Genomic DNA, 461,373 nt, shown 5'->3' on the forward strand with positions numbered 1-461,373 from the left:
TGTATTAGGCCTGCCGCTAGCGTTCATCCTGAGCCAGGATCAAACTCTCCATCGTAAATAATTGTGTATCCGGATAAATCCAAATACTGTGTTTTTAGCCTTATTAGTGCTACCTGTAGATGTCAATACGTCAAAGAACGGTCTCTCTTTCGAGATGGCGACCAACCATTGTTGGCCTTCCCCATTGTTTTGGGACTGCAAAGGTAGGGGTATTTTTGGCCTTTCGCAAGCCCTCTCCAAAACTTTTTTAAGATTTTTTTTCCGCTTCCAAAAATGGATACCCGTATTGTTTCGGCGGAACAAATGTTTCTTTAATTGTTCTGGCTGAAACCCAGCGGTATAGGTTCAGAGCTGAACCAGCTTTATCATTTGTTCCCGAAGCACGAGCCCCTCCAAACGGTTGTTGACCAACTACTGCTCCTGTCGGTTTATCATTAATATAAAAATTTCCGGCAGCATTTTGTAGCTTTTTCGCAACCAGTTCAATTACGTAACGATCTTTTGCGAAGACGGAACCTGTTAATGCATACGGCGACGTAGTGTTTACTGTTTCTATGATTTTCTCAAATTCTTCCGGCTCGTACACATATATAGACAGTACTGGCCCAAAAATTTCCTCACACATTGTTCGGTAATGAGCTCTATCTACCAAAAATACGGTTGGTTCGATAAAATAGCCTTTTGAACTATCATGATTTCCACCAGCAATAATTTTGACTTCACTGCTACTTTTCGCTTCATCAATATAGGCAGCTATCTTTTTAAATGCTCTCTCATCTATAACAGCATTTATGAAGTTGGTGAAATCCTCAGTACCACCCATTTTTAGTTCACTTAGAAACTGTTTGACCTTTGCTTCAATAGCTGGCCAGATGTTTGACGGTAGGTATGCACGAGAGGCCGCAGAACATTTTTGACCTTGAAATTCAAAAGCGCCCCGCACCAATCCAACTGCGACTTCGTCAACATCTGCCGATTCATGTACTAAGACAAAGTCTTTTCCACCAGTTTCACCAACGATACGTGGATAACTTTTGTATTTGTGGATATTTGCTCCAATCGTAGCCCAAATTTGCTGAAAAACGCCTGTACTTCCAGTAAAATGGATACCAGCAAAATCTGGATGGCTAAAAATCACATCCCCTGCTACCGGCCCATCCACATAAATTAAGTTTATGACTCCATTAGGAAGGCCTGCTTCCTGAAGCACTTCCATAATTACCTTGGCAGCTAACACTTGTGTATAAGCTGGCTTCCATACCACTGTATTTCCCATTAGGGCTGCAGATGTTGGAAGATTGCCCGCTATAGCCGTAAAATTGAACGGAGTCAGCGCAAATACAAATCCCTCCAGCGGACGATATTCTGTCCGATTCCAAACGCCTGGCGACGAATTTGGTTGCTGTCGATAAATCTCATCTGCGTAATACACATTGAAACGCAGGAAATCTATTAATTCGCAAGCCGAATCAATTTCTGCCTGATACACATTTTTTGATTGTCCTAGCATCGTAGCAGCATTGATACGTGCCCGATATGGTCCAGCAATTAGATCTGCAGCTTTTAGAAAGATACCTGCTCTGTGTTCCCAAGACAAATTTGCCCAATTTGCTTTAGCGGATAAGGCCGCTTCAATTGCCTGTTTTACATGTTCAGATTCACCTTCATAAAAGTATCCCAGCGTGTGTTGATGATCATGTGGCGGAGCTACACGCAATTTTTTATCGGTACGTACCTCCTGTCCACCTATGTACATGGGAATATCGGTTTCCTGATTCCGAAAATCAGTCAGTGCTTTTTTAACTGCTTCACGTTCGGGAGAACCTGGACGGTACTCTTTAACCGGTTCATTTACTGGAGTTGGTACGTTGAATATTCCGAATGACATAATTGTATCTGTGATTTGTCTCGCCTAACGTTTAGTACGTAGGTTATGAAGTGTTTGATTTTACAAATTTACGGATTGCCCTACTTATCCACTAATCTGGATTAGTTTTCCACATTTCATTTATCATCTTCCTTTTCATTGGCTTGATTTACCGTACTTTGTGGTATTATCCAGATTTAAGCATATGCGTTTTTATAGTACAAATAATCCACAGGAAACTGTAACAACTGAAGAAGCCCTTTTTCATAGTATGCCTGCGGACAAAGGCTTGTATATGCCTATTCCTTTGCCTCATTTAGGCTCTTCTTTTTTTGAACGTATCGCTGGTAGTTCGCTGGCAGATATTGGTTATGCAATCAGTAAAGAGCTGTTCGGCTCTGAAATTAATTCTGCTGATTTAGAAGAGCTTACTCATAATGCTTTTTCGTTCGATACGCCTGTAGTTGACCTGGAACCAGGAAATATTGGGGTTTTGGAGTTGTTTCATGGTCCCTCGTTAGCTTTTAAGGACGTAGGAGCTCGCTATATGGCAGCATTGATGTCTCACTTTTCGAGACGTAACGATAAGGAGGTAAATATTCTGGTTGCTACGTCAGGTGATACAGGTGGAGCGGTTGCGATGGGATTTCATAACGTACCGGGCATTCGAGTTTCAATCCTATATCCTAGTGGACGTGTAAGCGATTTGCAGGAAAAACAATTGACTACGTTAGGTGGGAATGTACAGGCATTTGAAGTTGAAGGTTCGTTCGACGATTGCCAGGCTATTGTTAAACAAGCTTTCGTAGATGCTGAACTAAATGCCCAGTTATCGCTATCTTCCGCAAACTCAATTAATATTTTTCGTCTGATTCCTCAAGGTTTTTACTACGTTCGAGCTTACGGTCAAGTTAGAGAATATGGTAAGCCAGTTGTTTTTTCCGTACCAAGTGGAAATTTTGGTAATCTAAGCGCCGGAGTAATGGTACAGCAGATGGGTTTACCTGTCCACCATTTTATCGCTTCTACGAATATTAACCACATTGTTCCAACTTACCTTGAAAGTGGGGTTTTTTCTCCAGAAACTTCTGTTGCCACTATTTCAAATGCTATGGATGTAGGCAATCCAAGCAATTTTGTGCGGCTGAAGCATTTATATGGTGATAATTTTCATCAAATCAGCAAGAACGTATCAGGCTACTTTTATGATGATGAAGAAACCAGAGCAGGTATGAGACGTATCGACGCACTCTATGATTACGTCGCTTGTCCACACACGGCTATCGGAATCATGGGTTTGCAAGCTTATCTGCAAGCTTCTGAACGAGATGTAGTGGGTATAGCTTTATCTACTGCACATCCATCTAAATTCAAACCACTCGTCGAATCAGTTCTTGAGAAGTCAATTGATGTACCTGAACGGCTTGCTATTTTAGCACAACGTAGCAAACAAAGTATTCAAATACCAGCTAATTATGAGGCCTTTAAGGAATCTCTTTTGCAGACCGCATCCTAACCTTAAATAGGCTTATCCACAAAGTTACCCACATAAAAAGGGCCAATTCACGTGAATTGGCCCTTTTTATGTGGATAAATGAGCAGTTAATTCACAGTGTCTCCACGTAATATTCTAAAACGTTTTCTGGCTTCTGCCCCGTAAATGCTGCCCGGATATTGCGTTAGCACTTTTTGATAGGCCTCCATAGCTGCCTGCTTATCTTTCAAACGCTCTTCATAAATCTTTCCCTGCGTAAACATGGCGTCATCTCCTAAGATGTCGTAGGGATAGGTAGCTACTATTTTCTTCAAATCCTCAAGTGCTTCGTTATTCTTCCCTTGCTTCATGAATGTATTTGCCCGAAGCCATAATACTTCATCAACAATTGTGTGGTCAGCGTACTTCTTTAACATGCCGTTGAGCGCTTCAACTGCTTCCTCCGTTTTATTTTGGAAAAGCAATAAGTCAATTGACGCGTATTCTCGCATAGCGGCTTCGGTACTATCCATGCCCGTATTATCGACAATCAGTAAGCTCAATTGCTCAGCATCATTAGCGATTTCGCGGGACGTAGCAAGTTTTAATACGTCTAGTAGATCTTTCGCTACGGCAAAACTGCCCTTGTAATAATGTAGTTTGGCATTCTTTAATTTGGCTTCATAGCCCAACAATTCTTCTTTCTGCGATTTTTCTACCTGCGAATAGAGGAGGGTAGATTCCCAAGGCTCTCCTTTGAGCAGGTATATATCTCCTTTGTCTAGCTTGCAGCGATCAACGAAATTCTTATCTGTTTTCCCTAAATCAATTGCCAGATCAAGTACCGTTAACGCCGTGTCTTTACTGTCGAGGTAATTTCCATACAAATTGGCCGTGCTACGTAGTGCTTCCAGCGTTTTAACGTTTGTCCCTATTTCCTGCAACATTCGTTGATAATCGCTGATGAGTTTACGAATTTCTCCTTTATCAACTGGATACGTGTTTTTTACCTGCTCTTCACGGGCGTTGATAACTAACCTACGAGCAAATGCGTACAGTTGACCTTGTGGATAAGTAACTGTTACGTACTCAAATGCTTCTGCGGCCACTTTATATTCTTTGTTGTTCATGGCCAGCATGCCCAATTCATACACCCGGCTGCCGTTTAATTTCAACCGTTTATCTGTTGCTTTTTCCTGTAGCAGTGCCCGACTAAACTTCTGTTTCTGAACGAAATACCAGATCAGGAGTTCATTGTAGGCTAACTCGTTTGGTTCCTGCTGAATACGCGTATATAGCGCTTTTTCCACAAGTGGTTCATCCTTAGTGTTGATAAACCCTTGTAAAGCCGCTAACACTGTTTCTTTCTTTTCAGCTTGCTTACTGGTTGTAATAATTTCTTCAATAGTCTTTTCCGTTTGCTCAGTAGCCCGATAAAGGCCCATTAAATCCTCGCTGTAAGCCGTTGGATCTTTTCCGAGCTCTCGTGCCGATTCAAGCGCGCGAATCGCCCAGCGCGTCTCTCCGGCCTCTTTAAAGGCTGTTGCAATCTTTTCCAGCTTTGCTACTGTTGCTTTGCTCGATTGAATAGCTGCTGTGTATTGAGTCTTTGCCAACGTAGTGTCCCCTTGCTGCGTTGCCGTCTGCCCTATCAGCAGTTCATAATAGGCACGGTTTGGTTCATCACTACGTTGTTGCTTACGCAAAAATTTATTTGCGTCTTCAGCTTTGTTGCTTTTTTGAAGGCTGTACACGTAGCGTGATAACCGAGTCCACGTTACCTCAGTCTTTAACAACTTTGCGTACTCGTTTGCGGCTTTTTCAAATTCGCCGGCTTTGTAGTATTCCTCGGCCAGCGTCGCCCCTGCCTGACCCCATGCCATTCCGACTGACAACAGCCACAACAACGTAACAATGACTTTTGACCTTATTAACATTTTATAAATTTTCTTTTTAAAAAGAACGTTATTATAACCATTAGCTGTGTGGAAATGTGAACAAATAAGTTGTCCACTTCTACTAACCACTGCTGTGGATAAATTCTTAAACTTATCCACCCACTGAAGTTAGCTTATCCACTCGTAATATATTCACTTTTAAGATAATAACATTTTATCCACAAATTGTGTGGTTATCTTTTGTGGATTTGTGTATAAAATCTATACACATTTTTTGTTGGGGAAAATCTGTGGAATTTGATTTGATATGTGGCTGTTTCTCCACAGAAACTTGAACATGAAAAGCCCTTGTGGATTACTTGATCACTATTCCACAGTAACTCAATAGCTTGTAAACATGTTTTCCACGAGCATAGTATATTTATGCACATAGTTATTCACAAGAAAATTTCACTTTTTTAATTTAGAATAGACCTGTTTTCCTGAAGTCCAAGCTATAGAGGCTTTCAGGAAAAGTGTCACAATTATTATGCCTTTTTGAAGAGATAGATCTGGCTTGAGGAATTTCCTGTTTTGTTAGCTTCGGAATTAGAAGTAAGCCCTACTCGTATGCTTTTTAAATAATCTGTTTTGCCACCCTGATATCGGGTACTCAATAGGCCGATGTAAAATGCATCGAAAACCATTGGCTTTTTATATACTAGTTTAAAGCCGTGCTTCTCAAATAAACGAGAAATCGTTTTTGGCGTAAAGTGATGTAAATGTCGAGGAACGTCATATGCTGCCCAATACTGCTTGAAATATTGGGCATCGTAAGAATCAGAATTAGGTACGGCAATAAGTAACGTACCATTTTGACTTAACAATTGGTGAAGCTGAGGAATCGTTACGTTCAGATCAGCAATGTGTTCGAGTACGTGCCATAACGTAATTATATCGAACGGCTTTGAACCGACTATCGCACTTAAATTCGATTGAATTTCGGCTTCTAATTTTTTACTGGATATTTTCCTAGCATCTGGATCAGGTTCCATACCCATGACTTTCCAGCCATTATTCCGGCAACTTTCTAAAAAAGCCCCCGTGCCACATCCTACGTCAAGTATAGCTCCCTGTGTTCCGTTTAGCTTATTAATCAGGTTAACTTTCGAACGTAGCGTATATGACCTAACCATTCTATATACAGTATTTATTATTCCCCGACTTTCATCATTGTGGGAAACGTACTGGTCTGACTTATAATAAGCGCTTATAGAATTTCCATCTGGACGAGGATTGGTCAGCCGGAAACCGCAATGGCTGCATTCCTTAATCGAAAATTCCTGATTACTTACAAGGTAGTCTTTACAAACTAAATATGGTTTGAAGGTCGTATTTTCACAGACCGGGCACTGATTTACGGTTTCCAAAATCTCGAATTGTGATTAGTGAAGACAGATACCTGCGATTAATAAAATAGTTAATCGCAAGGATTTTTGTTGTTAACGGCCCATGTAAACAAGTAAGATCGAAACATCTGATGGGCTCACACCGCTGATACGTGAAGCCTGACCAATAGTTGATGGACGCAAGCGTTTCAATTTTTCTTTCCCTTCATACGACAGTGCCTTTAGTCGGTCATAGTCAAAACTTGGGTTAATGGACAGGTTTTCCCATTTATCCAATTTCTCTGCGTTTTGCTTTTCCCGATTCAGGTAGTCCTCGTATTTAATTTCGATGACGGTTTGTTCAATGACCTCCTCCCCTACTGTTGGCAAATCTGGCACTAGTTTAAGAAGTCCGTTTACATCCCCGTGTTCAACTTCTGGTCTTTTCAGTAATGTATATAAGCTGCTTTTTTCACGTAGTGGAGAGCTACCCTTCTCTGCCAGCCAATCGTTAATATCTTCCGGTTTTACTTTGGTTGATCGAATGGCTTCAGTCAATTTGGCTAATCCGTCACGTTTGGTAGTCATGGCATCATGGCGTTCTTGCGAAGCTAGACCTACAGCAAAGCCTTTTTCGGTTAACCGTAAATCGGCATTATCCTGACGTAGTAACGTGCGATATTCTGCTCTTGACGTAAACATACGATAGGGTTCCTCAGTACCTTTTGTTATGAGGTCATCAATTAATACCCCTATATAAGCTTCAGATCGTTTGACTGTAAATTCATCCTCATCATGCGCTCGTCGATGGGCGTTAATACCAGCAATCAATCCCTGACATGCCGCTTCTTCATAACCCGTAGTTCCGTTTATTTGACCTGCGAAAAACAAGTGATTCACTAATTGGGTCTCAAGAGTCGGTTTTAATTGGGTAGGTGGAAAGAAATCATATTCTACTGCATAACCCGGTCGGAACATGCGTACGTTCTCAAAACCGGGAATTTTACGTAGCGCATTATACTGAACTGTTTCAGGTAACGAGGTTGAAAAGCCATTTACGTAAACTTCTACCGTGTCCCATCCTTCTGGTTCAACAAAAATTTGATGGCGGTCTTTATCAGCAAAGCGGTTTATTTTATCCTCAACTGATGGACAGTATCGTGGACCTAAGCCCTTGATACGTCCTGTAAACATTGGTGATTTATCAAACCCTGTTTTGAGTTCATCGTGTACTGCTTGGTTCGTGTATGTGATCCAGCAACTACGTTGTTTTGTCAATATTGGTGTGTCTATGTAAGAGAATTTACTTGGTTTTTCGTCCCCAAGTTGTTCTTCCATTACGTCGTAATTTAAACTCCGGCCATCAACACGTGGCGGTGTACCGGTTTTCATACGTCCAGATTCAAAGCCTAATTGCATTAACTGTTCAGTCAATCCAGTTGCAGCACGTTCGGCGGTACGTCCTCCTCCAAAGACTTTTTCGCCAATGAACATCTGGCCATTTAGGAACGTACCGTTGGTAAGAACAACAGATTTCGCTGTAAATTCTACACCCAGATTTGTTTTTACGCCTGCTACGTTTCCATCTTTTACTATGATTTCCTGAACCGTATCCTGCCAGAAATCGATGTTGTGATTTTCTTCTAAAGCTTTACGCCATTCCCAGGCAAACAAATTTCGATCGCTTTGGCATCTAGGACTCCACATTGCAGGACCTTTTGAACGATTCAGCATTCGAAACTGAATCATGCTTTTGTCGCTAATTATGCCCGACATCCCACCTAGTGCGTCTACTTCGCGAACTATTTGACCTTTGGCTACGCCACCCATAGCCGGATTACATGACATTTGTGCAATAGTTTGCATGTTCATTGTAATCAACAATACCTGTGAACCCATTGTGGCGGCTGCATGCGCTGCTTCACAACCTGCATGGCCAGCCCCTACTACAATGACGTCGTAAGAAGAATACATTTTGATAACTTTTGCAAAAAGTTTCCACGTGAAACTTTTTGCAAAATTGTTGAAAGTTGAAGAAAATACGAAAACCTAATAAAAACCCAACAAAAAACCGCTGGACTTTGTGCCAAGCCAGCGGTTTTAATAAGCCAATAAAATATTACTTACTCACTTTCTGAAGATACTGATTTGCTTCTTTTTTATAAAACAGATTATAGTTTGGAGTAACAGAACGTAACACTTCAACTTGCTTCGTTTTATTCTGCAAATTTGTAGAATCGAAAAAAGAAGGTGTACTACGCTTCATCGATTTAGCTGTCTCAGCTTGACGCTTTGGATCTTCATCCTGCTGCTTAAGGGCTTTCTCAGATTCCAGCAAACGAGTTAAAATTTCATTTTGCCTATTAATGAGATTCTGATTGACACGTTTATTTACCAAATCAGTTTCAGATTCATCCATTTTCTCCATCAACTCTTTTATCTGTTTCTCTTGTTGTTTACCAGCTTCAGTTCCTTTCGCATTCTCTTCCATCTTCTTCAACATTTGACGGATCATAGCTTGCTCAGCGGCCATTTGAGAAAGCTCCTCGGAAAGTCCCCTACCCGATTTGCCTCCTTTCTGCAATTGCTGCATCTTGCCATTTAGTTGCTGCTGCATCTCACCCATCCCGCCAGGTTTCTCTCCTTTCTTGCCACCCTTCCCTTTACCCGGCATCGCCATTGCATTCATTTGCTGCTGCATATTCTTTAATACGTCACTCAACATAAGCGCTAAGTTGTTAATCGAAGTCATGGCAAATTGCTGCTTTGAGGAAGCCATGCTTAGACGGCGCTCACGCAATTGCTGGGTGCTCTCATCCATATATGATTTCATATTGGTAAGTTCACGGGTAACAAATGACTGAATTTGGACTACCCGGCTAGCCAATGCGTTGAGGCTATCCTCAATAATTTTTGCGTCGTCCTGAAGCTTTAGCTGCTCCTGTGAAAGCTTCGTTACACGGGGATCCTGAAGACTCATGCCCCTGAAATCTTTCATTACACGTTCCTGCCCAAAAGATAGTGTAATGAGGTTATCGAGAATGTTACGTAAGTCATCCATATTCTCCTGCATTTCCTGCATCTCGGCCGACTCCATAGATTCCTTCATCGATTTACTCATCGCCCTCATCGACTTAGCCGACTTTTGCTGCTTAGAAGAGGCCTGTTTTCCCTTATTGCTCTTCATGTCTTTAGTAGCCTCTTCCATTTCTTTCTCAATCTCCTGCTGCTCTTTCTCTGAGTCCTCAGGCTTGTTAAGATCCTCTTTCTCGGCTTCTTTAGCTACTTCTTTTAACTCTTCTTGGGTCTTCTTGAAATCTTCCTGAGACTTCTCCTGTTGCTTTTGCTGATCTTGAGAAGTCTCATTTTTCTTGGCATTTTCATCCGCTTGTTTCTCAAGATTCTCTGCTTGCTTCTCAAGATTTTCGGCAATATTATTTACCTTCTGCTCAAGCTGCATTTGCTTGAAGAGTTTTAGAGCACGGTCTAAGTCACGTTCTAAATTCTTTTCTTTACGGCTCAATTTATTCAATAAATCAGACGCCTTTTCATCTTGCTTCCGCTCCAGCATTTGCTTAAGCTGCTCATAAAGTTGCTTCGATTCTGGGTCGAGCAGTTCATTAAAAAGCTTCTGCAATTGGTCTAACTTATCCTGAACTTGCTGATTTTTGTCAGCAAAACGCTGTTGTGTTTCATTCGTTTTCTGGAACTGCTCCTGAAGTTTTTGGATCTCCTTCAACAGCTCTTCCCGCTTCTGAAGTACTTCCTGCAATTGCTTCTTATCCTGAAAATCGGATGTCTTTTTCGTACGCATCCGCTCTTCCATCTGGTTAAGTTCCTTCTTAATCGCCTGCGTTTTGCTTAACGCATTGTCTATTTGCTCTTGTGTCTTTTCCGCTGATTTATCGATCTGCTCTTGAATTTCAGAGTTTGATGGAACCACAAAATTCAACTGATTCGATCGGCTGGACTTTGGTCCATTCACGCCGTCATTATCCCAGACCTGAACGTAGTACTCAAGCCGATCTTCCTGTCCAAGCTTCAAGCTATCGAGCGACCAGTTGTAAACAAAGTTCTGAGACGTAGTAGAGCGGTTAACCGGAATGTCTGTTACGTAATTAGGAGAAGGCTTTCCATTTCGCAGAATCTTATAATTAAGCTTAAGTTTTGAGAAGCCATAATCATCGGAAATCAATCCGGAAAGAGCGATGTAATTGTACGTAACAGTATCCTGTATCCGGTCAACTGAAATTTGCGGATATCGGTCTGGAATGACCTGTACATTATATTGAATGGTAGATGGTGAAGCAATCTGACCATTCTTTAATGAAACTGTATAAACCGCATTTTGCATCACTCTACGGTTTAAAACAAATGTATTGTTGTCAACTAAACGAGCTGGAGTTGGTCTCGGATCGGTATTAAATCGGAACAAAAGAGAGTCTGTATGATCAGCTGCAAATTCCCAATTAGCTACCGTCCCTTGTGGAACCAACAAGTTACCAACATTTGAAAGCTGCTCTGCTGGTTTGTTCAAATAAGCTGGATATTCGAGCTTTACGTTAAATGATAGGACGGCTGGACGGTCGATTAATATAACCTTATACGTTGGCGAATTAAAGCCAGCTGCCTCCAAGTGAAAGTCTAGATCACGTTGAAGATTATCGAAATTATACGTGAATTTATCACCCGTCTGATCAAGTTTAAAGCGAGTTCCATTTGCCACTACGTATACCGCCTGAGGAATAGCGTCACCCGTTAATTTCACCGAAAGCGGAAAATCTTCATTCCGAAAAGCCTTCATTGACTTGTTCTGAACGATGAACTGAAAAGGCGCTTCTACGACAAATTCTTTATCATAATTCACAATCCGAGTTGACGACTTTGTGAAAAAGCCTGGGTTTAAAATCAGAATCAGCAGGATAATTGCCAAGGGTGGAATGGCATATTTCAGAAACTGACGATTCCGACTTATCTGAATCGCATTCGCAAATCGATTAATAAGCAGCTGCTGTGAACGCTGATTTAAACTCGCTTGTAGTAAATCACTTTGATCAACTGAAATGCGTTGTAGCTGTAACGTATTAAGCAATTTATCCCCAACATCGGGAAATACGGTGCCAATCTGACGAGCAGCTTCATCATTTGATAAAGGCTTATTCAACCCGTACAGACTCATAAGGGGCCGAATAATTAGCATGTATAAACCGGCAAGAATTGTCAGTAAAAAACCAAAGAACAGAATTCCCCGGCCAACTGTATCGAAACGACCTACAAATTCAGCTGTGTTAATAAGCAAATAACCGCTGCCTACCAAGGCTAGAAAAAATAGGCTACCCTTCACTAACTGATTTTGGAAATAACGTCTCTTATACTCGTCGATGCGCTCAAGCAACGTAGTATAGGCGGTTGAGGATTGCATAAAGTTCAGGTTGATTGAGTTAAACGAGTTGAGTTTCGAAATAATGAATTATGTGTTGCTTCAGAAAGCTTTCCTGAGATAACAAATCGCCATGAGGGATTGACCTTACCAACGTCCACTGTGGCCAGCCATCTTTATCATGGCCTTCGAACACATAGTATCCAGACAAGCTTAATACCCTACATACGGCTATGTGCATTAAGTCTTGTTTTGCTTCTTTTGAGAAGCGTTTGGGGCCAGTACCCAGTTCTTGTACGCCGATTAAAAATAATACGGCATTTAAGTCAGCAGGGCGCTTACCAACCAATCTTTCTAATTGATTGAGTAAATCTTCCCAGCTTGCATCTATACTTTTTTCCTCTATCACAGTCTGTTGAATTATTCTTCTCTCTAAATTACAAGGAATTATATGTAATTAACGAACGATTGTAATGTTTCGGTTTATTCAACGTATCACTTCTGATTTTCTTAACCTCCTCTTCCCTACTCCCTGTTTAGGTTGTAATAATTTATTAGGCGATAATGAGAAATTTCTGTGTACATCTTGCCGAATAACTTTACCGGAGACTGGCCAGCATCGCGAACCGTATGACTTAAATCTCCTCAATAAGTTTGCCGGAAAAGCACCGATTCAATTTTTAGCGTCCTACGTTTACTTTACCAAAGGCGGTATTGTTCAAAAGCTAATTCATAGCATTAAATACAAAGGGCAAAAAGAAGCTGCGCAGGAAATTGCAGGCTGGTATGCTCATCAATTAAAATTAGAAAGCGGGCAACTTAACGGTATAGACGTAATAATTGGCGTACCGTTGCATACAAGCAGACTACAGCAGCGAGGCTATAATCAAGCCGATTATATTGCAGAAGGTTTCGGTAAAGCCATGAACGTAGCGATAAGCTCGGATATACTTGTTCGCAATGAATTTAAGCAATCCCAAACCAGTAAAAATCGACTAGAACGTTGGGAAAATGTTAAGTCAGTTTTCTCTGTTGCTAATCCTGAAAAAGTGAAAGGACTCAACGTAGCATTGGTTGATGATGTATTGACCACTGGTGCTACGTTGGAAGCTTGTGCGCTTGAACTAATCAAAGCAGGTTGTAAATCGGTAAGTATTCTAACATTGGCGGTGACCAAATAACTTTTCAATTATGGTACGTTGAAAATCAAAAAGGCCACTCATCGAGCGGCCTTTTTGATTTTCAACGTAGAGTCTTATTTATTACGTCCTACACCAATCATGGCACAACGGAAACCAATCATAGCTGTTGCCGAGTCCTGATCTAAGAAGCGACGTGTTCCAGGAGACAACCAGTAAGCTACATCATTCCAGGAGCCACCTTTGTAAACCCGAAGCTTATCGTCAATTAATGACTGCTTATTCTTAACGTCATAGTTTTTCGAATCATCCATATAACCATTCCGGCGGACAGGATTCAAATCATTAACGTCCTGATAGGAAAGCGGGCGATAAACATCCATAACCCACTCATTTACGTTACCTGCCATATTGTACAAACCAAAGTCATTAGCAGGATACGCATAAATTTCAGCAGTGATAATGGCACCATCGTTAGAACGTCCTGCAATACCAGCATAGTCACCGCGACCCCGTTTGAAGTTGGCTAACATCTGACCCTGTTTGCGGCCTTTCTTGGGGTTACGAACTGATGAACCATCCCAGGGATAAATCCGCTGATTTATTTGATTCTCGTCCATGTATTGCGTTCCTATGAGAGCCTTAGCAGCGTATTCCCACTCAGCCTCTGTCGGAAGCCGGTAATCAGGTAGAATCATGCCACTTTCTAGACTTGGTTTGGCAGGTGTAGCCGCAGTTGCTTCAGCCATTGCAGGTTCTTCAGCTTCTTTCTTCGACTTACGTTTTAGCGAGAAACCTCCTCCTTTTTTCTTTGTGCTGGTACCGCCTTTTGCCATTTCGTTATTGACAGCATTCGACCGCCACACGGCATAGTCATTCGCTTGTACCCATGAAACGCCTACAACTGGATAGTACCGGAAAGCAGGATAACGCAGATACTGTGTTACGTAAGAATCATTGAATGAAAGCGGATTTGCCCAAACTGTTGTATCTGGTAATGCGGCTTTTACAACTTCCTCCGATGAATCTCGTGTAATGGCATTCAGATATTCGAGGTAGTGAACATTGGCCATTTCGGTTTCATCCATGTAAAAAGATTGAATCGAAACGGTACGTTCACGGTTGTCGCGGCTATTCATTACGTCCTCCTCAAGAGCACCCATCGTAAAACGACCACCTTCGATGAATACAAGGTTCGGACCCGCTTTTTGTCCCGCAAATTTCTTTACCTGAAAACCATCTTTTTGGTTGTAAGCAATTCCCGTCGCCGTACTCTTCTTGCCGGGCTGCACACTAGTCGGGTGCTTAGGTTTACAAGCTGCAAGGGCTGCCGTTGCCAACAACACATAAGCCGCTCGTTGCAGGTGATACTTTTGAATCATTGCTTTTTTGTGTAAATACGTAGGTGCAAAATTAGAAAAAAGATGGCAGATGGAGTAGGAAAGACTTCATAATCAAGCCGAATTAGCTCAAATGGTATCTTTCGTCGACCATCTCTTAGTTTGTCATTGCTCCCAAAATTTCGTCCAATTGCTCTACTGAGAACACATTGGTATGCGTAAAAATGGGCCTTCCCTTCGACTCCTTCAGTGAACAATTTGCCGGGTTTCGCTTGATGTAGTCAATTACCTTGCCAAACTGGTCTGATCGGAAGAAGTCGTCGTTCCCGTTAGAAACGAAGTATCCTTTCAGGATATTATTCTTTAAGGTCAGTTTTTCGAGGTATAATTGCTCTGCTTTCCAGCGCACATTAACCATTTTGATCAGATTTTGGACTTCCTCAGGCATTGGCCCAAACCGGTCGATAATTTCTTGCCGAAAAGCTTCTAGTTCAGTAATGTTTTGTAAGCTATCCAAGCGTGTATATAACGCCAACCGTTCCGATATATTGGAGACGTAGCGTTCGGGGATTACAACCTGCAAATCAGTTTCAATTACTGTGTCTGGAAGAGCAAGTTTCAAGTCTCCCGGTTTAGCTTCGAACAAATCTTTGAATTCATTTTCGCGTAACTCCTGAACCGCTTCATCCAGAACTTTGTGATACATCTCAAAACCCAAATCGTTGATAAAGCCACTTTGCTCAGCTCCTAGTAGGTTTCCTGCTCCTCGAATATCAAGATCGCGCATGGCGATTTTGAATCCTTCTCCCAGATCCGAAAAATCCTCAAGCGTTTGAAGTCGTTTACGGGCATCTGCTGTTAGTACTGTCGGTGGTGGCGTAAGAAGATAACAGAAGGCTTTTCGATTAGATCGCCCTACCCTACCCCGCATTTGGTGCAAATCAGACAATCCGAAATAATGAGCGTTGTTTATCAAAATGGTGTTTGCGTTCGGAATATCCAGACCCGATTCAATGATGTTCGTCGAAATCAATACGTCATAATCGCCCTCGATAAATCGGGTCATGATACGTTCCAGACGATCTCCTTCCATCTGACCATGTGCAACACCGATACGTGCTTCTGGTACCAGCCGCATGATTAAATTGCCAATTGATTCAATATCGCTTACACGATTGTGTACAAAGAAAACTTGTCCTCCCCGTCGAATCTCATAACTGACAGCATCCCGAATAATAGTTTCATTATAGGGGTGTACTTCGGTTGTAACGGGCTGCCGGTTCGGTGGAGGTGTTGCGATTACAGATAAATCCCGCGCACCCATAAGCGAGAAGTGTAGTGTCCGTGGAATAGGTGTTGCTGTTAGTGTCAATACATCTACTTCCACCCGCATCTCTTTAAGGCGGTCTTTGGTTTTTACACCAAACTTCTGTTCTTCATCAATTACCAATAAACCTAAATCTTTAAACTTGATGTCTTTGTTGACGATACGATGCGTTCCAATCAATATTCCGATTTCGCCCGACGTAACACCTTTCAAAATCTCTTTAATTTGAGCTGAGGTCCTGAAACGATTGATATACTCGATCTTCACTGGAAAGTCGCTCAGACGCTCGCTAAACGTCTTAAAATGTTGCATGGCCAATATAGTGGTCGGCACCAGCATTGCTACCTGTTTGTTATCAGTGACCGCTTTGAAGGCGGCACGTATCGCCACTTCAGTTTTCCCAAAACCAACATCACCACACACAAGCCTATCCATCGGGTGCGGACGCTCCATGTCGTCCTTTACGTCGTTCGTTGCTTTTGCCTGATCAGGAGTGTCTTCGTATAAGAAAGATGATTCTAACTCTGCCTGAAGAAAGCTATCACGGCTATAAGCATAGCCGGGCGCGGTACGTCGTTTGGCATAAAGTGCGATTAACTCCCGAGCAATGTCTTTTACCTGCTTCCGTATACGAGATTTCTTATTCTCCCACTCCTGCGACCCTAGCTTACTCATCACCGGAGGACCGCCCTCCTTGCCGCTGTATTTTGCGATTTTATGTAAGCTGTGAATACTTACAAGCAAAATGTCATTATCACGATAAATGAGACGTATTGCTTCTTGCTCGTTCCCGGCATGATCAACTTTCTCCAGACCCGCAAAGCGCCCGATTCCATGATCAACATGCGTTACGTAGTCGCCCGGTTGCAGTGTCTTCAGCTCACGAAGTGTCAGCGCTTTCGATTTCGAAAATTTATCCTGAACACGATACTTATAATATCGATCGAAGATTTGGTGATCCGTGAAACAGGCGATTTTTACTGCCTCATCAATAAACCCTTCTCGCAGCCCAATATTCATAGGCTGAAATTTCACGAACGGGTCAAGTTCTTCGAAAATAGTACGTAGTCGGTCGAGTTGTTTGAACGATTCGGCAGCGATCACGTTCGTAAACCCTTTTGCCTGATTTTCCCCTAACGTATCAACGAGCCGCTTGAAATCTCGGTTAAACGAAGGCTGTGGTTTCGATATATACTGTTGTTTTCCTTCGGTTTTAAAATAGAATTTGCGACCGAATTCCACAGTCCGGAATTTCTTCAGGTCATTCAAGAAGGTTCGACGGGTTTCGAATAAATCGCTCGGATCTGAAATCACCTGTATACCGCCACTGCTTGCAAGTATCGAAGCAAAACTTTGTTCCGCTTTTTCGTAACTATTATCAATAATTTCAAGTGTGAATTCAACATCCTTCGCCCAAACTGTTGTGCCCTCTGGCAGGAAATCGAAAAATGGTTCACGGCTTTCCTCAATCAGTTTTGTCTGAATATTGGGAATGATATTAATGAAGTCAACCGGGTCGGTAGAAAGCTGTGATTCTGGATTGAATTTGCGGATACTTTCTACTTCGTCGTCAAACAGATCAATCCGGTATGGAAACTCACTGGCAAACGAGAATACGTCAATTATCCCCCCGCGTACTGAGAACTGGCCGGCTTCATACACGAAGTCCGTCTTCTCAAATTCATACGTCTGGAGCAGTTCTGATACAAAAGTTGTATCCACCTTCTCTCCCACCCGTATGGTCAACGTATTAGCTTGTAACGACCGTTTATTGATAACTTTTTCAGACAGTGCTTCTGGATACGTTACCATCAGCAGTCCCTCCTTAGGTGCCGGATTCAATTTATTCAGGACTTCTGCCCGCATTAATACGTTCGCATTTTCGACCTCCTCATACTGATAAGGTTTTTTATACGACATCGGAAAAAGCAGCACCTCTCGGCTTAACAGATTTTGTAAATCGTTAAAAAAGTAGGCGGCCTCATCACGATCGGTCATAATGAATAAGTGATTTCCGCCAGCTGACTTAAAAATTGTTGAGGCCAGAACGGCATCTAAACTTCCTGATAGTCCTTTGATTTGTAATCGCTGCACTTCGGCTGACTGCTTGCGGGAGAAAGGCTCAGCCAACAATTTTATGAGACTATCGTCGGCGTATAGACCGATCAATTCTTCAGGTTTCAAGTGGAATTCAGGTTGAAATAGTTGACTTACGATTCAGTTACCATACAGAAAAACTACGTTCATTTCTTATGCCCATTCTGAATCTTTTAACACGAAAAGCCGCTGGAAGACTTTTCCGGCGGCACATAAATGTAACAGTGAGTTTGGCAAAATTGTTGCAGTGGAATGCTACTATAAGGCTGCTATTTCGATGTAGTCAATGGCCTCATTTTCGAGGAATTTTCGAATCCGATTACTTTCTTCAAATACAATAATGATTTCTTTTGGATCGAGATTTTCGCCCTCATCAACCCATTTCCAGTCCTCGGCTGTTGCATCTAAAACACTTAGCAGCGCACCCACTTTTGCCGGATCACGTTCTTTACTTATTAGTGAATCTGTATCGGTGAAATATAAGACAATACGTCTGTCTTCCAACCATTGTAAATCGTTAAGAGAAACACTTAATGCGTCGAGGTTAAAACCGAAATCTGGTATCTCTAATACATCAGCAATTTCTTCATAAAATTGACGTAGTGTTATGGTTTTTTTTCCATCAATATGTGCAATAAAATCCTCTGAAAAATGCGCTTCCAATTCACTTTCAGAGTGGCAAATCAGTACGTTTGTTTTCATGAAATTTTTATAAAGACTTAGTGGATGACTTATTGGTGCTATGTTCCACGTGAAACTTGATTATCAGGCACTTAACTACTTATGTAACCTGCAAAAACCTGGTTACATAAGTAGTTTTAGCAAAATACTAAAACTAAAGTCCAATTGTTTCACACAAAAAAGCCCTTATTTAAAAGGGCTTTTTCACTAATATTAGTTCAATGAAAAGAGAGGAATCCTAGCCGCAATCATATTATGAAACATGAGTTCAGTAATCATTGGGGTCATGTATTTTATGAGCGGAAATTCGGCAATATATTCCATCGCTTCTAACTCCGAATCTACTTTGAAAATGCACCAAAGTTTTTGTCGATCAATGGAAAGAGAATAAGATAATAAAACTCCTTTTTCCATCAGTTCTTCTACTTTGAGCCGTTGGGCCGGAATCAGATTTGCAAAGTCTTCATCCATAACAGACGGAAGGTCGAATTCAACCATGTATTGGCTCATAGGCAATTTTGTTAAATACAAAGCCGACTAATGCGAATCGGTTATCAGCAAATTAACAAGGTTTAACTCATCTTCGTTGATGGTGTGCGAAAAATTTGGGTATAACTTGGCCGTTACCTTACCCCCCATGCCACGAAATATGTTTTCCGTTTCTAGAACGCGCTCCTTCGGAACATGAGAATCATTGTCACTACACCCCAAAAAAACAGGCGTATTTTCTAACATTCCATCGTAGTTACGAGACGTACCATCGGGACCGATTAATCCTCCACTCAGCCCAAAAACTCCACCGTATTGAGCCGCGTTACGTGCCACAAATTCGAGCATCAGACAAGCACCTTGCGAAAAACCTAGCCAGTAAATCTGTGGTAATTTAAAATTGAAATCAGACTGCATACGTGCACGCAAACTTGCCATGACTTCAAGGGCAGAAGACAGGTAAGGCTCGTTATCGGAGGTGGGTCGCAGGAAAGAGTACGGATACCAAGTGTTTCCATTTGCTTCCGGAGCAATAAACGCAAAATCTTTATCCTGAACATACTGCGAAAGCGACAAAATATCACGAGCGGAGCCACCTCTTCCATGAACCATAATCATGACTTTTGAGGCCGTTTCAAGTGGTACTCCGGCTGTGATAATATTATTAGGGTTGTGAATCATAATCGTTCGATACGTTAAAAATACTTGCGGTGAGCAACGTAGTACAAACTAATACGTCTGCTCACCGCAAGCCTTTTGAAAATAAATTATTTCAAAACGATTTCCGGAAGCGCGGCTTCGAGTTTAGCCCGCCGAGCTTCATATTGTGGAGGCAATTTCAACGTAGTGCCTAACGTAGCGAGCGGCTCATCCACCGTAAATCCTGGAGGATTTGTCGCCACTTCAAACAGAATTCCGCCCGGCTCACGGAAATAGATACTGTTAAAATAGTTACGGTCCTGAACCGGTGTTACGTGGTAACCAGCCTCCGCTAACTGTTGCTGAATAATCAACTGGGTTTCGTCAGTGTTGGTTGAGAACGCTACGTGGTGTACCGAACCTGCCCCTTGTAGTGCATGCACATCCGTAGGCGAGTGCAAAACATCGACAAAATTTCCGGGGCCACCATTACCAGCTTTGAACCGGAAACGACCTCCCTCCTCACCTACCAGCGTATGTTGCATAATCTCCGTCAAAAGGTTGATCGTCCGATCAGTGCGGAGTTCGTTTAACGTAGCGGTATAAAAACCACGTATGGAAAACTCTGCTGGAATCCGTCCATTGTCCCAACCAGGCCGCAAATCATCGCTTGTAAAGACAAGTTCAATACCCATGCCGTCGTAATCCTCGAAGCGTATGTACGTTTCAGAAAAACGATTTTGAGGGCCTGTATGAGGAATATGAAATTCATGCAAACGGTCCATCCAATAGCTTAAGGAAGCGGTCGGAGCGGAAAATGCCGTGTACGTCAACTGCCCAACACCTTTACGCCCCCGAGGAATACCGCCGTATGGAAAGAAAGTTAGAATCGTTCCGGGGGAGCCGGTTTCGTTACCGTAATATAAATGGTAGACGTCAGGCGCGTCAAAATTCACCGTTTTCTTTACCAAACGAAGTCCCAGAATATCGGTGTAAAAATCAACGTTACGTTGCGTATCGCCCGCCAGAGTTGTTACGTGGTGAAGGCCATTGATCAGGGTTTCCATAATTGCTTAATACGTTAAAAGGTGGTAATGTTTCTGATTGTATTTTAAATACAACGACATTTGATGTATATACATTTAATATTGAATGAAAGTTCAAAAAAATGTCCGGGTTATAAGCCCGGACATAACATAAAGAACAAATTCAGAATTACTCCATTAAGAAAGGATAATCCTGTTGCATATAAACGTCTTTAAACGCTTCTTCTGCTGGGGGATATGGCGACTCTTCAGCAAACCGAACAGACTCATCCACAATGCCTTTTATCTTCTGATCAATGGCCGTAAGCTCATCTTCTGTCGCGAAACCTTTCTCTAAAATCGCAGCTTTAACTTGCTCGATTGGGTCACGCATTTTATACGATTCTACTTCATCCTTAGACCGGTATTTCTGAGGGTCCGACATTGAATGACCACGGTAACGATACGTCCGGAACTCAAGGAAGGTTGGCCCCTCTCCTGCCCGAGCACGTTCGGCGGCCCGGCTAACGGCTTCGTGAACGGCTTCAACGCTCATCGCGTCAACCGGCTCAGAGGGCATATCGTAAGCTTCCGCCAGCGTGTATAAATCCGTTACGTTCGACGTACGCGCAACAGACGTACCCATCGCATAGCCGTTGTTTTCTACCACGAAAATGACCGGTATTTTCCAGAGCATAGCCATGTTAAAAGCTTCGTGCAACGCACCCTGACGGACGGCGCCATCGCCCATGAACGTAATGCAGAGGTTATTAGTCTTGTTGTATTTCTCCGCAAAACCAATACCCGCGCCCATCGGAATTTGTGCACCAACAATGCCGTGGCCACCGACGAAATTAACCGACTTATCGAAGATGTGCATCGAGCCGCCTTTTCCTTTCGAAGAGCCGGTTTGCTTGGCAAACAACTCGGCCATAATTGCTTTGGGGTCAGAACCTAACGCGAGCGGAATACCGTGATCGCGGTAAGCGGTGATCCATTTGTCATCTTTGGTAAGCGCTGTGTAAGAGCCCGATGAGCAGGCTTCCTGGCCAATATACAGGTGACAAAATCCCCGAATTTTCTGCTGACCATAGAGCTGCCCGGCTTTCTCTTCGAACTTGCGCTGCAACTGCATGGATTCGTACCAGTACATATAACGCTCTTTTGGATGCTGCGTTTTTGCAGCCGCCGGAGCCTGACCATTCTGTTTGGATTTACCCGAGGAGGTTTTCTCTTTGACGCTTGCCATGAGGAATCTGTTCGATGAAACTAATAATCACAACCATTTTGCCGTAGCATTGGGTTGCCGAATTTGATATTAACAGTCCGAAAGTACTTCATAACTAGTAACAAACCGACTGTATCTTTGTTGCCTATAATGCCGATGCAACTACGTAGCGACATCAGCGTTTGACTCCCAAAATTACGCAATATCGCGTAACTCAGTACACCTATGTACCTCGAAAAACTGAGCCTGACCAATTTTAAAAATTACGAAGACATCCGGTACGGGTTCGGACAGCAGGTAAACGTTATTGTTGGCCCGAACGGAAGCGGTAAAACCAACCTGCTCGATGCTATTTATTTTCTGGCCTTGAGCAAAAGCGCTTTCCAGACTCAGGATGCGCTGAACATTCTGCACGATGCCGACTATTTTATTATTGACGGCGTATTTGAGGAACAGGTCCCCAGCGGACATCCAAACCGGGTTCAGATTACCATCAGCCTGCAACGTGGTCAGCGAAAAGTGTTAATGGCCGATAAAAAGCCGTACGAACGTATCAGCGAGCATATCGGACGGTTTCCAGTCGTGTTAATTGCTCCGAATGATACCGATCTAGTCCGCGAACACAGCGAAGATCGCCGACACTTTTTTGATGGCGTATTATCACAACTGGATATAAATTATCTGCGCGATTACCTGATGTATCAGCAGGTACTGAAACAACGTAACAGTCTCCTTAAACTTTTCGCAGAACGGAATCAGGTAGATAACGATCTGCTTGATACGTATGACGTACCATTGCTCGAGCTTGGTCAAAAAATTCACAACCGCCGGAAACAGTTTGTCGAAGAATATTTACCCGGTTTTCGAGCGCACTACGCTTACCTGAGCGACTCACGGGAAGAAGTGAACATCGTATATGAATCGGAAGTAGGCAATCCAGACTTTATTGACGAGTTTCGGCATTTTCGTCGTCGCGATACGGTTTTGCAACGTACCACGATGGGCATTCACAAGGATGACTATTCGTTTCTGATCGATAACGGCAGCGGACAATCAGTTCCCCTGAAAAAATTTGGTTCGCAGGGCCAGCAGAAAACGTTCGTAATTGCCTTGAAACTGGCTCAGTTCGATTCACTGGAGGCCGAGAAACGTATCAAGCCCATTCTACTCCTAGACGATATTTTCGATAAGCTGGATGACAGACGTATCGGCAAACTGATTCAGCGCATGGACGAAGGTGCTTTCGGTCAGATTTTCATCACCGACGCCCGCCCCGAACGTACCCGCGAATTGCTCAACGCCGTTCACAGTGATGTTCGTTTCTTTGAGATTGGTACGTAGTAAGTATTACGTTATCCCAACGCCACCAACTCCTTCAATTCTGCATCACTCAAATCGCCAAGCCAGGTTTCGCCGGTTTTAACGCTGAGGTCGGCCAGCTCCTTTTTACTACGTATCATGGCGTCAATTTTCTCCTCCATCGTACCCTGATTAATGAGCCGGTAGACCAATACGTTTTTAGTCTGACCGATGCGGAAAGCGCGGTCAGTAGCTTGCGCTTCAACAGCCGGATTCCACCACAAATCGTAGTGTATTACGTGGTTTGCCTGCGTTAAATTCAAGCCCGTGCCGCCCGCTTTGAGCGAGAGAATAAACGTATGGTCGGAGCGGTTTTTCTGAAATTGCTCAACCATCTCGTCCCGGTCCGGGCGCGACGTACCGCCGTGCAGAAACAACGGCTGCATGCCGAATGTCTGCTGAATGAATTGAGTTAACAGCTCACCCATTTCGTAATACTGCGTGAAAATCAGCACTTTCTCGTGGTTGGCGTATATGTTCTCAAGCAAGTTCAGGAGCATTGTCGCCTTACCTGATAAGGCCGGCAGGTTGTTTCCCTGCTTGAGATATTGGCGCGGATGATTACCAATCTGCTTCAGCGCTGTCATCAGCTTCAATACCAATCCCCGACGAGCAATACCGTCTTTGTCCTGAATGGCCCGCAAACTTTGCTGGACGACACTTTCATACAAAGCCGCCTGTTCAGTCGTGAGTGAGCAAAACTGGTTGTTCTCAATTTTATCGGGCAGATCGCTAATAATACTCCGGTCGGTTTTAACGCGACGTAATAAAAATGGGCTGGTGACACGACGAAACATATCAAGTTTTTGATGGTCACGTTCCTGTTGGATGGGTTTACCAAACTCCTCGTTAAACTTGCTCAACCCACCCAGGTAACCCTTATTTACGAAATCCATAATGCTCCAGAACTCCGATAAACGGTTCTCCACAGGCGTTCCACTCAGGGCAACGCGGATGGGTGCTTTCAGCGCTTTAACCGCCTTAGTTTGCTCCGTATCCGAATTTTTGATGTTCTGCGCTTCGTCGATAATGACGATAGCCCAGGTCTGTTTTTTCAACTTATCAAGGTCGCTTCGAACAATACCATACGTAGTGAGCAGTAAGTCATACGTATCAGACTTGTCTTCAGGTAGTTTGCGGTTCGAACCGTGATAAACGCGTGCCTTCAAATCTGGTGCGAAACGCGAAATTTCTTTCTGCCAGTTCGTCAACAACGTAGTGGGGAGAACGATAAGCCCTTTTTGCTTATTGAAACGCCCCTCCTGCTTAAATTTCAAGAGTACCGAAATAACTTGAAGGGTTTTCCCTAGTCCCATGTCATCGGCCAGTAAACTGCCCATGCCCAATGATGTATTCTTCAGCAGCCAGTCATAACCACGTTGCTGATAGGGACGTAACGTAGCATTCAGAGATTCGGGTAAAGGTTGTGAACTGCTTTCCGTAAACTGCTTAACCAACTTCTGCACTTCCGCCGATAACCCCAATCGGCTCCCTCGATATTCCTCAGAAAGAGCCGCTTTTAGTAAATCTGAACCGGTTAATTCGGGTGGATTTTCGAGTTGTTTGTAGAGTTTGCTTAGCTCGTTGGGGTCAATCAATACGTACTGATCTTTGATTTTTACCAATCCGGTGCTACGTCCAACCAACTGCTGAAACTCCTTCAGACTAACCATGTCTTCGCCCAAAGCCACCTGCCAATCGAAAGTAAGCATATCGTCCAATCGCATAAAGGCATTGTCGGCCGTGACTTTGGCTTTCAGTCTGCCACCCGCCTGCGGACGAACCCAGTGCTGAAGCGATTTCGGTAACCAGAGCGCAATTCCTAACAGTTGCATCCGAGGCAACGTATCAAGCAAAACGCCAACAAACTGACTCGGAGAATAGGTCAAATAAGACGGCCCGCCAATTTTTGTCAATCGTGCCAGATCAGGAAAATGCCGGGACAGCACTAACAAATCCTGCAAAACCGCCATCCGAATCGGCTCGTGTTTTTTCTTGGTCAGCAGATCGGGCAACGGAATCGGTGCGTCGGTAGCATTGGCATCACGGTCACGAACCAGCAACCGTAAATGAAATTCATCACCAAGTTCGGTGTCTTCGACAGCCAGAATGGGTACAAATCGCTTATGCGTCAGGAAGAAGTCATTGAGCCAAAGCTGCATAGCCAACGGCATTTCTTTCCGGCCGAATCCCTCGAAACGTAGCGTTTCAACGCCGAAAAAAAGCCGGTCGGCGTCTTCCAATGGCCATCGCTCCCAAAGCTCAATGGTAGCTGGCTTAATAGCCCGTCGCAGAAACAGCGAACAAAGCATCAAAACCTGCTGCTCACCCGGAAGCGCCAACCATTCTTTCTGCCAACGTATCGTGAGCAGCGTGGGTGGAAGCTGCGTGGCTACCATATTTGTGATACGTTTAACGGTTTCATTTAACGTAGCGGGTAGCCAACGAACGCGGTACTGATCTTCGGCGGGCGCGACACGTAGCAACTGAGGCACCACTGCCCCGCGACGGAGCAAAGCCGCCGAAAACTGCTGCGTGAGGTATAAAGCACGTACCGAATCGCTCATTTCTGGCCAGTCGGCTTCTGTCAACGTACTAAGCCAATTGAGCAAATCACTCAGCTTAAAACCACGTAGCGACCGTTGTTCACCGTGTTCGCTGAACATGCCGATTTTTTTGACCGACATGGTTTCATCGAGTTGTAACTCAATGCTGTCACTAAAATTGAGTTCCCAGTCGTCATCCTCGGCCGACGAGTTGTCGGCTTTTGGATCGATTGCGGGTGTTTTGCTGAATAGTTTGTATGCCTTTGTCAGCGACTTATGAAAATCACCTTTTGCGAACGTAACGTCGGGCGAAAGTAACTCCAGAAGTTGATCGGTTAGGAGCGGAATTGTAGCAAAATCGAGGCTGGCGCGGGCTTTTTCATCGGGGTGCCAGTCTTCGTCGTCGGGCAGTTCGTCAGTGCCCAACTCCTTCAATGATAATACCGTTTCCAGCGTTCCCCCTACTTTATCAACTTGATTTTTCTGAAGCTCCCCCAGAATGTCGAGGCCCTTCAATTGGAAAACCAGAAACGGATTTCGGTCGATTTCATTGGCAATTACGTAGATGACCGCAGCCAGATGCTTGCAGGGGACGGCAACATCAGGACAGGAGCATCCCATCGATAAATCTCGAAACGAATGCGGAAATAATCCGATACCACGTCGGGTCGTAAACTCCATCAATTCGGGCGGAAGCTGCCGATTCAGGAGCTGGGCCAACGTAGCGGGATTATCGCGGATTTCGGTCAAAATATCCTCTTTTTCCCGCTCAGTCAGCAGAGGAACCGAGAGTTTAGCTTTATAGGGCCGGGGCGCCGAACCTTTAATAGACGCACCAATCTGGTTCTGACTAATGGCCAGACTGTGCACAGCTCCCTGATTGGCATAGGTTTTTCCGCGTGGCAGTCGATTAGCCATGTCGATGCTTGTCAGGGCTTTAAGCCACTCCTGACCCCACCAGGTTTTTCCATAGGCGATACGTTCTGCCATAACTACTCAACTAATTAATTCGGGCACAAAAATAGAGGATTAACATTCCAGACCCGGCAATGACGAATTGCGCGTACAGGTGTAGGCGGCAACGGAACATTACCTAACATTCTTCTCCATAGCCCTGAGTTTGCTAACCGATCTGAATTGGTTTAATAACGTAAAAAACATGGCATCAGCATATCGAGGATAGAACACGGCGAAGTTTCAGGCTTAAAAAGAATTCGGGAACAGTATGCCAAAAGCTTAGTTTATTGACAGAAACATGCTGATTCTGGTTTATATAGTACCGTTTCGTGATTTGACATAAATGTGCGAAGAAATCAATTAAGAAATTTGATTTTGAGCCAGTTGGCTATCGGTAAGTAGCCTCTTTTTTTTACTTTTACTAAATCCCTATCTCCCGCTTTTAAACCTGTCATTCGTATGGTTCTGGATATACCTCCTACCGATACGCCACTTGGCCGGGGTATCAAACACATTGGTATTGGCAAGTATGGCAGCAAACCCCTCACGCCCGAATTAATCGCAGCGTGTCGTGAAGCACTGGCTGATCCACTAGCTCATCCGCTGCAAAAAGGCGCTTTTTTGGGTTCGCTAATCGCTAAAGGGCCAACGCCTGAAGAACAAACGCTGGAGGACGTAATAGGCAAAGGGGCCTTTTCGCACCCGACCTTTTTTATCAATAAATTTTGCCCCGATTTGTCGGCTGGCATGTTGCCCATTGCTACCAAATTGATGCGTGGCGATAATTTACAGGTTTCGGAGGCTCAGCAGTTGGGCGATTATCTGTTTGGACGGGAAAACTGTGAAACGTTTCGTGCCTTAGCGGTCAGTATTCTACGAGTTCGCCACGAAACCAACGATGAATACCTTGGGCTCATGCGCGCGGCTGAACGGACATTCGCTCCGGGATTCAAGCAGATGAGTTGCGCTGATCGTCCGTTGGTTCAACTGGCTGAACCGTTCGATGGCGTTGAAAATAGTTATATGATTACGCCCCTACTATCCCAGCTTTTTCAACAGCGGGGCTACGGAGCTGTGTCGCTGGTTGGACGGTCAGGAGGACCGAAATTTACGCTCAACGCCCATGATTTGTACATGCATCTAGGCTGCCAATTCCTGCAAAGTAATCACGAACTGGATACGGTTTTAGAACCTTACGGGTGGGTGCTTGATCAGAAGGCAATGTCGCCCTCGCTGAACCGTTGGGTCGACAGACGTCACCTGATGATTAAACGGCCTTTTCTGGCCACTCTCGAAAAAGTCCTGAATCCCTGTCACGCCCGGATTCTTGTTACGTCGGTTTTTCATATTACGTATCAAATGAAAATGGCTGAGCTGGCAATGATGTCCGGCTTCGATGGCGTCATTGTGCTAAAACGTGGTCAGGAAGGGAGTTTAGCGCCGTCGACCAGTCGGGCGAGTGGCATTTTGTGCGCTGTTCGGACACCACGTGGACATTTGTTTTTCCAGCATTTCGAAGCTGATGCGCCTGCATTTGCGAATTTTCGAACCAGTAGTGAATCGGAATATGAGCATCCGCAGGCCATGGAGAATGCCCAACTGGTCAGTCAGTTTGCGAAAGAGGGGAAAACCTCAAACGATGATTTTGACAACCGCGTGCGGCTAGCACAAGCATTATACGGTAGAGGACTTGATTGGATCGAGGGGCAGCTACGTTGAACCGCTCGTCTACTCCATTTGCCTTTCATCCAAATCCGGTGACGAATTATAGCTGTTCCGCATCTTTCAGACAAATACAACTGAACGAAAAAAGCCCCTGCATTATCACTCTTTGTTTGAATACACTTTTAACTAAGAGTTAGGCAGAATAGTAAACGACAGCTAAAGATGGAAAGGACGTAGCATTAACTGTGCTACGTCCATTTTTTTGTTGCTAGGCCGTACCTTTGCACCATGACAGACGTAGTAATCATTGGTGGTGGTATTGTAGGATTAGCCACTGCTTTACAGTTAAAACAGCAACGACCGGGCTTAAATATCATTCTGATCGAAAAAGAATCAGGAGTTGCGCGCCATCAGACCGGCCACAACAGCGGAGTCATCCACTCTGGATTATACTACAAACCGGGTAGCCTGAAAGCAACGAACTGCATTCGTGGATACCAAATGCTCATTGATTTCTGTGATGCTGAAAACATACCTTACGACCTTTGTGGTAAGATTGTAGTAGCCACCAAGCAGGAAGAACTTCCTCAACTGGAAACCCTCTATCAGCGTGGTCAGCAAAACGGTTTGGGCGGGCTGAAAAAGCTTACAATCGCCGAAATGCGCGAAATTGAGCCCTACGTCAATGGCGTAGCTGGCATGTTCGTTCCGCAAACGGGTATTGTTGATTATAAGCAGGTTACCGAAAAATATGCCGCCAAATTTCTGGAACTAGGTGGCGAAATCCGGTTCAATGAGCGTGTAGAACAGGTAACGCCCGGTACTAGTTTGAGCATTGTTGTAACGGATAAAGGTCGTTATGAGACAAAACTAGTGGTCAACTGTGCTGGCCTGTATTCCGATAAAATCGCCCAACTTACTCAGCGTGAAGCCGTCGATGTACGTATCGTACCGTTCCGGGGTGAATATTTCAAGCTAAAGCCTCATAAAGAATATCTGGTAAAAAACCTGATTTATCCGGTACCAGATCCTAACTTCCCCTTCTTAGGCGTTCACTTCACCCGGATGGTTCACGGCGGTGTAGAAGCTGGACCAAATGCGGTATTAGCGTTTCAACGGGAAGGCTATACAAAGTCATCCATCAATTTGAAAGAGTTGTTTGAGACACTGTCGTGGCCAGGTTTTCAGAAAGTAGCAGCCAAATATTGGGAAACAGGTTTAGGCGAGATGTACCGATCCTTCTCGAAATCAGCGTTTACAAAAGCCCTGCAAGCCCTCATTCCCGATATTCAGGAAGCCGACCTCGAACCGGGTGGCGCAGGTGTTCGCGCGCAAGCCTGCGACCGCACGGGCGGACTCCTCGACGATTTTGCTATTTTGGAAACCGACAAAGCTATTAACGTAGTGAATGCCCCCTCGCCTGCCGCTACGTCGTCGCTGTCGATAGGGAAAACTGTTTCGGAGAAAGTATTAGCGCGTTTTTAACGTAGCGAAAGAGCCTAGGATTTGTTGACAACGTAGTGATTACAACGGTTGAATATTCGCTTTGAACCATGCCTGCATAGTTCGAGAGAATGATCTCTCGATGCTACGTTAACTGCGATTATTTCCAGTTTGATCAGATAAATCATATCAGGCTAAAGCTTCCCAAACCGCTTTATATTTTGCTGACGTTTCAGCCAATAATTGCTCAAACCGTTTTCTTCGATCTGCCTCCTGATTGCTCATAATAGCATCAAGCATTTTATTCACATCGTCGTAATAACTTTCCGGTATCTGCTGTACCTTCTCAACGAGTTGTTGTTTTTTCTCCTGCGCTGTCATAACCATTCCATTTTTTCAAAGATAACAATAATGTGACGTAGCGAGGTTCTGATGGTAACGCACCGAACAATGGGACATACATTGGTGTTTTCTATAAAATCAAGAGTAAGCTTAAAATTAAATACGTTATGAAAGCGATTAATCAAGTTGGAGAGTTAGATACACCGTCTGACCTGAAAGAAAAAGGACGGGAGAAAGTAGCGGAAGCCCTGAATCGACTGGTTGCCGACGCGTTTGCGCTTTACATCAAAACCAAAAATTACCATTGGCACGTATCGGGCCGTCATTTCCGCGATTATCACTTGTTGCTGGATGAACAGGCCGAGCAAATTTTCGCGACGATTGACCCCCTAGCCGAACGTGTCCGAAAAATTGGCGCTAATACGATCCGTTCAGTTGCGCACATCGCTCAGTTACAGCGGGTAAAAGATAACGATGAGGATTTTGTCGCACCAAAAGACATGCTGTTGGATCTGCTCGCTGAAAACGAGAAAATGGCCAAAGCCATGCGTGATGCTCACCAGATTGCCGATGATGCCGAAGACGTAGCAACAGCCAGCTTGCTGGAGAATTTTATCGACGAAACCGAACGTCGTATCTGGTTCTTGTTCGAAACGACGCGTGATTTGAATTAAATAGGCACTTCTTTTATACCAGCGGTAGCCTTTTCCAAAAACATATTGGGAAAGACTACCGCTTTTTTTAAGTTGCCAACATGAAAGTTCGCCCTTGTGCCCTAATCTGGCAGCAAAACGCCGATCAAACCGAGATTTTATTCATGCGCTATCAATATGGCGGTCAGGATGTATTCGCGCTTCCGGGCGGTAGCCCCGATCGGGGCGAAACCTTACCTGAAACGGTAGCGCGTGAAATTCAGGAAGAACTAGGTGTTTCTGTCGATGTTGGCGAGATGATTCTAGCGGGCGAAATGCTGCTGACGCAACGTAACGACGACGTGTTGCACGTAGTATTTGCCGCTCGGAACGTAGTAGGTGAACCCAAATTGAACCCAGCCGAAACTACCGCCCTTGAACTAGCCTGGAAGTCAGTCAGCGAACTCGATAGCCTGAATCTATACCCAAACATTGGTGCCAGACTTCAGTCGTGGTTTAGCTCTGCTACGTATCTGGGCTACGTTGGACGTATCGAACAACAATATTTTGGGTAAATTCTAATCAGAAAAATGATGCTGATAGACGTACTGAAAACGCTTTTCAAACGCGATCTTGAGAAGTTGAGATTGGAAATAAGCCTTTATCGAGAGGAACAGAAAATCTGGTACGTTGAGAAAAACATTGCCAATTCGGCGGGAAACTTATGCCTGCATTTAATTGGTAATCTAAATACCTACATTGGTGGTGAGTTTGGCAAAACAGGCTACGTTCGCAACCGCGAGCTTGAGTTTTCGCTCAAAAATATTCCGCGAACAGAGTTGTTGACTAAAATTGACGAAACGATGGCTGCTGTTGAGAAAGGCCTAAACAACGTAACGGACGAGAAACTTGAAGCAGAATATCCGATGCTGGTGTTCGACAAACCAACCTCAACAGCGTATTTCCTGGTTCATTTAACCACGCATCTAACGTATCACCTCGGTCAGATCAATTACCACCGTCGTTTGCTGGATACGTAGCGCTCTAACTCCTCAACTAGCAGTTGGTTTAAGACTTTGTCTAGGGTTCAGCAAACTACCAGCTACCATGCCTGCCAGACTGGCCAGTAATCCCCAAATGATAGGCGGATATGACGTGTCCTGCCACAGACAAATTAACCAGACGCCAAAACCGATCGCCATTGAGCAAAGGCAACCCGTCAGATTGGCCCGTTTCCAGTAAATGCCAGCAGCCAGCGGCACAAACAATGAAACTAGACTAAACGCAGACGATTCGCCTACCAAATCGAAAATATTAGTGTCGCGCGTGGTGCTCATAAGTACGCAAACAACCGTGATAACGACCACCGCCCAACGTATCGTTGCCAAGAGTGCTTTATCACTGATGTCGGGCCGGAAGAATTTCATTACGTTCTCGCCAAAAACGGTTGAAGGAGCCAGAATTGCGCCACTTGACACGCTCAGAATGGCCGACGTAACAGCGCCAAAAAACAATATTTGAAGCGGTAAACTGCCGTGGCGCATCACCATATTCGGAATGATAAGCTGACTGTCTTTAGGCAAATCCGGGTGGAGTATTTTGGCGCTTAATGCAATGAACAGCGGCAGCATGGCAATGGTCAGGTACATTCCCGACGCCAGATACGATGCCCGAACAGAAATCTTTTCTGACTTCGCCGACATAACCCGCTGAAAAACGTCCTGCTGAGGAATAGACCCCAAACCAATCGTAATCCAGGCCGCTACATATTCGAGCCAGTCTTTGGTCGTATGATTGGGAAAAAAACGGAAAAAGCCGGGTTGAGTTCGTTGCTGGATGACCTCCCACCCTCCTACGTCTTTCCAGAGTAAAACAGCTAACACCGCCAACGCCACAATGATGATTAGGTTATGAAAAAAGTCGGTAACCGAAATCGACCACATACCGCCCATTAGCGTATAAATCATCACAATCGTGGCACTACCAATGACGCAGTACTCACGTGGTATGTCGGTCACTACGCTCAGGACGATGCCAATCGCTACCAATTGTGCCGCAATCCAGCTGAAATACGATGGAATCACCATCAACGCCGACAACAATTCCGCCGACCGCCCGAACCGAATTCGGAAATAATCGCAGAACGTAGTGATATTGAGTTTATACAGCGGTCGCGCAAAAAAAGCTCCGACCAGAAACAGGCACAGCGCCGACCCAAAAGGCTCCTCGATAACGGCGAGTAATCCGCCTTCGACAAACATTGCCGGAGCGCCCATGATGGTTTCGGAGCCAAACCACGTAGCGAACGTAACGGATGCGGCCAGAAACAACGGCAACCCCCGACCCGCCAATACGAAATCCTGCGACGTAGTGACTTTACGAGCGGCCCAGGCACCAACCGCTACGTTGGAAAGCAGGTAAAGGGAGATGAAAAAGAGGAGCATGGTGAGAACGTAGTACGTCCAAAACTACAGATTCTGACAATAAAAATTCCGTAAGCAGTTGAAAGAAAAACAACTACTTACGGAACGTTACGTATCACACTTGCGAAACTGTTACAATTTCAGCGTCGCAGGCAGGTATTTGGCAATTAAATCTTCGTAATAAGGTTTCAATTCGCTCACAACCGGTGGTTTAGGGCTTTTCGAATACAAATCGTACGGATTGAATTTACGCACCCACTTGAACATTTCGTGGTCGTGGTCGTCCATCAAATGATTATAAGCCTCTTCGCGGTGCTGCGAATAGAACGAGTGATAGCGCATCATATAGAGCGCTGGCTCGGGCATATAAGGCTTCATAATCTGGTACAGATACTCGTCATGCCCCCACGACATATGCACGTTACGTAGGCCGCAATTCGGTTCATAAACACCGTATTTCGTGTTGTATTTCTCATCGTAACTGTCGGGATTGTTGGCGAAAAATTCGGGATAAACGATCTTATCCGAATGCGCACAACCAACCGGGAACGTATCGCCTACTACGGCCCACTGCGGTTCACCGAACAGACACAGCACTTTGCCCATATCGTGCAGGAAACCCGTCAGCACAAACCAATCCGGGTGACCGTCGGCGCGAATGGATTCAGCGGTTTGCAGTAGGTGCTGAAGCTGATCGAGGTCGGTGTCGGGGTCAGAATCGTCGACGAGAGTGTTCAGGAATTCCATCGCCCCCCAAACTGGCAATTCTTTTTTGTCGAATTTCAGAAACTCCCGCTCTTTTTCGCGCACGAAATCATACGTCTGATACGTGTGATTCAGTCGATAAAACTCCCGAACGGTATCACGCTCGGGCGTGTCGTAGTTACGGTAGTCTTCCTTCGCTTTATGCTCCGGCTGGGGGTAACGGCTCAATACGTCATCTTCCCATACATCAAGACTGGCAAGAGGGGCGGTTTCGCTGATCATGTTAAGTGAAAATTTAGGCAACAAATTTCTTAAAATTATTACTGAAAACCAATAAGATACCGATAGGGTTCAAATCAAAACTTATTATTGGGTCAACTCATCAAGGGTCAATATATCAGCGAGTTCGGTTAGATTGGTACTGGCTAATAGTTTCAATACGGCGGCCGCGTTAGCTTTATTATCTGCTTTATTCGAAAAGTATGCCATTAGAAACTTTTTATCGGGTACTGAGACAACAAAATTGTTGAACCCACACGTACTTCCCGAGTGAAAAAGGACTGGATTATTGGGTTGCCGGAAAAACCACCCAGCCGCGTAGTAACTTCCTGGGTTTGCCGAAATGGTTTGTTTCGTGCGATTTAGAGCAACATTTAAATCAAGCGACGTATTGTTACGTAGTGCGTTGATCCATTTCTGATAGTCTGCCAGTGAGGTATAAACGCCACCATCCCCTTTTGTAGCGCTGGTCAGGCTTTGGTCGGAGAAGGTAAATACTTTCCCTTTTTTGCGATACCCTATAGCCCGGTTAGCAATAGGTTTTTCGGCTTCATAAACCACCGACTGATTCATTTGAAGCGGTTTAAAAATACGTTCTCGCAGGAACGTAGCATACGTATCACCCGACACGCGCTCGATGAGAAGCGCCAACAGACCATAGGCGGAGTTACTATACCGAAATTGACTTCCCGGCTCAAAATACAGCGAATCACGGTCCTTCAGCAGATTCAGTACGTCGGCATCCAGCAGTTGCTTGGTCTGTTTGGGCGACATCAGCGATTCATAATCCAGAATTCCCGATGTATGTGTTAACAGATTCCGCACCTGCACCTTCCGCGCCACCTGGACATTCAGTTCAGGAAAAAACCGAATAAGCGGGTCATCCAACGACAGTTTTCCTTCTTTCTCCAGCAGAAGTACGCCCATCGCCGTAAACTGCTTAGTCACCGACGCCATGCGGAAATTGGTGGTTGGCGTGATGTTCTTTTTCTGCGCTACGTTCGCCAAGCCATACCCATGCTGATAGATAACTTTCCCGTCTATTTCGACCAGTAAAGCCGCTCCCGGCAGATTAGGTTTGGTGGTAGCCTGCATGAGTGAATCGAATCGCTCAGGTAGTTGGGCAAAAACGGGGGTTACCAGCAATAGTAGAGCCGCTATCACTACGTTCGGCATGAGACATTACCAGAAAACGGTGTACAATATGCCCAAAATACCGAAAATTATCACAGAACCGACCACGAACGAAGGCGTTACCCGGAACATACTTTTATCAACAACAATTGTATCGTTCTCTTTTTGGCTAGCCGGGTCCGTCAGCGAGACAAGAATCATCAGCGCTACGTCGATGCAGAAAACCCACGTTGTCCGGTGTAGAAATGGAATCGACTCAGCCTCAATACCGAAGTTAGCCATTATATCGGGCCAAAATTTGAGCGCAAGCGAGAAAGGAAGCGTTAGGATAGCCACCGTCAAAGCGGCCCGATTGGTGGCGCGTTTCCAGAAGAAACCCAATAGGAAAATGGCAAAAATGCCCGGTGTAACAAAGTTGGTGTATTCCTGAATGTATTGGTAGACCTGATCGAGCGAACGTAGCATAGGCGCTATACCGAGCGCAATAGCGAACGATACGACTACCGCCCAGCGTCCTACGTTCACCAACTTCTGCTCAGATGCTTTCGGATCAACGTATTTCTTGTACAGATCGAGGGTAAAAATGGTTGAAATGGAATTACACTTACTCGCCAGAGACGCCACGATAGCGGCCGTCAGCGCGGCAAAAGCCAGCCCTTTCATACCGACCGGCAACAGATTCATCAATACTGGGTAAGCGTGGTCGGGTTTCACAACACCCGAAGCATCAGTCATCGCATCGCGGAAAGGTCCGCTCTGATACAATACGTAAGCGGCAATCCCCGGAATAACCACGATGAGCGGAATCATCAGTTTCATGAAAGCCGCAAAGAGAATACCGCTACGTGCTGTTTTTAAATCAGCCCCCAAAGCCCGCTGAACAATATACTGGTTGCAGCCCCAATAGTACAGATTATTGAGCCACATACCGCCCGTTACCAGTGCCATACCCGGTAGCACTTCGTATTGTGGGTGGCCTTTTGGGAAAAACATGTGAAAGTGTGAATTGGCTTTTTGACGTAGCGACAACAAGCCATTCCATACACTTGTGGTTCCTGTTTGTTGCGCGACCAAATCTAACGCCAGATACGTAACAACCAAGCCTCCAAAAATTAGCACAACTACTTGAATCACATCCGTATACCCAATTACCTTCATGCCACCCAACGTGATGAAAATAGCAAATACCGCCAATCCAATGGTACACGTAGTAAACGAAATCCCCACCAGCGATTCAATAGCAATAGCGCCCAGATACAGAATCGACGTAAGGTTGACCAATACGTATACCACCAGCCAGAAGATAGCCAGAATGGTACTCACCGTATCGCTGTACCGCTGCGCTAAAAATTGCGGCATGGTATAGATACGATTTCGCAGATAAATCGGAATAAAAAAGACGGCGACGATAATGAGCACAGCGGCTGCAAACCACTCATACGACGAAATAGCCAGCCCCATCGCGAAGCCGGAACCCGCCATTCCAATGAAGTGCTCAGCCGAGATATTTGAGGCAATGAGTGAAGCGCCAATGGCCCACCAGGTCAAGGAACCCTCTGCCAGAAAGAAATCGTGAGTGTCGACGCTCTTTTTTCGCCTACGCTGGTAAATCCAGTATCCGTAGCCGACGACAATAATGAAATAGATAAGAAAGACTACATAATCGGCCGTAGCAAGGTGATTCATTCCGGTGGGTTTAAATAAAAATGAGGTGTCTTAGCCTAAAGCAAGACACCTCATTTTTTCTAACGTAGCGCGGACCTTCGGTCTACATTACAGCGTACTAAAATCAAACCCTTCCAGAAAGGCCGTCGTGAACTGACCAGACCGGAATTTAGGATCGTCCATTAGTTTTATATGGAACGGAATCGTGGTTTTAATACCCTCAATCACAAACTCCTGCAAGGCGCGTTTCATGCGCGTAATCACTTCCTCCCGCGATTGGCCCGACACGATCAGCTTGGCAATCATGGAGTCATAATTTGGCGGAATTGTGTAGCCGCTGTACACGTGGCTGTCGATGCGAACGCCGTGTCCACCAGGGAAATGCAGATTTGTGATCTTACCGGGCGACGGACGGAAGCCGTTAGCTGGGTCTTCGGCATTAATCCGGCACTCCATGGCGTAGAGTTTCGGCGTGTAATTGCGGCCAGAAATTTCCGTACCAGCAGCCACTTTGATCTGTTCTTTGATGAGGTCGAAATCCGTTACTTCTTCCGTAATCGGGTGCTCAACCTGTATCCGGGTGTTCATTTCCATGAAATAAAACTTCCCGTATTTATCGACCAGAAACTCGATGGTACCCGCTCCTTCATAACCAATAGCCTGCGCACCTTTGATGGCCGCTTCGCCCATTTGCATACGAAGTTCGTCTGAGACGATTGGCGAAGGCGTTTCTTCAACCAGTTTCTGGTGCCGACGTTGAATCGAGCAATCCCGCTCTGAGAGGTGGCAAACCTTCCCATATTGATCGCCAACGATTTGTATTTCGATGTGTCGCGGGTCTTCTACGTATTTTTCCAGATACAAACCATCGTTTCCGAAAGCGGCACCGGCTTCAGTACGGGCATCGTTCCAGGCTTTCTCGAAATCAGCTTCTGTACGAACAATCCGCATACCGCGTCCACCGCCACCAGCCGTCGCTTTTACGATAACCGGATAGCCCATTTCGGCCGATAGTCTCTTGCCCTGTTCAACTGATTCGAGCAAACCTTCAGAACCAGGAATAACGGGTACACCAGCCAGTTTCATAGTCGCTTTGGCCGTTGCCTTGTCGCCCATGCCATTGATTTGCTCGGCCGTAGCTCCAATAAATTTGATACCGTAATCGGCGCAGATTTGCGAAAACTCGGCGTTTTCCGACAGGAAGCCGTAACCTGGATGGATGGCATCAGCTCCGGTTACTTCAGCGGCTGAAATAATGCTGGGAATGCTCAGATACGATTGTCGGCTAACGGGCGGACCAATACAAACAGCTTCATCGGCGAAACGAACGTGCAGACTATCACGGTCGGCGGTCGAATACACCGCTACCGTTTTTATACCCATTTCGCGGCAGGTACGAATAATACGTAACGCAATCTCGCCACGATTAGCGATTAATATTTTCTTGAACATAGATTTAAAGAGCGAAAGAGCGAAAGAATGAAAGAGCGAATGACCTACCGGACAACTTTCGCTCTTTCATTCTTTCGCTCTTTCGCCATTAGATGGGTTCTACCAAAAACAAAGGCTGATCGTACTCAACGGGCGTAGCGTTTTCTACCAGTACTTTCACGATGCGGCCGGATATTTCCGACTCAATTTCGTTGAAAAGCTTCATGGCTTCAATAATACACACCACTTTCCCTTCTGTTACGTTATCGCCCACCTCGACAAACATTGGGGTTTCCGGGTTAGACGATCGATAGAACGTACCAATCATTGGTGATTTGATAGTCAGGTAGTTAGACGTATCAGCTTTGGGAGTGGCTGGAGGAGTAGCCGTTGGCGTTACAGCGGGTGTTGCTATTGGTGGTGGAGCTACCGGCGCGGGTGCTGCACTTGCAGCAACGGGAGGTGCCGGAGCAGAAGTTGCCGGAACACCTGAACCATACCGCTTAACGCTGATTTTCAGGTCGTTTGTTTCAATGTTAACTTCATCTAAGCCCGATTGTGAGATGAAGTCGATAAGCTGCTGGATGTCTTGTGTTGTCATATTGTTCTGTCACGCAGTTAATGAAGGCAGGTTAGGAAAGGATGTTTACTCATTAACTATGTTGACGACTAACGGTTTAATATTCGTTATTTCACTCGTTCAACATAATCGCGTGTGCGCGTATCGACCCGAATTTTTTGGCCAGATTCGATGAAAAGTGGCACCATAATTTTGGCCCCTGATTCAACTTCAACCCGCTTTTTAGGGCTGTTTGCCGTATCACCTTTTATACCCGGCTCGGCGTAGGTTACCTCAAGTTCGACAAACGGCGGAAGTTCACACGATAATGGCGTATCATTTTCGGCATTTATCATGATGTCCACTTCTTGGCCTTCCTTCATCAGATCGGCAACATCAACCAGTTTTTCGTCGATATTAATCTGATCGAAGGTTTCCTGGTCCATGAAATTGTATCCAGCTTCGTCTTTGTAAAGAAATTGGAATTTCCGACGCTCCACCCGAACCGGAAAAATGGTTACGCCCGAGTTGAATGTATTGTCGATCACTCGGCCCGTCGTCAGGCTTTTTAATTTGGTACGTACAAAAGCTGCGCCTTTACCCGGCTTTACGTGTTGGAACTCCGTGATTTGGAAAAGGTCGTTGTTGAAGTTGATAACCAGCCCGTTGCGGATATCTGCGGTTGTTGCCATGTTTAAGATATATGATGTAAAGTGTATGATATATGATGTAAGGTATATAGAATTAATCTCTAATATATCCTATCTCATACACCATATATAAAGTTAATAAGCCCATTTAACGTAGGCGGCTCCCCAAGTGAATCCTCCGCCAAAAGCGGCCAGAATCAAATTATCTCCCTTCTTCAGTTGCGATTCATAATCGAACAGACAAAGCGGAATGGTAGCAGCTGTGGTGTTGCCGTACCTGTTAATATTTATCATGACCTTATCGGCCTCAATGCCCATCCGGTGAGCCGTAGCATCGATGATACGTTTGTTAGCCTGGTGAGGAACTAACCACGCTACGTCACTGCCAGTCAGGTGGTTGCGCTCCATGATTTCGGCTGATACGTCGGCCATGTTCTTAACGGCAAATTTGAACACCGAAGGCCCATCCTGATAAACGTAGTGCCACCGTTTTTCCACCGTTTCGTGGGTAGGTGGGTATCGACTGCCACCCGCTTTCTGAAATAAGTGTGTTTGCCCCGCCCCATCCGATTTAATAATGGAATCAAGCACACCAAAGCCTTCATCACTCGGTTCGAGCATAACGGCTCCAGCTCCATCACCAAACAGAACGCAGGTTGTTCGGTCGGTGTAGTCGATAATTGCTGACATTTTATCAGCGCCTACCACCACTACTTTCTTGTAGCGACCCGTCTCAATAAATTGAGAACCAATAGTTAACGCGTACAAAAATCCTGAACAAGCCGCCTGAATATCAAAACTTCCGATGTTACGGATGCCGACCATATCGCAGATCAGATTTGCCGTACAGGGAAATACGTAATCGGGCGTAGTGGTGGCACATATCAATAAATCGACTTCTTCAGGCTTGACATCCAATTTCTCGAGCAGGCCTGCCACTGCCTTTGCACCCATGTGAGACGTACCTAAACCCTCACCTTTCAGAATGTGCCGCTCTTTAATACCTGTGCGGCTCGTAATCCATTCATCGTTCGTATCCACCATGCGCTCCAATTCAGCATTGGTCAGCACATAATCGGGAACATAGCCGTGAATTCCAGTAATGGCAGCTTTACTCATAGACGGTATTAAAAAGTCTTCTGTTTGCAGTCTTCTGCTGTTTAGTTGGCTAACGTAATGCAGATTCGTTACGTTACCGTGAGTTAACTGTAAACCGTAAACTTTTAGACTAACTCAATGCTTGTGCAATTTTTGTGTAAGCACCCGATTCAACCTGACGGATCGCCAGACTTATCATATTCTTGATAGCTAACGGCGATGAAATTCCGTGGGCGATAATCACGTTACCGTTGACACCCAAAATAGGACTGCCTCCTACCGATTCGTAGTTGGTTTTATCAAGGAACGTATCACTAATGTTACGTTGGCTGGCGATTTTATAAAACGACTCACCCAACTTAAACATCGTGTTCCCGGTAAATCCGTCAGTTACGATCACGTCGGCGACACCAGCAAAAAAATCGCCCCCTTCCATATTCCCGATAAAATTAATCTTGCGATTATCTTTCAGAAGCTGATGAGCGGCCTGCGCTACCAAAGAGCCTTTCTGCTCTTCAGAACCAATATTCATGAGGGCTACACGGGGTTTTTCGATGCCAAACGTGTATTGCGCATAAATCGAACCTACCTGACCAAATTGAGCCAGCATTTCGGGCTTACAGTCAGCGTTGGCACCAATGTCGAGCATAACGGCATGTCCACCCGTAATTTGTGGTACAAAACCTGCAATGCAGGGACGTAGTATGCCTTCGATAGACTTGATACTGAACAAGGCCCCTACATGCATGGCACCCGTATTTCCGGCGCTGCAAAAGGCCTGAACCTGCCCTTCCTTCAAAAGCTTAAACCCAACTCCGATGCTGGAATTGGGTTTCTGAGAGAGCGCCTTGGTGGGGTGCTCACTCATATCAATTACGTCGTCGGCATTAACCAACTCGACATTGCTAGCCGCATTAGCCCCATGTTTCTGTAGTAACTCCTGAACGACTGCCTGCTTACCTATCAAGATGATAGAAACCTGCTCTGGCAATTCGGCAGCGGCCATTACAACTCCTTCCACAATAGCGTCGGGAGCAAAATCGCCACCCATTGCGTCCACTGCAATTTTCATTGACTACGTTTGTTCAATTCCTCCCCGCAAAACTGGCGAGTTAAACTAAATACGCGTAAAAATAGGGAGGTAGCGGGCAATAAAAAAGTATTTCGCGTTCATCTTCGGAAAGACGTCAACGAAATACTTCTCATAAATAGATGAAATTTAAGCCGTTTTGGCGTAATTCTCAACAATCATTTGGCCTTTGTAATACAGGTTACCCTCGAATACGTGGGCATGGTGACGCTGGTGAACTTCACCCGTTTGGGCGTCGGTCGACAGGGCTACCGGCGTAGCTTTATAATGCGTTCTGCGCTTGTCACGGCGAGTACTGGAGTGGCGTCGTTTGGGGTGTGCCATTGTCTTAAGTTATCTAGTTATATAGTTGTAAGGTTGTAGAGTTATGGGGTTGAAAGGCAAACTTTATAACCGCTCCGGCGGCCCGACTTACAACTTTATGACCCTACAGCTGATTTTAATTGTTATTTAATCTCCGCAAAGCCGCCCAGCGCGGGTCTGACTCCGGCTGGTCATCTTCGTCGTTTGCCGATTCTGAATCAGAACGGTAGATAACTCGTCCATTCTGCGTATCGTCGTCAGCGTAATCCGCTTCCTCGTCCCGAAAACGGGGGTGAAGCCGTTTCATTGGGAGCGATAGACTAATAAATTCAAAAATGTATCGCGCTACGTTGACCGTCGGGGTATTACGTTCGATGAGTTCAATTTCGTCGCTCAACTCTTCGTTGTGATCGCCGAATTTCAACAACATCGTTTGCCGCGTATCAATTGGTTCATCATATTCATCGAGGCTCCGGTCACAAGTTTGTTCAATAGTACCTGTGATGTGGAAATTCAGCCGAATCATTGTTTCTGATTTATCCAGAATCAGATGCGTCTGAACGTTACCTTTCTGAATTAATTCCTGATCCATTGCGGCAAAAAACGCATCGTCCGACGTAAAATCGTACTCGTAGCGTTTGTTGTCCAGTCCAACTATGTGGATGTCGTATGCGCGTAATGGGTTCACTTTTTACTCCTTCCAAAAATAAGACCGCAAAGGTACGAAATGTTTGTGAATCAGTAAAGTGAATCCAGGTAATTTGTTAGGTTTTTGTCATGCTGCCGAAGGAAACAGCTTTACGTATTACAACTAGTGAATAAGGAAATCTTAATATGCTTCCTTCGGCAGCATGATAAAACGGGTATAATTATGTTAGGTTATTTGTTAATTCGGATATGCTTTTAACCCTTATTACGTTCACCGCTTTCGCTGTTCTGCTACGTATCGTAGCCAATCCACTGGCGAATGTGTTTCAAAAGCAGTTGACACAACGTACCGCCGATCCACTCTTTGTCATTTCTGCTACGTATGGGTTTCTGGGTATTGCATGCCTTGCCTTCTGGCCGCAGTTGCGCTTCTACGACCTGCCAGCCGAATTCTGGTATTATATGCTCGTAACAAGTGTTTTAGCCATGTTCGGAAACGTATTTCTGGTGAAAGCGCTACACCTCGGCGACTTATCAGTGTTGGGGCCGATCAACGCCTATAAATCCGTGGTGGGAATGGTTACTGGAATCTTCTTGCTGAATGAAATTCCGGGATGGTGGGGATTAGCTGGTATTCTGCTGATTATTTTGGGTAGTTACGTAGTGCTGGCTAACCCTAAACAACGTAGCGGACTGTCGTGGAAGATTTTTCAACGGCCGGAAATAAAATTACGGCTGGCCGCTCTGGTTTTCTCGGCCATCGACGGTGTATTTCTAAAAAAAGCAATTCTGGTTTCTACGCCAACGATTGCCTTTTTCTATTGGTGCCTACTCGGTTTTATCTGCACACTTGTCTGGATTGGCCTAACCATGCGTCGACAATGGCGGCCACAACTAAACCGCCTGCTTTCCGAAAAATTAATCTTTCTGGGACTGTGCCTCGCAGTAGGCGTTACACAGCTGGCGAGTAACGTAGCGTTGGCGGGTATGCCCGTAGGATACGCGCTGGCCTTGTTTCAGCTATCAGCTTTGCTCAGCGTGCTATTTGGGTACCAGTTTTTTCAGGAACGGGATATTGCCCGAAAGCTCATTGGGGCAGGAATTATGGTGGTGGGCGCGGTGATCATTACGTTGTTTGCATAAACAGCTGGCCCAAAAACAAGTTAATACGTATCAGACATTTAACGCATTTACTACGTATGAGCCAGTATAAACTTGTTGACAAACATGCCATTGAGCACCATAACGAATACTTCGAGGTGCGCACAACGCAGGATAACGACCAAGCACAGAGCCTGTTTTTTACGACCAACGAAGAAAATCTGGAGGACGTAGCGGCTGAAATCGCAGCTGAACATTTGCCCGGCGTAAAACATTGGACCGTTATCCCACATCGGAAAGATAGCTAGTCTAGTGATTTAGTATTGATTATTAGCATATTAGCTTTAAGCGTTACGTTACCGTTTCCGCCAGAAACAAAATTTTATAAAACTCACAAACATTTTTTGTTGATTATAGTTACGCGAAATTGTATCTTCACCGTACAAAAACTGGCTAACTCACTCGGGTTAGTTACTACCGTAACTTGTATTGATGAAGATAGGGGGAATTTTGCTTCTGGCGGGTTTGTCAATAGGAGCAGTATGTTCGGTTTCGAACGGGCAATCGATTAGTCCTGCACAGGCCCGTGCTGATTTTAGTTTCCTGAAACATAAGCTTGACCAATTGCATCCGGGCGTTGGCTATTATACGCCAAAACCGCGAATGGAACGGCTTTATGATTCGCTCTACAATGGGCTGACGGCGCCCATGGAATACCTGACGTTTTACAGGCATATCAGCCCCTACGTAGCGGCACTGAAAGACGGTCATACCAATCTCAATCACCGCAAAAACTACATTGGGAAAAACACTCGTTTCATCCCGTTCTATATCCGGCCGGTCGATGAAAAGTATTACGTCAGCCATAACGTATCGGCTGATACAAGTCTTCAACGCGGTACGGAATTGCTAACTATTAATGGACGTAACGTTGCGGATCTTCACCAGGAATTAATGGAAGCCGATCGCTCTGGCTCCGATGGTGATAATAGCTCGGGTCGGCGGCAGTGGAGTCTGGTGCAATTTGCCGATTATTACGCAGCCTGGTACGGCTCTGCCGACTCCATTTCGATTACGTATAAACTCAAAGGTGATACGTTGGTGCGGCAAACGCGCCTGAAATGTCCTACGTTGAATTCGTTCCGAAACACAATCCGGCGTCGGTACGGCGTTGAAATCAATCAGCCATCTAACTTGTCGGTACGGATGGTCGATACGTTGACGCATACGGCGGTGCTACGTGTGTCGACATTTATGGGCTTGAAGAAAAAAGACCCGTTCCAGTGGGCGTTCAATCGGAAACTGAAACAGGCATTCAAGCAGATTAAAGAGCAAAACGTTCAGAATCTGATTGTTGATATGCAGGGGAATGGGGGAGGAATTGTGCTGAACTCAGCCCGACTACTCCGTTACTGGATGCCAAAACCGTTTCAGATTATGGCCCATGAAGAAATGAAACGGGCGGCCCGTGCCGAACTGGTGACGCGCTGGAATCCAATATCAATGCTGAATTTCAGCCTGCAATATAAATCCGACCATGCCGGTGGTTTTGCCAGCCGTTCGACGCAACACCGGTATCGGCCCCGCAAAAAAGACGCGTTTGCCGGGAATCTGTATTTCCTGATGAACGGCGCTTCGTTTTCGGCTGCTACGTCGGTAATGGCCAAAACGCTCGATGCAGGTATTGGTACGTTTGTAGGGGAGCCCTGCGGAAGCGCGTTCTGGGGTGATTTTGCCGGTCATTTTAAAACCGTTACGTTACCAAATTCAAAAATTCAGGTCAGAATGCCGCTTAAGAAGCTGACGCATGCCGTCAATGAAAATTGCGCCAACGGATTTACGGTTGAGCCCGATTTCACGGTTAATCGTACCTTTGAAGATCTGATGAGCAACCGCGATTACACGCTGGATTATACCTTACGGCTGATTCGGCAGGGAGTCGTAGCTCGTCAGCCCATTCGCCAGCATCCGATGCAGGCGTCTATGGATTTGAATCATACACTTCAGGAATAGTCTTGTTACGTCGTCAGCGAACTGATACGTAGCAAATAACTGTTTAGAAGATGTTATTAACTGATTTTTTGTGTATTGCATCGTTGACGTTGAGACAACTGGAGGTGTAAAAGGGCCTTCCCGACTTACTGAAATTGCGATTTATCGGCACGATGGCCAGCAAGTGGTCGATTCGTTTCATTCCCTGCTGAATCCGGGCTGTCCAATCCCACCATTCATCAAGTATCTGACTGGCATTTCTGACGAGATGGTTCAGGATGCACCTACCTTTGCCGATGTAGCACAGGACGTACTGAACATCACCGAGGGAGCCGTTTTTGTGGCGCACAACGTCAATTTCGACTTCGGATTTATTCAGAAAGAGATGAACTGGCTCGGTCATGATTTTTTCCGGCGTACACTTTGTACCGTTCGGACGAGCCGCAAACTGATTCCCGGCTATCCTTCCTACAGTTTAGGAAAACTTTGTCGATCACTGAATATTCCGCTTCATGGTCGACACCGGGCGCAGGGCGATGCAGCGGCTACGGTGCTTCTTTTTGAATTGCTGATGCGCCACGACGCCATGGGCCTGATTCCGCGTCCTTCTCCCCAAAATAGCCACTGGAATTAACTGGATTGCTCAGCTTTTTCGGTTGATTTATAGAAAGCTTTCTGGTAGCTAGGACTAACCGGAATTTCAATACTGACCAGTACGCCCTGTGCCGGCTTACTTTGCCAGGAAATTTGCCCATTCAACAGCGCCACCCGCGATTCGATGTTGCTGATGCCTAATCCCGTTGCATTTTTTTTGGCCTGCTCGTAATTGAATCCTGAGCCATCGTCGGTATACACCAGAATGATACGTCCGGGCTGTTGGCGCATCTGCAAATTGATATGTTGGGGTGTCGCGTGTTTGAGCGAATTATTGACCAGTTCCTGGGTAATCCGGTACAACATCACTTCGGTATCGGCCGGAAACCGGTCGGAACTTTCCGTAATTTCGTCGTAGGTAAAGTTGGCACCGATAAGGCCGCTGGCGTTAATTCGTGAAAACAATTCTTCAACCGTTGCTACGTATCCGTGCTGCTCCAGCGTCTGCGGGTTGAGCTTGCGGAGTAGATTCCGAACGTCGCTGATGGTGTCGTTAATGAGCTGGAAAATGGTGGTTTTGAGGGCACGAATGGCCGATGTTTCGCCCGCTTCCTGCGTGAGTTGCGTCGTGTAGAGTTTAATAGTCGCCAGTCGTGTGCCAATTTCGTCGTGTAAATCACGGGCGATTTCCTTTTTTACCTGTTCCTGAATGTCATAAGCCAAGCGCAGACGGTCTACCTGTTGCTGACGAATGTTGTGCTCCCGCTGACGTATCCAGGCCCAGGTAGTACCTACAATGATCAGCAACAGCAACGTAATGAAGGCTGGTTTTTGCCAGAAGGGCGGTTCAATATAAATGTTCACGCGCCGAACGTAGTGGCTCCAGCGGTTGTCCTGATTGGTGGCTTTTACCTGAAAGACGTATTGACCGGGTGGCAAGTTGGCGTACCGAACGTAGTTACGCTCGCCCGACATAACCCAGTTGACATCGTAGCCCGTGAGCTGATACTGGTAATTCGTGTGACCATCACAGAAATAATCGAAAGCCGAAAACTCCAGCGCCAACGTATTCTGCGTATGATCTAGTTTTATACTGTTGGTTTCGCCGATATACGTAGCGGTACGAAATGGTTCTTCGTTGATACTGAGCGAATAAATATGAACTCGTGGATTGAATAGATTTTTCCGAAACGCATCGGGCCGGCAACGATTGAATCCCATCACTCCGCCGAAATACAACTCACCACTGGCTGTTTTCAGAAAAGCGTTCCCGTTGAATTCGTATCCCTGAAGACCGTCTGTCGGATCGAAGTTCTTAATCGTCTGCGAAACGGGGTCCAGTCGGGCAATTCCACGATTGGTGCTCATCCAGGTATTGCGTTTTGCATCGACCAGTGAGCCGTACACAAATGAATTGGCCAGGCCATTGTGTTCACTATATAATCGAAAGCGCCCGGACGTAGCATTCATGGCTACAAGGCCACGGTCAGAAGAAAGCCAGAGCGTTTGTTGATCTGTATCGGGGCGAATGTTGAGTATGGTGTAGCCGTTAAGCCCGGAACGAAGCATACGCCAGCCCTCGCCAGATACCTGATAGCAGTAATAACCGTTTCGATACGTACCAACCCAAAGTTGTTGTTTTGCTGAATCAAACCAAAGGCTAAAAATGTTCTGATTGGCCAGAATAGATAATTTCGACCAGCTTCGTCGGTTGGGATTTAACGCGTAAAGGCCATCTTCGGTAGCCGCCACCAGCAACGTATCAGAAATACTGAATAGATTTCGGACGTAATTATTCGCTACTGAATGTTCATTATCCGAATTCCACAGAATTGGGCTAAACGTTTTTGTTTCAGGGGCATAGGCCAGAACGCCACTTCCTATGCCGACCCAGATACGTCGCTGCGGATCTCGATAAATACTACGTCCCCGGAAGCCCTGAGGCATTTTGGGAGTAGGAGCGAGGGCTAGAAATCGTTCGGTAATTTGATTGGTGGCCGGATTAAGAATGTTTATTCCGTTTTCGGTGAGCACCCAGAGCCGGTCGAAGCGCTCTTCCAGAAATCCACGTATTGTATAGCTACTTAACCGACGAGCCGCCGACAAAGAGTCACTGATCTGTCGTTTGACCATGCCCCCAAATAGAAAAGCGCCCGGAACGATACGTACCAGACCATCAGGATCAGTATTTGCCCAGACGATACCCAGATTATCAACAAAAATCTTACTGATTTTGAATTCGTTCAGTTGCCGGATGGGGTTGGTAACATCCTGAACCTGAGTGAATTTTTGGCTGCGTTTATCAAAATAAAGAACGCCGTTACGTTGCGTACCCAGCCAAAGCCGATTCTGACCATCGGCCGCGATGCTGAAAACCGCGCTGGCATCGGTCAGTCCCTTAATTGGATAATTCTGATACGTATTGTTGCCGTAATCGAAACGTAGTAAACCATTCTGCGAACCCAGCCACGCTACGTTGTCGGTATCAATGTGAAATGAATAAATTGTTGTGGGTGGCCCGAATTGGTTTTGGGGATGATTGCTAAAATAAGCGGTTAATTTCTGAGAGGATATAGTATAACGTAGCAACCCGGTTGGAGCCTGAAGCCACACATCGCCAGCTGCGGTATAAATGGCTGAACTGTATAAATCGTATTCTTTTGTAGGTGACAATTGGGCGAATAATACCGTTTTACGCCCCTGTCGATAGTCGTAACGTACCAACCCCTCGGCATCGCTCAGGTACAGCAACTGAGTCTGATCAATGAAAAAGGGAAACGTCCGGCTGCTCAGTCGTTTCTTTTTCGATTCGGTTGTGCTGGCGAAAAATAGTGTAAACTGATCGCGTTGTCTGTCGTAACGATTCAGGCCGGCTTCGGTACCAATCCAGAGATTACCGTCCGGATCTTCAACAATACCAAAAATATTGTTACCCCGGATAGTTCCTGCCTGAACGGCTCCCTGGCGTCCAATAGTCGGGTGATACGTCCGAAAGCGTTGTCCATCGTATCGATTGAGTCCGTCCTGCGTACCAAACCACAAAAAGCCGCGACTATCCTTTAAGATAGAATAAACCGAACCCTGCGTAAGCCCGTCGCTTACACCAATGTGGCTAATCCGAAAGGAAGAAGCAGTGTTACGTTCGTATGCCTGTGCCCATCCGCGCTGAAGCAATAGGCTCCAGAAAAAGAAACAGATACCGATGCTGATAATCGCGCGCATCATTGGCTCAGGGGTTTTTCACAATGTAATGGAAAAGAGTGTACATATATCAGGAAATTCGCTAACCGGTCATTTTGCGCTGGGCTGGGAGTAGTAATCGGGCTTTGGCGTATCTTTACGTAGCGTTTTACCCTCATCAACCTAAGCTGTATGCATTTTTCTAAAATCATTCCTGTTTGCCTTATGCTAAGCTCGTCTATCGTTCAGGGACAGACGAATCCCCCCATTACTTACCCCAAAGCCCGTAAAACCGATCAGGTTGATACGTATCACGGAACTCAGGTAGCTGACCCGTATCGCTGGATGGAAGACGACCGTTCAGCCGAAACTGCCGACTGGGTGAAGGCTGAGAATAAAGTTACGTTCGATTATCTGGCGCAGATTCCGTACCGCAAACAGATTGAAAAGCGTCTGGAGCAAATCTACGATTACCCGAAGTATTCGGCGCCCAGCCGGAAAGGGGAGTGGTTTTACTTCTCAAAAAATGATGGTCTTCAAAATCAGGCCGTGCTTTATCGGCAGAAAGGGCTCGATGGAAAGCCCGAAGTCGTTATTGATCCGAACAAATTATCGCCAGACGGAACGACAAGATTGGGGGCCTTTTCGCTCTCAAAAAATGGCGAATATGCGGTTGTGGGTTTATCGAAAGGAGGTTCGGACTGGCAGGAATACCAGATTATGAAACTGGCTACCAAAGAATATCTGCCCGAAAAAATTGAATGGGTGAAAGTATCGGGTGCAGCCTGGCAGAGCGATGGGTTTTATTACAGCCGTTATCCGAAACCTGAAGGCAGTGCGCTGGCGGCAAAAAACGAAAATCACCAAGTGTTTTTCCATAAACTCAACACCCCGCAATCGGCCGATCGGCTGGTATTTGAAGATGCGAAGAATCCACAGCGCTTTCATACCGTTGGTACTACCGATGACGAACGATTTGTGTTACTGACAGTTAGCGACAGAGGGAAAGGTAAAGATGGTAACGCGCTCTTTTTCCTGGATGCCCAATCACCTGAAAAAACCTTTGCGCCCGTTGTGGCCGAAGTGAGTGATTTCAGTTATGGGGTAATTGACAATGACAAAGACCGGTTGTTGATTCTTACGAACGAAAAAGCGCCGAACAGCAAAGTGCTGGCCTTCGATACCAAAAGCCGGAAATTTGCTACGTTGATTCCAGAGCGCCCCGAACCCATTGCTGAGGGTAGCGTGAGTGCTGCAGGCGGCAAACTCTTCGTCGAATACACGAAGGACGTAACGTCGAAGGTTGAGGTGTTTGATTATGCGGGTAAGCACGAAAGCGACGTAGTATTGCCGGCCGTAGGTTCGGCGGGGGGCTTCGGTGGAGAGAAAGACGACAAATTTGTATTCTACACGTTCACGTCCTTTACGTTCCCGCCGACAATTTATCGCTACGATCTTGCTACGCGGAAAAGCACCGTTTTCCGGGCGCCAGAAGTTGCCTTCAAACCAGCCGACTACGAAACAAAACAGGTGTTTTATACGAGCAAAGATGGTACGAAGATTCCTATGTTTTTAACGTATCGGAAAGGGCTTAAACTCGACGGCACTAACCCGACATTGCTTTACGGCTACGGCGGATTTAATGTGAGCCTGCCACCAGCTTTTAGTCCGTTCCGCATTCCATTTCTGGAGCAAGGAGGTGTTTATGCACAGGCCAATCTGCGCGGAGGAAGCGAATACGGCGAAAAATGGCACGAACAGGGCATGAAGCTCAAAAAGCAGAACGTATTTGATGATTTCATTGCTGCTGCCGAATACCTCATTGCGCAGAAATACACCAGTTCGGCCAAACTAGCGCTTCAGGGAGGCTCTAATGGTGGTTTGCTGGTGGGTGCCGTTATGAATCAACGGCCTGATCTATTTCACGTCGCCATTCCGCAGGTGGGTGTAATGGACATGCTTCGGTTTCACAAATTCACCATCGGCTGGAACTGGATTGCTGATTATGGCAGCAGTGACAATGCTGATGAATTTAACGCTTTGTATGCGTACTCGCCCCTGCACAACATCAAACCCAATCTGAATTATCCGGCTACGCTCATCACCACCGCCGACCACGACGACCGCGTAGTACCCGCGCATTCGTTTAAGTATGCCGCTACGTTGCAGGAAGCTTACAAAGGGAATAATCCAGTCCTGATTCGGATTGATACCAATTCGGGCCACGGGGCCAGCAACACCAAGAAGAATATTGAAACCGCAGCCGATATTTACTCGTTCATCCTGTGGAATATGGGCGTAAAAAGTATAAAGGAAATAGCAAGTAACTGATAGTCAATTGCCGTTAGTCATTGATCGTTAGACGCAGTAAGTTTCTCATCTACTTATTTTTAACGACTATTGACTAGCGGCTACATAAAATAAAGAAGGGCGTCCTGCTAGCAGGACGCCCTTCTTGTGTAAACGTATCTGGAGAAATTACAGCTTGAACGTAACGCCCAGCATTAAAGGAGCGATACCTGTTCCGAGTTCGGCGAAAGCGCCAACTTTCTCAGCAAACATATACCGACCGCCTAAGTGGATGGGAATATAAACACCGCTACCGAACGTATTGAAACCGGTTCCATAGCGATCGCTGTAGGAAACACTTTCGTAACCAATACCAAGCCCAGCGTAAAGATCTGCTTTATCGGTGCTAAGGTTTAATAACTGATTGAAGTGGTAAGAACCCCGAACAGAAAAATAGAGGTAGTTGATTTTATCGCTATAACCTAAGTAACCATAATTGAAACTACGGTAAGCTACATTGGCACCAACAGTGAAATTCGGTGCAACACCAAAATCTGCTCCAGCCCCAAAAGCAATCCCGCCTACGCTCGCATAGCCACCAACGCCGATACCAAGATTGATGAATTTAACGCCTTTATCAATCGCCATCTGGCCAAAGGATTGAGTACCAGCTAAAAGGCCTAGAGCGAGTAAAATAGAAAAGTGGATTTTTTTCATTTGATAAAACTGATTTATGTAAAACTTAAGACAAAGTAAATGCGATTCTCATGGGCTGACAAATGTTGGCAGAAACCTCTTATTAATCGGTCAAATTGCCAAGTACGTGACAAACGTAGCAAACATAACAAACTAGATTTTATAACCGATAGCTGTTCATGAAAATATAATTTAAATGTCTGACAGTCAGCGCGTTTATTTTATGGCTTTTGCTGTATTTTAAACATAGGAAGCTGTATATCAACTCTCTGGGCTGTTTTTTCGAGGGAAGAAAACGTATTGAACGGTTTGTATGCGAGGATAAACTAGTTTTTGTTTAAAAGAAGCGCAAAGCCGTCTGATTGCCACCAGTATACATTATCAAAGATTAGACATTATGTTGATACTACTATGACAGTTAGTTAACGTGTTACGATAGATTTCACGGCTTTTGAGAGCTTTCTACGACTACTGACCACGCTTTTGCCGTTTGTTTTCGCCAGCTCTGTAACTGATCGAGTAAGCGGGTACGTACCGCCGGCATTGTTGCTGACAAATCAAGCTGCTCGCCCGGGTCTTTAGCAAGGTCGAAAAGCTGCACTTGTTCCCGATCGAAATACTCAATTAGTTTAAAATTGTCCACCCGTATTGCTCCCGCCGAGCGGCCTCCCAGAAAATGGGGTTTGGGTAGTGGATAATGCCAGTAAAGTGTTCTTGCCACAGATTTTGAGTGGCCGGTCAACACATTCGCCAGGCTAATACCATCGAGAACCAGACCCGGCTCAGGTTTTACGCCAGCAATATCCAGCAGCGTAGGATAAATATCCAACGTATTGATTACCTGATTAGAAACGGTGCCCGCCTTAATTTTTGTCGGCCAATGCGCTATAAAAGGCTCTCGGATACCCCCCTCATAAAGTTCTGACTTACCCCCTCGTAACGGTGCGTTCGACGTTACGTTGCTTTCGCCACCGTTGTCGGAGGTAAACAAAATCAGGGTGTTTTTATCAAGATTCAGCTCTTTTAACGTAGCAACTATCGTCCCAACGCCATCGTCGATACGTGCCAGCATAGCAGCCAATTCAGGATTATTTTGACGCTTTCCTGCACCGGATTTCTGTGCATATTTCGCTACGTCATTGGGTTTGCCCGCTAGCTTGGTATGTACGGCATAGTGCGATAAATACAGAAAAAACGGTTTTGCCTGATTGCGTCGAATAAAATCAACAGCTTCGTTGTTTAGCCGGTCGGTGAGGTATTCGCCTTCGGTTTTAGCTGGCACATCCGGCATGAAAAAATAGGGATGAAAATAATCGCCATTGGCAATGTAGCCTGTCTCCGAGCAGATTACCTCATCCCAGCCGTGTTTGGCAGGCTCGCCTTTTCGTTTGGTATAATCGCCCGTAAGATGCCATTTGCCGATCAATCCCGAATGATAACCTGCTTTTTTCAACTGTTCATTAAGCGTACTATAATCGGGCGAAAGAAATTTTTCGTCCCTAGCGTCCAGATAATCAGTGATGCCCGTACGGGCCGGGTGCTGGCCAGTCATTATAGCGATACGGGTGGGTGTGCAGACAGGGGCTGTAGCATAAGCTTGCGTGAAACGCATTCCGCCAGCAGCTAGTTTGTCCAGATTGGGCGTATCGTTGAACATATTACCGTAACAGCCCAGTTCATGCCAGCCTAAATCATCGGCCAGAATGATAATTACATTCGGCGGGCTGATTGGCCCTTTCTTTTGTGCAATAACAGATGCCGTCAGAAACCAGAAAAGGAAACTTGCTACGTAGTATTTCATTGATTATCCTGGTTTTATGATGATAGATAAAAGCCGGTAGTCGCCATTTCCTTAGTATCTTCGCCAGCGTAGCGCTACCAGCGCACTACGTATCAATCACTGTTATTCGTCACCAAATGTACTACGTTATCGCCTTGCTTTGCCTGCTCACTTTGCCGCTTCATGCCCAGACGAAGGTAGCAGGCCTGGGTAATTATCAGATTGACGTTACGTCGCCCGATGCGTTAAATCCTGCTAATTTCAGAGAGATGGAAAAAGCTAACGCAAAAGGAACTCTAACACTAGCCTGCCCACATATCCGAACGTTTGCTTCGGGCGGGCTTGAGATCATGGGTGTTACGTTTACCAATCTGTATCTTTTCTTCTACGACAATAAACTCTTTCGAATTTCCTGCGATTACACACCCGCTATTGAACAGGCGTTTGTTCGCGCATATGGCAAAGGAACGTCCAGCCCCCAAAGTAAGCTGACTTTTTGCGATGAAAGTAAAGACAAAAACATGCTTCTAAAAGGTGAAATCTGGGAAAACGGCGACATTTTGACCCTGGCTATCCATGCAAAAGGCTACAACAGTGACTGTAAGCAGGAAGATTTTAACAGGCTTATTATCCACAGTAAAGAGCTAGCCGAATTAACGTCGGAATGTGAACTTCAGGACGATGAACCATTAATCGATGAATTTTATAACCTGATAAACGGGCGATAAAGCTTACCAAACCATTTGCCAGCCAATACGTTATTGTTCTGAAACAACCTTAGAAATCATGGAAAAGAAAACAACCACTATAGCCGCTGGGATTGTACTAGGCGTATCGCTGCTTGCTGGTGCTGGTTATGGTATCTATAAATATTTCAGCCGAAAACTAGCCAATAAGAAGGGCGGCCTGGCGAGCGTAGGCGGTGGCGGTTTAATTGGTAATGGTTCGAGTTTCATTGGCAATAGCCTTGTTAAGAGTAATAGCCTGTATGAAGGAGCCAACAGCGGGGATGGGCTTGTTGGTGGTGGACTGGTCAATATTAAAGGCCATTTGATTGGAAATGGATAATAAGGTGGTTCTAAAAAATCTTGCCCATAAAAAAAGCTCCTACGAAGGGGCTTTTTTTATGCGTAGCTCGTCTGGTCATTACGTCTCGGTTGAGTCCGAGGGATAGGTGACGCTCGAAAGTTATAATTCTGGTAGTATATAATTTTAATCAGGTTGGCCAGATGAACAATCACTGGCTAAGTATCAGAATAAAGTTTCAGTATCATATTAATTAGGCGGGGAAGTATCGACCGTTTTACTGATAATATAAAGCCCTGACTTTACTATCAGGGCTTTATATTATTGACGTAGTAAAATAAGGACGTTACGTATGGTGAAAGCTTAACTAAATCGCTGACGACTTACGAACTAACTCCCGACGCACTTTTTCGGCCGCTGCCAGATCCGCCAGACTCATGTTCATTCGCTTACGTAGCGTAGGCGATGCAGCCAGAATCTCGCTGGCCATCTGAATTAAAAGCGACGCAGTAGCTGCCCCGTCCACTCGACGACGGGGTGCACGAGAGACACGTACTGAAGAATGAATCGAGTTTAACGAGGAATGATTTAGTGGCTCCATCAGGGTTCTAAATTGTTGTTTCTGTTCTATTTAGATAACAAAATTTTTGCGTTTTTTTACACAAAATGGAGTCTTTTTTTAGGTATAATCAACTATTTTTAGTTGAATGCGTAAGGTCACATGGGCACTGAATTTTTTGCTCATATAAGGTTAAGCAAAGGTTGGCAATCGTTCTTCACAACACTGTCGACAGGTGCCGTAAATGGCTAAGCTCTGAATCATTCCCACTCTTCAAAAATATGTTACTGGAAAAGCATCTGCTATTGGATAGGTTTTCATAGTGACATTCATCAAGTGTTGACATGATAAAAATCATGTCAACACCAATATTGACTGGCATGATTGATGCAACAGCTGGGGTAGATATGGTCTCCCTATATCTCATTTATGGGAAATTACTGAAAGCCGACTGCGTTTGTGGATCGGCTTTTTTGTTACTTCCTGATTTTTATCACCTCCTCACCTGATGTGAGTCATACCCGTAAAGATGAACATGGCCACATCTTTGACCATGCGTTGGAGGTAATAGGCTGCTCCCATTTCCTAACCCGCGCAATATGGTGTCTGACTCGGAGGTCAGGCAGTTGGATAGAGCACGGCAAAGCGCCTGACCAAAGAGTCCAGGCGTTTTTTGTTGGGATATGGGTAAAGCAAAGTGTATTTTCTTAGCTGTTTTACTTCGCCTTTCCCGCTTTCCCTTTAAAGCTTTCGCTAAGCTACTTGTTTCTCAAAAACGGGTTCTCGATTGTGTTCTAAAACTGACAAAAGTGAACTAGCAATGGGAGGGTTATAGATAGGTTATTTTTACCCGTTTATCCATTTCACTACGTTGGTTTACTTCTGCTTTAAGAGCTGATTAAGCAGCCGCTCAAGTTCAGTCTGCTTTTGTTTGACTGCCTGTAATTCCTGCTGCTGAGCCTGAATTGTGTATAAGGCATATGATTGATTGAGAACTCTCTCCAGGATTACTAATTCCTCAGTAGTTATTTGACCAGTATTCCAACCGCTCAATACGTTCCTCCTGCTTCTTTATTTTGCTATCCTGTTCGATACTATATAGGGTCAACTCCTCTACTTTCTCCATTCGACTTCAATAATTACCCTTCTCTATTTAGGATAGACTTTAACCTTCCGAAGGGTTTATGGTTAATTAATTATTATTACTATAAACTCAACGGCAATGAAACAATTTGTAACGACAGCTACGCTGTTATTGGTCTTAACTGTGGCCGTTAAAGCCCAGAATAAGTCCGATTCAGCAAATGGACAAAGAACTATCCTGTCAGAAGAAACGAAACAGGATCTGCGCCAAAAGGGCGCTCAGGCTAATGAAAAGATCGATGAAGCCCTCGATCAGTCGATTTCTTATCAGCAGCGGAATCAACTAAGCTGGTTTGCGCCTGGAAATCTCTTTGTTGGCGGAGGAATAGGTATGGGGGCTACTGGCGGACAGGCTTATTTAGCCTTCAACTCCCGAGTCGGTTATTTCTTTCAGCCGGGTTTTGCCGCTGGTCTACGTTTCGACACAGATAGGTTGGTCGGTAACAAATACAACGCCCGGCAGATAGGTGCTTTTGCCCGATACTATCCGTTTCGTACTCGCATAAGCAGCTTTCTGGGAGCCAGCTTGAACAGTGGTCGGGAATTTTCCGAGAATATACCGGCTGATGTAAAAGCAAAATATACTAGCGTTGGGCTAGAAGTTGGCGTTATGGCCTGGATTCTACATCGATTGGGGGCCGAGCTGTCCTACGAAAGTAACTTCTACAATAAGCTTGACCCAACGGTTAGTCGGGGAAAAGGCAATCGATTTAAGCTCGGTGTAAACTACTACTTCGGACAAATAAGCAATCGGGGAGTGAGACTGGCTAAATAACGAGCTACAGGTTTGCTTTTGTTCTAATCCAGTTGTTACGTTAGTTGGTTACTATACAGGCAAACATTTATGATATTATCATGTATTAATAAAGGATTAAGGTACGTAGTAGCACTTCGATCGTATTAACGCGTGGTTTTGCTTTTCCATCCAATTAATTTGCTAACAGTTATTGGAAATGGTTTTATCAACAATTTAAACAATACACAACAACGTTATGAAAAGGAACATATTGACGGTGGCAGCTATACTGGCTGCCCTGGCCGGTCTCTCATCCTGCGCAGCTACCGAGCGCTTAGTGTACGGTAACTCAAGTAATAGCCGGGAGGATATTGCGCCACAGAGCACAACGAGCTCCCAACGCGACAACCGCAACAACCGAAATCGCGATGACGAGACGATATTTAGCAGACGAAATCGAGAGGATCGTCGGAGGGATTCGGATGACGACAGAGATGATCGGTATTCCAGCAATTACAGAAATCCGTACAGATCGAACGATGACCAGTACGATCGATCAAGCCGGACATCAAGAAATAGTAACTATAATAACCGTTATCGGGATTATGATGATCGTTCATACGATGACCGGGATTCCTATAGTTACCGTTCTTATGATCGACGTGCAGACAATCGTTCGTATGATGACCGGGACTCGTATAACAATCGATCCGATTACGACCGCTACGACCGAAATAGTTACTCGTCTGGTGGTCGATCCGACTCAGACCGTGATCAGAGAAATTATTCGAATAATTATAATGATCGTCGGAATGATGACCGTTACTCGTCTGACAATCGAATGAATTCGGACCGGTATAACGATAACAGTCGGTATAATTCTGATCGCCAGTTTGATCGTCGCAATAATGGAAATGACGACCGGGGTAACAATTACAACGATTCTCGAGATAATGGCTCTATGAATGATAATAGGTCTATGAACGACAATCGTCGGAGCATGGATCGGAATTCTGATGATAATCGATCTTATAATCAGAACATGAATCAGAATGACTACCGAGATAATCGGAATAGTCGTGACAATCAAGATAATCGCGGTAATAGAGATAACCGAATGGGTTCAGATCGACGCTCGGACGATACGAATAATCGGATGAGTAATGACAACCGTTCAGATATGAATCAGTCTAACTCAATGTCGGGCAGCCGCAATGCTGGCTCAATGAATAATCAATCAGCAAGCCGTGATCAACGCGATCTACTTGATCGTATTTCGGCTCAGATGGATAAAATTGATCAGCAGCTTGACGATGCAAAATCGGAAGTAAAAAATGAAAGCCGTAAGGAACGCAACAAACGAGAAGATCGAGCGAAGGACCTGGAAGACAAGCGCCGACAACTAAGCTACGCGTATTATAAAATTCAGCGCTCCAGCTCCGATGATTTTGATAAAATCAAGAAAGAAACAGACAAACTAATTGATGATGTTTCGGATGCAATGAGTGACAAAAAATAAGGCACAAACATATAAAAAGGGGCTAACTCGTAGAGTTAGCCCCTTTTTATTGGTAATTATCGAAGTCGAGTTACTCAAATTTCTTCACTAGAATTTAACCCCAACGTTTACGGACAAAATTCGACGTTGGCTGTTGCCACTGCTCAACACATCGGCAAAACCATAGTGGTAGACAAAGCCGAGAATAATTGGGCCTGCATCGAAACCGAGGTTTACCAGACCGTTGATGGTTGCAGCCTGGAAATCTGCATTACCTAAGTTAAAGTCATTTTTGTCGGTACTCAATGGTGTTGCATATTCAGCCCCAATCGCCAGACGAACAGCCGATACACCCCGATCTGACTGGGCCAATTTTACACCAATATACGCTGGTATGTGCAGGTAACGCTGATCAATATTGGCTGTAATATCACCAACACTACCAACTTTACCATCACCAGCTTGAAAGAACTGAGAGCTAGATGTTAAGTATTCCGCCCCAACCTGGCCATATATCCGGCCACCACCACGCACAAAAAAGCCTAGTTGATACCCTAATCGACCAGTTAGCTTTTTGCTGTCTACAGTTTCACCAGCGAATCGAGTTGAGTTTGCCCCACCGTAGATACCAAATGTAAAGTGCTTGTAATTCTCACGACGTTCCTGGCGTTCCGTTACTTCCTGGTTGCGTTGGCCATCTTCGAATCCTTCATCATAAGCCTTACTCAAATCCTGCTCTGTGTACTGGCGACGGTTATCATATTGATCTTCGTAGCGGTTATCATAGCGTGGGTTCTCTTCATTCCGGCGATTATATTCCCGGCGTTCATCAAGTACACGTTCACGATCGCGGTCATTTTGTCGGTCGTAACGACGTTGGTCTCTGCGGTCCGAGCGATCGTTATAGCGATCGTCGTTTGAATTATACTGCTGGCCCAATGTTAAAGTAGACGTACACAAACTGGCCAGAACAAAACATGCTTTTGAAAAAGTTTTCATAAAAATCGAGTTGAGTATATGTTTTACAACTTTCATTGGTTGGGAATGTTCGAAGCTGTGCCTATGAACCTTTCTTTCCGGTTGGCTATCTGCTCGTGTCCAATTCTTTCACTTAGTTAGTTCAGGCAGCCATCGGTTGACCTCTCAGCCAATATTACCCAGCCTGCGACGATAATCTGGCGATGAGTAATCCCGTAAATTCGGGCTTCAGCGGTGCCGTAAATTGTCAACTAAAACTGATTACAGAATTCTTCTCGTGCATGGCCCATTAGTGGTTTTCTCCACTAAAGTGTTCTAGATGCTGATAAACACTCATCCAGTTGTTACTCCTAAACTACGCTTCGGTTTTCCTGCTCTGTCTGATTCTTAAACCAAGGTGGAACGTCAGGACTAGTGGCAGCCTTTTTCAAAAAGTTGTAATGTCTATTCTAAATCGATGGCTGCCGCTTGGCGCAACTAACCTTATCCAGCATGCAGATTTCTTTATGAATCAATGATAAATTAGTGCTGTCTGTAAAGGCAACAAAAAGCTCCCTTTTCAGGGACTTGGGTGTTTTCTTAGTGGTTTATTACCGACTTGATTTCAAGTTTCAATTTCTCCTTATAATAATTTAGATCTTGATATAAGCAGCTAATATTCAATATAATATACTTAACTAAAATTTTATCGGTACAGATTAGATACAAATAGTCAACAAGTTTTTCGGTTTCTGAGCACGGTTAACTCTCCGTTTCATTTAACCCCTTTGCTTGCTCTTATAATTCCTTACCAAATTAGCAATTATTTCGCGCACCTTATCAGACATATCGATTTCGCTATCTTCACAAATAGCCTGAAAGTCCTCTTTGAGCTTTACGCATAAATTTACATGTAAATAAGTGATTTTCAGTACTATTAACTTATGTTTTTTAGCTCATAAAATTAGCGGAAAAGTGTTGCCAATGGCAATATTTAATTTGTGTTTCTAATGGCAACACACTAGCTTTAACACCTATCAATCGCTCGTTCAAGAGTTGTTAAAATTGGGGTATTTAACGCACTTACTCACCTTAATTGAAGGCTATTATGAATATAAATATGACCCTTAAAGAAATGATACCCCATCTCCGGGCCTTCGCAAAGCAGATTAAGGGCATATTAAGTTCTGTACAGTATGTTCAGCACATACCTGATGCTACAGCGCTAATAAATGCTTGCTACCAAAATGTTGATGACAAAGTTGCTCGTGAAGGAGGATATGCTCAATATGGCTGGCATTTCAGCCATAAGTTTGCGCCTGGTATTTCTGAGGTTGGCTACTTAGTAGCTACAAATCATGCCGTTTGGTGCTCCCCCCAAGGCAAATTGATTGATGTAACACCATTTCACCCTAATCCGAGACTGCGCCCACTGAACGTAGACGGAAAGATTTTCTTTCTTGCCGATAATAAAGCAGCGCCTGACCGACTTGAGGGATACCCTTTGCCCAATCCAATGAAATTTTTTGCGCTGAACACGGGAAAAAAATTGAAGGCTTATATTGAGGAGTTGACCCAAAAAGAGGAGGTTGCTTATTCTGAATACAGCAAGAAGCTGGCAGAGCAAATTGCAGAACAAAAAAAGGTGCAGATCAACACAAATTAATCTCTCTTGCATCATGGCGGAGCAATCCACTACCCCTGCTGGATCAAGTAAGAGGATATACCCCTAAATATAAAGTCGTGCCAGTGAGAAGTAGATAATAAAAAAGCCCCATTTTCAGGGGCTTAGATGATTTTCTTAGTGGTTTGCTACCGACTTGAGTTCAGGCTTCAGTTTCTCCTTGAACACTTTTCTGAACTTGTCCAGTTTGGGTGCTACCACAAAAGCGCAATACCCTTGGTTTGGGTTATTAGCAAAATAATTTTGATGATAATCTTCGGCTTCGTAGAACGTAGTAGCGGGTGCAATCTGCGTGACGATTGAATTGCTATAAGCGCCTGATTTGTTCAATTCAGCTTTTGCCGTTTCAGCCAATTGCTTCTGCTCGTCATTATGGTAAAATATTACCGAGCGATATTGCGTACCTACGTCGTTCCCCTGCCGATTCAACGTAGTAGGGTCGTGGCTGCGGAAGAATGCTTCTAACAATTCAGCATACGTGATTTTAGAAGGATCGTAGGTAACTTCTACGCATTCAGCGTGGCCGGTTGTACCGGTGCAGACTTCCTTGTACGTAGGATCAACTTTCTGACCGCCTTCGTAACCCGATACGGCCGATGCTACGCCGTCAAGCGATTCATACACGGCTTCCGTACACCAGAAACAGCCCGTTCCAAACGTAGCTTTTTCCAGCTTGGCCGATTCATTTGTCGTCATAGAACCTGATTTAGATTTTGTTTGATTTTGCGCTTCTCCAACCAGACTCATGCCCAGCACTAAGGAGAATAGCAACGTAGTTGTTTTGAAGCGAGGCAATAGCGCAACCATTCGTTAGGTTTGTGGTTGTAAGTCCAGACTGATAACATAACTAAGCTGCGTAAAGTTTACGCCTATTCCCGTGAAGAACTTTGATATTGACGACTTCTGCTACGATGGAAACCGATCGTTAAAACTGAAAAAGGTCCCTACCAAAATAGACGACGTTTATGAAGATAATACCCACTATGACGCTATACTACGTCAGCAGGCTTCCGAGATCGACAAGTGGCAGGAGCGGATGTATGCCCACAATCGCTATGGCTTGTTAACCGTATTTCAGGCACTCGACGCGGCCGGTAAAGATGGGACTATTCAGCACGTTTTTACCGGCACAAATCCGGCGGGCGTGCGTGTGTACTCGTTTAAACGCCCGACTGAGCAGGAACTCGACCACGATTTTTTGTGGCGTAGCTGGCGCGAATTGCCCGAACGGGGCACAATCGGCATTTTCAACCGGTCGTATTACGAAGAAGTGCTGGTTGTAAAAGTTCACCCGGATATTCTGACCCAGAGCCAGCGTCTGCCCGAAAAAACAACCGAAGATCTGGATAAGCTCTTTAAACAACGCTATAGGGCGATCGCTGAGATGGAAAAATTTCTGTATCAGAATGGATTTCCAACTATTAAGTTCTATCTGCACGTATCGAAAGACGAACAGGCTAATCGGCTGATTGAACGTATCGAAGACCCTGAAAAGAACTGGAAATTTGAGGAAGGCGACGTAAAGGAGCGTGATTTCTGGGACCAATATCAGGAAGCTTATGAAGACTGTATCAACGAAACCGCTACAGAACACGCCCCCTGGTACGTTATTCCGGCCGACGATAAAAAAAACATGCGGCTGCTGGTGGGGCAAATCATCATTCATGAATTAAAAAAACTACCCATTGAAAAACCCAAACCGGACGATAAGCGATTTAAAGAACTTCAGAAACTGATTTCAGTTATTCAGGCGCAGTAACACCTTTTTATAAATCCCACTCTATTGGTTTTGTCCTACGCTACGTGCCGTTCAGCTTAAAAATTAGTGACTTCGTCTAATTTTTGGCTGAGTTGAATGGGGGTGGAAGTACCTTTGCGTTGTCATAATCAACAACCTGAGTTTTTGTCAGGCTCTCTCCTGGTAGAATTCGCTCCTGATAACGCAATGAAAAACCATATCCGGTTTTATGTATTCTGCTCGTTGGCTGCTTTACTGGTCGTATCGACTGGCAAGGCGCAAAATGGACAGACCACCAACACACTCGACACGTACCAAAATAAGAACAATCGCACAGCCGCACTGACCATCAGCGGTTACGTAAAAGACAAATCCAATGGCGAAGGGCTGATTGGCGTATCGGTTTACGTAAAAGAAACAGGTACGGGAGCCGTAACCAATAACTACGGATTTTACGGCGTTACGTTGCAACCCGGTACGTATAATCTGATAATCAGCTACGTTGGGTACGCCAAACAAGCCAAAAACGTCGACCTGACCGACCGAAACGTACGGCTCGATCTGGAACTGGAACAGGAAGGTAAAGACCTTCAGGAAGTAGTGGTTTCGACCAAACGCGAGGACGATAACGTTAAAAACATCGAAATGAGCGTCAACAAGATTGACGTGAAAACGCTGCAACGGATTCCGGCGCTGTTGGGCGAAGTTGATGTGATACGTAGCATTCAATTGCTGCCCGGCGTATCGACGGTGGGAGAGGGGGCAACCGGTTTCAACGTGCGCGGTGGCAGCATCGACCAGAATCTGGTTCTGCTCGACGAAGCGCCGGTCTATAATTCATCACACCTGTTTGGCTTCTTTTCGGTGTTCAATCCCGACGCGGTAAAGGACGTAAAGCTCATTAAAGGCGGTATTCCCTCGAATTACGGCGGACGTATCGCGTCGATTCTCGATGTTCGGTTGAAAGAAGGGAACGCCAAAAAACCAGAGCTAAATGGCGGAATTGGGCTGATTTTTAGTCGTTTATCGTATGAGCGGCCTTTGTTTAAAGGAAAAGGTTCGTTCATCGTCGCAGGCCGGCGTTCGTATGCTGACATTCTGGCCCAGCCTTTCCTAAACAGCGATTTGAGGGGGGCTAAATTTTACTTTTACGACCTGACCGCCAAAGGTAATTACCGCATCAATGATAAAAACACCGTGTTTTTGTCGGGGTATCTGGGGCGCGATGTGTTCGGTTCGGATTTCGGATTCAACTGGGGAAATACTACGTTGTCAGCTCGCTGGAATCACGTATTCAGCGACCGACTGTTCCTGAATACCACCGCTTATTACAGCAATTACGACTATTCGCTCAACACCGATTTGAAGGGAAAACGCCCAAATGATTTCTTCAAAACCGATTCTCGCATCGTTGATTATAGTCTAAAACCTGACTTTTCGCTGTTTTTAGGGAAAAACACCATTACGTTCGGTGGCCAGTCGATTGTACATGATTTTCAACCGGGCATGGCTATAGCAGCAAGTGGTGGCAGCGTTCGTACGTTTGGACTTGAGAGTAAATACGCGCTAGAAAACGCGCTTTACGTGGGCAACGAACAACAGCTGACCCCCAAGCTACAACTGCAATATGGCTTGCGCTACTCACTGTTTAACTATAGAGGGCCTGGCGAAGCGTATGTTTTTCAGACTGAAGTGCCGCTGGGTCAACGGCGGGAAGTCGTCACAACGATATCGTACCGAGGAAATTCTATAATCAAAACCTACGGGAACTGGGAGCCGCGTTTTTCGGCCAAATATGAGTTAAATGGTAATACGTCGCTTAAAGTAAGTTATAACCGACTGGCACAATACATTCACCTGATTTCGAACACAACGGCCTCGACGCCACTCGATATCTGGACGCCATCCACGAACAATATTGCTCCACAGATTGGTGACCAGATTGCCGCTGGTTATTTTAAAAACTTCGGCAAAAACGGGCAGGAATTCGAAGCATCGGTGGAGGTATATTACAAATGGTTGCAAAACCAGATTGATTACATCGACGGGGCCAGCCTGATTCTGAACAAATACCTCGAAGGCGATTTACTAACCGGAAAAGGACGCGCTTACGGAGCTGAGTTTTACGTCAAACGTAACACGGGCGTTGTAAATGGCTGGATCAGTTATACGCTCGCCAAAACTGAACGTCAGGTGGCAGGTATTAACAACGGCGACTGGTATCCAACCCGTTTCGATAAACGACACACACTCACATCGGTTTTACTTTTTGATCCCCCCCGCGCCAAACGCTGGAATTTCTCTGCTACGTTCACTCTGGCGAGTGGCACGCCCGCTACGTTCCCAACCAACCGGTTTGAATATGAGGGCTTTGTAGTGCCCTACAATACCGACAATTCACGTAACAATTACCGAATTCCGATGTATCACCGGCTTGATCTGGCTGCTACGTTGCAGGGGCGAAAACGTCCGGGTAAGCGAAAAGAGGATAACTGGGTGTTTTCTGTCTACAATGCCTACGCACGGAAAAATCCGTTTTCGGTGTATTTCCAGCCCAATGCCGACAATCCGCGCGTAACCGAAGCGATACGTTACTCAGTTTTCGCGACTATTATTCCATCTGTTACGTACAACTTTAAATTCTAGGGCATTGGCCATCTCAAGAATATGAAACGATTTGCTTTTGCCTTTTGTGTGTCAGCCGCTACGTTGCTATTTAGCCGCTGTACAACCGTCATCGATGCCAAACTCGATACTGGTCCATCAGAATTGTCGGTCGATGCGTTAATAACCGATCAGCCGGGTGCGCAAACCATTCGCATAACTCAAACGGCAGGCTATTTCGACAGCAACACACCACCAGCCGCAACTAGCGCCACTGTAACGGTTTCAGACGATGCCGGAAAGACGTATCGTTTTCTCGACCCCGATAATGATGGCTACTACGTTTGGCAACCAACGGGCAAAGACACGCTGGGACGTATCGGGCGAACGTATCAGCTAACGATTGTATATAAAAATGCAACATATCGTGCTACGTCGAAACTGAACCGTGTACCGCCGGTGGATTCGCTCGTTTTTGTAAAACGAAAAATCAATCCAGTGTCAACAACGGAAGGTTACCGGGCTGAATTTTACTCCACTGATCTGGCTGGCGCCACCGATTATTACCGGATTCGCTTTTACCGAAACGGTACGTTGCAGAACAAGGCACGTAACATCATTTTGTCGGAAGATGGCGCGTTTCAGGGAGCTAGCCAGGTTACGGATGGACTGATGTTTATTGCACCGATACGTTTATCGGTCAATCCCGACAGTTTATACAAGCAGAATGAGAAAGTGACGGTCGAATTACACTCGATATCGGCGGATGCATTCCGTTTCTGGAATTTGCTACGTGGTCAGGTAACTAATGGCGGGCTGTTTGCAACCCCACCAGCCAACGTACCGACGAACATTGTCAACGAAAATACCAGCGGACCCAAAGCAACCGGTTTCTTTATTACGTCGGCAGTACGAAGCCTCAGCGCGACAGTATCCACCCCAAACCTCAGGGAGCGGCCTTATTGAAGAATAGAATTGGTATTAACGGGGCAGCGTTGATAAACTAGCTATTAATTCAGGTAGGAAGGACTCCAGCGTTGGATATCGTTTACGGTTTGATTCGTAACGTTTAAGTTGGCTTTCGAAAAAAGGAAGGTACATCCAGTTTGCATTATTGTTACGTATCTGCTGCGCTACGTTGGGCAAACCAAGGGCTAAAGCGATTCGCACTTCGCCGGCACGTACCAAATGCTCGTTGAAGGAAGTTTCCCAATCGCTGTACTGAGGCTGCCCTTGAATGGGTTTAAACAAGTATTTATAAGTAGCGATCTTTTGGGCAAAAGCAGGTCGGGCCGTAAGTGGATTTACGAAAGTATGCCCAAATTCATGAACCGATAAATTTCGGACAGCTTCGGGATTATCAAAACCAACATTTTTTACGGTATTTTCTTGTATGATTTGTGCCTGCAAAGGCGCGGCAATCTGATTGGCGATAGGTCCTTTGCGACCTGGAACTTGCCAGGCCATACCCCATTCCGCCTTAAAAAAAGGGTTAACTATAATGCGATACGCATAATTGTGCGCCCCATAATACGCTTCCATTTGAGGAATAAAACCGGGCGGAGGCAAATTGCGCTTCACCTGAGATAAGGCCCTTGCATAGACATCGTGATACTGTTTCTGAAAACCCGCGAAGTCTGCGTCATGATAGAATTGCCCGACCAGTTGCATATACTCGTCAATGATAGATTGAGCTGAGTCTGCGTTCGGATGAACAGCCTGTAGTATTTCCGGTGAGACAGGCGTATGGCGATGCGGTGTTGGGAATCGGTCGTAAAAAAGGGGAAGCAGGTAAACGCCTGTGCCTAGCTTATCCGTCATCCAGTGCGTGCGTTGTACGGCTTTATGCTGGCGAAACGGAGCAAAATGAGTATAGCTAATTCGCATCAGACGCGTTATCTGATACATATGCGGATCCGCCAGCGAGTCTTTGAGGAACTCAGGCGAATTCTGGACTTCCAATGCATTGACTAACTCAATACCCAGGTCAGTTTCAACGGCAATACGTTGATCCTGAGCTTGTAAAACAGTGGAAATGCACAGAAATAAGCAGCTTGTAATATAGCTCCGCAACCTCATTATTTCACGATTTGCTCACCCGGCAAAAGCCATACACCACGGGCAGATTGCCCATAGAACGACGTACCAAATGGAATTTCCTGTCGCCGTTTGCCGCCATTTTTGAGCTGAACAGTAACAACGGTAGTACGTGCATCAACCGGCGAAAACGTTTGCGGCTGCTGCATCGCGAAGACACGTAGCGGCCCCCGGTTTTCGGAAATGGCTAACCGAAAATGACCTTGCGCGTCAGGGAACGTAACGGCTGCCTTGGCGTTACCGGGGACGTAGAAACCTGTTTGTGTCATCGTCAGTGGTGTAAAATGGCCTTTACCATCGCCTTTCAGTACCAGTCCATTGAAAGCATCCATTCGACCGGCTACCAGATCGCTACCGTGGTCGTTGCCGATCAGCACTGCATCCAGATTTCCGTCGCCATCTACATCCTGCGCCACCATGCCGAACACAGGAGCCGTTTGCGCCATTAGTGGCAAGGTATGAACCTCAAATTTGCCCTGTCCTTTATTTTCGATATAGCTGCTTGGTAGGTAGTTGGCAGATAATTTAAGGGCTTGATTACGTTCTTCTTCGGTCAGAATTTGACTGATAGTAGCCTCGCCGAAAGGCGCGTATTTGATATAGCGTTTTTTGATACCAATCATCTGCTTCACCATATCATCCCAGCCGAAGTACGGATATTCGTCATACTGGCCTTTCGCATTTTTGAAATAAACCGTCGGGAACGCATCATAGAAGCCGTTGTTGTCGAAATCGCCAGCATAGATACGTACTGGGCGCTCGGGCGTGGCACGTAGCAAATTGTTCTGACCTAAATTGCCCGCCAGATAATCAATATCACCGTCATTATCAAAATCGCCTGGGGTCAATGAATTCCAGAAGCCTGTTTTATCCGTTAGTCCGCTTTGATCCAATGGCTGTAAACGTCCTTTTTCGTTTTTGAGCATCGTTAGCGGAGCCCACTCGCTGGCGAGCAGTAAGTCAGGGTCGCCGTCATTGTCAAAATCGGTCCAGAGCGCGTCGCAGGTTAGAGCACCGTTGACGAGCGTAGGGGCCATCTGCGCTGTTACGTCCGTAAATTTGGGCTGGCCTTTTTGGCTATCGTTTCGGAGTAGATAACTCGGTACGCCTTTAGGGTATTTGCTGGGTTCAACACGTCCGCCAACAAAAATGTCGAGGTCGCCATCACCGTCAAAATCAGCCGCTTTCACGCAGGAACCGTTTACCCGGAAATTAGGTAATGCGTCAGCTGAGAGCGTAAAATTACCTTTTCCGTCGTTGGTATACAGCCGATGGCGCATGGCTTCATCCAGTTGATCAGGATTAAATTCGGAACTGCCACTCGCGGCATACAAATCCAGATCCCCATCGGAATCCGCGTCAAACAGTAACAGTCCGGTGTCTTCGGCCAGCTTTGTCGGTAAAGATTTCAGGGTAAAATGGCCATTCGGCTGTTGCAGTAGCAATTCTGTCGAATATTTCGAGCTTCCGCCGACCACCATATCCGCTAATCCATCGCCGTTTACGTCGCCAACAGCCAGTGCAGGGCCGTATTCCGTCAGTTTATGAAGCAGCGTTTTTTGCAGGTTGAAATCGATAATATCCGTTTCTTCATGGCGATACGTCAGGCCGATGGACTTTGTTACGTCCTGAAACAACGTAGCAGGTGCTACGTTAGGCTGAATAACCGACGTAGCAGGCTTGGCATCGGCCGCTTTAAGCACTAACGTCTGGTCAGCATTAACACTAGGGATAATCTGTACACGTCCGCCCGGCCAGGTCACTTTTAAGTTTTTTATGACTTTTTCCTTGCCCAAACCAAAATGCCCAACCGGTTCTACGCTCGATAGAAAGCCACGATACGGTGTGTGTTCGTAAAATTCTTTATGACCATCTCCAAACTCATATTCGACAGTTGCGCCCAGCCCCATCGGATTGGCTCCGTCGCCCTGAAATTTGATACGTAGGAAGTGTGTATTCTCGATTTTTTTATCGGCCAGATTATTCCGATAGACGAAGGCTTCGTCGTTAATGTTGTTGACAACATAATCTAGATCGCCATCGCCGTCGAAATCGGCGTAAGCAGCCCCGTTCGAAAAGCTCGGCTCCGACATACCCCACAGATTCGTTACGTTCTCAAACGCTGGTCCACCCGACTTGGCATCGCCTTTGTTCCGAAACGCATAGTTGCTAACCTTCACCTGCGGAATTTTATCGGTAAGGTCTTTCTGGAGCGAATTGGTCAGGTACGTATTGACAGAGCTATAGTAGTTCGTAAAATCACGATCTGTTACGTCGCGCGGGAAACCGTTGGTAACCAGCAAATCCCGATAACCATCATGGTCTAAATCGACCAGCAACGGTGACCAGCTCCACTCCGTTTCGGCCACACCAGCCAGCATACTGATTTCGCTGAAAACCGGCACTTTAGCCCCCGACGTATCGGTAGGTCGAACGCCCTGGTTGAGTTGAAGCGTATTTCGGGCATATTGGTGTTCGTAACCGAGCCGGTCCCACTCCTGATAGGCGAAATAACTGCTAGGACCCATCAGACTTTTTTTGCGAAGGTTGTCTTCGGGCAGCATGTCCATCACCACGATATCGGCCAGCCCATCGCCATTTATATCGGCTACGTCGCTACCCATCGCCGATGAACTGGTGTGTTTGAAGGCCTCGCGAGCGCGATTCGTGAACGTACCGTTTCGGTTGTTGATGTACAGCACGTCGTTCGATGCAAAGTCGTTCGTTACGTAAATGTCTTTCCAGCCATCACGGTTGATGTCGCAGATATTTACGCCCAAACCGAACCCTTCGGCAATCGTTCCAGCCTGTTTCGTTACGTCGGTAAAGTAAGCGTGACCGCGTTTGGCGTCGAAATCATTGCGATACAGCCGGTCGGTATTGGTCGACGTACCGTCATCGATGCGCACACGAAGGTTGGTTGGGCTGTGGGGATCGTCAATCTGATCGACGAGCACAAAAAGGTCTAAATCACCGTCGTTATCGTAATCGAAAAAGGCCGAATGCGTACTGTAGGTGGTGTCTGCAATACCATATTCGGCAGCCATTTCCCGAAATTTTGGCGCACCATCGCTGTCATTACCCTGATTAACGTAGAGCAAATTAGCCCGATTGGCCGCTTTTTTTTGAAGGGTAGTCGATACGTAGATATCGAGTTTACCATCGGCGTTTATATCCACCACCGATACACCCGAGCACCAGTGACTACCTCCGCCCACGTTGGCGGCCTGCGTTACGTCCTTGAAATGAAAATTGCCTGAGCTGGTTTCATTTAGGTATAACTTATTGGAAACCTGATTGCCTGCAAAGAAAACGTCGGGTTTCTGATCCCCGTTGAAATCGCCGACGCCAACGCCACCTCCGTTATAGATGTACTGATAATTAAGAATATTGAGCGTGTCGCTGTCGGTAATAGTATTGTTAAACGTAATTCCGGTTTCGGACGATTCAATACGTTCGAACATGGGCTTTTCCTGGCAACCAGCCAGCAACACTAGAAACAGAAATGATAAGGGCCAAAGGCCGTTTCGAAGAGAAAAATGCATGAATTGAAACTGCTCGTTTACGGTGGTAGAATTAGCAGAGTATCATCAAAATTACCGATAAAAAATCCGGTTTGTACAAAAACGATGACATTACGCGAAAATTTTCAGAAGGGGTTTAAGTTCCCAAACCGTCGCGTGGCGACCCAATGTTTGTAGAAAAAAGTGCTTGTTGTATATCTCCCCGTCGCGTGGCGACCAAACAACGATGCTGATTCGTTTGGTCGCCACGCGACGGGAAATTTCGGGGGTAATGCATAATAGCTACAAACATTTGGTCGCTAGGCGACGATTCTACGAGCCAAGTACGTTTTTTATCAATGAAATCAGATTTGAGAATCGGACTCCACAGAAGGTCTTGCAACAGGACGTTTTCCTCGCCCAACCCGACGTAGCAATGGCTGTAAACTGTTACGCTCAAGCAGCAGAATGAGGCCTAAAAACAATCCGAATAATCCTAGGTGCACAGGGACGGCAACCCACAGGTTTTCAATCGGAAACTGCCAAGATGCCCAGATGAGCAGTCCGGCGCCCAAAATATACGTAGCAGCTGATCGGACATCGTAGGGAACAGGGTAAAATTTCTCGCCAAATACGTAGCACATTACCGTCATCACGAAGCTGGAAACTAGAAACGCTACGGCGCAGCCCATGTAGCCCATAATGGGTATAAGTGCTACGTTCAAAGCAATGGTTAAGCCGGTGCCAACGACCGTGATGAACGTACCGTACTGCGTTTTGTCTTTGAGTTTGAACCAGAACGAAATATTATAGTAAACGCCTAACAGCAGATTCCCCAGCAACAGAATCGGTACTACGTCCAATCCCAACCGATACGCTTTCGACCGGAGAAAGAGCGTTCCCAACAAGTCGAGGTTGAGGCTGACGCCGACCCAAATCAGGACGCAGACGATGATAAACCATTTCGTTACGTTTGCCAGCAATGATGGGGCATTTTTATCTTCGCCCTGCGAGAAAAAGAACGGTTCGGCGGCAAATTTGAACGACTGAATCGCCAACGCCATGAAAACGGATAGCTTCTGGCAGTTTCCGTAAATACCCAATACCGTTTCAGACGATAAGCCGGGGTAAAAACCCGGTGGCAATGCGTGGCGCAGGAAAATCCGGTCCGTCAGCAGATTTACTACGCTGGCAAGATTGGTCAGCATAATTGGAAATGCGTAGATCAGCAACGCACGGCTCTGGTCGCGATTGAGCTGAAAACGGAAACCCGCAAACGCTTTACGGATAATGACAAAATAGAGTGCGTTCCCAATCAGATTCGATAAAAAGATGTAACCGGGACCTATTTCAGGACTGTAAATTAATTGGGCAACTGGCTGTAAACTAGTCAGATATTTTCCTTCTGCAATGTCTTTCGCCAAAACCAGAAAAAAGACGTTCAGAAGTACCACTACCACAATGTTGGTCATGCGGGCACCGACAAACTCCCGTGCCCGATTCTCGGCTCGTAGTCGCGCAAAGGGAATCGCGACAATGGCATCGATAGCCACCAACAGAGCCGACCATCGGATGAAACGTTCCTGACCCGGAAAATTGAGCCAAACGGTTATCTCATCTGCCAGGCTATAGAGCAAAATGGTTGATAAGACGCTGATGCAGATAACCAGACTAAGCGACTGACTGAAAATGCGGTCTTTTTCGGCTTGTGGCTGATCTTTCGAGCGGGCAATAAACCGGAAAAACGCCGTTTCCAGCCCTAATGTATATACTACGAGCAACACGCCGATCCAGCTATACAACTCGATGTTGGAAGCCATAGAGGCTGGTTTGGAGAATGCATAGGTTTGGATGGGAACGAGCGCGTAGTTGAGCAATCGCCCCAGAATGGTACTGACGCCATACAGGGCGGTATCACTCGCTAGTTTTTTGTACGTACTCATTTTATCGGAAATAGCCACCCGACCGTAGCTTTGTTACGTAGCGAACGGAACGGGCTGACAAAGTTAAGACCTTTGGTTATCTTTGTGCTCTTAGTCGACTGTGTTATACAACCATAGCGCAGAAAACTCAATCAGTTATCAGTAAAATAAACCCACCGGCGGTTTAACGACTTCATGTCTCTTAAAATTTCCTCGGCACTGATTTCCGTTTTTTATAAGGACGGACTCGAACCATTAGTACGTCTGTTGCATGAACAGAACGTAAAGCTTTATTCAACGGGTGGCACTCAGGCATTTATCGAACAGCTTGGCGTTCCGGTAACCGCAGTCGAAGACATCACAGGCTATCCATCTATTTTTGGCGGACGCGTGAAAACGCTGCATCCGGCAGTGATGGGCGGTATTTTGTACCGGCGCGAACTGCCCGAAGACCTTGCCCAGGCCGAACGTCATCAGATTCCGCCTATTGACCTGGTTATTGTTGACCTGTATCCGTTCGAAGAAACGGTGGCATCGGGTGCATCGGATGAAGATATCATCGAGAAAATTGACATTGGCGGTATTTCGCTGATTCGGGCGGCTGCCAAGAATTACAACGACGTATTGATTGTCTCTTCTCGAAGCCAGTACGGCAACGTAGTGAATCTATTGACGGAGAAAAGCGGTGCGACTGATCTGGAAGACCGTCGCTACTACGCGGGAGAAGCTTTTGCCGTTACGTCGAAATATGATACGGCGATTCAGGCTTATTTTTCGGGAAGCCTCGTTCGTTCGGCCAATGAAATTTATGATTTCAGATCGTTGCCCGCGGCCCACCTGCGTTACGGCGAGAATCCCCACCAACAGGCAAGTTTCTACGGCGATATAGAAGCCATGTTTCAGAAACTTCACGGCAAAGAGTTGTCGTACAATAACTTGGTCGACGTTGATGCTTGTGTAAACCTGATTGATGAGTTTTCGGAAACAACGTTTGCGATCATCAAGCACACCAACGCTTGTGGCATCGCTACGGCGCCAACCGCAAAAGAAGCGTATCTAAACGCCCTCGCCTGCGACCCGGTTTCTGCGTTCGGTGGTGTAATTATCACGAACGTAACGGTAGACGTAGCAACCGCCGAAGAACTAAACAAATTGTTCATGGAAATCCTGATCGCGCCCAGCTACGAGCCAGAAGCCCTGAACATTTTAAAATCGAAGAAAAACCGGATCCTTCTGCAACGTAACGAAGTGGCGCTTCCCACCGTCATGTTCAAGACCATTCTGAACGGCGTGCTGGAGCAGGACAAAGACAACCAGACCGAAACCGCCAGCCAGTTCAAAACGGTAACGGAAAAAGCGCCAACGGAAAGCGAGCAACGAGCCTTAGAATTTGCTTTGAAAGTGTGCAAACACACCAAATCAAATACAATCGTGCTGGCGAAAGAAGGTCAACTACTGGCGAGTGGCGTTGGGCAAACATCGCGGGTTGACGCGTTACGTCAGGCCATCGAAAAAGCGCACACATTCGGCTTCGATCTAAATGGTTCAGTCATGGCTTCCGACGCCTTTTTCCCATTCCCGGATTGTGTCGAGATTGCGGGTCAGGCGGGCATTACGGCGGTCGTGCAGCCCGGCGGCTCCATCCGGGATCAGGATTCCATTGACTATTGCAATCAGCACGGCCTGGCGATGGTAACAACAGGCGTAAGACACTTTAAACATTAATTAATTTCTGAACCGGGATTGAGCAGATTTAGGGATTTACAGGATTTTGTTTTTCGCTTCTTTGAAGCGCTTTATCGGAAAATAAAATCCAGAGAATCCCTAAACCTGCTCAATCCCGGTTCTGACAACAAAATCCCTTAAATCCCTAAATCCGTTAAATCCCGGTTCAGAAATGCTATACACAATCTGGTGCGCTATTTGGTTTGTAGGACTGTATCTCATCCTGTTTCCATTCCAGTTTGTGTTTTTGCAGCGGGATTCCTGGAAACCCCTCGCTCATAAAATCAATTACATCTGGGGAAAGCTCTTCTTTTTCGGAATAGGGATACCGATTGAGGTCGATTATAGATTCAAACCTGATCCCAGAGGGGTTTATGTATTTTGCGCCAACCATTTCTCGTATCTGGACATTGCCGCCCTTGGTGTTATTGTTAACAATTATTACGCTTTTGTGGGGAAAAGTGAAGTAAAACATATTCCTCTATTGGGATACATGTTCGCCAAACTGCACGTACAGGTTGATCGAAGCCAGCCCAACAGCCGGGCTTATTCACTGGCTAAATCGATTCGGACGCTGGCTTCGGGACGTAGCATTGCTATTTTTCCGGAAGGAGGCATCAAGGCTCCCAACCCGCCACAGATGGTTGAGTTTAGAGACGGTGCTTTTACGATGGCGATTCAACAGCAGGTGCCGATTGTCCCCGTTACGCTGCTGAACAACTACCTGATATTACCAGACAGAAGTCCCGTTCGATTTCACCGGCATACGTTACGTGCCGTGATTCATCCGCCCATTGACACCAAAGGATTAACGTCCGACGATCTGGAGCGTTTAAAAGAAGAAACGTATAAAATTATTGACGCTGAATTAATGAGCAATCGCAAAGAGCGAAAGAATGAAAGAGTGAAAGAGTGAAAGCCATCCGGCAGATCCGCTCTTTCGCTCTTTCATTCTTTCGCTCTTTGAATCGCTTTTTGCCTATGAAAGTTGACAAGGAAACGCTGCAAAAAATTGCCCATCTGGCGCGGCTGGAAGTAAAACCAGAGGAAGAAACGGAGCTGCTCAACAGCCTGAACAACGTATTGACGTGGATGGAGCAACTTAATGAAGTAGACACGACCGGTGTCGAACCATTGACGCACATTTCTCCCGAAACTAACGTATTGCGTGATGACGTAGTAGCGAACCAGCTACCTCGTGAGCAGGCACTCGTTAATGCACCGCAGCACGACGAGCAGTTTTTCGAAGTGCCTAAAGTACTGGAATAGAACGCAATGATTGTTGTGTTAGGCCTCTGGGTTAATTGCTTTCAGGCCAATTATACCAATGGCGATGAGCATAATAAAAAATAGCTCCGTCCACGTCCAGTTTAACCGCAGCCACAAAACATCAGCGATTTTCAGGAATACCAGTGTTAAAGCCATCCAGACTGCAAAAGCAGTTGACGTTGGTATTGACCGCATGGCAATGGCCAGCAGTATGGTGTTCACAATGCCGAAAACAATATACGCTACCCAGGGAAACAAAATTGGCAATCCGCTGTCGAAGCGGTAGAACGTACTCCAGCGTAACGTTTTTAAGGCATCCCAGCGCATGTATTTGAGCGAGTATGTCCAGACCATTTCGCAAAAAGCCGCGCTGAACAGATAAAGCCACGAAAGTGTAACCTGACTAACCATCCAAAATTCCTGTCGATAGATGCAAAGGAAATAAGGATGTCAGGTTGACAAAAAGATTATTTGATTAAGAAATTGTTGTGTTTCTGAACCAGGATTTAGCAGATTAATGGATTTTCACGATTTTGTTTTCGCTTCTTCGAAGCGCCTTATCAATTAACAAAATCCTGAAAATCCATTAATCTGCTAAATCCCGGTTCAGACAAGAATCGGCTTCACAATTTTCCCCGCTACGTCGGTTAGGCGGAAAGGGCGGCCCTGAAACTGATACGTTAGTTTTGTATGGTCGAAACCTAGCAAATGCAATATGGTAGCCTGCAAATCGTGAATGTGAACTTTGTCTTTCACAGCGTAGTAGCCAATATCATCAGTTTCGCCGAACGAAAAACCTTTTTTCACACCTCCACCCGCCATCCAGACGGTAAAGGCATCAAGATGGTGGTCGCGGCCCATAAACGGAAGTACCTGTCCATCACGATTTTCCTGCATGGGCGTTCGACCAAATTCACCACCCCAAACCACCAACGTATCGTCTAGTAAACCGCGCTGTTTTAGGTCTTTTAAAAGAGCCGCTACGGCTTGGTCAGACTCCTGACACTTAGCTTTGAGACCAATATCGATGGAGCCACTGGCACTAGTGCCGTGCGTATCCCAACCCCAGTCGAACAGTTGGACGAATCGAACCCCGCGCTCAACCAGTCGGCGAGCTAACAGGCAATTTCGGGCAAATGAACCTTTGTTCGGGTCGACGCCGTAACTGTCAAGAATGTACTGTGGCTCACTTTTGATGTCCATCGCGTCGGGCACCGACATCTGCATCCGAAACGCCAGCTCGTATTGAGCAATACGGGTCAGGATTTCCGGGTCTTTCACATCGTCGTATTGCTGCTGATTGATCTCGCTGATGGCGTCTATCGTGTTCTTCCGAACGTCGCGACTAATCCCCGACGGGTCGGATGCGTAAAGAACGGGATCCCCATCGGTACGGCATTGAACGCCCTGATAAACAGTCGGTAGGAAGCCGCTTCCCCAAACGGATTTTCCTGCATCAGGTTGTTTTCCACCGGATGCCAGTACGATATAGCCGGGAAGATTGTCGTTTTCGGTGCCGAGTCCGTACGTAACCCACGAACCCAGGCTGGGTCGTCCAAGCCGGGCGCTGCCCGTGTGCATGAGCAATTGAGCGGGTGCGTGGTTAAACTGATCGGTGTGCATCCCCTTTAGGAACGTAATGTCATCAGCGACACTATGTAGATGAGGCAGATAATCAGATATCCAGGCTCCCGATTGCCCCCGTTGAGCAAACTTTCCCTGTGGCCCCAGCATTTTCGGAACGCCCCGAATGAAGGCAAATTTCTTTCCGGTCAGCAATTCCTGCGGGCAATCTTTACCGTTATATTTTGCCAGTTCGGGCTTATAGTCGAATAACTCCAACTGGCTTGGCGAACCCGCCATATGGATGTAAATAACCCGTTTGGCTTTGGGAACGTATTGCGATGGATGCGGAGCCGATGGCTCGACCGACTGCAACCTAGCGCCGACATTATTGGTCTGTTCGGAGCTTTTATCGAAAAAACCACAACCCGCTAACGTTGAACCAAGCGCCATAGCGCCCAATCCAGTTGAGCAGGTATGAAGAAAGTGCCGCCGGGTGGCACGTAGCGCAGCGGCCTGCCGAAGTTCATCAAGGAGGTTTTTCATAGAGCTACGTTTATTACTCTTTCGTAATTACTTCATCCAGATTCAACATCGTGTTCGCCGTTACGGTCAAGGCGGCCAGTTGGGGGGTAAAGGTCGAACAATCCAGGCCGGGTTGGTCGAACAAATTTTCGGCTTCACCGGGTTTCTGGCGGTAGTGTTGTTCAGTCGTTTTGTAAAGCTGGACCAGTACGTTCAATTTCTTCGCAGATAAATCACGTAGCATAATCCGTCGGAAACCAGCCTGAATTTGGTTTGAAGGAGAAGCGCCATGTTGCTGCATATACGTAGCGAGGTTCTTGGCGGCTTCTACGTAAACAGGGTCGTTGAGCGTGACCAGTGCCTGCAATGGTGTATTGGTACGTAACCGACGTAGCTGACAGAATTCACGACTGGGACTATCAAACGTAACCATCGATGGATAAGGAGCGGTACGTTTCCAGTATGTATACAACGCCCGACGATGCAAATCCTCACCTTTGCTTTGCTTCCACGTATCACCGTCATAAGGCGATTGCCAGATGCCATCAGGCTGGACTGGCATTACACTCGGGCCAAACATTTTATGACTCAGCAACCCACTGACAGCCAGCGCCTGATCGCGGACGGCTTCGGCAGATAAACGCACACGTGGACCGCGAGCCAGTAATTTATTAAATGGATCTTTCGCCAGTAATTCAGGAGACGCTTTCGAATCCTGACGGTACGTGGCGGACATGACCATTTTTTTCAGGAGTTTCTTGACGCTCCATTGGTCGGCTGCCATAAACTCAGCGGCCAGATAATCGAGTAATTCGCGGTGGGTAGGAGGGATGCCTTGCGTACCCATATCCTCAACCGTTTCCACAATCCCCGTACCAAACAGTTGCTCCCAAAACCGGTTGACGGCCACGCGAGCGGTGAGCGGATGTTCACGGCTAACCATCCAGCGAGCCATTCCCAGTCGATTTTTAGGCAGTTTTGGGTCCATCGCTGGGAACGATTTTGGTACGTCCGGCGTCACCTGTTTGCCTTTCACAAGCCAGTTGCCCCGGTCGAAAACATGCGTTTTGCGAACCAAATCGCCAGTACCATCGAGCATAATGGGTGTTTGCTCGGCTTCGGCATTCAAAATGTCGAGCAATTCTTTGTCTTTTTCGCCAATGGATTGCTGCGGTTGCCCCGGCAGAATAGGCGTAAAGGCCACCCACTTAATCTGCACCCAGTCTTTAGGCATCTTCGGGCTATCCAGATACATGTACAGGCTGTGCTTGCCCTGAACAGGCGGCAGCGGAATCATCTGAACCGTATCTTTTCCAGGCTTCGGCGTAGGAAATTTAGCCAGAACAGGGCCATCCAGTTTATTCAGATGCAACGTAACAGTCGCGTCGGTGGCTTTTGTCCCCCACCGAATAAGCAAACGAGGGCGTCCGGTCAACGTAACGTCTTTGATACGTACCGAACCTTTATCCTGAAAACCAAAGTATTTAGCATCCAGCAGCGACGCGTTAACGTATTGATCGAAATCGTGTGAATTAATTTTAGGCTCAACGGTACGTACCAACTGCGTAACCTGACTGGTAATTGCCTGGGCCTGTTTCGGATTATTAGCGCTACGTTGGATGTATTGTTTCAAATCAACGATTTTAAGCGAATCGGCGGGTTTGTAGAAACGTAGCGTCGGGGTTTCGCTCGTCACGTCTTCGTCGCGGGTGTTGTTGAAAAAAGCGACAAACTTATAGTATTCCTCATTGACGAACGGGTCGTAGGGATGACTGTGACATTGTACGCACGAGAACGTAGTGCCCTGCCAGACGTCCCAGGTTGTATTCACCCGGTCGAGGACGGCCGAAACGCGAAACTCTTCATCCTGCGTACCGCCTTCGTCATTGTTCATCGTGTTGCGGTGAAAACCCGTCGCAACCAGTTGAGCATCGTCAGGAAGCCCGTCGGTACGTGCTGGCAACAAATCACCCGCTAACTGCTCAACAGTAAATTGATCGAAGGGTTTGTCCTGATTGAAAGCGTTAATGAGCCAGTCACGATAACGCCAGATTTTGCGCCCGGGATCGCGTTCGTAGCCTTTGGTATCAGCATAACGAGCCAAATCGAGCCACATACCCGTCCAGCGTTCGCCGTACGTGGGTGATTGCAGCAGCTTATCTACTACGTTCTCATACGCTTTTGGCGATTTATCGTTTATGAAATTCGTTACGTCCTGTTCAGTCGGTGGCAAACCCGTCAGATCGAGCGAAACCCGGCGGATCAATGTAGCACGGTCGGCTTCGGGTGAAGGTTTCAAGCCGTCCTGGTTCAGTTTATCAATAATGAAATGATCGATTTCGTTCTTTGCCCAGTCGGTTTCATCATTCTCGGTGACACCCAGACGACTCAGAAACGTACCGATTCTAGGAACGTCGGGCTTTTTGACAGACTGATACGCCCAGTGATCACCCCACTCAGCACCCTGGTCAATCCATTTCCGGAGCAGGTTAATTTCTTCTGGTTTTAAGGGAGGATGATCAAGCGGCATCCGCTCATCTGGGTCAGTTAACGTAAGCCGACGTATCATTTCACTGGCGTCGGCATCTCCTGGAATAATAGCTGGCTTCCCCGATTTGGCCGGTGCCACAGCTTCGTGTTTAAAGAGTAGTGAGAATCCTGAGGCTTTTTTGACGCCACCGTGGCAAGCGATGCAATTTTTGTTCAGTAATGGCTTGATCTGCGTATTATAATCGACCTTTTTCTCGAAAATACCCAGAAACGAAGAGAGCAGCAACGCTCCTGCGATGCCTACAACGCCAATAAAAAGCCACTGAGCTTTCATACGAGTAATAGCTTCGAATACAAGCTTCTGCTAAAAGCCAGAAATAAAGTTTTTGTACTGTAAAGTTAGCGAACAGGAGACTTATATGAATAACGTAGAAGAAGCAATTGAGTTGTAAATCAGAAGCTAATGTGAACGTACGATATATGAACTATGATGCATTTTACCGGCGACTCGTACCCTACATCATAGTTCATCCCGCTTTTCTCACTTCACCCGCAAATCAACCTGCGAAGTATCGTCTTCGCCATTAGATACGCCGTTGCCCGGCGCTGAATCAGGATCAGAAACGCTGGCGGCAGTGAGCTGAGCCGAACAGAGACCGTACCCAAGCGCAGTTGCACGAGCCCGGAACCGCAGACTGACACTACTCCCAGCAGCAAGGCTACTTACACCACTATTTACCGATCCTCCCGAACCACCAAAATCATCGCCAGGGATGAATGTTAAAACTGGGGGAATATAAGCCGCTACGCTTAGACCCGTAGCTGACTGGCCACCCTGATTGGTGATAACTAGCGTATACGTAACGATTTCGTTCACATTGGGCGTTCGGTTACTAACGCTAAGCTTTAAACTGACGTCAGCCTTGTCGGGAATAGGCGTGGGCTGGTTGCCAATGACACCCGGCAGAGGCACCTGGTTCGGATTGGGTGAAACAAAAACGGCATTACCCGTTTGATACGTCCGGAAGTTTACCGTTGCTACGTCGTCCTGACCATCGCCAATACCTGAATTGGGCTGACTATCAGGATCGGGTGTAGTTGCTTGTGCGACTTCGGCTGCGTTGTAATACGTACCGTCTACAGTTGGTCTGGCTACAAATGAGAGGATCTGCGTGCTTCCGGGATTTATGTTGAACGGGCCACTGGTCAGTACGTTATTGCTGAACGAAAAATCAGACGAAGAAACGAACTCCAGATAATCTGGTAATCGGTCGCGAACGACTACGTTCTGCGCCTGAAGTGGACCGCCATTTTTGGCGAACACGCTGATGGTGACGGGTGTATTTAAGTTGAGCGTACGTTGAGTAATTGCCATTGCCAGACTGACATCGGCATCGACAACTGTAGCGATGCGGAATACATTCGATGGCACGGCAGGTAACGCGGGCGACGATGCAACAACCCGAACCTGAAAACGACCGCTTTGCAGATTACCCGGTAGAGCCACCTGAATTGGGCTGCTGGAACCGCTCCCCAATACGCTGACGAACCGGCCCAGCTCGTCGAGAAGCTGTACCTGCCAGTTATTTCCTCCATTGAACGTACCAAGCGTAGAGAATGATACGCTCAAGGTCGCACCCGGCGCTACGTTCTCGGCTATATTGCCGGTAACGGCGAATTGGGTTGGGGTAATGGGCTGCGCATTTTGAAAAAAGGAATTATCGAGACTATTGTTCCACTGCCGGGCGAAAAGCGATAACCCCATATCGGCGGGTATCGAACCTGGGTTGAGGTAATACTGTGGATGGGGTGAAGGTCGTGTAGAATTTCGAAAGTGTACATCCACATTACCCGCATTCCGGTTCTGAATACCATCATTTTCTGGCCCCGGAAAAACGTTTAGACCACCTGTGCTGATCACTTCGTTTTGTTTCGCAATAACGGAAGGACGCGTTGTGCTACCATCGAATGATACGCGCGCAACCATCCAGGGAATGTTACGGCCGCCAAAATCCTGCCTCGATTTTTGGATTACGTTTATCAAACGATCCTTGTACTGGTCGACGCTGGTAGGGCCACCGGGAAAATCGTATTCTGCTTCGCCCTGATGCCAGAGAATAACACGGGCTCCTGAAACCGACGCGTAATAGCCTAATATGTTTTTTAGGTTCGTATATGGCTGTAAATTAGGCCAGTTTGCGTTGCAGTTGTAGCGGTTGCAGGTCGGTATGCCATTCGCTGTATTTGACCAGTTTTCGGCGGTTGAGCCATCCCATCCGGCTACATAGAAGGCTACTGGAACATTATATCGATTGACGATATAGTCGCCCAATTCACCCCAGCCCCACGAACTTTCGGCCATCGGAAAGATTTTTCGCGTGGCGGTTAATGGCTTAAAATTAGGTACTGGAAAAGGATCGCCTGATGAAAATAGAGGTTGATCGCCAGGAGGGTAATAATGATTAATCGAGTCGATGGCATTAACGCGATCGGTATTACTACCCAGATCATTATCTCCGATACCCAGTCCGCGTGCATTTGACTGACCAGCCGTAATGAAAACTTCGCCAATACCAACCGGCTGAACAGACGCCTGTGCCGTTACGTTATTGCCCACAATGGTACGTACCGTGAGCACGTACCAGCCGCCCGCTCCCGTTACGTAGCCCAGAAAAAGATTGTTTGTTGGATTATTCTGAACAACCTGCCACCCCGTTGCTGCGCCCTGCCCGGCATTAACCGGCGTAAGTTGCGCTTCCACACGGTCAGCATTTCCAGCTAAGCGACCTGATACGTATAACCGACCATTACCATCCAGCCCGCGCTGAACTACCAGCCGGGACATCGGGTGAGAAATTTGAAGCTGAGCGACGGCCAGCATCGGGAAGCTGACCAAGAACACAATCCACTTTATATATGACGACATGAGCAACGAGGAATCTCATCGCGAAAATAGCAGGAAAGTTGGTGGTAACGTAATACGGGAAGAAACCCACCGTTTTAGCGCCTAAAACAGTGGGTTTCTTCCCGTATTACGTTACTCAAAATTATACCTTTCCCTTCAGGTACTCCGCTGTGTAGTTGCCGTCGGTCAATTTCACCATTTCTTCGGGTGTGCCCGTAAACGTTATGTAGCCGCCCGTTTCGCCACCTTCCGGACCAAGGTCAATGATGTGGTCAGCGTTTTTGATCACCTCCATATTGTGTTCGATGATAATTACCGAATCACCCTGATCGACTAAGGCGTTAATCGCGGCCAGCAACTTACGAATGTCGTGGAAGTGAAGACCAGTAGTTGGTTCGTCGAAGATGAACAGTGTACTGCCTTTGTTCGGATTGCCTTTGCCAAGAAACGACGCTAGTTTTACCCGTTGCGCTTCGCCCCCCGACAACGTATTGGCCGATTGCCCCATGCCGATGTACCCTAAGCCTACATCCTGCAACGGTTGCAGTTTATCGGCCATTTTGGGCTCAATCTTGCGGAAAAACGTAATGGCTTCATCGACGGTCATGTCCAGAATATCCGATACGTTCTTGTCGTGCAACGTAACTTCCAGAATTTCCTGTTTGAAACGCTTGCCGTTACAGCCTTCGCATTTGAGATAAATGTCGGCCATAAACTGCATCTCGATCTTCACCTCGCCTTCGCCCTGACAAACTTCGCAACGACCGCCGTCGACGTTGAACGAGAAGTGGCTTGGTTTGTAACCGCGCGCTTTGGATACCGGCTGATCGGCCATGACCTGCCGCAAATAATCGTATGCTTTGATATACGTAACCGGATTCGAACGGCTCGATTTACCAATCGGGTTCTGATCGATCATTTCAATGGCCGCAATTCGGTTGAGGGAACCGTCCAGACTATCGTATTTCCCCGCTTCTTCGGACGATTCGCCCTTTTGACGCATCAGCGCTGGATACAATACTTTCCGAATCAGTGTACTCTTACCCGAACCGGAAACGCCCGTAACGACGGTTAACGTATTGAGCGGAAAACGCACGTCCACGTTTTTGAGGTTGTTTTCCCGAGCGCCTTTCAGCTCAATAAAATTAGTGGCTTTTCGACGGAATGCCGGTACAGGCACCGTCTCGCGACCCGTTAAAAAGTCAAGCGTATGAGAGGGCGAATGGGGTTGAATGGCGTCTTCACCTTCTGCCCATTGCTCACTGCCCTCTGCAATTTCGCCCCATGTACCCTGGAAAACGAGATGACCACCCAGCGAACCAGCGTCGGGGCCGATGTCGATGAGTTGGTCGGCGGCTCGCATGACTTCTTCTTCGTGCTCCACAACAATCACCGTGTTGCCCATGTCACGTAGCGATTCCAGCACACTAACCAGCCGCTTCGTATCGCGAGGGTGCAGCCCAATACTGGGTTCATCCAGAATATACATCGAACCAACCAGCGCCGATCCCAGCGACGTAGCGAGTTTAATACGCTGGTATTCTCCTCCCGAAAGCGTGTTCGTGAGCCGATTCAGAGTCAGATAACCCAGCCCAACCCGCTCCATATAATCCAGTCGATTACGAATTTCGATGAGAATTCGGTTCGCCACCTGCTGCTGCGATTCGGGCAATGTCAAATCCCGGAAGAACGTAGTGGCGTGGGTAATCGGCATCAGCACCAGATCGGTGATCGACTTTCCGCCAACTTTTACGTAGCTGGCGTCTTTACGCAGGCGCGACCCCCGGCACTCTGGGCACGTAGTACGCCCCCGATAGCGCGATAACATGACCCGGTACTGAACCTTAAAGGTCTGACTTTCAACGAAGTTAAAGAAGCCGTTTAACCCGTCGAAATATTTATTGCCTGTCCAGAGAAGTTCCTGTTCGGCGGGGGTTAAATCTTTATAAGGCCGATGAATCGGGAAGTCGAAGCGGATGCCATTTTTCAACAGTGGCTTCAGAAACTCTTCGCTCATTTTTTCGCTTCGCCAAGGCGCAATGGCTCCTTCGAAAACTGACAGATTTTTGTCGGGAATGACCAAATCCGGGTCAATACCGATGACTTTGCCAAATCCGTCGCAACGTCGGCAGGCACCGTAGGGGTTATTGAACGTAAAGAGGTTCACGCTAGGCTCCTCGAACGCAATGCCGTCCAGTTCAAATTTATCGGAGAAAACGCGTGACTCGCGACCAACAATGTCGATTCGGCACGTGCCATCACCTTCGCTGAAAGCCGTTTGTACGGAATCCGAAAAACGATACTGATTGTCTTCATCGGGATTTCCATCAGCGTCGTACAAAACCGTGCCTCGGTCAACCAGGATTTCCAGATCGTCAGTTGACAGTTGTTCCGGATTCGCTTCCAGTACGTCTTCAATCTGACGAACTTCGCCATTGGCCACGATACGTGTGTAACCCTTCTGGAGCAGAATATTCAACTCGTAAGCGAGCGTACGATCTTCGCGGATACGTAGCGGAGCCATGATCATGACGCGCTGGCCCGCTTCGAAGCCGTACATGAAATTCACTACGTCGGTAACAGTATCTTTCTTGACTTCCTGACCCGAAATGGGCGAATACGTAGTGCCCACCCTGGCGAAGAGCAGTTTCAGGTAGTCATAAATTTCGGTCGACGTTCCAACGGTTGAGCGGGGATTCCGGGTCGATACTTTTTGTTCGATGGCAATGGCCGGCGATACACCCTTGATGTATTCAACTTCCGGCTTTTCCATCCGGCCCAGAAACTGCCGGGCGTAGCTGCTCAGGCTTTCGACGTACATGCGCTGCCCTTCGGCAAACAACGTATCGAACGCCAGCGACGATTTGCCCGAACCCGACAGACCAGTCAGGACAACCAGTTGATTGCGAGGGATGGCTACGTCAATTCCTTTAAGATTATGTACTTTCGCCCCTTTAATGATGATAAACTGTTTGGGGTCGAGCTGGTCAATGGTATTCCGGTTATCGGTTTCCGGTAGCTGAGTCATTCGGTATCAAATGAGGGTAAACTCTATTAATTTTTAACGGTTTATTGCTCAATATGGTTTCTCTAAATGGTGATTCTTATGGGCTTCGCCGAAGCCTCACGCAACGGGACGTAGTGATTTATCGTATTGGTAGTAACTAGATGAGTTTTGCGGTAGAAGACATTATTCGCCTGGGTCTGGCACTGGTGTTGGGTGGGCTGATCGGCGCCGAGCGTGAGTATCATGGCAAGGCGGCTGGTTTTCGTACCATGATTATGATTTGCGTTGGTTCAGCCCTGTTTACGCTGATTTCAGGACGCTTGAGTGGAGCCGGTGATCGTGTAGCCGCCAACATCGTGAATGGTATTGGTTTTTTAGGCGCAGGGATCATTTTCAAGGAAGAGAATCGGGTGCGGGGACTAACAACGGCTGCAACGATTTGGTCGGTGTCGGCGTTGGGTATGTGTATAGGCGGAGGCCAATACGACATTGCGTTGATTGGATTTGCCCTGATTATGGGCTCGCTTTTTCTGCTGACAGGTTTATCAGAACGCATCAGCGAATTGAACCAGGCGCGGGATTATAAGATTGTCAGTACGTATGACGACAAACCTTATAACCATTATGAAAAAGTATTTGAAAAATGCGGTCTGTCACCTTCCCGAACTCGGCAACAACGGGTTGGTAATGAAATGATTGGCTACTGGCGTGTGCGTGGGTCAGAGAAGAATCATGAAAAATGCGTTAAACAATTGTTAAGCGACCCTGACATAAAAGAATTCACCTTTTGATTCGTTAATTAGTAAATAAATTCTTTTGAAAAGACTGAAATGAAACATATCCACAAATTGCTGTTTATCACGGCTTTGTTAAGCAGCAGTATGGCTTTTGGACAGCTTACTGAAGACCCCGATGATCGAAAAGACCAGGGCCGAGACCCACTTAGAACCCAAACTCCCGAAGGCCGCCCGTTACCATTTGGCCAGCGGCTTCGGTTTGGTGGTGGCATCAGCAATATTCGTTTGGGCAATCCATTTAGTATAGGTGTTTCGCCAGTGATTGCCTATCAAGCTACCGAACGTATGCTGATTGGTGTTGGTGGTACGTACAACTACACGCGCTATAAGGCAGTAACGAACACCGGCGTTACCGTGCCTTATCTAACGTATAATCAATTTGGTGGACGTGGGTTTGTAATGTACGAATTCATTCCGTCAATTCTGCCCAACCTGTATTTACACGGTGAACTGGAAAACACGACCATCCAGCAAATCGAAAATCAGAATAATGACCGAACAACCAGCTATGGGTTAACTGCTCCGCTGGTTGGCGTTACGTACTCGCAACCAATCACACGTCGATTTGGGGTCAACTTGACCGCTTTGTACAATTTGAATTACAACGATAATTCAGGTATTGCCCGTCAGGTGTACGGTAGTCCGTTTGTGCTACGTATCTCGTTCTTCTAAACGTAACGCGGCTGACCGCCTGTGTTACGTAAATAAAAAGGCGCATCTTCAACGGATGCGCCTTTTTGTTTGAAGATTAGTACGTTAAGGAATTTTCTCGATAATCCGATCGGCGATTTCCTTCATCCCTGCGTCATTGGGGTGAGCTGCTACGCCAGGGTCGGCGTATTCCATACCGGCAAAGTACTGGCTTTTCCCAACCATATATCTCAAATCGACTAGTGGGTAGCCTTTTTCATTCGTCACTTTGCGGATAATGGCATCGGTATTGGGTCTATCCCAGACGCTGGTTGTGCAAATGATTTTTACCGGTTGCGACGGGTTCAGGCTGGCCAGCCGCTCCAGCAATCTTCGGAAATTGCCTTCAAAATCACGAGTGCCATTGACCTGTCCATCGTCGACGTTTTCGCCGATACGAACAATAATCAGATCGGGTTGAGTTTGCTGAACGGGCTGATTGAACTGATCGATGCTGTAATCAGCATTGCCGAAGAATCGCTCAAAATCACCGCCTGTCTGGAGAATAAATTCAGCGCTGGAATCCAGTGTTTTTAAATAGGCGGTCACCAGGTGTACGAAATCTTTATCAGGCGCCGAAGCCGCCATACCGTTGCTGTTATACCAACCTAACATCGGAGCCGGACCATGCGCCATGATACTATTTCCAATGACCATCATTCGTTTGAAGGATGGCTTAAAGTTACCGCGGGCCGTTGGCGACACCTGTTGATTGAGACGGGTACGGGCCAATATATCGGTTGAACCAAGGATGGATGAAGTCTCATTACCAGCCGTCCAGCTTTGTCCATTATTCGTTGAATATTCCAGGACAGCACCCGTGGGCAGGGATGAGGCACTGACATTAACTTTATTGCCGTATGGCACTACGCCATTCTGGGGGCTGAACGAAGGAGTCGGTAAATTCTGAGGTTGTGGTGGAGGAACCGTTCCTTTGGGCAAACGCCTTATCGTGATCAGAACGCAACCAGGGGCACAGCCAGGAGGTGTAGTTTGGGCATAGCTACTGGATTGTAGTCCAATGCAGAAAAGCCCTACAAGGACATACCACGTAGATAAACGATTGAGCTTTAAGATGTTTTTGAGTTCGTTCACCACAACAGATTGTATGATCAGCTAAAATAGCCCTCCAAAATTGTGCCAAGAATCTGGTAACAAAGAGGTAACGACTAGCCTTATCTTATGACGTTGGAAAACCTGATAAGGCACATGAATTAACAAGAAAATATTCGTTCATGTGGGTTATTGCGTAATTATCAGGTAGTCAGTTGTTTAAGGATCTAGCGGGAATGAAACAGCGGAAAAAATAGAGAATTTCATTTGTAATTAAGGGCATCCCGATTCAGTTAAACCCTGAATTTTAGACCAGATCATATTTGCAATAACCTGCATACCCGCGTCATTCGGATGTTCGGCCACCCCCTTATCTTTATATTGGGTTGCAAAATATTGGGTCTGACCCACAATGCAATCCAGGTCAACCAGTGAGTATCCTTTCTCAGTAACAACTTTCCGAACTATAGGATCAGACCGGTTTTGCCACCAGACGCTGGTCGTGCAAACTATCCGAACAGGTTGTCCGTAATTCAACAAATCGAGTAATTCCCGATAATATTTATCAAAATTTCGACTTAACACTTCTGACTGATCAACGTTTTCGCCGATACGGACAACAATCAGATCGGGCTTGTACTGTTGTAGTGCATCCGATAATTCCTGAGAACTATAGCCAGACGTCGAATAATACCGCTCAAAATCGCCACCCGATTGAAGTCGATACGTCATGGCTGGGTTAAGCGCCTGCAAACGAGCCGCCAGCAGATGCACAAAATCTTTTTCGGGAGCCGAGGCTGCCATACCGTTGGTGTTGAGCCAGCCGCGGGTCGGATCGGGCTGGTGCAACATGATACTGTTGCCGATAATCAACATCCGCTCGTAGTAAACATTGAACTGAGCCGAACTAACCGGCGAAACTTTTTTCCCTGAACGTAGCCGAGCGAAAATTTTTGCGCCTTTTGTGAGATTCAATTGCTGACCTGTAACCCACGTATCACCATTGTCGACGCTATACTCAATTAGGGCTCCATTCGGTATAATAGTAGCCGATATACGGACTGCTGCACTCTGGCGAAAATTGCCGCCGTTGGGCGAGAAAGTGGGTGCTGGTACGTTAAGCGTATCTAAAGGAGCCTGATTGTTCGGATTCGTGGTCGTTGAACCGGGTGAGGTTGTGGTCGTACCGGGCGACGTAGTGGTGTTGCTGCCAGGTGAGGACGTAGCGTTTCCGGGCGACGTAGTAGTGGTGCCAGGATCGGTAGAGCAGGGGCAGGGATTGGTTGAGCTGGAAGGTTTGGTAACAGTCGGTCCGACTTCGGCGGTGTAATCTTTGCCGCAGCCAATGGCAATCAGAATAACAGCTAAAACGTAGCCGAACAAGCTAAACACGCCAGCCAGCGGGTGTGAACGTCTCTGCTGATTATTCATCTATACGTTATTTAAAAGTTGAGCATCTTGTGAAAGTAAGCAAAAATACGTCTGTTTGACGTTTTAAGGCACTTTATCCGGTAAAGTTTACGTAAAAAATTACACTATGGATTCCACGGAAGTCATTACCGATCAGTAAAACTTTATCGGTCCTACTAGCCACAGCTAGAGCCTAATACGACAGACTGAGATTCTATGTGGCACAAAACACGTATTTTTGTGATCATCTTTCCGCCAAAGCACTATGCTGTTTAGCTCAGCAATCTTTTTATTTCTCTACTTACCCTCTTTCCTGCTCGTTTATTACGTATTACCCAAACAATGGCACAATGCCTTTTTGTTTGCGGCCAGTCTCGTTTTTTACGCATGGGGCGAAGGACCGGTAGTGTTAATCCTGCTGCTCTCGGCATTTATCAACTACGTAGCAGGCCGATTGATTGAGCAGGGAAAGCGGAAATCAGGTTTATGGCTTTCGCTGATTGGTAGCTTATCGTTGCTCTTTTACTTTAAATACACCAACTTTTTTGTCGATTCGGTACGTGGTTTTGCTGAAGCGTTTACCTTGCCCATTACCGATAGCTTAACACTGGGTCAGATTGCGCTGCCCATCGGAATCAGTTTTTACACCTTTCAGGGCATTTCCTATACACTTGATATTTACTGGGGACGTATTAAAGCCAACAAAAGCTTTATCGATTACGCAACCTACGTAGCAATGTTCCCTCACCAGATTGCCGGCCCCATTGTTCGCTACGCCGACATTGCTCCCGAATTAGCCGAACGTAGTACGACCATCGAAAAATTTGGCATTGGCGCCGAGCGATTTATTCTGGGACTAGCCAAGAAAGTGTTGCTGGCCAATACATTCGCCAGTCTGGCCGATACTATTTTCACCGCTCCGCCCGATAGCTACCCAACCGCAACGGCCTGGCTCGGTATTATCGCGTATTCGCTTCAGATTTATTTCGACTTCTCGGGTTACTCCGACATGGCGATTGGCCTGGGGAAAATGGTCGGTTTCGATTTTAAAGAGAATTTCAATTACCCCTACATTTCCCGTTCGATACAGGATTTCTGGCGTCGCTGGCACATCTCGCTGTCGAGCTGGTTCCGCGATTACGTATATATTCCGTTAGGCGGCAACCGGGGAAGCAAAGCCCGAACGTATCGCAACCTGCTGATTGTCTTTTTCGTAACCGGGCTCTGGCACGGCGCCAGCTGGAATTTTATTTTCTGGGGATTGTATCACGGTTTCTTTCTTTTGATTGAACGGATGGGCTTGGGCAAGCGGCTGGAACGGATCTGGGCACCGATTGCTCACGCGTATACATTGCTGGTGGTGCTGATTGGTTGGGTGTTTTTCCGTGTGGAGACATTTGGCGCTGGCGTTACGTATCTGAAGAAAATGTTCGGTTTATCGGCCTCCGCTACGTCGGCTATTGCCTACCCGCCTTCGTATTTTATTAATGCCGAGCTGCTCGTTACGTTGCTGTTGGGTATTGTTTTCGCAACGCCGGTTTTTCCGATGTTTCAGCGTTGGTGGGAGCGTCTAATGGCGCGGTTGTCGTCGACACGTTTTCTGTTCGACTCCGCGTACGTAGTGGGTTTATTTGGATTATTTGTGCTGGCGGTGATGTACCTGGCTGCCGATACGTATAATCCGTTTATTTATTTCCGATTTTAATCGCCTGGCAGATGAATCATAAAACATCGACCGAAGCAAACGTTCAGGCGAGTCAACCCGACAGCGCAGGCTCTCGGATGAAACGCTACAAAGCCGTTTTGGTGAGCGTAGGATTTGCCATACTGCTCATCCTGCCCACACTCGACCAACTGTTAAATTTGTCGGCTGGCTTCAAGAGCACTGAAAAGCGTATTCTGGCGCCGTTTCCTACGTTTACGTTTCCGCACGTACAAACCTTCATCGCTCAGTTTGGTCAATATTATAAAGAGAATTTTGGCTGGCGGAATGCCCTGTTTTACCAGTACAGCCAGTGGAAATACCGTGCATTAGGTGCGTCGCCACTACCCGAAAAAGTGGTGATGGGCAAAAACGGCTGGTTTTATCCGGGAAATAGTGTTGGAAAGATCGTTGATCAGCACCGGGGAATTGATATTATACGGCCTGATACGTTGGCCTCAATAGTCCGTAATCTGACTCAGCTTCAGCAGCAACTGGCGTCTCAGGGTGCAAAACTCTACGTTTTGGTGGCCCCGGATTCGTACACAATTTATCCCGAGAACGCGCCCGACAACCTGCAACTAAAGCCGCAAACGTCGAACTTCGACCGGTTCAAAGCGTATATGGCTCAGCACACGAGCATTCCGGTGGTCGATGTGCGTGATTCACTACGTGCCGCCAAAAGTGAGCGGGTTATTTATTGCCAGACCGATACGCACTGGAACGACTATGGTTCTATGATCGCGTCGTTAGGGCTGGCTGAGCGCGTTCGTCAGGATTTCCCCAAAATGCCCAAACCGACACGTAGCGATTACAGCGTAACACCTTTTAAAGGAGCGGGTGGCGATTTAGTGACAATGATTGCGCTGAATCAGCAGTTTATCGATTCGGTTAGCTATAAAGTGGTTCCCGCGCCTTACCTGCGCACTCGCCAAACCGAAACCACCGAAAACATCGAAGTTGGTTTGCCCACACAGCGGTTCGTCAGCAAGAATAGCGACGCACCCAAAATGCTGCTGATTGGCGATTCATTCAGTTTTTCGATGAATCAGTTTATACCGGGTTATTTCCGGGAGTCCTACATCGTGCGCACCCATCACTTCGACCGCAAATTGCTCGAGAAGGAGCGGCCTAACGTAGTGGTTTTGGAAATTGTTGAACGTAACATTGGCATGCTAGGGCAGCTATAACGATACGATGAATAAAACCCGAACACGTATCATTGCTTTCGTATTTGCCTGTCTGTTAATTCTGCCGGCACTCGATCAGCTATTTGGCTTGTCAAACCGTTTCACCAGCACCGAAAATCGCGCCATCAGCAACCGGCCGGCTTTGCATTTTCCGCACGTCCGCACGTTTGTCAAGCAATTTGATCAGTATTACAAAGAGAATTTTGGCTGGCGGAACGCCTTGTTCTACGTCTACAGTCGATGGAAATTCAAAATATTGGGTGAATCGCCCTTGCCCGAAAAAGTGGTGGTGGGCAAAAACGGCTGGTTTTACCTCGGAAACAGCTACAATCGGGTTGTCGATCAGCACCGGGGAATCTACCCCCTTTCGGCCGATTCGGCACGTATCATTGCTGATCATCTTACACAGCGGCAGCAGGAATTGGCACGTAGTGGCATTAAGTTATACGTATTAATTGCTCCCGATTCGCATTCGATTTATCCCGAAAACCTGCCCGATCACTTACAGCCAAGCCCAAACCCATCTCGTCTGGACGTATTGCGGAAGGCGATGGAATCCACTACGTTGCCGTTTCTGGATATCCGTGATACGTTGCGAGCTGCCAAAAGTGGACATATCGTCTACAATCAGACCGATACGCATTGGAATGATTACGGTACGTTGGTCGGTTGCGCGGCCCTGCTTGATCGAATCCGGCAGGATTTTCCGTCGATGCCGCCGGTACGTTTGGCTGATTATAAAATTGAGCAGCAACGGGGTGGGGGAGGTGATTTAGTTACGATGCTGACGCTTCAGCAGGAAATCAAAGACCCTGTCTTTTATTACATTACGTTTCCTGAAGAACTGGAAGGCCGCCAACTAGCTACAGTGCCCAACGAACGATTCGGCTATGCGTCAACTCGAATTGCCGGTTCCGGCACCAACCGACTTCTGCTGATTGGCGATTCGTTCAGCCACAGCATGATGCACTACATGCCGGGCTATTTCAAGGAATCATTCTTCATGCGCGACGACCGCCTGGAACCCTCCGTTCTGAAAGCCGAACGACCCGATATTGTCGTACTTGAAGTTGTTGAACGTAACATCAGCAAACTCGCTACATTCTAAAAAAGCAAAAGCCCGAATAGTCAAAACCATTCGGGCCATGTTCACCTTTAGCAATATTATTTCATTGTCAAATCGACCACAACTGGTAAGTGGTCGGATGCGTATTGCTCGTCGATGACGCGTGTCGATACGTTCTCAAACGCATCGCCTGACTTATACATCACGAAATCAATGGTGCGGTTTGGATTTTTGACTGGGATGGTAAAACCGCATTCCTGGCAGCTCCGTACAAACGTTTCATCGAAGTACTGCATAACCTTGCTTTCAGGTAGGGCGTTAAAATCACCTGCCAGAATCATCGGAAGCTTTGAGTCGCCGAAATGTTTGACAATCAATTCAGATTGAATGGTTCGGTTTTCTTCCTTTAGATCCAGGTGGGTGCTGGCGAAAACGATTTTCTTTCCTTTGGCTACGTCGATAGTAATGGCCGCAATGGTTCGGATTTCGCCACCAATAGCCGGATCGACGGGCAATGTGTAGCGAACACTTTCCAAAATTGGAAAACGAGAAAGGACCGCTACACCATAATCGCCACCCTGATGATCAATGGCTTTTGAAAAGAAATAATGCATTCCCGTCAGTCGCGCCAACTCTTTCGCCTGATCGACGCCTTTCCCCGAACGCTCCGTATTCACATCGACTTCCTGCAAGGCCACCAAATCGGGTTTTTCCTGATTAATAACGCGGGCAATCGCATCGACCTCAATGTTGTTTCCAGCCGATGGCGGGTTGCAGTGGTGAATATTATACGTCATCACCCGTAGTTTCGCCGGTTTTGGGCTGAGCAACGTAGCAGGACGTACTGGGCCTTTGTAGGCATACGTAGTGAAGGAAATCAAGAAAAAGAAAATTAGATGTTTCATAAAGTAACGCGGACATGTTGTCCGCTATGTTAACCTGCGGACAACATGTCCGCGTTACGTTCGTGCCTTTTTAGGAATGGTGTATTTACCGACTACCTCTCCGTCATCACGTATCATTTTAAGATTCAGCTCTTTCGACGTAGCGTGTAGTTTAATCAGCGTACGGTTGCCTTCGAGTGGGCCACCGCCTATCACGATGGGGTAGTTGTGCGTTGCATCGGCGTCGTGCGTAGCGTACCGGTGCGTGTGGCCCGAAATCTGGATGTCAATTTTGCCTTTGTTCAGCAGTGGGCCGAATACTTTCTGGCAGTGCATCGGTCCATGCCAATCGCCTGAATGATAAGGCGAAATATGAATCAGCACAACGCGGAAAGGCGCTTTCTTAAACTCAGAACTTTCAATTTCTTTTTCCAGCCACTTGCTTTGCGTTTCGCGATAACGGTCGAAAGCGGACAGTCCGCCGTATTCAACGCTATCGTCAGTTTTGTCTTCGCCCGAGTCAAGTATCACGAAACGTACCGGTCCGCGTGTGAAAGCGTAGTAGTATTTCTGATCCGGGTAAGCGTAGTAAGCCGGAATGTGCCGGGCGAAACTGCCCCGGCATTCGTGGTTGCCTTGCGTCAGAATAAACGGCATCTCCGTCGCGAAAATATCGACGGTCGGTTTTATTAGATGGTCGACCATCTGTTGCTCTTCCGTTACGTAGTCGAAGCAGTCGCCGTTGAACACCACAAAATCATAATCGCGCTTGTTGCCCGTATAGCCGTGGCGGTAAAGCATTTGCGGAATGATCTGCGGCCGGTCGTGAATGTCGTTGAAAATGACCAGTTTGAACCCCTCCTCATTCTCGGCTGGCGTTTTAAAACCGTAAAGAGGACTGCTGATGGTTTCGCCAAACTCCACTTTCGACGCCTTGTATCCTAAAACTTCCGTCGAAACGATTTTGTATTTGTGATTCGTACCCGGTTTCAGGCCGGTCAGCGTGATTTTGTTGATGCGGTTGTTCGCTTCGATGAGGCCGTTTGTGTAGCCAAATTCACGTTTGCTGGTAAAGTTACCGTCACCATATTCAACCCAACTAAAACAGTTTTTGTGGGTAATCCACATGATGGTAACTTCATTGATGCCTATATTCTGTAGATAAGGACCTACCACGAAATGATTTTTCTCGTCGGCCAGTGCCGACGAGGCTGGTTCGGCCAACGTAGCAGAAGCCGGAAGCAAACTAAGTGCCCCCAACTGCGACATTTTTTCAAGAAACGACCTTCTGTCTGATAACATATAGTATTGGAAGGGTTTAGGAAGTATGGGCCAAGCCGCTACGGCGGACCGTTCCAGCTTGGCCCATACGTCTTACCAGTTCGGATTCTGCTTCAGATTTGTATTCAGCAGTAGCTCCTGTGTTGGAATCGGATAAAGGTAATCGCGGGATTCGTTGAACTTCTTGTTAATGTGCGAATTGACTATGATGTTACCACCTTTGTTACCGTTCTCCAGCAAAATTTCGCTGCCTAGCTTAAGCACCTGCGCACCGGCAACGGTCGGTTTGGTTCCTTCGTAAATAACCAGATCAACTTTGCCGTTCTTGTCCAGATCGTAGCTGCCGGGGCCGGGGAAATACATGCCCTTGAAGACTTTGGTCAGCAGTTGACCTTCTTTCCAGCGGATGAGATCGTCCCAGCGGAAGAAGTTTTCCATGACCAGTTCGATACGTCGCTCCCGACGGATTTCCAGAATAACGCCCGTATTACTGCCGCTCAACTGCGTGTATTGCTGTGCCTGATACGGATCCGGGTTGGCGTTGGCAGCCGCCATGTTGATGTTCGGCATACCCACCCGATCGCGGGTAAGTTTGGTCGAGATGTCGAGGTCGGCTTGCGTTAACGTACCACGTTCGGCTTTAGCTTCGGCGTAGTTCATCAGCACTTCGGCGTACCGGAAAATTGGCATGTCGGTAATATCCTTGCTGAACGTATCCCATTTCGGTGCCGACACGAATTTGATGAGCTGATAGCCCGTAACCGTCGCGCCAAATTCCGGCACTAGCGGAGTCGTTTCGCCAATACGTGTATAGCCCGGCGTGCGTATCGTTTGCGACAGACGCGGATCGCGGTTTTGTACTTCTTCCGCAAACTGCATGGTTTCGTAACCTTTGATATCCGTAAAGCGCGTACCATCGGCCATCAAATAGCTGTTTACCAATTTCTTTTCAAGACCGGGTTTACCATACGATGCCGTCATGGTGTAATAGTTCAGGTTGTGATAGACCTGCAATTCGTCACTAAAATCACGGGCCAGAATTACCTCGTCCGGAATGGCGTTATCTGATGAAAACAACTTCATGTAAGCCGTCGAAGGTGTGGCTTTGTAAATGGTATAGCCACTGTTTTTCATCAGATTGTCAGATGCTTCAATGCTGGCGTCCAGAAATTTATTGGCGTCAGGAAGGCTATATTCAGGATGATACTTCCGGAACGTACCTTCATACAGACCAATCCGGGATTTCAGCGCGAGCGCCGTCCATTTCGTAATCGTATTAACCTGCCGCGATGCATCCAACGTGGCAATGGCGTTATTCACATCGGCCATTACCGAGTCCATTACCATCGTACGTGGGTCGCGGGCTTTGGTCAGCAGGGCGTCGTCCGATACCTCAATGGTACCGCTATACCAGGGTACATCGCCGAAACGCTTTACCATGCCGAAATAAAAATAAGCCCGGAAAAATTTCGCCAGCCCGTTGTATTTCGCAACTGCCTTTTTATCGGGGCATTTGTTCGAATTGGCCAGAAAATAGTTGATGTTACGTAGCGTTCCCCAACCCCAGCCGCCACCGCTGGTCGGCACCACGCGCGTGCCCTGTAATTCGTCGCGAAGGCTGTTTTTCACTACGTTGTCTACGTCTTCGTTATACACATCCTCGGCCGATGGAAGAGCGTTGTAGAACGAGTTCGTATACAAAAGAAGATCATTCTCGGTCTTGAAAAAGGTTTCGGGCGAGATGGCATCCTCGGGCAATCGGTTCAGATCGCACGAAACCAAACCGATTGCGATGGCTATAAAACTGATTATTTTTTTCATCTGATTTCGAATTGAAGTCGGATTAGAACGTAAGATTAAGACCAGCAGAAAGGGTTTTCGACAGTGGGTACGTCCGGCCGTTGGTGCCGTCGCCGTCGAGTTGTTCCGGGTCGATGTATTTGGAACGGAGTGGTGAGAACGTCAGCAGGTTTTCGCCACTGAAAAAGATACGAGCACGAGAAAGACGTATCTTTTTGGTGATCGCTTCGGGAATGGTGTAGCCAAACACTACGTTCTTCAGGCGCAGATACCCCACATTCTGGATATACCGGTCGTTGGGAGTTCTCAAGTCGTTTCCATCCTCTAAAGCGGTGTATCCTCTCAACAATGGAAAATATGCGTCCGGATTTTCAGGTGTCCAGATGTCGTCGTTAAAATTCTCCGGTATGAATGAGTAATACGGACGCGAGTAGGGCCCCCAGAATTTATCGGCGTTATTGCCCGGATACCAATTCTTCCGAATGATACCCTGTGCCAACACCGATACGTCAAAGCCATTCCAAGAAGCGCCCAGATTCATGCCATAACGGTAGCGGGCACGGTCGTTGCCAATAATAATCTGATCACCATGACTAGCCAGTGTATTAGCACCTGGGTCAATTTTCCCATTGCCATCTAAGTCATTGAATTTGATGTCACCAGCCTGTAATTTGCTCCAGTCGCCGGGAGCGCTTAACCGTCTTTTATTGATCAGTGATTGATCTACTGTATATGCCTGAGCTTCCTCGTTGGTTTTAAAATAACCTGCCATTGAATATCCCCAGATGTCGCCAATAACCTGCCCTTCGTAACGACTCGACAGAATTTTGTTTGGGTTGTCGTATTTGGTAATCGTCGATTTCGAGTCAGACAGAATAAACGATACGTTGTACGACAGCGATTTGCCGGCCACCTTCGTCTGATCGCGCCAGGAGAGTGCTAATTCAAAGCCTTTAGTCTGTAAATCACCGGCATTTTCGGTCGGTACGCTAGCTCCGTAAACAGCTGGTAGTACGCGCCCAGGCACCAGCATGTCGGTTGTGTTACGTACATAGGCGTCGAAGGAGAAATTTAGTCGGTTGTTCAACAACGTAGCGTCGAGGCCTAAGTTAGTGGTCGTCGCTTTTTCCCAGGTTAGGCTTTGCGAAATCGGGTTCGGGCTGTTCACGTAAAACAGCTTTTGTCCATTGTTTATCCAGCTCGACTGAGCCGTTGGCATGATAGGAACGTAGGGGTAGTAGTTGGACGACGTCGTATTATACGGAACGGCGTTGGAACCCGGAGGAAGCTGGTTGCCCAACGTACCGTACGACGCCCTGATTTTCAGGTTATTCACTACGTTACGTGCCGATTCGAAGAATTTTTCTTCGCTAATCCGCCAGCCCGCCGATACCGATGGAAAGAACCCATACCGACGACCAACGCCAAATCGGGACGTACCGTCGTAGCGACCGTTTACTTCAAACAGGTATTTGCCAACGTAGTCATAGTTCGCGCGGAAGAAAGCGCCGAACAGCGCGTACTGGAACGCATCACCCGCCGACAATTGCTCACCAGTTCCCAAATTCAGGTCGTTGAGGCTTTCCGAAAGCAGGTTTTTCCGGGCACCGAACAGCCGCGAATGTTTGCGGGTTTCGCGGTTCAGACCAGCCGTAGCTGCGAAATAGTGTTTGCCAAACGTCTGATTGTAAGATGTATACAAGTTAGCCGCTGTGGCCGGATCGAACCACATCGTTTGCTTGTACTGATCGACGTTGTAGTTTGGAACCGTCGTTAGAATACCCGGCTGAATCGAATACTGCGCCACAGCCGAACGATACCAATCATCGGCGATGTAGAACGAATACGAATAGTTACCAACCAGATTCCAGTTTTTGGTAAAGTCGATGGTAACCGCGTTGATGGTCGTCAGCTCGTGTACTTTTTTCTCACCACCCGCTACGCCTTTCAACAGGTTTGCAAACAACCCATCGCCAATAGAGTAATTGTTTTTCAGCGTGTTATACGTAGCAGTACCGTCTGGGTTCAGGGGTGCGTAGATCGGCAACGCGTGTACCGTAATGGCTACGAAATTGGCATTGGCGCCACCTTCCAGACCGGGGTACGTATATCGCGAATCAAAGTATTGTGTGTTGTTGCTTACTTTCAACCAGGGCGTCAGCTGCGCGTTGATTTTGCTACGTAGCGTGTACGACGTAAACTTATCGGTGTTGATGCGCATAATCCCGTCCTTCTCGAAAACAGAACCCGACAAGAAGTAATTGATTTTATCAGTGCCGCCCGACAGGTTCAGGTTGTGCTGTTTCGATGGTTCGGTCATTGTAAACAGCGTATTCCACCAGTCGTAGTTGCCATAATAGTTGTAGATGTCCTTGCCGTTTACATTCTTCACCACCGTCCAGGGGCGGGCTGGATTCTCGACTTTGTCGTACCGGCGCGCTTCGAGTTCTTTATAATCTTCCTGCGAATAGCGCGTGTAGCTGTTACCCGTTGCCCGGATAAAGGCTTCGTCGTTCAGCATTGTGTGCTCGTAGCCATTCGTCATGAATTTGGTGCTTACCGTGGGCGTCGACCAGCCGAAATTGTTGCTGTAATCGATGGTCGTTTTGCCGTTTTTCGCTGTTTTGGTCGTAACCAGAATAACGCCGAACGCACCCCGCGCCCCGTAAATAGCCGAAGCAGCCGCATCTTTTAGTACCGAAACCGACTCTACGTCATTCGGGTTAATCCGGTTGATATCGCCCGGAATACCATCGATAAGCACCAGCGGGCCACCGCCGTTTATCGACGTTTCACCCCGAACGTTGAGGTTACCGCCCTGCCCCGGCTGACCCGTACTGAACGTAATGTTCAGGTTAGGAACCATCCCCTGCAAAATCTGTGACATGTTATTCAGGGGCCGGTTTTCCAATTCTTTCGCCTGCACCTGCGACACCGCGCCCGTCAGGTTTACCTTTTTCTGCGTACCATAACCCACTACGACCAGTTCTTCCAGCATTTTATTATCGGCGGCCAACGTAACGTCCAGCGTCGAGCGGTTGCCAACCGAAATTTCCTGCGATACGTAACCAACGAAGCTGAAAACCAGCACCGCCGACGTATTAGGTACCGTAATTTCGTAAGCCCCATTTCCGTCGGTCGACGTACCGCGCGTTGTACCTTTAATCACCACGCTCACACCCGCCAGCGCACCTTGTCCATCGGAAGATTTTACGGTGCCTTTGATGCGAATATCAGCCGGGACATACGTAGTGACGGGTCGGCTGGAGAGCTCATTGAGGAAAAATGCCTGTTTGTCTTTTTTCTCACGCGCCAGCACAATCTGCTCATTGATAAGCTTATACGTAATGCCGCGCGGTGCAAGCAACTGATCGAGGACTTTCGACAGCTTCTGATTACGCTCATCAATCGACACCGATTCTTTCAGCGGAATCCGGCTGCTGTACACAAATCGGGTATTAACTTTTTCCTGAATCCGATCCAGTGCTTCCTGGAGCGTTACGTTATTCAACTGAAGTGTAATGTCCTTATTCAGAATCGATTGTGCCGCCATTTCCCGAGCGTTGGCCATGCTGACCAGCAGGATCGCCAGGAGGCACTGTAGTAATCCGTATCGCATAATGGTTCGCCAGTCAACGGACTTGTTAAGGAGTGATTTTTGCATAATTTTGGTTATCAGATGGTTCGTCACTGTTTGATTCATCATCCTTTGATTCGGTGGTACGAAATGAGGATGGTATTTTGGCCGGGGTGGTGGTACACTCCCGGCTTTTTTGGTTATGAAGTTTGTCAGGTAAATTCTTGCATAGGCTGAATAAAGAGTTACAGGTTAGTATTTGGTTTATATCAGGTATTACGTTGATTCACAGTCCTATTCGCAGGGAGTGCCGTTAAGTACAATCGTGTTGCCCGACATCGTGTATGTTACGTCAAGGGCCGCACAAAGCATTTCCATAATGTCGGGTAAAGCCTGATGCTCAAAATCAGCGTTCAGTCGGCAGGAGCTGAGTTTGGGATTCACCAGCCGGAATGTTACGTTGAATCGTTTCTGTAAGCTGGCTAAAACCTGATCTAAAGGCGCGTTGTCAAATACAATGTTGATTGGCTCATAAATAGCCTTCCGGGAAGGGGTCGGAATCAACGTAGCAGTAAGCCGTTTGGAGTCGATTTCGAAGGTAGCCTGCTGCTGCGGTTTCAGAATAACCTGCTGTTTTTTCTGCGTATGGTCCGATGCGCTTACCTGCACCCGTCCCGTTACAACCGCCACCTGAAAAACTTTACTGCTAGTGAGCGCCTTTACGTTGAAGCTGGTTCCCAATACTTTAATGTCAATTTCGCCACTGTGAATGAAGAATGGCCGCGTTTTGTCTTTCGTTACGTCGAAGAAGCCTTCGCCCGAAAACGTTACCCGCCGATTGTCGAGCTCGAACTGCTTTGGGTACGTAATGGAAGCTCCTGCATGCATCCAGACCGAACTGCCATCGGGCAACTTATGAACAACTGGCCGAGCTTGTTTATTGGTGAAATGAATGGCATTAGCCACCGTTACGTGACTGGATTGACGTGTTTTCGACTGATCAAAAGCAGCGATCTGTTTAGCGGAGTCCCGATACGTTACATAAACGCCAATCGCCAGCAGTATGGAGGCCGCCAGCCAGGCCGTCCATCCCCATGAAATCCGCCGGATTATTGGCTCATGATCGACAGATAACCGCTCCTGAATGGCCAGGAACGTATCGTCCTGCAATTGCTGCTGTTCGGTTTCGGGAAACGAACTCAGGTAATCGGTGTTGTTTTGCAGGGAGGCATACCAGGCTTCTACCTGTTGCTTTTCCTGCTCCGTACAGTCGTTCCTGAGGTATTTGTCAAGTAGGGAGGGAGAAATTTTCGGCATGGCTTAGGGATGTTACAAGTCCTAAGTCGCGCGCCGAAGGGGTAACCCTTACTCGGTTTCGAAAAAAATTGAAAAAAGTGAAATGCACTTTCTGCAAAGTCAGGTTGAAGAACCTGACTTTGCAGAATAGGTAATCCCTGTCATCACTGCTAATCGTGAATGGATTCGTCGCGTAGCGACCTAATGTTTATAGAAAAAAGAAGCAAAGAAACCCCTCCGTCGCGTAGCGACGGCAACTAAAAATTTGAACCACTAATTGCTACAAACATAAGGTCGCTAGGCGACGAACTCTTACAAGATTAGCCCGTACCAGGGAGGAAATTTAGACAGACTCTTCACTACGGCGTTATCCGCTTGGCCACAAAATCGCCATTCTGATGAACAACCACCTGCGATACGTTTCCCGTTGCCAGCTTATGAAACGTCAACTGTGCATCAACAGCCTTGAGGAAAAAGTCGGTTTCAGTTTCGGGAAAGATTTCGAATTTACTTTGGCCGGTCACCTGTAAGAAAAGTTTTCCTTTATCGAACGTAATGGACAGAATCCGTTTTGGATCGAGCTGATAATTTCCGACGTATTGACGCAGTACGCTTTCATCGAGCGTAATACTTTTCCGATTTTTTGGTATTTGATAGGGCTCTCCGAACGTAATAAATACCAAATCGCGAAGCATTGGCTCGAGTGTTGTGAGGTCCGATGCATCATCGACGTTAGCCAGCAAAATATAGACGATATCCTCTTCGGGAATCAGCACAAAGAACGTAGCGTACCCAGGCAGGTTACCGTTCTGAAACACAAGCGTCTGTTTTCCCTTAAATTTATTGATGCCCCAGCCATAACTCCACATTGTTTTACCAATACCCGTAAATGAACGCTGCCAATCGGCTTTACTCAGAAATCGGTTGGCCTGAATCGCCCGCGCCCAACGGTACAAATCGCCTACCGTGCTATACATACCGCCAGCCGCATAACCCGCTGTTGAGTCGATGGGCGCTTCTGCCACCAAAACGGAGTCTTTGCGATACGTATAGCCGACGGTTTTGCCCGATTTTTTCAAATTGGTAAAATCGAAGCCGGTGTTCGTGAGCCCAAGCGGTGTCAGAAAACGCTCCCTGATGGCGGTTTCAAATGGTTTTCCGGTTAGTTTTTCAATGAGCAATCCCAGCAGATAATAGCCTGAATTCGTATAATTCACGTCGCCCCCTGGTTTTCCGGTAGTGGGCTTATTGCTAAACATCGACACCAGCCGGTTTTTGTCGATTGGACGCGTAAAATCGATCTTATCTGGACCGTCTTTCTGATAAAGAAAACCTTTGTAATCGTAAATGCCCGATGTGTGCGCAAACAAATCGTCCAGGGTAATCCGGTCAGCGTTGGGGAAATCGGGAAAATATTTGCTGAGTTTGTCTTTGACCGAAAGCTTGCCTTCGGCCTGTAATTGCAGAATGGCCGCGCCGGTAAACGTTTTTGTAATCGAACCCAGCTGATAAATACTCGACGTATCGTTGGGGATTTTTGCGGCTTCGTTTCGCCAGCCGTAGCCTTTCTGAATCAGAATTTTACCTTTCTGGGCAATAAGCACCGAGCCGTTTAAGCGATGCAAATCCGCAGCGGCCTGTAGGTATTGTTCGAGTTTTTCAGCCGTGGATTGGGCCGATACGAATGTAAATGAAGCCGCAATCAGGAACGTAGCGAAGGCTAACAAAAACGTTTTCATGATACGTTGTTTTTAGGGCAAACCAGGCTAAAAACAACGTAGTAATCTGCTCAAATCTGGATTTGATTGGTATTTTTTGCGTGCTGACTCAGGTATTCTTTGGGCGATACGCCCGTTAATTGCTTAAATGTCCGCTGAAATGTAGCCTGCGAATTGAAGCCGCAATCGAAAGCAATTCCAGTGAGTGTCAGGCGTTCATAAGCGGGGTCGATAAGACGTAGCGTTACCTCCCTGATGCGGTATTCGTTGATGAAGCTATTGAATCCCTTGTGCAAATGCTGATTCAGCACCGCCGAAATGAGTTTCGGTGGCAATTGCGTGTGTTGTCCTACTTTCTCGACGGTCAACTCAGGATCCAGAAAGAGCCGGTCTGTTACCATCGCTTTCCGCAACGTATCGGCCACCTGATTTACTGTATTTTCTGGCAATTCTGCCCCGGCCGGTTTTGGCGCAGGTTGCGCTACGTTCTCCGTACGGGTATGAAGATACCCTTTCAGGCCAAGCCAGTAAATAAGTATGGTGATCGGAATGTAAATTGGATACCAGCCAAACAGGTCGAGCAAAGGATATCGCGAGGCCGGATAAATGTAGGGAATCAGGTGAATCAGCCAGATGGTCTGAAAGACAAGAAACACCAGAACGAACTGCCGAAGCCAGCGCAGTTGCGGATAGTTGGCGCTCGAAACGGAAGTCTCGTATCGATTCAAAAACCGTCTTGTCAGAAATAAGTAAATCGTTACTGAAGCCCATCGAGGAATGTCGACGTAAGCGTTGTATTCATCCATAACGTATCCCCAGAAAGGACCTGATTTCTGCTCGAAAAAGCCTAAAATCAGCCCTGCGATAAATACCCAGCCGATAATTTTTGCGCCCATGTCCAGAATAACCGGGTAAAAATGGCGTCGTTCGCGTTTGCCGAGCTGGAATGAAGCGTCCAGCATTGATTGGCTATAAAAATAGATGAGTGGCCCAATGGGCATCGCCATAATAAACGGCAACAATTCGAACGTGAGGCCAACCAATCTGTTTGTTTGCGGAAAACCCACCGCCAGACTCATCATCGCCAATAAGCCAATCAACGTAGCAAGCAGCCGATTCGAGAGTTGACGTCCCTTTTTATTTGTCCAGAGCAACGTAGCGAGGATAAATCCCTGCACCGTACCCAGCAGCAAAATGATGTCAAAGGGAGAAATAGTCATCTTGGGAAAAAAGAAAAGACGCAGAAAAAAGAGTCTTTTACCGAAGTATTACTCTTTATTCCTGCGTCTAGATATAAAACTGGAGCTGCTACGTACCTAACAGGCCCCGACAGGCTCCGGCTGTCGGAGTTGCCGGATGGTTTGTAGCTACATAATTAGTCGCTGACGCGACTCCGACAGCCAGAGCCTGTCGGGGCCTTTAATTAATCGACAATCTTTACGCGAATCTTGTGCGGAGCGGGCTGATTGCCACCGAAATACAATCCTGTGTTGTAGCCAAAGGTCTTGTTGTGGGTAAACGGAATCGTTTTGCCGCCCAGAATCTGATAGACTTTGCGGTCGTAATCGATTTTGATGGTCATTTTGGTCGGCGTATTAATCGCAGCTTCAGCCACTTTAAAGTCGGTACGTACGCCACCGACATACACATACGCGCCCAAGTCGATACGTTTCCGCGTCGGATTCCAGCGCCAGCCAACCCGTGCGCCATCGACCTGATGCGGAGGTACGCCAGTCGTAATGTCCTGATCTTTCGAACCAACAAAGCCTATACCGATGACTTTATTCCAGTCGTCGGCATCGGCTTGGCCAATGTCGTAAATACAGCTGCTATCGAACGTAACGGTGGCGGTGATTTCAGTAGGAGCAATCGTAATACCTACTTTGCGTTTCGGGTTCGGCTCGTGTTCTCCGGCATCGATTTCCACCCAATCGGGATCAGAAAGCAGAAAATCAGGTACGCAGCCACTCATAAAAAGGGTTATGCCGAGCAGTAATAAAGTGAGTGTAAGTGAAGAAACCCGAAAAGACGCTTTTAAACGTAGCATGGTAATATGACTGTATTATGGGAATAATTATGCAAATAACGCTAGAAATCAGTTGATTCGTGTTCCGTTGAATCAGAGAACCCAAAACGTACTATCTGAACGTAGCAAACGGTTGGGTAAGTTTTTTTGCTAATTCAGCAGGTCATATTACCGATTAATAGAACGCAACCTTTTTGTCTGATCCAGCATCATTAATTTTGAATAGCCAAATTCGTTCCAAAAATGCGCCCAGCCGTTTCTTCCTCTTTTCCAAGCATTCAGAGTTACATCTACGCTGTTGTTTTTTCCTCGTTTTGTGTGGTCATGGGCCTGCTCTGGGACATCATGTGGCACATGAGCATTGGCCGCGATGGTCTACTGGCCCCTCCGCACGTAGTAATTTATGTCGGTGCCATTGTCGCGGGGCTTTTTTCTGCCTACCAAATTCTGAACCTGACCTTTTCCCGAAATCATCCCGGCCGAACCCAGGCCGTTCCCTTCTGGGGCGTTTTTTATGGGCCACTGGGGGCCATGTTCTGCGTGTGGGGGGCGCTGATGATGCTAACGTCGGCTCCTTTCGATGATTGGTGGCATAATACGTATGGCCTTGACGTTCAGATTTTAACCCCACCGCATACCATTCTGGCCATCGGTATCATGACGGTGCAATTTGGTGCGATGGTGGGTGTATTGGCCCTTCAGAATCAGTATCGCACCCTGCCCGAAGCCGAATTGTTGCTCGATGGCCCCCGTGCCACCCGGTTGAAATGGCTGTTTGCGGTTGCGGCTGCTCTGCTGCTGGCTATGCTCTTTTCAATGGCCTCGGAGTCGATGGGGAAATTTGAATCGCATAACTCGGTATACTACGCTACGGCGGCAATCGTACTGCCGTTTTATCTGCTGGCGGTTGGTCGGGCGTCGCTGCTACGTTGGCCAATAACCATTATCGCCGGACTGTACATGCTGGCACTCCTGTTGCCAAGCTGGATCCTTCCCTTCTTTTCGGCTACGCCCCGGCTCGGACCAGTGCTGAATCCAATTACGCACTACCAGCCTTTTCATTTTCCGATGCTGCTCATTGTGCCCGCTTTCGCGCTTGACTGGCTGATGCATCGTTTCGAAAACCCCACGAACGGGAAAAAGAAGTTGAACGACTGGGTATTAGCTTTAATTTATGGTGTGGTGTTTATGTTGATTCTACTCGCCGTTCAATGGCCATTTGGCGAATTTTTGCAGACGTCGCCTTACGCACGTAACGGTTTCTTTCTGTCGAATTCCTGGTCCTACGACAGCCCGCCGGACTGGAAATACCGCTTTGAATTTGCTCCCTGGTATCAGCAATCGTCCGCCGATTTCTGGATGGGTTTTGCCAAATCGCTTCTCTATGCCACATTATCCGCCCGCGTCGGCCTCTACTGGGGTAACTGGATGAAACGCATAGCACGGTAAATTTTCCAATAAGAACTGAAACAAAAAACTAGAATGTCCTCGATTATAAATAGCAATCGAATAAAATGGTACGTCCTGTTTTATTCATTTATTGTCTCATTCACGTACTCAATTATTGCCACGGCGCACGTTGGTAGTTCGGGTATTATCGTTCAAAAGAAGGTCGGTAAATACCAGCTTCTGATTAGCGTTAGTCCACCCGACGTAGTACCTGGAACGGCGAAAGTGACGGTCTTTGTCGAACAGGGGCGCGTTCGCGAAATTGGTGCGCGACCTATCTATTTCCGGTCTGGTGACAAAGGCGCACCCACGCACGATGTTCTAACACACGTTGACCAGAACCGCTACGAGGGCGATTTGTGGTTGATGGATTCGGGCTCATCGAGTGTAGAAATAAGCATCGACGGTCCCGACGGAAAACAACAGGTGGTAGTGCCGGTAGTGGCCATTGCTACCGCTATGCGTGATATGCCTGCCGGAACAGGCTGGGGCCTGGCGGCAATGGGCCTGCTGCTAATTGTGATGCTGATTACAATTATCGGAGCCAGCAATGCAGACGGGATTACGTCGCCCGGCCAGCCGGTAACAACTGCGTTACGTCGTAAACGATTCATTGGTATGGCTATCGGACTGGTTACCGTTACGTTAATTATGGCCGGCTGGCGGTCGTGGTGGAACAGTACGGCTGAGGAATATAAGAGCGAACAACTTTATAAGCCAGCTCGAATCAATACGTCGGTGCGTATCGCTGATGCCCAACGGCAGCTCACTATTCAGTTCGATACAGCCAAAGCGGGCAATCAGCAAAAACGGCTTTTCAGCTACCTGCTGCCCGATCACGGAAAGCTGATGCATACGTTTGTAGTGCGGATACCGGGGTTAGATGCATTCGCGCACTTGCACCCAAACCGGCGCGATACGTTAAATTATGATGCTTCTTTGCCAACAATGCTGCCGGGAGGGAAATACCTGGTTTATTCAGATGTCGTATACCGGAGCGGCTTCACCGAAACATTAACCGACACCATCGACGTACCGTTTTTGAAGATCAGCGCCGAAGCAGCTGCCAACGCCAAGCCTTCCGACCCAGACGATAGCTGGCTCGTTACCGAACCGATGGGCGTGAAAGCCAATGCCGTAAACGTACCGCATCTTGATAACGACATGGTGGTTTGCGGGAAACCCGGGGCCAGCGTTACGTTGGAAGATGGGTCAACGATGCTCTGGATGGATAAACCGAGTCAAATACTGGAATCAGGCAAACTCTATACGCTGAAATTCGCCGTTGCTGATGCAAAGGGCAAAGCGGCTGCACTGGAACCGTATCTGGGAATGCCCGGCCATGCCGCCATACTACGTTCTGACGGGTCGGTATATATCCATCTTCACCCCGTCGGTACGTATTCGATGGCGGCCGAAGGATCAATGGTGGGACGGATTGCCGATACGTCGCGGACGTTTCATTACCCCAACGCCGTTCAATTCCGCGACAGCATCGACGCCTACGTACAGAAGCTGAAAACGCTGCCTGAAACCGAAAAAAATAAGTTATTGGCGGCCGCAATGCCCGGTATGGATCATGCGATGAAAGTCAATAACATGGTTGAGTTTCCGTATGCGTTTCCTCGGGCGGGGCATTACCGGATTTGGGTACAGGTGAAACGTAACGGGCGCGTACTGACGGGCGTGTTCGATACGCAGGTGAACGATCCCTTGCTTTGAAGCAGTAGTTTAGCCAGATTTTTGGTTTTTGTCTGCGTAAATCAATAACCTCCTCACTGTTGGGGAAAATCGCTTTCGCTATTATTCGTCCTGCTTTATGGCTCAATCCGTAACCCGTCGCCAAGCCCTAACCGCCCTGACGGTCACCGCTGGTGCATCACTTACGTCAACGTCGGCTTTGCCCTCAGCTAACCCAACTGCTGCCGCTCCATTTACTTTGTGCCTGAATATGAGCACGATTCGGGGTCATAAACTTGGCTTTGTGAAAGAACTGGAAGTGGCATCTAAAGCGGGTTTTCGTTCGGTGGAGATATGGATTGAAACCCTGCAAACGTACCTGAAATCGGGTGCTACGGCCGCCGATGCGCGTAAAGTGCTGTCTGACACGGGTATCAAAGTGGAAAACGCTATCGGATTTGCGCCCTGGATTGTAGACGATGAAGCTACCCGCACGAAAGGTCTCGACCAGATGAAGCGCGAAATGGAAATGTTGGCGGAAGTTGGTTGTAAACGTGTGGCTACGCCCCCCATCGGGGCGCAAACGCCGGGAAGCGCTAAAGTAGACTTATACCAGGCTGCCGAACGCTACCGGGCCATTCTGGAAATAGGCGACAAAACGGGCGTCGTACCCCAATTGGAATTGTGGGGCTTTTCGCCAAATCTGAGCAAGCTGAGCGAAGTTATGTTTGTGGCCATCGAAAGCAAACATCCATCGGCGCGGGTACTGCTCGATATTTATCACCTCTACAAAGGCGGCACGCCGGTTGAAAGTTTAAAACTGGTCGGTAAACCGGCGATGGAAATCTTCCACGTCAACGATTACACAAAGGATTTTCCTCGCGAAAAAATCACCGATGCCGACCGTGTTTTTCCCGGCGACGGCATCGCGCCAATCAAGGAAACGCTCAAGATCATCAAGCGCACCGACCAGCCTATTATTCTGTCGCTGGAAGTATTCAATAAAAACTACTACGCACAGGATGCCGCAACCGTCACGCAAACCGCGATGGCCAAAATGAAGGCGATGGTGGCCGGCGTGTAAGCGTTCACTTATTTTAGCACCGTTTTTATCATTCCGTCAGTCGGTCTAAACGATAAAAACGGTGCTTTATAACTTCTAACGCTTAAAACGCCCACGCCATCAAACCGCCATCAACGGCAATTGTTTGGCCGGTGACGTAACCCGAAGCGGGCATACTCAGGAATGAAACTACCGATGCGACTTCTTCCGGTTCGCCAACGCGGTTCATGGGTGTTCGTTTGAGAATACCCGCCAGTTTCTCCGGATTGTTCAGCACCGGCGAGGCCAGGGGCGTTTTGATGTACCAGGGCGCTACCGAATTGACCCGGATACCATCGCCAGCCCATTCTACTGCCAGATTTCGAGTCAGTTGCACCAGCGCGGCTTTAGTCATGCCGTAAAGCGATCCACTGCTCGTACTTGCCAATCCCGACACCGACGAAACAAAAATAACCCGCCCACCCGTATCCGACGATTTTAGGAGCGGATAAGCAGCCTGCGTCATTTCGTAAGCCGAGCGTAGGTTGGTGTTCAGTACTACGTCATAATCAGCGGAACTGTAATCGGCGGTGGGTTTGCGAATGTTCGTACCGGCGTTGTTCACCAGAATGTCGAGATTTCCCCACGTATTAGTAACAGCTTCGATAACCTGAGCCGCTACGTTCGGCTGACTCACGTCGGCAGCTATGCCTTCCACGGTATGGCCTTGTTCTCGGTATTCCGCTAATTTCTGCTGAAGTAATGTATTGTCGCGAGCGACGATAAACACAGATGCTCCCAGCTCAAGGAACTGAGAAACAATGGCTTCGCCGATACCTTTAGTGCCGCCCGTAACAAGCGCGCGTTGACCACGTAGCGACCAGAGCGATGGATTCATAAATCAGATTGTTAAGATATTCTGCAAATAACGCTACCTTTGCGCTTAGTTTTCGGTGCCTGATGTCATTTCGAGATGGCTTTCAAGGCTTAAAAGGGAAGTTGGTGCAACCCCAGCGCTGTCCCCGCAACTGTAAATCATTTTGTAATGAATAATGTATGAAGTATGATGTATAATATATGATAGACGGCGATAGGTTTAGCCATCATACATTATACACCATATATCTTACATCCTACATTACAACTTCGGTTCTCTCTACATGGTCACTGTGCTGATTATCAGTGCGGGAAGGCCCGGACCGATGTGATGAGTCAGGAGACCTGCCGACGATCATCCGCTGTTCTGCTGTTCGGAGGAAACATCTCAACCGCGTGTCGATAGAAACCAACTGGTTTCGACACACTTTTTAACATCAACTGTGAAATGCAAGCCCTTCGGTGGTGGGTATTGGGCCTGTTTGTCGGTTTAGGAGCCGGGCAACGTAGCGTGGCGCAAAACGATACGTTGCGGACGAGTTCGGTGGTGTCGCTGTCGGCGGTGACGGTACGTGCCATTGCGCCCGAACGGTTCATTGCCGGGCAGAAACTTCAACGTATCGATTCTACTACGTTGCTCCAGTTTCAGTTTGGCTCACTGACTGATCTACTGACGTTCAATACGCCATTGGCTTTCAAAAATTACGGCTCTGGCCAGTTGGCAACGGTTTCGTTTCGCGGTACATCGGCGAACCACACGGCTGTACTCTGGAATGGCATCAACATCAACCAGCCGAACCTGGGGCAAACCGATTTTTCAACACTTCCCGTAGCTGGTTTCGACCGATTATCGGTGCAGTATGGGGCGGGTGGATGCGTAGTAGGCTCTGATGCTGTAGGGGGGAGCGTTTTGTTGAGCAGTGCGCCTAACTGGAAACAGAAATTCAGTGTTACGTTAGGTCAGCAACTGGCGTCGTTTCAGAATTACCAGACGCAATTGGGGATTCGGTATGGTGCCAAACTGGGCGAAAACTGGCAGCTTTCTGGACGAACGTTTGGATATCGGCATCAGCTCAACAATAAATATCCTTACCAGGAACGTAGCGGCTATTTCGTCGAACCATCGACAACGGCGCAACGCGGGCTGGTTCAGGATTTATTCTTTCGCCACAAAAGCGGGAAACAGATTTCAGTCAATGCGTGGCTGACTGATAATGACCTAATTATCGCCCCGCAGGACACCATTGCGCGCGAACGTACCCGCACGCAATCGGCTCGTTTTCTTACTACGTATGAAGCCAATCAGCTGAGCATTCGACTGGGCTGGATTCGCGATCTGATTGATTACGCCAAAGAAGATTTCTCAAACCCAAGTCATACCGAAACGGACCGGTTTATTGGTCGTGTCGAACGGGAATTTAATCTTTGGCCGGGCCATCAATCCGTCAATCTAAATCTGCGCGTTGGTGGAGAATGGTCGCATTATCGCACGCGAACGGATGGCTATGGTGGCGGATTAATTACCGAAAATCGACAGGATTTATACGCGTTGCTACGTCTCCAGACCAATCGCTGGCTGGTATCGGCTAATGTTCGGCAGGCGTTTGTTACACGCTTCAACCCGCCTTTGACCCCTTCACTGGGTGTAGAATATAAACTGATTCAACATAGCATCTGGAATGTAATTGCCAAAGGTTCAATTGGTTATAGCTATCGCGTTCCTACGTTGAATGAGCGATACTGGCTCGTACTGGGCAATCCTGACCAGCGACCGGAACGTGGTATGAACATAGAAGGTGGCTTGGCTGCAACTGCTACGTTCTCCGATCAACTAAAATTAACTGCCGAGGCCACCGCGTACCATAATCGCGTCGATGATTGGGCATACTGGAACCCGGCTAAAAACTACCATGTCGAAAATCTGCAACTGGTCGTGGCACGCGGGCTGGAATTCACGACTACGTTGACTTATGCACGAAATGGCTGGCAGGCGGGTTTGCGGACGGGATATGCTTACACGCGGGCGTCGCAGGAACGGGTGTATGATACGTATGCGCAGGACGTAGTCGGTAAACAACTGGTTTATATTCCGGTGCATACCGGTACGTTCAACGCCTATGTGCAACGCGCCAAAACGCGGCTGACCATCCAAGCGCAAACGACCTCCCGGCGCTACGTTACGTTCGACAATACCCAGTTTTTCAAAGGTGTTACGTTGACGAACGTATTGCTGGAGCATTTCATGAAACTTGGCCCGGTGCCGGTTCGGGTGCAGGCACAGGCAAACAACGTATTTGATACGCTAGCCATCAGCGCCAAACGGAATGCTCTTCCGGGACGTAACTGGGCGCTCAATCTGATTATTAATTTTCCTTCTAATACCTAATGAAAAAGCAATCGACAAAAGGACTGGCTCTGGTTTTACTGGCGCTGAGCGTATGGAACTGTAAAACGTCTGATCCGGAACCAACTCCTTATGAGTCAGGTATTTTTATCCTGAACTCGGGTAACTTCAGCGATAATAACGGTACGGTTTCATTTTTGCCGCGCGGTAGCCAGACTATTTTGACCGATATTTTCAGGACTTCTAATCCTACTATGACCTTAAGCGGTGGTATTCAGGGCTATGCTGATATAAGCGGCAAAGGGCTGATTCTGGTTGATAATAGCACGGCCGGGCAGGACAAGGTAGAAGTAGTTGAGTCTCCGAATTTTAAAACGCGCTTTACGCTGAAATCGCCGGATATTGAAAATCCGCGTCAGGTGATTCAGGTTGGGCCAAATCGGGCCTACGTTAGCTGCTGGGACGTATCAGGCGATTTCTCGAAAGGCACGTTCTACAAAGATCCGGGCTATATCGCTGTTGTTGATTTGAATGCCAGTAAAGTCACAAAGAAAATACCAGCCGTGAAAGGAGCCGAACGCATGGTGCTGGCCGGAACGGAGGTGTTTGTGGGCAGCACTACCTACAGCGGAGATAAAACCCTACTAATTGTCGACGCCAATACCGACGAGGTGAAGCAACGGATCGATTTTGTTGCAACGCCGGAACCAATCGGGCTTGACGCCGATGGGAAGCTCTGGATACTGGCCGCAAAAGATTTATTTCAGATTGAGCCTGCCACCCGTGCCACACTCAAGCGATTGACATTTGCGTCTGCACCAGCCAATGTTACGTTCAACGCTGATAGAAGAGCTTTTTACTACACGCTGAATGGCAGAACGTACCGGCTTGATACCAGCTCGAGCACAGCGTCGGGCATGCAGAAAATCGCCCGTTCGTTTAATGCGCTGGGTGTTGATCCGCAAACGAAAGTGATTTATGGGGCAGTCGTTCCGTCGTATAAGCAGGCGGGATACGTAGTGCGGTACGATGAAGGTGGTACGTTGATCGACTCCGTAAAGGCCGAAATTGCGCCATCAGGCTTTTATTTTCGATGAGTCGCGATCGGGCCATTATGAACTGGAGCGGGGGCAAAGATTCGGCCCTCGCTCTGTATCATAGCCTACGGTCGGGGCAGTGGAACATTACGTCGCTACTAACGTCAGTGAATGAGCAGCATCAACGGGTAAGTATGCATGGCGTTCGTATTGAACTGCTTCAAAAACAGGCAGATCGGCTACAGATTCCGTTAGAAATGCTACGTTTGGCCGGCGACGTATCGATGGAACTTTACAACGCTCGAATGGCCGAAATGCTACAGAAATTTGCAGCACAGGACATTACAACGGCCATTTTTGGCGACATTTTTCTGGACGATCTGCGCCAGTATCGCGAAGCCCAACTAGCACAGGTGAATCTGAAAGCCAGCTTTCCGCTCTGGCAACGTAACACGACTGAACTGATTCACGAATTTGTTGATCTGGGGTTCCGGGCGGTGCTGGTATGCGTCAATGAAAAACAACTGCCAGCTGATTTTGTTGGTCGCGAACTCAACTTGGACTTGCTCAAAGACTTGCCCAAAACCGTCGATCCCTGCGGTGAAAATGGGGAATATCATTCGTTTGTGTACGATGGCCCTATATTTTCGTCGCCCATTCCGTTTGTGAAAGGCGAAATCGTTCGGCGAACGTATTCGTCTGAGGGCGGTTGGGATAGCGGATTCTGGTATCAGGATTTAACGTAACGTAGCGCGGATTTCCTCTTGTGTTACGTTAAATCTCATTGTTTCTCTCCGCAGCTTGGTCAGTAAGGTTGGTCAAAAAAGACGAAGATAACGGGGTTTCACTGGCAGCGCCGGATGCCCGGTATTCGCCGATGCCACCCGGATTGGGCAAAAGCGTATTGGCGAAACCCATGATTTCGGACAACAGGCCGGGTGCTACGCCCTGAATGGCGCTGGCAAGTTTAGCGGGTCCGCCCAGAAGACGTTCGGCTTCACCATACCGGCAGGCTTCCAGAACTTCGTGAGCGGCATCCTCCGAATTCATGGTGAACAAAGGTATTGAATCGCCAATTTTAAAAGCCGCGTATTCTTTGCGATGCTGCCCTTTGAACGTAGCGTTACGTGGACTGCCAGTACGCATCAGGCCGGGGCAGATAGTTGTTACGTAGAGGCCGTATTTCTGTAGAGCCGCCCGCAAACCTTCCGAATAGCCAACCAGCGCATATTTACTGGCCGAGTAGGGGAGGAGATGCGGAACCGAAATTTTGCCACCTATCGACGAGATATTAACGATACGTCCCGACGACTCCCCTCGTTTGGCCCGCTCCAGCATCTGCGGCAGGGCTGCGTTGATCAGGTGGAAGGCCCCCCAGAAATGCGTGTCCATCGCTTCCCGGAAATCATCTTCCGTAACGTGCTCAAAAGGCGCTACGCTGATAACCCCCGCATTGTTTATCAATACGTCCACTGGACCCACTTCCTGCTGAACAGATCGAATAAATTGTTCAGCCTGCATTTTATCGGTAATATCACAAACTTGCGTAAATACTGAACCGCCCAGCTGTTCCAATTCCTGCCGGGCAGTGGCAAGTTCTCCTTCCAAACGCGCACAGATTGCAAGTTTCGCTTCTTCCTGTATAAATAGCCTGGCCAGCTCAAGGCCAAGGCCGCGGGAGCCTCCGGTTATAACTACCGTTTTTCCACGGAAATCGAATTTACGTTTTCGGGCCAGTACGGCTCTGACGGAAGCCAGCGTAACCACCCCGGCTGCGGCCCAAAGGAGAGTTTTAGTTGAGGTTGATAAGTGCATGTAAGTTTACTACGTTGATGGTTCTGAGTATATTCCGGGAGCCGGATCACGAGTGGCCTGTTCGGCTTCCCATTCTATGGTAGCATAACCGACCTCACGTCACAAGGTTTGTAATGGTGGGTCTGAACAGCTTGAAACTGTACCGTTTTCGGGCCGTTTCCTCATCAATTTATACGTCAGCCGGGTGAATAAAACTTAGTCGGAGTAGCCGTGTTACGTTTTTAGATTGAAAAGAAACAGTCGCACTAAGATATACGTAGCCGTTGTCCTCTTGTGTGTTACGTAGCCAGCAAGTTCTATGAGTATTATCAAACCGACGCTGCTTCACCCTGAGCGCATCAATTATCTGTCAGGAGCCAACAATTATAGTTGGGTTTACTTTCGGGACGGAGAAAAAAGGTTGCTGGCAAAGCCGATCAGCTACCTTGAAACATTATTGCCCGATTTTATCCGGGTCCATAAAACAGCATTGATCAACCCGGCATATATTACTAAACTTTATCAGCCTCCGCGCCGGAAAATGTCGGGGAAGGTTTACCTGGATACGGGTGATGTATTCCCGGTTAGCCGTCGTCGGTTACAAACAGTGATTGATTTACTGGAACGACAGGCCGAAATAAATAATTCTGGCGGCATCCTTCGCGAAACAAACGCTGAAACAACAAATTTGGTCAGCGAGAAAACCGCAAGTGCGTTTGTATTCCTGGCGACGGAAGACGAGGGCCTGATGCCGATTTTGAACCAGATCGTCACGAATAAAAAGTTCGGGTATAAACTGCATATGACCAAAAGCAGTACGTCTTTGCCTGATTTGTTGAAGCCACTGATGCTCCGCGATTACCCATCGTTGATTTTTATCGATACCCGAACGTCGATGCTGGAAGGCTTGCGTACACTTCAACGGTTAAAGGCAGACAAATCACTTTGTCGGATTCCAGTTATTCTGATCGTGTCGCCGGCCGATCAGCACATTATTAACGGGTATCAGCATCAGGCAAACTCCGTTATTACGTTGTCTGGTGGCTATCCGGTCGTGGAAAGCGTGCTGGAAAGGATCTGTCAGTTCTGGTTGCGGGTAGTAGCCCTTCCAAATACAGTTTCTATGGCGTCGGTCGCGTGATGTAAACGTTGACTATTACGAAAAGTGGATAGGCGGCAACGAAACGGTTTCCCACCAGTAGGCCCGTAATTCCTGAAAGAAACTGATCCAGCCCTGAAAATCAATGGGTTTGATTAAATACGACGCACTGCCAAAAAGGTATGCTTCTTCGATATCGTCCCGAGAACTGGATGAACTCAGAATAACAACCGGGATACGGCTGCTGGCCGCAGGTAATCTTTTGATTTGGTTCAGTAACTGCCAGCCTGCATCGCGAGTTGGCACATACAAATCCTGCAAAATAAGCTTTGGTAGCTCCCACTCCTGCATACTCCATTCACTAAGTAAATGCATGGCCTGATCGGCAGTCTGGGCGTGTACGGGCGTTACTTCAGGAAGCACCTGCTGCATTGCCTTTTTCAAAAGCTGCCAGTGGTCAGCACTGTCTTCGATGACCAGCATTTTTGCCCGGGCGAAATTTCGGTGTGTTTGCTCAGTATTATTCATATAGGTCATAAGTTGAGGGGAAAGTGATACTAAGTTATCTATGTCTATTGATTTACTAGTATTAATTGGAAAAATAATGACGGAAGATGGTTTACCTATAATAGATAAGCAACTAAATAAATATTTTGTTTAAGGAATATGACAATTAATCAAACAAAGGATCAGATGCTGAATTAAACGCTACGTCGGCTTTATTCAGGAGTAACAGACAGTGCTATTTAGAAGATTAAACAGATTCTCAAACCCTCTTTTTTCGAAAAATGAGTCCTCTAACCAAACAAGTACAACAAAATAAACTGCTGGTCATCGAAGATAATGCCGATGAATGGTTCATGATTGAGTGGACTCTGCAAAAAGTTTTCCCCGAAGTTGACCCTATCTGGCGTAAAAATGCAGTTCAGGCACTCGATTATCTGGAAGATTGCCTGGAATGTAGCGGACCGTTACCTAAATTAATTTTACTGGATTTATACCTGCCCAAACTCGAAGCTGGCTTGAACGTATTGCAAATTCTGAAAACGCACTACGTTTATCAGGAAATTCCGGTTGTCATGCTCAGCATCTCCGACGATCAGGCTGATATCATGCAATCCTATGGGCTGCACAGCAATTCGTTTATAGTAAAACCTAACGGATTCAACCAATGGGTTCAATGCTTGGCATCGCTCCGTCACTATTGGCAAGACGCTGTTACGCTGTCCGGACACACGCAAAGGTTTTAAAGTTGCTGGGTTGTAAAGTTATAGAGTTATAAAGTTGCAGAGTTGTAGAGTTGACGGTTATAATGAGAACTCTACAACTTTACGACTTTATAACTCTATAACTTCTCCGCGCTAGTCCTGATCAATACTTCTTCGGAAACGATAACTGGAAACGAGTACCCGTTTCAGGACTACTGTCGACTTCCTGTTGGCATTCCAGTAAATCACATAGCTGACGTACGATGACCAAACCAATACCTTCTCCCGACTTTGTGTGACCCGATTCTGGCAGGCCATCGCCCGTATCCTCAATCGTAAGTTGCCACGTATCGGTGAAGTCTTCCCACCGAACGGTTACCCCTCCCGTTTGTGTATATGTCAATCCGTTCAAAATCAGGTTCTGGGCAATACGTTGGAGTTTAACGGGATCTGTCTCTACCAGGAGGCTTTCATCACCTTCGGCTCGTAGCCAGAGGCCACGTTGATTAGCCAGTGGACGGGCGCTCTCGATAATCTCACTGACTAATCTGGCGACATCGACGGTAGCCAAATTACGTTTTTCCTGACCAGACTCCAGGCGAGCAACATCCAGGAGTTCAGTGAGCATTTGTGTAGCCTGCCTCAGATTCCGATTGAGCATCGATAACATCTGACTACGTTCCTCATCAGAATTGGCTAAATCAAGCAGGCTGGCAGCCCCCTGAATAATACCAAAGTTACCACGCAAGTCGTGCGATGTACTACGTAGAAACTCGCCCCGCTCCCGAATTTGCACCCGAAGTTGGGTCAATAGCTGGATATTTTCGTTCGAATTTTCCAGTTCGTTCAGCAAATTTTCCTGTCGTTCTTCCGCCGTTTTCAGGGCTGTTATATTTTGCCCGGTTAACACAACGCCATCGTCATATTTGACGAGTGTGTGAAGCATCCACTGGGCGTTATCGGGCGAATACCACTCTTCGTAGAAGGATTCATTCGTTTCTAATACCTGGCGCAGATTGGTGAGCGTTTCCTGGTGCCACAACTTATCGGCTATTTTCAGCACCGATTGCCCAAAAAGCTGCTGGATAGGAAGATTGAGATTTTGGGCGAATAATTTGTTGCAAACAGCAATGTTAAAATCGGCTATCTCGCCCTGCTCGTTGCGAACGGGCTTCAGAAAACAAATGGACGTGATTGAGCTGTCGAGGACGGCCTGTAGATACTCCGCTGTCTGCTGAATCTGCACCTCGTTGATTCTCCGGTTGGTTACATCTTCGGTAATTACAACCAGTAGCTCATCGAGTTTATAAGCCTTGAAATGAAACCAGTGATGCATGTTGTCGCCGTCATACCACAGTTCAAAATCGGCTGACTCTCCGGTTGTTGCTACGTGTTTAAATCGATCCAGAACGTTGTTCGACAGGGTAGTAGGGAATGACTCTGAAAAGCGGGTTCCAATAACATCTCTATCTCCAATTGTCCGGGTGTTAAAAGCATTGGATATCAGCATCTCGAAGTCTTCAATAGATCCGTCGACACCGTATGCATTTTTCATGACAACAATCGAAATCGGCGCTGCATTGATCACGGCCTGAAACAAATCGAGGCTTTTCTCCAGCTCCTGCGTTCGTTCCTGGACGCGCCAGTCTAGCTCCTGATTCATCTCTTTTTGCATATGAACATCAGCCGAACTGCCAATGTAGCCGTTGAACTGACCATCGGGGCCATACACCGGCTGAGCATGTTCCAGCATCCACCGATAATCGCCTTCATACCCTCGCAGCCGGTATTCGGCATTAAACCCATGCTGAGCCTTGGTTCCCGACTCGAATGAAGATTGATACGTTGGCCGATCTTCAGGATGTAACGAACTGATTACGCCATGCATCTGTACGTCTTCGATGGTACGTCCTGTAAACTGGCTCCATACCTTGTTCAGAAACGTAAACCGGCCACTGGCATCTGTTACCCAGATGAGTGTCGGTACGTTATCAGCAATTTGATGAAACCACGCTTCGCGTTCGGCCAGCAGCCGCTGCGCGCGTCGGTGTTCAGAAATATCATCGATGGCCAGCAGAATGGAACTCTGTTGGCGGACAACCCGCCGGGCATTGAGCGACAGTATTTTTTCGTCGGCATCAAACGACTTATACGTCATTTCGAATCCCTGGAACTGTACACCCGACGTAATGATGTCAGTCAGCATAAGCCGTAGTTCGGGGATATCCCACTGACGGTTGTCCAGTTCGTAAATGAGCCGTCGCTCGGTTTCACCTTCACTGATCCTAAAAAGTCGATAAAACGCCTGATTCGCACTTTTAACCCGCAGATCGGCATCGAGTACCAGCGTGGCTTCGCGAATTGTACCAAAAATATCTTCGGCAAACTGATAGGCTTCCGACAACTGGTCGTTACGTACCTGCAACTCCTGATTGATGGTCAGCAGCTCTTCATTGGTCGACTCAATTTCTTCCTTACTGGTTTCCAGCTCTTCGTTAATACTCTGTAATTCTTCGTTGCTGCTGATGATTTCTTCGTTGGCCGACTGGAGTTCTTCATTGCTGGCTTCCTGCTCTTCAATGATCGAGCGCATGTCTTCGCGCAGGTTGGCCAGCTCAGATTCCAGTTCTTTGATCCGGCGGTTGCGCGCGTCGGCGGAGCGCGTCGTAGGAACCACGGGTGGCTCCACTTCCTCGAAAATGATCAGAAAAAGCCGCTCTTCACCGACGGTGTCGATCGGGATGGCTTCGATCGCAACGTAATGAACTTTGTTTTTGATTTTTACTTCCAGGCCGCTCTTCCGCACCGATTCGCCCGACTTCTGAACTTTATGAACGGCGTTACGTAGTTCGAAAACGAGCGATGGCCGGGCCATTTTGATCAGGTTCAGGCTGGCTTTTCCCGGTGAAGGTTCGAGAAACAAACCCGTTGACCCCCGAAACTGAAGAATTTCCAGATCCTGATTCACCACCACGCTGGCCGGTACGTACTGATTCAGCAGAAGGTTGTCGATTATTTTGTCGAGATCGGAAGTCGGGCTACTCCACCGATCCTGATGAGGTGGCGTGCTACGTTCGCTGGGAGTGCCTGTCAGTAAAACGGTTTTGGGAGCCAGGGGAGGGCGGTTCGTAATTCGATCTCCTTCGGACAGACGGGGTGTCATGGTGAACGTAGCGCGGCTGTCGACGTCATTCTTTCGGGAAAAAACCTTGTAATTTTTTTCCAGCTGCGAAAACAACTATGTTGACGTACCCACGGTTTCCGACTTACCCAGTATCAGATAGCCGTTTGGGCTAAGGGCATAGTGGAACGTAACGATGGCTTTGCGCTGAAGTGTTGTATCGAGATAGATGAGCAGGTTTCGGCAGCTAACCAAGTCGATACGTGAAAAAGGTGGGTCTTTGAGCATGTTGTGCGGGGCAAATACGCACAAATCCCGCACCGATTTATTGATGCGGTAATGATCGTCTACTTTCGTAAAAAACCGTTGCAGTCGCTGCGCCGATACGTCCATTATTTCACCGCGCGTATAGCTGCCCAAGCGGGCTTTGGCTACGGCGGATTCGCTTAGATCAGTAGCGAATATCTGAATGGTTCGGCTGATTGCCCGGTCGCCCAGCACTTCCAGCAGCAACATGGCCAGCGAATACGCTTCCTGCCCGGTTGAGCAGGCGGGTACCCAGATACGTAGCGCGTCCTGCGGAGGTTTTTCACGGATCAGTTGAGGCAGCAGTAGTTTCTGCAGGTAATCCATGGTTTCGGCATCCCGAAAGAAGGTCGTTACGTTGATAAGCAGGTCATCATACAACAATCCGGCTTCTTCGGGGTGCTGACGCAGGTAATTGGCGTAGTCACGCAGCGATTCCAGTTTGTAGAGCAGCGTCCGCCGGATGATACGTCGGCGAATAGTTGTTACTTTATAATGGGTAAAGTCTACGCCTGTAGCCCGACGCAGAATCTGAATAATACTACGTAGGTCTTCGTTGGCGCCGGCCGTGGGTTCGTTCATCAACGATTCCAGGCTTTCGACCTCCTGATTTTCGGTCAGGGTTGTTTGCTGAAACAAAGCCGTTTGCTCACTAAGTCGCTCCAGTTCACGGGCTATTTCGGCCGGTGGCAGAACCTTGTCTACCACGCCATCGGTAATAGCCGATCGGGGCATACTCTGAAAACGAGCCGATTCGTCCTGAGCCAACGTAATGCCGCCAGCCGCTTTGATGGCCCGCAGCCCGAGCGTTCCGTCGGAAGCCGTTCCCGACAGCACCACGGCAATGGCCCCTTCTTTCTGTCGCTGAGCGAGCGACAAAAAAAACTGATCAATCGGCATATGAATGCTCGAACGGGCTTTTCGCGGAATCAGCGTCAGTACGCCGTCAAGAACTTCCAGATCGCGGTCGGGCGGAACAATGTACAGATGATTCGGCTCCACACGCATCAGGTGTTCGGCCTCGCGAACAGTCATGGCGGTAGCCCGCCCCAGTATTTCGCTCAGGTGACTTTCCTGGGTTGGATCAAGATGCTGAATGTATACAAAGGCCAGTCCAGTGGTTGGCGATAAATTGTTCAGAAGTTCGACAAAAGCTTCCTGCCCGCCCGCCGATGCCCCAATTGCAGCAATTGGCACATTCTGCGATGAGGGCTGGGTTGCGAGCCCAGACTGATCTTGTTTTTTAGCCATACATTTATTCGCGATCTTTCAGCTGAACCAAGCACTCATACTGTGGTTTAGTAAAGATAAGGGTTAGTATAATTGATTCATAAAGGTAAACGTTACCCACAGAATGGCAAAACGAGATATAATCGTAATCGGTACGTCGGCGGGCGGGGTGTATGCGCTAAAGGAACTGGTGGCCGTTTTGCCTGCTGATTTTAAGGCGTCCATTTTTGTCGTTATGCACGTATCTGCGCATTCGCCCAGTTATCTGCCCGAAATTTTAACGACCGCCGGTAAGTTAAAAGCCATCCATCCTAAAGATGGCGAACCGATTCAGCAGGGGCACATCTACATCGCCCCGCCCGATCACCACCTGCTGATTGAGTATGATCAGGTTATTGTGAAGAAAGGCCCCAAAGAAAACCGGTTTCGCCCATCAATCGACGCGTTATTCCGGTCGGCAGCCTACATGCACGGTCCACGGGTTATTGGTATCGTGCTGACAGGCTTGCTCGACGACGGTACGTCGGGTATGTGGACGGTGAAGCGGCTCGGCGGGCTCACGATTGTGCAGGAGCCCGACGAAGCCTTGTATCCGAGTATGCCCGATAGTGTCCTGAATAATGTAGAGGTTGATCACTGTGTATCTATCGCCGAAATGGGATCGTTGCTCAATCAGTTGATCGAGGAGACGGTTCCTGGCAGACCAGATGTGGAACCTGACGTACGGGAGCGGATGGAGGCCGAAGTAAATATTGCCGCTCAGGATAGTGCCTTTGAGCAGGGAATTATTGGTATGGGTGAATTAACCCCGCTTACCTGCCCCGAATGCAATGGCACCTTAATCAGTATAAAAGAAGGTAAACTGATACGTTACCGCTGTCATACGGGCCATGCGTTCACAGCGAGCACGTTGCTGGCCGAAACAACCAAGGTAATTGAAGAGTCGTTCTGGAAAGCGGTACGTAGTCTGGAAGAAACCGTGATTCTACTCGAACAATCTGGAAAACAGTTCGCCGAGGGAGGCAACGCGGAGGCTGCTGAACAGTTTATATCCAAAGCCCAGGAAACCCGTGAACGGGCCCGGATTGCCCACGAATTTGCGTATCAACAGGAACGTCTTAGCGAAGATTCTGCTTTGTTGCCGAATCGAAAGTCAGACAACTAACTGTTTCAGTTTTGCCTGCACTGCATACCGGTCGGTAAGTGCTTTTTCTAATAAATACCGGTAATTGGCTATGGTACGTTCGTAATGGCCAACGAGTTTGTCTTTTCGATCAGGCGAAAAAATAAAGGCGTCAGTTCGCTGTTGCATTTCTTGAAAACGGTTTATTGACGACTTAAGCCAGACAATCTGACTGGTATAGATGGCGATACGTTGCCGCATGATCTCCTGCCGGAACTGATCTGAGTTATCAGGAGAACCAAGTGGATTTTTTAGGGCTTTTTTCCACTGCTTTTCTAATTGACGGATGGGTATGGTAACGGATTTTCCATCGAAAGCCTCGCCTGGTAATTCCGTGCGAATACCATCTTCATGAATAGAGGCTTGGACAATTATATGCCCTTCGGCAGCTATAACGCTCAGAAAATCAAAGACATCATCCAGGCCGATCATGTCACAGGCAAATTCTCTCCATTGGGCTTTTTCATCAAGAGCCGTAAAAGACAAAAGCATAAAGCAGGTACTTAAACAGATAGGATCAAAAATAAAAAACTTCCCGAACGACGTAGCAACTAATTGCTACGTCGTTCGGGAAGCAAAACCGATGATTTACGCAAATTGTTCTTCGGCTACTTCTTTAGCTTTCTGATAAGCTCCTTTTACTGAGTCGGTAGCGGCATCGAGTATGTTTCTGGTTGATTTGCCAACCTTTGCTGCCTTATATCGGTAGCGCATTCGATCATAGGGATTTGCCTGGCGATACGTCAGATACAAACCCGCTACCAGCCCGGCCACTATGCCGAGGCCAACGGCAAACTGTTTGCTACGTTCTTTTTGGTCTGCTGAATCACTTTTAGGCTCCATGTCCTTCCGCGCGTTGGCGGCTATGAGCGGGTCGGGCAAAACATGCGCCATAGCCACGCGGGCTTTGTTCATCCAGCCAGCCACTACGTGGTCTTTGCCAGCCATCAGAGCTTCATAGCCTTCTTTGGCTACGTCGGCCGGATTTGCTGTTTTAGCCGGGTCCGCTCCTTTGATGTCAGAAGCCCCCGCTGCGTTGAAGAAATTGGTATTGGTAGCGCCTGGCATCAGTACCGTAACCGTTACGTTCGTACCCTTTAATTCGTTACGTATGGCTTCCGAAAACGATTTGATGAAGGCTTTAGTAGCACCATACACCGCCATCATCGGATTCGGTACAACCGAAACTTCAGAACCAAGCATCAGGATTTTACCGTCCTGACGGGCTACCATATCTTTAACGTAAAGCTTGGTGAGGTGCATCAGCGCCACGGCATTGACCTGCACTACGTTCAGTTCCTTCTGCAGATCGGTCTGGGTGGCAAATTCACCATATTCGCCGAACCCTGCGTCGTTAACCAATACGTCGACATAAATGCCTTTTGATTGGGTTTCAGCGTAAATTTCGTCGGGCGCGTTAGGATCAGCCAGATCTTTTTCAATAATCACGGTTTCGGTACCGTACTGATTTTTGTGTGTATTTGAGAGCTGTTCGAGTAGTTCAGTGTTACGTCCTACCACAACTAATTTATAGCCATCTTTGGCAAATAAGCGGGCCAGTTCACGGCCAATTCCACTGCTGGCACCTGTTATAAGCGCCGTTTTTCCGGTTTGATTTTCCATCGTTGAGTCATTTAATGGTTTTTACCACCCCTACTACAGGCAGGGTTGGGCCTACGCTGAGTTGGATGTGGTAAACTATACAACCGCTGTGCAGTCGTTAGGGTTTAAGGACCACCTTCGTACAGTCGTCCTGTTTGTTCTTAAACATATCATAGGCCCGCGATACTTCCGACAAGGGCAGAATGTGCGAAATGATGTCGTCCAGCACTACTTTCCCCTGAACGACCAGGTCTAAAAGATGATCGATGTTTTTGTGTACGAACGACTGACCGCTACGTATCGTAATGCCTTTATCGAAGACGCGGCCAATGGGAAAATTATCGGAAGGAGCGCCGTATACGCCAACCACCGACACAATGCCACCACGACGTACCGCCTGAAAACACAGCTCTAGCACCTTGGTTGTCCCTTTTTCGAAATTGATAACGGCTTTTGCCTTCTCCAGTATGGTTCGATTGGCTTCCATACCAACCGCATCAACGCAGAGATCGGCGCCCCGGCCTTCGGTCATCTGACGTATCGCTTCTACTACGTCGACCTCATCGGGATTCAGTGTTTCGACTTTGTTGACCCGCCGGGCGCGTTCGAGCCGGTATTCGAGTGGGTCGATGGCAATTACCCGACCGGCACCCTGAATCCAGGCGGCTTTCTGAGCCATCAGCCCCACGGGACCAGAACCGAATATCGCTACGGTTTCGCCACCTTTCAATTCGCCCCATTCGATAGAACTCCAGCCCGTTGGAAAAATATCGGAGAGAAATAAAACCTGTTCGTCTTTCAACGTTTCTGGTACGTGCCGTAGTCCATAATCGGCATAAGGCACCCGAACGTACTCAGCCTGCCCACCGTTGTAGCCGCCATAAAGATCAGTGTAGCCGAAAAGACCACCCCCTTTCTGAGAAAGCAGCCCGCCATCGGGGCCGTAATGTTTGGTATTCGACTCTTCGCACTGCATCTGCAGATTATGCTGGCAGAAAAAGCACTTACCGCAGGCAATCGTAAACGGCACCACCACTCGGTCACCTTTTTTCAGGTTTGTTACGCCCGAACCGACCTCTTCAACGATGCCCATGAATTCGTGGCCAATCACTTCGTTCTGAAGCTGTGGAATGAAACCGTCGTAAATGTGTAAATCAGAGCCACAGATGGCCGTCGACGTAACGCGGACAAGCGCATCACGTGAATCTTCGATACGTGGGTCATCCGTGTTTTCGATGCGGATGTCGCCGATTTTGTGAAAAACAGCTGCTTTCATAGGAGATTAAAACGTTGAGTATGCAATCAGAAAACTAACCACTTGGCGGAAGGAAGGTTCTGAGAAATCTATCAGATACCTGAATTAAATAGGATTTCAGATTGACGTAATGCGGCCAAACCAGCGCCATTACGTATTGCCGTAAAGTTAATGACGCCGTACATGGGCCAGCGCGTTGTAAAAAGTGATAAACTGGCTCGTTGACATTCATTTATCAACTTTTTCAGAACGTGGCCGTTCACTAAGAAGCGGCCTAAATGTTAGGCAAACCCATTGACCAAACGCACTATGCGTCGGATTTTTGTGTTACTTTGCTCACTAGAAACACTCTTGTAAAAGAGTATTATTTAAATAGACAAGCGGCTCTATACGCGAAAAACACGATGAAAATTGCATTAGTTACGGGCTCAGCCGGTCTGATAGGCAGTGAAGCCGTTGCCTTCTTTGCGGATAAATTCGACCTCGTGGTCGGCATTGATAATAACATGCGGCAGTACTTTTTCGGTGCCGACGGCTCGACCGAATGGAACCGAAACCGGCTGGCCGATACGTATAAGAACTACCAGCACCGCACCGCTGATATTCGGGAAGTACCGCAACTGGAAACGATTTTCCAGGAATTTGGTACCGACATTAAGCTGGTGTTGCACACGGCTGCTCAACCCAGCCACGATTGGGCCGCCCGCGAGCCATTCACCGATTTCGGTGTGAACGCCGTTGGTACGTTGAATATGCTGGAGATGACGCGTCAGCACTGCCCCGAAGCGGTGTTCATTTTCACATCGACAAACAAGGTCTACGGCGATAACCCAAATTTTCTGCCGCTGATTGAAACCGAAACGCGCTGGGAAATCGATCAGAACCACCCGTATTTCGCCAACGGTATCGACGAGCACATGAGCCTAGACCATACCAAACACTCGGTTTTCGGTGCTTCGAAAGTGGCGGCTGACATTATGGTGCAGGAATATGGTCGGTATTTCGGCATGAACACGGGCGTTTTCCGGGGTGGCTGCCTAACTGGTCCAAATCACTCGGGAGCGCAGTTGCACGGGTTCCTGTCGTATCTGATGAAATGTGCCATTACGGGCAATCAGTACACGATTTTCGGCTACAAAGGCAAGCAGGTTCGCGACAATATTCATAGCTGGGATCTGGTGAACATGTTTTGGCATTTCTACCAGAATCCACGTCCGGGTGAGGTCTACAACGCGGGTGGTGGTCGTTACGCCAACTGTTCGATGCTCGAAGCGATTGCGCTTTGCGAAGAAATTTCGGGTAACAAAATGAACTACCAGTATTCCGAAACCAACCGGAGCGGTGACCATATCTGGTACATTTCGGACCTCACTAAATTCAAACAACATTATCCGGGCTGGGACTGGACGTTCGATTTGAAAGAAACCATGACCCAGATTCACGATAGCATGGCGGCCCGTCTGCTACCAACTACTTAAGGTTTTACCACCCCCAACCCCCTCCTGAAAACAGGAGGGGGCTTTCTCAAATACCACAGCTCATCATTTATCCAAGTGCGTAATGAGGAGAGTTGTACCCTGCTACAGAGCCCCCGCCTGTTTCAGGAGGGGGTTGGGGGTGGTAAAACGCAACTGATTTAAGCTGAAGATGGCAACTACTCCCCATTTTTTGATTACGGGCTGTGCGGGTTTCATCGGTAGTCACCTTACAGAGCGATTGTTAAATACAGGTTATCGCGTTACGGGCGTCGATAACTTCGATACGTTTTACGCGCGCCACTACAAAGAGCGAAATCTCTCGGTGGCGCGCCAGAACCCAAATTTTACGTTTGTCGAAGCCGACATCCGGCAAACCGACTGGCTCGCCAGAATCAGTACCGACATTGATACAATCGTTCATCTGGCGGGTAAAGCCGGTGTTCGGCCTTCCATCGATCAGCCCGCCGAATACATTTCGACCAACATCGTCGGAACGCACAACTTGCTGGAATGGATGCGCGCGCAGAAGGTGAATAAGATGGTTTTTGCGTCGTCGTCGTCGGTGTATGGCAACAACGAGAAAATCCCGTTCAGCGAAACCGACAGCGTCGATAATCCGATTTCGCCCTACGCGTTTACCAAAAAGGCGTGCGAGTTGATGAACCACAGTTACCATCATCTGTATGGTATGGGGATTATCAACCTGCGTTTCTTCACGGTTTACGGCGAACGGCAGCGGCCCGATCTGGCGATTCACAAGTTCGTGCGAATGATGGCTAATAACGAGCCAATCACTATGTACGGTGTGGGCGATACGTCGCGCGATTATACCTATGTGAACGATATTGTCGATGGCATCGTGGCGTCCATTACGTACCTGAACGAACATCCGCAAGCGTTCGAGACTGTTAATCTCGGCAACCAGAGCCCTGTTACGTTGCAGCAATTGGTCGATACATTGTATCGGCTGATGGAAAAAGAGCCGAACATCATCAACCTGCCCAAACAGGCTGGAGACGTAGAGCGGACTTTTGCCGACGTAGCAAAAGCCAGTAGTTTGCTGGGTTATCAGCCTCGCGTACCGCTGGAAGAAGGACTACGTCGTTTTGTAGCGTGGTACAAAAAGGAGCAGCCATGCTGAAAAAAATCCTGGCTCATCGCTGGCTGGCTCCTCTTTTCTGGATAATACTGGCGCTTGTTGTTAAAGGCGCCTTTTTCGCTTGGTACCTCACCAAGACGTATTACCACGATGTACCGGGATTTTTAGGGCAGAGCAATGGCGATATGGTCACCTACGTAACGCCCGTCGAACATTTGCTCGTTACGGGCAGCTTCGACACGGGCGAACGTATGCCAGGTTATCCCATGGTGTACTACGTATTGCGTAGGTTGATGAACCAGGCCGACGCCTGTAACGCGCTCATTTTTATTCAGTTAATTGTCTCGGCAATTTCCGTATATGTACTGGGCCTGTGTGCACGACGACTTTTTAAAAACGAGCAGGCGTTTTACTGGGCCTATTTCATTTACCTGTTCAGTACGTTCGTCAGCATCTTCGACGCGTATTTCCTGACCGAAAGCTTCGCGGCTTCGGCGTCCATTTTCTTTGTTCACGCGTGGCTACGTTCTGAGGATAGACGTTCGCTACGTTGGCTGGGACTGCTGGCCGCTGGTGGCTGGATAACCTGGTCTGTTTTTCTGAAGCCCGCTCATGCGCCCATGCTGGCTATTTTACCCACCATCTGGGGATTGCAGTGGCTGAAGGGTCAGTTGAAATTTGGCAAAGTTGTTCAGTTTACTACGTTGTTTCTGTTACCCTTTGTCGTTACCGATGGTGTATGGACGCTACGTAATTACCGTCATTATGGCGAAGTTATCCCGCTGCTGAAAAATCCGTGGTATCCCGCAAGCGTCTGGCCGACGAATTATTTCGACATGATGGATTTTTACAAGACCTACGGCGAAGATTATTCGTTCTGGTTTCCAAATACGGGGGTTCGTTGGATGTTGGGATGGAAAAACGATGCCTTCGTACCGCCCTTTCGCTGGTACGTTAAGGAGAATTTAGGCCCCCCGCCGGATTACGTGTATACCTCTCGGTTCAATAAGGATTCGATTACGCACCTTCGGAATCTGTATTACGAAACTGCTAATAACCCGAACCTCGACTCGACTACTCGAAAAGCGTATCACGCTGAAATTCATCAGAAACTGGGTGAGTATACGAAGTCCGTTCAGGAAGAAAAGCCGTTCGTGTACTACGTTCGGGCACTTAGTCGCTACACCTTTACGTTCTTCAACGGAACCTGGGGGTATAACTTTTTGGACGACATTATTCCTGCTCAATGGCCGCGTTGGCTGCTACGTCTCTATCATTACGTATTTATCTTGTTACCGGGCGTAGTAGGTTTGGTGCTGATGCTGATTCGCGGATTTCGTAAGGAGCCTCGAATGCTGGCCGCACCATTAGCTATATTCATGTGTACTGCTGTTTTCGTGGTCATACTGAGGCACCCGGAAACGCGTTATCTGGTTCCATTTTACCCGTTTCTGGTTTTAAGTGCCGTTTGTACTTTTTTAAGCGTTCCGATGCTTAAATTTGCACGTTAATTATAAAACTATGACGTATCTATCCGTAATACTGCCCATTTACAACGAATCGAAGAGTATTCCCATCCTGTTCGATGCGCTGGACGATGCTATTGGACAGTATGATTACGAGATTATTGCGATTAACGACGGCTCCAAAGACGATTCGTTTGCTCAGCTACGTAAAATCTGCGCGCAAAACGACCGCGTGAAAGCCATCAATTTCAAACGGAATTTCGGACAAACGGCTGCGATTAACGCTGGTATTCAATATGCTTCGGGCGAGATTATTGTCCTGATTGACAGCGATCTGGAAAACGATCCACACGATATTCCCAAACTGATCGAAAAACTGGATTCGGGATACGACGTAGTGAGCGGCTGGCGGCAAAACCGTTGGGAAAAGGAATTCCTGACGCGCAAGTTACCCTCGCGCATGGCGAACAGTCTCATCAGCTCTATTTCGGGGGTTAAACTGCACGACTACGGCTGTACGCTGAAGGCATATCGGCGGGAAGTTATTAAAGATGTTATCCTGTACGGGCAAATGCACCGGTTTATTCCGGTTTATTGCGCCTGGCAGGGCGGCAAAGTGACCGAAATGCCCGTAAGCTACCGCCCTCGGCAGTTTGGGAAAAGCAACTACGGCATCTTTCGTACTTACAAGGTTTTGCTTGATTTAGTCCTGATTAAGTTTCTGGACAAATACATGCAGCGTCCGATTCACTTTTTTGGCGGAGCGGGAATTCTGGCGTTTCTAGTATCGTTGGCTGCTGTTTTGTTGGCCGCTTTTTTCAAAATTACCGGCCAGAAAGATTTAGTTGAAACCCCGTTGCCCACAATTGGGTCTATGTTTTTTATCGTAGGCATTCAATTGGTGCTGATGGGCGTGCTGGCAGAGATTTTGATGCGAACGTATTACGAATCGCAGCACAAAATGCCGTATAGCGTAAAGGAAACTATCAACTTCGGACAGGAGTCCGAAGTGGTTTGAAAATATAGTTCGTAGTTTTTGTCATCCTGACGAAGGATGACAAAAAGAAATCAGTTACTCTAAAACTATAGGTCTATGTGTGGAATAGCGGGATTTATAGGGCGTGGCAGCGAAGATGATCTGCTACGTATGATTCGTCAGTTACGCCATCGTGGCCCTGATTTTCAAGGTGGCTGGTGGCAGCCGGGTATCGGTCTGGGTCATGCGCGGCTCAGCATCATCGACCTGAGCGATGCCGCCAATCAGCCGTTTTTTACCGCCGACGAGACTATTGGGATGGTCTTCAACGGCGAGATTTATAACTTTCAGGAGCTACGTAACGACCTGCTGAAGCTGAATAAATACACGCTACGTACTACGTCGGATACGGAGGTGCTGGTGTACATGTACGAAGAATACGGCGAGGCCATGTTCGATCGGATCAACGGCATGTTCGCCTTCGTGATTCACGATTTCAAACGGAAACGTACCATGATGGCCCGCGACCGCATGGGGAAAAAGCCGCTGTATTATAGCGTAGCGGGTGATACGTTGGTCTATGGCTCTGAGCCGAAAGCCCTGTTGCAACACCCGCTCGTTTCCAACGAAATCAGTCCGGATGCTATCAACGCGTATTTGACCTTTGAATACGTACCGACGCCTTATAGCATCTTCCGCGACATTCATAAGCTGGAGCCGGGTCAATACATGATTTTTGAGGAGGGACGTATCACCAAACACCAGCCGTATTGGAACGTTACGTTCAACCACCAGCCAATTACGTTTGAATCTGCCATTGACCGTTTCGATGCGCTGCTCAACGACGCAACCGCCATTCGGATGATCGCCGACGTACCACTGGGAATCTTTCTGAGTGGTGGACTGGATAGCTCGGCGGTAGCGTATTACGCACAGAAAAACAGTGCGGTTCCGATAAAAACGTTCTCGATTGGTTTTCAGGAGAAATCCTACGACGAAGCTAGCTACGCCCGAGCGGTTGCCAAACATCTGGGTACTGACCACCACGAAAAAACCTTAACGGCACAGGACTCTCTCGATTTGTTGCCCAATATTACTGATAAACTCGACGAGCCGTTTGCCGATGCGTCCATTATTCCGACGTATCTGTTATCGCAGTTTACGCGTGAGCAGGTGACGGTTTCGCTGGGTGGTGACGGTAGTGATGAATTGCTGGCGGGTTATCCAACCTTTACGTCCGATTATGCGCGGGGCGTGTATAGCAAGATGCCTCGGTTTGTACACGCGCTAGCGGGCCACGCGGCTGATTTATTGCCTGTTAAAGATGATAACATCAGTCTGGATTTTAAAGTGAAGCAATTCCTGAAAGGTTTTCAGGAAAAACCGGTATATACGCATACACTCTGGTTGGGCAGTTTTTCGCCGTCGCAAAAGCGGCAATTGCTGTCATCGTCGGTACTGAGTCAGGTGACGGATAAAACCGGTTTGGGTCTTATTGATAAACATCTGGCGCAACTGCCCGCCAATACCGACTCGTTCGATCAAACGTCGTATATCTACTACCAGACGTATTTGCTGGATGATATTTTGACCAAAGTTGACCGGGCGAGTATGTATAATTCGCTGGAAGTGCGGGCACCGTTTCTGGATTATCGGATTGTGGATTTCGCCAATAGTTTGCCAGAGTCGTACAAGCGGAAAGGGCTTTCGGGAAAATACATTCTGAAATCGCTGATGCGCGGCAAAATTCCCGACGACATCATTGATCGGCCCAAAAAAGGCTTTGGCATTCCGTTGTCGCAATGGCTACGTAACGAACTGCGTCCGCTCTGCGATGATCTATTGTCGGAAGCGTCGTTGAAACAGCACGGTCTGTTCAACTACGACTACGTAGCAAAAATCAAGAACGAACATTACGCCGGTAAACAAAACAACCGCAAATTGCTCTGGACGCTGATGGTATTCCAGCAGTGGTACAGACACTACGTTCAATGAATGCTGTAAACTGTTTGATGACGAATGGCAGCAGTTATTAGATTTTGCCAAGATTCTTAAACATTCTACAGCATCCATTATTCATTACATTATGACCTGGCAGAAAAAAGGACTGATTTATAAACCTGACGGCTCAAAACCATTCAGCCGGACACACGCGCAAGTTCCATTTGGCTTTCCAATGGCCGATAAACTTCGCGTTTACTTCTCAACCCGCGACGAAAACGTATCATCTGCTACGTCGTTTGTTGAGCTTGACCCGAATGACCTGACTAACGTTACGTATATCCACGACAAACCCTGCCTCACCAAAGGCGAAGTTGGGATGTTCGATGATTCAGGAGCTATGCCTTCGTGGTTTCTACCCGTTGGGGACGAAATCTGGTTGTATTACACGGGTTGGAACAAAAGCGATACGGCCAGTTATCGGCTGGGTATCGGTCTGGCAATCAGTAAAGATGGCGGATTGACCTTCGAGCGTAAATACACAGGACCACTTCTCGACCGCTCGATTTATGATCAGGTTTGGATTGCGCAGCCCTGCGTCATGCGCGAGGAACAAGCTGATGGAAGCATTCGGTGGCGGATGTGGTATTTGTCCTGCACGAAAATTGAGGTGATCAACGGTCATCCCGAGCCATTTTATGATGTAAAGTACGCCGAGTCGGAAGATGGCATTAAGTGGGAACGTACCGGCCACGTTTGCGTAGGCTACGACGAGTTTACGGACGCCATTGGTAGGCCGACGGTTTATAAAGATGGGAATTTGTACAAAATGTATTTTTCCTATCGCAACGCTACCAACTACCGCACCGATGTCCGGCAGAGTTACCGGATTGGTTATGCTGAGTCGACGGATGGTATTACATGGAATCGGAAAGACGAACTGGCAGGTATTGAACGGTCGGAAGAAGGCTGGGATTCATTGATGATGGACTATTGCCACATATTTCCTCATCAGAATCAGTGGGTTATGTTTTATAATGGCAACGGCTTTGGCGCATCCGGTTTTGGGTATGCAACTCAGCCTGCCATATGATAAGAATCAGCAGGGCGGAATTTGCATTTTGCAAAGATAGGCTCCTATTTTGTATCAAATCAGTACGTTCATAACCATGAAAGAAGTAGCAAAATACATTATAAAAGTTGATGCCGAATTCAAGGATGGTCAGATTGTGCCTGAGATTCCGTTTGAAGAGGTAATGCGGTTGGTTAACGAACCAAACATCGTAATCGTTAAAACAGGGATTCCAGAGGCTACGCTACGTAGTGTTATCGCAGCAACCCGTGAATGGGCCGATAAAACTCCGCTAGCCGAGGGTCCTGATACGTTCGATAATAATCAGCATAAGCAGCGTTTGCACATTGCCAAGATTCAGCAGGCTCCGCAGCTGTTTCACGACCATACTTTCGACGCTATTCTGGATTTAGAAGAGCCGACGAAAGAGACTTTACTGAAGGTTTTTACGCCGTTACGTCAGTTCTGGAACAACTTGACCGGAAATAACGAAGAGTATGGTATCCGCAAAGGAGAGCCATTTTTCCATCCACAAGTTACCCATTATCCGCTTGGAGGCAGCTTCTTTGGGCGGCATTGGCACCCCTTAAATCCGCAGAAGGTTGGCACAATTCTGGCACTAAACCAGTACAGAGTCGATTACAACTCGGGCGGTACGGGCTACGTCATCAACGATCATATTGTCGAGACGGAAGGCTATCAGGACATGGGCGATATCATCCTGTTCCGATACGATTTGCCGCACTGGGTTAGTCCGTCGAGTTTTGCAGATCGTTTCAGCTGGGAAGATCCGGCTGGGCGTTGGGTGGCAATTCTGCCGTTCTACGATCCCTGGGCCAAACCAGCCGATAAAGACGAGCCGCAAGGCTGGAAAGCACAGATTCAAACCGCTAAAAACGCTACGTCGGAGGAGGCCGTTGTTTAGTCTATTTTCGGTTCACAAAACAGCCGTACTACGTAGCTGTATATGAAGTGAAAATTGAATACGCTATTAGTTATGCCAAAAGTTAGTGTTCTGATTATCACCTATAATCAAGCGAAATTCATTCGTCAGGCCATCGACAGTGTACTGATGCAGCAGGTAAATTTTCCTATGGAAATTTTAGTCGGCGATGATTTTTCGAAGGATGGTACGCGGGAGATTATTCAGGAATATGAACGCAAACATCCTGGCTTGGTGAAAGGCGTGCTGCACCCACGTAATATGGGTAAAAACGGCGGTATCAACTTTCTGGAAACGCTGAAACGGGCTGAAGGCGAGTATTATGCCCTCATCGATGGTGACGACTACCTCACTGACCCGCTCAAGCTCCAGAAGCAGGTCGATATGCTGGATGCGCACCCCGATTATTCGATGGTGTTTCATAACGCCCTGATTACGTACGAAGATGGTAGCCCATCGGAAGTACTCAATGGGAAAGATATGAAGCCCTATTACACCATTGAGGATTTGATTGGTGAGAAAGAAATCTGGTTCATGGCTACGTCGAGTACCATGTATCGGAACACCATCAAAGAGTATCCGGCCTGGTTTAGCGAATCGGTCAGTGGCGATATTCCCCGCCTGATTTTGAAGGCGAAGATGGGTAAGATTGGTTATATACCTGATGTGATGTCGGTATATCGGAAAAACAAAAACGGTACCAGCTTTACGGATAATGAAGCCGATGCAGTTTATCTGAAAAACCGGATCGACATGTACGACAACATCAATCGCGAGCTGGAATATCGATACGACCGGGTGATGAAGAAAAATATTGCCCGGTATTACCGGATGATGATGAACAGCAAGCAGTACCGCGATTCATATCTGGCAAAACTTCGGTTAACAGCCAAATATTATTCGTTGGCGCGGCCGAGTTGGGAAGATTTGAAAACGGTTATTTACGACCATCTGACGCCCCCGGCCATTCAGCGTGCCTACGGTGTAATTGCTATTGGGCTACACCGTATTCTAAATAATTAGTACGTACAGTAAGTCAGTTTTTGGCTAACTGTTTGAGTTTCCTTATTTTGTGTGTCAAACAATGAAACGAATATAGGCTATGAATTTTTTCAAGGAAGTCGTCTATACTACGCCGGAAGAAACGTTCCAGAACGTAAAAGAGGCTGTTCAGAATAATAAATTGGTGTATCTGTCGGGCTTCAAAGAAGATCTGCCCGTACACGATTTTTATAGCAAATTGTCGGAAACGATCGGTCGTATTCATGCCGCCGATGAAGATCTGGCTACCGGTAAACAAACCGGAAATCGCTGGATCGACATTACGTATGATCCGCAAATTCCTGATCGTTACCGTTCCAGCAACACGCGCCAGCCTATGCACACGGACGATTCGTACGTAGAGCTGAACGGCGAAGAAGCCGTTAACTTCTTCTATTGTGCTTCGCGAGCTAAAATCGGTGGTGCCACTACGTTCTTCGACCTGCCCGAACTAGTTGAGTGCATGAAGCTTGATGGTGAAGATGCCCTGCTGGAAGAGTTGATGGCAACCGACGTTGTTCACGCGAAAGGTGGTAGCCGGAAAGTTCGCAAAATCATCGATCAGGATGGCGAAGGTTACCTGGCCAACTGGAACTACTTCTGCCTGTCGCGCGATGAAAACTCCGCAGAAGTGCTGGATTTGTGCGAACGTTTCCATCATTTCCTGGAAAGTCGCATCATGAACGCCGGTGTTATACTGCCAGTTCAGTTGCAAAAAGGTGAAGCTGTTTTCTTCCACGATGACCGCGTGATGCACGGACGTAACGCGTTCTTCGCCGAATATCCGGGCCAACGCAGCCTTATCAAGGGTAAAATCATCATGAATCCAGCTCCTGCTGAGTCTGTGTTCTAAAATTGGATAAAATTCATTTTTCTGGTCGTTCAGCGAGCTAATAAGCAAATAGCTAGATCGTTGAACGACCAGAATTTTTATGAATAAGGCCCCGACAGGCTCTGGCTGTCGGTTGTAGCTATAGAAGCAGTCGCTGACGCGACTCCGACAGCCAGAGCCTGTCGGGGCCTTCACCGCCCATCATATTCATGTAGATAATTGAATGGCAAATTCCCTGAAAGAAGAATTAACATCGCGTCTGGGCTTCGGTACGTGGCAGTTTGGTGGGCCAAACGTAGTAAATGGTAACGTAACAGGCTGGGGAGAGGTCGATAAATCAGAAGCCATTCGCGCTGTACACGTAGCGCTGGAACAGGGAATCAATTTTTTCGATACGGCTGATAGTTACGGCGGTGGTCAATCGGAGGAAATTTTGCGGGAAGCTTTTCAGCAGAGAAGTGCTACGTCGATTATCTGTACAAAGTTCGGTAATCGCCAAACGCCCGACGGTCAACCGATTCAGGATTATAGCGCCGACTACGTAGCAGAAGCCGTCGAGGCCAGTCTGCGCCGTCTTGGTCGCGAAACAATCGACGTATTGCTGCTCCACAGCCCGCCCGATGCATTTGATTGGTCAACCTATGATCCAACGCCTTTTGATAAGCTGAAACAAGCGGGTAAGATTCGTTACGTTGGTGTAAGCTCACGTAGCGTCTACGGCGCTAAAAAAGTAGTAGAAGCGGGGTTTGGTAACGTAGCAGAAGTGATTTATAACGCCCTCGACCGGCGGGCCGAAGAATTACTTTTTCCAATCTCTGGCGCAGACGACTATTTTTTCATCGGACGAGTGCCACTTGCCTCAGGTTTTTTAAATCCTAAATATTTGCAAGCGGATCCCTCCTTCGCTCCCGATCAATACCGGCATTATTTACCCGACCGCGACCGCAACTGGCTGCTGGAATCTTCCCGAAAACTGGCTTTTTTAAACGATTTGCCGGGTGGATTGGCTGTTTCGGCGTTACGTTTCTGTTTGTCAAATAATAATGTGGGCGTAGTAATTCCAGGGATGCGTAACGAAAAACAAGTGCTCGCTAACTGTGAAGCTGTTAAATTAGGACCTTTGCCAACTGATGTGCTGGCGAAAATTCGTCAGGCGGTTCCCGACGTTGCAGAGCACTGGAAACCGAAAAGCTAATTTCTGACTTTAATCAACGAGCGTCGTCCGCTTATTATGCCCATGATGAAACTAAGCGTTGTTATACCCGCCTATAACGAAGAAGAATCGCTGCCGCCGACGTTGCGGACGCTCTATCAAACATTGGCGAAGCACGGCATTCCGCACGAAATATGCGTTACTAACGATAATTCGAAAGATGGTACGTTGCAGGTGCTGGAGACGTTGGCAAATACTGAAATTCCGACGCTGGTTTATTACACCAATCCTGGCCCTAATGGCTTTGGATACGCGGTACGTTACGGTCTTGAGCGGTTCTCCGGCGACTGTGTAGCGGTTTTTATGGCCGATATGTCTGATGACCCTGAAGATCTGGTACGTTTCTATAACAAGATGCAGGAGACCGGCGTCGATGCGGTGTTTGGTTCGCGATGGGGAAAAGATGGGAAAGTGATCGACTACCCGGCGCTGAAAAAATTCATTAACCGCGTAGCTAACTTCATCGTTCGAATGGTGATGGGTATTAAATACAACGATACGACCAATGCCTTCAAACTGTACAGACGAGAGACAATGGAAGGACTTAAGCCGTTTCTGTCGCCCCACTTTAACCTTACCGTTGAACTTCCTCTGAAGACGATTGTGCGGGGCTATAGTTACGCAGTTGTCTCGAATAGCTGGACAAATCGGAAATACGGCGAATCGAAGTTGAAAATTAAAGAAATGGGTAGTCGGTACTTCTTTATTCTGATGTATTGCCTGATCGAAAAATACTTCTCACAGGGCGATTTCCGAAAAAAAACGGCACCAGCGCTGGTAAATAATGTAAAATGAAGAACGTTTGTGTACTATGTTCTTCATTGCTATTACCCAAAAACTCCTTTCAAACCGGGAATCTGGTAGAAAGCGATAGATTGAATAATCGCCCAGAAAGCAGCGCTGACTAGCATATACAGAATGATTTCGCCCCGTTTAACCCGAAACGAGATGGCGAGAATAGTGCCTCCAATTGGCGTTAGAATCAGGGGGGTTAAAAAAGCTATACCCGCTAAACCCGCTCGTTTCCAAATTTTTATAGCTAATCGTGTTCGTCTCGTAAAGCGTTTGGGTGGAGTAGAACGATACTTCTGAATGAGTACTTGCAGCGCAGCACCGGCGTAAATAACTATCACTACGCTGACCATCATGCCTATGGTGGTGAAAATAGCTGTTTCGAGCCAGGTCAACCCCAGCGCAACCCCCGACAGTGGTCCGCCGACAAATTTGATCGTACTGGCGATAATTACGGAGATGTATTTGGTAATCGGCATGGTTGTGAATGTATGCAGGAACAACGATACAAAACTATCCGTTGTTCATAGCATATGCCGCTAATTCAATCTTCGTACGCCGGACCGCCTGTTTATCAGTACAATGGTCATCTTCAAACTATTATCCCCAGTCTAACGCGTCGGGTGTTGGGCGTTACGTATGAGCGCGAACGTCTGATACTCAGCGACGGAGATTTTGTGGATATAGACTGGGTTGATAAAGGTCAGCAGCGGCTTGTGGTGCTAACGCACGGCCTGGAGGGCGATAGCCACCGGCAGTACATTCAGGGTACAGCTAAGTTATTCGCGCAGCATAATTACGACGTATTGGCCTGGAACTGCCGTTCGTGCAGTGGCGAAATGAATCGGGCTTTCCGGCTGTATAATCACGGCGAAATCGGTGATTTAGGCGAAGTCATTGACTATGCGTTGAAGACAAAACCCTATCAGGAAATTGTGCTGGTCGGGTACAGCATGGGCGGTAATATTACGCTTAAATACCTGGGTGTTCACGGAAAAGAGCTTCCAGACGTAGTGAAAAGGGGGGTTGCCATTTCGTCGCCAACTGATTTGGGATCTAGTGCAGGTTTACTCGACCGGGCAGGTAATCGATTTTATAAACAGCGATTTATGAAAAAGCTGGTTGTCAAACTGCGCCAGAAGGACACTCGATTTCCGGGGCGTCTGAATCTTAGTCAATTACAAAATGTCAGGAAATGGCGTGATTTTGACGAATTTTTCTCAGCGCCCATTAATAGCTATCAGGATGCCAACGATTTCTATACTCAGGCATCTGCCGTAAATTACATGCCTGGTATTGCTGTGCCCGCGTTGCTATTGAATGCCCAAAACGACCCGCTATTATCACCGGAATGTTCACCGGCCTGGCTAGCCCAAAGGCATAAATCCATTTTTTTGGAGACCCCTAAAAGAGGAGGCCACGTAGGATTTCAGGTTGCCCGTGATGAACATACCTATGCCGAACGACGTGCGCTGGCTTTTGCACAGGAGTGTATATAACTGCCTCAATTACCGATGAACGCTGCTTTTCTTTATTCCGAGCGTCTGCTTTTTGTTGCCGGTACGCTTACCTTATTGAATCTTGAATTAACGAATCGTGCAAGATTCGCTCAATTACTGAACGTAGCAATTCCAACTGACTGGCCGCCTGGCGAATACGATGAGGATGCAATGAAGTTTTTTTTGGAACAACTATCCAGTGGACAGGAAGATGCTATTGGCTGGTACAACTGGTACGTTGTTACATATCCAACCCCTACTACACCAGCAACTTTGGTAGCAGTAGCTGGCTATTTTGGTCCACCTAGTGCAGATGGTACAATAGAAATTGGCTATTCTGTTTCGGATGAATGGCGTCGGCAGGGAATCGCCACTGAAATTGTTGGTACGTTAGCTGTAAATGCCTGGCAGCAACCGCAGGTACAGAGAATTATTGCCCATACGTTACCTACGAACGAAGCTTCTATTAAAGCGCTGATCAAAAACGGGTTCTATTCTATTAAAAGCGATGACCCCGAAAAGCTGTGCTTTGAGTTGCTGCCTGTTACGTAGTACGAGCTTGACCTGAATGCGTACTACGTAGCAGCGATGCTGATCAGTTCTTCGATCTGATTGATAATCTGGGTATTTGCGGGGGCGTCAATATCCTGGCCAATAACCTGATAACCCGTCAGTAAAATCTGTGAATCTGGAAAAGTACTGGAGAGTCGATTTACAAATGGCTGAACTTCGTGATTAGCTGGTGTTGATGTAACGACCGTAAAAACGTAATCGGGCTGATGGCGCTTCCCGGCAAATACCAGCTCGCTAAACGGCAGATTTTGGCCTAAATAAACAACTTTATTCTTGCGGGCAGCTATGAGGTACTGGGCAAACAGCAGATTAATTTCGTGGAATTCGCCTTCGGGTAAAAACAGCAGATACGTTTTGCCCGGCTGATCTTCTGTATCCGCCAGCGTATCAATGGCAACGATGATTTTTTGCCGAATCAGGTTCGTAATAAAGTGTTCCTGCGCTGGCCCGATGGACCCCGTTACCCAAAGCGTACCGAGACGGCTTAAGAATGGGTAAACAATGCGAATCATCGTACTCTCGAAGCCAGACTGCTGAACGTTCGCTCCGATGATTTTATTAAATCGAGCTTCATCCAGATCAATCATAGCCAGCGTAAGTGCCTGAATCTGGTCAGGGTAATTCAGCTGTTTCTCCGAGATTTTGGCCACTTCCCGGTTCATGTCATCAACAGACAGTTTCGCTATCTCTGAAATTTTATAACCATGATCTTTCAGCATCGAAATGTTCAAAACCAATTTCAAATCCTGGTCATCATAAGTACGAATGTTCGTGTCTGTCCGTTTTGGGGAGATAATCGTATAACGCTGCTCCCAGATTCTCAGGGTATGGGCTTTTATGCCGGAGAGTTGTTCTAAATCTTTTATGGAATACTTACTCATGATGCTTATTTGCTTCATCTACAACCAATCATGAACCAGCAGAAGAGTATGATCGGCCAGCCATGCGCGAACATATAACTTCCATCAACAAAAAACCAACGTTCAGTTTTAGTGCAGGATTTGGGAACAATCTATTTAAAAAAACGCAATTTTGGTAGTTTTGTTTAATAGATTGTTGAAAAAAAATAAACAAAAGGGTGGTTTTCCAAAGAACTTTACAGCGGAACAAAATTATGGCGTCTACGAACGTACCCAATAAAAAAAGCCCCGGAATTACCGGGGCTTAATGGGTGAAAGACGGGGCTCGAACCCGCGACCTTCGGAACCACAATCCGACGCTCTAACCAACTGAGCTACGATCACCATTTTGAGTGGGCAAAAATAAGGAATAATGATTAATGAACAATGAATAAAATTGATCTTACTACCAATTATTCGTTATCCATCAACCATTATTCATTCAAGACTATGCCTGTTTAGCCTGCTGATAGCGCTTTTCAGCTGCGTTCCAGTCTACTACGTTAAAATAAGCCGCAATATAATCGGGTCGACGGTTCTGGTATTTTAAGTAGTAAGCATGTTCCCAAACATCAAGGCCAATCACCGGAAAGCCTTTTACTTCGGCAATATCCATAAGCGGATTGTCCTGATTTGGAGTCGACGTGACGGCCAGCTCACCTTCGGGCGATACGATAAGCCAGGCCCAACCTGAACCAAACCGAGTGGTAGCAGCTTTCGTAAACTCTTCTTTAAAAGCGTCGAACGAACCAAATTTGGTGTTGATAGCCTCTGCCAGGTCGCCGGTTGGCTGACCACCGCCCGAGCCAGAAATGGTATTCCAGAACAGTGTATGGTTATAATGTCCTCCGCCATTATTGCGAACGGCAACAGGAGCGCTGCTTACACTAGCGAGCAGGTCTTCGATGGATTTATTTTCCATATCGGTACCAGCGATGGCATTATTCAGATTCGTCACGTAAGCATTATGGTGCTTACCATGGTGAATTTCCATCGTCTGTTTGTCGATATTCGGTTCGAGCGAATCACTAGGGTAGGGAAGCGGGTCTAATACAAAAGCCATTTTACTTGTTTAGTTAGAATGGAAGATCTTCGGTTGTGTTAACAAGCCTCTGCCGAATTATGTTCTTAAGCGGGTAAAAAACTTAGTCAGCAACTCCTGACTTTCAGCTGCCAGCACTCCCGTTTCAACTCTGGTTTTCGGGTGCAGCAACGTAGCATCAATTCGGCTATAGCCTCGTTTAGGATCTTCGGCGCCAATCACTAATCGGCTTAGTTGCGCCCAAAATAACGCCCCGGCGCACATCACACAAGGTTCCAGTGTTACGTATAACGTACATTCGCTCAGGTATTTACCGCCCAAATATTGAGTGGCAGCGGTAATAGCCAACATTTCGGCATGGGCCGTTACGTCATTCAACTGCTCCGTCTGGTTATTGGCTTTCGCGATAATCCGGTTTCGACATACAACGACAGCTCCCACCGGAATTTCGCCATTATACGCTGCTTCTTCAGCCAGGCTAAGCGCAATATCCATAAAATACTCGTCAGGCATAAAGAAGTTATAGGGTTATAAAGTTGTAGGGTTGCAAAGTTAGCTGACGCGCTCACGAACTTTACAACCCTATAACTTTATTACCTTACAACTTCTAATCTATTGTTTCAGTATTTTTCGAATTACCTGCCGATCACCTACCTGAATACGAACCAGATAGATACCGTTGGGCTGGCCAGTCAGGTCGAAATCATTATAATGAAGCCGGGTTACGCGTTCCTGCAAGGGTCTACCCCTTGAATCCGATACCGTAATAACAGCGGGGTTGAATATTAATTGCAGGTTTAGTTCTACCGTGAAAGTAGTTGTAACAGGCATAGGATATATTTTCACCAGCTGATCGAGCGAGCTATCGCCCGTTCCTAAAACCGAGTAGACCGTGACGGTAGCGGTACCCGACGCAACGCCTGTTCCGCAATTGTTTGATACGTTGGATAGTCGATACACCGAATTTCTATTAGGCCGTATTTCCGCCAGATACGGGCTCGTGGTTGCAGTAGCAGAATAATTCTGAAGGCTATCGGCATACGTAAACGTCCAGGGACCATCTCCGCCAAAGGTGAAGGTCAGGTTAACCGGCATGCCTTCCTGCGCTACCAACGTACCAGATAAACTGGCAGTAGGTTTTGAACGAACGGTCAGCGGTGTAGGGCTATTGGCTCCTGTAACGCCGACGCCCGAATTCAATGCCACCGCCCGAACGTAGTACTGGCCGCTGGGTATGCTATCGGGTAGCGATCCCGCAATGGGAGAACGTAGCGCGGTGGCCGAAACGCTATACTTTTTCGACGTATCAGCCGTACTTGCCAGTTCAATTTTAAAACGGTTATCCTGCGTAAACTGACCGGTAGTTGTAAACGGAACTTCAATCGACGTACCAGCGCATAAAGTTGTGGAAGTTAAAGCACTTGTTGAAACAGTAGGTACGCGCACAGAAACCGATGCTGTGGCCGGATTACCGGGGAGCCCTAGTCCGCAGCCGTTGGAAACGCCCGCTACCTGATACGTTGTATTGCCTCGTGGTATTACCGCAATAGTTGTATCCGACCGGCGGCAGATACCTGTATACCCATCCGAAATTGTATAGCTATACGGCCCGGTACCAGTAAATTTCAACTCTAGCGTCGCCTTTTCTCCCAAATTTACGGTCGTATTTTGAGCGCGGAGGGATAACGTTGGGGGCGCATTTACAATGACCCGAATGGCAGCCCGCGGGCTGTAACAACCGCCCGAACTGATCTGATACACGTAGAAAATATCGCCATCGGGGTTCACGTTCGTATTTTGCGTCGATGGTACAGGTGTATCAGTACGGAGACGTCCGTAAGGATCAATCCAACGCAAGGTACTGCCTGGGTCGCCAGCTGCTTCAAGTGGTCCCACTTGCTGGTCGATGCAATAAACCAGCAGCGACTTGGCTACCGTAGGAGCCGCAATAGCGCCCACATTTACCTGCAACGTAGCTTTTGGACTCTCACAATTATTGATCGTCTGACTAACCAAAAAGACCTGCGTGCCCGACTTGTCGATAGAAGGCGTTGGCGCACCGGGAAGCAGGTTGCCGGCCTGATTATACCACTTCAGGTTTTGCCCGGTAGCCTGAAGCACACCTACGCTCTGGACTGGCTGGTCGGTCTGAGCCTGGCAGTAGCTGACATTATTTACGGTAGGTGTACCCGGCAACGCGTTCACAACAACCGGCAGGTTCGCTTTGGGACCTTCGCAACCATCGCTGGATACTTGCGAAACTTTATAAACCAACGTACCCACACTGCCGGTATTTGGCGTTGGGGCTCCCCCTAAAAGTTTATCGAATGCATCGTACCATTTCAGATTTGCGCCATTGGCTGTCAAGGGCGTAGCGGTCGAATTGTTGCAGTAACTGACTGGGTTGACACCTGGTGCAGCAGGCGTTGCTTTCACCTGCACACGAAGGCTGGCCCGAGGACTCTCGCAGCCGTTCAGCGTCTGGCTGACGTAGTAAAGTGCATTACTTGGCGAAGCACTAGAGGGTTTAGGGGCAATACTAGTTCCCGTTCCGCCGGTCGCCGATGTACCGTACCAGATAGGCGTAGCACCGGCTACAAAGGTTGCCGAGAGGGTAGGGACCGTTACACCCTGACAGATATCAATCGCCGATGTAACAGGCGCATTTGGCGTATCTTTTACCTGTACTGGAATAACCGCTCGCTCGCTTTCGCATCCGTTTACAGTCTGGGTAACGTAGTATAACGTAGTACCGATGGCCGTTGATGCTGTGCTGGGTACAGTTGCGGTTGGCGAACCCGTACCACCCGTTTTATTTGTTCCATACCATAATAAACCTTGACCACCGGCCGATAGGGGCAAAGCCGTAGCCCCTTCGCAATAGGCACTTGGTATAGCAATATTGGGCATAAATGGAATAGAACTTACCGTAACGGTAAGAGCCACTCGTGGACTTTCGCAGCCACCAATCGATTGGCTAACGTAGTACGTCGTTGAGCCTACACTATTGGTTGTTGGCTTGGGAGTAACGTTCGACGCCGTACCGCCGGATGCTGCTGTATACCAGTTTAACGTACCACCGGCCGAAGCGGTTGCTGTTAAGCTCGGCGGGGTTTGGTTCAAACACGCCAGGGTCGGATTTTTAACTACAGGAGCACTTGGGCCGGATGATACCGTTACGGCAATGGCCACCCGGGGACTTTCGCAACCGTTTAACGTTTGACTAACGTAGTAATTGGTAGTTCCGGCCTGCGTTGTCAATGGTTTCGGAGCAACGTTCGAGGGAGTGCCGCCGGTTGCGGATGTTCCATACCAATTCAACGTACCTCCGGCCGAAGGTGTAGCTGACAACGTAGTGGCTGTCTGGCTTAAACAATACGTAGGAACCGGAGTAACAGTTGGCCCGGCAGGTGCTGCTTTTACGGTTACGGTTATACTTTTCCGGGGACTTTCGCAGCCGCTTACAACCTGGCTGACGTAGTACGTTGCCGTTCCCGCCTGAGTGGTAGAAGGTACAGTAGGCGTAGTCGACGCCGTACCGCCTGTTGCATTCTGGCCATACCATTGCAACGTACCACCAGCCAAAGCCGTTGCCGTTAATGGGGCTGCAGTGGCTCCCTGGCAATAGGGGGCAGGGGTAGCCGCTGTTGGAGCAATGGGTGTCGACAAGGCAAGTGTAATCGCACTGGTGATAGAGGCTTTGGCTACTGTGCTCGATATAATTCGAATACGGTAGCCCGTGCCGGCCACAGCCGTTTTCGGGATGATGGCATTAATGCTTCCGCTCGTGGTTCGGGTAACACTGCCGATAACAGTCGGATTAGCAGGCATAAAACCCGTCGCATCAGACAATTGAGCAGTGAAGACATTACCAGTTCCAAAAGTGCCGGTTGCCGTAAAATTCACGGTTAGGGCGCCACCGGGGCAAAGAGACGTTGGGGAAAACGTAACACCGGTAAGCGATTGAGCACCACTACGTTCTGCCAGGCTTAAAAGCCAGAGCAGCATTACTAAAGAGAGGTAAAAATTACGTCCTTTCATAAAGGTAGAAGCGATAATGGAATTGTGTTTATTAAAGTTAAATCATTTATACTTACGCAGCAGGTACTGTTGATACCGAAACTCCGTAAACAAAATTGTTTGGTTTACTAATTGCCATTTAGGGCAACATAATTAGTGGCTTCACTCATGAGCTGCTTGAAACCTCTCTTCGTTTAATTAAATCAGAAATATCATAGATTGCTGATTTAAAGGTTTTTACACAATTGTCCATTATAAGTTTTCATTAGGGATGATAGTCAATAGCTTGTCTTAGCAATAAAAATGCCACTTCAATATGAAGTGGCATTAATACAATTAAAAAAAAATAATTTCGGCTACATATCAGTGCTGAACAGCATTATAAATTACTTCATGAATCCGCCGACGTAGCTTGGTGGTATTTATTGAATTATTCCCAGCTGTGGGATATATACGGTTCGATAAAAATACAAAAATCAATTCCTCATCCGGGTCAACCCACACTACGTTACCGGTGAAGCCGGTGTGGCCAAACGAACGGGGCGATGCTTTGGAGGCCATATAAACGCTGCTGGCACTTTCCGGATTGGGCTTGTCCCAACCCAGTGCCCGATGGCTACGGTTACTAAGCGTTTGGGTGAAGAAAGGCACGGTCATTGGGTTCAGAATACGTTGGTCCCCGTAACTACCTTTCTGTAAATTCATCTGCAATAACGTAGCAATGTCGCGCGCGTTACCGAACAGACCTGCGTGGCCCGAAACTCCGCCCTGCACGGCCGCCATCTGATCATGAACCGTGCCGATTAGCAGTTGATTTCGGTAGTACGTATCCTGCTCGGTTGGGGCGCAAACTGGCTTTTGCAAACGTTGCAGGGGTGTAAAACCCAACTGATGCAAACCCAGCGGTTTATACACGTTCTCCGTTACGAACTTGTCGAGCTGTTGTTTGCTGACGCGCTCGACAATTTTTTGCAAGGTCAGGAAATTCAGATCGCTATACACGTAAGCAGGTTTACCCGTCTCATCGACCTTCCGCGACATCGGCGATTGTACTACCCATTTCCAGACTGAGTCCCGGAGTGCCGGAACGCCCCAGAGCGTAGGGGCAATCTGAAGCGTGTGCAACGTATCGTGTGTAGCTGAATAATACTCGGCTTTCAGACCACCGCCCGGCAGGCGAGTCCGGTCCCACGACGTTGGGTAGTACGATACCATACCCGATTGGTGCCAGAGTAAATCCTGAAGCGTAATGTTTTGCTTATTGGTGTTACGTAGTTCGGGCAGGTAGAAAGACGCTTTTTGATTCAGTTCAATCTGTTTACGATCGTACAGCACCATTACCGACTGCAACGTAGCGAGCACTTTTGTTAGTGATGCCAGGTCATACAAGGTTTCGTCAGATACTTTTTCGGCGCCGGCCGCGTAGGTCAGTGCGCCAAAATTCTTGCTGTAAACGACTTTTCCTTTACGGGCTACCAGAATCTCACAGCCGGGTACTACGTGGTTTTTAACGGCTCCCTGCGCTATTGCATCGATTTGCGCCAGTACGTCAGATTTCATTCCAACGCTTTCCGGCGACCCCACCGAAAGTCGTCCTTCCGGGTTCAACGCCAGGCCTGTACCTAATTCCAGACCACCTATCGAAACGGGCAGTTTTCCACGAGACCCTAAACCACCAAACAATATTTGCGGTACTACGCGCTGCATATCATCCAGCTCCTGATAGGCACAAACCAGCGCATCGGCGCCAACAAACTGAGGCAGACTATAAGGCGACCCAAAAGCCGTAACAATCACTTTCGTTCCCCGCGTTTTCAGGCGATTGATGAGGTCAAGTGAAGGCTTGGTAATGCCGTATTTCCGGTTGGCAGACTCAGCCATTTTGTGAAAGCTCAGCACTACCGTATTCGCATCGCCAATCTGGGCCAGAATATTGTTCAAATCGGCTTCCGAAACAGGCTTATCAATCGCCAGCGTCTGGAAAGGAGCGTACTGATTCAGCGATTTCTGGAAAATATTTCCTGGCTCGGCCCCGATTGCTATCGACGCCATCCGCAACGTATCAAGGCGGCTTAGCGGCAGAAGATTATTTTTGTTTTCTGTTACCGTAACGGCCTGTTCGCAAAGTTCCTGTTTCAGAAGTTTGGCCTCAGGCGAGTTCAGCTCTGCCGATAGCCCGGCAAGGTTGATAGGTTTATACTGGCTGAGGCCTGCCCAATATTTGGCACGAAGAATTTTCCGGACTTTTTCGTCAATCAGTTCCTGCGAGATGATCCCCTGCTGAACGGCGTTCATGATATTCAGCGTGGCTTCGCGGACATTTTCTGGGTAAAGCAAAATGTCGTTACCCGCAATAAGAGCCCGTAAATTTACGTCCACTGCCTTCGGCGACCGGCTGATACCTCCCATATTCAGTGCATCAGTAAACACCAAACCTCTAAAGCCAAGCTCTTTCTTCAGTAATTCGGTAACAATTTTTTCCGACAACGTAGCAGCCAGTGCGGGCGTGTTATCCATAACCGGTACGTGCAGATGCCCCGTTACAACGCCCATCAAACTATCGGCAATCAGCTTCCGGAACGGGTATAGGTCGATTTCGCGCATTTCTTCGGGCGAGCGGCTAACCGTTGGGAGCGTGTGGTGCGAATCGGCGCTGGTATCGCCGTGGCCGGGAAAATGCTTGGCAGTAGCAATAACATGCGTTTGTTGCAGACCACGCATATAGGCCGACGCTTTCAATGCTACGTTCTCCCGCGATTGCCCAAATGAGCGAACACCGATTACTGGATTGGCCGGATTGCTGTTTACATCCGAGACAGGTGCAAAATTGATATGAATCCCTAAACGCTGGCATTGTCGCCCAATTTCAGCGCCCATTCGATAAATCAATTCATTATCCTGAATGGCGCCGAGCGACATCTGCTTCGGGAAATCCATGGCACTGTCCAGCCGCATCCCAAGTCCCCATTCGCCGTCGATACCAATTAGCAAAGGCACTTTCGACTGGGACTGATAGCGATTGGTCAATACGGCCTGCCGGTAGGGGCCTCCCTGGAAAAAAATTAATCCTCCGATATGATTGGATTGGATCAGGTGCTCGATGTACTGATTATGGTTTTCGCTGCGGTTCGAGAAGGCCGCAACCATAAAAAACTGACCAATTTTCTGTTCTGGCGTCAGCGTCTGGAAAACGCTATCTACCCAATGTGTACCACTGTCGGGCAGGTTAAACACTTCAACAGGACGGGCATCAGGACCGAATTTGTAGGAAGCAATTTTAGTACGTGTCGGAAGAGAAACTGCACTTTTAGGTGTCGCTTTGGCAATGGCTGAATGAGCAAGGCGAACCCAGAATTTGCGATCTGGTTTCATTAACCCGAAAGCCGTCAGCAAACTCACGAACAGGAGTGCGACAAGTAAAATGGGTCGTACAACGATGTTCTGCATGGGTACTTAGTACGTAAAATTGTACAATCGGTTATCGGTGGTGTTTTGGCTAAACCATAAAAATAGACAAAGCCTGCCAAAAACCATAGCTAATCACCGAATTGTCTAAATTTTTAACGAAATTTTATTGAATAATCGTGCTCGACAATGGTTTAATACAAATTAAAATATAAAAGAGGCTTGAATCAGTAAATGTTAACGTACTGGCCAATACGTTATTAATCGGGCTTGTCTACGGTTGCCAGATAATTTGCTACACTAATAATTCGATACAACTTGGAAGATAATTGCTCAGAAAAGAGCAAAAATAATGCCGTAGCAGGGCCACAGCAGTCGAGTATTTTAACGAAGTGAAGAGTGCCTTAGAGACAATTTATAAGAAGGAGAATATATAGTCTTGTTGTGTGGATTATTAACCGAGTTGAAACAGATATTTCTCTGCTCAATTAATAAGAGCGAACTGGACGAAGGTGCGTAAATACAGCCACTAACCGCTCACTTAGAGCATTTTTAGCCGCCTGAACAGCCGGTTTCCACTCGGCCGCTGCCCGAACTTTAGCTTTAGAATTGGATACGCATGGTTTAGCACGTAGCTGTTTACGGGCGGCAAACACGTTGTGTGGGTGCCCCATGCTCATAGCTTGTCCGCTTAATCCTACTAACAAAATCCCGATGATAACAGCAGCCTTCATGTTCTTAGTATTTATGACACCACAAAGTTATGTGTTTTATTTGGTATCTTGCAATACATAGTACTAAAATTTCTTAAAATTTTTTGTACGTATCCAAATTGTTATGCTCAGGTTCCAGATTTCCGGCTGGCAAATGTAAACAAAAACCGGAAATCTGGAACCTAATTCAGTATTAATCAACAACAATTCGTTTTACGGCCCCGTCTTCATTCTGGGTAACTGTAATAAAAAATGTGCCCTGCGATTTGCTGCCCAAAGCTATCTGCCCGACGAATTCGCCCGAAAAATCTTTTATTTCCCGGCGTGCAATTTCTTTTCCCTTCGAATTAGTGACAATAATGCTAACATCGCCTTTAGCCGGAGCTGTAAACCGTACGTTAATCTGGTCACGATCTGGATTGTTTGGATAGGCATCCAGGCTACGAATGGTAGAAGGTTTCGCGTTAAAATTGCGTGACCATTCTTCGAAAGGGCGAGCCAGTTTCTGATCGAAATCTTTTGGAAACTCATACCGGAACCGATTCACACGGTCGGTTAGTGAATCGAAACCCTGCCGAAATTCATAACGCCAGTTGTTGTCATCCCAAAGCTCCCGATTGGTCTTGGGCGATCTGCCGCGATACACATAAACATCTCCTGGGGCGCGTTTCGATCTCATCTTTAATTCTTTACGCCCGGCTATTTGGCTGTCTCCGTCGTCATCAACAATAATGGTCATTTGCCGACGACCTTCTCCTTTCCGGGTGGCTTTCAACGAATCGACCAGTTTCATGACTAGTTTTTCGCGTTCGGAATCGTTTTTCCCATTTAGTCGATACGTTCGCTCAATTTCACGCACATCAGCTCCATTACGTTCGATGATTCTGACGTGCACTTCAGAGTTGTCATCCGTCGATTTGGTAGAGGGGGCGGCTTTTTTCTGAGCGATGGCCACTCCGCTCAACGTAACGGCCAGGAGCAGGACAGGTACGAACCGTAGCCCGCTAAAAACTGTTTTTTTCATAGTACAGACGAATTGCAAACGAAAGAACAATAAGTTGCTAAACCGATTGATAGTGGGGGTGTTAAAGTTTGTTAATGAGCCAATGAGTCGCCAACACGATTCGTACTTTTACTAACCACTACGCTTGGTTTTTTATAGATAGAGAAAATCGAGTGGACGTTGCATGAACGAGTAAAAAATGTCGAAACAACGCATAAGCTGGATTGTGGCACTGATGGCAATAGGGTTGCTGGGGCTGGTTGGCCTCCAGGTCTATTGGATTAATAGTGCCTTTCGGCTACAAAAAGAACAGTTTGCCTATAAGGTTACGGATGCACTTCAGGAGGTTGTCCGCACGCTGGAGCGGCAAGAAATTGTTTTCCTGACCAAACAACGTATTCAGGCACGAGAACAGCAAAACCGGCTGATGGCCATTGCCAAGAAAGAAGGCAAGGGCGGAAGCAAACCCGTAAATAATCCACGTAAAACCACCTCCGCTCCGTCTATTGCGCAGGCAAAAACGAGTCATTCGCCGACGGGTGATGGACTGGTTTACCGGCAGACGATTCCGTTGGACGTACCATTTGGGGGAGCCGTAGTCGTTCAGTCCGACGTACTGCATCCGACCGCTCGACCACTCTCGCCTGAACAGACGGCTATTGTGGCAGAGTTTTTACGGCAACAAGGTGAGTTGATGGCGATTGGCGATTGGCAAACGCAGATTGTTCAGCAGCAACAGTTCGACCGCTGGTTCGAGAACGTAATGAACACCGAACTGCCACGTATTAACAGCGAGGCAATGGCGCACCGCCAGGACTCCATACGTAAAGTCCGGAAAAAGCAGCTTCGCCTGGCTGCGCAAAAACAGCGGGAACGTCAGGCCAGCACGCTGGTTGCGGGGAAACTGGATTCGAACAGCAAACTCACCAGTGTGGGTCGATCGAAAAGTGAAGGCCAGTCAGATATGGTCAAAGATATTTTAAAAGGTTTACTCCTCTCCGATCGTCCAATTGAGGCTCGTATTAACCGATTGGCGCTCGATACGTTGCTCCGGCAAACGCTGGCCGAACGAGGGATCAGCATTCCGTTCTCATATGCAGTACGCACTCGTCAGCAGCCTAACTTTTTATTTGCGTCGACGGGTATAGATGCTCAACAGCTAGATGTCAACGGGTATAAAGCCGCTTTATTCCCGAATAATTTGATGGAAACCGGGAATTACGTCTATATCTATTTTCCCACCCAGCAACAGTTCATTCTGGGTCGATTGGGTTTCACATTCGCAGCATCGGCCATACTCATTCTGGTTATTCTGGCTTGTTTTTACATCGCCATCAATACGATTGTTCGGCAGAAAAAGCTGGCAGATATCAAGAATGATTTCATCAATAATATGACCCATGAGTTTAAAACGCCGATTTCTACCATCTCGCTGGCGGTCGAAATGGCGCAGGAGCAACTCCATTCCGACGTACCGATGGATCGCTCAGGAATCGATAGCCAACCCAAAGATCGATTGGGGCGTTATATGGGTATTATTCGGGACGAAACCCGGCGGCTGGGTTCACACGTTGAGAAAGTATTGCAAATGGCCTTGCTGGACCGGGGCGAAATCAAACTCAATCTATCTTCGGTGAACGTTCATGATGTTATTGAAAAAGTGCTTAATAATCTGAGTCTCCAGATTGAACAACGTGACGGTGAGCTTGACCTGCATTTCGATGCCGATCAGGAAGTGGTCGAAGCCGACGAGGTGCATCTGACCAACATCGTATACAACCTGCTGGATAACGCGCTGAAGTACTCGCCCGACAGTCCGCATATTACGTTGAGTACTCGAAACGCACCCGATGGTGTCAGTATTACCGTTGCTGACCAGGGGTTGGGCATGACCAAAGAACAGACCAGTCGAATTTTTGAGAAGTTTTACCGGGTTCCTACGGGCAATCGTCACGACGTAAAAGGCTTTGGTTTGGGGCTCAGCTACGTTAAAAAGATGGTTGATGAGCATCACGGCCAGATACTGGTCGAAAGCCATCCCGGAAGAGGCAGTTCGTTCGAAGTAATTTTACCATATAAAATGAGCGAAAGAGGGAAAGAGTGAAAGAGCGGAATCCAGCGCTCTTTCACTCCGCTTCGGCGGTCCGATTTCACTCTTTCCCTCTTTCCATTTATGACCACTATTCTTCTCGTTGAAGACGACCCAAACCTGGGGCAGTTGGTGCAGGAATACCTGACCATGAAAGGATACGCCACCGATCGCGCTACTGATGGTAATCAGGGCCTGCAGAACTTCATGAGCAAATCCTATGACTTGTGCATATTCGACGTAATGATGCCCAAAAAAGATGGATTTACGCTGGCTAAAGAAGTACGTATGGGCGACCGTGACGTACCGATCATCTTCCTGACCGCGAAATCGATGCAGGAAGACACCATTCAGGGGTTTAAGGTGGGGGGCGACGATTACATCACGAAGCCATTTAGCATGGAGGAGTTGCTGCTACGTATCCAGGCCATTCTTCGTCGGTCGCAGCGGTCGCCCGACGCTACGGAGCCTACTACGTATCAGATTGGAAATCTTGCCTTCGACTATCCACACCAGCTTTTGATACATAATGGCGCTTCGCAGAAACTAACCAGCAAAGAGTCGGAATTATTAAAATTGCTGGCGCAGAACCTCAATCAACCCGTCAGTCGTAGCTTTGCACTGAAAATGGTTTGGGGTGATGATTCCTATTTCAACGCCCGAAGCATGGACGTGTACGTAACAAAACTTCGAAAATATTTAAAAGAAGACCCTGAAGTTCAACTCGTTAACGTACACGGCGAAGGATTTAAATTGATTGTGTGAATGAGTTGTAACCCGGGCCGCCGGAGCGGTTGTAGGGTTATACGATTGTAAAATTGACTGACGTAAAATCGATCTGTGTGTCAACCAACTTTATAATCTTACAACCCTACAACCGCTCCGGCGGCCCGATTTACAACTTTATAACTATACAACATTGGCAAACTTAATACGTCGCCCGCGTCGGAATCGTCAGTCGGCGGTTATTCGCGACATGGTTCAGGAAACCCGGTTGTCGGTTACCGATTTTATTTTACCCCTCTTTATCATGGAGGGCAAGAACGTTCGCTCTGAAGTAAGTTCGATGCCTGGCATTCATCGCTTATCACTTGATCTGATGCTGGAAGAAATCCAGGAATGCGTGGATTTAGGTGTTCAGACGTTCGATTTATTTCCAAATCTGCCCGAATCGAAAAAAGACAAATACGCTACCGAGAGCTACAACCCAGATGGCTTATATCCTCAGGCGATACGTGCCATCAAAGATCGCTTCCCCGACGTAGTGATCATGACCGACGTAGCGATGGACCCTTACAGCTCCGACGGGCATGACGGCATTGTAGAAAATGGCAAAATTCTGAACGACGCTACGTTAGAAGTGCTAGGCAAGATGGCGCTAACGCAGGCACAGGCCGGAGCCAACATCATTGGGCCGTCGGATATGATGGATGGCCGGGTTGGTTATCTGCGTCAGATTCTCGATGAAGGCGGTTTTCATGAGGTTGCAATCATGTCGTATTCAGCTAAATACGCCAGTGCCTTCTACGGCCCTTTCCGCGACGCGCTCGATTCTGCACCGAAATTTGGTGATAAGAAAACGTATCAGATGAACCCTGCTAATAGTCGCGAAGCCATTATCGAAGCGCAACTCGATTTTGAAGAGGGCGCCGATTTCCTGATGGTAAAACCAGCGCTGGCCTATCTGGACATCATCAAACTACTGAACGACAACTTCCATTTGCCCATTGCCGCCTACAACGTCAGTGGCGAGTATGCGATGATTAAAGCGGCTGCCCAGCGCGGCTGGCTTGATGGCGAACGTGCTATGATGGAAGCGCTGATGGCTATCAAACGGGCGGGGGCTACCGTCATTTTAACGTATTTCGCCAAAGAAGCGGCTCGGTTATTATGAGTAAATTATTGATACGTAACGCCCAAATTGTCAACGAAGGGCAGATTACCGAAGCCGACATTCTGGTTGAAGACGGCTTCATTTCACAAATCAAATCGGGGCTTTCGGACAAGGACGTAGCACAGATTATTGATGCCAATGGGCAATACGTATTACCCGGCGTTATTGACGATCAGGTTCATTTTCGGGAGCCAGGATTGACGCATAAAGCAACCATCCATTCCGAATCGCGGTCGGCTGTAGCGGGTGGCGTAACCACTTTCATGGAAATGCCCAATACCGTGCCGAACGCGCTCACGCAGGAATTACTCGCCGATAAATACGCCATTGCTGCGCAACGTTCGCTAGCGAATTATTCCTTTTTCATGGGCGCGTCGAACGACAACCTCGACGAAGTGCTACGTACTGATCCGCATACTGTTTGTGGTATAAAGGTTTTTATGGGATCATCGACGGGTAATATGCTGGTCGATAATGAGCGGGTACTGGATGCTTTGTTTCGACAGAGCCCCATGCTCATTGCTACGCATTGTGAAGATGAAGCCACTATACGTAGCAATACCGAACGTTACAAAGCTGAGTATGGTGAATCGGCTACCGCTACGTTGCATCCGCTGATACGTAACGAGGAAGCCTGTCTGAAATCATCGTCGCTGGCGGTGGCGCTGGCACGTCAGCATAATGCCCGTTTGCACGTATTGCACATCTCTACCGCTGATGAACTGGCTCTGTTCGATAATACGTTGCCCCTTACCGAGAAACGTATCACGGCTGAAGTTTGCGTACACCACCTCTGGTTCGATAGTGACGATTATGCTACGTTAGGTAACCAGATAAAATGTAATCCGGCGATTAAAGCTCCGCATCACAAGGAAGCGTTATTGGCAGCCCTGCTGGATGACCGTTTGGACATTATTGCCACAGATCATGCGCCACACACCTGGTCCGAAAAGCAGCAGAATTACTGGCAGGCTCCCTCTGGTTTGCCGTTGGTGCAGCATCCACTGCTGCTGATGCTCCAGTTTGTGAAGCAAGGCAAACTGTCTCTGGAAACGGTTGTTCGAAAAATGAGCCACGCCCCCGCCGATTGCTTTCAGATTGCCCGCCGAGGCTACATTCGGGAAGGTTACTGGGCTGATTTGGTTCTTATTGACGCTACGTACTCAACAACCGTTTCGAAGCAAAATATTCTATATCAATGTGGTTGGTCACCGCTAGAAGGACAAACGTTTGACAATTGCATCACTCATACGATCGTGTCCGGTGAATTGGTATATAAAAATGGTGAATTCATAACGGATAAACCAGGTGAGCGATTGGCCTTTAGCCGGTAATGGTGTAAATTTTTTAGCCAATTTTCTTGCAAAAAGAACGTAGCAGCACGTATCTTTGCCATCCCAATACGGGGAACGTACTGCCGAAGTGGTGAAATTGGTAGACACGCACGTTTCAGGGGCGTGTGTCTTTACGGACATGCGAGTTCGAGTCTCGCCTTCGGCACACAACTAAGCCGCAAACTCTTGATTTACAAGAGTTTGCGGCTTTTTATTTTGTAATAGGGGACGGATTGGGGGACGGAAAGGCTTGCTCATATTAAGCTGCTTCTATATCTTATTCTATCTTTACTATAAAAAGTGTAAAATACTTTACTCAATAAGTAAAGTATATATACGTATCTTGTTGATAGTGAGGGGTTTGTGGGTGTTTACTCTTGAATTTACTTTTTATTTGCCAAAAAATATACCCTATCTTTGAAAGTACCCTTATGTTCTAAAATACCTTGTTCTTTTAGTTCATAAACAGCTTTTCTAACGTCTTCAAGTGGAACCTCAACCAATCTTCTGTAAATATTAGATATAGAGCTATCAGGATTATATTTCTAATCTTCTTCAACAAGGGCTTTTAATCTATGTGGTTCGATTGTCTCTAGTGTGGGCTTAACATTTAGTTTAGAACTCGCTATTAATTTGGGGTTTATCAAATACTTCGTACCACGGGTTCTTGTCCGGCCTCTTCCAAAAAGATGGAAACACGTAACGGTTTCGAATCAATCAAGTCAATGAAGTGACTGTGAAAATCAACTAACCCTTTCAGCTTTTTGTCAAGTACTTTCTGGAGGTCCTGTCTGTTCCGAACGGCAGCAAATTCCATATCCAGTGCCTGAATAATCTCACTTTGCTCGATCAGTTCCTGTAAGGTGAAGGTGTCAGACATGGTTGGAATAAACTATATTTCTTTTAGTTTTTCTGCCAAAAAGATAGGTTGGCCATTTCACTTGAATCAATCTAACAAAATTGTAGATAATGACGCCAAGGTTTTTAACAAAACAAAGCTTTGATTATAATAGTCAAAGATCAGGGCTTGTGCCAGACGGCAGCTGTCCTATTTAGGGCAAAAATCATCCACTAACAAAACTTTCGTGTTTCCAGGTTGGTCAACTATGTATCCAAGTTGATCGGGCCGCAATTGATAGAATCAGCTAAGTAGTTAAGAAGTAGACGGATTGTAGCCCTTCTCAAAACAACTCATGTCACGAATTTGGTCATACAGGTTAATTAATCCAGTGTTCATATCAGTTTAGCCTATGGGAGTTTAATTAATCAATAACATTGCGGTTTGATAGAAACCCAATTCTGTATGCGCCAATTCTACGCTAGCTGCCAGAAAACCAAATACGCGCTCACCTTTTATGAATCCCATCATCCTTACCATCCTCAAAATTTACCCGTCCTTGTTTGTTGGGGGCTGTTACTTGATTTACTGACTGGCCTGAGTCGCCAGACTTGGGCGCAGTGTTTTCAACCGGCCGCCAACTATCCGGTGGGCACTACCTCTAGATCAGTAGCAGTAGCCGACTTTAATAGCGATGGCAAGCCCGACCTGGCTACCGCCAATATTTTGAGCAGTGTTGTATCAGTACTGCTGGGTGATGGTCAGGGCAATTTCGGCCCCGAAAAGGATTTTGGCACGCAGAGTGGCCCGCGAGCGGTGGCCGTAGCCGACCTGAATGGCGATGGGAAACCGGATCTGGTTACCGCTAACAATACCGGCCTCAGCCTGTCGGTGCTGCTCAACTGCACTACCGCCCCTTCGCTGAGTCTGGCCACTTCGGCTACGCCCAACCCGATTTGCGCGGGTAGCTCTACTCAACTATCGGTAGCGGCTTCGGGCGGTACAGCGCCCTGCTCCTACACCTGGGCGGCCCCGGCGGGTATTACCCTGTCGGTTACCTCCACTAATGTGGTTCCAGCCAGTGTCGACGAGAGCCTTAGCGGCCCTCAAACCATCAGCGTTACGTCGGCGATTCCTTATTCAGTTACCTTGGCGGACATCAATGGTTGTACCGCTTCGACTAGTTTCGTCGTGGGGGCCGATCAGACGGTGCCTACCGTGAGCATCTCGCCCAACTCGGCTACGTTGACCTGTGCCAACCCAAGCGTGAGTCTGGCCGCCGACGCAGCTTGGAGGAGTGCTCAACGTGACGGGCATCAGTTCCGTAATGGTGACGGCCACCGATCCGCAGGGTTTGACTGTGAGCACTACGTTTACGTTGCGTGTGATTGATCCGAACGACTGCCGGACGAATGGGACTATCACGTCGGTGAAAGCAGGGAATTGGGATGATCCGGCGGTTTGGACGTGTGGAGTGGTTTCCGGTACTGCTGACGTAGTGCAGCTCAACAACGTAGTGAATTTGCCGAACAGGTACGTAGCAAAGATCAAAACGCTACGTTACGGAACCGGTGGCAAGCTAACGTATCAGACTGGTGCCCGGGTGAGACTGGGTTTTTAAGCTATTTACAACACAAGTCGGCAGGGGTATAGCCATAATTTCGGCAAGACACCTGTACCACTCTCTTTCAAATGAACGATCGATGAAAATGAAGACGAAGTATTTGGTACTTATACTGGCTATCCTAACGAACAGCTATCACCTGAGTTTTAGTCAGGGGTGTAGCGACGCTGGTTTTTGCACGATTGGTGCTCTAAAATCACACCTGAAAACCGACAGTACCCGACAAAAGCTCAGTTTTCTGCTTCCGGTGGGTATTGGCGACCAATCGGTATTGATTATCACGCCCAGTCTGCAATACGATCGCCAGCTCTCGAGCCGCTGGGCCATTCAGACTAAGCTAACCGCCAATTATGCCAAGGGGGATTTAGGACAAGCTACGGGCCTAGGTGATCTCTTTTTGGCCGGCATATACACCCTTAACGGCACGTCACGCTGGAGTACCGCCCTGACGCTGGGTCTAAAACTTCCATTGACTACTAGTAATGGAAAATCGCATGGATATTCGCTCCCCATGACCTACCAGAGTAGTCTCGGAACAGTCGATCTCATTATGGGTGTATCGGTTAACAGTACACGCTGGCAGTTGTCGGTAGGGTGGCAACAACCGCTCAGTGGCGCCAATGCCAACACCTTTTTACCTACCGCTGATATGCGCTTAACAGCAGCGGCTTACCCACCATCCAATCAGTTTAGCCGCCAGGCCGATGTATTAGGACGGGCCGCTTATACGCTACTATCCCAGGGTAAGCTAAAACTTAGTGTAGGCCTACTGGGGATTTACCATGTAGCCGATGATACCTACCAGACAGCCGCCCAGCACACGCTACCCATTTATGGTTCGCAGGGACTTACATTGAATACTACCGTCGCGGGCTGGTGGTTTCTCTCGCCCCGTATCCGAATGGGTATTACAGCTGGATCACCACTGGTGGTTCGGAAAATTCGCCCGGATGGGCTTACCCGAAGCCTGGTAGTTTCTCCTGAAATCAGCTGGGTATTTTAACGGAATTGGATAGTAATCCTAATGTATTCCGTGCATTAAAAAGATAATTCATTTATCTAAAGCTGTCGTGGGATGATAATGGAAAATATAGCGATGCAGCACGTATACTGCCAATGTCTAAAATCCGAGTGCAGCTATACAGAGTAGAATTGTAGCTAGTGAGGACACTCCGTTAGTGAATCCCTTAGTAAAGCGAAACGATCATAACTGAAATCCAGAAGCGTAGCGCTATATACCAGTGCACTTGCGAAAATAAGTCAAGGACTGATTTATTAAGGATATGGACAGATTCATCCTTCAACCATACATAATTCGGTGTACGTCCGCACCTGGTCAGAGCCGATGGTCAAATTGACTTCGAATGACAGGATATCTTCCCTGATAATGGTTAGCGACTCACGTACGTATTGGTGTTGAAGGTGACAGGTATCAGAGAATCGGGCTTTGGTTTACCCTAATGAGATCAATATACGTAGTAAAGTCCTGGGCGAATAGCTAACAAGGTAGTTAAATCTAAAACCTAGTAGCTTATAAAGAACGATTTTTGAAACTTGAAAAAATATATGCCTAAGATTCAGTAGTATATATAATATTAGTATATTTGAGCATGAACACTACTGCCCACCAGCTACTCAAGGGTAGCCTTAGCGCCATCATTCTTAAACTGCTGGCCAATACTGAGTGGATGTACGGCTATGAAATTTGCCAAAAAGTTAAGCAAATCACTGATGGTCAGCTCAAGATTACCGAAGGAGCTCTTTATCCAGCTTTGTACAAACTGGAAGCCGACGGCATCCTGATTACCAGAACTCAGATTGTGGAGGGCCGTGCCCGTAAGTACTATGCCATTGCCCAGGATCAGCAAGGAAACGCTGTAGATAAACTGGCTCAGATTGAGCAATTTATCTATCAATTACAACGCATACTTACTCCCTGTGATCTCCATAAGCTTCCGACTACCTAATTAACTTTATAGCTATGACTCAGGATCAACATGCGCACATCACTACCTTTCTGACTCAACAATGTGAGTTGATCGAAACCGTCTTTATCGACGAGATGAGGGACCACTTTGTAACTTCTGTGGAAGCCCGTATGGCCGATTCACTTTCTTTTGAGGAGGCACTTCATCACACGATTGATGACTTTGGTGGGCCAGCTACCATCCAGAATATGGAATGGACGTATCGGAAGGTGTATCTGAAAAGTCTGCTGCGGGACTGGTGGGCACTGGTAAAAAGCCAATTCGCTAGTCACAAACGAGTTCGGACGCTACTGGTGGTCGGCTTTGTTACGTTTGCAAGCTTGTATTTTGGCTTGATGAGTGATTTTATGGGCGTATTCGGCGATAAGATGCTATGGAATTCAATACAATGGGTGGCTATTGTATGGGCTATAATGCTCAGCTGGTTTTTGCTCCAACGAGTGGCTCCCTGGTTTAAGAAAGTGGGGGTAGTCCGATTCCCCGCCTTGTTGATCCGGCTGCTTACATATGTGTTGTGGGTTGGCACTGTGTTGCTTTATGTAAGCATTGGTAGTTTGGAGATATCCTTGCTGGTTAAAGGCTTAAGTTATTGTGCTCTTTGGTCCGCATCGGCATTGTTTTATCTGGGGCTGGTTGATTTCTCGAAGCAAACAGACCCCAACTCGTGGTACCAAACCAGATAGGTACTAGATTCCCATATTAATCACGGCCTCAATAATGGTCCGTTAAAGGTGATTGATCATCGAAAAAATACTATCTGGAAGCCATCGGCTGGTGTAACAGCGACAAGCTGGACTCTGAAAAAGCTCAAAAAGTGCACCAGGGCATCGGAGCATTTTATGTCAAACAGAAACGATTGCCTGAAGCCCGTTACCATCTAGAGAAAGCCTTTAACGATTCGATTTTTAACGAAACGAAAAGTAAGCAGATTGCCAGTCTGCAAATTCAATACGACACCTGCTAGAAAGAACAAAACATTACGTTGCTTACCAAACAAAGTAAACGAGAAGGTGCGCCCATTACTAAACACAGACGAAAAAATAGAGATTACGACTGGTCTTGAATTTTGGTTTACCCCGCCGGAGTCCAGAAAAATGCCACCTCCTTATAAACAGTTTTTACTGACGTGGTCGGCTATTTTTCCGCTTTCAGTGCTTATCCCCTGGTTGCTTTCATCGCTAGTCTGGATGCTTCCTTTTTTATCTTCCCCATTGGTTAAGCCACTTTTGACGAGCTTACTTATTGTGGGCCTTATGACATTTGTAATTATGCCACGTTATAGCCGGTTGGTAGCAAAATGGCTCTATAATTAGAGATTCATTTAGTGAGTCAAATCGCTTGCGAGTTACCCATCTATAAAACAAGTTGGAACACTTTGCTATGGGCCTATTTAATAGCTTACGCTCGCTATTTCGCCACTAAAATTTCATTCCATCGGGTTGTGTACCGTTTCGATAAATAGCGAAACTGCATCGGCCATTCGGGGTTGTTTTGTTGAGAGGCTAATCGAAGCTTACCTGACCCGAAGCGCTGATTGATTTTGTCGACCACGCCTGAGAGCTTTACCCGGTTTTCGTCAAGACCAGCTGTGAACAGATTCGTTTCCCGGTAGTCGGCCGAAACCAGATCCGTCAGCATGATGCCTACTTTTTGATAGAGGTAGTTAGGGTCATAGATTTCTTTAAGAGCACCGACTGCATAATGAATCATGTCGAGCACATTATTGGTCGGGTGAGGAAGAATAATTGTTCGGGAAGGATTGTGTTGTTTGTCTGGTAGTCCAGTTCCTGGCGTTTTTCTATGTCGATTCGTCTTTAGATAGACCGTTAGGCAGCCCGCCAATGAATCCTGGCGACGTAACTTCTCACAAACCTTACTCAGGTGGGTGGTCAGTGCGTCTTCAAGGATAGCCGGGTTAGCCGTTACCCGATGGAAGCCGGGCTCGGTACAGAAGGACTTTTTAGGCTTCTGGCCGACCTCAAGCAACTTGCAGGGGCGTCCCTGTAGCTCATACACCAGCCGCACGCCGTTTACCGTCATCATCTGACGTATCCAGTCAATGGGCACTTTACTCAGTTGATAGGCTGTAAAGATTTCGAAGCTTTTAAGTTTCTGGGCAGACTGACGGCCAACACACCATATGTCTTCTACAGGAGTATTTTTCAGTACTTCATCAATTTTTTCCGGCGAATCCAGTACGTATACCCCGTTGTGTTCGGGAGATTTTTTCGCTAGTCGGTTGGCGATTTTCGCTAGTGTTTTGGTCGGGCCAAACCCGATACTGACCGGAATACGGAGCCACTGGTCAATCTTAGCGCGAATGGATTCGCCTAGATCTCGGTAGGAGGGGTACAGACAATCATAGCCCTCGACCACAAGAAACGCTTCGTCGATGCTGTAGACTTCAACATCCTCAGCAAAGTTTGTCAGCAAGCTCATCAACCGCGCCGATGTATCTCCGTATAGTGCGTAGTTCGACGAAAAAACAGCAATGTCGTGTTGATTTCTCAGTTCCGATAACTGAAAAAACGGCTGACCCATTTTAATATTCAAGGCTTTAGCTTCGTCGCTACGTGCTACCACGCAGCCATCCCGGTTCGATAAAACAATGACCGGCTTGCCTTCCAGTGTCGGGTTAAAGCTGCGTTCGACGGAGCAGTAAAAACAGTTGGCATCAATCAGGGCGTACATATCGGGGTGGTTTGGAGAGGATATACGTAACGACGCCCAGCACCCGGAACGTATCGCGGTCTTTATGGACGTAAATCGGTGAATAGTTCTCGTTGCTGGGTTCAAGAATAATCATCTTACCCGCCCGAATGAAGCGTTTGACGCAGCAATCGCCATTTACCCAGCAAACCACTACGTTGCCCGTTTCTGCGGGAATGGCCGAATCGACAACTAGAATCGAGCCCGGAAAAATATAATCACCTAACATGCTTTCGCCTGCAGCTTTCACGAAGTAAGTACTGTCGGGATGGGCCACGCACAGGTCTTGCAGGTTTAAACGGGTTTCAATAAAGCTATCGGCTGGAGAAGGAAAACCTGCCTGTACTTGGGCGCTGAAATAAGGGATTGCCTGTCGACGTTTGGGGTCGAGCCGGAAGATGTTTTCGGCGGGGATGGGATCAAGCGAGTCGAGCATAGGCGGACAAAGCCAATTAACCGCCTATATTATACTTTTGTTATATATGTTGCAAATAAATTATAGTGAGTCAGCCCTAACGTACCACCGCCAGCTTCCCAGCTAAGCTTTCAGAGCCGTCGGACGTAACGGTTACGACCAGATAAACACCGGTTTGTGCGGGTCGATTTCGGTAATCGCGAAGATTCCACGTAGCAGTGCCCCCCTGCGACCGTGTTTCATACACCAACTGCCCGCCCGCGTCCAGAATTTTTACTGTGGAATTATCGGTAAGGCCATTAATGCCGACCGTTCCCGTAAAATCAGGCCGGACGGGATTGGGAAAAATGGTTAGTTTATTGAGGATTTCGGTTGGTTCGGTAGCTGGCCCACGGTACGACATGATACCACCCGGCGTCTGCATAAACACCATGCCACTAACGGGTTCTACAGTCACTGCCGGTACGTAGTTGTAAGGCAGCGGGCTCGTAGCGGTCGTAAACGTTTCAAGCAGTTGCGAACCGTCGGGCGCGACCCGGTAAACTCCATTCGGTGTGCTCATCCATTTCCGATTACCCCCATCGACGGCAATCGAAAGAATATTTTCGTTCGCCAGCAGCCGACGCCGGTTCAGAATAGGTGCTTGTGCGTCAACTATCGCATCGAATGCACCGGCGGGATTATCGAAAACCATCGGCCCCAGACTGGTACCTACCCAAATAATACCCAGTTTATCTTTTACCAACGTCTTCACCTCATTTGTCAGCAAACCACCTTGCCCGCGCGTAGTAGTTAGGTAACGGCTGCGGCTGTTTTGTGGGTCAACCACTAAAATGCCCGATCCACCTATTTTGAGCCAGAGAAATCCGTTATCATCGGCAACAATCTGATTCACATAAACTTGACTAACAAACGGAAACGACTGAAACTGCCCATCCGGCCGCCGGACATGGAGAACGGTTGGGGAAGAGTTTGAATAATTAGTCGTTATCCACAGATTCCCTTCCGGATCAACATCTAAACTAGTAATGTTTATCGGAATGTTAGTGGGCAACGTAACGCGTGCCAGCGTGCCGTCTGCACTGTAGCTCCACAAACCTGATCCAAGGCCAGCCAGATAAAGTTTTTGTTCGTTAGGAATATAGACGGCTGTTGAAAAACCACCTGTACTACCCGGTAAAGGTAAATTCTGCCATCGGCCCGTGGGTATGGATAACTGCTCAAGTGTTGGTGAAATAGCTAGCCCCAGGAGCATATTGGGGTAAGCGTACAAGGCCGCAAAGGAGTCGGTACTTGGTCCTTCGGGAACGATACGCTGGAACGTACCATTGTTGCCAAACAGCAGTCCATTTCGATTATCAGCTACCCAAACCGTATTACCATCTGCCACAACCTCACGTGGGTAAACTAATAAATTTCCAGAAAACGGATTCGTGCCCGGCAACGTAACCGATTTCTCAGTAACCAGAATTGGTCCGTTAGTACTGGAAAACTGGCGAACGAGCGTATTGCTAAGGGGCTTGGTCAGCGTCCATTTTCCGTTCTGACGTTCATAAACACCTTCGTTTCCAACACTGGCCTGTAATTTTCCTCCGCTGGCTATCAATGAAATATTGCCTTTGCCTGGTAACGTAACAGAACGCCAGTTGGCCGGATCAGCAATATTCACGGAAGTCGACAGACGTACCGACCGTATCTGATACTGATTGCGGATTTCGCTTGCTGGCGGAAGCAACGCATACAGGCTATCGTTAGCAACAGCCGTTTCTGTAGTCAAATAAATGGGCGTTGTGGCCTGCGGAGTGAAGTACGTATCACGAATCTCGTCTTTAACCAGATCGAGTACAATGACGCCGAAACTGGCACTTAGATAAGCTGTATTCCCAACCCGATTAATGTGGTAAATACCAGCCGATCCCAGCGACGTAATAACCGTGTTTACATTTTTGATGGCTCCTGGCTCTCCCGTGTTCGAAACCGTTAAAAAATCCAGATTGCCATTCTGGTAAGCAATAAGTAATCGATGCTGATCCGCCAGATACAACAAGCGACTAATACTCATCTCACTGAAACCCTGCGATTTACCTAAGACCGTCGTTTCGTTCGTGGTTTTGTCGTAGTAGAAAAATCCATTCTGACTGGCGGCATAAATTTTATTTTCGACCACCGCCACCGACTGCCCCGACAAATAACTCACGTGCGTTTGCCACGTACCAATCTGGGCAAGTGATGAGTGATGAATGAGTAATGAAAAATATATGATGTATAACGTATGATATATGCTGCTCGCTAGCCGCAAACGGTTTTTTCTGAGCCTCAAAGCCTTCATACATTTTACATCATACTTCATACATTATTCTGAACGTCTTCATACGCCCATTCCTTGCGTCCGGCTTCGGTGCCAAGGCCAAAACAACGTCGGCAGCGGGCTTCGTAGCTATCGGTCTCGCCCAAAAGTACGCGCTCTTTCGATGGAACAAGCCGGTAGGAGTATTGCGCAATATCGCCACAAACCACGCAGATGGCGTGCACTTTCGTTACGTATTCAGCAATGCTCATCAGTTGCGGCATACAACCAAAAGGCTTGCCTGAGAAGTCCATATCGAGCCCGGCAATGATCACGCGCTTCCCCTGATTGGCCAGCGTATTGGCCACTTCGGTAATCTCTGAATCGAAAAACTGGGCCTCGTCAATGCCAACTACATCACAATCACCAGCTAGCGTTAAAATTTGGCCCGCTGTTTGCAGTGGGGTTGAATGAATAGTATGCGCCGAGTGCGAAACGATATTTTCTGCGTCATATCGCGTGTCTAAACCAGGCTTGAAAATCTGGACATTCAGCTTCGCTATTCGAGCCCGCGTAAGCCGCCGGATTAACTCTTCGGTTTTTCCCGAAAACATAGATCCACAAATAACTTCAATCCATCCGGTGCGAAGATGAGGTGGTTCACGGCGTCGGGTCGGTTCAATAAACATAGCAATAAATAAGTAACTCCAGCGATACGACTAAGCTAACTGACTTAACCATGATTAACCAAGACGAGCATTGTTTTATTTACCCACATGGATTACCCGTAAGAGGATTAAATCATGGTTTGCAACCCGCAGCATTTGATTTCTTCAATGAGAAAGGGCGGTTTGTGCCCGAAAGCTATATATTTACAAAACAAAGGCTTTTCCTGATGTCGAACAAGTTTAACGCGAACGCGCTTAGCGAATACAGCAAGTCCTACGCCCGTCGGATAGCAGCTGATTTTTACCAGAAACACGCTACAATTAATGGTCAGCAGATTCTTAAACTGACGCCCATTAGTCAAATCAACTTGTTTATTATCAGCAGTCTTTCGGATAAATGGCAGGCCGATGCCGAGAAGTTTCGCAGCCCTTACTTTGACTTTACAGATGCCGATGTTCAGGAAGCGTTACAGAACTTTATGAACGTAGTGTCGCAGCATATTTCAGTACGTCGCGAACACCTCGAACCCCTGCTTGCCGATGCCACCCGACGCGCTATTATCATGATTTTTGATCCTAGATCCTATTTCGATGATGTGCTCCGGGAACAGCCAGAATTTACGGTAACAGCGTCGGCGTTGAAACAAATTGTTCGGTACACAAAAATTAATCAGTTTATTCCGCAGCATATCACGCAACGCCTAAACGGCCGGCCGTTTGTGTATGTGAATCAGGCGCTTACCTATCTGGATGAAGCCCTCACACAACGTGGGCATGAACTCGAACATTACGATAAGTTTGTAGCGTTGTTCTCGGAAAAGTTACCGATGGACGTATCGGTACTGCTACGTAGTCACGTACCGGACACGATTCCGGCGAACCCGGCCCGGTCGTTCTTCGACACAGCTACCTCAAATGAGACGACTATTCCGCCTGCGCCATTAGTGCCTGTTGAGTCTGTTCCTGAGAGCGTTACACCGGCCATTCCGCCCCAACCTACGCCGTATGAGAAAGCCGACGTAACAGAAGAACGTACATTGCCGATTGAAAGGCCGCTTCAGGATGTTGACTACAGTTCGACCATGATTGGTACAAAATTCCTGAATGGTGAAGCTGGTCCTAAACCCGTAGCGCCTATCAGTCAGCCATCGACAATGCCGACGGGAGCTATTACACCCTCCGTTGAACCAGAGTTAACGCTACCATCCGATACGTCGTCAACAGCAAGTGAACCTACTACGTTAAATGATACATTGCGGGATACGGTCCCAACCGAAGCGGCAACTGTTGCTGAGAAATTTAACCGGGCGCCAATTGAAAGCGTAGCCCGCAGTATTTCATTAAACCAAAAATTCCGGTTTATCAACCAACTGTTCAATGGTAACTCAAGTGCTTATAATCAGGCGGTTGAAGAAATTGATAAACTAAATAATTACGGGCAGGCCCTCGATCTGATTTCGTATCGGTACGCTTCTCAATATCTCTGGGACATGAGCAGCGATGAAGTAAGCGAACTGGTTGAGATTCTCAAGCGCCGGTTTGCTTAACATCTTGTCTTCTTTTGGAGCTTGTCACGAATGCCATTACCTGTGAGTAATGGCATTCGTCGTTTCGCACATATCCCACCCTAAATCCATTCCCGTGGGGAGGGACTTAGGGTGGGGTTTTGCTACATGATGTATCTTTTTGAGCAGGTGACCGTCTTACAGAACGCATTCATTGCCAACGACGTCTGCGTGTCTGGATGAAGGCGATTCACCCAACCCCAAAAGATTCATTGCGAACGGTTTATTTCCTGATATTATCTGGATGGCTCATAAGCGGACCTCTCTTTTCGCAAAACAAGCCGCCACTTCGGTCAGATGCTGTAACTTCGCTTTTGCAGGACTTATTTCCCGTACAAACGGAAGGCGTTGACTATGAGTCTATTTTTGACGCGCTGACGCAACTCTACGCTCAACCTCTCGACATAAACAAAGCTACTCGCGATGAACTGGCGGCAACGTACCTACTGACAGAACGCCAACTAAATAGCCTGATAACGTATCGAACAGATTTCGGCGATCTATTATCCATTTATGAGCTTCAGGCGGTACCCGATTTCGACGTAGCGACCATCCGAAAGTTAACGCCGTTTATCACCGTCTCTAGTACGCCTGGACTTTTCGGAAAACTTGCTACGTCTACCGATAACTATTTAATTCTCCGCTACGAACGAGTGCTAGAGAAACAAAAAGGCTTTACGGAAGCTACACCCGATAAAAAGGGTAAACTTTCGACTCGCTACGTTGGTGATGCCAATCAGTACTACGTTCGTTATCGATACAGTCGCCCCCGCGCCTTTAGTTTTGGCCTGACGCTGGAAAAGGACCCTGGCGAACGACTAGTCTGGCAACCATCAGCGAATCAGTACGTTGCTGATTATGTATCGTTTCATGCACAATTGCAAAATCGGGGCAAATGGCGGTCGATCATCTTGGGCGATTACCAAGTGCAGGTTGGTCAAGGTTTAGTGCTCTCGGCGGGATTTGTGCTGGGAAAAAGCGCCGAAACGGTACAGACGCTACGTCGCCCGACATTGGGTAGCCGTCCCTACACATCGCTTACCGAATCTGGCTATTTTCGTGGAGTCACTGCTACGTATGCCATCAGCTCATCTCTGGACGTAACACTTTTGTCCGCTCGTAACCGGCGAGATGCCAACACGGCTGAAGGTAATGCAGAAGAAAGTTCGATTGCTACGTCCTTACAAACATCTGGCTTGCACCGTACACCAGCAGAAATTGCCGACAGAGCTAGTTTAACAGAAACAAATCTGGGAGCGCATCTGCTATACCATAACCGTCAGCAACTACAAATCGGACTGACCGCGCTAGGTACTACGTTCGATACGTTCATCCGTAAGCGCGATTTGCCGTACAATCAGTACGAATTTACCGGAAAGCAGAACGTAGTGGCTGGTCTGCATGGTAGCTATATTTGGCGCAACTGGAATCTATTTGCCGAAATGGCCCGAAGTTTCGGTTCGGCCAGCAATTCGGGCGGATTAGGATTTGTGGGTGGTACGTTGGTGAGTTTGACGAAAAAACTGGATGCCTCCCTGGTGGTACGTCATTACGACCGAAATTTCCACAGTTTTTATGGGAACGCCTTCAGTGAAGGAGGTCGTAACGTGAATGAATCGGGTGTATACACTGGCCTGAAATACAGCGTTTACCGAAAATTAACTGTCGGTGGATTTGTGGATTTATTTCGCTTCCCCTGGCTAAGATATCTGGTAGATAAGCCCTCAAAAGGATTCGATTATCTGCTTCAGTTACGCTATACACCCAATCGGCAAACCGCTTTCTACGTAGTGATACACGATGAACATAAAGAGAAAAACTTGCCCGAAGATAAAGCGAAGAACGTAGTAAGCACCATTCGAAAAAACTACGTACTGAATGCTGATTATAATCTTCGGCGAGGATTGTCGTTACGTTCGCGAATACAATGGGGGAGCTTTCAGTACGTTGGTCAAGCGCCTAAACGTGGCGTTACGTTGGTACAGGATGCTACGTTCGAATATCGAAAATTGAGTCTGAGCGGCCGGATAGCGTTGTTTAATACCGACAATTATGACAGTCGGCAGTACGTTTACGAGCGCGATGTGCTTTATGCCTTTGCCTTTCCGGCCTATTTCAATCGGGGTATTCGGCACTACCTGATGGCGCAGTACGCAGTAAACCGTCATCTAGACGTATGGATACGTTGGGCCAGAACTGACGTAATAAACCAATCCATAGTTGGCTCTGACCTTGATCAGATTGACGTTCCGCATAAGTCAGAAGTGAAGATGCAGATACGGTGGCGGTTGTAGAGACTGATTTCTATTTTTCCATTTCGCGGATGAGCTTATTCGCGTTGATGAATTCGTTCAGTTCCTTTACGTCGGAATGAATTAATGTATCGCTGTTGCCTTCCCAAACCTTTTTGCCTTTGTAGAGAAACATGATTTTCTCGCCGATCTCCATCATCGAATTCATATCGTGGGTAATCACCACCGTTGTGATTTTATATTCGTCAGTGATTTCAGAAATAAGCTGGTCAATCTTGATGGATGTCAGTGGGTCGAGGCCGGAGTTGGGTTCATCGCAGAATAAGTATTTGGGATTCAGGACGATGGCGCGTGCTATACCGACGCGTTTTTTCATCCCGCCACTAATTTCGGAAGGCATCCGGTCGCCCGCATCGCCCAAGCCGACGCGCTGCAAACACTCCTGCGACCGATCAACTTTTTCCTTTTCCGATAAATCCGTTAGCATATCGAGCGGGAAACGTACGTTCTCCAGCACGGTTTTTGAGTCGAATAGGGCCGATCCCTGAAACAGAACGCCCATTTCACGCCGAATGGCTTTCTGTTCTTCAAGATCACTCGTCAAGAAATTCCGACCATCGTAAAGTACTTCACCAACATCGGGTTTGACGAGGCCAATCATGCACTTCAACAGCACACTTTTCCCAGTACCGCTACTCCCGATAACCAGCGTTGTTTTGCCCGGCTCAAATGTACCGTTGATGCCCGCCAGTACCTGCCGATTGCCAAAAGTCTTTTCTATATTCTTGATTTCGATCATAACTAAAGAGCGAAAGAGCGAAAGAATGAAAGAGCGAATGAGCCGCCTTTCAGACCTCGCTCTTTCGCTCTTTCATTCTTTCGCTCTTTAAGTAAGTAACATCTGCGTCAGGACGAAGTCGGCGGCAACGATGGCGATACAACTGTTGGTTACGGCTGATGTTGAAGCCGCCCCTACCTCCAGCGCTCCCCCGCGAACGTTGTAGCCCTGATAGGCCGAAATGGTTGACACCAGAAAAGCGAACACTACCGTTTTGATCAGTGCGAACGTAACACCGAATGGTTTGTAATCGACGCGCAGCCCCGTTACATAATCTTCGGCAGAAATTACACCGGCCAACGTACCGGCAATATAACCACCCAGAATCGCCAGGAAGCCCGCCATGATTACCAGTAGCGGAAACATTAGTACCGAAGCAACTACTTTCGGCAGCACCAGATACGAACTCGAATTGATACCCATAACTTCCAGTGCGTCAATCTGTTCGGTGATTCGCATCGTGCCTAATTCGCCCGCGATATTAGACCCTACTTTACCCGCCAGCACAATGCAGGACAGGGTAGGAGCCAGCTCCAGGATAGAACTGTCACGAACAATCAGCGCGATGATGTTTTTAGGGACAAACGGGTTAGTCAGGTTATACGCCGTCTGAACGCAGGTAACTGCACCAATAAACGTATTGACCAGCGCTACAATGAAAATAGATCCAACGCCTATTGAGGTACATTCATTCAGGATAAGACTCAGATAGACACGCATCTTTTCGCGATTCCGAAAAAGAGTGCCTAGAAAAATAAAATAACTACCTAATCGTGACATAAAAGCGTGTAGCGATATGAATCAACCCAGCCGGAATTTAGATAACAGACTTCATTCGGGAGAACCCTCGTAAAGATAGAATGGTTTCTGACGTAACTTGCGCCGAACACGAAACCTTATAAAAACGTGACGTATTGGGCTAGAAAATGGCCGTTTTTTTAACTATGAATCCACTAATTGTTGTTACGGGTGGCACAAAAGGCATCGGTCTGGCAGTGGCCGAACGGTTTGTTGCTGAGGGTTTCGATGCGGTCGTTTGCGCCCGATCTGTCGATAACATAACGGGTGATGGTCTGCTACCTTTTGCCGCCGATCTATCGACCCGAACCGGCGTAAATGAGTTGCTGCATTATATAAAATCGCTCAACCGGCCGGTCGATATGTTGCTGAATAACACTGGTATTTTCCTGCCGGGACAAATTCATAATGAGGATGAAGGTACGTTCGAAAAACTCATGAGTACCAACGTAGCGAGTGCTTATCACCTCACACGTGGGCTCGTGGGCGACATGATGACGCGTAGGCAGGGTCATATTTTTATGATGTGCTCAACGGCCAGCATTACGGCTTACACAAATGGCGGTTCGTATTGCATTTCAAAATTTGCCTTGCTGGGCATGAGTCGCGTGCTACGTGAGGAATTGAAGTCGTATGACGTAAAAGTGACGGCGGTTCTGCCCGGCGCTACGTTAACGGCCAGCTGGCAGGGAACTGATCTTCCCGAAGAGCGTTTTATGAAGCCCGGCGACGTAGCAGACAGTATTTGGGCCAGTTATTCGCTGTCAAAAAGTGCTGTGGTTGAAGAAATTCTGATACGTCCGCAGTTAGGCGATATCTAGCCTTGCCCAGAAAGAGGGAAGCAGGGATGCGATTCACTACTACTCTTTCGTATCTTGCGCTCCATTTCATAAATCCTGTCCTAATCGAAATATAACTGTTAACTGACTTCTGCTAGAATGGCTTCCGTTGAGTATCTGGGTATTGACGTGGGTGGAACGAACGTCAAAATGGGCATCGTTGATGCAAACACCGGTAAAATTTCCAATTTCTACAGCCACGACACCATAAGCTGGCGCGAATCAGGGCATTTTATCGACCGTTTTGGCGACGCCGTTGCATTGCAGTTGCTGAGTAACAAAGATGTAAAGAAGGTGGGGATCGGTTTGCCGGGAATGATCAATCGCGAACGTACCGTACCCCTTGAAATTACGGCCATTCCAGAAATCAACGGCCTTCCAATGGTCGATTTGCTGAGTAAACGGTTTCCGGGAACAGAATTTTTCCTGGCTAACGACGCTAACGCAGCCGCTCTGGGCGAATATTATTTCGCTGAAGAGAAGATTACGGAGAATTACATTTTCATTACGTTAGGTACCGGCGTTGGCGGAGCGGCCATCATCAACAAAAAAATCTTTACTGGTGGTGATGGAAACGCCATGGAGCCTGGTCACATTCCATCGCGGAACGGGCGTGTGCTGGAACGTAACATCGGTAAAGTTGAACTGCTTCAACTCGCCAATGAGCGCCGAAAAGACTACAAAGGCAATACAAATCTGCCCGACGACGGTAGTATCTCAACCACAGGACTAGTTGCTGCGGCTGCAGAAGGCGATGAGCTGGCGCTGCAAATCTGGACGGAAGTGGGTGAAATGTTGGGCGAAGGTCTGGCAGCTCTGATTAAAGTACTCGATATCAAACAGGTACTAATCGGTGGCGGTTTATCGGCTTCTTTCGATTACATCTTGCCCGCTGTCAACAAAACCCTCGATTACTGGCTGAATGAGTACTACAAAAACGGCCTGAGCATCAAACGCGCTACGTTGGGTAACGATGCCGGTTTGCTTGGTGCGGCTTCGCTATGTTTTGACTAATCTTATTTAAGCCTATTCTGAGCAGGTTTTTGTCATGCAGACGCAGGAAACATCTTTGCGTCTGCATGACAACTATCAAATTACATTTACTTCCGGAGAAATAGCAATTCCGAATTTGTCGGCTACCGATTCCTGTACGCGTCTGGCGAGAGCCATAATTTCGTTGCCGTTGGCGTGGCCATAATTGACTAAAACCAGCGCCTGTTTCGCGTGTACGCCCGCATCGCCCGCCCGGTAGCCTTTCCACCCAGCCTGTTCGATGAGCCACCCGGCTGGCACTTTCACTATCGTGTCGCCCATAGGGTAGCCGGGTAGTTCTGGAAACTGCTCTTTTAGCGTATCAAATTGACTTTTAGGAATTTCAGGATTTTTGAAAAAACTGCCCGCATTACCAATCTGCGCCGGATCAGGGAGTTTACTACGTCGGATACGAATAACGGCTTCGCTAATGGCTTTTATGGACAACGTATCGTCGGTAATACCCATCTGAGTCAGCGTTTCCTGAATGGCACCATAGCGTGTGTGGAACGTAGCGTGTTTGTCTAGCTGGAACGTAACGCTGGTGATGATGTACTGATCTTTCAGCGCACGTTTGAATACACTTTCCCGATAGCCAAATGCGCAATCTGCGTGGTTGAATGTCCGTTTTTCGCCGGTTTGCCGATGAATGGCCGTCAACGATTCAAAGACCTGTTCCAGCTCTACTCCATAAGCCCCGATATTCTGCATTGGTGCTGCACCAACCGTGCCGGGAATGAGCGACAGATTTTCGAGTCCCGCGTAATTTCGGGCCACGCAATACTGAACCAGTTCGTGCCAGATTATGCCCGCTCCCGCGGTCAGGTAAATATGGTCATCGTCTTCGTGGTCAACATTGATACCCTGAATATTCATTTTAACAACCAGCCCGTCGAAATCCTGACAGAGTAATACGTTGCTGCCACCACCGAGAATTAATTTCGGCTTATTCTGGTATTCATCCAGTTGCAGTAAAGTCTGTAAATCTTCTTCAGAATGGATATCAACCCAGTATCGCGCCGTAGCATCAATTCCGAACGTAGTATGCGGTTTGAGCGATACGTGGCTTTCTATATTCAACATAGGATGCACGTAGTAGAAACCCAAATTTAACCAATTACCGGTAGGCTTTTATAACAATTCGACATTGCTACGTATTGAACAGACAAAATGGCTAATTTTACGACATATTCGACAATAACGATGCAAGGCAGGTTCAGTGACGTTTGGGTATTGAGTATCTTGCTGTTGGCAGGCTGTGCCAGCAGTCGGCCTGCGGCTACGAGCCGAACGGTAGACTATAATAGCTACAACGAAGACTTAGCGTCGGTACGTCCAGTATATACAACCAGCCCGGCAACTACCTCGGCTACCAGTCGACCCTCGTCGCCCACAGCTACTACAACGACTGCTCCGCCACCTCGCCGGACTGAAACCCGCAAACCACAAGCCATAGCCGAAGCCATGCATATAAACCGTAGGCTCGATTTAGTGCTCGACACAATGGCTACTCAAAATCGAACGATACGTTACGCACCCGGCTTTCGTATTCAGGTGTACGTGGGCAATCAGCGTCAGGAGGCCGAAGCCGCTAAACTGCTGATTACGCAGAATTTTCCAGAACTAAATCCTTATTTAAGCTACAATCAGCCGACTTACAAACTGAAGGTAGGTGATTTTATGCGACGGATTGACGCTGAACGGTACTACGCGTCTATTCGTAAATTGATTACGTCATCGCAACTGCAAGCTGATAAAGTAGACATCCGGCGAAGCCTGTTAATAAAATAAGTTATAAAATTTAAGTGGGCAAACTTACCTTTGCTACGTTTTGTACAATTTCAGGCGAGAGCGTTGGCCCGTGTAGGATACTATGAAGAAAGCAATTATTACCGGCGTTACCGGACAGGATGGAGCTTATCTAGCCGAACTATTATTAGACAAAGGCTATGAAGTTCACGGCATCAAACGCCGGAGTTCCCTCTTTAATACGCAGCGGATTGATCACATGTACGAAGATCCGCATGAGAAACACATTCGTTTCAAGCTCCATTATGGCGATTTGTCGGATTCGACCAATATAATCCGTATTATTCAGGAGGTACAGCCCGACGAAATTTATAACCTCGGTGCCATGTCGCACGTACGGGTGAGCTTCGATGAGCCTGAATATACAGCGCAGGTCGACGGGATTGGTACGTTGCGGATTCTGGAAGCTGTTCGGTTATTGGGATTAACCGAAAAAACGCGTATTTATCAGGCATCGACTTCTGAGCTATACGGTGGTGTACAGGGGCATGCGCAGTCGGAGACAACGCCTTTTTACCCGCGTTCGCCGTATGCCGTAGCCAAATTGTATGGGTACTGGATTACCGTTAACTACCGTGAAGCCTACGGTATGTATGCCTGCAACGGCATTTTGTTTAACCACGAATCTCCGCTACGTGGCGAGACGTTTGTGACGCGTAAAATTACCCGCGCTGTGGCACGTATCGGCCTGGGATTGCAGGACAAGGTTTACCTGGGAAATCTGGATTCGCTACGTGACTGGGGCCATGCCAAAGACTACGTTGAGGCAATGTATCTAATTCTGCAACAGGAAAAACCTGAGGATTTCGTAATTGCTACGGGCGTAACAACCAGTGTTCGTGATTTTGTGAAAATGTCTTTTGCCGAAATCGGCGTAGAGTTAGAGTTCAGCGGAGAAGGTTCCGACGAGGTAGCCAAAGTAGTACGTACCTCAAACCCTGATTTCCAGGTAGCCGTTGGACAAACGGTTCTCTGTATTGACCCGCGTTATTACCGTCCTACAGAGGTTGATTTGCTCTTGGGTGACCCAACCAAAGCCATGACCAAATTGAACTGGAAGCCAAAATATGATTTGAAAGCACTAGTTCAGGATATGATGGCAGCCGATATTGAATTGTTCCGTCGCGATCAATTCCTTGCGAAGAGCGGGCATCAGGTGCTGAATTATTACGAATAGACAAAACTGTTTGCTAAATAAATTGACGAAAGCCATTACTCGAAGTAATGGCTTTCGTTTTGATGAACGTATCACCAAAAAAAGGCTGCCCAGAAAATAATCCAGTCAGCCTTTTTTATAATTTATTTGATTTTCCTTATACAGGCACCGCGTAGTAATACATCCGCGAACTGTTGGGATACATACCAATCAGCATCAGGCCTTCACCTTCTTTAACCGAAGAAAGAATGTCTTGCAGGTCTTTCGTCGTCTTGACATTTTTGCCGTTGGCTTTCACGATGATAAAGCCTTCCTCAACGTCGGTTTCGGCCAGTTTACCATCTTTGATTTTCGAAACCTTCACGCCACCAGTTACGCCAAGCTGTTTGGCTTCCTGGGCTGAAAGAGCTTCGAAGTTAGCGCCCAGCGAGTTCAACGACGTAGCAGCAGCCGTTACGTCGGCTTTTTTGATCACATCGCGACCACCATTGCGGTTACGCAGTTCAACTTTGAAGTCACGTTCGGTACCATCGCGGTTAACTGTTACTGTAACAACATCACCTGGGCGACGACGGCCAATGATTTCGCGCATCTGGGCGTCAGAATCAAGCGCCTGACCTTCCATTTTCACGATAACATCACCTTTTTTCAGACCAGCAGCTTCGGCAGCACCTTTAGCTACAACTTCGTTGACATAGATACCACGGCCTACTTTCGTGCCTTTTTCTTTAGCCAGCGTGCTGTTCAGCTCTTGTGGAAGAATACCGATATAACCGCGTTGTACGTTGCCATATTTAAGCAGGTCGGCAGATACTTTCTTCACAAGCGATACGGGCACAGCGAAACCATAGCCGCTGTAGTAACCCGTTGCCGAAGCAATAGCTGAGTTAATACCAACCAGTTCGCCACGAAGGTTCACCAGCGCGCCACCCGAGTTACCTGGGTTGATGGCCGCATCCGTCTGGATGAATGACTCTACAGGTGAATCAGGTTTTTCTTCGTTCCGGTTGATGTTCTGATCGAGAATACCAATCCGGCGACCTTTAGCACTTACGATACCGGCCGTAACCGTCGATTCCAGATCAAGCGGATAACCAACAGCCAGTACCCATTCGCCTAGTTTGAGGCCATCCGAATCGCCCAACGTAATGGAAGGCAGATTGTTAGCTTCAACTTTAATGACGGCAAGGTCGGTAAGAGGATCGGTGCCAATAACTTTAGCTTTAAAGCTACGTTTGTCGGTCATGATTACCTCAACTTCGTCGGCATCCTGCACGACGTGGTTGTTCGTTACGATGTAGCCATCCTTACTGATGATTACGCCCGAACCCGATGCTTGTCCCTGCTGACGGCGGGGCTGACGTTGATTGCCACCGCCACCGAACTCATCACCAAAAAACTCCCGGAAAATATCGGGTATCTGTTGCTGACGTACTGTGCGAGTCATGGTTGTGCGGATGTGCACAACGGTTGGCGTTACAGCTTCGGCTGCCGTCGAGAAATCACCGGGAACAGCCGTAGGGCCACCGGGTAAAGAAACCAGCCGGTTTGTGCTGGTAGAAGCAGGCGTCGATTCGTTAAAGATTACATCCCGGTTGTTGAAACCCAACAGGTTGTAAGCAGCCAGCGTGATTACGCTCGACAAGAGCATCAGCGCTAATAATTTCCAGTTGCTTTTCATGATTTAATGAGAGAAATCTAATTGCTTTTTTGTGTTAGGAACAGTTGTTTCTGTCTGCTAGTATAACGGAAAGCCTATTCCGAAAAATTCGACTCGCGTCTGACCTTAACAAAATTTAACAGAGCATTGTTAAAGGGGTTTCAAGTTAATAAAAAGCCCGAAATATTCCTTTACCAGCCTGTTGAGTAAGGATAGATTAACAGACAGAATACACTAGTTCAAACAACGTACCAACGAGTGAAACGGCACAGATTTCAGCCATTTTGGCATAAAAACAACGTAGCAGTTCACATTAATAGCCAAAATGACGTATTGCCCTCCTTAATGACTCTACGTAGCAGACAGTAGAAATGCTGTTAAACAACAACCGGAAATAATGAGGGAAATGCCCTATTTGATGGCTAGAAGTTCGAACGCTTTTTCGGCAGCAGCCTGTTCGGCTTTCTTCTTACTGTAGCCACTACCTGTAGCGAAAGGTTCTTCGTTAACAAGCACTTGAGCAATGAACTCGCGAAAATGGCTGTTCCCTTTTTCAGAAACAATCTCAAAGCGGATTTCTTTACCTTCGCGCTGAGCCCACTCAATCAGCCGGCTTTTGAAGTTGCCATTGTTTTGCACTACGGATTCGATATCGTAGTGTGAGAGAAGATGTTTAAGGATAAATCGACGGGTAAAGCTGAAGCCTTTGTCCAGATAAATAGCACCGACAAGAGCTTCTAGCGCATCGCCATACATGGATGTGCGTGCAGGCATGCTACGTGTCCGGCTGCCATCGAATTCAATCAATTGATCGAGACCGATTTTTCGGGCAATACCATTTAGTGTTTCTCTATTGACAATTCGGGAGCGGATTTCGGTCAGGAAACCTTCGTCTTTGTAAGGGTATTTTTTGAAGAGAAATTCAGCGATGACCATTCCCAAAACCGCATCACCCAAATACTCAAGACGCTCGTTCGACTCCCGAAACCCTTCAATAGCTGTAGCTTTCGACGCCGACGTATGACGTAGCGCTAATTGATACAGGCCCAGATTAGACGGACTTGTACCAATAATATGGCCGATTGACCGGCGTAAATTTTTACGCGGATCTTTGTTCCCAGGCCGGAACCAGTCGAGAGGATTGAAAAAGCTACGTGGCAAAGCGATTTGCACGACTCAGCTAAGTTTACGGAAAATGACGATGGCGTTGTGACCTCCGAAACCAAACGCATTGCTCATTACGGTCGTTAGGGGACGTGCCTGAGCGGTATTGAACGTTAAGTTGAAACGAGAGTCTATTTCGCCGTCCTCGGTAAAATGATTAATCGTTGGTGGTACAATCTGGTGCTCAAGTGCTTTGATACACGCAATGGCTTCTACAGCGCCAGCAGCACCCAACAAATGGCCGGTCATGGACTTTGTTGAGCTGATATTCATCTTGAACGAATGCTCACCGAACAACTGATGAATGGCTTTCAGTTCCTGCGGATCGCCGATGGGCGTAGACGTACCGTGGGTATTAATGTAGTCAATGGCTTCAGGAGCGATACCAGCATCGTTTAGTGCGTCCTGCATCGCTAGAAAAGCGCCTAGCCCTTCGGGGTGGGGGGCTGTAATGTGGTAAGCATCCGAAGACATCCCACCACCAATTAATTCGGCATAAATTTTTGCGCCACGAGCCTGAGCATGCTCGTATTCTTCAAGAATGATGGAGCCAGCTCCTTCGCCCATTACAAAACCATCGCGGTCTTTGTCATAAGGGCGCGACGCCGTTTCGGGCGAGTCGTTACGTTCCGATAGGGCACGGTTGGCGTTAAAACCACCAATACCCGCTTTTGTAACGGCTGCTTCGGAACCACCTACTACGCACATATTTAGACGCCCAAGCCGAATGTAGTTGAAGGCGTCGATGATAGCATTATTGGTAGAGGCACAGGCCGAAACCGTTACGTAGTTTGTACCACGGAAGCCGTACTTCATCGAGATTTGTCCCGATGCACTGTCGGCAATCATGCGCACAATGAAGAATGGGTTGATTCGGGGTGTACCGTCGCCTTTGGCGTACTCAATCATCTCGTCCTCGAACGATTTGAGTCCGCCGATGCCGGAGCCCCAGATTACGCCAACTTTGTTTCGGTTGAGCGTCTCAAGGTCGAGGTTAGCGTCCTGAACGGCTTGTTCGGTGGCAATGAGCGCGTAATGGGTAAATGCGTCCATTTTGCGCGCTTCCTGCCTGGGGATGTACTGAGTTACGTCCAGCCCTTTTACTTCGCAGGCGAATTGTGTGCGAAACTTGCTGGCGTCAAACTTCGTAATGGGACCGGCCCCGCTTACACCGGCGGCTAAGTTGTTCCAGTAAGTGGTTACATCATTGCCAATCGGTGTCAATGCACCGAGGCCGGTCACTACTACTCGTTTGAAAGTCATACAGCTATACTGCGTGATAAAAATTGAAAAACAACGCTGAACGTAAATTTGTTGGCGCTGGCTTTCGAGTACTTAATGGTGTTGAGCTATTGCTTACTTACCAATGTGTTTTTCAAGATATTCAATGGCTAAGCCAACCGTAGAGATTTTCTCAGCTTCATCATCAGGGATAGGCAGATTGAATTCTTTTTCGAATTCCATAATCAGCTCAACCGTATCCAGCGAATCAGCACCCAGGTCGTTGGTGAAGCTTGCTTCTGGCGTTACTTCTGACTCCTCAACGCCTAGTTTCTCTACAATGATTTTCTTAACTTTTTCTGCAATGTCCGACATTTTCGTAGTCTGTTCGTGTTAAAAAACTGCGCAAAGAAACGGATTTACCTTTGTATTATCAAACAATTTTTTAGGGTATAGGGCGTTTGGGCAGTCAGTTACAGGTGATTTAAAATTAATGAAAATCTAGTTTTTGTTCTAATCAAAGGTATTTATCAGGCACTCATAAATTGCTTATTAGTTGAAATCTGTTCACTCGTTTTCCGCACCTTTGTACCCGGAATTAGACGTTTACTCATGCAAATCGATAAACTAAAACATACAACTGGAAACCAGTTTTTCCTGATGGCGGGCCCATGTGCCATTGAAGGGCGCGACATGGCTTTGCAAATCGCCGAACGTATCGTTGCCATCACTAATAAATTGGGCATTCCGTACATTTTCAAAGGCTCGTACCGGAAAGCGAACCGCACTAAACTGAACTCATTTACAGGCATTGGCGATGAAAAAGCCCTGGCTATTCTGAAGGAAGTAGGAGATACGTTTGACATACCAACTGTGACCGACATTCACGAATCGGACGAAGCCGCAATGGCTGCTCCTTTTGTGGACGTATTGCAGATTCCAGCGTTTCTGTGTCGGCAGACAGAACTATTAGAAGCGGCCGCGAAAACTGGTCGGGCAGTCAACGTTAAAAAAGGTCAGTTTCTGTCGGGCGAAAGCATGGGTTTCGCCGTCGAAAAAGTGAAAACCACAAACCCAGCCGCTACCGTTTTTCTAACTGATCGGGGCAACTCGTTTGGCTATGGCGACCTGGTTGTAGATTACCGAAATTTACCGGCTATGCAATCATTTAGTGTACCAGTTGTAATGGATTGTACCCATTCACTCCAGCAACCGAATCAAACTTCTGGCGTAACGGGTGGCAAACCAGCTCTCATTGCTACCATTGCCAAAGCTGCGATTGCCGTTGGCGCCGATGGGCTTTTCATCGAAACACATCCCAAACCATCTGAAGCTAAATCAGACGGCGCGAATATGTTACCTCTTGACCAGTTGGAAGGCTTGCTGGAGCGGTTGGCGAGGGTGAGGGAAAGCATTTTGTAGCCTGAACGTTCAGGTACAACTACTTTATTACTACTGACTTACATACGTAGGTTGGGATGATTCCCGTACTACGTATCTGCACCTCTACGTCCTGCGGCTGCGTATTGCCTGTCAGGACAAGAACCGTATCCAGGCCAAACTTATTTCCGCCCAAAATATCGGTTTTCAACGTATCACCTACCATCAGAATATCGCGTTTGCTCACGTGTGATACGTTCTCCAATCGTTCGTAGGCGAACATAAAAAGTTGGGCATCGGGCTTGCCGAACCGGATAAATTGTTTGCCAACGATTCCCTCAATCATTTTGGCAACGGCCCCAATAGCAATGGCAATGCGATTTTTTGAAACCGGATACGTAGCATCGGTGTTGGCCACAATCACCGGAATGTTACGTCTACGTAGCAAATTGACGGTTTTGGTGAGATCGGTATTCCAGTCGAAACCTTCGTCGTCGAGCAGGACAAGTGCATTTATGTCGTCAATTTCCTTAAGATCAACCTGACTGATAGGTAACGTTTTCAGCCCCGACGTTTCGAGGTAATGGGCTGATTTTTCTGTTCCCAGATAAGCTACCGTACCGTCGTGGACTTTTAAATCGAGGTATTCGCGGGCCAGCATGCCCGACGAGATGATACGTTCGGGCGTAATGGCATAGAAACCTTGCCGGTAATAAGATTCTGCCAATTCGCGTGGCCCACGCGAGGCATCGTTGGTCAATACGTAAAACTCTTTGCCATTTTCCCGAAGCCAGGTGAATGTTTTTTCGATGCCGGGCAAAATGCCCTCTGAGTTTTTCAATACTCCAAACGCATCGAAGAATATGACTTTGTAATCAGAGGCTATGGTTTTAAAATCAGCAAGTTGCATGGGCGAATAAACGGGTGCAGGAGGGAAAAGCACCAATAGATTATTCGTAAAATTACTACGCTGGCCGAATTTTCAATCAGTTTTCTTTCAATAAGACTCTAATGTCAGTTATAAGTTTATCAATGTCGAGTGGAACAGTACCGTTATAAACTCCTCGGATTCTGCGATTTTGATCGACTAGAATGAAATGTTCGGTATGCAGAAACTCGGTGGAATCTTTAGTGAAACCAATAGCTTCTTCAGCAAAGTACGACCGGCGGGCTAAATCATAAATCTTACCCCGTTCGCCAGTAAGCAAATGCCATTTGTTAGTTATAATCCCCTTTTTATCAGCATATTGACCTAGTCGGGGCACCGAGTCAAGCCAGGGTGTTACGCTGTAGGACAATAGCACTACGTTAGGTTCATGCCGAAACGTATCCTGCACGGCTTTGAGCAGATTTGTCATTTTAGGGCAAATGCTGGGACAGGACGTAAAGAAGAAATTTGCTACATGAATTTTGTTCGCGACCGTTTCCTGATTCACTACGTTGTTGGCCTGATCACGAAACGAAAAATCAGCGACGTAGTGCGTAATTTTTTGCGCTACGTCGCCGGGCTTATTCAACCATATAGGTGTAAAATCAGGTGTGTTATAATACGGCACGGCTTCATATTCAGGAGCCTCTTTTGGCTGCCGCGTGATCTGAGAAACGGCCAAAGCACCCAATAGCAGGGCCAGTACATTAATGAGCAACAGTGATCGAATCCCAAACATTGACGCAGTCTTTAACTCCTGTAAAGCCATATGTTCGCCCATTGCGAACTACGTAATTCATTTTTAAGCTACCATCAGCAAACCATTGCTGCTGTCGGCCTTCTTCTTGCCCCTGACTATAATTTCCGTCGAAAATCAGTCGACCGTTTGCTAACCATTCTTTCCGATTTCCCTCGTACACATCGTTCCGGAAGTGATAAACAAAAGCCGGTTTGCCCGACTGAAACCAGCCCGTTCTCGCTCCTTCCTGCCAGCCATTTTTGTACTGACGAACTTCTTTAAGCTTCCGACCGACGTACCATGAGCGGTGCTGACCTTCCGCCTTTCCTTCAATAAATGCTCCTACGAACGTAGTATCACCTTCGTCCGAAAGGGCGTATTGCCAGCCGCTAAAAGGCCGGTCATTCAGAAATAAACGGCCTTCGCTACGTTGCCATCCGGTTTGATTAGCATTGGCAAAAACGGAAGGAATTGCGCTACGTTCGTCAGTCTGTTGCCGACACTGGCAAAGTAGCAACAACAGAAAAACTGTCCCAACTAACTTACTGAGTAACCGTGCCCGATTTGCCATAAAATCCGCTGCCATTGAGGTAAGGGTCTTCGGACGTAATGTGATAGTGATAAATGCCGTTGGGGTAATCGGACGTAGCGTGCGTATGGCCGTGGTATTTATCCAGACTAGCGTTCGTAACCGTTTTGCCATTTTCAACAGGCCCGTAAACCGGAAAGCCATCCAGCAGAAAGCCCAGTAATACGTCGCTGCCCTTGGATTTAGTAAGGTATGTTGGCTCAACGTGATAGTGATACTGCCCCTGTTGTTGCGGATGGCCACCGTATTGGTCGAAACTGTTGATTTCGTTTGTCAGTGGAGCGCTCATGGCTGCGTACTGGTTGAAAAACGGTACGCCGTTCAGCGAAACACCGATAGGGCCGCCAGGAGTTGATGCGTGGGAGGCATCGACCGCAGGATCCATCGGAATCTTGAACGTAAGATTGCTCTGACTAATCCGGTTTGGATTGATACTGAAGTTGGTGTTAGTGCCATTATAAGCCTCATACAACGTACTGGCCCAGGTTGTACCCTGATAATATGGGCTTTTGTGGTCTGGGAGACTCGTGGTTTTAATCACGATGTTGGTGCCTTCGACGTAGATTTCGGTAGCACCATAAATTTTCTTGTAAACGTCAGGAACACCGGCGCCTACAGAGGGAGTCGTTGTTGTACTTGTTGACCCAGACGTTGTGCTACTTCCCGTTGACGTAGTACCTGATGTAGGCCCTGAGGGGGTAGGTCCCGACGGAGTGCCGGTAGAGGGCTTTACCGTATTATCACCTTGTTGACAGGCGACAAAGGTGGTCAATCCAAACGCAACGGCTAACGTAGTGAATAAGTGAGAGCGATTCATACTAATTTGATTGTTAAGTATCAGCTTAGACGATGCTCCGCAACGATTCCTACGGGTGGGGTGGAAAATTTTCGCGAGGGCCATCAGGATGTCCTTCTGGCGGCCCTCCATTGGGACCTTGGCGACGTTGGAGTTTTCCGAATAAGCGGGCTAGATCATCGACCAGCTTGCTGTAATCAGCTTGTTGATCGGGGCGGCATAAAGCTTTAATTTCCTGGAAATGGCTGAAATTCAATTCGGCAATACGTCGTTGAACGTCAGCAATTTGACGTAGCAGAACATTGGTGTTGGAGGAGTCAGACTGGGGTGCAGCTAGCAGCTTGTAGTACGTCTGAAAAAGCTGAACGGATTCATCATTGAGTTTCTCTGTTTGCTCGTGATGTCGGTCGGCTAGTTCTTTATACTGCCGTCGTTGCTCCTCGTCAAAATGAAGCCGCTCGACGATAATTCGAAACGGGCCACCGCCCCCCATTGGTGGGTGCTGATTATTGGTTGATAGAGATTGCCGCCCCGAATTCAGAACCAGATAGCCAATCGTAAGGAGATTCAGAATAAGTAGGCCTACGACGGCAATGGTCAGTAGTTTTGTTCGCTCCATTGGCTGTAGGGCTGATTCGTAGCCGGATAAAGCTGCATTTCTGATACTACAGTGCTCAAATCATCTGCATCGGAAGGCTGAACCTGCTGGCTCACGACACGCCAGTTAAGCAATAATAAGAGAGCAAAAGACGTAACAACCAACCATACCGTTCGAGTGGGAAGAAAAACTGTCGGTGCGGCTTCAAACAGTCGATGGCGGATTTTGGCATACAAAAACGGACTCGGTTCGGCTCGTTCGATACCGTCCACGCTACGTAGTACGTCGTTAATCCATTTTTCTTTTTCTGGTTCCATATTGATTGAGACGACAATTATAGAGGATTCCTACGGGTGAATAATTAATCAGGCCCAAACAGGCTCTGGCTGTTTGAACCGAAGGTTGTATTATCTATCGAAAATCAAACAGCCAGAGCCTGTTTGGGCCTGATTAACCGTCATCGGCTAACGACTTATATAAACTTGTTAACTGTTTCTTCAGATTTTCGTTGGCGCGCTGCAAAAGTGACTCAACGGCCCCAACACTTGTTGACATAACTTGAGCCGATTCGATGTTGCTAAGACCTTCGACTCGCGTAAGGATATAGGCCGTTTTTTGTTTGTCAGGAAGTGTGTCGATAGCCTGAAATAATCGGGCCGCATTTTCCTGATTTTCTAACGTAACGCCTGGATGGACAAAATCAGGTGGGTGATGAACGACTTCGCCGGTATCTCGGTCGAACAGGCTGGTCAGGAAGGCAAATCGCTTCTGGCGTTTCTTATGCTTTACGAAATCCAAGGATTTATTAACGGTAATCCGATAAATCCAGGTCGTTACGTCTGCATCGCCTTTGAAACCATCCACCGACCTGAATACCTCAATAAACACATCCTGCGTAATTTCTTCAGCATCTTCCCGCGAACGTACGTAGCTGAGGGCCGTATTAAAAACACGGCTTTTGGTGGTCTCGTAAAGATGGTGGAAGGCGGAATCATTACCTTGCCGGATGCGCTCAATCAGCAGAAACAGGTTCTTAGGGTCGTTCATTGCTGAACGGAACATCAGGAAATACCCAACGCCTTCAGAATTTTATCTGCATCGAACTGCTCAATCGAGGGGAAATAAATTTCGTAAGCCTCCCGTTGCAGTTTGGTAGCGTAGGTTCGGTGGAAAAAATAACGACCGTATTTTATGACGTAGTTGAGTATGAAAAACCGGTACGCTTCGGGCAGGAACCGAATTTCGTTCTCGGTTAGGGGAAAAACGGTATGGTATTCTTTCAAAAATAACAGGAACCGGTCTTCCATCAGGGTAGTAATGACGTAGCTGAATACCGTTCGGTCACCCACATTCGACACTACCCGACTGAAAAAGTAGAAATCCATCACCCGATAACTAATCCGGAACCAGTCGTAATCCCAGCGGGAAAAAAGCTCGCAATTGGACGTAACGGAGAAATTACCAATGTTCCAATCGACAAAAACGGGCATGGTTTCGACTGTTTTAGCCACCAATTTTTGCCGATTTGTCAGGAATAATTCGCACTGGCGTTTCAACTCCTCTATGTGCATCCGGTGCTCAAACTGTCCGACTTCCGTTTCCAATAGATCAAGCAAATCCCAGATATCGGAACGTAGCGTTTTGCTCGATTTGGGCAATACAGTACTGACGCGGGAACAGGCTTTGTGAAACTTGGCTATTTGCCGACCCAGCATCTGAATATGATGCTCATCCAGCCGACGAGGGAGTTTCTGCTGGATACGTATTGGGTTATAAAATACGACCCAGGCGTCAATAAATGCGTCTTTGTACCGATACGTAAAGACCTGGCCGTCACGTATCAACGACTTAGCCAGTACGTTCTCGAACGGATAAAGAAGGTTGTTGGCCAGCGCGTGAATTATACGGTGATCTTCCAAAAAGTGCTCGTGCTTACCGAAATACGACAGCTTGGCAATGATGTGGTCGCCATCCTCAAACCGAACCCGGAAAACGTGGTTTGTGGAAACCCGCGCACTAATATCTTCAATAGTGTGAATCTGGATGGAATTATCGAATTCCGCCCAGGCTTTTTTTATTATTGTTTGGTAATCAACAAGACGCATTTGATTCGATCGTGTAAAAACGCACTACGTTACGTTTCTACACATTAAATAATTTCAAAATACCGTTTTAACTCCCAATCGCTGACCTGGCGCAGATACTGCCGCCATTCCCAATCGCGGGTTCGGGTGAAATGGTCAACAAATTCGGCTCCAAAGAGTTCGGCCGCCACCGGTGAACTAGCCATTGCTCGGGTCGCTTCTTCCAGGTTTATCGGCAGGATGCCGTTACGTTTATCGGCATAACCATTACCAACCGATGCCGGAATATCGAGTGTCAGTTTGTGCCGGATGCCGTATAAACCCGATGCCAGCGAGGCCGCAATAGCTAAATATGGGTTTGTGTCAGCGCCTGATACGCGATGCTCAACGCGCGTGTAAGCTTCCTTATGGTTCAATACCCGAAGCGCCGTCGTCCGATTATCTACCGACCACGTAATGGTAGTGGGTGCCCAGGCACCTTCCACCAGCCGTTTATAGCTGTTGATGGTTGGCGCAAACATAGGCGTAATGTGCGGCAGGCAATACAACTGACCAGCCATAAATTGCCGCATTAATTCGCTCATGCGATTTGGCTGCGACTCATCGAAAAACAGGTTTTTCGTTCGATCCGGGTTCCACAAACTCTGGTGAATGTGCCCGCTGCAACCCGGTAAATCGGCGTTCCATTTCGCCATGAACGTAGCTACTACGTTATGACGATATGCAATTTCCTTCACGGCAGTTTTGAATAGAGCGGCTTTATCAGCAGCCCGAACAACCTCGTCGTGCATGATAGCGGCTTCATAAACCCCCGGTCCTGTTTCGGTATGAAGGCCCTCTAACGGAATATCAAATTGAGCGAGCAGATCGAATAGGTCGTGGTAAAAAGCACTCTCGAGCGAAGGACGTAGTATCGAGTAACCGAACATTCCCGGCGTAAGCGGCTCCATGTTCTGAAAGTTCTTTTCCTGAAGGCTATGTGGTGTTTCGCGGAAATTGAACCACTCAAACTCCTGCGCAAATTCAGCGTGAAAGCCCATTTCCGCACACTGCCCGGCAATACGTTTCAGCAGACTACGTGGACAGGATGATAATGCGTAGTTATTCGTTGAGCCATCAGCCGAATAACTAAAGTCGGCTATGAAAAACGGAATGTTATCTTCCCAGGGTAGTTGCCTGAACGTCGATACGTCGATACGTACCGGTGCATCGGGATAACCCGAATGCCATCCGGTAGTACGTCCGTTGTCATAAGGGGTATCCGCCGAATCCCAGCCCCATACTACGTCGCAAAACCCAAAACCATCCGCCAGGCCATCCAGAAACTTCTGCCGGTGGATGATCTTACCACGTAGCACTCCGTCGATGTCTGTAAAGGCATATTTAATTTTCGGGCTGGCACTCTGGTTGATGAAGTCGATGATATCCTGGTGATTCATGATTCTGTGGGCGAATAAAATGGGCCAGTAAGATGGTGATTATTTGTCGTTACTATCGGCCGAAAGAATCAATTTCTGGTAAGCTACAACGATTTGCTGCAAGAGTGGATGTCGAGCCCGTAGAATTAGTGACGTGTAAACAGGATCACCTTGGTCTTCAAATTCTAAATCTATTTTCATGAGCGTTGTGCCTCTGCCCTCAAAATAGCTATACCATGAGTTGAATTTCCTGAAACGCACTGCCTGTCTTCCATCCGATGAATCACATATATAAACGACAACTGCGCCTTCTCTACTAAAGAAATCCCGGAAAACCGCTGCAATAGTTGGTGGCAAGAGTGGGTCGGATGGCGGGTCTATATTGAGTATATTCTCTTCAATACGTATAGCAAATTCGTAAACGTCACTATTAAACTCTGGATTATCAGGAAATAAATAACCAGAAGGTTTAAACATTATTTCATAGATAATCCCTAAACCATTCGCAAAATAGTAAGAGTTTGTAGGACCTCCACCGAACGAAAAGTCATGCTTTAACGATTGTTGTTCCTCGTTCTGCATTACGTTTTTTTAATTCAGCTATAGCCGCTTTCTGACTTTCAGTTAATAGGTGAGGTTTTGTTTCTTCTAGTTTCCGTTGTTCCAGAATCCATCGAAACAATGCTGCTCCGCCTTTCGGGCGATTAGAAAGGTTATCAGATGACTCCATATGAATTTTGTTTTCTCACGAAGAAACAATAATTACTCCAATTGACGTTCAGTGAAACGGTATTTCTATTTACGCCTTCACGTTATCCAAATTAAAATGCAGCCCTGTATTCTCTCTTCGGGCCATCGCCATTTTGATGACGAGATAAGCCACTTCAATCATGTTACGTAGTTCGCAGATGGGAACCGATACTTTCGATTGCCGGTACAGTTCTTCGTGTTCCAAATAAATCAACTCAAGCCGGTCCATGGCGCGTTTCAAACGACGATTGGTACGTACAATACCAACATAGTTAGACATAATCGACTCTAATTCCTTCTTCATTTCCGTCACCAGCACCAATTCTTCAGGGTGCGTAGTACCGGCGTCGTTCCATTCGGGAATATTGTCGGGTGAAACAGCTTGGTCAAGAAGCTCGACGGTTTTTTCATAAGCCCGGTGCCCAAACACAACAGCTTCTAGTAATGAATTGGAAGCCAGTCGGTTAGCGCCGTGAAGGCCTGTGCAGGAGCATTCACCTACAGCATACAAAAACTGGATGTTTGTTTGCCCCCATTCATTCACACGGATGCCCCCGCAGAGGTAGTGCTGCGCTGGTACGACCGGAATGTAATCTTTCCGCAAATCCAGCCCCAATTTATCGCGGCAGTAGGCCGTGATAGTCGGGAAATGTTCGACAAATTTCTCGTAATCGCAGTGCGTTACGTCCAGATACACGTGCGAATCCCCCGACTTTTTCATTTCGGAGTCAATCGCGCGGGCCACTACGTCGCGTGGGGCGAGTGATAAGCGCGGATCGTAGTTTTCCATGAACGTAGCACCTTTTTTGGTACGTAGCACACCACCAAAACCACGTACTGCTTCCGAGATCAGGAAGTTTGGTTTCTTACCGGGTTCGTACAGCGCTGTTGGATGGAACTGAATGAATTCCATATCCTTGCAAATTCCTTTTGCCCGGTACGCCATTGCAATGCCATCGCCCGTAGCAATGCTGGGATTCGTTGTGCTCTGGTAAATATTACCGATACCACCCGTAGCTAACAAGGTGGTTTTCGCCATAAATCGCTCAACCTGACCTGTTTTTGTGTTCAATACGTAAGCACCGAAACACTTGTTGTCACTATCATAACGATGAACAGTTTCGCCGAGTTGATGGCGAGTAATCAGTTCAACGGCGTAGAAATGGGTAAAAATCTCAATGGATTTCAGCGAATTAGCTTTTTCAAGCAACGCCCGTTCTATTTCAGCTCCCGTAATGTCTTTAAAATGCAGAATCCGAAAATCGGAGTGGCCGCCTTCTTTGGCTAAATCATAGTCGGTGCTGCCGTGTTCTTTGTCGAACCGAGTGCCGTAATCAATCAATTCACGAATGCGGCCAGGGCCCTCTCGCACAACGATTTCCACAATATGCCGATCACTCAGAAAGTCGCCCGCCACCATTGTATCATCAATGTGCTTCTCGAACGAATCGTCTTCCGACCAAACGGCGGCAATACCGCCCTGCGCGTATTTGGTGTTGGTTTCGTCGGCCTGCACCTTCGTAATGACGCCAATACGTATGTCCTGGCCAACTTTTTCAAAATGCATAGCCAGCTTGGTGGCGTAACTCAGGCCCGCGATGCCGGAGCCAATAATCAGAAAATCAAATTGATGGGGCATTGGTGTCGAATTAATCAGAGCAAAATAGATAGTTTACTTGCTCAACTCCAACATACGTGCTACTGATTCATAAGCCTTCAAACGAACATCTTCCGGAACGATGATTTCAGGTTGCTCGTAAAGCATACAGTTGTACACTTTTTCAAGTGTGTTCATCTTCATGTAGGGACATTCTGAGCAGGCACAGGTATTATTCTGGCTGGCGGGAGCCGGGATGATTTTCTTGTGCGGAGCCGCCTGTCTCATCTTGTGCAGAATACCCGCTTCCGTTCCAACGATGAATGTTTGTTCCGGACTATCCACTACGTATTTCAGCAGAGCAGTAGTCGAACCAACGTAATCGGCTTCGCTTAGAATATGTTCCTGACATTCGGGGTGAGCGATGAATTTTGCTTCAGGATATTGAACCCGGAGTTTATGAAGTTTCTCCAGCGAAATGTCAATATGAACAATACAGGCACCATCCCAAAGCACCATATCACGGCCCGTCTTTTTGGCGATGTAACGACCTAAATTGGCGTCGGGCGCAAAAATGATTTTCTGATCTTTCGGCAAACTCTCCACAATTTTCAGCGCGTTCGACGACGTAACGATGATGTCGGACAACGCCTTTATGTCGGCTGAGCAATTAATATATGACAGCACAATATGATCTGGGTACTGCGCTTTAAAGTCAGCAAACTTGTCGGCGGGGGCCGAATCGGCGAGTGAACAGCCTGCGTTGAGATCAGGAATAATCACTTTTTTCTGGGGCGACAGGATTTTAGCGGTTTCACCCATAAAGTGTACGCCACAGAAAACAATCATATCGGCGGGCGTAGCGGCTGCCTGCTGGCTTAGTCCGAGACTATCGCCGATGTAATCAGCCAAATCCTGAATGGCACCGTCAACGTAGTAGTGGGCCAGAATGACGGCATTCTTTTCTTTTTTCAACCGATTGATTTCGGCTACCAGATCGATGTCTTCGGCCACCGGTTTATTTACATATCCTACGCGCTGAACTTCTTCAAGGAGAGCTTCCATTAGTTGTGTAGTTGCTTTATTAAATAACAACGTAGCGAACGGAATGTCACAGTACCCACATTTTTTATTGAAATTGGTGGTGCTACGTCAAACCGTGCGGGGCGAATTTGGGGAAACGTTTTCGGCTTTCAAACAACCTTTGTTATTTGATGTGTTTTGTGAGAAAGTAATTGCCTGTTCATGACCGACGATTTTCTGAAACTACGTATCACACGGATCATTTCCGAAACGGCTGATACCCGAAGCTATTTTCTAGAACCGCTAGACGGAAAGCCTGTTACGTATCGAGCAGGTCAATTCCTAACCCTGATAGTGCAACATGGCGGTCATGAAGTTCGGCGGTCATATTCGCTTAGTTCAGCACTGGGAGAAGAGTTGCAATTGACAATTAAGCGCGTGCAAAACGGTGAGATCTCGCGCTACCTGCACGATACGTTACGTGTTGGTGATACACTGACGAGTCTACAACCCGCTGGTCGGTTCACATTCGATGATAGTCAGATGGGAGACGTAGTACTGTTGGGAGCGGGAAGTGGCATAACGCCCTTGTTTTCGTTAATAAAGTACATTCTAAGTACCGAATCGGCCCGGCGCGTTACGTTGCTGTATAGTAACTCGAACGAACGTAGCATAATTTTTAGAGATGAACTATCCTTTTTAGAGCAGCAATTTCCTCAACGATTTCGTCTATTTCATTTGTTAAGTAGCCCATCCGATGATTGGAGTGGCTTACGCGGGCGGCTGAACAACGTATTACTCGAACGATTACTTCCTGAGTTAATAGGAACCTCAGATACGGAAACATTACGTTTTTTCATCTGTGGTCCCGGCGATTACATGCGCATGGCGCAGTTTACGCTTGTTTTCAGCAGCTTTCGACTGGATCAGATTCGGCGGGAAAATTTTGTAGTCGAGCCTGTGGTTCTGACACCTCCGCCTACTGTTGCTAATGACCAGACAGTATTGCTACGTTTCCGGGGGCGTGAAATTGAAATTCAGGTGCCAGCGTATAAATCAATTCTACAAGCGGCTCTGGACGAGGGTGTTACGTTGCCCTATAGCTGCCGGGGCGGGCGATGTTCCACCTGTGCTGCCCATTGTCTTTCTGGTAACATACACATGACTATCAACGACGTACTGACAGAACGCGATCTGGCTGATGGTTGGGTTCTGACTTGTACTGGCTATCCCGAAAGTGAAGGAGTCGTGATTGAAATAACGTAGCACAGATTTTCGCCCGCATTGTTAAATCTTCGTTTTCAAAAAAGCCATCAATACATCCAAGCCCTTTTTATAGTGATTGTTATTAGGAATGACGATGTCCGCTTCATCCTTATGCGGTTTCACGTACTCCTGATAAGCTGGACGAACATGGTATTTCCATTGATAATTAATTGTCTCTTCTGATAGTCCCCGTTCGGCCTGATCGCGAAGGAGTCGTCGGTCAAGTTTAATGCGATTTTTGGCCGTTATATACACCTTCAAATCCAACTGAGTAGCTACATCTGAAAAATGAAAAACGAATAAACCTTCTACAATGATGATTGGAGTGGGCCGATACGTTAGCGTCCGGGGAATGGCGTTTGGGTTGTTGAAAGTGTACTCAGGTGTTTCGACGGTTTTTCCGGCATGTAACTCACTTAAATGTTCAGCAAACAATTCGTGATTAATCGTGACAGGTAAATCGAAATTATAGACTCCGTTCTGGTCCTGCGGAATATGATCGAGGGTTCGATAGTAATTGTCCTGAGAAATCAGGCAGATTTGCTCTTCGGTGAAAGCATTTAATATGTCCTTTAGAAAAGATGTTTTGCCGGACGCACTGCCCCCGGTAATACCGACAATGAAGGGTTTGGTAGCCATGATGAAGAAAACGAAACGGAGAATTGGACGAAATTAAAGCTCGAAAATCGAATTGGCAATCACAAAAAAAGCGACTCACTTACAGCAAGTGAATCGCTTTTTAACAAAAATAGACATTTATTCAGGCTACTATGGCTTCTGCCAACACTAATACTTTGTTTTGAAGCACTTCCACTACGCCACCATCGACGGTGAATGTTTCCTGTCCGGATGCGGTCTGCACGATAATTGGCCCGCGGTCAAGGGTGCTTACCATCGCTGCGTGGTTGTTTAGTACCTGAAACTGCCCTTCGCTACCCGGAAACGTAACCGCACTTGCTTCGCCGGAAAAGACCTTACGGTCGGGAGTGATAATATCTAATGTCATATAAGAGAGAAGTATGATGTATGATATATGAAATATGACGAGCAAACTACATCATACTTTATACATCATACATCCTTTATAAAACTCCTTTTATCAAATTAAGTACACTGCTAACTTCGGTCTTGGCAACGGGTTCGGCTGCTTTAGCCACTAAACCGCCCTGATCAAGCTTACCAACCGTAGAGAGTACTTTAGTAACCAGCGACTGTCCAGACGATTGTGTAGTTCCGCCTAAACCTGATAATGCACTGCTGATACCTGACAGACCACTTGTTAACTGACTGCCTTTACCCAGCAATGAGCCAGCCGCTAAGAGTCCTTCGAGTTTACTACCACCGGAAGCCAATTTTGCTAAACTGACTGCTTTACCCAATATTCCGTTGCCTAAAGCACCGTCTGGAATTAGCGGAAGCAATGCTTTCAGTTTGCCTGCCTGAGCCAATAATTTAGTTGAAAACGACGTTTTTTCGGTTTTAGCCTGCGTCTCAAGACCAGCGATCCCAGCCTGTAACTCTTGCGTTGTTGCAGCTTTATCGCCTTTGTTGAGTGCGGCTATTGCGTTGTCTAAATGAGCTGTAGTAGCATCGTTCTGGGCAACACTCGCAGAAACGCCGGGTGTAATTGACGTATCCTGAATTGCGCCCACCACTTTCTTCGGCTCCTGCACAGACACTGATGTTGGCTGAGTTTCTTGTCCAAATGAACGTAGCGTCACTAAGCTGAACAGCAGACAGGTAATTCCCAAGTCAAAACGGATAGTTTTCATAAAATTGATTTTTATGTTTTGCGAACTGTTAAGACTTGAGAAGTAAGCATTGGTTTCGGATGACGTAGCATTACGTTCAGAAACCAATGCTACGGTACGTTATTGACCAGCTTCTTTCAGCAGTTTTTCACCTTTCGCAATGGCATCTTCAATCGTACCAACGAGGTTGAAAGCTGCTTCTGGCAGGTGGTCATATTTGCCGTCGATGATTTCGTTAAAGCCTTTGATGGTGTCTTCAATCGGAACCAGCACGCCTTTCAGACCAGTGAATTGCTCCGCTACGAAGAATGGCTGCGACAGGAAGCGTTGTACGCGACGAGCGCGGGCAACCACCAGTTTGTCTTCCTCAGAAAGTTCTTCCAGACCCAGAATGGCGATGATGTCCTGCAATTCTTTGTAGCGTTGCAGAATCTGCTTCACGCGCTGAGCCGTGTTATAGTGTTCATCACCTAAGATTTCGGCGCTTAGAATCCGCGACGTAGAATCAAGTGGGTCAACGGCAGGGTAGATACCCAGCTCCGAAATTTTCCGGCTCAATACGGTCGTTGCATCCAAGTGAGCGAACGTAGTAGCTGGAGCAGGATCAGTCAAGTCATCGGCAGGTACGTAAACGGCTTGTACCGACGTAATAGAACCCCGTTTGGTCGACGTGATACGTTCCTGCATCACACCCATTTCGGTAGCCAGCGTAGGCTGGTAACCTACGGCCGATGGCATCCGACCCAACAGAGCCGATACCTCTGAACCAGCCTGCGTGAAGCGGAAAATGTTATCTACGAAGAAAAGAATATCACGACCTGCACCTTCGCCATCACCATCGCGGAAGTGTTCCGCAATTGTCAGACCCGATAGAGCTACCCGAGCGCGGGCTCCCGGCGGTTCGTTCATCTGACCGAATACGAACGTAGCCTGGCTTTTGGTCATCTCTTCCAAATCAACTTTGGTCAAATCCCAGCCGCCTTCTTCCATCGAATGCTTGAAGCCTTCACCATATTTAATGATACCGGCTTCGATCATTTCGCGGAGCAGGTCATTCCCTTCGCGGGTACGTTCGCCCACGCCAGCAAATACCGACAGACCCGAATACGCTTTCGCGATGTTGTTGATCAATTCCTGAATCAATACGGTTTTACCCACACCGGCACCACCGAAAAGACCAATTTTACCACCTTTCGCATATGGCTCCAGCAGGTCGATTACTTTGATACCCGTGAAAAGTACTTCGGTCGACGTAGCGAGGTCTTCAAATTTTGGAGCGCCCCGGTGAATTGGTAAGCCCTTACCCGTCGATGTTGGCTGAGGAATACCGTCGATGGCTTGACCTACTACGTTGAACAGCCGACCGCGGATACCTTCGCCAGCGGGCATTGTGATTTGTGTACCCAGGTCAACTACGTCCAGACCACGAAATAATCCGTCTGTCGAGTCCATAGCGATGGCCCGAACCCGGTCTTCGCCGAGGTGTTGCTGAACTTCCAGAATTACCTCCTGGCCATTGCTTTTTGTTACCTTGAGCGCGTCCAGAATGGCGGGAATCCGAGTGCCTTCACCCTCGAAACTCACGTCCACAACCGGCCCGATTATTTGCGTAATCTTACCTGTATTGACTGCCGTTGCCGTTGTCATTTGTATATGGTATTGCTTGATTTTACGATTGCCCTTTATTTGGGACTGCAAAATTAGGAGAAAAACCGCGTAAGGTCAAGAAAGCGCTTTGTCATTTTCTGGGCATTTATGAACCGAAGGGCTTTGGCAATAAGGTTTTTACGAAAAAGCCTAAACAAAATCGGCCTGGAGCGGATTTGTACAAAAACAAGTCAATGGTCAACAGTCATCAGTTAATAGTATTCAGAAGCAGTTTACTATCGACTGACGACTGTTAACTATCAACAACTGACCGCACCGGCGGCCCGGTGACAACTTTTTTTGCATGCTTCAACAACGTTCCAGCGGATTACTCCTTCATATTACGTCGCTCCCTTCAGCACATGGCGTCGGCGACTTAGGGCCTGAAGCCTATCGTTTTGCTAATTTTTTGGAAGCCTCAGGTCAGACGTACTGGCAAATTCTGCCCCTTACGCCTGTAGACCCCGGTTCTGGTTTTTCACCCTACAGCAGCCCGTCGGCTTTTGCCGGTAATATTCTCATGATTAGTTTGGAGAAACTGGCTGATGAAGGGTGGCTTAAAAAAAGCGATCTAGCTGTTTTCAACGAACAACCTGTTCAGGACGTAACGATTTCGGCCCCAACCGCTACGTCGGGTAATGTAGATACAGGCGTATTAGCGGGTCCTTTGGTGCTGGCTCCTTCGACGCTTCATGCGGCCTGGATCAAGAAACGTCCCTTGCTGCAGAGAGCCGCCGAAACGTTTCTGAGTAAAGCTAATCCTGCACAACGTAGTGATTATGATCGGTTTTGTTCTTGGCAAGCCGATTGGTTGGATGACTATGCGCTATTTACGGCTTTACAAGAAGCAACTGAAGAGCCAACTTGGGTACGTTGGCCAGAAGAGCTTGTCCGACGTGAACCGGCTGCGTTGGCGCATCAGACTAAGACATTGCATGATACCATTGAGGTTGTGAAGGTTATGCAGTACTTTTTTCTGCGGCAGTGGAATGAATTGACGGCCTACTGCTATCAGAAGAAAATTCATATCATAGGAGATATTCCGATTTACGTTCAGTTTAATAGTGCTGATGTGTGGGCTAACCCGACTTTGTTCAAACTGGATGCCAATTTTCAGCCGCTATTTGTGGCCGGAGCCCCTCCCGATTACTTTAGTGAATACGGTCAGCGATGGGGTAACCCTATTTATGATTGGCCCCAGCACGAACGTACCGGATTTGCCTGGTGGATGCAGCGATTACGCCATCAAATGTCGCTCTACAGCCTGACAAGACTCGACCATTTTCTGGGATTTGCTGAATACTGGGAAATTCCGGCCAGCGAACCGACGGCTAGAGTAGGGGAGTGGGTAAAAGCTCCAATCGAAGCATTCATGCATGCCATGCATCGGCAGTTTGTGAATTTACCCATCATTGCCGAAGATTTAGGCGCTAAGGCAGCTAATATTCAACCCTATTTGCAGCATTATGGTATTCCCGGTATGCGTGTGATTCAGTTTGGTTTTGGGCATGATATGCCTACTTCTACTTACGCCTTTCATAATCACACCGAGAATTTTGTGGTTTATTCGGGTACGCACGATAATAACACTACGTTAGGTTGGTTTCGGGAATCTGATGACGCTCATCGAAAGCGCATGGATAATTATCTGGGCTTTAGAGTGACCGAAAAAAATGTGGTTGATCAGATTTGCCGGCTAACTATGCAATCGGTGGCTCGTTTGGCCATTATGCCGGTACAGGACATTTTAAATCTTGATGAAACGCATCGAATGAATACGCCCGGCTTGGGTGGTCGAAGCTGGCAATGGCGCTTGCAGCCGGGTGAGCTGACAAATCGGGTTGCTCTGAAACTTCTGAAACTTACCCGAATGACAGGTCGAGGTTAATCTACAACGAAAGCGGCCCCGAGATATCTCAGGGCCGCTTTCGTTGTAAAAGATAAATCCAATTAATAACCTGGATTTTGTTTCAAATTGGGATTCAGCGATAACTGGTCTTTCGGGATTGGGAACAGTTGACGGAAATCCTGCGATGCAGGCTTCAGGCGCCAGGCTTTCGTAAATTGTCCGAAACGAATCAAATCCTGACGACGGTGTTGCTCCCAGGCTAATTCACGGCCACGTTCGGCCAGAATTTCTTCTGCTGTCAACGCCGTGTAGTTAGGCATACCGGCCCGAGCGCGGATGATGTTAAAATCGGTAAGCGCATCGGCAGTTTGTCCTAACCGGAATTTCGCTTCGCCACGCATCATATAGACGTCGGCCAGACGGTAGATAACAAAGTCATTATCCTGATCAGTGAACGTATTGTTTGCCTGAATCTGATACTTCTGGCTACGGGCACCCGCTAGACGGCCATTAGCACCCGCATCGAAAACGAATTGTTCAACTTCAGGCCGGAACACCATTGGCAGGGCATCGTCCATCAGTGGTTTACCAGCAGCATCATACTGCTGACCAACAATCCACTGCTTTTTCCGAACGTCTTTATCATCAAATGAATTATAAAACTCCGTTACCGTTGCCCAACCATTCCAGGGAGCTGTTCCCAGATTATAGGTCAACTGGTTCAGGTAGTGCAGGGTCTTCATTTGCACGTTAAATCCAGTCCGCTTCGACTTGTCGAAGGGAGTTGCCAGAATGATTTCCGTAGAGTTTTGATTCTGGGTCACGAAGTTGCTGAAGTAATCACCAGCAATCTGGAATTTACCTGATTTGATGATGTTATCGCAACGGGTAATCGCGTCTGCCCAACGAGCCGTACCTGTATACACTTGCGCGTTCAGATACATTTTAGCCAGAATCATGTCGGCTACCCATTTGTTCATACGGCCATAATACGAACCACGAGGCTCTTCGCTCAGGGTTGAATATACAGCCAGCAACTCTTTCTCAACCCAGGCGAACACTTCAGCCCGTGTACTTTGCTTCGGTGAAGCCGATGTAATAGCATCAGAGATAATTACATTGCCAAACAAATCCATTGCCTGATAATGGAAGAATGCCCGCAGAGCTCGTAACTCAGCTTTGGTGTTAGCATCCGTAATGGTACCAAGCTGCTGGTTGATACTGGTGATGTTGTTGTAACACCAGGACCAGGGACCATTGAACTGGCCGTTATCTGTAACAGGATCCCATGTGTGCTGATATAACCGTTTCCAGTTATCACCATCTTTCCAGTCGCCACCCCGAGTTGGAACAATCTGCTCGTCTGTGGTCGTATTCAGGTTAGACATGTTCCCATAATAGTCACCCAGACCGTTATAAAGCGGCCCAATAAGGGCGGCCTGTTGAGCGGCCGTGTTCCCAAAGGTTCCACTAGTTGGGATAACGTCATAGGTAGTCTCACTAAGATCTGTGCAGGATTGTCCTACCAGCATTAACGCCGAGCAGCCCAGAAGCACTTTTATAGTTATTTGTTTCATCGAAGTTTTTGATAATTAACTAGTTACAGTGTTAGCCACAGAATGTGATACTAACGATTTGTCAACTAAAAAATTTACCAAATCGACTACTTTTTGAAGAGTAGTCGATTTGTGGACCAAAGGCAGTTTAGAAGGTCAAATTAAGGCCCAATTGGAACGAACGGGTTTTAGGATAAACGGTATTACCATATCCTCCTCCATCTACACCAATCGTATTAGGTGCCTGTGACCCCTGTTGTAAATCAGCCTTTACTTGTAGTTCTGGGTCGACACCTTTGTATTTGGTAATAACAAATAGATTGTTACCTCCTACATAAACTCGGGCGTTTGAAATGTACTTGCTGGCAGGCAATGGAATGTTGTAACCAACTTGCCAGTTATCGAATCGAACAAATGAACCGCTTTCTAGCCAGTTGCTCGACAGTACGTTTACACCATAGTTTTTAGGATAATCCGTTACACCTTTTAGCATATTGGTTTCCAGAATTGAACCTGGAATTAACAGGTTCGACCGGATGGCATTCAGGATGGTGTTTCCAAATGTTCCGCGTAACTGGAAATATACATCAAACCCTTTGTAGCGGAATGTATTGATAAACGACGCATTCAGGAAGGGCTGTGGATTACCCTGTTTTAATGGACTTCCAGCATTAACAGCCGCAGCCGCATCTGAATTTTTAAAATCTACTACTGGTGTGTCGCCAGTTCCCGGTTTCAATAATGGCTGACCATCTGCTGAGTAGCTCCCTGTAAACGTAGGCACATTATTGAACTCACCTAATGGCTGACCAGGGGTCAGATAAGAAGCAAACACATCGGACAGGCCCCGACCGTTGAAGGGGTTAAAACGAACCAGCCCGGTGCTAAGCTGATCATTCGACAGTGAAACAACTGTGTTTTTGTTATAGGCACCTACAGCCCGTGCATTCCAGGAGAAATTACCTTTCTGGATGACATCGCCCCCAAATGATAATTCAAACCCACTGTTACGCATCGAGCCTACATTGGACAGAATCTGGTTGGTAAAGTACGTAATACCATCGGCAGGTACCGAATAAAGGTACAGCATATCTTTGGTTAACTTGTTATAGTACTCTACTGTACCCGAGAAACGACCACCTGCTAGTTGAAAATCTAAACCAATGTTCGACGTAGTCAGTACCTCCCATTTCAGGTTTGGGTTTGCGTTCTGTGTGATACCATAGCCTGGCAGGAAATCGCCCAGTTTGCCATCATAGTAGGTACCTTTCTGTCCATATAACTGAATTGAATTATAGGCAGCAATCCCTTCTGAGTTACCCGTTTGTCCCCAACCAGCACGAAGTTTCAGGAAATTAAGTGCGTTGCTCTTTGGGAAGAACGGCTCGTTCGTAATGGTCCAGCCTAAACCCACCGATGGAAACATACCCCATTTGTTGTTCTGGCCAAATTTAGAACTGCCGTCCCGACGAAGAGTTGCCGTTACATTGTACTTATCGTTCAGATTCAGCGCGGCCCGACCAAAGAAGGAAATCAATTTCGAGCTATTGTGGTATGAGGTAGCATAGTTGTTAGCAGGACTAACCAGCGTACCAGAACCCAGGCCCAGGTTGTTATACGTAATATCGCTCGTTACGAAACCCGAGTTGGCTGCTCCAAAACCATCGTTATCAAAATATTGGTATGAATAACCTGCTAATAACGAATAGTTGCTATTCTGACTACCAAATCCTTTGGTGTAGTTAGCCGTGAGTTCCAGCAATTTCGTGTTTGACTCTGAATAAGACCGGCCTGCACGACCATTATTAGCGGCAAATGCTTTAATGGCTGGATTGGTGTAGAAGCTATTGACTGTGTTATCCCGTTGGATCTGGCCACTAACGCCCAGTGTTAACCCATCCAGGATCTCGTAGCGCAAATTCATACCGCCCTGCAAATACCGCTGAACGCCATTGTTGACCACGTTCTCCATCATGGCAACCGGGTTGAAGAGGTCAAAACTACCACCTACTTCATAATATGATCCGTCGGCGTTGCGGACAGGTAACGTTGGCAGGAAAGTTAAAGCACGGCCAAAGAAGCCATTATCATAATTCTTGTTCGTTTCAGTATAGGACAGGTTGTACTGAACGTTCAGTCGGTTGTCAAACGATTTCTGATCAAGATTGATACGGCCGGTTAGACGATCCAGTCCCGTTCTTTTAATGATCCCGTTCTGATTGATATAGCTGAGCGAACCCCGATAGCTGAAAGCTGGCGAACCACCCGCAATAGCGAGCTCGTGGTTGTTAATGAAGGCATTCTGTGTAACTTCCTTCGTCCAGTTGGTATTAAAATTTCCATCTGGAAAACGTTGCTTATCCGTTAACGATGCCGCACCTTTAATTTGCGTAACGGCATCGCGATAGCCTTGTGCATCCAGCATGTCATACGTTTTTGAAATCGTAGACACACCTACGTAGTTATTGAACGAAACCGTTGTTTTACCCGACTTACCACGCTTGGTGGTCACGAGGATAACGCCATTAGCCGCTCTTGATCCATAAATAGCAGCAGCAGAGGCATCTTTTAATACATCCATCGACTCGATGTCGGAGGGAGAAATGGTAGTGATGGGAACACCAATCATACCATCCACCACATACAGTGGATCGGAGCCGCCAGCCAATGAAGTGTAACCACGCAGACGAACCGTTGGCGCCTGGGTTGGATCTCCAGAAGGCGATGTGATAATCAAACCCGCTACTTTACCCTGAATAGCTTGTAGTGGGTTGGGGTTTACACCAGCATTGAAATCTTTGGAAGTGACCTGCGTAACAGAACCCGTCAGATCTTTCCGTTTAGCGGTGCCATAACCTACAACCACAACTTCTTCTAGTGCCTTGGTGTCGTCGGATAGTTTTACATCGACAGACGATTGGTTACCAACCGGAACTTCCTGTGACGTAAAACCGATGAAACTAAACACTAGCGTTGCATTATCGGGCACATTGTTAATTGAGTATTTACCCTCAGCGTCTGAATTTGTACCACGCTGCGTTCCTTTAATTTGAACACTAACTCCAGGTAAGCCCGATCCGGCCGGATCAGTTACTCGGCCCGTTATGGTACGTCCCTGCGCCCAGGCTGCTGAGTTGCCCAACAGCATTGCCATCACCAGCATAGACAGGAAGCAGACTAGCCCCTTCCGACGCTGGGGTTGAGATGCCTCAACCTGACCTACGAAACCGCCAAAACGGTTCAATTTGTAGGATTTGTCCATCATAGGTTTTCGATAAAAGTTAAACATATATTAGGTAAGAAAAATTGAGCTTAACACACTACATCTTCCATGTAATTGGGCTAACTTTTAAGTTGTTATGTCACCAATTGTAACTTAATCGTAGTATCCTGCTGAGAATTTATAGAATGTAAACCCGAACTAGTTAGCAAATTACATCATGTTATTACCAAAATACAAGAATACCTAGGTTAAAATCTGGTAAGTAGGCGTCAATATTGAGTCATAATATTTGTTAATAAGCATGTAAAAAATTGTCTTTTTTCTTGTGTGAAAAATTTAAATGATAAAACATTGTTTTGATTGTCAACTAGTTAACCTATAAATTTTTATAATTATTCTAATATATTTCATTTTAGCTTTAAATCACTTTTGCCAAAATTTTGTAGCTAAATACACCTATTTTTGTATCATATTTTTTATTGCCAGCCTCTGCCAGGTGTTTTACAAAATCTATGAGAGCAGAATCATTAAAAAAACTAGCCAGTCAATTAGCTGGAGATGTCTTTGACGATAATACGTATCGCACCCTTTACGCCACAGATGCTTCTGCTTATCGGGAAATGCCTGCTGCCGTAGTTATCCCTAAAACGCTGGATGATTTAAAAACTCTAGTTGCTTTTGCTCAGGAGCATAAAACGTCACTTATTCCCCGAACGGCTGGTACGTCGCTGGCTGGCCAGGTAGTAGGTAGCGGTATTGTCGTCGACGTTTCTAGGTATTTTACGAAGATTCTGGAAGTCAACCCCGAGGAGCGTTGGGTACGGGTGCAGCCGGGCGTTGTACGCGATGAACTGAATCAGTTTCTGAAGCCTTACGGGCTTTATTTTGGCCCCGAAACGTCGACTGCTAATCGCGCTATGATTGGCGGAATGGTCGGTAATAATTCATGTGGTTCTAACTCTGTCGTGTATCGGGCCACACGTGAACACACGATTTCCGTCAAAGCTTTATTATCTGACGGTTCAGAAGTTGAGTTTGGGCCAACAAGCGGCTGGGATTTCACAAAGCAGGTGAGTGAGGCCAGCCGCAAAAATGGCTCTGCTACGTTGGCCGACAAGATTCTGCTGAAAACAAACGCCATTTTATCAAATCCGGCCAATCAGGAAGAGATTCGTAAGAATTTCCCGAAAAAGACAATTGAACGACGTAACACGGGGTATGCGCTTGATACGTTGCTCGAAATGGCGCCCTTTACCGCTGAGGGTGAGCCATTTAATATGGCCAAATTTATTGCGGGCTCGGAAGGTACGCTCTGTTTCCTGACCGAAATCAAACTCAATCTGGTACCACTGCCCCCAAAAGAAAGTGGACTAGTTTGCGTACACTGTCATTCCATTGATGAAGCCCTGCGTGCTACGTTGGTTGCGTTGAAATACAAGCCCTACGCCGTTGAACTCATCGACGATATCATTCTGGAGCGAGCCGATACAAATCCAGAACAACGCAAAAACAGCTTCTTTGTCCAGAAAACGCCTACCGACCACTTTCCAATCATCCTGGTTGTTGATCTCTCTCGTGATACGCGTGCTGAGATTGAAGAACTTACAGCCGCTATGGTTGCCGACATGCAGGCCGCTGGCATGGGATACCATTACCCGTTGTTGTTCGGTGAAGATTCCAAAAAAATCTGGACGCTACGTAAGGCTGGACTTGGTTTGTTAGGAAACCTGCCCGGCGACGAAAAAGCGGTGGCCGTTATTGAAGATACCGCTGTTGACGTAGCTGATTTGCCTGAATTTATTCGGGAATTCAATGAGATTTTGCAGAAGAATAACATGCACGCCGTTCACTACGCGCATGCGGGTTCGGGTGAGCTGCATTTACGGCCAATCATTAATCTGAAAACGGAAGAAGGCCACCGGCAATACCGGCTTATTGCGGAGGAAATTGCTACGTTGGTTAAAAAATTCGATGGTTCGTTATCGGGTGAACACGGCGACGGGCGACTACGGGGTGAGTTTATTCCGCAAATGGTGGGCGCGCACAATTATGAGTTGATGCGGGAAATCAAGCATACCTGGGACCCAAACGGCATTTTCAATCCGGGTAAAATCGTCGAAACGCCACCAATGGATACGTTTCTGCGGTATGAAGCGGGTCAGCAAACGCCAGCCTTCCAGACGTATTTTCGCTACAAAGACCAGACTGTATTGCAGCACGCCGAGCAATGCAACGGCTCCGGCGATTGTCGAAAAACAGAGGCTTCTGGCGGAACCATGTGCCCCAGCTATATGGCTACCCGTAACGAAAAAGATACAACTCGGGCACGGGCCAATATTTTGCGGGAAATGCTGACGCGTTCTCCGAAGGAAAATCGCTTTGACCATCAGGAAATTAAGGAAGTATACGATTTGTGCCTGTCGTGCAAAGCCTGTAAAAGCGAGTGCCCGTCGAACGTCGACGTAGCAAAGCTCAAAGCCGAGTTTTTACAGCATTATCATGACGCGAATGGCGTGCCGATACGGTCGCGGCTCGTTGCCAATTTCGCCCGGCTATCGAACATCGCTTCGTTGGTTCCCTGGGTCTGGAACGGCGTGTTAGGCACGCCTGCCCTTCGACGCATCGCCAACCGCATAGTTGGTTTCCACCCCGAACGTAGCATGCCGTCGATGGGTAGTACTACGTTGAAGCGCTGGGCAGACCGTAGACAGCAAAAGGCAAAGCCTGCTACGTCCCAAACCACACGTCCGCTGCTCCTCTTCTGTGACGAGTTTACGAATTTCAACGACGTAGAAGTTGGACAGAAAGCCATTCAATTGTTTGAGCGATTGGGTTATGAAGTTATCATCCCTGAACATGGCGAAAGTGGACGGGCGGCTCTTTCAAAAGGCATGTTAAAATACGCAAAAACGCTGGCTGAACGTAACGTGAAACTATTGAAGGACGTAGTAACCGCCGATACGCCACTGGTAGGTCTGGAACCATCGGCCATTCTGACGTTTCGTGACGAGTACCCTGATTTGGTGGATGAGTCGCTGGTTACTGATGCAAAACGTATCGCCGAGAACGTATTGACATTTGAAGAGTTTGTGGCTCGCGAAATGGAAGCCGGTCGTATTCGAACGGATCAGTTTACGACTGATAGCCGACTCGTAAAACTGCATAGCCATTGCCAGCAGAAAGCAGTTTCGTCGCAGGTGCCCGGAAAAAAGGCGTTGTCTTTGCCTAAAAACTATAACGTTCAATTGATTCCATCGGGTTGTTGCGGCATGGCGGGTTCATTTGGCTACGAAGCGGAGCATTACGACGTATCGATGAAAGTGGGTGAGTTAGTTCTCTTCCCAACCGTGCGCCAGCAACCCGACGACGTATTGATTGCGGCACCCGGTACGTCCTGTCGTCATCAGATCAAAGACGGTACGCATCGAATTGCCAAACACCCCGCCGAGATATTATTTGAAGCGCTGATTTAACGTAACGATAATCGGAGATGTCTTTGTCCTGCTGAGGTATTAGTTAAAAACGGGCTCAGAAAGCGTATGACACCGCTTTCTGAGCCCGTTTGCTATTGTTACGGATCGCTTATTTCCTACCGAATCGTTACTATGCCAGCACCGTTATAACTCCGAATTTCGCCGTTATACATCGCATCGGCTGAAACAGGACCGAGCACAAAACGACCTTTTGAAATGGCCCGGGCCAGATAATAGAACGTTTTCGGAGTCCCCGTTGCGGTGGTATAGAAATTAATACGGTCGTCGCGCAGGTCGAGATGGTCAGGTGTGCTAGGCTTTTTAATCCAGGGCATATCGCGTTGCTCATTCAGACGTGGATTTTCAACTTCCAAGCCCGCAGGTAGTAAATCCGTAACCACTACGTTTTCTACATCCAGTCCGGTCGCGGTTTCTACAGTGACTTTAATCACCACCAAATCATTCTGGCGAATATCGGTAGCCGGTTGTCCATCGCGAGTCAGATAGTCCCGCCGAACGATAAGGCCGTTATCCTCTTCCGTAATTTTACCGCTGCTCGGTATGCCTTCGCTCTGAGCGAAATAATACACATTGCCCGAACCCTGCGTATTGAGCTGAAGCGGCTGATTAACAGGTAGACGCTTCACATTTAAGAAAGCGTTGCTCATCGTTCCCAACGATTTTCCACCCGCCAACAACGTAGCAGTAGCCGTACTATTGGCATTTTGCCGTGCTAGCTTACCCAACGACAGAAAAGCAAAAGCAGCTTCCTGCGTATTGACGTAAGCCGCCTGACGTATCGCCGTCGATAATTGTCGAGCGAGAACAGGTATCTGTAAATTATCCTTGTCGGTGTCCACCAGCGCGTCCAGTACGAGTGCCATGTTACGTAACGGCGACGCATAACTGCCGCCCGATTGTCGCCCGGTCGTGTTATCGACGTAGCGTTTCGGCAGCAAAGCAGTGTAGCTGCGCGTATCGCCAAGCCGGAAGAACGTAGCAGCCAGCAGGTAGCGACTATCCTGCGTGAGCAGTTTCACATTTTGCTTGTAGTAGTTCATCGCCGACCGATTCGGTTTGCCCGCGCCTGCCAATACGTAGAGGGCATACAAACTGGTACGGCTGGCTACTTTCTGAACAGTACGTCCGCCGGCTTCATCGAAAATGTAAGCATTTTCGGTAGCGGGTGTACTGGTCAACGTAGTAAGATAGTCCACGGCCGAACTCAACACCGACGACCGAACCGCGAAACCAGCTTCCTGCGCTTCGGTCAGGAAATGAACGGCGTAGGCGCTGGCCCAATCGTCCACAAGATTCCGCGAACTACCATCCTGTGTAGCTGTGATCATGCCCGGCCACATGGTGAAACCGCCCCCCGGCACCTGTAAGCCTTCAACCTTTTGAATAGCTTCCCGAACGTTGGTAGCTGGATTGAAATCACTATCGCCCGCCCGAACGAAGTACGTATTGGCCGAAAGCTGCTTGGTCAAATCGGCGAAATAAATTTGCGGGAACGCTTTCGAGATCGTCTGCTCAATGCACCCGTGCGGATAGCCTAACAAATACGACAACTCACGCCCATACTGCGTCACCGGCGACCGACTGAGCGTCATGCTGGCCCGCGACGTACCGGGTAGGAAATTATTCCCTGCCAACGTAATGGCTTGATTTTTACCGCCAGCCACCACGCCCGATTGCGTCAATTTTTGCAGTGATGCCGCCGGACGTACCGTTACGTCGGTTTTCTCCGTAAACGTCTCACCGAGTCCATTCACCGAAATAGTTACCGCGCCAGCGCCAATGGCCTGTTTGGCCGAAATCCGGAACGTAGTGCGGCTTTCGCGCCCCGGTTGAATCGTCACCTGTTTCGTGCTGATGCTGTCGGCCATTAGTGGGCCAGTCAGGTTCAATTTGGCTGTGACGGTAGCAACTTTTTTGGTTGTATTGCTCAAGTTTACTGGTAATTCGAGTTGATCACCCGGAGTCAGGAAGCGGGGGACGCCTGTGCTAATGACAATCGGATCGGCCACTTTCATATTGGTGTTGGCCGATCCGAAACTGTTGTCTTTGTAAGCAACGGCCATCACGCGTAAATCGCCCGAAAACTGTGGGATATCTATTGTGAATTCAGCTTCGCCATCCATACCCGTATCCAGAATGCCGCTCCATAAGGCCACCAACCGTACGCGTCCGTTGCTGAGCGGATTCACACGCCGTTCCAGATCGTAACCGTCACCACCTACGCTGGATGAAGATTTAAGCGACAATTCGGGATAAAGCAGCGCGTACAGATCGTGACTACCCACTTCCAGCGCGCGTTTCTGATAGAAAAATCCGTGTGGATCAGGCGTTTTGAAATTTTTTAATTGGAGAATTCCCTCATCCACCACGGCCACCGTTACCTGCGCGTTACGTGCCGTTTTCACCTGAATCGTCTGCCTGGTTTTCGAGCGCGATTGCGTCGTGGCCGTGATCGTTACTGGAATCTTGGTGTCGTCGTCTTGTACGGCCAGGGGAGTGAAACCATGTGCTACGGTCAGTGGCAGGTTTGTATCATCCATCGCCCGGATGAGCGTAGCCGTTACGTATACGTTGGGCAAATGTTCGTCTCCAACCGAAAAACTCCACTCCGCCGATTTATTGCTGGTCGTAAGCCACTGATATTCCAGTACTCGGTTGCGCTCAATCGTTACTAATAGTTTACCATCGAAAGGTGCCTTAAACAGTACTTTTGCTTTATCACCCGTCTGGTAAACGGGTTTGTCGAGCGTCATCAAAACCTGCCCCTCCTGACTCACATCGAACGACGAAGCCGACGTACTGCCGTAACCATATGCATAAAAATTAGTGGCCGCGTAATTAGTAGCTTCGGGTCGGCGGGTGCGGATTTCGTATTCACCCGAAACCGTCGGAACGTAGCGGAAACCAGCTTTCCCGTCTTTAAACGATAACGTATTAGTATAAACCGATTTCTCCCGTTTGCGTGTCGTGTACTTAATCTGGTTGTCTTTTTTCTCAATAACCGTCTGATAATCATAACGTATCACTTCTACGTTCACCGTTGCCGATGGACGTAGCGCGCCAGTTGGGTCAACGGCTACCAGATCGGCAGCAATGGGAGCGTTGGTCGTTACGTAGCGGTCGGGCAGGCGAATGCCAAAAAACGTTTCCTGCGTACGCACGTCGAACCGCCGAAGGCGATTGACCGGACGCCCGTTTTCGTCGAAAACAGTAACAAATAGTTTGCCTTCCAGCATACCAATGTCCTGATACAGCGCCGGAAGTTCAAATCGTTCGGTGGCTTGACCGTTGGCGTTGGTACGTCCCTGTCGCAAATCTTTCGGGAACGCATCTTTGGCATCGGCGGAGAGGTTCGGTATGTCAAAATCGTATTCCTCGAAACCTTTGGGGGCAAATGCTTTACGTTTTAGTTGCAGCTCAATTTCATAGGAACGGTCGGCGGCCGGTGGCCCGAATAAATTCATCGCCGTTGCCGAAATGGTCAGCGTTTGGCCCGATTTATACGTAGTGCGGTCGGTTGCTACGTCGACTTTGATCCGGTCGGGAATAAATTCCTCCACGCTCACCGGCTGTGACGTAAGCAGTACTTTATTGGCGTTCAGGACTTCGATGGTATACGTACCGGTTACGGCCGCCGGGTCGAGTGCTACGTCGGTTTCGACGGCTCCCTGTGCGTTGGTCGTTTTGCGAAGCGCCCGATATTCATGGCCGTTGGGCATCAGGATACGTATTAGCACCGGAATTTCGCCCACGCTTTTCCAGCTCTGCGAGCGTATCACCGTATTAAAATGAATCGTTTCGCCGGGGCGGTAAATATCACGGTCCCCATATACGAAGGCATCGAAACCAGATTCATTGTCACGTTTTCCTTCCACCTCAAAACGCGACGTTTCGACTTCAGTATCGGGCAAAAACAGAATGTTGAAATCATCGTCGGTACGTGCCGTGAGCATCGCAACTTTGAAACCGGGAGCCTTTTCGCTTACTTTTTCAAACTTCACGAAGCCGCTGCCGTCGGTTTTCAGCGTAAATACCGACTGATTGTTGCTACTGACGAGCGTTACGTCGACGCCCTGAATCGGTTCCGCCGTTCGAATGGAATTTGCCCAGACTAGTACCTCGTCTTTGGTTTGGCGGGCTACTAGGCCAATGTCGGATAAAGAAACTAACTGATTGGCTTGTAAGTACGCTTCGTCTTTCGAGTCAACTGTTACCAGATACACCCCCCGAAAATTGTTGTTCTGTTCTGGAAGCAAAAGGTTCAGCGCCGAAACCCCTTTGACTTTAGGTAGATCAGCTGTCTCAACGGTTTTGTTGACTATTACGTCACTCAAGTCGCCCTGTCCATCGTCCCCGTAACTGTACGCTCCCGACGGCCCCCAATTGCCTGAAGCGTCTTCCTTATACTCTTCATAGCGATTAGAGCGAAAATAATTCAGGATGTTGTTTTCGTAAACCTTGGCAATTTTCACCTGCACTTTCGGTACGTTGACAATATTCAGCCCAACGTTACGTGCTCCTTTTGAAGACAAGTACAAACCTTTCTTGGCCGCAAATTGAATACTGGCGGGCATTTTGCCGAAAAACAAATCCCGGGTTATGGCTTCGCTCAATTTCGTGTTTAGTACTCCGCGAATCTGGTCCGTTAAAGTAAGAACATACGTATCGGTTTCGTTGAAATCGCCCCGGATGATGAAACCGTTTTCGGTTAGTTCGGCCGTTGTTTCGACCTCTGGCTGAATCGTATAATACTGCGCCAGATTGCCAGGTTGAAGCTCCTGAGTCGTTATCACCCGAACAACGCCCTGATTGTTTTCATAACTAGTCACTACGTCTGCTACGTCGACTTGATAGCGCGATGGCAACGTACCGTTTTCTTCAATAACTTTCTGACTTACGTAGGCTGTTTTAGGCACTTTCAGCCCTTTGTCGATTTTGAGTGCCAGAGGTTGTTCACTTTTCTCGGCGGGGGCGTTGGTCAGGGCCAGCGTTACGGTGCTTTGCGCATCGCTTTGAATCGTTTGGGTCGTCAGCGTTTTATCTTCCGAAGTGACCGCCAATTTACCTGACACTTCGGACGAATTCACCGGATAATTGAAATTGAGCCGGACTTTCGCCACAGGCTGTCCATTTTCGCGCGAACGCGCCCACCAGCTTTCGGTCGAAGCCAGTTGCAGGTAAGGCGTATGAAAGGTAATGTCGTCGCCCGACACTTTTAAATCTTTCTGGGTCGATTCTTTTAACAATTCGTCGGTGAGTTCGGCCCGGTAGTTAGTAGCGGGATCGAAGGCGACGGCGGGCGAGAAAACCAGTTCATTAGGTGCCGACCATTTGAATTTTCCCCGCATGGCCGGTTTAAAACGAACGTACTGAGTCGAATCCCACTCATCTAGACCATTCTCAGGGCCGACGTTTTTGTTGAACGTAAATGTCAGATTCTGTGTCTGTTGCACTTCATCATCGAAGTTGCGGCCAACAACAGTAACTTCGTTGAATGAAAGGCGCGAACAACCGAGTAATACGAGTAAGGGGAATCCAAAGGCAAGTAGCAGGCGTCGAAATAACTGTGGGTTTATGTGCATGGAGGTACAAGTGAGAAGCCGAATATAGACGAAAATTCCGATTCAAAATTGTGGAGAATATTACTGAACTTATTGATCGGCGTAAGGACGTATTAACCGGTAATAAAGGTCTAAATTCTTTACTGTCAAAAAGATAGATCACGTATCTGATTACTCGCTTTTTATCACCACGTGCAGATCGCTGTGACGCCCCTTGTCGTCGGCGCAGGAGATCTTCAAAGTGCCCGGTCGTGGCCGAAAAAACACAGTTTGGGTAGGTTGAGCTTTGGTAAATAACTTATCGTTCAGGTACCAGTAAACTTCCTGGACATCATTGGCCGCCTGGCAGCCGAGCTCCATCTCTGCGGGTTGTTTCGGATTGATAAAATATTCGCTGCCTTCATTTAGGCTGGTAATCAGCGGGCCTTGGCTGCCGCCAAAAATGCGTTCACAGGCCGGATTATGAAGAGGAATTCGCTCGAATGGAACATGACTGCTCTGGTAAAATGCTGCTACTTCGGGTGCTAGATTCGGGTACGATCGACGTACCGCACCCGAATCTGGTCGGCAGTGCGCGCAGTAGGAAATTGTACCGGCGGCATTTGTAAAAACGGCCTTTCGGTGCTGACAACGCCGATATCGGGAAACGCCCATAATAAAATAATCAGTCACTGGATTGGGGCAAAACTCACCCGGTACGTCGCCTGTTTCGGGACAAATGAGCCGCGAACTCAACTGCGTAGCTGCCACCCCTCTCGGATTACGGAACCAGCCGTTTGAAGAGTTGTCATCCAGCGCATTAAACAATTGAAATAACAACGGCGTAGCGGTATTGGCGCCACTTAGCTCGGCCACGCCCGTTCCCGAAAAATTTCCGACCCAAACGCCAATCGTATACCGCTGATTATAGCCAATGCTCCAGGCATCCCGTCGTCCGTAAGACGTACCAGTTTTCCAGGCGATACGGGGTAAGTGATAACTGTTATCAAAATTGTTTGGTAAATCGGGCCGCGTGATTTGCGTGAGGGTGTGCGTAACGAGATAAGCCGCTGCGGGCGAAAGAACGGAAATTCCAGCCTGTTTTTTGGATGACGTTGCGGTGACATCCTTTCGGAATTGCAACGGCTTTACTTCACCATTGTTAGCAAAACCAACGTAGAGCCGGGTCATTTCTTCCAACGTAACGCCACAGCCACCCAAAATCATCGAAAGGCCAAGATCTTTAGCCTGCTTTTTTATGGTTGAAAAACCGGCGCGCCGGAGTGTAGAAATGAACGGAGTTACGCCAATATCGTGAAGCAGCGCCACGGCTGGCAGGTTTAATGAATTCGCCAGCGCGAACTCGGTAGTAACGGGGCCGTTGAACCGTCGGTCATAGTTGTCGGGTTCGTAGCCAGCGAAATTGGTTGGTACGTCGGCGAGTTTGGTTTTTGGGGTAATAATTCCCGCGTCGAAGGAAAGTCCATATAACAATGGCTTCAGCGCACTCCCCGGCGAACGTATCGCCCGCACACCGTCGACCTGACCGCCGTCATACACATCGTTGAAGTTTGCCGAACCAACGTAGCTAACCACTTCCTGCGTCTGATTATCCACAACCAGTACGGCCGCATTGTGGACACCCATCGCCCGAATCCGATTCGCGTAATTTTGAACAATCTGCTCCGCCGTAGCCTGCACCGCTGGACGTAGCGTAGCACTAATCACTGGTTCGCCGGGGTAGCTGGCCCGAAGACGACGCGCCAAATGCGGAGCCAGTTGTGGAGCCGCCCGCCGACGTACTGTCAACGGTTCGTTGATAGCGTCGTCAATAGTTGTCGGGTCGAAAAGATTTGCCGCCCGGAAGCGAGCCAGCCATCTATTACGTTCCTGCACAACAAGAGCGTTACGTACTCCCAGTCGCAAACTCGACGGACGGTTTGGGATGATTGTCAACGTAGTAAGCTCAGCCAAACTTAACAAAACGGGCGGTTTTCCGAAATAAAGCAACGAGGCCGATTTGAGTCCTTCAATGTTGCTGCCATACGGAATCAGGTTGAGGTACAATTGCAGAATTTCATCTTTGGAATAATGCAGTTCCAACTGGATGGCACGTAGTAACTCAATAAATTTACTCCCATAGGTACGTTCGCGCGGTTCCAGCAAACGTACCGTCTGCATCGTAATGGTCGATGCTCCCGACGTACGACGTCCCTTGAGCAGATTACGGAACGTAGCACGTAGCATCGCTACCGGATTGAAACCCAGGTGATACCGGAAATATTTGTCTTCTTTGAAGAGAATAGCATCGCGAAGGGTGGGGGTAATTTCGTCTAACTCAGCGTACATCCGCCATTTATCGTCACGGCTTAAGAAAGCGTGAAGTATAGTGCCATTGTTGGCGGTGATAACTGTCGAATAAGGGATATGGGTTGGGGGAGGAAAGAAAAAATCGAGTGCAAAACCAATCAATCCGATGCCAATCAGCGTTTTAACCAAACGTGATTTCCACATCCGATTGATTATACGACGAACGTTTCTCAATATTGACCCTTGCATGGCTGCAAGTAATGAAAAATGTGTAATCAAAAATAGCTAGCCGTGGGGTCACTTATTGGTCGGTTGCTTTTAGCCGATAGCATTCAAATAAGCCATTCAACAAAACCCGACCGGCTCGCCGGTAAACGTTAAACGATGACTATTCAATTTTTCGGCGCTGCCCGTACTGTTACCGGCAGTAAGCATTTACTCACTACCGCTAGCGGCAAACAAATTCTTCTCGACTGCGGCCTGTTTCAAGGCATCAATACCGACGAACTGAATCAGCAATTTGGTTTTGATCCGGCACAGGTCGACTATATGGTACTTTCGCATGCCCATATTGACCATACTGGGCTGATTCCCCGATTAGTACGTAAAGGCTTTGAGGGGCCAATTTACACTACGTCGGCTACCATCGACCTGTGTAAAATTATGCTGATGGATAGCGCTCGCATTCAAGTGCGCGATCTCGAACGGGTAAATGAGCGTAGAACGCGTCGGGGTGAACCTGAGCTCGAAGCTCTGTATGACGAAGACGACGTACAAAAAGCGCTCGACCAAATGCGGCCTGTTGAGTATAGCCAAAAGTTTGTCATCTGCGACGAAGTAACGGGGATGTTGACCGACGCCGGGCATTTGCTGGGCAGCGCTTCTGTAAGCCTGACCATCAAGGAAAATGGGGCTGAGAAAAAGCTGTTTTTCAGTGGCGATATTGGTCGCCCCGACGACAAAATACTACGTTCTCCCGACCCGTTTCCACAAGCCGATTTCATCATCTGCGAATCGACTTACGGCGACCGGCTGCACGAAGCCGAACCCGATATGAAAGCGCATTTACTACGTATTGTGCAGAAAACCTGTGTTCAAAACCGCGGAAAACTCATTATTCCAGCCTTCGCTGTCGACCGGACGCAGGAATTGATTTACGCGCTCGATCAACTGTCGAGTGAAGGTAAATTGCCGATTTTGCCGGTTTATATCGATAGTCCAATGGCCGTACTGGCGACCGACGTCATGCGCGACCACGAGGAGGATTTCAACCCGAGTATTTTGAGTTACATCAAAAAGGACGGCGATGCGTTTAACTTCCCGAACCTGCACTACGTTACGGACGTAGCAGATTCGAAAGCCATCAACGATAGCAAAGAACCGTGCATTATCATTTCGGCTTCGGGTATGGCCGAGGCCGGACGTATCAAGCATCACATTAAAAACAACATTACAAAACCTAACACAACGATTTTATTGGTTGGTTATGCGTCTCCCACAAGTTTGGGTGGTGCGTTAAAACGGGGTGACAAAGAAGTAACAATTTTTGGCGAACGTTACCCAGTAATTGCACGTATTGAAACAATGGATTCTTTCTCAGCCCATGGCGATTATAAAGAAATGCTTCATTTTTTGAGCTGTCAGGACGCTACGAAAGTGAAAACCGTTTTTCTCGTTCATGGCGAGTACGAAAAGCAGCTTATTTGGAAAGAACATCTGCACAGTGCAGGTTTTCAACACATTGAGATTCCGGCAATGGGAGAGAAGGTAGTGATGTGAGTCAATTGTCGCTGCTATTAATTACAAACAAAAAGCCCCGGCTTTGCAACCGGGGCTCGTTTTATAGCTTAGCAGCGTCAGGTGAATCGCAAACGTGGCACGCGCGTGAAGCAACGGTTTAATACGACCCGGTACATTTTGCCAAACTGAGCGTAACACCAACGTTTTAACTGCTTTATTTCTTTAGGGATAAGTAATTTAATCGCCTTGATTAGTTCTTTCTCAAAGAGGCCTTTGTCAAAACTCACCTTCTGAAGGATGGTTTTGATGTACTCGAGCATAGAAAGCATAAACTAGGATTTTTTTTGGTTAGAGAAACCTGGGGATAATTAAATAGGTTGAGTGGTTCGTTCTTAGTGTGATTGTTTATTTCGTAACGATTTGTAGCCTGTTTTGTTGCTCAAAATTAGTAATGTTTCTTGTAATATTCCGCAAAACATTTGTATTATATTTTTTTAATGTGCTTGTGGTCATAGCGCAAGTAACTGATAATGTTCCGTCTATTGAATTAGGCAGTACTACTTTTCCGATTGAGCGGCCCTTTGCGATTTCGGTTATTATTCCCAACAGCGAGACCCGTGCCACAGTAAATTTTCCCGACATCGACGGTTTCACTAAAAAAGGAATTTTAACCAGTACTACGACTAGTGAAGTAGGTGGCGATAATGTAGTATCTCAGATTATTACACAGAATTACCAAGCCCGCGCTCCTGGACGATATCGGTTGCCCCCGTTTAAAATTACGGTTAATGACAAGACCGTTGAATCGGAGGGTGCAACCCTAATTGTGCAACCAGCCACGGGTACACAAAGCGCCGGTAATACTCAACTGACTACCGAAAATATCACGCCAACCGGAGCGGCTTTTCTGTCGTTACGTACATCCAGAAACTCGATTTATTCGGGAGAAGGCGTAGCGATGACTTTATCGTTTTTTGTGGCTGATAATTACCCGTATATACTCAATTTTGTGGCGCTTGACCGGCAATTGCAGGTAATCACCAAAAAAATCCGTCCAGCCAACGCCTGGGAGGAAAACTTGCCTATAAACGATTTGAAACCGATTCAGGTAACGATTAAAGGGAAGAAATTCAGGGAATTCCGGCTCTATCAATCCGTCTTTTTTCCGCTTTCCAATCAGTCACTGCGTATACCGTCGGTGTCATTGCAATTGGCTCGCCCACGCCCGGTTATCGGGCCACCGTCGGCAAATACCGACATGGTTTCGTTCACCAGCAAACCCGTTCTTGTTTCCGTGAAAACGTTGCCCAAACATCCGCTACGTGGTCGAGTACCGGTTGGCGAGTTTCGGCTGGAGGAGAGTCTGGAACGGCAGCACATGACGATCGGAAAAAGTGTCCGTTATGCCTTTACCATTACGGGCGAAGGCAACATTGCTACGTTATCGGCACCGGCTCTTATAAATACAAACGCGGAACTCGATATTTTTCCGCCCGAGGAGCGGCATACGATCAACCATAACGGTAATCAAATAACTGGACAGAAGACGTTTACGTATTTCTTGGTACCGCACCAGAATGGTTCGTTGCCGCTGGCTGATCGCTTTCAATGGATTTACTTCGATCCGAAAAAAGCCCGCTACGATACGTTGCTGCCTCAGTATCGATTACAGATAGGTGGTGGAAACGTAGCAGCTTCGGGAAAGGACGTTTCGTCAACGAACGTAGCAGGTATAAACGGGGAAGCTGCCCCGGCAGTTGCCTCCGGAAATTCGCTGTACGCTGGTATCGAAACGATGGATAGTACGGATCAGTCGATAAGCATTTCGACAATGATACGAGCTATTGCGAATGTGCTGATTGTATTAATGTTACTGGGGATGATTGTTGTATTTTTTAAGAAATAAATGCTGGTTAGCGAATCATCTATGTTAGATCAGTACAAGCAGCAGCATCCTTATTTGTTAGCCCTTGATTCGATTATATTCGGCTTCGATGGTGAAAGTTTAAAGGTGTTACTGGTGAAACGGGGTGTTGAAGACCAAACCTGGTCATTAATGGGAGGATGGCTGCAACCTAACGAGGGGCTCGAACAGGCAGCGGCCCGTATTCTGTTTGAGCTAACCGGACTTACGGATGTTTACCTGGAGCAGTTATATGCATTTGGCGATCCTCAGCGTGACCCTATTGCGCGCACCATTTCTGTTGCTTATTTCTCGCTGGTGAAAGTGGCCGATTATGAATCCCGGATTTCCGAAATGTTTCAGGCTCGCTGGTTTTCTATTTACGACTTACCTACGTTGCTTTTCGACCACGGCGATATGGTCAATCTGGCCATTAAGCGGCTACGTTATAAAGCAGCACAGCATCCAATTGGCTTTGAGCTGTTGCCGCAGAAGTTCACTATTCCGCAGTTGAAAAAGCTCTATGACGCTATCTACAATACTAATTTCGATAAGCGGAATTTCAGTCGGAAGATTCTCTCTACGAATTTGCTGATCAAACTAGACGAGAAGCAAAAAGGCTTTTCGAGACGTGGGGCTTACTATTATCAGGTTGACGTAGTCAGATATAAGCAGGAAACAGACTCCTTCCTGAATTTTATTCCTACCTAAACAGATTGCCACGTCCGCTCCTGACTTATTAATTTAATCTGTTTTCATCTGAAAAATTGTAGTCTGTTCATCCCAAAAATATTTGTATTAATCATTGACATTTAAGAAATGAGTGTCAATTTTACACTAATTGTCCCTAAATTTTTCGTTATTTATTAGCGATTAAATATTTGTTCAGATAAGTACGTCTCTGTTCGGCGATTTACTGTTATTAAGGTGATAATTGAATAATTCGGGAAAATTTTATAATTTTTAATTTTTATAAGCATACGTCATAAGCGTATTTTATGACTTATCAACCACATGATCAGCTGTTATGGCAAGCCTATCGCGCTGGTGATAAACAGGCATTAGGCTTACTAGTTGAACGCTATTATGGCGCGCTGAAGCACTATGGCCTAAAGTTTATGGTGGAAGAAGCGGTGGTTGAGGACTGTATCCAGGAGTTATTCTTACAGCTCTGGCAGAACCGTTTACAGATCAATGAAACGGAGTCCATCAAACATTACCTGCTCAAATCAATACGTCACCACATCTTACAATATCTACGTACTCAGAAACGACTGAGATACGAAGAACTGGATTGGGATACATCGGTGGCTACAGATATTGACTCAGAGACGCTACTGATACGTCAGGAATCATTAGTTAATATGACGAAAATGGTTCAGGATCAGTTGGCGGCACTACCGGCCCGTGAGCGGGAAGCATTATACCTTCGTTATTATGAAGATCTATCTATACCGGAGATTGCCGAAGTAATGAACGTAAACCGTCAGTCGGTATCTAATTTTCTTCAGAAAGCGCTCAGTAAGCTTCGGACGCGTTGGCTAGTACACACAATACTAGCGATTTGCATTTTTTTTCAAAAAAATTTCCTTTAAGAAGGGTATTAGTGAAACAATACTTCATACTATCAATAAAATAGTAGAAAAGTACCAATGTATCCGCCCCCCGAACAATTTTCAACGGTTGAAGACTTTTTAGAAAACGACGCTTTTCGGGCGTGGGTTAAAGAACGTAGGCCAGAAGATCAAGCTTATTGGCAGCAGTGGCTGGCTCAAAATCCCGATAAAAGGGATTTGTACGAACAAGCTGTTGCTACGTTACTGGTAATTCAGGGCAAACAACTTGAACTTTCAGATCTACAGAAACGAGATAGTTCAGAGAGAATCTTAGATCATCTCTCCACACATACTACGTTCGTAAGGCAATTGTGGCAGTGGGGACGTTGGGCGGCCGCAGCTGCAGTGATCGGTGTTGTTGTTTGGTGGCAAACTGATCAAGTAAATTCCAGCCAATACGTACCTGCAACTGAACGTTACGTGATCCAGCAAAACGATCAGGAGTGGAAAATTGTAAAGAACGTAACGGGGCAATCATTGGTGGTGCTGTTGCCCGACAATTCTTCGGTTCTGCTGTCAACGGGTAGCCAAATACGTTTCCATAAACAGGACAACCACAACCTTCGGGAAGTGTATTTGCAAGGGGAAGGTTTTTTTGAAGTGGCCAAAAACCCGGCTAAGCCCTTTCTGGTGTACACGTCCAGTCTGACCACTAAAGTGTTGGGAACCAGCTTTCAGGTGCGTTCCTTTGCCAAAGAATCATCGGCCGTTGTGAAGGTGAAGACAGGTAGAGTTTCGGTTACTCCGGTCGACTCGCCTGATCAGACGGTTTTACTCGTAAAGGACGAACAGCTTAACCTGGAAACCAGAACGGAAAAGGTTGTCAAACGTGAGATCGTTACGTCAAAAGAAAGCTCGTCTGCTATTATTAATCAGCAATTTAGCTTCGAATTTACGCCTGTTCCTGATGTATTTGATCAACTGGAATCTAGTTATCACATGCCGATTCAATATGATCGGCAGCTGCTCACTAACTGCACGTTTACCGGACAACTCAATGATGTGCCTTTCCTGGAGAAAATTCGGCTTATCTGTCTGACTATTGAAGCAAAATTTGAAATCGTTAATAACCAGTTGATTATTCAAAGTCATGGCTGCAATTAATTTTCTCGTCACCACTTAATCTAGCGATCGCCTATGCTCTGAACCCCATTTTCTTTTTAAAATGAAAAAGCGATAGTGCTACCAACACTACCGCTTTGAATCCCCTAAATGTGCCAGGTAAACACATCATATCTCTGTGATAGAGAAGGGGTTGTTTTTTGCCATTTCTTCCTAAAATAACAAAAACGCATAAATGTATGCATTACCTTTCCATTAACCGCAATGTTTGGATCAGGATTATGAAAATCACAAGCCTGCAAATTTTGCTAGCCTTTGCGCTGACCCATGTTGGCTTTGCTTCTGATGGTATGGCGCAGGAACTTCTGAGTCGACGGGTTACTATTTCAGCCCAAAATGAAGATGTTGAAGTGACGATTCGGCGGATTGAAAAACAAGCGAACGTCCAGTTTCTGTTTAGTCGTGAAATCATTCAGTCGAAGCGAAAAATTAGTTATCAGGCTAAAAATGAACAGCTCTCGCAAGTACTGGATCATATTCTGGCGCCACTTGATTTGATTTATGAAGTTGTGGGTCAGCAGATTGTGATAAAACGAACGGTTGCTCCGGCGTCGCAGCTTCTGCAGAACGCTTCCACCGAAATCAATATGGGCGCCGTTGCCGATAAACAAATAACGGGGCGCGTGACGAGTGAAAATGGAGAAGGTTTACCAGGGGTGAATATCCAGATAAAAACCACAACGCGCGGCACAACCACAGACGGAAACGGAAATTATAGAATCGCTATTCCCGATGAAGCGGGCACAGTACTGGTTTTCTCGTTTATTGGCTATGCTACACAAGAAGTAGCCGTAGGAAATCAATCGGTAATAAACGTTACGTTGACTGCTGATGACAAAACGCTCAATGAAGTAGTCGTGGTGGGTTACGGTACGCAGCGCAAACGGGACGTAACGGGTGCGGTGGCTTCGGTCAGCGAAACTGTTTTACGTGAAGTGCCTGCTCCAAATTTGGTCAATCAGTTAAAGGGTCGCGCGGCTGGGGTTTCTATTGTCAGCAATGGTACTACACCTGGTTCGCAGGGGCAGATTCGAATTCGGGGAAACCGAACGCTGACCACCAGTTCCAGCGGGAGCGATGGTTTGGATGGTCCACTGGTTGTGGTAGATGGCATTCCCTATGGCGGACTCAATGATATAAACCCGGATGATATTGTAAATCTGGAAATCCTGAAAGATGCTTCGGCAACGGCTATTTATGGGTCGAGAGGGGCCGGCGGGGTGATTTTGATCACTACAAAACGCGGAAAAGTAGGTAAACCGGTATTCAGCTACGATGGCTACCATGGCGTTACGACCATTATGGGAAAATACAACGTAATGAATGGTCAGGAATACGCCCAGTTTAAAGATGATGCGGCCAAATACAACCGTACGGCGCCCGGTACGTCGTCTTACCCGCTTACCCAAAAAGAAAAAGATGCCCTGGCGGCCGGTATCTCGACCGACTGGCAAGGCTTGCTTTACAAACCCGGCTTTATGACAAACCATCAACTCAGCATGACGGGCGGAGTTGAAAATACGCAGTATTCATTGGGATTGGGTTATTTCAACGAAACAGGGATTATCCCCAGCCAGGATTTCACCCGTGTTAACATTCGGGCAACGCTTGATCAGCGGATTGGCAAACGTATCAAAGTCGGCTTGAACACGCTGAATACGTTAACGTATCAAAATACGCCGGGTGGGGGTGGCATTCCGGGTGGATTGGTACGCTTAACCCCGTTGGCTGCGCCTTACAATGCAGACGGAAGCGTAAATTTATTTCCAGCTGAGGGTTCGATTGATGCCGCTACCATTAGTCCGTTGACAATCAATACCAAGAGAGATTCGTATCTGGGTCGTACGCGATCACTACGTACCTTCAACAGCCTCTACGCTGAATTATCTATTCTGCCCGGTTTGCGTTATCGGTTTAATGCGGGTTTGAATTTCAGCCATTCGAACTACAATGGCTACAATGGCCCACTTACTTATTTCAATACGGCAACCGTACAGTCATCATCGAACGCTGAGATCAGTAATACCGAATATTGGGATGTCAACCTACAACACTTATTGTACTACGATAAAACAATAGGAAAGCACAAATTTGGTGTTACCGGTCTGTATGAGATTACCAAAAACCATTCGTTAGGAAGCCGATTTACAATAACTGGTGTTCCGGCGGATTACATCAAAACGTCAAATTTTTCGCTGGCGTCCGGTACTCCCGTGGCCAATTCTGACTTTGGTAATTCCTTTTCTGAACTTGGTCTGCTTTCGTACATGGGTCGTGTAAACTATAGTTACAACGACCGCTATTTGTTGACGTTAACGCTACGTCGAGATGGTTCTTCTACGTTATCGCCGGGAAATCAATATTTTAACTATCCAGCTATCGGTGCTGGCTGGAACGTAATCGAAGAGTCGTTTATGAAGGAGGCTGCTTTCATATCGAACCTGAAATTACGGGGGAGCTGGGGTTTATCCGGAAACAGAAACGTGGGTGCTTATGCTACGTTAGGCGCGTTATCGGCTGGCTATTACAATTTCGGTACGAGTACTGCCGGTCAGCAGTTGGCTTATACCGTTACGAGTTTACCGGCTACGGGTCTGGGTTGGCAATCTACATCCCAAATCGATATCGGGGTTGATTTTGGTTTCCTGAATAGCCGGATTACAGGTTCTGTCGATTGGTATCATCAGCAAACAAAGGATATTCTTTTGTCAGTACCGCTGCCGCCTAGCAATGGTGCTGGTTCGACGCTAAAAAACTTAGGGAGAACAGAAGGCAAAGGTTTAGAAACAGCGCTGACATTTGAGATTCTTAGAAACCCGGGCGGCTTTAACTGGACTGCCGACGTTACGTATTTCTTTAATCGGGAAAAAATTACGCAGCTCACTACACCAACCGAACAATCGAATATCGGAGCCGGATGGTTTGTTGGGCAACCGCTTTCGGTAATTTATGACTACAAGAAAATCGGTATCTGGCAAACCGCCGATAAGGAAAATGGTACGTTGGCTAAACAAACGTCACCAGTTCAGTATCCCGGCCAGATCAGAGTAGAAGATATAAACGGAGACGGAAAAATTGATGCCAACGACCGGCAGATTCTTGGCAATTTCCAGCCTTCCTGGGAAGGCGGTTTCACGAACCGGTTCAGTTTCAAAAACTTCGATCTGTCGATTGTTACGTATGCCCGGATGGGTATGAAAGTAATCGTACCTTATCTAACGGGTAATTCGACCGGTTCGGGCGGGTTTGCGTTCTTCAATCAGGCGCGGGTGAACCAGGTGAAAGTTGACTACTGGACCGAAACAAACCCAACCAATGCTTATCCGGCACCCGATGCCGGTGGAGCCGTAGCCTGGTTTGGATCGACGTTGGGTTATTATGATGGCTCGTTCATCAAGTGCAGAAGCATCAACCTGGGCTACACATTTTCCAGCGAGTTAATTAAAAAAATTGGTATGAACTCCGCCCGGATTTATTTCAATGCCACCAACCCGTTTATTATTTATTCGCCACTGGTTAGTCAGAATCTAGCTGTAGATCCGGAAGGGAATAGTTATGCGAGTGGTACGTCGACTCTGAACCCGCAGAATGCCAGCGAACGCGGAACGCCAGAACGCCAGATTGCCGTGAACCTGAACAACCCTCCCGTACGCCAATTCACGCTTGGGGTAAATCTTAAATTCTAACCTTTGATACGACGATGAAAACCATAAAAGTTCTGGCCATACTGAGTTTCACAGCGTTACTCAGCACGGGCTGCGAAAAAATATTAGAAGAAAGCCCACAATCTCAAATTGTGCCTTCTTATTTCAATACGCCTTCTGGCGTTCTGGGTGGCATTGCCGGCGTCTATAATGACATCCGCTCTCAGTGGGGCACCGAGGGGTTTACGGTAGAAATGCAGGCTGGTACAGACGACTTTATACAGGGTGCCAGTAGCGGAGGAGGGCCAGCGTATACGTATAACGGCCTGAATGGAAGCAATTTCGGCTCGGCCTGGGGTATCGCTTATCAGGACATCAATACGTTAAATGGCGTACTCAAATACGGCCAGACAACGGATTTGCCCGAGGCTACTCGAAAGCAATACCTGGCTCAGGCCAAGTTCTTACGGGGGTTCTGGTACTTTTACCTTGTGCAGACCTGGGGCGACGTACCGCTCAACACCGAGTTTATCACGGTGCCTTCGCAGGCGGCTTCCCGCCAGCCAGTAGCGCAGGTTTACGAGCAGATTATCAAAGATTTAACCGAAGCAGCCGCCGATCTGCCAAATCAGCCGACTACACCGTTTCTGGGTAAAGCCGCTACTAAGCCTGTTGCCCAACTGTTGTTAGCCAAGGCGTATCTGACTCGCGGCTGGCTCAATAATACAGCCGCCGATTTTACGCAAGCGGCTAGCCTTTGTGCCGATATTATTGCCAATAAGTCGACGTATGGCCTCGATCTGTGGCAGGACTTTGGCGATGCGTTTGTTCCGGCCAATGATTATGGCAAAGAAACCATGTTTGTCAGCGATCACATGCTCGATGCCAAATATGGTTACTATAAAGTTGGTTCTGGCGAAAGTGGTGGAGCTGCGAATAATCTGACGCCCTGGTATACAACCTGGAATTACCCCAACAACAGCGGAATCAATTCGTACAAAAGCGCGGCAGGGGCCTATGTGAACAGTGGTACGTCATTGATGATTCGGGATTCGCAATATGGGCGTCCTTACGTTCGTATGCGGCCAAATAGTGACAAGTGGACGACGGGTGCGAACGCGGGCAAGAATTACTTTCTGGATCAGGCGTTTACAAACCGGAATATCGATTCCCGGTTTATCAATTCGTTCTACACAGTCTATATTTCCAATACATCCGTTACTAACACAGCTACGGCTGCCAATAATAAACGGGGGATCGGTTACACAACGGTTGCGGGTGCCGATACGGCCGTTTGGATGCCTGATTTTGAAGTAGAAGGCGCGCCACAATTCATCGGTGCCCGGCCTTTTAAAGGCCTTGTTGTACCGCCCAGCTTGTGGGATAATACCATTTTTCCTTCACTGAAGAAATTCATGGACCCAAGCCGGGGCGCAAACTTCAACGATCCATCGACCCGCCCCTGTGTATTGTACCGTTTCGCCGACGTATACCTGACGGGTGCTGAAGCTTACTTGAAAGCTGGCGATGCAACCCGAGCTGCGGCTTTGCTTAACGTAGTACGTCAACGAGCTGCTTTCCGAAAAACCAATACAGCTGCTCAAAATACGGCGGCTGCCACTGCCATGACCGTTGCAGCCGCCGACGTAACAGTAGATTTTATCCTGGATGAACGTACTCGCGAACTGTTCGGCGAATGGCAGCGATGGCATGATCTGGTACGTACCCGTTCGCTGGTACGTCGCGTAAAAGCCTGGAACCGGGAAGCGGCTCCCTATATTCAGGATTTCCACATGCTACGTCCTATTCCGCAAACACAAATTGATCGGGTTGTTGAGGGACCAAAATTTCCGCAGAATCCTGGTTACTAACAGATTGAACGTAGTAAAAGCAGTTTGTGCAAGTGGCCGTTACGTTCGCTTACGCAAACTGCTTTTTTACGTTAGTTTATGATGCTTCGTATCTGAGCATAACAAACTGATTACTAAATGAACGCAACCACGAAACGAAACCTGATTATAGTCTTACTTCTTGTCTGTTCAGCTTCTGGCTGGGCGCAGGGTATTCTGGCTGATAAATCCTCGTTTGCTGTTACTGAGGCTGTCATTTATGTCGATAACAGCGAACCAGAACTTGTAAAAACAGCAGCAACGCTTTTGCAAAAGGATATTGAAGACGTAACTGGGAAAAAGATACCCGTCGTTACGTCGCTCAGTCAGGTACGTAGAAATCTCCTTGTTATCGGTACGGTTCAGCAGTCTGCGTTTTTAAAACAACTGGTTTCGCAGAAAAAGCTGAATACAAACGCAATCGATGGTCATTGGGAAGCCACGCTGCTGCAAACGATTAACAAGCCTATTCCGAACGTAGCGCAGGCGCTCATCATTGCGGGTAACGACCGGCGAGGAGCCGCTTATGGCGTATTTGAGTTGTCGAAACAAATCGGCGTTTCACCCTGGTATTGGTGGGCCGACGTACCGGTTGTAAAGCGAAAGGAGATTTTCATTAAAGAAAATATCAGCCTGACCAATGCCCCGAAAGTAAAGTATCGCGGCTTGTTCATTAACGATGAAGCACCGGCGCTCTCCGGCTGGACCAAGGAAAAATTCGGTGGCTTCAACCACAAATTCTACGAGAGGTTTTTTGAGTTAGTTCTTCGACTGAAAGGCAATTATGTCTGGCCTGCTATGTGGGGAAATGCCTTCTATGCAGACGATTCACTGAATATAAAAGCCGCCGATACGTATGGCGTAGTTATTGGTACGTCGCACCACGAGCCGCTCATGCGGGCGCACGATGAATGGCGACGCAGCGGTGGTGGACCGTGGAATTATGAAACCAACAAAGAAAAACTACAGCAATTCTGGCGGGATGGCATCCGGCGAGCGACCAATGAAAAGATCGTGAGCGTCGGTATGCGGGGTGATGGCGATGCGCCCATGTCCAGAGAAACAGCGACGGCACTTCTGGAACGTATCGTGGCCGATCAGCGCGACATTATTAGCAACGTAACGGGAAAACCGGCTGCCGAAACTCCGCAATTATGGGCGTTGTATAAAGAGGTGCAGGATTACTACGATAAAGGAATGCGCGTGCCCGACGACGTAACGCTGCTGCTTTCCGACGATAACTGGGGAAATCTCCGGAAACTGCCAAGGCTCGACGAAAAACCACGTAAAGGTGGCTACGGAATCTACTATCATTTCGATTATGTTGGCGGTCCACGTAATTACAAGTGGTTGAATACAAATCCACTACCCCGGATCTGGGAACAGATGCATCTGGCCTGGGCGTATAAAGTGCGGGATATCTGGATTGTTAACGTAGGCGATATCAAACCCATGGAATTTCCGATTTCATTCTTTCTGGACTACGCCTGGAATCCCGAAAAAATCGACGCTGATCAACTAATGACGTACACGGAAAAATGGGCGGCTGACCAGTTTGGGAAAGCAAACGCCAAGGAAATTGCTACGTTGCTGGCCAAATACGGAAAATATAATTCCCGACGAAAACCAGAATTGCTCGACGCCAATACGTATAGCCTGTCTACGGGCGAATGGAAAACAGTAGTTACTGATTATGCTAATCTTCTAAAAAAAGCGGAGGAAATAAACAACATTTTACCGGCTATGTATAAAGATGCCTATTTCCAGTTGGTACTGCATCCGATAAAAGCCTGTGCGAACCTGAATGCGATGTATTATAACGTAGCATTGAACAAGCAGGCGTATGCTAATAAATGGAAAGAGACAAATCAGTACGCCGATAAAGTAAAAGAACTGTATGTCAATGACTCGCTGATTACGCAGGAATACCATCAATTAAATAATGGCAAGTGGAATCACCTGATGAGCCAGACGCACATCGGCTATACGTACTGGCAGCAGCCTAATCACCAAAAGATGCCAACTATACAGTACATTCCGTCTGATTCAACGGTAGCTGTCAATGCTGTTCCAGTTGTAGAAGCCAAACGAGGCATTTCCATTGAAGCTGAGCAGTTTACCAAAGCGATCAGTACAAACAATATCACCTGGAAAGTTTTGCCCGATCACGGGAGAACCGGCTCGGCGATTACGCCTTTTCCGGTTACGGCCAGCGAACAGAAGCCAGGTGGTAATTCGCCACATCTTCAGTATGATATCGTTGTAGAAAAGGAGGGAGAGTTTTCGATCAATGCTTACTTTTCGCCTACGTTAAATTTTTTCCGAGATGAAAACGGTCTGCAATACGCTATGTCGGTAGATGAGGAGCAACCACAAATTGTCAGCTTAAACAAGGAAGATAAAACTAGCGATAAAGGGATATGGAATAAGTGGGTGTCGGAAAACATCATTATTAAATCTACTAGTCATAAAATCGCCAGGCCCGGAAAGCACACAGTAAAATTCTGGATGGTAAATCCCGGTGTTGTGTTGCAAAAGCTGGTGCTGGATTTTGGTGGATCGGAACCAACTTATCTTGGACCAGAGGTAACATCTGCAGGAAATTCCAAACCATAATCAAATGAAATCTGGATTTATTGTCGCCGTCGAAATGTATCTTCTCGGCCTGTTTCTGGCAATAGCGAACGTAGCACAGGCGCAGCTTCGTTTGCCTAAACTGATCAGCGATGGCATGGTTTTGCAACGGGACGTACCACTCAAGATTTGGGGATGGGCTGCTCCTGGCGAACGTATCACCGTGCGATTCAAGAATAAGAACTATAAAACGGTTACGGAAGCCAGGGGGCAATGGCAACTTGAATTACCAGCCCTGCCGTCGGGTGGTCCGTTTACGATGGAAATTAGTGGAAAAACGCAGCTTACTGTAAAGGATATTTTGATTGGTGATGTGTGGTTTTGTAGTGGACAGAGCAATATGGTGCACCAACTGAATATCCACGACGTTACGTATGCCAAAGACATTGCAGAAGCTAATTATCCGCAAATCCGGCAGTTCTGGATATCTACGTTAACTAATCTGCAAGGCCCGCAAAACGACCTTCCGAATGGCCAATGGAAATCAGCGGTTGGCGAAGACGTTCGACCATTTTCGGCGGTGGCTTATTTTTTCGCGAAGAAGATTCACGAGAAATATAAAATACCCGTCGGAATCATTAACGCCAGTGTGGGTGGTACGCCCATCGAAGCCTGGACGAGTGAAGAAGGACTTAAAGATTTCTCACCGCTAAAAGCGACCATCGAAAAAAACAAAGACACTACGTATATCAATGGCCTTCGGCGACAGACTACTACGTCAACTCGACCAGTTCCGCCGGTTGATTTGGGCTTGGCAGGCAATACCAAATGGTTCGACGTAGCGTATGCTCCCAAAGGCTGGCGGCCGATCAACGTACCGGGCTATTGGGAGGACCAGGGCGTTAAAGATTTGAATGGCGTCGTGTGGTATCGGAAAGAAATAGATATTCCTGCTTCAATGATGGGTAAGCCTGCCCGCGTGTTTCTGGGACGTATCGTTGATGCCGATGAACTGTATATCAACGGGAAATCAGTGGGACGCACTACGTATATGTACCCGCAACGCCGATATAACGTAGCGCCGGACGTATTGAAAGCTGGTAAGAACGTAGTGGTGGTACGTGTCACCAACAATGCTAGTAAAGGAGGCTTCGTGCCCGACAAACCTTATTGCATTTTCGCCGGGGCCGATACGGTTGATCTCAAAGGAACGTGGCAATACAAAGTAGGTACCGTTTATCGACCTGTAGCGGGCGGCAATTTCGGTGGTGGAATCAACGCGCAGAACCAGCCGACAGCCCTGTTTAATGCGATGGTTGCCCCGGAAATAAACTATGCGATCAAAGGATTTTGCTGGTATCAGGGCGAAAGTAATGCCGGTAAACCACAGGAATATACTACGTTGCTCCCAGCGCTAATCAGTGACTGGCGACGCCTATGGAAACAGGAAACATTGCCGTTTCTGTACGTCCAGCTTCCGGGTTTCATGGATTACAATTACCAGCCGTCGGAGAGTAGCTGGGCCGTGCTACGTGAAGCGCAGCTTAAAGCACTATCTGTACCCAATACGGCTATGGCCGTTGCCATCGATTTGGGCGAATGGAACGATATTCATCCTGATAATAAAAAATCGGTTGGCGAGCGACTAGCTTTGGCCGCTCTGAAAACGGCTTACAAGGAAAACCTGGTTTCGTCGGGACCATTGTATCAGTCGGCTGCTACTGAAGGCAACAAAATTGTCGTCAGGTTTACGAATACCGGTAGTGGTTTGGTTACCAGCGATGGCGAAGACTTAAGCGAGTTTGCCATTGCTGGTTCAGATAAAAAATTCGTCTGGGCTAAAGCTCGGATAGAAGGAAGCAACGTAGTAGTCTGGAGTGATGAAGTGCCTACTCCTCAATACGTTCGCTACGCCTGGGCCGATAATCCGGTCAATCCGAATTTATCTAATAAAGAAGGCCTGCCAGCGTCCCCCTTCCGGACCGACCAATAAACCTTGCCTAATTCCCAACTACCATGCAAAAATACCTGGCTTTTGTTCTGCTGATTGTTCTTCCCTACGTAGCGGTTGCCCAGCAGGCTGTAATTGACAGTAGTAAATATCCTCGCTTGAAAACATTCACAGCTGCTGAAGACCAGGCGATTATGATGCAACAGTTGGGCATCAAAAAGTTAAGACCCGGACCAAGCGGTAATGAATCTGCGCCTAATCATGCTAATTATGATGAGTCTCAGGCTGATCCCTGTCCACAATTGCCGGACGTATTAACCACTAAGAATGGCAAAAAAGTAACTACTCCCGAACAGTGGTGGCAGGTACGTCGCCCGGAAATTATTGAGGATTTTGAACGGGAGATGTATGGCCGGGTGCCAAAGAACGTACCGAAAGTGACCTGGATCACCAAAGTGACCGATAATGAAATGGTGGGCCGGATTCCGGTAGTGGCGAAGCAGTTGATTGGTCGGGTCGATAACAGCGAATACCCGCTCATAAACGTCAATATCAACATGGTGTTGGTTCTGCCTCAGAACGTAAAAGGCCCAGTGCCGGTCCTGATGATGTTTGGCTTTCTCCCACCGACGTTGCCTGCACCGGCACAACCTTCACTGGCCGATATGGAGAAGATCAATGCTACGTTCAAAGACATGATGATTAAGCAAAATCCGGAAATGAAGGCCATTTTTGATAAATATCCGGCTTATGCGCCCATCACCCGATTACCCGGCCCTAACTTCTTTGCGCCTGCGCCAACCGGCGATTCACCCCCAACCGAGCAATTGCTGGCTGCTGGCTGGGGTTATTGCACACTGGAAACAGGAAGTATACAAGCCGATAATGGTGCTGGACTGACGCGAGGAATTATCGGGTTAGTAAACAAAGGTCAGCCTCGTAAACCTGAAGATTGGGGATCGCTGAGAGCCTGGGCGTGGGGAGCCTCACGCGCGCTGGATTATTTAGAAACCGAACCCCTAGTGAATGCTAAACAAGTTGGTATTGAAGGCGTTTCGCGGTACGGAAAAGCGGCACTGGTCACAATGGCATTCGATCAGCGGTTTGGGCTGGGACTAATTGGCTCATCAGGCAAGGGCGGCACTACGTTACAGCGTCGAGTATTTGGCGAAGCAGTCGAAAGCCTTGCTGGTAGTGGCGAGTATCACTGGATGGCAGGTAATTACTTAAAATATGCTACGGAGGAATCGTCTTTTGGAAGGAAAACAGGCTGCGATCTTCCGGTTGATTCGCATGAATTAATAGCGCTTTGCGCGCCACGACCAACCTTCATTAGTTATGGAATACCCGAAAAAGGAGATGCTAAGTGGCTCGATCAAACCGGAAGTTACAAGGCTACGGTTGCGGCTGGATCAGTATTCAAACTGTTGGGAGCAAGAGATTTAGGTGTGAGTAACGAGTATAATTCTGAAAAAATGCCACCTGTGTTAACCGGCCTGATGGATGGCGAACTGGCCTGGAGACAACATGATGGCGGTCATACGGACGTCCCCAATTTTCAATATTTTATCCCCTGGGCCAATAAAGAGATTAAATACGAACGGGCTAATAAATAAAACTACGTAAATAATAGCTAAGTCGACGTAGCGCTGATGCGTGAGGCTTCAAATTAGCTATTGCTAACATTATTGATCAAATGTAGCATCATACTCATTTTGACTATTTGCCTAAACTAGTACGTATATTATATATAAGGAGTACTTTTTAACTTTTTGCCTGTTCGAGGCCACCTTTTTAAGGTTTCGTACGAAATTTGTAATTTTACACTCAGCTACTAGCTCAATTACTTATTGAGTTGATTTTTCTTAGGACCTAAGCGTTTAATATAGGTTTATAAAATCGTAGCAATCACACCTTTAGAGGTCAGTAACTCCAGTTTTTCTAAGCGTTCATGCAAGCTGAAACACCTATTCTAATTTTGCTGGTTGATGACGAGCCACCTGTTATTGACATACTAAGTCGGGTGGGTCAGCAAATTTTCCCCGAAGCTCAGTTCATTAGTACAGAATCGCCACAGGAAACGCTTAACTGGCTGGCAGATAAATCGCGTCAACAGCCTCAGTTGATTCTATTGGACATTGACCTGCACCAATCGCTTAACGGGATCGAGTTGATTCCCCAAATACGTTCGTTGACTAACAATCAGGTTCCTATTGTTATGTTTACCATCTCAGATTCTAAATCTGATGTTCGACGTGCATACGAAGCTGGCGCGGTAGCTTATACTCAAAAACCTAGCAATATGGAAAGCTGGCGAGAATACGTGGATATCCTGAAACGATTCTGGTACAAAACCAGCCGACTTCCAGGATTGCCTGAGGATTAGTAGATACTATAAGTTCACCTTGGCAATGTAACTGTTCTACTAAAAAACTTGAGCATATAGATGTTTCTGATTATCCTCATTGATGACGATCCACTGTTACTGGGCATTATCGAGCGAGCGGCTAGCTTATCCTTTCCCGAAGCTTATTTTAAACAGTTGAACAGCCTTGAGCAGGCTAAAGAGTACTTCGACAATCCAGAAAACTTATTACCAAAGCTAATACTATTAGATATTGGCTTACCTGATAATGAGACGGGTATTGGGCTACTGAATAGTTTACGTGACAATAAAATCACGTATATAACTCCCATTATCATGTTGACTAATAATGATTCGAGTATAATCATTCAAGAGTCTTACAATTCGGGAGCAAGCTCCTATATTCTAAAACCAGATTCATTGGTTAAATGGAAAGAACAGCTTAGTATTTTAAGAGCATATTGGCTGCAAACCGTTACGCTTCCACCTAAAGACTAGCCAATATAGAAGTCTGTTTGGTAACTGTTCCTCACTTTTATTCTTGTCGATTCTTTCTTCAGCCAGACATATAAGTTTTGTCCGGTTGCTATTATTTGAACATGACCTTCTCAGCATGTAAGTGGGTTGATTATATTTTAAAAAGATTATCAGGCCTCGATTAACTTTTTATGAAGATATTAGACTGAGCGGTTTGAACATTCATAAACGGCTTCAAAATCAGTGCTATCAGTATGTCGGAGGGTAACGAAAAGTTGAGGTGCTTTCTGTAGATTGACGTATTTCTGATTTCACTTAGGTGAGTGAGTTGAGGTAATTTCCCTACTTTGTTAACCGTCTGTCTATCATGCAACAGGCTGATAATCGCAAAATTATTCACATCGATATGGATGCTTTTTATGCATCGGTCGAGCAACGCGATAATCCTGACCTGCGCGGCAAGCCCCTAGCTGTGGGCGGTTCTTCTCTCCGCGGTGTAGTAGCTGCTGCCAGTTACGAAGCGCGACAGTTTGGCGTTCGTTCGGCAATGGCCTCTACCTTGGCACTACGGAAATGCCCCAGCCTGATTTTTGTCAAGCCACGATTTGATGTATATAAAGCTGTGTCTGCTCAGATACGCGCAATCTTTGCCCGGTTTACCCCTCTCATCGAACCCTTGTCCCTTGACGAAGCCTATCTGGATGTGACCGATTGCTTAGACGTAGAGGAAACGGCTACCCAACTCGCCCAGACGATTAAAGATCTTATCAAACAGGAGACGAATTTGACCGCGTCAGCAGGTGTGTCTTATAATAAGTTTCTGGCCAAACTTGCCTCAGATTATCTCAAACCAGATGGCTTATTTGTCATTAAGCCCCATCAGGGCCCTCCTTTTGTTGAAAGCTTACAGGTTGGCCAATTTCATGGTATTGGTCAGGTGACAGCTACCCGTATGAATCAACTGGGTATATTCACCGGGTTAGACCTAAGGGCGCAGAGTGAAGCGTTTTTAGTAGAACACTTTGGTAAAGTCGGTCACCATTATTACCATATTTCACGGGCCATCGATATGCGGGCGGTCACCCCTGATCGGGAACGTAAATCAGTGGGCTCAGAAACTACTTTTGAGCGGGATTTAGATGAGCAGGCAGATTTTGAAAATGCTTTACAGCCGCTGGTAGCTGACGTGTGGCAGTACTGTGAACGGACGAATATATTAGGCCGGACAGTAACAATAAAGGTGAAATTTGCCGATTTTCAGCAAGTCACTCGCAGTCGAACGCCAGTTTATCCCTTAACTCAAGAATCGACTTTGTTACAGTTGGCTATGGATTTACTAGGAACCCTACGGCCCTTATCGAAAGGTATTCGGCTTTTAGGTGTGTCTCTTTCTAACTTTCATACTAAGGAGGTAAAACCAGGCACACAACTTACGTTATCTATCTAATAAAAGCGGGTATTACAGGACAGAAGTAGATCATTGACTAGTGCAGTTTATCACCTGACATTATAAAATATAAAATGATAGACTTAGTTATAATTATATACAAAGCTATAAATATAAAAAAATAGTATAATTAAAGACTTGCTTGCAGATCAGATGTACATTGCAAAACCCAGCTCCATAGCAATCACTCAGATTCAGATTACAGTTAAATGGTTGATGTTCCCCATATTTTCTAGTTACTACCCCTAATCGGATTATCGGCCTTAACTTATATCTCTTTGGAAATTTCCAAGAAAAATAGAAATGTCGTCATTTTAGTAATACTTATATCAGAGTATTGGCAAAATGGCATTTTTTGTGGTTAAAATGCTTAACTGGGAGTAATGTTTACGTAATCAACATAACTACAAGCTTTGGCTTAATTAGAAACGATATAAATAAAAAACAGGGAAACAACAACTTTTGCCTATACAGTAATCGTGTCGTACTTTTGGACGCTGATAAATAAGTATTAGTGATTATGTTGATTCACTCGAATAATAAAGTTCATACAATGAGTCGTTTATACAAGCTTTGCGGAGCTATTGTTCTTTTGCTTGGGCTATTGGTTGCCAATAGTCAGGTGAAAGCACAGGATGCGGCTCCTGCAGGTGGAGCGGACGCAGAAAAAGGGAAAACATTATTTACCAACAACTGCGCCCAATGCCACTCTGTAACGGCCGATAAGGTTGTAGGTCCTGGCTTAAAAGGGATTCGGGACCGGGCGCCAGGTGGCGATTGGCTGCATAAGTGGATTAGAAACTCTTCAGCACTTATTGCATCTGGAGACCAATACGCAAACCAGGTTTTCAACGCGAATGGTAAAATTCAAATGTCAAGCTTCCCAAGTCTGTCTGACGCTGACATTGATGGAATTCTAGCATATATTGACCAGGCAGGTAAGCCCACTACACCTACTGTTGGGGGAGAGCAAGGAGGCTCCGTTCCTGTGACGACAACAGCTTCTTCAGGTCCATCGGAGATGTTTACGGTTGTATTGGTTGCTTTATTAGTTGTAATGTTATTAGTACTCGGTGTGCTGCTGGTTATCGTAACTATCCTGTCGAAAGCTGTTTCGCCTGTTACGACTACTGATGGTACGCAGGTACCTTCTGCTTTCGGCCAAAAACTAAAAACCGGGCTATCGAATGCATTCAACAATCCGACGCTACGTTCAATTGTTATCTGGCTATTCCTGTTGGTAGCAGCCAAAGAAACAATTGACGGAGCTTATGGTGTAGGTATCCAACAAGGTTACGCTCCCAAACAGCCTATTGCCTACTCGCACAAGCTTCATGCGGGTCAATACAAAATTGACTGTAATTACTGCCATACAGGTGCTCAGAAGGGTAAGAGTGCGACTATTCCAGCCGCTAACATCTGTATGAACTGCCACGGTGTTATTAAGAAAGAGTCGCCGGAAATTCAAAAGATTTACGCAGCTATCGAAAATAATCGGCCAATTGAGTGGATTCGGGTTCATAATCTACCCGATTTGGCGTATTTCAACCACGCGCAACACGTAAATGTAGGTAACGTAGCGTGCCAAACCTGCCACGGCGAAATCGAGAAGATGGAAGTGGTAGAAGCGCGTTCATCGCTAACGATGGGCTGGTGTATCGACTGTCACCGCCGTACGGATGTCAATACAAAAGACAATGCGTACTATGACAAACTTGTGGCTCTACATCGGAAAGAAAGCAAAGATCCGTTGAAAGTGGCCAATATTGGTGGTCTGGAATGTTCTAAATGTCACTACTAATATTCAATGTATAATGGTTAATGAATAGTGTCTAAAGATTCGGTTAACAGTGTTCATTTGACATTCTACATTATTTAATCATAACCATTGCCGCATACAACACGCATGGAAAATACATCTAAACGGTATTGGAAAGGGGTCGAAGAATTACGTAACGACGCTACGTTCGTAAAGAACGCAAATAGCGAATTTGCTAATCCTGACCTAAGCGAGTCGTCAAGTGATCTGGATGGTCTGCTTGGTGGTTCGAATACCCAACGCCGTGACTTTCTTAAAGTAATGGGTTTTGGTATGGCCGCCGTTTCGCTAGCCGCTTGTGAAACGCCGGTACACAAAGCCATTCCTTATATTAATAAACCTGAGTTTACGTTTCCTTCCATCTCTGATTATTATGCATCTACATTCAGTGAGGGGGGAGATTATACTGCCATTTTAGTTGAAACCCGTGAAGGGCGGCCTATTAAAATTGAAGGCAACCCTTCTTCGAGTGTATCTAAAGGAGGTACAACGCCCCGTTCGCAGGCTTCAGTTTTATCTTTGTATGACATAGACAAACTGAAAGGTCCAAAACGTGGTGAAGCAGATATTGACTGGGCTACAGCTGACCGTGAAATTGTTAGTCAGCTAAATTCAGTTGCTGCCAAGGGGGGGGCTATTCGGATTGTTACATCGACAATTCTGAGTCCAACCACTAAAGCTGTAGTTGCTGATTTTATTGCCAAATACCCAACAGCTAGCCACATTACATATGATGCCAATTCTGTTTTCGGTATCATGCAGGCTAACCAAGCTTCTTTTGGTAAAGCAGTTATTCCGTCCTACGATTTTGGTAAAGCACAAACCATTGTAGGAATCGGTGCTGATTTCTTAGGTACATGGGTTGCTCCAATCGAGTATATGGGCGGATATGTAAAAGGCCGTCAAGTAGGTGCGATTGGTGGTGGCAAGAAAACCATGTCGCGGCATTATCAGTTTGAGACAGGGCTTTCATTAACGGGCGCCAATGCTGATTATCGTTCGGCAATTAAACCGTCACAAGAGGGCCTGGTTGTAGCGGCACTTTACAATAAAGTGGCTGCTAAAGTTGGCGGCACTGCAATCAGTACGCCGTCGATAGACGTTCCGAACCTAGATAAGGCTGCTACTGATCTGGCTAATTCACGAGGAAAAGCTTTAGTTGTTTCTGGTTCGAACGATCCGAATGTACAGATTGTCGTTAACGCTCTAAATAACCTGCTGGGTAGCTACGGTGTAACTATCGACCTGAACTCTCCGGTTAATTATCGGCAAGGTAATGATCAGAAGATGAACGCCTTTATTGACGAAGCGAAAAGTGGTCGGGTGGGTGCTGCGCTGTTCTTTGCGTCGAACCCAGTTTATGATCATCCGCGTGGTTCTGAATTGGCAGAAGCATTACCTAAGATTCAATTATCTATTTCATTCGCTGACCGAGCTGACGAAACCGCTTCGCTGACCAAGTATATTACTCCTGCACCACACTTCCTTGAATGCTGGGGCGATGCTGAGCCCAAACCAGGGTACTATAGCCTTATGCAACCGGCCATTACCCATATTTTCAAAACTCGACAGTTTCAATCGAGTTTATTAACTTGGATAGGCAAATCAAACGATTACCAAACTTATCTGAAAAATTACTGGCGGACGACGCAATATCCAAAAGCTTCAGGATTTGCTTCATTTGATGCTTTCTGGGTGAAATGCTTAAATGACGGTGTGTTCGAACCTAACACGGGTGGTGCTGAAGCTGGGGGTGCCTCTTTCACAGGCAACGTAACGCAGGCGGCAACTGGCATCGCTCAACGTTATAAGCCAACAACAGGCATGGAAGTGTGTCTGTATGAAAAAATTGGTGTAGGTACTGGTGCAATGGCCAATAACCCATGGCTGCAGGAATTGCCTGACCCAGTTTCAAAAGCATGCTGGGACAATTACGCGGCTATTTCGCAAAAGACTGCCAAAGATTTAAACATCGCTCAGAATGATTTAGTGACAGTAACGGTCAATGGTAAGTCGGTTGAATTGCCAGTATTAGTTCAGCCTGGTCAGGCGGACAACACGGTTTCTATTGCTATTGGCTATGGCCGCGAAAAAGCTGGTAAATCAGCTAATGGCGTTGGCAAAAACGTTTATCAGTTTGTAAGTCTTGTTGGTGGCTATGCTACGTATGCAGCCTTCAATGCAAAGGTTGAGAAAGCAAGCGGTTCTCACGAAATAGCTCAAACCCAGACCCATGACACGGTAATGGGGCGGAAAGCGGTATTGCAGGAAACTGTTCTATCTCAATACGTAAAGAATCCGAAAGCTGGCCGATACGAACCACACGTAGAAACATCAAAAGGTCCTGTTGATCCGAATGATATTACGCTCTGGAATGGTTATGGAAAACCCAACCATTCATGGGGTATGGTTATTGACCTTAACTCCTGTTTAGGATGTGGTACATGTATCGTAGCCTGTAACGCAGAAAATAACATTCAGGTAGTGGGCCGGAAAGAAGTAATCAGACGTCGTGAGATGCACTGGCTTCGTATTGATCGGTACTACAGCAGTGACGCCGAGGTAGATGATTATTCAGGCTTAGAAGTGGCATCGGCAAATCCCGAAGTTACATTCCAGCCGATGCTATGCCAGCATTGTAGCAACGCCCCCTGCGAAACAGTTTGCCCGGTTTTGGCAACAACGCATAGCACAGAGGGTCTTAACCAAATGACCTATAATCGCTGTATTGGCACACGTTATTGTGCTAATAACTGTCCTTATAAAGTACGTCGTTTCAACTGGTTTAAATATTTTGACAATGATAATTTCGATTATCATTTTAACAATGACCTTGGTAAAATGGTCATTAATCCAGACGTAACGGTGCGTTCGAGAGGGGTTATTGAAAAGTGCTCATTCTGTGTGCAACGTATTCAGGAAAGTAAGCTGACAGCAAAAAAAGAGCGTCGTAGACTAGCTCCTGATGAAGTACAGACGGCCTGTTCGCAAGCTTGTTCGACAGGAGCTATAATATTCGGTGATTTAAATAATCCTGAAAGCACTGTTTCGAAGATTCTAATGGCTGAACAGGATGGACGCGCTTTCCACGTACTTGAGGAAATTAACGTGAGACCACAAATCTCGTACCTGACTAAAATTCGCAATAAAGACGAAGAGCCTAAAGACAATAAAAACGCTCAGCAGGAATCACACGCTTAAAAGTAAAATACGCTTTACGCTTTAAAGATTACGTCTTTAAGCTGTCGTAATTTAGAGTTTGTAAATCGTGCATCACAAATCGTAAATACAGTAAGTATATGTCGCATGTTACATCAGCTGTAAGAACTCCTCTTGTTACCGGTGGAAAAACCTATGCCGACGTAACAGAGGATATCAGCAAACAGGTCGAAGGCGCTCCAACCCGTGAGTGGACGATTGCCTTTACCATTGCTGTAGTTGTACTCTTATACGGTACAGCCTGCCTGTTCTGGACTTGGTGGGAAGGTCTGGGAGTTTGGGGTCTAAACAAAACTGTGGGCTGGGCGTGGGATATCACCAACTTCGTATGGTGGGTTGGTATCGGACACGCTGGTACATTGATTTCAGCTATTCTTCTTTTATTCCGGCAGAAATGGCGGACTGCCGTAAACCGTGCTGCTGAAGCCATGACGATTTTTGCCGTTATATGTGCTGCAAGCTTTATTATGATGCACGCTGGCCGTCCATGGGTAGCTTACTGGTGTTTGCCGCTACCTAATACGTTAGGTTCGCTTTGGGTAAATTTCAAATCTCCGCTGGTTTGGGACGTATTTGCCATCAGTACATATTTCACCGTATCGCTGGTATTCTGGTATATGGGTCTAATTCCTGACTTGGCTACTATTCGCGACCGGGCACGTAGTAAGGTATCTCGTTATATGTATGGAGCTTTTTCGCTTGGCTGGAATGGTTCGGCAAAAACATGGGCTCGTTATGAATACATGAGCTTGATTTTGGCAGGCTTATCTACACCGCTAGTACTTTCTGTACACACGATTGTAAGTATGGACTTTGCTACGTCGGTTATTCCTGGCTGGCATACTACTATCTTCCCTCCTTACTTCGTAGCTGGAGCTATCTTCTCTGGTTTCGCGATGGTACAAAACTTGGTTCTTATTATTCGAGTAGTGTTCAAACTGGAAGACTATATCACAGTTGAACACATCGAATCGATGAACAAAGTCATTACATTAACAGGTTCGATTGTAGGGGTAGCCTACTTGACAGAGTTCTTTATTGCTTGGTATTCAGGAGTCGAATTTGAAAGTTATGCATTTATCAACCGGGCTACCGGGCCATATTGGTGGGCATACTGGGCTATGATGACTTGTAATGTAATTACACCACAGCTTTTCTGGTCGCGGGCAATTCGCCGGAGTATCGTCTGGACATTCGTATTATCTGTTATTGTAAATATCGGTATGTGGTTTGAGCGTTTCGTGATTATCGTTACGTCGCTACACCGCGATTACCTGCCATCGAGTTGGGCTATGTTCCACCCAACCTTGTTTGACATTAGTGATTACATTTTCTCATTTGGCTTATTCTTCACTTTATTCCTACTGTTCTCGAAATTCCTGCCGGTAGTAAATATGGCCGAAGTTAAAACAATCATTAAATCGTCGTCCGAAAAACTGCCTGTTTCTGTATCAGGTGTAGCTAAAGGCGAACGGGTTGCTAATCCGACGTTTAACAAAGACGTAGAATAAAAATGTTTCAGGCGAACTGTTAAAGCATTTCGACCGAAACCTGAAAAATTTGAACAAGTAAAGAATATGTCAGACGCACATAGCAACGGTAAATTCTTAGTCGGCATTTATGATGATGACGACGTAGTATTACAGGCCGTAAAGGATATAAAAAAAGCCGGTGTTCGAATTCATGAGGTTTATTCGCCGATTCCAATACATGGATTGGACGTAGCGCTTGGGCATCCGCGTACCCGACTAGGCATTGCCGCATTTATGTTTGCTTTATCGGGAACGATCACGGCTTTGTCTTTAACATTCTATACTGAAGGTTTTGACTGGCCAATGATTGTAGGAGGTAAGGATTCTTACTCCCCTATTATTTATGTACCAATTTTCTTCGAATTAACGGTATTGTTTTGTGCGTTAGGTATGGTGGGCACATTTCTAGTGTCGAATGGACTAGGACCAACCGTTAAGCCATTGATGTATGATCTGAGAACTACCGATAACAAATTTGCGATGGCCATTGACCTTAGCAAAAACACTATTGGTGAAGTTGATATTGAGCAGATACTGAAAAGTTCAGGCGCTGCTGAAGTAAATGTTAAGCAGTTCTAATAGTAAGAATGAGAATGATTACTAAACATACGAGCATAACTGCACTGGCTTTCATTGGGCTATTATTTGCGGGTACGTCCTGTAAAAAAGGTCATGAAAATACCGGTGTCGAGTATGCACCACAGATGTATGATGCCGTAGGGTATGAGCCATATCGTCAGATACGGGCTAATACCATTAATCCACAAGGATTAAATATGCGTTTACCAGCTCGCGGTACAGTAGCCCGTCCAAATTATCACACTAAGTTTGGTGAAGGCAATACGGCTACTAACGATCTGATGATTTATAATATTCCGGCTGATAGTATCGGAATTGCTGAGCGGGTTTTAACCAATCCTATTCCACAGACGGAAAAGTCAATGGCCGAAGGGCAATTGCTTTACACACGTTATTGCAGCCATTGTCATGGTGCGGATGGTAAAGGTGACGGTCCAGTTGGTAAGGAGTATAAAGGGGTACCCAACTATTCGTCAGATGCTTTAAAAACATTGAACGATGGGCATATCTTTCATGTGATTACCCATGGTAAAGGGCGTATGTGGCCGCATGGCTCGCAAATCACTCCTGAAGACCGGTGGAAGATTGTACAATACGTACATAAATTACAACAAGGGTAATCTTAAGTTCTCAGATCGGAAGAATAGAAATTTCGCTCGCGAAAAATCTATTTTCTTCTTCACTGAAAACTAAAAACTGAAAAACTGAAAACTGTTAAGAATGGCATCGGCTCACGCAATACCGTCCTTAGACGAACAATTTGAATTTACTGCCGAATCCAAACGTCGAATTTTTATCGGCCTTGGCGTTGGAGTAGCGCTAGTTGCAATTGGCGCGTATTTACTAGCATCAGGTGCCGGCTCGCACGGACACGATGCTCATGCAGCTCATGGGGCAGGTGCTCACGAAGGTGCTCATCATGCCTATAAATGGACTAATCGGCTCTGGGCTAACGTCTGGCTGAATGCAATCTATTTTACGGGAGCCTCCGTTATAGGCATGTTTTTCCTTTCTTATAACTACTTAGCGCAGGCTGGCTGGTCTGTATCATTTAAGCGCGTTGCAGAAGCGATGCCTGCTTATCTGCCTTTTATGGGCGTGGTTGTTATTGCCGTTTTCTTCATAGCCGGACATGACCTTTTTCACTGGACCCATGAAGGACTATATGATAAAGCAAGTCCAGAGTATGATCCAATTATTGCAGGCAAAAAAGGATTTTTAAATACAGGATTCTATTTAGGACGCATTGTTGCTTATTTCGGACTTTGGTACTTCCTGTGGATGAAACTTCGTAATTTTTCCTTACAGGAAGATTTGTACGGTGGAACTGATTACTATGAAAAGAGTATCAAATTTGGTACGGCATTCCTGCTGGTATTTGGTGTTACATCGTCTACGTCAGCATGGGATTTTGTTATGTCTATTGACACACACTGGTTTAGCACCATGTTTGGATGGTATACATTAGCAAGTTGGCATGTAACAGGATTGGCAATTATTACTTTAACAGTTGTTACCTTGAAAGAGCGTGGCTACATGCAATGGGTCAATGAAAGCCATCTCCATGACTTAGGTAAATTCATGTTTGCATTTACCATCTTCTGGACGTATGTATGGTTTGCCCAGTTCATGCTTATTTATTATGCCAACCTACCTGAAGAAACCATTTACTATCGGGAGCGTTTTAGTGGATATGGAGGGATTTACAAAACACCTTTTTTTGTAAATATTTTACTCTGCTTTGTTTTACCATTCCTGATTTTAATGACCCGGGATGCTAAACGAACATACATTATTCTAAAGCTGGCAGCATGGTGCATTATTGTGGGTCACTATTTTGATTTCTACAATAATATCATGCCTGGTACTGTAGGTGAGCATGGTGGATTCGGCCCAATGGAATTCGGAATGATTTTGATTTTTGCTTCAGGATTCGTTTACTCGCTTTATTCTCAGCTAGCAAAAGCAAATCTAATTCCTAAAAATCACCCTATGCTTGAGGAGACACTGCATCACGATATTTAATTTATAATTCAATAGCACGATGATTTATATAGTTATTCTATTATCGGTAATTTTTCTAGGATTAGCTGCTACAGTAATATCCCGGATGGCTACCGTTGTGAAGAATGCCAATGGACCAGTTGAAGAAGGTCATATTGGTATGAGTAATCGGATTAATGCCGCATTATTCATGATCTTCTTTGTATTGGGTGTGGTTGGATTTGTGTGGTCGTTTTTATACGCAAAGCAGTTTTTCTTACCTGAAGCATCAACGCCACATGGACGTCGGACTGATTTCCTGTTTTGGCTTTCGATGGGAATAATTACGGTTGCTTTCGTAATCACCAATGCATTACTCTTTCTATTTGCCTGGTTATACCAACATAAAGAAGGTCGTAAAGCTGCCTATTATCCGGAAAACCATAAATTGGAGTTAATCTGGACAGTAATTCCGGCTGTAGTCATGGCTGTAATGGTATTCACTGGTTGGAGAGCATGGCGGGATATTATGTCAGAAGCTCCATCAGATGCACAAGTCTTTGAAATTGTGGGGAAACAGTTTAACTGGATTGTTCGGTATCCAGGTGTAGACAACAATAAGCTGGGTGCCTTTAACTATAAGCTAATCGATAGTAATAACGAAACAGGAATTGATTACACTGATGAGGCTTCATTTGATGATTATGTTTCAACATCAGAATTACACATTCCAGTTGGAAAACCAGTTTTATTGAAGATTCGAGCACGTGACGTATTACATAGCGTTTTCATTCCACACCTGCGTGTGAAAATGGACGCTGTACCAGGTATGCCAACACGCTTCTGGTTCACAGCGGATAAAACAACAGATGAAATGCGTAATATAACTGGCAATCCTAATTTCGGTTATGAAATTGCATGTACTGAGGTTTGTGGACAGGGCCATTTCTCGATGCGTATTCGTCTAATTATTGAGGATGAAGCATCTTGGCAAGCATGGTGTAAAGAACAAAAACCGTTGCTTTCGGCTGTTCCCGAGCTGGCACAACGGATTCCAGCTAATTTAAAGTCTAAAGCAGCTAAGTATTTGCCAACACAAGAGACGGCGGCACCAGCTGACAGCGTAACCGCAACCATAGTTACTCAAGGAGCAAAAGTGGCCAGTGCTACGCTCCACTAATTATTAACTTATAAGAAACTAAATTTATGGCGACTGAATCAGCTAATCTGGCAACTGTGGCACATGCAGCAGAGCATGATCACCATGAGCCACAAAGTTTTTGGCGCAAATACATATTTTCGGAAGACCATAAGACGATTGCCAAACAATATCTTATCTCAGGTATAATCTGGTCGATAATTGGCATTAGCTTGTCGGTGATGTTCCGATTACAGTTAGGATTTCCGGCGATGAAGCTAGACTTCTTACGACCAATTTTGGGCGGGTGGATTGACGAAACTGGTAAACTAGATCCTGATTTTTATTTGGCACTGGTTACCATGCATGGTACTATTATGGTATTCTTCGTTCTTACAGCCGGGTTAAGTGGTACGTTCTCTAACTTCCTGATTCCACTTCAAGTTGGAGCACGGGATATGGCTTCCGGCTTTCTGAATATGCTTTCATACTGGTTCTTCTTTATGGCCAGTATGCTTATGCTATGGTCATTGTTTATTGAAACAGGACCTGCTTCAGGTGGATGGGTCATTTATCCGCCATTGAGTGCTCTTCCTCAAGCCCACAAAGGTTCTGAGTTCGGTATGACGCTTTGGTTGATTAGTATGGCTTTGTTCATTGTATCGCAATTGTTAGGTGGTATTAACTATATCACTACGGTAATCAATTTGCGTACACGAGGAATGTCATTTAGTAAGTTGCCATTAACTATCTGGGCTTTCTTCCTAACGGCTGTACTTGGATTGATATCATTTCCTGTTCTTCTTTCGGCAGCGTTATTACTGATTTTTGACCGAAGCTTCGGAACTAGTTTCTATTTGTCAGAAATCTATATCAAAGGAGAGGCTCTTCCAAATGTAGGTGGTAGTCCAATTTTGTTTCAGCACTTGTTCTGGTTTTTGGGACACCCCGAAGTATACATTGTGTTGCTTCCAGCATTGGGTATGACTTCGGAAATTATTGCAACTAACGCCCGTAAACCTATCTTCGGTTATCGCGCTATGATTGCCTCGATGATGGGTATTGCTTTCTTGGCGTTTATCGTATGGGCGCATCATATGTTCGTGACTGGGATGAATCCGTTCTTAGGTTCAATATTCATGTTCCTGACGCTGATCATTGCTGTACCGTCGGCCGTCAAAGCGTTTAACTACATTACTACACTATGGAGAGGTAATATTCGCTTTACGCCAGCTATGTTGTTCTCAATTGGCCTAGTATCTTTCTTTATTTCGGGTGGATTAACGGGGCTTATTTTGGGTAACTCTGCACTTGATATTCAATTGCATGATACATATTTCGTCGTAGCCCACTTTCACCTTGTAATGGGTGCTGCATCAGCTTTCGGATTACTGGCAGGAGTATATCACTGGTTCCCCAAGATGTTTGGTAGAATGATGAACGAGAAACTGGGATATCTTCACTTTTGGATGACATTCATTGGAATCTACTTAGTATTCTTCCCAATGCATTATATCGGTATTGCTGGATTTCCACGTCGGTATTACGCCTTTACCAGCTACGATTTCACAAAGAATATCTTCGCTGATATGAATAGTTTCATCAGCCTTGCAGCCATTTTCACGTTTGCAGCGCAATGGGTATTCATCTACAATTTCGTTCATAGTCTCATCAAAGGGCGTAAAGCACCTCAAAATCCCTGGAAATCTAATACGTTAGAGTGGACGACCCCAATCAACCCAGGGCACGGTAACTGGGTAGGAGAAATCCCTCCAGTATATCGTTGGGCGTACGACTATAGTAAGCCTGGTGCAAAGGATGATTTCATCCCACAAAATGTGCCATTCTCGCAAACTCCAGAATCGAATCTACCTCATGAAAATGAGCTAATTGGTATGGAAAAAGAAATTGAGGCACAATACTTGAATGATCAGTTCAATCAGCCCCATTAATAAACAAGAACGACGATTCCAAAAGCTAGCATTTCTGACTATACTCACCGTTTATTTCTTAGTTCTCGCAGGGGGTATAGTCAGAAGTACTGGTTCTGGAATGGGCTGCCCTGACTGGCCTAAATGTTTTGGTCGCTGGGTTCCTCCAACCGAAATCTCGCAGTTGCCCACAAACTATCGGGAGATTTACGGAGCGAAATTGAAAGGAGAAATAGAGTTCAATGCCGTAAAAACCTGGATAGAATACGTTAACCGACTGTTAGGCGTTTTATCCGGTTTTTTCGTTTTTGGTACGTTACTGGCCTCTACTACGTATCTCCGCAAAGACCGGACTGTATTTTGGGGCAATTTCACCGCATTCATCCTGATTGGCATGAATGGTTGGCTTGGTTCAAAAGTTGTTTCGACTGAGTTAGCTCAATACATGATAACCCTGCATATGTTATTAGCCATTGCAGTGGTTTTTGCCCTGATTTTTGCGTTAGTACGTTCAAACGGACAACGTTTACGATCAGGGATCGAAGGTGAGAAAACAGCTACATTACGTTGGTTACTAGTTTTTATAGTGATTTTAACTATTGTCCAAATAGTGCTTGGTACGCAGGTACGTAGTGCACTTGACGACGTAGTAAAACGGTTGGGTTACGAGCAGCGAGATAGCTGGGTGAGCAATTTACAAGGAAGCTTTTACGTACACCGATCATTTTCGCTGGTTATATTAGCTTTTCACGTACTAATTATCTATCAACTACGGAAACTACGTAACAGTGAATGGTTAAAGGGACTGGCCAAAGGACTGATAGCATTTGTAGCTATTGAAATAGGTGTTGGTGTAATCATGGCATATCTAGCTGTGCCTGCCATTACACAACCTATTCACTTATTATTGGCTATTTTACTAATAGGGGGACAGTTTGCAGGTTGGTTAATTTTAAATCCAGCGCTAATTGTACCAAGAACAGCATCAAAAGAGTCTCGACTTGTCGAAATTTAGTATGGAAAAAGTGACTGCAATAGCGATTCAAGCCGAAAAAGCTAAAGCATACATTGAATTATTAAAACTGAAATTAACGCTGGCAGTCGTTTTTTCCGGCGTATTTGGTTATTGCTTAGCGGCTAACCAAATCAACTGGTTGAAGATAGCCATTCTGACAATTGCTTCAATTTTTATTACAGGAGCCGCGAATATTATCAACCAAATTATCGAAAAAGATTCGGATAAGGTGATGAAACGTACTGCAGTACGTCCTTTGCCAACAGGTAGGCTAAGTGTTCGAGAAGCAGCTATTTTTGCCTTCCTTCTGTTCAGTATTGCCTGCTACTTATACGTCCAGTTTTTCAATATTCGGGCAGCTGCACTTGCAGTACTGTCTCTATTGTTATACGGGTTTGTCTATACCCCGCTAAAACGTAAAGGGCAAATTGCCGTATTTGTGGGAGCTTTACCCGGTGCATTTCCGCCGATGATCGGTTGGGTTGCAGCTACAAATCATTTCGGCTGGGCCCCGGGAATTTTATTTGCCATTCAATTTTTCTGGCAATTCCCACACTTCTGGGCAATAGGCTGGTTAGCATTTGATGAGTACAAAAAAGCGGGTATTCAGATGATGCCCGGTAATGGCAAAACAACCGAGACGGCCTTCCGTATCATGATTTATACTCTATTTCTGATTCCGGTGGGCTGGTTGCCTTACTTGATGGGAGTAACAGGTATTAATTCGGCACTTGTTGCTATGATTGGGGGAATCTTGTTTTTGGCGCAAACGTTTCATTTAATGAGAACCTGCACCGATAAGGCGGCCCTACAAATGATGTTTGGGTCATTGCTGTATTTGCCAATTGTGCAGATCGTTTACCTGCTCGATAAAGTATAACAACAAAACCATGAACGAATTAGTAAACAACATTTCAATTGTAGAAGAGCCAGAAGAAACGCTCTCGATGAATCCCCGTAAATTCATTTTATGGTTATTCATTGTGAGCATTATTATGCTGTTTGCGGCCATGACCAGTGCCTATTTGGTACGTCGTGCTGAGGGCAACTGGCTAGAATACGATATTCCGACTATCTTTAGCTATAGCTCAGTTGTTCTGGTAATCAGTAGTCTGACGATGCACTGGGCTTATTTAGCAGCAAAAAAAGACAACTTTGGCAGTCTGAAGATAGCGATAACTATTACTTTTGTACTCGGTGCCATCTTCCTGTATATGCAGTTTCAGGGCTGGGTCGATTTAGTCAATGAAAACGTGTTTTTTGTTGGAAATCCCGCCGGATCATTCATGTATATTTTTACAGGATTACACGGCTTCCATTTGATTTCAGGGTTGATCGTATTGGTTGTAGCTTTAGTAGCTGCTTTTCGTTTGAAAATCCACGCGAAAAGCCTGAATCAAATAGAGATTGCCGCTACTTACTGGCATTTTTTAGACATTTTGTGGTTGTATTTGTTTTTCTTTTTAGTCTATTTTCATTGATAATCTTTTAGACGCATGGCGGCTAGTGTAACCCACGATACCCTGACGACCGATTCAGACGCAGTATTCGATAAAAAGATCTGGATGGGTGGAGTCGAACCCATGAAGGTGAGCTACGGCAAGCTGATGATGTGGTTTTTCCTGATTTCGGATACATTCACATTTTCAGCTCTGCTGGTCACTTATGGCTTGATTCGATATAGCTATCCCGCCTGGGATCCTGCTATTTATGGCGAAGTATTCAAGTTTTCGAACCTGTACTGGCCAACCCCTGAGATGGTTTATGCATCTGTGCCTTTCTTGCACGGTGTGCATGCTCCTCTGATTTTTGTGGGTATAATGACCTTCATCCTGATTTTTAGTAGCGTAACGATGGTATTAGCTGTAGAAGCTGGCCATCGGATGGATCAGGCAGACGTAGAGAAATACATGCTCTGGACGATCCTGGGCGGATTAACTTTCCTGGGAAGTCAGGCGTGGGAGTGGAGCCACTTTATTCATGGTACAGAAACTGGTACAACCATCAGCGAAATTGTAAACGGACAAACAATTCAACGTACCATTTTTGGCGCGAACCTCGTCGAAAACCAATATGGTCCTCCTGCTTTTGCTGATCTGTTTTTCTTCATCACAGGTTTCCATGGAACACACGTATTTAGTGGTGTGGTCTTAAATATCCTGATTTTCTACAGGGCCGCTACTGGTCTTTACGCTCGTCGGGGCCATTATGAGATGGTTGAGAAAGTTGGTCTTTACTGGCACTTTGTCGATCTGGTTTGGGTATTCGTATTTACGTTCTTCTATCTGGTTTAATAAACGATTTTATACCATGTCTGATCACACACACGGTACACACGAGGTTGGCGAAATTCCACCAGCAAATACGGGTGTAATTTGGAAAACATTTTGGATACTATTAGGTATCACAATGGTTGAATTTACCTTGGCTTATCTGATGAAAGCGGGAGGTTTACGGACTTCTATTTTCGTCATAATGACGCTGGTAAAAGCCTTCTACATCGTTGGCGAATTTATGCACTTGAAACACGAAGTAAAAAGCCTTATCTGGGCAATCGTTATTCCGATCATCTTTATCGTTTGGTTGCTGATTGCACTACTGAAAGAAGGTGGTTCTATTGGAGTTTCAGTTTTCGGTTGATACATGACGACATCTAGAAAGGCCGGGATTCTGCTCGCTACGTTGCTGATCCCGGCTTTACTATATCTATTCCTCCGCTTTGGTACGCAAAATCACTACGTACTGCCACGTTACTTACCCAAAATTGATTCGGCCAAAGGCGAACCGTTGATTGGAAACGTAACGTTGATCAATGGGAAAGTAATAAGAGACACAATTTACAACCACATACCTCCTTTTAGCCTTATTGACCAGGACGGTAAAATGGTCGATGAGTCAATAGTAAAAGGAAAGATATACGTAGCAGATTTTTTCTTTACACGCTGTGGCACAATATGTCCACGTATGTCGTCGCAGCTGACACGTGTTCAGGATATTTTCCGGAATAATCCTGATATCGTTTTTCTTTCACATACAGTAGATCCTGAACACGACAATCCTGAAAAACTCAAAGCATACGCTCAGAAATACGAAGCTATCCCTGGTAAATGGCATTTTCTGACTGGTAGCAAAGCTGCGATTTACGAATTAGCTATGCATGGATATTATCTGCCAGCTGTTGATAAAGGTGTAAAGGAAGGGAAACCCGACGAAACTTTTATTCACAGCCAAAAGTTGGTTTTAGTAGATAAAGAAGGCATTGTCAGAGGGTTTTATGACGGGACAGATAAGGAAGATGTTGATCGTCTAGTGCTTGAAATCCGAGTTCTGCTAGATATTTATAATAAAGAATAAACCCATGGACGTACTAGAGGCCACGCAGGAGCAAAAAGCTAATCGGGTGATTAATGGTCTAGCTTTAGCTATTCCGGTTGCTGTAGCTGTGCTGCTGGGTATTCGCCAGAAAGTGGATTTAGGTGCGTGGACAACGTATTTACCGCACATTAACGGTATTATTAACTCCATCACTTCAGTTTTACTACTTCTAGGATTTTACTTCATTAAGCAGAAGAATATAATGGCCCATAAACGAACAATGCTGGCCGCTTTTGCTTTAGGTTCATTTTTTCTAGTTAGTTACGTACTTTACCATTTAACTAATGAATCGACGCCATTTGGTGGAGAAGGCTGGATACGGCCTGTATACTATTTTCTGTTGATATCACACATTGTGTTATCAGTTGTTGTTGTTTGGTTCGTGCTACGTGCCGTTTATTTTGCTTTAAGCGGACAAATTTTAAAACATAAACAGACTGTAAAATACGCATTTCCAATCTGGCTTTACGTTAGTATAACAGGCGTAATTGTGTACCTGATGATAAAACCGTATTACATTCATTAATTCAATAGAAAATGAGACGTTGGCAAGTGTGGTTGATAATTGTGCTCATTGTAGCCGTTTCGCCCGATTTAATGGCGCAGTGCGCTATGTGTCGGAGTACAGTCGAAAGCACGGTGAGTAATGGACGTAGCGTAGTAGCGTCAGATTTGAATTTTGGAATTGTGTATCTACTAATTGCTCCTTACCTTATCGTCGCTTCGATCGGCTATTTGTGGTATCGTCATAGTAAACAAGAGTATGGGCGACGTATCGAAATTGCAGGCCGTGTTAAAAGGGCTATGTCCCAGATGTAGAAAAGGAAAAATTTTCAAACGTCCTTTCTACACGCCAAGAGGTTTCGACGAAATGCATGAGCATTGCCCGCATTGCGGACTGCGCTACGAAGTCGAACCGGGTTATTTTATTGGAGCCATGTATGTTAGCTACGCCATTTCAGGTGGTGTCGCTTTAGTCGTAGGATTTCTATTATTTTATTGGGCTGGTGATCCTGAGGGTTGGGTATATGCGGCTATCATTGCTCCACTTATGGTATTAATTGCACCTATCAATTTTCGAATTTCGCGCGTTGTCTGGTTGCACTACGTAGCGGGTATTAAATACGTAAAAGGGCTTTAACAAGCCCTTTTTTATTGGACGAGAAAATTACTGGGCAAAAAAATAAATCAGATGCAACCTGATACATTCTATCTTGCATCTTATCGGCGAACCTAAATAAAATATGCTCCGACTTATACCGTTTTTTACAACCGAAGCGCAGTTGATCACTGCCTTGAAGCGTGGCGAAAGTCGCGCCCATAAGGTTGTTTACGAACGATTTGCGGGAAAAATGCTGGCCGTTTGTACGCGTTACTGTGCTAACCGTGCCGATGCTGAAGAGGTAATGCTGGATGGGTTTATGCGCGTCTTCGACAAAATTGAGCAATTTCGGGAGGAGGGGAGTTTTGAAGGGTGGATTCGCCGGATTATGGTAACGGAATCATTAATGTTTTTACGGCGAAATAAACAGTGGAGGCAGGAAATTCCGATTGAAGAAACAACAGCCGAACCCGATTATGAATGGGCAGACGCTACGTTGAACGAACAGGACTTACTACGTATGGTGAATCAACTACCTGACGGTTATCGTACCATATTTAACTTATATGCCATTGAAGGATATGCTCATGCCGAAATTGCCGAAATGCTGGGGATTTCAGAAGGAACATCCAAGTCGCAGCTGAGCCGGGCGAGGACGCTGTTGCAGACGAACTTAAAAAAATTGGAACAGGAACCGGAATACCGGACTGACTATTATGAAAAAACATACCGAAAAACAGCCAATTGACGACTTATTTGCCCGAAAGTTGGGTGATATGTCGCTACGGCCTAGCGCTGATGGGTTTGAGCGGTTGCAGGCACGTATGGGTCAGCGTACAACAGAACCTCGGCTTGTCTTCTGGCGGAATCCAGAAATGCAACGCTACGTAGCGGCTGCTGCCTGCCTGGTATTAGTTTGTACAGTAGGCTGGCGCTACTGGCCTTCTGATACTAAATCGGTTACAAGTGGTAACAACGTGGCAGTTAATAAGTTGCAAAAAGAACAGTCTGAAAATCCTGCAACGAAAGCTATTGAAACCCAGCCAACACAAGTGCCATCTACAAATGATGCTATGTCCACTCAGCAAGCTACGTTAGCTGAAGAAACGCAGTTGGCAGCCGCCACGCAAAATAAACGTAGTAGCCCATCGATTGGCGGTCAGAAAATAGTTGTCATGCCCGAACGTAACGAACCCGTTCTAGCACAAGTTGAACCAACTCAAAGCCAACCTAAAGCAACTGAAGCACGACCGAACGTAGCACCGATCAATGCCGTAAACTCTAGTCAGATAGCTGCTATTGAAACGCCTGCAAAATCAACGCCTGCTTCTGAGCGCGTTCTGGTTGTAACAATTGCCGAGCCAGAAGCATTGGTAGCAGCTCGGCAGGAGATAAAAGAAGTCAACACAGAAAAATCGATTACTGATACGGATCAGAATCCAGAGAAATCAGCAAAAACAGGTGGTTTATGGAATCAGGTAAAACGATTCAAAGAGGGCGAAATATTTGCCCGACGCGATAATCAACCCAGTGAAGATCGAGGTTTGTTAAGTCGGGCTTATACAGGGCTCAAGCATAGTTTAGAGAAAGATAAATCCACCAAACAATGAATACGTTACTGCGTGTGGTAATTGCCACACTCATCAGTACTGCGACATGGAACGCTCATGCGAAATCGCTGAGCCCTACTGATTCACTAGTTATTCGATTTGCGAATCGGACGAGGCTGGTTATTTACGCGCCCGACAAGGCAGGTATTCAAGCGCTATCGAACTATGACCTTAACAAGATTGTACGTGAAATGGGCATGAAGCTGGATTCTGTTCAGGGTGGCCAGACGGCAATTTCGCAAGGAGGTGACCGGTTTTTGAAGGATACGGTGTTAGTCGTTAAGACGGATAACGGTACGACCATTGTTACGAATACGAAAACTGAGACAGCCTCTACCGAACGTAGTGAATCCGACAGGCAGCGCGACCGTGACCGAGAAGAAGAGGAACGTAGAAGACGCAAACGCCACGAAAGCCGAGGGCTTGATATTGGCGCCAGTTTTGGACTCAATAGTTTTATTCAGCAGAGCACAAATCCGGCTTTTCCTGAAACCGATTACGATTTATCGCCACTGGGCTCCCGATACGTAGCGCTGTCGGTAGGAGCTACACCTACACTTATTCCGGGGCGTTATACTACGTTGAAACTGTATTATGGCGTTGAGGTTGCTTGGAATAATTTCATGTTTGAGGGTAATAATATAGCTGTAAAAGGACCTACAACGGTAGAATTTCCGGATGCGGGCCGTGAGTTGCAAAAAAGCAAGTTAACAATCTGTACCATCGGGCTCCCAGTTGTTCCCCGGCTGACCTTTTATAACAGCAGCGGCCGTAAAGTTGGTCATTTTGGGGTAGGTGGCTACATTAATTACCGGCTTGACAGCTATCGTAAAATAAAAGTAGACGATGGCAGCACCGACCGGCGGCACTTCGATTTTTACCTCAATAATTATCGATATGGGCTAATGGCTCAAATAGGCATTCGCAGCTTCGATTTTTTCGTGAAATATGACCTTAGTCCGCTATTTCAACCCGGAAAAGGGCCGGATGTTCGGGCGCTCAGTTTCGGCATTGGTCTATAAATTATGCCTTCTCAAACCGTTTCCATTATTGGCCTGGGCTGGATTGGCCTGCCTCTAGCCGAAAATTTAAAAGCTGAAGGATTTCGCGTAAAAGGGAGCGTAACATCGCCCGAAAAATTGGTTGCTTTGCGTGATAAAGGTATTGATGCGTACCTGCTTCAACTAAATCCGGAACCAGTTGGTAATCTGGATACGCTACTCCAGTCCGATACGTTGGTTATTAACGTACCACCCAAAGCCGGCAAATTCGGCGATACGCATCACCCACAACAAATTCAGTTGCTAACTGAGGCCATACGCAATTCGCCTGTCAGGAATATCATCTACGTCAGTTCCACATCCGTTTATCCTGATGTAAGCGCCAATGTAGCAGATCACGTAGCACACGAAGACGACGTAACAAAGCTTGATCACTCAGCGGCTCCAGCCTTGTTTCAGGCAGAGGAATTGATACGTAGTCTTGCCCCAAATCGACTGGTGATTATCGTTCGTTGTGCCGGATTAATGGGTTACGACCGTATTCCTGGTAAATACGTGGCCGGGCGTAGCGTTGATAGCGGTACGTTGCCGGTTAATTACCTGCATCGCGACGATGCGGTGGGTATTTTATCCACGTTGATTCAGCAGCCAATAGCCGGTACGTTCAACGCTGTTGCTCCCAAGCATCCCACTCGTGAAGCCATTTATCGGAAAAGCTGCTCGGATTTCGGTTACGAGTTACCGACTTTCGTATCGCCTATAGAACCGCTACCTTACAAAATCGTTTCAGGCCAAAAATTCGCGGAAGCGACACACTACGTATTTAAATATTCTGACCCCTTGCAATTTTTCTACAAGCGATAGGTGTTACTATAGATAATTACGATCTCACAACGTAGCAAATACGTATCAACTTAATGGAAAATCCAGTGCTTATTTTCGGAGCAGGTAGTCTTGGCGTAACGGCTTTAGACCTGTTTCAACGGAATAACGTAGTAGTGTATGGTCTGTTAGACGACAATAAAGAACTGCACGGAAAGGAGTTTGGTGACGTATCGGTTTTGGGCGATACCGACGATGACGGCTTTCTAAAATTAATCGGCCATAAGTGCGAAGCCTTTGTAGCGATCAGCGACGCGCGGGTACGTAAGCGACTGGTGAAAATGTTGAATGAACGGCGCAAAGTGCAGCCCGTCAATGCCATCCATGATACGTCCATCGTTTCGACATTAGCCAGCATCGGCCACGGAAATTTGATTGCGGCCAGAGCGGTTGTCAATCCCTATGCCGAAATCGGGCAGCATTGTATAATTCAGTCAGGAGCCGTCATCGAAAGTCAGGCTAAACTAGGTGATTACGTTCAAATTGGGACGGGTAGCTTAATTAACAGCGGAGCCACAGTAGAAGAAGGTGCCTTTGTAGGTGCCGGGGCTATTATTGTCGCGGGAATTACAATCGGCAAAAATGCCCGCGTTGGTGCCGGTTCAGTCGTAATTGAGAACGTAGCAGCAGGAGCAACAGTATTCGGTAATCCGGCGAAAGGGATTTAGCTATCATAGCGCGGAAGACAATCTGCATCCTGTAACTTAACGTCTGTATATTGCCCTCCGCGCTACATTAGCTAATTATTTGTTTCATCATCCTCCACGACCTTCTCTTTCGCACGCTCGAAAGTTACTTTTCCTTTTTCGTCCCACTCCGTAATTACATACGATTCGAACTCACTGTCCCAACGATCGGCAGCGTGCTGGGTGAGTTTTCGGCGCATACGTCGACCGCTGGGGCTAATTGGATAATATTCGGTCCAACGGCCAATTTTAACGCCGTTGTCGTATTTACCTTCCTCAGCTAGAATGCCATTTTCGTGGAAAGCCATGTAGCTTCCTTTCACTTTGCCGTATTCGATCGGAATAATTTCTTTGATTTTGTGATGTGATGAATCATAGAACACCAGTCTTGATTCAGCCGGAACCCCCCGATGCCAGCGCATCTTATCGGTAAGCATGAAATGGCTGTCGTACTTTTCCCAGCGACCATCTTTCATCCCAGCGTAGTAAAATCCTTCTTCTACGAGATCGCCGTTTTGATAGCGTTTGTAGGGGCCATGCATTAACAAACCCGTGCCTTCATCGCGAACAATAGAACTCGTTACGCGACCTGATTTTTGGTAATATCGGTAGATTTCGCGGACGTAGGGTAGGGGCTTGACCGCGTCGTTATCGCGCAAAATATGAAACTCTTCCACGATGGTCCGATCGCCACTACCGATTTTAGTATAGGCTTTTACCATCGACAGTCCTTCATACTCCGTTTTAGACTGCTTGTTTTTAGCTTTTTTGTTGGCCTTTAATTTTTTTAACTCTTTTACTTTCAGCCCTAAATCTTTAACCTCAGCCAGATAAGAATCTTTCTGATCTTTCAGCGAAGACATGGTTGGCAGGCCGAGCGTGGTTAACGACGAAGGCACAGACGAGAAGGGCGAAGCCGGCGCCCCCGACGATTCCAGTACCGGTTTCGAAGTTGTGGTCAACGACGACGGGGCAGTTGGAGCCTGGGCCTGAGCAAGCATCAGTGACCCATTGAATAATAAAAAAAGAATTGTCAGTTTGAAATCAGGAGCAAACATGGCGTCTGGAAACGGTTGTGGCCTTAAGTTTGTTACTTTTGCAACGCTAAAGAAAGCTTTATTATTTTATCATTAAACCGCCTGCTTGTCTGCGGTTTGTTTCTTAGTCATCTGTGGAAAAACAGGCTCGTATTTATATCGCCGGACATCGTGGTATGGTGGGTTCGGCAATTACTCGCAAACTTCAGGCGGAAGGTTATACCAACCTGATCACTCGCACGTCATCCGAACTAGATTTACGTAACCAGTCTGCTGTCGCTGATTTTTTTGCGGAGGAGCAACCTGAATACGTTTTTCTGGCGGCCGCTAAAGTTGGCGGTATTATGGCCAATAACATCTATCGTGCCGAATTTCTGTATGATAACCTAATGATTGAATCAAATATCATTCATCAGGCTTATGTAACAGGCGTTAAGAAGTTGTTGTTCCTGGGTTCGTCTTGTATTTATCCGAAAATGGCTCCACAGCCCTTAAAGGAAGAATATCTGCTAAGCGGATTTCTGGAGTCAACAAACGAGCCATACGCCATTGCGAAAATTACGGGTATAAAACTTTGTGAATCTTACCGAAGTCAGTACGGCTGTAATTTTATTTCGGCCATGCCAACCAACCTGTATGGCCCGAATGATAATTACGATTTGCAGGGTTCGCACGTATTACCAGCGCTGATTCGGAAGTTTCACGAAGCAAAAATTAACGATCAGCCCGCTGTTGAAGTCTGGGGAACCGGATCGCCACGGCGCGAGTTTCTTCATGCCGACGATTTAGCTGATGCCTGCTATTATCTGATGCAGCACTACAGCGACGAATTATTTGTGAACATCGGCACCGGCGAGGACGTAACGATACGTGAACTGGCTGAAATGGTGAAGGAAGCTGTTGGTTTTGAGGGCGAGTTAAACTGGAATACCGAAAAACCAGATGGAACTCCCCGTAAGCTCATGGACGTATCGCGGTTGCACGAAATGGGTTGGAAGCACACAACCGAGCTAAAAGAAGGTATCGAACAAACGTATCAGGATTTTCTGGCGAACGAAGTATTGTACGTTGAATAGCTAATATATTCGCTCATAAAAAAGCCGTCGCATACAACGACGGCTTTTTTTTATTTGAAAATACCTTTGGGGTCTGGCTGTTTAGCAATTAGCTCGTTGAGGTACGTTAAATCCAGCGACGAAAGGTCAATGCTACGTGCCTGATGGAAATAATCCCAGGCTTTGGGATAGTCGGCTTTCAGAAAATAAACAACGGAAAGCTTCTGAAGCGATAACGCATTCGGATTTAACGTAACAGCCCGCTGTAAATGCGCTTCGGCTTCGGCCAGCATATCGGTATTAGGCTTCTCCTGATAACATTTAATTTCGACAGTAGCCAAATCAGTTAACAAAACGGTGTTGCTATCGGCTATTGCTGTTCCTTTCCTTAATATCCTGACAGCGTCTGAAAGATGGTTCTTCTGATAACAGACAACACCTAAACCCCAATAAGCATCCGCATTTTCATGGTTTAGCAACCAGGATAAATTGAAGCGATGGGCGGCTGTATCGAGTTGACCTTTATCGACGTAATCCCAGCCACGCGCGGCAAAAAAATCGCTGGCATCCGATCGGCTGGCGAAATTACGGTCGCAGTCGTTCAGAAAACGGATTTCCTGATCAATCTGATCACTGGATTTTGTGTGTTCACCCAGTAGAGGCAAGGTATTAATGGCACCCCCGCTGGTTTCGGCCAAAGTGGATTCTGTGCTTTGAATCGATTCCTGCGGGCTACCTGGCGCCTGAATAGCGGTCCCTGAACGCGCTGATATAATAAGCTGCTTAGGCTGGGCTGCCGACAGAATTGGCAATCCAACAAAAGAATACATCATCAGTTTTATCCAAGTACGCATAGGGGGCACTAAACCACAGGTTTGGTTTCGATAAAACGAAAAAGGAACCGAAGTTAGTACATTATCAGTGAATTACCGACGACCGCGCCGTAAACTTACCCGCTTTCCAGCACTTGTTTTAGGCCCAGCATTCGCACCCGGGCGTTTACTGACCGAAGTTGATTTAACTGACTGATTTTGACCTGACTTTGATTTGGCGCCTTTCTGCACTTTGGGCAGGTTTTTAGCCTTTTTTTCGTGGAAAGCTCCTTTAAAATCCGGGTCTTCTTTTCGGCGTTGCAGGTCAATTTCACGTAACATATCCTGCTGCTCATCGAATGGTGTTTCAGTAACTTCTACCTGTGGAGGCAAAGGCTGCCGCGGAATAGTCATTCGAATGATTTTCTCGATTTTCTGCACGTGATATTCTTCCGCCATCGTCAGGAACGTAATAGCTTCGCCGGTACGTTTGGCACGACCGGTACGTCCAATTCGGTGTACGTAGTCCTCATAAATCAGCGGTAAATCGAAATTGATCACGTGGCTTACTTCCGCTACATCGATGCCACGGGCTGCTACGTCGGTAGCGACCAGAACCTGAAGAGCGCCATCTTTAAAAGCCTCCATTGCGTTGATACGTGTATTCTGACCTTTGTTGGCGTGTATCACCCGAATTTTATCGGATTCAACCACTTTACGGGCCAGAAACTTGTAAATATTCTCGGCTGTGCTCTTGGTGCGGGCGAAGATGATTACGCGCTGAAATTGATCCTTACTAATCAGGTAATCAAGAAAATTGATTTTGGTGCGGAAATTTGGCACTTCGTACAAAACCTGGTTAACCATTTCGGCCGTCGATGCCTGAGGGGAAACTTCTACTTTAACGGGTGCTTCGAGAAATTCGCCTGAGAGCCGCTCAACGCGTCCGCCGAACGTAGCAGAAAAAAGTAAATTCTGCCGTTTAGTGGGAATAACTTCTAAAATCGACCGGATTTGAGGCATGAAACCCATGTCCATCATTTTATCAGCTTCATCCAGCACCATGGTACGAATTTCTTTCGTCACAATTTCGCCCATCCGGTACAGGTCCATGAAGCGCCCCGGGGTGGCAACCAATAAATCGACGCCATTACGTAGTGTTTCAATCTGTGTCTTTGGGCCCAGTCCGCCGTAGAGTGCTACGTGTCGCAGGTCGGTGTATTTACCCAGCTGTGCAACGGCTTCGTTGATTTGCAGCACCAATTCGCGGGTAGGGGCCAGAATCAACGCGCGCGGGTTCATACCCTGCGCATATTTTATTTTCATCAGCAGCGGAAGCAGATAGGCCGCTGTTTTACCCGTACCGGTCTGTGCAATGCCTAATACGTCGTGATTGCCCAGACTCAGCGGTATGGTTTTCTGCTGAATTGGAGTCGGTTCGGTATATCCCAGATCAGCCACGGCGTTCAATAGCTGCCGGTTCAATTCAAAATGTTCGAAAGAAGTAAAATCCATAGAAAAGCGGGCTCCGACAGGCTCCGGCTGTCTGTTGTAGCTACCCAATTAGTCGCTGGTGCGACTCCGACAGCCGGAACCTGTCGGGGCCTAATTAAAACTGTTTCAAAACTCGTTCTACACCGCTAACGTAGCCGGAGCCAAACAGATTCACATGAACCAGCAGTGGATACAGATTGTAGATGGCAATGCGTTCGCGAAAACCGCTTTGCAGAGGGAGTGCTTCATCGTAGGCTTCGTAGAATCGTTCGTCGAAACCGCCGAACAGGCGCGTGAATGCAAGCTCGGCTTCACGAAAACCGTAGTAAATGGCCGGGTCAATCAGTACCGGCGCGCCAGCTTCGTTAATCATTACGTTCCCTGACCACAAATCGCCGTGGATAAGGGCCGGGCGTTCGGCAGGCAACAATTCAGGGAGTAATGCCTGCAGTCGGAAAAGGGCGTCGTAAGCCGTTTTTGGCAGAAGATCTTTATAAAAAGCCAGACCGGCCTGGGGTAATAGGCGATGCTCAAAAAAGAAATCATAGCCATTACTGGTCAGGGTATTTAACTGGGTTAGTGAACCGATGTAGTTATTAAAAAACAGCCCAAATTGAGGCTGCGTGTGGGAGTGCAGCGCGGCCAGTGATTGCCCCAATTTCTCCCAATACGTTTCGTCGTGAGAACCTGGCTCAATGTATTCCAGAACCAAGTATGTCTTGTCGCCCTGCCGACCGTAGCCGATTACATGGGGAATACAGAAAGTCTTCGTTTCTCGGAGGAGATCGAGGCCTTTGGCTTCAGCTTCAAACATATCCGGAAACGCTACGTCCTCCTGATCATCGACATAATTCCATTTGACGAAAAAAGTACCTTCGGATGTGATTACCTGAGCAGCGGTGTTAATATCGCCCCCGGACAAGAACCGGGCTTCGAAAATATCGACCTGGCGGCCCAATACCGCAAAGAGTGTACTTTCAAAGAAGGTAAACTGTTCATCACCCCAAAAACTCATTCGTTTCGTAGTTTATAGTGGACAGGTTTAGGTAGATTAACGGCCTGATTCATTTGAATTAGCCTGCAAAATACTCATAAAGAGATATAATTAACTGAAAATGAACGCACAAATTCAGCATTTATATGATATTGCCCGCAAACCGGAACGACGTATCATAGGCTTAATGTCGGGAACGTCGCTCGATGGGCTAGACGTAGCATTGTGCCGTATTTCGGGCAGTGGACCCGCTACAAACGTAACGATTGAACAGTTTGCTACATTGCCTTATGGCGATGAGCTGAAAGCTGATATCCGGCGCATTTTTGCCCGGAAAGAAATTGATTTTGAGCACCTTTGTCTGTTGAACGCCTACATTGGCCGGTTGCACGGGCAGATGATTCTGGACTGTTTACGGCTGTGGAACGTAGCGTCTGAGAGCATAGATATCATTGCCAGCCACGGCCAGACCGTTTATCATGCGCCACGGACGCAGCATCGTCAGGAAAGGTTTCCGAATGCTACGTTACAGATTGGCGACGGCGACCACATTGCGGCTGTTACGGGCGTCATTACGTTCAGCGATTTTCGACAGAAGCACGTAGCGCACGGGGGCGAAGGAGCTCCTCTGGCCGTTTACGGCGATTATTTTGTTTTTTCTAGTGCTGGCGAATCCACGCCGAGCGAGAACCGCATACTGCTCAATATGGGCGGTATCGCCAATTTTACGTATTTACCCGCCGATGCCGATGCCCGAAACGTATTCACAACCGATACGGGCCCCGGTAATACGTTGCTGGACGCTTATGCCCGAAAGCTCCTGAATAAGGCTTATGACGAAGATGGCAAGCTGGCTCGTCAGGGAACGCCTAATGAAACCTTGTTACAAGCGTTAAAAAAGAATCCATTTTTTGATGCTCCGTTTCCCAAAACAACCGGCCCGGAGGTGTTCAATGTTGACTACGTAATAAAAGCACAGGAGCAAAGTCAGACCAGTCATCTCGCTCCGGCTGATCTGATGGCTACGCTCGTTCAGTTTAGCGCCGATACGATTGTCGATAGCATCCGGCGTGTAATGCAGCCCAACGAAACGTATCGAATTTACATGAGCGGTGGCGGAATGCACAATCCGGCCTTAACAGGCGCTATTCAGCAAGCGCTTCCAAACAGTACGTTCGGACGTACTGATGAACTGGGTATCAATGGAGATGCTAAAGAAGCGGTTCTATTCGCGGTGCTGGCCAACGAAAGTTTGGCGGGTGGCACTACGTCGTTTGGAGATAGGCAGGGTGTTCCCAGCATAACGATGGGAAAAGTGAGCTTTCCAAGGTAGCAACCGTTAATTCTTAGGCCGGAATACGCTCATTTTCGATTCGTCGGTGGTCAGAAATGGACCGCCGATGAGGTCGATGCAGTAAGGAATGGCCGGGAATACAACGGACAGGCATTGCCCAATCGCTTTGGGACGGCCCGGTAGATTCAGAATCAGCGTTTTGTTACGTATGCCCGCCGTCTGGCGGGATAGAATGGCAGTTGGTACGTATTTCAAACTCTCCTGACGCATCAATTCCCCAAAACCGGGCAGCATTTTTTGGCAAACGGCTTCGGTCGCTTCGGGCGTTACGTCACGTAGCGCCGGACCAGTACCTCCTGTTGTGACAACCAGACAGCAATTCTCTTCATCGGCCAGGGCAATCATCGTGGCTTCGAGTTGATCCTGTTCGTCGGGAATAATTCGGTAAACGGGTTCCCAGGGGCTGGTGAGCCATTCGGTCAGCAAACTGACCACCGCTTTACCCGGAATGTCTTCGTAAACACCCGCGCTGGCCCGGTCGGAAACGTTAATAATGCCGATACGTATCATTGGATGTATGATATAGAATGTATGAACTATGATATAGGCTGCCTAACCAACCTAACATACATCATAGTTCATACATTCTACATCAGATTATGGTTTTTTCCGCTTGAGGGCTAAATCATGCGCGGTGTCGTAATAGGAGCGGAGGCTGCCCCAGTCAAATACATCGGCGATGCTTTCGACTAGGTTTCGTTGCTTGATTCGGTCGCGCTGAGCCATTCGAACGAAGCGATAGAGTACGTCGGCTAACTGGTCGGCGGCTTCATTGAAGGATTGAGTCCGGCGATTGATGACGTAAATACCCCGGTTTTCGTAGTCACGCATAATCTGCATGATAAAATCGCCAAAACCCGATTGATCGCTGGTTACCGTTGGAATACCACGGACAACGCATTCGAGCGGTGTATAGCCCCAGGGTTCGTAATAACTCGGAAACACGCCAAGATGACAACCCCGCACAAACTGGCTGTAATCGAGGCCAAACAATGGATTGGTAGACGCAATGAAATCAGGGTGATAAACGATTTTGACCCGGTCTTGCTCGTTATTCACCAGATTCGCCTGGCGGATGAAGCGCGTCATGTCGTCTTCCTGGATTAGATTGTGCGTCACAAAAGGCGGCAACTGCTTGGTTTTCCAGCTTTGAACGGTACGTCGAAGCCGTAGACGCCAGTATTCATCCACAAAACTGTTTAAATCCGGTAGCGTCGTCGATTGAGTGTTGGACGCTGCCGCATGGAAAAGCCGTTCGCCAACCTGCTTTTCAATAGCCTGCGTAGTTTCCTGAATTTCATCGAGTAGGGCGCGGGAATGCAGTACGTCGGGGTTGATGGATGTGTACGGTTGTTTCGTCACCATAAACATGACCACCGTCGTATCCATGTTGGCCTGCCGCATTCGGTAATTAAGCCGGGCCAGCGCTTCGAGAGTCAGATCATACCCTTTGTTGGTAAATTCGAAACGGCCTGATGTAAAGAAGTACAATGTTTTTTCCAGATCGAACGAATACGTCTGGAAAAAGTGGCCCATTACAAACTCATGTATCTTCTGCTTATAGCGAACATGCAGATTCTGGAATTCGTGAACGGCCGCAAAGCGCGTTACGTTCAGTCCGTTGGGTAGGATCAAATCGGGGTTACGTCCCAGAAAGACCTCACATTCGCGAGCCGTTACGTCGCTGACCGTGGTGAAAACATGGGATTGTAACGCTGCCAGCCGCTCAATAGTAGCCTGGGTTTCAATGCCGTAATGCTGCGCTTCGCGTCGCCAGTCGAAGAAAGGTAGTTTTCCGTAGAAACCGGGCTCATTTTGAGCCAGATAGCGACCAAGCATAGTAGCGTGGGTGGTAAATACGGTAGCTACTTTTACGTTATCGCGACGGAGATCAGGCAGACCCGTGCTGGCCATCCATTCGTGGAAATGCGCCACGAAATCAACCCGTTTTGAATGTCCTTCAGCCAGAATCGTGATAAACACACGTACCATTTCGCCGAAAGCAATCGTCTGATTGACCAGGTCTTCAACATTGAGCGTGGATAATTGATGATTTATCCACAACTGCGTTTTGATGTCGTTGAGCTTTTCACCACTGATGCTGTTGATATCAAACAGAACCACACGCGGCCGTCCGGTAACAAGCCAATATCCATATTCGACGCCGTAACCCAGCTGCCGCATCTTCCGGACGGTCTGTCCGATTTCAGTTTCGTCAGAGTCCGTAATAGGTTCAAATTCGGGAGCTGCCCGTTGTGGAAAATAAGGACCGAGCGCTACGTAGTTATCGTCCCACTTTTCGACCATCGCTGGCACTTTCGACCGGATAACCGTATAAATTCCACCTACCTGATTACATACCTCCCAGGCGACTTCCAGCAGGAGTTTCCGCTTCGATGTTGAGAATACCGATTCCAATGTAGTTAATAATTTTTGGGCTATTATTTACCAGGACTGATTGCCCAGTCTTTGCAGGGCAATTAAACACTATAAACAATAAAAGAAAAACTTGTTTATTTTAAATAGGATTTTGCATCGGTCACCTCTGTCTTTTTGTTTTTAGTTAGTGTATAGTTGAAACCTGGTTGTATACTATAAGCACCAAACTCGCCCTTTTTGTTTACAGCCAGAAAGCCTACCTGAATATCTTTATAGTCCTGCTTCTTCACGATACGTAACGCGGCTTCTTCGCAGGCCTGCTGTGGAGTGCGCCCCTGACGCATCAATTCTACCACCAGAAACGAACCGCACGTGCGCATCACCAGTTCGCCCAGACCGGTCGCGCAGGCTCCGCCAATTTCATTATCGACAAATAAACCCGCGCCAATTATTGGCGAGTCGCCAATACGGCCACGCATCTTGTAGGCCAAGCCACTTGTGGTACACGCCCCCGAAATATTTCCCTTGGCATCGATGGCCAGCATGCCAATGGTGTCATGTCGTTCGATATTGATCACTGGCTTGTATTGGGCCGTTTTGAGCCATTTTTTCCAGGCCACTTCCGATTCTTTTGTCAGCAGATTTGTTTTCTTAAACCCCTGCGATAGCGCAAAATTTAGTGCTCCTTCGCCACTGAGCATTACGTGGGGCGTTTTTTCCATCACAGCACGGGCCACCGAAATCGGGTGCATAATATGCTCCAGGAACGTAACGGAGCCCGCATTGCCTTTTTCGTCCATGATGCAGGCATCGAGTGTTACGTGACCGTCGCGGTCAGGGCGCCCGCCGTAGCCAACACTAGTGTCTTTGGGGTCGGCTTCGGGTATGCGGACACCCGCTTCAACGGCATCCAACGCACTTCCGCCTTTGTCGAGAGCAGCTTGGGCAGCTGCGTTGGCTTTGGGTTGTTTCCAGGTCGAAATGACCATTGGCGGAGGGGGGGCAGTTTCCGCAATAAAAGCATTGTCAGTTGTTGAAGAAGCTACGGGGGCTTTGGAGCCAAACGATAGTGTGGGAAAGAGTCCGGCTAAGGAGCTAAGGGTTAAAAAACGTCGTCGATTTACCATAGGGAGAAGGGCTTACGGGCCAAAGTAAAGGAATAAATGGCTGCTATTCGCTACTTTTGGCCAATTTCTTCAAAACCACGAATGACGGTTTCTGACAAACACGTATTGCTGATGGATGGGCCCGACAGCAAAGGGCTGATTTACCACGTAACAGGCGTTCTGTTTCGGCATGGTCTGAACATTATTCATAACGACGAGTACGTCAGTCCGTCAGGGCAATTTTTTATGCGGACGGAGTTCGAATCAGGAAACGCTACGTTTAATAGTGGAGCGCTTTTGCACGAATTACGTACTACGTTGCCCGAAGGCGCTAATCAGGAAGCCATTACGTTCCGACTGAATCCAAAACGGAAGAAAAACATTGTGGTGCTGGTTACCAAAGAGCACCATTGCCTTGGCGAATTATTGATACGTTACGCATTCGACGAATTGGATGCGACGATTCTAGCGGTGGTCAGTAACTACAATTTGCTGCAACCGCTGGTCGGAAAGTTCGGGATACCGTTTCACTACGTATCGCACGAAGACAAAACCCGCGAAGAACATGAGCAGGCTATTTTGCGAACGCTGGCGATTTACGAGCCAGAGTACCTGGTACTTGCCAAATACATGCGCGTGCTGACGCCGGGTTTCGTGAACCAGTTTCCCAACCGGATTATAAATATTCACCACTCCTTTTTGCCCGCGTTTATAGGTGCTAATCCGTATCGGCAGGCATACGAACGTGGCGTGAAAATTATCGGCGCAACGGCCCATTTTGTCAATAACGATTTAGACGAGGGGCCCATTATTGCGCAGGATGTGAAAGAAGTAAACCATCGTCAAACAGCCGCTGACATGGCGACGGAAGGAAAAGACGTCGAAAAAATCGTGCTTTCGCAGGCGCTAAAACTGGTTTTTAATGACCGCGTTTTTATTTCCGGAAATAGAGCGATTGTATTGTAGCCTTCTTGTTATGCTTCGTTCCTCACCATCACGGATTAGTTTGCCAGTGAAACTACAGCCCGAATCTTTTCAGCGCTAGCTTCTACATACTCATATTCACCCGGCACAGACGAGGCCATAGACACTGCTGGCTGGCGATACGTCATGTCACTATCTTCTTTACGACTGCCGCTCAAGTGTAGCGCATGAACACCCGCGTCGATAAGGGCTTTGGCGTTACGTTCATTCACGCCCGCACCCGCCATAATTTCGATTCGATTGCCCACCTGGTGCGCCAGCTGACGTAACGTAGCAAGTCCGGCACCAACAGTTTGTTGCTGACCAGATGTTAGAATACGGACCGCTCCCGTACGAATGACGGCTTCCAACGCTTCCAGCGGATCGCGGGTCATGTCGAAAGCGCGGTGGAACGTAACAGGTAGGGGATAAGCCAATTCAATTAAAGCTTTGCTACGTTCCTCGTCAACCGTTCCGTCGGGACGTAATAGGCCCAAAACTACTCCATCGGCACCGAGCGATTTGGCCAGTTTTATATCGGCCTGCATTACGTCTAGTTCGGTTTCGGTGTATAGAAAATCACCACCGCGTGGACGTATCATGACGTAAAACGGGATTTTTAGATGCTTTCGGGCCAGTTGAATCAAGCCAGCGCTCGGCGTAGTACCACCTTCGGCCATACCACCACATAATTCAATACGTCCGGCTCCGGCCATCTGGGCAGTCAGGCAGGATTCGAGGGAATAAGCACAAACTTCGACAAGCATATAGGAAAGAGCAATTCAAAGAGCGAAAGAGTGAATGAGCGAAAGTGCGAATACTATCCGGCAGTCGCACTTTCGCTCATTCACTCTTTCGCTCTTTGAAATCTGGAACATGAAACAAATTTTTTTATTTCGCGTTAATGGCCTAAATCACAGTGTAATTGCAGAAACGAACATTTTTGCTAAAAATAGCTTGGATATTAATGGTTTTTTTACTTTTGCACCCTCATTAAAAAAATAGACACAAACGACGACACACTATGTACTGGACTCTCGAATTAGCATCGTATCTGGAAGATGCTCCGTGGCCTGCCACCAAAGATGAGTTGATTGATTATTCCATTCGCTCTGGCGCCCCGCTCGAAGTTGTAGAAAATCTACAGGAACTTGAGGACGACGGGCAACCCTACGAAAGCATTGAAGAAATCTGGCCGGACTACCCGACGAAAGATGATTTCTTTTTCAACGAAGACGAATACTGAGTCGTTTCGACGATTTCACGTAAAAAAAGGCGTAATCTGTTGAGTCAGGATTACGCCTTTTTTGTGTGTTACGTTCCAACTGCTACGTTGTTTTGGTCTTCGTAGAGGCCGTTTTTACAGGCTTGTCGTATTTCTTTGGGGCATACAGGAACCCAAAAGCTTCGGCGCCTTCTTTCGTATGTACTTTATGATGAATGTAGTGCGCCCGCATAATACGTTGCATATAGCGTCCGCTCGTGTCGATTTTGAGCTTCACGCGCCGATGCACGATAATGTCGTGGAAAATGAAGTAAAATAAGCCGTATAACGTAACGCCCGCGCCGATCCAGGTTAGAAAATCCAGTCCGGGAACGTAGACGCCTAATGCGATAAGACCAATAGCGGTTACGGCGAATACAACCGCGAATAAGTCATTTACTTCAAAAAAACCTTTGTGATGATTGTGATGGTCGTGATGCCAACTCCACAAGAATCCGTGCATCACGTACTTATGTGTGAACCAGGCCACACCTTCCATAAACAGGAAAGTTCCTAAAACCAGAGCAACGTTTACCCACATTTTATTACTTGTTTAAAAGGCGATACTCGCCAAACAACTCGTTAATCGTTTTCCAGGCTTCGTCTGTTTTGACTTTGTTACCTGTTTCACCGTATTCCTCAATCGTAATTAACGCTTTCCATAACGCCCAACCTCGCCCGCGTGCCCAGGTTGCATCATCAATGACTACTTCAGCGCGAAAGATTTCTCTGCTACGTCCTGAAAGCATTGTCCAGGCAATAACTAAATCGCAGGCAGGGTCGCCAATTCCGCAACAGCCAAAATCAATAACGGCTTCAAGACGGCCATTTTTGATGAGCAAATTGCCCGAAGCGATATCACCATGAAACCATACCGGCGGGTTTTGCCAGATAGATGCTAACGCTTCCTGCCAGATGATTTCTGCCAATGTTACGTCAATCTTGTCCTGTAACACTTTGATTGACCGTCGGGTTTCGTGATCATACACAGATAAAGAAGCCCCTCGAAACCAACTGTGGCTTCCCGCCAATGGGCCACCCGCTGGATCAATACGTTGCAAAGTTCGTAAGAAATGAGCAACTGATCGGGCAAAATCATCGACGTTCGCTAGTTTATTCAACGTAGCGTTTTCACCATCAATCCAGCGATAGATTCCCCATTTGGCCGGAAAATACGTATCAGGTTCGCCTTTTGCCAGAAGAGTGGGAATAGAAACGGGCAGATGCGGGGCTAATCGAGGAAGCCAATACTGTTCTTTTTCGGCTTGTGGTTTGTAGCCCTCGGCGCTGGGGAGACGCACGGTCATTAAATCGCCCAGATGAAACGTTCGGTTGTCCCAACCCGAAAATTCAACGGCTTTTATAGGGAGGGTCGACCATTCCGGAAATTGAGTATTCACTAAATGCCGTACAAGTTCAACATCTATCTCGATGTGTCGCCCCGCAAAATCTCCCATATGATCGAATCCAAACCGGCTAATAGGTGTTATAGTTATGAATAAAATAGTCTGTGAAGACGGAACGTTGATTAGATTGTCATATATTTTCCGAAAAATAGAGATACGAAATTAGTAGTTGCAAGTTTAACGAAAAGCGGTATCTTTATCCCAATTCGGTGCTCAACCAGATGAACCCATCGGTTATGGACTATCAAGCACTCAAGAACCTGGTAAAACGGGGAGAGGGTAGCAGTTTAGAGTTCAAGCTGAAAACAAATCATCCCGAGAAAATCATCCGGGGCGTGGTAGCCTTCGCTAATACAAACGGCGGTATCATGCTGATCGGTGTCGGCGACGACAAGAGAATTACGGGATTGAAATATGCCGATGAAGACGAATACCTCCTCGTCCGGGCTATTAACAAATTTTGTTTTCCGCGCATTTCGTACACCATCGAGCGAGTACAGCTTTTGGATGAACGGGAGGTTCTTGTCATCCGCGTACCCCGCAGCGTCACTCGCCCTCACTACATTATCCCCGATCCGGACAATCCCGATGACAAAAAAGCCTATGTGCGCGTTGGCGACAAATCGGTGCAGGCGAGTCGTGAAGTGCGCGAAATTCTGAAAGGCGAACAAGCTGAACGGAATATCCGCTTTACTTACGGCGACAAAGAGCGGATGCTCATGCAGCACCTCGGCGAGCATCCTAGCATCACCGTCGATTTGTTTGCGTCAATTGCGGGTATATCGCGCCGGATTGCTTCCCGAACACTCGTGTTACTTGTACTGGCACACGTACTGGAGATTCATCCCAGCGACGTAATGGATCGGTACACAACGCGGGCGGTGCAGTGAAATCGGCAACGTAGTGCGGTATGTTGACGGAAAGTCTTACTTTGTGATACGTTATGCCTAACGCATCACAACTTGTTTGACTATGTCTAAACCGACTGCCGACCATAAACCCTTTGTTCCGGCCACGGAATCCCCCGCTGAATTTACCCTGAAAGCCGTAGTAACCGGCGCTGTTTTTGGCGTACTGTTCGGCGCTGCTACCGTGTATTTATCCCTGAAAGCCGGTCTTTCGGTGTCAGCTTCCATTCCAATAGCGGTGTTGGCAATCTCGCTCGGTCGGAAATTTCTCAACACGACTATCCTCGAAAATAATATCATCCAGACAACTGGTTCGGCGGGCGAGAGTATTGCGTCGGGGGTGGTGTTTACTATGCCAGGCTTTCTGTTCCTAACCAACGGGAGTGGTGCTGATTTCTTCAATTATTGGACAATTCTGACACTAGCGATTCTGGGTGGCCTGATTGGTACGTTGATGATGATTCCACTACGTCGGTCGCTGATTGTGCAGGAACATGGTACGTTGCCGTATCCCGAAGGAACGGCTTGTGCATCGGTCTTGATTGCTGGCGAAAAAGGCGGTGATTTCGCGAAAACAGCGTATCAGGGTTTAGGTGTAGCGTTGTTGTATGCCTTCCTGCAAAAAGTACTACATCTGATTGCCGAGGTTCCCGTCTGGGCAACGAAACAAACTAATCGCTATTTCCCGTCGGCGCAGGTAGCAGGGGAAATTACGCCTGAATATCTGGGCGTTGGCTACATCATCGGTTTTCGTATTTCGGCAGTGCTGGTTGGTGGCGGAATTCTGGCATGGTTGGGCTTGATTCCATTGCTGGCGTCGGTCGTTCCCGGTGATACCATTGCGTTGCAACTTCAAAAACTGGGCTATCTGGCCAATCTGCAAACGGCGGGCGGACCCGGCGGCTGGAATCCAACGACTCACACATTCAACGATACAGCTGCGGCTGTCTATCGGGCTTATATCCGGCAGATTGGCGCGGGGGCTGTAACCGCGGGCGGATTCATGACGCTGATCAAGACCATTCCGACCATTATTTCCTCGTTTAAACAGAGTTTCAGCAAATCGTCACTCAGTGCTATTGAGCAAGAAGAGAATTTGAGCCATGGCAGCCGGACGGCACGTACTGAACAGGATTTAAGCGTACGTATCGTGGTTATCGGTAGCATTGCCCTCGCTGGATTGATGGTCGTTCTGCCGCAAATTCCCGGGGATTCAGTATTGACTAAATTACTGATTGCGATTTTGGTTATTGTTTTTGGTTTTTTCTTCGTCACCGTTTCCAGTCGAATTGTTGGACTGATTGGGTCGAGTTCGTCGCCGGTATCGGGGATGACGATTGCTACCATTATGGGTACAGCGCTGGTTTTCATCGGTTTTGGATTGACGGGTAAACTATATGAACCGGCGGTGCTGGTAGTGGGTAGTATGATTTGTGTAGCGGCTGCTAACGCGGGCGGTACGTCGCAGGATTTAAAAACCGGCTATCTGGTCGGTGCTACGCCTAAATACCAGCAGATGGCGCTGTTTATTGGTGTGATTGTGTCGTCGCTGGTGGTGGGCGCTACGGTAAAAATTCTGGATACGCCTACACCTGATTTGCTGGCTCAGGGCATCACACACGCTATTGGTTCCGATAAATTTCCGGCTCCCCAGGGAACGCTGATGGCTACGTTGATCAAAGGTCTTTTGTCATTCAACCTCGACTGGCAGTTTGTGCTTGCTGGTGCATTTATTGCCTTCGTGTTTGAGTTAGTTGGCGTCAGTGCGCTGGCCTTTGCCGTTGGGCTTTATCTGCCCCTTTCTACTACGTTGCCTATTTTCACGGGGGGCTTAGTTAAGGCTATTGCAGACTGGAATGCCAAACGGAAAGGCAACGTTGAAGAAGACGCCGATTTAGGCAAGGGAAGCCTGTTTGCTACTGGACTGGTGGCTGGTGGAGCTTTGGCAGGTGTTGCGGTAGCGTTGTTATCAGTCAATGAATCAATTTATAATGGTCTGGCTGCCTTGACAATAGAGCCTGTTCTGGCTGGTATGCTGGGCGAAGGTGGCTATATGACTCTCGGCGCACTCGCCTTTGTAGGTTTGGCAACAATTTTATGGCGTGTGGCCGAAAGCAGACGATAATGCTGTAGTCCGTTTGATAAATGTGCGGGGGTAAATACGTATAGAACTGATTGGCAATCCTTTGTTACGATAATTCCTCTTTTCTAAAGCATGCTCACTACGTTGTCTGCGTTTTTCAACAGGATTTCGTCCTGGAAAACGCTTCTATTGGCCATTGCGCTATACGTTCCATTTCCCGCCTACTTTTTTCAAAATCTTCAATCAGAGATGAATGGACTGGCGCTAAAGGCTATTAGTCCAATTGATTTGCTTTTTGGATATGATCCCGCTCGAATTATTGAGATGATTGGCTGCTATGGGCCAGAAGGACGGGCAGTGTATAGGCAGGGCTTAATGACGATTGATTTTGCTTATCCAATCATTTATACGGCGCTGAGCTGCATTGTTCTTACACTGTTGTTCCGAAATCGAACGTATGCACCCTTTTCGCTGGTGAACGTATTTCCAGTTATCGTGCTTGTGATGGATTATCTGGAAAACGCCTGTATTATTTACCTCATCAAAAGCTACCCAAACTTATCAGAATCAGTGGCCTCAGTTTGTTCAGTATTGACCAATCTGAAATGGGGGCTTTTCTGTGTCGTTGTGGCGCTGGCGATGTATGGCCTGATACGTCTGGCCATCGGTGGGCGGCAAAAACAGGTGGCCTGAGCTACAGTTACCGCACACGCAGCTGAATCTGCGCCGTATCATCCTCACCGTTGGCTGTCCCGTTTCCAGGCATAGAATCCGGATCGCTCGGAAAAGCACTGCTGATTTCGGCGCGGTTTATGAAAGTGCCTCCACCTATGACTTGTGCAGTAAAAGTTACTAAGCGGGTTTCGCCAACGGCTACATTTGTAAGCGTAGTAGACATCTGACCGCCGTTGATAGTCCAGCCATTAGCACCGATGATGGCTATTTGCTCCGGAATGGTTTCTTTAATCTGTACAGTCTGTGCTATGGCTCCTCCCAGATTAGTAACGGCCAGGGTAAAGCTGATAAGATCGTTGAGGCCCGGCGTTATCTTGCTAGAAGCTATTTGCAAACTAAGATCGGCTTTGTTCGCAACCGGAACTGGCTGAATTAACTGGACAGGGGGTAAAGGATGCTGATTGGGGTTAGGTGATATAAATATCACATTATCAGCGGCTGGTACTGTACGGACATCAACTTGTGCTACGTCATCTTCTCCGTCGCCCGTACCACTGCCGGGTTGTGAGTCGGGGTCTTCCGCAGATGAACTCAGGATCTGAGCTGCATTGCGGTACGTACCTAACTGCTGTGGGCGCACTATGTAAGTCCAGCTAACGGTTTGCCTGGGAGCGAGAGACGTAGTGGTTGCTGAGACGACCCCTGACGTATGCGTAATCCCGTCCCCGCTTATAAACTGCAGATTGGGTGGTAGTCGATTTTCGACAACAACCCGCGATGGCGCAACAGAACTGTTGTTGGTCAGGAGCAACGTAACGGAAACTGGCGATTGGACCTGAACAATCCGGCTGGATGTACGCATCGCTAACTGAAGATCTGCCTTGTCCTGGTCCGCCGTTTGAATGGAAAGTACCCCACCTGGCGCTGACTCGGACGTAGCACTGATCATCCTAAGTCGGTAATAGAGCGTCGTGGGCTCTAAAGATACTGTTGTATCTGTGAAATTAGTTACTGAACCCACCGTACGGCCTACGAAACTAAATGGTCCATTAATTGAGTTAGCTCGTTCAATTAGATATCCGGTTGGTGGCGTTGGCGGAGAATTCCAGGATAACAGAACATGGTTTTTGGGGCGCAACGTAATGGTTTGAAGCGATACCGTACCCGGTAGTATATCGGTAATTGTAAAGTTCTCGAAGCTGAAAGCACGCATTCCACGGCTATTTTTTAAATGAACACCGTTGTAGAAATCAGTATGCGCATCCGCAAAAAAGGGCGGTAAATACGTTAACGTCTGAGCATTTCTGGGCTGCGTAAGGGCCAGTATTACCCGATTCGCAGAAGCCGAACCGGTGCTAATAAATCCCGGTTGCGAATCCAGATAGATAAAATCCTTCATTCGCCGTTGATAATTGACCGCCATTGTATTGTCGTAAATGGTTGAATCGGCGGGCCAGATCATCTGCATCCGATCGTCAAATACCATGGTAAGCGTATCACGACTGCTGTTGTAATAGACTTTCTGAATGTCCGGTGAATTAATTTGCAGCGTATCCGTAGCGCCGTAAAGATCGCGGGCGATTTGCCGGAATAACTCATTCGCTATCTGAAGATTACCCGCTAGACTATAATGTATCCCGTCGAATCCGGGCGTACCAACGGTTGCAATTGTTTCCAGGTTGGCGTAGAGCGATTTGGTACGTCGTTGGAAATCGCGTATTCCGCCCGCGTTACTGTTGTGATCCGGTAAAAAATTGATCTGGCCGACGTACATCCGGGGACTACTGCCATAATCCTGCCGCCAGTTGTTGTATAATGAATTGAACTGAGGAGCGTATTCGTTGGCATTGCTGAAGGCCCCGCCCGCATCTGATTCGCCCTGTTTCCAGACAATGGCTCGCAAATGGGAAATCGCATTTGCGTATTGATGACGATACAGGGTCTGGCCATAAACTGTGTTCAAATCAGTCGGATTTTGGGCATTTCGATCATTCAGATAAGCAATTCTCGCTCCGCCGACAGCCCCGTTAATTATACAGGTCGGAATGCCAAACTGCTGGAGAATAAGCTCCTGAAGGCGCCATCCAATCAGGCCAACGGCTCCATACGGCTCCTTCGATGGATACCAGCTAACCTTCCCCTCGCTAACAGACGTACCAATCGTAAAATCAACGTTTCGGAAATACGTATCGTCGGTAGAATAATCGGGGTTGAAAGCAATGGCGTTCGATTGGCCGTAAATCTGAATAAAGTCACCGCAAACAATCCGCGACCGTTCGGTAACGAGCACGGAATCCGATCCGACCAGTGAAAAAACGCGGATTTTGTACTGCGCTTTTTCGGCCTGAATAGAAAAGGTAGTACTAAACGAAGCGGGGCGGCTGATAGGTAGCGTGATCAACGACCGCTTCCACAACTGATTCTCGCGCCATACTTGTACCAATAGCTTTTCAGTCCCGGCGTTTTGGGCAGTCCCGGCAATAGTAATGACAGCCCGATTCGAATTATCGCGGGCAAAAAGCTGAAAATCAGCCGGTATTTGGCTAAACGTAAATGTTGATTGGCTGTATGTTACCTGGTTAAAACAGAAATAAACTGCAAGTAGAAGTAGCGTTTTTACCTGCATAGACGGGGTGAATAACCAGTGTTGACGGTGGATTTTCTAGTAATATAGCTAACCCGTTCTGTTTACTCAAGTCCTCAGGAAATTTTAACTATTCTTGCCTATTGCGTTAACTATCGGGTTTGTCCCGCCTTTTTCAACAAATCCACAACTTTATCCACAGGCAGTTGCTCAATTTTATGTCCCTGATACCCGGTTAGGGTTTTCGCGGCAAAAAGCGAATTGATAATGGCTTCCTCAGTGGCTTCGATAGCCGCCATAAACAGCGGTGATACGTTATCGTTACGTAGCAGCTTGACTTCGTCGAAGGCGTTTTTGGTCTCGTGGGGAATCTGGTGGGCGGTGGACGCAGCAATGACGTAATCGCCACTGCCGTTAGAGGCAATTCCGCCCGTGTGGCCCAGCCCCAGGAAAGCGCGTTTGGCTAATCGTTTAAGATTGCGAGCATCTAAAGGGGCGTCAGTCAACACAACCATCATGCACGAACCGTCGAGGTTATCTTTAAATTCATAACGTCCCAGCGCCACACCGATGGGTACACCCGCAATTTGCAACGTACCACCGAAATTGGTTTGCACCAATACACCCACAGTATACCCGCCCAGCGAAGCAGGCAACTTCCGCGAGGACGTACCGATTCCGCCTTTAAACCCAAAACAGACCGTGCCAGTACCCGCTCCTACGTTACCTTCCTCAACCGGCCCTGTTTTTGCCTGCTGAATGGCATCTAGTACGTCCTTTTTCGTTACGTGCCGGCCGCGAATATCATTCAGAAAACCGTCGTTCGTTTCGCCCACCACCGGATTGACGGAACGTACCTGTTCATTGCCAGACTGGGATAACGTATAATCAATGATGGCGTCGGCAGCGGTTGGTACGTTTAAGGTATTAGTCAGCACAATTGGCGTTTCCAACGTACCAAGTTCCTCAACCTGACTGTAGCCTGCCAGTTTCCCAAACCCATTACCAATATAAATAGCCGCCGGACTTTTCTGCTGAAACTGATTGCCGGTATGCGGTAAAATGGCCGTAACGCCCGTTCGCACATTTTCGCCCTGATTCAGCGTCACTTGTCCAACGCGAACGCCCGGTACGTCGGTTATGGCGTTCAGTTGGCCAGGCGCCATTACCCCAAAACGAATGCTATACTCGCGGGGACGCTTGGGTGTTTGCGCCATGATTGTATTGAGTAACAAAGCGAATGAAATCGCAAAAGCCAGGAGATAACGTAGCAAATGGAGCATCTGATGACGTAATTAGGCCCCAAGATACGTTAGCGGCAATCTGTTTTCATCAAAACATACTCATAACCTTGCGCTGGATTTTTCAGCACCCATTTACCTTGTTTCTCGATACGTTCACCTTCGCGCCACGTAATGGCATCGCCTTTCATATTGAACGTAACGGCATAGGTTTGCGTAACGCCCTCGCCCGAACGCTGCCAGTCAGCCTGAATCTGGTTGTTGGCCAATGTGCCCTCAATGGTGCCGCGAGCGCGATCTTTTTCGTAGGGTAGTACGTTCAATTCACCCGTTACGTTGGTGCCGTTAGTAAATAGACGTAACGTAGTGGAATCTCGCCCGACCACCTGCCGGAAACAGAGTGTGTCGGGTTGTGCTACGTTTGTTGCTGAACCGTTTGACAATGAATCAGTTGTAGTAGATTCGGTTTGAGTTTTGCGTTCCCCACAACTACTCAATAGGATAAATGATACGTGTAAAATTGTTGAAAAACGCATGGCGAACGGCTTAAAGTGGTTCATAGAAAACCAGACGGTTTTGTAACGTAATAACCTGTTGCTGAAGAGTTTCGACCCGGTCCAGCAAATCGCTCACTACGTCCATGTCATCAATATGAATAGCTAAATCCTGATGCAGACGGACAAACTTTTCCAGACGTGTCAATTGCTCAGGTTCAACGTAGTGAATCTGCTCGACAATGGTAATTTCGATCAGGCCGTTGTCAGCCAGGTTTTCAACAAATGTGATTTCGATATGGTGATGCCGACAAAATTCGCGGACGGAAACTAAATGGGTCGTTTGCATAAGGTTAATACGTTATAAGTCAGCTAGTTGGCGGAATAGTTCTTTTTGCTGGTCGGTTAGGTTAGTAGGGAGTTTGATCTGCCACTGAACGTAGAGATCGCCGAATTTTCCATCCTGTTTGTAAATCGGAAATCCTTTGCCTTTCAACCTGACTTTGGTACCGTTCTGCGTTTCGGCCGGAACGGTCAGCTTTACTTTGCCATCGAGCGTTTCGATAATTTTTTCGCCACCCAACAGAGCCGTGTACAAATCTATCTCTTCGTCGACATATAAATCGTTGCCTTTCCGTTTATAACGATTATCGTCGGCAATGACGAACGTAATGTATAAATCGCCATTCGGGCCGTTGTTTACGCCAGGCGCGCCATAACCCGCCAATTTGATTTTTTGTCCGTTTTCAATACCCGCCGGAACGGTGATACGTATATTTTTTCCGTTCACCGTCATCGTCTGTTTATGCGTGGTATAGGCATCGCGCAGGTTCAGGTGAAGCTCGGCCTGGTAATCCTGCCCTCGGAACGTAGCCTGCTGCCGACCTCTTGGACCCCCTTCCTGACCAAATAACGAAGACAGAAAATCCGAGAAATCAGCGCCACCAAAACCACTCGAAAAATCATAATCACCCCCGTCGCCCTGCGCGTATTGCTGACGCGACTGCTGTTGCTGACGACGGGCTTGTTCATATTGTTCGGCGTGTTGCCAGTGTTCGCCGTACTGATCGTACTTCTTCCGTTTTTCAGGATCGCTTAGCACTTCGTTCGCTTCGTTGATCTGCTGAAATTTCTTATTCGCTTCCGCATCATTCGGATTCAAATCGGGATGGTGTTTCCGCGCCAGCTTCCGATACGCTTTCTTAATATCTTCGTCTGAAGCCGTTTTAGGTAGGCCCAGCACGCTGTAATAATCGACAAAATCCATGTTGGGTGGGAGGGATTTGAAGTGTTTGCTACGTAGTAAACACGGAACAATTACAGAAGGTTGTTTATAACAATTGTTCAACAGTCTGCATGACGTAACGGACTATAGATTAATGTATCTTGCCGATCAAAATTAATTTAATACGATTATGCAGACGATTCGGACCACCCTCCTTTACACCTTTTTATTTTTCGCTACGTTCACTTCTTTTGCCCAGACTAAAAACGCTACGTTATCTGATGTCAGTTTTATGGAAGGACGTTGGCGCGGTACGTTCAATGGCGGCCCCATCGACGCGTCTTGGGTAGCCCCCGAAGGAGACAACCTGACGGGTTTCATGCGGATGATGAAAGACAACAAGGTAACCATGTACGAAATGCTCATTTTCGAGCAAACCGAACAGGGGCCAATTGTGCTCGTGAAGCACTTCAAACCCGGCCTGATCGGGCAGGAAGAGAAGGACGTATCAGATCGTTATTTCTTCGTTGAAGCGAAAAAAGATTACGCGCTTTTTGAGAAAGTCGACCACTCGATACGTATCATCTACGAAAAACGCGGTCCAGATCAATTAGCCATTCAACGAGGCCAGCAGAAGGACAGCAAGTGGGATTTTAAAGATTTGTTTGTCTTTAACCGTGTCAAATAAGGAACCAGAATGGTTAACTCGAACGTATCAGGACACAGATCTTGATGAGTTAAGTAGAATTTATCTGGAGGTTCGCAAAAGCGCTTTTTTCTGGCTTGATACGTCTACTTTTCAACGTAGTGATTTCGAAAAAGATACTGAGGGTGAGGTTATACGGGTCGCTGTGTTGGATGATAAACCAATTGGTTTTGTCTCCTGGTGGCCACCCGATAATTTCATTCATCACCTGTACGTTGATGCCGCTTTTGCGAATAAAGGCGTCGGGAAAGCCCTGCTTACCAGTTGCTTATTAGAAATTGGAAGACCTGCTACGTTGAAATGCCTTCAGAAAAATAGAAAAGCATTCACGTTTTATCAGGCTCAGGGCTGGAAGATCGTGTCGGCCGTAGACGCAGCGGAAGGTGATTATTTTCTGATGACGTATCCAGATTAACCCAATCGCTTACAGAAAATTACGCCATTCCTGCGCATCTATCGCTCAAACGAATACGATTTGCCGGGTTCCAGTAACGGATGCTGCCCTTCGAGTCCGTTCTCTGAAATGGTGTAGGTTTGATTCTCGAAGAAAACGTCCATGATCCAGGGTTCAAATCGAAATTCGTAATAGTTATGCGCTTTATTCGTGACTGGAAACACGGAATAACGCTCAGGAACAAACTCAAATCGGAGCGAAATGGCTTCAATTTGAGTTTGTTTAGCAAAATGGGCTTCCCCTTTTTCATTGGTGATCTCGCGCTGTACGTTTGCGCCATTTTTAACCGCACTTTCTACATGACGAAGCAGGTTGGTATTTGGGTCCGCTATCCGGATAGTCAGCTTATTTCCTGGAACCGTTCGGCTGGTAACTAAAGAAAAATCTTTAGACGGCCGTTTGCTGCTGTTTAAGATGACCTGTTTATCCTGTAGTTTCCAGGTACCCTTACCAAATCGGTCGAGTGCGCCATACACGAAGAAAAACTCAAACGTAAAGTCTTCATTGAGTTTGATGCCTGAGCCCACTTCGTGAACTCCTCTCAGATAATATTCGCCTGCCAGTGATTTTGCCGTTGGTTGGGCAATGGATATGTTCATGGATAAGCTTGCTACGGGAATAGCGATTAATAAATGATATAAGCGCATGACGGTTCTATTTCTCAAAGCTATACAGTTGCCATAGGTAACATCCACAAGTACTTAGCAATAGGCGCAAAGGAGTTAATAAGCGGAGGAATTATTAGGTTAATCAACGATGATGCGATACGCATAAACGGTGCTGTAGGATTTATTCCCGTTCCGTTCATGTTAGAAGTCTAGAATTTTTTCGTTTTCAACTAATTCCACCATGACTCCTGATTCATACGTAATACCTGCTCAGACCCGAATTGGGCATGTGCATCTGAAAGTAGCTGACATAGACCGTGCCTTAGCGTTTTACCGGGATTTACTGGGTTTTTCACTCGTGACGATGTACGGGAAGGATGCCGCTTTTATATCAGCGGGCGGCTACCATCATCATATTGGCTTGAATACGTGGTACAGTAAGAATATGCCACCCGCGCCAGTACGTAGCGCCGGCTTGTTTCACACAGCTATTCTGTATCCAACCCGCCGGGATTTGGCCGTTGCCCTAAAACGGCTTCTCGACGCAAACTATCCACTTACGGGCGCTTCTGACCACGGTGTATCTGAAGCGCTTTACCTTAATGATCCCGATCAGAATGGAGTTGAGTTATACTGGGATCGCCCACGAGAGGAGTGGCCACTTACGCCAGATGGCTCCATTGAAATGTACACCCGTCCCCTGGATTTAGAAGGGTTACTACGTGAAATAAACAAATAGCAACGTAGCATAAATGAAGAAAGCCATAACGTATCAGGTTATGGCTTTCTTCATTTATGCTACGTATAAAACTCTATAAAGGAGTCAGTTCCAGATTTCTCCAACGTACTTTGATGCCACCCCCGTCGTGAATCTGTAGGGCTATTCCGCCTTCGCCTTTGCCAATTTTTTCGTCGTTGAAATCAACCATCGACGTACCGTTCAGATACGTTTGCACATGATCACCTTCAACCCGAATGCGAAGTTTGTTCCACTCGCCCGGCTTCAGGATGTTCTCTTTCTCATCAGGAATCTGTACCAGCCAGTTCCGGCCGTAAGATTCGTAAATGCCACCCGTGTCGTGGTTCGGTGGAGCTACTTCCACCTGCCAGCCGCTCACTTTAGTTCCTTCGACGGTAGAACGGAAAAATACGCCACTATTGCCGTTAGCTTCCTGCTTGAACTCTAACGTGAGGTCGAAGTTTTTATAAAACTTTTCGGTACCTAGATAACCGTATTTCTTATCAGGACCGCTTTCGCAGACTAATTCGCCGTTCTCAACGTACCATTTTTCGGTACCGTATACTTTCCAGCCCGTGAGGTCTTTACCGTTAAACAGTTTGATTTTTTTTAGAGGAGCTGTAAAGGCCAGTGCGGCAAGCAAGCCTAGTACGAGACAATATTTCATCAGTTATAAAGAATTAAAAGTGAATGAGTTAAAACGTAGCGATGACCGTTATCGTTTCGCCATAATAACGCAAACCGGAGCGGGTACTTTCACCGACTGACCGGTGTACGTCAGTTTACCGGTCTTCTGATCGCGCTTAAAAATGGTGATATTATCGGTGTCCTGATGCGCTACGAAGATAAATTCTCCTTTGGGATCAATTAGGAAATTTCGTGGCGTTTTGCCTTCGGTGAGCTGTTCGCCGATTTTCGTCAGTTTACCGTCGTTTCCGATGGCGAAGATAGCCAGTCCATTATAGCCCCGATTGGATTGATACAGAAATTTGCCCGATGGGTCGATGTGAATATCGGCGCTAGTGTTCGATTCTGTAAAATCAGCTGGCAACGTAGCAACATTGTCCTGAATGAGCGTTAGTGCGCCCGTTTGTGCGTTCCGTGAGAACGTAGCAACAGTCGATGTTAATTCTTCAACTAGATAAGCGTATTTACCATTTGGATGAAACGTAAAATGGCGTGGCCCTGAACCTGGTTTTACTGTAGCAAAAGGTGTCTGAGCGGGTTTTACTTTGCTGTTCTTTACGTCAATATCGAAAATATTCAACTTGTCCGTCCCCAGATCGGCAACGTAGAGGAAACGATTGTCGGGAGCTAACGTAGCAGAATGGACGTGAGCTTTTTCCTGCCGTTTGGCATTCGGCCCCGTGCCTTCGTCCTGCACTTTGTCGGTAGGCTCCCCCAACGTACCATCTGACTTAATTGGTAACACCGCCAGACTTCCCCCACCGTAATTCGATACAAAAGCCGTTTTACCAGTTTGGTCGACGCTGATATGACAAGGCCCAGCACCCATTGATGACTGGCTGTTCAGGTATTGCAATTTGCCGGTAGCTTTATCGACCGAGTAAGCACTAACGCCCCCATTTTTATCAGCGCCCTCGTTGACGGAGTACAAATATTGCCCTGATGGGTGAAGGGCTAAAAACGATGGGCTCTTTACGTTCGATACCGACTGCAACGGCTGCATAGTACCGGCTTTTCGATCAAATTCGAACACGTAAATGCCTTCGCTTCCTCGGAGGGAATACGTACCGACATACATAATTTCTTTCCCAGATTGTGCCTGTGCTGCCATGCTAAATCCGAGTAGACTCGTGAGGAGTATCTTGTTCATGATTCGACTAATGAGACAATTTAATAAGCAAAAGAGTCGGCTAAACTACCGATAATCAACCACGATTGAAATGGCTCAATTACGGGTAAACGTTAACGTAGCACGTATTGCGTTACCTGATTAATAACGGGTTTATTTACTTCATTAAAGAAAAAATACAACAGAAGTTGTTTTAAATGAAAAAGTTATGAAACCAGTTAATCAGAATCCATTATTTTTGTAGAACGATTTGCTCACGTGTAAGCTCATATCGTCACTCTAATTTTTGTTAATATTTCCGGTACCATGAAAAGAGTATTGATTATTGTTTCGGCAGTAGTAATGCTGGCCTCCTGCAACAGTAAAAAACGCCTGGCCGAAATTAAAGCCCTTCAAGACGCTCGCGATAAAGCTGTTGCATCACTCAATGACTGTGATCAGCGTACAGCCGATCTGCGTTCACAATTATCTGCTAAAGACACTGACCTACAAGGTAAAGACAAACAAGTATCTGATCTGCAAGGTCAGATTGATTATCTGAAAAAGACCAATACGAATCTGCTGGATCGGATGTCGGATCTGTCGATTGTAAGTAAATCAGGCGCTGAGAGCATCAAAAAATCGCTCGAAACCCTGAACGAACAGACGAAATATACCAACAACCTCAATTCATCCATCCAACGGAAAGATTCGCTGAATCTGGCGCTGGTAATGAGCCTGAAACGGTCGCTGGATGATATCAACGATCAGGACGTGCAGGTGGAGGTGAAGAAAGGTGTTGTATACGTATCGCTTTCGGATAAACTCCTATTCCGTTCGGGAAGCTACGAGATTTTGCCAGCGGCTGAAACCGTACTAGGTAAAGTAGCGAAGGTTGTCAACGATCACAAAGAGCTTGATATTCTGGTAGAAGGCCACACGGATATTGTGCCCATCTCAACGGCTTCGATCAAAGATAACTGGGATTTGAGTGCATTACGTGCTACGTCGGTTGTGCGTACGCTACAATCTAAATTTGGTGTTCAGCCCGAGCGTATGACCGCTGGTGGTCGTTCGGAATATGCGCCTAAAGATGATAATACAACCAACACTGGCCGTCAGCAAAACCGCCGGACGGAAATCATCATTACGCCGAAAATGGACCAGTTCTTCAACCTGCTGTCGAGTGGTCAGGCTGGCGGAAGCAAGTAGGCTGATTAATTTTAGACATATAAAAAGGGCGCTAGATTGATTCTGGCGCCCTTTTTATATGTCTGTTATGAAGAGAAACGAATCGTTCCTCTTCATAACAGAAACAGCTCTATAGTTAATCGACATCTTTACGTTCCTCAGGAAGCACCGATTCTGGGGTTTCTGATTGTTCCGCTTCAGGTTTGTCGTTCTCTACTTCCGCGGACGTAGTATGCTCACTTTCCTCAGTTTTAGAATCGTTTTCCTGTTCCAGCAATTCGGCCGTTGGCAGCACAGAAGCCTCTACCGGATTCGGACCTGACGTAGGAAGCATTGTATCTTCAACGGGCTGCTCACCAAAGAAACGGCGCTGAAAGAACAGAATTAGGCAGACGCCGACAAAAATACAGGAATCTGCTACGTTAAAAATTGGTGTCGAGTAATATTGGCCACCCCAAATTGGCACCCAATCGGGAATGAAACCTTCCCAAACGTCCACAAAAATCATGTCGATCACCTGCCCGTGGAACCAGGGGGTAGGGGAGCCGTACGGAGCGTTATTCAGAAAAACGCCGTAGAACGTACTGTCTATTACGTTGCCAACAGCTCCAGCCAGAATCATCGCCATCGCCCACAATAAGCCGTTTGGCGCGCCCCGATGAGCCAGATTGACAAGGTAATAGCCAATACCAACCATTGCAAATAAGCGGAACACGCTGAGTAATAGTTTTCCATACTCGTGTCCCAATTGCATCCCAAAGGCCATGCCCGGATTCAGAACGTAGTGAAGCTTCAGCCAGTCGCCAATGAGGTGGATCTGACCGGCAAAACCAGGAGCCATATAAAAATGCACCGCCAGTTTTACGGCCTGATCGAGAGCGATGAGGACCAGCGTCAGTACGAAAAATTTAAAAGGACTTTTCTGAATCATACTAAAAATACGGCACAGCAACCATCCAGAAGGAGATTGCTGTGCCAGCTATTATTTTTTAACTACCGGCAGACCAACTGGTTGAGACGAAACTCCCAGCCAATTTACTGCCGACACCCTTTTCGGCGTTTCAGCTCATCGCTGACCAGCGTGAACTCGCGGCTACTCTGACCAGCGATTGATTTATTCTCATCGGCTCGACGAAATAAGTAAGGCATTACCGATTCAACAGGGCCATAGGGAACGTATTTGGCAACATTATAACCTGAATTAGCCAGATTGTACGAAATGTTGTCGCTCATGCCCAGCAACTGCGCAAAATAAATGTGCGGATCGTCGTTGGCGATGCCTAACTGCTTCATTTGTTTAATACAATACTGGCAGCTGTACTCGTTGTGCGTACCCAGACAAATAGAAATAACGTCGCGGTTTTCCAGACAGAAATCAATTGCCGTATTAAAATCGCGGTCGGTATCTTCTTTCGTAGCTTGAATAGGGTCCTGATATTCTTCTTCGTGGGCCCGTAAGCGTTCTTTTTCCAGATACGCCCCACGGACTAGTTTCACACCTAAGAAGTAGCCTTTGGCCCGGGCTTCGGCCGTATCACGGCGAAGGTGATCGAGGCTTTCCCAGCGATACATTTGATACGTATTATACACGATTGGATGCTCATGGTTGTAGCGATCCATCATTTCATAAGCTAACGTATCGATTGTGTCTTGTATCCAACTCTCTTCCGCATCGACAAAAATGCGGACGTTACGTTCGTGAGCGCGTCGGCAGAGCATATCTACCCGCTGCAACACGCGGTCGAATTGCGTTTTCTGTTCTTTATTGAGGGAGTCACCAATCTGAACTGCTTCGAGCAATTCGGTAGAAGCAACGCCTGTCATTTTGAATACAGAAAAAGGAATATCGGCTGATTCACTGGCTCGTTCGATCGTGCGAAGAATTTCAAGGCCCGTATCATCGAAACTTTTTTCGGTGTCTTCGCCTTCTACCGAATAATCGAGGATGGTGCCAACGTGCGCATTGTGAAGGTGATGAATGGTTGATTCGCAATCGCGAATGCTCTCACCACCACAGAATTGCTCGAAAATCGTGTTTCTAATCAGGAATTTAATGGGAAGACGTAAGCGTAGGGCGATCTTTATAAAAAAAGTTCCTAAATTTACCAGCCATCCCTGATTCATCAACGCAAATAACCAGTAGGTCTTTCGGAGTTTGAAATCCGACTGGGAGGAAAAAGCAATCGAAGTGTCCTCAAATGAAACGGGTCCGTCTACGTCTGACTTTACGTCGGCGAGCCCCTGGACAGTCTCCGGCATTAGATTACTTCGGTTCGACATATCAGTGCTCTGTTTGAGCGATGCTACTTGCATAGCGGTGAGTGCGCGTCGGTTAACACGGCCGAAATATATAACGAAATTTTGTTATATTGGCTTGAACACTGACGCGGCTTGTTTCGACAAACTAAAAACGGTTATAGACAAATGAAGGAACCGGCTTGAGATACAGCTGATTCCTTATGCAAATATACCAATAATTTAGATTCAAAGTTCCCGATAGAGTACTGGTATTACTCTTAGATTACCTGAATAGTATGAAAGTAGAATTAGCCGTAGAGCCGCTTGGGTCGTGGATTGAGACCAACGGCAAACCTCTGATCATCGCCGGGCCATGCAGCGCCGAAACTGAAGATCAGCTTGTTGAAACTGCCCGCCAGCTAAAAGAACTGGACGCGGTTCATGTTATTCGCGCTGGCGTATGGAAGCCTCGCACCCGGCCTGGTAGTTTTGAAGGCATGGGCGAAGTGGCATTGCCCTGGCTTCAGCGTGCCAAAGCGGAAACGGGTCTGCCGTTTGCTGTAGAAGTTGCCACGCCTGAGCATATCGAACTGGCTCTGAAATATGGTGTTGATATTCTGTGGATTGGCGCCCGTACTACTGTAAATCCATTTAATGTACAGGAAATCGCTGATGCGCTACGTGGTGTCGACGTACCGGTGTTGATTAAAAACCCGGTCAATCCTGACTTAGCCCTTTGGGTAGGTGCTTTCGAACGTATCGCCGGAGCAGGTATCAACAAACTCGGTGCTATTCACCGGGGTTTTGCAACGGGCGAAGCCAGCAAGTATCGGAACGTACCGATGTGGCAGATGGCTATCGAACTGAAGTCGATTTTTCCACAGTTGCCGATGATTGGCGATCCAAGCCACATGGCCGGAAAACGCGCTTACCTGAACGAGCTGGCTCAGATGGCGATGGACCTGAACTATGACGGTCTGATCGTAGAGTCGCACATTGATCCTGATAAAGCCTGGAGTGATGCCGCTCAGCAGTTGACGCCCAAAGCATTTGGTGAAATGCTCGATCACCTGGAAATTCGTCAGGTTGAATCGCAAAATCTTGAATTCCAGAGCTTCACCGAACAGTCGCGACGTAGCATTGATAACGTAGATCGGCAGATTGTCGAGATGCTGGCCGCCCGTATGGCCCTGGTTGAACGGCTGGCCGAATACAAGCGCGACAACAACGTAACGCTGTTCCAGCCTGAGCGTTGGAAAGAAATCCTGAAAACACGTACTGATCTGGGCAAAAAACTGGGCTTATATCCTGAGCTAGTGGAAGAAATCTACAAGATTATCCACATGGAATCGATTCGGAAACAAACTGAAATCATCCATAGCACGGCCCAGAACGCTTAACTTCGTTTAAGTACATATATAAAAGAGCCCGATTTTCAATGAAAATCGGGCTCTTCTTATTTCAAACGCATTATGAGTGTGGAGCGATTGTAAGCGCCAAAGCAACCCAACCCACCTTGAATATTACTCGGAATCAGGACCGGTTCGGCGAATGGATTATCACGTACCAGATTTTGCCGCCCAATAGCATCGTGATAGCGATAATAATTTTCGTCAACATTGAGCAGATAAGCTTCCAGTTTACCAGTTGGCGCTCTATAGGTCCAGACGCCATTATCAAATATAGAAGTCGCGCCCAGGCGCACTCGTTCAGAGATAATTTCCTGCCCATCACGACTCTGGTCTGTCAGGAGCGAACCATTATCAAAATACCAGTTGGCCGTATATAAAATAAGGGTATCGCGAGGAGGTGCATTGGGTGATGGCCTGAACGTAAAACGCTGTGGGTATTCATTACTGCCAGCAATTCGATAGAAATTATACTGCCCCGCTGCATCACGCCAACGAAGTCGGGCAAAGTAATCTTTTCGTCCATCGCTAAAATCGGTGCTTTGGGCCGAATCTACCAAAATCTGTTCTAAGGCAACTGGATTTGGAATGGTGCACGTAGCTGTAACTTCTGGTACATTGTAAGCGCGAGCCTTTAACGTATATGTTCTTCCGGCAACGATAGGCAGTTCACTGGCATTAGCGCGATAATAGATTATAGGACCACTGCCAAAAGTAATTTTAGGGACTGAATCCCGAAGCGTTATGGTTTTAACGCCATCCGACAATGTAACAACAGCTCCTGATACGTATGCATACTCATTACTTGGCCCTAATACAGGAGAAGAGCGCGCTAAAAGTACAGTTAATACAGTGTCTTGTGGGGAAATAAAGCAGGACACAACCAATTTTTCGGCCTGCTGCGTTATACCTTTCGGCTCTACTTCCTGCCGCAAACTGTCGCAACTGGCTAGTAAAGCGATTAATGTTATGTAAACAAATACGTTGAGCTTCATAATCAGAATTTGAAATTATAGCTGATGGAGGGAACAATTGGGAAAACCGAATAGCGAAATAGCCCAGTACGATTTGGCTTTCCATCTTCCCTCACCGTTTGAAGTTGGTAAAAGAATGGGTTTCTACGATTATAGGCATTGTAAAGACTGAATTCCCAGGTACGTTCGTGGTGCTTTTTCTGCTTATGGAATTGAATCGCTACGTCGAAACGATGGTAAGGTTCAGCCCGGAAACTGTTTTTCTGCTGACTGTAGTCGCTGACGGTTGGACCAGGATTAAATAGCTCCGCAATTATGGAAGGAACACCATTGCTGAAACTAGTCTGACGATTCAGCGAATGCTGATAAGGTCGGTAATTCGCGACAGGCACAGTTAGCGCATTACCCGTACCATACACCCATGTTCCCGACAACGTGATACGTTTGCTGATTTCATAGATACCAACTACCGAAATATCATGCCGACGATCATAGCGTGGGAAGAAAGGCTTGCCCTGATTCAGCTCAGGAAATTGCCATTGCGTCCAGGAGAGCGTATAACCTACCCAGCCGGATAAACGCCCTGTTTTACGTTGGAAAAGAACTTCAGCCCCGTAACTCCAGCCTTTACCCGCCGTTACGTTGTCTTCCCAGCGCACACGCTCCGCCGATGTTGGGTCATCAATTAGCAGAAAGCTGGCTCCTTCCTTGTAGTTGATGATGTTGTTCATGGTCTTGTAGTAGCCTTCCACAGTCAGCGCGAAGCCTTTCCCAAGTGGAAAATCGTCTGAGAAATCTTTCGCAATCCCCGCTGCTACCTGCCGTGATTGCTGGGGTGCAACTCGGTCGGTAGTAGGCACCCATAAATCAGTCGGTAAACCGATACCGGTATTACTTAGCAGGTGGATGTACTGATTCATCGTAGCGTACGACGCCTTCACCGAAAGGCTTGGACGTAGCTGATACGAAGCCGACAATCGTGGCTCTGGACGAAGGTAGCGCGTAGAGCCCTGCGTAAATAAACTTAGCCTTAACCCACCGTTAAAACGCCAGCGTTCGTTGGGGCGCCAGGTGTCTTCCGCGTAAACGCCCGCTTCAACCGCGTCAATAGCTTCAACATCGCGCCTGAACTCATTAATAAATTTATTTTGAACGACAACTGCGCTGGGTGTAAACCGATGGAAAATGGCTTGAGTGCCAAAACGTAGCGAATGTTGGGGCGTAACGTAATAATCAAAGTCAAGTTTGGCCGAAAGATCGCGTATACCCGACGAATAACGTAGTGACGTACTAAGCGTATCTGAGCTACGTTCATCCGAGGAAATGTTAAAGTCGTAGTCGCTGTAAATGAGCGATAAATTCGAGAAAAGCTTCTGATTAAATAAGTGATTCCAACGTAGCGTACCGGTGGCATTACCCCAGCCAACACCAATATCAGATTCAGGATCCTTTTCCTTTGCATAGAAGCGGTCGCGACCGAAATAACCACTCAGATAGACCTTGTTTTTCGGGCTGAAATCGTAGTTAGCTTTGGCGTTAAAGTCATAGAAATAATAACCAGCTTTGGTATCACCACCACTCTGGGCAGCAATCAGTGGAGCCGCGACAATATCCAGATACGTTCGGCGGCCTGATACGAGAAAACTACCTTTCTTATTCTTGGTAAGTGGCCCTTCCAGTGTCAGGCGGCTTGCAATTAACCCAATGCCACCTTCGCCGTGGAGTTTCTCGCGGTTGCCATCTTTCATATTTAACTCAATAACCGACGAAAGGCGACCGCCGTAGCGGGCTGGAAAGCCGCCTTTAGTCAGCTCAACGCTTTTCAGCGCGTCGCCGTTGAACACCGAAAAGAAGCCGAACAAGTGATTGGCATTGTATACAGTCGCTTCATCCAGAATGATCAAGTTTTGATCGGGACCACCACCACGGACGTAAATTCCGGTTTGACCCTCAGAGCCTTTTTGTACTCCCGGCATTAGCTGAAGCACTTTCAATACGTCTTTCTCGCCCAGAAACGCCGGAATTTTCTTGATCTGCGCTACTGGTACGTCGATACGACTCATCTGCGGACTTTCACTCACTTTTTCTTCTGTCCGACTAGCTTTCACTTCAACTTCCGACAGAACGCGTCCGGGCGTCAGTGATACGTTCAGGGTATTATTTTGGCGTAGACCAACGGTACGTGCCACCGTTTCGTAACCGACAAACGAGAAGGCCAACTGTAGACTATCCTGAGCAGGCAACGTTATGGAATAAAAACCATACGTATTGGTCGTAGTGCCCGTAGACGTACCGGGTAGGTAAATATTGACGCCGATCAGCGCTTCCTGACTACCTTTTTCGCGGACGTACCCGCTAATTGTAAAACGGTTGGAAACGTTCTGAGCTACAGAGGAATAAACATGGAGCAGAAAGCCCACAGCGATAAGAAAACGTAATTGCATAACGAAGTTGATAAGTAACCATCATGACCCTAACGACTAGATATACGTTGGGATTACGACGGTTAATTATTTTGTTTTAAGATAAATTATAGACAGATAAGACTGAATTAAACTCGTTTGGATACGGGTGTACTGTTACTTTTGTCAGTCTTTTTTCAATTTATAAACCTGATGGATCGTCACTTACGCGCTCTACCAGGTCTTAATGCTTTAGTTTTCAGTTGATTAATATTAATAATGGATGAAATCGTTAGTGTCTGCATGGCGACGTATAATGGAGAAAAATATATACTACGTCAGTTGCAATCAATTTTAAGCCAATTGAATCCGGAGGATGAGGTAGTTATCTCGGATGACAATTCTACGGACGCTACGTTAGCGATTATTGATCTGCTAGGAGACAAACGTATTAAAGTATTTAAGAATCAGGGTCTTCGCGGACCGCTGCATAACTTCGAACAGGCCATACGTCAGGCTTCAGGAACTTATATCATTCTTTCTGATCAGGATGACGTATGGCTTCCTGATAAGGCCCAAACGATACGTTCCCTATTAAAAGAGAATGATTTAGTATTAACTGATTGTGAGGTAGTTAATAAAAATGGAGATACGATTTACGCTTCTTTTTTTAAGCAGCGAGGTAGTCGGCCTGGATTCTGGCATAATGTGATTAAAAACTCATATATGGGTTGCTGCATGGCGTTTCGCAGGGAAGTGCTAGCCTATGCGTTGCCCTTTCCCGCTCATATACACATGCATGATTGGTGGATTGGCTTGCTGGTTGAGTTAAAAGGGCGCGTTTGCTTTTACCCTCAGCCATTACTTCAATATTATCGACATGGCGAAAATGCGTCGCCAACGGGCGAAAAAGGGTATGATTTTAAAACGCAATTGCGAAATCGGGCGGTTTTGCTCTGGAACGTAGCAGCAAGAGCCTTATCAACGTAACAGTGCTACATTATGAGATGGTATTGTTTACGTTACTTGAGCCGACTTGATAGTAACCTACTCTCCCTTAGTCAGTCGCAAAACAACACTAGCCCGGCGAGCACTGACGTTCGGATTAATACCAACGTTCATCAGAAACGAGCCGCTGTACACTTTTCCGGTTTCCAGCGTTGATTTTGTACCTGGAAATAAATTGATTTCACTGACCCGATAGTTAGCATTCGGGTCTAATCCAGCCAGTTTAATCGGCCGATTTGAACCGGATTCCACTACCTGATTGGAGTGGAAATACGAGAACATGATCGCATTAGCCTTGTCCGGACTCACGTACATAAGGGACGCGAATGGATTTTCATAAGGACTAGCTAATCGGTATTGTTCACCGTGCCAGACCGTTGTTTTGAACTCGCTATAGTTTTTGAGCGCCTGCTGACAGAACTCCAGTTCATCGGGTTTGAGATGGCTAACCACAATGTCGAACCCAAGTTTTCCCATGCTCGCTACGTCGACCCGGAATTTGATGGGTTGCTTTCCCCAATCTGTTACGTGACAATCGGTTGTGATAGACGGGAAAAAATACGAGTAATTCCACTGCTGAAAAATACGTTCAATGGGCTCAGTATCGTCACTAGGCCAAAACTCAGTGAAATATTTCAGCAATTCGTAATCGCCACGTCCGCCCCCGCCTGAGCAAAGCATCATCGGTACTTTCGGGTGCTTGGCCCGGATGCGTTCCAGCACAGAATACAGTCCACGCACGTACTCGACGTAAAGATGCGTTTGCGGTAGTTTGTTTTTGTTTAACCAGGCCGAATACGCATTATAAATCACGGCGTTACAGTCCCACTTGATGAAAGCCAGTTCGGGGTTTTTGGTAAATAAGCCATCTACGACCCCAAATACGAAATCCTGTACCTGCGGATTAGCCAAATCGAGCACCAGTTGATTTCGGTAGTATTTCTCCGGGCGTTCGGGCTGACGTATCACCCAATCGGGATGTTTTTCGTACAGTTCACTTTTAGGATTGACCATCTCCGGCTCAATCCAGATGCCGAATTTTACGCCCGTTTCTTTGGCGGCTTTAACTAGATAGCCAATGCCATGCGGCAGTTTTTTTACGTTTTCCTGCCAGTCACCCAAACCCGCATTGTCGCTGTTTCGGGGGTATTTGTTGCCAAACCAGCCATCGTCGAGCAGGAACATATCGGCGCCTAATTTTTTGGTATCTGTGATCAAACCCGACAGTTTCGTTTCATCGAAATCAAAGTACGTCGCTTCCCAGTTATTCAGCAGCGTAAGCCGGTCGCCCTTTCCATCGAGCACCCGGTAATTGCGCGCCCAGCGTTGCAACTGGCGGCTGGCTTGCCCGGTACCGTTACCTGAAATTGAGTAGATGAGCGACGGCGTTTTAAACGATTTGCCAGCGGGCAGCGTGTATGCCGATGCATATGGATTGATACCCGCAATCAGACGTAGCGTTTTGTAGGAATCGATCTCAAAATCAAGTTTATAATTTCCACTCCAGGCCAGTTGACCCAATAAAACCATACCGCTGTTTTCCTGTGCAGGCTGGTCGAATGAGACGATAAAATTGGGCGTACCCAGCAACATGGCCCGCGTACCCAGCTTGGAGTCGATGGTACGTAACCCCTGCTGAAGTTTCTCTTCCGTCGGCTGCATTTCTTTCAGGTATTGTCCCTGAAAGCTGGTCAGGTAGAACGTATTGTTTGGGAAAAAGAGATTGGCCGACGCGTATTTCTGTAAAACCACCGACCCCTTTTCCTGATTGGTGATTTCGGCCCATTGTTCAATGACATTCTCCTGCTGCCAGGTTTTGTAAAACAGACTAACGTTCAGCTTATAAACCGGATCGGCCAGTTGTACCGTGGTCAACGTAGTATTGGCGTCAGGTTTCACGTTCTGGTGAGATACGTATTTTAAATCCAGCGATGGATTGCCGTCGGCATGGGTAACCTGTATGGCGGGTTCGGCGAGGTTCCATGTACCGGCGGGCGTATAAGCGTTGCTATACACGCCACTATTACCACTCGGAAAACGATATGTACTGGCAATATCCTTATAATCAACAGTTTGGTTTAGTTTTTTACCACAATACACCATGTGCAAATAATTGTCCTTATCGCTTTGAAGCACGACGGCAAAATCAGTGGTTTCAACCGGAATGGTAATCTGTGCAAAGCAACGTATCGACAACAGGACGAAAGCAGTAGCAACTCGGAAGAACGTATTCATCGGCTAATAAAAGAGTTCGGTAAATGTAACGGCAAAACGGCCTGCTCAGCTTTCACACAGGAATGGCAATCAGGCGGCCGAAAGTAAACAGATTTTAGCATAAGCCCGGATAAGTGCCGTATTACTTCCTAAAGCCACCACCTATAAAGCCGATTCTACCCAATATAGAATGCTGTAATTAGCCTTCGTCTACAAAACTATTTTTACTACGTTACCGTCAAATGATACATCCGATGAAAATATCCGGTTTTTTACTTGCTACGTTGGTGCTGCTTTTTCATAGTACAAAAGCACAGTCACCTAAAGAAGTTGCGTTAATTGCTCACCTTGCCCAAGAGGCCAGACAACCCAAAACCCACGTACCAGGTGATACGTTTATTCAGGTCAGAATTGGAAAAGTTGAATACGTAGCAAAACTCGCATCAGGCAAGATTATCGGCCAGCAAATGAGTGATGTTACCGGCGGGGGCATCTGTGGTGATTATGTGGAAGTCAGTATAAATCTGCTTGATAAAAATAAACAGCCAAGCACGCAGGGATCTGGCCAATTGCTGAAATACGACAAGGGTAAATGGACGATGGTGGCCTTGTCGGAAGGAGATTATAGCTGTGAAAAATTAAAGCGTGTGCCAAAGACAATCATACGTTGCTTACAAATTGAGTGTAATTGATGCTCAGAAAGTGAGCTAAAGTTTGTCATGTTGGCAAAGCCGTGCCGCCAGAGCGGAAGCGTGACAAATAAGTTACCCTACAATAACCCTAGCCCGGCAATTGAGGTTATGCTCAGACAAAACCGCTCTTGCAATGGCAACTTATCAATCGCTTCATGACTGGAACGTAACGCCCGCCGAAGCTGTCGCGCTGCAGCAACAATTCCGTTCGCAGATACGTATCGAACCACTTACTAAGTCTCCCAAGACCATTGCAGGCTGCGATATTTCGTTCAACAAGTTTGAGGAAACCGTATACGCCGGAATCGTAGTGCTTGATCTGGAAACGCTGGAAACGATCGAAGAATCGGGGGTGGTTGGCACGGCGCCGTTTCCCTACATTCCGGGGTTACTGTCGTTTCGGGAGATACCGTCGCTGCTACAGGCCTGGCTGAAACTCAAGATAGAACCCGACGTAGTGATGTTCGATGGACACGGAACTGCGCATCCACGACGTATCGGTATTGCGTCGCACGCGGGCCTGTTTCTGAATCGCCCCACGTTCGGTTGCGGGAAGTCGGTGCTGGTCGGTAAATATGACGAACCAGCTCTGGAGCGAGGTAACTGGTCGCCGATGAAGCATTATGGCGACGTAATTGGAGCTGCGTTACGTACCAAAAATAAAATAAACCCGGTCTACGTATCGCCTGGACATTTAATTGATCTGGATACGGCCATTTCGCTGACTCTGCAATGTGATGGCGGATACCGGATTCCAGAGCCAACGCGTCGGGCGCATAATCTGGTAAATGCGTTACGTAGGGAAGCTGTTAAAAATTAGTTGATTCGCATTTTAGCCTATTCTATGTAATTTATATCGTATGTCTAATTTACTAGTTATAGCATGAAACATCTTATGAGTTATCCATAAGATAGTAAATAAAGTATTTTTTAGATAATAAGAATAAGATAACACCAAAAGCAGTTATAGTGGTTTGATTTTAGGTAGATTTGTAAACTCTCAATTTACACTTCTATGCTCATACATCTACGCGCAGCAAGGCTGTTGTGGCTCTTGTGTGCCACATTTTTTCTCTCCTTTACAGGATGGGCGCAAACTCCGCTACTAACGGAGGATTTTAGTGCGACAACACTTCCGTATACGCTAACAAGTGTTTCGGGGGGCTGGGGCGTACAAAACACTGGCGCTCCGACTCCTAATTCCATTCAAGCTACATCGCCAGGACTAACTTATCCTGGGTTAATTACATTCGGCGGGTCTGCTACAATGGCCGCATCTGGGGAGGATATTAACAAGACTTTCACCTCACAGACTTCGGGGTCGGTCTACGCTTCATTTCTGGTTAACGTGGCAGCAGCTCAAAGTGGCGGAGATTATTTTTTCCATCTGGGACCTGTTAGTATAGGGACTACGTTTATAGGTAGAATTTATGCTAGAAGTACTACTGGAGGTATTCAATTTGGTTTAACGAAATCAAATGAGACTCCTGTTACGTATGCAGCAGGCATTTATGCATTGAACACCACCTATTTACTTGTTCTTAAATATTCAATAGTAGACGGCGCAGGCAATGACCGGGTTGATTTGTTTATTTCGCCAGCGTTAGGTGGAACGGAACCCCCCTCCTCATTAAGCACAGCTCCTGCTAATACTGATCCAAGTAATATAGGCGCCGTTGGCCTAAGGCAGGGATCAGGAACAAGTGCAGCAAGTCTACGGGTTGATTATATCCGCGTTGGTACGACTTGGGAAAGTGTTACTAGCAGCTCTGTTACACTCACTGCCAGCCCAACCTCGTTTACTGGGCTCATTACTACACAGGGAACCGCATCTGCTTCCAGGAGCTTTACACTGAATGGCACTAACCTATCCGATCCGGTTTCCGTTTCGGCTACAGCAAATATTGAATTAAGTTCGGACGGGAATACGTTTAGCACTACACCTTTATCCATTACGCCAGCGTCTGGGTCGTTATCACAGGTGGTTTACGCCCGGATAGCTGATACAGCGCCCATAGGCGTTTTTAGCGGAACGATTACCAGCACAGCTTCTGCTACGTTAGCTACCAACGTAACCGTAAGCGGTCAGGTCAATGACCCCAATGCGCCAACGCTGATGGTTAGCCCGACTACGTTTACCAGTCTAACCACTACAGAGGGTACAGCGTCTGGCGAGCAAACCTATACCGTAACAGCCACTAACCTAACGGAAGACGTAACGGTATCGGCACCCGCCGGGGTAGAAATCAGTCAGTCGTCGGGTAGTGGTTTCGGTTCGTTCATTACGTTACCTCCTTCTACTACGTCGGCCGTTTTGTATGTCCGATTAACGGGAGCAGTCGTAGGCCCAGTGAGCGGAACCATCACGAACGTATCGAGCGGGCTGACCGCCAACGTAGCCGTAAGTGGAACCGTTCTGAATGATCCTAATACGTTGATTTCTATTGCGACTGCCCGCGCCAGCATTGGTCAGACGGTAACGATTGAAGGGCGGGTGACGGTAACGACTCAGTTAGGCGCCCGCCAGATTTACATTCAGGATGGAACGGGCGGCATCGCGGTGTATAGTGGTGTTTCGGGTACCGATTTAACGTCGGTCGTACAACTTGGGGATTTGTTCCGGGTGAAAGGTCCTATTAGTGTTTTCAATGGATACTTAGAAGTCAATGGTGTTTCGGGATACACCGTTGTAACGGGTGCGGGAACAGTAAACCCAGATCCGATTCCGGTTACGCCAGATCAGTTAGCCAATTATCAGGGACAACTGGTCAGTATTGCCGATGCAACGATTACGCCAGCGACTTCTGCTACGTTCACAGGCGGCACCAACTATACGATTACAGCCGCCGGGCAGTCGAGTACGCTACGTATCAGCGGAAACTCTCCCCTGGCGGGGGCTGGTCGTCCAGCTAACCCGGTAAGCGTAACGGGGATAGCCGACCGTTTTGTATCGGGAGCTGGTACTACGGGTACCAATGGCATGCAGATCCAGCCGCGCCTGTTGTCAGATATTCCAGGTTCGACTGAAGCACAGGACGTTGTTTGTACAATACCCAACACGACTACGTTAACCCGCGACCAGACACTCGACATTGCCGCCTGGAACATGGAATTTTTCGGGGCCGATGGCGGTGTTATTACGTGTTCGCCCACGTCATTGACTTACAATGATATGGGGCCAGTGAATGAAGACCTTCAGCAGACCAATGCCGTTACGGTGTTGAACAAGCTCAATGCAGATATTATTGGTGTTGAGGAAATAAGCGATATAAATCGCTTCGTGGCTACCGTACAGGCGATGCCCGGTAGTTATAGCTACATTTGTTCGAATCGGTTCTCCTATTATTTCCAGGACGAGTGCACCCAAACGCCAACCGGCAATCCGCCCCGAGTGTTCGGTCCAACCTCGCTTGCTCAGAAGGTTTGTGTCATTTACAATCGCGAAACGATTACGCCGGTGCTGGCCGAAACGAAGCCGTTGCTCGATGGCGCTTATACGTACCCGGGCGATAATGGCTGGTCTTCAGGCCGGTTACCGTTTCTGTTTGTGGCCGATGCCAATATCGGTGGGGTTACCAAGCGAGTACATGTAGTTGTCATTCACGCAAAATCAGGCAGTGCAACAGACGACTACAATCGCCGGGTGCAGGACGTAGCGGATTTGAAAACCTTATTGGATACTAACTACCCGACGGCTAATTTCATTATCCTTGGCGACTATAACGATAAACTGAACGGCTCGATTGCTTCGGGTAAACAGTCTTCGTTTAGTGCTCTGATTAATGATGCTGCCCGGTACACAGGTATAACACTGCCGCTTGAGAATCAGGGATGTTCTACGTTCAACTCGTCGGCCAGCTTCATTGACCACATGATTGTGTCGAATGAATTGCAACAGGCCTATGTACCGAATTCGGTGTCTGTAATTCAGCCATTTAGTGTTCCTAACTATGGTACTACGACATCGGACCATAACCCGATTGTGAGCCGTTTTGATCCGAGTTTATTAAATAGCGCGCCTACGGTAGCTCAGACGATCGCTTCTCAAACGGCTACGGTTGGCGTGGCATATAGTTTTACGGTTCCAGCCGCTACGTTTACCGATACTGAAACACCCAACAGCCTTACTTTGAGTGTAAGTGGACTACCCTCAGGTTTGAGCTTCACGGCGCCTAATGTGATTTCGGGTACGCCATCTACAACCGTTGGCTCGCCCTTTACGGTTACTGTTGTCGCGACTGATCCAGGAAGTTTGTCGGTGAGCACTACGTTTACGCTGACGGTGAATCCTGCGAACAATGCTCCCACTGTGTCAAACCCGATTGGTTCTCAAACCGCTACATTGGGCGTAGCCTATAGCTTCACCATTGCTGCCAATACGTTTGCCGATGCAGAAACACCGAATAGTCTAACCCTGAGCGTGAGTGGATTGCCAGACGGTTTGAGCTTTACGGCGCCTAATGTAATTTCCGGTACGCCTTCTACAACCGTTGGTTCGCCTTTCACAGTGACGGTAGTAGCTACTGATCCGGGCAGTTTGTCGGTGAGTACTACGTTCACGTTAACGATAGCTCCTCCGCCTAATACAGCTCCTACGGTGTCGAACCCGATTGGCTCACAAACGGCTACGGTTGGCGTGGCATACAGTTTTACAGTGCCAGCCGCTACGTTCACCGATACTGAAACACCCAACAGCCTAACGCTGAGTGTAAGTGGACTACCCGCAGGTTTGAGCTTCACGGCGCCTAATGTGATTTCGGGTACGCCATCTACAACCGTTGGCTCGCCCTTTACGATAACGGTGAAAGCTACCGATCCGGGAAGCTTATCGGTGAGTACTACGTTCCAACTCACAATCTTGCCACCACCTAATACACCTCCAACGGTGGCCATTCCGATTCCTTCGCAAACAGCTACGGTTGGTCAATTATATAGCTTTAACATTCCACCCGGTACGTTCACCGACGCGCAAACACCGAATAGCCTTACCTTTAGCGTGAGTGGATTACCCGCCGGACTAAGTTTTTCAGGATCGTCTGCAATTACCGGAACGCCGTCGACTACGGTTGGCTCGCCGTTCACGGTAACTATAGTTGCCACAGATCCAGGTGGCCTGTCGGTATCTACTACGTACCAGATAACGGTGCGGCCAGCACCTAATACGGCCCCGACCGTTGTAGGCTCGATTGGAGATAGAACGGCTTCAGTTAATCAGGCGTTTACGATGAATATCCCAGCCGTATTCACGGATACCGAAACGCCGAACGGATTGACACTCAGTGTAAACGGATTGCCAGCGGGTCTGAACTTTACGGCTCCTTCAACCATTAGTGGAACACCTTCGACAACGGTAGGATCTCCGTTTACCGTTACGGTAGTGGCCACTGATCCAGGTGGGTTATCGGTTGCCACTACGTTCCAGATTACCGTGAGCAACACGACATCGTGTTTGAATATGTTTACGGTGAAAAATGGTACGTGGGACGACGTAACAGTATGGTCGTGCGGGCGGACGCCAACGAAATTAGACCCCGTTACGATAAATCATGCGGTGACCTTACCAACCAGTTATACAGGCAATGCCCTTCGGGTAAGCTTCGGTCCAGGTGGTCGCATCATACAACGTGTAGCCAGTTTGCTGAATCTGGCTAGTCAGGGAAAATAAACGGTTATAAAGCGACTTATATATAGAGCCCAAAAGATTATCGGCTCGATCAGGCCACTCATTCGAAAGGATGGGTGGCCTGGTTTTTTAGTTAGACTTAGTAGCTGTGATCTTCCAGCTTTACTTTTCCACGAAACGTCCAGAATATGAACACGGTATATGTACCGACCAACGGCATTCCAATAAAGGCAAACAAAAGCATGGTACGTAGTGACGCATCAGACGAAGCCGCTTCGTAGATACTGATGTGCCCCCGCGGGTCAACCGTCGACAGGACCAGATTGGGGTATAAACCCATCGCAAACAGAATCAGCAGCAGGGCCGTTGTGATGGATGACGAAATAAAGCCGCGCCGGTACTGTCGCTTCTCAATGCTACGTCGAATGTTCAGAACAATGAACACAGCCGCCATCGGTAGCACGAACAATTCGGGATTGTTCTTGAATATAGCGGTCATGTGTGGCACGTAAATCAACGTAGCGAGCGATGTAGCGATAAAGCACAGAATGAAGAATTTACTCGTATTGTTGGCAATGATCGTCAGTTTGGCATAGAGTCGATCTTCGGTTTTCATGAGCAGATACATGGCGCCGTGCATCATAAACAGCGATAGTACGGTAATAGAAATCAGCCCGGCATAGGGGTTGAAAAAGTCGCGCAATCGGCCAACAAATTCATGATTGGCGTTCAAGGGAATTCCCTGAATGAGATTGCCAAGTATCAGCCCCAGCAGCAACGAAATACCAATGCTGGATACACAATAACTAACATCCCAGAGCTGGTGCCACCACTGCATCGGCTCTTTCCCGCGAAACTCAATCGAAATGGCCCGGAAAATAATGGCGACAAGAAATAAAATAAACGGTAGATAAAAAACCGATAGAATGGTGCCATAGACAAGCGGAAAAGCAGCAAATAATGACCCGGCGCCTATAACCAGCCAGACTTCATTGCCATCCCAAACCGGCCCAATCGCGTTGAGCGCGATACGTCGGCTTTGCTCTTTCCGGAAAAAAAGGTGCAGTGCTCCGGCCCCTAAATCAAAGCCGTCCAAAATGCCATACCCAGTGATTAGTGCTCCAATCAGCAAAAACCACCAGGTGGGTAAATCGAGTCCAAGGAACGTATCCATAAGGGTGAATGAGTGAAAGGGTGAAAGATTGAAAGAGTGAAATTACCTGCCGGATGATTTTCGCTCTTTCACTCTTTCGCTCTTTCACTCATTAAAGGTATCAGCGACGGATTCATGCGTGAAGATGATGGTTCACCTTCCGATGCTACGTCGGGGCCGTGCTGTATTTTCTTGTTTAGCAGGTAAAGAAACAGGGCGAACAACATGACATAGATCAGCGTGAACAGGATTAGCGAGGCTAGTACGTGTTCGGCTTTGACGGCCTGTGAAAGCGCATCAGAAGTACGTAGCAATCCGTATACTACCCACGGTTGCCGACCAACTTCGGCAGTGTACCAACCCACCTGATTCGCGATTTGCGGCAGCAAGACAGCAAACACAAAAACTGTCATTAACCAACGCGTCTGAAACAGTTTTTTCTGGTAAAGCAGAAATAAGCTGAACAGGGTCAGTCCAATCAGCGTCATGCCGATAGCAACCATCAGGTGATACGTTTGAAAGACAAAATTGACAGCAGTAGGGCGGTTTTCGGGCTTAATACTGTTGAGGCCGGGAATAGGTGCTTTCATATCCTGATGTACCAGTAATGAAAGGCCCCCTGGAATTTTCAGGCCCGTCGTTTTCTGATTTTTTGTGTCGACCCAACCCATCAGGTACATATCGGCAGGAGCTAGTTTCTCAAAATGCCCTTCCATAGCGGCTAGTTTCGCCGGTTGATATCTTGTGACCACCTCCGCCGATTTATGGCCCGTAAATAATTGCCCCAACGCTGATACAGCCGCCACCCAGAGCGCAATCCGGAAGGCGGTTTGGGCATGTGTTACGTGTTTCTTCTTCAGAATATACCAGGCGCTAACGCTCAGCACCAGAAATGATCCCGACAGAAACGCTCCAATCAATACGTGCGAATACCGCTCGACGGACGAGGGATTGAAAATCATTTCCCAGAAATCGGTTACGATGGCCCGCGCCTGCATACCCTGCCCCTCAATGCGATATCCAGCGGGCGTTTGCTGCCAGGAGTTAGCCACTACGATCCAGAGCGCCGAAAATATGGAACCCAACGCCACCAGCACCGTAGCGAGAAAATGGACGCGTGGACTAACCCGATTCCATCCGAAAAGCAGGACGCCTAGAAAGGCCGATTCCAGCGCAAAGGCAAAAATCCCCTCAGCCGCCAGCGCCGACCCGAAAATATCACCAACGTAGCGTGAGTACGTTGCCCAGTTGGTACCGAATTCAAACTCCATCACGATACCGGTAGCGACGCCAATACCAAAAATGAGCGCGAAAATCTTAACCCAGAACCGGGTCAATTCTTCGTAAATCTTATTTTTTGTTTTGAGGTAAAGCCCTTCCATTACCACCAGACAAACGCCCAAACCAATACTTAGGGGCGGGTAGATGTAGTGAAAAGCAATAGTGAAAGCAAACTGAATGCGGGAAAGTAATTCGACGTTGTCCATATACCGTTACGATAGCGGGAACGGTCGCCAGGTGGCACAAAGGACGTAGTAAAATAGGGCGCACAAGGCGAGAAAACTATCGGCGGCAAGGTACAACCGGAAGCTGAAACAAGCGAATAATATATCGGGAGATTACTGCATGGTAGTAACAACGATTCGCTTCATCATGTACCTTAGTCATGTTATCTGATTTTTCTCGTCATGAATAGTACCCTTTGCCATGAAAACACTACGTATCAACGGCCGAATATGGCTCGAAACTACGTCTGCTGACGCTACCGAACGATTCATTGGCATTGGGCGGCTAGAACTTCTAGGACACATTCAACGTACCGGCTCCATCAATCAGGCGGCCAAGGCGATGCAGATGTCTTACAAACGAGCCTGGGACTTGGTGCAGTCGATGAACACGCAGGCCGATACGCCGTTGGTGTCGACGCAGACCGGCGGAGAAAAAGGGGGAGGGGCAATCGTTACTGAGGAGGGCGAGAAATACCTGAGTTATTTTCGTGGGCTACAGGAACGGTTTCAGCAATTTCTGACGAATGAGATGGCTAGGCTTTCTAAGTAATTTATTACGAAAAGTGACAATCTGTTTAATCAATTATGCAGGAACTATTACCTTACCTACACGGTCAATGTGCGAGAGCAGAGCTGGTTCACTAATTCGATCATAAAGAACCAAATCAAATCGAAAGGGTAGCCATAATTCATCCAACGCAACACCGAGCGATACCAGATCGTCAAATGTTAAATCGTTTCCCTTCAAAGCAATATCAATGTCGGAGCCTGGCCTTTGTGTTCCTTTCGCTCTGGAACCAAATAGCACAGCCTGATGCACACGACTGTTCGCAGCTACCGTACGAGTTATATCCAATAAATGTTCATTACTTAACCCGTAAAGCATGTCTATTCGGTGTCAAATAAAGATAGTTGTCTGCTCAACTGTTCTTCGTCTAACTTGGTCTGTAAATCGTTAAATAGCCCTGCATATTCATTCTTCACGGCTTCAGCGATTTCTTCAGCAGTTTCTTCGTTATAGGTATGACTAGTTAAGTTTCGGCTTTTAGCCATCCGTACCCAGGCTAGGCCATCAATATAGCCATCCTGATAAGCTTGTTCTACTACAGGTTTTGGCCCTGCAATATCTGGATACCCCTTATCACGTAGTAAGTCTTGTAGGGTTTTCCAGGCTAGTTCATATGTATATTCAAATGCTTTAATAAGTCCCTGTTCTTCTAATTCATTCAGCTCACCCTTAGCAATAAATTTGTTGAGTTGTGACAACGCTTTTTTAAAGTTTGTAAAACGTTGCTCCCATCGAATATCCTGATTCATAAACAAACCTACAAAATCCGTCAAAATTTCAGATATAGGATTCAACGCTTTCATTAAAGCCTATATCTGGAACAACTATCTTACCGCTTCGCTGAATACGTTATCCGCCAGACTTTTCCTTTTACCGAATCCGTTACGTAGAGTGCACCATCGGGGCCTTCTGCCAAACCCATTGGGCGGGCTTTCGCATCGCCGGGGCTAGCCAGGTCGAGTTTGCCAGCATTTGCGTTGGTTCCCGGTTTACCTAGTTCAGCTACACCCGCGAAGTTTTCGGCAAATACTTCATAATTGCCCGAAGGTCGGCCATCTTTTCCAAACGGAACGAAAGCAATAAAATAACCACCCTGCTGCAGCGGAGCACGATTCCAGGAGCCGTGGAAACAGATAAATGCGCCGTTTTTATATTTGGCCGGAAATGCAGAACCCGTATAAAACAGCAAATCATTGGGCGCCCAGTGGCCAGGAAACGCCATGATTGGTTTTTCTTTTCCGGCGCAACGATCTTCAGTTTTGCCATCGCCACCGTATTCGGGTGCCAGAAATTTCTTGTTTTTGCTGTGATCGTTGTAGCAGTAGGGCCAGCCGAAATCCGATCCCTGTTTCACCATCAGGAATTCCTCCGACGGAAATTCAGCGCTCACTTCATCCGTAAATATACCGCCCCAGTTGTTCAGGTTGTCGCGACCATGCTGCATGGCGTAAAGCGTATTGTTGGCCGTGTTCCAGTCGAGGGCTACAGCGTTGCGGATGCCCGTTGCGTAGCGCTTTCCGTCAGCTTGTTTCTGGTTCGGCTTATTCGCATCGAACTGCCAGATACCGGCGTAATTTTCGAGCAGCGGGCAAGGGTCCATTCCTTTAGAGCCTTTTTGTCGGTCTTTCTCCTGACAGGCGTTTGAAGGCGCTCCGAAATTGACGTACAGCTTGCCATCGGGCGAAACCGCTAATGATTTACTGGCGTGCTGCCGCTCCAGCTTGAGGCCGGTAACGATGGTTTCGGCGGGCGTGGTTTCCATCACTTTGCCATTGGTCAGTTTATATCGATACACCGACGTATCAGACGACGCGTAGAGATAACCGTTATAAATGCCCATACCGGTTCCTCCGTAGTTCCCGAACGTAACAGTCTGGTCGGCCTGACCGTCGCCGTTGTTATCGCTAAGCGCCACAATCCCTTTACCATCGTTTAACTTTTCCAATTTCACAAAAACAGTTCCTGTGTTACTGACGGCAACGTGACGCGCTTTACCCAGATTATCGGCAAAAACTACTGCGCGGAAACCATTGGTCAGTTTAAGGCCATCATTCTCAACTGGAACAGCCGGACGTACCGACGTAGCGTGCGGCTGACGTTTTACTTTTTTAGCCGGTGTTACGTCCTTCGAGGAAGGGGTTTTTACCCCGCTGGGGGCCAGCATCAGGACGGATGCAAGTAGCAGTATGTTCATGGCAGAGAGTAAATTGGGTTGGAGTTTGGTGAGATAAACAGTACGTTATTGGCAAAAGTTTTTGGGCGTAATCAGGAAACAGGAGAGTTTGCTTACTTTTGATAGATACAAAAGCACGAACGCCTGCTTTGTTCCTTGTATGTTTACAAATAGAACTTTATTTAGCCAACGCAGCACCGCCTTTTTAACCGCCTGGCTGCTCTCCTTTACGTTATACGCCCAGAGTGACCTGCCCGCCGTTTCGCTTGCTCAGTTAAGTCGCCCAACCGGTTGGGAGTTAGCCGGTTCGCTATCACCTACGGCCGATGCTACGTCGCTACGTCCCAAAACTGGAAACACAATGCTGGTTGGTTCGGGAGAGCCAATTACATTAGCCAAACCTACCGACGATTTTCGACTACATGTCGACGTGCTGATGGCGGCCAAAACCGACGTAGTACTGACACTACCAACCGGACAGGCCATCCGCCTGGGCGGTACGCCAGAATCGGCCCGTGTGCTGAAAGCGCCCGGTTTGTGGCAATCGGTGGATGTCTGGTATAAAGTAAGTAAAACCAGAGGGGTATCAATCCTGGAAAAACTGGCGCTCAATGGTATTACGTTACGAGAAAGTCAGACCCTGGCGAACAACAATTTAGGGCCGTTGACACTGGCTGCGAAAACAGGTTCGGTTGCCATTCGTAACCTTGGTTACCGGGTTATGTCGCCCCGCAATCTGGCAAGCTGGAGCGGGCCGCTCAACTATACGATTGTGGAAGGGGGCTATATTCTTGATCCGCAGGAAGCCGCCCGGAAAAAAGTGCTCAAACAGGATACAACGAGCACGTTGAACTACGAAGTCTCCTATGGACAACCGCGTCAATACTCGATCTTTTTTGCTGGAAAACTGAACGTACTGCAAGCCGGAACGTATCAACTTGAACTGGATCATGGAGGTGCCGCTGCGTTATGGGTAGATGGAAAAGAGTTGATTCCGGTGAACCACCTCGAACTGGGCATGACCGCCATAGGAACCACTACGTTGTCAGCCGGTACGCACGATGTTCGTGTCTACTTTTCACGGTCTTGGTTCCGGCCAGGATTAGGCTTGTTTATTTCGCAGGCCGATACGCGTCCGCAACCGCTTCACGCGCCTGCTTCGCTGCCCGAGCCTGACGCCGTAGCGCTGGTAAGTGTGAACCCAGATTATAGCAGTCCACAGGACAAAATTCAACGGATTCGTTCGTTCGTGCAGTTACCGGGCGAAAAGATGAAACGTACCCACAGCTTATCAGTCGGTTCGCCAACAGGGATTCATTACACCCTCGATTTGAATCAGATGGCGCTGATCCAGGTTTGGAAAGGTGATTTCGCTAACGTAACAGAAATGTGGTACGAGCGTGGTGAACCTCAGTTGCTCAGCCCGTTGGGAGCGGTTGTGCGCACTCCTCCTCAAACGCCGTTGATGCTACTTCAGAATGAGTCCGCCGTCTGGCCAGACAGTGTCGACGAAAAAACAGTGCAGTACAAAGGTCAGACGGTTGATAAACAGGGGCGCCCAACAATGAATTATCAACTAGGGGGATTATCCGTTATCGATGCCATTCAAACCAGCCAGGACGACCCGGCCGGAAGCACCCTTACGCGAACGCTGACGTTGTCGGGCTCTGCAACCGGGACGCCTTATTGCCGATTGGCCACTGGTACGTCGATTGAGGAGGTAGCTAAAGGACTCTATGCCATCAATGATCGGAATTACTACGTTCGAATTGATCCGAAAGCTAAAGTAAAAACGCGTCAGAGTAACAACAAACAGGAGTTACTGCTTCCGGTCGACATGAAAAATGGAGCGGCTTCGGTGCAATACTCGATTATTTTCTAAAGTAAGTACCACTACGTTACCACCAGAACGTTACGTTATCTACTGGACGTAGCATCGTCAAACGTATCATGACACCTGATTACCTAACCTGGGCTGATTTTGAAAAAGTGGAAATCCGCACGGCGACTGTCATTGCCGTTGAAGCGTTTCCGCAAGCTCGAAAACCGGCTTACAAACTGACGCTCGATTTTGGTGATCTGGGAGTGAAACGCACGTCGGCTCAATTGACAAAACTGTATCAGGCCGATGAATTGGTTGGAAAACAAGTGGTTGCTGTAGTGAATTTCCCACCCAAGCAGATTGCTACGTTCATGAGCGAATGCCTGGTGCTGGGAGCCGTTGCCGAGGATGGAACTGTTACGTTGCTCCAAACCGAAAGACCTACAAAAAACGGCTTACGAATAGCCTAAAATTTTAATGAAGAATGAATAATGTAAAATGTAGAATGAGACAGTTGGTAAGCATCTTCGCGCTCCTGTTCACTCTTTCGCTCTTTCACTCTCTCACTTTTGCGCAGCGCCCGGCTGTTGAAGGCGATTATTATCGCATATTGACCCTTCCGATTCCCGAAGATATTAAGCTAGAAGTTGGTGGGTTGGCTCCGCTGCCCGACGGGCGATTGGCGGCCTGTACGCGCCGGGGCGAAGTCTGGATCATTAGCAATCCGTATATGCAGGGAAGCCGCATGCCAACCTACAAAAAATTTGCGTCTGGCCTACACGAGCCGTTGGGGTTGATGTGGCACCCGAAAGGCTATTTCCTTTGTACGCAACGGGGCGAAGTGACTAAACTCATCGACAACGACGGCGACGATCAGGCCGACGAATACCAGTCGTTTTACAAATGGCCGCTGTCGGGTAACTACCACGAATATAGTTACGGCCCGGTACTGCTGCCCGATGGCGATATGGTTATCACGCTCAACCTCGACTGGATTGGCTACGGTGCTAGTCTGGCTAAGTGGCGCGGCTGGATGCTCAAACTGACTGAAAAGGGTGAAATGACGCCCTGGGCAACGGGAATGCGCTCGCCCGCTGGCTTTGGTGTGCTACGTGATGGTAGCATTTTCTACACCGAAAACCAGGGCGACTGGGTTGGCTCAGGACGTATGACCCACTTGGCAAAAGGCGATTTCGCCGGTAATCCGGCGGGGCTGCGCTGGACGAGCGAGCCCGGTTCACCACTGAGTCTCAAGCCCGAAGACGTACCGAGTACGGGGAAGCCAATGTTTGAGGTGGCGAAGACGGTTAAAAACCTGAAAGTACCTGCTATCTGGTTCCCGCACACGCTGATGGGAATTTCTACGTCTGACTTTAAGCAAGACACAACAAACGGCGCTTTTGGACCATTCACCGATCAATTGTTTGTGGGCGATCAGGGACATAGCAAAATTATGCGCGTGGCGCTGGAAAAAGTCAATGGCGAGTGGCAAGGGGCTTGTTTCCCATTCCGGGAGGGTTTTCAATCGGGGATTATACGAACCGTTTGGGGGCAGGATGGTTCGATGTTCGTTGGGATGACGAGCCGGGGGTGGGCCGCAACGGGTAAAGATTCGTACGGGATTCAGCGGCTGGTCTGGACGGGAAAAATGCCGTTTGAGATGAAAACTATTACGTCGAAACCTGATGGCTTTGAAGTCAGCTTTACGTCTCCCGTTGATAAAAAAACGGCCGAAAATCCTGAAAGCTACAGCCTAAACAGCTTTACGTATCGGTATCACAAAACCTACGGTAGCCCCATCGAAAATGCGCGTCCTGTACCGATTCGGGGCGTAGTGGTGGCTCCTGATGGTATGAGCGCCCGCATTGTGGCCGACACGGCGCTACGTGAAGGATACATCCATGAAGTGAAAGCTGAAGGCGTTCGGTCGGCTACAAATATGCCGTTGCTGCATTCGGTGGGTTATTACACGCTCAACGCCATTGCTTCCGGCGAAAAACTGAATTTGCCCGCACGCGTTATTGCTGCCGCCAAACACGATCATGCCGAAATGATGGCTGCAGAGAAAAAAGATGCAGCCACGACCGCTAAAAATGTAAAATCAGTAAACGCCAAACGTACCGTCACTATGCCCGCCGACTGGACGAACGGCCCCGATCAGACCATCACCATCGGCACTAAACCGGGTTTAAAATTTGACGTTGAGAGTTTGGAAGTGAAAGCGGGTAGCCGTATTAAACTCGTTTTCAACAACAACGACGATATGCTGCACAACTGCGTTATTACGAAACCGGCTGCGGCCAATGCCGTTGGCGATGCAGCTTTAAAACTAAACCTGAACGGGCCTAAAATGAACTACGTACCGGCCACGGCGAACGTACTGTATCACACAAACATTCTCCAGCCCGAAACATCTGAAAGCATTTATTTCCTCGCGCCTACAACTCCTGGCGATTACCAGTTTGTTTGTACGTTCCCCGGCCATTCATCACTAATGCAGGGTACGTTGAAAGTAGTAAAGTAAATTTATTGTCACCATGACAAAAAGGTTTAAATAGGTTTGACGCACAATGACGCTTCCTGAAAAAGCGTCATTGTTTTTACATTGTCATCTGCTAAATCGCGTTGTTTTTCGTTCTGTCCGTATGCAATACATTCTATTGTGTATCTCATTGATTCTGCTTTCCCTGACGGCGCACGCTCAGCGTCAGGACGATACGTCGCATTACCGAACAGTGCCAGTTCCGGCGCATTTGCTGCCTATTGAGCGGGCTTATGGTTCGTCGTTAGGAAGCATTTATTTCTACGGGGGCAAAAAACTGTCGTCTCCCTATTCGCTGGAAGTTCCTTTTTTTGAGCTGAATGACGGCGAAGTCAATCATCGCTTTCAGACGTTTCGCACGATGACTACCCTGAGCCGACTGTCGGCGTTGATTCCGTTGGCGTATATTGTTTTGACCAGCACTAAAAACAACGGTACGTACTGGACGGTGTATGGGGGAGCAATTGCCGCTTCGCTTACGTTCACTATTATTGGTAACAGTCAGGTCAACAAAGCTGTAACACGGTACAATCAGATGCTACGTCAGCCGAGAGTTGGCCTGTCTTTAGCTCCACTTCCGTTGACTGGCCGGCTTGCTCCGGGAGTGGGTGTTGCCTGGTCTTTTTGAGAATTTTTACGGAATAACGTAGCGTAAGCCCCCAGCTTGCGCTTTTTTGTTAGTTTCGTTTATTAATCTTCCAGCAAACTTATGCGATCCCAAACGTTACGTTATCTCTTTATCTTGTCCTTGTTTTTTCCTCCGTTCCTGCAAGCGCAGACCGTTGTTTTGAATCGCGATACGCAAATTGCTGATCTCGTTGCCCAAATTTCGGCTGATAGTCTGCGGGCGCATATCAACGGTCTCGTCAGTTTTGGTACGCGGCATACGCTGAGCGTACCCGCCGATGCCACTACGTCGCCCGCCAAAAAAGGACTAGGTGCAGCCCGCCAATGGATTCTGGGGAAATTCAATCAGTACGCCAAACAATCGAACGGACGACTCACGGCGACCCTCGATACGTGGATGCTCCAACCCGATGGCCGTCGTGTCGATAAACCGGCCAACATGGGCAACGTAATGGCGACGCTCAAAGGCTCCGACCCGAACGATAACCGCATATTCATTGTGCAGGGACATATGGACAGCCGCGTAACCAACGTAATGAACCGCGAATCAGACGCGCCGGGTGCTAATGACGATGGTTCTGGCACAGCAGCCGTGATTGAGCTTTGTCGGGTAATGAGCAAATCATCGTTTCCTGCCACAGTTGTTTTCGTTACGTTAACAGGTGAAGAACAGGGACTTCTAGGAGCTGAGCATCTTTCCGAACGGGCTATCAAGGAAAAATGGAACGTAGAGGCCGTTCTGAACAATGACATCATGGGCAGCAACAATTCCAGTGATACACGTATCATCGACAACACCCGGCTACGTGTTTTCAGTGAAGGGCTGCCTTCCAGTCTGCTGAAAGACACTACCGGACGTATCGCTCAGATTCAACGGTTTGGTAATGAGAATGATGGAAAAGCCCGAACACTGGCCCGGTATCTGAAAGAAATTGGTGAACGCTACGTCGAAAACCTGGAAGTAGTGATGGTTTACCGCAACGACCGCTATCTGCGCGGGGGCGACCATACGCCTTATGTTCAGCGCGGTTTTGCTGCCGTCCGTATTACCGAAATGAACGAAAACTACGAACATCAGCACCAGGATCTACGTACCGAAAATGGTATTGAATTCGGCGATTATCCAAAGTTTATGGATTTCGAATACCTGCGCAAAAACACCGCTGTGAACCTTGCTACGTTAGCTAATCTGGCAAAGTCGCCGACGGTGCCACAGAACGTAACGGTTGATGTTCGGAATCTGACCAACTCAACGGTTTTGTACTGGCAAGCGCCCAAAACGGGTACTGTGAAAGGGTACTACGTGCTGATGCGCGAAACGCACTGGCCCTTTTGGCAGAAGAAATTCTATACGACCAAGCTGGGAATGACGCTGCCTTTCTCGAAAGATAATTACTATTTCGCCGTGCAGTCGGTGAGTAACGATGGGAACGAAAGTTTACCTGTTTTACCCGTGCCTAACCTGCGTTAAGCACCAAATTCTCAAAAAATGTCGTTGTTTGCATCAACTGGCTTTCCATCGGCGTAATAAAAGTAGTCGACTATCTGTTTTTTTTGTAGTTTACGCTCCTGGTACTTTTTCAAACCCCGAATAGACTAAATTCAACTGCTTATGAAGCGTTATGTGTATGTACTTTGCCTGATGGCCTCGCTGTGGGGTCTCACGTCCTGTAATAAAACGGATACGGTAACACCGGCGTCGCCAATTGTAGGTCGATGGGAATTAAGCCGGGGGTTATTAAGTGGTTTTCCAGCAGCAACTAATTTCAATGGAGCTGCTATTGACCTCTATTATTTTGAGAATGTTGGGTCAACGATTGATATCTATTCAGATAATACGTTTAACTCTACATTTAAAAATGTTACGGTTGATGATGCGGGTGGTACTTGGACGTTTGATAACAGCAATAACCTGACGTTGAAGTATGATTCTGGTGACGAAGAGAAGTACACCTATACGAAAAACAAGAACATCGAGGAACTTGCTCTAACTGCTCCAATTAGTTATACGTTGCAAACATCTGCAACTGCAACAGCCGTTGGTAACGTTCAACTGATTTATAGAAAATAATACGTACCGTTTTAGGTTTAAAAGTCGGAAAGGCCAGTGTTTTACATTGGCCTTTCCGACTTTTAACGGAGTTCAATTGACCACTCAGTAAATCAGCGAGTGATAGTTTGATAAACATAAAAGAATTGTAATTTCTTTTGTTCAACCCATTTTAGTGTGTCAAGAAATTTGGCCTGCAGAGTTTATTGCCAAATATCACATAAGTTTTTTTCGTGGCGGAAATGACTTTATGTTGGCATTAATTCGTACTTTCACAAAACCCTATCTACTAACGAGTTACATTTTGTTTTACTTTTATTTTATCCAAGATTAATACAAAAAACTATATACCATGTCATCACAACTAACACGTCGGGACTGGCTCCGTGCCAGTGGTCTTCTAACGGCAGGTTTAGGACTTGCCCGGTTCTCATCCGCCGAAGCTGCTAAGCCAAATACTCCCTTCGTTTCGTCATTCACGAATGAATTTGCATTTGCCGACGACCCATTTAGTAATATGCCCAAACTTCGGGCGCGTCTGTTTGCCAATGAGAATCCGCTGGGAATTTCGAAAAACGCCAAAGAAGCCCTGATTAAGGCAACTGAGATAGGAAACCGCTATGCCTGGATGGAGTTTGCTGAGCTAAAAAAACTGATTGCTACAGACGATGGCGTTAAAACTGAGCAGATTATGATGTCGCCTGGCTCATCGGACGTACTGATGGCAGCCGCTGATTATTTTTCGAAAGGTGGCGGCACGATTCTGACCAGTGTGATGACGTATGATGATTTGCTGCAACGGGCTGAGAAGTTTGGAGCAAAAATCAAAGCCATCCCGATGACGAAAGACTATAAATTTGACCTCCCAGCGATTAAAGCCGCCATTACGCCCGATGTCAAAATGGTTTATATCGTTAATCCAAATAACCCGACGGGCACCATTGTACCAACGGCTGAACTGGAAGCATTTTGTCGCGAAGTAGCACCGAAAGTTCCGGTGTTCATCGATGAAGCCTATATCGATTTCTTTGAACCCGCCGATCGTCCGAAACTTGGTAAACTGGTCAACGAAGGCTTGAATGTAATTCTGGCGCGTACGTTCTCAAAAATACACGGTTTTGCGGGCTTGCGACTAGGGTATGCTATCGCCCAACCCGCGATGCTCAAAACCTTACGCGACTATACCAACGGCGACTTTGCCGTTAGTATCACTACGTTGATGGCGGGTATTGCCAGTTATCAGGATAAAGAATGGCAGAATCATTGCCGGGCCGAAAATGCCAAAGCTCGCGCTTATACCACTAAAGCGCTTACCGATTTAGGGTATGAGGTAATTCCTTCGTCAACCAATTTTATCCTATTCCCAATTCGTATGAAAACCGCTGCCTTCAGCAATCAAATGTATGGGCAGGGCATTGGCATCCAGACTCGCGATTTTGGTGGACAACCGTTCTGCCGGGTTAGCGTCGGTACGATGGACGAGATGGCTATTTTCGTAGAGGGTTTTAAAAAAGTAGTAGGGTAAAAAATGGATAATGATCAATGAATAATGTATAGTCAACTAATTATCATTAATCATTATCCATTAAACATTTAGTGAATGACAAGACGCGACTTCATCAACGCGACAAGTGCCAGTTATGCTAGTCTTCTAGCGTGGGGAATGCTTCACCCAGCGCCTGCTTCAGCATTCAATTTGCCTGCCAACGGACAGCGCAACGACGGAAAAGGGCGAAAAGTAATCATTTTAGGCGCAGGTCTGGCCGGTATGACAGCCGCCTACGAACTCGGCAAACTTGGCTACGAATGCACCGTTCTGGAGGCTCGTCCCCGCTCAGGTGGGCGCGTATGGACGATTCGGGGCGGTACCAAAGAAACCGAAATCGGTGGTGGCAGCCCTCAAACCTGCTCGTTCGATAATGGTCAATATTTCAACGGGGGAGCCGCCCGGATACCGCACCACCACCAGCTTACTCTTCAATATTGCAAGGAGTTGAACGTACCACTCCAGCTTTTCAATGGTGCCAACGAGTCAGCTTATCTCTATAACGACGGCGGCACGGGTGAGTTGGCAAATCGGCGGATGCGCATCAGTGATTATCACAACGATATGCGTGGCTATACGGCGGAGTTGCTATCTAAAGCCCTTGATCAGTCGGCGCTGGATCAGCAATTGACGAAAGAGGACGTAGAGAAACTCATTGACTTTCTGAAAAACGAAGGTGATTTAAACACAGCCCATCTGTATAAAGGCACAAATCGGCGCGGCTATAAAACAAAGAGTGACCCAGGGGCTGGTAACACACCCGGTACGCTCACGGACCCTTACGGATTGACCGATTTGCTACGTTCGGGCTTCATGCAGCCAGTTTTCTACAACGTCGGTGATTATGCTTATGAGCAACAGGCTACGTTGCTGCAACCCATCGGCGGCATGGATGCGATTCCTAAAGCGCTAGAAAAAAAGCTGATGGGCAAGATTGTATTCAATGCCCCGGTTAAGGAATTACGAAAGACCGAAAATGGAGTCCGAGTCGTCTACCAGAAAGATGGCAAACCCGTAGAACTAACCGGCGAATTTTGCGTCTGTACATTACCGTTACCGATGCTGAAAAATCTTGAATCGGATTTGTCAGGTACGATTAAGCGGGCAGCCGACTTTATTCCTTACATGAAAACGGGAAAAATTGGTTTGCAATTCAAGCGCCGATTTTGGGAGGAAGACGACGGAATTTACGGTGGCATTACACGTACCAATATGGATATCAATCAGATATGGTATCCGTCGTTTGGGTTGCAGGAAGCAAAAGGAGTGTTGATCGGCTACTACAACTTCTACAGCCGGGCCGAAGCTGTTGGTGCTTTGCCCCTTGCTGAACGCGAGAAACTGGCTCTAACGATGGGTGCCAAAATACATCCGCAGTATTCCGGTGAATTTGAGAATTCGTTCTCGTTGGCTTGGCATCGCACGCCTTATAGCGAAGGCGGCTGGGCCAATTACGACGATGCTACGCGAAAAAAATATTACCCCGCCCTGCTCGAACCAGACGGTAACATCTATTTCGCAGGTGAACACACTACGTACCTGACGGCCTGGATGGCTGGTGCGTTTACGTCGGCACGTAGAACCGTTGAAGCGATTCACGCGCGAGTAGGGGAGTATAGCAAGAAATAAAGGCGTCAACAGGTTTTGGCTGTTGACATAAGCGCTTATCTCATAATGACTTAGAGGCAGCAGCCGGAACCTGCTGCCATTAAAACCATGAAAAACAACCTACTATCAATCCTGATTTTTCTTTGCTGCGCGGTAGCAACTCAGTTATTGAGTCAGCGCGTTTGGGCGCAAACGGCCTCGGCCAGCATGACGCTTGAACAGTTGAAGGCGATCAAAGCCATCAAAATCGCCAACCTCGATAAAGATACATACTTCAAATCGGGCGGCTTCATTCTGGATCGTTATGAGGAACGTCCCGCTTATGTCTTTGCGTACAGCGATGGCATCACGCGAAAAATCTATCTCTACAAGGTCTTCTCTGCTGAAGATACAAAAGAACTCGGCCTCCTGGCCATCTATCAGAATGGAAAAACCAATGAAATAAAGCCATTCGTAATTCCAGGGGCTTCCGCCGATCGCAAAGCCTGGGATGCTTATATTGATGACCTCAAATACGTTGGCGAAAAGGAGCCGGGTTTAATGTCGACGTTGACGTTCGTGCTTTCACGCGAGATGGCGGGCCTATTGTCTGGCAGCGCTGGTAAATCAGATGAAGGTGGAGCTAAGAAAAAAGAAGAATATAACTTCTGTTTTGCGCCAACTGCGCCCGTTACGTTGGCTGATGGATCATCAAAACCAATCAGCACCGTTCAGGTGGGTGACGTAATTATGGGATATAACGTAGTGACGAAATCGCTTGCTCCAACGAACGTAACACGTGTGGATATGCACAAGGGCAATTTTGCGCTGGCCAGCGTTTGGTTAGCACCTACTCAGGAGCTTACCGCCAATACACGTAACAACCCTGCTACGTTAACCCTGGTTGAAGCCACGGCTAACCACCCTGTTCTGACGGCGACTGGCCAAAAGCAATTAGGCAACGTAACGACTGGCGATATTCTTTACCGAATGGAAAATGGCAAATCGGTAACGTATCGCGTAGTTAGTGTTGAAAAATCAGTACGTTCTGTAAATACTGTTTACAATCTTTCGACGGAATCGGGCGCGTATCTGGTGCACGAAACAATCGTGCTGGACAAATAATACCGCTCTTGCTACGTAACGCGGCCAACTTATGCACATGGTTAGAATGACTATGTGGACAAGTTGGTCGCGTTACCTATTTTTGCCGCAAACGAAAAATAAGCATTAAACTATGGCATTGATAAAGCCTGTGCATGGCATTCATCCTCAATTCGGTGAAAACTGTTGGTTTGCCGATAATGCTACGTTAGTTGGGAAAATAACCATGGGCAGCGATTGTACTGTCTGGTTCAACGCCGTGGTGCGGGGCGATGTAAACACCATCACCATCGGCAACCGGACCAATATTCAGGACGGGGCTGTTATCCATTGTACGTATCAGCGTTATAAAACAACTATCGGTAACAACGTATCAATTGCCCACAATGCCGTTGTGCATGGCTGTACGCTCGAAGACAACGTATTAGTCGGCATGGGCGCTATTGTGATGGATGGCGCTGTGGTAGGTTCGGGAAGTATTATTGCGGCTGGCGCCATTGTTACGCAACATACTATTGTACCGCCGGGATCAATTTATGCAGGAAATCCAGCTCGTTTTCTAAAAGCTGTCTCGCCAGAACAGGCCGAAATTTTCAGTCGCACGGCCAACAACTACGTCATGTACGCTGAATGGTTTAAATAAATCGGCTTTACTGATGTTACTGCTATGTTGACCCTCTCAAACTCTCCTTTTATTGATGGATGATTTTCTGATTTACCTGCGACTCGGGTTCGATCATATCACCGACCCAAGTGGCTATGACCATATTCTTTTTGTAGTGGCTCTGTGTGCTGTTTATACCATTCAACAATGGCGGCAGGTTTTGATTTTGGTAACAGCCTTCACGATTGGGCACTCTATTACATTAGCGCTGGCAACGCTCCGGCTGATTCAATATAAAACTGAAGTAATCGAACTCTTAATTCCGATCACTATTCTGATTACAGCTTTCACCAACTTCTTTTTTCAGGAGACAAAATCAAAATCAACTTCTGGAAATCAACGTAGCAGAAACCGCCTTCGTTATGGATTGGCGATGGCATTCGGCCTCATTCATGGTATGGGGTTTTCGAACTATCTGCGCAGTTTACTGGGGCGAGAAGCCGAAATTGTGAAGCCGTTGCTGTCTTTTAATATTGGTCTGGAAATCGGTCAGCTTCTGATTGTCGGCCTAATGCTGTTGCTGGCGTTTGTGGTACTGGATATTCTCCATAAATCCCGATTGCGCTGGGTGTTGGTCGTTTCGGGAATTGTCGCGGGGATGGCTCTTTCGCTTATTATTAACAACGAGTATCTGCATGAATTAATGCAGTAGCCTTACGTTACTAATCAGACGTAGAAGCTGGCTGCGAAATAGTTAATTGCTCGTACAGATAGCGCGTGTACCGAACGCACTCATTACGTGGCAGGTGAACGCCATCTGTTGTTTGATAGGTATCAGCGGGGTAGGGGATATGCTGATACAGTGAAGCAGGAAACGTAGTGCTAACCAACTCCCGCAATCGACGACTGACGTTAGAGTTGCGAATACGCGGGTCGGTTGGCATCTCAAAAAAAACCAGCTTCGTGCCCCGCTTTTGTAGGTCCTGAATATACGTATCGGCTACGTCAATCGTCTCTTGTAGGGCTTTATCCTGTGGTTTATCACTTGTCTGGCTGAGTCGTTTATGCACCAGACGTGTTACAAAAGCGGTGTCGACTGTTTCTACGATTTCGTCCGTCGCTCCTCCGCGCCAGTCACGTAGCAAGGCTTTCATGACACCAATTGGCTGATATTTAAGCCGCATGATTGGTAGGTATTCCCGAATTTGCGACCAGCCGGGTTCTATAAATTTGCGGAAGAACGTAGTGTCAGGCTTCCGATCAAACGTGTTTATTTCGATCAATACCAACTTTGGTCGGTAGCCAGCATGGGCAATCAATTGTAACCCATCTTCCGACGTCATTCCTTCCAACGCTAAATTGTAATAATGGCCCTTGTGTCTCGGCAAGCTATCAAAAAGCAGTCGGTTACTCATCGAAGATCCGACAATGATTGTATCGGCCTGCGCTCCGTCTTCGTAGAGGAATTCTTCGCCTTTGACCGTGTTACGTTGCTCAACCGTTTGTGCCGTTCGCCGGATACTGCTCCGAAAAACAGTAATGAACAAGCTGTAGGCCAGCAGTAATAATAACGTTGTGAATAGCGCTTTCCGAATCATTAGAATTGAAAATAGATAAACGCTCCCCCCGAACCACTATTCGTAATCACTAAAAAAATCATGATGGCGTAGGCCGCAAACTCCCAGGCAGGGTGCTTTTGGGCTTCGCTTCTACGTTCACGTAACAGATAATTGACGTGATATAGAATAACGGCCAGCGCATATACCGCAATCAGACTGAGCACGCGCCCATCGTTAGGTTTGTCGATGTTATTCACTAGCGCCCGGCAATACGCGATAACGTGGTTGAAATCAGGTAGTTTGAACAACAACCACAAAATGGTTACGTAGGCGAAAACGATAATACCACGAATGAACTCACTCAAACGAGTTGGTTTCGTTGGAAATAAATTGTCAATAAACCGCTCTACAGCTAATGCAAGTCCGTGAGCAAAACCCCAGATAGCATAACTCCAGGCGGCTCCGTGCCATAATCCACCCAAAACCATCGTCAGCATCAGGTTTAGGTATGTTCGAAATGCACCGTGCCGGTTTCCACCCAAAGGAATATATAAGTACTCGCGCAAGAAGCTAGAAAGAGAAATATGCCAGCGTCGCCAGAAGTCGGAAAAAGAAACCGCTACGTATGGAAAGTTGAAATTGATCGGGAAATCGTAGCCAAATAGCCCAGCCAGACCAAGCGCAATAAGTGAATATCCAGCGAAATCGGCGAAAATCTGCATGGAATAACCGAACAATAGTCCCACTAACGTAAGCGATGAGTAGGCTTCAAAGTACGGATACGTTATGAGAGTCGTGTGGTCTTTGAGGTTGTCGGCGATGACCATCTTCAAAAAATAGCCAACTACCAACGCCCGGAAACACTTATCCCAATGGATATCCTGCCAGAACTTCGGCTTGATCTGGGGTAGAAAAAAATACGCTTTTACGATTGGGCCAGCTACTAATTGCGGAAAAAATGCTTTAAAGAAAAATACGGTTTGTGCGTGCTTCGCCAGATTTTTCGCGATCATCGACCGAAATTGTGGTACGTCGCGGTTTCGGTACGTATCGACTACTAAACTAATCCCCTGAAACGTAAAGAAGGAAATGCCAATGGGCAACGGGAGCGCAATCAGCGTCTCAGCCAGTGAGCTATCGGCGGGCAAAAACGTACGACTCAATAGGGGGCCGTATTTAAAAAAACAAAGGATACTCAGGTTGGCCACAACGCCCCAGACGGCATGAAAGTGACGTCGGTCGCTACGTCCGTAAATTACGAAGTAACTAGAAACGATATTGATCGAAACAGAAAGTAATAGTAACCACAGCAAATCGGCCTGATTGGCGGCATAAAACACCAGACTCGCCAGAATAAGTATTGGCACTTGCCACCGACGTAGCAGTGGTAAATAATAGAGAATCAGGGTTATGATTACCAGAACGACAAATTCAAAACTGGTAAAAAGCATTTTTTAGGACAAGTAACGTAATGGTATAAGTAGCAATATTAAGGACGAATAGGTATTTGAAACAAAAAATACTTTTTCATCGGTCGGTCTAAACGACAGCTGTATGGAACCGCACTACGGACAATGGAACGTAGTGAAACAACGTAGCGCTACGTTGTTGTAACGGTTTTGGTACATTACAATCAGATTAACTGCTAATATATTTTATACTTTTTATTTACTTTTACGTGCATTTCATGACAACTACAACCTAACTATGCAAAAGATAATTTTGCTGGCGGCCACTCTGGCCGTTTCAGTTTGGTCGGCACGTGCGCAGGCACCAGCAGCCCCAACTCAAAACGCAAATACGCGGTTTGAACAACTGGGTCCTATGTTACCGACACCCAATACGTTCCGCACAGCCGCTGGAGCACCTGGTAAAGATTATTTCCAAAACCGGGCTGATTACGATATCAAAGTAGAACTGGACGACGCCAATCAAAAAATCATCGGGTCAGAAACCGTTACGTATCACAATAATTCGACGGATGAATTACCCTTCATCTGGCTCCAGCTCGATCAGAATCTGTTTGCTAAAGGCTCTACAGGTAGCGTTACTCGAACGGGTGGCGTTAGCGAAAGCGGCATGAGTTTCTCTCAGTTGCAAAATCTGACGTCCGTACGCGAGCGCAGCCAGCAGCAGGCGACGGATAAATTCGGTTACAAAATCACGGCGGTAAAAGATGCCAAATCGGGTAAGGCGCTGAAGTATACCATTAACCAGACCATGATGCGAATTGATCTGCCAACGGCACTGAAGCCAGGTGCCAGCTATTCGTTCAATGTCGACTGGAATTACTTCATTACCGAGTATTACGGACGTAGCGGGATGGAGTTTTTCGCGAAAGATGGTAACTACAATTACTTTATTGCTCACTGGTTTCCTCGCCTTTGTGCTTATAACGACGTAAATGGCTGGCAGAATAAACAGTTTTTGGGGCAGGGTGAGTTTACACTAATTTTCGGTAACTATAAAGTAGCCATCACCGTTCCAAGTGACCACGTAGTTGGCGCAACGGGCGAATGTCAGAACTATAAGTCAGTACTCTCGGCTACGCAGCAGAAACGCATGGCGCAGGCTGCTACGTCGAAAACGCCGGTTGTGATTGTGACTCAAGCCGAAGCCGAAGCCGCTGAGAAAGCGAAACCCGGCGATACGAAAGGTAAGAAAACTTGGGTTTATAACGCTCAGAACGTTCGCGACTTCGCTTTTGCCAGTAGCCGTAAATTCATTTGGGATGCTATGCAAACAGATGTTTATGGAGATGGACACAAAATCTGGAGTATGTCTTTCTATTCAAAAGAAGGAAATCCGCTGTGGGGGCAATATTCAACCCGCGTAGTGGAACATACGCTGAAGTCATATGGCAACCGTACCATTAAATATCCGTATCCGGTAGCGATCTCTTGCCACGCTACGGCTGGTGGTGGTATGGAGTATCCAATGATATCGTTCAATGGTGGACGGCCGGAGCCCGATGGTACGTATTCGGCGCAGACCAAAGCGGGAATGATTGGAGTAATCATCCACGAGGTTGGTCATAACTTCTTCCCAATGATTGTTAATTCCGACGAGCGTCAGTGGACCTGGATGGACGAAGGACTCAATACATTCTGTCAGTATCTGGCCGAGAAAGAGTGGGATTATGAATTTCCATCACGCCGGGGTGAGCCGCAATACATTGTCGATTACATGAAGTCGGATAAATCGGTGCTTTCGCCAATCATGACTTCTTCCGATAACGTTATTAGCCTCGGGCCAAATGCCTATGCCAAACCAGCTACAGCGCTCAACATTCTGCGCGAAACCGTCATGGGCCGCGAATTATTCGATTATGCATTTAAGGAATATGCACGTCGTTGGGCGTTCAAAAGCCCCGAACCTGCTGATTTCTTCCGTACGCTGGAAGATGCTTCTGGCGTTGACCTCGACTGGTTTTGGAAGGGGTGGTTCTACGGCGTCGAGCCTGTCGACCAGGATTTAACAGAAGTAGAATGGTATCAGGTAGATTCGGGTGATCCGGTTGCGACGAAGGCCGCAGCGAAGGCCGAAGCGCAACGTAGGGCGGGCACCATTAGCAAGCAACGCGACGCTGCTACCAAAGCTGAAACTGTTGTCGCTAAGGATTCGACCATGAACGACTTCTATAATAGCTATGACCCATATGCCGTCACCGAAAATGACAAAAAGAAATACCAGGATTACCTGGCATCGCTGAGCGAATCGGAACGTAACACACTTACGTCTACGGCCGGTACGAACTTCTACACGCTTTCGTTGAAAAATAAGGGTGGTGTTCCAATGCCGGTTATCATTCGGATGCAGTTTGAAGACGGTACCGATTCGGTGGCTCGCTTCCCAGCTGAAATCTGGCGTTTCAACGACGTATCGATTAAAAAGGTCATTGCAACCCCTAAGAAAGTAACGCAGTGGACGCTTGACCCGTATCAGGAAATCGCTGACATCGATACCGAGAACAATTCGTTCCCCCGCGTATCACAGCCCACGCGATTCCAGTTATTCAAGCAACGGCAGAGCCCGTTTGCGCCACAGGGCCAGAATCCTATGCAACAACGTGGAGGTACTCCTCCACCGGCCAGGCAGGGTAGTGGGAGAAATTGATGAATAAAGGATAGTGAACAATGTGTAATGGAAGTAGCAGGGTAGAAATTACACGTTAGTCATTGCACATTGTTCATTATCCATTAGTTTTGCAGTCCCTTTCGGGATGTAGCGCAGTCCGGTAGCGTGCTTGCATGGGGTGCAAGAGGTCGTGGGTTCGAATCCCGCCTTCCCGACATTGATGAAGAGACGTAGCAAACACTACGTCTCTTTTTTTATTGCCTTGCTACGTTTGGTCGAATGAAAGCGTATAGAACGTAGTACGCTTTCCAAGCCGCCGTTATGTTTTCAACGCCCCAATCCACATTTTTTTAAAGTTGTTTGTGGAATCTGGCACTACGTTGCATCTATCCAGAAACAGACGGTTAATTTTTCTATGAGAGCTTATAAAAACATTCTTAACAATTATTTCATGAGCCATGCCCCTCCCTAACTACATATTAGGTAGAGTGTTATTTGGAAGGTTTTTGATTCAGGAATTGACAAACAAGGATTTAAGATCCTGATTATCCGCAAAAAAATAATTCAACAAAGTCAGATATATCCAAGTATTTATTGTTGAATTACAATATGAGTGAAACATTTGCCAAATAGAATTGTGTGGTTTTTAACGGAAATCACATATTTTTGTGGAGGTTCGACGGTATTTCTATTAAATTTTTAACCGGACAAACCGAAAGAGTCTAAATTTTTCACTTTTTTTACCGGGTAAACCAACTTTTAATTTTAACCCTACAGTCCAGTTCCAATGAAAACACAAACACCCTCTCCAGCGCCCGCTAAAGCACCAGCACCAAAAAAGAAGTCGTCGGGTGGTCTGAATCCAGCGTTCGTAATCCCGGTTCTGCTACTCATCGGTATCCTGACGTACATGTTCGTCTTTGGTGATGGCAGCCACTTCCAGGAAGGCGACAATACCAAAGAACCTCTCCCAGGCGATTATTTCGGTACCGTGTATAAGGGGGGATTCATCGTACCTATTCTGTTTACCTGTTTTCTGACGGTACTGGTATTCTCGATCGAGCGTTTTATCACGATTGGTCGTGCAAATGGTTCAGGTTCGATCGATGATTTCGTTCGGAAGATTAAAGGTCAACTTGACCGTAATGAAGTAGCTGCTGCTATTCAGGAGTGCGACCGTCAGAAAGGTTCGATCGGCAACGTAGTAAAAACGGCTCTGTTGAAGTATCAGCAACTGGCTACGGATCCTGAACTGAACAAAGAGCAGAAACTGGTTGCCCTACAGAAAGAAGTAGAAGAAGCTACTACGCTTGAACTGCCGATGCTGGAAAAGAACCTAACCATTATTGCTACGCTGGCTTCGGTATCTACGCTGATCGCCCTGCTCGGAACGGTACTTGGTATGATTCGGGCCTTCGCAGCTATGGGTGCTACGGGGCAGCCTGACACAGCCGCTCTGTCGACGGGTATCTCTGAGGCTCTTGTAAACACGGCGCTTGGTATCGGTACGGCTGCTATTGCTACGATTATGTATAGCTACTTCACCAGCCGCATCGACGTACTGACGTACAACATCGACGAAATCGGTCTGAGCATCCAGCAGAACTTTGCTGCTCACTACTAGTCGTTGACAAGTTGATGTAATTAACCCACCTGCCTTTTGGGCAGGTCGAAACAGAACAACTTATGCCAGCAGTTAAAGTAAAACGTGCCAGTTCGTCGGTGGATATGACCGCGATGTGTGACGTAGCGTTTCTGTTGCTGACGTTCTTTATCCTAACGGCCCAATTCCGGGCTCAGGATGCCGCCAGTATTGAAACTCCCTCGTCTATCTCTGGTATCAAAGTACCCGATAAGGACATCATGACCATTGGTCTTGGCAAGGATGGTAAAGTCTATTTCGGTATCGATAACCAGCAGAATCGCATTGCCATGCTGGACAATATCGCAGCCGCAAAAGGTATTACCTTCACCGATAATGAAAAGAAAGAGTTTGCCCTGATGTCGAACTTCGGTTTGCCAATAGCCCAGCTTAAATCGTTCCTGAGTATGCCTAAAGAGCAACAGGCGAAAATTAAGCAGCCAGGTATTCCGACAGACTCAACAGGAGCAGCTGCTACAAACGAGCTGAAAGACTGGGTATTTAATTCGCGTAAAGCGAACAACGGCCTGCGGATTGCGCTGAAAGGTGATAATCTGGCTAAATTCCCAGAGTTCAAAAACGTACTTGCTACGTTACAAGCACAGAATATCAACAAGTTCAACCTGATCACGGGTACGGAAGCTCCTCCCGCTGGTTGGACAGCCGATTAACACAGTTTTTAGTTCAGGTTTTCGGTTTACAGTTTTCGGCTGGTAGTCTTTGACAACTAACTGAGAACCTAGGAACTGAAAACTGTAAACCTAATCAAGCCATGGCAGAAATTAACACTGGCGGTGGTGGTGGTAAACATGATGGTGGTAAGGTACGGTCCAAGAAAGCGTCGACCCGGGTGGATATGACCCCCATGGTTGACCTGGGCTTCCTTCTAATTACCTTCTTCATTTTGGCCACCACCCTGAGCAAGCCATCTTCGATGACGCTCAACGTGCCAGACAAAACAAAACAAGAAGAAACAGAGCCTATTAAGGCCTCTAACGTAATGACGGTCTTTCTGGGGAAAGACAACAAAGCACATTACATCTTCGGTAAAGCCGCTAACGAAGACCCGGAAGTGAAAACAGTTGGGTATGGTTATGAATTTCGTCAGGCGCTTACCGAGAATGTTAAAAAAGTAGGTGGAGAAAAATTCGTAGTAGTAATTAAACCTACGAAACAATCGACCTACAAAAATATGGTTGATGTGCTAGACGAAATGGCGATTACCAAACTGAAACGCTACGCACTTGTGGATCAGTTGACGCCGGACGAGAAAAAACTGTTAAAGGACAAAGTTAAATTAGACGCATAACACCATGGCAGAAATAGAGGCTAAGGCAACACTCGATGATATCGTGTTTGCCCACCGGAATAAAGCATATGGTGCTTATGATCTTCGGAAGACGTACCCTAAAAACATTACGCGTGCCCTTATTATTGGCGGCATTCTGTTTACGCTGGGTGTACTTTCTCCTTCGATTATCAGTGCCTTGACTCCGGAGAAAAAGGAAGAAGCAATGGTTGAGGTGGACTTAATGAAACTCCCCCCTCCGCCAATTGATCCGAACGAACCACCGCCACCGCCACCACCACCAGTAGAAGTACCAAAGGTGAATACGGTGAAGTTCCTTCCACCTGAAGTGAAACCAGATGAGGAGGTACCCGAAGAAACACCTCCACCAGCTGTTGAAGAATTGAAAGAAGCTGTTGCGGCTGAAAAAACGCAGGAGGGGGATCCCAACGCCGAAGAAGTAATTGCGGCTCCTGAAGCAACGGCTGCTCCAACGAAAGTTGAGGTGGCTGTAGAAGCCGCTCCAAAAGAAGAGGAAATCTTCACAGTTGTGGAACAACAGCCTGAGTTTCCAGGTGGTATGGCTGCTTTAGGTCAATTTCTTCAGAAAAACCTACGCTACCCAGCTGCTGCTCAGCGGGCTAATATCTCGGGGCGTGTATTCGTTAGCTTCGTCGTGAACACTGATGGTAGTATTCAGGATGTATCAGTACTAAAAGGCCTTGGGTTCGGTACGGACGAAGAAGCACAACGCGTTGTGAAAAGCATGCCGAAATGGCGGCCAGGTAAACAATCAGGTCGTCCGGTACGGGTGAAGTACAATCTGCCGATTAACTTCACGCTGGAATAATTTATCTATGCGTGGACAAAATAGAGGTCCGGCGCAGCTAACGTTGTACATCGCAGCACTGGCTTCGCTGGCATATTTGGGAGGAGGCATCGCGTTGATTGCCTCCTCCCAGTCTTTTGGGGTGTTCCCAGAGCCAGGTCCTTTCCGTTATGGTATGGGAATCTTGCTGATTATCTATGGCGCTTTTCGAGCCTATCGGGCCTTTCAACGTTTTCAGGGAAATGACTAGTCGATTTTGGATTATTGCCGGTCTTGCATTCGTACTATTTGGCTGCAATGGCAAACCAGCATTAGACAATCCATCGCAGGGTGAAATTGTCATTGCAGCCGACGAGTCTTTTCAGCCACTGGTGTTTCAGCTTACACAGGCATATTCGGGGATTTATCCGAATGCTCACTTTAAAGTTGTTTATAAGCCCGAACAAGAGGCTATCAATATGATGCTTCGAGACAGCGCCCGACTGGCTTTTGTTACTCGTAAGCTTAAACCTACTGAACAGGGAGTATTGAATCAGCGGAAAATAAAAGGCGCGGCCGAAAAAATTGCCACGGATGGCGTAGCGCTTATTGTGAACAAGGCGAACACAGATAGCCTTATTACGATGAGCGAACTGCAACGTATCTTCACAGGTCAATTGAAGGAATGGGGCCAGTTAAAAAATGGAAACCAAACTGGGCCTATTACATTGGTGTTCGATAATAACAATTCGAGTAATTTGGCGTTTGTTTTAAACATATTTAATGTCAAAGAGGTTAAAAACCTACGCATTTTCACTACACGTTCTAATAGAGAGGTAATCGAATTTATACGCAAAAATCCTTCAGCACTAGGTTTTATTGGTGTAAACTGGATTAGCGATGGTGACGAACCTCTTTCAGTTGATTTAGCCCGTGACCTACGGGTTATGGGGGTTTCTGAAAAGCAGAATCCAACGAAACGCGATGACTATTATCAACCGTTTCAGGAGGATTTAGGAATGCAGCGCTATCCGCTACGTCGTCCAGTATACGTACTTAGCCGTGAAACACATCCTGGCTTAGGTGGAGGGCTGGTTAATTACGTTGCTCGGGATGCAGGTTCACTGATTATTCGTAAATTAGGTCTTTGGCCTACTGTACCATATAATAGGGAAGTGAATCTTGTAAAATGAGTAAATTTTTTGGTTTAACCGCAATTTTTTAGTTTTGTCGGTTGTTTTGTAAGCACTAATCTATTTATCCTAATTACCAACTTAAACTACATGATGACTAATCAAAAGCGATCGCTGCTGAGCATCCTGTTCTTTGGGGCAACGATGGCGACTCCTATTCTAGCGCAGGACGTCGTTCAGGCAGCCATGAAAGATGTTGAGGCAGAGCGATATACAAAGGCGGAACAGGCGCTGACCCAGTTAGCAAATAGCTCGCCAACTGCTGACAATCAGTTTTATCTGGGCTATTATTTCCTCCGCAGCGGCCAAATAGACAAAGCCAAAGCGGCATTTGATAAAGGTAATGCTGCCGACTCCAAAAACCAGCTCAACAATGTTGGTCTGGCAGGCGTCGCACTAGCCAAAAAAGATAGAGCTGGTGCTAAGGCTCTGATTGATGGTGCCCTTGCTGCTACGAAGAATAAAAACCAGGCCGTTCTGATTAAAGCTGGTGAAATGTACACTATATCGGAACAGACTAACGATCCGGCAGAAGCGCTACGTATCCTTCAGATAGCTGACGAAAAAGACAAAAAGAACGAGGACGCCGAAATCGAAATGCTGATGGGTGATGCCTACTTCCTGAAGAATGACGGAGGTAACGCTATTACCAAGTATGAAAATGCAATGCAAATCAGACCAAATTTGGCTGAGGCTAATTACAAAATTGGTCGGTTATATCTTCGGGGAAAGAACTACGCGAAAGCGCAGGAATTCTTCAAGTTAGCTATTCAAAACGATCCTGAATTTTCGCCAACGTATCGCGCTTATGCGGATGCACTTGCTAATTCGCGAGCGTACAAGAGTGCTGCTCAAAACTATGAACTGTTTATTCAGAAAAGCGGTACAACCGATCCTGAATTGCTGTTGGACGTAGCGCGGTATAAGTTCCTGGCCGAAGACTATCAAGGTGCTATCGCTTACTTGGATCAATTGAAAGGGAAAATTAATAACCCAATTATTGATCGGATGTACGGTTGGGCGTATGCAGCTCTTGGCAAAAACCAAGAGTCAGTAGAGTCGCTAAATAAGTTTATTACATCATCTCCACAGAAGGTGATGTATGATGACTATAAATACCTGGGTCGGGCTCAAATGCAATTAAACACGCCAGAAGGTGACTCTTTGGGTATTCTTAATTTAGAAAAGGCGGCAACTCAGGATACGACAGAAAACCTGTATCGTGAAATTGCGAAGACGCTTTACGATAATAAGAAGTACGATAAAGCGGCAGCTTACTACGCAAAAACAATTACTAACGACAAAAAACCACAAAATAATGACTATCTGTGGTTAGGTCTTGCTAATTACCAGTACGCTCCACGTATCGGCCGGGATAGCTCCGCTGCTCCAATGGATACAGCACAGATTCGGCAGATGAAGGAAATGTATTATTTGCGGGCAGATTCAGCATTTGCTATGATGTCGCAAAAAATTGAAGCCGACGGTAAGAAATATCCATTAGCCTATTATTACCGTGCTGGTGCCAATTACTACGCGTATCCAAATGATCGGATGAAAGGTGCAGCAGCTGCTGAACCACTTTATCTGAAGTTTATTGAACAAGCAATGGCACCTGATTCGTCGGATAAAACTGACTATAAAAAATACTTAATCACTTCTTACAAAGCATTAGCTGGTTTTAGCATCTTAAAGAAAGATGATGAAAAAGCTAAGGAGTATTTCAATAAAGTGCTTGAGCTTGATCCTAACGATGAAAGTGTGAAAAAAGCATTGGAAGGACCTAAAGCACCACCTACTCCAGCTGCGAAACCTACTCCAAAAACAGCTCCGCCTAAAAAGAAGGTAGCAAGTAAGTAGCTAATTTTTAGTTAATTTAAGAAAGCGCAGGAACGATACCTGCGCTTTTTTTATAGTTTCTATATGAATAACGTATACACTATTAGGGTAATACAGCTATTATTTGGCTGTGAGTCGTAACTTTGCGGGCGCAATTTTTTTGACTAAACGATACTACCGCCAAAACTATATGCTTAACCTTGTACTATTTGGCCCTCCCGGAGCCGGAAAAGGTACCCAAAGCGAAAAGCTAATCCATAAATACAATCTGGTCCATTTATCGACAGGCGATTTATTACGCTCCCAGATTGCTGCCGGAACGGAATTGGGCTTACGAGCCAAGCAATTAATGGATCAGGGCTTACTAGTTCCTGATGAAGTAGTGATTGGCATGATTGAAAGTAAGTTACGTGAAAATCAATCAGCGCCAGGTTTTATATTTGACGGATTTCCACGTACCGTTCTGCAGGCTGAAGCCCTTGATCAACTACTCAGTCAGTATCAAACACCAATCACAATCATGATTGCCTTGATTGTAGATGACGAAGAACTCATTCGGCGTTTGCTGAAACGAGGAGAAACTTCAGGTCGACCTGATGACAGGGATGAAGCGACTGCGCGCCGGAGAGTAAGTGTTTATAATAAGGATACTATGCCAGTGGCTGATTATTACAGTCAACAAGGTAAATTTGTAGGAATTGATGGTATTGGTTCCATCGACGATATATTTCTAGCTATTTGTACTCAAATTGATAGCCAGAAATGAGATAAGACATTTATATGGCTTCATCTAATTTTATTGATTACGTAAAAATTAATTGTCGTTCGGGAGCCGGAGGAGCCGGGTCTCTTCATTTTCGTCGGGAAAAACACACGCCCAAAGGCGGACCTGACGGCGGTGACGGAGGGCGGGGAGGGCACATTATTTTACGTGGCAATGCGCAGCTCTGGACACTATTACATCTAAAATATCGGAAGCACGTTAAAGCCGAAAATGGCGTTGCTGGCGAAGGTGGGCGACGCAGTGGAGCCCATGGTGAAGACGTAGTTCTTGAAGTACCATTGGGAACAATTGCCCGGAATCCAGATTCGGGTGAACAATTGGCTGAAATTACCGAGCACGAGCAGGAAATTATTTTATTACCGGGTGGCCGTGGTGGACTGGGTAACGATCATTTCAAAACCTCAACTCAACAGGCACCTCATTACGCTCAACCTGGTGAACCGGGTCGTGAAGAATGGATTATATTAGAGTTGAAATTATTGGCTGATGTTGGATTGGTTGGTTTTCCAAATGCAGGTAAATCGACACTGTTGTCGGTAATGTCGGCGGCCCGACCTGAAATTGCTGATTACCCGTTTACAACCCTTGTCCCTAATTTGGGAGTCGTTGCATATAGAGATTTTAAATCGTTTGTAATGGCCGATATTCCGGGTATCATTGAAGGGGCCTCACAAGGGAAAGGCCTGGGTCTTCGGTTTCTGCGGCACATTGAGCGAAATTCAGTTTTGTTATTTCTTATTCCTGCTACGTCCGAAAATATCAGACAGGAATATAATACATTGTTGAACGAATTACGGGCCTTTAACCCAGAACTGATGGATAAAGGAAGGCTGATGGCCATCACAAAAACAGATTTAGTGGATGATGATACGTTAACTCAGCTTAAAAAAGATTTACCCCAGAAAGTACCTGTTGTCTTTATTTCATCTGTCAGTCAGCGGGGATTAAACGAATTAAAAGATAGCATCTGGCATCTGCTCACCACAACCGAGCCAGTCTAACTTTGCCCAAACTTGTTTGTCAATGATCGAAGGGATCGGTTGGTTGCGCATAAAACTATTATGAACTATTTTTCTGTAGCTGCTCGTACTGCATTTTTTCTACTGTTACCTGTTTTAGCCATGGCTCAACTTCAAGTCTCATTCCCGACGACCAGAGCCGTTTTTCAACGTGATAAGGCAAACCAGGCAACATTCCGGATCACTGGTTATTATACAACGGCAGGCATTACACGTATTGAAGCCCGATTAATATCGCGCGAAGGTATGGGAGTAACTACCGAATGGCGTACAATTCAAAATGCACCCACTGGTGGCGTATTTGCCGGTGATATTAGTGGCACGGGCGGATGGTATAATCTGGAGGTGAGAGCCATGGCCGGTGAGCAGCAGACAGGTACCGTAGTGACAATTGAGCGGGTTGGCATAGGGGAGGTATTTGTTATTGCCGGTCAATCAAACGCACAGGGTGTTCACCAGCAGAGTCCTAATCCTAAAAACGATTTAGTAAACTGCGTAAACTACCGTTATCCAGACAACGGATTTCCCAACGATCCACCAACTCCAGTTTTTACGCTTCTGGATAATACGGAAAATTTTGCTATCGCTCCAAGGGGCTTTGGAAGTTGGTGCTGGGGGCAGTTAGGCGACCTGCTGGTCAAACGCCTGAAAGTGCCCATAATGTTTTTTAATGCAGCCTTCAGCGGCACGGCTGTAAGGAACTGGCGTCAAAGTGCTCCGGATGGAGGAACAGCTTATGGAGTCTATAACGGTGACCCTTATCCAGCCCGTCAGCCTTATATTAACCTTAAAATTGCCCTGCAATTTTATGCCAACACGCTTGGATTGCGTGCAGTTTTGTGGCATCAAGGTGAGGCTGATAACCTCATTGATACGGAAACTATATCGTATGTCAATGATTTGCAATCGGTTATATCCCAAGCACGACGTGATTATAACCAAAATATGTCGTGGATGGTGGCCCGCGCTAGCTATGGTGATTTTATTGGTTTTACAGACTCTAACATTATTCAGGCTCAAAACCTCGTCATCAATACTACAGCCAACGTATTTGCTGGTCCCAGTACTGATAACATTCAGGTTCCCCGCGTTCGTCCACCACTTGGCGCGGCAACCGAAGGTCTACACTTTGATAATGATGGCCTTGTTGAAGTAGCTAATGCCTGGAATACAAGCATGAGTGATGCATTTTTTCAAAATTCAACGACAATTGCTCCCGCACCAACGCCAACGCTGTCTGTAGCTTGTGGAGCTAATAATACGCTGACACTGACCGTCAATGGCAATTACCCTAACGTTCAATGGGAATCGGGTGAAACGGGTAGCAGCATTACCAAAGGTGCCGGAACGTATCGGGCTAAAATCAAGGATGCGCTGGGTAATACGTTTTTCAGTGGGCAAATTAAGATCAGCGATGCTCCCACGGCCGGTGTTGTAAATAACGGAATTCCATCGGTTTGTATCGGTAGCAGCCTTTCGCTCACCAGCAATTACGACAACGTAACGTGGTTGAATCAGCAGCAGAATAATGCCACTGTAGCTACAACCCGAACCTTTTCGACAACGACTGCCGGGGGCTACTACGTTCGGTATCGGGATATTAGTGGTTGTGATTTCAATTCGAACGTAGTAAATGTTCGAGTGAATCCGTTGCCAGCTACACCTACAGTTACGAATGAAAGAACGGCTACCCTCTGTCAGGGCGAAACCACTACGTTACGGGCCAGCAGCGATAATGTTACGTATAATTGGAACGATGGTCAAAAAGCAAAAACCATCAGCGTTGGGGCTAATGGTTCTTATTTTCTTACCGTAACCGACCAGAATGGTTGTACATCGGCCCTATCGAATACAGTTGCTGTTACCGTAAATCCGGTTCCAGTAAAGCCAACCGTAACGGCTAATAGCTCTACTACGTTCTGCGCCGACCGAAATGTTACGTTAACTGCGCCGGCAAATATTGCCTATCAGTGGAGCAGTGGTCAGACGACCCAAAGCCTGACGGTCAATCAAACGGGTGACTATACGGTTCGTACTCGTAATCAGTTTGGTTGCTCATCAGTACCATCTGACGTTGTTGCGGTGAGAGTAAACCCGTTACCAGCCATACCAACCGTTTCGGCTGGTGGCGCCACTACGTTCTGTGAAGGAGGACAGGTAGCACTCACAGCTACGAGCTCGCTGAGCGTACTCTGGTCAAGTGGGCAACAGGACAAAACGATTACGGTCAGCACGTCGGGTAATTATGCTGTCCAGTCGCTGGATCAAAATGGCTGTTTGTCGCCCTATTCTACGGTTATTGCCGTCAAGGCGAATCCATTACCGCCAGCGCCAACCATCATTGCAAATCCATCTCCAGTTATTTGTGAAGGCGATAAGGTGACATTACGTGTTGACGGTCCTTATACAGTTTTCTGGAATACTGGTGATTCGACCAGAAGTATTATTCGTAGCGCTGCTGGAACATATTCAGCGAAAGTCCGGGACGTAAATGGCTGTATTTCGGCACAGGCTGGCTCAACTACGGTAGAATTAAGACCACTTCCGCCGGCACCAACGGTTAGAGCTATTGGTACGTATACACTCGAAGCCGTCAGTTCAGCCAATGGAACTCAGTACCGCTGGTTCCGTGGGACGGATTCGCTAGCCACAAATGCAAGCATCATTAAAGCGAATGAGCCCGGAACGTATACCGCGAAATCGTCTATTGTGTACTCGCAGAGTCTAACCTGTTTTTCGCTTGCGTCAAATCCGTTATCGTTTACGATTGATGTAAGCAATAGAGGGTTAAGCATTTATCCAAATCCGAATCCAGATAAAATTGTATTCGTAGAAACCCAGGCGAACCTGACTAACGCGCTCATAACGATTTATTCGTTGAATGGACAGGTGGTGTTAACGTCAACTGTTGGCGTATTTGACGAACGTAAGCAATTAGTCCTCACAGGCTGGCCTTCCGGACCTTACATACTACGTGTACAATCGGGCACATTCGATGTTTCCAAGCGAATTCAACTCGGATTGTAATATTAACCCTGTATTGACCGTTTACTCAAGAGAATAATCAGCAGAGTTGTACTTTACCGGGAAATTGGCCGGTGCTCAAAAACGCCGTCACAAAAAAGGCTCGATTTTTGCAACTATCTGCTCGTTAGTTCGACACCAGAAGGGCAATCGTGGGATTAATTATAACCGATGAATAACCATTATCTCCTGTTACGTCTAGTAGTAATTACGCTGGCTATGACCAGCCTACCAGCCGTAGCCCAAACCAGTAGTCAGGTACTTAAGATCACGTTTCCCGAAAGTCGAGCGATTTTTCAGCGTGAAAATGACAATACTGGTACGTTCTATCTGTCTGGTACGATCTATCAGCCTGTCGATAGTGTTCAGGCGCGTGTTCAGGCAGAAGTAGACGGTCAGGGAACTAACACCAACTGGATAACCATTCAACGTAATCCTCAGGGCGGCATTTTTCAAGGGTCGTTACGAGTAAAAGGGGGCTGGTATCGACTTGAAGTTCAAGGTTTTTCGAGTGGTAAAGTTGTCAGTAGCGACGTTGTTCGTAAAATTGGCGTTGGTGAAGTATTTATTATTACCGGACAATCCAATGCGCAAGGTTTCCAGAACTTTGGGGCGGTGGGCGCGGCTGATGACCGAGTCAATTGCGTTACGTATAACAACATTACAGCTAACTCGACTGCCGATCCTCCTGCGCCTTCGTTTGAGCAATTAAGCGCCAATTCGTTTATTGGTCCACGCGGGCAGAGTGCCTGGTGCTGGGGCGTTCTGGGCGATAAGATTGCCCAGCAATTCAACGTACCAGTTCTCTTTATAAACACGGCCTGGCAGGCAACTGTCATTAAAAACTGGCGGGAAAGTGCTGATGGAAAATTGGCTAAAAACATTTTCGCAATTGGTACGCCTAATGAGAACTTCCCCGTCGGAATGCCCTATGCTAATTTGATCATCTCACTACGTTACTATTGTTCGATTCTCGGGTTGCGCGCTGTTTTATGGCAGCAGGGTGAAAATGATAACGTACCATTGCATTCATCCCGCGAAGCCTACCGGGAAGATATGCAATATCTGGTTAATAAAACTCGCGCCGATACAGAGCGTTATCCGGCCTGGGTGCTGGCCCGGTCTTCGTACAATGCTGGTCAGGTAAGCCAGGATATTCTTCAGGCGCAGAATGACGTGATTAGTACGTATAATAATAACGTATTTGCCGGTCCGTTGACCGATAATATTCAGGTGCCTCGTTATGAAGGAGAAGTACACTTTGGGGGTGATGGACTAAAACAACTTGGTCAGGCTTGGTTTGAAAGCTTGAATAGTATTTTCTTTAGTAGCTCACGCCCACTGCCGCCATTGCCGCAGCCTACGATTGCCGTTACGTGTGCGGCTAATGGAAATCTAACGCTTAATTTGCCTAATCTGTATAAGTCGTACGTTTGGAATTCGGGGGCAACAACACAGTCAATTACAGTGACGCAGCCTGGACTCTACCGGGCCGTTCTTAAGGACCGGATTGGGAACACGTATTTATCGCCGGCTATCGACATACAAGGCAATACGTTGCCGTCTACACCAACTATTTCGTTAGCGAGCCAGCCAGGGCAAGTGTCTAGTAATCAGCTACAAATATGTTCGGACTCATCAGTAGCCGTTACTGTTAATACGTTGGCGAATAGTACTGGAGTTTGGAGTGCTAGCGGCACGACGACAATCGCTAAAACGATTACGCTCAGTAAGGCAGGAACTTATTCGTTACAGGCTGTCAACGTGTACGGCTGCAAATCCGCTCAGACGGCCACGATTAACTTGGCTGTACAACCTAAAGTTCCAACGCCCAGTATTGAACAGGTGGGTGTCTACACTATTAAAGCGATACTGCCAACTCCTAGTGGAGGAATATCCGATGCTTTTGACTGGCGCCGGATAAGCGAACGGAATACTGAATTGTTACCGTCTTCAAGTTCGGAAATAAAGGTAGTTGTGGCAGCTAGTTATTCGGCCCGTGCTAAGACAACCTTCGCCATTGCCAACGGTGCTAACATTACCTGTTATTCACCATTTAGTACTCCCAAGCCATTTGCATTCGATAAATCGGATGGAGGGCTAAGTGTTTATCCAAATCCGTCTCCGGATGGGACCGTCATAGTTGAAACGGTCGAAAACCTCAAGAATGCCGATATAGATGTTTTCTCGCTCACAGGCCAACACCTATTCTCAAGTCAGGTTCCATTACTTGACGAGCGGAAAGCCCTTGATCTGACAAGCATAGCGCCGGGAATTTACTTGGTAAGGGTTCGCTCGGCAGGCTTCGACGTATCGCGTCGAGTTATTATTAATCGATAAGTAGTCTTCAGGTAATTTCTTCCGTTTTCAAGAGCCCTATAGTTCCATTTGGGCTGTAGCTCTTAGCTTTGGAATGACGGGAAAAGACTGGACAAATCGCTGTACGTCGTCAAATAGAAATGCACAAATAGAGGGGCGGTGGGAAGAGGTAATGAGTAATCGCACGGCTGCCCTGCCATTTCAAGACCAAATGCTGGGATGCGTATTATCTTTCAATGATGCTGGATGATCACCGCCCGACAGCCCGGTTGCATCTGTCCACTTTCGGTGACGATAAACACTAAATTGGTGAATTCATGCCTAAAAAGAATAACATCTGGCGTTTTTTGTAGTCTTAATACCTCTGGTGTGGTCAGCATACCACATCATAAAAGCGCGCTTATTGATTTTAGGTAAGGTTGTTTGATGATGCTAATTGCTAAACCTTTAACAGTTGTACCATCATTTGACTCAATACCGCAGTCTTATCGTTGAATAAACTTCCAGATCATAAGAATCGACAAGACATACTAAAGTGATCTCTTATACTAGTCCATCTGTGCACACCTATACATCCATCATTACTGTTTCAATCTGGGTATGCTCAACCGTCAGGTTCACCGAACGTTCGCCTTTCGGTCGAGTGCGGTGCACGACATTCTTAGGGATCGTAAACAACTGACCGGGTAACATCTCGACGGTTTGGGTTTGCAATTCAATGACTAAAACGCCCTCCATCACCAAGAATGTCTCATCTGAATTAGGGTGATAATGCCAGGGATAGCTTTGGGTCATAACACTCACTTTAACTACATGGTCATTGACAGTCGCCAAGGCGAAGTTAGCGTAGTTGGTGGTAATGCTACGGGTCAGTTCGCTAATGTCGATCAGGGTTAGAGATGAATTTGTATCAGGCATTGTCGTAGAGAAAATAGAAAAGTTTGCCTTGTAATAATAGTGACGATAGCGCCGGTGAGAAAAAGGATTTATTTTTCATTCTGAAGCAGATCGACCGTTTGTAGCTTTCGTGTGTGAGGATATTGTGCAGCAAAAATTAACCCCAAGAGCGCAGGTAATCTACTCAAAGAGGTATCTTCTATATTACCCCTCGTCGCAGTGATTTATTTCTTAACCTCATACCTAAGCTGACCGCCTGTTTGCTGAGCTAGTTTTACTGCAAAATCATTCATCGTCTCAAAGGCGGCTTTGACTGTCGATAGTTTCATGCCTCTGTTTTCGATGGACAAAGGACCATTGTCAACTCCAGAAAGGCCACTCGTAGACCTACTATAAGTACCGTTAATCCGGGCTACTCCATTTGCGACGGTGATTTTTAGTCTTGGGTAGGAGTTAACGGATTTAACTTTTTTATACTCGGTTTGAAGTTGCAAGAAATCCTTGTTTGCGTAGTTTATAGAAAAGTCCTCAGCTACCAACAATTGGCCTGCCTGTTTGTAAAGGGCTGAATCAGGTAGGTTGGTTGTAATTAATATATTGTTTGCGCCCTTTGGGATATCCTGCCCATAGCCCGAAATCGAAATTAGAATTATAAATAAGATCAATAGCCTTTTCATAGTACCAAATTAAATCATTTGCATAAATTTCGATCAACGTATACCTGTCGTCCGCTAGCCGTAAAGTAGTAACATCCTCCTCTGGGTCCACGAAATGATTGCCTAGACACTGCTGATCTAATAACTGACTTTACGCTTCTGTTAAGCTGTGCGTTGACAATTCCCTCTTCATGAGTTAATAATATAACTTCCGATGAAGCAGAAAGATCTTTTATCATTTGCTATCTGACTTTAGCTTCTGTCTCACATTAATTCAACTGCTCTATGAAAACTGCTATCTAGTTAAGATGAATGTAACACTCTTAGAAAAAGTAGAGGAATTAATCCCGTACAGTATTCAACAAGACAATAAGGTTAAAGCGCTGGAGGCCAAAGAGGCCGAAGTCGTTAACTTGAATAAATTAATCAGATTTCTACTGAATAAACAGTAACCCGGTTACAGGGCCTTTCTTGGTCGCTATCTTTTCTGCTTTGGCTTATCCTGCTGACTAAGGAAATTGTCTGCCATATGAAAGCCATACATGGTTATGCCCGCTAACACTAAAGCAAGAGCACTAGTAATGGAAAGTCGGTAAGAGTGAAGTTTACCCGCTTCGTCAACCCGCCCCCAATCGGGGGGTATAAAAGCCAAAATTTGGCTTAAGCCGCCATACATGATAATGGTGAGGATGAAACCAATTAAAAGTTTATGAATGAATCCTATGCGCATCCATTTAATGATCCGAATGTCTTCATGAAGCCAATCACCATTGATGATTTTCCAGCCAAAATCTAAATAATGGGCTATAAAGCAAAGTATGGCATATAGTATCAGGATGGCACTAACTACAGTGAAGATTGTATATAAAGAGCTCATTAGGTAGGCCGACCTGTTCAGTCCGAAGTGTTTGACCTGCAAATTAAAGTCAAATAGTAACCGAGTGAGACACTCAGCGCAGAATTATCAGAGAATGCTTCGGCATAGAATCACTTTGGTAAATGGTCGGCTTAGCTCTATGGGCCAGCGTGGTAGAGTGATGAAAGTGGCGACCGTAAGAGCTATTTATTTTCTGCCTATATCTGCTTGACTTAGTCAATAAGGCGTTTACCTAACGTCTGTATTTGTAGATCGGAGCGAAAGCTTCCCACTGCTGAATGATAACTCCAGTCTCAATACGGAGCTGGCCTTTTTATTTGCCGTCTGGTAACTATTGATCATAATGTCATTTATTTATCATACCATTACAGTGATAAACTAAATTTTTATTTTCATGACCAAAAAGTTACTTTCTATTGTATTCCTACTATTTACACTGACTAGCTATGCACAGGTGGGTGTTGGCACCCAAACACCCGCTGCCAGTGCGATGCTCGATGTTACCTCAACCGAGCGCGGACTATTACCTCCGCGTATGAGTGCTCAGCAGCGTACCAATATACAGAACCCAGTGGAGGGGTTGATGGTGTATCAGTCTGATGCGCCAACAGGCTATTATTTGTATAAAGCTGGGAGTTGGAAACGGTTGATGGATGAGGACGATGTGTCGACTACTATAGTCACCTTCGCATCGGAAAGGTATGTCACCCTACGCCAGTATAATGCCCCCTATACATTATTGGTTGGTCCCAATACTGATTTTGGGGTTAACGACAATTCGGATAACTTACAGACAACGGGCGGTACGGCCCATCTCCTTCCCCGCAATGGAACCCTGACGACAATGTCAGCCTATTTTACGGTGGGGCAAATCGCTACCAATTATTACGACTCAGCGTTTCAGGCGCGGCTATATAAAGCCGATCCAAATTCCAGCTTATATAGGCTTATTCCGAATGCATTAGTAAATTTTAGTATCCCTCAGGGGACTTACCAAATCGGGTATACCTTTGAAGGCTCGGTTACGGGTTTGTCCATACCTTTAGAAGCAGGGAGCCGCTATCTAGTAGGATTTACTGGTGGTTTGTCCATATCGAACTTATCTGGCTTTGCCGGTGCAGCCTTGTCGATTAAGTAATCTCCCTGAACATGAACCGTATCGTATAATTTACTTGCAGTATATATAACAAAATAATATAGCGGTTCATTGCTGTGGGACACCGCTATGATCGATTCAATTGACTCCATACCCTTCAAAATATCTACAGGGTTGACGCTTTCTGGCGCTCAGAAATTCCCTTATACTTAAGTGAAGTCGAAGCCGGGTTTGCCTCACCTGCCCAAAACTACATCCGCGAACGGCTCAACTTACAAGACCTCTCTGTAATCGATCCCGAATGCCCCCTTTTGTGGAAGCCTCCGGCGAAAGAATGATCGGTGCTTACATCTTTCCCGGTTCCATTCCGGCGGTTGATTTCCGCTTATCTGTCAAACGAGCCGGATCATAAAAGGGGACTGATGCGTCAAGCATGTTTGACTTGATACCAGGAAGCAGGCAATAACTGATCAGGAACGAAGCTACCGCTGTATTGGGAAGTTGGTCCTTTCCAGGCTGCTGAGCAATGCTATCTAGACCATCTCATGTAAGTATAACCAGCTTATTCTTTAACGCAGTTACGATCGATCCGTCAGACCCTTTTGCAATAGATGTGATTCTATTCGCTCTGATTCATATTGTAAAAATTACAAATTTTATAAAACAGGTTTATTTTTAATGATAAATTCCAGTTTTTATGTAAAAACCTCCATAAATAACTTTAAAATCAAACGTTTTTAAGGATTAATTTTGAAAAAACTCAAAAAAGCAGTTTAAAATTAAACTTAACCGTTTTTGTTATGCCTACAGTTGATATTGCCCCAAACAAGTCTGGAGATTACTTCGTCGATTATGAAGAAAAGGTATTTGAAGACGTTAAGGCCGAGCCCGGTCAAAAGGCGCTGGTAACCTTTCACACTGTTGCTTTTGAAGGATCGATCGGCCTGGTTAACATCCTGACCGCAACTCGTTTACTACGCAAAGGCTTCGAAACGTCTATCCTGTTATATGGTCCGGGTGTTTTGCTGGGCATACAACGAGGATTTCCAAAACTGGGTAACGAAGCGTTTCCTGGTCATATGGCCTATGCCGACCGACTGACAAAATTCATCGCCGAAGGCGGTAAAATTTACGCCTGTCGCTTTGCCTTACAGGCGCTTTATGGCATGGGCGAGCCAAACTTACTTCCCGGTATTACGCCAATCAGCCCGCTCGATGTGCTCGATATTCAGCTCCTGCACCGGAAAGACGGCGCCTTCATTTTCGACACCTGGACGCTGTAATTTCGGCTAAACAGCTCTCTTATGGCCTCTAAGTCTGTTATCAAAGCTGCGGCTGCGCAACTCAAACCGGTGTTGAATGATAGCTTAGCCACTACTGAAAAGATTTGCGACATGATTCGCTCCAGTGCTTTTCAGGGAGCGGATATCATTGTTTTTCCCGAAACCTGCGTTCCGAATTACCCGTACTTTTCCTTCATTGTTCCCCCGGTTTTACAAGGCCCGGAACATCTGGCCCTATACAACGAAGCGGTTGTCATACCCGGACCTATCACAGAGCTTGTTGGTTCGACGGCAAAAGAGTGTGGAATGGTGGTGGTATTAGGCGTCAACGAGCGGGATCATGGTACGCTGTACAACACCCAGCTGATTTTCGACACCGATGGCCAGATCGTTTTGAAACGGCGGAAAATTACCCCTACGTACCACGAACGCATGATTTGGGGCCAAGGCGATGGGAGTGGCCTAAAAGCCGTCGATACGAGTATTGCCCGCATTGGTGCACTGGCCTGCTGGGAACACTATAATCCGTTAGCTCGGTACGCCTTGATGGCCGACCACGAAGAGATTCACTGTAGCCAATTTCCGGGTTCGCTGGTGGGGCCAATTTTTGCCGAGCAAATGGAAGTGACCATGCGTCATCATGCCCTGGAGAGTGGCTGCTTTGTGATCAATGCAACGGGCTGGCTCGACGATGATCAGATCAAGTCGATCACGGCGGACGAGAAATTGCAAAAAGCTTTACGCGGAGGCTGCAATACCATGATTATTTCGCCGGAGGGTAAACATCTGACGACACCGCTTACCGAAGGCGAAGGCATCCTCTACGCAGACCTCGACATGAAACTGATTGACAAACGCAAGCGGATGATGGATTCGGTTGGTCATTATTCACGACCGGAGTTACTGTCTGTTGTGGTCGATAAAACGGCTTACAGGCACGTAGAAATTAGCGATAAGAACGTAGCGATTAAGGAAAACATGGATCAGGCATGACGACTTCAGAATTATTGACCGAACTTCAGGCATATGGCTTACGGCTGGAAGGCTTTTCGGACAAGGGAGGACGTAGAGGAGGAGCCGGGCCGACCGATCATAAAGCGGTTCGTCTGGGAGATGCTACCATCATGGTACCCGTCCATAACGTAGCGTCGTTACGTTCACCCTATTCAGCCGAAGAACCGAATCTGCTGGGCGTTTCGAAACTGTTCAAAAATGACGAATACGTCGGGTCGATTGTATTTCCCAAACAACCCAAGTTCTATTCGTACGCTACGTCCAACGGCGTTCCATTCTGGAAAATAGCCCAACTTCACAGTCATAACGTACTGGCTACTACGGTTCTCCAGAATTGCATACGCTACGGCGACAAAGAAACCTCCTGTCAGTTTTGCGCCATTGGCGAGTCGTTAAAACAGAAGCGAACGATCTCGTACAAGCGCCCGTTTCAACTGGCTGAAGTGGCTAAAATGGCAGTGGAGCTGGATGGTATCGAACAATTTGTCATTACGACCGGTACGCCATCGACACCCGACCGCGGGGCTAAAGTGCTCTGCGAAAGCGTAAAAGCCATCAAAGCGGCTGTCGACATCCCGATTCAGGTACAATGTGAACCGCCTTCCGATTTTAGCTGGTTCGAGCGTCTCAAGGAAGCCGGTGCCGATGCGCTGGGAATGCACTTAGAAGCTGTGGAGGAGCATGTTCGCAAAAAGATCATGCCGGGCAAGGCCGAAATTTCGGTCGGCTATTACATGGAAGCCTTCAAAGCAGCTGTAGATGTCTTTGGTCGAGGTCAGGTTTCGACCTATCTGCTAGCTGGGCTGGGTGATTCTGAGAAAGCACTTATCCAGATTAGCCGCGAGCTGGTCGATATTGGTGTGTATCCGTTTGTGGTGCCGTTTGTCCCCGTAGGTGGTACGCCATTGGAAAATCACCCAACACCCGACAAAGATTTCATGCAGCGAGTCCTCGCTGAAGTCGGCAGCATCATTGCCGAAGGAGAGATTACCTCGAATAAAATGAAAGCGGGCTGTGCGAAATGCGGTGCCTGTTCGACCCTGAAATCGTTTGAGAAAATGGCCAAAACCATGGCTCTCGCGTAAGAATAGACTTTCAACTTAGACTTGCATTTCCCATGATCATCGAGCAACCTACTGAGTATCGGGCAAGTCATATTACGTTTGATTTTGCCCAGGAAACCTGGCAAATCAACCAATACTGGGACCTACGTCGGCAGATTTTTTGCGAAGAACAGCACATTTTCGACGAATCGGACCGCGACCCCATCGACGAAAAAGCGTTGCCAATCATTGCTGAAAGTAGTTACACAGGCCAGTTGGATCAGGTCGTTGGCATTGTACGTATCGACGAACGAAGTCCTGGGGTCTGGTGGGGTGGTCGTCTGGGAGTAGCCAAAGCGTATCGGAAACTTTCGCAATTCCAGACCACTGGCCTATTCAATGATCAGAACCCCATTGATCCGTTTACCCAAACCATCGGTGGAGCGTTGATTTTCAAGGCGGTATCAACAGCGTTAATCCTGGGTTGCCGCGAGTTTTATGCCTACGTACAGGAGCAGAACGTAACGTTTTTTAACCGAATGCACTGGCAAACACTTGAACCGCTGCACATTTTTGGGAAGCTGCATTATCACATGAAATGCAACCTCGACTACTATACCCCCTCGCAAAAATCATTGCATCAATTGCAACTGAGTTAAGCTTCGAATCACCTGAATGAACGAACAAGATGAAAAACCAATATGAGGTAATCGTTATTGGAGGGGGACAGGCTGGCCTCTCCATGAGTTACTTACTGAAACAAAAAGGGATTGACCACGTAGTGTTCGAGAAGAAACGAATCGGCGATTCCTGGCGAAGCTATCGTTGGGATACGTTCTGCCTGGTCACGCCCAACTGGCAGTGTAATCTGCCCGGCTATTCGTATCCCGGCAACGATCCTTATGGGTTCATGGTTAGAGACGAAATTGTGGCCTATCTGGAAGGCTACGCGGCTAGCTTTAACCCGCCGGTAAAAGAAGGAGTCGAGGTATTGGCCGTTTCCAAAGAGCCGCTGACCGATACGTTCACCGTCCTGACTAACGAAGGTATTTACACGGCCAATCAGGTGGTTGTCTGCATCGGCAATTTTCATTCGGCGCCTTTACCAAAACTGGCGGAAAAATTCCCGTCATCAATAACGCATGTCCACTCGGCCCATTACAAAAAGCCCGAAAGCCTGCCCGAGGGGGACGTACTGGTCGTGGGAACGGGTCAGTCGGGAACGCAGATTGCGGAAGACCTGCATCTGGCGGGACGTAGCGTACACTTGTGTGTAGGAAAAGCCCCCCGATGTGCCCGGTTGTATCGGGGAAAGGACGTAGTGGAATGGCTGGATATGATGAAGTACTACGATATTCCGGTCGACAAACATCCAGAGGGCGAAAACGTGCGTGAAAAAACCAACCACTACGTTACCGGGCGCGACGGAGGCCATGAAATTGACTTACGTACGTTTTACCTCGAAGGTATGAAATTGTATGGCGTACTCAACGACGTACATGATTCTGAACTGGTTTTTGCGCCCAACCTAAAGGAGCATCTGGACTATGCAGACAAAGTGTCGGAAAACATCAAAAAACGGATCGATCAGTACATTTTCGACAACCAAATTGACGCCCCTATTGAACCAACCTACGTACCAGTTTGGGAGCCTGAAAATGAGATAACATCACTGACGCTAAAGAATACCAACATTACGTCAGTCGTCTGGTGTATCGGCTTTGGGATGGATTTTACATGGCTGAAATTTCCTGTTCTAAACGAACGAGGGCATCCTGTTCATCAGCGCGGAGTTACGGACGTAGAAGGCTTGTATTTTTTGGGCCTTACCTGGCAAAATACCTGGGGTTCGGCGCGGTTTTCGGGTGTGGCTAAAGACGCCGAATATTTACTGGAGAATATCGAGAAGGTCATGCTAGCGTCCGTTTCAGCTTTTGACTCAAACGAAGAGTAGGCTATGTTGCAACCGATATTGGAGAATGTTCTTGTCCAACGCGCTGTAATCGACAAACTGACCATTGCTCAGACGTACTCGGCCATTGGCGACTACGTTATGTATCAAGACCCATTTGATCGAAGTGCGCACCAAATTTTCCTCGGCGATGACTGCGCGGTGATTCCCGACGGCCACGGTGACCACCTTCTGTTTGCCTCCGAAGGAATCATCACGAGTTTTCTGGAGGCCGATCCGTGGTTTGCGGGATATTCGTCTATCATGGTCAATATCAGCGACATATGCTCAATGGGCGGCCTGCCGATGGCGGTAACCGATGTAATCTGGCTGAAAGATCGCGAACAGGGTGCGCAGATATGGGAAGGAATGATGGCGGCTTCGAGCGCTTATGGGGTACCCATCGTTGGTGGACATACGTGTTACCATACCGAGAGTCGTCACCTGGCTGTTTCCATTATGGGTAAGGCTAAGAAATTGCTAGAAAGTAAAGCCGCTCAGCCATCCGAAATAGTAATGATGGCCGTAGATATGAACGGGAGCTATTACAAGAATTACCCATTCTGGAATGCGTCAACTACAGCCAATTCCGTTCAACTACGGGCTAACCTGTCGCTGATGTATGAGTTGGCTAATCGGGGGCTTTCAGCGGCAGCCAAAGATATTAGCATGGGTGGTATCATTGGTACACTCGCCATGTTTGTAAAAGCAGCTGGCGTTGGTGCAGAATTATACCTTGATCAGATTCCCAAACCCGACGGCGTTACTTGGGAAAAATGGCTGATTAGCTTTCCCAGTTTTGGTTATTTATTCACCTGTAAGCAAGGTGCTGAAAAGGCTTGCATGGATCTATTTGCATCACACAACATTCAATGCGCTGCAATTGGAGCTATCATTGAAAATCAAGAGATTATAGTACGGATGAACTATGAGGAATACGCAATTAACCTAACTAATCAACTAGCATATGCCAGAAGTGAACGTAACGATTGAATGGCCCGATAAGCAGCGAGATAGGGTTTATTCCCCCTCAACCGTGCTGCTTCAGTATTTGAAATCAGGTGATTCTGTATCAATTCAAGACTTTGACGAGCGAATTTCGAAAGCCTTACAACTGGCCAGCCAGCGGGTTTACCAACGCTATGGGTTTGAATGTACATCGGCAATGGGCGAACTCGCTCGGTTAAAAGCCCGAATCGCTTCCATCGATAATAAAAATGGCCTGATAAAAGTGCTGTAATTCCAGTATTACCAAACGCTATCTATGATAAAAAAGGACATTCCCGTATACAGCATCGACAAGCTATCCCTTTTCAAACAGAAGGATATACAGATTAGTCGTTTTGCGCCGTATCTGGCTGTTCACAAAAACTTACATTTAGCCCACAAACACGACTTCTACCATCTGATTCTATTTTTGGAAGGTGGCGGGACTCACGACATTGATTTTCACACGTTTCCGGTACGCCCGTATCAAATCTACTTTATGATTCCAGGGCAGGTGCACAGTTGGAGTTTCGAGGGCCATGTTGATGGATATGTCATTAATTTCTCTCCATCTTTCTTCCATTCCTTTATTGCCCGGGCCGATTTTCTGAGTCAGTTTCCATTTTTCACTGGGATTGTCGAAGAGTCGGTTGTCGATATTCCGGACGAAATCCAGCCAAAAGTAAAGCACTACTTTGAGGAGCTCATTAAAGAAAGCGACACCGATTTTACGTTCGGACTGGATATGGTTCGGGCCTTATTGATTCAATTATTCATCACGATAGGCCGACTGAGTGACGCCGAAAAAAATAGAAACGCGTCGCTCCACAACTACACCATTCTCAAGAATTTCCAGAAGCTTATCGAAGGCAATTACAACACATTACGGCTACCGAAGGAGTATGCCGAAAAGCTCTTTATAACGCCTAATTATCTCAACTCAATTTGCCGTCAATTAATGGGTATCCCATCCGGCGAAGTCATCCGAAACCGGATCGTTATGGAAGCTAAACGGCAACTGGTAAATTTGGATTTAACCGTCGCCGAAATTGCGTACAATCTCAATTTTGAAGACACATCCTACTTTACGAAATTCTTTAAAAAACAAGCAGGCGTTACCCCAAAAGAATTTCGAGAGGACGAAATTAAACGCGTCAAAAGAGCCAATAGCCGGCTAGGGTCAATCAGTTAATTGGGCTCGCCCACAACTGAGAATAGTGGGCCATTTCTAAACTATAGGTTAGTTAAATACAACACTGATGAGCGTTGGTAGAATTGTATGCTATAGGATGATTTAGTCAGTCATAACCGGTATAAAGCCTACAGTCCGTCACTGGTATTTGATTTAAAAAGAATTTCCCGTTTTCTGAACGTCCGTTCAGTCTGTGTAAAATAACCCATGTTTATTACGGGAGTTTATTGTAAGCCTTTCAGCAGTTTATAAAAAGAATCGGCATAGGTCTCACTAATGGGAATGCGTTGGTCGCCAAGCTGAATCCTGTTTTTCTCGATGTGGTCAATTTTGTCAATGGCGACCAGAAACGACTTGTGGACACGGGCAAAATCCTGAGCCGGCAGCAGCTCTTCCAGTTTGGCAAAGCTCAGCAGGGTCATAATCTTCTCCTCCCTGGTATGAATTCGTAAATAGTCTTTCATACCCTCTACAAAGAGAATATCGCGGGTAGCTATTTTCTGAATGCGGTGGCCCACCTTCAGAAAAACATACGCCTGTTCATGTTTAAATTCTGCTTTTATCTCCTTCTTTTCCAGCGTATGTCGGGGTCCTTGTTCCTGGTACAGTCGTAAAACGCTTTTATAAAAACGCTCAAACGTGAACGGTTTTAACAGGTAATCCTTTACTTCCAGTTCATATGCTTTCAGCGCATACTGATCATAAGCTGTCGTGAGGATGATCATGGGTTTGGGGTTCAACATCGGGATGAAATTGAGCCCATCCAGATCTGGCATGTTGATGTCCAGAAACAGCAGGTCAGGGCCGTCTACCATCAGATGAGGAGCAGCCTCGAGGGGACTCACGTAGGTTCCTTTTAACTCTAGAAAAGGGACTTTTCGGATGTATTCTTCCAGTATTTCCTGAGCCAGATACTCGTCCTCAATGATAAAGCAGGTAAGCTTTTGGTTCATGCGCCTGTGAATGAAGACCGTAGATTGTAAGATTGACCGTAAACGTATCGCCAGTGTTCTGAATAGTCAGCGTATGCTGGTCAGGATATAATAAAAATAGCCTTTTGCGGACATTGGGCAACCCGATGCCACCGGGTTCCTCCAACGTATTAGTTAAACTTTTTGCTACTGGGTTCGCTACGCTGAAAAGAAGGGTATCTTCTTTTATCGTCACTCTTACCTTTAGGTTGCCGGGTTCTAATCGGGCGGGACTGTGTTTGTAAGCGTTTTCCAGCAGGTGGATAAACAGCAATGGGGCAACGTAGCAGGCGTCTGTCTGTCCTTCTATGTGAAGATCTACCACCGGACTATTCTTGTATCGGAGCTGCTGCAAATTCACATAATCCCGCAAATAGTCCATCTCTTTAGACAGCGGAACCGTGGCCGCATTTGACTCATAAATCATATAGCGCATCAGCGAAGCCAGTTGCATGACAGCGTCCGGAGCTGCCGGGGCCTGTTTATACACTAGTGTATGGATGTTATTTAAGGTATTGAACAGGAAATGCGGGTTGATCTGCGATTTTAAATAATGCAACTCCGTCTCCGCGGCCTGTTTTTCCAGTTGCTCTTTCCGGATGGTATTAAGAACCAGATTCTCGGTAACCCTGGCCACCCAGCTTAGAAAAATAAAGATGAGGATCGTAGTGCCCAGGTGAATACTGTAGTACCCTAAGAAAAGGTGCCAGGCATGCAGCGCTTTGTGGTGAAAAAGTATAAACGGAAAAGGGCCGGTCAGCACAATTCCCGCGAGTCCCAGAAAATACCTCCTTCCCTTTTTCTGACCGGTGTACCGGGTTAACAGATAGAAATGACTGTAGAAAACATATAGGCAGGTCCCAATAAATCCCGTGGTGGTGCTAAGCCAGTGTGTATCGCCTTCACCCCTAAGTTGCAAAACGACCAGGGAGGTGAACAAGACCCAGACCGAAAAGTGAATCAGCCGAAAGGTTTTTTTTATTCGCTCCATAGAACAAAGTTATTTTTTCCAACCTTACCTAGCTCATCTTCTCGACCAGATGCTCATTTCAATCTACAAGTGGTGAGATGAAGTCTACAAGGACTCTGGCAGAAGCCAAACCATCTTTGGTCGATTACTTCCCCGCATTCGTATATCGCGTTTCGCATTCCGATACCACAGCAATTGCTTCGTACTGAAATAGAGAAAGAACGTATCAATCGAGGTCCTTCACTTCTTTCAAGTTGGCCGATTAACCAAAGCAAATCCGATAAAATGGGAAATCAACCGTTGAGTCTGTCCATCCGAAATGTTTCTAAGACGTATACGAACGGCCGGTCCACCGGTGCGGTGCAGGCATTGACTAACGTATCGCTGGACATTCCGGCGGGTATGTATGGGCTGCTCGGTCCGAATGGCGCTGGTAAATCAACCCTCATGCGCACGCTTGCTACGTTGCAGGAACCCGATAAGGGACAGATTTTTTTGGGAGACATCGACGTAGTGAACCAGAAGGAAGCGCTACGTCAGACGCTGGGTTACCTGCCCCAGGAATTCGGTGTTTATCCCAAATCCACTGCGGAGGAGTTGCTCGACTATTTCGCGGTGCTGAAAGGGATTACGGCCCGGGCGGTGCGACGAGAAGTCACTGAGGCCTTACTCAAACAAACGAACCTGTGGGACAAGCGTAGGCAGAAATTGGGCGGCTACTCTGGCGGCATGCGACAACGTTTTGGTGTGGCGGTAGCCTTACTGGGCAATCCAAAGCTGCTCATTGTAGACGAGCCAACGGCAGGCCTTGATCCCGCTGAGCGGGTTCGTTTCCTCAACTTGCTCAGCGAATTGGGAGAGGACAGTGTCGTTATTCTGTCCACCCACATCGTGGAAGATGTCTCGGAACTGTGCACGAATATGGCCATCATCAATCAGGGACAGATTCTGCTGGAGGCTAGGCCGCTGGAGGCTGTGGCCGCACTCAAAGGCCAAATCTGGCGCAAACTAACCGATAAATATACCCTGCCCGCGCTGGAGCAGGAACACCGGATCATTTCGGCCAAACTATTGAGTGGCCGAACCCTGGTGCATGTGTACAGTTCAGAGAGGCCAGGCAACGGTTTTGAAGCCGTGGAGCCAGATTTAGAGGATGTCTATTTCAGTACTATGGCTGGTCATATTGGAAACCACAAACCGGAGATGGCACGATGAAATTCTGGACGATTTTTCGCTTTGAGTTCGCTTATCTCGTCCAGCGCATCACCACCTGGCTCAATGCAGCAGTCCTTCTCCTATTTACACTGGTGATGAATCTGCTCACCACACCGGGCGACGGTGTATACCCGAACAATACCTTCCACATTACAGCCATCACGGTTATTGGTGGTTTTATCTGGTTAGTCATAGGCGCGTCTATTGCGGGGGAAGCGGCCGCCCGGGACATGAAGATGCGGATGCATCCGCTTACCTTCACAACGCCTGTTACCAAACTTGATTACCTGGGCGGACGATTTCTGGCAGCTTTTGTGGTGAATGCCTTGTTAATATTTTCGTTGCCGTTGGGTGTGCTGCTTTCCTTCTACGTGCCGGGTCTGGATCAGGATGGTGTATTATTACCGTTCAGGCCATGGGTTTATGGAAGTGTCTACCTTTTAATCGCCTTGCCGAATACGTTTATCGCCACAGCCATACAATTCAGCTTAGCCGCTGATAGCCGCCAAGTGATGACCAGTTATCTGGCCAGCCTGCTCTTGGCTCTTGTGGCTCAGGTTATCGCCGTGGCAGTGGCAACGCTTTTCGGGAGCTGGGACTTGGTAAAATTACTAGATCCAGTAGGGGTAACTGGTATCATTGGCAACGAACTGCAAACCTGGACGCCAATCGAGAAAAATACGCGGCTCGTTACGTTAGACGGCCTGTTTCTTTGGAATCGGGTCTTGTGGGGTAGTGTCGCCGTGGGGTCATTGGTGCTTACCTACGTTCGTTTCAAGTTAGCAAATGTTGTAACCAATAGCTGGTGGAGTCGCTTTAAAAAGCGAACGAACGTACCGGCCGAAAGGCCAGATGAACATTCTAACGTAAGAGTAGCCACCATTACTGTTCCGCCCGTTCAGCGAACGTTTGGCTTCACGATCTATATTCGTCAGACGTTCACGATTGCGTTGGCATCGTTTACGAAAATAGCCCGGCATCCGTTAGGACTTACGCTGGTTGGGACTATTGCCTTGTTCTCAGCTGTACTCGGCGACCGGATCATGACGCAGTTTGAGATTCCGCTGCTACCCACGACTCCGCAGGTGTTAGCCTACCTGAGCCCTGCTGTCGGTAATCTGAGTACACCATGGGCTGTTATTCCGCTCCTGATTATTTACTTCATGGGCGAGCTTGTTTGGCAGGAGCGGGAAGCAGGCCTGGGTGATATAGCGGATGCCGCACCCGTACAGGAATGGGTACTCATGACCGGTAAATTTCTGGGGGTAGGACTCATTGTGATTATCTGGATGGTACTACTGATGGCAGCCGGTATCGGAGTGCAGTTAGGACTGGACTACAACAAGTTAGAGATAAATCTGTACTTGAAAACACTCTTTGGCCTTCAGCTCATCAACTATCTACTGGTTGCCGGTCTAGCCCTGGTGGTACACGTAGTGGTCAATCAAAAATACATAAGCTACCTGATCCTGGTCTTACTTTTTAGCTTCCTGGCCTTTCCTTCCATTTTTAATATTGAGCACAACCTGCTCATTTTTGGCGCCGACCCGGGATGGTGGTATACCGATATGCGCGGATTCGGCTCTACCCTTGGGCCGTGGCTGTGGTTTAAAGGGTATTGGATCGGCTGGGCATTACTGCTAGCGGTAGGGGCAAGGTTGCTATGGCCACGGGGAAGAGAACAACGTATGAACTACCGTCTGAAGGTAGCACAACGCCAATTTACCCAATCAACAGCCTGGGTTGCCCTAATCGCTGTAGGCCTTATCCTTTCCTTAGGAAGCTTCATTTTCTATAATACGAATGTGCTGAACGAGTACCGCAGCAGCTCCGATTTGAATGAACGGAAGGCTGAATACGAACGGCGATACGGCCGGCACCGAAACGCACCGCAACCCCAGCTTAAGGCCATAAAACTTCACGTCGACATCCACCCCGAAAGTCAGCAAGTCGAGATCCGGGCAGCCTATACCCTAGTGAATAACAATCCAGGACCAATTGACTCTATACATATTGGGAGTGTTTCGGGACTAGCGCCTTCTAACGTAACGTTTGATCGGCCAGCTGCCGTCGTGCAGATCGACAACGAACTGGTCCACCAGATTTATGCACTGAAGCAACCACTACGTTCAGGCGATTCACTACGAGTAAACTTTGTCGTACACTATAAACAGCAAGGATTCAATAATAGCGGCACAAACGCATTGGTGGTAAAAAATGGTACCTCCTTCACCAATTACGACCTGATGCCTGCCATTGGCTACCAACGCTACCGGGAACTTACTGATGCTGTCCTTCGAAAAAAGTATAAGCTTGTGGCACGTCCTGAGCTACCTTCGCTTTATGATTCTGAGGCTCGCAAAAAGTCAGCTAGTACCGATCAGGCTACGATTGAAGCTATTGTCAGTACCGTAACCGATGAGGTAGCCGTTGCGCCGGGTGCTTTGCTACGAAGCTGGACAGCAGGGAATAGGCGATACTTTCATTTCAAGACGGATGCGCCCATTGGAGGTGAGTACGCCATCTTATCAGGGCGGTATACGAGGCTGGAAAGCAAATGGAAAGATGTTGTCATCCGAATGTACTATCATCCGGACCATGCCCTCAATACTGACCGGATACTCCGGAGCGTAAAAACGTCACTGGCCTATTATACGCAAGAGTTTGGTCCATACCCATACCGGCATTTCACGGTAGTAGAGCGGGCCGGTAACGGAGATGGAGCCAGTGCTGATGCCAGCATCATCTATTATGGCGAACAATATGCGCTGCTGAATCCTGATGATGGTCCTACCGGCTTTGACCTTCCCTATTATATTTTGGCACATGAAGTGGCGCACCAGTGGTGGGGAATTTCCAGATTAACGCCTGCCTACGTCGAAGGGGCCGGAGTCCTGATCGAGGGTCTTGCCGTTTATTCGGGTATGCAGGTTCTGGAAAAGACATATGGGAACGGTCATTTGCATCGATACCTTAGCTATCTGCATTCCGCTTATGAGCGGCCACGGCCACTGGCAACAGCTTCTTTGCTTCAGGCCAACGAAAGCTTTTTATATTATCGAAAGGGCGGGCTTGCCATGTATGCTCTAAGCAAATATATCGGTAAAGAAAAGGTGAATGGGGCACTTCGGAGCCTGCTCCAACAGCGAAGCTCAGGTGAGCTGCCCCTGCCGACAACCCTTGACCTCTATCAGGAGCTAAAACAAGTGACCCCTGACTCTTTACAGTACTTATTGACCGATCTATTTAAGACGAATACGTACTGGCGGCTTAAAACAAAGGAACTTACGGTAGCGCCAACGAAAGCTGGTCATTGGCAGGTAACGCTGACAGTGCAGGCTCAAAAGGTACTAATTGATCGCACTGGTAACGAACAGGAGATGCCCATGAATGATTGGCTGGAGGTGGGCTTGTATGAGAAAGGAGTAGACACACCACTCTACCTGCAAAAACACCGCATCCAGTCTGGGAAGCAGACCATACAAGTGACCGTGCCGCGAAGGCCAGATCGTGGAGGAATTGACCCAGACTTTCTTATGGTCGACCTGCGACTTGACGATAATATAATACAACTAGGAGGGGAATAAGGTGGGCTTCTCCTATAAACTAAAAGTGGCGTTGATTATGGCTGGCCTGCTGCTCTTTATCTGGGCCGGCAGCTTATTTCAACGAGTAATCAGCAAGTTTAGGCATGGGCAGTAAAAGTGCCAGATTGCTTACTATGAAATAGCTTCGGCTGATATTGAGTAAAGACGAGGCCATCAATTTTCGGTAAACGATTGCCGGAACGCCAACGGGGTAAGGCGAGTCTTCGCCTTAAACAGCTTACTGAAGGATTGCTGGTGTTCAAAACCCAGAGCAAAGGCAATTTCGCCCACTGTAAGGTCGGTAGTGGATAATTGTTCTTTCGCCCGCTCAATGAGCTTTTCATGAATATGCTGCTGGGCGGTTTGCCCAGTCAGCACTTTTAATAAACTGCTTAAGTATTTTGGCGAAATATGCAGGACCTCGGCCAGGTAGTGAACCGTTGGTAACCCACTTTTTAGCAATTCATCTTGTCGGAAATAATCCGTAAGTACCTCTTCCAGACGGTCCAGAATTGCGTGGTTACTGATTTTTCGGGTAATAAACTGACGATGATAAAATCGCTCGGCATAGCCCAGCAGGGTTTCTAGCTGGGAGATAATAATTCCCTGACTGAACTTGTCCATATTGGCATGATACTCCTGCCGGATCGTGTCAATAATCGTGTTAATCACGGTTTCTTCTTTATCCGATAGGAACAAGGCTTCTGCCACTGAATAGTCAAAGTACTCGTATTGTTTGATGGTCCTGGCTAAAGGCGTATTCCACAAAAAGTCCGGATGGATTAGTAACATCCAACCCGAACGCTGAGGGCTCGGGTCTGGATCAGCTTCAATGCGGAATACCTGATTAGGCGCAATAAAAAACATGACACCTTCGTCAAAATCATATTCCTGCTGGCCGTATTTGAGCTTAGCCGCCATACCTCGTTTGATGGAAATCTGGTAAAAATCCAGCACCCAGCTCATTGAACTCATCTCCGGTGTACGTTGAATAGCGCTGTAATCGACCACGCTGATGAGCGGGTGTTCGGGTTTGGGCAAGCTTCTAAGCCGGTGAAACTCACTGATGGTTTTAATGCGCTGGACGGTCGACATGATTACAGGGTGATTAGTGCGTAGAACGGATTTATGGATAAAAATCATCCCTACCAAGGCACTTCACCACCATCTTTATAGAATTTTCCGGTTGCTTCCTTATGCGCTTGGGTTGCGATACGTACGATTGGCTTTGCCCCCTCTTCTGCTGTCTTGAATCCTTTGTATTGATTGAGGTCGGTAGCGGTATATCCGGGTGTAACACTGTTTACGCGGAAGGGGGTACCTTTCAATTCATTCGCCAACATAATCGTAAAGGCATTCAAAGCCGTTTTAGTCGATCCATACGCACTGTACAAATCCCAGTTTGAACTTTTGCCTTCACTCGCATGCAGGGTCAACGAGCCTACTTCGCTCGAAACATTAATAATTACCGGTTGAGTCGACTTGTTCAACAGCGGTAAGAATTGTTGCGTAGTTTGAACCGCTCCGAAAAAATTGGTATCAAATAGTGTGCGTAAATTGGCCATGTCGCCGGTGGAAAACGTCTGAGGCTGCTCGCCACTGATGCCAGCATTATTGATCAGAATATCTAACGTATCAATTTTTGATTCCAGCTCCTTTCTGGCCTGTTTGACGGAGTCCAGACTGGCTACGTCAATCTGGATAAAATCGACGTTGGTGAAGCCCAGTGCTTTTAGCTTTTCTACCGCTTCAAGACCATTTTGGCCGTCCCGGCTTCCTACGTAAACCGAGTAGCCTAGCTCTGCCAACTGTTTCGCTGTTTCGAAACCAATTCCTTTATTAGCTCCTGTTATAAATACAGTTTTCATCGGAAATAAATCAATCGTTGTGGTATACGGCTGCAAACTCGTTCGCAAAATCGGCCAGTTTTACGTTGCCCAGCGCCGGTCGGTTCCGGTAATAGTCCTCGTACAATGTACCATTGCCCTGACTGGCTTGTAATTCGACAAAACCTTTGGCCACCTGCTCATTAAAACCAATGTTCAGCCAGTTCGTCAGCAGTTGCTCGTCGGAAATGACTCGCCATTCCAGATCCGGCTTTCCAATTGATTGCCCTAAGGCGCTGGCAATTTCATTAGGCGATACTTCATCGCTGGCTACGTAACGTACCGTATGGCCATCAAACGGTTTCTCCATCTCTTCGCTAATCACGGCGGCAATGTCGTTGGGCGATACCCACGGCTCCTTCGTATCACCCCCGTAGTTGGAAATAATGGCCCCCTGACGTTTAATGGTGGGTATGAACGAGAACATATTCAGATAAAAGCCAACGGGGCGAATGAATTTGATGGCGACCTCCGCTGGTAGCTGCCGCAGGAGCTGTTCGACGTTATGATGGAATAATAGAATGCCATTACCCTGATCCATGTCCGCGCCAATACTGCTCAGGTGTACTACGTTATGGACGCCCGAGTGCTCAATGGCCTGCTTATAATGCTCACCAATCTGGGTAATCTGGTCAATAAAATCAACCGATTTATCAAAGCTATCCCCGACGGCTTCCATGGTTTCCATGAGGTAAACAATATCGGCCCCGGTAAAGGTTTGCGTCAGGAAATCGGTGTCCTGCATGGTTCCAATAGCGGCCGTTGCGCCTATCGCTTCAATCGCTTTTCTTCGTTCCGGGTTGCTGCTGATGACGGTAACGGTATGCCCTTTTTGCACCAGATCCTGGGTGAGCGCTTTGCCAATATTTCCCAGTGATCCTGTTAATACAATGTTCATTTCGTTTGCTCTTTTGTCTATGCAAAAGTCCGCAGCTGAGACAAAACCGTTTTAGCCAAAAGGCACAATGTTGTAGCCAAACTACCTTTGTGGGCCGGTAGAGGGAATTTATACTCTTGCAGAATGCCTAAAAAGGAGTTGCTTGCTTATTACTTTGTTGAACCGCTTCTTCGGTTCTGGGTAAAAAAACCGTTCTCAGGTTTTGTTCGGCTTCTGCCTGCACGCGTTCGATAAACGGACGAAAGATTTTGTTGTAAGACTGAAAGGCTAATTCAATGTTTCCTTTGTGTTTTTGCAACGCATCGGCTAAGGCTGCGGCTCCGCTCATTGCCAGTGAGCCTCCCATTCCCGCAGCCGGCGACGCACAGTAGGCAGCATCACCCACTAAAGCCACTCGACCTTTTGTCCACGATGGCATTTTGATTTGATAGAATTCAACGAAGTAAAAATTATCCGACAGCTGCATTTCGTTTAGCAACTCGGCCGTCCGCCAGCTTTGCCCGGTAAATTGCTCTAAAATAAGCTGTCGTTGTTGGGCCTTATCACGGTAATTGTACGGTATTTCGGTGTCTGAAACAAAACTGAAAATAACATCTGTCTTATTGTTATACGCATTTAACGTAACGGACTTACCCGGTACCTTGTATAGCTGCATGGTTTTTGGTTCAATGAGCAGTTTGTTCAAAATGGTGAGTGAGCCATAGGCATTCAAAAAATGAGCGTACTCCGCTTCCGGACCAAACCAAAGCTTTCTCACACCGGAATGGATACCGTCACAACCAATTACCAACTGAAATGAGCGTTGTGGACCCTGTCTAAAAGTCACGGTTATACCCTCTTGGGTCTCGGACAGGGCGGTAATGCTGTCGTTAAACCAAAACGTTACGTCGTTTTGCAAACGCCTGAACAGAATACCAATAAAGGCGTCTCGCTCGATCTCGATTTCGTCGGTATCTCCGTCCTCCATCTGAATCGAGCCTTCCGTACTATCATCCGCATTTTTAAACTCTACCCGATCAACGTGTAAGCGGTGTTTTGTCAATTGGTCAAACAGGCCCATGCGTTTCACTACGTCCAACGTATCGCCCTTTAAATCAACGGCGGCACCATTGACCCGTGGTTCGCTGGCTAGTTCAACAACCGTTACGTTATAACCGAGCTGATTCATCCACCAGGCGGTGCAAAGCCCGGCTATACTTGCTCCCGAAATGAGCACTTCTTTTCCTTTAATTAAGTCCATTGTGTTTGCGATTTTTTGATGGCACAAAGGAACTTCGCCTATTGGTGGCAGGAAATGGCAAGACAGGGTAAGTATTGGACTAATCGCGGTTTTTGACTCGAAAAGCCAACGCTGTCATCCCCGTGGCTTTCGCAAAGAGTCGCGAAAAATAGGGATAATCGTCATAGCCTAATTCGGCGGCAATTTCTTTTACCGATAGATCAGAATGATAGAGCAAGCGCTTAGCTTCCAAGATGATACGTTGCTGAATGTGGTGCGAAACAGGAAAACCGGTTGTGTTTTTAACGCACTCATTCAGATAAGCGGTCGATACAGCCAGTTGTTGGGCATAGTTTGACGGGCGTTTGCTCGCCAAATAATTACGTTCCAATAGGTCCCTGAACGCTTTGGTTATCAGCTCAAACCGTGAAAATTTGTCGGGCGATTTCGTTTTGTCTAAATAGGTTGATAGAATCAAGGCAACCAGGGTGTTGCAGGCATCTTTCAGTAACGAGTGATAAAGTCGGTTGCTTTTCCGTTCAGCCAATTTCAGACAAAGGGCTGTGACTTCGGTTAGGAGGCCGAATGTTTCGGACGCTAATTCCAGTGGTTTTGCGGGAACAAGGCTTTCCAATAATTTCAGATACTCAGGGTTCAGATGCTCAGCCGTCATAGCCAAACTGACGACCGTTACGTTGTCAAATGCGGTTGTCTGGTGTACCTGATCCGGATGAATGTAGATGAGAGACGAAGAACTTATCGTGTACTGTTGAAAATCAATGTTAAGATGAACGGTTCCTTTTTCGAGCAGGTGAAAGGTATGACTGTTGTGCCGATGGGCTAGCCGATCCTCGTCAACCGTAGTTAGGTTGTCCAGCGGAGGTAACTGCTGAAAGACTATTTTTTCAATGGCAATCCCAGCGTCCAGATCGTCCGTCATGGAATTGACTGGTATGGATTTTAGCCTTTTAGCCACTGGTTCTACGTCCTTTTACAGCACAATTTCATAGACACTATCTCCATTCGGAGCTATTCATAGCGATTTAATATCACTGGCGACAATCGTTAGATCATTATTCAGTTGATGGCCTCCGCTGGGTAATTCGCGGAAAGTCGCCCAGGGGAGTTTTTGCCGATATATCGCAAAGTGGGCAAACGGTACTTCTTCATCGTCCCGGCTGTGATAGAAGAAAATAGGTACCTCCCTGGATAGCTTATCCGCAAAATCTTCTGCCAGCTTAAACCCTACTTTCCAATCTTCATCACCGCTCCAAAATGGGGTAGACAAGAGAAAAATGGCGGTAACCTTTTTGTTGAATTCGTTTTCGGAAACGTATCTCAGCAACATGGAAGCACCCAGGGAGTGTCCGACCAGAATAAGTTCGTCGTTAATCCGAGAAATTTCGTTGCTAATTTGATTGAGCCTGCCTAGATCCGGAATGGACTCATCGGTAGGCAAGAATGGATAATGGACACGATACGCTTCGCCTAAAATCCCTTGTAACGAAGCAACGAGGTGATTATCGGCCTCATAATCTTCTTTACTTCCTCCACCTTGAATAAATAGAACCTGTGTGTTAGTATGGCTCATTTGATTCGGTAAACTGATCGTCTACTTTTATGGGTAATTAGCTTCCTGTATTCGTTTCTTGATCCGGCTCAAAGATTGATTTTTAGGGCTAAATAAGAAGCGATATGGAAAGCGGCTATTCGTTCTACAATCGTAGGATATTCTTTTACTAACTGTAAAAAGCGTTTTTCGTTGTTGACTAATGATAGATATTTGGTGAAAAAGGTGTTCGGCTATCATTCTGCCAAATCGCTCTCAGGATTTATGATTAAGATATAGGTTCTGCAAATCCGAATAGGTTTGCCAATTCCAGCCAGCAGATTGACAACTGGGATATAGATGCTTTTTAGCATTGATGTTTCTCGCCTTCTAATGAAGCAAAGCAGTATCGGCATCCTGCTGAACCTCAACCTGAGCGATTATCTTCCTTCGCCCCGTAACTAATACGAGCAGAGCAATAATTGACGAACCTGCCATGCCCAGCACCATCGGAAGGGCCGAAGGTACTTCGAACAGACTGATTAGTACCGAAATTAAGGTGCCCATCCCCATTTGTAAGGCTCCCATCAATGCCGAAGCGCTTCCGGCATTTTTAACAAACGGAGCCAGTGATAACGCGGCTGCATTAGGGTTGGTAAAACCGATACAGCAAAGAAAAATAAATAAAAGACCAATCGTGATTGGAAGCGTCAGCAAACCCGATAGCACTACGTACAGAAAAACTAAGGCGATAGCAACCTGACCAATCAACGCGACGTTAACAATCTGCTCACTCTTGTAGGTCCGCAGCAGAATCGTGTTTATCTGACTGGATCCGATGAAGCCAATCGAAAGAAAGGCAAATAGCCATCCATATACTTTTTCATCGGTGTGGAACACATCCATAAACAAAATTGGCGAGCCCGAAACATAAGCAAAGAGTCCTGAAAAAGCGATAGCGCTCGTGAAGGCATAGGTATAAAATTGGGGTTCACGTAACACCTGCCAGAAATTATGCAAAATCGGTTTGGGCTTCAGCGAGATCGACTTGTCGGGTTTATAACTGGCAGGCAACCATAAGAAAACGGCTATCAAAATGGCGATGCCCATTCCCATCAGAATGAAAAATATCGTTTGCCAACCCCAGGTTGAGGTCACATAACCCCCAATCGTTGGGGCGATCATGGGTGAAGCGCCCACTACCAGTAATAACAAAGAGAATACTTTGGCATTGTCCTTCACTGGAAACAAATCGCGCACCATCGCCACCGAGGCTACCGCTGCCGCACAACTCCCAATGGCCTGGATGACACGCATGAAAATTAGTCCGTCGATACTTGTCGTAAATGCGCAGCCTGCCGATGCCAGTATATAGACGATCAGACCGATATATAACGGTTTTTTTCGACCAAACCGGTCGAGTAATGGTCCATATAGAAGTTGGCCAAGGGAAATACCGATGAAAAACCCGGATAAAGAGAGTGAGACTTTGGCCGGGGTAGTGTGTAGATCGTTGGCAATGGCAGGGAAGCCCGGTAGATACATGTCAATGGAAAAGGGTCCCAGCGCGGTTAAACTACCTAAAATCAGGATTAGAAAGAAATATGTCTTTGGGGACATTAGAAGTTACTGAGTGAAAGCGATTAGCTATTATTCTAGAGACACTAATTCAAGCTTATTAATTTCAGAAACCGCCACGGATTATGTTGAAATTTGACGATATAGCCACGGAGCAGCACGAATTGTCGCCAATTTTTTTGTTCTGAGACGATATACTGAATGCATGAATCAGGTAGACAGTCCGATCATTGCCTAATTCCTCACTGGCTGGCAAAAGGTGCAGCGGATCATAGAACGACATTCTTAAACGCGATAGACATGGATTTACAGTTGGGTGGGAAATCGCTTTAGTAACCGGAGCAACGGATGGCATCGGTCTGTCAATTAAGAAAACACTGGCTTATGAATGGGCCAAAGTCATACTAAATGGCCGGACTAAGGAACGAGTCGATGCATCAGCCCAGCCCTTGATTAGGAGTACTTTAGTTAAACATTAAACAGGTTTTATTTCTATTGTTTTAGATTCTATAAATCTTGGAGTTTGTAAACTTTCGGTATTGCCAGATTCATCATGGGTGAAAAATGGGTGGTACTTTTTATTCTTCATTCTTATTGTTGAGCTTGATTAATTGACTCCAGTATTGCAAGCAATAGCTAACTATTTAGGCGAACCTGAGGAGTTGTTTTATTGAAAATTTTACCTCAAAAAAAAGCTGGCTAACTAATAAGTTAACCAGCTAATAATGAGATAGTATAATGTTGAGCGGGAAATGGGTCTCGAACCCACGGCCTGCAGCTTGGGAAGCTGCCGCTCTACCAACTGAGCTACTCCCGCCTGATGAAACAAAATTGTACGATTTACATCGAAATGTCAAGCACTCCAACCATTTATAGAGTCACTAAAAGATGCTCAATTTGTTCATAAACGTAATCCAACTGCTCGTCGGTAGTACAGTAAGGGGGCATCAGATACAATACGTTTCCTAATGGTCGCATTAGTATACCCCGTTCCAGCAGAAAGTTATAAGCTACGTCGCGGACCGAATTGAAATAGGAAGTTTGTTCACCAGCTTTCAAATCAAAGGCGAGTAAAGTACCCCGTTGTCTGATAGTTTCGACAGCTGGGAACGTAGCAAGTCGCTGAGCGAAATCGGCGTTACGTTGCGCAATACGTTGAATGCTACGTTGCGTATCATCATTCAACAGCAAATCCATACTGGCTAATGCAGCCGTACAAGCTAGTGGATTCGCCGTAAACGAGTGCCCGTGAAAAAGAGTTTTAAACTTATCATCAGACAAAAATGCATCATAAATAGCCTGCGTACAGGTAGTTACGCCTAGGGCCATCGTTCCTCCCGTAATGCCTTTCGACAGGCACATCAGGTCCGGTTTTTCCTGCAAATAATCAGAAGCAAACAACTTACCCGTTCGCCCGAAGCCGGTCATGACTTCATCAGCAATAATAAGTACGTTATGACGACGAGCAATGTGAATGAGTTTATCCAGAATATCAGGCGAATACATATTCATGCCGCCCGCCCCCTGAACGAGGGGTTCAATGATGAAAGCCGCTACGTTGTCGGTGAATAACTTTTCGGCCTGTGCCAGTACGTCGGCTTCTTGTCCGGCTGTGGGAAAAGGCAGGTAATCTACATCGAATAGAAAGGGAACGAACGGAGCGGTAAACGCACTACGTCCTCCCACCGCCATCGCGCCGAACGTATCGCCATGATATGCGTTTTCCAGCGCCACTATGTTCTGACGAGGCTTGCCGATATTATGCCAATACTGAAACGCCATTTTCAGCGCAACCTCTACAGCTGTAGACCCATTGTCGGAGTAAAACACTTTTGACTGATTCGCCGGGAGAATTTCCAGCAAACGTTCGGCTAATTCGACGGCGGACGGGTGGGTAAAATCGGCAAAAATAACGTGTTCCAGCGTTCGTAACTGCTCCGATACGCGCTCGGCAATATAGGGGTGGGCGTGGCCATGCAAATTGACCCACCACGATGAAATCATGTCCAGATACGTGCGTCCATCAGCACCATAAAGCACTGAACCCTCGCCACGTACAATAGGAGTAGGTAGTGGGGCTAATTGCATTTGCGTGAACGGATGCCAGATAACGGCCCGGTCGCGCTTGGCTAAATCACTCATAATTGTAACGCGGACATCTTGTCCGCATAGTTAATAACACGGCGGACAAGATGTCCGCGTTACCATTTTCCCTGTGCTCGCATCACTTGCTCTATTACGTCGCGGACGGCACCCTTACCTCCCGATTTTGGCGAGACGTACCGGCTAATGGCCTGAATTTCAGCCACGGCATCGGCTGGGCAGGCACTTAGTACGTCGGGGCGACTCATGATTGGGTAGTCGGGGAGGTCGTCGCCCATATAGAGAATTTCGGATTCGTTGAGGCTGTCGCGTGTTACGTAGCCGAGATAGGCGTTTACTTTCTGGTCTGGTGGGCCACCCATGAATACGTCTTTTACATGCATGCTTATCAGCCAGTTACGTATCCCTTCAGCATTGGCCGACGAGACAATACCAACGCGGAATCCGGCTTTCAGCGCCTGTTCAATTGCAAACATATCGTGAATATTGATGGTCCGAAAGCGCTCTCCTGAAGCCAGAAGATGCACGTCACCGTTGGTCATTACGCCGTCAATATCGAAAATAAACGTCCTGATTCGGCTAAATTGGTCATGTGTTGCTGCCATGCTGCAAGTTTAACGAAAACCGCCCGACTGTTCCGTATTTTTGCCTGATGAATCCTCCTTCCAATCAGTTTCCAACAGCATTACCTCCTGCTTTTCAGGAGCAAATGCAGACGCAGTTACCCAATGATTTTTCCCAGTTTCAACAGGCATTAACGGAACCGGCCCCTGTCAGTATTCGGGTGAATCCGAGTAAACCCGCCGTTGATACGTCCGGGTTACTTTCCGTTCCCTGGTGCGCAGAAGGTTTCTACCTACCCGAGCGCCCAAACTTTACGCTCGATCCGCTGTTTCAGGCGGGTGCGTACTACGTTCAGGAGGCTTCTTCCATGTTGTTGAGCGAAGCACTACGGCAAACCGTCAGGCTGAATCGACCGCTTCGGATACTGGATTTATGCGCGGCCCCCGGTGGGAAAAGTACGTTGCTAGCGTCGATGATCTCACCGGATAGTCTGCTGATTTGCAATGAAGTGATTCGGAGCCGGGTGTCGGTGCTACGTGAAAATCTCGATAAATGGGGTTATCCAAACGTAGTGGTGAGCAATCACGATCCAAACGAGCTAGACAAATTAGCCGGTTTTTTCGACGTAGTGGTTGTTGACGCGCCCTGTTCGGGTGAGGGTTTGTTTCGGAAAGATCCGTCGGCTGTTGAGGAATGGTCGGAAGCGAACGTAGCACTTTGCTCGGCCCGCCAGAAACGCATTCTGAGTTCGGCTGCTCCGTTGCTCGATGAAGGTGGTATTCTCATTTATAGCACCTGTACGTATAACGACGCCGAAAACATCGACAACGTCCGGTTCCTGACTCAGAATGGTTTCCGAAATCGACAACTCGATTTGCCAGTTGAGTGGAACGTAGTGGAAAAAGATGTGGATAACGCGGTTGGGTATCAGTGTTTTCCTCACCGCGTGCGGGGCGAAGGTTTTTTTATCAGCGTTTTTCAGAAAACCGCGTTTACCGCTTCCGTGAAAGTGGATGCCCGCACCTTTCGGAGTATCCGCGCGCTACGCCCCCGGGAAACGGCGTCGGCTTCTGGCTGGCTTCAGAATCCAACCGATTTTTCGTTCTGGGAAAAACCAAATGGCGACGTAATGGCGTTACCCAAATCGCTCGAAAAAACGTTTCTGTTTTTAGATAGTACGTTGCGACAGAAGGGTTTCGGCCTGGAAATGGGTCAGTTTAAAGGCCAGGATTTTATTCCATCGCACGCGTTGGCACTTAGCACGTCGGTCCGAAAAGATCTACCCGCTCTGGACCTCAATAAAGAAGAAGCGCTACGTTATTTTAAAAAGGAAAATTTAATGCCCGATTCAGTCGTTAAAGGTTGGTTAACAGCGCGCTACAACGGCTTGAATCTGGGTTGGGTAAAAGGCGTAGGTAATCGGGTAAATAATTATCTGCCGAAAGACTGGCGAATTAGAATGGATATTAAAGAATATACATGAAACGAGTTTGGGTTATAGCTGGGCTGTTGGTAGCGGTTATGGTAGTAGGATATTTACTCGGTCCGATGGCAAAATCAGATCCTGTTCGTGATGAACCGGTTACGGTTGATACCGATTTAATACGGCTCGAACAACGTATCGGCGACGCCGAGCGAGCAGCCAATCTGCGACCCGATAACGAAGCGCGGATTATCTGGGCCGATAGTTTGCGGAAAGTAAAAACGCCTTACAGCATCATTTATCTGCCTGGTTTTTCGGCAAGCTGGGCCGAGGGCGATCCCATTCACAAACAGATTGCCCGTCATTTTGGCTGCAATCTGTATCTGGCCCGCACGGCTGAACACGGCATTAAATCTCCCGATGCGCTCAAGAATATTACGCCTTCCAACTATGCGGCATCAGCCGAACGAGCGTTGGCCGTGGGCAAAGCTCTGGGGGAGAAAGTTATTGTAATGGGTACGTCGGCGGGAGGAATGTTAGCGCTGTATCTGGCGGCCCGCCACCCTGAAATTGAAGGCTTGGTCTTGTATTCGCCCTGCATTGCGGTGGCTAATCCCGCACTACGTCTGGTAACGGGCCCGTGGGGGCAGCAAATTATTGATCAGGTTTTTCCGGATAGACACATTACCAATACGCATTACAATGGCGAACGGGCCGTGTATTGGCTGCCGAAATACCACACAAACGGCCTGCTTACCTTGCAAACAATGATTGATCGGTACATGACAAATGAACAATTTGAGAAAGTGAAGCAGCCCGTATTTATGGGTTATTACTACAAAGACGAAGAACATCAGGACAACGTCGTGTCGGTAGAAGCCATGCTTACGATGTATAATCAGTTAGGTACATCGGAACGTAACAAACAAAAGATTGCATTTCCGAACGCGGGTGCTCATGTGATTGCTTCCCACTTCACTTCCAGCGACTTAAAAGGCGTTTATCAGGCTACCGAATCGTTTCTTGCCAACGTAGTGAAACTGCCGTCGGCGCCGGCTCCTTCAACTCCGGTAGTCCTTCGCCCAAAAAAATAAGCTAACTTTGGGGAGATTTTGTGAAAAATGAAGAGTGAGGAATGAATAATAGCCACGGTGCTATTTTCTTTTTCACTTGTCATTCTTCACTCTTCACTCTTTTTAAAACATGGCCTACGGATTATTGAACGGAAAACGGGGCATCATTTCCGGTGCTCTAGACGAAAAATCGATTGCCTGGAAAGTTGCGCTGAAGGCGAAAGAAGAAGGCGCCACCTTTACCCTCACCAATGCACCCATTGCCATGCGCATGGGCGCCATCAACCAACTGGCAGAACAATGCAGTGCCGAAATTATTCCGGCCGATGCTACGTCGGTTGACGATCTCGAAAATTTGTTCACCAAATCGCAGGATGTGCTGGGCGGCAAAGTTGACTTTGTTTTGCACAGCATCGGCATGAGCCCCAACGTTCGGAAAGGAAAAGCTTACTCCGACCTGAATTACGAGTGGTATAAACAAAGCGTCGATATTTCGGCGATGTCGCTGCACAAAATGTTGCAGACGGCTTATAAACTCGATGCCATCAGCGAATGGGGCTCAGTTGTAGCGCTCACTTATATGGCGGCTCAACGCACGTTTCCATTCTATAACGACATGGCCGATGCCAAAGCCCTGCTCGAATCGGTGGCGCGTAGCTTCGGCTACCATTACGGCAAATACCGGAACGTGCGCGTGAATACGGTGTCGCAATCGCCAACGCCTACGAAAGCGGGAAGCGGTATTGGTGGTTTCGATAAATTCTTCGAATTCGCCGAAAAAATGGCTCCGCTGGGCAACGCCACCGCCGATCAGTGCGCCGATTACGTCGTTACGTTATTCTCTGACCTGACGCGCATGGTTACCATGCAAAATCTTTTTCACGATGGCGGTTTTTCGATGACCGGCATCTCGGAAGAGGTAATGGGGTTACTGACGAAGGAATAATATATGGGCCAGGCTCCGGCTTGGCCGCATAATCAGCAGCAGATTTTTACAAGGGCCAAGCTGAAACGGTTCGCCGTAGCGGCTTGGCCCTTTCTTTTACCTTAAAACCTAATTTCCTGCGTCAGGTACGTAGCGCGGTCATCGCCGTTTATGCGGACGGTGGCTGTTAAGGGTCTTGATTCCCAATTGACGGTTATCAGGCCGTAGTTGAGTTTAGAAACCATGTCGCCAACGCGGTAGTGATTCGGTTCTTCGTGCGGGGCCGATACGTGCGTAAGGCCGCTGCTGGTGATGTCGAATAGCTCATAACCAAGTCCTGGTACGTTAACCTTCGATACTTCAGCCATGTGCCGGTCGCCACTGATAAAGAAAGCGCCCTTCGGTTTGGTTTTGCCGATAATGTCCAGAAGCCGCTGGCGGGAAGTCGGGAAATTGGCCCACTTTTCATAAACATGCTGATCGGGAAGCACCTGAATGCCACTGCCGATAATATGCACATCGGCGTCGGAGTTGGTCAATTGGGTCTCCAGCCATTTCCACTGCGTTTCGCCCAGAATGTCGCCCGTTGGGTCTGGTACGTTCTTTTTGTCTTCTTTCTTCAATGGATCGCGGAAATAACGCGCATCCAGCAGAATCACTTTTACGCGTTTCCCTTTCGGACCATACGTATTGACCGAATAGGCACCTTCCTGCTTGCGTAGCGGACTGCCGGCCGGTACGTCCAGGAAATCGAGCATAACTTGCTGGCTTTCTTTTCGTTTGGGATATTCTTTGCCGCCATCGTTCACGCCATAATCGTGATCATCCCACACGCCAATAATCTTCGTCGACTGACGTAGTTGCTGGTAAATGGGGTTCGATTTCTGAACCGCGTATTTGGCACGTAGCGTGTCCATGCTTTCCGAATCGCCGTAAATGTTATCGCCGAGCCAAATCCACAAGTCGGGTTTCTGGGCCACTACGTCGTCCCAAAGCGGTTGCGGCAAACTCTGACGACTGCACGAACCAAAAGCAATATTGGTAACAGCTTTCTCTTCTTGAACCGCCGACGTAGTGGTTTTCGACGTACCGCAACCTATAAATACAAGGCTGCTGAAAAGAAAAAGAGCGAAAAAGTATCTCATGGGATGAATTGGGTTGTTCGGCTGTAAAAGTAAAAATGCTACGTCGTTTCACCTCAGTTTTCCAAATTTGTTAACTTTACCGTCCTGAAAGTTTGCATCACATACCACTCCTGATTGCCAAACGTAGCTGCTCATACGTAGCACGTTTCCCGGCCACGACTGCTTTAGTCCAAGCAGCCGATTTATCCTATTTCAAAAAGAGTTCTCTGCCACATCGTTCGTGGTGAAGCGTATCTTATTTATTCAGCCCTGGCGTTGCGTCTGAACGTAATGCTCAGGTAATCAACAATGTATTTATCATGAAACAAGAGACATTAAATAAATCCATAATTCTTGATTTCTATCGGCGGGCTGTCGCGCAGGGCGATATTGCGTTTGCAGCAGAAATCATTGCCGATGAGTATATCCAGCACAGTCCGACGGTTAAGCCGGGAAAAGAAGGGTTATTAGAAGCGCTTTCAATGATGAAGCAAATGCCCAAACCGCCTGTTTCATCGGCTCCGTTTATGCGCCTGATTGCCGAAGATAATTACGTAATCACCAACATGAGTTTCGATTGGGGCGGGCATCGGAAAGCCGTACTTGATCTGTATCGATTGGAAAATGGCAAAGTCGTTGAACATTGGGACGCTATGCAAGACCAGCCCGCCACAAGCCTACATGGTCATGCGCTCATGGATGGACCGATGCCTTTAGACGATAGTAGTCTTACGGCTGGTAATAAGGCCATTATACGGGCATTCTATCAGCAGGTCTTTGTGAAAAGAGACATCAGTGTATTACCCAATTTTGTGGCCCAAGACCTCGTTCAGCACCGATCCGATATAGCGAACGGTCTTGACGGACTAACCACGTATTGGCAGCAACAGGCAGCATCGCTGAAAGTTGGGAACGTAGCGCGGATCATCGGTGAGGCTGATTTTGTTGTTATTCAGTACGAGAGCCGACAAGGAAGTCGAATCACTACGTTCTACGATATTTTTCGACTGAATGACGGTAAAATAGTAGAGCAGTGGGGCTTGAATCAGGTTGCTGCGTTGTGAATGTAAAGAATCCTGCTGGCTTTGGCATCCGTGCGAAGCCGGCAGGAACTACATTACGCCAGCTTAACGCCCAGACTTTCAGCAATCATAGTGAACACGAAAGCGGTTACCAGAATGATGGCCAGTACGATAAACGGCCCGTACCAGGTTACTCCGCCTTGCTGACTTACTAAATCAATAAGGCGTTCTTCTGAAGCGCCCTGATTTTGGGCCAGAATGCGGTTTACCCGACGTTTGGCAAAATTGATATACAGTCGGTTACTGATGAATCCGACGACCAGATTAATCAAAATCGTAACGATAGGAGAATTACTTGTCTGGGTTTTTGGCGGAAAGATCAGCTCTTCGGCTAAATTCTCACCAAAAATAAGAACTGCCGTAATGAAAGCCTGCAAGTACATTTTCCGATAACCCATCCACAGTACACCGGCCAGAAAAGCCGCGCCATTAAACTGCACTTTGCCCGTTTCAATATCGTCATTCGCCTGAACGTAGTATTCTGCCTGTGGCCCGAAAAAATAGGGGAGGTACGGATTCATAAAGAAGTTATAGAGTCGTAAGGTTATAAAGTTGCAGAGTTATAGAGTTCTGAATGCGTCAGCCAACTTTATAACATTACAACCCTATAACTTTAAAACTTCATTACATTAATTCATCAAAGGTAACGCTTACGTAATACATTCCGCCGATGCGGGCCAGTCCATAGCCCTGCACGTAGTAGTTGTTGAGCAGATTAGTGCCGCCCACTTTTACAACCGATTTAAACTGCGGTAGTTTGTAAGATACCTGCGCATCGACGCTACTCCAGGCGGGTAGCCACACATCACCGGCCGTAATGCCTTGTTCGTACCACATCTGCCCCGTCCAGCGGTAGGCTAACGTAGCACCCAGCCGGTCGGTGATTCGGGCGTTGGCCAGGCTGAGATTGTACCGGTTTTCGGGCGTATTGAAGAAATTTCGGCCTTTCTGCACTACGTCCGGGTCGCTCATTTTTCGTTTCCGAATTGGTTCGCCCACGTTGTTGTTCACTACGTTGCCCTGTGCATCACGTAGCGTGATGGTACCCACCTGATAAACGTAGTTCCCACTCAGGATAAATCCGTGGCCGATGCTATAATCAGCGCTCACCCCAAACCCATCGACAAACAACTCATTGTTACTATTCGCGTTGATTTGTAGAACCCGGTAGGCGTTAGCGGCCAAATCTGTAAGCTGCCCGTTGTTGAGCTGGTAATACGTTTGAGCAGCAATAAAATCAGTGTATTTGCTGTGAAAATAGAAGGCATCAACAAATAACCGGCTATGAATCTGTGATTTGTAGCCTACTTCCCAGGTCTGTAATTTTTCGGTGGTGAACGTAGCAGGCTGGAATGCGCGGCTACGTAACTGTGCTTCGGTCAGAGTTCGGGCGGCAAAGCCCAATACGTCGCTTTCCAGATAAGCGGGTCGCCGAGTCAAGTCGGCGGCTGAAGTTGCTACCGTTAGTCCGCCCACTTCGCCACTACGTCCTGCCGTTGGTACGGAAAATAATTGACCGGGCGCCGGATTTCTAAATCCAAGTTGCCACGATCCCCGGAAATGGTGCGTGCCGAGGCTCACAACGGCTGATGCACGTGGGCTAAATCTTCCTGCAAGGAATTGATTCTTGTCGTAACGTAGTGCCAGCGTTGGTTTTACAGTTATGGTAGTATTGATACGTAACGCTTTGGAAGCCTGCGCATAAGCGCCATATTCGTTGATGGTATATTCCGAACCGTCACTTTTTAACGTAATGGCCGTGCCGCCCGTGTTGAGGCCGTAATGCCGAACGCTGCCGCCAACAATTACTTCGGCTACCTGCACAATATCGGTCAGATTAAACATGCCTTCGTAATGCCAGAGAGCCGAATTGTCGCGGAATCGCGTACCACGGGCGCCCTGAAATCCCGCTAACGTATCAGTGTTATACGTATTGGTGAAAGCATCGCGCATGGTATTGAAACGCGATGTACCGGGCAGATATCGATTCCGGTCGGCGGTTAGACGAGCCTCGCCAACGCTCACTTTGTTCTCGATATAGGCCAGACCGAACTCGGTAGCCCATTGCCCGTTTGATTTCCAGCTATTGTTGATGGCAGTAGCCGTCTGACCGATGCTCCAGGCTTCGGCTTGTTGCTGCGTGGTGTAGGCCCGTAGAAAAAAGTTTTCGCCCCGCAGTTCGGCCTTGAACTGATGGCGCTGATAATTCGGAAAATACTCCCGATAGCTGCTCGTACGGACGAAATTGCCGTTGCCATAATACCAGCCCACGGAGGCCTCCATATCGCCTGGAAGCTTGTAATGCAGTGCTACGTTGGCCCGATTGTTAAACACCTTGCCATTGTTGCCTAATAGGTCCAGCTCAGTGTAGCCGGTGCGGGTTACGAGTTGATTTTGTAGGGGTAAATTGGCATAATTTGCTGGAAACGCGAAGGCGCCCCCCGAATTGATGTCATCGCCATACACATTCACACCGTCGTACTGAAGATTCGTATTCGGGTTGTTATTGCGTTGATAACCAATACCTGTAGCCTGCCCACCACGGGCAGGATCAACGGCGAAAAAGTTGGCGCGGGCACGGGTCGAACGGTCGCTGTAATCGTCGGCAATGAAATCGGTGCCTATGAATCGCTGGAAATTCACTTTCAGGGCAAAGCGCGTTCCGAACTGGCGAGCATATCGAATCGCAACATCGCCAAATGGTTGGGGAGATATACTGGCTTTCGCTACGTTGTTGACGCCCCCTTTAAGCTGCACACTCAGGCCCTGATACGTAAATGGATTCTTGCTGGTTGTGAGCATTAACCCCTGAAGGGCATCGGGGCCATACAGGGCTGACGAAGCGCCTGGAACCAGTTCAATAGTTGCTACGTCCAGATCCGGAATGCCCGCTACGTTTCCGAAGCCAAATCCCAGGCTGGGCGAGCGGTTGTCCATACCATCTGTCAATTGCAGAAAACGGTTGTTATTATTCGCCCCGAAACCACGCATATTGATGGATTTAAACGTAATACTCTGAGTCAGTACGTCGACACCTTTTACGTACTGAAGCGCATCGAACGGGCTATACGCGGGCGATTGCTGAAAGTTGCCGGTGTTGAGCTTTTCGACCGTTACCGATGCCCGCTGAATGGCTTCGGATACACGGCTGGGTGCGGTCACAAATTCGTCAGTAAGGCTAATTTCTTCATTGAGTTTCACCACGATACTTCGGAAATTATTACCAAGTACTGCTACGTCTTTTGGCTCATAACCCACAAACGACGCCGTAATTGTGAGCGGTACTTCGCCCGGAGCCTGTAGTTTAAAGCGGCCATCCGTGCCTGTGGTAGTGCTGGTACTGGTCCCTTTTACGAGGATGGTTACACCGGCTAGGGGCTTCTCGTTGACGTCGGTAACAATGCCGGCCAGATTAGCCTGTGCCTGCGCCAGGGATGTAGCCAGTAAAAAAAAGGCTGGTAAAAGAAGAAAGTGCTTCATAGTTGGATTAGAAAAATAGATTAAACGGTAGGGTATGTGAAAACAATAAAGAATAACCAGTTGAAAATCAAAAAGTTGATTTTTGTCGATTTCTCATTCTACCGGTAACTATATATACGAATGGAACGTAAATACTAATACACAAAAAATAACAAAGCTGTTTACGTTGCTCGAAACAAACGCAAACAGCTTTAGGAGAATTGACAAGAGAGATAGAGTGCTACGTTCCGTAGGTTGTCACAAATAGTCTAAACCCCCTAAATCCTCTGAAGGAAATTTAGGGGGTTTAGACCATTTGTCAGTGTATTAGATTGGTTAAGGATTTGGGTACGTTCATTTAGAACACGTAGCGCAACGTAACGCCGTAGGTACGCGGATCGGCGACGATGCCGGCATAATGGCCCGCACTGCCCGGAGCCGCCAGCAATTGTTCGTAGTAGTTGGTATTGAACAGGTTCCGGCTCCAGACGAAGAAAGAAATTCCGGTCGATGCTCTGAAACCAACTCGGGCGTTGGCCAACGTATATCCGTCGATGTTTAAATACTGAGAAGGCGAGGGGCTCGACGAAAATGAGGAACGGGAAAATGCATCCAGCCCTACAAAGAAATTACCTTTATAACCGATTAGATTCCCTTTGGCCGTTACCTCACCACCTACAGAACCGGCCCATTTTGAGATACCCGGTAGTACTCCTCCCGAAATATCCTTGAAGGCCTGTTCGCCACCGGTTTCTTCGAGCGGCACGGGCGCATTTTTGAAGGATACGTATTTGCCATCCGTGTACGCTACCGATCCATTCAGTGTAAAGTTATTCGTCAGGCGAATATTGCCGTCCACTTCAAGGCCTGTCACCCGAACTTTCTCGGCATTGGCCAGATACCCCCTGTTTACGCCAGGCTCAGGTGTTTGTACCTGCGTTTGGTAATCCTTAATGTCGGAGTTAAAATACACGACGTTCAGAACAGAGTTGGGCGTTGGTTTGGTTTTTATGCCGAATTCATAATGCGTCACGTGCTCTGGCTTCACACGTGCCAGGTCGAGCAATACCTGCCCGTTAGCCGTTGGCAAGCCGCCGATATTAACGCCAACCGGTTTATAGCTTATTGAGTAAGTCCCGTATGCATTAAAGCGATCGTTGGCTCTGTATTGCAGGGTAAACTGGCCCGAGAAGTTATCCTCTGCTACGTCGATGTCAAACGCCTGATTGGTATAAACGCCGTTTTTTAATGCGATTAAAGCTGCATCGGTTGTTTGCAGGCCACCGTACGTCTCGCGCTTATAATTGGCGATTTTCTTGTCGTAGTTATAGCGAATACCCGGTAATACGTGGAGTTTATCCGATATTGCCCAGTCAACCTGACCAAAAACGGCTAACCCTGTACTGCGAATTCGGTTCGTGGTGCGAATACCAAAATTGTCGAACAAACCGGGTGTTTTCCAAAGGGCACTAGTTGAGCTTTGTGCAAAACGCCACTGAGCCGAACCGGCTTCTTCGGTTTGTACGGGGTCGGATTTAAGATCCTGCCAAAGGCCAAATAGCCCAACAACACCGCTTACATTGGACGATATTTTGCCCGAATAACGTATTTCCTGCGACCATTGATCGTGTACCGAGTTACCGGCTGAAATGGTGAAAACCGGCAGGCCAATATAATCGCGGTCGTTCAACGGTCCCCATTTCCAGTAACGCCATGCTGTGGTAGAGGTCAACGTACCATTGCCGATTTTTATGTCGGCATTTAAGGAAACGCCCCCTAATTGGTTATCCGCTTTAGAAGGCGTATCGAGGTCAACGACACGTTCAAACGCACTGGAGTAGGGAAGTTTGTAATTTAAATCGGCGATGATGGCATTGAACTGACGGTAAGCCGCCCGTTTGGTCGGAACAACCCCGGCAACCGGATAGCCATATCCATTTGGTTTTTGATCAGAAACATCCCCGATCAGGGTAATCTTTACATTGTCGGATGGCGTGTATAGAAGCTGGCCCCGCACACCAATGTTGTTGATGTCGTTGATAGGAAGTTGAGTATGCACATTGAAGAACGTACCGTTACGTTGCGTACCCGTAAACGACACCCGAGCCGCCAGTTTTTTGCTCAGAGGCCCTGTCAGCGATCCTTTCGCCTGAATGAATCCGTAGTTGCCGTAACTTAATTCAAAACTGCCACCGGGCGTAAAGGCAGCGGGGCGGGTGGTGATGTTAAATGCGCCAGCCGTCGTGTTTTTACCATACAGCGTTCCCTGTGGACCACGTAGCACTTCAACTTGTTCAATATCAATGAAATCAAGTGCTGTAGCAGCTGGGCGAGCGTAGTAAACGCCGTCAACGTAGAACCCAACGCCGGGATCAATACCATCGTTTGTCAAACCAAACGTAGAGCCTAAACCACGAATGTTTAACGTAGTATTCCGGGCATTTGACGCGTATAATTGAACCGTTGGCACCAATTCTTTCAGCCGATTCACGTTAAATGCACCAGCATCTTCGGCCCGGCTGCCGCTGACAATCGAAATTGGAATCGGTACGTTCTGCGCCGACTCCGACCGACGGCGGGACGTGATTACTACGTCGTCGAGCTGGTTGGCGGCTTCTTCAAGTGGAATCTCTACGTTATTATCGTTCAGAACCACTTCTTTCGTCTGATAACCGACAAAAGAAACAACCACCGTAAAAGGTAACTTTTGTGCAGTAACCAGATTAAACTGACCATTTATGTCTGTTACAGACCCATTGGTAATGCCTTTGATGGTTACCGTTGCACCAATCAGCAATTCTTTGCTGCGGGCATCGACTACCTTGCCAGATATGGTGGAGTTAATAACGGGGGCATTTTGAGCTGACAAAAAATAGGGCAGGAGAATCAACCCTATAAAAAATACTGGTTTGAAAATTTGTGTCATTTGTGGTAATGGTTGGCGTTCCTTTTCAGGGCTGTTTGGTGAGCCCCCTCTTTTAAGTGTTGCGAATTTTCTACTGATTTTGTTGGCTATAGGCCTCAACAGTGAGGTCTTGCAAACATCTTGTATCGCTTCATCTGTGGTCTATTTTTTAATTCTCCCTATTCTCCCGGTTGTAGATAGACTAATACTATTTATAGTCTATTGATTTTATAGGTTATGCAAAGCAGAACTTTCTTTTACTGACTTCCAACTGAATCGCAGAAAAATCACTCTTTTTCGTGGAAATTCTTGATAAAAGAGAACCGTGACAAGGAATAAGTCAAAAAGCGACTTAAGCTATTTATTATCAATAAGATGCTTCTTAACTTGATTTTTGACTAAGGCTGCGGAGTATTAGCTGTATTGTTAAGTGAAAATGGGAGAAGTTTCTAAAATTTCGGAACGATCATCAGGTTAATGATCGTCGCGAAAACAGGTAACGAATTAGAATGAAAATCCGGTTTTAGTAATGATTAATAAAGCATATACTTGCGAGTAAATTTTTACAGTTTGTCCGTTTTTCTCTTTGTGCCGAATTCAGGTTTGACTGTTTGATAATCCCTATTTATTGACTATCCACAGAGATGCTTAAGTCGCTGCTTTACAATTGTATTTTTATTATTATTCTAATTGTTGCTACGTTTTTGCTGGGAGAGGTTGTTCTACGAGTCTACAATTATTTCGCCCATTCGCATATTTTCTATGACGATTCTTACAACCGTTACCGGGGCAAACCGCATGTTACGTTGTATGGCTATAAACTGAATGCCGGTGGCTTTAACGATAAAGAATTCACGGCTAAGCCAGGTGATTACCGGATTATTGGCCTGGGCGATTCATTTGCCTTCGGCATTGTGCCTCAGGGTGATACGTATCTGACTAAACTGGAAACTAAACTAAATCAGCAGGTTGGCCCGGTTAGTTTGTTCAACATGGGTATCTCGCAGACGAACCCAACCGATTATTATAGTATCCTGACGAACGAGGGAGCTGATCTGAAACCTGATCTGGTACTGCTATCGTTTTTTGTCGGTAATGACTTCGATGTTATCAAAAAGCGATGGTTTTTCCGGCACTCGTATATGCTGACAGCGTTGAATTATATAGCCAAAGTAACCTGGAAGGTCAACGATTTTGCCGGTCATCAACCCTACTGCGATAGTTGTCGGACATTCAATCAGGCTGAATACCTTCGAATCGAAAAAGACAGATTAGACGCCTGGAAGTATCACATGCCCGATTCAGGCTCGGCAACCAGACCTCAGAATGGTTTCTTCGAACAAACGGTTGCTACGTTGCTTCGAATCCGCGATTATTGTAAACAACAGGGTGCCAAGTTCATGATTGTCATCATCCCGGATGAACTGCAAGTTAGCGCTACGTTGCAGCAGGATATGATCAAGGCTTATTATGAATTTGCCGGTAAACTACCCTACGACGTAATGACGCCAACGCGACTGCTTTCGGAGCAACTGCGGTCAAATCAGATTCCGTATATTGATTTGTATGAACCCATGCGGAAGGCAGCTCAGGAAGGAAAACAACTCTACAAACCGTCCGATTCGCACTGGAATATTGCTGGAAATGAGTTCGCAGCGCAAATTCTGACCGATTCGCTGGCAAAGGTTATTCCGAAGAAATTGATTGCTGGTCCTAAATAAAAAATCCAGGTATCATGTTTACAGCACAGTTCACATGAAACCTGGATTTTTATCAGAAACGGATTTACGCTGCCCGGCTGCTTTGTGGACGGCGTAGTATAGTCGAACGTATAGCCTGAGCGTTGGCTTCTTCAATTACCTGCTCCGATACCATGCCGAGGTGATTGGCCCGTTTCAGCACGTAATCGAAAGGCATGTTAAAATAATTGGCAACTTCGCTACGGAAACTATCCGGGAAGCGCGTCAGGCGTAAGCCAAAAAACTTCCGTACTTCAGCTTCGGGCAGCATGGCAGCCAGCGCCACACGTTCGGCTTCGGCCAGGAGTTCTTTCCGGTTAGGGTACAGATGATCCAGCCCTACAGAAGCAGCCAGAATCGTCAAAAACAGATTCTTGTACATGGCCGACAATTCGGCGGGTAGAATGACCCAGCCCTGCTCCCGGAACTTTGACGAAAAGCCGGTCAGGCCCTGCTCACCGCGAATTTCACCGGCAATGAATTCATCGGGAAACTGAAGGCGATCATCGGTTCTCTGTAGCCGGAAAACTACAGCTTCAACCGGGCTTTTCTGGAAAAGTAAATTCTTTGGAATGGCCCGTGTAGCCTCCCACTGGTCGGTCATACGCATGAACAGACTTTCGTTAACCGGCAGATTCTCAGGGCTGCCAAGGCTAACGAGCATCCGGCGATAGGCCGCCAGAAAATCAATCTGCATTTGGTTTGGATTCGAGCTTCCTTTTTTCATAGGTATTGAAAAGCCAGACGTAGTATGAAGACTAATTGTTGGCTCATTAGTAAAGTTGCTGTTGAAAATTGGGGAGGTAAATATACGTAATAAATGGCTGATTACAAAGCTATAAACGGTCTTAATATGGGTTTGTTAACAGAAAAATCATTTGCCGAAAATCCGATAAATAATCAGGTTCATGGGCTACGTTCTGGGGCTGGTTGGAAGCAGCTTTGCCAACAGTATAAGGGCTTTTTAACGCGTTTGAGCCACAGAGTTCGTAACTTGCTTAACTACCGAAATGATTTTGTTACTTGCCCCCCGTTTCGTCAACTTTTTCCTAAATGAACGCCTTTTCTCAATTCTATATCAAAGATCCCGACGCATTGGCAAACCAGCCAGATAATAATCTGTTGGGAGCTATTTTCGAGTCGGCTCCGGTTTGTATCGTTTCGTACCAGGCGTTACGTAACGATACCCAGGAAATCGTCGATTTTAAACCGTTACTGCTCAATGAACGAGCCGTAAAAACCTGTGGCCGAAGTCGGGAGGAGATTAAGAACGCTACGTTGCTGGAGCTGTTTCCGCCCCTGCGGGGAAGCGCCCTGCTGAATGATTATCTGACCACTGTCCAAACGGGTCACACCCAACGTAACGACTACTACATTCCGCCGTTTGGGGGTTGGTTCGACGTATCGGTGTCGCAGATTGGCCCCGACCAGATAGCCGCCGTTTTTATTGACATCAACACACGTAAAGAGAACGAAGAGCAGATGCGCCATCAGGCTGAATTGCTCACGCAAATCAGTCAGTCGATGCAAATGGCTGTTTCGAGTCATTTGCCCGTGCGGGACGAACAAGGGCAAATTGTTGATTTTCGGTACACTTACTTTAACGAGCGGGCAAAACAATGGCTCCCGGTAGATTGGCGGCAGGCGATTGGCCAGACAGTGCGAACAATGGGTTTTTCGACGCAAATTGACCAGACGATTGTCCGAATGGCCCGCGTTATCGAAACCGGTGAACCCGCTCAGTTCGATGCTGTAATTGCCGATGGACGTGTCTTCTATAACATCGTAGCCCGTTCGGGCGAGGGTACTGTTTCAACGTTTATCGACGTAACGGCGCAGCGCCAGGCCGAACAGCATCTGCGCGACCTTAAAAGTATTTCAGAGCAACAAACAGCTCTGCTGCAAAGTATTCTGAATGCATCCTTAACATCGATTGCCTGTTACAAAGCGATTTTTGATGAACAGGGCGCCGTTACTGACTTCCAATACACGTTGGCCAACCAGACGACGCTGGCCATAATGAACATGACTGCCGACGAGCTCTATGGCAAAACCATCTGCGAAGTGAATCCTGCTCTATTGGGAAGTGGCGTAGTGGAAGAGTACATACGCGTTTACCAAACCGGTCAGCCGATTGTCATGGAGCGGGAAAGTAAAAAACGGTTTTACTACGTATCGCTGGTCAAGTTTGGTGATGGAGTTCTTACATCGTCCATCGACATCACCGAAAGTCGAAACTACCGCAGTCAGCTCGAAACGGCTAATCTGGCACTTCGGCAAAGTAACAGTAGTTTACAGAGCTTCGCCTACGTAGCGAGCCATGATTTGCAGGAGCCTCTTCGTAAAATTAAAGCCTTCGGCGATCTGGTATTGAGTGAATACAGCGCCCAAATACCCGAACAAGGGCAGGATATGCTACGTCGGATGCAGTCGGCAGCCGAACGAATGAGCGGGTTGATACTCGATTTGCTGGCCCTATCGCGATTAACTACGCAGAAACGAACGTTCACTCCCATCGATCTGAACAGCTTACTCGCCGAAATTCTTGTTGATCTGGAAACTACTGTGGCCGAAACAAACGCAACGCTGACGATCGGTACGTTACCGACTGTGCAGGGCGATGCGCTACAACTGCGGCAACTGTTTCAGAATCTGTTATCGAATGCTCTCAAATTCCGACGGCCGGATCTGTCTTCGTCTATTCAGATTGAAGCCGGTCGGGTTCGGGCGCGTGACATTCCGCCGGGCTTATTGTCCATCGTCAACGACATACATCCGCCTGAAAGTTCATTGGCAGCCCTACCCGATCCGGTGAAGCAGTACTACGTTCTGACGGTTACAGACAACGGTATCGGCTTCGATTCGGGTCGTCATGGCGAAACCATTTTCGGGGCTTTTCAACGATTACATGGACGTAGCGGTACGTTCACCGGTACGGGCATTGGGTTGGCTATTGCTAAAAAAGTAGTCGAAAATCACAACGGGGCTATTGTTGCACACAGCCGGGAAGGTGAGGGAGCCCGTTTCAGTGTTTATTTGCCCATTCGTTTGTGAATTTACCTAATCAACCAGCGCTTGTCTGATCAATTAGGCAAACTCAGGTAGGGCGAATAAGCATACAGCCGGTGCCCATCTATTGAACCTCACGCACAAATGCGAACCCGCGACAGACGGATATCCGAGCGATTGAACTGGCGTTGCATTTCCGTAAAAACATAATCAATAGCTTCGTCCGGATCACGAGCTTGCACCGAAAGATCCTTATCCAGACTGATATTTTTTTTTGCGTCGTCGATCACGTCAAAGACGACTCGAATCAAATGTTTGTGCCTAGTAACCATAACAAACTCATTTAGAGGCTAGTTTGATTGAGCAGTTAAGTAAACTGCTTTACTGTTGCCTCAAAGATAAAGATTACTATGATTCAATTATATTATATATCACAATTTTATATCATAAATATCTTTTCCTAGAGATGTATTAGTAGAAGATGAGCGTGTTGAACCTGTTTAAACTCTTATATAAACGGTTAAAACGGTTTTCAAATTTCTGTCTGTTCAAAAACCAACAACCAATCGTAGACTTGGATTGACTTGTTTGAAAAATCCATTCATATATACTTCCGTCTGAATCTTAAACAACCAGTTCTGGTAAACGGTAGACCCTAATTTTATGGTATTAGACTGGAAATAGTTACCTGAACGATACACCGGAATACCAACGTAGAACGAAGCTATATGTCGGTTGAAATTAGCGGTTCGACTGCCTTTATCCTTTCGGTAAAACGATGCGCCCGCATGAACAAAGTCGTTTCGGAACGTCTGAAACGTATTGTCGGCCGATGGCTGGAAAAAGAAATTGGAAGCATATCCCACAAAATAGCCAACTTGCTGAAAACGATTGGGGACAATTTCCAGATCGAAATTAAAGGAAGGAACCCATTGGTTACGGATTAGCCCGACGCCAATGCCTGGATGAAAGCTAAGAAACGGTTCGCCGATCAGGCCGGGATTTCGAAATGTAGGCTTATTATCAAGACTTTGCAGCAACGTAACGGCATATCTGGGGCTCGTTAGGTTATGGTGTTTGTACTGACGTATTGATTCGAGTGCCTGCTCAACTTTTGAGTTAACGCCCCCCGCGCGAAGTAGCCGGTCGATATCTTGTAGGCTATTCACCATAAGATACACCGCAAAATCAGTCGGAAGAGCTTTCGATGTTGCCGAAACCCACGCAATCTGTAGTGTATCCTGCTGCGTCTTCACCTCAATTGGGCTCTCTCCATCCCGAAACTGGAAAGACGTAGCGGGCTGGGGCGTATAGCGTAGCGCCAGGCCCCGATTTTCTATACTCAGTTTTAACAGCGCGTGAACTGCCCGCGTCGGACTTTGGACCGTATCTTCAATTTTCCGATAATCGGCCACGAATAGACGTAGCACAGAGTCGATGTTCTGATGCGCACGTAGCTGATCGTATTGATCGTAGCCAATGATCAGCGTGTTACGTTGACCCAAATCAATTTCGACGTGACTTATGCCAATAAATTTCTTTCGGGCGCCAGATTCGGTTAAGTGATTTCCGGTCGATTGAGACAAGGCGATTCCGGCCATGCTCAGCAGGAGCACGGTAGATAAGCAAAATAAACGCATGGTTATTGGTTTGATTTAGTCGTTAAAGGCATAATTAGAGTGGGCTGGCGACTGTCTGATACGTTGCTCTCACGCTGACCAGCCCCCAGTCGTACGAAATTATCGATATGATAAAGTTGGGGAGCAGCTTCTTCCTCGGCTCGTAATTCATTCTCGTGCACCACCCGGAACCGCCGTTTCGACGTACCGCTGGCTATGTTGGTTTTACGTTGTTCCGGCGACTTTTCAGCAACTGGCGCTACGTTCACAAAGGTTGCGGGCGCTGGCAACGTAGCAACTGTTTCAACGGGTTCCGCCATAGGCGCTACGTTTCTCTCTGTTGAATTATGTTTCTGATTTCCAGTATGATAACGTATTGTTTTAAGCTGGCTCTTTATCGTTGTAACAGGCGCAGCCGTAGTGGTTTTAGCTATCACTTTATCTTTTGGTAAGCTAACAAAGGGCATGTTAGCTTGACGAATACGTTGATACGTAGCAACCTGTTTCTGATTGCTAACAGGCTGATTCCACGCAAACCAGCTCCAGACGAGCCCGAGCAGACAAGCCGCGGCTGTCCACCACACCCAACCAATCCGGCGACGTACCGGCGTTTGCTGAAGTTCAGGACGTAGCTGCGTCCACAAGCGCTCCGAATCGAACGATGAACCGGGCGGTGGCGTATCGGGAAGCTGACTCAGCGTTTGCCGAATCCATTCGTCAGGCGTTTCGTCGGTTTTCGGTTTCATAGCCATTTTGGACTAACCAGGTTTGTAGTAAGGTCCTCGCTTTGCTCAGTTGCGATTTTGATGTGTTTTCGGAGATACGTAGCTGTTCCGCTATTTCACGATGCGTATATCCTTCGATAGCATATAAGTTAAACACAGTTCGATAACCGGGCGGCAACTCGCGGATCAGTGCGTAAATACGTTCGGCATCCAGTCCGGCGTCGGGTAGGGGCACTACGTCGGGTTGAGCTTCTGCCTCGTCGTCGGTCTGAAAAAGCGGCAGGTGTCGGTTCGCGCGCAGGTGCTGCAAGGCTTCATTGACCACAATCCGCCGAAGCCAGGCTTCAAGACCATTATCATCCCGATACGTAAAGGCCTCTATTCCCCGAAACGCTTTTAGAAACGCATTCATCAGCACTTCTTCCGCTTCCGGCTCATTTCGAACGTAGCGTAGACTTACGCGAAACAACCGATTCGCGTACTGATCGAACAGCCGTTTCTGGGCAAAAGCATTCCCGCGTTGGCACTGTTCGACAAGTTGTTGCGACATAAATTCTGTTACGTTCAATGACAGAAATGCCGGTTTTCAGAAAAGGGTTGCCTGGGACGAAAAAATAGGCCACTGTCCGGAAAAACAGTGGCCTAAAATAGAGTGGCTAACGTAGCGAAAAGAATACTTTTGAAAGAGGCTAATCCATCAGCACCGCTTCAACGGCTTTTGGTTCACGCGCGTCGTAGCGTGCACGCGACATTCTAATCTGTTCACTATGATCGTTGGCCCATTCGCCCAAATTGATGACCTGCACCAATAAGCTATGGCCTAAATCCGTCAATTCATATTCCACTCTCGGCGGAATTTCGGGATATACCCGTCGGATAATCAGGCCGTCGCGTTCCAGCGAACGTAGTGTAACGGTGAGCATACGTTGCGAAACACCGTTGATACGTTTCTTCAATTCGTTGAAACGTAGTACACCCCCAGCCCCCAAATGAAAAATGGACAGGATAGACCATTTATCACTAAATCGATCCAGAATGGTTCGGGTTGGGCAGTTATCGGCGGGACCATCGGCATCACCCAAAACTTTTTTCAATTTTTCCTGAATAATATCTTCCTGATTATCAGCAATAGTTCTGTTCATGTTCCTGACGCACTAAAAAATGCCTTCTTGTGTAAACCTTAGTTACTAAATAATTTTGAGTTACCAAAAGTAACTAAAGCACAAATATAAACTGTCATTATCATGATTGCAATAACCGGAGCATCGGGCCACTTAGGAAAAGCCACGCTCGAATTTTTAGCCACGAAAACGAACCCTGATTCACTCGTTGCCATTGTTAGAAATCCTGAAAAAGTTACTGATTTAGCCGCCAAAGGCATCCATGTTCGTCAGGCCGATTATACTGATTCTGCCGCATTAGTCGCTGCTCTGGCAGGTGTCGATAAACTAGTGCTGATTTCGAGTGACGTACTGGGTGAGGAACGCGTTCAGCAGCACACGAACGTAATCAATGCCGCTAAAGAAGCGGGTGTTACGCATATTTTTTACACAAGCGCACCAAATCCATCGCTGGATGCTTTGTTCACACCCGCCATCGACCATTTCCGGACCGAAAACGCGATTAAAGAATCAGGACTGATTTACACCTTTTTCCGTAACAACCTGTATCTGGACATTCTCCCGCTCGTTATTGGCGACGCCCCACAGTCGGGCAAACTGTATTATCCGGCTGGCGATGGCAAAGTGAGTTTTGTGCTACGTGCCGACATCGCTGAGGGGTTAGCCAACGCGCTTACGAGCGAAGGCCACGAAAATAAGGTTTACGAAATCGGTTCATCGACAGCCTGGACGTTTGGTGATATTGCCGCAGCCGTGAGCGAGTCAGATAAATCGGTTGAATACGTCGATATTCCAGCTAGCGCTTACGAAGCCGAACTGGCTAAACACCTGCCTGCGCCTGTAGCCAGCGTGTATGGCGGTATGGCGAAAGGCATTAAAAAAGGTGATTTTAACGTACCAGATTCGACGCTGGAAAAACTCCTGAATCGCCAACCTGTCAGTCTGGAGACCTACTTGAAAAGCCTGAACGTAGCAGTTTAAACGTAATGCGACGTATTCAGTACTACTAAATTCAACATCCCGAAAACGCTACGTTCTCGGGATGTTTTGCTTTTGTACGGGCTGAGCATAAGTTTGGTCCTGGATTGGTATAGCTGAATTACTACATGGCTAAGCTGGAGCTTGGCCCGTACTGTGTGTTTTTCACATATTCCTGCTTATTTTCACGAATTGGCAGAAAGTTCTCCTCCTTTATTACAATTCATACACTCATCTTCAATGTACCGACGTAACGCTCTACTAACTCACCTGTTTCCTATCATTTTAACTGTTCTGGTTGCGGCTATTGCTCAGGGGCAACCATTCAGCAAAACCGACGTAGCGCGTTGGCAGCAGCAAGCCAGACAAATCACCATTACGCGCGACACCTGGGGCATTCCGCACATCTCTGGCAAAACCGACGCCGACGTGATTTTTGGCGTTTTATACACTCAGTGCGAAGATGATTTTGCCCGTGTCGAAATGAATTATATCGACGCGATTGGTCGGTTGGCGGAAGTGGAAGGTGAGTCAGCGTTGTATCACGACTTGCGGGCGCGGCTTTTTCTGGATTCGACTCAAGCCATCGCGATCTATAAAAAAAGCCCGGACTGGATGAAAAAATTGCTCAACGCATTCGCGGACGGTACGAACTATTACCTATATACGCATCCTAACGTAAAGCCCCGTTTACTGACTCGTTTTCAGCCGTGGATGCCGTTGATGTTTAGTGAAGGTAGCATTGGTGGTAACATTAGTGTGGTATCGACCGAGCGGCTGAAAGCGTTTTACGAACACAACAAATTCACGTCGTCCATCAATGATTTTGACAAATACGAAAACGATCCTGTAGGCTCGAATGGTTTCGCGATTGCGCCATCGAAAAGCGCAACGAAAAACGCGATGCTGCTCATTAACCCACATACATCGTTCTATTTCCGCTCTGAAGTTCATCTAACCAGTCAGGAAGGATTGAATGCGTATGGAGCCGTTACGTGGGGGCAATTCTTTATTTACCAGGGCTTTAATGAATACTGCGGCTGGATGCACACGTCCAGCGGGGCCGACTCAATGGACGAATATCTGGAAACTGTCGAGAAAAAAGGTGATGCCTATTTCTATCGCTATGGCACGGCAGATAAACCCATTCGGACGCAGAAAATACGGTTGCCGTACAAATCAGATTCGGGCAAACGGTATAAAAATTTCACGATGTACTGGACCGAGCATGGTCCGGTAGTAGGGGAGAAAGATGGCAAATGGATTTCGGTTGCCATGATGAACACACCCCTGAATGCGCTCGAACAGTCGTACCTGCGTACAAAAGCGAAAGGCTACGAGAGTTACAAAGAAGTGATGAAACTGAACGGTAATGCCTCAAACAACACCGTTTTCGCCGACCGCGATGGAAATATTGCTTACTGGCACGGTAATTTTATGCCCAAACGCGACCCAGGGTTTGACTGGAGCCTGCCAGTAGACGGCAGCAACCCGAAAACTTCCTGGAAAGGGCTGCATAAAGTCGAAGAGATAGTGCAGATACGTAATCCGGCTTCGGGCTGGATTCAGAACTGTAATTCGACACCGTTTACGGTATCGGGTAGCAGCAGCCCGGCCCAAAATAAGTATCCGGATTACATGGCGCCCGACGCCGAAAACTACCGGGGTATCAATGCCGTGCGCGTGTTGAGCCAGAAAAGCAATTTTACGCTCGATACGTTAATTGCGGCCGCTAACGACCCGCATCTGGCCGGTTTTGATGAGTTGATTCCTGCGTTGATATCAGCTTATCAGCGCGTAGCTGGCGAATCAGAAGCGGCTGGTAAAGACGTAGCAGAGGCCATTCAAACCCTGAAAAACTGGAACAAATGCTACGGTACTACGTCCATCGGTACTACGTTGGCCATTTATTGGGGTGAAAAGATACAGAAAATGGCTCGTGGCCGTGTTCCGGCGGATCAGCGATTAGACTTTCAGCGTTTCACTACGTTCGTGATCGAGAAAACAACTCCTCAGGAAAAAGTAACGACTTTGACTGAAACATTGGCCGAACTAACACGCGATTTCGGTACGTGGAAAACACCATGGGGTGATATAAACCGCTACCAACGACTGACCGGCAACATTCAGGAAACTTACGACGACCAGAAACCCAGCATTCCGGTTGGTTTTACGCCTTCGACCTGGGGTTCACTGGCCGCATTCGGTGCGCGCACAGCGCCGAACACCAAAAAACGATACGGCTACGTCGGCAACAGCTTCGTGGCTGTAGTAGAATTCGGTAAAAAGGTAAAAGCCCGCTCTGTAGTTACGGGTGGTCAGGACAGCCGCCCCGGCGATCCGCACTTTACCGATCAGGCCCCCTTATATTGCGCAGGTAAATTTAAAGACGTCTGGTTCTATCCTGAAGACATCAAGCAGCACGTAGCGAAAGCGTATCATCCGGGAGAGAATAAAAACTAATTGACCAAACCGGCCAGTAGTGGCGTACCGGAAAGTGCCTGCATCATCAGGAACGTAACGAACAGCAAATAGAAAGCTGCCAGCAAAACAACCTGACCCCAACGCCGGGCAACGTAGTAGCCAAATAACGGCAGCAGTTGCAGCGCGTGCATTCCGAAAAAGTGGGCCACCCGCAGATCGCCGTAGCGTGTGCTCCAGTTTACGACGGGCAATCCAGGACCACCGTCGGGCGCGCCAACCGTATGGCGCAATTGAGCCGCCATCATAAATCCTTCGAAAGCGAAAATAACGAAGAGCAGAATGCCCATTCGGATACCCCATACGTAGGGAATATCGCCTTCGGCTGGCTTATGGGTAAAAAACAAAGAGCCAATGTAAGCCGTCCAGACCGTAAACAACGTGATGAGCATACCCATCAAACTGAAGAGTATAGCGTCAACTGGCGAACTGATATTGAAATGCGATAATTTGCCCAACGTAGCCTGCCCGACAATGATAATCAACTCGATAGTCAACGTAACGACAACGACCCAGCTATAAATTTTTACCTGGCGCTGTTGCCGCAGCAGCACAACGTACCAGGCCATTGTCCAGCAAAATACCGTAGTAGACAGAAAAAATTTGCCCGGCTTGATGAACGCATTGATGTTCATTACCTGAACATTAGTTATCAGGGCCAATAGGGCACAAATAACGCCCCCGATCAGGCAGAATAGACCGAACCAGTATAGAACCGAATTGCGGCTTTTAAGTGTAGTTAAAAATGAATCCATAAACGTTTGGCGGCATTTCAGGCAGATAAGGATTGGGTAAGTAGCGTGCGAATCAACCAGTATAGTAACAGGCCAACCGGGCCAAGCATAAAGCAGAAAAACAACGGAATTATCGTGAACCAGTGCGAAATTCCTTTCTCTTCGGCATCTCTGACAATGACTGAACCAGCCACTAGGTCAAAAGCCAGATAGTGTACCCAAGCGGCTAACACGACGCCATCGCTGCCTGTGGAAAATAAGTTTTTGACACCCGCCAATGACCCGAAAGAACTAAAATCGATGGGGCCACCGCCAAACAAGTAGATGATATAAATTACACCAATAATAACCGGAATCAGGTAAGACCGCATCAACCATTTTGTCACGAACCAGCGGGGCGCAAACGCCATGAGCAGCCATTGAGGTAATACCAACGTACTAGCCAATTGAAAAACGACATGTGGAGACATAGAGATTGGGGTTAGATAAGTGGCGCGGCTAGCAATTCGTCAGGCAACCAGAAACAGAGTACAGCGCTGAGCAGAAAAATGTGAATTAAACGCACATTGGAAATCTGTATAATGGCCCGGGTTGGTACGCTGCTTGTTTTTAAATCATTTTTCCAATCGAAAATCTTCCAGAAAAAGGCGTGAAAAATCGCGAAGCCAAGGCTATTTACACCACATAAGCAGACAACTCCGTTCGCGCTCATGGTACGTTAGTTTGAAACTTTCGCCTGCCCCAGCACACGTAGCAGATTGCCGCCCCAGATTTTGGCGATGTCGGCTTCCGAGTATTTCCGACGTACCAGCTCAACGGTCAGGTTTTCGATTTCGCTGACGTCTTCCAGACCATTTACGCCACCACCACCGTCAAAATCAGAGCCAATGCCTACATGGTCGATGCCCGCAATTTTGACAATATGGTCAATGTGATCGGCAATGTCGGATAAACTAGCCCGTTCTGATGCATAAGCTTTTGATACAGAGTCGCTCATAGCGGCAATACGGGCTTCCATGTCGGCTGACGGTACTTTCCCAACACGCGACATACGGATTTTGGTTTTAGCCGCCCGGTGGGCATCTGATGGTTTTTTGAGGTAATCGCTCACAAAATTCACCTGAACCACCCCGCCTTTCGCAGCAATGGCCTTGATCATGTCGTCGGTCATGTTACGTGGGAAATCGCAGAGTGCCCGGCAGTTGGAGTGTGACGCAATTACCGGCGCTTTCGACAGGGCCAGTGCGTCGTAGAACGTACTGTCTGCTACGTGCGATACGTCGATTAGGATTCCCAGCCGATTCATTTCGGGTACTACTTTCTTACCGAAATCACTCAAACCGCCATACATAGGGCCGTCGGGATCAGTAGACGAATCGCCGATGAGGTTGTTGGCGAAGTGCGTTAACGTAATGTATCGGCAACCGAGATCATAATACGTTTTCAGGAGCGACAAATCATTACCTATGGGATAGCCGTTTTCCATACCGACAAACACGGCCCGTTTACCTAGCTTTTGAATTCGGTACGCATCGGCTGGCGACGTAGCGAGTTCGGCTTTATCAGCGTGTTTTTTCAATGCCTGATGAATGAGCGAAAACTGATTCATCGCGTTACGTTTCGCATCAGCGTGCCCCGAATCGGTACGTGGCCCCTGCGACGTATAGACGGCGAAAAACATGGCGTCCATGCCACCCTGCTTCATACGCGGAAAATCAATCTGCGAGCCATCTCGTTTGGTATCATGCACAGTGCCCACATCGAAACCCGCTTTCTGCATCATAATCGGTGCATCGGCGTGGGTATCAAGGGTTAATACGCGCTGATGAATTTTGCGGGCTTTCGCCAGAACAGGATCTTCGTTTCCGGGCAACGGTGCTACGTTCGCATTAAGGACAAGTAATACGTAGAAAATGTAAGGAAGCATAGTCAATCAAGTTGTAGGAAGGAAACAGCTAAAGTCGAAACTACGCATTGAACACTGAAATGGCAAACTTTCGATGAACCCCTGCCGTTATGGCATTACCTTTGCAAAATATTAAAGAGCGAGAGAGTGAATGAGTGAAAGAGCGGAAAACCAGCGTCTTTTATTCGCTCTTTCGCTCATTCACTCTTTCGCTCTTTAGAAATGGCTGTTGTTCCTTATAAAGATAAAGATACGTCGAAGCGCGAGCAGGTGGCGGAGATGTTCGACAATATTTCGCCCAAATATGACTTGTTGAATCATGTCTTGAGTGGTGGGATCGACATTCTCTGGCGCAAACGAGCCATTCGAGAGTTAAAGCCATTTGCACCTAAAACTATTCTGGACGTGGCAACCGGGACTGGCGATTTTGCCATCGAAGCGCTTTCGCTGAAGCCACAGAAAATCGTTGGGGTCGATATTTCGGAAGGTATGCTGGCTATTGGTCGGGAGAAAATGAAGAAGCGCGGAGTCGATTCGATCATCAATCTACGACTGGGTGATTCAGAACGTTTACCCTTTGCAGACAATGAATTCGATGCTGCCATCGTTTCGTTTGGTGTACGCAACTTCGAGAATCTGCAAACTGGCCTTACGGATATGCAACGCGTGCTACGTCCGGGCGGTATGTGTGTAGTACTAGAGTTCTCGAATCCGCGACAGTTTCCGTTTAAACAACTTTACGGGTTTTATTCCCGAACCATTCTGCCGCTCATTGGGCGCCTGGTTAGCAAAGACTCATCGGCCTACACGTACCTACCCGAATCGGTGCAGGCTTTTCCTGATGGGCCCGACTTTCTACGCATCTACGAAGCTGCCGGATTTACCAATACGAAATGGATACCCCTTACCTTCGGCATTGCATCGATTTATGTAGGTCACAAGCTGGCTCGGCCATGATAAATCGCTCTACGGTTTCAGGGTTGAAGCGAATTTTGACGATACTCTTGTTTTTGCTGGTTCAGCTGACGTCGCACGGGCAAAACTATAAATACGTAGTAAAGCATTTGGAGCGATACGATGATAAACTTATTCATTACGGATTCTTTTTTGCAGTGCCGGTTACTCGTTTCAGTGTAAAATATAGTCCGTCATTTATTACCGCTGATTCGGCTTACCGAATTTATTCGCCAAACAAAGCAAGTTTTCGGGTAGGTTTTGTTGTCAATGCATTCCTAAACGACCGTTTCGATTTACGACTGACGCCTTCTGTTTCACTTTTCAGCCGTGAAGTGCAGTACGATTATCCGGGCGGAACGTCAAAAACCGAAGTGCGTGAATCAACCTGGGTTGATTTTCCCTTGTTGTTCAAATACAAGTCTGAACGACGTAACAACTCACGGATGTATTTACTGGCAGGTGGTGCTTTCAGTATCGAGACAAACGTACGTCGAAAGGAGAATCAGGGGGCTAGCAGACTTAGTACGAGGACAATGGACCTTGCTGTTGAATATGGAATAGGTTTCGAACAATTCTTCGAGTTTTTTAAGTTTGCACCTGAATTACGTTTCTCTCATGGCCTGCTGAACCTATATAATCCGACCAATAACGCGGCTGGAATTGGCATTAATCGGTTAACTACCCATACAGTAACACTCTACCTAAATTTTGAATAAGCTTATCCATGCTGATGGTCAGCGGATTACAAAAAATATATGTTTTTTTTGTGTATTAACTTGCAAAAAGACGTAATAGGCCTCTATATTTGCAGTCCCAAACGCGACCTAAGGATGGGAAAATAAAGGGAGTTTAGCTCAGCTGGTTCAGAGCATCTGCCTTACAAGCAGAGGGTCGGCGGTTCGAACCCGTCAACTCCCACCCTAATAATCAAGCACTTAGCAGAAATGTTAAGTGCTTTTTTGTTTCTAGGTACAGCACTAGGTACAACAAGTTGCCTCCTACCAATTTATCGACATGATAAAAGCAACTAATATCTATTTATTACAAGATAATCTACAGTGCATTCTTCTTATAATGTGGAATGAAGCTGAAAAGCAGACGGAAATTGTTCGTCTGCTTTTTTTATGATATCTCTCAATTTTCTACCGTTTAATCACTTGACGGACAGATACATGAACGTTAAGTGAATCTCTATTATCTTACTGCCCTTTTAAACTGATCCAATATATTAATAGCCATTGATTCAAAATGACATTGAAAACTATAGTTTCCGCATTTGTTATTTCTTTTAGTATCAGCCTTGCTACTATGGGCCAATCGCCAAATCCTGTTGAGGGAAGCGTATCGAGTAAGGGGCCGGTTGTGATTGATGGCTGTAACGTCTCAAGTATTACTATTAAGTATCGTATAAGCCAATCAGTTGGCGAACCCGCGATCTATACGAATATAAAATGGACTGGCACTTCTTCAAATGACGACTGTCTTTCCAGTAAAAGTTTCCGCATCTTTTTAAACGTTGGTCGCGGTGGGTTCGGGTATTATCTTGCTTCAGGGGGATCTTATGGAATGATTGTGGGAAAGGGCAATAATCAATATGGGGATAATCCCCTGGCTGGCTCACCTAATTGGGATGAGCTGATTACAAGAAGTTTTAGAAGTAACAATGTGCAATATTTATCTGAAGAGGAAGCTAAGCGGGTCTGGAAAGATGGTATCAGAGTAGTTGGAGCTATAATTGTGACTAGAAGCGGACAGGTTATTGAGTTTTAAGTATGAAATCCTCAATTTTATTTTAATGGTTAGTTCTTAAGTCACTATGAGGTATTTACTACAAAACGCCATTTGTTTATATATCTGCTTTGCTACTGTAGTAGCAGGATATAGCCAAGGGAGTAAACCGAAAACTTCGCCAGGAGGACAAAGGCCGTCAAAAGAGGTAACTTTAAATTATATAAAAGATAAGTATAATAAGTATGGAACTGATTATGTAATGAAAGATGGATATGTAATGCATTTTTATAGTAATGGTAATGCATATGATAATATTAAAAATACCGAATATACAATGAATAATATTTCATTTGTCGAAAAAGGAAATCAATTATTCTTACAAGGGCATTTATTAAAAACAATCGATACAAAGGACTATGATAGGAGTGATCATAAGATTGAAAATTATGAATATTTATTTACTGCACCTTTTAACCAAGTAAATGATATTACTATCGGCCTGCCAAGAAAAGAAGGGCCTGGCTTTTATCTTCAGAAGGAAGATGGTGGTTATCAATTTAAACAAAAATCTTATTTTGAACACTACTTACTATTTAATTTTTCTTCTAATTGTGTAATTATTAGTAACGTCAATGATCCGAATTTTAGTGAATTGGAAAATTATTTTATAATCGGTTTTAAATATGGTGAAGATGAACTATTAACAAAGCTCTTACGAGCTTTCAATACTCTAAAGCTATATTATCCGAAACCTAAATCAAATGACCCATTTGAAAATGATTAAAAGCGTTGATTCCGTAAAAATGGCATTTCGATTAGGCGTAAATTTGTAATATTTTTTTTGAACTTAAGATTAGAGGTTCTATGAGAAATCAATTAAAATACGTTTTTTTTCTTACTCTAGTTCTGCTTATTATAACCTTTAAAAAGGCTTATTGTCAGAGTAGTAGGCCTAGCAAAGAGCAGACTATTGCATATTTAAATGAAAAATTAAGCCTCTATAGTACAGACAGTCAAAATTTTATGGAATATATAGGAAGTAACTCGAATAAAGACTATGGAATTGTTCAGCAAAATAGATATTATAGTTACAAATTTTTCAGTGATTCAGATAGATGTTATGTAAGTTTTACTGGGCTAGAAATTAATGACAATCATTTTGACGGCAGTCAGGTATTAAGAAAGGAATTTACAACAAAATATAAGGTTCCTCTAGATCAAATTAGTTCTATAATAATAAAAAATGATACTACCTATCGTAAAACTAAATCAGGCAATAATGTAACTATATACCAAGATTTTAAATACAAAAAGCATTTGCATGTAAAATTGAAAAGTGCAAGCGCGGTAAGCCATCTTATTCTAGATGGTGAAGAGGAAAAACCTATTTATAGTAATGAATTTGATTTATATTTTATAGAAGGTGAGGCAAATCTACTCAGTAAAATAAAAAAGGCTTTACTTAACCTCAAATTAGTTTGCCCTGAACCCAAAAAGAAAGACCTATTTGAAAATGAATGAAAGGATTCTTGAGAATGGCTAGGTAAGGGAATCAATAGAATGCATAGGATAGAGTTTACATTAATCAAAACTTGAATTAAAATCGTTCAACCTTTAAATTCATTAACACCATGAAAGCTATTTTAAGTTTTGCTCTGATGATTACTACAACAGTATGTTTCGCTCAAGATTGGGGGGAATGGATAGATGTAGGTCATGGAATTCAAGTCGCATTTAAATACCGAAATAAACCTTGTCAAGGCATGGCTAATACCTACGCTAGGTTGCGAAATATGTCATCAAATACCTATGGTGAATTGACTGTGACGTTTGATACAAACTGTGACCGGCCGGGTTCTGCCTCTGTTTCTGCTTATGATTTTACTCCAAGTCAAGTGAAAGAATCGCCAGGTAACTGGTACACTACCTCTCACGATGTCACTAATATTCGCTTAACTAAATTAAGGGATAAGCGAGGTGATAATCTTTTGGGGAGTAATTCAAATGGAAGAAGCCAAAATAGAAATGTAGCTAATTTGGTGGTTAAAAAAGAAAGGATTAATGTAAATACGAAGTAGAAATTTTGGAAAACATTGCAGTAAAATTAATTTGGAATGGTATGAAGTACTTGCTTCGAAATATTGTCTGTCTACTGTTTTGCTTTTCAGCTTTGACGGTAGGATATTGTCAAAATAGAAAAGCAAAGCAGAACATAAAGCCTTCAAGAGCAACTACAATAAATTATTTAAATGAGAAAATATCACAATATGCAGTGCCTTATATATATTTAATTAACACTCGATCAACCATTCAGCTTAGTAATGGAAGTAAAAGATTTAATCAAACATCTAATGGTATTAATACAAGTGAATATCATATTTCTTTCAATAATGATAATAGTAGAGTTAACTTACTAGCCACTATGGTTGAAAGGTATATAGAAACCTCAAGTAATATAGATGAATCAATCACGTATCAAATCGAAGCGCCATTTGAAAAACTATCTAAAATAAATATACTTCAACCTGAATTCAATAAAGACCCTGATGTTATCTTAAATGATGGATCGAAACAAAGCCAAACATCACAATCGGATAATACACTATTGCAGTTATTATTCTCAGGCAACTGTGTGAAGTACATAAAAAACTCCACAGTTGAATATAGGAATTATTATAATATAGCGTTTAGTACAGGTGAGGATAATTTACTAGAAAAAGTAAAGCGAGCTTTTATTAATTTGAAAACTTACTACCCCATACAAAAGTCTAATGACCCATTTGAAAATGATTAAATCAACTCCTTTAACTGACGCAATAAAATATTGATTAGTACGGACTATATCGCTGAATTTGGATTTATTGACAGCAGCGAAGTGCAGAGTTTTGACTTTAAATTTTTAAATACTATGAAATCAGCAATCTATCTCCCATTAGTATTTTTAATACTTACACTTTCTCATGAAGTTCTATCTCAAAAAAAGGCTCCAGCAAAACCCTCACTATCAGAAACTAAAAAGTGGATTACTGAAAAGCTATCATTATATAGTGAAGGTTATGAAAGTAATAGCACCAGTCCAAATGTAAAAAGAATATATTTAATTAAGTCTATCTCTTCCAATGAAACAGATTTAATAATTGAATATTCAATGGAGCTAAACAATGAAGATTTTCTTACTGCTAATTCAATTATTACGTATAATATACCTTGGAAGATTTTTAAATCTAGTGATAATTATAAAATAATAAAATCAGATAATTTAGATCTTCCAGGTACTGAGCTATATGGGGACTATTTGCTGGTAATTACTACTAAGGCTAACCTGATTAATAAACGAGTAAGCAATGAAACTAAAAAGTTTAGGCTTCCAAATGGTACTGTCGATGAATCAACAATTCCAGATTATAACATGGTGGCTAAAGAGTCTATAGTGAGTCTTCGTTTAGATTCTGAACCTAATTTGATGAGTAGACTCTTAAAGGCGTTTAACGTTTTGTGTGTATACAATAAACCCAAAAGTGAAGCATACTAGTGTTGTTCAAGACTTTGATCTGATTGGGAGCCACATCAAATCGGATTTATTCCTTGGTAATTAATGAGAGTGTTCAATCAAATAATTCGGTATTCAATTCGTCCGTCTTGGTAACGGTCATAGCTTTTAGTCGTACCGTCTGAGTAAACTTCCATATTGAAAGTAGGCTCGTCGGATTCCACTTCAATTTTATTATCGTCATCCTCAAGATTCATCGTCAAAAATATAGGTTCCTGGCTTTTTCGTAAATCAGCTACCTGTTTAGATGTGACTGTGCCTGTAATTAAGGCAGCTAGCAGCTTTAGCTTTTCAACTCGTTTCATGGATATTTGTCAACTGTAATGCAGAAACCTCCATACATAGCCGGGTTATCCAAAAAGTCAGCGTAGGTGATACGCTTTCGTCCCTGCTCATCAGCTAATCGTACATCGACTAAATCACTAGGGTGCGGCTCTCCCTCATCGCAAACTACCATATAAAAGACTCTCTTTTGCTGCATCTGGTGGAGCTTTCGAAGTGTTTACCCGTTAGAGCATTCTGTAAGGCTACCAGCTTTTCTTTGCGCGACCTAGCTTTCACGTCCACCCTGTTTAATGATGGCCTCTAACTCCTCATCTGTCATTCCCTCAAAATTGAAGTCTTTTTTCCCTGGCCTCAGTCGAATAAGGGCTTCTAGCTGTTCGTCACTCATAGTGTGGAATTCCTCTGGTATAAATATTGACTTTGAGGGAGGAACGCCTTTTAACTGACGTAATAAAGCAGTCTCACCAGCTAGGAATTGATGCAAAATCTTTAGCTTTCTGGTGCGATTTATGCTGTTCAGACGCATAGTTAATTCAATTTAGCCATTGCTTTATCCAGCAACTCGTCTATCTGCTCGTCAGTTAGCGTAGAAAGGTCTATTTTCTGTTCACGCTGTTTAGGTACGACGTATTCTAACAACTTCAGATAGGCTGATACACGGTCTTTAGGTTCCAGTAAAGACACATCATACGCGATGTTATCAAACTGCTCATCTATCAGATTAGCGATTCTGGTTTTTACATCAGTGGTAGTTTTGTTTTGACTACCCGCTTGGCGACCTCCCGTTTTTTCGCGGCCTTTTTCGAATTTCATGGTTTACGGTTAATTAGTTGGGGAGATAATCTTTTCACTTTGCTTCAAGGCCATACCTAGCCATTCCGGTTTTCCTCGTTTAGGTTGATCTTCCTTTTGCTCGGCTTTTAGTTCAATGCTATTTAACTTTGGCATTACGTAAGGCAATAAAGCCGTTAGCAATCTTGCTCGGTCGATAGGCTCCAGTAAAGTCAGTAATTCAGGCAGTTCATTCAGAGTGGATTGAACCACACTCTGTAGCTGGTTGCGTAGCTCTGAGGAGGATTTGTTAGGTGTTCCAACCTGACGACCTCCAGTCTTATTTCGGCCTTTTTCGAACTGCATAATTACCTCTATTTTCTCTCTAATTTAGAGAAAACGGGGCTAATAATGAAGTTAATTAGAGGAAGAGACTGCAATTTTCAGTACTTATTTTGGACGCTTTACCCAACGACCACAGGGGCTGATGGCCGCTGAGACTACTGCAAACAAAAAACGCATCGTCAACCTTTACATCCTCGTTTGGTTAGGCTGCAAACTTTCCCTCGGGGCGAGCATCCTGTCGAGGGAAAGCTAACCGGCACGGAGAGAAACAACGCTCAATTTGTTTTCCAACTTTATTACTATCACACTCCTTTTCAGTGTTACGTTACAAAATTTATATTATTCTATAAACCCATTGAATCTCTTAAGGAATCATAATCTCCATTGAACCTCTCAAAACTCCCATATTGACCATCAGTTAATGCATCGAAATTATCTCTCTCAAGCTCTCGGCTTCTGTCATAAGATTTATCTTCACTCGGGTCATAATTTGCCCTTAACTCTTCTAGATAATCTATTCTCTCTTGTGCCTCTTTTCGTTTTTGCAATTTAATGTCTTTTACAATATTTATTAGATCGTCAAAGTTTCCTGGAAAATTCGAATCCTTATTTTCAATGAAACTGTTAATCGAACCTGATTTATACCCATAATTCTCTTTTAAATAAGCTTTGATATGATCTATATTATTTTTAAAAAAATCCTCCTTTTCACCTGTAAGTAAGTTATGTAAAGTTTTTGTTTCCCATAGTTCGTTCTGTGTTATTTTGTCGCTTTTAAATGGTATCTTTTCTTTGTCTAATAACAAATAATATAGATAATATGCTTTAATTAGAGAAGAGTTTGAACTAATTCTTCTGTTGAATTTCTTCTCAAAAAAGTAGTTTAATTCTGTAAATTCTGGTGTAGAAAATGTTACTAGTTTATGATCTTCCCGATGACGATGAGAACCATAATTATTAAGATATTTTAAATTACTGTGCCTTTTAGATGTTATATTGTTTATTTCGGAACGAACAGTATCTATTTCCTTTTCATCGAAAATTACTATGCTGTTAACCAATTCTATATAAGTGCTAATTTCTTGTAAAATAGCGCTTTTGTTACCAGATATAATTTTATTGGAAATATCCAATGAAATAAAGTCATCTACTTTGCCGTAAGAGTTTACATTGTCAACATAATTATAATTTTTGCGAAGAACGATATTAAAATTATTATCTAACATTAACAATGATAGTTGTACTAAATAGAGTTTTTTGTTTAAAAAATTAGTAGTATTAATTTCCTTTACATGCCATGAAAAAACCAAAAATTTCCTTTTCCTCAAAACATGGGTAAAAATAAAATCTAAGTCGTTATCTACAGGAGCAATGAAATCAATTTTCATTGTCGGATCATAATCAGGCTCATTAAAATCATATTCTCCATATTGGCTATATGCTGTTTGATAAGAGCAATAATGTAATTCTATTAGTTTCAGAGCGTCAAAACTCACTTCTCTTGGTATATATTTAGGAAATTTATTGTAAAATGAGTAATAGTTGCCTGTTTCATGTAATGACATAGGCAGAATTGAATTCCCTTCAAATTTAAATTCTATTTTCCCAAAATCACGATTATGTTCTCTAGCAAAATATGCTATCGTTTTCTTTTCATATGTTTTTAAATCTGAACAAATAAAAATAATATGAAAGCCAATACCACTCCCCGATTTTATTACCCATTCATAATCTAATGGTAAGCCCAAAATGTACAGTAAGTTACATATAAGATTTTCGTCTAAATACCCATCGATATCTAATGAATAAATATCATTAAACCCCAAAACTATTCCAAAACCACAACTTTCTTGTTCTTTTAAAAAATCTACGTCTTTGGAAGTCTGCTTTCTGACTTTATATTCATCCCAGTATATATTTGGTGATTTAAGTATGTTAGACTCATTAGAATTAAATGAGTTCAACACATGGGAAGCTGTATACAGATTTAAGCCGAGTTTATTAAAATAGTCGAAATCAAACATGACTGAAATTGATGGCTAATGATGCTATTGTAAAGTCAAAATTTCAAGCATTTACCTATAAGAACTGTTTATTTTGTCATCTAGAAGATAAACACCAAAGACTGTAGTTTTCCTAATTCAAGCGTTCGGTATGTCAACAAGAACTCGGAGATGAAAGCTTCTACGCATCTGACTAAGGCGACCCCTTTGTCGCACGCAAGCATACCGCTACTACCTGTTTTACTATTGAACGCGATTTAAAGAACTATTTTCTTGTTGAACACCAACTTGTAGCCACTTATAGTTACGTAAGTGTTAACCACTTTATCAGAACAGGTAATTAAGATAATCAATAACTTTCCACTCAAATTAACAAAAATAAGCTTAGACAACGGACACATGTTGTTCAAAAACCATTATGTAATAGCTGGGTAAGTGGCAAAGGCTACATATCCCAATCAGTCGGATAGTTATCACAATCATCAACAGTGAATCGCTCCAGATCGGATTCATAGGGCTTGAGAATGGAACCAGGATTTGCCAGTTGTTCGGCTATGCTACGAACGATGATAGGACTGGCCTGGGGGGGAGGATGTGCATCCGGATAGATTGGTTTTGTCAGCCCGTGACGAATTCCATCCCGAATGGTCTTTTGCGATTTGCTGAACGTTGGCCATTCACTTACTACAGTTTCCAGCCCATAAACAGCGGCTGTCTCATCCATTCGGCCCGCTTCTATGTATCCACCCGCAACAGTGGCTGCTTTTAGTAATCGCTGGTGCCGCTCTCCCTCTGTGGATCCCTCTACAAAGCGCAGCAACCGGTTTAGTAGTTCGTTGCCATCAGGATTGTTAGACTGCCTTGACACAAACGAGCGGGGCTTGGTTTTGCGCGGGGTATAGGTTCCACTCATTACGCTAACCTGCTCATTGAAGAACGGGGCGGCATCGTAGGAGACAAATCGTAAATCGGTCGGATTCCCCCCTTTGCTACTATCCAGTTTCACTTTAAATGTTTCAGTAAATACCCGTTGCAAATAGCGAAAATGAGCCGCTAACGTATCAGAAGTCTGGTTATCGGGTAAACGTACCACAAACCACAAACCACCCCGTACCGAATAAGCGCAAAGCAACACATAAGGTAAGCGGCACAAGTGTTTTTTTAGTTCAGCCATATTCAGCCCAGGGTTGTCTTTCGTATCCACATCGCCCATTAATAGTGGCCACTGGTAGTCTATTTTTTCGCCATACGTAGTTGCTGCTTTCCTATGATGAAGCAAGGCAACGGGGGAAAATGCACGTAATCTATCTTTTAGATTTTTTTGCTTAACCTCATCTACTTCGGCCCGTATTGTTTCAATTTGTGCCCGATTGTATTCTCGGCTAACAATGCGTCGGAGTGTGGTAATGCCTTCGGGCTCTTTGGCAAAACAATTGGCAAATACCGAAATCGGCAGGTCTAATAAGTTGGGGCGGTATTGCTGGTTATCCATACTGCTAACTGCTAAAGTGACTGCTAAACTGATTTTGGCAGTATCAAAAGTTACTGCTAACTGCTAAAGGCCCTATATGGGGTTTGGCAGTTAGCAGTAACTTTTACTCAGTTTCTTGGAAGTTCTGGGTTTCCTCCTCCTCTTCGTCATCAATCGGTTTTAGATGGTAATACTGTTTTCTACCATCTCGGTATTCAGCTAATCGAACGCTGTTACCCTGCTCATCCATCATGAATGGCTGCTCCGCCAAAACCTGTTTCAGTCGTTCCCGAATGGTAGCGTTTTTGGCCCCGAACTCTGATTCTAGGATTTTGAAAACCTCTCCTTTCTCCATTGGCCCATCAGCCAGCAAGCTCTCTAAACGGTCGGCTATTTCGTCCGAATCGGCTTTATGCTTACGATGATTTATGTGGCTAGCAATGGCATCGGCTCCGGCTAATTTTAAGCCGTTGGATTCCTGGCAGAATTGTAGAAACAGTGGTTCAGGCTTTTTGCCCCGTCGTAGTTTGAGATATCGTAGTTTGATCAGGTCGGTTTCGATGCCGCTAGCATCTTTCTCTAAACCGATTTGTAAAACCGTACTGGCTTTATTAGCTGCTTCAGTACCGGTGTGCCCTCTGGCTTTTTCGGTGCCAGGATTCTGGTGAATAACCAGTAAAAACGTAGCGTCGTAATTATCACAGAGGTTGCCTAAAAAGTCAAACAACTTCATGGATTCTTTAGGGTCGTTAAAGTCCCCTATAGCATCAGTAACCACATCAATCAGGCAGAATAGGTGTAAGCTCGTCTTTTCCCGAACGTGATGTACAAACGTTTCGATGGCGTCAAAGCGGTCAGCTCGTTTTTCACCTTTGATAGTGGTAAAGCGAAACTGTTCTGGCTGCTCTTCTATGCTATATCCAGCTCGTACTTTAATACCCTGCACAGCATAGGGCAATTCCTCTTTCTGGTTGCGCTCGGTGTCGATGTAGCAGACACAAAACCGCTCCAGCACCGCCCGTTTAAAGCCAAGAAATTGCGAATCTTGTGAATCGTTGGTCGTCAGCATTAAAGCGGCTAAGAGTTCAGCCAGTCGAGATTTATGAGACCCAAAAGCCCCCTGAATGATATTGACCGTTCCTCTTCCTATAATACCCGCTTCCTCCCGGCTAATTAGTGGAGGGCTAAAAACAACCTTTTTTGTAGCCGCTTCACTTAATACCTGCTCTGTGGATAGTAGGCGGTTCAGCATAGCTTGTTTTTTGTCAGCCTGGGGAGGGGTGGCAGTTTTACTGGCCTGGGGTTCTTCCGGTTCAAACTGGCGGTTAGCGGTATCGGCTAATTCCTCATCGCTCATATCGAATAAAGGCGGACGTTCAGCCGTAAAATCTGTATCTTTGTCCTGTTCAGAAATCATAGTGATAGTGCATTAAGGGCGTTCGGGGGAACGCCTTTTTTATGTGGGTCAATTCTCTCGATCGCGGGAAACGGGGCCAAACGGTAAGTCGTCGGAATCCTCGTCAATACTTTTCGGTGGCTGTTCAGGTTGGGAGCCCTTACTATTCAGGTATTCTTCATAGAGTACAAGCAACTCTATTACTATCATAAATAGACTTAGTAAGAACAAAGAGTACGGGAGATCATTCATGGCTATATCCCTCCTTTTGTTCAGCCCGATTGCCTTCTTCTAGCCATGCGAGTAGTTCAGAACGGCAGAATGTTAAGCGGTTGCCTCGTTTTTTGTGGGGTAGTTTACGCTCTGATACGAGCGTATAGATTCGCGGCTTACTTAGTCGCGTAATTTCTTCCGCGAGTCTGATACCTCCTACCTCGTCAGAGAAAGATTTGTTCGTGCTACGTAGCAATTGCAGCACTTCTAATGTCAACGCTTCCAGATTATTTAACCGGGCGTTGATCGGCTCAAATGGATTAATCATTGCTCTCTGTCTTTTTATTTTGACGGAGCAATATTATTCGGGAGAAAAGTGTGCAACCGGGTTGCTACCCGGTCACAAATTTGATTCTATTGTATTTATTTCACTATTGGCTTGTTGTACTGCCTTTGGGCTTAGATGCGGGAGTATCTTTCTAATAGAATTAACAAGAGATTTAGCTTTTTTTTCCGAGCCATTCGCATAGCTTTTACGCTTAGTAGGCGTAGCAAATGTTATATAATCATTATAGTTTGGCTCACCTCTTTTGATTACTCTACCTTGTTCGTAGCAATGAATAAGCATTTGTTCCCGAATACTGAGACCTTGCTTATCTGTAATTGTTTGCGTTGAGGTAGGTAAGGGAGATTGCGATTTACTAATTTGTTGTATTAGAAATAGTTTAAACGCTATCATATTCCACAGAAAACTAAATGATATTAGCTGATAAGAACGATAAAAAGCCGTCCAATTTATAGCTCTATTGCCTAATAATTCGCTTTCAACAAGGGCAGGTGCGTGTAATCGTTGCTGCCTGACTGATTCATTTTCTTGTGCGTCAAAACCTGTTTTCTTAGCCTGAAAATCCGTGTATTCTTGTTGAAAACGGTTAATTTCTCCCTCTACAGCTTTTAATTGAAGATTTGCGTATTCTATTTCATTCCAGGTATCTAACTTCTCGGAATACCTAGCTTTACGTTGTTCTACCGACTCGTTAACCCAATGTTGAAACTGCCTAAATTCTTCTTGATGTTGCTCAATAAACCAGGATTTAAGTAAAATTCTATGTTCCTCATCATTTGAATAAGAAAGCCCCCAATACTTAACGCGTACAGGATTACCTTGCTCATCTACAAATTCATCGGTCTTCCTGTCTCGGCTCCAGTATGGACGCTCAAACACACCACGCGACCCATTATTCAGTGACATAAGCCCGAAGCCCAAAGCCTTACAAACTTTCATATAATATTGAACGCGGTCAGAATAGGACTCAATTGAGTTCATATATTCTTGTAACCTATCTATCATATTGAACCTATACAATTCATCCACTTGTATTCGTTGCGGGTCAAATTGTGGCTCATTTAATGTACTTACGTTATTGTCAGGTTCGCTTGTTGAAGTGTTTAAAAAATAAGTATTCATATACTCACTGTGTAACAAGTCTAGAAACTGAATAATATATTCCTGAACTTTTATGCGTTCTTTTATCAGATTTATGACATACTTATTGTCGCTATGATTTTTAATGCCAGATACTATGTCAGCTATTTTGGATTGCAGACGTATTATTTCATTTTGGGCCTGAATTTTAGTTTCTCTGATGTAATGAATATTTTGTTGGGGAGTTTCCTCTTTAAATCTCTGTTCGCCTATTACAAGCCCTTCTAATAGAAATGAATGTAATGGTGTTTCATATATATTACCGTCTTTTATTAACCGTACTTCTAATTTTAGAGGTATCGTGTTAATAAAACTCATTATTGTAGCGCGGCTATTCTTAAACTCATTCATTTTTTATTAATGGATGTAGTAAATTAAAGTAAGGCATTATAAGCAGCATCAATGGTCTCAGATGCGAAGGAATCAAGGTAGATAGCTGTAACGGCTTCGGTCTTGTGGCCCATAGCTTGACTGATTACAGCAGTTGCAGTACCTTTCTGCCGTAATGTTGTAGCGAAACTGTGCCGTGCAACGTATGTAGTTAAAGGAGTATTAATTTCGACTCGTTCGCCTAAAATTTTCAGGTCTTTGTTAACCTGACCTAAAATCTTGTGTAGCCGATTCTTAATTTTGTTTTCGTCGGTGTGTAGTTGATGATTAAGAATTGGGAAAACATAGCTATCTAAACCATTATATGTTTCCGCTTTATATATCTCCAGCAACGCAAGGGCAGGTGGTATTAGTCGTATCGGAAACTTACCGCCTGTTTTCTGTCGGATGTAAGTCAATCGAGCGTATCCTTCGGTATCGGTGTTAATGTTACGCCAACGTAGTTTTGCTAGATCAACGAAGTTTATGCCGCCAACGTAGAAAGAAAATAGAAACACGTTTTTAGCTAATGTAAGCCGTTCGACTTCGGCGGCATTTTTCAGATTGGCAATGGCCGAAGCATTACGAATACCTGCGAACTCACTGGGAGTGTAGATGCCAGTTGGTACATAATTTTCTACTTTACGTATCTCGTCGCGGCTAATAGCCCGTTTTTGTGTTGAGGTATCAAACTTGCCTATACTGAACTTATGTTTGTCAGCAACAGTACGGGCAAAAGGGTAATGTTCCGGTTTGGCTACGCCCTCGGCAATAGCTTTGTTGAATACAGCTCTTAGGGTACGGTAACGATTTGACAACGTTGTATCTGTATTCCCTCGCTGACGAAAGAAAGTTTCCAATTGATTACAGAAACGTACTGTAACCTCGCTAAATGAAACGTCTTTATTATCTCTGCTGTAGAGATGTTCGATAAAGTCAGCAAGTTGATTTCTAAGGTCTCGATAAATAACACTATTGCCTTGCTTCCGGGACGCTTTTAACATTTCGACAACCTCATCAATGTAAGCTAGTAACGTAATGCTACGGGTCTTTTTACGGCCTTCAGTGGCTTTGCTAGCTACAGCCTTAGCATCGTGCCGTTCGTCATCTACAGCTAATGTTTCGGCGGCACTGCTATATTTTTTCTCCCAACGTTCTAAACTGTTAATAAGGTCGTTACGATAGGGTTCAGGGTAGCTTTTTCGAATAGCCTCTTTGTAGCTGGTATATTTGTCGTTCCAATACCTCGGATGCAGCGATAAACCTGTAGAAATGTATTTACTACTGCGGTCTTTGGTTATGCGAATCCAGAACGGATGACTCCCATCTGCGAGTGTTTTCACTGTCCGATAAATGAGCCTTACTGTAGCCTTACCTTCCTTGTGTTCAGTAGTTCTTGCCATTTTGTTGTACCCAATGTTCTAGGTACAACATTAGGTACAACAAATATAATAAATAAAGGAGTATTAACGACAAGCGACAATAAACAGATTTAGACTAAAGTACTGACTAGTAATAGATTAATAGATGCTAACAAAAGATAATTAAGGTAAATGCCCCGCCTTACAAGCAGAGGGTCGGCGGTTCGAACCCGTCAACTCCCACTACTGAAAATTAAGCACTTATGATGTAAAAATCTTAAGTGCTTTTTTATTGGTGTACATTTTGGTGTACAAAACAGAGTGACTTTCTCAGGTTTATATTTTTGCTTGAGGAATAGGTGTTATTGAAAAGTGAATTTAAATCTCTCTAAATTGTCAAACTCCATTGATTGATAAAATTATCATACATAATTAATTATATATTGTAACTATCTGTAATTAAATAGGCAATGCCCCAATCCAATCTTTATAAGGCAACTTTATATTGCCACTTAGACTTGTCAGTCCATTAGTGAGGGTGAACGCTGGATTAACCGAAGATTTATGACGACAGGTGAGCCGGCCAGCCCTAGAATCTATCATATCGTCATAATATTGCTTGAACGGTCTTACCCGTTGACCTAGTTTGAACAGACAAGGAGAGATAACCAAGATCGAAAACGCTTGTAGATAGCTTGCAAAAACCGATTACAAAATACCCGCTTTCGGCAACTAATATCCCTGAGCGTGCCTGCAAGGGAGCAATGCATGTAGCTAGGAGATGGCAATTTTTAGTTACAGCAGCCATCAGTGGCAAGTAGTAGTAGTGATTGCAAAGTAGGTGTTAGCCATAGCCAAATCGCTAGCCATGATACTCGCTATTAACCCAATAAGCATCGGTATCAATGCTGGCATGAGGTACTACTTTGAAAAGCTTATGTTTTTTTTGCCCGATGCCACCTAATGCATACACTTTTGTCAGCAAAGCTACAGGCGTGGCCAAAGCATGCATAGTCAAGTGGCAGAAACTGTCGTGCGATTGTAGGCGAAAGGATCTGTATAACAGTAAGCAATCGTACGGGTTGTCTTTCGATCAGCGGCTTTCGGCTAGTCTATCAGCGCATAATTGGCTTTTGCCCATCTTTGAATGGTGAAAAAATGTAAATGCGTTTGAGGAGCATAAGCGTAAAAAATAAGACGAATGACACTCTCAAATAGGCACTTGATTTTCCAAGTTTGGGTTGTTGGGGCCGTTGTTGCCAACACAATTCAGAAAACCCGTTAAAGTCAGTAACTTGGCCTGTATGGAACTGTATATATGAGGTGAAAGATTTGGCCATCAATCCCTTAACATACGCTGGTTCTAATTAGGGCAATCCCTCAGTTATTAAATTTACTGGTCAATGAGATAAAATGATGAATGCTGAAGTAAGAGACCAAACTTCTGAAGGCGACGCAACCTGTTATCTGATGAGAGTGAAACTTGCGGATTACATAACAAGTTTGCCGGACAACTATCGAAATTATGAGATTCAGCGAGAAATCGTAAATAATACCTATCTCGACAATCTTATCCAAACAATCATCGAAAAACGTCATATCCCGCTCATGGTACTGGTTGCAGAAGACCCTGTCCCGCAGCCCGTGAATGGGATGATCAGCATCAGAACGTTTAAGGTACTCGACGGATTGCAACGCACCTATCGTCTGAAGGTCATTGCTGATACCATAAAACTAGTTGCAGACGAACTGGATGTGAATCGTGATTTACTCTCCTTAACAAGATTACAATTGTCCCGACAATTCAAAGAGGAACTTGCTAAGATTAAAAGTTCAGTGCTCATGATGGAAAAACTTCTTGGTCACCTCAAAATGCAGCCGGTTGCTGATGCTGAACAATTGAGGATGCTTTACGATCGCTGGCAATGGTTTGAACTCTGGGTTGGTCTGGAACCACGTGATGAAGTTAACAAGATGCTTATTCTGAATGCGGGACATAAGGCCGTCAAGAGTCAGCACCAACTGGAACTATTGTTCAGTAATATGCTCCCCCTATTCCGGAATGCCGATTTGAAAGGTTTTAAGGTATTACGCGAAAAGGAAGCACCATCTATAACTTATTCGAAAAACAGAGTGCCTGGACAGTTTCACTTTTCACATTTAATTACTGCCATTCTTTCTTTCAACAGCGGCAGGCCGATTACCAATAACGTTAACTTAATCCAGAAAGCACAGGCTGAAGATTTTGATGACTCGATCTTTGATAATCTGATCAATTATGATTTTATCCATCAGTTCATTGACACATTAATGAATATTGATACTAAACTAACAGAACAGTACGATGGTGCGGCAGTCAGATGGCTGGGAAGGGAAACGTCTCTGACAGGATTATTTGCCGCCTGTGGTAAGTACGCACAGGAAAATGAAATGACTCCGGTATCAGCTCTTCGGACGCTTTCCCTGAAGATCGGGGGTAATCCTGGAGTTCTCCGACTGGACCTGTTTGAATACGAGCGAAATTCCCTTGACTTGGCTAAGATCAATATTGGTACAGTGAATAAACGTGCGGTATTTCTGGCAACTCAAGATATTTTAAATGATCAAACTGCTGCTGCTGACTGGCCGGTGTATTTCAAGAAATAGAAATGATACAGAGGTTAAACGTTATCTATGATAATTTGCTGCGTATGCTTGCAGATTGCACGGATGCAAATCCAGATTTTCAGAATTACTACGATAATCTGCCGAATCAGCTTAGGAAGGACCGCTTATTTGAGCTTATCGAAAATGTTTCTAATAATATTTCAAATATAAACGTATCTCGTACCGCAGTTACAATTCATAATAATTTTCAACCGCTGACGACTACAATCTCAGACTTGGCCGATGAATTTCCTCATTATCCAGGTAGTCGCCTGAACGAGCTGCTGTTAATGATAAAGATTATCGATGCAATTGAATCGGAAGTTACTGGCAGTGGAAATCCTTTTGATTTGACAGTTGCAGTCGATCCTGCTATATTCTGCATAGAGCATATTACCCGAACCATGAAACCGTCGAATTTTTTATTTGATGATTCGGCAGAAATCGAAAATTCAATAATACTATTCAACCTTTCCGATCTGCCAGCTTTACAGAATTTCATCGATCAATCATCAGTTTCACTTGATCTAATGTTCCACTTCCTATCAAAGCTGGGAAACGCAGGTGCATCTGTTGCGGTTGGCCAGAATGTGCTTATAAGAGCAGCGCAGCATGGTCATTCCGACGCCATCTTCTCGTGTATAACACTTCATTTAGTAAAATCGGGTCAGCTTGTACATAATCCTTCTCTATATTCCAACATACCAAATGTAAGTTCTTTTAGAAGGATAAAGTCTGAAAAAAGCTACCAGCAGTTTACCGATTCGTTAATCATTCTCAGTGAATACAATGCTCAGGAGGACATTCTGGATAAATATTTACGTATATATCACTTGGTTGAGCATTTTATGTTCAGAATGCCTATTGTCAGTCTTGAAAGAAATCGGAACAATCTGCCATTTTCAATCAGACATTTCAGAACATTGTATCGTCATGTTGAAAAAAATGAGCTTGATGCGATAAAGGACTTGATTAAAACTGTCATGGCACTGGAATTAGAGCCTGGAGTAACTTTCACAGCAAGGATGTTTACCGATTGGCAGAACATTCATCCTGGCCAGATTGCGGATGTGAATCACATCAACCGGCTTTTTGAATTATTACAAATCAGTGGTCAAAACAACCCTGTCTTATATCAGAACGTAGTAAACGCTGATAGGATGCCTGATATATTTGCAAAGCTTGTTTATGCGTTCCGAAATTCAATTGTTCACAATAAGGCAACTGAATTCCATCTGAATCATGAAACGTTGACAAACGAACCAGAAATCGGAAATTCTCCACAGAAAATAATCGAGTATTTTTTACTGCCTTGGCTGGAGCAGATTTCGTATTATCTAATAATAGAGGACAACGATCTTGTATGGTATCATAACCCACACCTGACTCTGTTCACTCCTTAAATAGATTTTATTGCGTAAGTCTTTACTGTAATGATCACACCGAGTTATTGTCCTCGGTGTTTTTTTGTGATGAAGTTTAACAATGCTTATGTTTCGGTCAAATATTGGCACCCAATGGACAATTCCTCTAACGAAGCTCATCCATTAGAAATACTTCTCAAACGATACTGGCAAATACCCAAATTGCGATTTATAGGCCGATATGAAGGTGGCCCTGATGGCAAAAAAGCCAAGTTTGCAGATCTGCGATCCATGTCAGGAGACGCATTATTTTTTCCGCCTAATAACGAAGCAGTTGGTTTAAAGCCAGGCAAGGCCTTTGCATTCGTGTTTGCGAATCCGAAACTGACTGAAGGCGAGTACTATCAATTTAATGCCCATATTAATCAACATGAGAAAGAAGTTAAAAGAAACCCCCTTTTTGCTTCCCTTCAGCCGTTTGAGAAAGTATCTAATCTGGTCCAAAGACGGATGGAAAAGGAAGAGTTTATAAGAAGGATTTTTCGTCAAACGGGAGCCTCGCCTAAAGATGCAAAAGACTTAGCTAGAGCCTTGAAAAACTTCCAGTTGGAGTTATACACCCGTACAGAACGGTTCATCTTTGAAATTCTACAAAATGCTGATGACTTTCCGATAGACAAACGCCCTGTTCAGGTAAACTTCACGGCTTTGGATGAAAACATTTTGATTCAGCATGATGGTCGCCCGTTCGATGAAAGAGATGTCAGGTCTATATGTAGCATCGGAGATAGTGCAAAATCACAGACAGCATCTGCGACAGGTTATAAGGGTATTGGATTCAAATCGGTGTTTACCAAGTCTAAACGAGTATTCATTTCATCAGGCGGATACACATTTTGTTTCGATAAAGAGTCCCCTACCTATTCATATTTTGACAAAATGTACCCAAAGGCTGAACCAGAATTTTTAACAGACCAACAGACCTACACCGGTTCAGACAACGTGCCATGGCAAATTAAACCCATATGGCGGGAAAAATACTTGTTCCCACGTGAAGTAAGAAGCCGCGAAGATTATTTCAAGGACAATGTTTCTTTTTGTCTCGAATTTGGTGAGACAAACAGCAATGATTTCAAAAATAAAGCCCGGAAATTTTTCAGAGAGCCACGCTTTCTGCTATTCCTGAAAAATATAAACAAAATTACTTACGCTGAAGGAGAGGGCACAAACCGTCTTTTTGTGGAACGGTTTGTGGACGGAGACACAATAACTTTGTTTGGAAATCAAAATCCTAAAGCATACATCATCTATCAAACACCACAAGTTGATTTTTCTAGCTATAGCAGTGAATTAATTACAATTGGAAACGTACCAAAAAAACTTATTGATAATCCATACCTTAACTTGACCTTCGCGGGGTTGCTGGAGGATGGTAACATCGTTTTAGAGCCTGATACGGTTCTATTTACTTATCTGCCTACCGAAGATAAAACCTACGGTTTTCCTTTTCTGGTTAATGCCGACTTTGTGATGAGTGCTAACCGTGAACAGATTCAGCCAGAGAACAAATGGAATGAACTGGTCTTCAGAGAAATTGGCTACAACGTATTTGTCTGGATAAATCACATTATCCAGACAAATCCAGAACGCATTACATCTGTATACAGGCTTATTCCAACCCTTCCCGTCCAGGACACACTGGTTTGCAAAGCGTTTCAGGAAGGGTTTGATAAAGGCATTCAAGAAATCCCGTTTATTCTTAATCAGTCAGGAGAGCTCCAGTGTCTCGACGATACGCTGGTTGATAAGACAGGCCTAAGCCAATTATTAAAGGAAGATTTTGCTCTAATCACCGGACAGAGCAGACAAACAATCACAGAAAAAGCGGAGACTCGTACCATCGAAAATCTCTGTAAAACCACAAAGTTAGGCCACGTTTTTAGCAGGGAAGAGTTGCTATCACTAATCAATATAAACACATTCCAGGGTTGGCTAAAACAACCCACTAACAACGCTAGCTTCCTCAAGCTCCTTCACGAAAAACACTGGCTTAATAGCTTCAAAGAACATCCTGTCTTTCTTAACCAGCAAAATGAGTTACAGACCGCCGACGGCCTTTGGCAAGATTTGGGCGACGACCAACTCCTGCTCAACTGGATGCCAGTTGCATATCTGCATCCGGAAGTTTGCCAGCAAACGAATCATTTCGTGCTTCCTCTTGCACCATACAGCCCTGTTGAATTCATTGAAAAGGCTATCTTGCAGAGTAAGTCTAAGTCGGCTGTTGACGCCTTACTCGACCAAAAGGCAAATAACATCAGCTTTTATCGCTACCTGTTCAAACACCGAAACAAGCTCACCTCTGACCATCTCAGCAAGGATAATCTGTTCTGGTTCAAAGTATGGGGTAAGTGGAGCCATAAAGAATATATTTCCAGTTTTCAGGATAATCTAAGTTTGTACACTCATCACCTTGAACTGAGACACCTTTTAGAAAGCCAAGCGTTTACTAGAGACCATTTCTGTCTGCTCTCCTCTGAATTTGCCGAGACGGCCGAACAGCAACCGGAATGGGACGACTTCTGGAAGCGGTTTAAGGTAAAGTCATATTCTGCAGCCTCATTTTTACAAGATGAAATCGTTAACCAGATTGCTAAACTAAACGCCTATTTTGGTAATTACACAGCTTTTAATGACGAGCCATTGGAAAAATATCTACAGCTACGGCAGGGAAACATCATTCTATGGCAATTCATAAACAGTAATCTACCGAGAGTCCCTGCTGATGAGAAGAAAAGTACTCAGCATAAGTTGAGTACGCTTGCCGTTTTTGTAAATAATGAGGGCCCGCCGAAGCCATTGAAAGATTGCTACTTGCCGGAAAGCTATACCGGAAATGATGCCGTCGAACTGCTCGTGAAGGAATACGGCTTAACCAATATTCACTTTGTCTCGGGTCTGTATCAAAATCAGACAGGAGTTGACTGGAAAAAATTATTTGGGCAGTGTGGCGTAAAGACTGATACTTCAGACGCAGTCAAAAGCTATGTCCTGCCGAATCTTGGAAGCCTATCCGACGCCCAACAAATTGTTTCTTACACCCGACTGATAATCAACGAGTACACAAATTTAAAAAATGACTCAGCGGCTGTTGTTGACCTTAAAAATCATCTCAAATGCAAAACAGCAGAGGGTAGTCTCGTAGCTATGCGCGAGGCTCTGATTGGCTCACACTATGAATCCAATGCTTTAATTGATTCCATCCTGCCATCAGTAAAACTACTTAACCAGATTTCTGAAGAATACACGACTTCCAACAAGACGAAATGGGTCGAGTTCTTTAAGGCACTTGGGGCCACATCACCCATCGAGCCGGACATTATCACTCGAAAAATAGACCACCTGCTGGTTAACCAGTTCACCTACAACACGCCCGAAAACACCGTTTCAATTGTTGACGAATTACTGCATCTATATAAGCAACAGAAGCTGACAAAAACACATTTAGATAAATTAGGGCAACTACAGTTTCTGGTTAACTCTGATGACAATACAATGTTGCCGGCAAATCAGTGCCATCTGCCAAGCGTATTGAAGCCGGCTCTGGATCTAGAACAACTTCTACCGAGAGAGGTGAGACCCAGCATTTTTGTTACACCTGATTACGTCGTTAAGACCAATAACCGATCAGAACTTAAAGATTTCCTGATAGCTATTGGTGTCCAGAATGATTTGGAATTCGTCCATAAATCGACTGTTCGCCGAGATGAATTGCCGGATGCGTATCGCAGGTATGTGGACAGGACAAATAACTACATTCCCGACAACGCCAAATTCTATTCATCTCAGCATACTATAAGCCCTTGGTCTATAATTAATTACCAATCTTATCTATCCAGTTCTCAAGTAGTAGCCTATTTCTGGAATAAAGTGTTGGCTACAAAATGGCCCTTAGTCAAGCATCTCACAAATGTAACGTATAGCTGTAAGTACAATAATTACAGCTTCAAAAACTACATAGCATTTACACTTCAAACAGCGAGGGTTATTCCGAATCTTATCGGTGAATACGTAATCGCTTCAGCCCTGTTCTCAGTCCAGCATAAAGAACTAATTGACGACCCCGTCTTTACGCCAGCAGTTGACCTGAGAAGCATCATGGTTGAAAACAAGACGCTGGAAGAATGGCTTGGTATTCGACAAACAGTTCCATTACGCTACTACCTCCGCCGAATCCGCCAAGTGCACGAACTTGATTCACTCAATGAAGAAGGTATTTGGGACAAGGTAGCCAGTATTCTGAATGGAACGTCGCAGGTTCTCGAAGAAGCCGATAAGAACGCCCTTAGCGATTTTAAAGCCAACGGGACCTTGCCCAATCAGTCGGGCGAATGGCGCCCCGTAAAAGACCTTTACATCATTACCGATGGATTTGGGCTTGGCATTGGTAAGTGGAAACCGCTTATTCACGAGGGCTTAGCCAAACTTGCGGAAAAACTCGGCGTTACTTCCCTGACAGAGGCCGACTTTGAGTTTTTTCCTGAAAAACCGTATCAGGACTGGAAATTAAAGTACGAAGTGAATAGCCGCCTGAAATTTATAGCTTTTGCTGAAGACGATACCTGTTGGCAAGAGCTTGAACAGGACTACAGGCAACGTTTAGGAAGCTTTACTTTCTATCAGACCGATGAAATTTTATTCAAATGCAATAAGGTGGCTGGACTTACAAGCACCGAAGCCGATTTCCACGAAAATGGAACAGAAATATACTATCTCGGCTCCTGGAATGAACCACGTGCCGGAAAACTTCTCGAATTTCTTTATAAGAAGTTAGATCTAAAAAAAACCTCACAAAAGCAGTTTAATGATTTCCTATTTGGCACTGAGAAAAAAATAATTGACCTCTTCGGTCAGCGTAACCTAAACATACCAGACGAATGGCGGCCCCAGTTGTCTGTTAGCCTCCCAATTCAGCCTCAACCAGTTGTGTCTCCCAAGCCGAAAAGTAATCCAATTGGTTTATCAAAGCAGAAAGAAGACGAACCCGAATCCGAATCAGAGGAGACATTTACTCCTATCAGCTCATTCGCCGAAAAGTCAGCCATATCTGTTGGATTGAGTCCAGAAGAACAGAAACAGCGAAACAGGGAAGCGAGAGAGGTGCTTATTGACTGGCTTGAAAATCACTCAGACTATGATTGTTCAGATATTGAACCGGATGACTATCAAATTGCTAATGTGCGAGACCGGGCAAGTGGAGAGCTCCTAACTTTCTTTATAAGTAGTGTAGTCAAAGGAACGCTATACGTTTGGCCCGCTCGATGGCTTGAGTTCAATCAGCCTAGTACTCGTTGGATTTTAGTGGTTAACGACCGGGTTAAAGAAGTATTCAGAAATCAGCATGAACTCCTGGGTCGGTATAGCCGTACCTTACTTCGTGTTCAAAATGAGTCAACACCCGCGATGGAAGACCTGAACGCCATTGCTGAACTAACGAAGCATTCTCAAACCTGGCAATTTATGTTCTACGATCCCACAGACGATTATTACAGCACTCCCCGGAAACAACGAGTCCAGAGTGATACTGGCATTGCAGATGTTGCCACCGCAGAAGACGATATTCTTGATGACTGATGCAGATACCTATCAAACAACACGAACGACTGCTCATTCAGGAGTATAAGTTACAGGAAGACGAACACGCCAAGATTCTAAATGAGTCAGCAATTAACCTTAGGGAAGCTGGCAAATTGTATGTAGCAACGCTGGCTGGCATTGATGAGTTGCGCGGAAACGCAATACTTCGGTTTAGCAGTAAACGGCCCTTCCCCCGGCGTAATGAGCATGTAACGGCCATTGTCCCAGCCAGAGAACATGATCGACCGGCCAACTGGCAGCACGCAACCTATCGTACCATTCAGTACAAAGCACAGCGTTTTTGTGAATTGGTACCGGCTTGGTATCGCTTTGAAGAGAATGACCGGCTTATTATCGGCTTTCGCGGAGCAACCGCCAACTTCCTAGCAGATCTACCAACCGGCACTGCCCTTATTCTAGGGCCCCAGGAACCCCCAACTGCATACCTCGAAAATCTAATTTCGTTACTCAGAGATGCTTATCTGTACCCGCGCTTTCATGATACTGTCAGTATTGACGTGTGGGATGAAACTTGGAACCCTGAACCGCTAACGAACGATAATACCGCATCTTTGCTGTTGTCTGCCCAGCTAACAATTCATCGGGATATGATTATTCAGGGGCCACCAGGAACTGGCAAGTCATTCCTGATTGCTAATCTGTGTGCTACCTTTTTACGACAGGGAAAGAAGGTAATGGTTACAGCATTGACCAACACCGCCCTGATGGAGCTAGCTGAAAAAGAAGGCCTCGTCGATTTTTTGCAGTTAGGAAGCGTGTATAAAACCAGTGTTTCAACGGATGAGTCCAAACGACTACCGAAGTTGAAAGATGCTGCCGATTATGCATACTTGGCCGGTACATTGCTCCTGTGTAGCTATTATAAAATGAGCGAAAAGGCACTGCTGGCAACGGGAGCACATTTCGATTTGGTGATTGTTGAGGAAGCTAGTCAGGCGTTCCTGGCTACGATTGGAGCAGCCCGGTATCTAGGGGAACAATGCATTATCGTCGGCGACCAGATGCAACTTCAACCGATCCATGCTATTACCGATGCTGACATCGAGCACCCTTCACTTATTAAAGCCTTCAACGGCCTGTCTACCCTAGCTGCGAGCGAGCTTACTCGCTCAAAATTTATGCTTCAGGAAACATTTCGTCTATCACCATACAGCACTTACCTGACCAATGCGTTCTATGGCGGGCGTTTGCAATCGGTACAGCCTCCGCTTAAACCCCTGCAATATCCGCCCACCTTTCCGGTTTTAGAGAAAAGTGTTCACCTCATTGAAATGCCAATAGCGGCAGGTGTAAAAACTCCTCAGAATGCCATTACACAGGTTGCTCAACTGACCGAGGAGTTGTACAGACTGAATCCGAAAGCTACAATTGCCGTTTTGTCATTTTACGTTTCCACTGTTAAAGAACTTCAACAGCGCATTTATTCTGATGTTAGCAACTCCGAGCGAGTGACAGTAGAGACTATCGACCGTATTCAGGGGCTGACGGTGGATATATGTATCTTACTCATCCCCAACAATGGACTTAACTTTTCGCTCAATCCGAACCGATTTAATGTGGCAACCAGCCGCGCCCGGCATCGGACGATCATTGTTTTGCCCAACGACCTAAATGTTGATGGAATTGAGCCGCGAGTAAAGAAGTATCTTACTGAGGCAAAGCGCGAAATCTAAGTCGTCAATTACATATTGGATTCATCCAATTTTTTAAGAATAGTTGTTTAATCACCTATTTTTGAAAAGGCAGGTGATTATTTAAGAACACTTTTCAGCGAGTTAAGGCATTGTCCAAATGCAGCGGGCCAGGCTTTTCTGCGAACAGATTATTTCAGTCCCCCTCACGACTCTCTAGATTCCGAATCGACCTTTTATACATAGATGGTAGCGTTCCGGACTACTGACTATGGTGACCGGAAATTTGCAGACACAGTCTATCCGCTCCTTTTTAGTTATATCCAACAATCTCATAAATTGCTCGTGGCTGTTGCATAACTCACTTCAGTGGTTCAGTAATATTAAAATTAAGGCGGTTCTGGGCATTGCCTTGACCAAAAATTGATTTCTGAACCAATCAGCAACCAGATTTACCGACAAATCATGGTTCAAAATAGTTGTGCAATACCCACGCTCTATTATTGTGACGGCTGTTTACGCTGTTTGAGTCAAACGACGAATTATGTATTTTCCGGCAAAACTACCCCACACTATAAGGGCATATTAAAAAAGCTTGATAATGTGGGCTTTTGATTAACATCCTTATTTAGTCTACTCATTTATGATACATCCTCTGTTGCTGGATTCCTTCAATATACGAAGAGCGTTTTTGGCCTGTTTTAGTGACAGCCGGATACCGCGTCTGTACTGTACGCCGAGATTATAAGCAAGTTTTCTGTCAAATGGGGAGAGCTCATTGTTTTCTTTCGCCCATCTTGCCAGATAAAACCAAGTCTCCCCTTTAATACCAGATGCTTCATCGATTATTTTCAGTTCATGCTCATTCCGCTGTTCCTGTACGCCGTGGTCATCAGCAGCCTTTAGCACATTATTAAGGGGAGTAATATCAATGAACTTCGCTTTAAGCGAACTCCAGCATTCCAACCGTTTGCACCATTCGGTAACGTTCATCCCCTGTTTTGGCGGATTTGTGACGTGCTGCCAGACGATATCCAACAGATGATCGATAAAAGACTGTAATTCCTCATTCAGCTTCTGGTGCTGCCATATACTAATTAGATTCAGTCGCTGGCTAGTCTTAAATGAAAGCATAGAAACTGTGTATGCAACTACGTTCGCTTTATATCCAGCCAGCTTTTTTCGGCTCACAAGCTTGTCAATTTCCTGAAAAAGAATGGCTTTGGCAATCAGCTGCTGATAATCTGATTTTGTTATTTCACTATTCTGATCGACTTCTTTTAAAAAAAGCAGATAATTTTTCTCACCACCCTTGCCTGCATCATGGGGACGCTGGCGCCAGCACATTTCATACTTGGCCAGATCTGTTTTAGTAATCTTATGCTTTTTGGGATACTCCGTATCGAAGCGATTCTGATCCTTTTTGGAAACCTGTCTTGATCGCTCTTCCGGATATTGTCCACGGGTACGTTCATAATACCACTTGCTGACAGCCTTACTCCCTGATAATTCCGGTATCCATTCGGACCTCGACCACCGTTCTATTGAAACCTGATATGGCGAATTGGAACTGAAGTCAGAAGCTTTGATAGCAGTCTGACTGTTGGCATACTGGGAAATACTGGGAATTATTTCGTTCAGACTGTTCCCAGTCTTTACAACTGAAATTTTCATCGGCACAAAGACCTTTGAAAGATCAATTCCTTTTTCTCTGGATGTATAGTATATAGATGCTGTTGTCTGCCCACCATTAACAATCTGTAGATTTTCAATTCGGTTCAGATAAGTTACTCCTGCTTCATAGGAAACGTCCACCGTCTGTGCAGTAGTGGAAATACCGTTGTTATAGGCGAAAAACATATCCGGCTGATTTCTTATAGTTTCCCGGATGCCGTTATTTACTTTGACTTTGAACTGCAGAAACGTCCTTACGTTTTTTTCCAGCAGCCCCTGTCTGTACTGACCATATATGTCTGCCAATATCTGCGCGGGAAGAATTGCGATATATACATCAACTTTATCACTTACGTCATCCATCGGCAGACATTTGAGTCTGAAATTGTAATCTCTCTCAAAGTTAATTTCAATCTTCTGTTTACCGGCCTGGATCAGGTACTGCTGGTATACACGTTCAATATCCCACAATTCATAATCCCAGTGAATCCCGTTTTCTTCCCGGTCATTCGGCACCATATGCGCTGAACATATTCCGTTGGTCAGGACGAAAATCCGAACGTTTTTTACGTAGGTCTTAGTCTGCTGAACAATACTTATAAAATCAGGCAGAAGTTCATCATTGTTCTCATTTTTATCAGTAATGTTACCGTTGCGTGCAGAATTGAAAAGCTTCTCAGCTTTGCCGAATGAATCCAGTATTTCTTTATCGGACACCTTCTGTATCCGGGCATCGTCTCTGCCAACTGTTACAAACAGATCAATCGTTTCATTGTCATCATCATAGTCGTAGGCATTTATTCGCATTCCCCTAGCTTTGATGGTGCAGACCAGAGGTTCCAGCACTTCACCACTGTCTTTTATATATTCCAGTATATCTGCTGTGATAGCGTCTTCAACGGAGACTTCTTCAGACTCTATACTGATGTGAACATTCTCCAGAAAATCCGCTGCAAATTCGTCAAGATTCATTGATCAGGGCTGGTTAAAAAGACCGGTTTGGGTATTGTTCAGTGTTCCGATTACTGTTGCTCTGTCGAGGAATTTATTCATTTTTTCGCAGCTGGTTTCCGGAAGCAGAATACAGGAATAACAGGCCGCCAGATTAAGCCCCAGAAAACCCTGACCCTGTTCGGCTGATATACATAGAGGATCGGAAGAACACCAGCGAGCCTTGTCCACACCTTTTTTAATAACTGAAGAAAGGAAAGAGGGATGCCCTTTTTCGACCAGCCCGCCAAGCGAGCCCTCAGCATCAGAAGTTGTTGTATAGATGAGTATACCATTCATTTCCTCGTCAGTGCCAATGGCCGCATTGGTACTGCAGTAGATAATCTCTGCAAGCGAAGAAAGACTGTAACCGCAGTCTTCCGCCAGTCCCTTTAACAGAATGTGTGAAAGGGTATGCAGAAACAGGTACCTTTTATTGATGAGCCGCTGATTCTGATTGAAATTAAGATTTGCTTGTCTGAGGTTCTCATTGATTGCACCCAGACGCCCGTCCGGATATATAGCTGCCCACTCATTCAGCTTTTCATTACAGAATCTTAGAAAAATTCCTTCCCCCTTCACTTCTACAGCGGGAAGCTCAGAGGTGTAGACCGGATCTTTCCGCGCATCCTGTATACGTTCAAATTCAAGTCTCTGACTAATGTCCAGGCCGTCTGCCGCTTCTGCAAACACCAGTTCCTCACTCATCAGAGGCCTGACCCGGGTAAATCCTTTATAAACCTTTAGTGCAGAAAGCTTTTCCAGTAATATTACTTCATCCAGCAGATCAGCTTTACCGATAAGATTGTTATATGTTAGTCCAGGAAGTTTCTTTTTCTTAAACCACACGGCAGGATCTTCGGTAACTGGTCCAGTAAATGCCCTGAATTCCTGCTGACGCAAAAGCTCTGCTTTGTTGATGAAACGTTCTTCTGGTTTTTCACCAAAGTAATTCTGGATAAACCCGGCAATGGCCATTTTTGAATAACCAAGTTTCAGTAGCTGATTATCCGGATTGGTTTCAACCTTGTTAACTAGAAAGTCACGCCATTCTTCATTTGAGTAACTGGCAAACATATCCGACATAAGACTCTTGAAAACCGTTATCTGATTCATTAGACAACTTTGCACGTCGGGGGGGCATTGCTGCTCATAAGCAGCCTGTGGTAATAGAATACCACTATATATTATAGGGAAAATAAGGTTTCCAGCGCCCCGCTGCATGGTACGTGGAAATTTCCGCTTTGCCACAGCGGACAATTCTTCCCCGTCTATCAAACTGTTCTGTCCCGGTATGTTACCGACCAGTTCCCTGACATAATCTGTGTTGGTTTGCCAGCCCTTCCAAGGCTTCGGCAAGCAGCCTTTTACATAATCCAAGTAATTACCCTGCATGTCTGTCTCTATAAATATTGACTGGTCAAAAATCTGGCCGAGATCCCTGCTGGTAATAAGCTGGTTGTTTTTCCGGTGGCGACTTTCAATAATTATGTCACCAAGACCAGCTGAATCTCCCTTTGACCGGTAGTAAAGCTTATGACCCTGTCCTCTCTGATCCGGACACCGCCTGTGCACAAACCAGTCCCAAGGGAAATCTCCCAGAAACCCTTCTTCAGTAGCGATGACAAAACGCATAGGTACCAGACCGGGGCCAGCTCCGGTCTGGCTGTTGGTACAGGCTTCACAGGTGAATGGCTTCATTTTCTGGTCATAACTGCCCCTGTCAACTATTTCCTGACCCATTTTTTTTGTGACCAGATGAATCAGACCGCATTTGGGGCAGTACTGGGCCGCCGGGAAACGAATGCCGTACGTGGACAGGTTATTTATACCATCCTGCTGCGGAGGAGCCACGAAATGATCAACCTTGAAAGCTTCTGCCAGACGGCTATCCCGGATAATCTGTTTTTGATTGAGATCCTCTTCAACCTGTTTACCCCAGTCAGCATTCCCGTCATCATGACAAAGCATAATCAGCGAAAGCTCAGGAAAATCTATTACTGATCCGGCAGGCCAAGTATGTATAGCCTGTGATTGTCTGATGTCGTAACTCATAATTAATTGCTCTTGATTCTTACTTTGGATGAAGATTCCACATTCCTTAATGTCTGCATTGTCGGGATATGATCCTGTAGCAGACTTTCAACAAACTGAGCTGGTGCATTATAGACAGCTTTCGGATTTTTTATTTCGGTTACGATTTGTTCTGTAGTGTTATCATAACGCATGAAGTCGGAATACTCTGCCAGTTTCCTGCTGCCGTTCAGTGAAGAGAGACGGTCAAGATACTGCTGCTGGATACTATCTATATAGGAACATATCTCTGCCGCATCAACAGAATTGTATATAGCATTAGCCCTGTCTTGTATTTCCCCAATAACACTGCTGATAAAGTCCCGGTAGTTTGAATCGGCTGAATTGAATACACCAGTGCTTCCGGTCAGAAATACACTGCGGGTCAGAGCAACAAGTACTGTTGGCAGCACTTTTTCAAGCGCCGGCTGCGAGAAGGGAGTAACGGAACTCGCTTCCACATAGTAGTAGTAGGCCTGATGGAAAGCTTTGAACTGTTCGTAATGTGACCGGTCACGATTTTTGGTCGGTGACAGGAACGTGAAAACAACTCCGGGGCCCTCTCTTCCTACGCGGGAACTTGCCTGAATGTATTCAGCAGTGGTTTTAGGCTGCCCATTGACAATCATAGTGTTCAACCGTGGGATATCAACTCCTACAGAAATCATATTGGTTGCCGGAGCTATCTGGACGGGATCAGCCTGTCCCTTCAGGAGATTATTTATAGCATTGACAAACGTTTTGTAGTCCTTTTCATTATCTCCTGCAAAAGGAAGACCGATCTGTTCAAAAAAATATTTGTCCAGGAAACTGTTCCACCGGCTTCCCCGTGCTGTCTGCAGGTCAGCACGGGTACGGATACCTGCTTCAAAAAGATTTTTTACCAGAAAATTACTATCATCCAGGCCTTTGGGAAGCGTTGTCTTTTCCAGTCTGTCAAGACCTTTGGTTATTTCATCTGCCGTCATGACACTTGACAATTCACATAGTGAATTCTGATTAAACGGCTTGACGAATGTACCTAGGTGGTTAGCCAGCATTTTTCTGTAGGCGACAATGTCATCTGTCAGAAAAGTCCTGAACTTGCCCAGTTCTTTCAAGGCATTAAAATAAACAACTAGGGTATAATAGCTGTCAAGCTTTTCGTTGCTTGCCGATAAAGCAGGAATTCTTTCCAGCAGGACAGAAGCTAACCTGATCAGTGCGGTGCTGGTTGTAATTCCAGAAGGCATAAAGCCAACATAAAGCCTGCTTTTTGGATCTTCTTCACTGATTTTTGTTGCATAAAAAGAATCATCTGCATCGATAGCCGGCGGGGGGAACTGCAGAAAGTGCTTTCTGCCATAAAGACGCCTGCATTGTTCTTCGGCGTTGCGGACAGTAGCCGTCGCGCCAACTACTTTAGCCGAAAAGCCTTTCGACTCCCGGCATAGTCTGTCAATAACAATTTCGTAAACACCGTATATTGTCCCAAGGGCTGAGCTAATCAGATGAAGTTCATCCTGAATGATTAGTTCCGGAGCTGGGAAAAGCCTTATTAATTGATTATTGGTAAATTCTATATTGAACAGATTAAAAGCTTCACTTCTCCAGGCAAGCTGAACAAATTTATCAACTGTGGAGAACAGAAGGGATGGCCGCTCACGGTATATGGTCTCGTCAACTTCATAGACCGGAAATGCTTGATCCCGGTTCTGGCGGTAGTCAGCGGCAGTCACGTGAAAGGCGCATAGGGTGTTCGTACAGGCCATCAGGTAGCGGCCCGTTTCAGCCCCCTTTATGTTCCTCTCTCTGAAGTATCCCCAGCGGCCAGTTGGCTGATTATTAAGTACCTCACGGATTAGACGGTTTCCGCAGCAGGGACAGGAAAGCAGGGGTGGCGAATTTTTATAGGCACTTGGTTGTTTGCCAGAGTTCACCTGCCGGATGTAATCGGCATAATCTGTCTTCTGTTCGGTCTCTGTGTTGGGGGACATGGAACGGCCCATCCAGATACCATTCGATATTCTGACCTTACCGTAGTTACCCGGTTCCATTCGCCGGATCAGATCGCAGGAGCAGATCAGGATAGTTGCCCGTTCAAACTGCTGCTTGTTAAGTAGCCTGAGTGTATAGCGCATCAGCACAGACACCCCAGCACCCTTATCCGGATCATCACTAATTTTTTTAGCTGTTAACCGCCTGAAAAAAATGGTGAATGCGGTTAACCCTAGGTAAGCCTCTGTTTTACCACCGCCGGTGGGAAACCAGATCAGGTCAACGGTGTCCCTGTCTGACGAAAGTGGGTCTGTCACTCCCTCCAGTTGAGAAAGTAAAAAAGCGAGCTGAAAAGGGCGCCATCGTGCTAGGGCAGCCGTTTTGTCATTTTCCTGATGAGTTAACTGCAATACTCCATTTTTCCATAATGTTCCGGATTTGGCATCAACCGGAATAGTGGAAAAATTAGGGAGAGTATCATCATACCGGTTGTCATTGTGCTGAACGCGTCCTGCGGTTCTCCGGTGTCGGCTGAAGTCTGCCATAACCCGTTGCATAAACATTGCCCTGTTGGCATCCTCAAAGGCTTTACGAACATCTCTGTCTGACGAAAGCAGTCTGATTCCCTTCTGCATTCTTTCGTAAAGCCTATTACAATGGACCAAGTTTTTTCTAGCTTTTTCCCTGAGTCCGTTTTCCGGGATAGCACCATCTACTTCAGACTCTTTCTCGTCCACCCAAGCCTTATAGAGATCGATAAAAGCGGTCAGATCTGTATGAATACCTTCCCAGTTGTAATCAGTATTAACAGCAGCTCCGCTTAACCTCTTCATATATAATATGCTGCAGTCCCGGAATTTCTCCGGATCTAGGTTCACCCCATTTACTTTTTCCTGAGGCAATACCTGCGTCATTACTTTGTTTACCGAGTCATTTTTTTTATTCCAGTTTACGGATATACCATGTCCCTGTGCATAAATTTTATAATTGCGGTAAAGCAACTTCAGGTTGATATCTTCTTCAGAAAGGAGGTTTAAGTTTGATCGGTCTTCAAACGCCTGAAAGCCAGCCTCCGTTTCAACAAAAATAGCTGGCTGATAGAGGCACATTTCTGCACTCTTCTGATGGGCCGATGACTGGCTAATATTTGTATTGATCAGAGTAAACGTTCTGATTACAAGATTCTCCTGTCCAGTGCTGTACGGATAAGGTCTTGTTGTTATAACCAGATCCGCCTGTTTATGAATGTTTACGTTTATATTATTTCCTGCTACTGAAAATGAATGGCTTTCTGTACTGAAGTCAGGACCCCGGAGCGAATGAATTGATTCATGTGGCTGGTGTTTGAAGATACTTGTGCTGAATGATCTAGTTTCCGCGTCCAATTCCTGTTTCTTTTCTGCCTTCTGCTTACTATAGGTAGCAAAACGTACAGTTATTTTAAGCGGTGCATCCATGAAGGTAAGAACAGAGATCCCGGCAGCAGACGGACGAAATTTGGTAGTGAGCTCCAGCTCCCCGCTAGTAGGAGGCTCAGCTGCCTCTTCAGCTGCCCTTCTTTTACTCGCAACCGGGTCTGCTTCGCTTTGAGCATTACTCAGCTGGTTCCCTTCCTGATCCTGTGCACCTGTACCTACACTGCTTTCATCCTGCTCTTCATAAACAGAAGTGAGCTGTACCTGCGGAAATAGCACCCCAACAGAATAAAAATCCAGTGGATTCTTATCCAACTGCTCGCCATTGCCCGCCAGTGGTCCCTGAAGAATTCTGGTTACTTCATTAACAATAGTATCTCTAATCATTGGCTAGTGAAAGTTTGAGCTGGTGATGCGGTCACTGATAATAGAAGCGTACCGTATATTAATAAAAAAGATACTCTGAGCGGTAGCCCTGGAGTTGGCAATGTAAATCAGGGACATCTGTTGTTTATTACCGGTGTCGTAATCTTCAGGCCCACAGATCAGAATAAATTTGTTTTCCAGGCCTTTATAAGCATGAATGGTTGTCACGTTAATTTTTTCAGGTACCGAAAAGGCATTTTCTGTGAACAGATTCCGGTTTGAACGGACCAGTGAGTTTATCTGGCTTTTGGTGAAACATAGAATTGTTATATCTTTTTTATCAACGCCATAATTATCAAGCTTTTTTGCGGTCATAATTAACTTATTTATCAAATCGGTCTCCGAATGATAAGGTCTGATTTCACTCTTCCAAATATCGTCTCTCCGCAGACAGCTCATGGCAGGAAATCCGGTCTGTATAGATGCCCCCTGTATAGTAGATATTGTATTTCTGCAGTTCAGTTGAAGAAGGCTGACAAAACAGGGGTAAACCTCCCGTAAGTAGTGAAAGTACTCTTCAGCATCCCTGTTATAGATATTCTGATATTCCTTGTCCATGAAAACAGACCAGTTTCCAGATTCAAGGCCTCCTTTAAGTAGTTGCCCCAGTGCTTCGAAGTGGTATTCATTCAAAATATCCTGACCTTCATCAATGATTAAATAATCATATTTATGCCTGCCGATATCCTGCAGGTTTCTGATAAAAAGCAATGGCAGATCTCGGGACCAGTATTCATTAGTTTCATCGCCGGAGGCAGGCATCAGCTGAGTTTGCTGCACCTCACTATACAAAGCATGAAGATGACATATCGTATAATCACCCACCACTGAGAGCAGCCGGCTTTGCTTCTGAAGAAATAGGGCTAGGTTTTTATTATAACAGACCAGAAGTGTGCGCCTGTTATTGGTTATTGATCTTTTCAGAAGCTCAAGGGCTAAAATCGTCTTTCCGGTTCCGGGCCCTCCGATGATAATACCCCCCTTTCCCGGATTATACGCCAAGTTATCCAGTACAAAGAGTTGCATACCGGTAAGACGTTGTGTTTCTTCATCCCCTTTACTCAGTAAATCTGAAACAGGAAGCTGGAAATGAAGATCCTGCCGAAAATATCGGCTCACAGTAGTCACTTCCCTCTGGCTCAGGCCAACTCGGTTGATGTACTGTGGGTGGGCTGTCCAGTATCGTTTGAGTTTTTCTATATAGGCAACAAACTTGTTATTCTTGTGATCATGATAATCGTAAATAAGTTCAGGATCAAATTCCATCTGACCGGCCGCGGAATGGCTAAACTCTTTAGGTTTAAGTGTTTCCGGTAACAATACTCCAATACCATAGGCAAGACGGCCTGGAACTGCTTTCCCTTCGAACAGATTGGGAAGAAGGGTATCTCTTGTATAAAAAAGAGCCTCATAAGCCTGTCTGAATGGATTCCCCGGCTGAGTTCCCCCCAGTACGTACCACTGATTCTCAAGAGAGCTATACTTTACCTGTCCACCTTTAACTTCCAAAAACAGAATGCAGTCAACATCAAGGTAAACAAAGTCAATTTCTCCTTTCAACTTTTTGCCACTGGTTTTCGCCATATCCAGTGAATGAAAAAAATATCTTTCTGAGTTATTGAAATACCGGCTTTCAGCGGCTACATGATAGATTTCTTTTTCTGCTTGGGAGGCAAAGTCATACCCATTCAGGGAAGAGGGACTCAGAGGCATGTCAGATTTTGTAAATAGCTGAAATTCTTTTTATCTCAATATGATGGATGAAATCGTTTAACAGATCGTCCGTGAAAATCTCATCTTCGCCAAAGCCTATACCCTGAAGCCGGGCGATAAGTCTAGGGATTGCCGTTCGGATGAACTTAATCTGCATGGATTTCAGGTCAGCATTACAACGGTCAAATTCTGTTATCTCATCCTCAGGTATGATACCGAGTTGATGCAGGGTCTTCAGTAGTATCGGGAAACGTCCGGGACGCCTGGTTTCCCCGTCAATCCAGTTTTTCACTGCGGCAGGACCAATATTAAAACCCTCCCCAGCAAGTTGCCAAGAGATAAAGTCAGGATCTAGACCTGAACGGCTGATGTGATTACGCAGTAGTAGCCTCCATTTTTCATCCGTTTCAAGAGCATGGGCGTATGCGCTATTTTTCCGCAGGGCCTGATCCATCAGGTCTCTGACTGCAACACCCCGGCTGGCCATAATGATCTGATCCCCTGCCTTTAGGTCGGCAGCCGCACTGAATATATTATCAAGGTCATTGTATTCCTTGTCATCTTCATATAGAAAAAAGTGGCGAGAACCTTGAGTCTCCGTCAGCGTACCATCGTGAAAAAACAGCATGTAGTTTTCGGGATTTTCAGCCGATGTCCGCTGTTGGCGTTTTTCCAGAATATCCACTATTGTCTGCTGGAGGCCTCTTTCCTCTAGAAGTACCCCCTCTGTTTCTGGTGAAGCAATTGTCTGCTGCCGGTTAAACTGCAAGGGAATTAGTCCCGGGTCGTCAGCCTTCATCATCTTTGGTGGAAAACGTATATTGAGCAGATCATACTTAAGTTTATCTTCCCCGGCATCCAGCTGCAATTTTTGGAACTTTCGCAAAAAGCCCTCAGCGAAAGAACAGACTCTTTTGTTGAGTATAAATAGCTGCTGTATGGCCAGTAAATTACCCGCTGCCAAGGCCAGTAACTTTTTATCACATGACAGATAAATAATTAGTGTAGTGGCTGCACTCTCACAGCTACTCTGTCGCGGCATAAAAAAGTCGCTTTTGTATATACAGTTAACCTTTACCGCCGGAATCTTAGACTCAATAAATTCTGCTAACCATTTACCGTCATCAGAACTACTATTGTCTGAAACAATGCTTACCTCTCCCGTTATATTTTTCTGCTTCAGTTCATCCAGTATGAGCTGAAGCTTGAAGTTGGTAAAAGTGGCTGGCTCTTTAAGAAAAGCTTCGGCAAACTTTTTTGTCTCTTCAATAACATGATAATCTTGGCCGCCTGTAAACCACTTTTTATGTAGTGTGTCAATAGTACTTAATAAGCTACTTGTCCAATCTTTAAGAGTAGTCGGGTTAAAATATGAATTGAGCTTTTTACGTAGTTCGAAAAGGCTGCTTACTGGGTTCAGAATGTCACCGTTACAATAATTCTGTTCAGCCAGAATTTTCCATCTGTCGATCAGGGTATTCAGTTGGCAATTGAGATTTTCAAATTGCTCATCTACGGGCTTTGTAACTATTATAACGGGATGGCTAAAAGCATCAAAATCCTGATCAACCGATGCCTCTTCCAGTGGTCTGAGCAACCATGGGTAATAGTCAATACCCATTTCTCTGAAAAGTTCGTGAATAAGTATTTTGCTGTTACGACTCAACAGGTATAGATTCTGCAGGTGCCGGCTTGCTACCCTCTGGAAATAGTTGTCTCTCAGCCACATTATCTCTTCTCTATGGCTGTCTGACCGCTCCCATCGGTTTACCAGCTCATCGAAATCATCAATTACAATGGTTTTTATGTGATCCAGCTTTCCTCTTCCTGCTTCAATAATTGCTTCATAAGCTCTGAATGAATCATGTCGCGCTATCAGCAGAGACACTGGTTTTTTTTCCGCCTTAGTTCTGGACAGGCTGACAAACCGTATGTCTTCACCAATAACTGGGAAAACAACCTTTTTTATATTTATATGATCTCTTAGATCAGCCCCGGAGACCTTTACATTTCGAATCAGACTTTCAAATTTTGAGGTATTTGTAAATAGGATAACCCCTTCATAATGTTTATCAGCCGGAGCCAGTGGGAAGGAAAAAATATTACCATTGGCGGCTTGGTAATTGCTGACGAACTGACTTACCTGCTTCTTAATGTCTTCTGCATTTTTATATGGCCAGCTTAAACGATATTTTTCAGCAAAGGGCATTGTTGTAACTAATCCTGTTCCGGACCTGAACACCAGTTGTCTGTTTAGATAATCTATTGCTGTAATACAGCAGACTGATCCATTATAAACAACCTGTTTTTTACCATTTTCGAAAGCTTGGTTTTTAAATTGAGCTTGGGCCATTATTTTATCCAGCGCTTTCCGGTACTGACCCATGATAATATAAATAGGAATAAGGTTACTTGAACAACGCTCAGGGAGATATAGGCCAATTAGACGGTGACGGACATCAATAGTATTTTGATAAGCTAGATAAGGGAGCAGTTTCTGCTCGCTAAATGCCGGAGTCAGAGCATCATTGTAACTAAAGCCGGTATTTTTAAGGTCTGGGAAATGTTTCTCTATAACTTCCTCAAGATAACTCCTGTCAATCATATACTTGGTAATTATCGCTTATGACATACTGCTAAAGCTTAAATATTTGTATCTGTCTGGTAATACAACAATCGTTTATGAATTAATTGACAGCTACTGGAACTATCGTACAAACTGTCAGGCAGTTCGGTATTTCTAATATTAAACAGCAAATCGGCGCTTCTACTGATGCTGAATTCTAAACCACCAAATCAGCAGTAGTATTTATATTGACTGATATACTAAGTGCTCAGTACAGTCGATTTAAATTAATAATTACTTGTCCAGGTATGTGCTGACACCATTCTCAATAATTTTTTAAGTTTATAATGGCCAGCCTATGTACCAGTTAACACCCGGTTAGACTGTCTAACCAGAGTATGCTGTCTGGCCTTAGTGATCTGACTGATCAGATCACTGACTGTTTCTGCTACTTGGTACGCAAGATAAGGGGGTACAGCGTTACCTACTTGGTGAAACTGAGCCGTTCGTGGCCCACAGAAAAAGTAATTATCAGGAAAGGTCTGTATACGTGCTGCTTCACGAACCGTCAAACTTCTACTTTGAGCTGGATCAGGATGTATATAATAATGTCCGTCTTTTGAGATATGGGATGTTATTGTCCGGGAGGGCTCATCCCATTTCTGTACGCAGAACCGATCACTGAATTTACCGAGATGCACACCTTCAAATACATTTTTATGAGCAGGCAACAAAGAGCGGGGGTAATCTCCTAGATGGGGGAAGCGGCCCTTAATCTGAGTATAACAGGCCGCATATAAGTAGCGCAATATGTCTTCTGACATATGTGAACGAGTTTCGTGATTACAGACACCCTTTAGCTTTGGGTCTATAAACCAGTTTGGGTTGTATGCAGGGCTGACTGCAACACTTATATAGTTACTACCTTTATTTTGTTTAGGAACCTTTAACTGTTCTGCGACCTTTTTTATATAGGATATAACCTCCTCATCAGCACCCTTCCACAACTGGTCTGAGTTCACACCTTTACGAATTGAGGATACCCAGTTATAGCCACAATCATTAATATTATCCTTCTTACCTGATAACTGACTTCGTACAGATGGTAGATCTCCGATTGCTTCCCGGACAGAGATTGTCTCTCTTTCCTTTATCAGTTTAATTTCAACATCTTTAGCCAGATCCTTCCTGACACCAAGAATAATCAGACGATGGCGTTTCTGAGGTACACCAAATTTTTCGGATTCGATCAAAAAATCCCGCTGATCAAGATTTTGCCCACCGAACAGGTTACTGAATATGGGGGGTTTTACTAGTGAAAACAGTTTGTATCCTGGATGTTCAGTATGCGCTAACGCCTGACCATTCAGGGATTCATAAGCAAGGGATGGATTTTCCAGATCACGTATGATCTGAGTAAAGATATGGTCATTTTCAACCTTAGAAGAAAGCAGTCCTTTGACATTTTCCATTACGAATACAGCTGGACGATGCACAGCCAGTATCCGGTAATACTCTCGATAAAGGTAAACCCGGGGGTCTTTTGGGTTAATGCCTTTATTTCTGGCCCTGCCCACAATAGAATATGCCTGACAGGGCGGCCCTCCGATAAGAATCCACTTGTCTGCACCATTTACTGCTGTCCTGATCCGCTTATCTATTTCTGCAGTGTCAACTCCTTTAATATCTTTGTCAAATCCAAGAATAGCCTTCCACGCCTGCTGATGTGCAATTTCATACTCAGTAGGATAAAGGTCGAAAACTTGTTGTAAATTTTTTATTTTCCCTTCCAGGAAATAGTAGTATTCTTCTGGAAGCTTATTTAGGGGAAATTGACGCAGAAACGTGCGTAATAACAACGTCTGGTGAGCGAATGGATCTTTCTCAATAGAGAGGGATACTTCAAAACGTCTGTTCAGTGAGTTATCAGAACAGGCTAATGATGAGAACCCCTCGCCTAAACCTCCCGGTCCGGCAAAAACGTCCACGACTGGTATAGGACTTTTGTCGATTGAACTAGCAACTGGAAAAATATTCTGCATTAATTTTAAAATATTGATGTATGGTGGGAGGATTTCAGCTGTACCTATATCACTTTTATTACGTTTAAGAACAGGGCAATAGGTTTATGCAGCTAGTGGCAGTTCTTTAATATGACTGAGTAATGCCTGCAGGGTTTTTTCCCGATTACTCGGCTTTAACTCACACTCATGTACTACTAGTACCCACCATCCGGACTTGATCAGTTTTACTATGCTTTCATCATCCCGCCGTCTGTTGGAATTAATTTTCTCAAGCCACCATTCGGTTCTGGTCTTCGGAATAACGAAGTATTTGCACCCTTCATGACCATGATAAAAACATCCATGAACGAAAATTACTAAATTATATTTAGGTAAAACAATATCAGGACTGCCCGGCAGCTTTTTGACATGCAGCTGATAGCGGTATCCATGTGCATGTAAGAACTTTCTTACTATTAATTCAGGCTTGGTATCTTTACTTCTAACGCGGCTCATATTGAAGCTACGCTGTTCCGGTGTGTGTACGTCTGCCATACGATGTTATCTTTCCCTGATGTGCCTCGCATATATTCACAATATGCAAGGCTTAAATTCGGCAACGCCTTTATATACAGCGCCATAATAACTTTTTTGAAACTACACTAGTCTAGTCATCAAAAACGTAAGTTTCTTTCAGTAAGACTGTTAACTTTTTTATTAAATAAACTTGTATAAATCTTCGGAAACTTACCTGTTTGTTTGTCAGTGAGTATAAGCCGAAATTTTGTGGTGTATTGCGCAGTCATATCGTTGTTTTGTTGAGTTAGGTATTTATCAGCCTATAGTTAATAGTGTTTATCGAAGTATTCTTCGCCATTTATAAATGTCCTTCTTAATTGACCCCTAAAATGTAATGTACAAACCAATTGAGATAAACTATAAGCTGTCTGAACGTTAGTAGCCTCGACATCAAACGATTGCTCATCAAAGGCGGAAAACTCACCCGTTAAGGGATTTTCACCGGGCTCGCGTACCACTCTGACCTTGTAGGTCTTTATTATAGACTCCATGTTAAATGAATTTCTCAAGTGCCCCTATTACCAATTCTTTTAAACTCTTATCCGTCTCAGCTCTTTTTACTTTTAGGCGTTTCATCAAATCGTTAGGAATCCAGACATTAAGCTGCTTGGCTTTCAAACTGGCAGGTTTCTGATCAGAAGAAATTTTCTTAACAGATGGCAGTTCCAGAGCTGTGTTTACAGGAGTCTTCGAGTTATGTAGTCTATTAACTAGCGGTATATCTTTAGTCATCGATAACGTTTGTAAATTTCTATAAATCTAGAACTCTAGACATGAATTTACAATTTAAACCATGAATAATCTATATTTTCTAATTTTTATTCTGCCTAATGTCAATTACTCTTATTAGTTCGCTATAACTACATAATTCATATCAATTAAAAGCAAATTTGGCACTAGTAATATAATATAACGTGAGGTTGTCATTACTCTGGTAGGCAGAATTAATACTATTAGCTTTCATTAACATCTCAACTGAAGGGCAAAACTCAATTGCCCTAAAATTTCGTCAAATATGCACAGTACTTATTCTTATAATGGCAATTATCTAATACAAATGCCCCTAAGTGTGCAACTAATTAATGCCGCCGGACACGGACAGCTCATAGTGGGCCTGATCCTCTCCAAGCAACTGGTTAACGATGCCCCAGGCTTGGCTATCGCTCAGAAGTTGAGTAATCACAAGCCCCTTGATCCGAGTTAGTAAGCCGGCTCTGCTTTGTAATATGAGATTTGCCTGTTAAGCCGCGCCTTTCTGGGTCAACCAACGTTTCTGGAAGCTTGCCAGCCCTTAGGCTTTATCTTGAGATGATTAGTACGGCTGTACAGCCCCGGCTACTGCTCCAACGAGGCTCAATTCATCCCATCAGCTGGTGAGAGTACAAACGTCATGGCAAACGGCTCGGTAGATATATCATTCTTACGATGGAGTCAATGAGCAAAGCAACGGCACGCAAACGCTGGTACAGCTGCTGGTCTATATAGACAATTAAGATGCTATGATTATCGACAAAACCTTTTAGCGGGATATCTATACCCAATGCTAAAAAATGAAACATTAGACTGTACTATTAGTCAAATTGCCATCTATGGCAGATTGTTCAAGGGCGAAAAATAAGTGGTTTCGTCAGTTAATATACCTGTCAACACTGTCCGGACAAGTCGTCTGTTAAAGTAAACAATCTTCAAGCTCAATTATAGTCTATGATGGATCATTGATTCTACTAGGTTACCATATATGTTAACCATTCCATCCCATAGATAATTGTTGGAGTAACTAAAACTGGCCATTAGGGATATGAGCTCAGTCACGTACTACCTTATGACTGAAGCTAACAGTTTGTAAAGGTGGTAATCAATTGTTATTCCTAAAACTCCCCTAAAATGCTAATTAATGGCTCGTGTAGATAAAACAATCCTTTTTTAGCTAAGAGCTTGCTGGGGCGGGGGTAGTAAAAAAAAGCCACTGTCAAGTGCAAACCTGGGGTACTGTCATCTCGTGACTAATGAATATGGCTTTGTATAATTCTTATAAATTTCCTTTTTCTTATTCAAAAGGCATTTTTTATAAAAAATATTTAACATTTATAACTATCATTTAGCGAATTGATAAAAATAAGCTTATTTTATTGAATATATTGTATTTAATGCGTGTCTAGTATAATAAATAACATGAAGAAACACTTCAGGGCAACTCAAATAAAAAAGGCCTTTATCAGCTCAAATTAGCAATATGTAGAAGAGCTTTTGATCAAATATGATGTTTGGGACTGTCTGTTCGTCCTTTCTATACTCAAATATATCAGCATAGTGGATATAGTAATTTTGTACATTTCTTAGGTTTTACCAATTGTTTTTAGCTTTAAATCATGCTAATGAGAAGTGTTGTAGCAATAGATCTATATCGCATTATTTCCGAGATCAAAGAGATGATTATGTTATTTACGGTAATTTTTATAAATCTTAAGCCTATTATAAAAACTCCCTTTTTAAAGCAGTACTAGTGAAATAGTGATTCGTTCTTTTGTATAACCCATCTGTAAACATTGATTCGTTACGCCTATGGTACCGTTAGACATTCCGTATTCGATCAGGCTCAAGAATTTCTGATCATAAAAATTTAAGGTACCCTACTAACTAGAATGAAAACGTCGATCATGTGCCCATTAGAATGTTTAATCGCTACATTCTGCGGATAGAGCAGAATAGTTGACAGGGGCAGAATACCCCGCTCGATTTGTTCATTCATGCTCCAATATGTGAAGCCCCCTTTAATAAACAGCGCCCCAGTCAGATAAAAGATTATTAACTGAAAGCCAGCTTTCTCAAAAGACAGTAGATGCGCCAATCGCTTTCTATCCTCACTAGGCATAGGTGGGCATTGATGACTCCTTCCTGAAGATTCGTGAATAAGCTTACCCCTTGATTGGAAAACGTGTAGTTCCTCATAGTTTAAGTCTTCCTTCCTGAGAAACATGGCGCGGGCCCAGCAAATAAGATTTTTTTGAGGAACACTGATCCGGACCCATAGGGCAGGATCGATCGACAAATCATTCGAGGTAAGTTTGGAAGAATTCATCATGTTCGATTTTCCTGACATTGCTATCAGATTATAGACTTTATTTATTGGGATCAAACAGAAGTAGTATCGCCTGAGCGTAGGACTGTACATCTTCATTCGTACTCTCAATTACGAGCAAACGGACGCGCTGGTAGAACAAATTATAGTGATTCAAACAGTCGCTAACCTTTATATCCTCCGTTTGACTTGCAGCTACTATGTCGGCTTTAATTGACTCAGGCAGTTCATCCTCGGGCACAACTACAAGGGCACCTGACTCATCCAAAATTTCATAGTGGTAAGGTGTGGGGCCATAAAAGGGATGGCTGCCCTCTCGTTGTCTGCTACGAAACTCAGCGAATCCTTGAGCGAAATTCAAAAGCTCCTGGTACCGCTCGATTTGAACTGGTAAGACATCATCCGAGTGGCCTAGCAGACAGTAGTGCAAATGATTAATGGGCTCAAAGGGAAATCGGCCATGCCGAGATGTGCGTTCTTGCCATTGGTTATGTTCGTCTATGCAAGCATCAAAATTGCCTGCCGTATAGTCAGTGCAAACTTGATGCAGCTTAGTGAGTTTACTGTGCAAATTATTGGCCTGCAACTGGGTTTTGATCAAATTGATCAACTGCTTAGCAGTGACCGTTTTAGCAGTTTTAAGCCGGTTATAAAGCTGGGCAGCGGCTGCATTCTCATAATTGGCATAGGCGCTGGCAGCTAAAATCTCTGTATGATGTAAGTTGATGAATGACATGCGATTAGTGAGTTAAATTTTGATTCGTAGATTTTCTGAAAGCCTGATTGATCTGCTCTCCACTATATTGGATGAGCTTGGTACTCTATTTTTAGACAAGTAGCTATAATGCAGACACGCAAGGTCCTAGATTAGACTTAATAAATGCGATTTGATCCGGGATTAGATTAAAGTAGTAATCATCAGAAAAGTAGTTTAGGGGTTGATACCTCTGGTTAGTCTGACCTAAACATAGGGTTGCGGGTCTCTATGTCGGATAGTGTTAGGGCGATAGAATAGAGTTTGTCTAGATGGCCATGACGCTTAAGTGCCTGTAATTTTGATTCCCCTATCTCCAATCGATAAGCCGATACATTAATAGCATACTGATAATTCAGTTGGCAATACAACAATCGCCAAACCTGCTGATGAGGTAATTTTTTGAGATGGGCATACTCGTCAACAATTGATCGTATCTGGCTATCAACTCCCAGTAGAGGTAACTTTTGTTCGGATTGAGACAGTTCCTTATCAGGGCCTGGAGTCTGAGTGATTTGTCTTAGTATTTGCTCGATTGCCTTCAGGTGGACGAGCACATCGAGATTTCGCTGGACAAGAATTGAGATCAGCTCATCCGGACTGACTGGCTTAGGCAGTTGTCGTTGAGCCAAAATTTGATGAAAAACTTGCCGATAAACGTCAAATATGGCTGGTATTCGGCTCGCAATGAAAAATTCTAAACAGGCAACTGTGAGCTTATATTCTATAGAAGGTCTACCTTTTGATTTTTCCGGTGACATGCGGATAACCTGATAATGAACGCCTTGATGACCATATTTCTTTAGAACGCGAACAAATTCATCCTTGCGCTCGAATGCTAAGGGCCACACATCACTCATGGCTACTGGGTATTGTTCACCGGATTGAGTCAATTCGAGAATCTTTTGAAAATATTGCCGAATGGAGCTGGGATTGCTGAAGGCCGTTTCCATAATTGTTAGAAGTTTGGTTCGGTTGATAGTACTTCATTAGAGTTGAAAAATCGATTCGTCGGCGCATCGTAATGAACAATCAAAGGCCCATTTTTTCCAGGAGCAGCTCCTGGCTGGGTAGGCTTACCGTTACGGAGCTTAAGCGCGTGAATCTCCAACGTTTGTTCCGTGGTAGAACCATCAGTATAATTCAGGTTGTTACGATGTGGGTTAAACAGCATTAAGACGTTATTAGCGTCCTGTTCCAGATTACCACTTTCTCTGAGATCGCCGAGTACCGGGCGTTTATCCCAGCCTACTCGCTTTTCACATTCGCGGCTCAACTGCGATAATCCGACGACGACCATTCCCGTATCCTGGGCTAATGCTTTGAGCGAATTCGATACTTCACTTACCCGATCGTAGGATTTGACGTAGCGACTATCGCGGACTAGTTGAATATAATCGACCGCCAATAGTGTTATACCGTGACGGCGGTGCCACTCCCGGGCTAAGGAAAGAAGTTCAGGTAATTGAATCGACGAGTCACGAATATGTAAAGGCATAGTGGTTAACAAACCAATGTGTTCGTGGATGACGGCCATGTCTATACGCTTACCTTGCTGAAGCTCGAAATTGGAATAGCCGCTACTATGGGCTAAGGCACGACGTAAGACTTCGCGGCCTTTCATTTCAAGAGTAAACAGCCCAGCCGGTTGTTGTAATACCAGGAGGTGATGTAATAGCCAGTGAAGCAATAGCGCACTTTTGCCAGTTGCCGGGCGAGCAGCCAGAATAACCAGATTGCCACGCTCAAAACCACCCGTTCGCACGTCAAGAATGGAGATGCCGGTTGTCAACCCCGATGCTTGGCCTCGTTGGCGAGCGTCGAGGTCGGCCAATACCTCGGAAAGGTACTGTTCCGGCCCCTCCTCTTCCGACATGGAGAGTTGTGCCATTATCTGGTCTAAATCGTCCTGTATATGGTTCAGCATTAAGAGCGGATCAGCCGAAGGGTCTAAACATGTTCTAGCTAGCTTACATCCGTAGGTATGTAAATACCGGCGCATGGCTAACTGAAATAAAATCCGACACTTCACTTCGAAGTTTCCCGGTACTCCCTGGCCAATAATTTCGGAAATGTCCAGAGCCGATAACTCATCCTGTAGCTTATTCTTGCGGAGGTAATTCGTAATTACACTAAGCTCAACGGTTAAGCCTGACTGATAAGCGGATGCAATCGCCTGGTAAAGGACTTGATGTTTACGAGTATAAAAAGCGGAGGCTTTAGGCAAAAAGCGAAGTAAATCATAGGTTAATTTAGGCTCGGCTAGTACCGATCCCAATATGCTACTCTCAAGTTCCTCGTCAACATTAGCAAGGTAATTGGGTATGAGTTGAGTATTCATCGGATTTCAGCGAGTTGTTGGGGGCGAGGTGAGTCAATAGCAAGAGAGGGAGTAACACTCCTATATCGTATATCAGTTTTGAGTTCAAATAACCCTTGCCAACCTTGGCAAATGCTTTGCTCAATCATGGCAATCGCCTCGATTTCGCTATACTGGGCCAGTACCTTCAGTTGCTGAGCAACAGTGGTTGGTGTAATCGGTTTCTTCAGTTCTCGTCTAAACTTCTCCCAATCCTGCCACGCCGTTATGAAGGCTTCCGACTTATAGCGAAAGCTGGAAAGCAGTTGGTTAACCTCGACCCTTTGGGGGGATTGAGGGGGAGAAGTTGTTTTATTAGTTTTCCTTCTTTTATTAGTTTTAGTTGTTTGCACTGCAATTGCAGTTGTATTGCAGGGTAATTGCGTTTCTGCAATAGCGTCACCGGGCCTAATTGCATCGCTATTGCAGTGTTTTTGCAGAAATGCATTTGCGAGTTTTACCTTCGTGCCATATCCTTTGGTTCTCGTTAAGATGTCGATTATACCCCAATCCGCTAAATTGTCGATCGCTTTTGCCAACGTATGTTGAGAGCCAATAAAAGTCATCTGCATTGTATAGAGGACAGGTAAATCTAGAACCTCACGTTTAGTTCGATTACGTAGCTCACATATCCACGTATACAAGCTTAAATGATATGGCTTACAATGCAGTTGCATGTGCTGGTTTTGATCCACCTCAGCATACAAAGCTTTTTGCAGCTCGTATCCAGTTCCGACCATGACTTAGCTCATAAATTGGTGTTTACCCACTTCCAATATGGACTGAGGTTATTTAATTGAATTCCACTTTGCCTGTCTTTTGGTTAACTGCTGATTGAATTGAAGTTCAGCGGCTTGGTCGATCTTATTCATATCAACAGCCTGACGTATATGGCTGCGTAACCAATTCAATACCAGGTTTTTGTCGTACAAAACTCGTTTGCCGAGCTTGATAGAGGGTATTTCGCCAGATGCGCTTTTTAGGCGTAGAGTGCTTGCAGGGACACCAGCGCAAGTCGTTGTTAACCACTTAAAATCGCCGAAGGTATCAGTATGAGTCGTAGGCGGGGTAAGAGGGGTATGTTTTAAGTCGAGAAGCAGGTTCTCAATATTTGTTAACCGCCGTTCTAGTATTTCGAATGGATTGTTCATTGATTGCACCGGTTTAGTTTTGACTGGTGCAATATTAGGCACAGGAATAAGTGGTTAGGGTTAGGTTAGGCTAACCAAATGGGCTAACGTGTTTTGATTGTATTCAATTCATCCAACGCCATGGCCTTAGCCTCAGGAAAATTTTCAAGCATTATGATGGCTTTTTTTATGTGAGCTAGATTCTCTTTTACCATTCTTTCATCTGTCTTTTGTAATCTAAGAAAGTGGATCTGAAAATTTTTCCATGATAAACCATACGGCATTACAGCATTTTTATATTCGCTTACCATTTTGCCAGATTGAAATTCAGCTATATTTTTTTTCTTTTGACCGTAGATATAAAATAAGGCTAACGCTTCCTGCGTTACTTCTGCTTTGTTAGTTTTCGGTTTTGTTATCTTACTTTCTTTACTCGTTTTATTATTTGCACAGCTGACGTTAAACATCCTGGAACCTGCATTAATTATTTGAATTGCCTTCTTTAGCATGAGTGCCTGCTGTGAGAATGAATTGCCGTAATAGTAGGCATGAAATTTCGGGTATTTAGGGGCATTTACTGTTTGGTATAATTTATGCCCTAACTCATCTAACGGTTTAATTTGTGCTTCATAAGCTGGACAACGCTTTTGAAGTTCAGCGAAAATAGCGGCTAACTCTTGTCTACGTTCTTCTCTATCAGTAGAACCCAAACTCAGAGATCTTACTTTAACTTTTGCAGCAAACTCCCTCCAAAGCCATCTATAACCTTCCACAATGGCAAACATCGGCGGCGCATTTCGACTAGGGTGGTGTTTTTCGTAATAATATATTATTGTTTCAGTGACAGGTGTGCTGGCATGTGGTACAGACGGAGGATAGGCTACTAATCTATCTGGGCTTATAGCTTTAAGGAGGTATTCCAAAGCCTGCTCAAAGGTTATTTCTTTACTAGCGTCCATGAATTCTCAAGTTAGAGATGATCAAAAGCTTCATCAATTAATTCATTCTCAAACGAAGCCAAGTAGGTCTGTGTGATAGCTTCTGTTTTATGTCCCATCGATTCGGAAATAATGGCCGTTGAAACGCCTGAATGCTTTAATGCTGTCGCAAACGAATGCCTAGCCACGTAGGTTGTCAAGGGGGTTTCAATACCTGCTAACTGACCAATTGCCTTCAAATCCTGATTGACCTGCCCTTTGATTTTATGGAGACGATTAGCAATCTGAACGGGACTCTGATGCTTCTCTGGATTGAGAATGCCGAATACATAAGAATCTGGGCCGATAAACGTAAATGGTCGGTAATAATTCAAAATAGCTAATGCCTTATTGGAAAGCTTAAGATTGAAGAGTCCACCGGTTTTCTGCCGAACATACTGTAGGCGGCCCCCCTGGACATTTCGCCAGCGTAACTGCGCCATATCCACATAGTTAATCCCACCGCCAAAGTAGCTATATAAAAACAAATGCTTGGCTAATAATAGACGCGGGGTAGACACCTCGACGTCTTCAATAGACCGAATTTCGTCTTTAGTGATGGCCCTTTTTCGTGTCGATAGATCGAACTTGGCTAGGCTGAATTTATCTCGTTCAGCCACATTCCGGCTAAACGGATATAAATCGGCTGGTAATAATTTTTCGCCAATAGCCCGGTTAATAGCCGCCCGAAGTGTTCGAAAATAAACGCTCATAGTTGTTTCGGAACATCCTTCACTTCGAAGGTGCGTCTCAAAGCGGTTGAGAAAGGAAACGTTGACGCTGGACAACGGACAATCTTTATCATGCAGGAATTTGGATAAGACTCGGCGTGTATCTCGATATACATTTGAATTACCGACCTGCTTGGCTTGTTGTAATTGCTCAACAACGTTTTGCAGGTGATCTAATAGCATAACTCCTCCACGCTCTTTCTTCGGCTTTTTACTCGCTTCCGTCACCGCGTCAATAATCATGTCGATGGTGAACGGGAGGCTGAGGTCTTGTAAGCGTTTGGCAGCATCAGCATACGTAGTTTCCCACTTTTTAATAAGGGCTAACAGGCGCTTCTGTTCAGGATGACTACGGCGAGGTAATTCTTTGTCAGCATCCCATAATGCAAGGCTACAGCTCTCACCAAGGGATATATATTTTCGGCCGCCATCTTTAGTAATGCGAAGGCGTAATGGATGTGAGCCATCAGCTAATGTCTTGCTAGTGTATAGCATAACTTTAACCTGGGGCAACCGCTCGGTAGGCAGATAATTGGAGACCATTACTATCGGTGTACATTTTAGTGTACATAAAGGTATGTAAATAACCCGTATTATCCAGTAATGACCAGTAAAATAATATTGTTCAATTTATTGATTTTCAAAGCCGTAGAGATAGGCGAGTATTATCCAATACAAAAAGTTACTTGCCTTACAAGCAGAGGGTCGGCGGTTCGAACCCGTCAACTCCCACAATGATAACGAGGTACTTACGACGTGAAATTGTGAGTACCTTTTTTGTTTGATACACAGCACGACTCTTAATGAAGATGAAGACTAGTCGCTAGTCCTATTGCCCTTCTGCAACGGTATGGCTATTGATTTCACGCTCATTCTGAATGCGTGTAAAGAGCCATCAGTCAATGCTCCACGGAATACCACGCCCACCCGTGACGATAATATGGCGCTGGGTAATCCCGACAGTGCAAAGCCAGTGGAGAGTAGCCCCAACGCTTACTTGGTTACCCGGCCCACCTATTTTCTATCCTACAACAATTCCACTAGCATCGCTAACTGGTGCAGATGGCATCTGTCAGCGGCCTGGAAAGGATCGGTTTCTCGCTATGCTAGTAACTTCATTCCTGATCAGTCATTAACTTCCTCCTGGTATCAGGTTAAACATGCTGACTATACCAATACGGGTTTTGACGGCAGCGGCCGACCGTCGTGGCCACCTGTGCCCTTCGGATGATCGGGACAGTACAGAAGAAGAAAACAGAACTACGTTTATCCTGACTAACATCGCACCCCCGGCTCCACAGTTAAACCGGCAATGCTGGCTACGATTAGAGGATTACTGCCGGGACCTGGTTATTAAGGGCAATGAACTATATATCATTGCGGGCACAGCAGGCAGGGGTGGACAGGGAGACAACGGCAAGGCCAGCACGTTAGCCAGTGGTAAGCTAAGGGTTTCTGCTTCGCTCTGGAAGGTGATTGTAGTGCTGCCTGTGGGTTCAGATGATGTAAGCCGAATCAACGCTCAGAAGCGAGTTATTGCGGTCTGGCTACCGAATACCAATGCAGCCGGAGTCCAGCCGTGGGGGAATTACCGGGTCAATGGGGTGAGATTGAAAAGCAGGTTGGGTATGAATTGCTGTCTAATGTATCCCAGAGTGTGCAACAGGTAGTAGAGTCCAGAGTTGGTCAGACGACTATTCAGTAGGTTGTTCTACGTAGTTACGGCTATCACTATTTTACTTGATTAACTCCACTTTGGCTTAAAAGGCTGTTCTTATATAATCTCTGTCTTTTTCGTCGCTGTCAGAAAAGGCCCCCTATACACACCTTTTTATAAATTTTATCCACAGGCTTCTAGAATTGGCTGTGGATAAAATTTATAAAAAGGTTTTTTCTGGCTTTTGCATGGACCCTGTGAGTCGCTTTTCGATGCGTGATTAAATGTTACTAATATGACTCCGCATTGGGTATAAAAGCCGATTGAGCGCTACAATGCTACTCTTGCTGACGTCTGATTTTAGGTACAAAAAATAAAAAGATGTTTTTGAGCCTACATTTCTACACAGCCTGCATAGTCTACACCTTCCAATTAGGCATCTTTTGTGTCTGTCAACACAATATCTTCTTGTTAATTCACCTTATTTTATATTTTGGCACTTCTCCTGATCAATTTACTTCATGAAACACCTGTTTACGCTTCTGTTTTTAATGCCTTTTTTTTGCCTTGGGCAAACGAATTTAGTATTCACAACGCCCAACTCAAATTCCCCAGGTAATCGCAATACTCTGATTGGACCTGGTGCAGGTAATCCCAATGGGAGCGGATCTGGTAATGTATTTATTGGAGACACAGTAGCCACTGGTTTTACTAATGGCTTTTATAATATCTTCATAGGCGGTGGAGTAGCAGGCAACCAAACGTCAGGTGTGGCTAATGTCTTTTTAGGGTTTAATACTGGTAGAAACAATACCGGCAGTTATAATTTCTTCCAAGGTTATTATACGGGCGTTGAAAATACGTCTGGTTCCAATAATATCTTTCTGGGGAGAGAGACCGGTACTACCAATACAATAGGTGGTGGTAATACATTTCTTGGCTACCAAACGGGATTCAGAAATAACTCAGGAAACTACAATGTTTTTTTGGGCAACCAGGCCGGGTATAATAACCAGTCTGGGGCTAATAATATTTTTATTGGTCCTTCTGCAGGCAATACCATCACAACCGGAAGCTACAATATAATGTTAGGGGCAAATGCACGCACTACTAACAACAACCTCTTAAATGCAGTCGCGCTTGGCACAGATGCGCGTGTCGCTTTAGATAACGCCATCGTATTAGGCAATCCTGACAACTCTAATATCGCGGTAGGCATCGGCACCGATTCGCCTCAGTTCCCCCTCGACGTACGGGGGACAATTAATCTACGCAATAACGGCCGGATCAAATTTGCTCATCTCAGCAATCCGTTACGTAACGGTACCACCGACCGCTTCCTAACGGTGAATGAACAGGGCGAAACCGAGCTAGCTCGTTACCGGCTAAGTATTGATAATGTGAATCAGTGGAGCGATAAGGTATTTGAAAAGGACTATGCACTAAAGCCATTAGCTGAAGTTGAAACCCACATCCAGCAACATGGCCATTTGCCGAACGTACCTTCTGCCAAGCAGGTAGTTGAGGAAGGTATTGATCCGGCCAAAATGGACGCCAAGTTGCTGGAGAAAATTGAAGAATTGACCCTATATAGCATTCAGCAGCAGAAACGGATCGATCAGTTGGAACAACTCTTAAAACAAGTGCTGATAAAGAAGTAATAACCTTTCTTACTTACAGACAAAGCCCTGCCAGTTACGACAAGGCTTTTGTGCTAGTGGGAAGAAGAGCCATTGATCACCCGAAAATCCTTTCCTCTTACCTACTCGTCAAGCCATGAACACGCAGCAATTCCTTTACCATCAAACGCCAACGCATTGCACCGGCCCTCCTGTTGAATTACCCGCGTAGCTTAACCAGTTCCTTATTCAGGATGCATAACCCTCTAGGGTATATCTGGGTTATGGAGGTATGAAAAATGAATCGTATTCAAATCTGATGGACTGGACCACTAGTCAAATAGGCCATTATGCCATGACAGGCTATGTACTCAAAGAAGTTAATGAGCCTGCTACTGACCAGCTTTCACTTATTTTAGCCGAGTACCATCAAAAAGAATCAATTGCTGAGGTACTGATATCGACAGAAGGGAATTCATATCAGGCTGAGTTTATGCTCCTGCCAGGTAAAGAAGGGCCAAGTCCCCAACAATTAATGTTAAAAACTACCGATCTTGATACGCTGATTGGCTGGCTTTCTACAGGCAATACATCTGAACTGGAAGCTGAATAAGATAATTGATTAGTGATAGGGGCCTTTGTTACGTTGGTTACTTATCGGCAGTTATTGGTCATAAACAGCCCCTTGCCTAACAAAAAGGTTGTGATATCGAATGTACTTGCTAAAAACCAGATAGCGGCTTATTAAAATCAAAAAGCCCCCATTAGTAAAGGAAGGTGCTCTTGTCTACTTCTTCTCCAGTAGCTGTTTAACCAGTGCCTTGAGTTCGTCGATTTTAGCTTGCTGTTTTTGTTCTCTCGCTTTTGATTCTTTCTCTAACTGAATGCTATACAGGGTCAGCTCCTCAATTTTTTCCAACAATTTAGCGTCCATCTTCGCTACATCAATGCCCTTCTCAACCACTTCTTTGGCAGAGGGCACTCCCGGCAGGTGTTTATTGGTTTTGATGTACTGCTCCACCTCTGATAGCCTCTTCAATTGATACGTGTCATCAAACACCTTATCACTCCAATCAATCGTATTCTTCACGGCTACCTTCACCTTCTCGGTCAAGATGCCATCCTCCACAAACAGCTTGTAACCCGATGGGTACGCACTACGTTACTACCAATAATGACCGCATCGTTCTGAGTGCTTTGCAGATACGAGCCCTTCCGCTGCCAGAAGCTTTCGCTAACGCCTTCGCGGGCTGAGCTATTGAGGCTGCCTAAGATCACATCACCAGCCGCATTAACGGTCAGAAACTTGTACTGATTAGTTACCGAAGCTGGGTGGGGGCTTGAGCGTACGTAAAAACAGGAACTAAAACGAGAAGTAGTACTAGGTATTTCATTCAATAGTTTCGAGTTGCACACTGATAGCACCAGTGTTATATGGCTTGTCATACATCTGTTGATGCTTGTCAAAGCTAACAGGTCGCTAAGGGAAAGACAGATGTGAGCTTATTAAGCGGCCAAAAACTTTTTACTTGGCTAGTCAATGATTGCTCGTTCAGAAATAAACAGAAAAAAGAAAGGGCCACGTTTTAAAGGCAACCTTTTGCTTCTTCCTAAGCCCTTAACCGAACAAGGTTTACAAAATATCTACACTACCCTGTTATATGGCTATAAATAACTTTTGGCCAATACATAAGAGACGGGTGCCTGAGGTGGTTTAGCGACAATGATTGAACACAAAACAGCCAGACCAAAACTGGACTGGCTGTAAACACCCTATTAGGTTCTTCGACTAAAATTCTATTTCTGCACTAGTCGCAATATCTGTCGCTGTTGAGCCGTGCGAACTTCCAATAGTAGCACTCCCGCTAAACGATCTACCGACAGGCTGACCCGCTCTCTATCCGTTGCCCGCTCAATCTGCTGACAAGCGAGCCGGTGACCTTGCAGATTCAGCAGCTCGGCTGTCACTGCCTGACCCGCTACCCCGCTAATTTCAACCTCTACACTGGAACCCGTCAGCGGGTTGCCCAGCACCTTCACCTGTAAGCCCGTGCCTGCTTCAGCTACACCTTGCCGGGCTTGAGAGGCACAATCGGCTAGCCAGTTATAATCGTAGCTGGTCTGAGTTCCGCCCTGCTGAGCCCGCAGCCGCAGCGTCTGATTATCGGTGTAGAGCTGCAAGGTGTACGGGCCCGGATCAGTCGTGGGCAACAACTCATTGACCACCGAGAAACTAACCGGTGCGCCACTCGAACCACTGTACTGGGGCTGGAAAGTCAGCTGCCGTCGGTTAGCTCCGATCACTACACAGCTTAGCGTCTGTACCCCACTGAGGGCAAAGCCTACCGGCGCATTGGCGGGCAGCACCATCAGTAAAAACGTAGTACTCACGCTCAAGCCCTGAGGGTCAGTAGCGGTTACCGTCACAGTGCTGATGCCTGTCACACTCGGTACACCGCCGATCTGGGCAGGCGGACTAAAACTCAGCCCCGCTGGTAAGCCACTGACCGATAAGCTCAACGTAGTGGGCGTCTCATTATCGGTAAAGGTCAACTGAGGAATTGTATAGCCAAACGCCTGACCGACTCTAGCCACCTGATTGGTCAGCGGCTGGTTGACCCGCGGGGGCGTGTTGGGAGCAGGACTCGAACAGGCCGCCAGCCAGTCATAGCGGTAACTCGTTTCTCCCGGTGTGCCGCTCTGACTAGCCTTCAGCACAATGCTAGGGTTGTCATTATAAAGTTGCAACGAATATGGCCCCACATTGGTGGTGGGGAACAACTCGTTCACCACGGAAAAACTGATGGGCGCTCCCGTAGTACCGCTGTAAACCGGCGTGAAGCTGATCGCATAGCGGTTAGCCGCAATCTGCTGACAGTTATTAGTCGTTACGCTGGCAATGGCGAAAGTACCACCCCCTGGAGCCGTTTGCACCACCAGGCTAAACGTAGTTGACGCATTCAACCCACCTGGGTCGGTCGCGGTTAGGGTGACAGTGGTGGCGCCCGGCTGAGTAGGCGTACCCGAGATCACCCCATTCGCCAGGGCCAGTCCAGCGGGCAGGGGGCTACTGGTTAGACTCAGACTGTTCGGCGTCTGGGCATCGGTGAACACGCTGCCCACATTCAGACTGAAGGGCTGATTCTGGGTAGCTGTCTGGTTAGCCACCGGATTAGCTGCCGTAGGCGGGGTATTACCCGAAGCGGGCTGCACCACCGTCAACTGGAAGGTAGTCGTCACCGCCAAACCACCGGGGTCGGTCGCCGTCACGCTCACGCTGCTAGCGCCTGCTGTCGTGGGAATGCCGCCGATCTGATTAGGTTGGCTAAAGGTCAGGCCCGCCGGTAAGCCTTGGACTGAGAGCGTCAAACTTTGGGGCGTTTCATTGTCGGTAAAGGTGAGCTGCGGAATGCGGTAACCGAAGGCTTCGCCCACTTTGGCTGTCTGATTGGGGATGGGCTGATTCACCCGGGGGGCGGTGTTGGGCTGAGCCGTGCCACAGGCGGCTAACCAGTTGTAGGTAAAGGAGGCCTCGCCAGCATTGCCCGTCTGCTGGGCTTTTAATACGATGACCGGATTGTCGGTATAGAGCTGCAGCGTGTAGGGTCCGGGTGCCGTGGTGGGGAAGATCTCATTAACCACTGAGAAGCTGATGGGCCCGCCGTTGCTACCTGTGTATTGGGGCGTGAAGCTGATCACGTAGCGATTGGCAGCGATCTGCTGGCAGTCGTTGGTGGTGACGGCCGAGATAGCCAGGGGACCACTGGGAACCGCCGGAATCACCGTCATTGAGGCCACCCCCTGGCAACTGCCCGTCGTACCCGTCACCGAATAGGGGCCCGCCGTGCTGACTACAATAGCGGTGGTGCTGGCCCCGGTGCTCCAGACGTAGGACGTAGCACCACTGGCCGTTAACGTAGCACTTTGGCCCTGAGCAATGGTCTGAGAGGGGTTGGCTGAAATGCTGACCATAGGCATGGTGTTATCCTGGCCTACCGTCGTGGAAGCCGTGCCTGAACAGCCGTTGCTATCAACCGCCGTTACCGAATACACGCCCGCCTGGTTCACTGTCGCTGTGCCGCTGCTGGCTCCCCCCACCTGGGAGGCTCCGGCACTAAACTGATACGTACTGCCTCCACTAGCCACCAGATTGACCGTGGCTTTGGTGCAACTCAAGGGACCGTCGTTCGTCAGGCTAGCCGTGATGGTGGGACAGGATACCACGAAATTGGTGGGGTCGCCAACAGCAGCCGTGTTGGGGTCGTCGGTGAGGGCCGAGGAGTCGTTGGTGCCGTTGCCGTCGGTATCATAGCGGATGCTGGCCTGGTTGCTCACCGTCTGGGTAGCGCTGCCTGCTCGGATGGTGGCCGTGATGGTGATGGTGACGCTGCCATTAGCGGCTATACTCCCATTCCAGGTAACGGTGTTCGTGCCGGTGATAGCCACGGCCGTACCGGCAGACGATGAGGCCGATACCAGGAGTAAGCTGGCGGGCAGCACATCGGTCAGTTCATTGCCCGGATTATCGTTCTGGGACGATGAGCTGGTGTTGGAAAGTACAATGGTGTAGGTAACTGTGCCGCCGGGAACAAACGAGCCGGAGACGGTCTTGGTACCGGTGATCATAACCGCCTGGTTGACGACCAGATTATACGTAGTACTTGCTCCGGAGCAGCCGTTGGCATCCGTAGCCCGCACGGTGATGGGGAATCTGCCACTCTGAATAGGCGTGCCGCTCAGCACACCGGAGGTGGCCAGCGCTAGCCCACTGGGCAGCGTGCCCGAGGCCACACTGAAGCTGTAGGGCATCTGGCCTCCGCTGGCAGTGAATTGCTGGTTGAAAGCCACCCCCTGTATGGCAGTCGTCACCGCTGGATTACTCACACTAATGGTAGCCGTAGTGCTGCCCACTGACGTAGTGGTGCTGCTCACGCAGCCGCTAGAGTTAGCCACCGTGACCGTGTAGGTATCGGGCGTGTTGACCTGCACCGTACTGGCTGAGCCCGGGGTGCCAATGGTGCCGCTGCTGCTGGTAAAGGTATAACTGCTGCCACCCGAAGCCGTCAACGTGACGGTAGGTTTGATACAGGTAATTGGGCCGTCGTTGGTGAGAGTAGCTACCGGGGGCGGATTAATCGTCACGGGAAGATTTCCACTGGTGGTTTCCTGTCCGTTGCTAACCACGCGAAGCACGAAATTTCTTGAGCTTGGGGCGTCATAGTCTATTCCCGCGAATACGCGGCTGCCATTGTCCGTGGCGGTGCCAGAGTACGTACCGGTTGAAATCGTTTCGGTCAGCGTGTAGCTGTAACCGCCCGAGACGTTGCCGATGGTAGCGCTGATAAATAATCTCGACCCCACGCAGGCGGGCGTAGGGCTTGCCGCAAAGTCGGTGATAGTCGCCGGCGGATTCACCACTGACAGACTAAAGGCGGTGGAGGTAACGCTGTTGCAGGAGCCGGTAACCACCAGTGAGTAAGAACCCGCATCGGCGGTGGTGGCGGAGGGAATGCTTAATGTCGCCGAAGTCTGACCTGAGACGGGTGTGTTGAGATTGTTTTTGTGCCACTGGTAGGCGGTGGCTGAGCCTGTGACATTCACGGGAACAATGACTGGGCTGCCCGCCGTCACACTGCTGGCCGAGGGTGGCTGCTGGGTGATGGCCACAGGCGGGGCCGAATTTCCCTGGTATTCATAAGCACCGATGTCAATCGTGCCGCCGAAAACGCGGGTGTTACCCGCCAGATCGGTGGTGGCAGTGTTGTCGGCGTTGTTACCGGCGTTGATGGCTACTGAGCAGGGGCTCAACTGGTAGTTACCCGGTCCGACGAAGGGGGAGCCGATTGCGGTTAGGTTGTTAACCCCCGTTACATCACCCTCACCCGCCCCGATCAGACAATAGTTGGCTGTAACTTTCGAGTTAGCATCTTGGTTGACTACTGACTGATTGGCGGCCTCCTGATTATCCCACAAGATCGTATTCGTAAGCGCAACTTGGCTGTTGCTATCATTAAATAGCGCGGCCCCGCTATTAGTACTATTGGTAGCCCGGTTGGCCGTTAAGGTGCAATTAATCAGTGTCGCGCTGGAATTACGGGAACTATACATGCCGCCCCCTGTGAGCGTAGAATTACTACTCAGCTGACAGTTGATCAATATGAGCTTACCATTATCGTAGTTCGTTATTCCCCCACCCAGACCTCTACTTGAGTTAGCTCGAATGATACAGTTGATAAGTGTAGGATTGCCATTGCCCTCATTTTCAATACCTCCCCCACCTAAGACACCTTGGCTAGTATTATTCTCAATGACGCAGTTACTCAACCTGGGCGTGCTGTTGATAATAGTTAACCCACCCCCACTACGCTGTCTGGCATTATTGCTGCTGATGAGGCAATTAAGCAGATTAGCCGTACCTGATCCCATAATAAAAAGCCCGCCCCCATCATTTATTGCCTCATTGCTGGTAATGAGGCAGTTACTCAGCGTCGGGTAACTGTTAATAAGGCTAACGCCACCACCTACAGATGCTACTTGGCCGCCTGTAATAACAACACCGTCCAGCACAGCAGAGTTATCAAGTCCATTATTTCTGTTGTTAACCACTGATTGAGTCGTTAGAGTCGTACTGGTCAGCGTCGAGGTAGACGGTGAGCCCGATACAGGGTTGACAGCAGGCCGCTGGGTAAAATCGGATTCATTGCCGATAAAGCCGCCATAGATGGCTACCCCGTTCTTCATCACGAACGAGCCGTTGTTCTGGGTGGTGGTATAGCGTCCTGTGGCCACCCAGACCTGCTGGACGCCGGGAGCATCGATCTGGCTCTGTAAGTCCCCGCTGGCATCGTCCCAGGAGGTACCCTTACCCGTGGCGTCCTGTTTGACGTAGCGAATGGGGTAGACTGTATAGCTGATGATAACCACCCCACTTCCGGAGTTGCCTTGAGTAGCGCCATTGCGTGAAAATAGAAGCGTGCCCGCATTGAATGAGCCGCCACCACCCCCAACGCCACGCGATCCACCTCCACCACCTGAGTAGCCTCCCCCACCGCCACTGCTACCGACGACAGTACCCCCAGAATCGGTACCGCCACCGCCCCCAAATCCGCCATTGCTTGTACCTGTTCCACCACTTCCACCGTTTAGGAAAGATCGACCCCCAGAACTAGAAACGCCACCGTTGGCCCCATTGCCCAAAAAGCCCCCACCTCCACCACTTGTGGCAGTTGCTTCGCCACCTAAACCATTGATACCTCCCGGGATGTCCCCCGCAAGGTTAGAATAGCCTACACCACCAGATGTGCCGAGCTGTCCATGCTTAGTAATACGATCAACACTGCCTAGCGATGCACCACTTCCTCCCCCTGCAATAACAAGTGGAGTGGGCGTGGCAGCACTGGAAGGAGGCCCCACAACAAACGAACCGCCCCCGCCCCCAGCTCTACCATTAAGCCTCTGACCAGCTAGGATACTTAAGTTCTGACCGGGAGTAACGTTTACCAAGGCCGCGACGATGGCCCCTTTCCCAGCAGGAGCAACGCGATTAGATACATCACCACCCTCAGCCCCACGTGCTTCGATGGTGAGCGAGGTGATACCCGTTGGAACGGTGAAGGTCTCAATCGAGCCGGTGTAGGTGAAGCTACGGGTTACGCTAACTGCTCCATTCTGAGCCCATAGAGAGGTAGCTGTATTTAATAAGAAAAACAGGAGGCCCGCCAGCCGCAGCCAGTCAGTAGTACCCCTCCGGAATGAGTGAGAAGTAGTCGTTGAGAACATAGAAGAGGAGCCGGTGATTATGTATTGCCTGCTCGGGCGCAAAACTATATTCAGGAAGGAGCGGGGGGTTAGGACAAATGTTACATGCCACTGATAAAGATGTTACATTTCAACCCAAAACCAGGTTATTCTTGATTTGTATGAACACGATAACCAAGAAATAGCGCTTAACCTGCTGTTGCTAGTGGGCAGTTAGCCCGTTACGTTTAACCAGCGACATTTCTTTGGCTCGCTCTTTTAATTGTTCCAGTTTTTTCTGCTGGGTTTGCTTACGTTCAAGCTGCTCCTGCGCAACGGCCTCGACCTGTCTCTGGCTTGTAGTTTTATAT

Annotated in this window: 367 protein-coding genes, 5 tRNA genes and 1 riboswitch (1 of these 373 only partly in view); of the genes, 185 read left to right on the forward strand and 187 right to left on the reverse strand. The window is 46.5% G+C overall.

Annotated features, from left to right (window positions below; genetic code table 11):
- Positions 1-247 precede the first annotated feature (247 nt).
- On the reverse strand, positions 248-1,888 hold the full coding sequence (gene pruA / locus ACYVF1_RS00005) for an L-glutamate gamma-semialdehyde dehydrogenase (RefSeq protein ID WP_461074326.1): 1,641 nt from the start codon (positions 1,886-1,888) through the stop codon (positions 248-250).
- A gap of 184 nt (positions 1,889-2,072) precedes the next feature.
- On the opposite strand from pruA, the gene thrC reads away from it, so the two are divergent.
- The gene (thrC, locus tag ACYVF1_RS00010) at positions 2,073-3,383 is read left to right on the forward strand and encodes a threonine synthase (protein WP_461074328.1); all 1,311 of its coding nucleotides are present in this window, start codon (positions 2,073-2,075) and stop codon (positions 3,381-3,383) included.
- 86 nt (positions 3,384-3,469) lie between these two features.
- On the opposite strand, the gene ACYVF1_RS00015 is transcribed toward thrC, so the two are convergent.
- From ACYVF1_RS00015 to ACYVF1_RS00035, 5 genes are all read right to left on the reverse strand, one after another.
- A complete protein-coding gene (locus tag ACYVF1_RS00015) occupies positions 3,470-5,278 on the reverse strand; it encodes a tetratricopeptide repeat protein (protein WP_461074330.1) in 1,809 nt (602 codons plus the stop codon).
- Positions 5,279-5,766: 488 nt separating this feature from the next.
- Positions 5,767-6,648, reverse strand: a complete 882-nt coding sequence (locus ACYVF1_RS00020; RefSeq protein WP_461074332.1) for a class I SAM-dependent methyltransferase — start codon at positions 6,646-6,648, stop codon at positions 5,767-5,769.
- Positions 6,649-6,720: 72 nt separating this feature from the next.
- Positions 6,721-8,580 (reverse strand): tRNA uridine-5-carboxymethylaminomethyl(34) synthesis enzyme MnmG, encoded by a 1,860-nt coding sequence (gene mnmG, locus ACYVF1_RS00025; RefSeq protein ID WP_461074334.1) that lies wholly within the window; start codon positions 8,578-8,580, stop codon positions 6,721-6,723.
- Positions 8,581-8,725: 145 nt separating this feature from the next.
- Positions 8,726-12,028: a DUF4175 family protein gene (locus ACYVF1_RS00030; protein ID WP_461074336.1), complete on the reverse strand. Its 3,303-nt coding sequence runs from the start codon at positions 12,026-12,028 to the stop codon at positions 8,726-8,728.
- 19 nt (positions 12,029-12,047) lie between these two features.
- Positions 12,048-12,392, reverse strand: coding sequence for a hypothetical protein (locus ACYVF1_RS00035; RefSeq protein WP_461077765.1), 345 nt, complete (start codon positions 12,390-12,392; stop codon positions 12,048-12,050).
- A 67-nt stretch (positions 12,393-12,459) separates the two neighbouring features.
- On the opposite strand from ACYVF1_RS00035, the gene ACYVF1_RS00040 reads away from it, so the two are divergent.
- Positions 12,460-13,167 carry a ComF family protein gene (locus ACYVF1_RS00040; protein WP_461074338.1) on the forward strand — a complete coding sequence of 236 codons (708 nt, stop codon included), beginning with the start codon at positions 12,460-12,462 and terminating at the stop codon, positions 13,165-13,167.
- A gap of 74 nt (positions 13,168-13,241) precedes the next feature.
- Here the strand turns inward: ACYVF1_RS00040 and ACYVF1_RS00045 are convergent, their stop codons facing one another.
- The 7 genes from ACYVF1_RS00045 to pdhA form a co-directional block, all read right to left on the reverse strand.
- Positions 13,242-14,507, reverse strand: coding sequence for an SUMF1/EgtB/PvdO family nonheme iron enzyme (locus ACYVF1_RS00045; RefSeq protein ID WP_461074340.1), 1,266 nt, complete (start codon positions 14,505-14,507; stop codon positions 13,242-13,244).
- 115 nt (positions 14,508-14,622) lie between these two features.
- Positions 14,623-17,976: a transcription-repair coupling factor gene (gene mfd / locus ACYVF1_RS00050; protein ID WP_461074342.1), complete on the reverse strand. Its 3,354-nt coding sequence runs from the start codon at positions 17,974-17,976 to the stop codon at positions 14,623-14,625.
- 171 nt (positions 17,977-18,147) lie between these two features.
- Entirely contained in the window at positions 18,148-18,591 is a 444-nt protein-coding gene (locus ACYVF1_RS00055) for a barstar family protein (RefSeq protein ID WP_461074344.1), read from the reverse strand.
- Positions 18,592-18,783: 192 nt separating this feature from the next.
- Positions 18,784-19,080 carry a muconolactone Delta-isomerase family protein gene (locus ACYVF1_RS00060; RefSeq protein ID WP_461074346.1) on the reverse strand — a complete coding sequence of 99 codons (297 nt, stop codon included), beginning with the start codon at positions 19,078-19,080 and terminating at the stop codon, positions 18,784-18,786.
- A 27-nt stretch (positions 19,081-19,107) separates the two neighbouring features.
- Entirely contained in the window at positions 19,108-19,740 is a 633-nt protein-coding gene (locus ACYVF1_RS00065; RefSeq protein ID WP_461074348.1) for an alpha/beta hydrolase, read from the reverse strand.
- An 86-nt stretch (positions 19,741-19,826) separates the two neighbouring features.
- Positions 19,827-20,765 (reverse strand): ring-cleaving dioxygenase, encoded by a 939-nt coding sequence (locus ACYVF1_RS00070; protein ID WP_461074350.1) that lies wholly within the window; start codon positions 20,763-20,765, stop codon positions 19,827-19,829.
- 148 nt (positions 20,766-20,913) lie between these two features.
- The gene (gene pdhA / locus ACYVF1_RS00075) at positions 20,914-21,972 is read right to left on the reverse strand and encodes a pyruvate dehydrogenase (acetyl-transferring) E1 component subunit alpha (protein WP_461074352.1); all 1,059 of its coding nucleotides are present in this window, start codon (positions 21,970-21,972) and stop codon (positions 20,914-20,916) included.
- Positions 21,973-22,176: 204 nt separating this feature from the next.
- On the opposite strand from pdhA, the gene recF reads away from it, so the two are divergent.
- Positions 22,177-23,292, forward strand: coding sequence for a DNA replication/repair protein RecF (gene recF / locus ACYVF1_RS00080; protein WP_461074354.1), 1,116 nt, complete (start codon positions 22,177-22,179; stop codon positions 23,290-23,292).
- An 11-nt stretch (positions 23,293-23,303) separates the two neighbouring features.
- On the opposite strand, the gene ACYVF1_RS00085 is transcribed toward recF, so the two are convergent.
- On the reverse strand, positions 23,304-26,846 hold the full coding sequence (locus ACYVF1_RS00085) for an SNF2-related protein (RefSeq protein ID WP_461074356.1): 3,543 nt from the start codon (positions 26,844-26,846) through the stop codon (positions 23,304-23,306).
- Between the two features lie 426 nt (positions 26,847-27,272).
- Here ACYVF1_RS00085 and ACYVF1_RS00090 point away from each other — a divergent pair, with 426 nt between their 5' ends.
- On the forward strand, positions 27,273-28,532 hold the full coding sequence (locus ACYVF1_RS00090) for an anthranilate phosphoribosyltransferase (RefSeq protein WP_461074358.1): 1,260 nt from the start codon (positions 27,273-27,275) through the stop codon (positions 28,530-28,532).
- Between the two features lie 234 nt (positions 28,533-28,766).
- Positions 28,767-29,963 (forward strand): L-2-hydroxyglutarate oxidase, encoded by a 1,197-nt coding sequence (gene lhgO / locus ACYVF1_RS00095; RefSeq protein WP_461074360.1) that lies wholly within the window; start codon positions 28,767-28,769, stop codon positions 29,961-29,963.
- A 147-nt stretch (positions 29,964-30,110) separates the two neighbouring features.
- Here lhgO and ACYVF1_RS00100 read toward each other — a convergent pair whose 3' ends face one another.
- Positions 30,111-30,302 carry a hypothetical protein gene (locus ACYVF1_RS00100; protein WP_461074362.1) on the reverse strand — a complete coding sequence of 64 codons (192 nt, stop codon included), beginning with the start codon at positions 30,300-30,302 and terminating at the stop codon, positions 30,111-30,113.
- Between the two features lie 128 nt (positions 30,303-30,430).
- On the opposite strand from ACYVF1_RS00100, the gene ACYVF1_RS00105 reads away from it, so the two are divergent.
- The 3 genes from ACYVF1_RS00105 to ACYVF1_RS00115 all read left to right on the forward strand — a co-directional run bounded on the left by ACYVF1_RS00105 (position 30,431) and on the right by ACYVF1_RS00115 (position 31,935).
- Positions 30,431-30,937 (forward strand): Dps family protein, encoded by a 507-nt coding sequence (locus ACYVF1_RS00105; RefSeq protein ID WP_461074364.1) that lies wholly within the window; start codon positions 30,431-30,433, stop codon positions 30,935-30,937.
- An 80-nt stretch (positions 30,938-31,017) separates the two neighbouring features.
- A complete protein-coding gene (locus ACYVF1_RS00110; protein WP_461074366.1) occupies positions 31,018-31,470 on the forward strand; it encodes an NUDIX domain-containing protein in 453 nt (150 codons plus the stop codon).
- An 18-nt stretch (positions 31,471-31,488) separates the two neighbouring features.
- A complete protein-coding gene (locus ACYVF1_RS00115; RefSeq protein WP_461077767.1) occupies positions 31,489-31,935 on the forward strand; it encodes a DinB family protein in 447 nt (148 codons plus the stop codon).
- A gap of 12 nt (positions 31,936-31,947) precedes the next feature.
- Here ACYVF1_RS00115 and ACYVF1_RS00120 read toward each other — a convergent pair whose 3' ends face one another.
- The 11 genes from ACYVF1_RS00120 to ACYVF1_RS00170 form a co-directional block, all read right to left on the reverse strand.
- A complete protein-coding gene (locus ACYVF1_RS00120) occupies positions 31,948-33,339 on the reverse strand; it encodes a high affinity choline transporter 1 (RefSeq protein WP_461074368.1) in 1,392 nt (463 codons plus the stop codon).
- A gap of 111 nt (positions 33,340-33,450) precedes the next feature.
- On the reverse strand, positions 33,451-34,305 hold the full coding sequence (locus tag ACYVF1_RS00125) for an inositol oxygenase family protein (RefSeq protein ID WP_461074370.1): 855 nt from the start codon (positions 34,303-34,305) through the stop codon (positions 33,451-33,453).
- An 84-nt stretch (positions 34,306-34,389) separates the two neighbouring features.
- Positions 34,390-35,478: a serine hydrolase domain-containing protein gene (locus tag ACYVF1_RS00130; protein ID WP_461074372.1), complete on the reverse strand. Its 1,089-nt coding sequence runs from the start codon at positions 35,476-35,478 to the stop codon at positions 34,390-34,392.
- A gap of 6 nt (positions 35,479-35,484) precedes the next feature.
- A complete protein-coding gene (locus tag ACYVF1_RS00135; RefSeq protein ID WP_461074374.1) occupies positions 35,485-37,122 on the reverse strand; it encodes a sodium/sugar symporter in 1,638 nt (545 codons plus the stop codon).
- 87 nt (positions 37,123-37,209) lie between these two features.
- On the reverse strand, positions 37,210-38,553 hold the full coding sequence (gene accC, locus ACYVF1_RS00140) for an acetyl-CoA carboxylase biotin carboxylase subunit (RefSeq protein ID WP_461074376.1): 1,344 nt from the start codon (positions 38,551-38,553) through the stop codon (positions 37,210-37,212).
- Between the two features lie 88 nt (positions 38,554-38,641).
- Positions 38,642-39,133, reverse strand: a complete 492-nt coding sequence (gene accB, locus ACYVF1_RS00145; protein WP_461074378.1) for an acetyl-CoA carboxylase biotin carboxyl carrier protein — start codon at positions 39,131-39,133, stop codon at positions 38,642-38,644.
- 86 nt (positions 39,134-39,219) lie between these two features.
- Positions 39,220-39,783, reverse strand: coding sequence for an elongation factor P (gene efp, locus ACYVF1_RS00150; RefSeq protein ID WP_461074380.1), 564 nt, complete (start codon positions 39,781-39,783; stop codon positions 39,220-39,222).
- Between the two features lie 93 nt (positions 39,784-39,876).
- Complete coding sequence (locus ACYVF1_RS00155) at positions 39,877-40,860, reverse strand: beta-ketoacyl-ACP synthase III (RefSeq protein ID WP_461074382.1); 984 nt, start codon at positions 40,858-40,860, stop codon at positions 39,877-39,879.
- Between the two features lie 109 nt (positions 40,861-40,969).
- Positions 40,970-41,911, reverse strand: coding sequence for a phosphate acyltransferase PlsX (plsX, locus tag ACYVF1_RS00160; RefSeq protein ID WP_461074384.1), 942 nt, complete (start codon positions 41,909-41,911; stop codon positions 40,970-40,972).
- A 147-nt stretch (positions 41,912-42,058) separates the two neighbouring features.
- Positions 42,059-42,253: a 50S ribosomal protein L32 gene (rpmF, locus tag ACYVF1_RS00165; RefSeq protein ID WP_461074386.1), complete on the reverse strand. Its 195-nt coding sequence runs from the start codon at positions 42,251-42,253 to the stop codon at positions 42,059-42,061.
- Positions 42,254-42,368: 115 nt separating this feature from the next.
- Positions 42,369-42,920, reverse strand: a complete 552-nt coding sequence (locus ACYVF1_RS00170) for a YceD family protein (RefSeq protein ID WP_461074388.1) — start codon at positions 42,918-42,920, stop codon at positions 42,369-42,371.
- A gap of 209 nt (positions 42,921-43,129) precedes the next feature.
- Here ACYVF1_RS00170 and ACYVF1_RS00175 point away from each other — a divergent pair, with 209 nt between their 5' ends.
- From ACYVF1_RS00175 to ACYVF1_RS00190, 4 genes are all read left to right on the forward strand, one after another.
- The gene (locus ACYVF1_RS00175) at positions 43,130-44,023 is read left to right on the forward strand and encodes an EamA family transporter (protein WP_461074390.1); all 894 of its coding nucleotides are present in this window, start codon (positions 43,130-43,132) and stop codon (positions 44,021-44,023) included.
- Between the two features lie 56 nt (positions 44,024-44,079).
- Positions 44,080-44,289 carry a hypothetical protein gene (locus ACYVF1_RS00180; protein ID WP_461074392.1) on the forward strand — a complete coding sequence of 70 codons (210 nt, stop codon included), beginning with the start codon at positions 44,080-44,082 and terminating at the stop codon, positions 44,287-44,289.
- 184 nt (positions 44,290-44,473) lie between these two features.
- Positions 44,474-45,994, forward strand: coding sequence for a S41 family peptidase (locus ACYVF1_RS00185; RefSeq protein WP_461074394.1), 1,521 nt, complete (start codon positions 44,474-44,476; stop codon positions 45,992-45,994).
- 70 nt (positions 45,995-46,064) lie between these two features.
- On the forward strand, positions 46,065-46,607 hold the full coding sequence (locus ACYVF1_RS00190; RefSeq protein WP_461074396.1) for a 3'-5' exonuclease: 543 nt from the start codon (positions 46,065-46,067) through the stop codon (positions 46,605-46,607).
- On the opposite strand, the gene ACYVF1_RS00195 is transcribed toward ACYVF1_RS00190, so the two are convergent.
- On the reverse strand, positions 46,604-49,792 hold the full coding sequence (locus tag ACYVF1_RS00195; RefSeq protein ID WP_461074398.1) for a sensor histidine kinase: 3,189 nt from the start codon (positions 49,790-49,792) through the stop codon (positions 46,604-46,606). The two genes, ACYVF1_RS00190 and ACYVF1_RS00195, sit on opposite strands and share 4 nt — an antisense overlap.
- Before the next feature lie 180 nt (positions 49,793-49,972).
- On the opposite strand from ACYVF1_RS00195, the gene ACYVF1_RS00200 reads away from it, so the two are divergent.
- The gene (locus ACYVF1_RS00200; RefSeq protein ID WP_461077769.1) at positions 49,973-52,078 is read left to right on the forward strand and encodes a prolyl oligopeptidase family serine peptidase; all 2,106 of its coding nucleotides are present in this window, start codon (positions 49,973-49,975) and stop codon (positions 52,076-52,078) included.
- Positions 52,079-52,225: 147 nt separating this feature from the next.
- On the opposite strand, the gene ACYVF1_RS00205 is transcribed toward ACYVF1_RS00200, so the two are convergent.
- Complete coding sequence (locus tag ACYVF1_RS00205; protein WP_461074400.1) at positions 52,226-52,753, reverse strand: hypothetical protein; 528 nt, start codon at positions 52,751-52,753, stop codon at positions 52,226-52,228.
- 421 nt (positions 52,754-53,174) lie between these two features.
- Entirely contained in the window at positions 53,175-54,533 is a 1,359-nt protein-coding gene (locus ACYVF1_RS00210; RefSeq protein WP_461074402.1) for a sulfatase, read from the reverse strand.
- 116 nt (positions 54,534-54,649) lie between these two features.
- Between ACYVF1_RS00210 and ACYVF1_RS00215 the strand changes: the two genes are divergently transcribed.
- On the forward strand, positions 54,650-55,240 hold the full coding sequence (locus ACYVF1_RS00215) for a hypothetical protein (protein WP_461074404.1): 591 nt from the start codon (positions 54,650-54,652) through the stop codon (positions 55,238-55,240).
- 58 nt (positions 55,241-55,298) lie between these two features.
- Positions 55,299-55,580 carry a hypothetical protein gene (locus ACYVF1_RS00220; RefSeq protein ID WP_461074406.1) on the forward strand — a complete coding sequence of 94 codons (282 nt, stop codon included), beginning with the start codon at positions 55,299-55,301 and terminating at the stop codon, positions 55,578-55,580.
- Positions 55,581-55,905: 325 nt separating this feature from the next.
- Here the strand turns inward: ACYVF1_RS00220 and ACYVF1_RS00225 are convergent, their stop codons facing one another.
- Positions 55,906-56,139, reverse strand: coding sequence for a hypothetical protein (locus ACYVF1_RS00225; RefSeq protein ID WP_461074408.1), 234 nt, complete (start codon positions 56,137-56,139; stop codon positions 55,906-55,908).
- A gap of 1,180 nt (positions 56,140-57,319) precedes the next feature.
- Here ACYVF1_RS00225 and ACYVF1_RS00230 point away from each other — a divergent pair.
- Both ACYVF1_RS00230 and ACYVF1_RS00235 read left to right on the forward strand, forming a co-directional pair.
- Positions 57,320-58,015, forward strand: a complete 696-nt coding sequence (locus ACYVF1_RS00230) for a hypothetical protein (protein WP_461074410.1) — start codon at positions 57,320-57,322, stop codon at positions 58,013-58,015.
- Between the two features lie 217 nt (positions 58,016-58,232).
- Positions 58,233-59,495: a hypothetical protein gene (locus tag ACYVF1_RS00235; protein ID WP_461074412.1), complete on the forward strand. Its 1,263-nt coding sequence runs from the start codon at positions 58,233-58,235 to the stop codon at positions 59,493-59,495.
- 87 nt (positions 59,496-59,582) lie between these two features.
- On the opposite strand, the gene ACYVF1_RS00240 is transcribed toward ACYVF1_RS00235, so the two are convergent.
- The gene (locus ACYVF1_RS00240; RefSeq protein WP_461074414.1) at positions 59,583-60,509 is read right to left on the reverse strand and encodes a hypothetical protein; all 927 of its coding nucleotides are present in this window, start codon (positions 60,507-60,509) and stop codon (positions 59,583-59,585) included.
- 1,042 nt (positions 60,510-61,551) lie between these two features.
- Between ACYVF1_RS00240 and ACYVF1_RS00245 the strand changes: the two genes are divergently transcribed.
- Entirely contained in the window at positions 61,552-62,097 is a 546-nt protein-coding gene (locus ACYVF1_RS00245) for a hypothetical protein (RefSeq protein WP_461074416.1), read from the forward strand.
- Between the two features lie 135 nt (positions 62,098-62,232).
- Here ACYVF1_RS00245 and msrA read toward each other — a convergent pair whose 3' ends face one another.
- Positions 62,233-62,811: a peptide-methionine (S)-S-oxide reductase MsrA gene (gene msrA, locus ACYVF1_RS00250; protein ID WP_461077771.1), complete on the reverse strand. Its 579-nt coding sequence runs from the start codon at positions 62,809-62,811 to the stop codon at positions 62,233-62,235.
- A 181-nt stretch (positions 62,812-62,992) separates the two neighbouring features.
- Here msrA and ACYVF1_RS00255 point away from each other — a divergent pair, with 181 nt between their 5' ends.
- The 3 genes from ACYVF1_RS00255 to ACYVF1_RS00265 all read left to right on the forward strand — a co-directional run bounded on the left by ACYVF1_RS00255 (position 62,993) and on the right by ACYVF1_RS00265 (position 67,423).
- On the forward strand, positions 62,993-63,874 hold the full coding sequence (locus ACYVF1_RS00255) for a PPK2 family polyphosphate kinase (RefSeq protein WP_461074417.1): 882 nt from the start codon (positions 62,993-62,995) through the stop codon (positions 63,872-63,874).
- Between the two features lie 186 nt (positions 63,875-64,060).
- On the forward strand, positions 64,061-66,499 hold the full coding sequence (locus ACYVF1_RS00260; protein WP_461074419.1) for a TonB-dependent receptor: 2,439 nt from the start codon (positions 64,061-64,063) through the stop codon (positions 66,497-66,499).
- A gap of 21 nt (positions 66,500-66,520) precedes the next feature.
- Positions 66,521-67,423 carry a DUF4249 domain-containing protein gene (locus tag ACYVF1_RS00265; RefSeq protein WP_461074421.1) on the forward strand — a complete coding sequence of 301 codons (903 nt, stop codon included), beginning with the start codon at positions 66,521-66,523 and terminating at the stop codon, positions 67,421-67,423.
- Positions 67,424-67,438: 15 nt separating this feature from the next.
- On the opposite strand, the gene ACYVF1_RS00270 is transcribed toward ACYVF1_RS00265, so the two are convergent.
- From ACYVF1_RS00270 to ACYVF1_RS00280, 3 genes are all read right to left on the reverse strand, one after another.
- Positions 67,439-68,536, reverse strand: coding sequence for a DUF4932 domain-containing protein (locus tag ACYVF1_RS00270; RefSeq protein WP_461074423.1), 1,098 nt, complete (start codon positions 68,534-68,536; stop codon positions 67,439-67,441).
- Positions 68,536-72,099 (reverse strand): VCBS repeat-containing protein, encoded by a 3,564-nt coding sequence (locus ACYVF1_RS00275; RefSeq protein ID WP_461074425.1) that lies wholly within the window; start codon positions 72,097-72,099, stop codon positions 68,536-68,538. The genes ACYVF1_RS00270 and ACYVF1_RS00275 overlap by 1 nt, the downstream gene beginning before the upstream one ends.
- A 323-nt stretch (positions 72,100-72,422) precedes the next feature.
- Complete coding sequence (locus ACYVF1_RS00280; protein WP_461074427.1) at positions 72,423-74,000, reverse strand: lipopolysaccharide biosynthesis protein; 1,578 nt, start codon at positions 73,998-74,000, stop codon at positions 72,423-72,425.
- A 174-nt stretch (positions 74,001-74,174) separates the two neighbouring features.
- Here ACYVF1_RS00280 and purH point away from each other — a divergent pair, with 174 nt between their 5' ends.
- The 3 genes from purH (at position 74,175) to gatC (ending at position 76,973) form a co-directional block, all read left to right on the forward strand.
- Positions 74,175-75,704 (forward strand): bifunctional phosphoribosylaminoimidazolecarboxamide formyltransferase/IMP cyclohydrolase, encoded by a 1,530-nt coding sequence (purH, locus tag ACYVF1_RS00285; protein ID WP_461074429.1) that lies wholly within the window; start codon positions 74,175-74,177, stop codon positions 75,702-75,704.
- Between the two features lie 172 nt (positions 75,705-75,876).
- On the forward strand, positions 75,877-76,620 hold the full coding sequence (locus ACYVF1_RS00290) for a lysophospholipid acyltransferase family protein (RefSeq protein WP_461074431.1): 744 nt from the start codon (positions 75,877-75,879) through the stop codon (positions 76,618-76,620).
- A gap of 65 nt (positions 76,621-76,685) precedes the next feature.
- Positions 76,686-76,973: an Asp-tRNA(Asn)/Glu-tRNA(Gln) amidotransferase subunit GatC gene (gene gatC / locus ACYVF1_RS00295; protein WP_461074433.1), complete on the forward strand. Its 288-nt coding sequence runs from the start codon at positions 76,686-76,688 to the stop codon at positions 76,971-76,973.
- An 18-nt stretch (positions 76,974-76,991) separates the two neighbouring features.
- Here gatC and ACYVF1_RS00300 read toward each other — a convergent pair whose 3' ends face one another.
- From ACYVF1_RS00300 to uvrA, 5 genes are all read right to left on the reverse strand, one after another.
- Positions 76,992-77,384: a DMT family transporter gene (locus ACYVF1_RS00300; RefSeq protein ID WP_461074435.1), complete on the reverse strand. Its 393-nt coding sequence runs from the start codon at positions 77,382-77,384 to the stop codon at positions 76,992-76,994.
- A 195-nt stretch (positions 77,385-77,579) separates the two neighbouring features.
- Positions 77,580-79,082: a DUF1501 domain-containing protein gene (locus tag ACYVF1_RS00305; protein ID WP_461074437.1), complete on the reverse strand. Its 1,503-nt coding sequence runs from the start codon at positions 79,080-79,082 to the stop codon at positions 77,580-77,582.
- 13 nt (positions 79,083-79,095) lie between these two features.
- Positions 79,096-81,885: a DUF1553 domain-containing protein gene (locus ACYVF1_RS00310; RefSeq protein ID WP_461074439.1), complete on the reverse strand. Its 2,790-nt coding sequence runs from the start codon at positions 81,883-81,885 to the stop codon at positions 79,096-79,098.
- 207 nt (positions 81,886-82,092) lie between these two features.
- Complete coding sequence (locus ACYVF1_RS00315) at positions 82,093-84,477, reverse strand: sialate O-acetylesterase (protein WP_461074441.1); 2,385 nt, start codon at positions 84,475-84,477, stop codon at positions 82,093-82,095.
- Between the two features lie 121 nt (positions 84,478-84,598).
- Entirely contained in the window at positions 84,599-87,484 is a 2,886-nt protein-coding gene (gene uvrA / locus ACYVF1_RS00320; RefSeq protein WP_461074443.1) for an excinuclease ABC subunit UvrA, read from the reverse strand.
- A 140-nt stretch (positions 87,485-87,624) separates the two neighbouring features.
- Between uvrA and ACYVF1_RS00325 the strand changes: the two genes are divergently transcribed.
- Positions 87,625-88,254, forward strand: coding sequence for an MgtC/SapB family protein (locus ACYVF1_RS00325; RefSeq protein ID WP_461074445.1), 630 nt, complete (start codon positions 87,625-87,627; stop codon positions 88,252-88,254).
- Between the two features lie 39 nt (positions 88,255-88,293).
- Positions 88,294-88,932, forward strand: a complete 639-nt coding sequence (locus ACYVF1_RS00330; protein WP_461074447.1) for a hypothetical protein — start codon at positions 88,294-88,296, stop codon at positions 88,930-88,932.
- Positions 88,933-89,016: 84 nt separating this feature from the next.
- On the opposite strand, the gene ACYVF1_RS00335 is transcribed toward ACYVF1_RS00330, so the two are convergent.
- Together ACYVF1_RS00335 and ACYVF1_RS00340 are read right to left on the reverse strand one after the other, a co-directional pair.
- Entirely contained in the window at positions 89,017-89,892 is an 876-nt protein-coding gene (locus tag ACYVF1_RS00335) for an SGNH/GDSL hydrolase family protein (RefSeq protein ID WP_461074449.1), read from the reverse strand.
- Between the two features lie 384 nt (positions 89,893-90,276).
- Complete coding sequence (locus ACYVF1_RS00340; protein WP_461074451.1) at positions 90,277-91,434, reverse strand: SGNH/GDSL hydrolase family protein; 1,158 nt, start codon at positions 91,432-91,434, stop codon at positions 90,277-90,279.
- Positions 91,435-91,678: 244 nt separating this feature from the next.
- Here ACYVF1_RS00340 and ACYVF1_RS00345 point away from each other — a divergent pair, with 244 nt between their 5' ends.
- The 3 genes from ACYVF1_RS00345 to ACYVF1_RS00355 are packed head-to-tail and all read left to right on the forward strand — an operon-like array spanning position 91,679 to position 95,413.
- Positions 91,679-93,118 carry an MBOAT family O-acyltransferase gene (locus ACYVF1_RS00345; RefSeq protein WP_461074453.1) on the forward strand — a complete coding sequence of 480 codons (1,440 nt, stop codon included), beginning with the start codon at positions 91,679-91,681 and terminating at the stop codon, positions 93,116-93,118.
- A gap of 11 nt (positions 93,119-93,129) precedes the next feature.
- Positions 93,130-94,305 carry an alginate O-acetyltransferase AlgX-related protein gene (locus ACYVF1_RS00350; RefSeq protein WP_461074455.1) on the forward strand — a complete coding sequence of 392 codons (1,176 nt, stop codon included), beginning with the start codon at positions 93,130-93,132 and terminating at the stop codon, positions 94,303-94,305.
- Positions 94,306-94,312: 7 nt separating this feature from the next.
- Positions 94,313-95,413 carry an alginate O-acetyltransferase AlgX-related protein gene (locus ACYVF1_RS00355; RefSeq protein WP_461074457.1) on the forward strand — a complete coding sequence of 367 codons (1,101 nt, stop codon included), beginning with the start codon at positions 94,313-94,315 and terminating at the stop codon, positions 95,411-95,413.
- A gap of 56 nt (positions 95,414-95,469) precedes the next feature.
- Here ACYVF1_RS00355 and ACYVF1_RS00360 read toward each other — a convergent pair whose 3' ends face one another.
- The 8 genes from ACYVF1_RS00360 to ACYVF1_RS00395 all read right to left on the reverse strand — a co-directional run bounded on the left by ACYVF1_RS00360 (position 95,470) and on the right by ACYVF1_RS00395 (position 107,974).
- The gene (locus ACYVF1_RS00360; RefSeq protein ID WP_461074459.1) at positions 95,470-96,276 is read right to left on the reverse strand and encodes an endonuclease/exonuclease/phosphatase family protein; all 807 of its coding nucleotides are present in this window, start codon (positions 96,274-96,276) and stop codon (positions 95,470-95,472) included.
- A 54-nt stretch (positions 96,277-96,330) separates the two neighbouring features.
- Positions 96,331-97,557, reverse strand: coding sequence for a purple acid phosphatase family protein (locus ACYVF1_RS00365; protein ID WP_461074461.1), 1,227 nt, complete (start codon positions 97,555-97,557; stop codon positions 96,331-96,333).
- Between the two features lie 72 nt (positions 97,558-97,629).
- On the reverse strand, positions 97,630-99,357 hold the full coding sequence (locus ACYVF1_RS00370; RefSeq protein WP_461074463.1) for a RagB/SusD family nutrient uptake outer membrane protein: 1,728 nt from the start codon (positions 99,355-99,357) through the stop codon (positions 97,630-97,632).
- A 22-nt stretch (positions 99,358-99,379) separates the two neighbouring features.
- A complete protein-coding gene (locus ACYVF1_RS00375; protein WP_461074465.1) occupies positions 99,380-103,000 on the reverse strand; it encodes a TonB-dependent receptor in 3,621 nt (1,206 codons plus the stop codon).
- Positions 103,001-103,207: 207 nt separating this feature from the next.
- Positions 103,208-104,230 carry a FecR family protein gene (locus ACYVF1_RS00380; protein WP_461074467.1) on the reverse strand — a complete coding sequence of 341 codons (1,023 nt, stop codon included), beginning with the start codon at positions 104,228-104,230 and terminating at the stop codon, positions 103,208-103,210.
- A gap of 338 nt (positions 104,231-104,568) precedes the next feature.
- Positions 104,569-105,948: a serine hydrolase gene (locus ACYVF1_RS00385; protein WP_461074469.1), complete on the reverse strand. Its 1,380-nt coding sequence runs from the start codon at positions 105,946-105,948 to the stop codon at positions 104,569-104,571.
- Between the two features lie 50 nt (positions 105,949-105,998).
- Entirely contained in the window at positions 105,999-107,147 is a 1,149-nt protein-coding gene (locus ACYVF1_RS00390) for a helix-turn-helix domain-containing protein (protein ID WP_461074471.1), read from the reverse strand.
- A 203-nt stretch (positions 107,148-107,350) separates the two neighbouring features.
- Positions 107,351-107,974: a hypothetical protein gene (locus ACYVF1_RS00395; RefSeq protein ID WP_461074473.1), complete on the reverse strand. Its 624-nt coding sequence runs from the start codon at positions 107,972-107,974 to the stop codon at positions 107,351-107,353.
- A gap of 222 nt (positions 107,975-108,196) precedes the next feature.
- On the opposite strand from ACYVF1_RS00395, the gene ACYVF1_RS00400 reads away from it, so the two are divergent.
- From ACYVF1_RS00400 to ACYVF1_RS00410, 3 genes are all read left to right on the forward strand, one after another.
- A complete protein-coding gene (locus ACYVF1_RS00400) occupies positions 108,197-109,402 on the forward strand; it encodes a hypothetical protein (protein WP_461074475.1) in 1,206 nt (401 codons plus the stop codon).
- Between the two features lie 33 nt (positions 109,403-109,435).
- Positions 109,436-111,124, forward strand: coding sequence for a hypothetical protein (locus ACYVF1_RS00405; RefSeq protein ID WP_461074477.1), 1,689 nt, complete (start codon positions 109,436-109,438; stop codon positions 111,122-111,124).
- A 97-nt stretch (positions 111,125-111,221) separates the two neighbouring features.
- Positions 111,222-112,166, forward strand: a complete 945-nt coding sequence (locus tag ACYVF1_RS00410; RefSeq protein ID WP_461074479.1) for a sugar phosphate isomerase/epimerase family protein — start codon at positions 111,222-111,224, stop codon at positions 112,164-112,166.
- Between the two features lie 82 nt (positions 112,167-112,248).
- Here ACYVF1_RS00410 and ACYVF1_RS00415 read toward each other — a convergent pair whose 3' ends face one another.
- Positions 112,249-113,022, reverse strand: coding sequence for an SDR family oxidoreductase (locus ACYVF1_RS00415; protein WP_461074481.1), 774 nt, complete (start codon positions 113,020-113,022; stop codon positions 112,249-112,251).
- Positions 113,023-113,058: 36 nt separating this feature from the next.
- Positions 113,059-113,367, forward strand: a riboswitch (cobalamin riboswitch).
- An 81-nt stretch (positions 113,368-113,448) separates the two neighbouring features.
- Here ACYVF1_RS00415 and ACYVF1_RS00420 point away from each other — a divergent pair.
- The 3 genes from ACYVF1_RS00420 to ACYVF1_RS00430 are packed head-to-tail and all read left to right on the forward strand — an operon-like array spanning position 113,449 to position 117,127.
- Positions 113,449-115,386, forward strand: a complete 1,938-nt coding sequence (locus tag ACYVF1_RS00420; protein ID WP_461074483.1) for a TonB-dependent receptor plug domain-containing protein — start codon at positions 113,449-113,451, stop codon at positions 115,384-115,386.
- Positions 115,386-116,441 (forward strand): YncE family protein, encoded by a 1,056-nt coding sequence (locus ACYVF1_RS00425; RefSeq protein WP_461074485.1) that lies wholly within the window; start codon positions 115,386-115,388, stop codon positions 116,439-116,441. The genes ACYVF1_RS00420 and ACYVF1_RS00425 overlap by 1 nt, the downstream gene beginning before the upstream one ends.
- Positions 116,438-117,127 (forward strand): Dph6-related ATP pyrophosphatase, encoded by a 690-nt coding sequence (locus tag ACYVF1_RS00430; RefSeq protein WP_461074487.1) that lies wholly within the window; start codon positions 116,438-116,440, stop codon positions 117,125-117,127. Before ACYVF1_RS00425 ends, ACYVF1_RS00430 begins: the two co-directional genes overlap by 4 nt.
- Positions 117,128-117,155: 28 nt before the next feature.
- Here the strand turns inward: ACYVF1_RS00430 and ACYVF1_RS00435 are convergent, their stop codons facing one another.
- Complete coding sequence (locus ACYVF1_RS00435; protein ID WP_461074489.1) at positions 117,156-118,196, reverse strand: SDR family NAD(P)-dependent oxidoreductase; 1,041 nt, start codon at positions 118,194-118,196, stop codon at positions 117,156-117,158.
- A 298-nt stretch (positions 118,197-118,494) separates the two neighbouring features.
- Here ACYVF1_RS00435 and ACYVF1_RS00440 point away from each other — a divergent pair, with 298 nt between their 5' ends.
- The gene (locus tag ACYVF1_RS00440; RefSeq protein WP_461074491.1) at positions 118,495-119,316 is read left to right on the forward strand and encodes a LytTR family transcriptional regulator DNA-binding domain-containing protein; all 822 of its coding nucleotides are present in this window, start codon (positions 118,495-118,497) and stop codon (positions 119,314-119,316) included.
- Positions 119,317-119,331: 15 nt separating this feature from the next.
- Here the strand turns inward: ACYVF1_RS00440 and ACYVF1_RS00445 are convergent, their stop codons facing one another.
- Positions 119,332-119,802 (reverse strand): response regulator, encoded by a 471-nt coding sequence (locus ACYVF1_RS00445; RefSeq protein WP_461074493.1) that lies wholly within the window; start codon positions 119,800-119,802, stop codon positions 119,332-119,334.
- 260 nt (positions 119,803-120,062) lie between these two features.
- Here ACYVF1_RS00445 and ACYVF1_RS00450 point away from each other — a divergent pair, with 260 nt between their 5' ends.
- Positions 120,063-120,524, forward strand: coding sequence for a response regulator (locus tag ACYVF1_RS00450; protein WP_461074495.1), 462 nt, complete (start codon positions 120,063-120,065; stop codon positions 120,522-120,524).
- A gap of 121 nt (positions 120,525-120,645) precedes the next feature.
- On the opposite strand, the gene ACYVF1_RS00455 is transcribed toward ACYVF1_RS00450, so the two are convergent.
- Positions 120,646-123,645 carry a PAS domain S-box protein gene (locus tag ACYVF1_RS00455; RefSeq protein WP_461074497.1) on the reverse strand — a complete coding sequence of 1,000 codons (3,000 nt, stop codon included), beginning with the start codon at positions 123,643-123,645 and terminating at the stop codon, positions 120,646-120,648.
- Positions 123,646-123,720: 75 nt separating this feature from the next.
- Positions 123,721-125,160 carry a chemotaxis protein CheB gene (locus tag ACYVF1_RS00460; RefSeq protein WP_461074499.1) on the reverse strand — a complete coding sequence of 480 codons (1,440 nt, stop codon included), beginning with the start codon at positions 125,158-125,160 and terminating at the stop codon, positions 123,721-123,723.
- A gap of 103 nt (positions 125,161-125,263) precedes the next feature.
- Here ACYVF1_RS00460 and ACYVF1_RS00465 point away from each other — a divergent pair, with 103 nt between their 5' ends.
- Positions 125,264-126,304 (forward strand): chemotaxis protein CheB, encoded by a 1,041-nt coding sequence (locus ACYVF1_RS00465; protein ID WP_461074501.1) that lies wholly within the window; start codon positions 125,264-125,266, stop codon positions 126,302-126,304.
- Here ACYVF1_RS00465 and ACYVF1_RS00470 read toward each other — a convergent pair.
- From ACYVF1_RS00470 to ACYVF1_RS00480, 3 genes are all read right to left on the reverse strand, one after another.
- Entirely contained in the window at positions 126,293-126,814 is a 522-nt protein-coding gene (locus ACYVF1_RS00470; protein WP_461074503.1) for a hypothetical protein, read from the reverse strand. The genes ACYVF1_RS00465 and ACYVF1_RS00470 overlap by 12 nt on opposite strands.
- A gap of 96 nt (positions 126,815-126,910) precedes the next feature.
- Positions 126,911-127,945, reverse strand: a complete 1,035-nt coding sequence (locus ACYVF1_RS00475; protein ID WP_461074505.1) for an SDR family NAD(P)-dependent oxidoreductase — start codon at positions 127,943-127,945, stop codon at positions 126,911-126,913.
- A gap of 97 nt (positions 127,946-128,042) precedes the next feature.
- The gene (locus ACYVF1_RS00480; RefSeq protein ID WP_461074507.1) at positions 128,043-129,200 is read right to left on the reverse strand and encodes a zinc-dependent alcohol dehydrogenase; all 1,158 of its coding nucleotides are present in this window, start codon (positions 129,198-129,200) and stop codon (positions 128,043-128,045) included.
- A gap of 383 nt (positions 129,201-129,583) precedes the next feature.
- On the opposite strand from ACYVF1_RS00480, the gene ACYVF1_RS00485 reads away from it, so the two are divergent.
- The 11 genes from ACYVF1_RS00485 (at position 129,584) to ACYVF1_RS00535 (ending at position 142,035) form a co-directional block, all read left to right on the forward strand.
- The gene (locus ACYVF1_RS00485) at positions 129,584-130,657 is read left to right on the forward strand and encodes an NAD-dependent epimerase/dehydratase family protein (RefSeq protein WP_461074509.1); all 1,074 of its coding nucleotides are present in this window, start codon (positions 129,584-129,586) and stop codon (positions 130,655-130,657) included.
- A 169-nt stretch (positions 130,658-130,826) separates the two neighbouring features.
- Positions 130,827-131,798 (forward strand): GDP-mannose 4,6-dehydratase, encoded by a 972-nt coding sequence (locus ACYVF1_RS00490; RefSeq protein ID WP_461074511.1) that lies wholly within the window; start codon positions 130,827-130,829, stop codon positions 131,796-131,798.
- Positions 131,792-133,267, forward strand: a complete 1,476-nt coding sequence (locus tag ACYVF1_RS00495) for a glycosyltransferase family protein (protein WP_461074513.1) — start codon at positions 131,792-131,794, stop codon at positions 133,265-133,267. The genes ACYVF1_RS00490 and ACYVF1_RS00495 overlap by 7 nt, the downstream gene beginning before the upstream one ends.
- 10 nt (positions 133,268-133,277) lie before the next feature.
- On the forward strand, positions 133,278-134,240 hold the full coding sequence (locus tag ACYVF1_RS00500) for a glycosyltransferase family 2 protein (protein WP_461074515.1): 963 nt from the start codon (positions 133,278-133,280) through the stop codon (positions 134,238-134,240).
- Positions 134,241-134,315: 75 nt separating this feature from the next.
- Positions 134,316-136,193 (forward strand): asparagine synthase (glutamine-hydrolyzing), encoded by a 1,878-nt coding sequence (asnB, locus tag ACYVF1_RS00505; RefSeq protein WP_461074517.1) that lies wholly within the window; start codon positions 134,316-134,318, stop codon positions 136,191-136,193.
- Between the two features lie 91 nt (positions 136,194-136,284).
- Positions 136,285-137,232 (forward strand): glycoside hydrolase family protein, encoded by a 948-nt coding sequence (locus ACYVF1_RS00510; RefSeq protein ID WP_461074519.1) that lies wholly within the window; start codon positions 136,285-136,287, stop codon positions 137,230-137,232.
- 76 nt (positions 137,233-137,308) lie between these two features.
- Positions 137,309-138,136 (forward strand): hypothetical protein, encoded by an 828-nt coding sequence (locus ACYVF1_RS00515; protein ID WP_461074521.1) that lies wholly within the window; start codon positions 137,309-137,311, stop codon positions 138,134-138,136.
- Between the two features lie 72 nt (positions 138,137-138,208).
- Positions 138,209-139,177: a glycosyltransferase family 2 protein gene (locus tag ACYVF1_RS00520; protein WP_461074523.1), complete on the forward strand. Its 969-nt coding sequence runs from the start codon at positions 138,209-138,211 to the stop codon at positions 139,175-139,177.
- A gap of 79 nt (positions 139,178-139,256) precedes the next feature.
- Positions 139,257-140,048 carry a TauD/TfdA family dioxygenase gene (locus ACYVF1_RS00525; RefSeq protein ID WP_461074525.1) on the forward strand — a complete coding sequence of 264 codons (792 nt, stop codon included), beginning with the start codon at positions 139,257-139,259 and terminating at the stop codon, positions 140,046-140,048.
- A gap of 202 nt (positions 140,049-140,250) precedes the next feature.
- Complete coding sequence (locus tag ACYVF1_RS00530; protein ID WP_461074527.1) at positions 140,251-141,222, forward strand: aldo/keto reductase; 972 nt, start codon at positions 140,251-140,253, stop codon at positions 141,220-141,222.
- A gap of 45 nt (positions 141,223-141,267) precedes the next feature.
- Positions 141,268-142,035 (forward strand): glycosyltransferase family 2 protein, encoded by a 768-nt coding sequence (locus ACYVF1_RS00535; protein ID WP_461077773.1) that lies wholly within the window; start codon positions 141,268-141,270, stop codon positions 142,033-142,035.
- Positions 142,036-142,067: 32 nt separating this feature from the next.
- On the opposite strand, the gene ACYVF1_RS00540 is transcribed toward ACYVF1_RS00535, so the two are convergent.
- The gene (locus ACYVF1_RS00540; RefSeq protein WP_461074529.1) at positions 142,068-142,511 is read right to left on the reverse strand and encodes a hypothetical protein; all 444 of its coding nucleotides are present in this window, start codon (positions 142,509-142,511) and stop codon (positions 142,068-142,070) included.
- Positions 142,512-142,565: 54 nt separating this feature from the next.
- Between ACYVF1_RS00540 and ACYVF1_RS00545 the strand changes: the two genes are divergently transcribed.
- Both ACYVF1_RS00545 and ACYVF1_RS00550 read left to right on the forward strand, forming a co-directional pair.
- Positions 142,566-143,531: a YheT family hydrolase gene (locus ACYVF1_RS00545; protein WP_461074531.1), complete on the forward strand. Its 966-nt coding sequence runs from the start codon at positions 142,566-142,568 to the stop codon at positions 143,529-143,531.
- 15 nt (positions 143,532-143,546) lie between these two features.
- Positions 143,547-144,083: a GNAT family N-acetyltransferase gene (locus tag ACYVF1_RS00550; RefSeq protein WP_461074533.1), complete on the forward strand. Its 537-nt coding sequence runs from the start codon at positions 143,547-143,549 to the stop codon at positions 144,081-144,083.
- Positions 144,084-144,106: 23 nt separating this feature from the next.
- Here the strand turns inward: ACYVF1_RS00550 and ACYVF1_RS00555 are convergent, their stop codons facing one another.
- From ACYVF1_RS00555 to ACYVF1_RS00590, 8 genes are all read right to left on the reverse strand, one after another.
- Positions 144,107-144,985, reverse strand: coding sequence for a MerR family transcriptional regulator (locus tag ACYVF1_RS00555; protein ID WP_461074535.1), 879 nt, complete (start codon positions 144,983-144,985; stop codon positions 144,107-144,109).
- Positions 144,986-145,273: 288 nt separating this feature from the next.
- A tRNA-His gene (locus ACYVF1_RS00560) sits at positions 145,274-145,349 on the reverse strand.
- A gap of 102 nt (positions 145,350-145,451) precedes the next feature.
- A complete protein-coding gene (locus ACYVF1_RS00565) occupies positions 145,452-146,066 on the reverse strand; it encodes a superoxide dismutase (RefSeq protein WP_461074537.1) in 615 nt (204 codons plus the stop codon).
- Between the two features lie 57 nt (positions 146,067-146,123).
- Positions 146,124-146,558, reverse strand: coding sequence for a nucleoside deaminase (locus ACYVF1_RS00570; protein ID WP_461074539.1), 435 nt, complete (start codon positions 146,556-146,558; stop codon positions 146,124-146,126).
- A 99-nt stretch (positions 146,559-146,657) separates the two neighbouring features.
- Positions 146,658-150,086 (reverse strand): Ig-like domain-containing protein, encoded by a 3,429-nt coding sequence (locus ACYVF1_RS00575; RefSeq protein WP_461074541.1) that lies wholly within the window; start codon positions 150,084-150,086, stop codon positions 146,658-146,660.
- Between the two features lie 342 nt (positions 150,087-150,428).
- On the reverse strand, positions 150,429-153,512 hold the full coding sequence (locus ACYVF1_RS00580; RefSeq protein ID WP_461074543.1) for a glycoside hydrolase family 3 N-terminal domain-containing protein: 3,084 nt from the start codon (positions 153,510-153,512) through the stop codon (positions 150,429-150,431).
- Positions 153,513-153,958: 446 nt separating this feature from the next.
- Positions 153,959-154,204, reverse strand: a complete 246-nt coding sequence (locus ACYVF1_RS00585) for a hypothetical protein (protein WP_461074545.1) — start codon at positions 154,202-154,204, stop codon at positions 153,959-153,961.
- A 172-nt stretch (positions 154,205-154,376) separates the two neighbouring features.
- Positions 154,377-155,207 carry a T9SS type A sorting domain-containing protein gene (locus tag ACYVF1_RS00590; RefSeq protein ID WP_461074547.1) on the reverse strand — a complete coding sequence of 277 codons (831 nt, stop codon included), beginning with the start codon at positions 155,205-155,207 and terminating at the stop codon, positions 154,377-154,379.
- A gap of 178 nt (positions 155,208-155,385) precedes the next feature.
- Here ACYVF1_RS00590 and ACYVF1_RS00595 point away from each other — a divergent pair, with 178 nt between their 5' ends.
- The 5 genes from ACYVF1_RS00595 (at position 155,386) to ACYVF1_RS00615 (ending at position 160,669) form a co-directional block, all read left to right on the forward strand.
- Complete coding sequence (locus ACYVF1_RS00595; RefSeq protein ID WP_461074549.1) at positions 155,386-157,290, forward strand: sensor histidine kinase; 1,905 nt, start codon at positions 155,386-155,388, stop codon at positions 157,288-157,290.
- Positions 157,291-157,359: 69 nt separating this feature from the next.
- Positions 157,360-158,040 (forward strand): response regulator transcription factor, encoded by a 681-nt coding sequence (locus tag ACYVF1_RS00600; protein WP_461074551.1) that lies wholly within the window; start codon positions 157,360-157,362, stop codon positions 158,038-158,040.
- Positions 158,041-158,194: 154 nt separating this feature from the next.
- The gene (gene hemB / locus ACYVF1_RS00605) at positions 158,195-159,169 is read left to right on the forward strand and encodes a porphobilinogen synthase (protein ID WP_461074553.1); all 975 of its coding nucleotides are present in this window, start codon (positions 158,195-158,197) and stop codon (positions 159,167-159,169) included.
- Positions 159,166-160,503 carry a dihydroorotase gene (locus tag ACYVF1_RS00610; protein ID WP_461074555.1) on the forward strand — a complete coding sequence of 446 codons (1,338 nt, stop codon included), beginning with the start codon at positions 159,166-159,168 and terminating at the stop codon, positions 160,501-160,503. The genes hemB and ACYVF1_RS00610 overlap by 4 nt, the downstream gene beginning before the upstream one ends.
- Before the next feature lie 82 nt (positions 160,504-160,585).
- A tRNA-Leu gene (locus tag ACYVF1_RS00615) sits at positions 160,586-160,669 on the forward strand.
- A 477-nt stretch (positions 160,670-161,146) separates the two neighbouring features.
- On the opposite strand, the gene ACYVF1_RS00620 is transcribed toward ACYVF1_RS00615, so the two are convergent.
- On the reverse strand, positions 161,147-161,383 hold the full coding sequence (locus tag ACYVF1_RS00620) for a hypothetical protein (RefSeq protein ID WP_461074557.1): 237 nt from the start codon (positions 161,381-161,383) through the stop codon (positions 161,147-161,149).
- A 423-nt stretch (positions 161,384-161,806) separates the two neighbouring features.
- On the opposite strand from ACYVF1_RS00620, the gene ACYVF1_RS00625 reads away from it, so the two are divergent.
- From ACYVF1_RS00625 to ACYVF1_RS00645, 5 genes are all read left to right on the forward strand, one after another.
- Positions 161,807-162,733 carry an FG-GAP repeat domain-containing protein gene (locus ACYVF1_RS00625; RefSeq protein ID WP_461074559.1) on the forward strand — a complete coding sequence of 309 codons (927 nt, stop codon included), beginning with the start codon at positions 161,807-161,809 and terminating at the stop codon, positions 162,731-162,733.
- Positions 162,702-162,962: a hypothetical protein gene (locus tag ACYVF1_RS00630; protein WP_461074561.1), complete on the forward strand. Its 261-nt coding sequence runs from the start codon at positions 162,702-162,704 to the stop codon at positions 162,960-162,962. Before ACYVF1_RS00625 ends, ACYVF1_RS00630 begins: the two co-directional genes overlap by 32 nt.
- 88 nt (positions 162,963-163,050) lie before the next feature.
- A complete protein-coding gene (locus ACYVF1_RS00635) occupies positions 163,051-163,968 on the forward strand; it encodes a hypothetical protein (RefSeq protein WP_461074563.1) in 918 nt (305 codons plus the stop codon).
- Positions 163,969-164,575: 607 nt separating this feature from the next.
- Positions 164,576-164,932, forward strand: a complete 357-nt coding sequence (locus tag ACYVF1_RS00640; protein WP_461074565.1) for a PadR family transcriptional regulator — start codon at positions 164,576-164,578, stop codon at positions 164,930-164,932.
- 14 nt (positions 164,933-164,946) lie between these two features.
- Positions 164,947-165,636, forward strand: coding sequence for a hypothetical protein (locus tag ACYVF1_RS00645; RefSeq protein ID WP_461074567.1), 690 nt, complete (start codon positions 164,947-164,949; stop codon positions 165,634-165,636).
- 724 nt (positions 165,637-166,360) lie between these two features.
- Here ACYVF1_RS00645 and ACYVF1_RS00650 read toward each other — a convergent pair.
- The 4 genes from ACYVF1_RS00650 to ACYVF1_RS00665 form a co-directional block, all read right to left on the reverse strand.
- Positions 166,361-167,644, reverse strand: a complete 1,284-nt coding sequence (locus tag ACYVF1_RS00650) for a Y-family DNA polymerase (RefSeq protein ID WP_461074569.1) — start codon at positions 167,642-167,644, stop codon at positions 166,361-166,363.
- Entirely contained in the window at positions 167,628-168,098 is a 471-nt protein-coding gene (locus ACYVF1_RS00655) for a LexA family protein (protein WP_461074571.1), read from the reverse strand. Before ACYVF1_RS00655 ends, ACYVF1_RS00650 begins: the two co-directional genes overlap by 17 nt.
- Positions 168,099-168,174: 76 nt before the next feature.
- Entirely contained in the window at positions 168,175-170,406 is a 2,232-nt protein-coding gene (porZ, locus tag ACYVF1_RS00660) for a type IX secretion system anionic LPS delivery protein PorZ (protein WP_461074573.1), read from the reverse strand.
- A gap of 17 nt (positions 170,407-170,423) precedes the next feature.
- Entirely contained in the window at positions 170,424-171,053 is a 630-nt protein-coding gene (locus tag ACYVF1_RS00665) for a thymidine kinase (protein ID WP_461074575.1), read from the reverse strand.
- 206 nt (positions 171,054-171,259) lie between these two features.
- Here ACYVF1_RS00665 and ACYVF1_RS00670 point away from each other — a divergent pair, with 206 nt between their 5' ends.
- Both ACYVF1_RS00670 and ACYVF1_RS00675 read left to right on the forward strand, forming a co-directional pair.
- Positions 171,260-172,579 carry a hypothetical protein gene (locus tag ACYVF1_RS00670; protein WP_461077775.1) on the forward strand — a complete coding sequence of 440 codons (1,320 nt, stop codon included), beginning with the start codon at positions 171,260-171,262 and terminating at the stop codon, positions 172,577-172,579.
- Between the two features lie 197 nt (positions 172,580-172,776).
- The gene (locus tag ACYVF1_RS00675; RefSeq protein ID WP_461074577.1) at positions 172,777-174,891 is read left to right on the forward strand and encodes a ComEA family DNA-binding protein; all 2,115 of its coding nucleotides are present in this window, start codon (positions 172,777-172,779) and stop codon (positions 174,889-174,891) included.
- A 10-nt stretch (positions 174,892-174,901) separates the two neighbouring features.
- On the opposite strand, the gene ACYVF1_RS00680 is transcribed toward ACYVF1_RS00675, so the two are convergent.
- Together ACYVF1_RS00680 and ACYVF1_RS00685 are read right to left on the reverse strand one after the other, a co-directional pair.
- Complete coding sequence (locus ACYVF1_RS00680) at positions 174,902-175,648, reverse strand: ABC transporter ATP-binding protein (RefSeq protein WP_461074579.1); 747 nt, start codon at positions 175,646-175,648, stop codon at positions 174,902-174,904.
- A gap of 87 nt (positions 175,649-175,735) precedes the next feature.
- Positions 175,736-176,467 (reverse strand): MlaE family ABC transporter permease, encoded by a 732-nt coding sequence (locus ACYVF1_RS00685; protein WP_461074581.1) that lies wholly within the window; start codon positions 176,465-176,467, stop codon positions 175,736-175,738.
- 164 nt (positions 176,468-176,631) lie between these two features.
- Between ACYVF1_RS00685 and ACYVF1_RS00690 the strand changes: the two genes are divergently transcribed.
- Together ACYVF1_RS00690 and ACYVF1_RS00695 are read left to right on the forward strand one after the other, a co-directional pair.
- Positions 176,632-177,306 carry an SDR family oxidoreductase gene (locus ACYVF1_RS00690; RefSeq protein ID WP_461074583.1) on the forward strand — a complete coding sequence of 225 codons (675 nt, stop codon included), beginning with the start codon at positions 176,632-176,634 and terminating at the stop codon, positions 177,304-177,306.
- Between the two features lie 117 nt (positions 177,307-177,423).
- The gene (locus ACYVF1_RS00695; RefSeq protein WP_461074585.1) at positions 177,424-178,338 is read left to right on the forward strand and encodes an ROK family protein; all 915 of its coding nucleotides are present in this window, start codon (positions 177,424-177,426) and stop codon (positions 178,336-178,338) included.
- Between the two features lie 75 nt (positions 178,339-178,413).
- Here the strand turns inward: ACYVF1_RS00695 and murB are convergent, their stop codons facing one another.
- Positions 178,414-179,439: a UDP-N-acetylmuramate dehydrogenase gene (gene murB, locus ACYVF1_RS00700; RefSeq protein WP_461074587.1), complete on the reverse strand. Its 1,026-nt coding sequence runs from the start codon at positions 179,437-179,439 to the stop codon at positions 178,414-178,416.
- Between the two features lie 120 nt (positions 179,440-179,559).
- Here murB and ACYVF1_RS00705 point away from each other — a divergent pair, with 120 nt between their 5' ends.
- Positions 179,560-180,147, forward strand: a complete 588-nt coding sequence (locus tag ACYVF1_RS00705; RefSeq protein WP_461074589.1) for an SPOR domain-containing protein — start codon at positions 179,560-179,562, stop codon at positions 180,145-180,147.
- An 82-nt stretch (positions 180,148-180,229) separates the two neighbouring features.
- Entirely contained in the window at positions 180,230-181,342 is a 1,113-nt protein-coding gene (gmd, locus tag ACYVF1_RS00710; RefSeq protein ID WP_461074591.1) for a GDP-mannose 4,6-dehydratase, read from the forward strand.
- Positions 181,343-181,478: 136 nt separating this feature from the next.
- Here gmd and ACYVF1_RS00715 read toward each other — a convergent pair whose 3' ends face one another.
- The 4 genes from ACYVF1_RS00715 to ACYVF1_RS00730 form a co-directional block, all read right to left on the reverse strand.
- The gene (locus ACYVF1_RS00715; protein WP_461074593.1) at positions 181,479-183,002 is read right to left on the reverse strand and encodes a Do family serine endopeptidase; all 1,524 of its coding nucleotides are present in this window, start codon (positions 183,000-183,002) and stop codon (positions 181,479-181,481) included.
- A 390-nt stretch (positions 183,003-183,392) separates the two neighbouring features.
- Entirely contained in the window at positions 183,393-184,154 is a 762-nt protein-coding gene (rnc, locus tag ACYVF1_RS00720; protein ID WP_461074595.1) for a ribonuclease III, read from the reverse strand.
- Between the two features lie 3 nt (positions 184,155-184,157).
- On the reverse strand, positions 184,158-185,408 hold the full coding sequence (fabF, locus tag ACYVF1_RS00725) for a beta-ketoacyl-ACP synthase II (RefSeq protein ID WP_461074597.1): 1,251 nt from the start codon (positions 185,406-185,408) through the stop codon (positions 184,158-184,160).
- A gap of 93 nt (positions 185,409-185,501) precedes the next feature.
- A complete protein-coding gene (locus ACYVF1_RS00730; RefSeq protein WP_190888354.1) occupies positions 185,502-185,741 on the reverse strand; it encodes an acyl carrier protein in 240 nt (79 codons plus the stop codon).
- Positions 185,742-185,978: 237 nt separating this feature from the next.
- Between ACYVF1_RS00730 and kdsA the strand changes: the two genes are divergently transcribed.
- Positions 185,979-186,788, forward strand: coding sequence for a 3-deoxy-8-phosphooctulonate synthase (gene kdsA, locus ACYVF1_RS00735; protein WP_461074600.1), 810 nt, complete (start codon positions 185,979-185,981; stop codon positions 186,786-186,788).
- A 19-nt stretch (positions 186,789-186,807) separates the two neighbouring features.
- Here kdsA and ACYVF1_RS00740 read toward each other — a convergent pair whose 3' ends face one another.
- The 12 genes from ACYVF1_RS00740 to nadA all read right to left on the reverse strand — a co-directional run bounded on the left by ACYVF1_RS00740 (position 186,808) and on the right by nadA (position 197,310).
- Positions 186,808-187,656, reverse strand: coding sequence for a TIGR01459 family HAD-type hydrolase (locus ACYVF1_RS00740; protein WP_461074602.1), 849 nt, complete (start codon positions 187,654-187,656; stop codon positions 186,808-186,810).
- 76 nt (positions 187,657-187,732) lie between these two features.
- Positions 187,733-188,413 (reverse strand): SCO family protein, encoded by a 681-nt coding sequence (locus ACYVF1_RS00745; RefSeq protein ID WP_461074604.1) that lies wholly within the window; start codon positions 188,411-188,413, stop codon positions 187,733-187,735.
- Complete coding sequence (locus ACYVF1_RS00750; RefSeq protein WP_461074606.1) at positions 188,382-188,999, reverse strand: toxin-antitoxin system YwqK family antitoxin; 618 nt, start codon at positions 188,997-188,999, stop codon at positions 188,382-188,384. Before ACYVF1_RS00750 ends, ACYVF1_RS00745 begins: the two co-directional genes overlap by 32 nt.
- On the reverse strand, positions 188,956-189,819 hold the full coding sequence (locus ACYVF1_RS00755) for a YHYH protein (RefSeq protein WP_461074608.1): 864 nt from the start codon (positions 189,817-189,819) through the stop codon (positions 188,956-188,958). The genes ACYVF1_RS00750 and ACYVF1_RS00755 overlap by 44 nt, the downstream gene beginning before the upstream one ends.
- Before the next feature lie 49 nt (positions 189,820-189,868).
- Positions 189,869-190,417 (reverse strand): periplasmic heavy metal sensor, encoded by a 549-nt coding sequence (locus ACYVF1_RS00760; protein ID WP_461074610.1) that lies wholly within the window; start codon positions 190,415-190,417, stop codon positions 189,869-189,871.
- Entirely contained in the window at positions 190,396-190,713 is a 318-nt protein-coding gene (locus tag ACYVF1_RS00765) for a hypothetical protein (RefSeq protein ID WP_461074612.1), read from the reverse strand. Before ACYVF1_RS00765 ends, ACYVF1_RS00760 begins: the two co-directional genes overlap by 22 nt.
- A gap of 133 nt (positions 190,714-190,846) precedes the next feature.
- Positions 190,847-191,443 (reverse strand): RNA polymerase sigma factor, encoded by a 597-nt coding sequence (locus tag ACYVF1_RS00770; protein WP_461074614.1) that lies wholly within the window; start codon positions 191,441-191,443, stop codon positions 190,847-190,849.
- A 14-nt stretch (positions 191,444-191,457) separates the two neighbouring features.
- The gene (locus tag ACYVF1_RS00775; RefSeq protein WP_461074616.1) at positions 191,458-192,501 is read right to left on the reverse strand and encodes an aminoglycoside phosphotransferase/kinase family protein; all 1,044 of its coding nucleotides are present in this window, start codon (positions 192,499-192,501) and stop codon (positions 191,458-191,460) included.
- Positions 192,502-192,545: 44 nt separating this feature from the next.
- Positions 192,546-193,919 carry a glutamine synthetase family protein gene (locus tag ACYVF1_RS00780; protein WP_461074618.1) on the reverse strand — a complete coding sequence of 458 codons (1,374 nt, stop codon included), beginning with the start codon at positions 193,917-193,919 and terminating at the stop codon, positions 192,546-192,548.
- 39 nt (positions 193,920-193,958) lie between these two features.
- On the reverse strand, positions 193,959-194,480 hold the full coding sequence (locus ACYVF1_RS00785; RefSeq protein WP_461074620.1) for a DUF6169 family protein: 522 nt from the start codon (positions 194,478-194,480) through the stop codon (positions 193,959-193,961).
- 217 nt (positions 194,481-194,697) lie between these two features.
- Complete coding sequence (gene nadB, locus ACYVF1_RS00790; protein ID WP_461074622.1) at positions 194,698-196,287, reverse strand: L-aspartate oxidase; 1,590 nt, start codon at positions 196,285-196,287, stop codon at positions 194,698-194,700.
- Between the two features lie 33 nt (positions 196,288-196,320).
- Positions 196,321-197,310 (reverse strand): quinolinate synthase NadA, encoded by a 990-nt coding sequence (gene nadA / locus ACYVF1_RS00795; RefSeq protein WP_461074624.1) that lies wholly within the window; start codon positions 197,308-197,310, stop codon positions 196,321-196,323.
- 180 nt (positions 197,311-197,490) lie between these two features.
- On the opposite strand from nadA, the gene ACYVF1_RS00800 reads away from it, so the two are divergent.
- Positions 197,491-198,534: a 2Fe-2S iron-sulfur cluster-binding protein gene (locus ACYVF1_RS00800; protein WP_461074626.1), complete on the forward strand. Its 1,044-nt coding sequence runs from the start codon at positions 197,491-197,493 to the stop codon at positions 198,532-198,534.
- Between the two features lie 21 nt (positions 198,535-198,555).
- On the opposite strand, the gene udk is transcribed toward ACYVF1_RS00800, so the two are convergent.
- The 4 genes from udk to atpD form a co-directional block, all read right to left on the reverse strand.
- Complete coding sequence (udk, locus tag ACYVF1_RS00805) at positions 198,556-199,173, reverse strand: uridine kinase (protein WP_461074628.1); 618 nt, start codon at positions 199,171-199,173, stop codon at positions 198,556-198,558.
- A gap of 121 nt (positions 199,174-199,294) precedes the next feature.
- Positions 199,295-199,540 carry an ATP synthase F1 subunit epsilon gene (gene atpC, locus ACYVF1_RS00810; RefSeq protein WP_461074630.1) on the reverse strand — a complete coding sequence of 82 codons (246 nt, stop codon included), beginning with the start codon at positions 199,538-199,540 and terminating at the stop codon, positions 199,295-199,297.
- 76 nt (positions 199,541-199,616) lie between these two features.
- Positions 199,617-200,306, reverse strand: a complete 690-nt coding sequence (locus ACYVF1_RS00815) for a hypothetical protein (RefSeq protein WP_461074632.1) — start codon at positions 200,304-200,306, stop codon at positions 199,617-199,619.
- A gap of 99 nt (positions 200,307-200,405) precedes the next feature.
- Positions 200,406-201,932 (reverse strand): F0F1 ATP synthase subunit beta, encoded by a 1,527-nt coding sequence (gene atpD, locus ACYVF1_RS00820; RefSeq protein ID WP_461074634.1) that lies wholly within the window; start codon positions 201,930-201,932, stop codon positions 200,406-200,408.
- Between the two features lie 304 nt (positions 201,933-202,236).
- Between atpD and malQ the strand changes: the two genes are divergently transcribed.
- The gene (gene malQ / locus ACYVF1_RS00825; RefSeq protein WP_461074636.1) at positions 202,237-203,820 is read left to right on the forward strand and encodes a 4-alpha-glucanotransferase; all 1,584 of its coding nucleotides are present in this window, start codon (positions 202,237-202,239) and stop codon (positions 203,818-203,820) included.
- A gap of 62 nt (positions 203,821-203,882) precedes the next feature.
- On the opposite strand, the gene ACYVF1_RS00830 is transcribed toward malQ, so the two are convergent.
- Together ACYVF1_RS00830 and ACYVF1_RS00835 are read right to left on the reverse strand one after the other, a co-directional pair.
- Complete coding sequence (locus ACYVF1_RS00830) at positions 203,883-205,358, reverse strand: RagB/SusD family nutrient uptake outer membrane protein (RefSeq protein WP_461074638.1); 1,476 nt, start codon at positions 205,356-205,358, stop codon at positions 203,883-203,885.
- A gap of 127 nt (positions 205,359-205,485) precedes the next feature.
- On the reverse strand, positions 205,486-208,602 hold the full coding sequence (locus ACYVF1_RS00835; protein WP_461074640.1) for a SusC/RagA family TonB-linked outer membrane protein: 3,117 nt from the start codon (positions 208,600-208,602) through the stop codon (positions 205,486-205,488).
- A gap of 470 nt (positions 208,603-209,072) precedes the next feature.
- On the opposite strand from ACYVF1_RS00835, the gene ACYVF1_RS00840 reads away from it, so the two are divergent.
- Positions 209,073-212,033 carry an FAD-binding and (Fe-S)-binding domain-containing protein gene (locus ACYVF1_RS00840; RefSeq protein WP_461074642.1) on the forward strand — a complete coding sequence of 987 codons (2,961 nt, stop codon included), beginning with the start codon at positions 209,073-209,075 and terminating at the stop codon, positions 212,031-212,033.
- Positions 212,034-212,149: 116 nt separating this feature from the next.
- Here the strand turns inward: ACYVF1_RS00840 and ACYVF1_RS00845 are convergent, their stop codons facing one another.
- Positions 212,150-217,636, reverse strand: a complete 5,487-nt coding sequence (locus ACYVF1_RS00845; protein ID WP_461074644.1) for an alpha-2-macroglobulin family protein — start codon at positions 217,634-217,636, stop codon at positions 212,150-212,152.
- Positions 217,637-217,786: 150 nt separating this feature from the next.
- Entirely contained in the window at positions 217,787-220,108 is a 2,322-nt protein-coding gene (gene pbpC, locus ACYVF1_RS00850) for a penicillin-binding protein 1C (protein ID WP_461074646.1), read from the reverse strand.
- Between the two features lie 180 nt (positions 220,109-220,288).
- Between pbpC and ACYVF1_RS00855 the strand changes: the two genes are divergently transcribed.
- Complete coding sequence (locus ACYVF1_RS00855; protein ID WP_461074648.1) at positions 220,289-221,683, forward strand: MBL fold metallo-hydrolase RNA specificity domain-containing protein; 1,395 nt, start codon at positions 220,289-220,291, stop codon at positions 221,681-221,683.
- Positions 221,684-221,760: 77 nt separating this feature from the next.
- Here the strand turns inward: ACYVF1_RS00855 and ACYVF1_RS00860 are convergent, their stop codons facing one another.
- A complete protein-coding gene (locus ACYVF1_RS00860) occupies positions 221,761-221,973 on the reverse strand; it encodes a hypothetical protein (protein ID WP_461074650.1) in 213 nt (70 codons plus the stop codon).
- Positions 221,974-222,143: 170 nt separating this feature from the next.
- Between ACYVF1_RS00860 and ACYVF1_RS00865 the strand changes: the two genes are divergently transcribed.
- The 34 genes from ACYVF1_RS00865 to ACYVF1_RS01030 all read left to right on the forward strand — a co-directional run bounded on the left by ACYVF1_RS00865 (position 222,144) and on the right by ACYVF1_RS01030 (position 262,486).
- A complete protein-coding gene (locus ACYVF1_RS00865; protein WP_461074652.1) occupies positions 222,144-223,550 on the forward strand; it encodes a BatD family protein in 1,407 nt (468 codons plus the stop codon).
- A 21-nt stretch (positions 223,551-223,571) separates the two neighbouring features.
- The gene (locus ACYVF1_RS00870) at positions 223,572-224,258 is read left to right on the forward strand and encodes an NUDIX hydrolase (RefSeq protein ID WP_461074654.1); all 687 of its coding nucleotides are present in this window, start codon (positions 223,572-223,574) and stop codon (positions 224,256-224,258) included.
- 287 nt (positions 224,259-224,545) lie between these two features.
- Positions 224,546-225,142 (forward strand): RNA polymerase sigma factor, encoded by a 597-nt coding sequence (locus ACYVF1_RS00875; protein WP_461074656.1) that lies wholly within the window; start codon positions 224,546-224,548, stop codon positions 225,140-225,142.
- A 57-nt stretch (positions 225,143-225,199) separates the two neighbouring features.
- On the forward strand, positions 225,200-226,267 hold the full coding sequence (locus ACYVF1_RS00880) for a FecR family protein (RefSeq protein ID WP_461074658.1): 1,068 nt from the start codon (positions 225,200-225,202) through the stop codon (positions 226,265-226,267).
- A 239-nt stretch (positions 226,268-226,506) separates the two neighbouring features.
- Positions 226,507-229,971, forward strand: coding sequence for a TonB-dependent receptor (locus tag ACYVF1_RS00885; RefSeq protein ID WP_461074660.1), 3,465 nt, complete (start codon positions 226,507-226,509; stop codon positions 229,969-229,971).
- A gap of 14 nt (positions 229,972-229,985) precedes the next feature.
- The gene (locus ACYVF1_RS00890; RefSeq protein WP_461074662.1) at positions 229,986-231,800 is read left to right on the forward strand and encodes a RagB/SusD family nutrient uptake outer membrane protein; all 1,815 of its coding nucleotides are present in this window, start codon (positions 229,986-229,988) and stop codon (positions 231,798-231,800) included.
- 117 nt (positions 231,801-231,917) lie between these two features.
- The gene (locus tag ACYVF1_RS00895) at positions 231,918-234,434 is read left to right on the forward strand and encodes a glycosyl hydrolase 115 family protein (RefSeq protein ID WP_461074664.1); all 2,517 of its coding nucleotides are present in this window, start codon (positions 231,918-231,920) and stop codon (positions 234,432-234,434) included.
- Positions 234,435-234,438: 4 nt separating this feature from the next.
- On the forward strand, positions 234,439-236,385 hold the full coding sequence (locus ACYVF1_RS00900; RefSeq protein ID WP_461074666.1) for a sialate O-acetylesterase: 1,947 nt from the start codon (positions 234,439-234,441) through the stop codon (positions 236,383-236,385).
- Between the two features lie 23 nt (positions 236,386-236,408).
- On the forward strand, positions 236,409-237,959 hold the full coding sequence (locus ACYVF1_RS00905; RefSeq protein ID WP_461074668.1) for a glucuronyl esterase domain-containing protein: 1,551 nt from the start codon (positions 236,409-236,411) through the stop codon (positions 237,957-237,959).
- 335 nt (positions 237,960-238,294) lie between these two features.
- Positions 238,295-238,729 carry a response regulator gene (locus ACYVF1_RS00910; RefSeq protein WP_461074670.1) on the forward strand — a complete coding sequence of 145 codons (435 nt, stop codon included), beginning with the start codon at positions 238,295-238,297 and terminating at the stop codon, positions 238,727-238,729.
- A 60-nt stretch (positions 238,730-238,789) separates the two neighbouring features.
- Positions 238,790-239,206: a response regulator gene (locus ACYVF1_RS00915; protein WP_461074672.1), complete on the forward strand. Its 417-nt coding sequence runs from the start codon at positions 238,790-238,792 to the stop codon at positions 239,204-239,206.
- Between the two features lie 346 nt (positions 239,207-239,552).
- Complete coding sequence (dinB, locus tag ACYVF1_RS00920; protein ID WP_461074674.1) at positions 239,553-240,632, forward strand: DNA polymerase IV; 1,080 nt, start codon at positions 239,553-239,555, stop codon at positions 240,630-240,632.
- Between the two features lie 520 nt (positions 240,633-241,152).
- Positions 241,153-242,433, forward strand: coding sequence for a c-type cytochrome (locus tag ACYVF1_RS00925; RefSeq protein ID WP_461074676.1), 1,281 nt, complete (start codon positions 241,153-241,155; stop codon positions 242,431-242,433).
- Positions 242,434-242,538: 105 nt separating this feature from the next.
- Entirely contained in the window at positions 242,539-245,652 is a 3,114-nt protein-coding gene (locus ACYVF1_RS00930) for a TAT-variant-translocated molybdopterin oxidoreductase (protein ID WP_461074678.1), read from the forward strand.
- A 98-nt stretch (positions 245,653-245,750) separates the two neighbouring features.
- Entirely contained in the window at positions 245,751-247,181 is a 1,431-nt protein-coding gene (nrfD, locus tag ACYVF1_RS00935; protein WP_461074680.1) for an NrfD/PsrC family molybdoenzyme membrane anchor subunit, read from the forward strand.
- A gap of 66 nt (positions 247,182-247,247) precedes the next feature.
- On the forward strand, positions 247,248-247,781 hold the full coding sequence (locus ACYVF1_RS00940) for a DUF3341 domain-containing protein (protein WP_461074682.1): 534 nt from the start codon (positions 247,248-247,250) through the stop codon (positions 247,779-247,781).
- A 14-nt stretch (positions 247,782-247,795) separates the two neighbouring features.
- A complete protein-coding gene (locus ACYVF1_RS00945; RefSeq protein ID WP_461074684.1) occupies positions 247,796-248,401 on the forward strand; it encodes a c-type cytochrome in 606 nt (201 codons plus the stop codon).
- Between the two features lie 100 nt (positions 248,402-248,501).
- Positions 248,502-249,806, forward strand: coding sequence for a quinol:cytochrome C oxidoreductase (locus ACYVF1_RS00950; RefSeq protein ID WP_461074686.1), 1,305 nt, complete (start codon positions 248,502-248,504; stop codon positions 249,804-249,806).
- 19 nt (positions 249,807-249,825) lie between these two features.
- Positions 249,826-250,944, forward strand: coding sequence for a cytochrome c oxidase subunit II (locus ACYVF1_RS00955; RefSeq protein ID WP_461074688.1), 1,119 nt, complete (start codon positions 249,826-249,828; stop codon positions 250,942-250,944).
- Between the two features lie 26 nt (positions 250,945-250,970).
- A complete protein-coding gene (locus tag ACYVF1_RS00960; RefSeq protein ID WP_461074690.1) occupies positions 250,971-252,854 on the forward strand; it encodes a cytochrome c oxidase subunit I in 1,884 nt (627 codons plus the stop codon).
- On the forward strand, positions 252,829-253,848 hold the full coding sequence (locus ACYVF1_RS00965) for a COX15/CtaA family protein (RefSeq protein ID WP_461074692.1): 1,020 nt from the start codon (positions 252,829-252,831) through the stop codon (positions 253,846-253,848). The genes ACYVF1_RS00960 and ACYVF1_RS00965 overlap by 26 nt, the downstream gene beginning before the upstream one ends.
- A gap of 1 nt (position 253,849) precedes the next feature.
- On the forward strand, positions 253,850-254,728 hold the full coding sequence (cyoE, locus tag ACYVF1_RS00970; RefSeq protein WP_461074694.1) for a heme o synthase: 879 nt from the start codon (positions 253,850-253,852) through the stop codon (positions 254,726-254,728).
- 10 nt (positions 254,729-254,738) lie between these two features.
- A complete protein-coding gene (locus tag ACYVF1_RS00975; protein ID WP_461074696.1) occupies positions 254,739-255,329 on the forward strand; it encodes a cytochrome c oxidase subunit 3 in 591 nt (196 codons plus the stop codon).
- A 15-nt stretch (positions 255,330-255,344) separates the two neighbouring features.
- Complete coding sequence (locus ACYVF1_RS00980) at positions 255,345-256,142, forward strand: cytochrome c oxidase subunit 3 (protein ID WP_461074698.1); 798 nt, start codon at positions 255,345-255,347, stop codon at positions 256,140-256,142.
- 16 nt (positions 256,143-256,158) lie between these two features.
- Complete coding sequence (locus ACYVF1_RS00985) at positions 256,159-256,488, forward strand: cytochrome C oxidase subunit IV family protein (RefSeq protein WP_461074700.1); 330 nt, start codon at positions 256,159-256,161, stop codon at positions 256,486-256,488.
- A 3-nt stretch (positions 256,489-256,491) separates the two neighbouring features.
- The gene (locus tag ACYVF1_RS00990; protein WP_461074702.1) at positions 256,492-257,202 is read left to right on the forward strand and encodes an SCO family protein; all 711 of its coding nucleotides are present in this window, start codon (positions 256,492-256,494) and stop codon (positions 257,200-257,202) included.
- Between the two features lie 4 nt (positions 257,203-257,206).
- Complete coding sequence (locus ACYVF1_RS00995; protein ID WP_461074704.1) at positions 257,207-257,749, forward strand: DUF420 domain-containing protein; 543 nt, start codon at positions 257,207-257,209, stop codon at positions 257,747-257,749.
- Positions 257,750-257,760: 11 nt separating this feature from the next.
- Complete coding sequence (locus ACYVF1_RS01000; RefSeq protein WP_461074706.1) at positions 257,761-258,042, forward strand: hypothetical protein; 282 nt, start codon at positions 257,761-257,763, stop codon at positions 258,040-258,042.
- The gene (locus ACYVF1_RS01005) at positions 257,987-258,364 is read left to right on the forward strand and encodes a DUF983 domain-containing protein (RefSeq protein WP_461074708.1); all 378 of its coding nucleotides are present in this window, start codon (positions 257,987-257,989) and stop codon (positions 258,362-258,364) included. Before ACYVF1_RS01000 ends, ACYVF1_RS01005 begins: the two co-directional genes overlap by 56 nt.
- A gap of 103 nt (positions 258,365-258,467) precedes the next feature.
- Positions 258,468-259,073 (forward strand): RNA polymerase sigma factor, encoded by a 606-nt coding sequence (locus ACYVF1_RS01010; RefSeq protein WP_461074710.1) that lies wholly within the window; start codon positions 258,468-258,470, stop codon positions 259,071-259,073.
- Entirely contained in the window at positions 259,042-259,935 is an 894-nt protein-coding gene (locus tag ACYVF1_RS01015) for a hypothetical protein (RefSeq protein ID WP_461074712.1), read from the forward strand. The genes ACYVF1_RS01010 and ACYVF1_RS01015 overlap by 32 nt, the downstream gene beginning before the upstream one ends.
- Positions 259,932-260,957 (forward strand): outer membrane beta-barrel protein, encoded by a 1,026-nt coding sequence (locus tag ACYVF1_RS01020; RefSeq protein ID WP_461074714.1) that lies wholly within the window; start codon positions 259,932-259,934, stop codon positions 260,955-260,957. The genes ACYVF1_RS01015 and ACYVF1_RS01020 overlap by 4 nt, the downstream gene beginning before the upstream one ends.
- A gap of 3 nt (positions 260,958-260,960) precedes the next feature.
- Positions 260,961-261,800 (forward strand): Rossmann-fold NAD(P)-binding domain-containing protein, encoded by an 840-nt coding sequence (locus ACYVF1_RS01025; RefSeq protein WP_461074716.1) that lies wholly within the window; start codon positions 260,961-260,963, stop codon positions 261,798-261,800.
- Between the two features lie 53 nt (positions 261,801-261,853).
- Positions 261,854-262,486, forward strand: coding sequence for an acetyltransferase (locus tag ACYVF1_RS01030; RefSeq protein ID WP_461074718.1), 633 nt, complete (start codon positions 261,854-261,856; stop codon positions 262,484-262,486).
- 71 nt (positions 262,487-262,557) lie between these two features.
- On the opposite strand, the gene ACYVF1_RS01035 is transcribed toward ACYVF1_RS01030, so the two are convergent.
- On the reverse strand, positions 262,558-263,505 hold the full coding sequence (locus ACYVF1_RS01035; protein WP_461074720.1) for a toxin-antitoxin system YwqK family antitoxin: 948 nt from the start codon (positions 263,503-263,505) through the stop codon (positions 262,558-262,560).
- 170 nt (positions 263,506-263,675) lie between these two features.
- Between ACYVF1_RS01035 and fcl the strand changes: the two genes are divergently transcribed.
- Positions 263,676-264,617, forward strand: a complete 942-nt coding sequence (gene fcl, locus ACYVF1_RS01040) for a GDP-L-fucose synthase (RefSeq protein WP_461074722.1) — start codon at positions 263,676-263,678, stop codon at positions 264,615-264,617.
- A gap of 50 nt (positions 264,618-264,667) precedes the next feature.
- Here the strand turns inward: fcl and ACYVF1_RS01045 are convergent, their stop codons facing one another.
- The 3 genes from ACYVF1_RS01045 to ACYVF1_RS01055 all read right to left on the reverse strand — a co-directional run bounded on the left by ACYVF1_RS01045 (position 264,668) and on the right by ACYVF1_RS01055 (position 267,917).
- The gene (locus ACYVF1_RS01045; protein ID WP_461074724.1) at positions 264,668-265,429 is read right to left on the reverse strand and encodes a tetratricopeptide repeat protein; all 762 of its coding nucleotides are present in this window, start codon (positions 265,427-265,429) and stop codon (positions 264,668-264,670) included.
- 93 nt (positions 265,430-265,522) lie between these two features.
- Entirely contained in the window at positions 265,523-266,923 is a 1,401-nt protein-coding gene (locus tag ACYVF1_RS01050) for a DEAD/DEAH box helicase (RefSeq protein WP_461074726.1), read from the reverse strand.
- 94 nt (positions 266,924-267,017) lie between these two features.
- Complete coding sequence (locus tag ACYVF1_RS01055) at positions 267,018-267,917, reverse strand: fructosamine kinase family protein (protein ID WP_461074728.1); 900 nt, start codon at positions 267,915-267,917, stop codon at positions 267,018-267,020.
- A 100-nt stretch (positions 267,918-268,017) separates the two neighbouring features.
- Here ACYVF1_RS01055 and ACYVF1_RS01060 point away from each other — a divergent pair, with 100 nt between their 5' ends.
- On the forward strand, positions 268,018-269,229 hold the full coding sequence (locus ACYVF1_RS01060) for an anhydro-N-acetylmuramic acid kinase (RefSeq protein WP_461074730.1): 1,212 nt from the start codon (positions 268,018-268,020) through the stop codon (positions 269,227-269,229).
- A 6-nt stretch (positions 269,230-269,235) separates the two neighbouring features.
- Here ACYVF1_RS01060 and mog read toward each other — a convergent pair whose 3' ends face one another.
- From mog to ACYVF1_RS01075, 3 genes are all read right to left on the reverse strand, one after another.
- A complete protein-coding gene (gene mog, locus ACYVF1_RS01065; protein WP_461074732.1) occupies positions 269,236-269,760 on the reverse strand; it encodes a molybdopterin adenylyltransferase in 525 nt (174 codons plus the stop codon).
- Between the two features lie 87 nt (positions 269,761-269,847).
- Complete coding sequence (locus tag ACYVF1_RS01070; protein ID WP_461074734.1) at positions 269,848-271,668, reverse strand: glycosyltransferase; 1,821 nt, start codon at positions 271,666-271,668, stop codon at positions 269,848-269,850.
- Between the two features lie 95 nt (positions 271,669-271,763).
- Entirely contained in the window at positions 271,764-272,756 is a 993-nt protein-coding gene (locus ACYVF1_RS01075) for an isoaspartyl peptidase/L-asparaginase family protein (protein ID WP_461074736.1), read from the reverse strand.
- Positions 272,757-272,837: 81 nt separating this feature from the next.
- On the opposite strand from ACYVF1_RS01075, the gene purU reads away from it, so the two are divergent.
- A complete protein-coding gene (purU, locus tag ACYVF1_RS01080; protein ID WP_461074738.1) occupies positions 272,838-273,701 on the forward strand; it encodes a formyltetrahydrofolate deformylase in 864 nt (287 codons plus the stop codon).
- A gap of 35 nt (positions 273,702-273,736) precedes the next feature.
- Here the strand turns inward: purU and ACYVF1_RS01085 are convergent, their stop codons facing one another.
- A complete protein-coding gene (locus tag ACYVF1_RS01085; RefSeq protein ID WP_461074740.1) occupies positions 273,737-274,465 on the reverse strand; it encodes a copper homeostasis protein CutC in 729 nt (242 codons plus the stop codon).
- Positions 274,466-274,722: 257 nt separating this feature from the next.
- Here ACYVF1_RS01085 and ACYVF1_RS01090 point away from each other — a divergent pair, with 257 nt between their 5' ends.
- On the forward strand, positions 274,723-274,944 hold the full coding sequence (locus ACYVF1_RS01090; RefSeq protein ID WP_009284883.1) for a DUF2795 domain-containing protein: 222 nt from the start codon (positions 274,723-274,725) through the stop codon (positions 274,942-274,944).
- A gap of 82 nt (positions 274,945-275,026) precedes the next feature.
- Here the strand turns inward: ACYVF1_RS01090 and ACYVF1_RS01095 are convergent, their stop codons facing one another.
- Together ACYVF1_RS01095 and ACYVF1_RS01100 are read right to left on the reverse strand one after the other, a co-directional pair.
- The gene (locus ACYVF1_RS01095) at positions 275,027-275,503 is read right to left on the reverse strand and encodes a sterol desaturase family protein (RefSeq protein ID WP_461074742.1); all 477 of its coding nucleotides are present in this window, start codon (positions 275,501-275,503) and stop codon (positions 275,027-275,029) included.
- Positions 275,504-275,507: 4 nt separating this feature from the next.
- A complete protein-coding gene (locus tag ACYVF1_RS01100) occupies positions 275,508-276,362 on the reverse strand; it encodes an aminoglycoside phosphotransferase family protein (protein ID WP_461074744.1) in 855 nt (284 codons plus the stop codon).
- 227 nt (positions 276,363-276,589) lie between these two features.
- Between ACYVF1_RS01100 and ACYVF1_RS01105 the strand changes: the two genes are divergently transcribed.
- From ACYVF1_RS01105 to ACYVF1_RS01115, 3 genes are all read left to right on the forward strand, one after another.
- Positions 276,590-277,258 (forward strand): AlbA family DNA-binding domain-containing protein, encoded by a 669-nt coding sequence (locus tag ACYVF1_RS01105; RefSeq protein ID WP_461074746.1) that lies wholly within the window; start codon positions 276,590-276,592, stop codon positions 277,256-277,258.
- Positions 277,259-277,340: 82 nt separating this feature from the next.
- Positions 277,341-279,401 (forward strand): OPT family oligopeptide transporter, encoded by a 2,061-nt coding sequence (locus tag ACYVF1_RS01110; RefSeq protein WP_461074748.1) that lies wholly within the window; start codon positions 277,341-277,343, stop codon positions 279,399-279,401.
- 90 nt (positions 279,402-279,491) lie between these two features.
- Positions 279,492-280,052 (forward strand): hypothetical protein, encoded by a 561-nt coding sequence (locus tag ACYVF1_RS01115; protein WP_461074750.1) that lies wholly within the window; start codon positions 279,492-279,494, stop codon positions 280,050-280,052.
- Between the two features lie 7 nt (positions 280,053-280,059).
- Here ACYVF1_RS01115 and ACYVF1_RS01120 read toward each other — a convergent pair whose 3' ends face one another.
- The 5 genes from ACYVF1_RS01120 to ACYVF1_RS01140 all read right to left on the reverse strand — a co-directional run bounded on the left by ACYVF1_RS01120 (position 280,060) and on the right by ACYVF1_RS01140 (position 285,620).
- Positions 280,060-282,660, reverse strand: a complete 2,601-nt coding sequence (locus ACYVF1_RS01120; RefSeq protein WP_461074752.1) for a sialate O-acetylesterase — start codon at positions 282,658-282,660, stop codon at positions 280,060-280,062.
- Positions 282,661-282,770: 110 nt separating this feature from the next.
- Entirely contained in the window at positions 282,771-283,901 is a 1,131-nt protein-coding gene (locus ACYVF1_RS01125; RefSeq protein ID WP_461074754.1) for a DmpA family aminopeptidase, read from the reverse strand.
- A gap of 29 nt (positions 283,902-283,930) precedes the next feature.
- A complete protein-coding gene (locus ACYVF1_RS01130; RefSeq protein ID WP_461074756.1) occupies positions 283,931-284,419 on the reverse strand; it encodes a hypothetical protein in 489 nt (162 codons plus the stop codon).
- Complete coding sequence (locus tag ACYVF1_RS01135) at positions 284,406-284,702, reverse strand: chaperone modulator CbpM (RefSeq protein ID WP_461074758.1); 297 nt, start codon at positions 284,700-284,702, stop codon at positions 284,406-284,408. Before ACYVF1_RS01135 ends, ACYVF1_RS01130 begins: the two co-directional genes overlap by 14 nt.
- A gap of 12 nt (positions 284,703-284,714) precedes the next feature.
- Entirely contained in the window at positions 284,715-285,620 is a 906-nt protein-coding gene (locus ACYVF1_RS01140; RefSeq protein WP_461074760.1) for a DnaJ C-terminal domain-containing protein, read from the reverse strand.
- 148 nt (positions 285,621-285,768) lie between these two features.
- Between ACYVF1_RS01140 and ACYVF1_RS01145 the strand changes: the two genes are divergently transcribed.
- Complete coding sequence (locus ACYVF1_RS01145) at positions 285,769-286,266, forward strand: DUF6265 family protein (protein WP_461074762.1); 498 nt, start codon at positions 285,769-285,771, stop codon at positions 286,264-286,266.
- The gene (locus ACYVF1_RS01150; RefSeq protein ID WP_461074764.1) at positions 286,256-286,699 is read left to right on the forward strand and encodes a GNAT family N-acetyltransferase; all 444 of its coding nucleotides are present in this window, start codon (positions 286,256-286,258) and stop codon (positions 286,697-286,699) included. Before ACYVF1_RS01145 ends, ACYVF1_RS01150 begins: the two co-directional genes overlap by 11 nt.
- Before the next feature lie 38 nt (positions 286,700-286,737).
- On the opposite strand, the gene ACYVF1_RS01155 is transcribed toward ACYVF1_RS01150, so the two are convergent.
- Positions 286,738-287,337: a hypothetical protein gene (locus ACYVF1_RS01155; protein WP_461074766.1), complete on the reverse strand. Its 600-nt coding sequence runs from the start codon at positions 287,335-287,337 to the stop codon at positions 286,738-286,740.
- A gap of 250 nt (positions 287,338-287,587) precedes the next feature.
- Between ACYVF1_RS01155 and ACYVF1_RS01160 the strand changes: the two genes are divergently transcribed.
- The gene (locus ACYVF1_RS01160; protein WP_461074768.1) at positions 287,588-288,085 is read left to right on the forward strand and encodes a VOC family protein; all 498 of its coding nucleotides are present in this window, start codon (positions 287,588-287,590) and stop codon (positions 288,083-288,085) included.
- A 73-nt stretch (positions 288,086-288,158) separates the two neighbouring features.
- On the opposite strand, the gene ACYVF1_RS01165 is transcribed toward ACYVF1_RS01160, so the two are convergent.
- Entirely contained in the window at positions 288,159-288,752 is a 594-nt protein-coding gene (locus ACYVF1_RS01165) for a 3-keto-disaccharide hydrolase (RefSeq protein WP_461074770.1), read from the reverse strand.
- Between the two features lie 48 nt (positions 288,753-288,800).
- Positions 288,801-289,922 carry a lactonase family protein gene (locus ACYVF1_RS01170; RefSeq protein WP_461074772.1) on the reverse strand — a complete coding sequence of 374 codons (1,122 nt, stop codon included), beginning with the start codon at positions 289,920-289,922 and terminating at the stop codon, positions 288,801-288,803.
- Positions 289,923-290,207: 285 nt separating this feature from the next.
- On the opposite strand from ACYVF1_RS01170, the gene ACYVF1_RS01175 reads away from it, so the two are divergent.
- A complete protein-coding gene (locus ACYVF1_RS01175) occupies positions 290,208-291,092 on the forward strand; it encodes an OmpA/MotB family protein (protein WP_461074774.1) in 885 nt (294 codons plus the stop codon).
- Positions 291,093-291,207: 115 nt separating this feature from the next.
- Here ACYVF1_RS01175 and ACYVF1_RS01180 read toward each other — a convergent pair whose 3' ends face one another.
- A complete protein-coding gene (locus tag ACYVF1_RS01180; protein ID WP_461074776.1) occupies positions 291,208-292,002 on the reverse strand; it encodes a lipoprotein signal peptidase in 795 nt (264 codons plus the stop codon).
- Between the two features lie 104 nt (positions 292,003-292,106).
- Entirely contained in the window at positions 292,107-293,330 is a 1,224-nt protein-coding gene (locus ACYVF1_RS01185) for a proline dehydrogenase family protein (RefSeq protein ID WP_461077777.1), read from the reverse strand.
- A 275-nt stretch (positions 293,331-293,605) separates the two neighbouring features.
- On the opposite strand from ACYVF1_RS01185, the gene ACYVF1_RS01190 reads away from it, so the two are divergent.
- Complete coding sequence (locus ACYVF1_RS01190) at positions 293,606-294,709, forward strand: chorismate mutase (protein ID WP_461074778.1); 1,104 nt, start codon at positions 293,606-293,608, stop codon at positions 294,707-294,709.
- A 56-nt stretch (positions 294,710-294,765) separates the two neighbouring features.
- On the opposite strand, the gene ACYVF1_RS01195 is transcribed toward ACYVF1_RS01190, so the two are convergent.
- The gene (locus tag ACYVF1_RS01195) at positions 294,766-295,713 is read right to left on the reverse strand and encodes a DUF4249 domain-containing protein (RefSeq protein WP_461074780.1); all 948 of its coding nucleotides are present in this window, start codon (positions 295,711-295,713) and stop codon (positions 294,766-294,768) included.
- A 2-nt stretch (positions 295,714-295,715) separates the two neighbouring features.
- Complete coding sequence (locus ACYVF1_RS01200; protein ID WP_461074782.1) at positions 295,716-298,136, reverse strand: TonB-dependent receptor; 2,421 nt, start codon at positions 298,134-298,136, stop codon at positions 295,716-295,718.
- Positions 298,137-298,373: 237 nt separating this feature from the next.
- On the opposite strand from ACYVF1_RS01200, the gene ACYVF1_RS01205 reads away from it, so the two are divergent.
- Entirely contained in the window at positions 298,374-299,084 is a 711-nt protein-coding gene (locus ACYVF1_RS01205) for a glycosyltransferase family 2 protein (RefSeq protein ID WP_461074784.1), read from the forward strand.
- A gap of 57 nt (positions 299,085-299,141) precedes the next feature.
- Here ACYVF1_RS01205 and ACYVF1_RS01210 read toward each other — a convergent pair whose 3' ends face one another.
- Entirely contained in the window at positions 299,142-301,337 is a 2,196-nt protein-coding gene (locus ACYVF1_RS01210) for an alpha-galactosidase (RefSeq protein ID WP_461074786.1), read from the reverse strand.
- A 233-nt stretch (positions 301,338-301,570) separates the two neighbouring features.
- Here ACYVF1_RS01210 and ACYVF1_RS01215 point away from each other — a divergent pair, with 233 nt between their 5' ends.
- The 3 genes from ACYVF1_RS01215 (at position 301,571) to ACYVF1_RS01225 (ending at position 307,673) form a co-directional block, all read left to right on the forward strand.
- On the forward strand, positions 301,571-302,008 hold the full coding sequence (locus ACYVF1_RS01215; protein WP_461074788.1) for a hypothetical protein: 438 nt from the start codon (positions 301,571-301,573) through the stop codon (positions 302,006-302,008).
- Between the two features lie 133 nt (positions 302,009-302,141).
- Positions 302,142-302,828 carry a deoxyribonuclease V gene (gene nfi / locus ACYVF1_RS01220; RefSeq protein ID WP_461074790.1) on the forward strand — a complete coding sequence of 229 codons (687 nt, stop codon included), beginning with the start codon at positions 302,142-302,144 and terminating at the stop codon, positions 302,826-302,828.
- A gap of 195 nt (positions 302,829-303,023) precedes the next feature.
- A complete protein-coding gene (locus ACYVF1_RS01225) occupies positions 303,024-307,673 on the forward strand; it encodes a putative Ig domain-containing protein (RefSeq protein WP_461074792.1) in 4,650 nt (1,549 codons plus the stop codon).
- 97 nt (positions 307,674-307,770) lie between these two features.
- On the opposite strand, the gene cydB is transcribed toward ACYVF1_RS01225, so the two are convergent.
- Both cydB and ACYVF1_RS01235 read right to left on the reverse strand, forming a co-directional pair.
- The gene (cydB, locus tag ACYVF1_RS01230; protein ID WP_461074794.1) at positions 307,771-308,805 is read right to left on the reverse strand and encodes a cytochrome d ubiquinol oxidase subunit II; all 1,035 of its coding nucleotides are present in this window, start codon (positions 308,803-308,805) and stop codon (positions 307,771-307,773) included.
- A 68-nt stretch (positions 308,806-308,873) separates the two neighbouring features.
- Positions 308,874-310,271, reverse strand: coding sequence for a cytochrome ubiquinol oxidase subunit I (locus ACYVF1_RS01235; protein WP_461074796.1), 1,398 nt, complete (start codon positions 310,269-310,271; stop codon positions 308,874-308,876).
- A 220-nt stretch (positions 310,272-310,491) separates the two neighbouring features.
- On the opposite strand from ACYVF1_RS01235, the gene ACYVF1_RS01240 reads away from it, so the two are divergent.
- Positions 310,492-310,842, forward strand: coding sequence for a winged helix-turn-helix domain-containing protein (locus tag ACYVF1_RS01240; protein WP_461074798.1), 351 nt, complete (start codon positions 310,492-310,494; stop codon positions 310,840-310,842).
- Positions 310,843-310,875: 33 nt separating this feature from the next.
- Here the strand turns inward: ACYVF1_RS01240 and ACYVF1_RS01245 are convergent, their stop codons facing one another.
- Genes ACYVF1_RS01245 through ACYVF1_RS01255 form a run of 3 tightly spaced genes read right to left on the reverse strand, consistent with a single transcriptional unit; the run spans position 310,876 to position 313,054 of the window.
- A complete protein-coding gene (locus ACYVF1_RS01245) occupies positions 310,876-311,178 on the reverse strand; it encodes a nucleotidyltransferase family protein (RefSeq protein ID WP_461074800.1) in 303 nt (100 codons plus the stop codon).
- A 2-nt stretch (positions 311,179-311,180) separates the two neighbouring features.
- Positions 311,181-311,663 (reverse strand): HI0074 family nucleotidyltransferase substrate-binding subunit, encoded by a 483-nt coding sequence (locus ACYVF1_RS01250; protein ID WP_461074803.1) that lies wholly within the window; start codon positions 311,661-311,663, stop codon positions 311,181-311,183.
- Positions 311,664-311,689: 26 nt separating this feature from the next.
- On the reverse strand, positions 311,690-313,054 hold the full coding sequence (locus ACYVF1_RS01255) for a PQQ-dependent sugar dehydrogenase (RefSeq protein WP_461074805.1): 1,365 nt from the start codon (positions 313,052-313,054) through the stop codon (positions 311,690-311,692).
- Positions 313,055-313,193: 139 nt separating this feature from the next.
- Here ACYVF1_RS01255 and ACYVF1_RS01260 point away from each other — a divergent pair, with 139 nt between their 5' ends.
- From ACYVF1_RS01260 to ACYVF1_RS01310, 11 genes are all read left to right on the forward strand, one after another.
- Entirely contained in the window at positions 313,194-314,915 is a 1,722-nt protein-coding gene (locus ACYVF1_RS01260) for a PA14 domain-containing protein (RefSeq protein ID WP_461074807.1), read from the forward strand.
- A gap of 68 nt (positions 314,916-314,983) precedes the next feature.
- The gene (locus ACYVF1_RS01265; RefSeq protein WP_461074809.1) at positions 314,984-315,325 is read left to right on the forward strand and encodes a tRNA-binding protein; all 342 of its coding nucleotides are present in this window, start codon (positions 314,984-314,986) and stop codon (positions 315,323-315,325) included.
- A 35-nt stretch (positions 315,326-315,360) separates the two neighbouring features.
- On the forward strand, positions 315,361-317,379 hold the full coding sequence (locus ACYVF1_RS01270) for a plastocyanin/azurin family copper-binding protein (RefSeq protein ID WP_461074811.1): 2,019 nt from the start codon (positions 315,361-315,363) through the stop codon (positions 317,377-317,379).
- A 121-nt stretch (positions 317,380-317,500) separates the two neighbouring features.
- Positions 317,501-318,025 (forward strand): hypothetical protein, encoded by a 525-nt coding sequence (locus tag ACYVF1_RS01275; protein WP_461074813.1) that lies wholly within the window; start codon positions 317,501-317,503, stop codon positions 318,023-318,025.
- 81 nt (positions 318,026-318,106) lie between these two features.
- Entirely contained in the window at positions 318,107-319,495 is a 1,389-nt protein-coding gene (locus ACYVF1_RS01280; protein ID WP_461074815.1) for a M20/M25/M40 family metallo-hydrolase, read from the forward strand.
- Between the two features lie 141 nt (positions 319,496-319,636).
- The gene (locus tag ACYVF1_RS01285) at positions 319,637-320,095 is read left to right on the forward strand and encodes a hypothetical protein (RefSeq protein WP_461074817.1); all 459 of its coding nucleotides are present in this window, start codon (positions 319,637-319,639) and stop codon (positions 320,093-320,095) included.
- Between the two features lie 331 nt (positions 320,096-320,426).
- Complete coding sequence (locus ACYVF1_RS01290; protein WP_461074819.1) at positions 320,427-321,599, forward strand: pyridoxal phosphate-dependent aminotransferase; 1,173 nt, start codon at positions 320,427-320,429, stop codon at positions 321,597-321,599.
- A gap of 75 nt (positions 321,600-321,674) precedes the next feature.
- Positions 321,675-323,249 (forward strand): flavin monoamine oxidase family protein, encoded by a 1,575-nt coding sequence (locus tag ACYVF1_RS01295; RefSeq protein WP_461074821.1) that lies wholly within the window; start codon positions 321,675-321,677, stop codon positions 323,247-323,249.
- A gap of 87 nt (positions 323,250-323,336) precedes the next feature.
- Positions 323,337-324,332 carry a Hint domain-containing protein gene (locus tag ACYVF1_RS01300; protein WP_461074823.1) on the forward strand — a complete coding sequence of 332 codons (996 nt, stop codon included), beginning with the start codon at positions 323,337-323,339 and terminating at the stop codon, positions 324,330-324,332.
- Between the two features lie 112 nt (positions 324,333-324,444).
- Positions 324,445-324,954, forward strand: a complete 510-nt coding sequence (locus tag ACYVF1_RS01305; RefSeq protein ID WP_461074825.1) for a gamma carbonic anhydrase family protein — start codon at positions 324,445-324,447, stop codon at positions 324,952-324,954.
- A gap of 55 nt (positions 324,955-325,009) precedes the next feature.
- Positions 325,010-325,627: a HupE/UreJ family protein gene (locus ACYVF1_RS01310; protein WP_461074827.1), complete on the forward strand. Its 618-nt coding sequence runs from the start codon at positions 325,010-325,012 to the stop codon at positions 325,625-325,627.
- A 10-nt stretch (positions 325,628-325,637) separates the two neighbouring features.
- Here the strand turns inward: ACYVF1_RS01310 and ACYVF1_RS01315 are convergent, their stop codons facing one another.
- Both ACYVF1_RS01315 and ACYVF1_RS01320 read right to left on the reverse strand, forming a co-directional pair.
- Positions 325,638-326,513, reverse strand: a complete 876-nt coding sequence (locus ACYVF1_RS01315) for a hypothetical protein (RefSeq protein ID WP_461074829.1) — start codon at positions 326,511-326,513, stop codon at positions 325,638-325,640.
- Positions 326,513-327,925 carry an MBOAT family O-acyltransferase gene (locus ACYVF1_RS01320; protein ID WP_461074831.1) on the reverse strand — a complete coding sequence of 471 codons (1,413 nt, stop codon included), beginning with the start codon at positions 327,923-327,925 and terminating at the stop codon, positions 326,513-326,515. Before ACYVF1_RS01320 ends, ACYVF1_RS01315 begins: the two co-directional genes overlap by 1 nt.
- A 256-nt stretch (positions 327,926-328,181) precedes the next feature.
- On the opposite strand from ACYVF1_RS01320, the gene ACYVF1_RS01325 reads away from it, so the two are divergent.
- The 13 genes from ACYVF1_RS01325 to ACYVF1_RS01385 all read left to right on the forward strand — a co-directional run bounded on the left by ACYVF1_RS01325 (position 328,182) and on the right by ACYVF1_RS01385 (position 344,488).
- Entirely contained in the window at positions 328,182-330,590 is a 2,409-nt protein-coding gene (locus ACYVF1_RS01325) for a M1 family metallopeptidase (protein ID WP_461074833.1), read from the forward strand.
- Positions 330,591-330,692: 102 nt separating this feature from the next.
- Positions 330,693-330,766 (forward strand) — tRNA-Pro (locus ACYVF1_RS01330).
- Between the two features lie 572 nt (positions 330,767-331,338).
- Positions 331,339-332,175 carry a MotA/TolQ/ExbB proton channel family protein gene (locus ACYVF1_RS01335; RefSeq protein WP_461074835.1) on the forward strand — a complete coding sequence of 279 codons (837 nt, stop codon included), beginning with the start codon at positions 331,339-331,341 and terminating at the stop codon, positions 332,173-332,175.
- Positions 332,176-332,237: 62 nt separating this feature from the next.
- Entirely contained in the window at positions 332,238-332,864 is a 627-nt protein-coding gene (locus ACYVF1_RS01340) for an ExbD/TolR family protein (protein WP_461074837.1), read from the forward strand.
- Between the two features lie 101 nt (positions 332,865-332,965).
- Positions 332,966-333,502 (forward strand): ExbD/TolR family protein, encoded by a 537-nt coding sequence (locus ACYVF1_RS01345; protein WP_461074839.1) that lies wholly within the window; start codon positions 332,966-332,968, stop codon positions 333,500-333,502.
- A gap of 4 nt (positions 333,503-333,506) precedes the next feature.
- Positions 333,507-334,331, forward strand: a complete 825-nt coding sequence (locus tag ACYVF1_RS01350; protein ID WP_461074841.1) for an energy transducer TonB — start codon at positions 333,507-333,509, stop codon at positions 334,329-334,331.
- A 7-nt stretch (positions 334,332-334,338) separates the two neighbouring features.
- On the forward strand, positions 334,339-334,560 hold the full coding sequence (locus tag ACYVF1_RS01355) for a hypothetical protein (RefSeq protein ID WP_461074843.1): 222 nt from the start codon (positions 334,339-334,341) through the stop codon (positions 334,558-334,560).
- The gene (locus tag ACYVF1_RS01360; RefSeq protein WP_461077779.1) at positions 334,553-335,482 is read left to right on the forward strand and encodes a PstS family phosphate ABC transporter substrate-binding protein; all 930 of its coding nucleotides are present in this window, start codon (positions 334,553-334,555) and stop codon (positions 335,480-335,482) included. Before ACYVF1_RS01355 ends, ACYVF1_RS01360 begins: the two co-directional genes overlap by 8 nt.
- Before the next feature lie 90 nt (positions 335,483-335,572).
- Positions 335,573-337,342: a tetratricopeptide repeat protein gene (locus ACYVF1_RS01365; RefSeq protein ID WP_461074845.1), complete on the forward strand. Its 1,770-nt coding sequence runs from the start codon at positions 335,573-335,575 to the stop codon at positions 337,340-337,342.
- Between the two features lie 169 nt (positions 337,343-337,511).
- Positions 337,512-338,087, forward strand: a complete 576-nt coding sequence (locus tag ACYVF1_RS01370) for an adenylate kinase (protein WP_461074847.1) — start codon at positions 337,512-337,514, stop codon at positions 338,085-338,087.
- 14 nt (positions 338,088-338,101) lie between these two features.
- Positions 338,102-339,106 (forward strand): GTPase ObgE, encoded by a 1,005-nt coding sequence (gene obgE / locus ACYVF1_RS01375; protein WP_461074849.1) that lies wholly within the window; start codon positions 338,102-338,104, stop codon positions 339,104-339,106.
- Positions 339,107-339,226: 120 nt separating this feature from the next.
- Positions 339,227-342,151 (forward strand): T9SS type A sorting domain-containing protein, encoded by a 2,925-nt coding sequence (locus ACYVF1_RS01380; protein WP_461074851.1) that lies wholly within the window; start codon positions 339,227-339,229, stop codon positions 342,149-342,151.
- Between the two features lie 168 nt (positions 342,152-342,319).
- Positions 342,320-344,488 (forward strand): sialate O-acetylesterase, encoded by a 2,169-nt coding sequence (locus ACYVF1_RS01385; RefSeq protein ID WP_461074853.1) that lies wholly within the window; start codon positions 342,320-342,322, stop codon positions 344,486-344,488.
- 546 nt (positions 344,489-345,034) lie between these two features.
- Here the strand turns inward: ACYVF1_RS01385 and ACYVF1_RS01390 are convergent.
- The 3 genes from ACYVF1_RS01390 to ACYVF1_RS01400 all read right to left on the reverse strand — a co-directional run bounded on the left by ACYVF1_RS01390 (position 345,035) and on the right by ACYVF1_RS01400 (position 346,897).
- On the reverse strand, positions 345,035-345,385 hold the full coding sequence (locus tag ACYVF1_RS01390; RefSeq protein ID WP_461074855.1) for a cupin domain-containing protein: 351 nt from the start codon (positions 345,383-345,385) through the stop codon (positions 345,035-345,037).
- Positions 345,386-345,588: 203 nt separating this feature from the next.
- Positions 345,589-346,041, reverse strand: a complete 453-nt coding sequence (locus tag ACYVF1_RS01395; RefSeq protein ID WP_461074857.1) for a hypothetical protein — start codon at positions 346,039-346,041, stop codon at positions 345,589-345,591.
- A 457-nt stretch (positions 346,042-346,498) separates the two neighbouring features.
- Positions 346,499-346,897, reverse strand: coding sequence for a hypothetical protein (locus ACYVF1_RS01400; RefSeq protein WP_461074859.1), 399 nt, complete (start codon positions 346,895-346,897; stop codon positions 346,499-346,501).
- Positions 346,898-347,291: 394 nt separating this feature from the next.
- Here ACYVF1_RS01400 and ACYVF1_RS01405 point away from each other — a divergent pair, with 394 nt between their 5' ends.
- From ACYVF1_RS01405 to ACYVF1_RS01445, 9 genes are all read left to right on the forward strand, one after another.
- Positions 347,292-348,035 carry a hypothetical protein gene (locus tag ACYVF1_RS01405; RefSeq protein ID WP_461074861.1) on the forward strand — a complete coding sequence of 248 codons (744 nt, stop codon included), beginning with the start codon at positions 347,292-347,294 and terminating at the stop codon, positions 348,033-348,035.
- Between the two features lie 758 nt (positions 348,036-348,793).
- A complete protein-coding gene (locus tag ACYVF1_RS01410; RefSeq protein ID WP_461074863.1) occupies positions 348,794-349,276 on the forward strand; it encodes an MSMEG_0572/Sll0783 family nitrogen starvation response protein in 483 nt (160 codons plus the stop codon).
- 21 nt (positions 349,277-349,297) lie between these two features.
- The gene (locus ACYVF1_RS01415) at positions 349,298-350,269 is read left to right on the forward strand and encodes a Nit6803 family nitrilase (protein ID WP_461074865.1); all 972 of its coding nucleotides are present in this window, start codon (positions 349,298-349,300) and stop codon (positions 350,267-350,269) included.
- A complete protein-coding gene (locus ACYVF1_RS01420) occupies positions 350,266-351,375 on the forward strand; it encodes an MSMEG_0568 family radical SAM protein (protein WP_461074867.1) in 1,110 nt (369 codons plus the stop codon). The genes ACYVF1_RS01415 and ACYVF1_RS01420 overlap by 4 nt, the downstream gene beginning before the upstream one ends.
- Before the next feature lie 32 nt (positions 351,376-351,407).
- Positions 351,408-351,992: an MSMEG_0567/Sll0786 family nitrogen starvation N-acetyltransferase gene (locus ACYVF1_RS01425; RefSeq protein ID WP_461074869.1), complete on the forward strand. Its 585-nt coding sequence runs from the start codon at positions 351,408-351,410 to the stop codon at positions 351,990-351,992.
- A 29-nt stretch (positions 351,993-352,021) separates the two neighbouring features.
- Positions 352,022-353,287 (forward strand): MSMEG_0569 family flavin-dependent oxidoreductase, encoded by a 1,266-nt coding sequence (locus tag ACYVF1_RS01430; RefSeq protein ID WP_461074871.1) that lies wholly within the window; start codon positions 352,022-352,024, stop codon positions 353,285-353,287.
- A 3-nt stretch (positions 353,288-353,290) separates the two neighbouring features.
- The gene (locus tag ACYVF1_RS01435; protein ID WP_461074873.1) at positions 353,291-354,277 is read left to right on the forward strand and encodes a sll0787 family AIR synthase-like protein; all 987 of its coding nucleotides are present in this window, start codon (positions 353,291-353,293) and stop codon (positions 354,275-354,277) included.
- Positions 354,252-354,524: an MSMEG_0570 family nitrogen starvation response protein gene (locus ACYVF1_RS01440; RefSeq protein ID WP_461074875.1), complete on the forward strand. Its 273-nt coding sequence runs from the start codon at positions 354,252-354,254 to the stop codon at positions 354,522-354,524. Before ACYVF1_RS01435 ends, ACYVF1_RS01440 begins: the two co-directional genes overlap by 26 nt.
- A 24-nt stretch (positions 354,525-354,548) precedes the next feature.
- The gene (locus ACYVF1_RS01445) at positions 354,549-355,463 is read left to right on the forward strand and encodes a helix-turn-helix domain-containing protein (protein ID WP_461074877.1); all 915 of its coding nucleotides are present in this window, start codon (positions 354,549-354,551) and stop codon (positions 355,461-355,463) included.
- Between the two features lie 224 nt (positions 355,464-355,687).
- Here ACYVF1_RS01445 and ACYVF1_RS01450 read toward each other — a convergent pair whose 3' ends face one another.
- Both ACYVF1_RS01450 and ACYVF1_RS01455 read right to left on the reverse strand, forming a co-directional pair.
- Positions 355,688-356,416, reverse strand: a complete 729-nt coding sequence (locus ACYVF1_RS01450) for a LytR/AlgR family response regulator transcription factor (RefSeq protein WP_461074879.1) — start codon at positions 356,414-356,416, stop codon at positions 355,688-355,690.
- A complete protein-coding gene (locus tag ACYVF1_RS01455) occupies positions 356,385-357,425 on the reverse strand; it encodes a sensor histidine kinase (RefSeq protein ID WP_461074881.1) in 1,041 nt (346 codons plus the stop codon). The genes ACYVF1_RS01450 and ACYVF1_RS01455 overlap by 32 nt, the downstream gene beginning before the upstream one ends.
- A gap of 264 nt (positions 357,426-357,689) precedes the next feature.
- Here ACYVF1_RS01455 and ACYVF1_RS01460 point away from each other — a divergent pair, with 264 nt between their 5' ends.
- Both ACYVF1_RS01460 and ACYVF1_RS01465 read left to right on the forward strand, forming a co-directional pair.
- Positions 357,690-358,619 (forward strand): ABC transporter ATP-binding protein, encoded by a 930-nt coding sequence (locus ACYVF1_RS01460; protein WP_461074883.1) that lies wholly within the window; start codon positions 357,690-357,692, stop codon positions 358,617-358,619.
- Complete coding sequence (locus ACYVF1_RS01465) at positions 358,616-362,206, forward strand: ABC transporter permease/M1 family aminopeptidase (RefSeq protein WP_461074885.1); 3,591 nt, start codon at positions 358,616-358,618, stop codon at positions 362,204-362,206. Before ACYVF1_RS01460 ends, ACYVF1_RS01465 begins: the two co-directional genes overlap by 4 nt.
- 174 nt (positions 362,207-362,380) lie before the next feature.
- Here ACYVF1_RS01465 and ACYVF1_RS01470 read toward each other — a convergent pair whose 3' ends face one another.
- The 7 genes from ACYVF1_RS01470 to ACYVF1_RS01500 all read right to left on the reverse strand — a co-directional run bounded on the left by ACYVF1_RS01470 (position 362,381) and on the right by ACYVF1_RS01500 (position 369,378).
- Positions 362,381-363,301, reverse strand: coding sequence for a helix-turn-helix domain-containing protein (locus ACYVF1_RS01470; RefSeq protein ID WP_461074887.1), 921 nt, complete (start codon positions 363,299-363,301; stop codon positions 362,381-362,383).
- Between the two features lie 50 nt (positions 363,302-363,351).
- Positions 363,352-364,074 carry an SDR family oxidoreductase gene (locus ACYVF1_RS01475; RefSeq protein ID WP_461074889.1) on the reverse strand — a complete coding sequence of 241 codons (723 nt, stop codon included), beginning with the start codon at positions 364,072-364,074 and terminating at the stop codon, positions 363,352-363,354.
- 10 nt (positions 364,075-364,084) lie between these two features.
- Positions 364,085-364,990, reverse strand: coding sequence for an NmrA family NAD(P)-binding protein (locus ACYVF1_RS01480; protein ID WP_461074891.1), 906 nt, complete (start codon positions 364,988-364,990; stop codon positions 364,085-364,087).
- A 127-nt stretch (positions 364,991-365,117) separates the two neighbouring features.
- Entirely contained in the window at positions 365,118-366,230 is a 1,113-nt protein-coding gene (locus ACYVF1_RS01485) for an FAD-dependent monooxygenase (RefSeq protein WP_461074893.1), read from the reverse strand.
- Positions 366,231-366,309: 79 nt separating this feature from the next.
- Entirely contained in the window at positions 366,310-367,149 is an 840-nt protein-coding gene (locus ACYVF1_RS01490; RefSeq protein ID WP_461074895.1) for a helix-turn-helix transcriptional regulator, read from the reverse strand.
- Between the two features lie 93 nt (positions 367,150-367,242).
- Positions 367,243-367,800: an alpha/beta hydrolase gene (locus ACYVF1_RS01495; protein WP_461074897.1), complete on the reverse strand. Its 558-nt coding sequence runs from the start codon at positions 367,798-367,800 to the stop codon at positions 367,243-367,245.
- A 348-nt stretch (positions 367,801-368,148) separates the two neighbouring features.
- Positions 368,149-369,378 carry a multidrug effflux MFS transporter gene (locus ACYVF1_RS01500; protein ID WP_461074899.1) on the reverse strand — a complete coding sequence of 410 codons (1,230 nt, stop codon included), beginning with the start codon at positions 369,376-369,378 and terminating at the stop codon, positions 368,149-368,151.
- 281 nt (positions 369,379-369,659) lie between these two features.
- On the opposite strand from ACYVF1_RS01500, the gene ACYVF1_RS01505 reads away from it, so the two are divergent.
- A complete protein-coding gene (locus tag ACYVF1_RS01505; RefSeq protein ID WP_461077781.1) occupies positions 369,660-369,815 on the forward strand; it encodes an SDR family NAD(P)-dependent oxidoreductase in 156 nt (51 codons plus the stop codon).
- Positions 369,816-370,080: 265 nt separating this feature from the next.
- Here the strand turns inward: ACYVF1_RS01505 and ACYVF1_RS01510 are convergent.
- From ACYVF1_RS01510 to ACYVF1_RS01520, 3 genes are all read right to left on the reverse strand, one after another.
- A tRNA-Gly gene (locus ACYVF1_RS01510) sits at positions 370,081-370,153 on the reverse strand.
- A 53-nt stretch (positions 370,154-370,206) separates the two neighbouring features.
- Positions 370,207-371,478 (reverse strand): adenosylmethionine--8-amino-7-oxononanoate transaminase, encoded by a 1,272-nt coding sequence (gene bioA / locus ACYVF1_RS01515; RefSeq protein ID WP_461074901.1) that lies wholly within the window; start codon positions 371,476-371,478, stop codon positions 370,207-370,209.
- A 59-nt stretch (positions 371,479-371,537) separates the two neighbouring features.
- Positions 371,538-372,044: a KdsC family phosphatase gene (locus ACYVF1_RS01520; protein ID WP_461074903.1), complete on the reverse strand. Its 507-nt coding sequence runs from the start codon at positions 372,042-372,044 to the stop codon at positions 371,538-371,540.
- A gap of 47 nt (positions 372,045-372,091) precedes the next feature.
- On the opposite strand from ACYVF1_RS01520, the gene ACYVF1_RS01525 reads away from it, so the two are divergent.
- The 3 genes from ACYVF1_RS01525 (at position 372,092) to ACYVF1_RS01535 (ending at position 375,445) form a co-directional block, all read left to right on the forward strand.
- Positions 372,092-373,486, forward strand: a complete 1,395-nt coding sequence (locus ACYVF1_RS01525; RefSeq protein WP_461074905.1) for a methyltransferase RsmF C-terminal domain-like protein — start codon at positions 372,092-372,094, stop codon at positions 373,484-373,486.
- On the forward strand, positions 373,483-374,520 hold the full coding sequence (locus ACYVF1_RS01530; RefSeq protein ID WP_461074907.1) for an alpha/beta hydrolase: 1,038 nt from the start codon (positions 373,483-373,485) through the stop codon (positions 374,518-374,520). The genes ACYVF1_RS01525 and ACYVF1_RS01530 overlap by 4 nt, the downstream gene beginning before the upstream one ends.
- Before the next feature lie 109 nt (positions 374,521-374,629).
- Positions 374,630-375,445, forward strand: coding sequence for an enoyl-ACP reductase FabI (locus tag ACYVF1_RS01535; protein WP_461074909.1), 816 nt, complete (start codon positions 374,630-374,632; stop codon positions 375,443-375,445).
- 101 nt (positions 375,446-375,546) lie between these two features.
- Here the strand turns inward: ACYVF1_RS01535 and ACYVF1_RS01540 are convergent, their stop codons facing one another.
- Entirely contained in the window at positions 375,547-376,569 is a 1,023-nt protein-coding gene (locus ACYVF1_RS01540) for an alkaline phosphatase D family protein (protein ID WP_461074911.1), read from the reverse strand.
- A 299-nt stretch (positions 376,570-376,868) separates the two neighbouring features.
- On the opposite strand from ACYVF1_RS01540, the gene ACYVF1_RS01545 reads away from it, so the two are divergent.
- Positions 376,869-377,612 (forward strand): nuclear transport factor 2 family protein, encoded by a 744-nt coding sequence (locus ACYVF1_RS01545; protein WP_461074913.1) that lies wholly within the window; start codon positions 376,869-376,871, stop codon positions 377,610-377,612.
- A 53-nt stretch (positions 377,613-377,665) separates the two neighbouring features.
- On the opposite strand, the gene ACYVF1_RS01550 is transcribed toward ACYVF1_RS01545, so the two are convergent.
- The 3 genes from ACYVF1_RS01550 to ACYVF1_RS01560 all read right to left on the reverse strand — a co-directional run bounded on the left by ACYVF1_RS01550 (position 377,666) and on the right by ACYVF1_RS01560 (position 384,015).
- Positions 377,666-378,151 (reverse strand): DUF2628 domain-containing protein, encoded by a 486-nt coding sequence (locus ACYVF1_RS01550; protein ID WP_461074915.1) that lies wholly within the window; start codon positions 378,149-378,151, stop codon positions 377,666-377,668.
- A gap of 103 nt (positions 378,152-378,254) precedes the next feature.
- A complete protein-coding gene (locus tag ACYVF1_RS01555; protein ID WP_461074917.1) occupies positions 378,255-381,110 on the reverse strand; it encodes a TonB-dependent receptor domain-containing protein in 2,856 nt (951 codons plus the stop codon).
- Positions 381,111-381,447: 337 nt separating this feature from the next.
- Positions 381,448-384,015, reverse strand: coding sequence for a TonB-dependent receptor (locus tag ACYVF1_RS01560; protein ID WP_461074919.1), 2,568 nt, complete (start codon positions 384,013-384,015; stop codon positions 381,448-381,450).
- A 623-nt stretch (positions 384,016-384,638) separates the two neighbouring features.
- Between ACYVF1_RS01560 and ACYVF1_RS01565 the strand changes: the two genes are divergently transcribed.
- A complete protein-coding gene (locus ACYVF1_RS01565; protein WP_461074921.1) occupies positions 384,639-385,715 on the forward strand; it encodes an alginate O-acetyltransferase AlgX-related protein in 1,077 nt (358 codons plus the stop codon).
- A gap of 64 nt (positions 385,716-385,779) precedes the next feature.
- On the opposite strand, the gene ACYVF1_RS01570 is transcribed toward ACYVF1_RS01565, so the two are convergent.
- Positions 385,780-386,460 (reverse strand): hypothetical protein, encoded by a 681-nt coding sequence (locus tag ACYVF1_RS01570; RefSeq protein ID WP_461074923.1) that lies wholly within the window; start codon positions 386,458-386,460, stop codon positions 385,780-385,782.
- Positions 386,461-386,786: 326 nt separating this feature from the next.
- Between ACYVF1_RS01570 and ACYVF1_RS01575 the strand changes: the two genes are divergently transcribed.
- Positions 386,787-388,787 (forward strand): PAS domain-containing sensor histidine kinase, encoded by a 2,001-nt coding sequence (locus tag ACYVF1_RS01575; protein WP_461074925.1) that lies wholly within the window; start codon positions 386,787-386,789, stop codon positions 388,785-388,787.
- 89 nt (positions 388,788-388,876) lie between these two features.
- Here the strand turns inward: ACYVF1_RS01575 and ACYVF1_RS01580 are convergent, their stop codons facing one another.
- From ACYVF1_RS01580 to ACYVF1_RS01600, 5 genes are all read right to left on the reverse strand, one after another.
- Positions 388,877-389,074, reverse strand: a complete 198-nt coding sequence (locus ACYVF1_RS01580) for a hypothetical protein (protein WP_461074927.1) — start codon at positions 389,072-389,074, stop codon at positions 388,877-388,879.
- Between the two features lie 216 nt (positions 389,075-389,290).
- On the reverse strand, positions 389,291-390,382 hold the full coding sequence (locus tag ACYVF1_RS01585; protein WP_461074929.1) for a hypothetical protein: 1,092 nt from the start codon (positions 390,380-390,382) through the stop codon (positions 389,291-389,293).
- A 2-nt stretch (positions 390,383-390,384) separates the two neighbouring features.
- A complete protein-coding gene (locus tag ACYVF1_RS01590; protein ID WP_461074931.1) occupies positions 390,385-391,107 on the reverse strand; it encodes a hypothetical protein in 723 nt (240 codons plus the stop codon).
- Positions 391,079-391,636 (reverse strand): RNA polymerase sigma factor, encoded by a 558-nt coding sequence (locus tag ACYVF1_RS01595; RefSeq protein WP_461074933.1) that lies wholly within the window; start codon positions 391,634-391,636, stop codon positions 391,079-391,081. The genes ACYVF1_RS01590 and ACYVF1_RS01595 overlap by 29 nt, the downstream gene beginning before the upstream one ends.
- Positions 391,637-391,775: 139 nt before the next feature.
- On the reverse strand, positions 391,776-392,228 hold the full coding sequence (locus ACYVF1_RS01600) for a winged helix-turn-helix transcriptional regulator (RefSeq protein ID WP_461074935.1): 453 nt from the start codon (positions 392,226-392,228) through the stop codon (positions 391,776-391,778).
- Positions 392,229-392,330: 102 nt separating this feature from the next.
- Between ACYVF1_RS01600 and ACYVF1_RS01605 the strand changes: the two genes are divergently transcribed.
- Positions 392,331-393,188 (forward strand): SDR family oxidoreductase, encoded by an 858-nt coding sequence (locus ACYVF1_RS01605; protein ID WP_461074937.1) that lies wholly within the window; start codon positions 392,331-392,333, stop codon positions 393,186-393,188.
- A gap of 237 nt (positions 393,189-393,425) precedes the next feature.
- Positions 393,426-395,648: a penicillin acylase family protein gene (locus ACYVF1_RS01610; RefSeq protein WP_461074939.1), complete on the forward strand. Its 2,223-nt coding sequence runs from the start codon at positions 393,426-393,428 to the stop codon at positions 395,646-395,648.
- Here ACYVF1_RS01610 and ACYVF1_RS01615 read toward each other — a convergent pair.
- Genes ACYVF1_RS01615 through ACYVF1_RS01630 form a run of 4 tightly spaced genes read right to left on the reverse strand, consistent with a single transcriptional unit; the run spans position 395,645 to position 398,327 of the window.
- Complete coding sequence (locus ACYVF1_RS01615; RefSeq protein ID WP_461074941.1) at positions 395,645-396,421, reverse strand: hypothetical protein; 777 nt, start codon at positions 396,419-396,421, stop codon at positions 395,645-395,647. The two genes, ACYVF1_RS01610 and ACYVF1_RS01615, sit on opposite strands and share 4 nt — an antisense overlap.
- A gap of 17 nt (positions 396,422-396,438) precedes the next feature.
- Positions 396,439-396,870, reverse strand: coding sequence for an ABA4-like family protein (locus ACYVF1_RS01620; RefSeq protein ID WP_461074943.1), 432 nt, complete (start codon positions 396,868-396,870; stop codon positions 396,439-396,441).
- Positions 396,871-396,881: 11 nt separating this feature from the next.
- Positions 396,882-397,112 carry a hypothetical protein gene (locus ACYVF1_RS01625; RefSeq protein ID WP_461074945.1) on the reverse strand — a complete coding sequence of 77 codons (231 nt, stop codon included), beginning with the start codon at positions 397,110-397,112 and terminating at the stop codon, positions 396,882-396,884.
- A 6-nt stretch (positions 397,113-397,118) separates the two neighbouring features.
- Positions 397,119-398,327, reverse strand: coding sequence for a dipeptidase (locus tag ACYVF1_RS01630; RefSeq protein ID WP_461074947.1), 1,209 nt, complete (start codon positions 398,325-398,327; stop codon positions 397,119-397,121).
- A gap of 201 nt (positions 398,328-398,528) precedes the next feature.
- On the opposite strand from ACYVF1_RS01630, the gene ubiE reads away from it, so the two are divergent.
- The 9 genes from ubiE (at position 398,529) to ACYVF1_RS01675 (ending at position 404,526) form a co-directional block, all read left to right on the forward strand.
- The gene (gene ubiE, locus ACYVF1_RS01635; RefSeq protein WP_461074949.1) at positions 398,529-399,263 is read left to right on the forward strand and encodes a bifunctional demethylmenaquinone methyltransferase/2-methoxy-6-polyprenyl-1,4-benzoquinol methylase UbiE; all 735 of its coding nucleotides are present in this window, start codon (positions 398,529-398,531) and stop codon (positions 399,261-399,263) included.
- Positions 399,263-399,979 carry a type IX secretion/gliding motility protein PorT/SprT gene (gene porT / locus ACYVF1_RS01640; RefSeq protein ID WP_461077783.1) on the forward strand — a complete coding sequence of 239 codons (717 nt, stop codon included), beginning with the start codon at positions 399,263-399,265 and terminating at the stop codon, positions 399,977-399,979. Before ubiE ends, porT begins: the two co-directional genes overlap by 1 nt.
- 127 nt (positions 399,980-400,106) lie before the next feature.
- A tRNA-Val gene (locus tag ACYVF1_RS01645) sits at positions 400,107-400,181 on the forward strand.
- Positions 400,182-400,511: 330 nt separating this feature from the next.
- The gene (locus tag ACYVF1_RS01650; protein WP_461074951.1) at positions 400,512-401,033 is read left to right on the forward strand and encodes a hypothetical protein; all 522 of its coding nucleotides are present in this window, start codon (positions 400,512-400,514) and stop codon (positions 401,031-401,033) included.
- A gap of 46 nt (positions 401,034-401,079) precedes the next feature.
- Complete coding sequence (locus tag ACYVF1_RS01655; protein ID WP_461074953.1) at positions 401,080-401,778, forward strand: hypothetical protein; 699 nt, start codon at positions 401,080-401,082, stop codon at positions 401,776-401,778.
- A gap of 80 nt (positions 401,779-401,858) precedes the next feature.
- Entirely contained in the window at positions 401,859-402,515 is a 657-nt protein-coding gene (locus tag ACYVF1_RS01660; protein WP_461074955.1) for a hypothetical protein, read from the forward strand.
- A 110-nt stretch (positions 402,516-402,625) separates the two neighbouring features.
- Positions 402,626-403,072 (forward strand): hypothetical protein, encoded by a 447-nt coding sequence (locus ACYVF1_RS01665; protein ID WP_461074957.1) that lies wholly within the window; start codon positions 402,626-402,628, stop codon positions 403,070-403,072.
- Between the two features lie 5 nt (positions 403,073-403,077).
- Positions 403,078-403,788, forward strand: a complete 711-nt coding sequence (locus ACYVF1_RS01670; protein WP_461074959.1) for a hypothetical protein — start codon at positions 403,078-403,080, stop codon at positions 403,786-403,788.
- A gap of 114 nt (positions 403,789-403,902) precedes the next feature.
- Positions 403,903-404,526 (forward strand): hypothetical protein, encoded by a 624-nt coding sequence (locus ACYVF1_RS01675; protein ID WP_461074961.1) that lies wholly within the window; start codon positions 403,903-403,905, stop codon positions 404,524-404,526.
- Positions 404,527-404,603: 77 nt separating this feature from the next.
- Here the strand turns inward: ACYVF1_RS01675 and ACYVF1_RS01680 are convergent, their stop codons facing one another.
- From ACYVF1_RS01680 to ACYVF1_RS01725, 10 genes are all read right to left on the reverse strand, one after another.
- Positions 404,604-404,849 (reverse strand): hypothetical protein, encoded by a 246-nt coding sequence (locus ACYVF1_RS01680; RefSeq protein WP_461074963.1) that lies wholly within the window; start codon positions 404,847-404,849, stop codon positions 404,604-404,606.
- 245 nt (positions 404,850-405,094) lie between these two features.
- Complete coding sequence (locus ACYVF1_RS01685) at positions 405,095-405,355, reverse strand: hypothetical protein (RefSeq protein WP_461074965.1); 261 nt, start codon at positions 405,353-405,355, stop codon at positions 405,095-405,097.
- Positions 405,356-405,357: 2 nt separating this feature from the next.
- Positions 405,358-405,642 (reverse strand): hypothetical protein, encoded by a 285-nt coding sequence (locus ACYVF1_RS01690; RefSeq protein ID WP_461074967.1) that lies wholly within the window; start codon positions 405,640-405,642, stop codon positions 405,358-405,360.
- Positions 405,643-405,651: 9 nt separating this feature from the next.
- The gene (locus ACYVF1_RS01695; RefSeq protein WP_461074969.1) at positions 405,652-405,966 is read right to left on the reverse strand and encodes a hypothetical protein; all 315 of its coding nucleotides are present in this window, start codon (positions 405,964-405,966) and stop codon (positions 405,652-405,654) included.
- A 323-nt stretch (positions 405,967-406,289) separates the two neighbouring features.
- Positions 406,290-407,969, reverse strand: a complete 1,680-nt coding sequence (locus ACYVF1_RS01700; protein WP_461074971.1) for a bifunctional DNA primase/polymerase — start codon at positions 407,967-407,969, stop codon at positions 406,290-406,292.
- A 424-nt stretch (positions 407,970-408,393) separates the two neighbouring features.
- Positions 408,394-409,440 carry a hypothetical protein gene (locus tag ACYVF1_RS01705; protein ID WP_461074973.1) on the reverse strand — a complete coding sequence of 349 codons (1,047 nt, stop codon included), beginning with the start codon at positions 409,438-409,440 and terminating at the stop codon, positions 408,394-408,396.
- Between the two features lie 103 nt (positions 409,441-409,543).
- Positions 409,544-410,836: an AAA family ATPase gene (locus ACYVF1_RS01710; RefSeq protein ID WP_461074975.1), complete on the reverse strand. Its 1,293-nt coding sequence runs from the start codon at positions 410,834-410,836 to the stop codon at positions 409,544-409,546.
- Between the two features lie 223 nt (positions 410,837-411,059).
- On the reverse strand, positions 411,060-411,356 hold the full coding sequence (locus ACYVF1_RS01715; protein WP_461074976.1) for a helix-turn-helix domain-containing protein: 297 nt from the start codon (positions 411,354-411,356) through the stop codon (positions 411,060-411,062).
- 72 nt (positions 411,357-411,428) lie between these two features.
- Positions 411,429-412,865 (reverse strand): hypothetical protein, encoded by a 1,437-nt coding sequence (locus tag ACYVF1_RS01720; protein WP_461074978.1) that lies wholly within the window; start codon positions 412,863-412,865, stop codon positions 411,429-411,431.
- A 23-nt stretch (positions 412,866-412,888) separates the two neighbouring features.
- Positions 412,889-414,286 carry a site-specific integrase gene (locus ACYVF1_RS01725; protein ID WP_461074980.1) on the reverse strand — a complete coding sequence of 466 codons (1,398 nt, stop codon included), beginning with the start codon at positions 414,284-414,286 and terminating at the stop codon, positions 412,889-412,891.
- A 1,371-nt stretch (positions 414,287-415,657) separates the two neighbouring features.
- Here ACYVF1_RS01725 and ACYVF1_RS01730 point away from each other — a divergent pair.
- From ACYVF1_RS01730 to ACYVF1_RS01745, 4 genes are all read left to right on the forward strand, one after another.
- Positions 415,658-416,890: a hypothetical protein gene (locus tag ACYVF1_RS01730; protein WP_461074982.1), complete on the forward strand. Its 1,233-nt coding sequence runs from the start codon at positions 415,658-415,660 to the stop codon at positions 416,888-416,890.
- 44 nt (positions 416,891-416,934) lie between these two features.
- Complete coding sequence (locus ACYVF1_RS01735; protein ID WP_461074984.1) at positions 416,935-418,293, forward strand: hypothetical protein; 1,359 nt, start codon at positions 416,935-416,937, stop codon at positions 418,291-418,293.
- A 114-nt stretch (positions 418,294-418,407) separates the two neighbouring features.
- Positions 418,408-423,888, forward strand: coding sequence for a sacsin N-terminal ATP-binding-like domain-containing protein (locus ACYVF1_RS01740; protein ID WP_461074986.1), 5,481 nt, complete (start codon positions 418,408-418,410; stop codon positions 423,886-423,888).
- Entirely contained in the window at positions 423,888-425,585 is a 1,698-nt protein-coding gene (locus tag ACYVF1_RS01745; protein ID WP_461074988.1) for an AAA domain-containing protein, read from the forward strand. The genes ACYVF1_RS01740 and ACYVF1_RS01745 overlap by 1 nt, the downstream gene beginning before the upstream one ends.
- 591 nt (positions 425,586-426,176) lie before the next feature.
- Here the strand turns inward: ACYVF1_RS01745 and ACYVF1_RS01750 are convergent.
- The 8 genes from ACYVF1_RS01750 to ACYVF1_RS01785 all read right to left on the reverse strand — a co-directional run bounded on the left by ACYVF1_RS01750 (position 426,177) and on the right by ACYVF1_RS01785 (position 441,691).
- The gene (locus ACYVF1_RS01750) at positions 426,177-428,189 is read right to left on the reverse strand and encodes an AIPR family protein (protein WP_461074990.1); all 2,013 of its coding nucleotides are present in this window, start codon (positions 428,187-428,189) and stop codon (positions 426,177-426,179) included.
- A 3-nt stretch (positions 428,190-428,192) separates the two neighbouring features.
- Positions 428,193-430,262, reverse strand: coding sequence for a DrmB family protein (gene drmB / locus ACYVF1_RS01755; protein ID WP_461074992.1), 2,070 nt, complete (start codon positions 430,260-430,262; stop codon positions 428,193-428,195).
- 2 nt (positions 430,263-430,264) lie between these two features.
- A complete protein-coding gene (locus ACYVF1_RS01760) occupies positions 430,265-434,059 on the reverse strand; it encodes a helicase-related protein (protein ID WP_461074994.1) in 3,795 nt (1,264 codons plus the stop codon).
- 3 nt (positions 434,060-434,062) lie between these two features.
- Positions 434,063-435,811: a nuclease-related domain-containing DEAD/DEAH box helicase gene (locus tag ACYVF1_RS01765; RefSeq protein ID WP_461074996.1), complete on the reverse strand. Its 1,749-nt coding sequence runs from the start codon at positions 435,809-435,811 to the stop codon at positions 434,063-434,065.
- Between the two features lies 1 nt (position 435,812).
- Complete coding sequence (locus ACYVF1_RS01770) at positions 435,813-438,416, reverse strand: hypothetical protein (RefSeq protein WP_461074998.1); 2,604 nt, start codon at positions 438,414-438,416, stop codon at positions 435,813-435,815.
- 317 nt (positions 438,417-438,733) lie between these two features.
- Entirely contained in the window at positions 438,734-440,419 is a 1,686-nt protein-coding gene (locus tag ACYVF1_RS01775; protein ID WP_461075000.1) for a DNA cytosine methyltransferase, read from the reverse strand.
- A gap of 84 nt (positions 440,420-440,503) precedes the next feature.
- On the reverse strand, positions 440,504-440,935 hold the full coding sequence (locus tag ACYVF1_RS01780; RefSeq protein ID WP_461075002.1) for a very short patch repair endonuclease: 432 nt from the start codon (positions 440,933-440,935) through the stop codon (positions 440,504-440,506).
- Positions 440,936-441,451: 516 nt separating this feature from the next.
- Positions 441,452-441,691 carry a hypothetical protein gene (locus ACYVF1_RS01785; RefSeq protein ID WP_461075004.1) on the reverse strand — a complete coding sequence of 80 codons (240 nt, stop codon included), beginning with the start codon at positions 441,689-441,691 and terminating at the stop codon, positions 441,452-441,454.
- Positions 441,692-441,974: 283 nt separating this feature from the next.
- Here ACYVF1_RS01785 and ACYVF1_RS01790 point away from each other — a divergent pair, with 283 nt between their 5' ends.
- The gene (locus ACYVF1_RS01790; protein WP_461075006.1) at positions 441,975-442,163 is read left to right on the forward strand and encodes a hypothetical protein; all 189 of its coding nucleotides are present in this window, start codon (positions 441,975-441,977) and stop codon (positions 442,161-442,163) included.
- Positions 442,164-444,078: 1,915 nt separating this feature from the next.
- Here the strand turns inward: ACYVF1_RS01790 and ACYVF1_RS01795 are convergent.
- From ACYVF1_RS01795 to ACYVF1_RS01825, 7 genes are all read right to left on the reverse strand, one after another.
- Entirely contained in the window at positions 444,079-444,774 is a 696-nt protein-coding gene (locus ACYVF1_RS01795; protein WP_461075007.1) for a hypothetical protein, read from the reverse strand.
- Positions 444,775-444,989: 215 nt separating this feature from the next.
- On the reverse strand, positions 444,990-445,745 hold the full coding sequence (locus ACYVF1_RS01800) for a hypothetical protein (protein WP_461075008.1): 756 nt from the start codon (positions 445,743-445,745) through the stop codon (positions 444,990-444,992).
- Positions 445,746-445,750: 5 nt separating this feature from the next.
- Entirely contained in the window at positions 445,751-447,133 is a 1,383-nt protein-coding gene (locus tag ACYVF1_RS01805) for a replicative DNA helicase (RefSeq protein WP_461075010.1), read from the reverse strand.
- The gene (locus tag ACYVF1_RS01810) at positions 447,130-447,891 is read right to left on the reverse strand and encodes a hypothetical protein (RefSeq protein WP_461075012.1); all 762 of its coding nucleotides are present in this window, start codon (positions 447,889-447,891) and stop codon (positions 447,130-447,132) included. Before ACYVF1_RS01810 ends, ACYVF1_RS01805 begins: the two co-directional genes overlap by 4 nt.
- Before the next feature lie 48 nt (positions 447,892-447,939).
- Positions 447,940-448,302, reverse strand: a complete 363-nt coding sequence (locus tag ACYVF1_RS01815; protein ID WP_461075014.1) for a hypothetical protein — start codon at positions 448,300-448,302, stop codon at positions 447,940-447,942.
- 83 nt (positions 448,303-448,385) lie between these two features.
- Positions 448,386-449,240, reverse strand: a complete 855-nt coding sequence (locus ACYVF1_RS01820; RefSeq protein WP_461075016.1) for a hypothetical protein — start codon at positions 449,238-449,240, stop codon at positions 448,386-448,388.
- An 11-nt stretch (positions 449,241-449,251) separates the two neighbouring features.
- Entirely contained in the window at positions 449,252-450,484 is a 1,233-nt protein-coding gene (locus ACYVF1_RS01825) for a phage integrase SAM-like domain-containing protein (protein ID WP_461075018.1), read from the reverse strand.
- Between the two features lie 355 nt (positions 450,485-450,839).
- Between ACYVF1_RS01825 and ACYVF1_RS01830 the strand changes: the two genes are divergently transcribed.
- From ACYVF1_RS01830 to ACYVF1_RS01845, 4 genes are all read left to right on the forward strand, one after another.
- Positions 450,840-451,220: a DNA/RNA non-specific endonuclease gene (locus ACYVF1_RS01830; RefSeq protein ID WP_461075020.1), complete on the forward strand. Its 381-nt coding sequence runs from the start codon at positions 450,840-450,842 to the stop codon at positions 451,218-451,220.
- Entirely contained in the window at positions 451,150-451,659 is a 510-nt protein-coding gene (locus tag ACYVF1_RS01835) for a DNA/RNA non-specific endonuclease (RefSeq protein WP_461075022.1), read from the forward strand. Before ACYVF1_RS01830 ends, ACYVF1_RS01835 begins: the two co-directional genes overlap by 71 nt.
- Positions 451,660-452,167: 508 nt before the next feature.
- On the forward strand, positions 452,168-453,307 hold the full coding sequence (locus tag ACYVF1_RS01840) for a hypothetical protein (RefSeq protein ID WP_461075024.1): 1,140 nt from the start codon (positions 452,168-452,170) through the stop codon (positions 453,305-453,307).
- Between the two features lie 250 nt (positions 453,308-453,557).
- Complete coding sequence (locus ACYVF1_RS01845; protein WP_461075026.1) at positions 453,558-453,878, forward strand: hypothetical protein; 321 nt, start codon at positions 453,558-453,560, stop codon at positions 453,876-453,878.
- Positions 453,879-454,052: 174 nt separating this feature from the next.
- On the opposite strand, the gene ACYVF1_RS01850 is transcribed toward ACYVF1_RS01845, so the two are convergent.
- The 3 genes from ACYVF1_RS01850 to ACYVF1_RS01860 form a co-directional block, all read right to left on the reverse strand.
- Positions 454,053-454,355: a hypothetical protein gene (locus tag ACYVF1_RS01850; RefSeq protein ID WP_461075028.1), complete on the reverse strand. Its 303-nt coding sequence runs from the start codon at positions 454,353-454,355 to the stop codon at positions 454,053-454,055.
- A 707-nt stretch (positions 454,356-455,062) separates the two neighbouring features.
- Entirely contained in the window at positions 455,063-461,044 is a 5,982-nt protein-coding gene (locus ACYVF1_RS01855) for a putative Ig domain-containing protein (protein WP_461075030.1), read from the reverse strand.
- A gap of 181 nt (positions 461,045-461,225) precedes the next feature.
- Positions 461,226-461,373, reverse strand: partial view of a hypothetical protein gene (locus ACYVF1_RS01860; RefSeq protein ID WP_461075032.1) — the 3' portion only. The gene runs 26 nt beyond the window's last position; the window shows 148 of its 174 coding nt (coding positions 27-174); its start codon lies off the right edge, out of view; it ends in the stop codon at positions 461,226-461,228.

Source organism: Spirosoma flavus, from assembly GCF_054778555.1.

What these genes read in the sequence shown, in the direction of transcription:
- udk (WP_461074628.1), bottom strand. Translation starts at nt 199,173, where the DNA reads ATGGCTACCAAACCCTTCATTGTCGGTATTACCGGGGGCAGTGCGTCC.
- ACYVF1_RS00945 (WP_461074684.1), top strand. Translation starts at nt 247,796, where the DNA reads ATGATTACTAAACATACGAGCATAACTGCACTGGCTTTCATTGGGCTA.
- ACYVF1_RS01340 (WP_461074837.1), top strand. Translation starts at nt 332,238, where the DNA reads ATGCCAGCAGTTAAAGTAAAACGTGCCAGTTCGTCGGTGGATATGACC.
- ACYVF1_RS00325 (WP_461074445.1), top strand. Translation starts at nt 87,625, where the DNA reads ATGAGTTTTGCGGTAGAAGACATTATTCGCCTGGGTCTGGCACTGGTG.
- ACYVF1_RS00400 (WP_461074475.1), top strand. Translation starts at nt 108,197, where the DNA reads ATGCGCCCAGCCGTTTCTTCCTCTTTTCCAAGCATTCAGAGTTACATC.
- ACYVF1_RS00125 (WP_461074370.1), bottom strand. Translation starts at nt 34,305, where the DNA reads ATGATCAGCGAAACCGCCCCTCTTGCCAGTCTTGATGTATGGGAAGAT.
- ACYVF1_RS01590 (WP_461074931.1), bottom strand. Translation starts at nt 391,107, where the DNA reads ATGAAACCGAAAACCGACGAAACGCCTGACGAATGGATTCGGCAAACG.
- ACYVF1_RS00745 (WP_461074604.1), bottom strand. Translation starts at nt 188,413, where the DNA reads ATGTTTGGGATTCGATCACTGTTGCTCATTAATGTACTGGCCCTGCTA.
- ACYVF1_RS00680 (WP_461074579.1), bottom strand. Translation starts at nt 175,648, where the DNA reads ATGATCGAAATCAAGAATATAGAAAAGACTTTTGGCAATCGGCAGGTA.
- ACYVF1_RS01435 (WP_461074873.1), top strand. Translation starts at nt 353,291, where the DNA reads ATGTTGCAACCGATATTGGAGAATGTTCTTGTCCAACGCGCTGTAATC.
- recF (WP_461074354.1), top strand. Translation starts at nt 22,177, where the DNA reads ATGTACCTCGAAAAACTGAGCCTGACCAATTTTAAAAATTACGAAGAC.
- ACYVF1_RS01610 (WP_461074939.1), top strand. Translation starts at nt 393,426, where the DNA reads ATGTACCGACGTAACGCTCTACTAACTCACCTGTTTCCTATCATTTTA.
- ACYVF1_RS00055 (WP_461074344.1), bottom strand. Translation starts at nt 18,591, where the DNA reads ATGAAAACAAACGTACTGATTTGCCACTCTGAAAGTGAATTGGAAGCG.
- ACYVF1_RS01365 (WP_461074845.1), top strand. Translation starts at nt 335,573, where the DNA reads ATGATGACTAATCAAAAGCGATCGCTGCTGAGCATCCTGTTCTTTGGG.
- ACYVF1_RS00015 (WP_461074330.1), bottom strand. Translation starts at nt 5,278, where the DNA reads ATGTTAATAAGGTCAAAAGTCATTGTTACGTTGTTGTGGCTGTTGTCA.
- ACYVF1_RS00205 (WP_461074400.1), bottom strand. Translation starts at nt 52,753, where the DNA reads ATGAAAAAAATCCACTTTTCTATTTTACTCGCTCTAGGCCTTTTAGCT.
- ACYVF1_RS01710 (WP_461074975.1), bottom strand. Translation starts at nt 410,836, where the DNA reads ATGATTTCTGAACAGGACAAAGATACAGATTTTACGGCTGAACGTCCG.
- ACYVF1_RS01395 (WP_461074857.1), bottom strand. Translation starts at nt 346,041, where the DNA reads ATGAAAAGGCTATTGATCTTATTTATAATTCTAATTTCGATTTCGGGC.
- ACYVF1_RS00640 (WP_461074565.1), top strand. Translation starts at nt 164,576, where the DNA reads ATGAACACTACTGCCCACCAGCTACTCAAGGGTAGCCTTAGCGCCATC.
- ACYVF1_RS01180 (WP_461074776.1), bottom strand. Translation starts at nt 292,002, where the DNA reads ATGATTCAGAAAAGTCCTTTTAAATTTTTCGTACTGACGCTGGTCCTC.
- ACYVF1_RS00995 (WP_461074704.1), top strand. Translation starts at nt 257,207, where the DNA reads ATGGACGTACTAGAGGCCACGCAGGAGCAAAAAGCTAATCGGGTGATT.
- ACYVF1_RS00185 (WP_461074394.1), top strand. Translation starts at nt 44,474, where the DNA reads ATGAAGATAGGGGGAATTTTGCTTCTGGCGGGTTTGTCAATAGGAGCA.
- ACYVF1_RS01485 (WP_461074893.1), bottom strand. Translation starts at nt 366,230, where the DNA reads ATGGACTTAATTAAAGGAAAAGAAGTGCTCATTTCGGGAGCAAGTATA.
- nfi (WP_461074790.1), top strand. Translation starts at nt 302,142, where the DNA reads ATGGCAACTTATCAATCGCTTCATGACTGGAACGTAACGCCCGCCGAA.
- ACYVF1_RS01225 (WP_461074792.1), top strand. Translation starts at nt 303,024, where the DNA reads ATGCTCATACATCTACGCGCAGCAAGGCTGTTGTGGCTCTTGTGTGCC.
- ACYVF1_RS00975 (WP_461074696.1), top strand. Translation starts at nt 254,739, where the DNA reads ATGAACGAATTAGTAAACAACATTTCAATTGTAGAAGAGCCAGAAGAA.
- ACYVF1_RS01075 (WP_461074736.1), bottom strand. Translation starts at nt 272,756, where the DNA reads ATGGTAAATCGACGACGTTTTTTAACCCTTAGCTCCTTAGCCGGACTC.
- ACYVF1_RS00785 (WP_461074620.1), bottom strand. Translation starts at nt 194,480, where the DNA reads ATGCAGAACGAGGAACAACAATCGTTAAAGCATGACTTTTCGTTCGGT.
- ACYVF1_RS00435 (WP_461074489.1), bottom strand. Translation starts at nt 118,196, where the DNA reads ATGCACTTATCAACCTCAACTAAAACTCTCCTTTGGGCCGCAGCCGGG.
- ACYVF1_RS01245 (WP_461074800.1), bottom strand. Translation starts at nt 311,178, where the DNA reads ATGCTTTACGGGTTAAGTAATGAACATTTATTGGATATAACTCGTACG.
- ACYVF1_RS01795 (WP_461075007.1), bottom strand. Translation starts at nt 444,774, where the DNA reads ATGTCATTCATCAACTTACATCATACAGAGATTTTAGCTGCCAGCGCC.
- ACYVF1_RS00870 (WP_461074654.1), top strand. Translation starts at nt 223,572, where the DNA reads ATGTTAGATCAGTACAAGCAGCAGCATCCTTATTTGTTAGCCCTTGAT.
- ACYVF1_RS00455 (WP_461074497.1), bottom strand. Translation starts at nt 123,645, where the DNA reads ATGACACCCCGTCTGTCCGAAGGAGATCGAATTACGAACCGCCCTCCC.
- ACYVF1_RS01385 (WP_461074853.1), top strand. Translation starts at nt 342,320, where the DNA reads ATGAATAACCATTATCTCCTGTTACGTCTAGTAGTAATTACGCTGGCT.
- ACYVF1_RS00355 (WP_461074457.1), top strand. Translation starts at nt 94,313, where the DNA reads ATGAATAAAACCCGAACACGTATCATTGCTTTCGTATTTGCCTGTCTG.
- atpD (WP_461074634.1), bottom strand. Translation starts at nt 201,932, where the DNA reads ATGACAACGGCAACGGCAGTCAATACAGGTAAGATTACGCAAATAATC.
- bioA (WP_461074901.1), bottom strand. Translation starts at nt 371,478, where the DNA reads ATGAGTGATTTAGCCAAGCGCGACCGGGCCGTTATCTGGCATCCGTTC.
- ACYVF1_RS00280 (WP_461074427.1), bottom strand. Translation starts at nt 74,000, where the DNA reads ATGAGTACGTACAAAAAACTAGCGAGTGATACCGCCCTGTATGGCGTC.
- ACYVF1_RS01825 (WP_461075018.1), bottom strand. Translation starts at nt 450,484, where the DNA reads ATGCTATACACTAGCAAGACATTAGCTGATGGCTCACATCCATTACGC.
- ACYVF1_RS01090 (WP_009284883.1), top strand. Translation starts at nt 274,723, where the DNA reads ATGTACTGGACTCTCGAATTAGCATCGTATCTGGAAGATGCTCCGTGG.
- ACYVF1_RS01235 (WP_461074796.1), bottom strand. Translation starts at nt 310,271, where the DNA reads ATGGACAACGTCGAATTACTTTCCCGCATTCAGTTTGCTTTCACTATT.
- ACYVF1_RS00960 (WP_461074690.1), top strand. Translation starts at nt 250,971, where the DNA reads ATGGCGACTGAATCAGCTAATCTGGCAACTGTGGCACATGCAGCAGAG.
- ACYVF1_RS01680 (WP_461074963.1), bottom strand. Translation starts at nt 404,849, where the DNA reads ATGAAACGAGTTGAAAAGCTAAAGCTGCTAGCTGCCTTAATTACAGGC.
- ACYVF1_RS00480 (WP_461074507.1), bottom strand. Translation starts at nt 129,200, where the DNA reads ATGAAAGCAGCTGTTTTTCACAAAATCGGCGACATCCGCATCGAAAAC.
- ACYVF1_RS01020 (WP_461074714.1), top strand. Translation starts at nt 259,932, where the DNA reads ATGAATACGTTACTGCGTGTGGTAATTGCCACACTCATCAGTACTGCG.
- ACYVF1_RS01315 (WP_461074829.1), bottom strand. Translation starts at nt 326,513, where the DNA reads ATGATTCGGAAAGCGCTATTCACAACGTTATTATTACTGCTGGCCTAC.
- ACYVF1_RS00195 (WP_461074398.1), bottom strand. Translation starts at nt 49,792, where the DNA reads ATGATGCGCGCGATTATCAGCATCGGTATCTGTTTCTTTTTCTGGAGC.
- ACYVF1_RS00265 (WP_461074421.1), top strand. Translation starts at nt 66,521, where the DNA reads ATGAAACGATTTGCTTTTGCCTTTTGTGTGTCAGCCGCTACGTTGCTA.
- ACYVF1_RS00855 (WP_461074648.1), top strand. Translation starts at nt 220,289, where the DNA reads ATGACTATTCAATTTTTCGGCGCTGCCCGTACTGTTACCGGCAGTAAG.
- ACYVF1_RS01175 (WP_461074774.1), top strand. Translation starts at nt 290,208, where the DNA reads ATGAAAAGAGTATTGATTATTGTTTCGGCAGTAGTAATGCTGGCCTCC.
- ACYVF1_RS00840 (WP_461074642.1), top strand. Translation starts at nt 209,073, where the DNA reads ATGAGAGCAGAATCATTAAAAAAACTAGCCAGTCAATTAGCTGGAGAT.
- ACYVF1_RS00905 (WP_461074668.1), top strand. Translation starts at nt 236,409, where the DNA reads ATGCAAAAATACCTGGCTTTTGTTCTGCTGATTGTTCTTCCCTACGTA.
- ACYVF1_RS00930 (WP_461074678.1), top strand. Translation starts at nt 242,539, where the DNA reads ATGGAAAATACATCTAAACGGTATTGGAAAGGGGTCGAAGAATTACGT.
- ACYVF1_RS01660 (WP_461074955.1), top strand. Translation starts at nt 401,859, where the DNA reads ATGAGAAATCAATTAAAATACGTTTTTTTTCTTACTCTAGTTCTGCTT.
- lhgO (WP_461074360.1), top strand. Translation starts at nt 28,767, where the DNA reads ATGACAGACGTAGTAATCATTGGTGGTGGTATTGTAGGATTAGCCACT.
- ACYVF1_RS01600 (WP_461074935.1), bottom strand. Translation starts at nt 392,228, where the DNA reads ATGAACAGAACTATTGCTGATAATCAGGAAGATATTATTCAGGAAAAA.
- ACYVF1_RS00500 (WP_461074515.1), top strand. Translation starts at nt 133,278, where the DNA reads ATGACGTATCTATCCGTAATACTGCCCATTTACAACGAATCGAAGAGT.
- ACYVF1_RS00670 (WP_461077775.1), top strand. Translation starts at nt 171,260, where the DNA reads ATGTCGAACAAGTTTAACGCGAACGCGCTTAGCGAATACAGCAAGTCC.
- ACYVF1_RS01650 (WP_461074951.1), top strand. Translation starts at nt 400,512, where the DNA reads ATGACATTGAAAACTATAGTTTCCGCATTTGTTATTTCTTTTAGTATC.
- ACYVF1_RS00775 (WP_461074616.1), bottom strand. Translation starts at nt 192,501, where the DNA reads ATGCGTCTTGTTGATTACCAAACAATAATAAAAAAAGCCTGGGCGGAA.
- ACYVF1_RS01410 (WP_461074863.1), top strand. Translation starts at nt 348,794, where the DNA reads ATGCCTACAGTTGATATTGCCCCAAACAAGTCTGGAGATTACTTCGTC.
- ACYVF1_RS01575 (WP_461074925.1), top strand. Translation starts at nt 386,787, where the DNA reads ATGAACGCCTTTTCTCAATTCTATATCAAAGATCCCGACGCATTGGCA.
- ACYVF1_RS00515 (WP_461074521.1), top strand. Translation starts at nt 137,309, where the DNA reads ATGAAAGAAGTAGCAAAATACATTATAAAAGTTGATGCCGAATTCAAG.
- ACYVF1_RS00495 (WP_461074513.1), top strand. Translation starts at nt 131,792, where the DNA reads ATGCTGAAAAAAATCCTGGCTCATCGCTGGCTGGCTCCTCTTTTCTGG.
- ACYVF1_RS01525 (WP_461074905.1), top strand. Translation starts at nt 372,092, where the DNA reads ATGAATCCTCCTTCCAATCAGTTTCCAACAGCATTACCTCCTGCTTTT.
- ACYVF1_RS01735 (WP_461074984.1), top strand. Translation starts at nt 416,935, where the DNA reads ATGCTTGCAGATTGCACGGATGCAAATCCAGATTTTCAGAATTACTAC.
- ACYVF1_RS00780 (WP_461074618.1), bottom strand. Translation starts at nt 193,919, where the DNA reads ATGAATCACCAGGATATCATCGACTTCATCAACCAGAGTGCCAGCCCG.
- ACYVF1_RS01565 (WP_461074921.1), top strand. Translation starts at nt 384,639, where the DNA reads ATGCTTAAGTCGCTGCTTTACAATTGTATTTTTATTATTATTCTAATT.
- ACYVF1_RS01490 (WP_461074895.1), bottom strand. Translation starts at nt 367,149, where the DNA reads ATGACGGACGATCTGGACGCTGGGATTGCCATTGAAAAAATAGTCTTT.
- ACYVF1_RS00215 (WP_461074404.1), top strand. Translation starts at nt 54,650, where the DNA reads ATGTACTACGTTATCGCCTTGCTTTGCCTGCTCACTTTGCCGCTTCAT.
- ACYVF1_RS01270 (WP_461074811.1), top strand. Translation starts at nt 315,361, where the DNA reads ATGAGACAGTTGGTAAGCATCTTCGCGCTCCTGTTCACTCTTTCGCTC.
- ACYVF1_RS01025 (WP_461074716.1), top strand. Translation starts at nt 260,961, where the DNA reads ATGCCTTCTCAAACCGTTTCCATTATTGGCCTGGGCTGGATTGGCCTG.
- accC (WP_461074376.1), bottom strand. Translation starts at nt 38,553, where the DNA reads ATGTTCAAGAAAATATTAATCGCTAATCGTGGCGAGATTGCGTTACGT.
- ACYVF1_RS01440 (WP_461074875.1), top strand. Translation starts at nt 354,252, where the DNA reads ATGCCAGAAGTGAACGTAACGATTGAATGGCCCGATAAGCAGCGAGAT.
- ACYVF1_RS01790 (WP_461075006.1), top strand. Translation starts at nt 441,975, where the DNA reads ATGCACAGTACTTATTCTTATAATGGCAATTATCTAATACAAATGCCC.
- ACYVF1_RS00420 (WP_461074483.1), top strand. Translation starts at nt 113,449, where the DNA reads ATGCAAGCCCTTCGGTGGTGGGTATTGGGCCTGTTTGTCGGTTTAGGA.
- cydB (WP_461074794.1), bottom strand. Translation starts at nt 308,805, where the DNA reads ATGGATACGTTCCTTGGACTCGATTTACCCACCTGGTGGTTTTTGCTG.
- ACYVF1_RS01500 (WP_461074899.1), bottom strand. Translation starts at nt 369,378, where the DNA reads ATGTCCCCAAAGACATATTTCTTTCTAATCCTGATTTTAGGTAGTTTA.
- ACYVF1_RS01775 (WP_461075000.1), bottom strand. Translation starts at nt 440,419, where the DNA reads ATGCAGAATATTTTTCCAGTTGCTAGTTCAATCGACAAAAGTCCTATA.
- ACYVF1_RS00220 (WP_461074406.1), top strand. Translation starts at nt 55,299, where the DNA reads ATGGAAAAGAAAACAACCACTATAGCCGCTGGGATTGTACTAGGCGTA.
- ACYVF1_RS00550 (WP_461074533.1), top strand. Translation starts at nt 143,547, where the DNA reads ATGAACGCTGCTTTTCTTTATTCCGAGCGTCTGCTTTTTGTTGCCGGT.
- ACYVF1_RS01095 (WP_461074742.1), bottom strand. Translation starts at nt 275,503, where the DNA reads ATGTGGGTAAACGTTGCTCTGGTTTTAGGAACTTTCCTGTTTATGGAA.
- ACYVF1_RS00105 (WP_461074364.1), top strand. Translation starts at nt 30,431, where the DNA reads ATGAAAGCGATTAATCAAGTTGGAGAGTTAGATACACCGTCTGACCTG.
- mnmG (WP_461074334.1), bottom strand. Translation starts at nt 8,580, where the DNA reads ATGTATTCTTCTTACGACGTCATTGTAGTAGGGGCTGGCCATGCAGGT.
- ACYVF1_RS01810 (WP_461075012.1), bottom strand. Translation starts at nt 447,891, where the DNA reads ATGGTCGGAACTGGATACGAGCTGCAAAAAGCTTTGTATGCTGAGGTG.
- ACYVF1_RS01110 (WP_461074748.1), top strand. Translation starts at nt 277,341, where the DNA reads ATGTCTAAACCGACTGCCGACCATAAACCCTTTGTTCCGGCCACGGAA.
- ACYVF1_RS00460 (WP_461074499.1), bottom strand. Translation starts at nt 125,160, where the DNA reads ATGGCTAAAAAACAAGATCAGTCTGGGCTCGCAACCCAGCCCTCATCG.
- ACYVF1_RS01770 (WP_461074998.1), bottom strand. Translation starts at nt 438,416, where the DNA reads ATGATTGACAGGAGTTATCTTGAGGAAGTTATAGAGAAACATTTCCCA.
- ACYVF1_RS00260 (WP_461074419.1), top strand. Translation starts at nt 64,061, where the DNA reads ATGAAAAACCATATCCGGTTTTATGTATTCTGCTCGTTGGCTGCTTTA.
- ACYVF1_RS01425 (WP_461074869.1), top strand. Translation starts at nt 351,408, where the DNA reads ATGATCATCGAGCAACCTACTGAGTATCGGGCAAGTCATATTACGTTT.
- ACYVF1_RS00345 (WP_461074453.1), top strand. Translation starts at nt 91,679, where the DNA reads ATGCTGTTTAGCTCAGCAATCTTTTTATTTCTCTACTTACCCTCTTTC.
- ACYVF1_RS01595 (WP_461074933.1), bottom strand. Translation starts at nt 391,636, where the DNA reads ATGTCGCAACAACTTGTCGAACAGTGCCAACGCGGGAATGCTTTTGCC.
- ACYVF1_RS01280 (WP_461074815.1), top strand. Translation starts at nt 318,107, where the DNA reads ATGCGATCCCAAACGTTACGTTATCTCTTTATCTTGTCCTTGTTTTTT.
- ACYVF1_RS01155 (WP_461074766.1), bottom strand. Translation starts at nt 287,337, where the DNA reads ATGAACATATCCATTGCCCAACCAACGGCAAAATCACTGGCAGGCGAA.
- ACYVF1_RS00305 (WP_461074437.1), bottom strand. Translation starts at nt 79,082, where the DNA reads ATGAAAAACCTCCTTGATGAACTTCGGCAGGCCGCTGCGCTACGTGCC.
- ACYVF1_RS01285 (WP_461074817.1), top strand. Translation starts at nt 319,637, where the DNA reads ATGAAGCGTTATGTGTATGTACTTTGCCTGATGGCCTCGCTGTGGGGT.
- drmB (WP_461074992.1), bottom strand. Translation starts at nt 430,262, where the DNA reads ATGAGTTACGACATCAGACAATCACAGGCTATACATACTTGGCCTGCC.
- ACYVF1_RS01655 (WP_461074953.1), top strand. Translation starts at nt 401,080, where the DNA reads ATGAGGTATTTACTACAAAACGCCATTTGTTTATATATCTGCTTTGCT.
- ACYVF1_RS01160 (WP_461074768.1), top strand. Translation starts at nt 287,588, where the DNA reads ATGACTCCTGATTCATACGTAATACCTGCTCAGACCCGAATTGGGCAT.
- ACYVF1_RS00385 (WP_461074469.1), bottom strand. Translation starts at nt 105,948, where the DNA reads ATGAAAACGTTTTTGTTAGCCTTCGCTACGTTCCTGATTGCGGCTTCA.
- cyoE (WP_461074694.1), top strand. Translation starts at nt 253,850, where the DNA reads ATGGAAAAAGTGACTGCAATAGCGATTCAAGCCGAAAAAGCTAAAGCA.
- obgE (WP_461074849.1), top strand. Translation starts at nt 338,102, where the DNA reads ATGGCTTCATCTAATTTTATTGATTACGTAAAAATTAATTGTCGTTCG.
- ACYVF1_RS00240 (WP_461074414.1), bottom strand. Translation starts at nt 60,509, where the DNA reads ATGAAAGTTGTAAAACATATACTCAACTCGATTTTTATGAAAACTTTT.
- ACYVF1_RS00530 (WP_461074527.1), top strand. Translation starts at nt 140,251, where the DNA reads ATGGCAAATTCCCTGAAAGAAGAATTAACATCGCGTCTGGGCTTCGGT.
- ACYVF1_RS01300 (WP_461074823.1), top strand. Translation starts at nt 323,337, where the DNA reads ATGAAAAACAACCTACTATCAATCCTGATTTTTCTTTGCTGCGCGGTA.
- ACYVF1_RS01765 (WP_461074996.1), bottom strand. Translation starts at nt 435,811, where the DNA reads ATGCCTCTGAGTCCCTCTTCCCTGAATGGGTATGACTTTGCCTCCCAA.
- ACYVF1_RS00545 (WP_461074531.1), top strand. Translation starts at nt 142,566, where the DNA reads ATGCCGCTAATTCAATCTTCGTACGCCGGACCGCCTGTTTATCAGTAC.
- ACYVF1_RS01135 (WP_461074758.1), bottom strand. Translation starts at nt 284,702, where the DNA reads ATGCAAACGACCCATTTAGTTTCCGTCCGCGAATTTTGTCGGCATCAC.
- ACYVF1_RS01715 (WP_461074976.1), bottom strand. Translation starts at nt 411,356, where the DNA reads ATGATTAATCCATTTGAGCCGATCAACGCCCGGTTAAATAATCTGGAA.
- ACYVF1_RS01585 (WP_461074929.1), bottom strand. Translation starts at nt 390,382, where the DNA reads ATGCGTTTATTTTGCTTATCTACCGTGCTCCTGCTGAGCATGGCCGGA.
- ACYVF1_RS01540 (WP_461074911.1), bottom strand. Translation starts at nt 376,569, where the DNA reads ATGAGATACTTTTTCGCTCTTTTTCTTTTCAGCAGCCTTGTATTTATA.
- ACYVF1_RS01520 (WP_461074903.1), bottom strand. Translation starts at nt 372,044, where the DNA reads ATGGCAGCAACACATGACCAATTTAGCCGAATCAGGACGTTTATTTTC.
- ACYVF1_RS01675 (WP_461074961.1), top strand. Translation starts at nt 403,903, where the DNA reads ATGAAATCAGCAATCTATCTCCCATTAGTATTTTTAATACTTACACTT.
- ACYVF1_RS00040 (WP_461074338.1), top strand. Translation starts at nt 12,460, where the DNA reads ATGTTTCGGTTTATTCAACGTATCACTTCTGATTTTCTTAACCTCCTC.
- pruA (WP_461074326.1), bottom strand. Translation starts at nt 1,888, where the DNA reads ATGTCATTCGGAATATTCAACGTACCAACTCCAGTAAATGAACCGGTT.
- ACYVF1_RS00110 (WP_461074366.1), top strand. Translation starts at nt 31,018, where the DNA reads ATGAAAGTTCGCCCTTGTGCCCTAATCTGGCAGCAAAACGCCGATCAA.
- ACYVF1_RS01345 (WP_461074839.1), top strand. Translation starts at nt 332,966, where the DNA reads ATGGCAGAAATTAACACTGGCGGTGGTGGTGGTAAACATGATGGTGGT.
- ACYVF1_RS01785 (WP_461075004.1), bottom strand. Translation starts at nt 441,691, where the DNA reads ATGACTAAAGATATACCGCTAGTTAATAGACTACATAACTCGAAGACT.
- ACYVF1_RS01700 (WP_461074971.1), bottom strand. Translation starts at nt 407,969, where the DNA reads ATGTTTGATTTCGACTATTTTAATAAACTCGGCTTAAATCTGTATACA.
- ACYVF1_RS01620 (WP_461074943.1), bottom strand. Translation starts at nt 396,870, where the DNA reads ATGTCTCCACATGTCGTTTTTCAATTGGCTAGTACGTTGGTATTACCT.
- ACYVF1_RS00060 (WP_461074346.1), bottom strand. Translation starts at nt 19,080, where the DNA reads ATGAGCCAATACATGGTTGAATTCGACCTTCCGTCTGTTATGGATGAA.
- ACYVF1_RS00490 (WP_461074511.1), top strand. Translation starts at nt 130,827, where the DNA reads ATGGCAACTACTCCCCATTTTTTGATTACGGGCTGTGCGGGTTTCATC.
- ACYVF1_RS00940 (WP_461074682.1), top strand. Translation starts at nt 247,248, where the DNA reads ATGTCAGACGCACATAGCAACGGTAAATTCTTAGTCGGCATTTATGAT.
- murB (WP_461074587.1), bottom strand. Translation starts at nt 179,439, where the DNA reads ATGTTGAATATAGAAAGCCACGTATCGCTCAAACCGCATACTACGTTC.
- ACYVF1_RS00510 (WP_461074519.1), top strand. Translation starts at nt 136,285, where the DNA reads ATGACCTGGCAGAAAAAAGGACTGATTTATAAACCTGACGGCTCAAAA.
- ACYVF1_RS01200 (WP_461074782.1), bottom strand. Translation starts at nt 298,136, where the DNA reads ATGCAATTACGTTTTCTTATCGCTGTGGGCTTTCTGCTCCATGTTTAT.
- ACYVF1_RS01725 (WP_461074980.1), bottom strand. Translation starts at nt 414,286, where the DNA reads ATGGCAAGAACTACTGAACACAAGGAAGGTAAGGCTACAGTAAGGCTC.
- ACYVF1_RS01835 (WP_461075022.1), top strand. Translation starts at nt 451,150, where the DNA reads ATGCTGACTATACCAATACGGGTTTTGACGGCAGCGGCCGACCGTCGT.
- ACYVF1_RS00925 (WP_461074676.1), top strand. Translation starts at nt 241,153, where the DNA reads ATGTTGATTCACTCGAATAATAAAGTTCATACAATGAGTCGTTTATAC.
- ACYVF1_RS01560 (WP_461074919.1), bottom strand. Translation starts at nt 384,015, where the DNA reads ATGACACAAATTTTCAAACCAGTATTTTTTATAGGGTTGATTCTCCTG.
- ACYVF1_RS01665 (WP_461074957.1), top strand. Translation starts at nt 402,626, where the DNA reads ATGAAAGCTATTTTAAGTTTTGCTCTGATGATTACTACAACAGTATGT.
- porZ (WP_461074573.1), bottom strand. Translation starts at nt 170,406, where the DNA reads ATGAAGGCTTTGAGGCTCAGAAAAAACCGTTTGCGGCTAGCGAGCAGC.
- ACYVF1_RS00815 (WP_461074632.1), bottom strand. Translation starts at nt 200,306, where the DNA reads ATGAAAACTATCCGTTTTGACTTGGGAATTACCTGTCTGCTGTTCAGC.
- ACYVF1_RS01805 (WP_461075010.1), bottom strand. Translation starts at nt 447,133, where the DNA reads ATGAATACTCAACTCATACCCAATTACCTTGCTAATGTTGACGAGGAA.
- ACYVF1_RS00540 (WP_461074529.1), bottom strand. Translation starts at nt 142,511, where the DNA reads ATGCCGATTACCAAATACATCTCCGTAATTATCGCCAGTACGATCAAA.
- ACYVF1_RS01420 (WP_461074867.1), top strand. Translation starts at nt 350,266, where the DNA reads ATGACGACTTCAGAATTATTGACCGAACTTCAGGCATATGGCTTACGG.
- ACYVF1_RS01045 (WP_461074724.1), bottom strand. Translation starts at nt 265,429, where the DNA reads ATGATGTATTCTTTTGTTGGATTGCCAATTCTGTCGGCAGCCCAGCCT.
- ACYVF1_RS00885 (WP_461074660.1), top strand. Translation starts at nt 226,507, where the DNA reads ATGAAAATCACAAGCCTGCAAATTTTGCTAGCCTTTGCGCTGACCCAT.
- ACYVF1_RS00555 (WP_461074535.1), bottom strand. Translation starts at nt 144,985, where the DNA reads ATGAGTAAGTATTCCATAAAAGATTTAGAACAACTCTCCGGCATAAAA.
- ACYVF1_RS01445 (WP_461074877.1), top strand. Translation starts at nt 354,549, where the DNA reads ATGATAAAAAAGGACATTCCCGTATACAGCATCGACAAGCTATCCCTT.
- ACYVF1_RS01000 (WP_461074706.1), top strand. Translation starts at nt 257,761, where the DNA reads ATGAGACGTTGGCAAGTGTGGTTGATAATTGTGCTCATTGTAGCCGTT.
- ACYVF1_RS00985 (WP_461074700.1), top strand. Translation starts at nt 256,159, where the DNA reads ATGTCTGATCACACACACGGTACACACGAGGTTGGCGAAATTCCACCA.
- gmd (WP_461074591.1), top strand. Translation starts at nt 180,230, where the DNA reads ATGAAGAAAGCAATTATTACCGGCGTTACCGGACAGGATGGAGCTTAT.
- ACYVF1_RS01535 (WP_461074909.1), top strand. Translation starts at nt 374,630, where the DNA reads ATGGCCTACGGATTATTGAACGGAAAACGGGGCATCATTTCCGGTGCT.
- ACYVF1_RS01295 (WP_461074821.1), top strand. Translation starts at nt 321,675, where the DNA reads ATGACAAGACGCGACTTCATCAACGCGACAAGTGCCAGTTATGCTAGT.
- ACYVF1_RS00200 (WP_461077769.1), top strand. Translation starts at nt 49,973, where the DNA reads ATGCTAAGCTCGTCTATCGTTCAGGGACAGACGAATCCCCCCATTACT.
- ACYVF1_RS00030 (WP_461074336.1), bottom strand. Translation starts at nt 12,028, where the DNA reads ATGCAATCCTCAACCGCCTATACTACGTTGCTTGAGCGCATCGACGAG.
- ACYVF1_RS00910 (WP_461074670.1), top strand. Translation starts at nt 238,295, where the DNA reads ATGCAAGCTGAAACACCTATTCTAATTTTGCTGGTTGATGACGAGCCA.
- ACYVF1_RS00065 (WP_461074348.1), bottom strand. Translation starts at nt 19,740, where the DNA reads ATGATTCACAACCCTAATAATATTATCACAGCCGGAGTACCACTTGAA.
- ACYVF1_RS01855 (WP_461075030.1), bottom strand. Translation starts at nt 461,044, where the DNA reads ATGTTCTCAACGACTACTTCTCACTCATTCCGGAGGGGTACTACTGAC.
- ACYVF1_RS01240 (WP_461074798.1), top strand. Translation starts at nt 310,492, where the DNA reads ATGAAAACACTACGTATCAACGGCCGAATATGGCTCGAAACTACGTCT.
- ACYVF1_RS01460 (WP_461074883.1), top strand. Translation starts at nt 357,690, where the DNA reads ATGGGAAATCAACCGTTGAGTCTGTCCATCCGAAATGTTTCTAAGACG.
- ACYVF1_RS00860 (WP_461074650.1), bottom strand. Translation starts at nt 221,973, where the DNA reads ATGCTTTCTATGCTCGAGTACATCAAAACCATCCTTCAGAAGGTGAGT.
- ACYVF1_RS00575 (WP_461074541.1), bottom strand. Translation starts at nt 150,086, where the DNA reads ATGAAAGGACGTAATTTTTACCTCTCTTTAGTAATGCTGCTCTGGCTT.
- ACYVF1_RS01495 (WP_461074897.1), bottom strand. Translation starts at nt 367,800, where the DNA reads ATGAGCCATACTAACACACAGGTTCTATTTATTCAAGGTGGAGGAAGT.
- ACYVF1_RS00425 (WP_461074485.1), top strand. Translation starts at nt 115,386, where the DNA reads ATGAAAAAGCAATCGACAAAAGGACTGGCTCTGGTTTTACTGGCGCTG.
- ACYVF1_RS00650 (WP_461074569.1), bottom strand. Translation starts at nt 167,644, where the DNA reads ATGTACGCCCTGATTGATGCCAACTGTTTTTACTGCTCCGTCGAACGC.
- ACYVF1_RS00965 (WP_461074692.1), top strand. Translation starts at nt 252,829, where the DNA reads ATGATCAGTTCAATCAGCCCCATTAATAAACAAGAACGACGATTCCAA.
- ACYVF1_RS01685 (WP_461074965.1), bottom strand. Translation starts at nt 405,355, where the DNA reads ATGCGTCTGAACAGCATAAATCGCACCAGAAAGCTAAAGATTTTGCAT.
- ACYVF1_RS01195 (WP_461074780.1), bottom strand. Translation starts at nt 295,713, where the DNA reads ATGAAGCTCAACGTATTTGTTTACATAACATTAATCGCTTTACTAGCC.
- ACYVF1_RS00695 (WP_461074585.1), top strand. Translation starts at nt 177,424, where the DNA reads ATGGCTTCCGTTGAGTATCTGGGTATTGACGTGGGTGGAACGAACGTC.
- ACYVF1_RS01845 (WP_461075026.1), top strand. Translation starts at nt 453,558, where the DNA reads ATGAAAAATGAATCGTATTCAAATCTGATGGACTGGACCACTAGTCAA.
- ACYVF1_RS00230 (WP_461074410.1), top strand. Translation starts at nt 57,320, where the DNA reads ATGAAACAATTTGTAACGACAGCTACGCTGTTATTGGTCTTAACTGTG.
- plsX (WP_461074384.1), bottom strand. Translation starts at nt 41,911, where the DNA reads ATGAAAATTGCAGTGGACGCAATGGGTGGCGATTTTGCTCCCGACGCT.
- ACYVF1_RS01800 (WP_461075008.1), bottom strand. Translation starts at nt 445,745, where the DNA reads ATGGAAACGGCCTTCAGCAATCCCAGCTCCATTCGGCAATATTTTCAA.
- ACYVF1_RS00365 (WP_461074461.1), bottom strand. Translation starts at nt 97,557, where the DNA reads ATGTTATCAGACAGAAGGTCGTTTCTTGAAAAAATGTCGCAGTTGGGG.
- nadA (WP_461074624.1), bottom strand. Translation starts at nt 197,310, where the DNA reads ATGGAAGCTCTCCTTGAAGAAGTTCAGCGCGTAGGATATGTAAATAAA.
- ACYVF1_RS01165 (WP_461074770.1), bottom strand. Translation starts at nt 288,752, where the DNA reads ATGAAATATTGTCTCGTACTAGGCTTGCTTGCCGCACTGGCCTTTACA.
- ACYVF1_RS00565 (WP_461074537.1), bottom strand. Translation starts at nt 146,066, where the DNA reads ATGGCTTTTGTATTAGACCCGCTTCCCTACCCTAGTGATTCGCTCGAA.
- ACYVF1_RS01145 (WP_461074762.1), top strand. Translation starts at nt 285,769, where the DNA reads ATGCAGACGATTCGGACCACCCTCCTTTACACCTTTTTATTTTTCGCT.
- ACYVF1_RS00225 (WP_461074408.1), bottom strand. Translation starts at nt 56,139, where the DNA reads ATGGAGCCACTAAATCATTCCTCGTTAAACTCGATTCATTCTTCAGTA.
- ACYVF1_RS01030 (WP_461074718.1), top strand. Translation starts at nt 261,854, where the DNA reads ATGGAAAATCCAGTGCTTATTTTCGGAGCAGGTAGTCTTGGCGTAACG.
- ACYVF1_RS00570 (WP_461074539.1), bottom strand. Translation starts at nt 146,558, where the DNA reads ATGCCTGACGAGTATTTTATGGATATTGCGCTTAGCCTGGCTGAAGAA.
- ACYVF1_RS00465 (WP_461074501.1), top strand. Translation starts at nt 125,264, where the DNA reads ATGGCAAAACGAGATATAATCGTAATCGGTACGTCGGCGGGCGGGGTG.
- ACYVF1_RS01010 (WP_461074710.1), top strand. Translation starts at nt 258,468, where the DNA reads ATGCTCCGACTTATACCGTTTTTTACAACCGAAGCGCAGTTGATCACT.
- ACYVF1_RS01615 (WP_461074941.1), bottom strand. Translation starts at nt 396,421, where the DNA reads ATGGATTCATTTTTAACTACACTTAAAAGCCGCAATTCGGTTCTATAC.
- ACYVF1_RS01455 (WP_461074881.1), bottom strand. Translation starts at nt 357,425, where the DNA reads ATGGAGCGAATAAAAAAAACCTTTCGGCTGATTCACTTTTCGGTCTGG.
- ACYVF1_RS01545 (WP_461074913.1), top strand. Translation starts at nt 376,869, where the DNA reads ATGAAACAAGAGACATTAAATAAATCCATAATTCTTGATTTCTATCGG.
- ACYVF1_RS01720 (WP_461074978.1), bottom strand. Translation starts at nt 412,865, where the DNA reads ATGAATGAGTTTAAGAATAGCCGCGCTACAATAATGAGTTTTATTAAC.
- ACYVF1_RS01005 (WP_461074708.1), top strand. Translation starts at nt 257,987, where the DNA reads ATGGGCGACGTATCGAAATTGCAGGCCGTGTTAAAAGGGCTATGTCCC.
- ACYVF1_RS01355 (WP_461074843.1), top strand. Translation starts at nt 334,339, where the DNA reads ATGCGTGGACAAAATAGAGGTCCGGCGCAGCTAACGTTGTACATCGCA.
- malQ (WP_461074636.1), top strand. Translation starts at nt 202,237, where the DNA reads ATGCTTCAACAACGTTCCAGCGGATTACTCCTTCATATTACGTCGCTC.
- ACYVF1_RS01305 (WP_461074825.1), top strand. Translation starts at nt 324,445, where the DNA reads ATGGCATTGATAAAGCCTGTGCATGGCATTCATCCTCAATTCGGTGAA.
- ACYVF1_RS01820 (WP_461075016.1), bottom strand. Translation starts at nt 449,240, where the DNA reads ATGGACGCTAGTAAAGAAATAACCTTTGAGCAGGCTTTGGAATACCTC.
- ACYVF1_RS01695 (WP_461074969.1), bottom strand. Translation starts at nt 405,966, where the DNA reads ATGCAGTTCGAAAAAGGCCGAAATAAGACTGGAGGTCGTCAGGTTGGA.
- ACYVF1_RS01190 (WP_461074778.1), top strand. Translation starts at nt 293,606, where the DNA reads ATGAAAGTAGAATTAGCCGTAGAGCCGCTTGGGTCGTGGATTGAGACC.
- ACYVF1_RS01750 (WP_461074990.1), bottom strand. Translation starts at nt 428,189, where the DNA reads ATGAATCTTGACGAATTTGCAGCGGATTTTCTGGAGAATGTTCACATC.
- nadB (WP_461074622.1), bottom strand. Translation starts at nt 196,287, where the DNA reads ATGCCCCATCAATTTGATTTTCTGATTATTGGCTCCGGCATCGCGGGC.
- ACYVF1_RS00890 (WP_461074662.1), top strand. Translation starts at nt 229,986, where the DNA reads ATGAAAACCATAAAAGTTCTGGCCATACTGAGTTTCACAGCGTTACTC.
- ACYVF1_RS01830 (WP_461075020.1), top strand. Translation starts at nt 450,840, where the DNA reads ATGGCTATTGATTTCACGCTCATTCTGAATGCGTGTAAAGAGCCATCA.
- ACYVF1_RS00270 (WP_461074423.1), bottom strand. Translation starts at nt 68,536, where the DNA reads ATGAGGTTGCGGAGCTATATTACAAGCTGCTTATTTCTGTGCATTTCC.
- ACYVF1_RS01335 (WP_461074835.1), top strand. Translation starts at nt 331,339, where the DNA reads ATGAAAACACAAACACCCTCTCCAGCGCCCGCTAAAGCACCAGCACCA.
- ACYVF1_RS01185 (WP_461077777.1), bottom strand. Translation starts at nt 293,330, where the DNA reads ATGCCGGAGACTGTCCAGGGGCTCGCCGACGTAAAGTCAGACGTAGAC.
- ACYVF1_RS00315 (WP_461074441.1), bottom strand. Translation starts at nt 84,477, where the DNA reads ATGTCGTCATATATAAAGTGGATTGTGTTCTTGGTCAGCTTCCCGATG.
- ACYVF1_RS00765 (WP_461074612.1), bottom strand. Translation starts at nt 190,713, where the DNA reads ATGGAACCAGAAAAAGAAAAATGGATTAACGACGTACTACGTAGCGTG.
- ACYVF1_RS00275 (WP_461074425.1), bottom strand. Translation starts at nt 72,099, where the DNA reads ATGCATTTTTCTCTTCGAAACGGCCTTTGGCCCTTATCATTTCTGTTT.
- ACYVF1_RS00580 (WP_461074543.1), bottom strand. Translation starts at nt 153,512, where the DNA reads ATGCAGAACATCGTTGTACGACCCATTTTACTTGTCGCACTCCTGTTC.
- ACYVF1_RS00410 (WP_461074479.1), top strand. Translation starts at nt 111,222, where the DNA reads ATGGCTCAATCCGTAACCCGTCGCCAAGCCCTAACCGCCCTGACGGTC.
- ACYVF1_RS01320 (WP_461074831.1), bottom strand. Translation starts at nt 327,925, where the DNA reads ATGCTTTTTACCAGTTTTGAATTTGTCGTTCTGGTAATCATAACCCTG.
- asnB (WP_461074517.1), top strand. Translation starts at nt 134,316, where the DNA reads ATGTGTGGAATAGCGGGATTTATAGGGCGTGGCAGCGAAGATGATCTG.
- ACYVF1_RS00180 (WP_461074392.1), top strand. Translation starts at nt 44,080, where the DNA reads ATGAGCCAGTATAAACTTGTTGACAAACATGCCATTGAGCACCATAAC.
- ACYVF1_RS01690 (WP_461074967.1), bottom strand. Translation starts at nt 405,642, where the DNA reads ATGAAATTCGAAAAAGGCCGCGAAAAAACGGGAGGTCGCCAAGCGGGT.
- ACYVF1_RS01215 (WP_461074788.1), top strand. Translation starts at nt 301,571, where the DNA reads ATGAAAATATCCGGTTTTTTACTTGCTACGTTGGTGCTGCTTTTTCAT.
- ACYVF1_RS00955 (WP_461074688.1), top strand. Translation starts at nt 249,826, where the DNA reads ATGATTTATATAGTTATTCTATTATCGGTAATTTTTCTAGGATTAGCT.
- gatC (WP_461074433.1), top strand. Translation starts at nt 76,686, where the DNA reads ATGAAAGTTGACAAGGAAACGCTGCAAAAAATTGCCCATCTGGCGCGG.
- ACYVF1_RS01815 (WP_461075014.1), bottom strand. Translation starts at nt 448,302, where the DNA reads ATGAACAATCCATTCGAAATACTAGAACGGCGGTTAACAAATATTGAG.
- ACYVF1_RS01055 (WP_461074728.1), bottom strand. Translation starts at nt 267,917, where the DNA reads ATGAGTTTTTGGGGTGATGAACAGTTTACCTTCTTTGAAAGTACACTC.
- ACYVF1_RS00340 (WP_461074451.1), bottom strand. Translation starts at nt 91,434, where the DNA reads ATGAATAATCAGCAGAGACGTTCACACCCGCTGGCTGGCGTGTTTAGC.
- ACYVF1_RS00595 (WP_461074549.1), top strand. Translation starts at nt 155,386, where the DNA reads ATGTCGAAACAACGCATAAGCTGGATTGTGGCACTGATGGCAATAGGG.
- ACYVF1_RS01480 (WP_461074891.1), bottom strand. Translation starts at nt 364,990, where the DNA reads ATGAACATTGTATTAACAGGATCACTGGGAAATATTGGCAAAGCGCTC.
- ACYVF1_RS00310 (WP_461074439.1), bottom strand. Translation starts at nt 81,885, where the DNA reads ATGAAAGCTCAGTGGCTTTTTATTGGCGTTGTAGGCATCGCAGGAGCG.
- ACYVF1_RS01415 (WP_461074865.1), top strand. Translation starts at nt 349,298, where the DNA reads ATGGCCTCTAAGTCTGTTATCAAAGCTGCGGCTGCGCAACTCAAACCG.
- ACYVF1_RS00770 (WP_461074614.1), bottom strand. Translation starts at nt 191,443, where the DNA reads ATGAACGACCCTAAGAACCTGTTTCTGCTGATTGAGCGCATCCGGCAA.
- ACYVF1_RS00115 (WP_461077767.1), top strand. Translation starts at nt 31,489, where the DNA reads ATGCTGATAGACGTACTGAAAACGCTTTTCAAACGCGATCTTGAGAAG.
- thrC (WP_461074328.1), top strand. Translation starts at nt 2,073, where the DNA reads ATGCGTTTTTATAGTACAAATAATCCACAGGAAACTGTAACAACTGAA.
- ACYVF1_RS00070 (WP_461074350.1), bottom strand. Translation starts at nt 20,765, where the DNA reads ATGGAAACCCTGATCAATGGCCTTCACCACGTAACAACTCTGGCGGGC.
- ACYVF1_RS01380 (WP_461074851.1), top strand. Translation starts at nt 339,227, where the DNA reads ATGGCTCAACTTCAAGTCTCATTCCCGACGACCAGAGCCGTTTTTCAA.
- ACYVF1_RS00390 (WP_461074471.1), bottom strand. Translation starts at nt 107,147, where the DNA reads ATGACTATTTCTCCCTTTGACATCATTTTGCTGCTGGGTACGGTGCAG.
- ACYVF1_RS00475 (WP_461074505.1), bottom strand. Translation starts at nt 127,945, where the DNA reads ATGGAAAATCAAACCGGAAAAACGGCGCTTATAACAGGTGCCAGCAGT.
- ACYVF1_RS00245 (WP_461074416.1), top strand. Translation starts at nt 61,552, where the DNA reads ATGACCCTTAAAGAAATGATACCCCATCTCCGGGCCTTCGCAAAGCAG.
- ACYVF1_RS00845 (WP_461074644.1), bottom strand. Translation starts at nt 217,636, where the DNA reads ATGCACATAAACCCACAGTTATTTCGACGCCTGCTACTTGCCTTTGGA.
- ACYVF1_RS00950 (WP_461074686.1), top strand. Translation starts at nt 248,502, where the DNA reads ATGGCATCGGCTCACGCAATACCGTCCTTAGACGAACAATTTGAATTT.
- ACYVF1_RS00375 (WP_461074465.1), bottom strand. Translation starts at nt 103,000, where the DNA reads ATGCAAAAATCACTCCTTAACAAGTCCGTTGACTGGCGAACCATTATG.
- ACYVF1_RS00690 (WP_461074583.1), top strand. Translation starts at nt 176,632, where the DNA reads ATGAATCCACTAATTGTTGTTACGGGTGGCACAAAAGGCATCGGTCTG.
- ACYVF1_RS01730 (WP_461074982.1), top strand. Translation starts at nt 415,658, where the DNA reads ATGATGAATGCTGAAGTAAGAGACCAAACTTCTGAAGGCGACGCAACC.
- ACYVF1_RS00380 (WP_461074467.1), bottom strand. Translation starts at nt 104,230, where the DNA reads ATGCCGAAAATTTCTCCCTCCCTACTTGACAAATACCTCAGGAACGAC.
- ACYVF1_RS01840 (WP_461075024.1), top strand. Translation starts at nt 452,168, where the DNA reads ATGAAACACCTGTTTACGCTTCTGTTTTTAATGCCTTTTTTTTGCCTT.
- ACYVF1_RS01390 (WP_461074855.1), bottom strand. Translation starts at nt 345,385, where the DNA reads ATGCCTGATACAAATTCATCTCTAACCCTGATCGACATTAGCGAACTG.
- ACYVF1_RS00830 (WP_461074638.1), bottom strand. Translation starts at nt 205,358, where the DNA reads ATGAAACAAATAACTATAAAAGTGCTTCTGGGCTGCTCGGCGTTAATG.
- ACYVF1_RS01105 (WP_461074746.1), top strand. Translation starts at nt 276,590, where the DNA reads ATGAACCCATCGGTTATGGACTATCAAGCACTCAAGAACCTGGTAAAA.
- ACYVF1_RS00915 (WP_461074672.1), top strand. Translation starts at nt 238,790, where the DNA reads ATGTTTCTGATTATCCTCATTGATGACGATCCACTGTTACTGGGCATT.
- ACYVF1_RS00485 (WP_461074509.1), top strand. Translation starts at nt 129,584, where the DNA reads ATGAAAATTGCATTAGTTACGGGCTCAGCCGGTCTGATAGGCAGTGAA.
- ACYVF1_RS01310 (WP_461074827.1), top strand. Translation starts at nt 325,010, where the DNA reads ATGGATGATTTTCTGATTTACCTGCGACTCGGGTTCGATCATATCACC.
- ACYVF1_RS01450 (WP_461074879.1), bottom strand. Translation starts at nt 356,416, where the DNA reads ATGAACCAAAAGCTTACCTGCTTTATCATTGAGGACGAGTATCTGGCT.
- ACYVF1_RS01580 (WP_461074927.1), bottom strand. Translation starts at nt 389,074, where the DNA reads ATGGTTACTAGGCACAAACATTTGATTCGAGTCGTCTTTGACGTGATC.
- pdhA (WP_461074352.1), bottom strand. Translation starts at nt 21,972, where the DNA reads ATGGCAAGCGTCAAAGAGAAAACCTCCTCGGGTAAATCCAAACAGAAT.
- kdsA (WP_461074600.1), top strand. Translation starts at nt 185,979, where the DNA reads ATGCAAATCGATAAACTAAAACATACAACTGGAAACCAGTTTTTCCTG.
- ACYVF1_RS00135 (WP_461074374.1), bottom strand. Translation starts at nt 37,122, where the DNA reads ATGAATCACCTTGCTACGGCCGATTATGTAGTCTTTCTTATCTATTTC.
- ACYVF1_RS00750 (WP_461074606.1), bottom strand. Translation starts at nt 188,999, where the DNA reads ATGGCAGCGGATTTTATGGCAAATCGGGCACGGTTACTCAGTAAGTTA.
- ACYVF1_RS01430 (WP_461074871.1), top strand. Translation starts at nt 352,022, where the DNA reads ATGAAAAACCAATATGAGGTAATCGTTATTGGAGGGGGACAGGCTGGC.
- ACYVF1_RS00740 (WP_461074602.1), bottom strand. Translation starts at nt 187,656, where the DNA reads ATGCAACTTGCTGATTTTAAAACCATAGCCTCTGATTACAAAGTCATA.
- ACYVF1_RS00645 (WP_461074567.1), top strand. Translation starts at nt 164,947, where the DNA reads ATGACTCAGGATCAACATGCGCACATCACTACCTTTCTGACTCAACAA.
- ACYVF1_RS00440 (WP_461074491.1), top strand. Translation starts at nt 118,495, where the DNA reads ATGAGTATTATCAAACCGACGCTGCTTCACCCTGAGCGCATCAATTAT.
- ACYVF1_RS00350 (WP_461074455.1), top strand. Translation starts at nt 93,130, where the DNA reads ATGAATCATAAAACATCGACCGAAGCAAACGTTCAGGCGAGTCAACCC.
- ACYVF1_RS01370 (WP_461074847.1), top strand. Translation starts at nt 337,512, where the DNA reads ATGCTTAACCTTGTACTATTTGGCCCTCCCGGAGCCGGAAAAGGTACC.
- ACYVF1_RS01205 (WP_461074784.1), top strand. Translation starts at nt 298,374, where the DNA reads ATGGATGAAATCGTTAGTGTCTGCATGGCGACGTATAATGGAGAAAAA.
- fabF (WP_461074597.1), bottom strand. Translation starts at nt 185,408, where the DNA reads ATGACTTTCAAACGAGTAGTAGTGACCGGCCTCGGTGCATTGACACCG.
- ACYVF1_RS01350 (WP_461074841.1), top strand. Translation starts at nt 333,507, where the DNA reads ATGGCAGAAATAGAGGCTAAGGCAACACTCGATGATATCGTGTTTGCC.
- ACYVF1_RS00685 (WP_461074581.1), bottom strand. Translation starts at nt 176,467, where the DNA reads ATGTCACGATTAGGTAGTTATTTTATTTTTCTAGGCACTCTTTTTCGG.
- ACYVF1_RS00235 (WP_461074412.1), top strand. Translation starts at nt 58,233, where the DNA reads ATGAAAAGGAACATATTGACGGTGGCAGCTATACTGGCTGCCCTGGCC.
- ACYVF1_RS01170 (WP_461074772.1), bottom strand. Translation starts at nt 289,922, where the DNA reads ATGAACAAGATACTCCTCACGAGTCTACTCGGATTTAGCATGGCAGCA.
- ACYVF1_RS00330 (WP_461074447.1), top strand. Translation starts at nt 88,294, where the DNA reads ATGAAACATATCCACAAATTGCTGTTTATCACGGCTTTGTTAAGCAGC.
- ACYVF1_RS00445 (WP_461074493.1), bottom strand. Translation starts at nt 119,802, where the DNA reads ATGAATAATACTGAGCAAACACACCGAAATTTCGCCCGGGCAAAAATG.
- ACYVF1_RS00520 (WP_461074523.1), top strand. Translation starts at nt 138,209, where the DNA reads ATGCCAAAAGTTAGTGTTCTGATTATCACCTATAATCAAGCGAAATTC.
- ACYVF1_RS00405 (WP_461074477.1), top strand. Translation starts at nt 109,436, where the DNA reads ATGTCCTCGATTATAAATAGCAATCGAATAAAATGGTACGTCCTGTTT.
- ACYVF1_RS00715 (WP_461074593.1), bottom strand. Translation starts at nt 183,002, where the DNA reads ATGAAAAGCAACTGGAAATTATTAGCGCTGATGCTCTTGTCGAGCGTA.
- ACYVF1_RS01260 (WP_461074807.1), top strand. Translation starts at nt 313,194, where the DNA reads ATGTTTACAAATAGAACTTTATTTAGCCAACGCAGCACCGCCTTTTTA.
- ACYVF1_RS00585 (WP_461074545.1), bottom strand. Translation starts at nt 154,204, where the DNA reads ATGAAGGCTGCTGTTATCATCGGGATTTTGTTAGTAGGATTAAGCGGA.
- ACYVF1_RS00370 (WP_461074463.1), bottom strand. Translation starts at nt 99,357, where the DNA reads ATGAAAAAAATAATCAGTTTTATAGCCATCGCAATCGGTTTGGTTTCG.
- ACYVF1_RS00130 (WP_461074372.1), bottom strand. Translation starts at nt 35,478, where the DNA reads ATGCCGAACGTAGTGATAGCGGCTCTACTATTGCTGGTAACCCCCGTT.
- ACYVF1_RS00360 (WP_461074459.1), bottom strand. Translation starts at nt 96,276, where the DNA reads ATGAAACATCTAATTTTCTTTTTCTTGATTTCCTTCACTACGTATGCC.
- ACYVF1_RS01400 (WP_461074859.1), bottom strand. Translation starts at nt 346,897, where the DNA reads ATGAGCTCTTTATATACAATCTTCACTGTAGTTAGTGCCATCCTGATA.
- mog (WP_461074732.1), bottom strand. Translation starts at nt 269,760, where the DNA reads ATGATACGTATCGGCATTATTAACGTTTCCGACCGGGCCAGCGCGGGT.
- ACYVF1_RS00655 (WP_461074571.1), bottom strand. Translation starts at nt 168,098, where the DNA reads ATGCTCGACTCGCTTGATCCCATCCCCGCCGAAAACATCTTCCGGCTC.
- ACYVF1_RS01140 (WP_461074760.1), bottom strand. Translation starts at nt 285,620, where the DNA reads ATGGATTTTGTCGATTATTACAGCGTGCTGGGCCTACCTAAAACGGCT.
- ACYVF1_RS00100 (WP_461074362.1), bottom strand. Translation starts at nt 30,302, where the DNA reads ATGACAGCGCAGGAGAAAAAACAACAACTCGTTGAGAAGGTACAGCAG.
- ACYVF1_RS01780 (WP_461075002.1), bottom strand. Translation starts at nt 440,935, where the DNA reads ATGGCAGACGTACACACACCGGAACAGCGTAGCTTCAATATGAGCCGC.
- ACYVF1_RS00210 (WP_461074402.1), bottom strand. Translation starts at nt 54,533, where the DNA reads ATGAAATACTACGTAGCAAGTTTCCTTTTCTGGTTTCTGACGGCATCT.
- ACYVF1_RS00990 (WP_461074702.1), top strand. Translation starts at nt 256,492, where the DNA reads ATGACGACATCTAGAAAGGCCGGGATTCTGCTCGCTACGTTGCTGATC.
- ACYVF1_RS00895 (WP_461074664.1), top strand. Translation starts at nt 231,918, where the DNA reads ATGAACGCAACCACGAAACGAAACCTGATTATAGTCTTACTTCTTGTC.
- ACYVF1_RS00620 (WP_461074557.1), bottom strand. Translation starts at nt 161,383, where the DNA reads ATGTCTGACACCTTCACCTTACAGGAACTGATCGAGCAAAGTGAGATT.
- ACYVF1_RS01255 (WP_461074805.1), bottom strand. Translation starts at nt 313,054, where the DNA reads ATGAACATACTGCTACTTGCATCCGTCCTGATGCTGGCCCCCAGCGGG.
- ACYVF1_RS00760 (WP_461074610.1), bottom strand. Translation starts at nt 190,417, where the DNA reads ATGGAGCGAACAAAACTACTGACCATTGCCGTCGTAGGCCTACTTATT.
- ACYVF1_RS00155 (WP_461074382.1), bottom strand. Translation starts at nt 40,860, where the DNA reads ATGAGTAAAGCTGCCATTACTGGAATTCACGGCTATGTTCCCGATTAT.
- ACYVF1_RS00635 (WP_461074563.1), top strand. Translation starts at nt 163,051, where the DNA reads ATGAAGACGAAGTATTTGGTACTTATACTGGCTATCCTAACGAACAGC.
- purU (WP_461074738.1), top strand. Translation starts at nt 272,838, where the DNA reads ATGACGGTTTCTGACAAACACGTATTGCTGATGGATGGGCCCGACAGC.
- ACYVF1_RS01085 (WP_461074740.1), bottom strand. Translation starts at nt 274,465, where the DNA reads ATGCTTGTCGAAGTTTGTGCTTATTCCCTCGAATCCTGCCTGACTGCC.
- ACYVF1_RS01050 (WP_461074726.1), bottom strand. Translation starts at nt 266,923, where the DNA reads ATGGATTTTACTTCTTTCGAACATTTTGAATTGAACCGGCAGCTATTG.
- pbpC (WP_461074646.1), bottom strand. Translation starts at nt 220,108, where the DNA reads ATGTGGAAATCACGTTTGGTTAAAACGCTGATTGGCATCGGATTGATT.
- ACYVF1_RS00610 (WP_461074555.1), top strand. Translation starts at nt 159,166, where the DNA reads ATGAGTAAATTATTGATACGTAACGCCCAAATTGTCAACGAAGGGCAG.
- ACYVF1_RS00705 (WP_461074589.1), top strand. Translation starts at nt 179,560, where the DNA reads ATGCAAGGCAGGTTCAGTGACGTTTGGGTATTGAGTATCTTGCTGTTG.
- rpmF (WP_461074386.1), bottom strand. Translation starts at nt 42,253, where the DNA reads ATGGCACACCCCAAACGACGCCACTCCAGTACTCGCCGTGACAAGCGC.
- ACYVF1_RS01060 (WP_461074730.1), top strand. Translation starts at nt 268,018, where the DNA reads ATGAACGCACAAATTCAGCATTTATATGATATTGCCCGCAAACCGGAA.
- ACYVF1_RS01250 (WP_461074803.1), bottom strand. Translation starts at nt 311,663, where the DNA reads ATGAAAGCGTTGAATCCTATATCTGAAATTTTGACGGATTTTGTAGGT.
- ACYVF1_RS01015 (WP_461074712.1), top strand. Translation starts at nt 259,042, where the DNA reads ATGAAAAAACATACCGAAAAACAGCCAATTGACGACTTATTTGCCCGA.
- purH (WP_461074429.1), top strand. Translation starts at nt 74,175, where the DNA reads ATGTCTCTTAAAATTTCCTCGGCACTGATTTCCGTTTTTTATAAGGAC.
- ACYVF1_RS00120 (WP_461074368.1), bottom strand. Translation starts at nt 33,339, where the DNA reads ATGCTCCTCTTTTTCATCTCCCTTTACCTGCTTTCCAACGTAGCGGTT.
- ACYVF1_RS00730 (WP_190888354.1), bottom strand. Translation starts at nt 185,741, where the DNA reads ATGTCGGACATTGCAGAAAAAGTTAAGAAAATCATTGTAGAGAAACTA.
- ACYVF1_RS01125 (WP_461074754.1), bottom strand. Translation starts at nt 283,901, where the DNA reads ATGCTCCATTTGCTACGTTATCTCCTGGCTTTTGCGATTTCATTCGCT.
- ACYVF1_RS00900 (WP_461074666.1), top strand. Translation starts at nt 234,439, where the DNA reads ATGAAATCTGGATTTATTGTCGCCGTCGAAATGTATCTTCTCGGCCTG.
- ACYVF1_RS01760 (WP_461074994.1), bottom strand. Translation starts at nt 434,059, where the DNA reads ATGATTAGAGATACTATTGTTAATGAAGTAACCAGAATTCTTCAGGGA.
- nrfD (WP_461074680.1), top strand. Translation starts at nt 245,751, where the DNA reads ATGTCGCATGTTACATCAGCTGTAAGAACTCCTCTTGTTACCGGTGGA.
- ACYVF1_RS01130 (WP_461074756.1), bottom strand. Translation starts at nt 284,419, where the DNA reads ATGAACCACTTTAAGCCGTTCGCCATGCGTTTTTCAACAATTTTACAC.
- ACYVF1_RS01555 (WP_461074917.1), bottom strand. Translation starts at nt 381,110, where the DNA reads ATGAAGCACTTTCTTCTTTTACCAGCCTTTTTTTTACTGGCTACATCC.
- ACYVF1_RS01530 (WP_461074907.1), top strand. Translation starts at nt 373,483, where the DNA reads ATGAAACGAGTTTGGGTTATAGCTGGGCTGTTGGTAGCGGTTATGGTA.
- ACYVF1_RS01475 (WP_461074889.1), bottom strand. Translation starts at nt 364,074, where the DNA reads ATGAAAACTGTATTTATAACAGGAGCTAATAAAGGAATTGGTTTCGAA.
- ACYVF1_RS01360 (WP_461077779.1), top strand. Translation starts at nt 334,553, where the DNA reads ATGACTAGTCGATTTTGGATTATTGCCGGTCTTGCATTCGTACTATTT.
- ACYVF1_RS01210 (WP_461074786.1), bottom strand. Translation starts at nt 301,337, where the DNA reads ATGAATACGTTCTTCCGAGTTGCTACTGCTTTCGTCCTGTTGTCGATA.
- msrA (WP_461077771.1), bottom strand. Translation starts at nt 62,811, where the DNA reads ATGACGACAAATGAATCGGCCAAGCTGGAAAAAGCTACGTTTGGAACG.
- ACYVF1_RS00675 (WP_461074577.1), top strand. Translation starts at nt 172,777, where the DNA reads ATGAAGGCGATTCACCCAACCCCAAAAGATTCATTGCGAACGGTTTAT.
- ACYVF1_RS00625 (WP_461074559.1), top strand. Translation starts at nt 161,807, where the DNA reads ATGCGCCAATTCTACGCTAGCTGCCAGAAAACCAAATACGCGCTCACC.
- ubiE (WP_461074949.1), top strand. Translation starts at nt 398,529, where the DNA reads ATGGCTGTTGTTCCTTATAAAGATAAAGATACGTCGAAGCGCGAGCAG.
- ACYVF1_RS01550 (WP_461074915.1), bottom strand. Translation starts at nt 378,151, where the DNA reads ATGAATCCGTACCTCCCCTATTTTTTCGGGCCACAGGCAGAATACTAC.
- ACYVF1_RS00290 (WP_461074431.1), top strand. Translation starts at nt 75,877, where the DNA reads ATGCTATACACAATCTGGTGCGCTATTTGGTTTGTAGGACTGTATCTC.
- efp (WP_461074380.1), bottom strand. Translation starts at nt 39,783, where the DNA reads ATGGCAACAACCGCAGATATCCGCAACGGGCTGGTTATCAACTTCAAC.
- ACYVF1_RS01470 (WP_461074887.1), bottom strand. Translation starts at nt 363,301, where the DNA reads ATGTCGACCGTCCAGCGCATTAAAACCATCAGTGAGTTTCACCGGCTT.
- ACYVF1_RS01570 (WP_461074923.1), bottom strand. Translation starts at nt 386,460, where the DNA reads ATGAAAAAAGGAAGCTCGAATCCAAACCAAATGCAGATTGATTTTCTG.
- ACYVF1_RS00590 (WP_461074547.1), bottom strand. Translation starts at nt 155,207, where the DNA reads ATGAAAAAAACAGTTTTTAGCGGGCTACGGTTCGTACCTGTCCTGCTC.
- ACYVF1_RS00665 (WP_461074575.1), bottom strand. Translation starts at nt 171,053, where the DNA reads ATGTTTATTGAACCGACCCGACGCCGTGAACCACCTCATCTTCGCACC.
- ACYVF1_RS00525 (WP_461074525.1), top strand. Translation starts at nt 139,257, where the DNA reads ATGAATTTTTTCAAGGAAGTCGTCTATACTACGCCGGAAGAAACGTTC.
- ACYVF1_RS01035 (WP_461074720.1), bottom strand. Translation starts at nt 263,505, where the DNA reads ATGCTTGCTCAGGCCCAGGCTCCAACTGCCCCGTCGTCGTTGACCACA.
- ACYVF1_RS01275 (WP_461074813.1), top strand. Translation starts at nt 317,501, where the DNA reads ATGCAATACATTCTATTGTGTATCTCATTGATTCTGCTTTCCCTGACG.
- ACYVF1_RS00535 (WP_461077773.1), top strand. Translation starts at nt 141,268, where the DNA reads ATGAAACTAAGCGTTGTTATACCCGCCTATAACGAAGAAGAATCGCTG.
- ACYVF1_RS01605 (WP_461074937.1), top strand. Translation starts at nt 392,331, where the DNA reads ATGATTGCAATAACCGGAGCATCGGGCCACTTAGGAAAAGCCACGCTC.
- ACYVF1_RS01630 (WP_461074947.1), bottom strand. Translation starts at nt 398,327, where the DNA reads ATGCTTCCTTACATTTTCTACGTATTACTTGTCCTTAATGCGAACGTA.
- ACYVF1_RS00300 (WP_461074435.1), bottom strand. Translation starts at nt 77,384, where the DNA reads ATGGTTAGTCAGGTTACACTTTCGTGGCTTTATCTGTTCAGCGCGGCT.
- ACYVF1_RS00600 (WP_461074551.1), top strand. Translation starts at nt 157,360, where the DNA reads ATGACCACTATTCTTCTCGTTGAAGACGACCCAAACCTGGGGCAGTTG.
- ACYVF1_RS01120 (WP_461074752.1), bottom strand. Translation starts at nt 282,660, where the DNA reads ATGCAGGTAAAAACGCTACTTCTACTTGCAGTTTATTTCTGTTTTAAC.
- ACYVF1_RS01625 (WP_461074945.1), bottom strand. Translation starts at nt 397,112, where the DNA reads ATGAGCGCGAACGGAGTTGTCTGCTTATGTGGTGTAAATAGCCTTGGC.
- accB (WP_461074378.1), bottom strand. Translation starts at nt 39,133, where the DNA reads ATGACAACACAAGACATCCAGCAGCTTATCGACTTCATCTCACAATCG.
- ACYVF1_RS00755 (WP_461074608.1), bottom strand. Translation starts at nt 189,819, where the DNA reads ATGAATCGCTCTCACTTATTCACTACGTTAGCCGTTGCGTTTGGATTG.
- ACYVF1_RS00835 (WP_461074640.1), bottom strand. Translation starts at nt 208,602, where the DNA reads ATGATGGACAAATCCTACAAATTGAACCGTTTTGGCGGTTTCGTAGGT.
- ACYVF1_RS00470 (WP_461074503.1), bottom strand. Translation starts at nt 126,814, where the DNA reads ATGCTTTTGTCTTTTACGGCTCTTGATGAAAAAGCCCAATGGAGAGAA.
- ACYVF1_RS00800 (WP_461074626.1), top strand. Translation starts at nt 197,491, where the DNA reads ATGACCGACGATTTTCTGAAACTACGTATCACACGGATCATTTCCGAA.
- ACYVF1_RS00085 (WP_461074356.1), bottom strand. Translation starts at nt 26,846, where the DNA reads ATGGCAGAACGTATCGCCTATGGAAAAACCTGGTGGGGTCAGGAGTGG.
- ACYVF1_RS01740 (WP_461074986.1), top strand. Translation starts at nt 418,408, where the DNA reads ATGGACAATTCCTCTAACGAAGCTCATCCATTAGAAATACTTCTCAAA.
- ACYVF1_RS00450 (WP_461074495.1), top strand. Translation starts at nt 120,063, where the DNA reads ATGAGTCCTCTAACCAAACAAGTACAACAAAATAAACTGCTGGTCATC.
- ACYVF1_RS01705 (WP_461074973.1), bottom strand. Translation starts at nt 409,440, where the DNA reads ATGGATAACCAGCAATACCGCCCCAACTTATTAGACCTGCCGATTTCG.
- ACYVF1_RS00430 (WP_461074487.1), top strand. Translation starts at nt 116,438, where the DNA reads ATGAGTCGCGATCGGGCCATTATGAACTGGAGCGGGGGCAAAGATTCG.
- ACYVF1_RS01465 (WP_461074885.1), top strand. Translation starts at nt 358,616, where the DNA reads ATGAAATTCTGGACGATTTTTCGCTTTGAGTTCGCTTATCTCGTCCAG.
- atpC (WP_461074630.1), bottom strand. Translation starts at nt 199,540, where the DNA reads ATGACATTAGATATTATCACTCCCGACCGTAAGGTCTTTTCCGGCGAA.
- ACYVF1_RS00980 (WP_461074698.1), top strand. Translation starts at nt 255,345, where the DNA reads ATGGCGGCTAGTGTAACCCACGATACCCTGACGACCGATTCAGACGCA.
- ACYVF1_RS00880 (WP_461074658.1), top strand. Translation starts at nt 225,200, where the DNA reads ATGTATCCGCCCCCCGAACAATTTTCAACGGTTGAAGACTTTTTAGAA.
- ACYVF1_RS00090 (WP_461074358.1), top strand. Translation starts at nt 27,273, where the DNA reads ATGGTTCTGGATATACCTCCTACCGATACGCCACTTGGCCGGGGTATC.
- ACYVF1_RS01405 (WP_461074861.1), top strand. Translation starts at nt 347,292, where the DNA reads ATGACCAAAAAGTTACTTTCTATTGTATTCCTACTATTTACACTGACT.
- ACYVF1_RS01745 (WP_461074988.1), top strand. Translation starts at nt 423,888, where the DNA reads ATGCAGATACCTATCAAACAACACGAACGACTGCTCATTCAGGAGTAT.
- ACYVF1_RS01290 (WP_461074819.1), top strand. Translation starts at nt 320,427, where the DNA reads ATGTCATCACAACTAACACGTCGGGACTGGCTCCGTGCCAGTGGTCTT.
- ACYVF1_RS01115 (WP_461074750.1), top strand. Translation starts at nt 279,492, where the DNA reads ATGCTCACTACGTTGTCTGCGTTTTTCAACAGGATTTCGTCCTGGAAA.
- ACYVF1_RS01325 (WP_461074833.1), top strand. Translation starts at nt 328,182, where the DNA reads ATGCAAAAGATAATTTTGCTGGCGGCCACTCTGGCCGTTTCAGTTTGG.
- ACYVF1_RS00045 (WP_461074340.1), bottom strand. Translation starts at nt 14,507, where the DNA reads ATGATTCAAAAGTATCACCTGCAACGAGCGGCTTATGTGTTGTTGGCA.
- ACYVF1_RS00175 (WP_461074390.1), top strand. Translation starts at nt 43,130, where the DNA reads ATGCTTTTAACCCTTATTACGTTCACCGCTTTCGCTGTTCTGCTACGT.
- ACYVF1_RS00395 (WP_461074473.1), bottom strand. Translation starts at nt 107,974, where the DNA reads ATGCTACGTTTAAAAGCGTCTTTTCGGGTTTCTTCACTTACACTCACT.
- ACYVF1_RS00875 (WP_461074656.1), top strand. Translation starts at nt 224,546, where the DNA reads ATGACTTATCAACCACATGATCAGCTGTTATGGCAAGCCTATCGCGCT.
- ACYVF1_RS00415 (WP_461074481.1), bottom strand. Translation starts at nt 113,022, where the DNA reads ATGAATCCATCGCTCTGGTCGCTACGTGGTCAACGCGCGCTTGTTACG.
- dinB (WP_461074674.1), top strand. Translation starts at nt 239,553, where the DNA reads ATGCAACAGGCTGATAATCGCAAAATTATTCACATCGATATGGATGCT.
- uvrA (WP_461074443.1), bottom strand. Translation starts at nt 87,484, where the DNA reads ATGACTCAGCTACCGGAAACCGATAACCGGAATACCATTGACCAGCTC.
- ACYVF1_RS01265 (WP_461074809.1), top strand. Translation starts at nt 314,984, where the DNA reads ATGACACCTGATTACCTAACCTGGGCTGATTTTGAAAAAGTGGAAATC.